The following is a 457,171-nucleotide window of genomic DNA, read 5'->3' as shown; positions in this document are numbered from 1 at the left end:
AAATGAGGAGCGGGGCGAGATGCTCGACCTGTACCAGCATCCGGGCCACTTGCTACGGCGCGCCCAGCAAATCTCGGTGTCGATTTTTTACGACGAATTGGGGAGCGAGCTGACGCCGGTGCAGTACGCGATCCTGAGCCGGCTGGCCGAACATCCCGGAATCGACCAGGTATCGCTCGCCGGCCTGGCTGCGGTCGATACCTCGACCGGGGCGACCGTGTGCGCGCGGCTCGAGGAAAAGGGGCTGCTGGAGCGGCGTGTGATTCCGCATAACCGGCGCCAGCGCGCGTTGACCATCACCGCGGCCGGCCAGGCATTGCTGGACGCCCTGGTGCCGGGGGCGCAGCGGCTGCGGCAACGCTTGCTGGAACCCTTGAGTGCGCAGGAACAGCAGGTGTTCATGGGCCTGCTCGCGAAGCTGGTGCATGAGAATAACGAGCAGAGCCGCGCGCCGCTGGCGGTGAAGTGACCAGCTGTCCTCAAGGCACGGTAGCCGGAGCCGATATCGGATGCGCACCGTAGGGGGGGCACTTGTGCCCACGCGTTACGGCGTCCGCGTATCGGCGGCTTTACAAACAAGTACCGCATCCGTTCATGGGGCTGTCGCCTGCCCTGTTCGTGGCGTGTTGAATCCGCATGGGCACAAGTGCCCATCCTACGGGAGACGTGGGGTGGCCGCTGCGCGGAAGCATGAACCCCGCAAGGAGTCCGGCCTCACCGAAGCCTGTCAACAATACGCATGAACGGGATATGATGCGCTTGTGGCAAGGACAAGCCAACTTCCAACAACACCAATCACCGGAGACGCACACATGAAACTCACGACGATCGCCGCGGCCCTCGCCGCCACCGCCACCTTCGCCATCGCCCCGGGCGCTTACGCCCAGGACACCATCAAGGTCGGCGTGATCGCCGCCTTCTCCGGCCCCTTCGCCGACTACGGCAAGCAGATGGAAGGCGGCATCAAGGCCTGGATGGCCCTGCATGGCGACACGGTGGCCGGCAAGAAGATCCAGATCATCTACAAGGACACCACCGGCCCGGCGCCGGAAGTGGCCAAGCGCCTGGCGCAGGAACTGGTCGTGCGCGACAAGGTCGACTTCCTGGCCGGTTTCGGCCTCACGCCCGAAGCGCTGGCCGTCGCCCCGATCGCCCAGCAGGCGAAAAAGCCGATGATCATCATGAACGCGGCCACCTCCATCATCACGACGAAATCCGACTACATCGCGCGCTTCTCGATGACGCTGCCGCAGATCTCGGCGCCGATGGCCGACTGGGCGCTGAAGAACAAGATCAGGAACGTGGCCACCGTCGTCGCCGACTACGGTCCCGGCATCGATGCCGAAAAGGCCTTCAGCGAGCGCCTCGTGAAGAACGGTGGGTCGGTCCCGGAAGCGATCCGCGTCCCGCTGCGCAATCCGGAATTCGCGCCCTTCATCCAGCGCATCAAGGACGCCAAGCCGGACGCCGTGTTCGTCTTCGTGCCGGCCGGCGAGCAATCGATCGCCTTCATGAAGGGCTACCGCGAGCGCGGCCTGGCTGCGGCCGGCATCAAGGTCATCGCCACCGGCGACCTGACCGACGACCACGTGCTGCCGGCGATGGGCGACGCGACGCAGGGCGTGATCACCACCTTCCACTACTCGGCCGCCCACAAGTCGCCCGAGAACGACGCCTTTTTGAAAAGCTTCGCATCCGCCAACCCGCAGGGCGGGCGCCCGAACTTCATGGCGGTGGCCGCCTACGACGGCATGAACGCGATCTACCAGGTCAGCCAGAAACTGAACGGCAAGATCGACGGCGACGCGGCGATGGCGGTCCTGAAGGGCATGAAGATCCAGAGCCCGCGTGGACCCATCATGATCGACCCGGCCACGCGCGACGTGGTGCAGACGGTGTATGTGCGCAAGGTCGAGAACGTCAAGGGCCAGCCGTACAACGTCGAGTTCGACCAGTTCACGAACCAGAAGGATCCGGGCAAGTAAGCGCCGGCCCTGCCGGCGTGCGGCTGCACCAGGTGTAAATATACGTAAAGACAGCGCGCCCGCACCGGCGGGAGCGCGCTGTCCCCCGCCTCACCCCGCTTGACTTTCCCTTTTCGCTATCGATACTGACTCGGTCAACGATTTCCAGCTCCTGAAGGAAGCCGAGGTGATGGAACACGGCCTGCGCCTGGGACCGGTCGGCGGGCGCATCGTCGGCGAAGTGTTCGTCGGCCTGCTGCGGGAAGACCCGGGGGCTTACCTGCGCAGCGCGCCGCAGTGGACACCGACCCTGCCCTCGCGCCATCGCGGCGACTTCCGCATGGCCGACCTGCTGCAGTTCGCGGGCGTGGTGCCGCCCCTGTAGGCCTCAGAAGCTGAGCACGAAGCGGGCGCCGCCCGTCACCGGCCGCACGTGGCGGACGGTGCCCCCATTGCCATGCACCAGCTGGCGCACCAGCGCCAGGCCGATCCCGCGCCCGCCCTTCTTCGTCGTGAAGAAGGGGGTAAAGATATGGGCCGCCAGCTCGTCCGGCACGCCGGGGCCGTTGTCGCCGACCTCGATGTGCAGGCGCGCGCCGCGCACCAGGCGCGCATGCACGGTGGCGCGCGGCGCCGGCTGGCCGGACGTCGCCTCGAGGGCGTTCTTCAGCAGGTTGATCAGCGCCTGCTCGAGCTGGCCGGGGTCGGCCACCAGCGCCAGCGAGGCCGGCTCCACCAGCATCGCCAGCTCGCCGCCGCGCGCCTGCCAGGCCGGGCCGAGCAGCGCCGACAGGCGCGCGAACAGCTGCCCCAGGTCGACCTCTTCCGGCCTCGGTTCCGGCATGCTGGACAGGCTGCGGTAACTCCCGACGAAATCCGCGAGGCTGGTGGCACGGCGCGCGATCGCATCGAGCGCCGTGCCCAGGTCGGCGGCGGCCTCGCCCCCTCCCGCCAGCTGGGGCTGAAGCTCGAGCAGCAGGCCCTGCGCGGTGCTCGAGAGCGAGGCAACCGGCGTCAGCGAATTCATGATCTCGTGGGTCAGCACCTGCACCAGCTGGCGCCAGGCGTTCAGGGTTTCGGATTCCAGTTCGCTCTCGACCGGCAGCAGCGCGGCGATGCGCTGCGCCTTGCCGTGCACGGTGAGCGAGGAGATGGCCACCATCGCGCGCTCGGGGCCGCGTTCGGTGTCGAAGGCGAGCAGCGCCCGGCCGCTCGCAGGCTGTGCGGCGAGCTGCGCGAACAGGCCCGCGCGGTCGACGACGCGGCCCGGGGCCAGCAGCTGGCGCGCGTTGGCATTCAGGGGTGCGACCTCGCTCGATGCGGCCGGTTCGATCAGGAACAGCGCCACCGGCGCATGTTCGAGGCGCGCTTCGAGCACCAGCGCATCGAGCGACTGCTGCAGCATGGGCGGACCGCTCGCCGCCGCCTGTGGCGCGGGCGGCGCCAGCCGGGCCAGCGCGCGCCACACGATCCACGCGGGTGCGATCGCCGCGAACGCGCACAGCACCAGCAGGCGCGGCGATCCGGCTGCTCCTTGCGCGCAGGCCGCCAGCGCCATCAGCGCAAGGATGGCGCTGGCGGCGGCGCCGGCGCCCAGCCGCATCCGGCGGCTAGAGGCCATGCTTGTCGAGCTTGCGGTAGAGCGCGGCGCGGCTCAGGCCAAGCCGGCGCGCCGCTTCGCTGATATTGCCCTTCGCCTGCGCCAGCGCGGCGGCGATCGCACCGCGTTCGACTTCGCCCAGGGTCTGGTCCTCATGCGGCTGGTGGGCCGGTAAAGGCGCCGGGACAGGCCCGGGCGCGCTGAGGCCGAAGTCGCCGGTCTCGTAATCGCTGCCGGCGGCAAGGATCACGGCGCGTTCGCAGGCGTGGCGCAGCGAGCGCACGTTGCCGGGCCAGTGCCAGTCGAGGAGCGCTGCCCGCGCCATGTTCGAGAGCCCGCGCGCCGGCCGCCCATACTGCGTTTCGTAGTGCGCCAGGTAGTGGCGCAGCAGGCCGGGAATGTCGCCGCGCCGTTCGCGCAGGGGCGGCACCCGGATCACGATCGTATTCAGGCGAAACAGCAGGTCGGGACGGAACAAGGCCGGGTCGAACAGGCTCGCTTCCTCGAGGTTGGTGGCGCTGACGATGCGCACGTCGACCGCCTGCGGCCGGTCGGCGCCGAGTGGCGTTACCTCGCGACGTTCCAGCGCGGCCAGCAGCCTGGCCTGGCCCGGCAAAGGCGTGTTCCCCACTTCGTCGAGGAACAGCGTGCCGCCGCGCGCGGCCTGGAAGCGCCCGTCGCGGTCCGCTTTCGCATCGGTGAAAGAGCCCTTGCGATGGCCGAACAACTCGCTCTCGAAGGTCGCTTCCGGCAAGGCGCCCATGTCCACTGCGAGGAAAGGCGCCGCGGCGCGCTTCGAGGCGAGGTGGATCGCACGCGCCACCAGTTCCTTGCCGACGCCGTTCTCGCCCAGCACGAGTACATTCGCCTCGGTCGGGCCGACGCTGGCGACCATCGCGCGCACAGCCGCCATCGCGGGCGACTCGCCCATCAGGATCGAGGCCGCACCGGGCACGGGAACTGCGGCGCGGCGCGCGATGGCGCCATCGACGGCGGCCAGCAAACGCGCGTTGTCCCAGGGCTTGGTGATGAAGTCGCCGGCGCCGCGCTTGAGCGCTTCCACGGCCAGCGGCACGTCGGCGTAGGCCGTCAGTGCGATGACCGCCGGTGCTGGCTGCTGGCGCCGCAGCAGGTCGAGCACGGCGAGGCCTTCGGCGCCGTCGGTGCGTCCGGGGGTGAAGTTCAGGTCGAGCAGCACGACATCGAATGCGGCGCCGGCCAGCGCGGCCGGCAGCCGGGACGGGTCGTGCAGCACGGTGACCTCGCCATGGCGCCGCCGCAGCAGCATCCGCGCGGCGAAGGCCACGTCGGCGTCGTCGTCGAGGATCAAAATGCGGGCGGTCGTCGGGTCCATGGCGGCAGGTCGAGGCGTTGAAGTCCGGGGCATTCTAGCAGTGAAGATGAGCAGATGACACGACTAGTTTGGCCTTGCCGCACACCTGTCCGGAATCGAACACCCGGCCTGTTCACGACCGGACAGGCTGGCCGCAAAAGCGGGCAAGGACGGCCGAAAACGGGCATGGCACGGCGCTTGCAATGAAGGCCCCTGTCGCCATTTCATTTGCCCTGTCATGTCCTTGCAACCAATTCCTTCTCCTGGTACCGGCGCTGGTACCGGCGCCGCCACCGGCGCCGCCATGGACACCATCGTGCCGCGCAAACGGGGCCGGAAAATCCTGCTCTCCTGCGCCGCGGCCGCACTGGCGCTCGCCGCCGCTGTCGTCCTCTGGCAGCAGGTCCCGCGCGGCCTGCGCGTACAGCGTGGGGACCTCGAGATCGCCAGCGTCCAGCGCGGCGTCTTCCGCGACGAACTGGTGGTGCGCGCGAACGCCGAAGCGCTCGACTCCGTGATCCTCGACTCGGTGGAGTCGGGCCGCATCGAGGAAGTGTTCGTGCGCGACGGCGAGGTCGTCACCAAGGGCCAGCTGCTGTTCCGCATCGCCAACCCGCAGCGCAACCTGGAACTGCTGGCGCGCCAGGCCGAACAGGCGCAGCAACTCTACAACCTGTCGAACCTGCGCCTGGCCCAGGAGAGCGACCGCAGCACGCGCCAGCGCCGCCTCGACGAGCTGGCCTTCAGCCTGGAGCAGGCCCGCAAGCGCCACGCCAGGAACGAGCGGCTGGCCGCACAAGGCTTCATTTCCGCCGTGGCGCTGGAAGAGTCAACCGATGCGTTCGACAAGGAAGCCCGCGCCATCGAACTGGAACAGCGCAGCGCCGCCGCCGACAGCCGGGTGCGAACGCCCGCCCTGTCCCAGCTCGAGCACGCGATCAAGGGACTCGACACCGGCCTGCAGCTGGTGCAGGCAACGGTCGACGCGCTGGTGGTACGCGCACCGGTCGCCGGCCGCCTGACCGATTTCCGGATGCAGGTCGGCCAGTCGATCGCCACGGGCAAGAACGTCGGCCGGATCGACGACCCGGGCCGCTACAAGCTCGCCGCCCGCATCGACGAGTTCTACCTGAACCGCGTGGCGACCGGGCGCAGCGGCTCGGTCGAACACGACGGCCGCCGTTATCCGGTGCAGGTCGCCAGCGTCTACCCGCAGATCAAGGAAGGCCGCTTCCTCGCCGAACTGCTGTTCACCGGCGCGCAGCCGGCGTCGCTGCGTCCCGGCCAGAGCCTGGACGCCCAGCTCACGCTCGGCGAACCCGCGCGCGCCCTGCTGCTGCCGGCCGCCGCCTGGGTCGGCGACAGCGGCGGCGCCTGGGTCTTCGTATTAAGCGCCGATGGCCGCACGGCGCAGCGCCGCGCAGTGCGCACGGGCCGCCGCAGCAACGCCCAGGTCGAGGTGCTGGCCGGCCTGCGGCCGGGCGAACAGGTCATCGTTTCCAGCTATGCGGCCTTCGACAAGTCGACCGCACTCAGCATTTCGCAGTAATCTCTCACCCAAGTAAAAAAAGGATAGGCATGCTCAAACTATCAGGCATCAGTAAAACCCACCTCGCGGGCGAAGTGCAAACCACGGCCCTCGACCGGATCGACCTCGAGATCGAGGCCGGCGAATACGTCGCCATTACCGGCCCCTCGGGCTGCGGCAAGTCGACCCTGCTCGGCCTCCTCGGCCTGCTCGACGTGCCCACTACCGGCGACTACCTGTTCGACGGCGAGAACGTGGCCGGCTGGAGCGAAGCGCGCCTGAACCGGCTGCGGCGCGGCCGCATCGGTTTTATTTTCCAGAGCTTCAACCTGATCGACGAACTGAACGTGTTCGAGAACGTCGAACTGGCGCTCGAGTACAACGGCATGGGCGTGCGCGAGCGGCGCGAGCGGGTCGGCGCCATGCTCGACAAACTCGGCGTGGCGCACCGGGCAAAGCATAAACCCTCGCAGCTCTCGGGCGGCCAGCAGCAGCGCGTGGCGATCGCCCGCGCGCTGGTGGCCGGCCCGGCCCTGCTGCTGGCCGACGAGCCGACCGGTAACCTCGACACGGCGCACGGCGACGAGGTGATGCGGATGCTGCGCACGATTAACGCCGAAGGCACGACGGTGGTCATGGTCACGCACTCGCCGGCCCACGCGGCCCAGGCATCGCGCACCCTGAACCTGCTCGATGGCCGCATCGTCGTCGACGCGCTGAGGGCGGCATGAAGGCGACCCTTAACAGCGCGGCCGACTTTCGCATTGGCTGGCGCCAGCTGATGCAGGAGCCGGGCTATTCGGCAGTCACGGTACTGGGCCTGGCGCTGGCCTGCGCGGCCTGCTTCCTGCTGCTGGGTTTTGTCGCCTACTGCCTGCACTACAACAGCCATGTGCCGGACGGGGAACGCGTGTACGTGGTCAAGCAGCGCATCAATTTCTTCCCGCGCCCCGACTGGAACACCCGCGCCACGCTGTCGCTGCGCGACACGGCGCTGGCCAGCGGCGTGGTGGAGGCAGGCGCGATGGCGCGCCAGGTCCAGCATCCGCTACGTACCGGCACCGCGCTGCACGCGGTCAGGATGTTCGCGGTCGATCCGGCCTTCGGCCCGATTTTCGGCGTCAAGCCGCTCAGCGGGGACTTGCAGGCGGCATTGAGCCGGCCCGACGGCCTGGCGCTCACGCGCGAGACCGCGCTGCGCCTGTTCGGCAAGACGGACGTCCTCGGTAAAACGGTGGGCGTGGGCGACGAGGTGCTGCAGGTGCTGGCCGTGATCCCCGACCTGCCGGCGAACACCACCATGCGTTGGGAGGCGCTCGGCAGTCCGCTCAGCCGCGCACTGAAACCGGAAGACCGCACCCTGCACCCGTCGGAAGATGCGCGCGGCCAGATATTCCTGAAGCTGCGGCCCGGTGCGGACCCCGCCCGGCTCACGGCGCTGCTGCAGGCGGCTGTCCTTGACACGCCCATGAACCGATCCATGACTATCGGCCCCATGGGCCGCTCGCTGACTGCGCCCGGCGTCGAGATCAGGCTGGCGGCCCTGCCTGACGCCTATTTCGACCCGGACCTCGCCAGCGGCCGCGACAAACGCAACTACGGCCAGCGCGACAGCACGCTGGCGCTGGCCGGTGTCGCCCTGCTGATCCTGGCGCTGGCCATGACCAACTGGATCAACCTCGCCACCGTGCGCACCTTGCGCCGCCAGCGCGAGATCGGCATGCGCAAGGTGCTGGGCGCGAGCGCGGCGCGCGTGGCCGGCCAGTTCCTGGCCGAGTCGGTGCTGGTGGCGGTGCTGGCCACCGTGGCCGGCGTCCTGCTGGCCTGGCTCCTGCTGCCGCTGTTCGCCGACCTGGTCGACCGCAAGCTCGAAGGTTTCTTCACCCCGGGCCGGCTGGCGCTGGCGCTGCTGCTCGGCGTGCTGGCGGGCCTGGCGGCCGGCGCCTGGCCGGCATGGACCGCATTGCGGGTGCGCGCCTCGACCGTGCTGGCGGGACGCGACAGCAGCAGCGAAACCACCGCCAACCTGTGGCTGCGGCGCGCCCTGACCGTGCTGCAGTTCGCCACCGCGATGGCGCTGGCCGGGGTCACGGTGGCCGTCGGCTGGCAGACCTGGTACGCCACCACCGCCGATCCGGGTTTCGACCCAAGGGGGCTGACGCTGCTGGAGATGCCGCTGGCGAAGGACGAACAGGTGGCGGGTTTCGTCCGCGCCGTGGCGCGCGTGCCCGGCATCGAGGGCGCGGCGATTTCGGCCGAGGCGATCGGGCGCGACGTCAACAAGATCACAGGCGGCTTCGACAAGCGCGACGGCGGCGAAATCCGCATGGAGATCAAGCGGGTGTCGCCGGAGTTCTTCGACCTGTACCGCATCCGTCCGGTCGCCGGGCGCCTGTTCAGCGCCGAACGCGACCAGCCCGCGTCCAGGGTGGTGCTGCTGAACATGGCGGCGGTGAAGGCGCTGGGCTATCGCTCGGCGCAGGACGCGCTCGGCAAGATACCGTTCGCGCCCGGCGGCGGCGGCTTCGACCGGACCGTCGTCGGCGTGGCGCCGGACGTGCGCCACCAGTCGATGCGCGAACGCCCGGGGCCGATCGTCTACTTCCTGACGGACGCCGACAGCGTGGTCACGGTACGCAGCAAACTCGACCAGCAAACCCTGGCGCGCGCCATCGAGCCGGTCTGGCGCCAGTACTTCCCGAACGGGATGATGTACAAGCAAAGCGCCGCCAGCATTTTTGGCGAGAGCTACCGGCAGGACCTGCGCATGGTCAAAATCCTGGGCGCAGCCAGCCTGGTGGCGCTGGCGCTGGCAGCCTTCGGCATCTATGTGCTGTCGGCCTATACGGTGCAGCGCAGCCGGCGCGAGATCGTGATCCGCAAGCTGTACGGCGCCAGCAACGGCGCCATCGCCCGCCGCCTGGGACGCGAGTTCGGGCTGACGGTGGCGGTGGCGGGCCTGCTCGGCTTGCCTGCGGCGGCGCTGGCGATCCGCTTCTACCTGGACGGCTTCGCCGAACATGCGCCGCTGGGACAGTGGCCGCTGGTGGCGGCGGTCGCCCTGGCCGTCCTTGCGGCGCTGGCGGCCACCGCGAAGCACACGACAACGGCGATGCGTATGAGTCCGGTGCAGGCGCTGCGCAGTTAGACGTCGAGGTTCAGCGCCGCGTACCAGGCGGCATACGGCGTGTTGGCGGCGAGCTTGCGGTTGAAGTCGGGCGCGCCATCATGCCACCACACGGGGCCGCGTTCGCCCAGCGCGCGCTTGGCCGCATCGACCGCCGCCCGTGCGCTGGTCGACCAGCGCCTGCCGCGCCTCGGGCGCCAGCGCGGGATTGCTGGTGCGCCAAAGGCGGCCGGCGACGACGAAGTAGCGGCCGTCGGGGGTGCTGGGGTAGGTTTTCGAAGCGGGCATGGCCCGACTTTACTCGACGGCCATGGGGGATGGCGTACGCCTGCGCGGTCTTTTTTGATGGGCTGCATGCCGGGCCCGCGCATGCAACCCACCTCCGGCGAGTGCCTTGCTTGCTTGCCTTACTTGCTTGCCTTCTTGCGGCGCACGGCAGCAACGCCAGCCATTGCGATGGCGAACAGGAAGCCGGTGCCTGGCTCCGGCACGTCGTTGCTCAGGCCGCCGGTCTCGGCCTGGCCCGCGATCAGCGAGTTCATGTAGACCGCATGTCGGACATGATGGAGGGCGATACGCGCGGCTTTGCGGGAGCTTGCACGCCGCGGCGCGGTCACCGGCCTAAGACAAAAACGGCAGCACCCGCTCCAGCAAGGCCTCCGGCGCCTCCTCGGCGACGTAATGCCCGCAAGGCAGCGTGCCGCCTTGCACGTCGTTCGCCACGGCTTTCCACTCCTTCAGGGGATCGAAGCAGCGGTGCACCACGCCCTGCTCGCCCCACAGCACCATCAGCGGCATCGTCAGGCGCGCACCCGCGTCGCGGTCCGCGCGGTCGTGTTCGAGGTCGATGCCGGCGGCGGCGCGGTAATCCTCGCATAGTCCATGCGCGGCGCCGGGCAGCGCCAGGCAGCGCTGGTATTCGGCCAGCGCGCGCGGATCGAACACTTTCAGGCCGCCGCTGCGGCGGCCCATGACGTCGACCGCATAGGCGGCCGGGTCGGCTTCGATCAGGCGTTCCGGCAGGGGCGCGGGCTGGATCAGGAAGAACCAGTGCCAGTACGCGCGCGCGAAGGTGTCGTTCGTTTGCGCATACATCGCCAACGTCGGCGCGATGTCAAGCAGGGCCATTTTCAAAACCGCCTGCGGATGGTCGGCCGCAAGGCGATGCGCGACGCGCGCGCCGCGGTCGTGGGCCAGCACGCGGAAGCTGGCGAAGCCGAGCGCGCGCATGACGGCGAGCACATCGAGCGCCATCGTGCGCTTGCTGTAGTTGGCGTGGTCCGGGTCGCCCGCGGGCCTGGACGAGTCGCCATAGCCGCGCAGGTCGCAGGCGACGACCGTGAACTGCTGCGCCAGCACGGGTGCCACGCGGTGCCAGATCGCGTGGGTTTGCGGGTGGCCGTGCAGGAGCAGCAGCGGCGGTCCGGAGCCGCCGACGATGGCCTGGATGTCGATGCCGGGCGCGACCGTCATGCGCTCGGCGCGGAAACCTGGGAAAAGTTCGGAAGTGCTCATGCTGATGGATCCTGTTGTTGGTTGCGGGCGGGCTGCCGGCATGGATAATGTTGCCCATGCATGTTGAACAAGGATAAACGATGAAGTGGATCATCACGAAATACCTGGTCACGGCCGCCGTCGTCGTGCTGGTGTCCGAACTGGCCAAGCGCAGCGACCGCATCGGCGGCTTCATCGCGGCCCTGCCCATGGTCACGCTGCTGACCCTGGTGTGGCTGCACCTCGAAAACCAGCCGCAGGCGAAGCTGGCCAATCACGCGTGGTACACCTTCTGGTACGTCGTGCCGACGCTGCCGATGTTCCTCGCTTTCCCCTGGCTGCTGGGCCGCTTCGGGTTCTGGCCGACGCTGGGCGCCTGCACCCTGCTTACCGTCGCCTGCTTCGGCGCCTTTGCGCTGGCGGTGAAGCGCTTCGGGATCGTGCTGCTCTGATTCCTGCAACGCAAACGCGCCATGCGACATCCAATGTCATGCAATCACAACTTTTATCCTGACAGAGGAGTATCCCATGAGCACATTCGCCCGCAAATTAGTTTCCAGCAGCATCGCCGCCCTGTTCGCGCTCGGCGGCAGCGCCTTCGCCCAGACGGCGCCTGACGACGCCCAGATTGCCGGCATCGTCGTGGCCGCCAACCAGGTCGATATCGATGCCGGCAAGCTGGCGCAAAAGACGACGAAACAGGCCGAGGTGAAATCCTTCGCGAAGCAGATGGTGACCGACCACACGGGCGTCAACAAGCAGGCCGTCGCGCTGGTCACCAGGCTGAAGGTGACGCCGCAGGACAGCGAACTGAGTAAAAGCCTGAAGTCCGGCGGCGCCGAGAACATGGCGAAACTGAAGGCGCTCAAGGGCAAGGAGTTCGACAAGGCCTATGTCGACCACGAAGTCATCTACCACCAGGCCGTGATCGACGCACTCGACAAGACCCTGATCCCGAACGCGAAAAATGCCGAGCTGAAGGACACGCTGGTCAAGACCCGTCCGGCCTTCGTGGCCCACCTCGAGCACGCGAAGCACTTGCAGTCCTCGCTGAAATAAGGCGGCGGCCATGGTTTCCCTATTGAACAGGGCGGGCTGCGCGCTCGCCCTGCTGGCAGCGCTCGCCCCGTCGGCGCGGGCGGCCCCGAGCGTGCACACGATCGTGATCGACGGCATGCGCTTTATCCCGCAGACTGTCGAGGTGAAGCCGGGCGACACGGTCGTGTGGCGCAACAAGGACCCGTTCCCACATACGGCAACTGCGACGGCGACCGCCATGGCCGGGAACGGCGGTCCGAGTTCGCCGGTGATTCCCGCCGGCGCCAGCTGGCGCTTCAAGGCCGTCAAGGCAGGCGCCTATCCCTATCTGTGCACGCTGCACCGCACGATGACGGCCACGCTGGTGGTGAAATAGAGGAGACGTCGATGGAAGCACACAAGAAAGCAGACCCGGCACAGGCGCGCGACGGGCAACTGGCGAGCATGGTCGCGACCGGCGACCCGGGCGCCTTCGAGCTACTCATGCGGCGCCATAACGGGGCACTGTACCGGACCGCGCGCAGCATCGTGCGCGACGATGCCGAGGCCGAGGACATCGTGCAGGAATCCTACCTGCTGGCCTACCGCAAGATCGGGCAGTTTCGCGGCGAGGCCAGCCTCGCCACCTGGCTGACGCGCATCGTCGTCAACGAAGCGACGGGACGCCTGCGCAAGACGCGGCGCCGCGCCGACATCATCGAGCTGGTGCCGGGTGCCAACGGCTTCGACGAGGACAGGGAGGATGCCATGGGCGATGAGCCGGGTGTACATATTGCTGCGCCGGAGACGCCGGACAATGCGGCGCTGCGGGCCGAAGCGCGGCGCCTGATCGAAGCGCGCATCGACGCCCTGCCCGACCAGCTGCGCACCGTGTTCATGCTGCGCGCCGTCGAAGACCTGTCGGTGCAGGAAACGGCGGCGGCGCTCGGCATCCCCGAGGCCACCGTGCGCAGCCAGTATTTCCGCGCCCGTGGGCTGCTGCGCGAAGCCCTGGCGCGCGACTTCGACCGCGCGGTGGATTCGGCGTTTTCCTTCGATGGGGAGCGCTGCGACCGGATCGTGGCGGCCGTGCTGGGGCGGCTGCCGGGTGCGTGACCCGATAGCGGACAGTCGGGATGCCTCAGCGTACCGCGCTATTGCCCCAGTCCCGGCACGCGCTTTTGCCGGGCGTTCTTTAGCGTACGTCGAGCAGCTCGACGTCGAACACCAGGTTGGCGTTCGGCGGAATCGGGCCGGCGCCGTTCTGGCCGTAGCCCATGCTTGCCGGTACGATCAGGGTGCGCTTGCCGCCCACCTTCATGCCCTGCACGCCTGCGTCCCAGCCCTGGATGACCTGGCCCGCGCCCAGCTTGAAGCTGAAGGGTTCGCGCCCGATCGAGGAATCGAACTGGGCGCCATGCTGCTGCGGCGCACCCGGCACGTACAGCCAGCCCGTGTAGTTGACGACGGCGGTGGCGCCGGCGACCGCTTCCTTGCCGGTGCCGGGCACGGTATCGATCTTTTGCATGGCCACGGCGTCGGCCGGGGCCGCGGCCGGCGCCTTGTTGCGCTCGCAGCCGGCCAGGGCCAGCGTGAGGGTCAGGGACAGGCCGAGGGCGCAGGAGGAAAGCAGTTGTTTCATCGTAGGTTCTGGTGGTTGAAAAGCGGGCAAAGTCTTGACGGCGCTGCCGATGCCGCCCCTTCGGGACATGCAGCCGGCGCGGTATTGTTTACCATCTTAACCGACCGGCACGCGCGCAGCCGGGCGCGTGCACCGACGGGCGCGCCGTAATGCCGTTCAGTCAAGCGCGGATGCGCTGCACCGGGCCAGCATAACGCGCGGGCATGCCCGCGCGTCGTCCTCAAGAACAAAGGCCGCTCCGACGTGAATCGAAGCGGCCTTCTTGACTGAACGGCATGAGCGGCAGCGCCGCGCTTTTCGGTGTCGTCCGTGATGCCGGCTCGACGATCAGAACGTCTCCCAGCCGCCGTCGGCCATGGCCGGTTCCGCCCTGGCGCTGCGCACCGGCGGGAGTGCCTTGCGGCTCGGCGCGGGCGCGGCCGCCCGCGCCGGGGCGGCGGCAGGCGCCGGCGGCATGCCGTCCAGCTTGAACACGCGCACGGCATCGGCCAGTTCGCCGGCCTGGCGCTGCAGGGTTTCGGACGCGGCCGCGGCCTCCTCGACCAGCGAGGCGTTCTGCTGGGTGGTCTGGTCCATCTGGCTGATCGCTTCGTTGATCTGCTCGATACCCAGCGTCTGCTCGCCCGTCGCTGCGCTGATCTCGCCCATGATGTCGGCCACGCGGCGGATGCCGTCGACGATCTCTTCCATCGTCGTGCCGGCCTCTCCCACCAGCACGCTGCCGGCCGCGACATTCGACACGGAAGCGTCGATCAGGCCCTTGATTTCCTTCGCTGCCGCAGCCGAACGCTGGGCCAGGCTGCGCACCTCGGCGGCGACCACGGCGAAACCGCGGCCCTGTTCGCCCGCACGCGCCGCCTCGACCGCGGCATTCAGGGCCAGGATATTCGTCTGGAACGCGATGCCGTCGATCACGCCGATGATGTCGACGATCTTCCTGGACGACGCGGAAATCTGGCCCATGGTGTCGATCACCTGGCGCACCACGGTCCCGCCCTTGGCGGCGACGTCGCTGGCCGAGCCGGCCAGCTGGTTGGCCTGGCGGGCGTTGTCCGAGGTCTGCTTGACGGTCGAGGTCAGCTCTTCCATCGAGGATGCCGTTTCTTCCAGCGAGCTGGCCTGCTGTTCGGTGCGCGAGGACAGCTCGAGGTTGCCGGCGGCGATCTCGTCCGATGCATGGGCAATGGTGCCGGCGCCCTGCATCACGTTGGTCACCAGGGAGCGCAGCGCATCGTTCATCTCGCGCAGCGCCTGCAGCAGCTGGCCGGCCTCGTCGCGGCTATTGACCTGGATGTCGGCCGTCAGGTCGCCCCTGGCCACCCGGCGCGCGACGTCGATCGCCAGCTGGAGCGGCTTGACGATGCTGCTGCGCAGGGTCGCGCCGCACACCGCCACCAGCACCGCCAGCAGGGCGATCAGCAGCGTTTGCAGGCGCAGGCTGGTCGCGGCGGCCTCATCGATCCTGGCGGCGTTGTCGTCGATGGCCTTGCGCTGCATGTCGACCAGGTCGCGCAGCAGGCCCTGGTATTTGTTCGAGGCGGGAGTGAACTTGTCTTGCAGGATGCTGTTGGCCGTATCGGCGTCATTCGCTTCCTTGGCCTTGGATACCGCGGCCTTCTGGACATTGTAGAAATCGCGGGCTGCCGAGATCTCCTTCAGCAGTTTCTCTTCTTCCGGCGAAGTCAGCAGTTCCTTCACCTTTTTCAGGAGCTCGCCGGCTTCCTTGCTGCCGGCCGCGGAATCTTCGGCGAAGAAGGCGACGAGCGAGTTGTCGCTGCTTTTTGCGATCGCCAGCGTGCGGCGCGAGCCGCCATAAATGGTGCGGTACCAGTCGCTCACCAGGCGTTCCTTGGCCAGCGGCAGCGCCATCAGCTCCTTGGTCGACGCCGTGATCTTGTTCAGTTGCCAAAGGCCGATGCCTGTAATAGCGATCGACATCAACAGGACGATCGTAAAGACAAGGGCAATTTTCTTACCAATATTCAAGTTTTTCATTTCTGACCTATACGCAGCTTTTGCGGCTGTTCAATTCTGAATGCATCCGGGCGTCGATTGACGGGCACAATATGCCGCATTAATTTCCCCATAGCAACACAAATCAAGATGTGCGTCATCTGCGCAACAGTTGATGCAGTAAGGCACAAAACCGGTTTAAGATTCCGCACGGCAAGTTTGTTTCATCTGGCCTTTTGAGATTTCATAAATACGCATCTCGCAGCGGCGCCTGACTGGCGCCGGCAGCCGGCATGTCCCCCGTTTTTACAGAAACCACCAACAATGACCGATTCCACTCAACCGAAGCCGCGCCGCGCCTTCCTGATCAAGTCCCTCGTCGGCGCCGCCGGCGCCGCGACCGCGGCCATCCCGCTTGCCGCCCAGGCCCAGGCAGGCGCGGCACCGGCACCGGCCACGGCCGCGCCCACACCCTCTACCGATGCGCCGGCCGGCTATGAATGGCTCAGGCCGGGCGAACAGGCGTTCGTCGAGGCACTGGTCAACCACATGTGCCCGGCCGACAAGCTCACGCCCAACGGCGTCGACCTGGGCCTGAACGTCTACTTCGACCGCGCGCTGGCCGGCAACTGGGGCCAGGGCGACCGCCTCTACCTGCAAGGCCCGTTCAAGAACGGCAGCGCCAACCAGGGCTATCAGCTCGGCATGACGCCGGCCGCCCTGTTCCGCGCCGGTACCGAGGGACTGGCCGACTACTGCCAGGCCACCTTCAGGAAGCCCTTCGACGCGCTGGCGCCCGAGGTCCGCGAGCAGCTGCTCAAGGACCTGCAAGCCGGCAAGATCGCACTGCCGAACGGCGTCCCTGCGAAGACCTATTTCGCGCAGCTGCTGCAGATGTTTTACGAATCGATGTTTGCCGATCCGATCTATGGCGGTAACCGCAACAAGATGGCGTGGAAGATGATCGGCTACCCGGGCGTGAACACGACCAACAAGCTGAACATCGTCAAGTTCATGAACAAGCCTTATCGTCCGGAACCGGTGAGCATCGCCGACCTGAGCTAACTAAACGGAAGCACAATGAAAACAATGAAGGAAGTGGATGTCGTGCTGGTCGGCGCTGGCTGGACCGGCGGCATCCTGGGCAAGGAATTCTCGGAAGCCGGCATGACGGTCGTCTGCCTCGAGCGTGGCGGTCCGCAGAGCTCGTCGGAAGACTTTACCGTCCCGCGCATGCGCGACGAACTGGCGCTCGGCATCCGTAACGGCATGATGGTCAACACGGTCGACCAGACCGAAACCATCCGCAACAACGGCAAGGAAACCGCGCTGCCCTACCGCCGCCTGGGTTCCTACCTGATGGGCACCGGCGTCGGCGGCGCATCGACGCACTGGAACGGCCACACCTGGCGCTGGGACGACAACGAATTCAAGATCCGCACCCGCTACGAGGAAAAGTACGGCAAGAAGTACATCCCGGAAGACATGACGATCCAGGACTGGGGCGTCACGTACAAGGAACTGGAAAAGTACTACGACAAGTTCGAAAAGACCGCCGGCATCTCCGGCAAGGCCGGCAACATCAAGGGCAAGAAGATCGCTGGAGGCAACGTCTTCGAATCGCCGCGCTCGCATGATTACCCGCTGCCGCCGGTGATCAAGACCTATGCGGGCCAGATGTTCGAGGACACGGCGACGAAGATGGGCTACCACGCCTTCCCGCGCCCGACCGCGAACGCCTCGCAGGCCTACACCAACCCGGACGGCGCCAAGTTCGGCGAATGCCAGTACTGCGGCCACTGCGAGCGCTTCGGCTGCGAATCGAACGCCAAGGGCGGCGCCCACATGACGGTGCTGCCGTTCGCGCAGAAGCAGAAAACCTTCGAACTGCGCACCAACGCCTGGGTCACCCGCGTCGAGCGCGATGCCTCGGGCAAGAAGGCGACCGGCGTCACCTACGTCAACCTGGTCAATGGCGAAGAAGTGTTCCAGCCGGCGAAGATGGTCGTGCTGGCCGCCTATGCCCTGAACAACGTGCACCTGATGCTGGTGTCCGGCATCGGCGAAGCCTACGATCCGGCCACCGGCCGCGGCCTGGTCGGCAAGAACTACTGCTACCAGACCGGCGCCAGCGCCCTGCTGTTCTTCGAGGACAAGCACTTCCACCCGTTCATGGCCACCGCCGGCACCAGTACGATGATCGACGACTTCCACGCCAACTGGGACTTCGACCGTTCGCCCTTCGGCTTCGTCGGCGGCTCGATCATCGGCACGGCCATGTACGGCGGCCGTCCGATCCAGTGGCGCCCGGTTCCTGGCGGCACGCCGGGCTGGGGCAGCAAGTGGAAAGACGAGACGGCAAAATGGTACGACCGCACGATGAACATCGCGGCGGCCGGTAGCGTGATGCCGAACCGTGGCAACTACCTCGACCTGGACCCGACCTACCGCAACCGCCTGGGCATGCCGCTGATGCGCATGACCTTCGACTACAGCGACAACGAGCGCAAGATCTCGGCGCATGCGGCCGACGTGATCAACAAGATCGCGGCGGCAATGAACCCGACCCACCTGAACAAGGCCACGCCGCGCAACTCGTGGAACTCGACGGTGTACCAGAGCACCCACAACACCGGCGGCACCATCATGGGCACCAACCCAGGCAACTCGGTGACCAACAAGTATGGCCAGGTATGGGGAGTCGACAACCTGTTCATCATGGGCGCCTCGCTGTTCCCGCACAATTCGGCCTACAACCCGACCGGCCCGGTGGGCGCGATCGCCTACATGGCGGCCGACATCATCAAGAACGTCTACATCAAGAATCCAGGAAAACTCATCGATGCGTAATCTGGCATGTTCGCTGGCGGCCCTTGCCGCCCTCTCTTTCGGCTCCGCCCAGGCTGCCGACGACCTCGGCAAGAAGAGCTTCGAGTCCTGCGCCGCCTGCCACTCGCTCAAGGCGGGCGAAAACGGCGTCGGCCCGTCGCTGCACAATATCGTCGGCCGCAATGCCGGCACCGAGGCGGGCTTCCGCTTCTCGGGCCCGATGAAGCGTAGCGGCATCACCTGGGACGAAACGAGCCTGACCGACTTCCTGCGCGCACCGCAGGAAAAGGTGCCGGGCAACCGCATGCCCTTCTCGGGCATGCCGGATGAGGCGGCGCTGAAGGCGGTGGTGAAGTACCTGCAAACCGCAAGCAAGTAAATTACCCTCGACGCTTCGAGGATAACGATGAAACAGGGCGGTCCCTCACGGCACCGCCCTTCTTTTTTCCTGTCGCGCGCAGGCGCGACACACAGGGCCACCCACGCCCCCGTTCAGTAATCCATAATCTGAAACACCCCCTCCATTCATGAAGGGCATTCATAAGCCCAAGCAATCCCCGCCCCGTTTTCCCCCACGGTTTGCCCTTAACATGGCCGCCTGTCCCGCCACGCCTGCAACGTGGTGCAACTCTCCCAAAGGAAAACCATGACCGTCAAAGCCTACGGCGCCCACGCCGCCGACAAACCACTCGAATCGATGGACATCACCCGCCGCGCGCCGGGCCAGCACGACGTGCAGATCGACATCGCCTATTGCGGCGTCTGCCACTCCGACCTGCACCAGGTGCGCGCCGAATGGGCCGGCACCCTCTTCCCCTGCGTGCCGGGCCACGAAATCGTCGGCCGCGTGTCCGCCACCGGCACGCACGTGACCAAATACCGGGTCGGCGACCTGGTCGGCGTCGGCTGCATGGTCGACAGCTGCAAGCATTGCGCCGATTGCGAAGACGGCCTGGAAAACTACTGCGACGCCATGGTCGGCACCTACAACGGCCCCACCGCCGACGCCCCCGGCCACACGCTGGGCGGCTACTCCGAGCAGATCGTCGTCAACGAGCGCTTCGTGCTGCGCGTGACGCACCCGGAAGAACAGCTGGCCGCCGTCGCGCCGCTGCTGTGCGCCGGCATCACCACCTATTCCCCGCTGCGCCACTGGAAGGCCGGTCCGGGCAAGCGTGTCGGCATCGTCGGCATCGGCGGCCTCGGTCACATGGGCATCAAGCTGGCCCGTGCGATGGGCGCCCACGTGGTCGCCTTCACGACCTCGGAAAACAAGCGCCAGGATGCGGAAGCGCTGGGCGCCCATGAAGTCGTCGTCTCGCGCGATGCGAACGCCATGGCCGCGCAGGCGCAGGGCCTGGACCTGATCATCAACACGGTGGCAGCGCCGCACGACCTCGATGCCTTCCTGACGCTCCTGAAGCGCGACGGCACCATGGTGCTGGTCGGTGCGCCGTCCTCGCCGCACCCGTCGCCGCAGGTGTTCAACCTGATCATGAAGCGCCGTTCGCTGGCCGGTTCGATGATCGGCGGGATTCCCGAGACCCAGGAAATGCTCGACTTTTGCGCCGAACACGGCATCGTCGCCGACATCGAAATGATCCGGGCCGACGAGATCAACGCCGCCTACGAGCGCATGCTCAAGGGCGACGTCAAGTATCGCTTCGTCATCGACAGCGCGACCCTCGGACACTGATGCAGGCACCTGTCTCAAGCAACCCGGGCAGCGCCGGCCTGCCGGCCGCCTGGGGGGGCGTGTTCGCCCTTTCGCTCGGCGCCTTTGCGCTGGTCGCCTCGGAGTTCATGCCGGTCAGCCTGCTGACCTCGATCGCATCCGACCTCCACGTCACCGAAGGCCAGGCCGGGCAATCGATCGCGGTCTCCGGCGCCTTTGCGCTGGCGACCAGCCTGTCGCTGTCTTCGCTTGCGGGGAAGATCGACCGCAAGCTGCTCTTGCTGGCGTTGACGCTGTTGATGATCGTCTCCGGCAGCATCGCCGCCTTTGCGCCGAACTACTGGAGCTTCATGGCCGGCCGCGCCTTCATCGGCGTGGCGATCGGTGGCTTCTGGTCGATGTCGGCGGCTACCGCCATGCGCCTGGTGCCATCAAGCCAGGTCCCGAAAGCGCTGGCCATCGTCAACGGCGGCAATGCCCTGGCGACCGTCGTCGCGGCGCCGCTGGGCAGCTTCCTCGGTGCGATCGTCGGCTGGCGCGGCGCCTTCTTCGCCCTGATTCCGGTGGCGGCGCTTGCGCTGGCCTGGAAGTGGGTCAGCCTGCCCGCCATGCCGGCGGAACGCACGCAGCGGAGTAGCAACGTGTTCACGCTGTTCAAACGGCCTGAAGTCGCACTCGGCATGGTCGCGGTCAGCCTGTTCTTCATGGGGCAGTTCGCGCTGTTTACTTACCTGCGTCCCTTCCTCGAGACGGTGACGCATGCGCGTGCGGCGACGACGTCCGTGATGCTGCTCGTGATCGGCGTGGCCGGATTCATCGGCACCACGGTGATCGGGTCGCTGCTCAAGGATGGCCTGTACAGGACGCTGATCGTGATCCCGCTGCTCATGGCGGGAATCGCGCTGGCCCTGATGGTGTTTGGCGCCTCGCCTTTCGTCACCGCCGTGCTCCTCGCAGTCTGGGGCTTGGTCGGCACGGCGGCGCCGGTCGGCTGGTGGACCTGGCTCGCGAAAACGCTGCCGCACGACGCCGAGGCCGGCGGCGGGCTGATGGTGGCGGTGGTGCAGCTGGCCATTGCACTGGGCGCGACCGTGGGCGGCATCCTGTTCGACGGCTTCGGCTACCGCGCGACCTTCAGCGCGAGCGCCGTGGTGCTGGTGGCGGCGGCCGGCCTGGCGCTGCTGGCGGCACGCGCGGCGCGGCGCGCCGGCGTCCGGGCCTGACACACCCGGCTAAGCGGCGGGTCCTGCGCCAAGAAAGTCGCAGACCAGCCGCACCACCTTGTCCGGCTGCTCGCGGTGCGGCAGGTGATGCGTGTCCGGGACGATCTCGACCCTGACATCGGCATCGCTCCATTCGGCGATCAGGGCCGGATGGCGTGTCGTGCCGTATTCGTCGTCGCTGCCATGGATGGCCAGGGTCCGCACGCTGACCCGTGCGAGCGTATCGACCAGCGTCCACGAGGCGAAGCGCGGCGACAGCCAGGTGCCCGTCCACGCGTCGAGTACCCACTGCGCTTTGCTGCCGTGGTATTTTGCGAGCCTGCCCAGCTGCTCGCCGTCGGCAAACTGCTCCCTGGCTGCCCGGATGCCGTCGAGGGTCGTCTCCTCCGCGAATACCTGGGCCGACACGGTGATGAGCGCCTCGCAATCGTGCGGGAAGCGCGCCGCGCAGTGGATGGCCATGGCGCCGCCGACACTGTGGCCGAAGGCGACGAACTGTTGAAAACCGAGCTGTTCGCGGACGGCCGGAAACCAGGTGTCGGATTCGTCGGCGATGAAGGACGGCGTCAGCACGTCGGAGCGCGGATCGGATTCTCCAAAGCCCAGGCGATCGTAGGCGATCACCGTACGCCCGCTGCCTGCGGCCAGCCGCGCGGGAAAGTCGCGCCACAAGGCGACGCTGCCGAGCGAGTCGTGCAGCAGGACGATTGGCGCCAGCTTGTCTGGCGGCTGCGCCACGGAATCGGTCCAGACGCGGACGAAGATCCGCCGCTGCTCGTGCATGACCCAATGGTCCGCGAAATCGACGTGCGAATGAGGGGTCGGCGTCATAAAAATCCGTTCTTCAACGTGCATGGCCAAGGCCTGCCATCCGCTCGACGATGCGTGCGGATGCAGGCGCCGGCGCTGATGCCGGCGTGTCAGCATAGCAGACGTGCACCGAAGCGTTACGGTGCGCGCACCTGCGACCGCGTGGGCATGCCCACCCTACGGTGCACGACGGATCCGGGCGCACGTTCACGTCATTGCATGCCGGCTGTTCATCGCGAGCCGATGCCCACCCTACGGTGCGCGACGGATCCGGGCGCGCTTTGAAGCGCGGCGTCAGGGCGCGCAGCTACGAAAGCCCACGAAGATGTCGTCGCGCCCGGGCGCATAAAAATTGCGGAAATGGGGAGAGCGCAGGCGCATCGGCGTTGCGAACGAGGCGCCGCGCAAGGTCTGGCGGGTGCCGAACGATGGCGCTGAATACTCGCGGTAGCGGTCCGCGGTGAAACCGTCCCAGGGCAGGAAGGGCGACGCCGTCCATTCCCACAACTGGCCCCAGCTGAAGCCGGGCTGGCCAGAGGCTGCCGCGAACTCCCACTCCTCTTCACGCGGCAGGCGTCGGCCGGCCCAGTTGCACCAGGCCTCGGCCTCGTGCAGGCTCACGTGGCGCACCGGCTCGGCGGGATCGAGCCCGGTCGGTCGTCCGAAGCGGACGGTGATCCAGCCGCCCTCCCCTTCCGGCTGCCAGTAGCGCGGCGCCGAGCGCTTCTGTTCGATCAGCCATCCACGTCCGGCCTCGCTCCAATATTCGGGGCGCCGATAGCCGCCATCGCGCATGAAGTCGAGCCAGGCGGCATTCGTCACCAGGCCGGCGTCGATCGCGAACGGCGCGACGCGGCACACCGACGCCGGCCTTTCGTTATCGAACACGAAGCCGCGCGACTGGTCGCCGCCGCGAACAAAACTGCCCCCGGCGAAGGCAATCGCGCCTGTCGCCCGGGTCTCGCGCATAGCTGCGCCGGAGGCCGGCGGCGCCACGCCCAGCGTCTGCAAGGTGGCCAGCAGGGCTTCGCCATGCATGTCTTCGTGCGCCAGCACCAGGCGAAATGGATAGAGGGCCGCGTCGTCCTTGCCCGTGCGCGCCAGCCGCTCGCGGACCTGGTCCAGCACGTCGCCGCAGTAGGTCTTGAGCGCGCCCGGCGCCGGCAGGTCGAGCGCCCAGCGCCTGTCGTGGGCTACCATGTTCGAATCGAACCAGTCGTCGGCCTGCGCGAGCAGCGCAGGGCCGATGGCCTCACCCGGCGCACTGCCGGCGGCCTCGCGCAGGACGAACCATTCGGCAAACCAGGCGGTATGCCCCAGTTCCCACAGCGGCGGGTTCAGGATGGGAAGGCGCGGCACCCGCGCCGCCTGGTCGTAGCCGGCGGCCGCCAGCGCGTCGAACAGGGCCAGCGTATGTCGCCGCGCATCCTGCAATGCGCGGTCCAGCGCGCCCGGCCCCAACCGGCGGAAGGATGCATGGTCTTCTGTCATGCATCCATTGTACGGTTTATCCTTGCGCTGCCTGCAAACGGCTCACGGTTGCATCCCGGCGCGCCCCAGCTGCATGCGCGCCAGCGACGGATACAGCGGCGGACTGATGATCCGCGCCAGCATGCTCGCCACCAGCGCGCATGCCATCAGGCTCAGGACCATCGCGTGGCCGTCCACCATCTCCATGACGATGATGAAGGCCGTCAGCGGCGCCTGCGTGGCAGCCGCCAGGAAGCCGACCATGCCCAGCGCGATCAGCGCCGGCGCCTGCGTATGGTAGAAGGCGACGGCGACGTCGTTGCCGAGTGCCGCGCCGATCGCCAGCGCGGGCGCGAAAATCCCGCCCGGCACGCCGGACCAGGTACTGAGCCAGGTGGCCACGAATTTGAACAGCGCGTACAGCATCGGCATCGTCGCGACGCCGTCGACCATGGCCTTGGTCGTCGCATAGCCGGAGCCGAAGGTCGTGCCGCCGCTGACCACGCCGATCACGGCCACCGCCAGGCCGCAGACGGCCGCGAACAGCACCGGCTTGCGGGCGCGCAGGCGGCTCATCCAGTCCATTCCCAGGCCGGCCGTCGAGGCGATCATCAGCCGCGAAAAAAGTCCGCCCGCGACACCCGTGCACACCGCCACCAGGAGACCGGGAACGAGCAGCGCCGTCCCGATGGCGCCGATGTGGATGACGCCGAAATAGGTCGCGTTCCCGTGCGCCGAGACGGCCACCAGGCCGCCGAGCACGATGGCGGTAATGATCAGGCCACTATTCCTCTGCTCGGGCGCACGCGCCAGCTCTTCGATCGCGAACATGACCCCGGCCAGCGGCGTATTGAAGGCGGCGGCGATACCCGCCGCGCCGCCGGCGACCAGCAGCCCGTGGAGGTTGACGTTGATGAAAGCACGCGCGGGAAGCAGGCGCCGCGCCTGCAGCATGACGCCGGCCGCAATCTGCACCGACGGACCTTCGCGTCCCACCGACAAGCCGGCCAGCAGGCCGCCCGCGGTCAGCAGGACCTTGGCCAGGCTCAGCCTGAGCGAGACGAACAGGCCGACCTTGTCAGTCGGAAGCGCCGGGTCGAGTGCCGCCATGACCTGCGGGATGCCCGATCCGGCGGCGCCCGGGGCGTAGCGGCGCGTGAACCAGACGATGGCCGCGGTGCAGGCCGGCGTCCAGATCAGCGGACTCCACCAGACCAGGAGCGGCATCCAGCCGAACGCGTCGAATGCCAGCTCGGACAGCCAGGTGAAGACGACGACGGTCAGGCCGGCCAATACCGCCAGCGTGACGACGACGGCGCGTCCGGACCAGAGTTGCCAATCCGAGAGCTCTCCGCGAATCCTGTCGCGCCAGTTGTGGGTGTGTTTCATGCGAGGGCTGTGCGGCCAGGGGCCGTGCCGCGATGTGCGGGGGTGGCGTTGTTCATGTCGGTAGTCGTTCCGGGGACGTCCGGCGGCCAGTGTCGTTCGGGAAGCGCTTATTGTAGCCCCGTCCAAGGATTTTCGCCGGGAATCTACATTTGTACAAATATTTGTAATGTACAACATCGGGTTCGGGCCCTCGTGTCGGTCCGCCCGTCGCTTCAATGACCAACGAGCAATCATTCATGGCCGTGCATGCGCCCTGCGGTGTGCTTCCAAGGCAGAGGCCGCGTCCGAATGTCAGACCTGACCCCAGCCCTGTCAAATTCCCTGCACGCTGAGCGCCCGCACCGCCCCCCGCAACTGCCCCAGCAAAGCCCCCCTCCCCGCCTCGTCCAGCTCCGGAAACATCATCCGCTCCACCTCCGCCACCTGCGCATCGCACTCCCCCAGCACCGCCGCCCCGGCCGCCGTCAAACTGATCTGGATGATCCGCCCATGCGCCGGATCGGGCGTGCGCGCAATCCAGCCCTTCGCTTCCATCTGCTTGACCATCTCGTTGGCCGATTGCGGCGAAATCATCGTGCGGGTGGCGAGCTGGGCGTTCGACAGGGCGCCATGCGCGCGGAACACGGACAGGGCCGTGTACTGGGGCACCGACAGCCCGGCAGGCGCCAGGCTCTCGCGCAGGCGCTGGTTCAGCACATGGTCGAGGCGGCCGACCAGGTAGGCCAGGCCCGTCGGTTTGCCGAAAAGTGGTACGGCGGCATCGGCAACTGAAAGTTTTTTTGAAGAGGTCATGAAAAGGTGCTTGCAAAGTGAATCAGGTACGAATAGTATAAGTCACATATCAGGCAGCCTGATAACAAACTTAGACCTAGGAGACATTGTATGTCCAAATACGAAGCGCGCTGGAAGACCGTCAAGGTGGATGTTGAAAACGGTATCGGCTGGATCACCCTGAACCGTCCCGAGAAGCGCAATGCGATGAGCCCGACGCTGAACCGCGAGATGATCGACGTGCTCGAGACGCTCGAGCTGGACGACGACGCGCAAGTGGTCGTGCTGACCGGCGCCGGCGATGCCTGGACCGCGGGCATGGACCTGAAAGAATACTTCCGCGAGACCGACGGCAAGCCGGAGATCATGCAGGAACGCATGCGCCGCGACTGCTCGCAGTGGCAGTGGAAGCTGCTGCGCATGTACAGCAAGGCGACCATCGCGATGGTCAACGGCTGGTGCTTCGGCGGCGCCTTCTCGCCGCTGGTGGCCTGCGACCTGGCGATCGCCGCCGACGACGCGGTGTTCGGCCTGTCGGAAGTGAACTGGGGTATCCCGCCGGGCAACCTGGTCAGCAAGGCCGTGGCCGATACGATGGGTCACCGCCAGGCGCTGCACTACATCATGACCGGCGAGACCTTCACCGGCAAGGAAGCGGCCGCCATGGGCCTGATCAACAAGAGCGTGCCGAAAGAGCAGCTGCGCGAAGCCGTCATCGAACTGGCGAACAAGCTGCTGGAAAAGAACCCGGTCGTGCTGCGCTATGCGAAGATCGGCTTCAAGCGCTGCCGCGAACTGACCTGGGAGCAAGGCGAGGACTACCTGTACGCCAAGACCGACCAGTCGAACCAGCGCGATCCGGAAAAGGGCCGCAAGGAAGGCCTCAAGCAGTTCCTGGACGATAAGACGATCAAGCCGGGCCTACAGACCTACAAGCGGCCAACGACCTGAGCACCCGCCGCAACAAGAGCACGAGCACGGCAACACGACAATAATAATAACGGCGGCGGCATCCGGTTTTCGGATAGCCGCCCCTTTCAATCGACATTAACAGAGGAGACCTCTGATGTTCCAGGCAAATTTGCTGTTGAACGGCCAGGCCGCGGCCGCATCGAACGGCGCCACCTTCGAGCGCCATAACCCCGCCACCGGCGAAGTCGCCACCCGCGCCGCCGCCGCTACTGTAGATGATGTCGACGCCGCGGTCGCCGCTGCGCAAGCCGCCTTCCCGGCCTGGTCGACCATGGCCCCGGGCGCACGCCGCGCCCTCCTGCTGAAGGCCGCCGACAAAATGGAAGCCCTGCGCGGCCAGTTCGTCGAAGCCGCCGTGCTTGAGGTCGGCGGCGCGCCGATGTGGTACCAGTTTAACGTGACGCTTGCCTCGAACATGCTGCGCGAAGCGGCGGCCATGACGACGCAGATCGCCGGCGAAGTCATTCCGTCGGACGTGCCAGGTTCGCTCGCGATGGGCGTGCGCCAGGCTTGCGGCGTGGTGGTCGGCATCGCGCCGTGGAATGCGCCGATCATCCTCGGCACGCGCGCCGTCGCCATGCCGCTCGCCTGCGGCAATACGGTGATCCTGAAAGCCTCCGAGCTGTGCCCTGCCCTGCACCGCCTGATCGGCCAGGTGTTCGTGGACGCCGGCTTCCCGGAAGGCGTCGTCAACGTCATCACCAACGCACCGGAAGACGCGCCGCAAATCGTCGAGCGCCTGATCGCCGCGCCTGCGGTGCGCCGCATCAACTTCACCGGTTCGACCAGGGTCGGCCGCATCATCGCCCAGACAGCGGCCAAATACCTGAAGCCGGTGCTGCTGGAGTTGGGCGGCAAGAACCCGGTCGTGGTACTGGACGATGCCGACCTCGATGCGGCCGTCGAAGCGGCGGCCTTCTCCGCCTTCTTCAACCAGGGGCAAATCTGCATGTCGGCCGACCGCATCCTGGTCGACCGCAAGATCGCACCGGCCTTCGTCGAGAAGCTGGCCGCCAAGACCGCGACCCTGAAGGCCGCGCGTTCGGATGCGCCGCTGGCCGGCATGGTCGACCCGAGCGCCGCCGCACGTGTCGACAGCATGCTGCAGGATGCGCGCGCCCGCGGCGCGAAAGTCACCCAGTCGGGCCCCGCTTTAGAGGGCAACATCATGCAGCCGGCGATCGTCGACGAGGTCACGCCCGAGATGCTGGTGTACCAGGAAGAGTCCTTCGGGCCGATCGTCTCGGTGCTGCGTTTCGACTCCGACGAAGAAGCGATCCGCATGGCCAACGACAGCGAATACGGCCTGTCTTCCGCCGTCTTCTCGCGCGACATCGGCCGCGCAATGGCCGTTGCCCAGCGCATCGAGTCCGGCATCTGCCACATCAACGGCCCGACCGTGCACGACGAGGCGCAGATGCCATTCGGCGGCGTGAAGGGCAGCGGCTACGGACGCTTCGGCGGCAAGGCGGCGATCGCCGAGTTCACCGACCTGCGCTGGATTACGGTCCAGACCACGCCGCGCCACTTCCCGATCTGAAGGAAGCCGCCATGATCCAATCAACGATGGAGACGGGTGTGAGGCGGAGACAGGTCGAACTCGGGAATCCCGAGATCGCCGTGTCGCAGGTGGACGGCGTCTGGCATGTCGACGCCGTTACCCCGCTCGGCGCTTACCCGGCGCGCTTCACCGACCGTTTAGTGTCGGGCGCGCGCGAACATCCGGAACGCACGCTGGTCGCGCGGCGCGGCGCGGACGGCGAGTGGATTCGCCTGTCGTATGCGGACGTGCTGGAAAACGCGCGCCGCATCGGCCAGGCCCTGCTGGACCGCGGCCTGTCCGAAGAACGCCCGCTGGTCATCCTGTCGGGGAACGACCTGGAACACTTCCAGCTCGCGCTCGGCGCGATGTATGCGGGCATTCCGTATTCGCCGCTGTCGCCGGCCTATTCGCTGGTGGCGACCGATCCGGCCAAGCTGGCCGACCTGATCGCGCAGCTGACCCCAGGCGCCGTTTTCGCATCCTGCGGCACCGCCTTCGGGCGCGCGATCGGGGCAGTCGTGCCGGACGGCGCGGAACTGATCCTGGCCGGCGGCGAAGTACCGGGGCGCGCAGCGACCGCCTTCGCCTCGCTGCTGGCGACCACGCCGTCCACCATCGACGCGCGCAACGCCGGGGTGGGCCCGTCGACCATCGCCAAATTCCTGTTCACCTCGGGCTCGACCAAGAAGCCGAAGGCAGTCATCACGACCCACAAGATGCTCTGCTCGAACCAGCAGATGCTGCTGCAGACCTTCCCCTTCTTCGGCGAACAGCCGCCGGTGCTGCTCGACTGGCTGCCCTGGAACCATACCTTTGGCGGCAGCCATAACGTCGGCATCGTGCTGTACAACGGCGGCACGCTCTACCTGGACGATGGCCGGCCGACGCCGAAAGACTTCGCCACGACCCTGCGCAACCTGCGCGAGATCGCGCCGACCGTCTACTTCAACATCCCCGTCGCCTGGGAGATGCTGGCCGAGGCGCTGGAAACCGACGATGCCCTCGCCGCCAACTTCTACTCGCGCGTGAAGCTCTTCTTCTGCGCGGGCGCCGGGCTGTCGCAGGCGGCCTGGGAACACCTGGACGAGGTGGCGATGCGCCGCTGCGGCGAGTCGATCCGCATCATGACGGGTCTCGGCATGACGGAGACATCGCCTTCGTGCACCTTCGGCACCGGGCCGATCATCAAGGCCGGCTATGTCGGCGTGCCGGCGCCGGGCTGCAAGGTCAAGCTGGTGCCGAGCGGCGACAAGCTGGAAGCCCGCTTCCACGGTCCGCACGTGACGCCGGGCTACTGGCGCGCGCCGCACCTGACCGCCGAAGCCTTCGACAGCGACGGTTATTACTGCACCGGCGACGCCCTGCGCTTCGTCGACGACGCGCATCCGGAACTGGGCTTCATGTTCGACGGCCGCATCGCCGAAGACTTCAAGCTCAGCACGGGCACCTTTGTCAGCGTCGGACCGCTGCGGGCGCGCGTCATCAGCCTGGGCGCACCTTATGTGCAGGACGCGGTGGTGACGGGACTGAACCGGCATGCGATCGGCCTGATGGTCTTTCCGCGGCTGGACAACTGCCTGGCGCTGTCGACGCTGCCGGCCGGGACGCCTGCGGCCGAGATCCTGGCGAGCGAACCGGTGCGCGCCTTCTTCAAGCGCTTGCTGCAGACGCTGAACCTGAACGCGAGCGGTTCCTCGACCCGGGTCGAACGCCTGCTGCTCCTCAGCGAACAGCCCTCGATCGATGCGCGCGAACAGACCGACAAGGGTTCGATCAACCAGGCGGCGGTGCTGAACCGGCGTGCGGCCCTGGTCGATGCGATGTACGACGGCACGGAAGCACAAACGATACTTGCACAATAAAACGGTATAAAACCTACAACGACAAGGAGACAGCATGAAACTGAAGACCCTCGCCTGCATGACCCTCGCAGTCCTGCCCTTCGCCAGCGGCGCCAGCTACGCGCAGGACACCATCAAGATCGGCGTCATCGCCGCCCTGACCGGACCATTCGTCAACATCGGCAAGCCCTTCGAAGACGGCATCAAGACCTATATGAAGCTTAACGGCGACAAGGTCGCCGGCAAGAAGATCGAGATCATCTACCGCGACGACGGCGGCAGCAATGTCGAACTGTCCAAGCGCGCGGCGCAGGAGCTGATCGGGCGCGAGAAGGTCAGCTTCCTGGTCGGCTTTTCGCTGACGCCCAGCGCGCTCGCGGTGGCGCCGGTGGCCACGCAAGGCAAGGTGCCGATGATCGTCATGAACGCGGTCACGACCGGCATCACCGCCAAGTCGCCCTACATGCTGCGCACCTCGATGACGATGCAGCAGATGACCGAACCTTTCGGCACCTGGACCGCGCAGAACAAGATCGGCAAAGTGTATTCGCTGGTCAGCGACTACAGCACCGGCCACGATGCGGAAAAGCTGTTCGCCAAGGGCTTCACCGAAGGCGGCGGCAAGATCGTCGGTTCCTCGCGCACGCCGCTGGCGAACCCCGACTATTCGCCGTTTGTCCAGCGCGTGAAGGACGAGAAGCCGGACGCCCTGTTCTTCTTCGCGCCGGGCGTGGAAGACGGCATCGGCCTCCTGAAAGCCTACAGCGACAAGGGGCTCGATAAAGCCGGCATCAAGTTCCTCGGCGTGGGCGACATGACGAGCGACTCGCCGACGCTGGAAGCGCTGGGCGACCGCGCACTCGGCGCGGTGACGGTGCTGAACTACTCGACGGCGCTCGACAACGAAGCCAACAAGATCTTCCTCAAGGCTTACGCCGATGCCAATCCGAACAGCAAGCCGCCGACTTTCGTGACCGTCGCCGCGTATGACACGATGGGCATGATCTACGAGACCATCCGCAAACTGAACGGCAACGTCACCGGCGAAGCGGCCGTCAAGACCCTGACGGGCATGAAGTGGAACAGCCCGCGCGGCCCGATCAGCATCGATCCGAAGACCCGCGACATCGTCCAGAACATGTACATCCGCGAGGTCAAGCGCGTGAACGGCAAGCTGATCAACGCGCCGATCGGCACCCTCAAGGACGTGCAGCCGGATTAATTTCCCGCAGCGCTTCCAGTCTCACCATCCCGCAAGGCCCGTGCCCCTCCCGGGGGCGCGGGCCGCGCACACCCATCGTTTCGACTTGATCTGTTTTTCGCAGAGGAGTACGCACGCATGCACGCCCTGAAAATCACCACCGCCGCCGCCCTCGCCCTTGCCCTGGCCGGCTGCAACAACAACGACAAGGACCCGGTTGCCGATCCGACGCCGGTCCCGCACATCCCGGCCCTGCCGCAGCTGTCCCCGGCCGTCGGCGCTACGCTGGCCGCCTGCACCGAACTGGCGACCCGCATCACCTACCCCGAGGCCGTGATCACGGCCGCCACCCCGGTCCCGGCCGGCACCCTGACCATCGGCGGCAAGCCGGTCGGCCAGCACTGCCTGGTCACCGGCCAGCTGCAGCGCCGCACGGGCGCGGTCGACGGCCAGGCCTATGCGATCGGCTTCGAGATGCGCCTGCCGAACAACTGGAACGGCCGCTTCTTCTACCAGGCCAACGGCGGCGTCGACGGCAGCGTCGTCACCGCGACCGGCCCGGTGGGCGGCGGCGGTCCGCTCGAGAACGCGCTGGACCTGGGCTTCGCCGTCATCAGCTCGGACGCCGGCCACCAGGCGCCGACGCCCTTCTTCGGCGTCGACCCGCAGGCGCGCCTCGACTACGGCTACGCCGCGGTCGGCAAGCTCACGCCGATGGCGAAGAACATCATCCAGGCCGCCTACGGCAAGGGGCCGGACCGCTCGTATATCGGCGGCTGCTCGAACGGCGGCCGCCACACGATGGTCGCGGCCGCGCGCTACGCCGACCAGTACGACGGCTTCCTGGTCGGCGACCCCGGCTTCCGGCTGCCGCTGGCGGCAGTCGCCAACATCGCCGGCGGCAAGACCTATGCCGCACTGGCCTCGACCCCGGGCGACCTGACCACCGGCTTCACCCAAGCCGAACGCGCGCTGGTGTCGAATGCCGTACTGGGCAAATGCGATGCGCTCGACGGCAGCGCGGACGGCCTGGTGCAGGACACCGGCGCCTGCCAGAAAGCCTTCGACCTGAACCGCGACGTGCCGACCTGCACGGGTACGCGCGACGGCACCTGCCTCTCCAGCGCGCAGAAGACCGCCATCGCGGGCCTGTTCACGGGCGCGAAAACCGAGAGCGGCGCCACGATCTACACCAGCTTCCCGTGGGATGCCGGCCTGGCGACAAACGGCTGGGCGTCGTGGAAATTCGGCGCGCCGATCGACCGCGACTCGGGCGCAGTCGCCTTCATCTGGTCGGTGCCGCCCGCTGACCGCAGCACCTTCAACGGCCGCGACTTCGTCCTGAACGCCAACCTGGATTCCCTGCTGGCGCGCATCAACGCCACCAGTTCGACCTATCCGGAGAACGCGCTGTCCTTCATGACGCCGCCGAACCCGGGCAACCTGGGCACGCTGAAAAACCGCGGCGCCAAGATGCTGGTCTACCACGGCACCAGCGACCCGATCTTCTCGAGCGACGACACGACCGCCTGGTACGAGTCGCTGCGCACGGCGAATAATGGCGACGCGGCGGACTTCGCCCGCTTCTTCCGCGTGCCGGGGATGAACCACTGCTCGGGCGGCCCGGCGACAGACCAGTTCGACATGCTGACGCCGCTCGTGAACTGGGTCGAAAAAGGCCAGGCGCCGGACAGCGTCACGGCCGGCGCGCGCGGCACCGGCAACGCCGGCGCCGTGAGCGCGGATGTGCCGGCGACCTGGTCCGCCACCCGCAGCCGCCCCCTGTGCGCGTATCCAAAGGTGGCGCGCTACAAGGGCAGCGGCAGCATCGAGGATGCAGCCAGCTTCAGCTGCCAGTAAAGACTGCCAGCGCCAATTGTTGGCTGCTGCAAAACGTAAGGTGGGCTCTCGAGCCCACGCGGTGCGAGGCTGGCGTCGATGCGAGGTTTCCAAAGCTGCCAACCGGCGCTTCGCGTAAAGCTGGCGTAATGCAGGCGCTGACCGCGTGGGCACGAGTCCGATCGCGGCCCGGCCCACCCTACGAGCGTGTGAAAAAATCGCCATGGCTGCGTTGCATCGTCTCGCCGTACCCACGTACTGTCTTCGACGACGCGTCGGGCGGCCGCATCCCTTGCCCTGACAATTTTTTCACACGCTCTACGGTGCTTCAGCCGCCGGTAAACAGCAGGAACAAGCAGCAAGGGGGCCGGACGGCGCAGTGCGCGTCGTCCGGCCCCTTGCGTTTTGCGGGCGCAAACGCAACGCGCACAACACGATTTTCGGCAGATACTACACAAATGAAATATTCAGGAGTAAAATAGAACCCATGGCGCCGAATGTAGTGCGCCCTTACCGAATTCCAGGAGCATTCCATGTCTGTCAAATATATCGTCCCAGCCCTTCTCATCTCCCTGCTTGCAGGTTGCGCCTCGACCAGCAATGTCGCATCGACCGATCCGGTCCGTGCCCGCGTCGTCGCCGAACTCGAACAAGCGCGCAAGGACGGCAGCTACCCACCGTCGGAAGCCGATTACGTGTATCCGAACTGGGTCAAAATCGCCAATCCTGCCGGCGTCGTCATGACCGACGGAAACTGGGGATCGGATAGCAGCAAGGCCGCTACCCCACCCGCCGCGCGCAGCACCCCGGCCGCAAAGCCAGCCGCCACCGCGACCGCCGCGCTGATGACCGATGGCCATCCGGAGTTCGATGTTGCTGCACGCACCGTCAAGGGCGGCGATTCGGCAAACTAAGCGTCGAACTGATCGACGCGGCACACGCGTTTCCCGCCGCGCCTGCGTGGGTGCACGATGGCTCTACCGCCCCGCGGTCGGGACGGTTACAATCTGGCATTTCAAGCGGGAGCGTTCATGAGCGATTTCGGGCCGACGGAAAAACGATTGCGCAACATCCTGGCGCGGGTGCCGGATTTTCCGTACGAGCCGATCCTGCTGGTACGCCTGAATCACCACCTGCAAAAGAAGCTGCGCGACCGCACCAACGCCGCTTTGAAACCGCATGAACTGGCCGATACCGGCTATATCGTCCTGGCCATCCTGTACGGCAGCGCCGACGAAACCTCGACCGCATCGGAACTGAGCGAGGCCTGCCACGAAAAGCCGGCCAACCTGACCCGCGTCTGCGACGACCTCGCCGCGCGTGGCCTGATCGAACGGGGTAGCCGCACCGGCGACCGCCGTACCGTCCTGATCACCCTCACCGAACAGGGCCGCGCCCTGATCCAGCAGGTGCTGCCCGAAGTCTCCACCAAACTGAGCGACGCGTTCGCCGGTTTCAACAAGGCCGAGATGGCGCAGTTCGCCGGTTTCCTGGGGCGTGCGCTGGGTAATCTCGATAAAGCCGGCTGAAGCGGCGTCAGGCCGCGGCCGCCATCGCGCGGCAGGCTTCGGCGCAACGCCGGCAGGCCTCGGCACACTGTTTGCAATGGTCGGCATCGTGCTGGCCGCACTCTTCGGCGCAGGCCGCGCACACCTCGGCGCACTGGCGGCAGAGCGCCGCCGCGAAGGGGCTCGCACGCGCCATGAAACCGGCCGCCAGGCGGCACAGCTGGGCGCAGTCAATGTCCAGCGCAATGCAGCCGGCCATCATCTTGACATCGTCCTCGCGCAGGCAGGCGCTCGCGCAGCGGTCGCAGGCCGCGGCGCAGGCCTCGCATGCGTCGATACAATCCTGGAAGTTGGTGTTGTCCATGCGCTCTCCTCTTCGAGCGGTCCCGCTCGTCGTGTGAATGGATACATGAGGGTACATCCAGCACGCCGGCACACGGCGCACGGCTCATGCGACACCCGTGACGGCGAGCTACCGTAATTCGTGCCCATGCATCCGCTGCCGCTATGGGAAGCATAGCCTCGCCCGCTTACAAAGGCGCTTCGGGGGGGGCGATGTGCGCGGCGAGGAAGGATTTGGCGCGCGAGATCCTGCTCCTGACCGTGCCGATGGGGCAGTGCATCAGTTCGGCGATCTCGGCATAGCTCAGTCCGTCGATTTCGCGCAGCATGAAGGCCTCGCGCAGGCTCGGCGGCAGGCGTGCCATCGCCAGGTCCAGGATACCGGCCAACTCTGCGCGCAGATGCACTACTTCGGGCTGGTCTGCTTCGGACGAAAAAGCCAGCTCGAGCGTTTCGCTCCCCGATTCAGTCACGATATTCGACTCGCGCGCCCTGGATAATAGACTCGAGCGCGCTGCATTGATGGCAATTTTATAGATCCAGGTGAAAAACGACGATTCGTGACGGAAGGTTCGCAGCGATTTATATAGCCGCATGAAGATTTCCTGAACGACATCTTCTGTGTCTGCATCATCCCTCAGGATATTGTTAACGACCCGGAAGACGCGCGGCCGATAGATTTTGAATAAGGCGTGGTACGCAAGTTCATCGCCCGACTGGGCCTTTTCGATCAACTCCCTTTCGGCATCCGCTTCCATTTGGGGGTAGGCCCGCCAGCAAGGTCATTCCTGTGAACGGAAAATCAAGGCCGCCTCGTTCAAAGCAGCACCTCGAGCAGGATTCCCGGTTATTTCAAGATCCGGACTACATGCGCCTCAAAGCGGGAGGATCGATGATCTCGATCCACCTTCCATCAATATCGATCAGCCTTCGCGCACATAGCACGTGAAGCGTCCGGCTGAGCGTAGACTTCGTCATGCAAAGAAAGATGGCAATGTCTTCACGCGGCATGAACAGCCTGTATTTATGAGACGGAAAATCAATATCGGCAAAGCGCTGGCTCATCTCCAGCAAAAAATGTGCCACCCTCTTTTTGACGCAGCCGTGCCGGACAAAGCGATTGCGCCACTGGGTCCGCAATAATTCGCGGCTGATCAGGTTGCCAACTCCCTCGCCAAGCCCTCCAATTGCAATTTCAAGGCGCGTAGCGTCTTCCAGCGGCAATTCAGCAACGACTGCCTCCGTTAGAAACACCACCTCCGAAGAAATCGGATCCGGGGCCAGGTTGCCCAAGCCGATCAAATCGCCCGGCATCGAAAAACCGAGAATGTCTTCGCCGCCCGACTCGCTGATCGCCGATGTTTTGGCAAATCCCGCGAGGATGACGTGCAGAATCTTTGAATGAGGAGACGGGGCTCGGAATACCTGCGCCGCGTCATACCTTTTCAATATGCCGCGCTGCGTGTGGCGAACGACCGCGGAACTGTAGGCATGCCGTAGTCCGAGTAGATTGATATGGGACGGAGACAGCATAAAATTTCCAATGTGTAAAAAAATATGCAGAGAGGGTAATTTTGGACGTAAATCAGCCCGCCACTGATAATGACGATTGCAAGGCGCATTCCCGGATCCGGGTCCTGGCTCGGAAAGTCCATGCGGCTTATTCTCGTGCCCGCTTTCTTATTATTCGCCCGAAGCCGCACCCTGTCAAATCGATCCTGACTAAATTGCGACGCCTGTATCAATTCGGTCATTCGATTCGATTCGATTGGCAATTCCAATGAAATTAATCATCGCCATTGAGGCCTTTAAATTGAAGCCAGAATTATGGCGTTAATTAACAATGCATGAGCATTAACGTGCACGCGCGACGGTGCCGGCATCGTCCAATTATGGAGTTCGATTGAAACACAAGGACAACGATGCATTGCGTCGGAGCAAACCGCTTATCGGAATGATTACCGATCTATACGGCCTGCTCGCCTGCATCCGTGATCAATCCATGGGCACCGGCATACTGCACCAATTTAGAAAACGAGTTGAGGTTCATTTTTTCCATCAACCGTGTTTTGTGCGTACTAATTGTTTTTACACTCACGTGCAGTTCGTCGGCGATCTCTGCAATTGACTTCCCATTAACCAACATCAACAAGATTTGCATTTCACGACTGCTAAGCAGTTCGTGTGGTTGCTTTGAGAAGGTATTGACTATGCAGAGAGTGAGCTTTGCGGTCACTTCTGCGCAGAGGAAAGGTTCACCTCGAGCAAGATTTTGAATGCCCTGGATTAACTCATGGAGCTTTGCCCGCTTCGACACGTAGCCACGTACGCCGGCCCGTAACGCCGATTGCAAATGGTCCGTGTCGGTCGATTCGGAAAAAACAAGCGTCTTGAGGTTCCCGTTTTTACTTTTGAGCGACTGAATCATTGCAACGTTTAGCCCCCAGGCAATGAGCGGTTCCACTATCAATATGTCGACATGGGTATTCTCAACCAGGGGCAACAGGTCCGCGACATTGCCGGCGTCGCCAATAACGCGCATATCCCCTGCCAGTTCGATGAGGAGGACCAAGCCCTTACGCATGATTTCATGCGGATCAACTATGCCGATCTGAATCACATGGTGCTCCCGCGCAAGGAACAGTTGTTTAGGATCCGGAAAGAAGCTCGATGTCTAGCTTGGTTGAAGGTAGCAAAGAACTTATGCAATGTAAATAAGTTATTTTTTAATTACTTCACGCGCCAAAAAAATGGCCCGGCTTGCGCCGGGCCACGGAGGGCCTGTTTGCTCCTGCTTTCAGTTACTTACGGCAACTTCGTTACCTGCACATTTGTCACGCGAACGAGCGCATCTTCGGAATAGAGGCCGATCGAGCCGGCGACGTCGAGGATTCCACCCGTCTTGTCAGTTGCGAGGACGCCGTTGATCCACACACGAACGCGCGTACCGATTTTCTCGATCTCGAGCTTGTTCGCAAGCCCGACCGCTGGCGCGGGGGCCGCACCCGTTTGCAGGAAGGTTTGTCCAACGCTGTTCTTCGCCGTTCCCAGTTCGACACCATTCGGCTTGAGCAGGAAATAGTTGGTTGTCTTGCCATTTTTGGTCGGATTGTAATTGAAGAACAACCAGAACACTTCCCACGGATTCGGGGCGGTGTTGTTTCGCAGTTGTTGTTCCGTATTCACAATCATCGACGCACGGAAGTTACGCATCTTCGGCAGGTTGGCCAGGGCGAGCGCGGAGTGGGTTTCCGATGCCCGGTTCGGCGCTTTCGGCGAAAGAACGACTCCCGACGTTGCGTTGTAGGTCACGCTGCCAAACCCGTTGTAGGCGGTGGTCCATGCCGACGCGGTGGTCGGGACCGCCGCCGTGCTTTGGGCTGGTGCCGGGGTTGGCGCTGGCGTTGGCGCTGGTGCCGGCTTTGGCGCTGGCGTTGGCGTTGGCGTTGGCGCCGGCTTTGGCGCTGGCGTTGGCGTTGGCGTCGGCGCGGTACCGTTCAGCGGCGTGAAACTAGGCATCTTGCTGATGGCCGTGTTCAAGGTACTCCACAAGGTCTTGCTCATCGGAGCCATGTCTTGTTTGAAATACCACCAGAAATAGCCGCCGACATAGCCTGGCTCGGTAATGTTCTTCGTGTAATAACGGTTGATGAACTCCGCTTTGTTCGCGGCATTCTTCGTGCCGACTTCACCGAAGCCGATTTTCGAATTCGGGAACATCGCGTGCAGTTGCTTGAATACCGTCGGCCAGTCCGGCTTCAGGTTATTGCAATCGTCTTCGTAATAGCTGATCAGGACATAATCCAGGCCCTGCTTCATCCGCGCCGGAACATTGGCATTTGCCCAAGTGAACATTTCATTGCTCGGCTTGGACCAGCAATCCTTGTTGTAATACAAAGTCAGTTCGGTGGCCTTGCCTTGCGCCTTGACGAGGTCGTATGCACCCGTCATCTTGGCAACGACGTCCGGGGTAGTGCCCAGCCATTCGCCATTGATTTCATTACCGACTTCCCAAAGATCGACGACGTCGCCGAGGGCACCCAGGTATTCCTTGGTACGGTCCAGGTATTGCTGAACGGAATATTGCTTCACATAAAACGAATCAAGGATTTCGCCCATCACGTAGCTGACATTGCGGACGGCGACGGTAGCGTCGCGGTAATCCGAGGCAGGAACGTTTTCGTCGAAAACGATGCGGGTAGTTGGTACTTTGCTCAGACTCTTGAGCGCGGTCACGGTATCTGCAATATTGCTCGTGGAATCAATCGTGACGCCAGCGATCTGCGCCGGCATCGGAAGCGCCGGACGCGGTTTGGTCGGGGCCACGGCGGTGGCAGCAGTTGCGTTGACGGAAGCAGAACACAGCAGGGCGGCGGCAGGAATCGCCGCGAGAAGCAGGCGGGACGAGAAAGCGTGAAGCGAAGAAGACATCGGTACTCCAGGTTCAGAAATGAGTGCCTTAGAGCCTTTCCACGCGTCATTAGTTCCGCAAGAAATGATTTACTGTGCGATTTATTTCCTCGTGTTATCTAACGCATACTTGCTGTTAGTAATCGTGCATGGCTGAGCCAGCACTCCCCGGGTCTTGCGGTATTGCTGGTAAAGCCGGGCCGCGGCCTCCCCTCCGGCAGGCGTCATATACTCGGGCACGCCGAACACGACATGACGCGGGGCGTACGAATTGGCAATGGCAATCTGATCATTCAAGCGCCGCAATGTTGTTGGCTCTGCCTTGAATTCGCCTTTCGATATCGGCGGACCGGCAGTTTGACGAAACGCTTCCACGACGGGAACCAGTTCGCGCCCGGCCGCCGTCGTTGCGTCGCGCATGGCGCCGTAATATTGTGGCAGCTCAGCAATAGTAACTTTGTCAACGCCGATGCCATCCTGGAAGTACACCTGGTCGATCCCTGGCGCTCGTGCCAGCAATTCGATCCAGAAATCGCTGAGCGTACGCGGATCAGTGCGACGATTCACGAATCCCGAGACGCCGACATGGGAATTCGGCGTCAGCTTTCGTAAATGGCTACTTATTTCCCGAAGGTAATTAAATAGGGCAAGCTTGTCACCGGCATCGGTCCAGTTGATATCGTCGATCTCTTCGGTGATATACCAGCCGGCAAACGCCGGATTGGTGGCGACGACCGGCCGCAAATCGAGGGCTGCCTGGCGGTTGAGGCGCAGGCGTTCGGCAAGGAAAGCGCGCCGGTCGGAGCGGCCGACGCGTGTCCAATAGGACGAGTCGTGCGAAAGTCCGATCAAGACACGCATGCCACTCGCGTACGCCATGCGGATGATGGATTCGATCGGCATGTCCGGCGCCGAGGGCACGGGAACGGCGCGGTAGAACGGCCGCCGGTCGAAGGCGCTCCACTGGACGACCACGTAGTCGACCTGCAATGCGGAGAGGTGATCGAATAGTGCCTGCCACTTGAGGCTGCTCCAACGGGAATGCTCGTCGAGTAGCTGGATGTAGCTTCCCTGCAGGCATCGGGCCTGCGCTTCGCGCCGTTTTTCGTCATCCGTACCGCGCGCGCTCGCAGTGCAGCTCATCACCATGAGCATCGAACACAGGACGGCGGTCATTGCGCGCACCATAGGTTCAGAACTGCCCTGCTGCGCTCAATACCCATCCTCCGTGATGCCGGGATCCCGCTACCTGCCTGCGGTACTGAAGAACGAATTCAAGGCTCGACCGTGGCGCCGAGTACTTCGACTCATTGAACAGGTATTTCAAGGATACCCCCGCGCCTGCTTCGACGTACGACACCTTGAACGGATCCGGGCGCTGGCCCCGTGCCGCGGCCATCACGTGCGGTGTCAGCATCAAAGCCGACCCGATTTTTTTGACCCATCCCTGGCGCCCTTCGACGTAGAGCGAACGGGTCTTGTCGTGCTGGGCCAGGTATCCGGCGTCCGCGTACAGGATCGTCTGGCTCCACGAGTCCTGATCCGGGCGCAGATCGTAGCCATTGCTGTATCCCCAGCTCGCACGAAGCAACCAGTTGCTCAGCGCGTCCCGTCCTATCGGGAACAGCCGTTCGACGCCCAGGTAAACATTCGCGTCGCCGAGCGGCTTGTATTCCAGCCCGGCGCCGCCCTGGACGCTGTGCGGGTCGATACGCATCGAGCCCGGACGGTTCGACCACAGGCTGCGGCCGAAGAAACGCAGGACCCGGCCGTTGTTGTAACCTGCATTTTCAGGCTGGTACAAAAGTTCCGCGCCGCCCTGCGATGGGATCACCCCGCCCGACACGAATCCCGGCACCACGGAAGCGGCGGCGCTTCCCGAGCTGGGGCGATAGCTCTGGTAGACGTCGAACCGATACCCTTGCGTCATCGCCCGCACCTGCTGGCGGAATCCATAAAGCTGCGGATCGCTTCCCTGCTCGCCGCCGAGCGCGGCGGCCTTGTCGTCGATCGCCTTGTGGAACCAGCCAAGGGCCTCCCGGTTACTACCGGTCTCGACATTCGCATAGGCAAGATCGGCATACACGTTGCTGCGTGATGGATCGAGCTGCAATGCCCTTTCGAACAGGGGAATCGCCTCGGCCGCGCTTCCCTCCTGCTTGTGCAGGTAAGCAAGCTGCAGTGCAAACTCCGGGTTGCCTGGTGCCAATTCCATTGCTTTTTCGAGATTCGCGCGCCCCGCTTCCTTCTGCTGCAGCCGCAGCGAGTCGAGGGCACGTTGGTAATAACGGTCTGCGTTGGGTTCGATCGCCAGCGCCATGTCCGTGTATTGTGCGGCGACCTGGATGTCGCCGGTGGCCCGGTTCAGGCGGGCGAACTGGTCCAGCAAAACGAGGCGGCTTGCCGAGCTCATCTTGTCAAACTGCAAGTTGCTCAAACGGGCACGCGCCTGCTCCGGTTTGCCCAACACCTCTTCGGCATAGGCCAGCTGTATTTCCAGTTCCGGGGAATCGGCCGCCGCGGCCGCCTTCTCCCAGTAGACGTGCGCTGCGCCGTAGTCCTTGTCCGACTCGTATACGTTGCCAATCTCGGCGTTGAGCGCGGCCAGCTGCCGCACGTCGCCGCCGGCCGTCGCCGCGAGTGCTGAACGGTAATGAGACAAGGCCTGCTGGTTCTGGTTGAGCCTGGCGTACGCCCGCGCCACGGCCACTTCGTTTTCCGGCGCCGCTTCGCGCTCGAGGACGGCCAGGTGCACGTCGAGCGCAGCCTGGCGGTCCTCGCCCTTGTCGAGCAGGTAAGCCAGCGCCTTTCTCGTTTGCAACTCGGTGTCGCCGGCTGCGAGCGCGTTGCGGAAGGCCGCTACCGCGCGTGCGTCGTCCCCCATTTCCGTGTGCAGGTATCCTGCCGCCCGCAGGACCGGCACGCCCGCTTCGCCCCTTCGCGCGATTGCATCGATCTGGGCCAGCGCGCGCGCGGGTGTCTTCAACGCAATGTAATCCTCGGCAAGACGCAGCCGATCGGTATTGGTCGGGGCGGCCAGTTGCTCGCGGTATGCGGCGCTCTTCGCAGGCTGGCCGATATGGCGGTAGATTTCCGCGACTTCGCGACGCTGTTCATCATTGACCGTGCGCAGGGGCGTCAAGGTATCGGACGCCGCGGCGTAACTCCCTGCACGCGCCAACTGGTCTGCCAGCGCAATACGCCAGCGCACCTCGTCCTTGCGCCTCAAGGCCTGCTTGAAATACGCGGCCGCCGTGGCCGCGTCGCCGGACTGCGCGTATCGGTATCCCAGGGTCGCCGCCGTATAGCCGGTAGGATAGCGTCGATAATGCCGAAGCAGCGCCGGCAGGCTGGCGCCTGGCCCCGGCTGGACGGCCGCCGCGCTCGCCGACTCGCTCTGCAGCGCGGCGAGTGCCCTGGCCGCCTCCGATTTGCGGTTCAGCGCGACCGCCTTTTCGAATGCCTGCCTGGCGGCGTCCGGGCGATGGCGAGCCTGTTCGGTATAGCCGAGCGACACATTGGCGCGCTCGGCCAGGAACTTGTCGCGCGCCCCGTCGGCAACCGTCGCGTACTCCACGGCGGCGTTGTCAAAATTCTGTTCAGCAAACAAAACATTGGCGAGGTAGAAGTGGTCGCCCGATTCGTTCGTCAAGGCCAGGACGCGCCGCGCAAGCCTTTCCGCCAGCGGGTATTCCTTTCGTCCAAAATGGATGTCGGCCGTAATCCTGAGCCAGGTGAGGTTGTCCGGGTCGACCGCGAGCACGGCCTCGCCATACGAGAGTGCGCTTGCCATGTCGCCCTGTCTTTGCGCCAGCAATCCCAGCGCAGAGGCCGCGTTCGCGCGTTCCTTGCCGTTGCCCGCGACACTCAGCGCAGCAGCGTAAAATGATTTCGCTTCCGTATTTCGCTTCAATGCGGCAAGTACTGCTCCCTTGCGCATCTGAAATAGAAACGCCTTGCCGCCGGCCGGCGAGGCGCCCAATGCCTCCATGGCTTCACCGAAATGCTTGAGCGCGAACGCGATCGCATAGGCACTGTTTGCGGCCAGCTCACGTGCGTCGTCCGGCGCCCTGGGATTTGAATAGACCTGCCTGAACAGCTTCAATGCCGGGGCTTTCCTGCCCTGGGCCTGCGCCGCGAGGCCCTGGTACAGCAGGGCTGTGGGATTGCCCGGGTCCAGCACCAGGGTACGGGTCGCCTGGTACTGGACGGCACTGAATTTGCGCCCCCGGTAGAGCAAGGCCAGCAGACTAAGCCGCGCATCGAGATCGGCAGGCTGGATCTCAAGATAAACCTGGAGTTCTTTCTCGGCCTCGGCCAGCCGGTTTTGCTTCATGTGTGCGTAGGCGCGGTGCAAATGGGGGTACGCCCGGAAATTGTCGACCTGCTGCTGGAGCCAACTGCGCTCCGGCTCCTCGGCCGCGTTGGCATTCAAGCCCGGCACCATCAACAAGGCCATCAGGCCGCCGGCGACACATTGCCAGCGCAGCGGGTGCGGGCGGGGTTCTGGCTTGCTGCAGGCCGGGCGGTTCGTCATCGCGCTGTCTGTCCTTTTCATAAGATTCAAACCGTTCACTGCCGCAGCAATGCTGCGCTGAGCGTGCTCGGCTGCAACCAGCCGAGTTCCTGGAGAATTTCGCCCAGTTTTTTGCTTTGCTTCGACTGCAGCGCAAGGGCTTGATCCAGCTGGTCCGGCGTGATGGCTGCGGAATCGATGAGCAGGTCGCCAATCTTCCTGCGATAGCCGACGAGTTCCTCGGCCTTTGGATAGTGGTGCGCGGTCTTGTCCCACTTGATGAACTTGCCCGTCTTGAGAAACTGCATGTATTGATTGACCGCGCGCACCGTCGCCAGAAAATTGATCAGGTTTCCCCAGATCATGCGCGGCAGGGACATCAGGGCCTGGAACGGTCCATAAATGCAATGGACGCAATACGCCCGCATTCCCGCCCGGACGACAAACAGCAAGCCGTTGACGTACAAGATTTTCCACAGGATCGAGTTGGCCTGGATGAGGGCGGGATAGCTGTACGCGTCAGGCCAACACCATTCCAGGAAGTACACGGACAAGATCAGGAGCACCATCAGATAACCCAGCAGGTTGGCGAGGTTGGTCAGGATTGCCTTGCGATCGCGGAACAGCATATAGCGTGTCGCAAGGTTGCCGGTCCATCCAAGATTGCGCCACCCCTGCAGCGTGATGCCGACCACCCAGCGCGATTTCTGGCGCACGGAAAATTTGAACTGATCGGGGAAAAACTCGCGCACGCAGACCGCATCCGGGCGCGTTACCTGTTCCGGCTTGCCGCTCCAGAAATTGCGGCGCGTGACCGTTTTATCGACAGTAAACCGCACGAATACCTGCTTCAGCTTCAGTTCGCCGAGCCGGAAGCCGAACTCGTAATCCTCGGTCAGCGACTCGATACTGAACAATTCGCCATCGCGCGCAACGCACATCTTGTCCAGGGCGCGCCGGCTGAATGCCGCGCCGACGCCTGCCGCCGGGATACTGGCCCCGAGCGCTTCCCGCACGATCATGTCCTTGTAGTGCGACTGGGCGAATTCGTCGAGATAGTGGCCGCCAGTGAATTTCTTCCACCGCAGCTCGAGGGATTCCACCGGCAACTGCACCATATCCTTGCGTGGAATAAGGTAGTTGAAGAGCTTGTAGCAGAGCGGATGAATCACGTCCTCGCAGTCCTGCATCACGTGGATCTGATAGGGAACCCCGGTCTGCTGTTCATGGATGCGGATTTGATGGAATATGCAGTTGAGGCAATCGGCCTTGTTCGTCGGGCCATCGTGCGGCGTCACCACTTTCACGACCTGGGGATGTTGTGCGCACACCAGGTCGACTTCGCCCTGGGTTGCCAGGTCGTTCAGGTAGGTACCGACAAAGATCGTGAAATTGCTGTACTGAATAGAACGAAGGGTATTCTCGAGCATGGGACGAATGACGGCTGCCTCGTCCCAGGCCGGGATCATCACAGCGAGCCGTTGTTCCGGCTTGGCGAACAGCTGGCGTTCGGTCAGGCGCGGATATTTACTCAGGATCGCGTACTTTCGATAAACCGACCTTGCCACGAACACGAGGTCGACAAACAGATCGTCCATGCCGCTAATCAGAAAAATGATGCCGACGGTAACCATCAATACTTTTGCGAGCATTAACAGTACCGCCAGCAAGTCCAGTGCATCCATGCTTTCTCCTGCCGTTTGGTCGAAGGATCGCTTCCGCTAGGCCGGCACAGCTTCCCGGGCCTCCAGGACTTCCTCTCCAAAATGGCTGATGGGGCGTCCCCTCAGGGCGTTCACGATGCGTTCCGATGCAAAGCCGTCTCCATACAGATGCGGCGAACTGCAACGCCAGGCCGACCGGTCGTCCAGGACCGCGCGCACCGCGTTGACGATACGTTGCGGTTCGGTGCCGACAAGCTGCACCGCCCCCGCAGCCAACGCTTCGGGCCGCTCCGTCACTTCACGCATGACCAGCACGGGTTTGCCAAGATACGGCGCTTCCTCCTGGATGCCGCCCGAGTCGGTCAGGATGCAATCCGCGCGTTGCATCATGCGTACGAAGCTGAGGTAATCGAGCGGCGCAATCAGGTCGACGTTGCCGCAGTCGCCAAGGGTGCCGAGGACGGGTTTCTGTACGTTCGGATTAAGGTGTACCGGATAGACGACGTGCGTATCCGGGTAGGAGGACAAGGTGCGCAGGGCAGTGCAGATATTCGCGAACCCGGTACCGAAGTTTTCGCGCCGATGACCTGTCACAAGCACCAGTTTCTTGCCTGCTTCGACGACCGGCAGGCGGGCATCGATTTCGGCGCACAACTGCGGGTCGGAGCGCAGCTTGTCATCCGTGATTCTGAGGGCATCGATGACCGTGTTTCCGGTCACGTAGATCGCCCCGCCAAGACGCTCGGCACGGAGATTGTCGCGTGCCGAATTGGTCGGGGCAAACAGCTGGTGGGCCATGATATCGACTGCGCGGCGATTCGCTTCCTCCGGCCAGGGCTGGTTGATATCACCGCTGCGCAATCCAGCCTCGACGTGGCCGACAGGAATCTTCCGATGGAACGCCACCAGGCCGGCGATCATTGCTGTCGTCGTATCGCCGTGAACCAGCACGCGTTCAGGCTGCACATATTGGCATATCGAATCCAGCGCGCCAAGCATGCGCGATGCCAGGCCATTGAGCTGCTGGTCCGGCGCCATCAGCGACAAGTGATGGTCAGGCTCGATCGAGAAGAATTTCAGCACCTGCATCAACATTTCCTGGTGCTGGCCAGTGACGCAAACGATCGACTCGATATCCGGAGTCTTTTGCAAAATCTTGACGAGCGGCGCCATCTTGATGGCTTCCGGACGCGTACCGAATACAGACAGAACTTTCATGGCCGACCCCTATCCTTGGCTGTGCGAACGTGGCGCAGACTTTATGCGTTGTGGGTCAAACCATATTCGACAATTTCTCGATTTTTTTTGAGCTAGAACAATTTTCACCAGATAATCAAAATTTTTCGATTTTCTCCGAAAAAGTGTCCGAGATCAAAAAGTAGGCTCCGAACCGATAGCTAGAATCCTCTGTAAGCCGAATATCACAGCATAGATTTATCGGTAGAAATTAATTGCACGCTGGATAGACTTGAGGATTTTCTTCTATCTTTTTTACAGCAGGCACATTCCCGCCGCCCCCGCCCTACTTGCCAAGCCGATCGAATCCGTCGATCAAAGCCCGGTTCCAGGATGGTCAATTCCAGCCATCTCGTTCATGCCTTAATAATCGAGTTACGTTAAATCAGGAGCGCCTCGTGAAACACCTTTCCCGCAATGTATTACTCCTCGTGGCATCCCTGCTCGTCGCCGCTGGTCCTGTCGCTGCCGGTCCTGTCGCCGTTGCACGGGTCAAGGCACCGCCGCTGCCGCCCGGCTCCCAAAAAGTGAAACTCCAGATGGGCCTGGACCCAATGGAAGTGGCCCGCGCCAGGCACGCTCACAAGAAACCGAAAAAAGACAAGACGCTGGACGACACCCGGACCAGCCTTGTCGTACCGACGCCCGCCGCCGCGCCGGCGAAATAAACAGTCAAGGAGACTTCTGATGAAGATTCGAGTAATTGTCGCCAGCGTGCTGGCCTCGATGGGCGTGCTGTCCGGTTCTGCCACCGCCCAGGTGCCGGCTCCCGCGCCGCGGGCCTTGATCCTCTACGATGCGCCAGCCGGCCTGTACAACAAATTCGGACTGGCCACTTCCATCATGCTGCGCAATTTGCTGGGGCACTTCGATACCTCGGCGATCGCCATGCAGCCAGTCGACACGTATTCTGCTGGAGCGATGGGCAACTACGATGTCGTGTTTTATCTTGGCACCTCGTATGACAGCGCCGTTCCGACTGCATTCCTGGCCGACGTCGATACCAACCTGAAATCGGCCGTACCGAAAACAGTCGTCTGGTTCAAGTACAACATCTGGAAACTTGCCTGGGACGGAAACTATACGTTTACCCAATCCAGCGGCATTTCCTTCAACGGACTGCAGGGATTTAATTCGACGCCCAGCAACAGTAATCAAAACCCGGGGTTCTATGACACGGTGAGTTACAAGGGCGAGTCCATGCTCAAGTATTACGCCTATGACGCTGCGACGGGTACTGCGGCCGCCGACCCTGACGTGGGCGCAACCTCGGTGGCAGCGCCTGCGCAGTCTCTTGTGACAATCACCAATAGCAAAAACAGTGCGATGCCGGCATTACCGTATGTCGTGAGGTCGAATAATTTCTGGTATTTCGCAGACGTTCCCTTGTCGTACATCGGTCCGCGCGACCGCTACCTGGCTTTTGCCGACCTGCTGCACGACATCATGGGGCAAGACCATCCCGTCAAGCATACGGCGCTGGTGCGTCTCGAAGATGTCAGTGCGGACGTCAATACTTCGAGCATGAAGAAATTGACCAATTATATGTTCGAGCGGGCGATACCATTTGCGATCGCGGCCATTCCCCGCTACAGGGACCCGTATGGCGCATATAACGGGGGAGTAGCAGAGGATATCCCGCTGTCCATGGCCACCAACCTGAAAAGCTCGTTGAATTATGCGAAAACACGCGGTGGACAATATGTGCAGCACGGCTGGACCCACCAGTCCGACGGTCCTATCAACAATATCAACGGCGTCAGCGGCGAAGATTACGAATTCTGGAACATGACGGCGAATACGCCATTGGCAGCCGAAAACGGAACGCAATCATGGTCCAACACCCGCATGCAAAATGGCCTGAAGGAACTCAAGAACGCCGGCTTTACCCCATTTGCCTGGGAGGCGCCCCATTATCAATCCTCGCCGCTGAGTATCAAGTCCAGCATGGCCATTCCGGGCTATTACGGGAAAGCGTTCGGACGCGTCGTGTATTACACATCCGATACTCCCGACCTGAAAGGCGTTTCCGGGGTATATGATTACTCACCCGGGCAATTTTATCCGTACGTGATCAAGAAGGATTATTACGGCCAATACGTCATACCCGAAAACCTCGGCAATATCGAGCGCAAGGCGGTATGCAGCTATTGCTACGATTACCTGCCTTCGGACCTGGTCTTGAACGCACGGTATGCGCTGGTCGTACGGGATGGGTTCGCCTCGTTCTTTTTCCATCCCTACCTGCTCAATCCCGAAACGACCGCCCTCGGTATCAACGGCATGGCGGACTTCACTAACACAATGACGGGCATAAGCAATCTCGGCTATACCTGGGGCTCACCTCAACACCAGTAGCGATGCACCATGAGGTCACACATGGCCTCATGGTCACCCGTTGCCGTGGTGATGCGATGCCAATTCACGGCGCGGCCCGGGGCGGGATCCGCAACGGCGCCGCTCAGATGAATGGCCAGCTGAGTTTTCGCTTGACGTGCAGCAGGCAGCGCGTGGCAACGTAGGCAATCGCAAAGCCGAAGCACAGCAGGCTGCGCAGGTCTCCCATGACGGCGAGGAATACGCCGCCGACGGTGGCGACGGCGACGAGCACCATGAGCGCCAGTTCGATACTGAGGAAAAAGGCGGCGGCGTCGCGCCAGACCCGCAGCGCGAGGGCGCGGGCTTCAATGAAGCTGTGGATGTCGTGACCCATGGTCGTGTTGGCAATCTTGTAGTGGAGCCAGAAATGCAAAAATCGCCGGCGGGCGGCGATGTTGGCGAATGTTCTGGAGGCGAGGACGGGCGTCGAACCCGCCGGCCCTTGGTGGCCTGGCTGGCCATATGGCATCAATGAAAGAAATCAGTCGCCTGCATTGTAACGCCGTTTCGTGTCGCCCGTGCCGGGAGCCAGGCAAAGCAGCCCCGCATCATCGGGATCGCTCCAGTTGCTCGTGCACGGCAATGGCAATCGTCGCGAGCTCGCCCTTGCCGGCAGCGGCCGACAGCGCGTAGCCGAATTTGCCGTCGATCCAGTAAAACACGCCGACCGGCCCCTCTTGCGCAAAGCGGAAGCCCGTATCGCGGTTGTGCGACTGCTCCGTCGAGACATATAGCGTCAGCCGCTGCCCGGCCGCGTCGTGGTACATGAACTGGGCCACCGGCCCGCTTTCGCCGGGCAGCAGGCGGCCTCCGATCAGTTCGTAGCCGAGCTTGCCGATCCGTGGCGGCCGGACCGGCGCGCCCAGGCGTTTCGATAGCCATGCGACGAGATGCTGCTCCTGGTCCGCGCCCACCTCGACTGGATGCTTGAGCTCGGGACTGTAGACGACGTGCGCAATGGCGGCCTGGCGTGGCAGGCTCCCGGCCAGATCCGCCGCCGCCTGGCGAATGCCTTTCAAATCCGCCACCGATCCGGGCATGACCGCGGCGCCGCGCAGCGTCCAGCCGCCCAGCCCGCCAGCCAGGGCGATGGCCAGGGCCGCCGCACAGCGCCCGCCGGGGCCGTCCCACCAGCGCCTGCGCGGCGGACGAACAGTGACCGCTGCAGTGAGCGCAGCAGGCACGGCTTCATCGAGCACCGGATCGAACAGCCGGTGCAGTTCGCGGTTCTGCTCGCGATAGGCGGCCAGCCGCGCCGCCTCCTCGGGCCGGGCCTGCAGCCAGGCCTCGATCGCGGCCAGGCGCGCCGGCGGCAGCAGGCCATCGACGTACGCGTGCAGGTCGGCTTCGGTGACTGGCAAGGAATTCATTTGACCACCTGCAGGGTCGCGACGGGCGCGGCCCTCCCTTCCATCAGTGCGCGCAATTTTTCTCGCCCGCGGGACAGGCGCGACATCACCGTCCCCAGGGGCAGGCCCAGCGCGCCGGCAACCTGGTCATAGGTCATGCCCTCCAGGCCGACCAGCAGAAGGATTTCGCGCTGCTCGGCGGGCAGCAGGGCCAGCGCCGCCTGCATGTCCCGTATTTCGAGCCCGGCCGCATGGTTGACGGTGTGCGCCGGGTGCGGCGTTTCATCGCCGAGGGTCGTCGTCTGCAGGCGGCGCGCGCGCAACTGGTCCACGTGCAGGTTATGCATGATCCCGAACAGCCAGGCGCGCATCTCGCCATCGCGGCGCCACTCGGCGATCCGGCTCCATCCGCGCTCGACCGTGTCCTGCACCAGGTCTTCCGCGCCATTGAGCTCACCCACCAGCGCCCGCGCGTAGCGGCGCAGGCGCGGGATGCAGGTGGTCAGTTCGACACCGGGGTCAAGCATGGCGGCGGCGGCTCCGGAAACAGAAGCTCAGTCGGCAACCACGTGCCAGACGTCCTTCACCTTGTCGCCCTTGCGTTCGCCGGGCCGCGTATCCTGCGCGAACAGGTACAGGGGCTTGCCCTTGCGCGCCAACTGCTTCGAGCCGTCGTCGCGCGTGACGACAGAGTAAGGAGCCGCATACGAAGAAGCAGTCGCCGGCACGGCGGGCCACAGGGCGGCGCAGGGTCCGTTGCAGACGCTCTTGCCGCTTCCCGCGGCGTCCTTGTCGAAGGTATAGAGCGTCATTCCTGCCTGGTTGACGAGAACGCCGTCGGCGCTTTTCACCATGGGGCTGGACATCGAGGCGCAGGCGCCGAGGACGGAGGCGGCGCCGAGCAGGCTGAGTGCGGTACGGATCGGGTGCATGGCGGTTCCAGTTTTGGGGTGGGGACATTGTCGTATACGCAAACGGCACCCAAAGTATTCCACGTTCCCGAAAATATGTTCAATTTCTCATCGTTAGGGCCGGCGCCGGGCTCTCAGGCGTGGCCGATACCGGCGCTGCTATACCTGTGCTCGAATTCCGCCGTCGGCAGCGGGCGGCCCAGCAGGAAGCCCTGCATCGAGGAACACCCGCCCCGGATCAGGAAATTGCGCTGGGCTTCGTACTCGACACCCTCGGCCACGATCTCGAGCTTGAGTTTGCGCGCAAGTGCGATGATGGCCTCCACGATCGACCCGGCGTCGGCGTCGATGCCGACATCGTGGACGAAGGAGCGGTCGATCTTCAGCGCCGCGAGCGGGAAACGCTTGAGGTAGCCCAGCGAGGAATAGCCGGTGCCGAAATCGTCGAGCGAGAAGCAGATGCCCTGGGCGCAGATCTCGTGCATGCGCTGGGTAATCTCCTGCATGTCTTCCGCGAAGACGCTTTCCGTCAGTTCCAGGCACAGGCGCGCTGCCGGCGCTCCGGTGCCGTCCAGGATGCCAGCCACTGCGGCGGGAAAGCCGGGGTCGCGCATCTGGTGCACGCTGACGTTGACCGCCAGTTTCAGGCGCCGGAGCGTCGGGTCGCGGCGCCAGCGCGCCAATGCGCGGCAGCTCTCCGCCAGCACATGCTCGCCGAGGGGAAGGATGAGGCCCGTCTCTTCGGCGAATCCGATGAAATGGTCCGGGCCGATCAGCTCGTGTTCGCCGCGCTGCCAGCGTACCAGTACCTCGGCGCCGACCAGGCGTCCGCGCTTGTCGAACTGCGGCTGGCAGAACAGGCGGAACTGGCCCAGCGGGATGCCGTCGCGCATGGCGGCGTCGAAGGCGATGCGGCGGTCGGCCGCATCCTGCATGCTGGGATCGAAGAAGCGGGCCAGGTTGCGCCCGTCGGCCTTGGCCCGGTACAAGGCCAGGTCGGCCTGTTTGAGCAGGGTTTCGATGTCGGTGCCGGCGGCATCGAACAGCGTGATGCCGATGCTGGCGGTACTCTTGAACAGGAGCGAGTCGAGCTGGCAGGGCTGGCCCAGGGTCGACAGGACCTTGGCCGCCACCTGGCCCGCCTCGGCGGCCGCGTCGCCCGGCTCCGCCCCCAGGCCTTCCAGCACCACGACAAATTCATCGCCGCCCAGGCGGGCCAGCTGGTCGCTGTGGCGCACCGTGTGGCGCAGCCGCTGGGCCGTCTGGCGCAGCAGCATGTCGCCCAGCTCGTGCCCCATCGTGTCGTTGAGCAGCTTGAAGTTGTCCAGGTCGAGATAGAACAGCGCGCTGTGCTGGCCCGAGCGCCGGCCGCGCGCCAGCACGTGTTCCAGTTCCTCGATCAGGAAGCGGCGGTTCGGCAGGCCGGTCAACTGGTCGTAATAGGCCAGTTCGTAGATCTGCCGTTCGGTGCGCTTGCGTTCGGTGAGGTCGGTGTTGACGCCGGAGATGCGCAAGGCCTTGCCGGTGTCGTCGCGCAGGACGTAGCCGCGCGACAGCACGGGTACGTAGTGGCCATCACGGTGACGCAGCCGGAACTCCACGCTGAACCCATCGCGCGGGCTGGGCAACAGGTCGGCGAGATAAGCGGCGATCATGAGGTCGTCGTCCGGATGCATGAGGCGCCGCCAGGCGCCGGAGTCCTCGATGCCTTCGCCGCTGGGGTAGCCGAGCATGTTCCACCAGCGCTCCGAGTAATAGACGTCCCCCGTGACCAGGTCCCAGTCCCAGGGCGCATCGGTGGAGCCCTTGAGCACCAGCCGCAGGCGTTCTTCGGACTTTTGCAGGGATTGCTGGGTTTGCTTTAGCGCGGTGCAGTCGGTGAAGCAGACGACCACCTGGTGCACACAGCCGGCGTCGTCGTACTCGGGATAGGCGTTGCACAGCAGCCAGCAGGTGGGGCCCGCGCCGACGATACCGGCCACCAGGCCGGACAGTTTACGGCCCGTGCCCCGCACCACATTGGCCGGAAACTCCTCGGGCGGCATGGGCGAACCATCGTCGCGCAGGACCTCCCATGCGCTCCCGGCCGCGCTGGGGTCGACCCCGATGAGTTGGGATTCCGTGCGTCCCAGCAGCTCGCGGGCGAGGCCGTTGGCGGAGACGATGCGGCCGTCGGCGGCGTGCACCACGACGCCTGCCGGCAGATGGTCGCGCAGCGCGTCAAGGCAATACGGTGCGTCCACGGGGGGAAATGGGCGGCATGACGGTCGGAGTATGGCAGCAATCGGACCAGGAATCGGGCCAACAATCGGGCAAAGAATCGGGCCAGGAATCGGACAAGCGATCACGGCATCCTAGCAGTTTCGCCGCCCCGATGGCGAGCGCCTGGCCGACCCGTGCACGGCCGGCAGTTCCTGCCGCTTCAGGGCGGCAAGCCGCCGCCGCGCGTTCCGTACATCCTGCATTCGGCCGCCAGCGCGAGCAGGTTCGGGTCGCGTTCGCGCGAGCGCGACAGCAGCAAGGTGATCACCTGGTGCGAGGCATAGCGCGCGTCGAGCTGATCGCGGGCGAAAAGAGTCCGCGCATGTACCGCAACAACGTGGAGAAGCTGGCGGAGTGGATCGGGGACGCGGACAGGCGATCGATCCCGGGCGCGTCGCACGGGATGAACGTCACGCACTTTGCGTCATTCAACCGCCTTGTCCAGGCCTTCGTGGGTGGCCGCGACCCGGCTTGAATGCAGGGCCAGGCCGGGTGCGTTCACGCGTTGTCGCTGTTTATTTTCCTGCCGCCCGCCGGGACGCGGCCGGATTGCAGGCAGTCCGCAAGCTCAGGCGAGGGCCTGTTGCGTCGCGCGCACTGGTACGACATATACAGATAAACAAGGTAGAGCGCCGACCGGCCAAGCATGTACCCCAGCAGGCTTTCATGGAGCGACAAGGGTGCGCCAAATACGATCACTGTCATCACAAACAAGGCCACCTGCCAGCGCAATTCGATTTTCTGCTTCCCCGCAATAAAGAACACGTAGCTGAGCGGGCTTGCAATGAAGTTGAAGAAGCCCAGCGGCGCAAGAATGCGCGCGAGCTCGCCGGCTGGCCGCCACTCCGGGCCGAACAGCCAGCTGAACAGTTGGGGCGAAAAGAAAAGCAGCAGGAGCGATGGCCCCATGGCCAGCAGCAGCAAGGTCTTGAATGTTGCCTTGTAAACCTTGGTGCAATGGCCACTGTAGCGAAACTCATGCGCTGCCTGGCGTTTGAACACGTCGAGTACCGACGCTGCGATCAGGGACGTCGGGGCAGCCACCACGCGCTGGGTCAGCGCAAAAAGACCCGCCGCCACGGCCCCGTGCTTGAGGTCACGGCACCTCACGCCGTGGGCGACTCGTTCGCAGCGATCGCCAATATCCGCCTGATCGAACCGCCGATCGAGATCCCGCAGTTCGACCTGAAGCAGCATTGGCATCGCAAGTGCCACAAGGACGGGGCCGGCATGTGGATCCGGTCGGTGCTCGTGAAGCTGTTTGCAGCGTGAGGCCGCAAACCAGCGATCGCCCGGAGGCGGACCATGCCGCCAATATGGATGCTTATGCGGGGGATGTTCCTTTACGAGGGTGAACGTTACGACTACGCCCCGAATTATGGCATTCCTCAGGCAGGCCCTGGTACAGCTGGCGTACCACTACGGATGTTGCGAGGACAGAGTGCGCGGATCACTGATCGTCCGGGACGAGCGGCTGCAATATCCAGGTACCCAAACATGAATAAACGCGAAGGCCCCGCACTCCACACAGGTTTGAAAGCTCCGGCGGAACCGCCAAAGCCATGCGCCACCGAATTGGAGAGCATCGCCCTGGCCCGGTTTGGCCAGCGCGGCCGGCGTGGCCAGCACCGGGAGCAGCGTCCGTTTCATCGCTTGCTCCCCCTGCCCGCCCGCAGGCTTTGTGCATGCGCAGGCGGGGCGCGACCATGTCGTCGATCAGCCGCAGGCAGGCGATCTTGCGGTGGCCGCCCGCAGCACCGTCGGGGCCGCAAGGCCGGAAATGCAAAAATCGCCGGCTGGGCGGCGATTTCGGCTGGTGTTCTGGAGGCGAGGACGGGAGTCGAACCCGTCTAGACGGCTTTGCAGGCCGCTGCATAACCGCTTTGCTACCTCGCCAGAAGGTATGGTACCGCTGCTGCTCTGGCCGGTTATGAGCCACATCAACAGGAGAAGAATGTCTTCTCAAAATTCTTGGAGCGGGAGAAGAGTCTCGAACTCTCGACCTCAACCTTGGCAAGGTTGCGCTCTACCAACTGAGCTACTCCCGCTGAGGAGTCCTGCTATGACACGCCTTTTTGGAGCGGGAGAAGAGTCTCGAACTCTCGACCTCAACCTTGGCAAGGTTGCGCTCTACCAACTGAGCTACTCCCGCACGGAGTGTGTTTCTTACCTACAAACTGCTGCTCCAGAACTGGAGCGGGAGAAGAGTCTCGAACTCTCGACCTCAACCTTGGCAAGGTTGCGCTCTACCAACTGAGCTACTCCCGCATACTGGAAACATCGATTATCGCAGAAATTATTTCAATTTCCAAGACAACCATTTACTACTAATTGCTGCCGACTACCGCAAACTTTGGAGCGGGAGAAGAGTCTCGAACTCTCGACCTCAACCTTGGCAAGGTTGCGCTCTACCAACTGAGCTACTCCCGCTTTGTCTTCGTTTGCTGCGATGTCGTCACAACAGGCAAGCATTATAGATGATCTGATCCGTACGTCAAGGATGACAGAGAATTAATCTTACAAATTCCCGCCTTTTTCCTTAATGACCGGCCACGCGCGGCGCAGATAGTAGAACATCGACCACACGGTGAGCACGCCGGCAATCCACAGCAGGATCGAGCCCCAGAAGTGGAAATCGATGCCGAACCGGGTCGTATGGAACAGCAGCGCAGGAATCGCCGTCATCTGGGCGGCGGTCTTGACCTTCCCCAGCGAACTGACGGCGACCGACTTGCGCGCGCCGATTTCAGCCATCCATTCGCGCAGCGCCGAAATCGTGATCTCGCGGCCGATGATGATGAAGGCGATCACCGCATCGACGCGTTGCAGCTGGATCAGGATCAGCAGCGCGCCCGCCACCATCAGCTTGTCCGCGACCGGGTCGAGGAAGGCGCCGAAGGCCGAGGTCTGGTTCCAGCGTCGGGCGAGGAAGCCGTCGAACCAGTCGGTGACGGCGGCAACGATGAAGACCGCGGTCGCCGCCAGGTTCTGATCGGCATGCGGCAACCAGTGGGTGGGGAGATAGTAGACGCCGACAACCAGGGGAATAAGTGCTACACGTAACCAGGTCAGGAGGATCGGGATGTTGAAAGGCATAGGGGCGTGAACTGGCTTACCGTTAAAAAAGCGTGCGCCGCTAGTCTACATGGGTATTGCCTTTTAAACCAGTTCAGCTCGACCGTCGCCGAGGGGCCGGGGCTGGCGCGCCGCCCTGCCCCCTTTCATCGGCCACCGGCCCTGCCGCCGCTTACTCGGCGCTGACCTTTGCGTCCTTGACCAGCTTGGCGAAGCGCTCCGTGTCGGTCTTGATCTGGCTGGCCATCTCCGCGGGGCTGTTACCGATTGGAACCGCGCCGATGTCCGCCATCTTCTTCTTGAAGTCGGGCGAGTTCACGATCTTGACGATCTCGGTGTTCAGGCGCGTGACGACCTCCTTCGGCGTCGCCACCGGCGCCAGCACGCCGAACCAGGTGCCCTGGTCGAATCCCTTCAGGCCGGACTCGTCGAGCGTCGGCACGTCGGGCAGCGCGGCCGAGCGCTTGATCGTCGTCACCGCCAGCGCGCGCAGCTTGCCGGCGCGGATGTGCGACAGCACCGGCGTCACCGTATCGAAGGACATGTCGATCTGGCCACCCAGCAGGTCGATCGTCAGCGGGCCACTGCCTTTATAGGGCACGTGCAGGATGTCGACGCCGCTGGCGATGTTGAACTGGGCGCCGATCAGGTGCTGGCCGGTGCCGTTGCCGTTCGAGCCGAAGGTCAGCTTGCCCGGCGACTGCTTCGCCAGCGCGATCAGTTCCTTGACGTTTTTCGCCGGGATCTTCGGATTGACCACCAGGACGTTCGGCACCATGGCCACCGTCGATACCGGCGCCAGGTCGCGCTGGAAGTCGTAGGGCAGCTTCTTGTAGACGCTGGTGGCGATCGTGTGGTGAACGGCGCCCAGCAGCACCGTATAGCCGTCCGGCCTGGACTTGGCGACGTAGTCGGCGCCGATGGTCGCACCCGCGCCCGGTTTGTTTTCGACGATCACCGGCTGCCCCAGGCTCTTCTGCAATTCCTGGCCCAGGGTACGGGCGATGGCGTCGGTGGTGCCGCCGGTCGCGAACGGGACGATGATGCTGACGGTCTTGGACGGCCAGGCCTGGGCCATGGCGGCGCTGCCGCTGCCGGCCAGGGCCGCGGCGGCAAGGACGCCCACGATGCGTGCGTGTTTGCGAACGGGGTGCCGGGTCTGTTTTTGCATGCTTGTCTCCTGATATTTTTTTTGCGGATCGGTCCCTGCGACACGGCCCTGCACTGCTTGCCGCCGATGTTCTTGTCACTGGGTCAACTGCGAATATACGGATTGCACACGCTTAAAGATAAGATTAAAGTTGAACCATTATTAATTTTGGATTAACAATGTCGACGCCTGCCAATGCCCAGTCGGAAATGGCCTTCTTCAGCCTGCTGGTACGCGCCGGGAGCCTGTCGGCGGCCGCGCGCGAACTGAACGTCACTACGGCCGGCGTCAGCAAGCGCCTGTCGCAGATGGAGGCGCGCCTGGGCGCCCGGCTGCTGCACCGGACCACGCGCCGCATCGGCCTCACGGCCGAAGGCGAGATGTACCTCGAACATTCGCGCCGCATCCTGGCCGACATCGAAGACATGGAGCAGCTGATCACCAGCGCCGGCACCGCGCCGAAGGGCCTGCTGCGGGTGAACGCGACGCTGGGCTTCGGCCGCAGCCATATCGCGCCGCTGATCTCGACCTTCCACAAGCGCCATCCGGACGTGCACGTGCAGCTGCAGTTGACGGTCAACCCGCCTACCCTGCTGGAGGACGCCTGCGATGTGTGGATCCGTTTCGGCGAACCGCCCGATACGCGCGTGATCGCGCGCCGCCTGGCATCGAACCGGCGCCTGATTTGTGCGGCGCCCTCCTACCTCGAACGCCACGGCATGCCGCGCGTGCCGAACGACCTCGCGCAGCACAGCTGCATCGGCATCCGCCAGGGCGAGGAAGGCTACGGGATCTGGCACCTGAGCTCGGGCCAGCGGACCGAGACCGTCAAGGTGCGCGGGGGACTCAGTACCAACGACGGCGAGATCGCCGTCAACTGGGCGCTCGAGGGCCACGGCCTGATCATGCGTGCGGAATGGGATATCGCCAAGTACCTGCAGAGCGGACGCCTGCGCCAGGTGCTGGCGAACTGGGAGACGCCCGCCGCCGACATCTACGCTGTCTATCCCTACCAGCTGCAGACGGCGGCGCGGGTGCGCTCGTTTGTCGACTTCGTGGCCGAGGCCTTTTCAAGCGCGACGCCGATGGGACAGGAAGTGGCCCGGTGGCCGTCGAACGACGCGAGCGGCTCGTAGGGTGGACGGCTCGCCCCGGGAGAGGATGAGCCGCCGGCGCGTACGCCGTCCACGCGTTCAACCAGCGCAGGATCGGTCGCGAATCTCCGATGGTGGCTGAACGCGTGGACGGCGCCGGCGTACGGGCGGCGCCAGCACCCGGGTCGAGCCGTCCACCCTACGTTTTGCTTTAGAAGCTGTGGCGCACGCCGAGGTTGTACGCGCGGTCGCCGGTGCCCGATTCCGAATTGTTCGCCACCGTGTAGCCGGCGCCGTTGCGGTTATCGATGCTGCCGTAGGCCGCGTACAAATTCGTCCGCTTCGACAGCGGATACAGGTAGGCGACGCCCCAGGCGCGCGCATCCTGGTTGAAGGCCGTGCGATCGTCCTTGCGCATCACGGAAGCGAGCACGGTGCCGGTGCCGACCGGTGCCGACAGGCCAACCAGGATCTCGTTACCGTCGGTGGACGCGGTCGGCGCCACGCCGCCATACGGATTGCCCGCGTTGCCGAGCGGGGCGCTGTTGAAGCCCTTGTCGACGCCGTAAGCGAACCAGGCTTTCACTACCTTGAAATCGTAGTTCGCGGCCAGCAGGGTGTTGCGGCCGGAGCCGCGCACGACTGCGGGAACGCCGGGCGCCGCCGCGACCTCGTTATTCTTGTGGTTGTAGGCAAGGCGCACGTTCAGCGGCCCGTTCGAGTAACCGATCGATGCGCCCATCTGGCGGCCGGCCTCGCTGTCCCCGGCCTGCTCGCCCGCGCTGTAGGCCAGGTCGGCCGTGAAGCCCATGGTGGCCGGCGCGGCGTAGATCACGGTATTGCTGGTACGGACGTTGGTGCCCGAATCCGGGAACAGGTTCTTCGAGGTGCCGGCATAACCGGTGCCGAACGGGTCGCCGACCTGCGCCAGCGCATTGTGCCACGGCGTGTACTGGCGGCCGATCGTCAGCGTACCCACCCGGCTTTTCAGGCCGACGAGGGCCTGGCGGTTGAAGATGGTGCCGGCCGCGTCGACTGCGCCGGTGTCGATCCTGACGCCCGTCTCCAGCACGAACAGGGCGGACATGCCATTGCCCAGGTCTTCGGTACCGCGGAACCCGATCCGCGAAGCCGATGCGGCGCCGCTGGTGATCTTGTTCACGGAGTCCACCGCGCCGCCGTGCTCGCCCACGAAGGCGGCATCCATGATGCCGTAGATGGCGACCGAGGTTTGCGCCGAAGCGCCGGCGGCGCAGCACGCGAGGACGGCCGCTGCAATGACTTTCTTGTTCATGTCTCTTCCTTTTTTTGATTGTAAATGCACAGGCGCCCTGTTCCGGCGCGCGCGGTACTGCTCGAACCCTTTCAGGTCGTGGAACCCTTTCATGCCGTGGAACCCCTTCAAGCCGATCCTCACTCCGCGCTGCCGTTCGCGCCCAGGCGGGCGATGTGCAGCAGGTTGGTCGTACCGGCCGTCCCGAACGGCATGCCGGCGGCGATCACCACCGTTTGTCCCGGCGCCGCGAGGCCTTCGCGGGCAGCCGTGGCGCAGGCGAACTCCGTCATCTCCGGCACCGAGGCCACGTCGTGGATCAGCACCGCATGCACGCCCCACACCAGCGCCAGGCGGCGCGCAGTGGCAAGCTTCGGGGTCATGCCGATGATCGGCGCCTTCGGCCGTTCGCGCGCTACCCGCAGCGCCGAATGGCCGGAGCTAGTGTAGGCGACAGTGGCGGCTACGTCCAGTAAGTCGGCCACGTTGCGCAGGGCGAGACCGATGGCGTCCGCGATCTCGGCGCGCGCCGGGTTCTCGGCCGCCTTCATGCTCTCGACGTAATGGGTGTCCGATTCGGTCTGCTCGATAATACTGTTCATCATTTTCACCGCTTCGACCGGGAATTTGCCCGAGGCCGATTCGGCCGACAGCATCACCGCATCGGCGCCGTCGTACACGGCGGTCGCCACGTCCGACGCTTCGGCGCGGGTCGGCACCGGTGCGGCCACCATCGATTCGAGCATCTGGGTCGCGACGATCACCGGCTTGCCGAGGCGGCGGCAGGTGCGCACGATGCGCTTCTGGATCGAGGGTACCTGCTCGGCCGGCATTTCGACGCCAAGGTCGCCGCGCGCCACCATTACCGCATCGGCCGCTTCCACGATCGCATCGAGCTGCGCGATGGCGGCCGGCTTTTCGAGCTTGGCGATGATGCCGGCACGGCCCCCGACGATCTCCTTGATCTCCCGGATGTCCTCGGCGCGCTGCACGAACGACAGCGCGATCCAGTCCACGCCCAGCGTGAGGCCGAAATCGAGGTCCTTGCGGTCCTTCTCGGTCAGCGCCGACATCGGCACCACCACGCCAGGAACGTTGACGCCCTTGCGGTCCGAGAGCACGCCGCCGTTGACGACGATGGTATCCGCATGGCCGGCGCCGAAGCCTTTCACTTCCAGCTCGATGCGGCCGTCGTCGAGCAGCAGGCGCGCGCCGGCCTCGAGGGCCGCGAAAATCTCGGGGTGCGGCAGCGCCACCCGTTCGACGTCGCCCGGTTTGCCGGTATCCAGGTCGAGGCGGAAGGCGGCGCCGGTGTCGAGCTTCACGGAACCGTTGGCGAAGGTGCCGATGCGCAGTTTGGGGCCCTGCAGGTCGAGCAGCACGCCGATCGGGCGGCCGAGGGTATGTTCGAGGCCGCGCAGGATGGCCAGGCGCGCCTTGTGGTCCTCGTGGGTGCCGTGGCTGAAGTTCAGGCGGAAGACGTCGGCGCCGGCGCGGAACATGGCTTCCAGCGTGGCGGCATCCGTACTGGCGGGTCCGACGGTGGCGACGATTTTAGCTTTGCGATGACGGTTCAATTGAGGTTCCTGGTGATGCCGGGTCGATGAGGATGGCCCGGAAGTCGTTGACGTTGGTGAGCGTGGGGCCGGTCACGACCGAGTCGCCCAGGCCCTGGAAGAAGCCGTGGCCGTCGTTGCGGTCCAGGCTCTCCTGGGGACGGACTCCCTGCGCGAATGCGCGTTCGATCGTGTCCGGCGAAAAGCTGGCGCCGGCGATCTCTTCCTGGCCGTCGACGCCGTCCGTGTCGCCGGCCAGGCCGTAGACGCCAGGTTCACCGCGCAGGGCGATCGCGGCGGCCAGCAGGAATTCGACGTTGCGCCCGCCCCTGCCGTCGCCCTTGATGGTGACCGTGGTTTCGCCGCCCGAGAGCAGCACGCACGGGGTCGCGAAAGGCTGGCCGCGCCGCGCGGCCTGGAGTGCGATGCCGGCCATGACCTTGCCGACCTCGCGCGCTTCACCTTCGATACTGTCGCCGAGGATGTAAGCCTTGATGCCCGCTTCTTCGGCGACCCGGGCCGCCGCTTCAAGCGCCATTTGCGGGGTGGCGATCATGCGCAGCTCGTTGCCGGCCAGGCGCGGGTCGCCCGGCTTGATCGATTCGCCGGCGCCGCTTTCCAGCACCTCGCGCACGGTCGGCGGCAAGGCGATGCCGTAGCGGTCGATAATGGCCAGCGCATCGGCGCAGGTGCTGGGGTCGGCCACCGTGGGGCCGGAAGCGATGTCGCGTGGGTCATCGCCGGGAACGTCCGAAATCAGCAGCGTCACCACGCGCGCCGGGTGGCAGGCGGCCGCCAGGCGCCCGCCCTTGATGCCGGATAGGTGGCGCCGCACGCAATTCATCTCGCTGATGCTGGCGCCCGACGCGAGCAGCGCGCGGTTGACCGCCTGCTTGTCTTCGAGCGTGATGCCGGGCAGCGGCAAGGGCAGCAGCGAGGAGCCCCCGCCCGAGATCAGGCACAGCACGGTGTCCTCGCTCGTCAACCCGCGCACCATCTCGAGCATGCGGGTGGCGGCATCGAATCCGGCCTGGTCCGGCACCGGATGCGCCGCTTCGACGATCTCGATGCGCTCGCACGGCACCGCATAGCCGTAGCGCGTGACGACAAAGCCTTCCAGTTTTCCCGGCCAGTTCTGCTCGACCGCGCGCGCCATTTCGGCCGAGGCCTTGCCCGCCCCGATCACGACCAGGCGGCCGGCAGGCGCCTGCGGCAAGTGCGCCGGGATGCACAGGGCCGGCTGGGCCGCGGCGATCGCGGCCCGGAACAGCTTCTCCAGCAAGGCGCGCTCGCCCCCGTGCACGTCGTTTCGCTGGCTGGTAGTAGACGCCATATCCATCTCTTTCTCTGACAATTCGCTGATGGACACTCCCGCGCTCAGGCCGAGGCCTTGTGGACGCCGGCAAAGCCGACGACATTCGGTTCGGCCGCCGGCAGCGCCTCCTCGACGGGCTTGACCAGCGGCGCGACCTCCTCGCCATCGAGGATGCGGTGCATGCGGGCGCTGTCGACGCTGCCTACCCATTTGGCAATCGCCACCGTGCCCACCGCGTTGCCGATGGTGTTGGTGATCGCGCGGGCTTCCGACATGAAACGGTCCACGCCGAGCAGCAGCACCATGCCCGCGACCGGGATGTTGCCCATCGAGGCGAGCGTCGCCGCGAGAGTGATGAAGCCCGAACCGGTCACGCCGGCCGAGCCCTTCGAGGTTACCATCAGCACGCCCATGATGACCAGCTGGTCGACCAGCGACAGCGGGGTATTGGTTGCCTGGGCGATGAAGATCGCCGCCATCGTGTAATAGATGCACTGGCCGTCGGGGTTGAAGGTGACGCCGGCCGGCACTACCAGGCCGACCACCGGCTTGGAGACCCCGAGGTGTTCGAGCTTGAGCATCAGCTGCGGCACGACGGACTCCGAGGAGCTGGTGCCGAGCACGGTGAAGATCTCGTCCCGGATATAGCGCAGGAACTTCCACAGGCTGAAGCCGGAGATGCGGGCGATCACGTTCAGCACGATGAACACGAAGGCGACGCAGGTCAGGTACATGCAGGCCATCAGCTGGCCGAGCGAGAGCAGCGACGCGAGGCCGTATTTGCCGACCGTGAAAGCGATCGCGCCGAAGGCGGCGATCGGGGCGATGCGCATCACCATCCGCACCACGACGAACATGGCGTTGCTGAAGGCTTCCAGGATGTCGATGACCGGCTTGGAAGCGCGTCCCATGTGCGACAGCGCCACGCCGAACATGGTGGCGAACACGAGGATCTGCAGGATGTCGTTCTTGGCCAGCGCATCGACCACGCTGGTCGGCACCATATTGAGCAGAAAGTCGATGAAGCCTTTGGATTTCTGGGCCGCAGCCGTGTAGCTGGAGATCGCGCCCGTATCGAGTGCCTTGGCGTCGATGTTCATGCCGCTGCCGGGCTGGAACACGTTCACCACGATCAGGCCGAGGAGCAGGGCAAAGGTCGACAGGATCTCGAAATAGACAAGGGCGCGTACACCGACGCGCCCCAGTTCCTTCATGCTTTCCATGCGTGCGATGCCGAGCACCACCATGGCAAAAATGACCGGTGCGAACACCATCTTGATCAGGCGGATGAAGACGTCGCCGAGCGGCTTGAGGTCGGTGCCGAGCTTGGGGTAGAGGAAGCCGAGCAGGCCGCCGGCGACCACGCCGATCAGTACCTGGACGTAGAGTTTTCCGAAAATGCGGGTTGACATGATGTCTCCTTGATGTGTGCTGCTTGCTGCATGTTGCAGGCAGCGTCCCTCCCCGCTCTATGGCGGCTGGCTTGTACGGGGGACGCTGCAGGGCCACCTTGGCGGCTGGGCCGGGCCGCGAGCGTGGCGCCGGCCGGATTGCACGGGCCCGGCTTCAGGCCGCGGCGCGCTGGCGCTGGGCGCCGAGGAAGTCGCAGACTGCCTTGGTAACGTCGGCCGTGGTGGCCGTACCGCCCAGGTCGCGCGTATGCAGCGACGGGGTGCTGGTCACGCTTTCGATCGCGGCCATCACCTGCCTGGCCGCCTCGAATTCGCCCAGGTGCTCGAGCAGCATCACGACCGACCAGAAGGTGCCGATCGGATTGGCCAGGCCCTTGCCCATGATGTCGAAGGCCGAACCGTGGATCGGCTCGAACATCGATGGATAGCGGCGCTCGGGATCGATGTTGCCGGTCGGGGCGATGCCCAGGCTGCCGGCCAGCGCCGCCGCCAGGTCGGAGAGGATGTCGGCGTGCAGGTTGGTGGCGACGATGGTGTCCAGGGTGGCCGGACGGTTGACCATGCGCGCGGTGGCGGCGTCGACCAGTTCCTTGTCCCATTTCACGTCCGGGAAGTCACGCGACACCTCCAGCGCGATCTCGTCCCACATCACCATCGCGTGACGCTGGGCATTGCTCTTGGTGATGACGGTGAGCAGTTTGCGTGGACGCGACTGGGCCAGCCTGAAGGCGTAGCGCAGGATGCGCTCGACGCCGACGCGGGTCATCATGCTCACATCAGTGGCCGCTTCGATCGGGTGGCCCTGGTGCACGCGGCCGCCGACGCCGGAGTACTCGCCTTCCGAGTTTTCGCGCACGATCACCCAGTTCAGGTCTTCCGGCGCGCAGCGCTTGAGTGGCCCATCGATGCCCGGCAGGATGCGCGTCGGGCGCACGTTGGCGTACTGGTCGAAGCCCTGGCAGATTTTGAGGCGCAGGCCCCACAGCGTGATGTGGTCGGCGATGTCCGGGTCGCCGGCCGAGCCGAACAGGATCGCATCCTTGCCGCGCAGCGCGTCGAGGCCGTCGGCCGGCATCATCACGCCATGCTTGCGGTAGTAGTCGCCGCCCCAGTCGAAATCTTCGAAGGCGAACTGGAAGGCCTTGCTGCCGGCAGCGAGCGCCGCCAGGACTTGCTGGCCCGCAGGAACCACTTCCTTGCCGATCCCGTCGCCGGGGATGGTTGCGATTTTGTAGGTTTTCATTGCTGCTGTCTCCGTCTGGATAAGTGATGTCGTGCATGCACTGTATCTGTTGGCGGAGTCTTGCAACGGATGGAAAATTCAAACCATTATTAACTGTGAATTAACAATGGAGTGTGCGAGCGATGAATATTGACCAGAGGGTGGGCGCCCCCGCGCGCACGCGCTTACGGACGCATCGCCCGGACACGTCCGGCGACACATCGCTCGCACATCTTGAATTGTCCACGTGGGTTCGTACGACGATCGTTGCCCTCGTCGGAGGCCAACCATGTTGCACGATCTGCGTGTTGGGTGATAGACGGCCAACGCAATGGGATGCGTGCGTGACGCGTGGGCATGCCCACCCTACGGTGCGCCGCTGCTACAGGCGAGATCATCGACGACTCAATGCAACTGCCGGTAAATCTCTTCCGCCAGCGCGGTCGAAATGCCCTCGACCTGGCACAGGTCCTCGACGCTGGCGTCGACCACGCCGCGCAGGCCGCCGAAGCGGGCGAGCAGGCGCTGGCGGCGCTTGGCGCCGATGCCTTCGATCTCCTCGAGGCGCGAGGCCTGGCGCGTCTTGGCGCGCTTGGCGCGCATGCCGGTAATGGCAAAGCGGTGCGCCTCGTCGCGGATCAGGGCGACCAGCATCAGCGCCGCCGATTCCTTGCCCAGCTCCTGCGGCGCGCGGCCGTCGGCGAAGATCAGCGTCTCCAGGCCCACGCGCCGCCCTTCTCCCTTGGCCACGCCGACGATCAGGCCGATGTCCAGGCCCAGCTCGGACAACACCTGGCGCGCCATCTCGACTTGCCCCTTGCCGCCGTCGACCAGCACCACGTCCGGCATGACGCCGTCGCCGCCGGCGACCTTTTCATAGCGGCGCATCAGCACCTGGCGCATGGCGGCGTAATCGTCGCCCGGCGTGATGTCGTTGATGTTGTAGCGCCGGTACTCCGAGTTCTGCATCGCGTGGTGATGGAAGACCACGCAGGATGCCTGCGTCGCCTCGCCTGCCGTGTGGCTGATGTCGAAGCATTCGATGCGCAGGGTGTCGAGATCCGTCGCGTCCAGCGACAAGGCCTCGGCCAGTGCGCGCGTACGCGACTGCTGCGACCCTTGTTCGGACAACAGCCGCGCCAGGGAGATCTCCGCACCCTTCTGGGCAAGCTCAAGCCACTGGCGGCGCTGGCCCTGCGGCTGGAAAATCAGGTTGATCCGGTGCCCGCATTGCTCGGCGAGCGCCACCATCAGTTCCGGCTGGTCGAATTCGATGTTCAGGATCAGGGTGCCGGGAACGAATTTGTCGGTGTAGTGCTGGACCAGGAAGGCGGCCAGCACTTCGCATTCGATCGACAGCTCGGCGATCGCCTCGCCGACCTGGGTTGGAAAATAGGCGCGGTCGCCCAGGTGGCGTCCGCCGCGCACCATCGCCAGGTTGACGCAGGCGCGCCCGCCCTGCACCACCACGGCGATGACGTCGACGTCGGCGTCGCCCGTCGTTTCCATGCTTTGCTGGTGCAGCACACGCGAGAGCGACTGGATCTGGTTGCGCACCCCTGCGGCCTGCTCGAACATCAGCTTTTCGGCGAAGCCGTGCATTTTTTGCTGCAGGTCTTCCATCACCTCGTTCTGGCGCCCGCGCAGGAACTTCGCGGCGTTCTCGACATCTACCTTGTACGCATCCTTGTCGATGAGCTTCACGCAAGGGCCGGTGCAGCGCCCGATCTGGTGCAGCAGGCAGGGGCGCGTGCGGTTGGCAAAGACGCTGTCCTCGCAGGTGCGCAGCATGAACACCTTTTGCAGGATCTGCATCGATTCCTTCACCGCCCAGGCGCTGGGGAAAGGACCGAAATACTGGTTCTTTTTGTCCAAAGCGCCGCGGTAATAGGCCATGCGCGGGAAGTCGCCGCCCGTGATCTTCAGGTACGGATAGGACTTATCGTCCCGAAACAGGATGTTGTAGCGGGGTTTCAGCGCCTTGATCAGGTTGTTTTCCAGGATCAGGGCTTCGGCTTCGCTATGGGTCACCGAGGTTTCCAGCTTGGCGATCTGCGACACCATCATCGCGATGCGCGGGCTCGACAGGTTCTTCTGGAAATAGCTCGAGACGCGCTTCTTGAGGTTGCGCGCCTTGCCGACGTAGAGCACGTTCCCGTTGGCGTCGAAATAACGGTACACGCCGGGCAGCTCCGGCAGCTTGGCGACCGTCGCCAGCACCTGCTCGCGGGCCGAGACGCTGGGCTGCACAGGGTCGGCGGCGTCGTCTTTCAGGGTCGTCGTCAGCTCTTCCTTCACCACCTGCCAGGCATCGGGGCGGGCGCGCTGGGCCGGCGCTTTCGCCGCCTTGCCCTTCGCGGGCTGGTCCTCGGCGGGATGCGGAACAGGCATGGCAGCGCCGGCCGCAGCTACATAGGCCATCGGCGCTTCCGCTACCTCATGGGGAGCTGCGTTGCTGGGCGCCGGGTTCTGCGGCAGCTCGGGGGATTGCACTTCCTTGGTCACTGGCGTATCGCTTGCGGTGTGTTTGATGACGATGTTACCGGGTCCTGGGTCACGATCACGAAAGCGACACCGTAATCGGCTTCGTCGCTGATCGTGACTTGGGCGCTAAGGCGGTGCTGCCGCATGAATTCCTCGAGCGCCCCGCTGCAGACGATGGTCGGCTTGCCGCTCGGGGCGTTGAGCATCTGCGCCGAGCGCCAGGTCATCGGCATGCGCATGCCCAGGCCGATCGCTTTCGAAAACGCTTCCTTGGCCGAGAAGCGCGTGGCCAGGAAACGCAGGCCGCGCACTTCGCTGCGCGCGCGCCGCGCATGGTATTTCTCGAGTTCCTGGGGCCCGAGGATCTTTTCCGCGAACCGTGGGCCGCTGCGCGCGAGCGCCGCCTCGACACGCGAAATCTGGACGATGTCGGTGCCGATGCCATAAATCATTTCAACCCCTCGCTCATTGTGCCCCCAGCGTCACGCCGAGGCGCGCGGCCACCATGATCGCCTTCATTTCGCGCACGGCGTTTTCCCAGCCTGCAAACAAGGCATGGGCGACGATCGCATGGCCGATGTTCAGCTCGGCGATGTCGCGGATCGCGGCCACCGGCTGCACGTTGGTGTAATGCAGGCCGTGGCCGGCGTTCACGACCAGGCCCTGCTTCACGCCCGCCGCCACGCCCGCCTTGATGCGCTCCAGTTCGCGCAGTGCTTCGGAACCTTCAGCCTCGGCATAGCGCCCGGTGTGCAGCTCGATCACCGTCGCGCCGGCCCTGGCGGCGGCTTCGATCTGCGCTGCGTCGGCATCGATGAAGAGCGAGACGCGGATACCCTCGCCTTTCAATTGTTTCACCGCCGTCTCGACTTCCTTGAAATAGCGGATCACGTCCAGGCCGCCTTCGGTCGTCACTTCCTCGCGCCGCTCGGGCACCAGGCAGACGTCCTGCGGTTTCACCTGGCAGGCGAAATCGATCATTTCCTGGGTCACCGCCGCTTCCAGGTTCATGCGCGTGGCCAGTTGCGGGCGCATCGCCAGCACGTCGGCGTCCTTGATGTGGCGCCGGTCTTCGCGCAGGTGCAGCGTGATCAGGTCGGCGCCGGCCTGCTCGGCCAGCAGCGCCGCGCGCAGCGGGTCCGGGTAGACGGTGCCGCGCGCGTTGCGCACGGTGGCGATGTGATCGATGTTGACGCCCAGGTCGATGACCGGGCCGACGGGTTGCAGGAAGCTCATGGTTGTGTGGGTTCTATAACTGCATCAGGTCAATCAGAATCTGCCGGGTGTTCAAGGGCACCCCGCCCAGGTGGTGCGCCAGCAGGAAACGCATCAGTTGCTTGCTCTGCGCTTGCGTCGCCGGATCGGCGTAGTCCTCGCGCTCCATGTCGAGCAGGGTTTTACCCGACACGACCGGCCAGACATCGGACACACGGGCTTCGCGGGCGCCGCGCTCGGGATCGACCACATAGTCGCTTGCGGCCTGCACTTCTTCGCGCGTCGTCGTCGAACGTTTCAGGTCGGCGGCGACGCCTGTTTCCTTAAGTAAGGCCCGTTCGAACTTTCGCAAGGCAATTTGTGCCGGTTCGTCGTGGGCGAGTTCGTTCAGCGTCGAAATGTAATGGTCAAACAGGGCCCGGTGCGGGTCGTCGCGCGCCAGCAATTTGACGAGGAGTTCGTTCAGGTAGAAGCCGCACAACAGGGCCGTGCGTTCGATCGGCAGCATGCCGCCGACCCATTCCGCGTCGATCAGGGTGCGCAATTCCGACTTGCCGCTCCACGACACGGATAATGGCTGGAAGGTTTGCAGCACTCCGCGCAATTTGGACAGCGGCCGCTTCGCGCCTTTCGCCACGACCGCGATGCGGCCATGGTCGCGCGTAAACAGGTCGACGATGAGGCTCGTTTCCTTGTAGGGATAGCTGTGCAGCACGAAGGCGGGCTGGCCGTTGATGCGCACCTGGCTCGCAGGCGCGCGGCTGCGGCGCGGCGGCGGTGGCGCGGCGGCCACGGCATAGACCGCCGTCGCCTCGGCGACCACAGGCAGGTCAGGCGCCCTGGCGGTGGCGTCGTCTGGCGCCGTGACGGCTGGGTCGAGGTTCGTCATGCGGTGGCGTGGCCTCCTGCGCTCAGTGGCAATCTTAGTGGCAACTACTCGTAGCCGTAGGCGCGCAGGCCCGCTTCGTTGTCGGCCCAGCCGGACTTGACCTTGACCCAGATCTCCAGGTACACGGGACCGTCGAACAGCTTTTCCATGTCCAGGCGCGATTGCGTCGAGATCTCTTTCAGGCGCGCGCCCTTGTTACCGATGATCATTGATTTATGGGTGTCGCGCTCGACCAGGATGGCAGCAAAAATGCGGCGCAAATTCCCTTCCTGCAGGAACTGCTCGATGATCACCGTGCTCGTGTACGGCAGTTCATCCCCCAGCAGGCGGAACACTTTTTCGCGCACGATCTCGGCGGCGAGGAATTTCTCGCTGCGGTCGGTGATGTCGTCCGGGCTGAACACCGGCGGATTTTCCGGCAGGTGCGTGCGGATTTCGCGTTCGAGGGAATCGATCTGGAAGCGCAACTTTGCCGACACCGGCACGATGGCCGTGAAGTCGCGCAAGGATGCCACTTTCTGCGCGAACGGCATCAGCATCGCCTTGTCTTTCATGTGGTCCGACTTGTTGATGACCAGGATCACCGGCACATTTTTCGGCAGCAGGTCGAGCACCTGCTGGTCGGCCGGCCCAAAGCTGCCGGCCTCGATCACGAACAGCACGACGTCCGAGGCGGTGAGCGTGTTCGAGACAGTTTTATTGAGCGTTTTGTTCAGTGCATTCGAATGACGCGTCTGGAAGCCCGGCGTATCGACATAGATAAACTGGGCGTCATCATGGGTCTGGATGCCGGTGATGCGATGGCGCGTGGTCTGCGCCTTGCGCGAGGTGATCGACACCTTGGCGCCGATCAACTGGTTCATCAGCGTCGACTTGCCCACGTTCGGGCGGCCGACGATGGCGATATAGCCGCAGCGGAAGCCTTCCACCGAGGTGCCCTTGCTGGCGTCGGTGCGGTCGTTGAAGAAGGCATTCAGGTCGACGGCTTGCTCGTCGCCTGCGGCGTTCTCGGTGACGTCGTCGCTGGCAACATCGTGCTCAGCGACCTTCTTGTCGTCCGGCTTGTTGTCGGGGTTCTGTGCGGCGGGGTTGTGTTCGGCAGGGTTGTGTTCGGTATTCATGCTGACGTCTTCATGCCTGTTTGGTGGGGGCGGACTGCGCATCGGCAGCGTCGTCGCCCTGGATGGTGGCGATGCCGGCCAGCTTGAGCTGGGCGGCACGCGGCTTGGCCTTGCGGCTGGCGGCCGGGGTCTTGCGCAAAGCCTGTTCAGCCGTTTCCAGCGCCAGGCGCGCGGCGGCCTGCTCGCCGGCACGGCGGCTGCCGCCGCGGCCGAAGACCTGGATGCCGAGTTTCGGGACCAGGCATTCGATCTCGAATTCCTGGCTGTGGGCAGCGCCGTGGGTGGCGACCACATTATAGGTGGGCAAGGAAATCTTGCGGCTTTGCAGGAATTCCTGCAGCAGGGTCTTGGCATCCTTGCCGAGGGTGCGCGGGTCGACCGTGTCGAGCAGCGGAATATAAAAGGCGCGGATGGCGTCGCGCGCGGCATCGAAACCGGCGTCGAGGAAAATCGCGCCCAGCAAGGCTTCGAGCGTATCGGCGAGGATCGAGGGACGGCGGAAACCGCCCGACTTCAATTCGCCTTCGCCAAGGCGCAGGAACTGCGACAGTTCGAGCTTCTGGGCAATTTCGTAGAGCGATTGCTGCTTGACGAGGTTGGCGCGCAGGCGCGACAGGTCGCCCTCGTCAAGGTGGCTGAAGCGCTCGTACAGGATCGAGGCCACGACGCAGTTCAGGATCGAGTCGCCGAGGAATTCGAGCCGCTCGTTATGCAGGCTGCTGTGGCTACGATGTGTCAGGGCCTGCTGCAAGAGGCCAGCATCCCGGAACGTATAACCCAAGCGCGTTTGCAATAACTGAAGATTCATTGTCGATGTATTGTAGTACGGCCGCCGTAAAGGCGGCGCTTCCTGCCCGGTTGGGCGGCGCCGGCCGGCGCGCGCCATGGTGGTGTTGCCCGCAGCGCCAGTGCCGGGGTCGGCGGCATGCGCGCTTGCGTCAGGCGTGAGGGCCGAGGTCCGATCAGTCCGCCTTCGCCGCCACGACGCCGCTCGGGTCGGTCGTGCCATCGTAATCGATGACGAGGGTCGCGCGCGCGGTCAGCGGAATGCGCTTTTCGTAGGAGAAGCTGATTTGCGGGGTGTCGCCCTCGCGTCCGATCACGAGATCGCGTCCGCGGATGGCGTCGACATCATTGATGTCGGCAAACTTGTCGAAGGTCTGGCGCATCTCGGCGACACTGCCGCCCGCCGCCTTGGCGCGCAGCATGCCGTCACGCACGGCCCGGAATTCGAGATAGGACGGGATGATCTTGATCGCCAGCAGGGCAAACACGCCCAGCACCATCAACACCAGGATCAGCCCGGTGAGCGAGATACCCTGTTGTTTGCCGGACCTAACCAGTTTTCGCTCCTGCATCATGACTCCTTGCCGAGGTCGCACCGCTTACCTGATGCCGCCGATGCGCTTCGGATCGCCGAAGTTCATCCACACCAGGAAGGCCTTGCCGACAATATTCTTGTCAGGGACAAAACCCCAGTAACGGCTGTCCGCGCTGTTGTCGCGGTTGTCGCCCATCATGAAGTAGTTGCCTGCCGGTACAGTACAGGTAAACTTGTCATAGGTATAGGTGCAGGCATCACGGTGCGGGAAATCCTCCACGCCATCGAAGTTGAAGGAACGCGCCGGATCCGTGTTCAGGATGCGGTGCTCCTTGCCGGTCAGTTTTTCGACGAACTGCTTGTGGTAGACCGGCCGTTCATCGTCCAGGTAATCGTCCATCGGGGTGTACTCGACGGCCACGCCGTTCACGGTCAGGCGCTTGTTTTCATAGGAGATTTTGTCGCCCGGCACACCGATGACACGCTTGATGTAGTCCTGGCTCATGTCCTTCGGATACTTGAAGACCATGACGTCGCCCCGCTTGGGATCGTTCACCTCGATGACCTTCTTGTTGACGATCGGCAGGCGAATGCCATAGGTGTACTTGTTCACGAGGATCAGGTCGCCCACCAGCAGGGTCGGCACCATCGAGCTCGACGGGATCTTGAACGGCTCCCACAGGAAGGAGCGCAGGAAGAACACCGCCGCAATCACCGGGAAGAAACTGCCCGAGTACTCGACCCAGGCCGGCTGGCGCAGGTTGGCCGCTTCGATCGATGCGCGGTTGCCGTTGTTGTCGACCTTGATGCCGTCCGCCACCAGCTTGGCCGTGCGTGCATCGTATTCGGCCAGCGCGGCGTCGGCCGCGGCGCGGCGCTGCTTCGCCAGCACGAACACGTCCAGGAACCAGATGACGCCCGTGACCACCATGAGCACGAACAGGATAAGCGCGAAATTCCCCAGGATTGGTTGCAGGTTCATTTATCTTCCACTTGAAGGATGGCGAGGAAGGCTTCCTGTGGAATCTCCACCGAACCAACCTGTTTCATGCGTTTTTTACCGGCTTTTTGTTTCTCAAGCAGTTTCTTCTTACGGCTGATGTCGCCGCCATAGCACTTCGCCAACACGTTCTTGCGCAGTGCCTTGACGTTCTCGCGCGAAATGATGGTTGCGCCGATCGCGGCCTGGATCGCCACGTCGAACATCTGGCGCGGGATCAGTTCGCGCATCTTGGCGGCCACCTGGCGGCCACGGTAGGGCGCGTTGGCGCGGTGGACGATGATCGCCAGCGCATCGACCTTCTCGCTGTTGATCAGCATGTCGACCTTGACGACGTCGGCGGCGCGGTTTTCCTTGAACTCGTAGTCCATCGAGGCGTAGCCGCGCGAAGTCGACTTCAGGCGGTCGAAGAAATCGAGCACGATTTCCGCCATCGGGATTTCGTAGTGCAGCTTGACCTGGCGGCCGTGGTAGGCCATGTCCATCTGCACGCCGCGCTTGCCGTTACAGAGCGTCATCACCGAGCCGACATATTCCTGCGGCATGTAGAGATTGACGTCGACGATCGGCTCGCGCACTTCGTTGATCTTCGATGGCTCCGGCATCTTCGACGGGTTGTCGACGCGGATGATCGAACCGTCGCGCATCTCGACCTCGTAGACCACGGTCGGCGCCGTCGTGATCAGGTCCATGTCGAATTCGCGCTCGAGGCGTTCCTGCACGATTTCCATGTGCAGCAAGCCGAGGAAGCCGCAGCGGAAGCCGAAGCCCAGCGCCTGCGAGACTTCCGGCTCGTACATCAGGGCGGCGTCGTTCAGTTTCAGTTTTTCGAGCGAGTCGCGCAGCGCGTCGTACTGGTTGGCTTCGACCGGGAACAGGCCGGCGAACACCTGCGGCTGCACTTCCTTGAAGCCCGGCAGCGGCGCGGGCGCCGGACGGTTCGCCAGGGTGACCGTGTCGCCCACTTTGGCGGCGGTCAGTTCCTTGATGCCGGCGATGATGAAGCCCACCTGCCCTGCGGACAGTTGCGGCAGCGAGACCGAGCGCGGCGTGAAGACGCCGATGTTCTCGACCAGGTTCACCGACTCGGTCGCCATCAGGAGGATCTTGTCTTTCGGGCGCAGCGTGCCGTTGACGACGCGCACCAGCATCACGACGCCGACATACGGGTCGTACCAGGAGTCGACGATCAGGGCCTGCAGCGGTGCGTCGACGTCGCCTTTCGGCGGCGGCACGCGTTTGATCAGGTCTTCCAGCACGTCTTCCACGCCCAGGCCGGACTTGGCCGAACACATGACCGCTTCCGAGGCGTCGATGCCGATGACGTCTTCGATTTCCTTCTTGGCATTGCCGGGATCAGCGTGCGGCAGGTCGATCTTGTTCAGGACCGGCACCACTTCCACGCCGAGATCCAGCGCGGTGTAGCAGTTGGCGACGGTCTGCGCCTCGACACCTTGTGAGGCGTCGACGACCAGCAGCGCGCCTTCGCAGGCCGACAGCGAGCGCGACACTTCATAGCTGAAGTCGACGTGGCCCGGCGTATCGATCAGGTTCAGGTTGTAGACCTGGCCGTCGCGCGCCTTGTATTGCAGGGCAGCAGTCTGCGCCTTGATGGTAATGCCGCGCTCGCGCTCCAGGTCCATCGAGTCGAGCACCTGCGCGTCCATTTCGCGGTCCGACAGGCCGCCGCACAGCTGGATGATGCGGTCGGCCAGGGTCGATTTGCCGTGGTCGATGTGGGCAATGATGGAGAAGTTACGTATGTTGTTCATTAACAAAGCTCAAAACCAAAAAGGGGCGAAGCCGCCGGGCGGTGCCTGGCGGCGCCGCAAACTGCCGACGCAATACGAAAAAGGCGCTTCGTGTGGGGCTGGTCTTCCCCAGGCGAGCGCCTTATCTGAACGTGTAAGCCCATGTACCAGGGACATTTGCTTTTCCAAGCCAAGCATTTTACCGGATTTCAGGGTAGAAAGCCCGGAAATTGGGGAATGCGGCTGTTCGGCGGTTTTGTAGGGTGGGCACCCCGTGCCCTCGCGGAACGTGGCGTCACGACGGCCTCGTTTGCACCCGTACGGGCGAATTGTCGAAACGGCGTTCCTGGATGATCCGCGAACGCTTGCCGGGGGGGATTAACGTTGCCGCCGCGATGAACCGACAACGCGATTCAAGCGTCCGCGTGGGCACGGGGCGCCCACCCTACCAGGTAATTGCGCACCGAGGCTTCGTCCAGGAAATAATGACAGAGCTCCGGCTCGTCGAGCCGGCCATACAGCACCGGCACCAGCTCGTCGAAACGCTCCACCAGCGCCGGATCGGCATCGACATCGATCACATCGACCTCGAACGCCTGCCGCGGCGGCGCCATGGCCTGCAGCGCCGCAAGCATGTCCTCGCAGAGGTGGCAGTAACTGCGCGAGTACAAGGTGAAATGCGAGGTAAAGCGCGTCATTTAGCGGGCTTGATGACGAGGTATTGCGTCACGTCCTCGCGCCGCACCAGCACGGCCACGCTCTTCTTCGGGTCGAGCTTGCCTGCCAGCGCATTGAACTGGGCCGCGTCCTTGATTTCGACATTGTTCATCTGCAGGATCAGGTCGCCCTCGCGCACGCCGGCCGCTGCCGCCCTGCCCTCGGATGCATCGACCACGACGCCGCCCTCGACGCGCAGGCCGCGGCGCTGCCCGGCGTTCAGGTTCGATACGTGCAGGCCGAGCGCATTCGGCGCAGCGCCCGGGGCCGGCTTGTTCGGCTGCGGCTTGGCGGTCACCGCCTTTTCGTCTTCCAGTGCGACGATCGTGACCGGCACCTCGATTTGCTGGCCGCGGCGCCAGACGGTGACGCTGGCGCGGGCGCCGACCTTGGTCGCGCCGACCAGGCGCGGCAGGTCGCGTGTCGTCTCGATCGGCTGGCCGTTGAATTTCAGAATGATGTCGCCAACCTTGACGCCGCCCTTCTCGGCCGGGCCGCCGGCTTCGACCATCGACACTTCGGCGCCGCGCGCCTTGCCCAGCCCCAGCGACTCGGCGACGTCGCGCGTGACTTCGCTGATCTGCACGCCCAGGCGACCGCGCGTGACGGTGCCCGTCTTCTTGAGCTGGTCGGCTACGCGCATGACTTCATCGATCGGCACCGCAAACGAGATGCCGTTATACGCGCCGGAGAGCGTGGCGATCTGCGAGTTGATGCCGATGACTTCGCCGCGCATGTTGATCAGCGGACCGCCCGAATTGCCGGGATTCACAGCCACATCGCTCTGGATCAGCGGCAGGTATTCGCCGGTGTCGCGCGACTTGGCCGAGATGATGCCGGCTGTCACCGTGTTGTCGAGGTTGAAGGGGGAGCCGATGGCGATCACCCATTCGCCGACCCGGATCTTGCTCGAGTCGCCGGTGCGCAGGTAAGGCAGATTGGTGGCGCTGACCTTCAGCAGCGCGACGTCGGAGCGACGGTCGGAACCCAGTACCTTGGCCTTGAATTCGCGCCGGTCGGTCAAGGTGACGGTGACTTCGTCCGCGCCCTCGACCACGTGGGCATTGGTCAGCACATAACCGTCGTCCGAGACGATGAAGCCGGAGCCGACACCGCGCTGCACTTCTTCTTCCTGCTGGGGTTGCTGCTGGGGCGAACGGCGGCGCGGGATCGGCTGGCCGAAGAAGCGGCGCAGGAATTCCTGCATCTCTTCCTCGCCGGGCCCGCCCTGCCCCATGCGCACCCGCTCGGTCGTGCGGATGTTCACGACGGCGGGACCGGCCTTGTCGATCAGGTCGGAAAAGTCCGGCAAGCCCGTCACCACCGGAACCGGCACGGGGGCGGCGGCGCTGGCCGCCGGGGAGACGGAAAAGCCGGCGCACGCCAACAGCAGGGCCGACACGACTACGCTAGCAGTGGATTTGCTTGTCATGGGAGTCAGGGAGGAGGACGGAAATGAAGCTTATGGTAAGCCAAAACCCGCCATTTTGTCGCGCATGCGGCTGAGGGACGCGCCGGGCGGCGCGGAAGACGACGCCGGCTGGACAGTGCGAGGAAGGATGCATCGAGCGTCGGATACGCCCACCGGGCGCGGGCGAGGGAGATGTTCGGGAGTGCAGCTGCGGTGCCTGCCTTGGGCCCGCATTGCGCAAAGGCAGTACTGTGGTCGTTGCGGCTTTGCTGCCGGGCCGGTGACCCCGCCCCGATGACGAGAGGATGAGGTAGTCGATGGCGCCGCGCTGTGGTGCCGGCGGCGGGCCGCCGGACCGCCGCCGGTGCCGGGCACCGGAGGCGGGCTGGCGGAATCAGGACGACGGCGTCGAGGCCGCCAGCGCGGCCGGCTTGGCGGGCTCGTGCTCGACTGGTGCGCGGCGCGGATGCATCGGCTCGGCCGCCAGGCGGGCGCTCAGGCGCGCCGAGAAACCGGGAGAGAGGTCGGCAGACTCTCCCGTGCGCAGAACATCGCCGATCAGGTGATAAACTTCCCACGCTGCCACACCATCGGCCGTGCGCAGGGCTGCGCAGGCCAGTTCGTGGTCCTCCTTCGGCAACGCGTCGTCGCTCAGGGCGGAGATACGTTCGCGGTTTTTTTTGTTGGTATCCATCGGTCGTTCCAGTAGCTGTGTGATCTTCAAAGTGGCCCAGGTATCCAGGAGCCCGTACAACCGGATACGCTCCGGCTGGCCGAGATTCTGGTTGTTGCGATAACGCTAGCTACCGGCGTTTGTCAGTCGGGAAATCGAGCAAAGGCTTCAGTTTTTCGGCAATGACTTCGCGCGCGCGAAAAATCCTGCTGCGCACCGTGCCGATGGGACAGGCCATCACTTCGGAGATTTCCTCATAGCTCAAACCCTCAATTTCGCGCAGGACAATCGCCGTCCGCAATTCCAGCGGGAGCGCTTCCATTGCGGCATTGACCGTATAAGCGATCTGCTTGCTCGCTAACACCGATTCCGGTGTGTTAATGTCGCGCAAGCTGTCCGCGTCGTCAAACGCTTCAGCACGTTCCGTATCTGCTTCGGTCGAGGTCGGTGTGCGCCTGCCCTGTGTGACGAGATAATTCTTTGCCGTGTTGATGCCAATTCGATACAGCCAAGTATAAAACGCGGACTCGCCGCGGAAATGGCGCAAGGCGCGAAATGCCTTGATGAACGTTTCCTGCACCACGTCTTCAGCTTCGGCCGGGTCGTGCACGAGGCGCGAGACCAGGCGCATCAGCCTGCGCTGATACTTCGCCACCAACAAGTCGAACGCCTGCCTGTCACCGGCCTGGACGCGTTCGACCAGCAGTTGATCACCCTCGCGTTCTGTCGTCACTGACGGTCCCAGTTGGGGCTGCGCCAGCCGGAGTGGCCCGATCAACCTGCTGCGCGTCGGATTTTCGGCCTGCGCCGCCAAGGCGATAGCTCCCTGTACTTTCGTACAGCGAGCATCATCCCCTTGGGGACTCAGCCGAAACGCCTTCCGCTCGCTACGGTTTCTCGGACCTCTCCCTCCCTAAGAGTTGGCTGGCTGCAATAAGTTCAAAGTATTTCGGTGATCGTTGCTGTTTGCCCGGCCTGCCCGCCGAGCGTACCGATCGCGACCCGCAGCGCCCGGTATTCGGATGACGCCAGGCTGTCGCGCAGTACCGGCACAATGTGCCTGGCACCATCCGCGTCGGCCAGATGCAACAGCATCAGTTGGGGCCAGACCAGCGTGTCGGGCAACAGCGTGACCACGAATCCGTTGGAGGCCAATCCACCGGCTTCCATCTCCTGTTGTACCGTCAGGCGGATGGCGCCGGTTCCAGATACATCAATCTGGTGCGTCTTAGTCGCGACCGCCCATCCGTGCAGCAGGCAGAGCGCTGCAAGCAGGAAAAATGAGACACAAAACGACGCGCCGGCGACGCGCTCGGGCAACAACTTGCCGACCGTAAAAGCTGCGCCGAACTGGGCGAGCGCGAACAGCAGCAGGCCTGCACGGGCGAGGCGTGAGGGCGCGACACGTGCGGACACGGCGACCGACATGGATAAGGAAGGGAAAGTGAAACGGAACGCCTGCCGCGCGCAGGGTGCGGCAGGGTCAGGCGCCCAATCTGTTAGACAGGACCGGGCGCGGCAGGTTCAAAACCTCGAGCGCGTGAAAAAAAACTGCGATTTTTTCACACGCTCCTGGAATCAGACCTTGGCGAAGACGAGGGTACCGTTGGTACCGCCGAAGCCGAACGAGTTCTTCACGGCATAATCGATCTGCATCTCGCGCGCCGTGTTGGCCACGAAGTCGAGATCGCAAGCCGGATCCTGGTTGAACATGTTGATCGTCGGCGGCGAGATCTGGTTGTGGATCGCCAGCACCGTGAACACCGATTCGAGACCGCCGGCGCCGCCCAGCAGGTGGCCGGTCATCGACTTGGTCGAATTCACCACCAGCTTGTGCGCATGGTCGCCGAAGGTGCGCTTGATGCCCTGCACTTCAGCCAGGTCGCCGAGCGGCGTCGAGGTGCCGTGCGCATTCACGTAGTGCACCTGGTCGGCGTTGATGCCGGCATTGCCCAGCGCCGAAACCATGCACCGGCTCGCGCCGCTGCCGTCTTCCATCGGTGCCGTGATGTGGTTCGCATCCGCGCTCATGCCGAAGCCGAGCAGCTCGGCGTAGATCTTCGCGCCGCGCGCTTTTGCGTGCTCGTACTCTTCCAGCACCATGACACCGGCGCCCTCGCCCAGCACGAAGCCGTCGCGGTCGCGGTCCCAGGGACGCGAAGCCGTGGCCGGATCGTCGTTGCGCGACGACAGCGCGCGTGCCGAGGCGAAACCGCCCAGGCCCAGCGGCGAGATGGTCGACTCGGCACCGCCGGCGATCATCACGTCGGCGTCGCCGTATTCGATCAGGCGGCCAGCCGCGCCGATGCAATGCAGGCCGGTGGTGCAGGCCGTGACGATCGCCAGGTTCGGACCACGCAGCCCGAATTTGATCGAAAGATCGCCCGAAATCATGTTGATGATCGAAGCAGGCACGAAGAACGGCGAAATGCGGCGCGGGCCGCGCTTGTCGTATTCGTCCTTCTGCTCTTCGATGCGCGGCAAGCCGCCGATGCCCGAACCGACGATCACGCCGATACGGTCGGCATTCTCCTCGGTGACTTCGATGCCCGAATCCTGCAGGGCCTGAATGCCCGCTGCCATGCCGAAATGGATAAAGGTATCCATGTTGCGGGCTTCCTTGGCGGGGATGTAATCCTCGATATTGAAGCCTTTGACTTCGCCCGCAAAGCGGGTCGAAAACGGCGTTGCATCGAACCTGGTGATGTTGGCAATGCCCGACTTGCCGGCCAGTGCCGCATCCCATGCTTCAGCAATCGTGTTGCCGATAGGTGAAATGCAGCCCAGGCCGGTAATGACAACGCGGCGGTTGCGTGAACGGCTCAAGCGATTCTCCCGAAAACTAAAACAGCTTAGGCCCGCTTAGGCCTTAACGTGCGCGGTCGCGTAGTCGATCGCCTGTTTGACGGTGGTGATTTTCTCAGCCTGCTCGTCAGGGATTTCCATTTCGAACTCGTCTTCCAGGGCCATCACCAGTTCAACGGTGTCCAGGGAATCTGCGCCGAGGTCGTCAACGAACGAGGACTCGATTTTGATGTCGGCTTCTGCAACACCCAGTTGCTCAGCGACGATTTTTTTAACGCGTTGTTCGATATCCGACATGTTATGGCTCCATTAGGTATGTGTTGCGGAAAGTGCGCGCATTTTATCAGGTTTGCGCGCTGAAAAACTATTTTCGGCGTCTGACGCTAATTCGACCGAAACTCCTGCTAAAAGATGAGATATTGCGGCGATATAAAACGGCGCGAAGTCAATCGTACGCCCCGCAGCATCGACCGCCCCATCAATTCATGTACATGCCGCCATTCACGTGCAAGGTGGTGCCCGTGACATACGCGGCGGTCGGACCGGCCAGGAAGGCCACCGCGTGGGCGATGTCTTCCGGCTGGCCGAGGCGGCCCAGCGGGATCTGCGTGAGCAGCGCTTCGTGCTGGCCTTCGCCCAGGCCCTTGGTCATGTCGGTATCGATAAAGCCGGGCGCGACGCAATTGACGGTGATGTTGCGGCTGCCGATTTCGCGGGCCAGTGCGCGCGTCATGCCGGCCACGCCGGCTTTGGCGGCGGCGTAGTTCATCTGGCCCGGGTTGCCGGACGAGCCGACGACCGAGGTGATGTTGATGATGCGGCCCTGCTTCGCCTTCATCATGCCGCGCAGCACGGCGCGCGAGAGGCGGCCGACGGCGGTGAGGTTGGTCGCGATCACGCTGTCCCACTCCTCGTCCTTCATGCGCATGGCCAGGTTGTCCTGGGTGATGCCGGCATTGTTGACGAGGATGGCGACGTGGCCGAGGCTTTTCTGGATCTCGTCGATGACGGCCGCGCAGTTCGCGGCATCGGTGACGTTCAGCACCAGGCCTTTGCCGCCGAATTCGGCGAGGTATTCAGTGATGGCTTGTGCGCCGGACTCGCTGGTAGCGGTGCCGACGACGGTTGCACCCTGGCGGGCCAGCTCGAGTGCGATGGCCTTGCCGATGCCGCGTGAGGCACCGGTAACAAGAGCGACTTGGTTCTGCAGATTCATGTAGTTCTTTTCCTTATCTGTGACAACAGCGCTCAGGCGCTCTTGATGCTTTCCAGCACGCGCTCGAGCGCGGCCTGGTCCGTCAGCGCTTCGCCGACCAGCACCGGATCGATGCGTTTCGCCATGCCGATCAGGGTCTTGCTCGGCGCGCATTCGATGACCTGCGTGACGCCCTCGAGGGCCATCTTCTGCATCGTCTCGACCCAGCGCACGGGACCGGCTGCCTGGCGCACCAGGGCGTCCTTGATGCCGGCAGGGTCATTCAGGATAGCGACATCGACGTTGTTGATCAAATCGATGCGTGGCGCGTTGAACGTGAGTTTTTCCATGTAGTCGCGCAAGCGGTCCGAAGCAGGCTTCAGCAGCGACGAGTGGAACGGCGCCGAGACCGCCAGCTTCATGGCGCGCTTGGCGCCTTTCGCCTTGGCGATCTCGCAGGCGCGGTCGATCGCGGCGGCGTGGCCGGCGATCACGATCTGGGTCGGCTCGTTGAAATTCACGGCTTCGACGACTTCACCTTGGGCAGCTTCCACGCAGACAGCGCGCACGTCGTCGGCGGAGAGGCCCAGCACGACGGCCATGCCGCCCTGCCCGACCGGCACCGCTTCCTGCATCGATTGCGCGCGGAAGCGCACCAGCGGCACGGCGTCCTTGAAGTCGATGACGCCGGCGGCGACCAGCGCCGAGTATTCGCCGAGGCTGTGACCGGCCACGACGGCGGGCACCGGGCCGCCCGCCGCGATCCAGGCGCGGTAGACGGCAACGGCCGCGGTCAGCATGACCGGCTGGGTGTTGGTGGTGAGGTCGAGTTCTTCCTTCGGTCCGTCAGCGATCAGGCGGCCGATGTCCAGGCCGAGGGCGTCGGATGCCTCGGCGACGGTCTGGTCGACCACGGCGTTGCCGGCGAAGCCGTTCAGCATGCCGACCGCTTGCGCGCCCTGGCCGGTGAACAGGAATGCGAATTTGCTCATCTTGTTATTCCTTGTTGCGTATTGTCTTTGATTACATCCGGGCAAGTACGGCGCCCCAGGTAAAGCCGCCGCCGACGCCTTCCATCAGGATATTGTCGCCTGCTTTGATGCGACCGTCGCGCACGGCAAGGTCGAGCGCCAGCGGAATCGAGGCGGCCGAGGTGTTGCCATGCTCGTCCACGGTCACCACCATGCGATCGAGCGGCAGGCCGAGTTTCTTCGCCGTGCTCTTCATGATGCGGATATTTGCCTGGTGCGGGATCAGCCAGTCGACATCGCCTGCCGCCATCTGCGCCGCATCCAGCGCCTCGGTCGCGACCTCTTCGAGCACGGTGACGGCCAGCTTGAACACGGCCTGGCCATCCATGTGCAGGAAGCCGCCGCTGGCGGGGCTGCCGGCCGGGCTCGGCGGAATCGAGAGGATGTCGGAATGGGTGCCGTCGGCGTGCAGCTTGGCGGCCAGGATGCCCGGCTCTTGCGAGGCGCTCATCACCACGGCGCCGGCGCCGTCGCCGAACAGCACGCAGGTGGTGCGGTCTTCGAAATTGAGGATGCGCGAAAACACTTCGGAGCCGATCACCAGCACCGTCTTGTGCATGCCCGCCTTGATGAAGGCGTCGGCGGTGGCGACCGCATAGACGAAGCCGCTGCAAACGGCCTGTACGTCGAAGGCCGCGCTATGGTTGGCCATGCCGAGTTTGCGCTGGACGATGCAGGCGGTGCTGGGGAAGCTGCCCTGGAAGTCCGGCGTCGAACTGGCGACGATGACCATGTCGATATCCGTTGCGCTCTTGCCCGCGGCCTCGAGGGCGCGCTGCGCAGCCTCGACGGCGAGGTCGGACGATTGCTGGTCGGCCGCGGCATAGTGGCGCGCCGAAATGCCGCTACGCGAAACGATCCACTCGTCCGAGGTCTCGATGCCTTTGGCGGCGAGTTCCGCCGCCAGTTCGTCGTTGCTGACCCTGCGCGCAGGCAGGTAGCTGCCGGTGCCGATGATTTTGCTGTAGACAGTCATTGCATTTCCACCCGAGTTCCGTCGTCAATCAAACCTGGCGCTGGGCGTCAGGCGTATCTGGCATCAGCTCGGCGATCATCGCCGAGAGTTGCTCTTGTACATTATATTTCGCTGCATCGAAAGCACGCTTGATCGCCCACTCGAAAGCATAGGCATTCGCGCCGCCGTGGCTCTTGAAGACCAGGCCCTTCAGGCCGAGCAGGCTGGCGCCGTTGTAGCGTTCCGGATTGAGCTTTTTCAGTGCGCTTTTCGCGAACACGGCGCCCATCATCGATAGCACGTTCTGCTTGAACACGGATTTTACAAACCGCGACAGGCCTTCGACGGCTTTCAGCGTGACGTTGCCGACAAAACCGTCGCAGACGACGATGTCGGTCGTGCCCTTGAAGATGTCGTTGCCTTCGACGTTGCCGTAGAAGTTCAGCAGGCCGCGCTCGTGGTCGGCGCGCAGCAGCGTGGCCGTTTCCTTGACCACGTCGTTGCCCTTGATTTCCTCGGTGCCGACGTTCAGCAGGCCGATGGTCGGGCGTTTGATGCCCTCCATGGCCGAGACCAGGACCGAGCCCATGATCGCGAACTGGTGCAGGTGGTGCGGGCTGCAGTCGACGTTGGCGCCGAGGTCGAGCATGTAGGTCGGGCCGTTCTTCTGGTTCGGCAGGATCGAGCAGATTGCCGGACGGTCGACGCCAGGCATCGTTTTCAGGACGTAGCGCGACACGGCCATCAGGGCGCCGGTATTGCCGGCGGACACGCAGACATGGGCGCCGCCCTCCTTGACCAGCTCGACCGCGACGCGCATCGAGGAATCTTTCTTGCGGCGCAGCGCGACTTCGATCGGATCGTCCATGGCCACCACTTCGGTGGCGTTCCTGATCGTCAGCCGCGGATTGGTGTCGGCGTGATGTTTCCTGAGTTCGGCGCGCAGGGTCTCTTCCAGGCCGACGAGAATCAGTTCGGCTTCCGGCTCTTGCTTGAGGAAGGACAGGGCTGCGGGGATGGTAACGGAAGGACCGTGGTCTCCGCCCATGCAGTCGATGGATATTTTAATTGTCATCTGTGGAGGTAATACCGCGACTCACACGACGGTGGCGGCAAGTTGCATGCGCTTGGCGACGCGATGCCGGTTCGGGACAGCAACCGTGTTGGTGCGCGAAAATCGGCGACCGGGGACAAAGAAAAAGCGGCGCCACGCACTCAACATACGTTGCACCGCTTTCATGGTACAGAAAAACAAGACGGCGATTACTCGTCGTTCTTGGTCTTCAGGACTTTGCGACCACGGTAAAAGCCGTTCGGGCTGATGTGGTGACGCAGGTGGGTTTCGCCGGTCACAGGCTCGACTGCCAGGTTAGGGGCAACCAGGAAATCGTGCGAACGGTGCATACCGCGCTTCGATGGGGACTTCTTATTCTGCTGAACTGCCATGATGACTCCTAATACTAAAGTTCGAAAATTCTAACACAATCGATTTGCAAAAACATGCACATCGAGTATCCCACCGGAAATCTCACGATTGCCGGCATGTTTAAAACGCTGCCCTGACATACTCGACTGTGCACGCGTCTGACTACAACTGCCTTACTACAAATTGCTTATTCGGATTTCAGGTTTTTCAAGCCGGCGAACGGCGATACCTTTTCAGACTTCAGGGTGTCGAGCAGCGTGGTGCTCGGACATACCTCGTGTTTCGGCGACTGCGGCAGTGCCAGCAGCGCTTCGTCCTCGAGCAGCTCGCGGATATCGGCAGCGTGGCTGCCGACGATCACGTCGATGCTTTCATCGTCGAGGACTTCTTCCATCCCGTCCGCCTCTTCGTCGTCGCGTCCCAGCACCAGCTGGGTCGACGAATCGATGTGGTAGTCGAACGGGGCCAGGCAACGCTGGCATACCAGCTGGACCGTGCCGGCCACCGACAAGGTCATGGTCGGATAGCCCTGCGGCGTCGTGCCGCCCTGGATCGACCAGCTGATCTCGCCGCTGGCGTTGGCGCAGTCGGCGGCGAGGCGGTTCATTTCCGTTAGCGGGGTCACCCCTTCGCGATAGCCGTTGGTGCGGCAAAATTCAAAGGCGTCGATGACAAAAGCGCTCATTGCAGAAAACGTCCCCGGAAAACCTGCGATAATAACAGGCTTATCCTCGCGCAGTCAAAGACTTGCGCGTTTTTTTGGCCCCGGCGGCGCCATCTGCGCATCATGTGTTGCTGAGCGCCACGGCCCGGCGGCCTGCGATGAGGCATCCATCGGCTCTGCTTGCCGCAGGGACGCATTCATCGGCTTTTCTTATACATTGATCGTTTGAGCGCGCACATGATACCAAGTTCTGCCACGCCGCGCCTGATTTTGGCGTCGAGTTCCAGCTACCGCCGCGAATTGCTGGGGCGCCTGCACCTGCCTTTCGAGGCAATTGCGCCGCATATCGACGAGACGCCCCTGGACAATGAGGCGCCAGAAGCCACCGCCCTGCGCCTGGCGCGCGCCAAGGCCGGGGCGCTCGCGCGCGCGCATCCGGGCGCGCTCGTGATCGGCTCCGACCAGGTGGCGACGCTCGATGGCGAGCAGATCGGCAAACCGGGCGACCACGCGCGGGCGCTGGCCCAATTGCAAAAGATGCGCGGGCGCGAAGTCGTGTTCCATACGGCGCTGTGCCTGTGGGACAGCCGGGCGTCCAGCCCGGTTGAAACCGTCCAGGTGGAAAACATCCAGGTCTTCGTGCGTTTCCGCGACCTCCCCGACGCCGAGCTCGACGCCTACCTGCGCATCGAGCAGCCCTACGATTGCGCCGGCAGCGCCAAGAACGAGGGCCTGGGCATCGCCCTGCTCGAACGCATCGACTCCTCCGACCCGACCGCCCTTACCGGCCTGCCCCTGATCGCCCTGACGAGCATGCTGCGCCGTCTAGGGGTGGCCTTCTTCGGCGCCTAACCTTTTTTTGATCAATCCATGCCTGGCACGCTCTACCTGATTCCAAACACCCTTGGCCCCACCGACGCCGCACCCGGCGCCCTGTCCCACGTCCTGCCCGGCCAGGTGCAGGCGATCACCTCAACGCTCGGCTATTTCGTCGCCGAAAATGCGAAGACCGCCCGTGCCTTCCTGAAGCTGGTTGCGATCGACCATCCGCTGGCAAAACCCCTGCAGGAAATCCGCATCGCCGAACTGAACGTCAACACCCCCGCCGCTGCGCTGACGCAATTGCTCGAACCGCTGCTGGCGGGCGAAGATGCCGGACTGGTCTCGGAAGCCGGCGTGCCGGCCGTCGCCGATCCGGGCGCCGACCTGGTCCGCCTGGCGCACCAGCACGGCGTGACAGTGCGCCCGCTGGTGGGGCCGTCGTCCCTGCTGCTGGCCGTCATGGCAAGCGGCCTGAACGGCCAGAGCTTCGCCTTCAACGGCTACCTGCCGACCGATGCCGTCGCGCGTACCAAGCGCATTCGCGAGCTGGAAGCGCGTTCGCGTCTTGAAAAGCAGACGCAATTGCTGATCGAGACACCGTATCGCAACGGGCAGATGTTAGAGGCGCTGGTGACGAGCTGCCAGCCGGGGACGCTGGTGTGCGTGGCGACGGATTTGTCGCTGGCTTCGGAATCGGTGCGCACGCAGACCGCAGCCAAGTGGAAAGCGCAGCTGGCGGGCGGGAAGATGCCGGACTTTCACAAGAAGCCGACGGTGTTTTTGTTTTTGGGGTCGTAGGGTGGGCGCCCCGTGCCCACGCGGAACTATGCATATACGGAACGGTTATCGCGCGGCGTCAGACTCGTAGGGCGGCACCCCGTGCCCATCGGCACATTGCCAACGTAACGCCGGTTTTCGCGTGGGCACGGGGCGCCCACCCTACGTCATCGCAACCGGAAAAATCGTATCAACCCGCGTCGTGGACGAGCTCGCTCACCCAGTCGAAGGCGGCCAGCTCGATCTCGCGCACCTGCTTCGAAGTCAGTCCAAGGCGGCGCAGCGCGGCGGTGAACTGGGCGCCGGTGTCGGCCTTTTCAAGGCGCTCGACCACATCGAGCATGGCGCCGAGGTCGCCTGCCCGTTCGAGCAGCGCGAGGCGCACATCCATCGCCAGCTCGACATTGTCCAGGATGTCGGCCATCGGCATCGAAAACAGGGCGTCGGCCAGCGACATGATGCCGACCGTAAAGGCGCGCTCGGCGCCGGTGACGTTGTCGGGGCGCACTTGCAGCGACATCAGCTCGAGCAGCTTGCCGCGCGTGGTGGCCAGCTGCAGCAGCGGCGAATTGAGCTCGACCGTGCTGTCAGGCGCGGCAAACATGAGGATCTGCAGCCAGCGGCGCAATTGCTTGCGGCCGAGCCGGGCGAGCGCCTCGGCGATCGACTCGATGCGGCCCTCGGGCCCGGCGGCGCGGCTGTTCACCAGGCGCAGCAGGTTCAGGCTGATCAGCGCGTCGCGCTTGACGGCGGTCTCGATCGTCGCGTTGTCGGCATCGGAATTGATCAGCTGGAGCAGGTGCAGGATCACCAGCTCGGACGGCGTGATCTTGCGTCCGCTGAGGATCACGGGACGCGCAAAATAATAGCCCTGGAAGTAGTCGAAGCCGAGCTCCTGGCACAGGCGAAATTCCTGCTGGGTCTCGACCTTTTCGGCCAGCAGCTTCTTGCCGCTCTTGCGCAGCGACGCGCACAAGTGGCCCAGCGCCTCGGGCGCCACGCCCTGCAAGTCGATTTTGACCACATCGACCAGGCCGACCAGCTGCTCGACCTCCTCGCTGTGGTTGATGACGTCGTCGAGCGCGAACTTGAAGCCAAGCTCTTTCAGCTCGGCCACGCGGGCCAGCAACGGCTCGGTCGGCTTGACGGTTTCGAGAATTTCGAGGATAACCTTATTCGGCGGCAGGAAACGCACATAGTCGGCCATCAGGACGTCGTGATCGACGTTGACGAAGGCCAGCTTGTTGCCGACCACCTGCTCGAGGCCGAGCTGGGAAGCATGCGAAATGACCGCCGCGGTGGCGGCGGCGCCGTTCGTCAGGCGTGCGTCCTCGTGCTCGCCCGCTGCGCGAAAAAGCAGCTCGTAAGCAACCAGACGCTGGTCGCGCCCCAGTATGGGCTGGCGCGCCAGGAAAAATTCGTCGGACAGCATCGTCGTCGATACCGCCCTTACTTCGGCAAGCATGTGAAACTCCTGAAAACCCCTGCTGCACGGCAGGCGTGGCAAGGCGCGCGCATCGGTGCGCACCTACGACGACTATACACCATCGCGCCAATCTTTACATTTTTACATCGAAACGGACGCGCTGCCGCGTTGCGCAAATGACCCGGATTGCCCGGGAACAGGCGTCCGGTGCCTTGAACGCGGGGCCGCCTGGCCCCGCCAGCGGACTTCAGCCCCGCTTGCGCGACCGGGCTGGTCCGGTGCCCGCAGCCGCGGACGGGCGCCCTGGCGTCGGCCGTCCGCTGCTTGCGCCCTGCGGCCGCGCGCTACCGGTTTTCGGCCGCTCGTCCGCATAGCGCGCACGCGGCGCCTTGGCCGGCGCATTGGCCACGCCGCGTGCCGGATCGGAGCGTTCATCCGCGCGCCCTCCCTCGGGACGCGAAAAACGCTTGGCGCGTTCGGTGGCGCCGACCTTGCTGGCGGCGGCGCCATCCGGACGCCTGGCATCGCCTGGCGCGGCCTCGGGACGCGGAACTGCAGCCTGGCCCGGCAGGCGCAGGCTGCCCGTGCCCGACAGCGGGCTGGCGCGGCGTGCATTGCCGATCGGCTGGCGCGCGCTGCCGCCGGCGCCCACCCGTCCTGCGGCCGCGCCCGTGACTTGCGTGCCGCGTTCGATGACGAAGCTTGCGCCCGCATCCTTGCCCAGCACCTTGACCAGGTAGGGCATCACTTCGCGCAGCAGCGGCTCGAGCGTGTACGGCGGGTTCAGGATGAACATGCCGCTGCTGTGCAGGCCGAAGCCGTCGGGGCCGGGCGTCGACACGGTCAGGGTGACGTTCAGCCACTCCTTGGCCGGCAGGCGTTTCAGGCGGTCGGCGAACTGGCGCGATTCCATGCGCTGCAGCACCGGATACCAGACGGCGAAGATGCCGCTCGGGAAGCGCCCGAGGGCATCTTCCAGCGCATCCTTCACTTTGCGGTAATCGTCCTTCATCTCATAGGGCGGGTCGATCAGCACCAGCGCGCGGCGCGATGGCGGCGGCAACAAGGCCTTCATGCTGAGGAAACCGTCGCCGCGCTCGATCATCACGCGCTTGCCGCGCGAACGCTCGCCCTGCTCCGCCTTGTGCGCTTCGGCCTTGCGGAAATTGTCCGCCAAAATCTTGCTGTCGGCCGGATGCAGCTCGAACAGGCGCAGGCGGTCGTCGGGCCGCGTCATCAGGTCGGCCACCCAGGGCGAACCCGGGTAGTAGCGCATCTTGCCGCTCGGGTTCATGCCCTTCACCAAGGTGACGTACTCGGCCAGGGCCGGCGGCAGGTCGGTGCGGCTCCACAGCGGGCCGATACCCGTGTCGAACTCGGCATTCTTGGACGCGAAGCTACTGTCGAGCGCATACACGCCGGCGCCCGAGTGGGTGTCGATATAGGTGTAGGCAGTGTCCTTCTGGTTCATGTACTCGTGCAGTTGCACCTGAACGAAATGCTTGAGGACGTCGGCGTGGTTACCCGCGTGGAAGGCGTGGCGGTAGCTCAACATAAGGGGGAGTTCCAATCAAATAAGTCAATGCGGCGGCCGCGCGAAGCGGCGCAATTGTCGACATTATCCACCACAACCGCACCGACCCGAAAATAATCGCCTTCAAACGAAAAAAGCCGCAGCGGGTTCGCTGCGGCTCTTGCCGTCGCATGCCGCCCCGGCCGGAGCCGGATGCGCCTTGCGAAGCGGGCCGTCTGCCCGAGGATATCAGGCGACTTTTTTCTCGTCGAAGAACTGCTCGTCCTCGGTCGAGCCGTGCAGTGCGGTGGTCGAGCTCTGGTTCTGCTGGATGGTCTGGGTCACGGCGTCGAAATAGCCGGTACCGACTTCGCGCTGGTGTTTGACTGCCGTGAAGCCCTTCTCGGCGGCGGCGAATTCGGCCTCCTGCAGTTCGACGAAGGCCGACATCTGGCGCCGTGCATAGCCGTGGGCGAGATTGAACATGCCGTAGTTCAGGGCGTGGAAGCCGGCCAGGGTGATGAACTGGAATTTATAGCCCATCGCGCCGAGTTCTTTCTGGAATTTGGCAATCGTCGCGTCGTCCAGGTTTTTCTTCCAGTTGAACGAAGGCGAGCAGTTATAGGCGAGCAGCTTGCCCGGGAATTTGGCATGGACGGCATCGGCGAACTTCTTCGCGAACTCGAGGTCCGGCTTGCCGGTCTCACACCAGACCAGGTCCGCGTACGGCGCATACGCCAGCGCCCGGGAAATCGCCTGGTCCAGGCCATTTCGCACTTTATAGAAACCTTCGACCGTGCGCTCGCCCGTGCAGAATGCCTGGTCGTTGGGATCGACGTCCGAGGTCAGCAGGTCGGCCGCTTCGGCATCGGTACGGGCGATCACCAGGGTCGGGGTACCCATCACGTCGGCGGCGAGGCGCGCGGCGGTGAGCTTCTCGACAGCTTCGCGCGACGGCACCAGCACCTTGCCGCCCATGTGGCCGCATTTCTTGACCGAGGCCAGCTGGTCTTCGAAGTGCACGCCGGCGGCGCCCGCCTCGATCATCGACTTCATCAGCTCGAAGGCGTTCAGCACGCCGCCGAAACCGGCTTCGGCGTCGGCCACGATCGGCGCGAAATAATCGATGTCGTCCTTGCCTTCGGACCACTGGATCTGGTCGGCGCGCTGGAAGGTGTTATTGATGCGCCGCACGACCATCGGCACCGAATTGGCCGGATACAGGGACTGGTCCGGGTACATTTCGCCGGCCAGGTTGGCGTCGCCGGCAACTTGCCAGCCTGACAGATAGATGGCCTTCAGGCCGGCCTTTACCTGCTGCATTGCCTGGTTGCCGGTCAGCGCACCCAGGGTGTTGACGAAGGGCTCGTTGTTGAGCAGGTGCCAGAGCTTCTCGGCGCCGCGCTTGGCCAGCGTGTGCTCGATCTGGAGCGAACCGCGCAGGCGTACCACGTCTTCGGCAGTGTAATTGCGCACGACACCTTTCCAGCGTGGGTTGGTGTCCCAGTCGTTTTGCAAGGCTGCGATCTGTTGTTCACGAGTTGGCATTTGATTCTCCTGAGAGTGAGGTAGATAGCTGAGTTCGGCCAAGTTGCAAAGTAATCCGTTGGATAAATCATAGCCCAGGTTGCGCAGCGCACAATCACTCTTATATAAGACATCTGATTATTTTTTTACTGCGAATAATCAGACACTTGCGCTGGTCATTCCATGATACGGAAAGCAATTTCTCAGCATGAAAGCCCTTTTCCGCCCCTGTCTGTTGCGGCTTTTCACGCAATGGTGCCAGCGTTTCACATGATGAAATATCGACGTGGGCGCACCCCCCATTCTTCCAAACCAGCCCTGCGTGAGCTTGCGCAAAATTGCCTGGCCGCTAGTCTTGCGCTTCGCATCAGGAATTTGTTGCCCGAAACCGCCAACGACGGCAGCTCGCGCTGCCGATCGCAACGTATCCGGACATAAAAAATGCGGGCCGCGGCCCGCACTCTTGACAACCTTCGTCAGGCCGCTCAGGCCTTGTGCGGCAACGGTGCCCTTCCCTTGCCCCCGGCACCCACGGCGGTTGCAATCGCGAGCGTCTGGAACAGGGCGACGCCAATGAACAGTCCCGCAGGATGCCCGCCATCCATCAGCGCGCCGAACAGCACCGGCCCGACGGCCATGCCGCTGTCCAGGCCCGAATACACGACGCCGAACACGCGTCCAGTGGCATTCGGCGGCGACGCGGCGCGGATCAGCAGGTCGCGCGAGGGTGCGGCGATGCCGCTCGACCATCCGATCGCGCCCATCACCAGCACCACCAGTTGCCCGGGCACGACCGCGGACGCCAGCAGCAAGGCGAGTGCCGCCGCGAACAGGAAGGCGATCGCGATGGTCCGGTCGTGGTTGTGCACGCGCGCGGCCAGGAAGCCGCCGGCCACCATGCCGGCCGCCGAGGACAGCATGTAGGTGGTGTAGGCCGTGGCCGCCGTCGCCAGCGAGATGTTGTACAGGGAGGTCAGGCTGGTCGACGAGAATGCCTGGATCCCGCCCAGCGCCACCGAGGTGAGGAAGAAGAAGCCGAAGCACATCCAGACCGCAGGCAGGCGCAGGAAGTCCAGGGAGCCGCCCGCCTTCTGCGCCGCCGTCTGCACGGGAATATTGGTTCCCAACACTTTGCGGTTCAGGAACAGGGTCAGCAGCATGACGGCGGGAATGATGGATGCCGACAGCAGCGCCATGCGCCAGCTCGAGAGCGTGGCGACGGCCGCCAGGAACAGCGGCGCGGCCGCCCAGCCGATGTTGCCGGAAATGCCGTGCACCGAAAAGGCGTAGGGCAGGCGTTCTTTCGAGACGTTCTGGTTCAGCAGCGTGTAGCCGGCCGGGTGGAACACCGCATTGCCGCAACCGGCGATCAGCGAGCCGAGCAGCAGCACCGCGTAATTCGGCGCGCCGGCCAGCACCAGCGCCGCCCCGCCCAGCAGCGCGTGCCCGGCAAACAGCACCCGGCGCGCGCCGACGCGGTCGACCAGGAAGCCGGACAAGGCCTGGCCGACGCCTGAGACGACGAAAAACACGCTCATCAACAGGCCGAGTTCGGAGTACGAGAGGGTGAAGGCCGTCTTCAGCCAGGGAAACAGCCCCGCCAGGATCAGGTGATAGAAGTGGGATACCCCGTGCGAGACGCCGACCAGGCCGATCACGCGCGCATCCTGGCGCAGGCTTGTTGTGCTCATGGTTGTTATTTATCAGAAGCGAAAGGAATCAGTGTAGTCAAAACCGAACGGTTTTGCTGGCTGGCGGGCGTTTGACGGGCCTGTGCTTACGCATGCTTGCAACAACCGTGGGGTGGGTTCTCGAGCCCACGCAGTCGTACAGTTGCGTGCCGCACAGTTGCCAGAGACGATACGGTACGCACGGGTACGGACGCGTGGGCATGCCCACCCTACCTTACGCAACGGCCAACGAAAAAAGGGGTGCATCGCTGCACCCCTCCCTGTTCCGATAAAAACCGCTTACTTCGCCAGCTCCACCGGCTGCTGCTCCCCGAACACAAGCTGCCCGGCCCGCACCCGCACGGCAATCGTGTCCTTCGGCCCGAAGCGGCCCGACAGGATCGCTTTCGACAGCGGATTTTCGATCTGCTGCTGGATCGCACGCTTCAGCGGACGGGCGCCGTAGACCGGGTCGAAGCCGGCCTCCGCGATCTTCTGCAGCGCTTCGTCGTCGAGGTCGAGCGTCATCTCCATCTTCGCAAGGCGCTCTTCCAGGCTGCGCAACTGGATCTTGGCGATCGCACCGATGTTCTTCTCGTCGAGCGCGTGGAAGACCACGATGTCGTCGATGCGGTTGATGAACTCCGGACGGAAATGCCCGCGCACCTCGGCCATCACCGCCATCTTCACCACCGCCGGCTCGTCCGTGTCCATCGACTGGATCTTGTGCGACCCCAGGTTCGAGGTCATGACGATCACCGTGTTCTTGAAGTCCACCGTCCGGCCCTGGCCGTCGGTCATGCGGCCGTCGTCCAATACCTGCAGCAGCACGTTGAAGACGTCCGGGTGCGCCTTCTCGATCTCGTCGAGCAGGATCACGCTGTACGGTTTACGGCGCACGGCCTCCGTGAGATAACCGCCCTCTTCATAGCCGACATAGCCCGGCGGCGCGCCGATCAGGCGGGCGACCGAATGCTTCTCCATGAATTCGCTCATGTCGATGCGGATCATCGACTCCTCGGTATCGAAGAGGAAGGAAGCCAGTGCCTTGCACAGTTCCGTCTTGCCGACGCCGGTCGGGCCGAGGAACATGAAGGAGCCGTACGGACGGTTCGGGTCCGACAGGCCGGCGCGCGAACGGCGGATCGCGTCCGATACCGCCTCGATCGCCTCGTCCTGGCCGACCACGCGCTCGTGCAGCTTTTCCTCGATGTGCAGCAGCTTGTCGCGCTCGCCCTGCATCATGCGCGAGACGGGAATGCCGGTCGCGCGCGAGACCACCTCGGCGATTTCTTCGGCACCGACCTGGGTGCGCAGCAGCTTCGGTTTCTCGGCCTCGCCGTCATCACGGCTCGCCGCTTCCTCTGCGTGTTTCAGTTGCGCTTCCAGCTCCGGCAGGCGCCCATACTGCAGCTCCGAGACCTGCTGCCAGTTCGACTGGCGCTTGGCTTCCTCCATCTGGTGGCGGAGGCGCTCGATCTCTTCCTTGATGTGGGTGGTGCCCTGGACCGCCGCCTTTTCCGCCTTCAGGATTTCTTCGAAGTCGTTGTACTCGCGCTCGAGGCGGGCGATTTCCTCGCCGATCAGTTCCAGGCGGCGCAGCGAGGCCTCGTCGGTCTCCTTCTTGACCGCTTCGCGTTCGATCTTCAGCTGGATCAGGCGCCGCTCGAGTTTGTCCATGACTTCCGGCTTGGAGTCGATCTCGATCTTGATCTTCGAGGCCGCCTCGTCGATCAGGTCGATCGCCTTGTCGGGCAGGAAGCGGTCGCTGATGTAGCGGTGCGAGAGCTCGGCCGCGGCGATGATCGCTGCGTCGGTGATCTCGACCTTGTGGTGCAACTCGTATTTTTCCTGCAGCCCGCGCAGGATGGCGATCGTCGCCTCCACGCTCGGCTCGTCGACGATGATTTTCTGGAAGCGGCGCTCGAGCGCGGCGTCCTTCTCGACATATTTGCGGTACTCGTCGAGCGTGGTCGCGCCGACGCAGTGCAGCTCGCCGCGCGCCAGTGCCGGTTTGAGCATGTTACCGGCGTCCATCGCGCCCTCGGCCTTGCCGGCGCCGACCATGGTGTGGATCTCGTCGATGAAGACGATGGTCTGGCCCTCGTCCTGCGCCAGTTCCTTCAATACGCTTTTCAGCCGCTCTTCGAATTCGCCGCGGTATTTGGCGCCCGCCAGCAGGGCCGCCATGTCGAGCGAGAGCACCCGCTTGCCCTTGAGCGAATCGGGCACTTCGCCGTTCACGATGCGCTGGGCCAGGCCTTCGACGATCGCCGTCTTGCCGACGCCTGGTTCACCGATCAGCACCGGATTGTTCTTGGTACGGCGCTGCAGCACCTGGATCGCGCGGCGGATCTCGTCGTCGCGGCCGATCACCGGGTCAAGTTTGCCCATGCGGGCGCGTTCGGTCAGGTCGAGCGTGTATTTTTTGAGCGCCTCGCGCTGGCCTTCGGCGTCCTGCGAGTTGACGTTCTCGCCGCCGCGCACGGCGGAAATGGCCGATTCCAGCGACTTGCGGGCAAGGCCGTGCTCGCGCGCCAGGCGTCCGGCGTCGGATTTATCCTCGGTCAGCGCCAGCAGGACCATCTCGGACGAGAGGAACTGGTCGCCGCGCTTTTGCGATTCGCGGTCGGCCAGGTTGAGCAGCGCGACGAGTTCGCGCCCGGCCTGGGTTTCGCCGCCGGTGCCGGACACTTTCGGCAGGCGCTCGAGGCCGCTTTTCAGGGCGCTCGTCAGCGCGCCGACATTCACGCCGGCGCGCTGCAGCAGCGAACGGGCGCCGCCGTCGTCCTGGTTCAGCAGGGCGACGAGCAGGTGGACCGGATCGATGTACTGGTTGTCGTTGCCGACCGCCAGGCTCTGGGCATCCGCCAGCGCTTCCTGGAGCTTGGTCGTCAATTTGTCTTGCCGCATGGTATTGCTCCCTAGTGTTTATCAGTTGGGAACAACATAGGGGCCGGCGCGTGTTTTTCAAGATGCGCAAAGCCTGAGCGGCAAGAGTTTTGGTGGATGGCTCAGGCGTGGTCGGGATTCAGTGCGGGCTGGACAGTGCTGCCCGTACCCAGGTCGCGTACGTTTTTCTGCACCGCGACCACGGCGAACAGGCTCAACACGAAGGACATCGCATGGAAACCCTTCTCGCTGCGCTCGAGACCGGCGTTCCACAGGCCGACGGTGAGCAGCAGCACGGAGGCGATCAGGGAGATCCAGCAGAGGCCGACGTAAAGATTGGTCACGGCGACGCCTTCGCTGCGGTCGCGCACCGTCTTTTGCAGCGAGATGGCGGCGAACAGGCCGTAGAGCAGCAGGGTCAGGTAATAGCCCTTCTCGTTGAGTTGCATGTGGGCGTTCCACAGGCCGATCAGGTAGGCGGCGGCGCCGATCAATAGTGCGCCCCAGGAGGCGCCGATGAAGGCAGCGGTTGGTCGTTGCATGGTGGTCATGACTGGCTCCGGTGTTTGTCCAGCGGAAACTCTGCCATGACCCGGTGGTGTTACATTGACGCAAAGCAAGACTCGTAGGGTGGGCCGGGCCGCGATCGGACTCGTGCCCACGCGGAATGCGGCCGCCGGTAGTCGAAAAGGCTTTGCAGTTGCGGAACCGGTGTACCGCGTGGACTCAAGAGTCCACCCTACGATTAACGAAGCGCATACACCGTGGGCATCGCGGGCGGATTATCCCCGTAATGCGCGCCAGGTGGCGAAGCCCGCCACGCACAGCAGGATCGAGCCGCCCAGGTGCAGCAGCGTGTGCGCCAGCGCCCAGCCGTAGGCGCCGCGCTGCATCAGCGCGACCGACTCGCCGGAAAAACTGGAAAACGTCGTCAGCCCGCCCAGGAAACCGGTGACGACGAACAGCCGCCATTCGGGACTCAGGTGCGGATAGGCGCTGAAAAAGCCCAGCGCGATGCCGATCAGGTAGCCGCCGACCAGGTTGGCCGCCAGCGTCCCGGCCTGCACATGGGCGTGCACGTTGGTCAGCCACATGCCCAGTCCCCAGCGCAGCCAGGCGCCGATCGCAGCGCCGGCGCCGACCGCAAGCCAGCTCAAGCCCGCGGTCAAGCCACTACCCACTTGGCTTTTGCGCTGTCGTCGGTGATGCGGGCGTCGACCCAGCGCGCACCCTCCGGCGTCTGCTCCTTCTTCCAGAACGGGGCGTCGGTTTTGAGGTAATCGATGATGAATTCGCAGGCGGCGAAGGCTTCGCCGCGGTGCGCCGCGCTCACCGCCACCAGCACGATCTGCTCCAGCGGCGCCAGCGGCCCGACGCGGTGGATCACCAGCGCGTTGTAGAGTGGCCAGCGCGCTTGCGCCTGCGCGACGATTTCTTCCAGCGCGCGCTCGGTCATGCCGGGATAGTGTTCCAGCTCCATCTCCGAGACCGCTGCGCCGTCGTTCATGTCGCGCACCGTGCCGACGAAGCTGACGACCGCACCGACGCGCGCGTCATCCTGGCGCAGGCGCGCCAGTTCCTGGCCGAGGTCGAAGTCTCCGGCCTGCACCCTGACCGTACCCACTGCGTTGCTCATTTGCCCTCGCGCGCCGTGCGCATCAGGAGCTGCTCGATCCGCAGCGCCGTGCGTTCGTCGACCAGGGCCGGCAGCGCGCACAGCGCGTGCAAAGCCGTGTGACGTCCGGCCGGTTTGTTACCCGCCTTGAGCGTCGACTGCAGGGCTTCGACCTGCAATTTCAGGCGGTCGCGCGCGAACTCGGCGCCGCTGTCGATCCCGGCCGCGACTTCCTGGCGCAGCAATTCGGCCAGCAAGGTCGGACGGTTGGCCTCGAGCAGGCGCGCATAGCCGTCGCGGTCCGAGTCAAGCGCGTTCAAGGCCGCCTCGAAACGGGCGTCGAGCACCGGATCATATTCAGGGCCGGCGGCCAGCAAGGCGGCCCAGCGCGCGTGCCAGTCGGCGGCGGATATGTGCTGGCCGGGCTGGACCAATGAATCCTCGAGCTCCTGGCAGGCGCGCAGCTTGTCGCGCAGGGCGCCGGCCAGCGCCAGGCCGGCGGCGCGGCGCGACAGGTCGGCGTGGTGCTGCACCTTGGCGATGGCCTCGTGATAACGCTTCTCGACCCGCGCTTCATGGGCGCGCGGCACGGGGCCGATCGCATGCCATTCGGCGGCGGCTTCGCGCAGCAGCTTCGGCGCGCTGGCGGCCGTGGCCTCCGGCGCGGCCGCTTCGAGGCGCGCGCTGATCGCTTCCTTGACCGCCTCGTGGGCGCGACGCTCGGCATCGAGCGCGTGCGCGGTTTCCTTGCGCCGCGCAAACAGGTCGTCGCAGGCGGCGCGGAAACGCTGCCACAGCGCCTGCTCGGCCTTGCGCTCGAGCGGCAGCGCGCGTGCATGCTCCTGCCAGCGCGCCTGGATGTCGCGCAGGTGGTCCACCGCGTGGCGGTCGTGCGGATCGATCGCCAGCACTTCGTCGATCAGTTCCTCGCGCCCGGCCACTTCCATCTTGCGCTGCTCTTCCAGCGGACCTTGCAAGGTCGTGAGCGCAGCGCCGAATTGCTGGTCGAGGCGTTTCTTGTCCTTGCGGTCGATCGCGCCCAGGTGGCTCCAGGCGAGGCGCAGGCGCTGGACGGTGCCGGCGACATGCTTCCAGTCGGCTTCCCCGGATTCCAGGCGCGCGATCTCGGCATTGGCCTCGAGCACGATCGCTTCGCCGCGCGCCGCGTTCGTATGGCGCTCATCGGCCAGGTGGCGGAAGTGGGCCGCCGCCGGCGCGTAGGCCTGCGTGCAGGCATGGTCGAAGCGTTCCCACAGGCTTTTCGGCGCAGCACCGGACAGGCTGTCGAGCGCCTTCCAGCGTTCGCGCATGCTGCCGACCTTCTTCGCCAGTTCCGCCATCGGCAGGCTTTGGGTCGGCAAGCCTTCGACGGTCTTGATCAGTTCTTCGCGCGAGACATTGCCGCCCCAGCGCGCCCAGTCCGACAGGCGCTTCAGTTCGGCGCGCAGGTGGGCCAGGCGGTCGGCCTGCTGGCTGGTCAGGCGCATGCCCTTGCCCTTGCTGTCCTTCAGCAACTTGTCGAGTTCGGCCGCGTGGGCGAGCGAGCCCTGCTGCAGGGCCGCTTCCAGCGCGTCCATGTTGTCCAGGAATGCCTGGTCGGCGCCCTTGGGCGGTTTTGGCGGACGCGGGGTGCCGCCCTCGCCCGCCTCGCTGCCTGCGGGCGCAGCCTGGGTGCCGGGAGCGCCGTCGGCGGCAGCCTCGCGTACCTCGCGCGCCTTGCGCACCGGCTGCGGCAGGCTTGCCAGCAAGGCGTCGAAGCGCGCCTGCATTGCATTGCCCGCGGCGCCTTCCGGCAGCGGCGGCAGCTTGTGCCAGGACTTGCGCAGGGGGTCGGCAGCCAGTTCGGCGACGGGTTGCGCCTCCCATTCGGCCAGCGCGGCTTCGCGTGCGGCCAGCGCCGCCTGCGATTGTTCGAGCGTGGCGAGCGCCCCGGAGAGGCGTGCATGTTCGGACGCGAATTCCGCCACCAGGGCGCGTGGCAGCGACGCGAATTCCGGCGCGGCCAGCGCCGCGGCCTGCTCGGCCATCATCTGTTCCAGGCTGGCGGCCATCCCGGCGGCGTCGAGGCCCGCCGTTTCCAGTCGGCGCAAGGCGCCGAGGCGATCGATCATGGCGCGCTGCAACTGCACCTGCGCTTCGAGGCGGGCGCCGAGCTGGGCACGCACGGGCGTGAATGCGTCGGCCAGTTCAGGGGCAGCGATCACCGCCCATTTACGGTCGAGATCGGCCACCTGGTTCGGGGTCAGGTGGGCGTCGGCCAGCAAGGCGCGCGCCTGGTCCAGCGTGGCCTGGCCACGGACCAGTTCGGCATCGTGGTGGCGGATCGCATCCAGGCGCGACTGCATCAGCTTGGCGACGCGGCGATCGAGGTTGCGCATGGCCCCATGTACGCGCTCGAGCGCGGCGCGGCTGTGCACCAGCTCGGCGGCGGTGAGGCGCAGTTCGGAAAACTCGCACTGGAGGATGAAGTCCACGGCGCGCGATTCATCGCCGTCCAGGGCTTTCAGCTGCGCGGCCTGCTGCTCGCGTGCGGCCGAGCCGGCGCGTGCGGCGGCTGCGCCCTCGGTGGCAGCACGCCCCTTCGGCGCGCCGTCCGGCGCCCCGGCCCCGGCTGGCGTCCGGGCGGACTTGCCCGGCGCGTCCGCTTGCGCGCCGCGTCCGTTGCCCGTCTTGTCGCCCTGACGCTTGAATAGGAATTCGAACATGATGAAATCGCGCTTCCAAAACCCCCATCATAGCAAAGAACGATGACGGTTTTTTCTGGCGTCCGCGGCCGCGGGCCGCCTGCGGCCCTTAGTGCACCTGGGAGACCGGCGGACCATGCCGATGAGCATGCTCGGCACGAAGGGGACGGCTGGACGGCACGGCCCGCCCGCGGTGTTCTGCGCGGTAGGCGTCATAGGCCAGCATCTGGTTCGCCACCGCAAACCAGGCCTCGCCGGCGATGACCCCGCGCGCGATCGGGAACAGTTCGCGCTCTTCGCGGTCGAAGCGCAGCGCGAGCGCCATGCAGAAACGCTCGACCGCCATGCAAAAGCCGTCGACGCCGTCCTCGTCGTCGATGCTGCTTGCGGCGAGGCGGCAGGCGGCGCCGAGGGCTTCGGCCGCGCTGCGGCTGAGCATGTCGAGCTCGCACAGCAGCGGCTCGGCGCCGGCGCTGGTCCGGCGCAGCGCCGGCAGCAGGAAACGGTCGAGCTTGCGTCCCTGGCAGCTTTCGTAGAGCCGGCGCAGGGTATCGCACACGTAGTCGGCCTGCCCCCCGGTCAGGGCGCTCTGGCGGGCGTAGCTTTTCTGGACGAGCTGCTGCACGGCATGCAAGTTGACCCGCATATTGGTCTGTTCTACGGAAAGCGCAACGAGGGTGTAGGTCGCGGTAAGCATTCGGTCTCCTCTCGGCGTCGTCAACGCATGCGCATGCTCCGCAGGGGAACACGGCTTGGCTGGACATTGGTTTTGGACAGGCTGGGCGGATGCTTTTTCTTCTCTTGAGCCTGAAAGAACTAGTAGTTTAAGGAGCAACTGCCGTGCGAGTTTGATCTGGATCAAACTCGGCCAAGCCCGCTGAGCGCCGCCTGTCAACTGGCCCGGGCATCATGCGTTGCGGCCTCATTGCGGCTTCCGTGGCTTTCGCGCAAGCTTCGTTGGCTTGCACCACCTGTTGCGACAAGCCGCTACCAGCGCGCCCGATAATCCTCGGCCAGCCCAGCCAGTCCCGTCACCGCGCGGCGCGGCGCATCCGGCGCCGCCCTCACCCAGCCGTCGAAACGGCCCACATGCTGGCGCATGCGGCTGCTCGCCAGCAGCAATTGCTTGTCGTCGTGGCGGGTACCTTCGGGCGTGAAGCGCAGGTCAAGCAGGCCGTCATCCGTGTGCAAGGTCCAGCAGCCGTCGAGCCCGACCGTCACCGCGACCGGCCCGAGCGGGACCAGGGCGCCGTCCACCCAGAGTGCATTTTCGGCGTCGCCGAAGTAGCCGCTTTGCAGGTTGAAGCCGAGCCGGTCGCCATGGGCCGAGATCCAGCGCCAGGCCGTGCGGCGCCCGAGCAGGCCGTTCGAGAAATCGTAGCTGGCCACGCCGCCGTCGAGGGCGTAGCGGCGCCCGCCCGCTTCCAGCTGCCCGGACAGCGCCAGGCCGGGCGACTTCTGGGTGCTGTGCACGCTGCCCCCGTCCAGGGCGGGGCCGATCGCGAGCAGGCGCGGGCCTTCTCCCGCATAGGCGGCGTCGATCCGGAAGCGTCCGGCGCGCAGGCGCAGCAGGTGGCCGTGCGCCCCTGCTGCTTCGATGGCGACCTGCCGGCCCGGCAGCGTGAAACGCGCACCCGCGGCCACGGTGGCGCCGACCGAGGCTGTGATGCCTGGGATGCCGAGCGGAGAAAAGGCGGCAACAACCCGGCGCGTGGCGCGGTCGAACACATAGGCAAAGGCGGTATTGCTCCAGCCGATGTCGACGATCGCCACCCCGCAGAACACCTCATCCGTAACGAGGGCGACGAAATGCCAGCGTTTGTGATGCAGGCGCCGCCATAGCGCAGGGCGCGCATGGGGCGCGGCCAGCCTGGCCCAGTCTGGCGCGCCGGCCAGCCCCTGGTAGCGGCCGCAGCGCGGCAGCCCATCCGGGCCGACGGCGTCCGCCGGGGCCGGCGGCAGGTTCATGCCGCCTCGCCCATCGTAGCGCCGCCGAGCAATTCGGCGAGGCGCGCCTGCAAATATGCCGGCTCGCTGCGCACGAGATGCACCCGCGCGCAGCCATGCCAGCGCGCGCAGCGCTGCAGGGCCAGCGCCACGTCGCGCAGCAGCGCCTCGCTCTCGCGCAGGCCCGGCTCGAAGAACAGCGCTTTCACTTCGAACAGCCCGTCGCGCCGGTGCGCCTTGGCGTCGATGCGGGCAACCAAGGCGCCGCGGCGCAGCACCGGCAACGTGAAATAGCCGTAGCGGCGCCGGGCGGCCGGCGTGTAGCACTCGAGGCGGTAGTCGAAACCGAACAATTCCAGCGCGCGGCGCCGGTCCCAGACCACCGGGTCGAAGGGCGACAGGATGGTCGTCAGGGTCGGCGCAAGGTCCCCGCTCGCGGCTAGCCGGGCCAGGTCGAGATGGTCGGGGTGGATGTAGACCGGGTCGTCCCAGCCGGCCACGCGGGCGCGCAGCAGCAGGCCTTCATCGACCAGTTGATCGGGGTCGACATGCGGGCGCCGCGTGCGGTGGTAGTCCGGAATCCAGGCGCCGCGTGCCAGGCCCAGCGCCTTGACCGTCCGCAGCGCGAAGGTACGGCGCACGTCGGGCAGCGCCGGCAGCTGCGTATCGTCCAATTCCGGGTGCACGCGTTCGGCCAGGTCGTAGACGCGCTGGAAATTGTGGCGGCGCGCGATCATCAGCGCGCCGGAGGTGAACAGGACTTCGAGCGAGCGCTTCTCGGGCTTCCACTCCCACCAGCCTTCCGCCTTGGCGCCCACCTTGCCGTCGCTGCGTTCGAAATCGGACGAGCGCACCGGACCGTTCGTGCGGATATGCGCCAGCAGCGCCGCCACCTCGCCCGCCCGTTCGCGCATCCATGTCGCGGAATATTTCCAGCCCATGCCACTGGGGTCGAGCATGCGATGGCGGTACAGGCCATAATCTTCGCGCGGGATGAAGCAGGCTTCGTGGGCCCAGTACTCGAATAACTTTCCTTCGACCAACAACTCGTCGAGCCATTCGGCCGGGTAGTCGCCCAGCCGGCTCCACAGCACCAGGTAGGGACTGCGCGCCACGACGTTGATGGTGTCGATTTGCAACACGCCCATGCGGCGAATGGCGTCCAGCACATCGTCCTTGCCGGCCTTGCGCCGGCGCGGCGTCAACAGGCCCTGGGCCGCGAGGTGCAGTGCGCGCGCACCGTTGATCGATAAGGTAATGTTACTCATGTAAATATTCTAATGAGGTTTCGGCATCCGGCGCGTGGCTGGCCGGAATTTTTTTGAACCTGCGGTCCAGCTGCGCTATAGTGCAGCCGATTCCCCACACTTCTCCAGAACCGATTCCCCATGCGGCTGTTGCACACTTCCGACTGGCACCTCGGCCAGACCCTGCACAATTACGACCGGACCTACGAACACCAGTGCTTCCTCGACTGGCTGCTCGATACGATCGTCGTTGAAGAGGCCGACGCGCTCCTGATCGCGGGCGACATTTTCGACAACGCCAATCCGTCGTCGTACGCCCAGCGCCAGCTGTATGGTTTCCTGCAGCGGGCCAGGGCGCGCGTGCCGCATTTGCAGATCGTCATCATCGCCGGCAACCACGATTCGCCGGGCCGCCTGGAAGCGCCGGGGCCGCTGCTGGAAGCGCACGGCACGGTCGTCATCGGCAACGTGGTGCGCGGACGCGATGGCGCGATCGACCTCGAACGCCTGGTCGTCCCGCTGCGGGACAAGGCCGGAGAGATCAAGGCCTGGTGCCTCGGCGTGCCTTTTCTCCGTCCCGGCGACGTGCCGAAGGCGGACGTCGAAGGCGACGCTTACCTGAACGGCATCGCCCTGCTCTACCAGCAGGCGTTTGCACTGGCGCAGGCGCGGCGCGAGCCGCAGCAGGCGATCCTGGCCATGGGCCACTGCCACATGGTCGATGGCCAGTCCTCGATCGACTCCGAGCGCCGCATCGTCATCGGCGGCACCGAGGCGCTGCCGGCGTCGATGTTCGCGCCCGAGATCGCGTACGCGGCGCTGGGCCACCTGCACCTGGCCCAGCGCGTCGGCAAGAAGGACCACCTGCGCTACTCGGGCAGCCCCTTGCCGCTGTCGTTCGCCGAGGTCGGCTACCAGCACCAGGTCGTACGGATCGACCTCGATGGCCCGGTTGCGCGCGACGTCACGCCGCTGCACGTGCCGCGCGCGGTCGAGCTGCTGCGCGTGCCGGCCAGGCCGGCGCCGCTGGCGGAAGTGCTGGCCGCCCTGGAGGCGCTCGAACTCGACCCGGACCTGCCGCCCCAATGCCGCCCCTATCTGGAGGTACGGGTGCTGCTCGTCGGTCCGGAGCCGAGCCTGCGTGCCCAGGTGGAAGCGGCGATCGCCGGCAAGCCGGTGCGCCTGGCGAAGATCGAGCCGACCAGGAAGACCGTCACGCGCGAAGATGGCGCCGATGCGCTCACGCTCGACCAGCTGGCCCAGCTGCAGCCGGACGACATCTTCCGCCGCTTGTGGCAGCAGCGCTTCGGCGAGGACGCGCCGAACGAGCAGCTGACCGCCTTTGCCGAACTGATGCTCCCCGGCGATCCGGAGCGAGCATGAAGATCCTGCGTATTTCGGGACGCAACCTGGCGTCCCTGGCCGGGGATTTTTGCGTCGACTTCGACAGCGAACCGCTGGCCTCCTCTGGCCTGTTCGCCATTTGCGGCCCCACCGGCGCCGGCAAAAGCACCCTGCTCGACGCCCTCTGCCTGGCCTTGTATGGCAACACCCCGCGCCTGCAGCAGCGCAGCAGCCGCGGCGCCCTGCCCGACGCCGGCGGCGAATCGGTATCGACCACCGACGCCCGCAACCTGCTGCGGCGCGGTTCGGCCGAGGGTTATGCGGAAGTCGATTTCGTCGGCAACGACGGCCTGCACTACCGGGCGCGCTGGAGCGTGCGCCGTTCGCGCAACAAGGTCAGCGGCCTGCTGCAGGCCTCGAACATGACCCTGCACCGCTTGCCGGAACTCGTCGCGCTGGGCGGCACCAAGACCGAGGCGCAAGCCGAGATCGCGGCGCGCATCGGCCTCTCCTTCGAACAGTTCACGCGCTCGGTGCTGCTGGCCCAGAACGAATTCTCGGCCTTCCTCAAAACCGACGAGAACGAGCGCGGCGAGCTGCTCGAAACCCTGACCGGCAGCGCCGTCTACAGCGACATCTCGCGGCGCGCCTACGAGCGCTACAAGCAGGAGCAGGACGCGGTGCGCCGCCTCACTGCGCGCCTGGCCGACCAGACCCCGCTGGCGCAAGAACCGCGCGCCGAACTCGATGCCGAACGCGCCGCGGCCGAAGTCGCGCTGCAGGCGGTCGACGTGCGCCGCGCCTTGCTGGAAGCGCAGTTGCGCTGGCACCAGGAGCGCGAACGGCTGCGCCAGGGCGAAACGCAGGCGGAAAGCCTGATGCAGGAAGCACGGGCGCAGGTGGATGCCGCCGCCGGCCGGCGCGTCCGTCTCGCCACGCTGGACGAAGTGCAGGCGGCGCGTCCGCTGATGGCGGAACTCGCGCGCCTCGACGCCGAACGCGCCCAACTGGAAGCGACGCTGGCGAACGGCCAGGGCGAACTTGCGCGCGCGGCCGAGGCGGCGCGCCTGGCGGTGCAGGAAGTGCAAGGCGCGACGCTCGCGCTGGAAGCGGCCGAAGCGGCGCAACTGGGCGCCGCCGCGCAGCTCGATGCGGCCAAGGCGCTGGACGCGACCGTCCAGACGCTGGCGGCGGCGCATGCCCAGCTTGCCGCGCGGCGCGACGAGACGGCGCTGGACGCCGCGCGCACCCGGTCCATGCTCGCCGAAGCGGATGCGAAGCTGGCGCTGACCCGCGAGGCCGAGACGCGCAGCGCCGGCTGGCTCGCCGCGCACCGCCGCTACGAAGGACTGGCTGGCCAATGGCCGCGCTGGGACAAGCTGTTCACCCAGGCCGCCCAGGCTGCCGCGCTCGAGGAAGCGAACCTGGCCGCGCTGGCCAAGGCGGAGCGCGCCCGTGTGAATGCCGCCGCCACCGCGCAGGCGGCGTCGGAGTCCGCCGAACGCGCAGCGGCGCGCATTGCCGAACTCGAGGCCGCGCGCCAGGCTGCGGCAACGGCGCTGGCCGGCGTCGATCCCGACGCCCTGCACGAAGAACGCGCCCGTCTCGACGCGCGGCGCGAACAGCTGGGCGCCGCCGTGCGCATCGCCAAGGGCCTGCACACGGCGCGCGAACACCTGGCGCGGATCGATGCCGAAATCGAACGCACGCGCGCCGCGCGCCGCGCCGCCGAAGCGCGGCTGGCGGCCGCCGTCGCGGCGGCACCGGCCCTCGCCGGCGCGGCTGCGCAGGCCGAGCATGCCTTGAGCGCCGCCGAACTGGCCATCGCCGGCAATGTCGAAGCCCTGCGCGGGGCACTTGTCGACAACGAACCCTGCCCGGTCTGCGGCAGCCAAACCCACCCGTACGCGCACCAGGACGCACGCCTGCATGCCGTCTTCGACCTGCTGCGCGGCCAGGTGGCCGAGCGACGCGCAGACGTGCAGAAGAACCTCTCCGAACAGGCCACGCGCCGTGCCCAGTGCGACGCAACCGGCGACCGCCTCGCCGCGCTCGACGGCGAGCGCTCGGCCCTGAACCTGGATCTCGGTGAGCTCGATGCCGCCTGGAGCGCGAACCCGGTCGCCGACGAAGCACCGCCCGCCGGCGAGCGCCAGCCATGGTTCGAGGCGCAGGTGTCGGTCGTGCGCGAAGCCTTGACGGTCATTGATGCCCGCCAGCAGGCCGCGCGCCGCGCAGCCCAGGCACGCGAGACGGCCCAGGCTGCGTTCGAGGCCGCCAATGCCGAACACCTGCGCATGCGCGATGTGGCTGCCAATGCCCGCAACGCGCTGGTCACGCTGGAGAACGAACACAAGACACTGAGCGCCCAGCGCGAGCGCGAGCGCGCCGCACTGGACACCTTGCTTGCCGAACTCGACGCCGTGCTGGCGGAGTCGGCCGGCGACGGGTGGCAGGCGCTGTGGCGCCGCAATCCCGCCCAGTGGCAGGCGGCGCGTGCGGCCGAGGCCAAGGCCTGGAGCGCGCAGTCGAACCAGCTCATCGAGCAGCGCGCCGCCCTGGCGAGCCTGGAAGCAGCCCGGCGCGAATCGGCCGTGCGCGCCGAGCACGCGGCCGGCGCCGCTGCCGCAGCGGCGCACGCCGCGGCGAACAGCGAAGCCGATCTGCACGAACGGCGCCTGGCCCGCGCCGCCCTGTTCGATGGCCGCGCCGTCGGCGAAGTCGAGGGGGCGCTGCGCCTGGCAGTCACAAGCGCCCGCGATGCGCTGGCCGCGCGCCAGGCGGCGGCGAGCGAAGCCGAGCTGCGCGAAACCCGCGTGCGCAGCACGCTTGCCCAGGCCCAGGAACGCATCGGGGTGCTGCAGGACGACGCGCGCGACGCCGCCGCGCGCCTGGCCGACTGGATCGAGGACTACGCCGCCCATCATGCCGAGCTGGAACCGGTCGGGGACCAGGCGCAGCTGGCCGGCCTGCTTGCGGTCGGCGCGGCCTGGCTGGCCCAGGAACGGGCCGCACTGGGGGAACTCGATGCGGCGCTGGCCAAGGCAGCGGCCGTGCTGGCCGAGCGCAAGACGCAGCGCGACCTGCATGAGCAAAGTGCCGCGCCGGATGGGACCATGCAGGATGGCGCCGCCGTGGCCGACGCGCTGGAGGCGGTGCTGGAAGAACGCAGCGCGGTATATGAACGGGTCACGAGCCTGCGCCTGCAGGCGAAGCAGGACGACGACCGCCGCATCAAGGCGCAATCCATGCTGGCCGAGATCGAGCGCCAGCAGGCGATCGAAGCGCGCTGGGGACGCTTGTCGGAGCTGATTGGTTCTGCCGACGGCAAGAAATTCCGCAACTACGCCCAGCAGTTCACGCTCGACGTCCTGCTCGGCTACGCCAACAGCCACCTGAACCAGCTGGCGCGGCGCTACCGCCTGGAACGCGTCGACAATGCCGGCGCGCCGTCGCTGGCGCTGATGGTGCGCGACCAGGACATGGGCGGCGAGATCCGCTCGGTCAATTCGCTCTCGGGCGGCGAATCCTTCCTGGTGTCGCTCGCGCTGGCGCTGGGCCTGGCCTCGCTGTCCTCGAACCGGGTGCGGGTCGAGTCGCTGTTCATCGACGAAGGGTTCGGGTCGCTCGACAGCGAGACGCTGGGTGTGGCGATGGACGCGCTCGACGCGCTGCAATCGATGGGCAGGAAGGTCGGCGTGATTTCGCACGTGCACGAGATGACGGAGCGGATCGCGGCCAAGATCCAGGTGCGGCCGACAGGCGGCGGGAGCAGCGCCGTCAGTGTCGGCATGTAGGGTGGGCACTCCGTGCCCACGCGGAACTTTGCACCGACGAAACGGATGACGGTTCCAACGTAATCCGTCTATGGTTGACGCGTCCCAACGATCACCCGTTAACGAAAATAACGCTGTCCGGCGCGTTCAGCGAATCACGCATCAAGCATCGCGACTCGGCCATCTGGCAACGGCGGTTCTACGAGCACCAGATTGCCAATGAGCGCGATTTCGAGCGGCATGTGGATTATGTGCATTTCAATCCAGTGCGGCATGCGCATGCCGGAAGCGCGGCGGCGTGGCCGTTTTCGACGTTTCATCGGTATGTGAAGTCGGGAGTTCTTGCGCCGGATTGGGGCGGGTCTGCAGAGGTGGGACAAAGGCATTTGGAATAGTCGCGGTCGTGGACGTTGGACGCGATCGTACCGCGTGGGCACGGAGTGCCCACCCTACAACACCCCATGTACAATGGCGCCCTTTGCACATCCACGCTCATCCACCATGAAACCCGCCCGCACCCTCACCTTCAAATGCGCCAAGTGCGCCAAACCCGTCACGGTCTACCTGCAGAAAGTCTCGGCCTGTTCGCACATTCAGCCTTACCAGGGCATCTGCGGCTGCGGCGAGGTCAAGCGCCATGCAACCGGCAATCCGGAGACGGTGAAATCGTTCATCGAGTCGGGCGACGGCAACTGGCATCACCATCACTGACATGACGATGACGCGCATCGAATGGGTGGAAAACGGCGAGGCGCGCTCGGCGCTGTGGCGCTCGGAGAGCGGCTGGCCGGCGCCGAAAAAAGTCGTCATCGCCGACGACACCATGGCCGCCGACACGGCGTATCGCCTCGCGCTGGACGGCACCGCCCTGCTCTGGCGCGGCGATTTCCAGAACGCGCGCCAGCTGGTGCAGGCGCTCGCGCGCCGGATCGACCACAAGCCTGCGCGCGCCAAGCGCGGCAAGGCCGGCACGACGCCACCCACGCTGACGGAACAGTTCCACCGCCACCGCCTGGCCCAGCTGCAGCGCGCCCGCACGCTGGCGATGCTGCTGATCCCCTTCGATCTCGACTACACGATCCCGCTGCGCCGTGCGCCGGATGTACGGCAAGCCTGCAATGAAGCCTATGGCGCCCAGCTTGAACCGTTCGTGGTCTCGCTGCGCGAGCTGCTGGGCCTGATCGGCGCGCACGAGTGGCGCAGCAAGGGCGTGCCGATTCCGGCGCTCGATGCACGCATCCATCCGTGGTATGGCGTTTTCTCGCCGGTGCGCGGCGAATATGTCGAGCTGGTTGCACAGGCGCCGCTGCCGAAGGGCGCGCAGACCGCCTTCGATATCGGCGCCGGCACCGGCGTGTTATCGAGCGTGCTGGCGCGCCGCGGTCTGCGCCGCGTGATCGCCACCGACATGGATGCGCGTGCCCTCGGTTGCGCGCGCGAGAACATCGACCGCCTGGGCCTGGACGCCCAGGTCGAGATCGTCGAAGCCGACCTGTTCCCCGAAGGCCAGGCCGATCTCGTCGTCTGCAATCCGCCCTGGCTGCCGGGCAAACCCAGTTCGGCCATCGAATACGCGATCTACGATCCGGACAGCCGCATGCTGCGTGGCTTTCTCAACGGCCTCAAGGCGCACCTGGCGCCGGGCGGCGAAGGCTGGCTGATCCTCTCCGATCTCGCCGAGCACCTCGGCCTGCGCTCGCGCGAGCAGCTGCTGGGCTGGATCGCCGTTGCCGGCCTGGCCGTGGCCGGCCGCCAAGACGTGCGTCCGGTCCACCCGAAGGCGCAGGATGCGGACGATCCGCTGCACGCCGCGCGGGCACAGGAAGTGACTTCGCTGTGGCGTTTGCAGGCCGCGTAACCGGGGTTTTGCCGGTCGCCCCAACTAATTTGCATCCTGGCGCACGAAGCAGTACAATAGCGCTGCGGGGTGGAGCAGTCTGGCAGCTCGTCGGGCTCATAACCCGAAGGTCACAGGTTCAAATCCTGTCCCCGCAACCAAACACTTAGCTTTAAAAAAGCCCGACTCTTGCAGCCGGGCTTTTGTTTTCTGGGCCCAGCGACGCCGGATGAGAGACAAGAAAGACAACGCCACGATCGACCTGCCGGGTTTCGAACCGGCCGCTCCGCTCGAAGCCGGTGCTCTCGCCCAGGTCGCGCAGTTCGATCCCAGGCGCGCTGCCCGTCCCCGCCGCACAGGCATGAAGCAGGAACAGATTTCCCTGCTCGAAGAAACCGACACCAGCGGCCTGCCAGTCTGGCGCCGCGACGATAACCTTGATCTGACCGGCTTGCCGGTCTGGGCACCGGCCTCAGAGTAGTCCGGTCCTTCCGGCTGGAGGCCACATGCACACCCCCTTCTCCGCGCTGCCGCTGGCACCGCAATTCCTCGACAATCTGGGCACGCTCGGCTACCACGAGATGACGCCGATCCAGGCCGCGAGCCTGCCATCCGTCCTCGAGGGCCGCGACCTGATCGCGCAAGCGAAGACCGGCAGCGGCAAGACCGCGGCTTTCGGCATCGGCCTCCTGCATAAACTCAATCCGGCCTGGTTCGCAGTCCAGGGCCTGGTGATGTGCCCGACGCGCGAACTGGCCGACCAGGTCGCCGGCGAACTGCGGCGCCTGGCGCGCGGCGTCGGCAACGTCAAGATCCTCACGCTCACCGGCGGCACCGCCATGCGCCCGCAGATCGCCTCGCTCGAACACGGTGCCCACATCGTCGTCGGCACCCCGGGACGCATCCGCGACCACCTCGGCCGCGCGACGATCGACCTGTCGAAAGTGCAGACCCTGGTGCTGGACGAAGCGGACCGCATGACCGACATGGGCTTCTATGACGAGATCGCCGGGATTGTTTCCGCCTGCCCGCAGCGGCGCCAGACCCTGCTGTTCTCGGCGACCTACCCGGACGACATCCGCCACGCCACCGCCGGCTTCCTGAACGAGCCGATCGAGATCGCGGTCGAGAGCCAGCACGACGATTCGAAGATCGAGCAGCGCTTCTACGAAGTCGGCTTCGACAACCGCGACGAGGCCGTCGCGCGCCTGCTGCGCCATTACCGCCCTGCCTCGACCCTGGCCTTCTGCAACACCAAGGCCCATTGCCGCGAACTGGCCGATTCCCTGCGCGACCAGGGCTTCTCGGCGCTCGCCCTGTACGGCGAACTCGAGCAGCGCGAACGCGACGAGATCCTGATCCTGTTCGCCAACCGCAGTTGCTCGGTGCTGGTGGCGACCGACGTCGCCGCGCGCGGCCTCGACATCGCCAACCTGGAAGCGGTGATCAATGTCGACGTCTCGAAAGACAGCGAAGTGCACGTGCACCGCATCGGCCGCACCGGCCGCGGCGACGAGACGGGCCTGGCCCTGTCGCTGTGCGCGCCCAACGAAAAGAAATGGGTGAAGCTGATCGAGGAGTACCAGAATACCGAAGCTTCCTGGTACAAGTTGGAGGACCTGGGCGACTCCGTGCTGCCGGCCGAACCGGCGCCGATGGTAACGCTCATCATTGCGGGCGGCAAGAAGGACAAGCTGCGTCCGGGCGACGTGCTGGGCGCGCTGACCGGCGACGCAGGCCTGGCCAAGGAACAGGTCGGCAAGATCAACGTCACCGAATTCCAGACCTATGTGGCGCTGGCGCGCGACGTCGCCGATGCGGCTTACCGGAAACTGAATGCCGGTAACAAGCTCGGACCGGACTTCGGCAACTTCAAGGGCCGCAGCTTCAAGATGCGCTTCCTGGACGTCTGATTATCATTCCGGGCGCCTGAGAAAGGCCCAGGGTAGCGTTGCATCGTCGAAGACAGTACGCTAGTACGGCGAGACGATGCAACGCTGCCATGGGTCTTTATCAGGTGCCCGGCGCGCACGCTTCGCTCATCGGTAGCGACACGGTCCTGACAAATCTGGCATAGTTTTGCTAAAAATAAACGTTTAGCAAAATGACCAGCCAAACCACATCGATTTATACCCCGTTCGCGGACGGGCGCCCGGTGCGCGACATTGTCGAGCACACCCCTGCGCTGGTCAACGAGACCTGGTGCCGCGCGCTGCTGCGCCACACCCTCGACTCGCTCGAACAGGCATACGCCAGCGGCGCGCCGCACCGGGCGATCACGCCCGACACGCTCGTCATGCTGGCGAACGGCGAAGCGCTGCTGCTGCCCTCGATCGACGAAAGCGCCGACACGAGGCCCAGCCTGGCGGGCGACCTGCATGCGCTGGCCCTGGTCGTCCATTACGCCATCACCGCCGAGCTGCCGCCGGACGGACCGCTCGGTCCGCGCCTGTACGACAATTACAGCGCGCAATTGACAAAGGGCCTGGACAGCTGCCTGGGGCCGAACCGGCGCCTGCGGCCGAACACGGTCGACGACATGCGCGCCCTGCTCGGCATCGAAGCCGGTGCGGGCGCAGTGCTGGCGACCCCGGCCGCACCTGTGCAAACCATGCCGGCCGAAGAGGCCGAGCCCGCGGCCGCCACGGCGCCGGCTATCGCCTTCCCGGAAGCGCCCCCTGCCCTGGACGCGGCACCGGCCTCCGTCGTTGCGCCTGCGCCTGCCCTTGACTCCATGCCCATCAGCCTGGAGGGAAGCGCCGGCGTATCGCCGATCGAGGAAACGACCGCATCGATGCCCGCTGCCGCTGAAACGCGGATGGCCGATGCGCCACCCGCCCCCGACTTTGCCGCCCCGGCCATCGCGCCGACGCCAATCGACAATCCGGTACCGGAAGTGGTCGCCGTTCCACAGGTGGCAGCCGCACCCGGGGCGATGCAGGATCCAGTCCCCGTCACACCGGCCCCCATCAGCCAGCGCGAGAGCGCGGCAGCTGCCATGCTGCGCAAGCCCGCCAGCGAAGACGTCCTGGCTGGCAAGGCCCATCCCGCACGCGGCATGGAGCGAACCGCTCCCAACGCATCGCCCCTGGATGCCGGCACCGGGCCTGCCCCGGCCGCACCATTGAAGCCCTCGGCCGCACCGGCCGCCGTGCCTCAGCCGCCGGCCGATGGCGGCGCGCCGACAACATGGGCCACCACCGACCGCAGCAGCCGCGCGCAGCGCTGGGGCATGCTCGCCGGCGCGGCCGTCGTCGTGCTGGCGGCCGGCAGCGCCCTCGTTTCTTACCTGCAGCAGGGCGACTCGCGCGACCTGGTCCCGCCGAGCCCGCCGCCCGCCGAGCGCGCCGCCACCGGCCTCGGCACGGGCGAGACCATCGTCGCCCCGCCGTCCGCGGGCACGCCGGCGCAGCAGGCCACCGAGGCCCCGGCCGACGGCGCGACCGATGCGGCCGCCCCGGCGGCAAGCGGCGCCGCGCCGGCAGCCGAGACGGGCGCGGCGAGCGAAGCGGTCGTCAACGGCACCACCTATAAACTCCTGATCAAGCCATGGGGTACCGTGTATGTCGACGGCGTCGACCGTGGCGTCAGCCCGCCGATCAAGCGCCTGACCCTGGGGCCGGGCCAGCACACGATCCGGATCGTCAACCCGAATTTCCCCGAGCACATCATGACGGTCGATGCGGGCCCGAAGGAAACGATGATCATCGAACACGATTTCACCGCCAAAGCCGAATAAGGAGGCCGCCATGTCCCGAACCCTTCCTCCCCACTGGCTCTGCGCCTTGCTTGCCGCCGGCCTGCTGGCCGGCTGCGCCGAGCTGACGTCCTTAATAGACGGCAAGCCGGAGCGCAAGCATGTGCGCACGATCGAACCAAGACGCGACGGACGCGACGGACGGGAGACGCGCGAGGAAGCGCGCCCGGCCGCCCGCAGCGAGCCGCGTGCCGAAGCCCAGCCGGGCCGCGACCAGGCCGCGCTGCGCGAAGGCGTCCGCCTGTATAACGAAGGAGATTTCAACGGCGCCATCAAGCGCCTGGGTTCGAACGACATCCGCGCCAGCTCGCCGCTGCGGGTCCGGGTGGATGCGCTGAAGTACACGGCCTTCAGCTATTGCGTCACCTCGCGTCCGAAACAGTGCGAGCAGACCTTCGAGAAAATCCTCAAAATCGATCCGGACTTCACGCTCGAGTCCGGCGAAGAAGGACATCCGCTCTGGGGCCCGGCATTCGAGCGCGCCCGACGCGATTGATCTTGACTAGCGTCGACGCGGCGCCAACAAATGTTGGCGCCGCATCAACATTTGTTCAGACCTTGATGTTGACCGAGGCCGGGAAAGCCGGCGCCCGGCGGCGCTTGCTGGCCTGCTCGTAGGCATAGGCCATCCCGATCAGGGTCGCCTCGCTGTAGGCTCCGCCGACGAACGAGATTCCGATCGGCAAACCACGCGCAAAACCGGCCGGCACCGTGATGTGAGGATAGCCGGCCACTGCCGCCGGCGACGAGAAGCTCATGCCGTAGTGATCGCCATTGATATAGTCGGTCAGCCAGGCCGGGCCGCCGGTGGGCGCCACCAGCGCGTCGAGCTTGTACTCGCGCATCACCTGGTCGATGCCCTCTTCGCGCGAATATCGGTGGTTGTTGGCCAGCGCCTCGCGATAGACCTTCGCGTCCAGCCCTTCCTTCTCCTGCGCTGCGATCAGGTGTTCCTGGCCGAAATACTGCATCTCGCGTGCGGCGTTCTTTGCGTTGAACGCGATCACGTCCGCCATGTTTTTCACCCGCGCGTGCGGCGCATAATTAGCAAGATAAGCGGCGAGATCCGGCTTGAACTCGTGCAGCAGCACTTCGGTTTCGGAGTCGCCGTATTTGTCCGTGTTCGGCACCTTGACGTCGACCAGGATCGCGCCCTGTGCTTCCAGGATGGCCAGCTCCTTCTCCATGACCCCGTCGATGGCCGTGCTGCCGCCGAAGAAATCGCGCGCCACGCCGATGCGCTTGCCGCGCAAGCCGTCGAGCCGCAGCGCCGCCGCATAATCGGCAACCTTGCCCTCGCTCTCTTTAGTGACCGCATCATCGTTGTCGACGCCGATCATGGCCGCCAGCATCAGGGCGGCATCGGCGACGCTGCGCGTCATCGGGCCGGCCGTGTCCTGCGAGTGCGCAATCGGGATGATGCCGCTGCGGCTCACCAGGCCCAGCGTCGGCTTGATGCCGACGATGCCGCAGCTCGAGGCCGGGGAGACGATGGAGCCGTCAGTCTCGGTGCCGACCGCCAGCGTGGCCAGGCCGGCCGCGATCGCCGCGCCCGAACCGGAGCTTGAACCGCTCGGATTGCGGTCGAGCGCATGCGGATTCTTCGTCTGGCCGCCGCGGCCGCTCCAGCCGCTGATCGAATGCGTCGAGCGCATGTTTGCCCATTCCGACAGGTTGGTCTTGCCGATGATGACGGCGCCGGCCGCGCGCAGGCGCCCGGCGACGAAGGCGTCGCGCGTGGCGCGCACCCCGGCCAGCGCCAGCGAACCGGCGCTCGTGCTCATCTTGTCGCCGGTGGCGACGTTATCCTTCAGCAGGACTGGAATGCCGTGCAGCGGGCCGCGCAGCTTGCCGGCGGCGCGCTCGCGGTCGAGGCCGGCCGCAATGTCGAGGGCGTCGGGATTGAGTTCGATAATCGCGTTGAGCCTGGGGCCGGCCTTGTCGACGGCGGCGATCCGCGCCAGGTAGCGCTTGACCAGCTGCTGCGAACTGATTTTGCCGGCGGCCATCGCGGCGCCCTGCTCGCGCACGCCGGCGTCGAGCAGGTCATCGGCGTGGCCAGCCGCTTTCGGCGCAGCGGTGGCGGCAGCACTCACCCCGGCAACGGCGCCGGCAGCCACACCCAGTCGAACGAAATCCCTGCGATCCATGCTTGCTCCACATATATTTATAGTAAAGCAATAGCATAGCAGTGCTTTCTCGTCAGCACCATTTGCGCTTGAAACGGACAGGCGAAAAAAAACGCTGCCGGTAAAGGCAGCGTTTTTTCGCAGAACTTGCTACAAGCCGAACGGTCAGTGTCGACCTGGTGACGTCTTAGTTACGGACGACGCGCTTGTATTCGTTGGTGCGGGTGTCGATTTCGATCGTGTCATCCTGGCTCACGAACAGCGGCACCATGACGATGTGCTGGTGGGCTTCGATGGCGTTCTCGATCTTCGCTTCCTTCAGGACGTTGCCCGAAGTGTTGCCCTTGACTGCAGGCTCCGAGTAGATGACCTGGCGTGCGATCGTGGTCGGCAGTTCGACCGAGATGGCCTTGCCGTCATAGAACACGGCTTCGCATTCCATACCGTCTTTCAGGTAGTGCAGCGCGTCGCCCAGGTTCTCTTCTTCGATTTCGAACTGTTCGTAATCGGCGTCCATGAAGACATACAGCGGATCGGCGAAGTACGAGTAGGTCACCGGCTTCTTGTCCAGCACGACGACGTCGAACTTGTCATCGCCACGGAACACGTTTTCCAGCGGAGCGTTGGTCAGAAGATTTTTCATCTTCCACTTGTAGGTGAAGCCCGTGCGGCTCGAGCCGTTGACATCGGAACGCAGCACGATAAAAGGCTTCTCATCAACCATGATGATGTTGCCGACACGGATCTCTTTTGCGGGTTTCATAGGAGTCTGGGGTATCAAAAAAAGGGGTTGCAGTAACCGGGCATGATATCACGTAACGAATGCCGTGCCTATCGAAGTGAAGCGCGAAGTGAAGCCGAGAACGCGAGCAGGTTCGATGCGAGGTCGCCGTTCTCCGCCATCTGGCCGCGCCATTCGCTCGACCGCGCCTCGATCAGCCTGCGCTCGCCCTGCAGCGCCGACCACAGCGCAGGCCAGTTCGCCCCCGTTTCGGCACCGTTCCAGTGCAGCATGAAGCGCTGCAGGCTGTCGATATCGGGCGCATAGCGTGCGAGAAAAGCGCGCAATTTCTTGTGGTGCAGGTTTTCCTCTTGCGGATAGATGTGCCAGACGAAAGGTTTACCGGCCCACTGGGCGCGCACCCAGGAATCCTCGCCGCGCACGACGTTCAGGTCGCAGGCCCAGAGCAGGCGGTCGTAATCGGGCTGGGGCACGAAAGGCAGCACGCGTACGGTGAGCGCTCCCCGCGTCGCCACCGTCCCGGCGTGGGCCGGCGCGCCCAGAAAGGCTGCGACCGCTTCGGCCGCAACCCCTTCCGGCACCAGGCAGGTGAGCTTCTCGCTGCCGCCCTGCCAGGCCGCGAACAGTTCGGCCACGGGTGCGTGCGGGTAGCAGAACAGCGACACTTTGAAGGCATCGATCTCGGCGTCCGGCAAGCCGAGACCGTGCAGGAAGGCGCGCAGCGCTTGCGGCTGCCGCAGGAAACGGTCCCTTTCTCCTTCGAGTCCGGCTTCGCACAGCAGGCCGCCGGTCCGGGCCGTGAAACCGGGGAAGAAGAAATGCTTGGTCAGTTTCAGGCGCGGATGCATCGACGGCAGGCGATGGCAACCCTCGACCCATTCTTCGGCGCTCAAGCCTTCCAGGTTCAGCCAGACGGGACGCGGCGTGCGCTGCGCCATCGCCTCGATATACCGCGGCGGAATATCGCAGGCGAAAAACTCGATCACGATATCGGCGATGTCCGCTGCCGCGTAATCGTCGTCCTGGCCGCGCCAGTGGCGCACGGTCACGCCCTGCACGACCTGGGTCGCGGCAGCGACGTCGACTTCGGGGCAGATGCGGCGAAAACTCGCCAGGTCGTCGACCCACAGGGTGACGTCCACGCCATGCTCGCCGTGCAACTGGCGCGCCAGGCGCCAGCAGATGCCGATATCGCCGTAGTTATCGACGACCTTGCAGAAAATCGCAAGCGAGAGGATGGATTGCGGGGATTGCGGAGTGTGGGAAACGGCCATGGCAAAGATTAACTGAATAAACACGCGGAAAAGCAAAAAGCCGCACAAGGCGGCTTTTTGCTTTGACTGGCGTCCCCACGGGGATTCGAACCCCGGTACTCACCGTGAAAGGGTGATGTCCTAGGCCTCTAGACGATGGGGACCTAAAAACTGTTCCGATTACTACTTTACTGCTAATGCCAAATTCTTGGCGTCCCCACGGGGATTCGAACCCCGGTACTCACCGTGAAAGGGTGATGTCCTAGGCCTCTAGACGATGGGGACCCTGGAACTACCGATACTACTCAAAGCGTCGTACTGCGTATTCTTCTACGTGGTGGAGGTAAGCGGGATCGAACCGCTGACCTCTTGCATGCCATGCAAGCGCTCTCCCAGCTGAGCTATACCCCCCACGGGGAAACAACATTATAACAGACTGCCTTTGCTTCTACTAACGCTGCCGCTGGCGCAGCGTGTCGGCAAACCTCTGCCAAACTCTTGGCGTCCCCACGGGGATTCGAACCCCGGTACTCACCGTGAAAGGGTGATGTCCTAGGCCTCTAGACGATGGGGACCCTGGAACTACCGCGCTACTACCGCTACTACTACTTCAACTTGGTGGAGGTAAGCGGGATCGAACCGCTGACCTCTTGCATGCCATGCAAGCGCTCTCCCAGCTGAGCTATACCCCCGTACTGCTGAAGTGCGAGCATTATAGCGGGGGTTCTTGCATTACGCAAATACCGATTTGAAGAGGCACAGATGAACCTGCAAACGAATCCGCAGGTGCACCTGCGGACGCATTTGCAGACGCCTTACAGGCCCTTTGCCACGCGGGCCAGCACGGTCTCGCGGCCGAACAGTTCCAGCACCGCGTCGATGGCCGGCGTCTGCAGCTGGCCGGTGACGAGCAGGCGCAGCGGCATGGCGATCTGCGGCATCTTGAGACCGTGCGCGGCCAGCACTTCCTTGAGCATCGCGGCAAGCGCGGGCCTGGTCCACTCGACCGTCTGGCAACGTTCGGCAAACGCGGCGAGCGCCGGGCGCACCGCATCGGTCAGGTGCTGGGCCAGCAGGTCCGCAGCGGGTGCCGGCTGGCGGAAGAACAGCATCGCCGCATCTGCCAGTTCGTTGATCGTGTTGACGCGGTCCTTCACCAGCGCCAGCACGGCCGGCAAGGCGGGCGCACCCTCGAACTGCGCGCCCTCGCCTTCCATCTTCGGGCGCACCAGCGCGGCCAGGCGCTCGTTGTCGGCCGCCTTGATGTAGTGGTTGTTCAGCCAGGCCAGCTTTTCAGGATTGAACTGGGCAGCGGACGCGGTCAGGTGTTCGAGGTTGAACCACTCGGTAAACTGCGCCATCGAGAAGATCTCGTCGTCGCCATGGCTCCAGCCGAGGCGCGCCAGGTAGTTCAGCATCGCTTCCGGCAAATAGCCCTGCTCCGGATATTCCATGACGCTGACGGCGCCGTGGCGTTTCGAGAGCTTCTGGCCGTCGGCGCCCAGGATCATCGGCAGGTGGCCGTACTGCGGCAGTTCGGCGCCCAGCGCGCGCAGGATGTTGATCTGGCGCGGCGTGTTGTTCACGTGGTCGTCGCCGCGCAGCACGTGGGTGATCCGCATGTCCCAGTCGTCGACCGACACGCAGAAGTTATAGGTCGGCGTGCCGTCGGGACGGGCGATGACCAGGTCGTCGAGTTCCTTGTTGGCGATCGTGATCGGGCCTTTCACCACGTCGTTCCAGGTCACTTCGCCGTCCAGCGGATTCTTGAAGCGCACCACCGGTTTGACGCCTTCCGGCACGCTTGGGAGGGTCTTGCCCGGCTCCGGGCGCCAGGTGCCGTCGTAGCGCGGTTTTTCGCCGGCTGCGCGCATGCGTTCGCGCATGGCTTCGACTTCGTCCGGCGAGCAGTAGCACAGGTAGGCGGTGCCGGCTTCGAGCATGCCCTTGACGACCTCGCGGTAACGGTCCATGCGCTGCATCTGGTAGAACGGGCCTTCGTCGTGCGCCAGGCCCAGCCACTGCATGCCGTCCAGGATCGCCTGCACCGCTTCCGGCGTCGAACGTTCGAGGTCGGTGTCCTCGATGCGCAGGATGAAGGTGCCGCCGAAATGGCGGGCATAGGCCCAGGAATACAGCGCGGTGCGCGCGCCGCCGAGGTGGAGGTAGCCGGTCGGGCTGGGGGCAAATCGGGTACGAACGGGGGTGCGGACGGTCATGGCGAAAAGCGTAATGGTAAAGGGGCTATTCTACCCCGATGCGCTCCACGCGGGCAGCGCCGCCGCCCCCCCCCGGACTACGCGCGCCGTTCGTCGGGCCGCCCGGCGCTTTGCTCGGCGCGCGTCTCGTCGATATAGGCCGCCAGCGTGCGCACCGTCGGATAATCGTAGAGCAGCTCGGCGCTGACCGGCACGCCGCTGGCCTGCTCGATCTCGAGCGCGAGCGGCACCGAAGCGAGCGAATCGATGCCGAGGTCGCTGAACGGCGTATCGACGGTCCAGCTGTGGGCGTCCTGCAGCGCGCCGCATCCGATATCGACGTCCGGCATGTCGCCGGTCCAGGCATCGAGGTCTGGCGCGGCGTCCGGACCACTGCCGGAGGCCTGCGCATGGACCGCCGCGTCGTCCGACAGGCCCGACAAGCCGGGCAAGCCATGCATCGTATCGCCAAGCCCGCCCTCGCGCAGCCAGCGCGCCACGCAAGCGCGCACCAGTTCCAGGCTCGATGGTGCGGCCGCTGGCGCCGCTTCCACCACGAACGCAGCTGGCGCCGCCTGGCGCAGCAAGGGATCGAGTGCGCCCGCTTCTCCCGGCGCGCCCTGCTCGATGTCGCCGATCGCCAGCGCATGCCGGGCCACGCGCGCCAGCAGCGTGCCGGCGAACGGACAAGCGGCGGCGGCCCCGCTCTCGCCCGCGATCGCATGCCGCAGCGCGTCCAGGCGCCGCACGGCCCAGGCGGCCGCCTCGCCGCGCGCCGTGGCGGCCAGCAGCGTCCACGCGGCGAACTCGCCATTGCGCGCGTCCTGCCAGGCGCCGCTGCCCTGCGCCGGCAGCTTTGCCAGCGAAGCCGCATGCTCAGGCGCGTTGAAACGCACGAGCGCCTGCGCGAATGGATTGTCCGGCAAGCGCACCAGTGCGCCGAGGTGGACGTACAAGGCTTCGCTCGGCCCCTCGAGGATGCGCAGCACGCGCGCATCCCGCAGCAGTTGCGGCGCCAGGTTGGTCTCCAGGTAGCCGCGCCCGCCGAGCATCTGCATCAGGCGGTCGACGGCCTCCCACAGCAGTTCCGAGAGCACGCACTTGCAGGCGCTGCAGGCGTCCAGCGGCAAAGGTTCGCCCTCGTCGATGCGCGATGCGAGCGCGTCGACCAGCGCTTCGGCCGCGCCGATGGCGCAATCGAGTTCGTGCATGCGCAGCAGCGTGACCGGATTGTCGACCAGGCGCCCGCCGGCGATGTCGCGCCGCGCCGCGTAGCGCGCCATCAATTGAAAGCAGCGCTTCATCGCACCCACGCACAGTGCGCCGATGCCCAGGCGCGCGAAGCCCATCGCATCCTGCGCCACGTCCATGCCGGCGCCGGGCGCGCCCAGCACCTGGGCGTCGGGCACGAAGACGCCGTCGAAACGCACCGCGCTCTGCGGCATCGCGCGCATGCCCATCGTCAGCGCTTCCGGCCCGAGCTGCAAGCCGGGCGCGTCGCCCGGCACCAGCAGCGCCACCGTTCCCAGCGCGCGTCCTGCGGCATCGAAAGCGCGTGCGAACACGGTCAGCACGCCGGCCCAGGCGGCGAGGCCGATCAGGTGCTTCTCGCCTTTCACACGCCAGCCGCCCTCGACCCGGTCGGCGCGGCTGCCGATCGCGCGCGGATTCGATCCGGCCTGCGGCTCGCTCAGGGCATACGCAGCCAGCTGGCGTCCGCTGGAGAGCGTCGGCAGCCATTGGGCGCGCAGCGGCTCCGGCGCGAAGCGCAGCAAGGGCCGCAAGCCGAGGCCGTTGTGCACGCCGACCAGCGTCGCCAGCGTCAGGTCGATTGCGGCCAGTTGCGCCATCACCCGCACCAGGTCGATCGTCGCCAGCGCCAGCCCGCCGGCGTCGCGTGGCGCCTGCAGCCCGAGCAGGCCGCGCGCGCCGAAGTCGAGCAGCACATGCGGCGGCAGCGAGCGCCGTTCGTCGGCCAGGCGCGAGTCGAGCCGGCGCTCCGCATAGTCGCGCAGCCAGGCGATGAGGGCGTCGGCGCGTGCGCCGCTGCCGGCGTCGCGTGCCGGCCGCAGCGGCAGCACCTGCAAGCTGCCGTCCTGCAGCATGGCCTTGCAGCGCGCGCGCTGGATCTTGCCGCTGGTCGTGCGCGGAAAAGCGCCCGGCGCGACAAACGCAAGCGTGTGCAGCGCCACGCCGGTCCCCGCCGTCACGGCGGCGCGGATGGCGCGCGCCAGCAGATCGAGCTCGCCCCCGCGTGCCAGTGCGCGGGTCGCCTCGACCACCAGGGCGAGGCGCTCGCCGCCCTCCCCGTCCAGCGCAAAGGCGGCGCAGCTGTTCGGCGCCAGTTCGCCGCTGGCGCCCTCGGCCAGCTCTTCCACATCCTGGGCGTGGATCTTGCGGCCGTGGACGATGATGACGTCCTTGCGGCGGCCGGTAATATAGATCTCGCCATCGCGCAGGAACCCGAGGTCGCCGCTGCGCAGCCAGCGTGCGCCGGACAGCGCCCCGGGCGCGTCCGCGATGCGCAAGCCGAACATGCGGGCGCTGTCGGTGGCGCGCCCATGATAGCCGCGGGCGACGCCGGGACCGGCGATCCAGAGTTCGCCGATCTCGCCGTCCGCCGCCGGCACGCAGCGCGCCGGGTCGACTACCGCCACCTCGACGCCCGGCGCGGCGCGCCCGCACGCGACCAGCAGCCGGCTGCCCGCCTGCCCCGCGCGCGCTACGCTGACCTCGCCGCGCTCGATGGCCGCCGCGTCCAGCGCGAGGCTGCGCGGCGCCCGCCCGCACGGGCCTCCCGCCACCAGCAGCGTGGCCTCGGCCATGCCATAGCACGGGAACAGGGCCTCGCGCCGCAGGCCGCAGGCGCCGAAGGCGTCCATGAAACGTTCCAGCGTCGCGGCGCGCACGGGCTCGGCGCCGTTGTACAGCACGTCCAGGCTGGACAGGTCGAGCCCCTCCTTCTGCGCGCCGCCGATGCGGCGCAGGCACAGGTCCCAGGCGAAGTTCGGCCCGCCGCTGCAGGTGGCGCGGTAGCGGGTGATCGCTTCCAGCCAGCTCGCGGGCCGGCGCAGGAAGGCCCCGGGCGCCATCAACACCGAGCGGAAACCGAGCATCAGCGGAGAGGCGATGCTGCCGATCAGGCCCATGTCGTGGAACGGCGGCAGCCAGCTGACCATGACCGTGTCCGGGCCGAAGCCGAAGGCGCTCCCGATTGCCGCCACGTTGGCGGCGATGTTCGCGTGGGTGACTTCGACGCCCTTCGGCTGGCCGGTCGAGCCGGAGGTGTACTGCAGAAAGGCGACCACCCCGGACGCCGGTCGCGGCAAAACGACGGGGCCTGCAGCGCCGGCCCCGCCCAGCAGCGCAGCGCCGCAGCCGGCGCGTGCCAGGGCGGCGGTGCTCGCCGCATACGCCTCGGGTGCGCACAGCACCAGTGCCGGCGAGGCGTCGTCGAGCAGCGCGGCAAGGCGGGCGGCGTCGCGCGCCCGGTGCGCGGGCGCGGCCGGCACCGCGACCACACCGGCCGCCAGGCAGGCAAGGAAGGCGACGACGAAATCGATTCCCGCCGGATGCAGCAGCAAGGCGCGCGCGCCGGGCGCGGCCGATCGGACGATCTGCGCGGCCAGCGCATCAACGCGCGCGGCCAGGTCGAGGTAACAGATATCCTGTTCGCTGCCGTTCTCGCGCAGGAAAGTGTAGGCGATGCGTGCCGGGGTGCGCTGTGCGCGTTCGCGCAGCCGCTCTGTCAGCAGCAGGCGTTCGGGTTCGGATGCGTCAGCCACGGGCGCGCTCCCGCGGCCACGGCTGGCGCGCCGGCTCCACCCCGAGCGCGGCGCCGGCGCCGGCGACCGCCGTGCCGATCATGCGGGCTCCCTGGCGCAGCTGGGCCGGCCCGTGGGCCGCCATCACCTGAAGGCGCAGGCGCGCCGCGCCCAGCGGCACGCCCGGATATTCGACGGCATTCACGAATACGCCTTCGCGTGCCAGCGTGCGCCCGGCCAGGCGCGCCACCTGTTCGTTGCCGATCCAGAGCGGCACGATCGCGGAGGGAACGCCGGTGCAGCGCATGCCGGTCTCCGCCAGGTTGGCGCGCAGCGCGATGGCGTTGCGCAGCAGCGAGTCGCGCAAGGCGTCGCCCTCGCTGCCGGCGACGATGCGCAGCGACTCGAGCACGCAGGCCGCCTGCACCGGCGAGAGCGCGTTCGAAAACAGGTGCGGGCCGGCGAACAGCTGCAGCTGGCGTTTCACCGCGCGCGAAGCGCTGGCGACAAAGCCGCCGTTCGAGGCGAAGGTTTTCGAGAAGGCACCCATCACGAGGTCGACCTTGCCCAGCATCGACTGCTGGCCCAGGCTGCCGGTCCCGCCGGGGCCCAGCGCGCCCAGGTCGTGCGCCACGTCGACCAGCAGGGTCGCGTTGTATTCGCGGCACAGGTGCTGCATCAGCGGCAGGTCGGGCACGTCGGCGTCCATGCTGAACAGGCCTTCGGTAACCACCAGGATGGCATTATCGGTATCGCGCGCACGGATCGCGGCCAGCAGTTCGCGCACGTGGCCGGTGTCGAGGTGCCGGTGCAGCACCACATTGCGCGTGGCGGCGTTCGCGCCCTGGCGCAGCGAGGCATGCGCCAGCTGGTCGACCAGGACGTAATCGCGCGCGTTCACCAGCGCCGTGATGACGCCGAAGGCCGCGCCCCAGCCGGTCGGGAACAGCGTCACGTGCTCGAGGTGCAGCAGTTCGCCGAGCGCCGCTTCCAGCGCCAGCGACAGGCGGCTGTTCCCGAGCAGGACCGCCGAGCCGGCGCTGTGCGGACCTGCTTCGGCCAGCGCGGCCCGCGCCGCGTCGTGCACCGCCGGATGCGAGGCCAGGGAAAGGTAATCCTGGGAAGCGAAATTCACGCCGCGCGTTGCGGTGCCGGGCGCGTCGCCTTCCTCGTGCACCTTCGATTCCGGATTCGGGGCGCCCTCGAGCGCGCGCGCGTACTGCCAGACGCCGTGCGCGGCGCGCAGCCGGCACCAGTCGTCGAGCGCGTCGGCGCGGTGCATCAGGTTGGCGCCGCGCGGCTGCGCGAACTGGGCGACGCTGCCGCGCAGCGCACCGGAAGCTTCCAGTTCGGCGATATCGGCGGCCCGCTCGAAGACGATGGTTTCCTCGTGCACGGTGTACTCCTCGCTAAGGGAATAAATAAGTGGGAAAGAAAAATCAGGCGGCCAGCACTGCCGCTGCCTGCGCAGCCTGGCGCGCCAGCAGCGCACCGACCTGCTCGGCCGGCAGCGGACGGTGGAACAGGTAACCCTGGGCTTCGTCGCAGCACATGGCGTCCAGGTCGGCCAGCTGCTCGGCGGTTTCGACGCACTCGGCGATGACTTTGAGTTCGAGCCGGTGCGCCATCGCGACGATGGTCTCGGCGATCGCGTAGGGCCGCGTACGCTGATCCTGGCCGACTCGCTGGCCCAGGCGGCGCACGAACAGGCCATCCATCTTGAGGATGTCGACGGGGAGCTCGGACAGGTAGTTCAGGCTCGAGTAGCCGGTGCCGAAGTCGTCGATCGAGACCAGCACGCCGGCCGCGCGCAGCGCGCCCATGACCTTGCGGTTGGCGTCCAGGTCGTCGATCAGCACGCCCTCGGTGATTTCGAGGTCGAGGCAGCCGGTGGGCAGCCCGGTCGCGTCGATGATCTCCAGCACGCGCGCGGCGATGTCGGGGTGGCGCAGCTGGCGTGCCGACAGGTTCACGGCCGTCTTTACGCTTGGGAGGCCGGCGTCGCGCCAGGCGCGGTTCTGGGCGCAGGCGGTACCCAGTACCCAATCGCCGATCGCCGATCGGCACGATCATGCCGGTTTCCTCGGCCAGCGGGATGAAGCGGCCCGGATCGATGCGGCCATACACCGGATGCTGCCAACGCAGCAGCGCTTCGACACCGACGATGCGGCGCGTGGCCAGGTCGACCTGCGGCTGGTATTCGAGGAACAGCTGGCCGCGCGCGAGGGCGTCGCGCAGGCCGTTCTTCAACGCGAGGCGCTCGCTCTGCGGCTCGCTGGCGGCGCTCGAATACAGCTGCACCGTGTTCTCGCCCCAGGCGCGCGCGCTGCGCATGGCGATGTCGGCGCGCTTGAGCAGCGCGTCCAGGTCGCAGTCTTCGGCCGGATACAGGGCCACGCCGACCGACAGCGTGACGAAGCATTCGCGCTCGCCGGCCGCTTGTTGCAATGAGAGGGGCAGCCCGAAGCGATCGAGGATCTTTTCCGCCACCTGGCGCGCGTCGCCCTCGGCGGCCACGTCCTCCAGCAGCGCCACGAATTCGTCGCCGCTCCAGCGCGCCACCGTATCGCAGTCGCGCAGGCACTGGCGGATGATGGTGCCGGCCTGCACCAGCAGCGCGTCGCCGGCTTCGTAGCCGAGGGCGTCGTTGACTTCCTTGAACTTGTTGATATTCAGGAGCAGCAGCGCGACCAGGCGGCGGTTGCGGTCGGCGCGGTCCATCGCGTGACGCAGGCGGTCGCGCAGCAGGCGCCGGTTGAGCAGGCCCGTGAGCTGGTCGCAGTGCACGCCGTCGAGCATGCGCCCGACGCTCGCGCCCAGGTCTTTCAGCTCGACCGGCGCCGGGGCGCTGGCGCGCAAGGCCAGCGCCAGCGGCGCCCCGCCCTGGCCGTGGCATACCACCCGGTTGCGCCCGCTCGACTTGGCCAGGTACAGCGCTTCGTCGGCACGCCCGACCGTCAGGCCGATCGCCTCGCCCATGCGGTATTCGGCCACCCCGATCGAGACCGTCAGCGCGATCTCGCTGCCGCCATCCTGGCAGCGCATCTTTTCGATCGCGGCGCGTACGCGTTCGGCCAGCACCATCGCATCGGCAGCCGGGGTTTCGGGCAGCATCAGCAGGAATTCCTCGCCGCCGTAGCGCCCGAAGCTGTCGCTGCCGCGCACCAGGCCCTGCACCGTGCCGGCAAAGGCGCGCAGCACGGTGTCGCCGGCGCTGTGGCCCCAGGTGTCGTTGACGCGCTTGAAGAAATCGATGTCGAGCAGGCACAGGCAAAACGCGCGGCCATTGCGGTCGCTGCGTTCCTTTTCCTTTTCGATGAGGCCCAACAAGTAGCGCCGGTTGTGCACGCCGGTCAGTTCGTCGCGGATGGCCAGCTCGTTGATCGTGCCCAGCGCCTGCTCGAGCTTGACGAAGCCCTGGGTCTTGGTCAGCTCGAACAGCAGCGCGAACACCAGCACCACGACGAACAGGCCGAGGTGGCACGCAAGATACAGCAAGGCCATGTCGGCCACCGGGTGGTTCGGGAGCGGATAGCCGGCGCCGGGCAGCATATAGATTGCGATGGCGGCGGCGCAGCTGAGCGCCAGCCAGGACAAGGCGCTGGCCACGCCTCCCAGGAACATCGCCACCAGGGGTGCCGTGATCAGCCAGCTGGCGGTGGGCGCGCCGATCCCGCCCAGGTTATAGCTGAGCCAGCTGAAATTGAAGAACAGTGCGCACAGGAACAGTTCGCGCGCGGCCCAGATGCGGCCGGTGGCGCGCAGCAGCAAGGGCGAAGCGAGCATGCAGAGGCAGCACAGCAGGATCTCGACGGCGGCGGCGTCGAATCCCAGCAGGTGGTAAGCCAGCGCGTAAAACGGGCCGGCGGTTCCGGCCAGCAGTGCGGCATTGACCACGTTTTCCGCGCGCGTGCGGGCGTTGGCCGCCTGGTCCAACAGGTCGGTGGGAATGAACCAGTGGGTCGCGCCCATGTAACGGTCGCTCCATCGCGCGCAGGTGCTGTTCATGTTTCCTTGGTCCGGCCGCGAGGCCGCTTGGCGAGTCAGGTCAAACGCCAGTGTAGAAAGGAAATTTCCTACAGACTTTATTTTTGAACAGATACAAGGTGGATAAACATGCGCGCAACGCTTGACAAGCAAAACCGAGCGTTGGCGGGAGCGACGCGTCAGGCGCGTTTCAGGGCGATAGCGCGGCCGACGCGCGCGCGCAATTGCCCGCAGCCGCCTTCGACATCCTGCCCCGCCGAGTCGCGCAGCTTGGTCAGCACCCCGCGCGCGTGCAGGCTGGCCGCGATCGCACGCGCACGCTCCCAGCTGGGGCGGCGGAAAGCGAGATCGGGAATCGTGTTGTAGGGGATCATGTTAAGGATGGCGTATTTACCGCGCAACAGTTCGACGATCCCGTCCAGCTCATCCTGGCCATCGTTCACGCCCTCCAGCAAGGTCCACTGGTACTGGATCGGATAGCCGGTCAGGCGCGCATAATGTTCGCCGAATTTGACCAGTTCCCGTGGCGCAAGGCGCGGCGCGCGCGGCAGCAACTCGAAGCGCAAGTCGGGTTTGGTCGTGTGCAGGGACAGCGCCAGTGCCGGCTTCACTCTCCCGAGCGGCAGGCGCTCGAAGGCCCGCGGGTCGCCGACGGTTGAAAACACCAGGTTTTTATGGGGGATATTCGCCTCGACCCCGAGCAGGTCGATCGCTTCGAGGACGTTGTCGAGGTTGTGGGCCGGCTCGCCCATGCCCATGAACACGACCTTTTTGACGGGACGACGCGCGCGTGCCAGCACCACCTGCGCCACGATCTCGCCGCTCGTCACCTGCCGCAGCAGGCCGTCGCGACCGGTCATGCAGAACCGGCAGCCCACGGCGCAGCCGACCTGGCTCGATACGCAGACGCCGTCGCGCGGCAGCAGCACGGTTTCCACGGCCTGGCCGTCAGGCAGGCCGACCAGCAGGCGCGCCGAGCCGTCCTCGGCCGGGTGCTCGCTCACGACCCGTGCCAGGGCGCCGAGTTCGGCGTCCAGTGCGGGCAAGGCTTCGCGCACCAGCCTGGGCAGGTAGTCGCCCGGCCTGCGCCGGCCGCGTTCGTGCGGTGCGCCCTGCACCCAGTCGCGCAGGACGCGCGCCTGGTGTTCGGGCAGCGCACCGAGGCCAGCCAGGCGCTCCCGGATCGCCTCGATACGCATTTAGTCGTTTTTGACGACGATGCTTGGGAACTTGCTGGTCATGTCCTTCGCCCGCTCGGCGACCTTGACCGCCACCTTGCGCGCGATTTCCTTGTAGACAGTGGCCACCGCGCCATCCGGATCGGCGACGACCGTCGGCCGGCCGGAATCGGTCTGCTCGCGGATCGACATGGTCAAAGGCAGCGCGCCGAGGAAGTCGACGCCGAAGTCCTTGCACATCTTCTCGCCGCCGCCCTGGCCGAAAATCGCCTCGGTGTGGCCGCAGTTCGAGCAGATATGGGTGCTCATGTTCTCGACGATGCCGATGATCGGAATCCCGACTTTCTCGAACATTTTCAAGCCCTTGCGCGCGTCAAGCAGCGCGATGTCCTGCGGCGTCGTCACGATCACGGCGCCGGTGACCGGCACTTTCTGCGACAGGGTCAGCTGGATGTCGCCGGTGCCCGGGGGCATGTCGACGATCAGGTAATCGAGGTCGCGCCAGTTGGTTTGCTCGAGCAGTTGCTGCAGCGCCTGCGTGACCATCGGGCCGCGCCAGACCATCGGTTCGTCCGGATCGATCATGAAGCCGATCGAGGACACCTGCACGCCGTGGTTTTCCAGCGGTTCCATGGTCTTGCCGTCCACGCTTTCCGGACGCGCATTAATACCGAGCATCATCGGCTGCGAGGGGCCGTAGATGTCGGCGTCGAGGATACCGACACTCGCGCCCTCGGCCGCCAGGGCCAGGGCCAGGTTGACGGCGGTGGTCGACTTGCCGACGCCGCCCTTGCCCGACGCGACCGCAATGATGTTCTTCACGTTCGGCATGACCTTCAGGCCGCGCTGCACCGCGTGCGAGAGGATCTTGACCTGCACGCTGACGCTGACGTTGCTCACGCCCGGGATCGCCTTGACGGCATTCACGGCCAGCGCGCGCAAGGGTGCGACCTGGCTTTTCGCCGGATAACCGAGCTCGAGGTCGAAGGCGACGTCGGCGCCGTCGACCTGGATGTTCTTGACCGATTTGGAGGACACGAAGTCCTTGCCCGTATTAGGATCGATGACCTTTGCCAGTGCCGCCTTGACGTCGTCCGCAGTAATGCTCATGTGTTTCTCCGAATGTGATGCGCGCAGTGTAGCAAAAAACCGGCCGTGACCTCTTGTCGGAATGGCAAAATCAGGGAATACCCCCTGAGCGCTTAGGGCCATCCGCTGGTAAAATGTTTTCTTTCATTCTTCCAATAGCGTTTCGACCATGACCCGCAAGCTGTTCGTCACTACCGCCCTGCCCTACGCGAATGCCGCCTTCCACATCGGCCACATGATGGAATACATCCAGGCCGACATCTGGGTCCGCTTCCAGCGAATGCAGCGCGACGCAGTGGGCAAGGACTATGCGCGCCGCCAGGTGCATTTCGTCTGCGCCGACGACACCCACGGCACGCCGATCATGATCGCCGCCGAGAAGGAAGGCATCACCCCGCAGGAATTCGTGGCCAAGATCGCCGCCGGCCGCGCCCAATACCTGGACGGCTTCCACATCGCTTTCGACAACTGGTACTCCACCGATTCGCCGGAAAACGTCGAACTCTCGCAAGGCATCTACCGCAAACTGCGCGACGCCGGCCTGATCGTCACGAAAACCGTCGACCGCTTCTTCGACCCGGTCAAGGGCATGTTCCTGGCCGACCGCAACATCAAGGGCGAGTGCCCGCAGTGCCATGCGAAGGACCAGTACGGCGACAACTGCGAAGTCTGCGGCGCCGCCTACCAGCCGACCGAACTGATCAATCCGTACTCGGTCTTCACCGGCTCGACCCCGGTCCTGAAGCCGTCGGAGCAGTATTTCTTCAAACTGTCCGACCCGCGCTGCTTCCACTTCCTGAAGGAGTGGCTGAACACGCCGGGCCGCCTGCAGCCTGAGATGGTGAACAAGGTCTCCGAGTGGCTGGGCGAATCCGGCGAAAAGCTGGCCGACTGGGACATTTCCCGCGACGCGCCCTATTTCGGCATCCCGATTCCGGATGCGCCGGGCAAGTTCTTTTATGTGTGGCTGGACGCGCCGGTCGGCTACCTGGCCTCGCTGAAGAATTACTTCGACAAGCAGGGCCTGGATTTCGACGCCTTCCTGAAGGATCCGAACGCGGAACAGGTGCACTTCATCGGCAAGGACATCGTCTCCTTCCACCTGCTGTTCTGGCCGGCGATGCTGAATTTCTCGGGCCACCCGATCATCGACAAATTGCGCGTCGCCGTCCACGGCCACCTGACCGTGAACAACGAAAAGATGTCGAAGTCGCGCGGCACCGGCATTTCGCCGCTGCGCTACCTGGAACTGGGCATGAACCCGGAATGGCTGCGCTATTACCTGGCGTTCAAGTTGAATGCGAAAGTCGAGGACCTGGATTTCAACGGCGAGGACTTCGTCGCCCGCGTCAACAGCGACCTGATCGGCAAGTACGTCAACATCGCCAGCCGCTGCGCCGGTTTCATTGCCAAGAAATTCGACGGCAAGCTGGCCTCGTCGCTGTCGGACAATGCGCAGGGCTGGATCGCGAAAGCGCTGACGGTTGACGGCGCCGAGCGCCAGGCGTCGATCGCCGCCAGTTTCGAGGCGCGTGAGTTCGGCAAGGCGCTGCGCGAAATCATGGAAATCGCCGACGTCACCAACCAGTTCGTCGACGAGAACAAGCCGTGGGTCCTGGCCAAGGACGACAGCAAGCTGGCCGAGCTGCACGAGGTCTGCACCACTGCCCTGATCCTGTTCCGCCAGTTGACGATCATGCTCTCGCCGGTGCTGCCGCAAGTGGCCGCGCGCGTATCCGAATTCCTGGGCGACAGTGCACTCAGCTGGGCCGACACGCAAGGCGATGCCGTCAGCAGCACCATGCTGGGCCGCACGATCGGCGCCTACAGCCACCTGATGCAACGCGTCGACGCCAAGATGGTCGAGAACCTGTTCGACAAGCCGGCCGCACCTGCACCAACTGCCGTGGTGTCCGACGCCAGCCTGGCGGTCGCCGCCCTGGCCCCGACGGAAGAAGCAGTCGCCGGCGACATCGAAGAACTCGCGCCCGAAATCTCGATCGACGATTTCACGAAGATCGACCTGCGCGTGGCCCGCATCGTCAACTGCGAACACGTCGAAGGCGCCGGCAAGCTGCTGCGCCTGACGCTGGACGTGGGCGAAGGCCGCCACCGCAACGTGTTCTCGGGCATCAAGTCAGCGTATAAACCGGAGGACCTGGTCGGCAAACTGACGGTGATGGTCGCCAACCTGGCGCCGCGCAAGATGAAGTTCGGCATCTCGGAAGGCATGGTGCTGTGCGCCTCCGCCGCCGACGAGAAGGCGAATCCGGGCCTGTACCTGCTCGACCCGATGCCGGGCGCCACCCCGGGCATGCGCATCCGCTGAACGCCTTTGCACGATCCACGCCCCGGGGAGGGTCTTCCCGGGCGCGCCGCGGCGTTATAATGCCGTTTTCTTCAAGAAACATGCGCCTCAGACGCCCTACAAACTCTTTTGATAGGCTAATAAAATGACCGAACTGACTCCCCTCCGCCACATCCCACAAGCCAACGTGTTTCGCAAGGGCGACGTCTTCGTCCTGTTCGGCGAGCTGTTCGGCCGCGGCTATGTGAATGGCCTCATCGACGAGGCGCGCAAGGCGGGCATGACGATCGTCGGCATCACCGTCGGCCGCCGCGACGAGACCGGCGCCCTGCGCGCCCTCGACGCCGCCGAGCTGCTCGAGGCGGAAGAAAAGCTGGGCGGGCGCATCATCAATGTGCCGCTGATGGCCGGCTTCGATATGGACGCCCCGGAAGGCGAGCAGAACCCGACCGAAATGCTGTCGGGTATCACCCTGAAGAGCTGGCAGGAAGACAAGCTGGACTGGGACAAGATCGAGCGCTGCCGCGAAGCCGGCGTGCGCCGCTTCACCGAGTCGGCCGCACAAGTCATGGGCGAGATCGACAAACTGGTGCCGGACGGCGCGAATGTCTTCTTCGCCCACACGATGGCCGGCGGCATTCCGCGCATCAAGGCCTTCCTGGCCATTGCCAACCGGATCTATAAAGGCCGCGGCGAGCGTTTCATGTCCTCGCGCGCGCTGCTTGATAGCGACCTGGGCAAGCTGATCCTGATGAACTTCGACGAAGTCAGCGCCAACACCCTGAAATACCTGATCGACGCGTCGGCCCCGATCCGCGAGCGCGTGATGAAGGCGGGCGGCGAAGTGCGCTATACGGCCTACGGCTACCACGGCACCGAGATCCTGATTGGCGGCAAGTACCAGTGGCAGACCTACACCAACTACACCCAGGGCTACGCCAAGATGCGCCTGGAAAGCATCGCCCAGGCCGCCTGGAACACCGGCATTCCCGCGACTGTCTTCAACTGCCCGGAAATCCGCACGAATTCGTCGGACATTTTCGTCGGCGTCGAACTGTCGCTGTTCCCTCTCCTTACCGCACTGAAAAAGGAAGGCGGCGGCGCCTGGGCCGACCAGCAATGGCAGATTTGCCAGGACCTGCTGGGCGAAGGCACCTCGCTGCAGTCGCTGCTCGACACCATCGAACAGTACAATAACGATGCCACCAGCGCCCAGTTCCGCAATTTCGAAGCCTGGCCGATGGACAACACCCCGGCCCTGGCGGACGTGATGATCGGCACCTCGGAAGCCATGACCGCCCTGCACAAGGACAAGAAGGCCCTGATCACGGATCACCTGTCCTCGCTGGTGCTGGAAGGCGCCGGTCCGCTGATGTTCTATGGTGCTTCGGAAAAGATTGCCCCGGTGCTGTGGCTGAGCCACGACATCATTGCACGCCAACTGAACGCGCTGCACCCGTAAACCTTGACGCCGGGGCCGCGTGGGCAGAACAATCTGCCTCGCCGTTCCGGCTCTCTTTTTTTGATCGATAAAATGCCTAAATTCACCGGTTACGTATCCGAGCACACGAAATTCATCGACGAGCTGAAGTCGAAAACTCCGGGCATGGAAGAACGCCAGCAGGAAGGCCGCTCCCTGCTGTGGGACAAGCTGCCGATCTCGCTCGACGAAGAAGCGCGTACGAAAGAATCGCGCCTGCGCCAGAACGCTTACCCGTACCAGACCAAGTTCTGAAGGCTGACGGGCATGCTGCCGGAAGAGGCCACGCCTGACGTCGTGGCTGCCACCGTGGCCGACGCAGTGGCCGAACCTGTGCCGGACAGCGGCGCCGCCCCGGATCCGGACGGCCTCGACGCGGTCGCTGCCGCGGCCATCGCGCGCCTGTACGGCGAGCCGCTGCTGCGCATGCCCAACGACCTGTACATCCCGCCCGACGCCCTCGAGATCTTCCTCGACGCCTTCGAAGGTCCGCTCGACCTGTTGCTCTACCTGATCCGCAAGCAGAACTTCAACATCCTCGACATCCCGATGGCGCAGGTCACCCTGCAATACCTGGAATATGTCGAGCAGATTCGCAAGAGCAACCTGGAGCTGGCGGCCGAGTATTTGCTGATGGCGGCGATGCTGATCGAGATCAAGTCGCGCATGCTGCTCCCCAAAAGGCAGGACGACCTGGTCGAGGATTCAGGCGACCCGCGCGCCGAACTGGTGCGCCGCCTGCTGGAATACGAGCAGATCAAGATCGCCGCCCTGAACCTCGGTGCGCTGCCGCAGGAAGGGCGCGATTTCCAGCGGCCCTCGCTGACCGTCGAGCAGAGCCTGACGCCGGTGCTGCCCCAGGTCGATCCGCACGATTTGCAGCGCGCCTGGCTCGACGTGCTGCGCCGGGCGAAACTGACCCAGCACCACCGCATCGGGCGCCAGGAACTCTCGGTGCGCGAGCACATGTCGGCGATTTTGCGTACGCTGCAGTCGCAGCGCTTCGTGGAATTCGGCGAACTGTTCGCGGGCCAGGAAACGGTGCCGATCATCGTCGTGCACTTCGTCGCCCTGCTCGAGCTGGCCAAGGAGACCCTGGTCGAAATTACCCAGGCCGAACCGTTTGCGCCAATTTACGTGCGGCTGGCATACTCGCCCGCATAGGCAGGCAAACAGCGCACGCACACAACTTTACGACCATACACATGAAAATCATCACGACCATCGAGGAACTGCGCGACCAGATGCGCGGCCAGCTGCGCACCGCTTTCGTTCCGACGATGGGCAACCTGCACGAAGGCCACCTGTCGCTGATGCGCCTGGCGCGCAAGCATGGCGACCCGGTGGTCGCTTCCATTTTCGTCAACCGCCTGCAGTTCGGCCCGAACGAAGACTTCGACAAATACCCGCGCACCTTCCAGGCCGACGTCGAGAAGCTGGAAAAGGAAGGCGTCTACGTGCTGTTCGCGCCGACCGAAAAAGACCTGTATCCGGAACCGCAGGAATACCGTGTGCAGCCGCCCGACATGCTGGGCAACACGCTCGAAGGCGAATTCCGCCCCGGTTTCTTTGGCGGCGTGTGCACGGTCGTGACCAAGCTGTTTTCCTGCGTCCAGCCGCGCGTGGCCGTGTTCGGCAAGAAGGATTACCAGCAGTTGATGATCGTGCGTAACATGGCACGCCAATTTGCCATGCCGACCGAAATCATCGGCGCCGAAACCTTCCGCGCCGAAGACGGCCTGGCCCTTTCCTCGCGCAACATGTACCTGTCGACCGAAGAACGCGCCGAGGCGCCGGCCCTCTACCAGGGCCTGAATTTCGTGGCGAACGAAATCCGCGGCGGCCACCTCGACATTTTCTCGGTCGAACGTGAAGCGATGGCGCAATTGAGCGCACGCGGCTGGAAGCCGGACTATATTTCGGTAAGGAAGCGCATCGACCTGCAACCGCCTTCGGCCGGCGACCTGGCCCAGGGTACGCCGCTGGTCGTGCTGGCGGCCGCCAGGCTCGGCACGACGCGCCTGATCGACAACCTGGAAATCTGAGGCTGGGGCGCAACGCCAGCGCTGACATCTTGCAAACGACTATTAACGTTTTGCAACACAGGGCACCGCGGTTTATACTGGCACTTGCCCGGCGCTCTGCCGGGCAGATTTTTTCGCTGCAAGGATTGCCGCTGTGACCGACGCCCCAACCGACACCCCGTCCCGCCCAACCCGCAAGCGTACGCCCCGTCCTGCCGACGTGTTGGAGCGTATTGCCGCGAACGCGGCACCGCACGAGATGCGCGACCCATTCGACATCGGCGAGACCTTCGCCAGCCTGGCCGAGTCGGGTGAAGCGCTGACGATCTACACGAACGCTTCGGTGGAGCCGCTGCTGGCGAGGATCGACTCGGTGCATCCCGACGATCCCCATTTCACGCTCGACGTCGTCGGCGCGATCCCCGCAGGCCGCGCCACCTTCGTCGCAGCCCTGGGCGGCAACGCCAAGCTCCAGTTCGACCTCGACAGCCACTGGTCGCCGGCTCCCGGCAGTCCCAACCTGGTGCCGGCCGTGTTTCCGGAAACCTGCCTGGTCCTGAACCGGCGCGGCGCGCCGCGCCTCGACACGCCGGTCAACGGCAGCTATGCCGCGACCTTCACGATTTTGAACAAGCTGTTCGAACTACCGCTGTGCGACTACTCGGTCGGCGGTGTCGGCCTGCGCGCCACGCCCGAACAGGCGGCGCAACTGCATCTCGGAAAGAAATTGAAAAGCGTGCGCCTGCAACTGGGGCCAGCGCTGTCGATCGTCGCCGACCTCGAGGTGCGCCTGCTGCGGCCCTTCCGCAGTTTCCTGCTGGGCGAACAGGTGCAGGTTGGCTGCAGCATCGACAATATCGAGATGCAGATGCAACAGCATTTGCAGCGCCTGGTGAGCGCCAACCGGGGACGATAGGTGGCGGAAGCGGCTTCGCGCTGCGTTTCGATACGCAGACGCTGCACGCGTGGGCATGCCCACCCTACGTTACGCCACAGTTCCATGAACTTGCTACGGGCAGCGGTGCACCGTAGGGTGGGCATGCCCACGCGTTCGCAGCGTTTGCGCAGCGCCGCCGCATTTATCGACAAAAGAGTCGATGAACGGCGCGCCAAAGCCAGCCTTACTGCGTCACCGCCTGCGCCCACGCCAGCGCCGACAAGTGCGCCCTGTTCACTTCCAGCGGGCTGATGCCGAGCGAACCGGCCAGCGCCCCGACCAGGTTCGAACTCAGCTCGCACGCCTCGGCCAGCGCCAGGTAAGGCCCATACATGCCTTCGCGCGACATCAGCGCGCGTACGACTTCCGGTGGCAGCGGGATGGTTTCGAGCACTTCCTTCATCGGCAGGCCGAGCAGGCGGTCGAGCAGGGAGAACATGCCGGCGACGAACAGGTTCTCGCCCTCGCCTTTCGGCAAGGCGTGCAGGCCCAGCAACTCGGTCAAGCGGCCGCGCACGACCGCGGTCTCCATCAGCACCGGCGAATAGCCGCTCGCGCTGGCGCTTGCCAACAGCAGGGTCAGCCAGCGGTACAGGGGCGCGTAGCCCATCAGGCTGATCGCCTGGCGGATCGACTGCACCTCGCGCCCTGCCCCGAAACCAGCCGAGTTGATGTTGCGCAGCAGCTTGTAGGTCAGCGCCGGGTCGCGTTTCAGCACGCTTTCCAGCTTCGGGATGTCGTCGTTGTTCTGCACCATCTGCATCAGTTGCAGGATGATGGTCTGGGTCGGGTTGAGGCCCTTGACCGGGCTGCCGGGACGCGGCGTCAGGTGCAGCTTGCCGACGAAGGCGTCGAGGCCGAGCGCGGCGCAGGCGTCGTAATCGATCCAGTTGGTGACCGGGCGCCCGACCATGCGGAGCGACGCTTGTTTCGCCGCGGCATAGCTGCGCGCCTGGGCGCCGACGTCGATGCCGGAAAAGCGCATTTCGACGTGCGAAGCATAGGGCGCGAGCGCCGGGGTCAGGTGCTTGACGTCAAGGCCGCGGATCGAGATGCCGACGCCGCCGGCGCGCAGGCCCTGCACGGCGGCGCGCGTGGTCGGGTCCATCAGGTAGCGCGCCTGCAGGCTCAGCACGGTGCGCTCGGGCGGCAGCGAGAACAAGGCGTCGGTGGAGAGCATGGCCGGGACGGCGTCGAGGAAGAGCTGCTTGTCGCGCAGCAGCCAGCCGCGCTCGTCGTCGTTGACGTGCTCGGCCACGAAGGCGACCAGCTGTTCGAGGTCGGTATCCTGCATGGCCTGGCCGCCCTGTTGCCACAGCAGTTCGTAGCCAATGACCCGCTGCGCAGGGTCGAGCAGCGGTTCGCGAACAATATAATTGGTGTGATGCATGAAGTGGCCGCGGTAGAACGAAGGCGAAACAAAGGCGTCCGAGGCCGCCGGTACTAGACGAGACTCAGAAGCCCAGGCTGTCGAGCAGGTCGTCGACCTGGCCCTGGTTCGCTACCACCTCGACGTTGCCCTCGGGCTTGATCTGCGGGCCATTCAGCAAGCCGTTGTCGAGCTCGCGGCGAATTTCGCTCGGGGCGAAATCGACGAGCACTTGCACCAGCTGCTTTTCCAAGTCTTGCGCGATCGAGGTGATCTTGCCGATCACCTGGCCGGTCAGGTCCTGGAAGTCCTGGGCCAGCATGATGTTCATCAGCTCGGCACGGGTGGCGGCCGCGGCACGTTCGTTCTCGGCCATAACTACAATGCTGCGCTCGGCGAGCGCGCGCCAATTGGCGTCGCCGCCATCACCGTCGAGCAAGGCCTGCCAGGACGTGCGCAGCTCAGCGCTGCGACTTTCCACCGCGTCCTGCAGGGGACCCGCCGTATCGGTGGCGTCGAGCACGCGCTTGGCGGCCTGTTCCGACAGCCGGGCGACGTAGTCGAGCCTGTCGCGCGCATCCGGAATGTCGCTAGCGGCCTTTTCGACCAGCTTGTCGAGGCCAAGGCCGCGCAGGCTGTCGTGCAGCGCGCGCGTCATATGGCCTACCCGGATCAGGACTTCGTCGTTCGAAGCCCCGTCCGCGCTCACTGCGGAAGCAACTACGGCGATCGGCTCGACCATGATCAGGCAGTTCCCATTTTCTCGAAGATCTTGTTGAGCTTCTCGTCGAGCGTGGCCGCGGTGAATGGTTTCACCACATAGCCGCTTGCGCCGGCCTGGGCCGCCGCGATGATGTTTTCCTTCTTCGCTTCCGCGGTCACCATCAACACCGGCAGCTTGGCCAGGGCGGGATCGGCACGGATGTTCTGCAGCATGGTCAGACCGTCCATGTTCGGCATGTTCCAGTCGGAGACCACGAAGTCGAACTGTTCGCTGCGCAGCTTCGCCAGCGCCATCACGCCATCTTCCGCTTCGTCGACATTCGCGTAACCCAGTTCTTTCAACAAGTTCCGGACGATGCGGCGCATCGTCGAGAAATCGTCAACAACCAGGAACCGCATCTTTGGATCAGCCATGAATTACTCCGTTTGATTCTTTTACTATGGTTAGTGTGGCTTGAGTCGCTGCAACAAGCAAGCTCAAGAATAGCATTTTTGTTGCCGTACGGCGATAAAACAGACAGGAAATGGTGCGATTCGCCGCGATCCGGATCAAACGCGCAACGCTCTTCCACCGTGCGCGGCCAGGTGGCCGAGTACCAGGCCCGGCAAGGCCGTCAGCGGCGCGACTTCGTGGGCGGCACCGATCGCGATCGCTTCGCGCGGCATGCCGAACACGACGCACGAGGCTTCGTCCTGGGCGAAATTCTGGGCGCCCGCGTTTTTCATTTCAAGCATACCAGCAGCACCGTCCTTACCCATGCCCGTCAGGATAACGCCGACCGCATTTTTGCCTGCGGCAATTGCCGCCGAGCGAAAGAGGACGTCGACCGAGGGACGGTGGCGGTTCACCGGGTCGGTCTGCTCGATCTTCGTCATATAGTTCGCGCCGGAGCGCGCCAGCAGCAGGTGCGAATGGCCCGGTGCGATATACGCGTGGCCGGGCAGGATGCGTTCGTTGCCGGCGGACTCGCACACCGTGATCTTGCACAGCGCGTCGAGCCGGCGCGCGAACGAGGTGGTAAAGCCTTCCGGCATGTGCTGGGCGATCAGGATGCCGGGGCAGTCCGAGGGCATCTGCATCAAAAACTCGCGGATCGCTTCCGTGCCGCCGGTAGAGGCGCCGATGATGATCAGCTTTTCCGACGAAGTCAGCGGGCTGCGCAGTTGCGGCAGCGCGGTCGTCGGCGTCGGGCTGGCGGCGGTGCGTTTCACGCGTGCACGGGCCGCGGCGCGGATTTTCTCCGTGATCAGTTCGGTGTACTCGCGCATGCCGCTCTGGATCGAGATTTTCGGCTTGGTCACGAAGTCGACCGCACCGAGTTCCAGCGCGCGCATCGTGATTTCCGAGCCGCGCTCGGTCAGCGAGGACACCATCAGCACCGGCATCGGGCGCAGGCGCATCAATTTTTCCAGGAAGTCGAGGCCATCCATCTTCGGCATCTCGACGTCGAGCGTGAGCACGTCCGGGTTGGTTTTCTTGATCAGTTCGCGCGCGACGAGCGGATCGGGGGCCGTGCCCACGACTTCCATGTCGGCTTGCGAATTGACGATCTCGCTCATGACGCTGCGGATCAGGGCCGAGTCGTCGACGATCAGGACCTTGGTTTTCATGGCTTATCCTTTGCAGGTCAGAACAAATCGGAACAAATCAAAACAGGTCGATTGCGCCGCTCACGGGCTCGACCTTGAGGCGCTTGGCGTAGTCGAGTTCGCGCTTGGCCACGGTATCGTTCTGGGTTTGCATCAGCTTCTTGACGAGCACTTTGCCCGTCTTCGGGAAGAAATACACCTTGCGTGGGTGGACGTCGTTCAGGTCTTCGGCCAGCACCGGGATGCGCTCGGTTTTCAGGAACTGCATCACGAACTCCGCATTGCGCTGGCCCACGTTCATGGCCGTGAAGCCGCGCAGCACGGCGCCGCCGCCGAATACCTTGGCCTCCAGGTTCTCGCGCCGCGCACCGGCCTTCAGCAGGTCGTTGATCAGGATTTCCATGGCAAAGGTACCGTAGCGCATCGAGGCCGAGACCGGGCTGCCGGCGTCGCCGCCGCCATCGGGCAGCATGAAGTGGTTCATGCCGCCCAGGCCCGTGATGCGGTCGCGGATGCAGGCCGAGACGCAGGAACCGAGCACGGTCACGATCAGCATGTTCTTGCCGGTGTAGTAGTACTCGCCCGGCAGGATCTTCGCCGCGTCGCAGTCGAAGGTGCGGTCGTAGTAGACGTTGGTGGCGAACTGGTTATTCGAGTGCATGATGTTTCCGCAGGTGCTGCTTCAAGCGCGACGCTCGTGGAGTTCGTAGACGGTCTTGCCGCGCAGGCGCAGCGAGTCGGACACGTACAGGAAGTTCTCGGAGTGGCCGGCAAACAGCAGCGCGTGCGGCTTCATCAGCGGCACGAAGCGCGCCAGGATCTTGCGCTGCGTTTCCTTGTCAAAATAGATCATCACGTTGCGGCAGAAGATGGCGTCGAACTGTCCACCGTTTTGCCCACCCAGGGGCCAGGAATCCGACAGCAGGTTCAACTGGCGGAAGGTGACCAGCTGGCGCAGTTCAGGACGCACCCGCACCATGCCTTCGTGGCGCCCCTTGCCGCGCAAGAAAAACTTTTTCAGGCGTTCCGGCGCCATCTTTTCCACGCGATCGAGCCCGTACATGCCTTCACTGGCCGTGGACAGCACATTCGTGTCGATGTCGGTGGCGATGATCTGCACCGGCGGCGTGAGCGTATTGAAGGCTTCGCACAGGGTCATCGCGATCGAATACGGCTCTTCGCCGGTCGAGCTGGCCGAGCACCAGATGGTCAGGGGCGCACTATCCCGCGCGCGCAGCAATTGCACGTGCTCGGCCAGCAGCGGGAAGTGGTGGGCTTCGCGGAAGAAGGAGGTCAGGTTCGTCGTCAGCGCGTTCGTGAACGATTCGAACTCTTCGCCCAGGCGCCCTGCTTCCAGGTCGTCGAGGTATTTGCCGAAGGATTGAATACCGGTGGCGCGCAGGCGCCGCGCCAGGCGGCTGTAGACCATTTCCTGCTTGCTGTCGGCCAGCGAGATGCCGGCGCGGCGATAGATCAGGGCGCGCACGCGCTCGAAGTCGGCGCGCGTGAAGTCAAATTCCTTGACTGTGTCGGAGGTGTGTAACGGCACTTTGCCTTACCTGTCTGTTCTGCCGGCCGGAGCCGGCGATTGTTTGCTCGGTGCCGTTCGTGTTACGCAGCCAGTTTCGAATCGATGAGGCCCATCTCGGCCGACGACATCAGGCGGTCGATGTCGACCAGGATCAGCATGCGCTCGTCGACGGTGCCGAGGCCGATCAGGTAATCGGTGCTGAAGGCGCTGCCCATGTCCGGGGCCGGCTTGACCTGGTCCGGGGTGAGCGTGGTCACGTCCGAAACGCTGTCGACGACCATGCCCATCACGCGGCCGGCGATGTTCAGGATGATGACGACCGTGAACTGGTCATAGGTCGGGGTGCCGAGGTTGAACTTGATGCGCATGTCGACCACGGGGATGATGATGCCGCGCAGGTTGATCACGCCCTTGATGAATTCCGGTGCGTTGGCGATGCGGGTCACGGCTTCGTAGCCGCGGATTTCCTGCACCTTCAGGATGTCGATCCCGTATTCTTCCGAGCCGAGCGTGAACGCCAGGTATTCGTTGCCGGCGCCGTCGTGGCCCTGGGCCGTGGTTTGGGTGATGGACATTTGTTTTCCTTGTAGATATTCAGCTTATTGTTCAACTATGAGGCCGGCACGATGAGGCCAGCCTCAAGAGGCAAGCGCCTCGTCGGCCAGCTGGCGCAATGGGTTCGATGAGCGCACCAGCGCCGCCACGTCGAGGATCAGGGAGACGCCGCCGTCGCCGAGGATGGTGGCGCCGGAGATCCCGGCGACCTTGCGGTAATTCGCTTCCAGGTTCTTCACCACCACGTGTTGCTGTCCCACCAGGTCATCGATCAGCAGCGCCGCGCGCTTGCCTTCGGATTCCAGGATCACGACAATGCCCTCGCTCGGATCCTGCACGCGCGAAGCGATGCCGAACATGCCTTGCAGCGCGATCAAGGGCAGGTATTCGCCACGCACTTTCAGCACCCGGCCGCGGCCGGCGATCTCGCGCACGTCTTCACGGCGCGGTTGCAGCGACTCGACCACGTAGCCTAATGGAAGGATATAGATTTCCTCACCGCAACGTATAGTCATCCCGTCCAAAATAGCGAGTGTCAGCGGTAAAGAGATCGAAATCGTGGTGCCGAAGCCACGGGCCGAACGGATATCGACCGAGCCCCCCATCGCCGTGATGTTACGTTTGACAACATCCATGCCCACGCCGCGGCCCGACACATCGGTCACGACATCGGCCGTGGAAAAGCCCGGCGCGAAGATCAGTTGCCAGACCTCGCTGTCGCTCATCGCATCGGACACGGCCAGGCCGTTCTGCTTCGCTTTCGCGAGGATGCGCTCGCGGTTCAGGCCGGCGCCGTCGTCGGCCACTTCGATGACGATATTGCCGCCCTGGTGGCCGGCCGACAGGAACAGGCGCCCTGCTTCCGACTTGCCGGCGGCAAGCCGGGTGGCCGGCATTTCGATGCCGTGGTCGATGCTGTTGCGCACCAGGTGGGTCAGCGGGTCGACGATGCGCTCGATCAGGCCCTTGTCCAGTTCGGTCGCCGCGCCATGGGTGATGAAGTCGACCTTCTTGCCCAGCTTGCCGGCCAGGTCGCGCACCATGCGCGGGAAGCGCGAGAACACGAAGTCCATCGGCATCATGCGGATCGACATCACGGCTTCCTGCAGCTCGCGCGTATTGCGCGTCAGCTGGTTGACGGAAGACAGCAGGCGCTCGTGCACCATCGGGTCGAGGCCGCTTGATCGCTGCTCGAGCATGGCCTGCGTGATGACCAGTTCGCCGATCAGGTTGATGAGTTGGTCGACCTTCTCCACCGAGACGCGGATCGAGGACGACTCGGCGCCCTTCTCGTCTTTTTTGGCGGCCTTCTTTTCAATGGCGTCGACAAGCTCCTGCACCGCGGCGGCCTTGCCTGGCGCCGCCTCGATACCGGCCAGCGCGCGGATCTGTTCGATCGGCTGGAAGAAGCCGTAGCCGCGCTCGTCGTCGCTCAGCTCGGCTTGCGCTTGCGGCGCCTCGTCGGCCGGGTCGAAGAAGCCATAGCCCTGCTCGTCCTCGATGCGGGCGCGTTCGGCCGCTTCGATGGCGCGCTGTTCCGGCGTCAGGGGCGGCGCTTCGAAAATCCTGAGGTCGTCCGGGTCGAGCACGAAGGAGCAGATGGCGATGATGTCGTCCAGGCTTTCGTGGGTCGTGATGATCAGCGCGCTGCGCCCGCCATCCAAAGGCGTCACCGAGACGCGGCCCATCAGGCCCAGTTCGTCGACCAGCGCATTCACGTCGCGCTGCTCGACACTCGGCAGCTCGATCTTGTAGCGGTGCGCGCCCTCGCCCGTGTGCGCTTTCGGTTCCGCGTGCAGGAAGGATGGCGCGACCAGCGAGGCCGCCGGCACCAGGCCTTCGGACAAGTCGTGCAGCATCATGCGCACGTTGGCGACGTTGTCCTGGTCGACGTGGGCGCCGTTGCGGTGGCCGTCGAGCTGCATCTTGAGCGTGTCCTTGGCCGCCAGGAAGGCGTCCACGTGCTGGCTCGTCAGCGCCATCTCGCCCTTGCGGATGCGGTCGAGCAGCGACTCCAGTACGTGCGTCACCTCGCTCATGTCGGTGATGCCGAAGGTCGAGGCGCCGCCCTTCACGGAGTGCGCGGTGCGGAAGATGGCGTTCAGGTCTTCGCTGTCGGGGGCGGCCACGTCGACGCCCAGCAGCAGCCGTTCCATTTCGGCGAGCAGCTCTTCGGCTTCGTCGAAAAAGACCTGGTAAAACTGGCTGATGTCGATCGTCATGGTGAAATCCTGGGGAGCATCTCTTTAAAGCGGCGCTGCCTCATCGCTTCAGCCGATCACTTTCTTGACGACTTCGATCAGGCGTTGCGGGTCGAAGGGCTTGACCAGCCAGCCGTTGGCGCCGGCCGCGCGGCCCTTCGATTTCATTTCGTCCGAGGATTCCGTGGTCAGCATCAGGATCGGCACCTTCTGGTACTCGGGCAGGCCGCGCAGGTGCTTGATCAGCGCCAGGCCGTCCATGCGCGGCATGTTCTGGTCCGTCAGCACCAGGTCGACGACCTGGTTCTTCGCCTTGTCCAGGCCATCCTGGCCATCGACCGCTTCGACCACCTGGTAACCGGCCGCCTTCAGGCTGAACGCCACCATCTGGCGCAGCGAGCTCGAATCGTCGACCGCGAGAATTGTTTTAGCCATGTTGTGCTCCTGCTCTTTTCTTGGGTTTTGTAAGTGGCGGCGAATTTCCTGACACTGTCAGAAGAGTTCGATGTCGCCGCTTTCGAGATGCTGTTGTTCGACCGACTTGCGCAGCACGCTGCGCAGTTCGAGCGACTGGATCGCCAGCGCCATGCTGACCTTGCCCAGGCGCTCGACGATTTCGTCGCTGCCCGTGTCGGGGCGGATATCCGCACCGTGTTCGTCGAGCGTGCCGAGGAATTCGCGCAAGCCCGTCACGCGCTTCAGGGTACGCTCGATCAGCTGGCTCGTCATGTCCTGGAATTGCATGCTGGTGATCGCCGAGTTCACGTGGGTGCCGATTTCGCCCGACATCGCCGCCAGCTTTTCGCTGTCCTCAAGCGTTGGCGTGCCGCCCGCCAGCAGGCGGTCGATCGCTTCCTGGCGCGCGCCGACAGCGCTGTGGATCGCCATGAAGCTGCCGGTCAGCTTGTCGACCGCTTCCTCGAGCAGCAATTCGGTCTGCAGCAGGTCGGTCTCCACCTCGCTCAGGTGGCGCCGGCCGTGCGCCGACACACCGGACAACAGGCGTTTGACGTGCGAACCCAAAATCTTTTTTCTTGTCATTTGTTACTCCTGGCCCGGATCGAGGGCACTGCTTGCTTGCACTTACTTCGTCGCGGCAGCGACAGCCTCGGCCGCCGCCTTGCCGTCGTGGGACGGCACGTCGAGGGTGGCGGCGTCGCGCATGACGGCGTCTTCGGTGCGCTTGTTCATCACGATGATGCTGATGCGGCGGTTGATCGGGTTGAACGGGTCGGCGCGGTCGAGCGGCGCGGCGTCCGCCAGGCCCACCACGCGCAGGATCTTCCTGTCGGCCAGGCCGCCCACCACCAGCGCGCGCCGCGAGGCGTTGGCGCGGTCTGCCGAAAGTTCCCAGTTGCTGTAGCCGGCGTCGCTATAGTACGGGGTCGAATCCGTGTGGCCGGACAGGCCGATGCGGTTCGGCACATCGTTCAGTACCATCCCCAGCACGTGCAGGATGTCGCCCGTGTAGGGCTGCAGCGTGGCCTTGGCCAGCGCGAACATCGGGCGGTTCTGCTCGTCCACGATCTGGATGCGCAAGCCTTCGCTGGTGATGTCGAGCAGCAGCTGGTTCTGGTACTTCTTCAGCAATGGATTGGCTTCGATGACAGCCTCGATCTTCGCTTTCAGCGTTTTGAGGCGCTCGCCTTCGGCGCGTTCGAGCGCGGCCTTCGCATCGTTCAGGTCGTAGGTCTTCTTGTTGGTCTGCGTGTCGCCCTTCTTGACCTGGCCGCTGCGGCGCGTGAGGTCGGCGCCGCCGCCCTTGATGACGGAGGAGCTGTCGCCGGAGCCGGAGCCGCCCGACATCGCCACCTTCAGCGGATTCTTGAAGAATTCCGAGATGCCGTCGAGGTCGCCTTTGGAGGTCGAGCCGAGCAGCCACATCAGCAGGAAAAAGGCCATCATCGCCGTCACGAAGTCGGCATAGGCGATCTTCCAGGCGCCGCCATGGTGCCCGCCAGCGGTCTTCTTGATCCGCTTGACGATGATCGGGCGCATTCCTTCGTCGGCCATGCTCAGTTGCTCCCCTTATTTGCTCTTCGACTTCTTGATGTGCTCTTCCAGCTCGGCAAACGACGGGCGTTCGGTCGAGTACAGCACCTTGCGGCCGAATTCGACGGCCAGGGCCGGCGCATAGCCGTTCAGGCTGGCGAGCAGGGTCACCTTCACGCACTGGAACATCTTGCTCGACTCATCGAGCTTCTGTTCCAGCAGGCTCGCCAGCGGGCCGACAAAGCCGTAGGCCAGCAAGATGCCGAGGAAGGTACCGACCAGCGCTTTGGCGATCAGGATGCCCAGTTCCGCCGGCGGGATGCCGACCGATTCCATCGTGTGCACCACGCCCATGACGGCGGCGACGATACCGAAGGCCGGCAGGCCATCGCCGAGCTTGGCGATCACGTGGGCCGGCACCGCGCCTTCGTGGTGATGGGTCTCGATCTCGTTGTCCATCAGGTTTTCGATCTGGAAGGCGTCCATGTTCCCCGACACCATCAGGCGCAGGTAGTCGGCCATGAATTCGACGATATGGTGGTCGGCCAGCACCAGCGGATACTTCGAGAACAGCGGGCTCGCGTCCGGCGACTCGATATCGCCTTCGATCGACATCAGGCCTTCCTTGCGCACTTTCGAGAGCACGTCGAACAGGAGCGACATGAGCTCCATGTACATTTCGCGCGTGTACTGCGAACCCTTGAAGACGGTCGGCAGCGCCTTCATGGTCGCCTTGATCGCCTTGCTGTTGTTACCGACAAAGAATGCGCCGATGGCCGCGCCGCCGATCATGATCAGCTCGATCGGCTGCAGCAGCACGGCCGCGTGCCCGCCGGACCAGATGAAGCCGCCGAACACTGAAGCGCAGACAACGACGTAACCAATAATAACTAGCAAGAAGGGGCTCCAGAAGGCGGCCAGGCGTGTGCCTGAAGGTCCAGGATTCCGAGACAAAGTATCTCAGAAAAAATATTTACGTACGGAACTACTACAGCTGGAACAATAGCTTGAGAATGGCCTACGGGCAAGTAAAAAGGCCCGATTTGTGGTCTAAAAGTGCCATATGTAGAGAGTTCGACCAGTATCTTGAAGATAGAGAGAGACGCTCGGTGGCGCGTCCGGAATGGCGAATTCATAACTCATCAGCATGCTGCCGGGACGCATCTCGCGCCGCGCCTTCCGCCACAGTGCCGCCATCGCCGCCGACGACAGGTAGGCGAAGACCGCGTCGAAGTTGCTGAAGTCAAGTGACTCGTAGTCACCGCGGATGAACCGGGCCCGGCTGTTCGACAGGCGCGCGCGCAGCCAGCTGGCCAGCCAGGGCAGCGGCGCCAGCTCGATACCCGTGGTCGACGCGTCCGGCCGGCGCCGCGCCAGGTCGAGCACCAGGCCGCCAAGGCCGCTGCCGATATCGATGAAGGCCACCGGCCTGCCCTGCGGCAGCTGTTCTGCCACCGCTTTCCACGCCGTCTTGCCGGACGGGTAGTACGGCACCTGGGTGCGAAAGGTCGACCAGTACAGGACCAGCATGAACAGGAAGACGGCCAGGAACAGCCGGGGCGGCAGGTCGAGATCGTTCGCGCCGTACAGCGCCAGCGGGAACAGCAGGCAGATGACGATCCACCAGGGAGCCAGGCGCCAGCGCCAGGTCAGCACGGCGGCGAACACGCCCTGCAGGGCGGCGGCGAGCAGCCAGGACGGCTGCATGGCGGCGCGCGCCAGCAGGTAGACGGCGAGCAGCGTCAGGGGAAAGGCGGCAAGCTGGCAGAACAATGCGCGCACGGCGGGTGCGCGCAGGAGGTGGGGCGTCACGGCGGGGGCGTCACGGCGGGGGCGTCACGGCGGGAGCGTCACGGCGGGAGCGTCACGTCGTCAAGGCCAGGGCGCGGGCTCAGGCCGCGCCCGCGGCATCCTCGCGGGCGGCAGCGGCGGCATCGAGCGCGGCGGCATCTTTGGCTTTACGGGTCTTGCCGGCACGCGAAGGCATGTGGCACAGGCCGCACAGGTAGTCGCGGTTCAGGTCGAAGGTATTGACGACGAATTTACCCTTGCACCGGGTGCAGGGAGCCAGCGCCAGCATGTTGCCCTGGAAGAAACGCACCAGGGTCCAGGCGCGCGTGAGCGAGAGCAGCGGCTCTTCGCCTGGCGCGGCCGGCATTTGTTCGAGGTAAAGCTTGTAGGCTTTCATCACCGCCTGGACGCCGCTTGCACCGGCGTGTTCGACCAGGAAATTATAGATATTGATGAACAGCGAGGAGTGGATGTTCGGTTGCCAGGTCAGGAACCAGTCGGTCGAGAACGGCAGCATGCCTTTCGGCGGCGACATGCCCTTCAGTTCCTTGTACAGCTTGATGAGGCGCTCGCGGGACAGCGAGACTTCGCTCTCGAGCAGTTGCAGGCGGGCGCCCAGATTGATCAGCTCGATGGCAAGCTGTATTTCCTGCGCTTCAGATACGACGCTTTTTTTACTCATCCCACGGCTCCGGCTGGTGTCCCGGCTATCCTACACTATCAAACGGAGCTCAGCGGGATTTTACAATGTGTCCCAGCAGAAATTCTCTGCCCACTGGACGATTACGCAATCTCTTCCGCAGGCTGGCCGGCCATCAGGATGGCAGCGTGCGACTGCGCCAGGGCGCGGTCCTTGGTGTGGCTGGTGAGCATGGACAGGATGGCGGTGTCGTCGAAGCGGAAGCGGGCCAGCATCATGTTGCCGCCGGCGAGCTTCAGGATCTGGGCATTGCTCATGCCTTCGATCAGGTCGGCGATGTCGGCCGAGATGCCGAGACGGAAAATGGCGGTGACTTTGTCGGCACGGATCATCTGCTGGGCCAGCATCAGGTAGCTCAGGTTGGCGTCGCGAATTTCAGCCATCATGTCGTTTGCAGTCATTTTTATTCTCCATCTTCCGTTGAACCTGGCGTTGTGTGTTGCCAGTGAGATAGATTCTGACTGTAGAGAAACATTAGGGGAATCGGACGGACACTGTATTTTACGTCCGGTAAACGCGGTCGTGCCCGTAGGAGTTTGTCTGACAAACTCGGGCCGATGGGGGATGCGCTCCTATGAAAACTGGAGGCTGATGCGGTGCTTCAAAGTGCGCTGGCTCAACTCATTCGCAAGCGCGGCAATTCATTCATATGTTGGTTTACGTCAACCAAAACAGGAACTTTAGGGCGGATCCGAACTTTTTTTCCAATCCCTTTCTTGCCTGATGCACCTTTAACGGCAGCATCGCGAGGAACTTTAGGGTGATTTTCAAAATATTTTTGAATATTTTCAGTTCGCCTTTCGCCGCCTCTGAGTCCTTTACGGCAGCGGTATCGGGAACTTTAGGCTTGCGAGCAAAATAATTTGAAAAAAGATCAAAAAAGTCGCCGACTGGGGCTGCTCCCCGGAAAAGATAACAAAGCGTCATCCATTGACCGCCGCTGGGCGGCGTTTTCTTGCTACACTCGCCCCCAAACGGCGACCTGCATAGACATCTGTGCGCTTGCCCCATCGCATACCACCTCTTCTTCCGACTTTCCTTATATATGAGCGAACTTCCGATCACCCGCGCCGATTGCCTCGTGCGCGACGCCCGCGATCCGCTCGCGCCCCTGCGCGAACGCTTCGACCTGCCGGCCGGCCTCATCTACCTCGACGGCAATTCGCTCGGCGCCCGCCCACGTGCGGCGCTCGAGCGCGCGCAAGCCGTGGTGGCGCGCGAATGGGGCCGCGACCTGATCACGAGCTGGAACACGGCCGGCTGGTTCGACATGCCGAAGCGACTGGGCGAACGCCTCGGTCCGCTGATCGGCGCCGAGGCCGGTGAAGTCGCCGTCACCGATACCACCTCGCTGAACCTGTTCAAGGCGCTGGCCGCCGCCATCCATATCCAGGAAAAAGCGCAGGCCGAGGGGCCGCAGGCGGCGCGGCGCGTCATCGTCACCGAGCGCAGCAACTTCCCGACCGATATCTACATGGCCGAGGGCCTCGCCAAATGGCTGGCGCGCGGCTACCGCGTACGCCTGGTCGATTCCGTCGACGAACTGCCGGCGGCGATCGACGCAGACTGCGCCGTCGTCATGCTGACCCACGTGAACTACCGCACCGGCCATCAGCACGACATGGCAGCGCTCACGGGCCACGCGCACCAGCAGGGTGCCTTGATCGTCTGGGACCTCGCCCACTCCGCCGGCGCGGTGCCGGTCGACCTGAACGCCGCCGAAGCCGACTTCGCCGTCGGCTGCACCTATAAATACCTGAATGGCGGCCCGGGCTCGCCGGCCTTCATCTGGGTACCGCGCCGCCACCAGGAACAATTCTCGCATCCGCTCACCGGCTGGTGGAGCCATGCCAAACCCTTCGCGATGGCGCACGGTTTCTCCCCCGCCGACGGCATCGGGCGCGCCCTGTGCGGCACCCAGCCAGTGGTCTCGCTGGCGCTGGTCGAATGCGGGCTGGAGATATTCGAAGAAACCAGCATGGAAGCGATCCGCGCCAAGTCGCTCGCGCTCACCGACCTGTTCATCGAACTGGTCGAGACCAGCTGCGCGAATCACCCGCTGGGACTGGTGACGCCGCGCGAGCACGCCCGGCGCGGCAGCCACGTCAGCTTCACCCATCCGCACGGCTATGCGGTGATGGCGGCCCTGATCGCGCGCGGCGTGATCGGCGACTACCGCGAGCCGGAGATCATGCGCTTCGGCTTCACGCCGTTGTACACGCGTTATGTGGACGTGTGGGATGCGGTGGCGATCCTGAAGGACATCCTCGACCGCGAGGACTATGACGTCGCCGCCGAACGCGGCTCAGTGACGTGAAAGTGACCTGGAGCCCCCATGAACGATAAAGAGAACAAATCCGCCGCCTGGCACGGCGCGAAAATGGATTTCAAGGAGTCGATGAGCTATGGCGACTATCTTGGCCTGGACCAGATCCTCTCGGCCCAGCACCCGCTCTCGCCGAACCACAACGAGATGCTCTTCATCATCCAGCACCAGACCAGCGAACTCTGGGTCAAGCTGATGCTGCACGAACTGCACGCGGTGCGCGTCCACCTGCGCGCCGGCGAACTCGACCCGGCATTCAAGATGCTGGCGCGCGTGGCGCGCATCATGGACCAGCTGGTGCATGCCTGGGACGTGCTGGCGACGATGACGCCGTCCGAATACACGGCGATCCGGCCGTATCTCGGTGCCTCCTCCGGCTTCCAGTCGCACCAGTACCGCGAGCTCGAATTCATCCTCGGGAACAAGAACGCGGCCCTGCTGGCGGTGCACGAAAAGAATCCGCCGGCCCACGCCACGCTGGATGCCGCCCTGAATACGCCCTCGATCTACGACGAAGCGGTGGCGCTGCTGGCGCGCAGCGGTTTCACGATCGCGCCGGAGCGGCTGGCCCGTTCGCCCGCGGAAGCGACCGCGCGCGACGACTCGGTGCAGGCGGCCTGGCTCGCCGTCTACCAGGCCCCGGACAAGCACTGGGCTTTATATGAACTGGCCGAGAAGCTGGTCGACCTCGAGACGGCCTTCCGCTTCTGGCGCTTCCGCCACGTCACGACCGTCGAACGCATCATCGGCTTCAAGACCGGCACCGGCGGCACGGCGGGCGTCAGTTACCTGCGCAAGATGCTCGACGTGGTGCTGTTCCCGGAACTGTTCGCGCTGCGCACGGCTTTGTGAAAACGGCTTTGTGAACGGCGCGTCAATCGATCGGGGTAAAATGGGTTGATCGACAAGGAGGGTGCATGGATGGCGACGTACTGATTCTCTCGGGCTTGTGGAATTCGGGGCCGCAGCACTGGCAATCGCACTGGGAAGCGCGCCACCCCGGCTGGCGGCGGGTCGAACACCGCGACTGGAACAATCCGCAACGTGACGAATGGGTGGCCGAGCTCGACGTCGCCGTTGCCGCCTGTGCCGGCGCGCCGGTGCTGGTCGCGCACAGCCTGGGCTGCATGCTCGCCGCGCACTGGGCCGCCTCCGGTTCGCCGCTGCGCGCGGCCGGCGCCTTCCTGGTCGCGCCGAGCGATGTCGATGCCCCTTCCTACCCGATCGACCCGAACCGGTTCGCGCCGGTGCCGATGGCGCGCCTGCCGTTTCCGAGCCTGGTGCTCGCCAGCACGAACGATGAATTCGTCACGCGCGAGCGCGCGCTGGCCTTTGCCGAAGCCTGGGGTAGCCGCTATGTCGAGATCGGCCCCGCCGGCCACGTGAATGCGGACGCGGGTTATGGCGACTGGCCCGAGGGCGAGCGCCTGCTGCTCGAATTCCTCGACGGGCTGCGCGCCTAGCGGCGCCGGGCGGGCTGATCATCGCCGCTGCACAATCAGTCATGACCGCGCCGCCGTGACCATGGCAACCTCGTCTTCTCCCCTCGACCAAGCGTTTTCGCTCTACCTCGACTGCTGCCGCTTCCTGGCCGCGCTGCTGGTCGTCGCCAGCCATCTCGGGCCGTATGGCGTGATCGCACCCGGCGCCGGCCGCTGGTGGCTCGGCCTTGGACGCGAATCGGTCGTGGTGTTTTTCGTGCTGTCCGGCTTCGTGATCGCGTACACCACCGAACGCAAGAACGCGAGCCTGCGCGACTATTGCGTGGCGCGCTGCACCCGCATCTATTCGGTCGCCCTGCCCCTGCTGCTGCTGGGCTTTGCGCTCGCCGGCCTGCTCGTGCTCACCGGCCGGGCGCCTTACCCGGACTTCTACCAGCTCGGCAAACCCTGGCTCTACCTGCCGCTGCACCTGCTGTTCATGGGCGAACTCTGGACCATCTCCGAGCCCCCGCCGCTGCTCGCGCCTTATTGGTCACTCGGCTACGAGGTCTGGTATTACGTCCTGTTCGGCGCGGCCTTCTACCTGCGCGGCAGGCGCCGGCTGCTGGCGCTTGGCTCGCTGCTGCTGTTCGTCGGGCCGAAACTGTGGCTGCTGCTGCCGGTGTGGTACGCGGGCGTATGGACTTACCACTGGCAGAAGACGCACACGGTCGGTCGTGTGCCGGCGCTGTTTGGCTGGTGCGCGACGCTGGCGCTGCTGGTGTCCTTCAAGATCGGTGGACTGGACGCGGCCCTGCGTGCGCTGGCGCTGGCCACCTGGCCCTTCCCCGGCCTGCCCCTGAAAAGCGCGGACCGCTACCTTGCCGACTACGTGGTGTGCGCGCTGGTCGTGCTGAACTTCCTGTACGCGAAGGGCGCGGGTTTTTCTGCCCTGCTGCGAATCGCCATACCGGTGCGCTGGCTGGCTTCGTACACGTTTACGCTGTATCTCGTGCACGCGCTGGTGATGCGGGTATGGATGATCGCCTATCCGCACCGGCGTTCGGATGTCGGGGATGTGGCGATGCTGCTGGCGCTGATCGTGGCGGCGACCTGGGTGATCGGGCAGGTGACCGAACGTCGCAAGGGGTGGTTCGAGGCGATGTTTGTGCGTTTGGCAGCGCGCTTGCCGTTTGTGGATCGACCTGGCGGCGCGAAATTCATGCGGTGAACGCGTGGGCGTGCCTACCCTACGGTGCGCCTCTGCCAACGGCCCTGGCCTACCGTAGGGAGGGCATGCCCACGCGTAGGCACCGATGATGATTTACGGCCCCTCCATTGCGCGACAACGCATAAAAAACCGGACCCTCAGGTCGTATCGCTGCGTTCCGCCACATCTCTGATCAAGCGCCGGACCGGGTTATTCGCCGCCAACACACAGGCGTAAAAAAACCGGGCCCGCAGGCCCGGTTTTACATGAACGACTTTCCTTACTTCGCGTTCACCAGCAGCATCTCGTTCAAGCGCTTCACGAAGCTCGCCGGATCGGCCAGGCTGCCGCCCTCGGCCAGCATCGCCTGGTCGAACAGGATATGCGACCAGTCGGCAAAGCGCGGGCTGGTCGCATCCTCATACTTCAGGCGCGTCACCAGCGGGTGGTTCGGGTTGATCTCGAGGATGGGCTTCGATTCCGGCGCGTTCTGGCCGGCCGCCTTCAGCATGCGCACCAGGTTCGCCGACAGCTCGTGCTCGTCCGCCACCAGGCAGGCCGGCGAATCGGTCAGGCGGTGCGTGACGCGCACGTCCTTGGCCTTGTCGGCCAGCGCGCCCTTCATCTTCTCGACCAGGTCCTTGTACTGGGTCTCGGTCTCTTCGTGTTCCTTCTTCTCGGCTTCGTCTTCCAGCTTGCCGAGATCGAGGCCGCCCTTGGCCACCGAGGTCAGTTCCTTGCCCTCGAATTCGGTCAGGAAGGACAGCATCCACTCGTCGACGCGATCGGTCAGCAGCAGCACTTCGACGCCCTTCTTGCGGAAGATCTCCAGGTGAGGGCTGTTCTTCGCGGCGTTGAAGTTATCGGCCGTGACGTAATAAATCTTGTCCTGGCCTTCCTTCATGCGCGCCACGTAGTCCGCGAACGAGACGGTCTGTTCGTCCGACTCGTTCTGGGTCGAGGCAAAGCGCAGCAGCTTGGCGATGCGGTCCTTGTTGGTCGCGTCCTCGCCGATGCCCTCTTTCAGCACCTGGCCGAATTCCTTCCAGAAGGTGACGTACTTTTCCTTCGTTGCCGCTTCGTCGGCGTTCGCCAGTTCTTCCAGCATGCCCAGCACGCGCTTGGTCGAGCCTTCGCGGATGACCTTCACGTCGCGCGACTCCTGCAGGATCTCGCGCGAGACGTTCAGCGGCAGGTCCGCCGAATCGATCACGCCTTTAATGAAGCGCAGGTAGGTCGGCATCAGCTGTTCGGCGTCGTCCATGATGAAGACGCGCTTCACATACAGCTTGATCCCGCCGCGCTTGTTGCGGTCCCACAGGTCGAAGGGCGCGTGGCTCGGCACGTACAGCAGCTGGGTGTATTCGCTGCGGCCTTCCACGCGGTTGTGCGTGTGGGTCAGCGGCTCCTGGAAGTCGTGCGAGACGTGCTTGTAGAATTCGTCGTACTGCTCTTTCGTGATGTCCGCCTTGTTGCGGGCCCACAGCGCGCTGGCCTGGTTGACAGTCTCGAACTCGTCGCGCACGACGGTTTCTTTCTTCTCTTCGTCCCACTCTTCCTTCTGCATCAGGATCGGCAGCGAGATGTGGTCGGAGTACTTGCGGATGATCGATTTCAGCTTCCAGTTCGACAGCAGCTCTTCTTCGCCATCGCGCAGGTGCAGGATGACGTCGGTGCCGCGGCCGGCCTTCTCGATCGATTCGACGCTGTAGTCGCCTTCGCCGGTCGACTCCCAGCGCACGCCCTCGGCTGCCTCGGCGCCGGCGCGGCGGGTCTCGACCGTGATGCGGTCGGCGACGATGAAGCCCGAATAGAAGCCCACGCCGAACTGGCCGATCAGGGCCGCGTCGGCCTGCTGGTCGCCCGACAGGCGCGAGAAGAATTCCTTGGTGCCGGACTTGGCGATGGTGCCCAGGTGCGAGATCACTTCCTCGCGGCTCATGCCGATGCCGTTGTCGGAAATCGTGACCGTCTTCGCTGCCTTGTCGAAGTTGACCCTGATTTTCAGTTCATGGTCGTTGCCGTACAGGGCATCGTTGTTGATCGCTTCGAAGCGCAGCTTGTCGGCGGCGTCGGAGGCGTTCGAAATGAGTTCGCGCAGGAAGATTTCCTTGTTTGAATACAAGGAGTGAATCATCAGTTGCAGCAGCTGTTTGACTTCAGCTTGAAAGCCAAGGGTTTCTTTTTCGGCGTGCGCCATCTTGTTCCTCGTGATGTTGCGGGTTGAACGGATTGCAGGAATATTGGGATAGCGGCCGGCTTTTCAAGAGGCGTTCGCGCGCCCTGCGTGTCAGGTTTTTGCTGCGGGCAGCACCGACAGCGGCGAGGCCGGCCTGGCCAGCAGCCGGCGCGCGGCGACGTGCACCACCAGCGCGCAGCCGAGCGCCAGCGCAAAAGCGCTCCCGACGGCGCCCTCGCGCAACTGCATGGCCAGCGTGACGCAGAACACGGCGAAGCCGAAATAGCCGACCACCATGCCGCGCAGCAGGGCGACGGCACTGCCGCGGCCCGATCCGGCATGGGCGAAGCCGACCAGCACCGTGCTCATCACCGGGAACATGGCGAAAAAGCCGGACAGGCGCGCGCCCAGGTGGGCGGCGCCAGCAGTCACGGCCAGTACCAGTACGGCGGCGGCGAGCATGCGCCACGGCAGGTCGTTGCGGCGTGCGCCGGCCGTGCCGGGCGTCGCCGCCGGAAACAGGCGCCAGGTCAGCAGCAAGGCGCACCAGGCCAGCGCGAAGGCCAGTCCCAGCGGGACATGCGTCGCCTGCAGCACGGCGACGCTGCCGGCCCAGGCCAGCAGGGACAGCGCCATCGAGGCCGCCACGCCGAAGCGGCCGGAGGCCCAGGCATAGGCAAGGCTGAACACGAGGATGGCGACGACAGCCAGCAAGGTGCCCTCGGCGGCGCGGGAAGCGAAGGCGGCACCTTGTTCCAGGGTGAGGGCGAACAGGATCGGCCCGGCGACGATCGGAAACGCGGACAGCCAGCCGGCCACGCCGGGTCCCCAGCGGCGCCCTGCGAGGGTCACCAGCCAGATCAGCAGCGGCACGAGCGACAGTTTGAGCACAAGCACGGCATTCATTCTGATCGTCCCTTATCCAGCCGCACCGCGGCGATGCGGGATGATACCATCAGGAAATACTAAATGAACAAGACCTTGCACCATCCTGGTGCCGGCGCCGCGACCGGAGCGTGCCTTTCACCGCTTTCAAGCCGTACAATACCGGCTTCATCCACCGCATTGGAATTCCCATGTCCGTCTACGACAAACTCACCGAACTGAACATCACCCTGCAGCAGGCCGCCGCCCCGGCCGCCGCCTACGTCATGTACGTACAGACCGGCAACCTGGTCTTCATCTCGGGCCACATCGCCAAGAACGCGGACGGTTCGGTCAATAGCGGCCAGCTGGGCAAGGACAAGACCACCGCCGACGGCCAGGCTGCGGCGCGCGCAATCGCGATCGACCTGATGGGCACGCTGCAGGATGCCTGCGGCGGCGACCTGAACCGCGTCAAGCGCATCGTCAAGCTGATGAGCCTGGTGAACTCGACCCCGGACTTCACCGAGCAGCACCTGGTCACCAACGGCGCCTCGGAACTGTTCGGCGAAGTCTTCGGCGACGCCGGCAAGCATGCCCGTTCGGCCTTCGGCGTGGCGCAAATCCCGCGCGGCGCCTGCGTCGAGATCGAAATGATCGTCGAAGTGGCGTAAACGGCCCCGATCGATCCACGTAAAGCTCATGGGGCCGGGCTATCCGCCTGGCCTTGTCCGGGGCAGCCTACCCGGCACGCCCCATCATGGCCGGACGAATCCGGCGGTTCCTTCTAGCGAGACCAGCATGAAAATCGAAAATCCCAACCCCATCAACTGGCAGTTTTCGGAACGCGCGCAAGGGCTGCAAAGCTCCTTCATCCGCGAGATCCTCAAAATCACCCAGCGTCCCGAGATCATCTCCTTCGCCGGCGGCCTGCCCTCGCCCGCCACCTTCCCGGTCGAGCGCATGAAGGCGGCCTACGACAAGGTGCTGTCGGAGACCGGCAAGGTCGCCCTGCAATACGGCCCGACCGACGGCTACGCGCCGCTGCGCGAATGGATCGCGCATTCGCTGTCGACCGAAGGGACGAAAATCCTGCCCGAGCAGATTTTGATGGTGTCGGGTTCGCAGCAGGCGCTCGACCTGATCGGTAAAGTGCTGATCGACGAAGGCAGCCGCGTGCTGGTCGAAACCCCGAGCTACCTGGGCGCGCTGCAGGCCTTTTCGGTCTACCGCCCGGAATTCGCTTCGGTCGCCACCGACGACGACGGCCTGGTGCCGTCCTCGATCGAAGGTGTGGCCAAGGGTGCGCGCCTGCTGTATTCGCTGCCGAACTTCCAGAACCCGACCGGTCGCTCGCTGTCCGTGGCACGCCGCCATGAACTCGTCGAAACCTGCGCGCGCCTCGGCCTGCCGCTGATCGAGGACGATCCCTACGGCGCGCTGTCCTACTCGGGCGAGCCGATGCCGAAGATGGTGGCGATGAACCCGGACGGCGTCATCTACATGGGTTCGTTCTCGAAAGTGCTCACGCCCGGCATCCGCCTCGGCTACGTCTGCGCTCCGCTGCCGCTGGTGCGCCGCCTCGAGCTGGCCAAGCAGGCCGCCGACCTGCATACCGCGCAGCTGACGCAAATGGTGGTGCATGAAGTGATCAAGGATGGCTTCCTCGACGAGCACATCCCGACCATCCGCACGCTCTACGGCCAGCAGTGCCAGGCGATGCTCGATGCGATGGCCGAGCACTTCCCCGCGAGCGTCAGCTGGACCAAGCCGGAAGGCGGCATGTTCATCTGGGTCACCCTGCCGAAGAACATCGACGCCATGAAGCTGCTCGACACGGCCATCGCCTCGCGCGTGGCTTTCGTGCCGGGCGCGCCCTTCTATGCCAACGAAGGCGAGACCAACACGCTGCGGCTGTCGTTTGTCACCGTGCCGCCGGAGCGCATCCGCGAAGGCATCGCGATTCTCGGCAAGTTGATCGCGGCGCTGCTGTAAGCCGCGGCGCGGCGCCGGGCCGGGGTTCCCGGCCGGCGCACGCGCCTGCACGCAATGACAATGTTGCCACAATGAAATACTGGCAGTTACAAGGGGGACTGCACCGCGCGGTTGCCGCATTGCAACAATAAAAACTAGCCGTTAGGCAACAAAAGTTACCCTTGGGGTCGACATCGGGGTATGATTTTGAACGAAATCAAACCCGTCACCGCGACAACCGCAATGTCCACGCAATGTCAAACCTAGCCCCCGCATCCGCCGCGACGACGCGCCAGGCCGCCATCCTGATCGTCGACGATGCACCCGCCCAGCTGGGACTGATGCGCTCGATGATGCTGCAGCAGGGCTACCAGACTTTTGTCGCGAACAGCGGCGAGCGGGCGCTCGCGATTGCCCAGCGCGCCCAGCCGGACCTGATCCTGCTCGACATCGTCCTGCCCGGCATGGACGGCATGGAAGTGTGCCGGCGCCTGAAGGCGCATCCGTCGACCTGCAACATCCCCGTCATCTTCATAAGCGCCCTGAGCGCGACCGAGGACATCGTCGCCGCCTTCGACATCGGCGCCTCCGACTACATCCCCAAGCCGCTGCGCCTGGCCGAGGTCTGCGCGCGCGTGCGCGCCCAGCTGCAATTCCGCCGCACCAGCCTGTCGCAGCAACAGCAGGCCGAGCGCCTGCGCCTGATCGTCGACAGCATGGACGAGGGCCTGATGGTCATCGAACCGTCCGGGCGCATCCAGTACACGAATCCCGCCTGCGACCGTTACCTCGGCTACGCGCCGGGCGAACTGGCCGGCTGCGCGCTCGACAGCCTGCTGGCGCCCTCGGTGGCCCAGGAATACCTCGACCTGTTCGGCCAGAGCGTGGCGGCCGGGTCCGCGCCCCAGTGCCGCGGCGCGCGCGAAGTCCTGATCCGCCAGCGCGACGGCATCCTGCGCGCGATGGACTTCACGCTCACGCCGATGCAGGCCGAGCAGCCGCTGTTCATCGCCCTGCTGCATGACATCACCCACCACAAGCAGTCGGAAAACGCGCTGCAGCGCGCGGCCATGGTCGACCCGCTGACCAAGATCGCGAACCGGCGCCACTTCGACACCTTCCTCGACAAGGAATGGCAGCGCGCGATCCGATCCAGCCAGCCGCTGTCCCTGATCGTGCTCGACGTCGACCACTTCAAGGGCTATAACGACAGCCTCGGCCACGCGGCCGGCGACAGCTGCCTGCAACAGGTGGCGATGGCGCTGCAGTCGCACGCGCTGCGCGCCGCGGATATCGCCGCGCGCTATGGCGGCGAGGAATTCGTGCTGCTGTTCGGCGAGACCGGCTTCGACGCCGCCTGCCTGCTGGCCGAAGCGATCCGCAGCCACATCGAGGCGCTGAACATCCCGAATCCCCGTTCCGCGACCTCGCCCTGGGTCACCGTCAGCCTGGGCGTGGCGACCGTCGTGCCGACCCAGCTCGACGACATCAAGGATTTCTTCGTGCAGGCCGACCGCGCCATGTACGCGGTCAAGGAAGCGGGCCGCAACGGCGTGCGCGCCGTGCAGACGGGGGCGGCCTTCGACACGATCGCCGCTGCCTTCAGTGCCTGACGCGCACTGACAAGACCTCCCCGCCTGGCGCGCCGCCGCCCCATCACACCAGCAGCGGCGTTTGCGCATCCGCCAGGAAGTCCGCCACGCCGGCCGCCAGGGCCAGCATCTGGCCGACCAGCGGGCGCGAATCGCCGCGCCGCCATTGGAAGGAATAGGTGAGCGGGGTCAGCGTGACCTCGGCCTCGAGCGTGCATAGGAGGCCCTGGCGCACCAGCTTTCTCGCCCAGCCCTCGGGCAGGATGCCGACCCCGACCGACGCGATCAGCATGCCGGCGATCGCCCCCCAGTTATTGCAACTGATGCGCTCGACCGCGGCAATCCGATGCGCCAGCAGCCAGTCGTCGATCAGGCGGGTGGTCCCCGCGGAGCGCGGCAGGGCAATGATCGGCTGGCTGTCGGCGAGCATCGCCGGCAAGTCCGGGTACCTGCTTGCGACGGCCGGCGCCGCCACCCATACGAACTGGGCCTGTGTGATCGGCTGGGACAGCACGGTCTGACGCGATGAGCGGCCGGCCACGATCGCGAAATCGAGTTCGCCGTTGTCCACCCGTGTTTCCAGCACCGCGCCGACGTCGACATAGGGCTCCAGCACCAGCCTCGGGTTTTCGGCGCGGACCTGCGCGATGAAGCGGGGCAGCCAGGTCAGGGCGCTCAGTTCGCCCACGCCGAAGGCGCAGCGGCCGACCAGGCCCGCGTCCGGTGCGAAATCATTGCGGATGGCGGCAGCGGCGTCGAGCAGGTCCAGCGCCCGCGGCAGCAAGCCCTGCCCGGCTTCGGTCAGGGTGGCGCGGTGGCCGCTGCGATCGAACAGGGCGCCCCCCAGCGATTCCTCGAGTTCGGCAATCCGCTTCGACAGCGATGACACCGACAGGTGCAGGCGCTCCGCCGCAATGGCGAAGTTGGCGCAGGTCGCGGCCCAGTAAAAAGCTTCCAGTTGTTTCAAGGTCATGCCGAGTATCTTGTTTCGTTTAGTGAAACAAGTTTATCTTAAATTATTCGCTTTTAATTGAAGTGCCGAAGATTAAGATGCTCATCTCAACTCCACCGTACGACTGCGCGGTTCCAGCGGCAGATTGGGGTGTTCCAGAGAGTTTTGAATGAGCAAGAGGTTTGCATGAACAAGAAACGGTATGCCGTCATCGGCGGCGGCATCAACGGATTATCGGTCGCCCGGCAATTGTTGCTCGACGATCCGGGCGTGTCGGTGACGGTATTTGAAAAGGAAGCGGCGGTGGCGCAGCACCAGTCGAGCCATAACTCGGGTGTCGTGCATGCCGGCCTGTACTACGAACCCGGAGGGCTGAAGGCGCGCCTGTGCCGGCGCGGCGTGGAGCTGGTCAGGAACTACTGCCTGGAAAACGCCATTCCCTACGACGAGTGCGGCAAGGTGGTCGTGGCGCTGAACGAGGAAGAGTTGCCGCGCCTGGACGCCATCTACAAGAAATCGCTGGCCAACGGCGTGCCCGGCATGCGCCTGGTCGATGCCGGCGAACTGCGCGAGATCGAACCCAACTGCGTCGGCATCCGGGCGCTGCATTCGCCACACACCGCGATTGTCAGCTACGGGCAGATTGCGCGCCATATCGCCCAGGAGATCGAGCAAAAAGGCGGCAGCATTCGCCTGAACGCACCGGTGTCGCGGCTGATCGAGCGCGGCCACCAGATCCACGTCGAACTCGAGAGCGGCGAAGTGCATCCTCAGCATTTCGACTACGCGATCGCCTGCTCCGGCTTGCAGTCGGACCGGCTGGCGGTGCGTTCGGGCGACGAAGCGACCCCGAAGATCGTGCCTTTCTTCGGCCAGTACTACGTCATCGACGAAGCGTTCAAGTCGCACGTCAAGGGCCTGATCTATCCGGTGCCGGACCCGCGGTTTCCCTTCCTTGGCGTGCATTTCACCAAGCGCATCGATGGCCAGATGACCATTGGGCCGAACGCCTTCATTTCGCTGGGCCGGGAAAACTACGACGGGCGCCGCCCCAGCCTGCGCGACGTTGCCGACTTCCTGACCTACCCCGGCTTCTGGAAATTCGCTTCGCGCAACGTCCCGGCCACGCTGCGCGAACTGAAAACGGTCCTGAGCGAATCGGTGTTCGTGCGCGAGGCCGCCAGATATGTGCCGACGCTGGCCGATGTGGCGGTGAGCCCGGCGACGCGCGGCATCCGCGCGCAAGCCATGCAGGACGACGGCGCGCTGGTGGACGATTTCGTCATCCGCCGCCAGGGCAATATCACGCACATCCGGAATGCGCCTTCGCCGGGTGCGACGTCCTCGATGGCCATTGCCGAGTACATCGTACGCGAAGTGCTTCCCAAACAATAGGCAACCGGCGCGCAGCCCGGACAAGGCTGGCACGCTCTCTTTCAACCATAACAAAAACAACCGATACCCCGGAGACTTCATGGATATCCTCAAACCCAATTTTGAAACACCCGCAGAGGCCAGCAAGCGCCTGAAAAAAGTGGCGGCCGCGACCATCGTTGGTTCGATGCTGGAGTGGTACGACTTCTACCTGTACGCGACGATGGCGTCGATTGTGTTCAGCAAGATTTTCTTCGACCGCTCGGACCCGGCCACTGCATCGATGGCGGCGTTTTCCACGTTCGCCATCGGCTTCGTGGCGCGCCCGATCGGCGGCATGCTGTTCGGCTATTTCGGCGACCGTTTCGGCCGCAAGAAAATGCTGTACGTAACCTTCTGCCTGATGGGCATCTGCACCTTCGCCATCGGACTGATCCCTTCGTATGCCGTGATCGGCTTCTGGGCGCCGTTCCTGCTGGTCGCGATCCGCATCGTGCAGGGCCTGGGCGCGGGCGCGGAACTGGCTGGCGCCGCCGTCACCTCGTATGAACACGCGGCGGACCAGAAGCGCGGCAGCCAGGGTTCATGGCCGGCGCTGGGCCTGAACCTCGGGCTGCTGCTGTCGTCGGTGACGGTCTACCTGCTCACGCTAGGCGGCGACGAGTTCCTGCTGTCCGGTGGCTGGCGCATTCCATTCCTGCTCAGCGCGATCCTCGTCATGGTCGGACTGTGGGTCCGCAAGAAGCTGCCCGAAACGCCACAATTCCATCGCGCGGAAGAAAGCACGGCGCCCGCCAAGCCATTCAAGGAATTGTTCAGCACCAACCTGAAGGGCCTGGGCGTGGTGTTCTTCGTGGCGATCGGCTACAACGCCCTGAGCTATATTTTCAAGACCTTCTCGCTGGCCTACCTCACCCAATTCAAGGGCGTGTCGGCCAACGTCACTTCGCTGTCGGTCACGCTCGCCAGCCTGGTCGCCATCGTCGCCGTGCCCACCTTCGGCTGGCTGTGCGACAAATACAGCAGCAAGAAGCTGCTGGTCACCGGCGGCATCCTGTCGGCCCTGTTCGCCTATCCGTTCATGGCGCTGCTGGGCAGCGGCGAGAACGCGCTGATCTACACCGCCCTGATCATCGGCACCGGCATCCTGGCGCCGATGATGTTCGCGCCGCAGGGCTCGTACCTGAGCCGTCAGTTCTCGGTGCAGAGCCGCTCGACCGGGGTCGGTACCGCCCGCGAAATCGGAACTGCGATCGCCGGCGGACTGGCTCCGCTGTGGGCACTGTCGATGGTGGCCAGGACCGCGACGCACTCCACAGGCGGCGTGGTCCTGATCCTTGCCGGTTCCGGCCTGGTCGTCGCCGTGGCAACGATGTTCGACCAGGGCTATCGCTTCAGCAAGCACAAGAACTGATGGGGCTGCGGCGCGGCCGCACGGCAAGCCGGCGGACTGCCCCGTGGTTTTTTTTGTGAGGCTTTAAAGCGGTTGCGGATAACCGGTGATCGCGGCGATCTCACGATACAGCGGCTGCAGCTGGCGGTACATCTTGCGGTACACGCGGTTATAGAGCCGGTCGTAGATGGCGCGGTTGCCGGCAATCGGCTCGAACACGCGCCCCACCCGCGTCATCGCCGCCACCGCGCTGGCGAAATCCGGGTACAGCCCCAGGCCCACGGCGGCGTCGATCGCCGCGCCCAGCCCCGAGGTTTCGTACACGTGCGGGCGCGCGGTCGGCAAGCCAAAAATGTCGGCGGTGAGCTGCATCGCGGTGTCGCTCTGCGAGCCGCCGCCGGACACCCGCAGCTCCGTGATGCGCACGCCGCTGCGCTGTTCGATCCGTTCCTTGCCTTCCCTCAGCGCATACGCCAGTCCTTCGAGGATGGCGCGATACACGTGGGCGCGCGTGTGGACGTCGCCAAAACCGACGATCGCGCCCTTCGCTTCGCGTCCGGGCACGCGGATGCCCGGCGTCCAGTAAGGCTGCAGCATCAGGCCCATCGAACCGGGCGGCACCGATTCGGCCAGGCGGTCGAACAGCTGTTCCGGCGCCAGGTCGCCGGCGAGCGCCTGCAACTGCTCATGGTGGCCGAACTGCTCCTTGAACCAGTTGACCATCCAGTAGCCGCGAAACACCTGCACCTCGGTGCTGTAGGCGCCGGGAATGGCCGAGGGATACGGTGGCACGAAAGGCGTCACCTCGACATAGCGGCTGCTGGTCGTGTTGATCGTCGCCGTGGTGCCGTAACTGAGGCAGCCGACGTGCGGCGCGACGCAGCCCGCGCCCAGCACTTCGCAAGCCTTGTCGGCGGCGGCGGCGAACAGCGCTGTGCCGCGGGGGATGCCGGTCTGCCCGGCGGCCTCCTGATCGATGCTGCCCAGTTGCGTGCCGGGCGGGTGCAGGTCGGGCAGCATGCGCCGTTCCACCGCCAGCGCCTGCCACTTCCAGTCGCGCTTCGCAGCCCACCCGTGGCGCTTGTAGTCGAAAGGCAGGTAGCCCACTTGCGAACCGCTCGAATCGACGAAACGCCCGCACAGGCGCCAGTTCAGGTAACCGGAGAGCAGCAGGAATTTGTCGGTCGCCTGCCAGACCTCGGGCTGGTGCGCGCGGATCCAGTTGATCTCGGCTTCGCCGCGGAAGAAGTCGATGGTCTTGTCGACGCGCGCCAGCCTGAAGGCGGCGCGCCAGAAGGGGCCGATCGGCGGCACGCTGCTTGTCCTGCGCTGGTCGAGCCAGGTGATGGCCGGGCGCAGCGGCTTGCCGTCGCCGCCCAGGTTGACCACCGTGCCGCGCTGGGTGGTGACCGCCACCGCCCGCACCGCCTCGCGCACCACGCCCGGCTGGCCCCACAAGCCCTGGCAGGCGCGGCACACGGCTTGCCAGTAGTCTTCGGGGTCGTGCTCGGCCCAGCCGGGTTGCAGCGAAAAATAGGGCAGCAAAGGCACCTGGCATTTGGCGACGATGTTGCCGCGCAGGTCGAACAGCAGCGCGCGCACGCTTTGGGTGCCGTTGTCGATGGCAAGGATGAGCGGTTCGGTGGTCATGCGCGGGCTTGCGCTGCTTGTGGGGGCAGGCTGTAGTGGGTCTTCCAGGTGAACCGGTAGGTGTCCAGTTCTTCTTCCCAGCGCGCGTCGGGCCAGCCCAGCTCCGGCTGGCAGATGGCGCGGATGCGGGCCAGGTGCTGCGCGCCTCCGCCGCTTGACAGCAGGCCGATCCGGGTACGGCGCAGCAGCAGGTCGTCCAGGTGTTCGACGCCCTCGGCGCGTGCGGCCCAGCGCAGTTCGGCCCACAGGGTCTCGGTGCCGGGGATCGCCTCCAGGTCGCCTTCCTGCGCCGCGTCGAGCAGCGCCTGCGCCTGGGCGCCGTAGCGGCCCGCGAGGCGGCGCAGGATGGACGGCGGCAGGCGCCGGGCACTGTGCGGCAGCGGTACCGGATCGTAGATGCGGCATGGCGCGAGGCCGTCGCGCCAGTCGGGCAGCTGCTGTTGCGCCGCGCGCAGCACGTCGAGGGCGATAGCGCGGAAGGTCGTCAGCTTGCCGCCGGCCACGCGTACCAGCCCCGGGCTGGAGAAGACCGCGTGTTCGCGCCCGGCTTTCGAGGGCGCGTCGTCCTCGCCGCTCGCGAGCACCGGGCGCACGCCGGCACAGGTGGCGATGACGTCAAGTTCGTTCAAACCGAGTTGCGGGAACTGCGCCTGCAGGGCAAGCATCAGGTAATCGAGTTCAGCGCGCGTGATGGCGGCCTCGCGTTCGAGCCCGTCGCGGTGGTCGACGTCGGTGGTGCCGACCAGGGTCGCACCCTCCCACGGAAAGGCGAACACGGGGCGGCCGTCGACCGGGTGCATCAGGCTGATCGCCTGGGCCAGCGGCAAGCGCCAGGCCGGCAACACCAGGTGGCTGCCGCGCAACGGGCGCAGGCGCGGACCGCTTTCCTGTCCCTCCGCGCCCAGCATGCCGGACCAGGCGCCGCCGGCGTCGATCACGAGGCGTGCGCGCAGCTCGTAGTCGCCGCCCTCGTCCGCCCTGTCGCGCAGGCGGGCGCCGGTCACCGCGCCCTCGCCTGTCAGCAGCGCTTCGGCAGACACGTAGTTGAGTGCCTGCCCGCCATGCCGGCGCGCTTCCGCCAGCGTGCGCAGCACCAGGCGTGCATCGTCGGTTTTCGCATCGGTATAGACGATGCCGCCCGCCAGCCCTTCACGCGCCGCGTTCGGCGCGCGCAGCGCGAATTCGCCGGCCGCCAGCCAGTGCGCCTCGCGCCGCCCGGCGAACAGGTCGTACAGGGCGAGGCCGGCCAGCATCGTGCGGCGTTTGCGTTCATGTGCGCCGTAGTCGGCGAAGGCGAAGCCCTGCGGCTCGACCAGGCCCGGTGCGTCGCGCAGCAGCGCCTCGCGTTCGCGCACCGCTTCGCGCGTCAGCTTGAGGTGTCCTTGGGCCAGGTAGCGCAGGCCGCCGTGCACGAGTTTCGAGGACCGGCTCGACGTCCCCCAGGCGAAATCGCGCTGCTCGACCAGCAGGGCGCGCAGCCCGCGGCGCGATGCTTCGAGCAGGATGCCGGCGCCGGTGATGCCGCCGCCGATGATCAACACATCCCATTCGCGCGCGCACAGGTCCGGCACGCTGTTGCTGCCATGGGCGCGCCAGCCGCGCGGCCAGAGCGCGTTCACGCTTTTTCCAGCGAAGGTAGCAAAGGCAGCACCAGCTTGCCGGGGTTCATGCGCCCGTCCGGATCGAAGCGCCCGAACAGCGCGCGCATCGCCTCCAGCCCGAGCGCGCCCTTCTCCGCTTCCAGCCAGGGCGCATGATCGGAGCCGACGCCATGCTGGTGGCTGATGGTGCCGCCGCTCGCCACGATCGCGTTCGATACCGCCTCCTTCAGGCTCCGCCAGCGCGCGAGATCGGTCTCGTAGTCGCCCGCCAGGCGATACACGAAGGTGGAATACACACTCGCGCCTTGCGGGTACAGGTGCGACAGATGGGTATATGCATGCACGCGCTCGCCGTGTTCGCCGAGGGCACGGGCCGCCGCCGCTTCGATGCCCGCCATGGCGCCGGTCACGCCCGGCCAGTCGACTGCCGTTTCCACCGTATCGATCGCATAGCCGTGGCGCCAGGCGCTGTTGCGCATGTAGACGTTGCGGAAGCGGTTGTGGCGCCAGCGCTCGCCCAGGCCTTTCCCCAGGTGCACGCCGGCCTCACGGCGTGCGATTGCGAAGGCGGCGCGCAGGGCGGCGCGCGCCTGCGCCTTCGCGCCTGTCGCGCCGACCAGCAGCATGCACTTGGCATCAAGGCAGCCGCGCAGGCGCAACCAGGTTTCCAGCATGCCGACCAGGCGTTTGTGGCCGGCCAGCGCCAGCATGGTCCGGGTTTCCAATGGATTCGACAGGCGCAGCATCGACAGCGGCAGGCGCGCCTGGGCCAGCGTACGTACCGCGCGCTGGGCCGCTTCCCAGTCCGGGAAGAACACGGCGTGGAAGGCTTCGTAGTCCGGCAGTTTTGTCACGCGCACGGTGGCATCGAGCAGGATGCCGAGCCGTCCCTCGGAGCCGAGTACCATTTCGCGCAGGTCGATGCCCGCAGCGGACGCGGGGAAGGTCGGGATGGCGAGCGTGCCGGCCGGGGTCTCGAGGCGCCCGCCGGCAAACAGCTGTTCGATGCGGCCGTAGCGCAGCGACTGCTGGCCGGACGACCGGGTGACGACCCATCCACCCAGGGTCGAATATTCGAAGGACTGCGGGAAGTGGCCGAGCGTGTAGCCGTGCGCACGGAGCTGCGCTTCCAGGTCCGGACCGGTGACGCCGGCGCCGAAGGTGGCAAGCTGCGATTCGCGGTCGAGCGCCGTCATCGCGCGCAGGCGGCGCAGGTCGATACACAGTGTCGGCCGCTCCCCGAGCACGGTCAGGTGCCCGGCGACGCTGGTGCCGCCGCCATACGGAATCACGGCGGCGCCGTTCGCGGCCGCATAGGCCAGCAGGTCGCGCACCTGCTCGCCGCTTTCGGGAAAGGCGACGCCGTCGGGCACCGCTCCCAGCCGGCCATGGCGCAGGCGCAGCCAGTCGGGCAGGCTCTGGCCCAGCGCGTGCAGGGCGCGTACCGCGGGTGCGTCATCGACCAGCGCGTGCGGCGCCAGCCGGCTCGCGGGAATCGCGGCACAGGCGTCCTCGAAGGTCGCGTCGAGCGGCGCCCGGCCGGGCCCGATGCGCGCTTCCAGGAAGGCCAGCGCATCCGCGTTCAGCGGCACATCGATCGTGTCGTCGCCCCAGCCATTCCATCGTCGCATGCGCTTTTCCCTTTATACTCTTTTGACAATACCGCCAGCCTAAGCCCCAGCCTAAGCCAACACTCCAGCCGCGTCTTGCTCCTTTATGCCAAAGCCTTGCTCATTTGCGCCATCGGACACGCCAGCCCACCTGCCCGTCCCGCGCAGAGTCACCGGTTCCTACCTGCAGCCCCTGCTCGACGCCGCCATGGCGCGTGGCCTGGCGCCCCGCGAACTGGCCCGCGCCGCGGGCCTGGCCGATGGCGCTCTCGCACCGCTGCCGGAATCGCTGGCGGCGCATGACTACCTGCGCCTGCTCGAAGCCGGCGCGGACCTCGCGAACGATGAACACTTCGGCCTGCACGTCGGCGAACACGTCAAACTCGGTACCTACAGTGTCTATGGCCTGGTGCTGCTGGCCTGCCGCGACCTGGAGCAGGTGTTCGAGCAGACGATGCGCTACGAGGCGCTGGCGCACGATCTCGGGCGTTCGCGGCTGGCGCTGCGGGGCGCGGCTGCCGAATATGAATGGATCAGCCATTACCCGCAGGCCAGCCGCCACCTGGCCGACAGCGTCTTCGCCGGCATCCAGACCTTCGGGCGCTGGCTCGCGGGGGCGCAGCTGCCGCCGGCCGCTATCGCATTCACGCACGCCGGCAGCAGCGACACGTCGGAATACGTACGCATCTTCGGCGCAGCGCCGCGCTTCAACGCGCCGTCCAACCTGGCGCGCTTCGACGCCGCCCTCCTCGCGCTGCAGCTGCCGAACGCCGACATCACCCTGTATCCGGTACTGCAGCAGCATGCCGAGCGCCTGCTCGGCCAGCGGGAAGCCGCGCCGCCGGCCATTGTCGACGCGGTGCGCGCCGCCGTCATCCGCAACCTGGCGCAGGACCGCGTGCGCCTGGGCGGCATCGCGGCCGGACTCGGGCTGGCGCCGCGCACGCTGCAGCGCAAACTGCTCGACGCCGGCACCAGCTTCCAGCAGGTGCTCGACGGCGCCCGCTTCGACCTGGCGCGCGACTACCTGCGCCAGCGCGGCCTGTCGCTGCTGGACATCGCCTTCCTGCTCGGCTACCAGGAGCAGAGCGCGTTTACCCACGCGTTCAAGGAATGGTCGGGCACGAATCCGGGCGCCTGGCGCGAACGCCAGCTTGCACGGTGAACGCGAATCAGGGCCGGCCGCGTGGCCCCAGCAGCGAGCGTGCCAGGTCGTCGGCGGCCGGCACGATCGCCACGATGCACAGCAGCGCCGCCAGCGGCACGGTGGCCAGGCTGCCGATGTGCCGGAAGCCTGCCGCCCCGGCGATGCCGCCGGCAACGAAGCTTGCCAGCAGGCCCACGAGCACCCCCAGCCGGCGCCAGTTGGCCCTGACGGGCGCCTGGTCCGCCGCCGCGTTCCAGTACAGCAGCTTGCCCAGTTCGATGCCGATGTCGGTCACGATGCCCGTCATGTGCGTGGTCCGGATCTCGGCGCGCGACAGTTTCGTCACCAGGGCGTTCTGCAGTCCCATCACAAAGCACAGCAGCGCGACCGTGAGCGCCACCGCCGCCCGCGCCGCCGGCTGGCGCGCGCCCAGCACGCCGAAGGCAAGCAGGAGCAAGGCCTCGGCCAGCAGCGGGAGGGCGAACTCGCTGTAGAGCCGGCGGCGGCGGCCGAAGTTCACCATGATCGCCGTGCTCGCCGCCCCCAGCATGAACGCGCCCACCGCCGCGACGGCGGCCAGTACCAGTTCGTCGCGGCCAAGCAGCAGGTTGTCGGCCATCGACGAGACAATCCCGGTCACGTGCGACGTGTACTGCCCGATCGCCAGGAAACCGCCTGCGTTGACGGCGCCGGCGACGAAGGCCAGTACAAAGCCGAGCTGGCGGTTCGCCACCGCGCTGCGTTCGGGGCCGGCAAGGCGGCGCATGTAATTGATCGGCACGTGGGAATGTCTGCATCGTTTCGATGATTAATCTTACTGCAAGTCCAGATTGAAACGGCGACGGCATGCCTGGCGCGGCGGCGCTATAATCAACAGTCCATTTCCGCAAACAGCGACAATAGTCCCTCGTGAACCCACATCTCGACAAACTCCATCCCTACCCCTTCGAAAAGCTGCGCGAACTGTTCGCGGGCGTCACGCCCAACAGCGCGCTCGCGCCGATCAGCCTCGGCATCGGCGAACCGAAGCACCCGACGCCGCCCTTCATCGAAAAGGCCCTGATGCATGCGGTGGCCGGCCTGTCGAATTATCCGAGCACCGTCGGCGGCGAACCGCTGCGCGCGGCGGTCGCCGCCTGGCTCGAGCGCCGCTACGGCATCCCGGGCATGGATCCGGCGACGATGATCCTGCCGGTGAACGGTTCGCGTGAGGCCCTGTTCGCGATCGCCCATTCGACGATCGACGCCAGCCGCCCTGACCCGCTCGTGCTGTGCCCGAACCCGTTCTACCAGATCTACGAAGGCGCGGCCTATCTCGCCGGCGCCACGCCGTATTTCGTCAACTCGGACCCGGCGCGCAACTTCGCCTGCGATTACAGCGCCGTCCCGGACGACATCTGGGCGCGCGTCCAGCTGCTCTACGTCTGCTCGCCGGGCAACCCGACCGGCGCCGTGCTGACGCTGGAGGACTGGCGCGAACTGTTCGAACTGTCCGACCGCCACGGCTTCGTGATCGCGGCCGACGAATGCTATTCCGAGATTTACGTCGGTTCCGCCCCGCCGCTGGGCGCGCTCGAAGCGGCGCACCAGCTGGGCAGGAGCGCTGGCCCTCGTCCCTACGCCAACCTGGTCGTGTTCTCGAGCCTGTCGAAGCGCTCGAACGTGCCGGGCATGCGCTCCGGTTTCGTCGCCGGCGACCCGCAGGTGATGAAGAAATTCCTGCTCTACCGTACCTACTGCGGCGGCGCGATGTCGCCGGTGGTGCAGGCCGCCTCGATCGCGGCCTGGGGCGACGAGACCCACGTGCACGACAACCGCACGCTGTACAAGGAAAAATTCACGCTCATCACGCCGCTCCTGCGCGAAGTGATGGATGTCGAGCTGCCCGATGCCGGCTTCTACCTGTGGGCCGACGTGCGCCGCACCGGGCTGTCGGACACCGACTTCGCACGCCGGCTGTACGCCGAATATAATGTGACGGTTTTGCCAGGATCCTATCTCGCGCGCGATGCGCACGGGACCAATCCGGGCCGCAACCGTATCCGCATGGCCCTGGTGGCGGGCGTGGACGAAGGGCTGGAAGCAGCCAATCGCATTGTCCAGTTCTGCCAAAGCCTCAGCTCCAACTACGTGCAAGCCTCTTCCTGAAACGAGACCATTCCATCATGACCCAACAACTCCAGAACATCATCGACACCGCGTGGGAACAGCGCGCGGACTTCAGCCCGGCCACCGCTCCGGCCGACGTGCGCGACGCCGTCGCCCAGGTCCTCGCAGGCCTCGACGCGGGCACCCTGCGCGTGGCGCAGAAAGAAGGCGGCGAGTGGATCGTCAACCAGTGGATCAAGAAGGCCGTGCTGCTGTCGTTCCGCTTGGAGAACAATATGCCCGTCGAAGGCGGCGGCATGCAGTTCTACGACAAAGTGCCAACCAAGTTCGTCGACTACACGGCCGAGGATTTCGCCAAGGGCGGTTTCCGCGTGGTGCCGCCGGCGGTCGCGCGCCGCGGCTCCTTCATCGGCAAGAACGTGGTGCTGATGCCGTCCTACGTGAACATCGGCGCCTATGTCGATGAAGGCACGATGGTCGACACCTGGGCCACGGTTGGCTCCTGCGCGCAGATCGGCAAGAACGTCCACCTGTCGGGCGGCGTCGGCATCGGCGGCGTGCTCGAACCAATGCAGGCGAATCCGACCATCATCGAAGACAACTGCTTCATCGGCGCCCGCTCGGAAATCGTCGAAGGCGTGATCGTCGAGGAGAACTCGGTCATTTCGATGGGCGTGTACATCGGCCAGTCGACCAAGATTTATAACCGCGAAACGGGCGAAGTCAGCTACGGCCGCATTCCTTCCGGTTCGGTCGTGGTCTCGGGTTCGCTGCCGTCGGCCGATGGCAAGTACAGCCTGTATTGCGCGGTGATCGTCAAACGGGTCGATGCGAAGACGCGTGCGAAGACGGGCATCAACGAGCTGCTGCGCGGGATCTGATTTTCCGTTTCGACGGAGCGGAGGTGCGTTGAACGCGTGGGCATGCCCACCCTACGGTGCACCACCGCTCCTGGTGAATTCGGCGGCGGTTGCGTAACGTAGGGTGGGCATGCCCACGCGTTACGGCCTCGTGATCTGCCGCACCATAACAAGCACTACCCGGGAGACACGCCACATGGCCATGGACCGCCTGTTCCAGCTCATGAAGGAAAAAAACGCGTCGGACATGTTCTTCGCGGTTAATTCTCCCGTCCACATCAAGATCAACGGGAACCTCATCCCGATCAACCAGCACAAGCTCGACCCCGACAACATCGATTCCTTGCTCTCGGAAATCGCCACCCCCGCGCAGCTCGACGAGCTGAACCGCACCAACGAACTGAACATGGGCATTTCCGTGCCCAACCTGGGCCGTTTCCGCCTCTCGGCCTTCCGCCAGCGCGGCAGCGTCTCGGCGGTGTTCCGCTTCGTGCCGGCCACCATCCCGCCGCTGGGCGAACTCGGCCTGCCGCCGGTGCTGTCCGAGCTGATCATGGAAAAGCGCGGCCTGCTGCTGATCGTCGGCGCCACCGGTTCCGGCAAGTCGACCACGATCGCCTCGATGCTCGATTACCGCAACGAACAGCGCACCGGCCACATCCTGACGCTGGAAGACCCGATCGAATACTTGTTCAAGAACAAGAAATCGATCGTCAACCAGCGCGAGATCGGCAGCGACGCCCTGGATTTCGAGCTGGCCCTGCGCAACAGCCTGCGCCAGGCGCCGGACGTGATCCTGATCGGCGAAATCCGCGACCAGGCGACCATGGGCGCGGCGCTGGCCTATGCCCAGTCCGGCCACCTGGTCGTGGCGACCCTGCACGCCAACAACAGCTACAACGCGCTGAACCGCATCATCGGCTTTTATCCGGTCGAGAACCGCCCCGCCCTGCTGCAGGACCTGGCATCCGCGACGCGCGCGATCGTCTCGCAGCGCCTCGTGCGTTCAGCCGCGGGCGGCACGCGCCAGGCCGCGGTCGAGGTCATGCTCAACACCCGCTACATCGCCGACCTGATCGAAAAAGGCGAACTCAGCGGCATCAAGGAAGCGATGGACAAGAGCCTCTCGCCCGGCTCGCAATCCTTCGAATACGCCTTGCTGGCGCTGGTGCAGGCGGGCTTCGTGACCCAGGAAGAAGCGCTGGCGAACGCCGACTCGGCGACCAACCTGCTCTGGCTGCTCAACAACGGGCCGAGCCAGGCCGCCCTCGACGCCGCCAGCAAGCAGGACGAGCCGCCGGAAGCCTCATTTACCGAGTTCACCCTGAACACCTGAGGCGCGCTCTTCTTCAACGTCCGTCCTGAACGGCAGCGCCACGAACCGCAGGCGCAGCGTTTCACCGCGCGTGACGAACTTGAGCGGCCCGACGGCGACGAGCCGCATGCGTGCGGTGCCGTTCAGCTGTGCCCAGGCGTGCGTGCCGGCATTTGCAGGCCCGACGCGCAGCACGTCCCCGTTCGACAGCGGATAGCTGCCAAAGACCTCGAGCAGCTCGAAAGGCGCGATGTAATACTCGCGTGCGGACGCGACGGTCGCGGCCAGCAAGGCAGACAACAAAGCGAGCAACGCGGCCAGCGTGACAAGCAATGCTTTCATGATGTCCTCCTGACTGATGAGGGCCGCCCCATGCGGCCCCTCTCCATAAGACAGGTCCAACTCCCGGCGGTTCGATCATGAACGGCCGTGTGCGACATCTGCGGGCAGGATGGGCTTATGCTATCCGTTCTCCCAAACTTACACAAAGCTAGCCATGCTTAGCTTTGCCGTTAGATTCCTGCTTCGTTGGGGCCGGTTTCACCCGACGCTTGCGCGCTGGGCCAGCGCCTTCCCCTCCACAGGCAGTGACGGAGGAACTCTCCGCCATGATTCTCAGGTTAACTGCCGCGTTGACGTCGCGGTCGTGGCTCGTGCCGCAGGCCGGACAATCCCAGTGGCGAATGCCTAGTGATAGTTCTCTAAGGCGATGCCCGCAGCATGAACACATCTTGCTGCTCGGGTACCAGCGATCGGCCACTACGACCCGACCTCCGCGCCATGCCGCCTTGTATGTGAACTGACGGCGCAATTCGTAGAAGCCCATGTCAGCAATCGACCGTGCCATTCGCTTATTGCTAAGCATGCCCGACACGTTCAAGTCTTCAATGCCTATCGTATGGAAGCGGCGCGTGAGGCTTGACGTTAGGTGGTGCTGGCTGTCGCGCCGCAGGTTGGCGATCCTAGCGTGCAGCCTCGCCAGCTTCAGCCTGGCCTTGCCGCGGTTTCGCGAGCCCTTCTCTTTGCGCGACAGGCCCCGCGACAAACGCCGCAACCGCTGCAGAAGTGCACGCAGCGCCTTCGGACCAGTAAAGATCTCGCCGTTGGAGAGGGTAGCAAGGACATGCACGCCCAAGTCGACTCCGACGGTGCCTTGGTTTTCGGCTGGCGGCAGAGGGACATCGGGCGAATCAATTGTGACACTGGCATACCATCGTCCGGCATTACGCGAAATAGACGCCGACACGATATGGCCCGTGAAGCGTAGGCATTCATACATACGAACCCACCCTAGCTTCGGGATCCGGATACGTTTGTCCTTGACGTGAAATTGCTCGTTGCTAAGACTGAAACGGTCGCCGTGCCCTTTGCGACGGAAGGTGGGGTACCGGGCTCGTCTTGCGAAGAAGTTCTCGAAGGCGCGACCCAGTTGGATGATCGCCATCTGAGGTGCGTTCTTAGTTACCTCCAGCATCCAGGGGAACTGCTCGCGCTTGATGGCGTTGAGCTGGCGTCGCAGGGCAGCCTGGTTTGGGCTTGGCAGAGCGGGATTGACCTTGCGGGCATCATATTGGCGCTGCCACTCTGCCAATGCCCAGTTGTAGGCGAAGCGGGCCGTGCCTGCTGCCCGCGCAAGATGGGTTGCCTGCACGTTGTTCGGGTCGAGCCGGATTCGGTGTGCTACTAGCATTGTGCTCCTCCCGAGCCATGGGCACATGTCTATCAGTCGTGATTCTTACGACTTCAGTCCGTTCACGTCTAGCGCGCTAACGGGAACGCCCATGCGTTTTGCGCAATACTGCTGGGGACGAACGTCGAGATATTAATTAAGACTGTTCTGCTGAAATTAGGTTCATCAGTCGATGAAACTCGAACTACAGCATCACTGGCAACTTAAGCTTTTTGAATTGCCGTGATTGTATCGGCTACTAAACATTTCCACTGACAAAGCGCAGCAACGTTTCTTACTAGACTTATCGAAGACGCGCCACTATCTCCGCATCAGCGCCCAATCTCGCCAGACGATAAGAGCAAAGTCCCGTTCTTTCTCCGGTAGTTCAGCGCATTGCGTCAATCTTTCGATCTCGGCAAGAAATCGATCACGCCATGTGATCTTTTGGGGTGGCCATCCCTACCTCTGCATCTCCCCCGAAACGGTGAGTATCGGCATGCCGTGGTGCTTGTTTGTGAGTCGCTACAAAAGCCCGAGACTATCTAACTGGCACAGGTGTACGCTCAGCCTGCATCTTTTTTTGTAGCGTTGAACACCTGCTCAGTAGCCAAGATAAGTCATTGATCTATAAGCAAAAGATTTAGAGTCGCATAATATGGTGAGACCATCGGCGGTAGGAGAAGGGCGAGGCAGACAGCGGTATGATCCCGGCCACGTGCGAAGCACCACTTCCGCGCATGTGATGGTATGTAATATGGTTCAGCGGTCTGTACAGACGTCGAGGCGTCGCAGCAGCATCGAGGCAAAGGATAGATGATCCAAGCAAGTATCAGGATCGTCATCGAACTCAACTTCATGTCCTCTAGGATTCCGGATCGCCATGACGGCACCCGAGAACAAGAATTGGTATCCCTTCTGCTCGTCAATCTCGCTGGTGTTCGATAAAGCGGTAAGCTTGAGCTTAGGATTGTCTGCAGAGAACACACTCATCATTAGCTTCTGGCCGGTATCGTGAGATGAGGAAAGTCTCTGCACTACCTTATCTACGTACTTAAATGCCTCGAATGTAGCCTCAGCGTAGTGGCCATCATCAAAAAGTTTGCGAACCTTGGCAGGCAGTTGGTGATGTATACATCGCTCATCGAAAGGATGTTTGGGCGTCGGGTCGACAGTACGCTCGTATTCATCCGCTGCTGGCGTGCGTCGGACGATCTGCTCGAATAGCTTAAGTGACATCGCCGTTCAATAGATTAGCACGAATGCTCTTGAAGATACGGTCGTAGGTATCTTGATCTCCACCTGCAGGCAAGTTAATCTCGATTCGCACAGTAAGGGCCATTCCGTGACTATCAGCGTGCCCCCTACTCTTTGTAGGAAGACTCAAAGCACCATTAGGCATAGCGGCTGCAGGACTTTCAAGGTGATCCGCTTTTGGCGGCTTCGCCGACTTATTTAGCCGTATGCCATTACCATTGCTTGCCGCTTTGCTTGAATCGCCTCGTTTGGGTTTAATAGGGGCAAGACGCGGCGAAATCTCGACTTTACCTCCAATGTTCGCCAATGTCGAAAACGTAGAAGCTTGCCGCTTGCCGACAACATCGCTTGTGTGATCAGTGCTTCGGAAGTACGAGATTAACTTATCAGTTGGCAGGCTCCACGCCCCTTCTCCATGCAGTTCGAACAAGTCTTGATACGCGTTTGAGACGAGCTGCGCGAAGCCTGCTTCGAACTCCTTATCATCGTGTTTATTAAACACTGCAACTGCATCGGCGGTACGTTTGTTCGTACTGTCCAGTACACCGATGAATCGCATAATGTTAAGAATGTAGCCCTCATTGTTCGGGGCAATGTTTAGCTTCTTGAGAGTATCCGAATTTACCTGAGCAGGGAAAGAGCGCCTGAGCTGCACCACTGTTTGAACAATGCCGGCAGGGCCGGATGTATAGGGATGCTTTTCTGCCACGCGAACACTCCTTAGCTAAACTAGGACGGTTACTTTTAAGGTATGAGACTGGCTTAGAAGGGTGCGCGCCCCTCGGGGCGCTACCTTCTGTAGACTAGTGCGATTATGCCGCAGATGTTGTGCTTTAGGCACATCAACATTGATAATTACCAATTTTAGCAACCACGAGAGCTAGGTGCCCCGCCTAAACAGCGTGCAGACCTAAACAACTAGCGCTGACCCCGACGAACCACTTATCCACATTTGTACCACTTGGGCGCTCCACGCGCGGCAATCGCGAGATCGACGACCCAAGGTAAGCTATTGATTTATATATGAAAATTACTATTTACGGTATTCCCAACTGCGACACCGTCAAGAAAGCCCGCACCTGGCTGCTCGATAACGGTATCGACTTCGCCTTCCACGACTTCAAGAAGGCGGGCCTGGACCGCGCAACGGCGGCGCGCTGGCTCGAACAGCTCGATTGGGAAACCCTGGTCAACCGCAAGGGCATGACCTGGCGCAACCTGCCCGACGAGCGCAAGGCCGCCGTGACCGACAAGGCCTCGGCCCTCGAACTGATGCTGGAACACACCTCCGTCATCAAGCGCCCGGTGCTCGAAGGCGAGGGCCTGCTGTCGGTCGGCTTCTCGCCGGATGCCTACCTGCGCCTCGCGGGGGCTGCATGATCAGGACCTCGCGCACCCAGGAGCTGGCGGCCGAACTGATCGCGCTCGACTCGATCACGCCGCACGACAAAGGTTGCCAGCAGCGCTTGGCCGAGCTGCTGGCGCCGCTGGGTTTCGTGTGCGAGTCGATCGTCTCGAACGGCGTCACCAACCTGTGGGCGCGCAAGGGAACGGAGTCGCCGGTGTTCGTCTTCGCCGGCCATACCGACGTGGTGCCGACCGGGCCGGTGCAGCAATGGACGTCCGAGCCGTTCACGCCGACGGTTCGGGATGGCAAACTCTACGGCCGCGGCGCGGCCGACATGAAAACCTCGATCGCGGCGATGGTCGTCGCCTGCGAAGAATTCGTCGCTAGCCACCCCGACCACAAGGGCTCGATTGCTTTCCTGATCACCAGCGACGAGGAAGGCCCGGCCGTCGACGGCACGGTGGTCGTCTGCGAGATGCTGGAAGAACGCGGCGTCACGCTCGACTATTGCCTGGTCGGCGAACCGACCTCCTCCCACATACTGGGCGACATGATCAAGAACGGCCGCCGCGGCTCGCTCTCGGGCCATCTCGTCATCAAGGGCGTGCAGGGCCATATCGCCTACCCGCACCTGGCGCGCAACCCGATCCACCAGGCCGCGCCCGCGCTGGCCGAGCTGGCGGCCGAGGTCTGGGACGAAGGCAACGAATACTATGCGCCGACGAGCTGGCAGATTTCGAATATCCACGCCGGCACCGGGGCGAACAACGTCATTCCCGGCCAGCTGACGCTGGAATTCAACTTCCGCTTCTCGACCGCGAGCACGGCCGAGGGGCTGGAAGCGCGCGTCCACGCCATCCTCGACCACCACGGCCTCGAGTACGAGCTCGAATGGACCCTGTCCGGCCTGCCCTTCCTGACGCCGAAGGGCACGCTGTCGGACGCGGTCTGCAGCGCCATCAAGGTCGAGACGGGCGTGGCGACCGAACTGTCGACCACCGGCGGGACCTCGGATGGGCGCTTCATCGCCCGCATCTGCCCGCAGGTGATAGAATTCGGGCCTCCAAACGCCAGCATCCACAAGATCGACGAGCACGTCGAGCTGCGCTTCATCGATCCACTGAAGAACATCTACCGCCGCACGCTGGAAAACCTGCTAGCAGCCTGACCAGACTCCGCGAGGACACGCCATGACCACGACACCTTTCAGCACCCCGCGCGATTTGCTGCGCTATGCCGTCACCCGCTTCAACGCCGCCAGGCTGTTCTTCGGCCACGGCAGCGCCGAAGCCTTCGACGAAGCGGCCTATCTCGTGCTGCATACCCTGAAGCTGCCGCTCGACCGGCTCGATCCTTTCCTCGATGCGAAGCTGCTGCCGGAAGAAGTGCTGCAGGTGCTGTCGGTGATCGAGCGCCGCACCGTCGAGCGTGTTCCCGCTGCCTACATCACGAACGAAGCATGGCTCGGCACCTACGCCTTCTATGTCGACGAGCGCGTGCTGGTGCCCCGTTCCTTCATCGCCGAGCTGATCCCGAATTTCTTCAGCCCCTGGGTGGCGAACCCGTACGAGGTCGAGAACGTGCTCGAACTGTGCACCGGTTCCGGGTGCCTGGCCATCATGATGGCCGACGTCTACCAGAACGCGGTGGTCGACGCGGTCGACATCTCGAAGGATGCGCTGGCGGTCGCCGAACATAACATCCGCGAATACAAACTCGAAGGGCGCGTCAACCCGATCGAGTCCGATTTGTACGAAAACGTCCCCTTCAAGAAGTATGACCTGATCGTCACCAACCCGCCCTACGTGAACGCCGATTCGATGGCCAAGCTGCCGCCGGAATACCTGCGCGAGCCGCAGATCGCCCTGCACGGCGGCGCGGACGGCATGGACCTGGTGCGCAAGATCGTCGCCGGCGCCGCCGAGCGCCTGACGCCGGAAGGCATCCTCGTCGTCGAAATCGGCAACGAGGCCGAATACGCCGAAGCGGCCTTTGGCCACCTCGGCCTGACCTGGCTCACCACGAGCGTCGGCGATGACGCGGTATTCCTGCTGACCGCCGAGCAGCTCCAGAACGCATAAACCGAGTAAAGATTCCGCATGATTCGCTTCCTGAACGTCAGCCTGATGCGCGGCATAAAGCCGCTGCTGGAAAACGCCGACCTGACCCTGAACCCCGGCGACAAGATCGGCCTGATCGGCGCCAACGGCGCCGGCAAATCCAGCCTGTTCGCCATGCTGCGCAACGAACTGCACGCCGACCAGGGAGAGATCGATTTCCCCGCCAGGTGGCGCATGGCCTATGTGGCGCAGGAGACCCCTGCGCTCGACCGCCCTGCCCTCGAATACGCGATCGACGGCGACGTCACGCTGCGCCGCCTGCAGGCCGAACTCGAGGAGCTGGAAGCGGCGCCGCATACGCACGACAACGGCATCGAGATGGGCAATGTACACGGCGCGCTGATGGATGCCGACGCCTATACCGTGCAGTCGCGCGGCGAGCAGCTGCTGCTGGGCCTGGGTTTTACCCTCGACCAGATGCAGCAGCCCGTCGCCAGCTTCTCGGGCGGCTGGCGCATGCGCCTGAACCTGGCGCAGGCGCTGATGTGCCCTTCCGACCTGCTGCTGCTCGATGAACCGACCAACCACCTGGACCTCGATGCGATCATCTGGCTCGAGGATTGGCTCAAGCGCTACCAGGGCACGCTGGTCATCATCTCCCACGATCGCGATTTCCTCGACGAGATCGTCAACGTCGTCGTGCACATCGACGAACGCAAACTGAAACGCTACTCGGGCAACTACTCGTCCTTCGAGCGCCAGCGCGCCGCCGCGATGGTGCTCGCCGCCAGCGCGATGGAAAAGCAGCAGCGCGCACGGGCCCACCTCGAGTCCTTCATCGACCGCTTCAAGGCCAAGGCCAGCAAGGCGCGCCAGGCCCAGAGCCGCATGAAGCAGCTGGCGAAAATGGAAGAACTGGCGCCGCTGCGCGCGGCCGCGGAATTCTCCTTCGAATTCCGCGAGCCCCTGGCCGCCCCGAATCCGCTGCTGGTGATGGAAAAAGTCGATGCGGGCTATCCGATCCTCGACGAGCACGGCGACAAGGTCGGTGCCAAGACCATCGTCAACCACATCGACTTCTCGCTGCAGATCGGCCAGCGGATCGGCCTGCTGGGCGTGAACGGCGCCGGCAAGTCCACCCTGATCAAGACCATCGCGGGCGAACTGGCGCCGCTGACCGGTGAATCGACGCTCGGCAAGGGCCTGTCGATCGGCTACTTCGCCCAGCACCAGGTCGAGATGCTGCGCCACGACGAGTCGCCCCTGTGGCACCTGGCGAAGATCGCGCCGACCGTGCGCGAGCAGGAACTGCGCAACTTCCTCGGCGGCTTCAACTTCCCGGGCACCATGGTCACCAGCCCGATCAAGCCCTTCTCGGGCGGCGAAAAGGCGCGCCTGGCGCTGGCGCTGATCGTCTGGCAGCGTCCGAATTTGCTGCTGCTTGACGAACCAACCAACCACCTGGACCTGGAGACGCGCGAGGCGCTGACGATGGCGCTGGCCCAGTTCGAGGGCACGCTGGTGGTCGTCTCCCACGATCGGCACCTGCTGCGTGCGACGACCGACGAATTCATCATCGTCGCGAACGGCCGCCTGCAGCCTTTCGACGGCGACCTGGACGACTACAAGGACTGGCTGTTCAAGACCAAGCTGGGTAAAGGAACGGACCTGCTGCCGGTGCCGAAAGCGGCTGCCGCGGCGGCTCCCGTCGCCGCGGCGCCGGTGATCGTTGCGCCGCCTGTACCGCCCGCCGAACGCAAGGAACAGAAGCGCCTCGGCGCCGAAGAACGCCAGCGCGTCGCGGCCCTCAAGAAGCCGCTCGAGAACCGCCTCAAGCGGGTCGACGAGCAGATGGCCAAGCTGAATGCGAAGAAGGCGGACATCGATGCGCGTTTGCTCGATCCGTCGATCTACGACGCGGACAAGAAGGATGTGTTGAAGACGCTGGTCGCGGACCAGGCTTTCTGCGTGCGCGACCTGGCAACGCTGGAGAACGAGTGGCTGGAGTTGCAGGAGCAGCTGGAAGGGCTGGCGGCGTAATTGCCGTGTAGGGTGGGCGGGTCTCCCGCCCACGCGGTGATAGGTAGCAGCAAGATCATCCGGCACGATATCGGAGCCGTCAACGATCACCGCGTGGGCGGGAAACCGCGGGCCCGCCGAGGCCCACCCTACGAACCCCTCACGCCACCTGGCGTGCGCTCGTCCCCTTGTCGATCGACATCAGGCGGTCGATATCCACCAGGATCAACCTGCGCCCTTCCGTCACGCCCAGCCCGATCAGGTAATCGATCGCGCTTCCATCTGCGCCGGGAATCGGCGAAATCTGTTCTGACTGCAAGGTCACGACATCGGTAATGCCATCCACCACCATCCCCATCACGCAGCTCGACAGTTTCAGGATGATCACGTCGGTGGTCGGCGTGGCGGCGACCGGGTGGCCGCAGAAGGCGGCGCGCATGTCGACGATGGGCATGATGACGCCGCGCGAGACGGCCACGCCTTCCACGATGGCGCCGTCGGCGGCGAAGCGCTCGAGCGACTTCAAAATGCGCAGTTCCTGCACCTTGCTGAAATCGAGCCCGTATTCGAGCCCGCCAAGCTTAAAGCTGAGAAATTGCGTGCCCGCCGGGTGGATCGCCATGGTGTCCTTGTGCATGATGGTTCCTTTCGGTAACAGTCACCATGCTAGGGCCTGGCCCTCCTGCCCCGTTGAGAGCAGTCAATATTTCCCTAGGTAATCATTAGTTGCCGATTATTAGGTCGCGGCGGCGCCACTTGACCAGGCAAAGTTGCCCGAGGCGGCGGCGTGCACGCGCGTGCCGCCATTGCCGCGCAGGCGTGCCTTGATCTCGCGCGGCGGCAGGTTGTAGACGCAGGCGCCGTCCGGATCGAAGGGCAGCAGGCGCACCTGGGTATCGCCCTGCAACAGGCGCACGGCTACTTCGCTGCCCGCGGCCCGTTCGGCGCGCTGGGCGGTGAAGCGCGCCAGCAATGCTTTCCCCTCGGCCTGCTCGGCCTCGACTGCCTTGCGCGCCGCCGACACCTCGCCGATCTTTTGCAACTCGGGCCCAACCGCCTGCCCCATCTGCTTGAACTGCTGGGCCTGGGCCGGCGTGAGGCTCATCTCGCCGCTGCGCACGCGCCCGGCGATCTCGAGGTATTTGCGTACCGCGGGTTGGGCGCACAGGTGGGCCAGCTCGGTCTTGTGGCCGGCAACGGCGGTGTCGAACTGTGCCAGGCGGGCGCCGACCTGCCCGATCACTTCGTCGATGGGGCTGCAGTCGGCGCAGAGGACGTAGACCAGCATCTCGCTGTCGCGCCAGGTGGCGGTGCTGTCGATGCTGACGCGCCGCGCCGCGACCGCGCAGCCTTCGGCGCTGCCGATCGAGACCTCGTCGGCGATGATGTCGCAGTTGATCGCATGCTCGATGCGTACGCGCGTGCCGGAGACGACGCAGTTCTCGGCGCGCTGCAGCGTCACGGTGCCCGCTGTCGCCTGCAGGACCGCGTTCGCGCTCACGCCGTCGACCTGGATGTCGCCGCGCTTGTTGTGGGCGCTGCCGCCGACCAGGGTGGCGCGCAGGCGCACCATGCCGCCGCGCGAGACGATCTCGCCATACACGTTGCCGTGCACGGTGATGCCGTTGCCTTCGATGACGCGCTTTTCCTGCACGTCGCCGAATTCCTCGTAGTCGCCGGTGAGCTGGAGGTTGCCGGTGGTCTTCGCGCTGACGCCGTCGCGGCTGACGATCTTGTCGCCGACGGCGATCCGGCGCGTCTTCGCATCGACATTCAAGAAACCGGTGCAGGCGGCGACCAGGAACTCGCCGGCCGCGCTTTTCTCGATGCTGGTGCCGTCGCCGGCATAGGTCGAGAAATCGAGGTCGGCGGGCGCCGCCGGTTCGATCCGGATGCCCGACAGTTCGAAGCCCGGCTTGCCGACCCGGCTCGGGAGCTTTTGCAGCAGCCGGGTGCCGAACTGCACCTGCGGGAAGCGGTTCTGGAAGCACATCAGGTCGAGCTTGCCGTTCGAGAGCTGGCGCGGCGCGTCGCTGCGATGGATGTCGTCCGACACCTCGACCACGGCCGCATCGATGCCGGCCTCCGGCTCCAGCCGGCGTGCCACCACGACGCGCCCGAGGCTGGGGTTGGCGATCCCGGCGCGCACGGCCGCCAGGTCGAGGCCGAAGCGGATCCCCTTGAGCCACAAGTCGGCCACGAATTCGTCGAGGTCGAGGCGGGTCGGGACCTCCCCCTGGCCGTCCGGGCCGGGCAGGAACACCGGCTCGAAGCAGTACTCGGCCTCGCCGCCGGCGATCTTCACCGAGCGGTACAGGGTGCGGCGCTGGGCGTTGAAGGGAATGATGTCGCTGGCGATGCGCACGACAGGACGCCCGTCGGGACCGGCCGGGAGCACGGGGCCGTTGTCGTACAGGGCCTTGATCAGTACCGGATAATCGACGCCGGAGAGGACGCTGCCCGAGCGCAGGAGGTTGTCGACGGCGGCCAGCACCGTCGTGCCAAGTACGGCCGGGTCGGCGTAGATGCCGTCGGGGCGGCGCTGGATGCAATGCTCGGGGCCGGTCGAATCGAAGCGGGCAGCGGGCGCCGCAGGGTTGGCAACTGAGGTGGCAACTGAGGCGGCAACAGCGGTATCGGACACGTTCGTGCTCCAGGTGGTTGACCAGGCCCCTGACAACGCATCAGGGCTCGCAACGTCCCAGCGTATCATGTTGTCACCGATAAATAAATAATCGTTAACAACAATGTTCACCGATTCTCATCAACACTGGCCTCGCTCAAGCGAGGTAATCCGGCTCCGCCATGGAAAAAGCCGGGACCAGCCCGGCTTCGTTTCGTTCCTTCTACCCGATCAGCGCCGCTGCGCGTTCGGGTAGATGTCCATCCCCGCTTCGTTGATCTGGCGCCGCAGGTCGCGCCGCTCGTCGGGCGTCAGGCGCCCACGGCGACCGCCCTCGCCCTGCGCCTGGACGGCCTGGCGGCGCTGGTCCTCGTAGGCGCGTTGCTGGTCGTAGGCGCGTTGCTGCTCGTACGCACGTTGCTGGTCATAGCCGCGCTGTTGATCGACGATGCGCTGCTCGCGCGGCTGTTCGACCTGCGGGGCCGGCGCCGGCGCCGGCACCCGCTCGGCGCGGACGGATGGCGGAGGCGGCAACTGGGCATCGTCGCGGCGGCCATGGTATTGTGCCTGGGCCGCACCGATGCCGGCACAGGCGAGCACGCACAGGGCCACACCTTGGCGCGCCACGCGGGCGAGCCGGCCCGGGGCCTGGGCTGCTGCATTGGTTTTCTCGAGCGCGTTTGTCATGGTGTTCCTCTTCCGTGGTGCTGGATAAACGGATAAGCTGTAATTCATTGGTTCCCAGTGTATGTGGAACGACGTTCTGGGATAAGCCTGATTGGGTAAAGTTTGTAACACAATGTAATGCCTTGTCTGTAAATCCCAAAACCGGCGCGGACAGAAGTTACCATAGCGATATGAATCTGACAAACTGACAGCATATGAATTCAGCCTCCTCCTCCGCTTCCAATTCGAATATGGGCGCCAATGCCAGCCCGGCGGCGACCGCCGGCCACAGCGCCAAGATCATGGTCGTCGACGACGATGTGCGCCTGCGCGATTTGCTGCGCCGCTATCTCACCGAGCAGGGCTTCCAGGTCGTCACGGCCGAAAGCGCGCCGGCGATGAACAAGCTCTGGCTGCGCGAGCGTTACGACCTGCTGGTACTTGACCTGATGCTGCCCGGCGAAGACGGCCTGTCGATCTGCCGCCGCCTGCGCGGCGCCGGCGACCAGACCCCGATCATCATGCTCACCGCCAAAGGCGAAGACGTCGACCGCATCGTCGGCCTTGAAATGGGCGCCGACGATTACCTGCCGAAGCCTTTCAACCCGCGCGAGCTGGTGGCCCGCATCGGCGCCGTCCTGCGCCGCAAGGGCCCGGACGAAATCCCGGGCGCGCCGTCGGAGACCCCGCAGACCTTCGAATTCGGCCAGTTCGTGCTCGATCTCGGTACGCGCACGCTCAAGAAAAACGGCGAGACCGTGCCCCTGACCACCGGCGAATTCTCGGTGCTGAAGGTGTTTGCGCGCCACGCGCGCCAGCCGCTGTCGCGCGAAAAGCTGATGGAGCTGGCCAGGGGCCGCGAATACGAAGTCTTCGACCGCTCGCTCGACGTGCAGATTTCGCGCCTGCGCAAACTGATCGAACCCGATCCATCGAGCCCGCTCTATATCCAGACCGTCTGGGGCCTGGGCTACGTCTTCATCCCTGAAGGACAGCCGCGCTAGTGATTGCGTCGATCCCGTCTCCACGGCCAGGCCGCATGCACTGGGTGCGCAGCGGCCTGTTCTGGCGCACCTTCTTCCTGCTCTCCCTGCTCACGACGCTGTCGATGGGTTCGTGGATCGGCATGCTCAACGTGTTCCAGCGCGGGCCGCAAGTGCAGCAGACGGCCGAACTGGTGGTCTCGGTGGTGACGATCACGAAAGCGGCGCTGACCCATTCGGCGCCCGAACTGCGCAAGGAACTGCTGTTCGAACTGGTGTCGAACGAAGGCATCCGCATCTTCACGCTGGAAGACACCGACAAGGTCGACCCGCCCCCGGCCACCCGCCTGATGCCGGAAATCGCCGCCGCCGTGCGCGAGAAGCTGGGCGCCCAGACCCGCTTTTCCAGCCGCGTCAACGGCATGGCGGGCTTCTGGATCAGCTTCAACATCGAGGACGACGAATACTGGCTGATGCTCGAGCGTGAACGCATCGCGGGCCTGACGCGCGTGCAGTGGTTCGGCTGGGCCAGCGTGGTCGGCGTGCTGTCGCTGCTGGGCGCGGCGCTCATTTCGAGCCTGATCAACCTGCCGCTGGCGCGCCTGACGGCTGCCGCGCGCGCGATCGCCAAGGGCGAGCGTCCCGCCCCACTGCCCGAGAAGGGCCCGAAAGAGATCATCGACGCCAACCGCAGTTTCAACCAGATGGTCGAAGACCTGGCGCAGGTCGAAAAGGACCGCGCCGTGATCCTGGCCGGCATCTCGCACGATTTACGTACGCCGCTGGCGCGCATGCAGCTCGAACTCGAGATGGCGAGCCTGTCGACCGACGCGCGCGAAGGCATGCAGTCGGACATCGCCCAGATGGACGCGATCATCGGCCAGTTCCTCGACTACGCGAAACCGACCGAGGCGTCGAGCTTCGTGCCGGTCGAAATCTCGCACCTGCTGGCCGACTGCGCCCAGCATGCGCGGCGCCTGCCCGGCATGCGCGTCACGACCGACCTCGACGAAGACGTGGAGGTGCTCGGCAACGAGACCGACCTGCGCCGCGTGATCAACAACGTCGTCGAGAACGCGCGCCGCTACGGACGTACCCCGGGCCAGGACTTCACCGAACTCGATTTCGCCTGCCATGTGCGCAGTACGGCGCAGGGCCGGCGCGCCGTCGTCGAGATCGCGGACCACGGCCCCGGCGTGCCCGACGACCAGATCAACCAGCTCCTGAAACCTTTCACGCGCCTCGACACTGCGCGCGGCCAGGCGAACGGCGCGGGCCTGGGTCTCGCCATTGTCGAGCGCGTCGTCAGCCGCCACAATGCCGAACTGACCGTGCGTAACCGCGAAGGCGGCGGCCTGCTGGTGCAACTGGCGCTACCGCTCGCTTCCTGAATTCCTTTTTGATTTTCACTGCCATGACCGAATCCATCCTGCAAAAATTCAGCCTCGAATACGGCGACGTCGAACAAGCCGCCGCGCGCCTCGAAGGCGCCGCCCACCGCACTCCGGTACTGCGCTCCACCACCGCCAATGCGCGCACCGGTGCTCAGCTGTTCTTCAAATGCGAAAACTACCAGCGCATGGGCGCCTTCAAGTTCCGCGGCGCCTACAACGCGATCGCGCGCTTCACGGATGCCCAGCGCGGCGCCGGCGTACTGACCTTCTCGTCCGGGAACCACGCGCAGGCGATCGCCCTGTCGGCACGCCTGGCCGGCATCCACGCCACCATCATCATGCCGAACGACGCCCCGGCGCTGAAGGTGCAGGCGACGAAGGAATACGGCGGCGAAGTGATTTTCTACGACCGCTATACGGAAAACCGCGAAGAGATCGCGCAGCGCCTCGCCGTCGAACGCGGCATGACCCTGATTCCTCCCTACGACCATCCGGACGTGATCTGCGGCCAGGGCACGGCGGCGAAAGAATTGTTCGACGAGGTCGGCCCGCTGGATGTGCTGCTGGTGCCGCTCGGCGGCGGCGGCCTGCTGGCCGGCTGCGCGCTGGCGGCGAGCGGCCTGGCGCCGGATTGCAAGGTGATCGGCGTCGAGCCGGAAGCCGGCAACGACGGCCAGCAGTCGCTGCGCAAGGGCGAAATCGTTCACATCGGCGTGCCGAAGACGATCGCCGACGGCGCCATGGTGACCCACGTCGGCGCGCACAATTTCGAGGTGATCCGGCGCCGCGTCGACGACATCGTGACGGTGAGCGATGCGCAGCTGGTCGAGACCATGAAATTCTTCGCCGAGCGGATGAAGATGGTGGTCGAGCCGACCGGCTGCCTGGGCGCTGCGGCAGCCCTGTGCGGTGTGTATCCGGTGGCGGGCAAGCGCGTAGGCATCCTGATCAGCGGCGGCAACGTCGACCTGTCGCGCTTTAGCGAACTGGTGACGCGCGAACTGGTGGCCTGATGGAGTTCATCCAGTCGACCGAACTGCCGCCGCCCGCCGGACATTATTCGCAGGCGGTGCACGCCGGCGGCCTCGTGTTCCTGTCGGGAATCCTGCCGGCCAAGGATATTGCCCAGGATGTGTTCTTCGAGGTGCAATGCAACTCCGTCTTCGACCAGTGCGAAAAAGTCCTGCGCGCCGCCGGCTGCGGTTTCGGCGACGTTGTGCAATGTACCGCCTACCTTGCGGGCGTCGAGCACTGGCGCGCCTTCAACACGATCTATGCGCGCGTCTTCGGCGCCCACAAGCCGGCGCGCACGGTCGTGCCGGTCCCGGACCTGCACTACGGCTTCCTGGTCGAAGTCCAGCTGGTCGCGCGGCGTCCCTGAGCGAATGCGACCCGCCCTGGGTCGCCGAGTCAGCTCATGCGTGGTTTTTTTGACAATTTTCGTGCACCGTGAGGCACCGAACATACTAAAGGCAGTCTCGGCCGGGACAATGGCTCCATCGTATTGATGGAGGTAGCCATGAAACACCTGGCCTCTCAGCTGACCTTAGTTCTTGCGGCGCTCGCCGCAGCCCCCGCCGCCCTGGCGGGATCCGAGATTTTGAAATGCGTCGACGCCGGCGGCCATGTGACGCTGACCGACCAGCCTTGCGAAAGCGGCGCGCAGGCGACGCGCCTGGTGGGCGGCGCGGCCTCGGACAGCCCGGCCCCGGCGTCCGTCACGACAGGTGAAGCGCACCCGCTCGCGGTCCAGCGTCATGAAGCGCCGCATGCGATGCAGCGCCAGCAGAACTGGCGTCCGAAAGTAGCCCAGCCCGACCGTGCGCTCGCGCGCGACGTGGCGACCTTGAAGGCGGCGCGTGCGCAATTGTTGGTGATTGATGCCGACCGTCACGCAAGACCGACCCTGGCGACGATCCAATAAAATGCCGGGGTCAGGTCTGACATTCGGACACGGCCTCAACGATACCGGGCCGAGTAAGGCAGAGCTCGTGTCCAAATGTCAGACCTGACCCCAGCCCTTACTAGTACAGCTTCATGATCCCATGCAAGTCCAGCGCCGCCCCACGCCCCAGCGTTGGCAGCATCTCGAGCAGCTCCGGATCCTGGATGAAACTGGCCGATGAAGCCGCCGTCAGCAGGCGCTCCGGCGGCTGCGAACGCGCTACCGCCCAACCCTGCACGTAATCGACGCCGATCTCGGCCAGGGTCTGTACCGTGGCCGCATCCTCCGCCCACTCGGCGATCGTCTTCATGCCGAGATTGACCGCCAGGCTGACGATGGCTTCGACGATCGCCACGTTCGCCGGGTGCGCGTTGATGTTGACGACGAACTGGCCGTCGATCTTGAGCACGTCGGCCGGCAGTTCCTTCAGGTAGGAGAAGGAGGTATAGCCGGCACCGAAATCGTCGAGTGCGACCTTCACGCCGAAATTGCGCACCTGGTCGATGAAGCGGCGCGTATTGTCGAGGTCGTGCAGGGCGACGCTCTCGGTGATTTCCATGCACAGGCGGCTGGCCACGTGGACGTGGCGCGCCAGGATTTCCAGCGTGTCGGCGACGAAGCGCTCGTCGTTGAGCGAGGCGCCGGACAAATTCATGCAGACGAAACGCGTGTTCGGCAGGCGCGAAATGTTTTCCGCGATCCAGCCCAGGGTCGTGGTCAGCACCCAGCGGTCGATCACGCTCGCACGCCCGCATTTCTCGGCCGCGCCGATCAGCGGACCGGCCGGCATCACGCGGCCATCGAGTCCGCGCATGCGCAGCAGCACCTCGAAATTGAGGGAATCGTTCGGATTTTTCAGCGACATGATCGGCTGCATTTCCAGGAACAGGCCGTCGGTCGCGTTCGGCCCCTGCAAGCGCGCCACCAGGTTCAACTCGGCTTCGCGCTCATGGAAAGCGGCGGCATTGCGTTCGTACACGACCAGGCCGTCGCTGGCCTCCTTGGCCGAGCGGCAGGCGCGGTCGGCGGCCGAGATGGCGTCGCGCATCGGCATGCCGGGCGACACTTCGATCAGGCCGACCGAACCGCGCACGTGGAAAGCCTTGTCGCCCACGCGGTAAGGCGTGCCGCCGATGCGGTCGACGATGCCGCGGCAGATCAGCGATGCCAGCGGAATCGCCGTGTCCGGCATGACGATGACGAATTCGTCGCCGCCGACGCGGCCGATCTGCTGGCCACCGGCCAGCATCATCGCCATGCGTTCGCACACTTGCTTGAGCACTTCGTCGCCAGCGCCATGGCCGAACAGGTCGTTGATCAGCTTGAAGCGGTCGAGATCGATGTAGGCGATCGCCATCGGCTTGCCGGCCGCCAGCGACGTGGCTGCACCCTCGAACATTTTCTCGATGCCGCGCCGGTTATAGACCTTGGTCAGCGGATCGTTGTTCGCCATGAAGCGCAATTGTTCGGTGGCTTTGTGTTTCTCGGTGACGTCCTGCAGCACGCCCTCGATGCGCCCGCGCGCCAGCGTCGCGCTGACCAGGAAGCGGCGGCTGCCGTCGCGATTCGCGATTTCGAGCTCGGCATCGCTGCGGCCATGGACCTGCTCGTGCAACTCCATCCAGACGTTTTCACTGAAGAAGTTGCGCCATGCGGTGCGGCCGAGCTCGAAGGTTTCGACGCCCAGCATCTTCCGTAGCGCCGGATTGGCGCTCACGAAGTGTCCGTACATGTCAAGCGTGAACAAGCCCACCGGCATCGCCTCATAGGCGTGTTCCAGCTTTTGCTGGGCTTCCTCGCGCTTTTCCGTTTCCGCGCGCATCTGCTCGGCCACCGCCAGCGCGGCCAGCAGGCTCGAGGCCAGGGCCGCCGTCACGCTGTTGATCACGCCCACGACTTCGTGCATGCCCAGCGCCGCCGAGACGATCTCGGCCAGCGAGGCGACGAAGGTCAGCGCGAACGAGGCCGCAAACCAGGACGCAACCCGGTTGCGCGATTCGACGATCACCTTGAACAGGCCCACCGTCATCATCGACAGGCAGCAGGCGCAAATGACCCACAGCATCGGCAGGTAGACGCGGTAGGGCAGCGCCACGGCCGCCACCAGCATCGGCAGGCACAGCCACTGCATGATGCGCATCGGCGCGGCGTAGCGCAGCCCTTCGAGGCTCTCGCGCAGCAGGTTCTGGTACAGGGTCAGGGTGGCGATGCCGTACAGCGTGATCGTGACCGAGCGCGAGATCAGCAGCCAGTCGGCCGGAATCGTCTGGCCCAGCCACTGGATGTCCCAGCCGGCGGACAGCGCGCCGATGCGCAGGTTCAGGATCAGCCAGCCCGAAAACAGCACATACAGCGGCTGGCGATTGATCAGCGCGGTGAGCAGCACGAACAGGGCCAGCACGATCATGCCGCCGTCGAGCAGGCCCGACTTGCGGTGATATTGCTCGACCGACAAGGCGAACTGTTCGGCCGGCCACTGTGCGACGCTCACGCGGGCGGGGCCGGCAAAGGTGCCGCTACACAAGACTTGCGATGGCAGGCGCGCCATGCGCAGCGCGAAGCCGGCTTTCACCGGATCGATCGCACCGCTCGAATGGTTGCGGCTGGCGTCGCCCAGCGGCCGCAAGGTTGTTGCATCCCAGCAACTAATTTCGAGTGCATGGCGCGACGGGAAGTCGATGACATCCTGCTCGACCGAGGCCGACATCGGGGAAAACGTAAACCAGACCGGACGGTCGGTGAGATTGGTGTCGTAGCCGGGCACAGGCGGCTGGGCGCCGATGCGGGCGAGGATGGCGGACGGCGTGGGCGCTGCTTCATTCCCCTGCAGCAGCACGCGCAAGGGCAGCGCGGCAGGTTCGGTCACGTTGTACTGGTTGTGCCAGAACAACAACGCAATCAGGGAAAACAGGCCGATGCCGAACGGGATCAGGTAATAGGCGAAGACGCGCAGCACGCGCTCCATGGCCAGGTTGGCCATGAGCGAAGGAGAATTGCGTGTCGGGTCGGAGGATGTGGGCATAATCGGTATCACAAGCACAACAAAGCTGCGGGCGGAAGCTCCCGCAGTCTGATCAAGCGCAAGGATACAGGGTTAGCGTGATACCGTCATGCAATATCGCGAAGCTCAGCCGAACTCAGGCGAACGCCAGGCCGTGCTGACCGAGGCCGGCGGCCGCTGCCGGCGTGCGCTGCGGGAAGCGTACCCGGGTCAGGCGCGGTTCGGCGCGCGGGCCGACATCGATGTCCGGGTGCTGGGTATCGAAGAAGAATTTGGAGAGCGGATGACGGGCCGCGGCCCAGCGCGCCTCGAAGGTCTCGATCTCGAAAGCCATCACGCGATGCTCGAGGTTGCCGACGTGCGCCAGGGGAATGGCGCCCTGCCCCGGGAACACGTCCGAGAACAGCAGCTGCTCGTACTGGCGCGCGACCGTCGGACGGCCGGTGGCGACCGACCATTCGATATCGTTTTGCTGACAGTACATGAAGCAGGCCTTGATCAGCGCAATCTTGACCATGCGCCCGGTGCGGCCTTCGTCGATGCCGAGGCGGGTCGCCTCGACCAGGCGGCGCCCTTGCAGCCAGTCCGGCAGCTCGATCGACTCTTCCACGCCCAGCGGGCGGAACAGGTTGGTGCGGATGCGCGTGCTGCCCATCGGCGAGCCGTCGAGCTTGGATTCGGCGAGCAGGACGATCGTGTCGCTTTCGTAATCGGCCGCTTCCGGCAGCGCCAGCGAGCGTGCAAACTCCGGTACATGGCGTGCGTACGCGGCGTGACGGATGCGCACTGCCTTCAGAAGGTCATCCTCGGTCTCGACGCGGCGAATCGTGAATGGCAGGCGCTCGATTGCCGGCAGCCCGCCCTGCTGACCACCGAAAGGGCGGATCGCCTCCGCGTTGCCTTGGGTGGTGAGGTTTGCTTGGCACAGCTCCATGATCGATAACTCCGTGAACGTTTTAGGAAGACAACTTGTTTCCTGATAATTATCAATCTTTGGAGAAATATCTAACTGATGAGCAGGCGGGCTTTTCCCCCTTAATTCAAAATTCATAACATTCGCGGGTCAGTAAGCCGACCCGCGTTGCTTGTTCAATATCTATTACAAGGACCGCGCCGTGCCGGACACGCGGATCGAGCCGCCCTTCTCCTGTCCGATTTCGGCCCGCAGGCGCGAGCGCATGCCCATGTCTTCGCCCTGCACGATGTCGATCGCGCCGCCGTGCGGCCAACCGATATCGCGCAGGTAACCGGCGAGTGCCGCCGTGCCGGCGCCGGTGGCCGGATCCTCGAGCACGCCGCCGGAAGCGAAAGGATTACGCGTATGGAACAGCGTGTCGCTTTCGGCCCAGGCCAGCACGACGGTGACGATGCCGAGCTCGCGCATGAAGCGCCGGCCCGCGTCGAGTTCGTACTGCATCGCCGCCAGCAACGGGCGGCTGCGCAGGGCCAGCACCAGGTGCCCCGCCCCGCCATGGGCCAGCGCCGGAGGGATGCGCGGATCGAGATCTTCAAGCCGGTAGCCGAACAGGGCCAGCGCCCGCGCGACGATCTCCGCCGGGGCCGGGGCGCTGCGGGTCGGCGGCGACTGCAGCGCGGCCGAGGTCAGCACGCTACCGTCAGCGCCGATGCTGCGCCGGCCCTCGACCGTGATCGCCGCATCGTTCAGCGACAGCGGATAGACGCCGTCGCCGCGACTGGCGGCAAGCGCCGCACCGAGCGCGATGGTGGCATGGCCGCAGAAGGGCACTTCGGATTCGGGAGAGAAATAGCGCACGCGCCAGCCGTCGCCCAGCGGCGCGGCAAAAGCGGTTTCGGAATAGCCGATCTCGTGGGCGACGCGCTGCATCGTCGCGTCCGGCGGCAAGACCTCGCCGATCCAGACCCCGGCCGGGTTGCCGCCCTGGGCGCCGTCGGAAAAGGCGGCGATGCGCTGGACGTCGGCGGCGTCGATGCTGCTGGCTTGCTGGATCTGGTCTCTGGACACGGCTTGCTCCTTCTTTATGGAAGAGCGAGGATGATAGCGCGCCGGTCAAGGCCTTGCTGGATATGGCTTTTTTACGGGTAACGCACCGGTTTGCCCTGCGACTCGGGCAGCGGGATGAATTCGGTTTCGCCCGGCACCTGCGGAAAGGCGCCGGCCTGCCAGTCGCGCTTGGCCTGCTCGATGCGCTCCTCGGAACTGGCGACGAAATTCCAGGACAGGAAGCGCGGACCATCCATCGGCTCGCCGCCGAGCAGCATGATGCGCGTCGGCCCCGGTCCGGGCGCGCCCAGCATCACCTCGGCACCGGGTTTCAGCACGACCAGCTGGCCGGGTTCGAAGACGCCGTCGCGGCCCAGGTCGAGGCGGCCCTCGACGATATAGATTGCCTGTTCCGGGTACTCGGGCGGCATCGCGATGCGCGCCCCCGCTTTCAGTTTCACGTCGACGTAAAACATGTCGGACAGGGTCGCGACCGGCGCACGCCGGCCCCAGAAGCTGCCCGCGACCACGCGCGCTTCGACGCCCTCGGCTTCGATGAAGGGCAACGCACCAGCCTCGATGTGGGCAAAGGCCGGATCGGTTTCCTCGTGTTTCGAGGGCAGCGCGACCCAGCATTGGAGGCCGAACAGGCCGCTGCCGGCCTGGCGCAGCTGGCTGTCGGTGCGCTCGGAATGGACGATGCCGCGCCCGGCCGTCATCCAGTTCACTTCGCCCGGCCGGATCGCCTGCACGCTGCCGAGGCTGTCGCGGTGCAGGATTTCGCCGTCGAACAGATAGGTGACGGTGGCCAGGCAGACATGCGGATGCGGCCGCACGTCGAGGCCGCGGCCGGGTTCGAACACGTGCGGGCCCATCTGGTCGAGGAAGACGAAGGGGCCGACCATGCGCCGCTGGCGGCTCGGCAAGGCGCGCCGCACCTGGAAGCCGTCGCCCAGGTCGTGTGTGGGCGGCACGATCACGATGTCGAGTGCGCTGGGGTCGTCATGGTGGTCCAAGCTGTTCTCCTGTATTGAGTGCGATGTACGGCTCCGCCGCCGGGCCAGTCTACGTGGCCAGGCGGTCTTGTGCAAATACTCACCTTCCGTGCGCCCGTCCAGGTTACTGGGCTTTTCGGCCTGCGCTCGGTTACAATATCGCCATCCATTGGGGAGTAGCCTGCTTCCGCCGCACCTGTGCGAGGAAGTTCCCGTATCAACATACTCGGCGCTCGTTGTCTTCATGCGCGCCGTGGTACGGGCAGCCGTCCGGTTGGCAAGACCTTTGGCATGTCCGCGTGCAGATTCGGGCCGCGCGGGCCTGCCTTTGCGTTTGCCCGATGAGAAAACCCATGAATTTCGCCGCTACCGTTTCCCTCGCCCTCGCCATGTCCACCGATGCCTTCGCCGCCGCCGTCGGCAAGGGCGCGGCCCTGCAACGCCCGCACTTGCGCGAAGCCCTGCGCACCGGCGCCATCTTCGGCGTCATCGAAGGCCTCACGCCCCTGCTCGGCTGGCTGCTCGGCAACGCCGCCGCGCCGTATGTCGAGGCCTGGGACCACTGGATCGCCTTTGTCCTGCTGGGCGCGCTCGGCCTGCGCATGATTTACGAAGGCTGGGGCGAACCCGAGCTCGAGGAAGAAAAGCCGAACAGCCACTCCTTCCTGCGCCTGGCCGTGACCGGCATGGCGACCAGCATCGACGCCCTGATCGTCGGCGCCGGCCTCGCCTTTATCGACGTCAATATCTTCGCCACGGCGGCCGCGATCGGCTGCGCCACCTTCATCATGGTCACGCTCGGCGTGATGCTCGGCCGCGGCCTCGGCGCGCTGGTCGGCAAGCGCGCCGAAATCGTCGGCGGCGTGGTGCTGATCGTGATTGGCAGCCTGATCCTGTACGAGCACCTGCACGCGGCAGGGACGATCTGATCGTCAGTTCAGGCCGCCCGTGCGAAACGCTTACGCGCAGTCGCTCCCCATTGCCTTCATTGCCTCCTCCAGCTCCTCGGGCGACACGTCGCGCACGTGCGTCGCCATCGACCAGCGGTGGCCGAACGGATCGTCGAGCTGGCCATAACGGTCGCCCCAGAACATGTCGGCCAGTTCCATGCGCACGGTGGCGCCGGCTTCCCGGGCGGTGTTCCAGAGTGCGTCCACGTTCGGCACCGACAGGTGGATCGTCACCGGCGTGCCTTTCAGGCTCAGCGGGCTGAAGGAGCCGTAGTCGGGGAATTCGTCGGCCAGGAACAGGGGCGAGTCGCCGATGCGCAGCATGGCGTGGCCGACTTTACCGTCGGGCATCAGGGAGCGCGAGACTTCGATGGCGCCGAAGGCTTTCTTGTAGAACTCGATCGCCTCATTGCAATTGCCGCAGACCAGATGCGGGGCGATGGTGTGCATGCCCTCTTCGACCGGCTTGACCGCTGAACTCATGACGTGTTCCTTTCAGGATGATTGGACTGTTATGCGTTGTTATTCCTTTTGCTACTGTATGAGCGTAGCGCCTGCCGGAAGTTCGCGCAACGATTGCCTGTGCTGCGCTGCGCCAAACCCTTCATGCGTGCGCGCCGCCCGGCACCGGCCCGAGCACGGGTCCCAACTCGCGCGCCAGGAAATCGACCAGCGCCGCCACCCGCGGCGCCAGCGCGCCCTGTTTATAGAACACGGCCCAGACCGGCTGCTCCCAGGGCAGCGTGGCGTCGGGCAGCACCGGCACCAGTGTCCCTTCAGCCAGGTCGGCGCGCGTAAGGAAATCCGATAGCGAGGCGATCCCGGCGCCGGCCAGCGCCAGGTGGCGTACGGTTTCGCCACTCGATGCGGTGACGACTGGATCGATCGTATAACCCTCGGCGCCCTCATGTGCCAGCGGCCAGGTGTTCAGGGAGGCCGGCTGCGAAAAGCCCAGCAGGCGGTGGCGGCCCAGCTCGGCTACGCTCGCGGGTATGCCATGGCGTTCCAGGTAGCCGGGCGCGGCCAGCACGCGCACGCGGCTGGCGCCGAGGCGCCGGGCGTTCAGGGTCGAGTCCGGCAAATTGCCGATGCGGATGGCGAGATCGGCGCGTTCCTCGATCAGGTCGACCACCGTTTCGCCGCTCGTCAATTCGAGCCGCACCAAGGGATAAGCGTCGAGAAAGGCCGGCACCAGCGGCGCGAGCAGGTGGCCGAGCGCGGGCGTGGCCGCGTTCACGCGCACCAGGCCCGCAGGCTGGGAACGGCGCGCCGCCGCCTCGGCTTCGGTATTGGCCATATCGGCCAGCAGTGTGCGCGCGCGGTCGAGGAACCAGGCGCCTTCGTCGGTCAGTTGCAGGCGGCGCGTGGTCCGGTGCAGGAGCGTCAGGCCAAGGTGCTTTTCCAGGCGCGCGATCGTGCGCGACACGCCCGAGGGCGTCTGCCCGAGACGCGCGGCGGCGCCGGAAAACGATCCGGCATCCATGACGGCGGAGAATGCAATCAAGGATTCGACATCGATCATTCGTGACTCCCAGTCAAAAGTATATTGTACGGCAAGGGATTTTTCTCCGGCGGCGCCTGGCCCACACTGCTCCCCTGTTCACATTGTTTCTGGAGAAATCATGCCCCTTGCTCTCTGGGCGCTCACCCTGAGCGCCTTTGCCATCGGCACCACCGAATTCGTCATCGTCGGCCTGATCCCCGACGTTGCCGCCAGCCTCGGCGTGTCCGTTCCTTCCGCCGGCTTGCTGGTGAGCGTGTATGCGCTCGGCGTCGCCATCGGCGCGCCCCTGCTGACCGCCCTTACCGCCCGCGTACCGCGCAAGAAATTGTTGATCGGCCTGATGCTGCTGTTCACCGCCGGTAACCTCGTCGCCTCGATCGCGCCCGGCTACGGCTCGCTGATGGCCGCGCGCGTGCTGACCGGCCTCGCCCACGGCGTCTTCTTCTCGATCGGCTCGACCATTGCCACCAGCCTGGTGCCGAAGGAAAAAGCCGCCAGCGCAATTGCCCTGATGTTCACGGGCCTCACAGTCGCGTTGGTCACCGGCGTGCCGCTCGGCACCTGGATCGGCCAGCAATTCGGCTGGCAGTCGACTTTCCTGGCCGTCGCTTCGCTCGGCGTGATTGCGATGATCGGCAGCGCGCTGCTCGTGCCCAACACCATCGGCGGCGCCAAGCCGGCCAGCCTCGCCAAACAGTTCGCCGTACTCAAGCAGCCGCGCCTGCTGCTGGTGTATGCGATCACGACGCTCGGCTATGGCGGCTCGTTTGTCGCCTTTACCTACCTTGCCCCGATCCTGCAGGACGTGGCCGGCTTTGCGCCGGGCAGCGTGGGCCTGGTGATGCTGGTCTACGGCGTCTCCGTGGCAGCGGGGAATATCTGGGGCGGCAAACTGGCCGACAACAAGGGCCCGGTGCGCGCGCTGCAAATCGTGTTCGCTTTACTCGCCGCTGTCCTGGCCGTGCTGAGCTTTACCGCGCCGCACCCGGTGCTGGTCGTGGCCACCGTGCTGGCCTGGGGCGCGGTCGCCTTCGGCAATGTGCCGGCCCTGCAGCTGTATGTCGTGCAGCGTGCCGAGCGCGACGTGCCGCAGGCGGTCGACATGGCCTCCGGCCTGAACATTGCTGCCTTTAACCTCGGCATCGCGCTGGGCGCCTGGGGCGGCGGCCTGATCGTCGGGCACCTTGGCTTGATGGCCACGCCGCCGATCGGCGCCCTGGTCGTGGTCGGTGCACTGGCGCTGACGACCCTGGCGGGCCGGCTCGACCGGCGCGATGCGGGCCTTGCACGTTCCATCAAAAAAGAAGCAGAACTCGTTTAACTGAAAAGAGGAAACCACATGCACATGCCCCTTATCGGCGCCGGTACCTTCCGCCTGCAAGGCCAGACCATCATCGACAGCGTCGCCAACGCACTCGCGCTCGGCTACCGCCACATCGATACCGCCCAGATCTACGGCAACGAGCCTGAAGTCGGCGAGGCGCTTGCCGCCAGCGGCCTGCCGCGCGGCGAGGTCTTCGTCACCACCAAGATCTGGACCGAGCACCTGGCCGGCGACGCCCTGATCCCGAGCCTGAAGGAAAGCCTGCGCAAGCTGCGCCTCGAACAGCTCGACCTGACGCTGATCCACTGGCCCTCGCCGGGTGGCGCGGTGCCGGTCGCCGAGTCGATGGCGGCGCTCTTGGCGGCGCGCGAACTCGGCCTGACGCGGGCGATCGGCGTGTCGAATTTCACGATCCCGCTGATGCGGGAAGCGATTCAGGCAGTTGGCGCGGCGAACATCGCCACCAACCAGGTCGAACTCCATCCCTACCTGCAGAACCGCGCCGTGGCCGCGTTTGCACGCGAACACGGCATCGCTGTGACGGCCTACATGCCGCTCGCCTACGGCAAGGTGCTGGACGACCCGGTCATCAAAGCGATTGCGGCGCGCATGAACGCGACGGCGGCGCAGGTCACGCTGGCCTGGCTGCTGGCGCAGGGCCACACCGTGATTCCTTCGTCGACCCGGCGCGAGAACCTGGCAAGCAACCTGGCGGCGTCAAACCTCGTGCTGGGCGCGGAAGACCTGGCCGCGATCGACGCCCTCGATCGCCACGAGCGCCTCGTCAGCCCGGACTTCGGGCCCCGTTGGGACTGATCAGCTGTCGAGTTCCGGATAGCGCCGGAAGATGCCGTCTTCGTTGAACGGCAGCCGCCGCGGCGAATTCAAATACGCGGCGATGCGAGGCCGCGCGGCGACGCGCCGGCGTAGCGCGGCCAGGTTCGGGTGCCGGGCCAGCGCTTTGGCCGTCGCCCTGGGAAAGGCGTAATCGAGCCCTTCGAGCACCTGGAACAGGGACAGGTCGGCATAGGTGATGTTCGATCCCAGCAGGTAGTCCTTGTCGCCCAGCACATGTCCGAAATAGGTGAAGAATTTCGGGATGCGGGCCGCCGTGAAGTCGGCTGCACGGCGCCGGGCTTCCGCTTTCTGGTCGTCGTAGTACAGGCTGCTGCCGACCGGATGATGCGTGTCGTGCGCTTCACTTACCAGGTCGGCAATCGTGAGCTGCAATTGATGCGCCCACAGGCGCCCGGCCGTGTCGTGCGGCGCCAGGCCGTGGCGTTCGCCCAGATACATCAGGATCGCTGCCGTCTGGCCGACCGTCATGCCGTCGACGCGCAGGAAAGGCGGCGCGAAGCTCGGTGTCGGACCCTCTTTCAACGCCGCCATCAGGGCGTCGACGCCGCCCGGGCCGCGCGCTACATCCTCGTAATCTTCCCCCGCTTCTTCCAGCGCCAGCCGGACAAATTCGCCGCGGCCCTGGATGCCGGGCCAATAGAACAGTTGGTATGCCATCGTCTCCTCCGCAGCCTGGAAAAGCCTAGTATGGAACGGAATCGCGTGATGCAGCGCGCATGTCGTGCTAATCTTGCAATCAAGCATGTCGGTTTCCGGCAAGCAAAGCACACCTGAACGAGGAGCACGATGCTGACGATGCGCACGCAGGACGGGGATGACTCCGCCCAAAATATTGCCGTAGAGAATCTGTTTCCCTTGAGCAATCGCACCGCCGAGGCCGGCAGGCTGGGACACCATGAGGCTGTCCGCAACCCGCCGTCTTCCACGGAGCGTCCCATGATCTTCGCTCATTTGACCCGCTACTGGCTGGCCCGCCGCAGCGAGCCGGGCTTCTCCTCCTGGCTGCTCCCGGTACTGCGCAGTGCCCGCGTGCTGCGGTTTTACCGCGACCACGCCGCGCTGTGCCAGCTCGACGTCTACCGCAACCACGTGATGCGCTCGCCCGGCGCCGCCCCCTTCCACCACCTGAGCCGCCGCGGCTACCTGGTGCAGGGCTTGAGCACCCGCCAGCGCGTGCAATGCGTGCTGGCGCATTACCGCTTCGAGGAGACGACCTTCGATTCGGCCTATAAAGCAGCAGTCTATGTCGACGGCGGCCTCACCCTGTGGGAGCACAGCGTGGGCGAGCATGCCTTCCTGATCCGCCTCGAAATGGACTCGCGCATGAATGCCGAAGGCGACCTGACCATCGCGCTGGTTGCCGATGGCAAGGTGCTGCACCGCCTGTCCTACTCCTGGATCGACGGCGCGATTGCCGGCGTGCCGGCGCCGCTGGTGCCGTCGCTGGTGCCATTTATCGCGCGCAACCAGGGCCGCTGGACCGACTCGGGCGAGGCCTTCGAGGCCTTCGAGGCCTGCTTCCCGAACAATTCGCCCAGCTTCTTCTGCTTCGCCGCGATGCAGGGCCTGGCCCAGGCGGTCGGCATGGAGCAGGTGCTGGCGGTGAAGTGCACCGCGCACATCGCTTTCGAACCGGACGAGATCCAGCATGTCGCGAACGCCTACGACGGCTTCTGGAAAATCCTGGGCGGCGTCGAACTGCCCGGCAGCGCCTGGCTGGTCGCGCTGCCCTTCTACCTGAAACCGCTGGCCGACATGCCCTCGAAACACCGCAAGCGCGCCGCCCAGCGCCGCGAATACTGGCGCGCCATCGGCGACAGCACGCGGGCGACGCTGCAGCGCCACCTGCTGCATGCGCGGTCGCACCACGAGCATGCGGCGCCGCTGCGGGAGACGGTGGAGGTGTAAGCAGGTCGTCATACGTAGAGCGTGTGAAAAAATCGTCAGGGCAAGGGATGCGGCCGCCCGACGCATCGTCGAAGACAGTACGCGGGTACGGCGAGACGATGCAACGCCGCCATGGCGATTTTTTCACATGCTCGTAGGGTGGCCCTCCGAGTCCACGCGGTGCTCATGAAGGCCGCACCGTGTCGGGCGCCCTCCGGGGACACACGCATCGCGGCTTCTTCCAACTGCCGATTGCTCAACGGTGCCACCGCGTGGGCACAAGTGCCCACCCTACGGTGCGCAGCTGCCAACATCGCATTGCCACAACTACCACGCTTCATCTACCCGTGTTAAACTCGCGCCTCGCTAGGGGTCCTGGAACTGTGTTCCGGGTGAGAGATACCCTTCGTACCTGATCTGGATAATGCCAGCGAAGGAAAGCGCGCAAAGCAGTTCACATCTTGTTTGCCCTTCCCCCACGTTGGCTCCGGCTTTTTATTAAAAGCAGTGCGCCGCCACGGTGGCGCGCGAAAGCGAGCAAACCAATGAAACCCGTCTTCAAGCATTCCCTCCTCGCCTGCGCCCTCGCGCAGGCCTTTGCCGTCCATGCCCAGACCGCCGAACCGGTGAGCTCGGTGCTCGTCAGCGGCAGCAAATGGGCCGCCAGCGACCGCGCCAGCATCGGCGGCTTCGCCGACATGCCGCTGATGGACATCCCGGCCTCGGTGGTGGCGATCGGCCGCAGCCAGATGCAGGACCTGTCGATCCGCTCCGTCAGCGACGCCGCCCAATACGACGCTTCGATCGGCGACGCCTACAACGCGGTCGGTTATGCCGAGCAGTTCTCGGTGCGCGGCTTCGCGCTGAACAACAACTCGGGCTACCGCAAGGACGGCATCGCGATTCCCGGCGACACCCAAATCCCGCTCGAGAACAAGGAACGCTTCGAGCTGCTCAAGGGCGTCGCTGGCCTGCAGGCGGGCCTGGCCGCACCAGGCGGCGTCATGAATTTCGTGACCAAGCGCCCGACCGATACACCCCTGCGCTCGGTCACTGTGGAAGCGCGCGAGCGCGGCACCCTGCACGCCGAGGCGGACCTCGGCGGCCGCTTCGAAGACACGCGCTTCGGCTACCGCATCAACGCCGCCGCCGACCGCCTGCGTTCGTATGTCAAAGGCGCCGACGGCAAGCGCCAGTTCGTCTCCGGCGCTTTCGACTGGCAGATCACGCCCGACGCCCTGCTCCAGCTGGACATGGACTTCCAGCACAAGGAGCAGGTCACCGCGCCCGGCTACCAGCTGATCCGCGGCGTCGACCTGCCAGGCAAGGTGTCGCCGAAGCTGCTCCTCAACGCCCAGCCCTGGACCAGGCCGGTCGACACCGACAGCGCCAACTTCGGCCTGCGCTTCGCCTACCGCCTGAACGCGGACTGGAACGCGACGGTCAGCGCCAACAAGCACTGGTTCAAGCGCGACGATTTCACCGCCTTCCCTTACGGCTGCAGCAACGAGGGTGATGGCTACTATCCGGGCTATTGCGGCAACGGCGACTACGACGTCTACGACTACCAGAGCGTCGGCGAGCGCAAGGCCCCGCTCGGCCTGCAGGCCCAATTGCAGGGCCACCTGGACACGGGCGCCCTGCGCCACCTGCTCACGATCGGCACCAGCTACGCCGAGCGCCACAACAGCTACGGCGATTACGTGTACGACTACGCCGGCTACAGCAACATCTACCATCCGCTGATCACCGACCCGGCGCCGGGCAACCCGACCACCGGCCCGGTCTACGAACGCTTCCGCGACCGCGAACGCGCCGTGTACGTGCAGGACATCGTCACCCTGAGCCCGCAGCTGGCCGTGCACGCCGGCCTGCGCTACGTGAAAGCCGACAGCGCCCAGCAGCCCGCGTCCGACCTGCCGTGGGTGAACGACAAGGCCTCGTTCGCGCTGCCGAACGTCTCGCTGGTGTACAGCCCGACGAAAAACTGGAATGTCTACGGTACCCTCGCGCATGGCCTGGAGTCGGGCGGCGTGGCGCCGATCGAAACGACGAACGCGAACATGGACCTGGGACCGAACCGCTCGAAGCAGCTCGAGTTCGGCGTCAAGGGCATTGCCGGCGCAGGCGTGTCGGTCAGCGCCGCCGTGTTCCAGATCACCAGCGGCCTGGAATACACCGACGCCGACAACACCTTCGTGCGCAAGGGCCAGCGCAAGCACCGCGGCCTCGAACTGTCGGCCCAGCGTGCGTCCGGCGGCCTGGCCTACGGCGCCTCGGTGCTGGCCCTGCGCGCCCGCCAGGAAGACACCGGCGACGCCACGCTGGACGGCAAGCGCGTGACCAACGTGCCCGGCCTGAAGACGACCGCCTGGGCCGAGTATGCGGTGGCAAGCGTGCCGGGCCTGAAGCTCAATGGCCAGTGGCAGTACGCGGGCAAGAAGACCTTCGATCCGGAGAACACGGTCGACGTGCCGGGCTACCACGTGGTCGGCCTCGGCGCCGCCTACGCCATGAAGATGGGCGCGACCAGGGTCACCCTGCGCGCCCGCGTCGACAACCTGTTCGACAAATTCTACTGGCGCGACGTCACCCAGGACCTGGGCGGCTACCTGCTGCCGGGTGCGCCGCGCACGGTACGCCTGTCGGCGCAGTTCGACTTTTAAGAACTGGCCCCGGGCGGCGCGATCACACCGAGCGCCGCTTCGACCTGCCGCAGCCTGTGCGGCAGGTCGCCCTCCGCCAGCACGAAGCGGATGCCGCGCGCATCGAGCTCCCCTTCCACCATCCCGAACACGCGCTCACGCACCTCTTCCGATTCGCGCATCAGGCCATCGGGCACCCACGGCGTGTCGGGCGCCGTCACCAGCGTCAGCGCGTAGTCGTGCCGGCGCGCCAGCGCGTCCAGTTGCGCATCGACCCGGCCCCAGTACACGCGGCTGTAGAGCGCCGTCATCAAGGGCGTGGTGTCGCAGAACAGAAAGCGGTTCGCCTGCGCGGCCGCCGCGTCCTCGCGCGCCAGCTGGGTGCGGGCGATGCCGTACTGGTCGGCTTCGAAAGGCACGCGCCCGTTGACCTCGACGAATTCGCGCAGGTATTCCGGCACCCATACGGTGTCGTAGCGCCGCGCCAGCGCTTCGCACAGGGTCGATTTGCCGGACGACTCGGCGCCCAGCACGGCGATGCGGCGCACGCTCATGGCCGCACCTGCGCGAGCCTGCTCCAGGCGCGCAGGCCCTGGGCGGCCAGCACCACGAACACCGCATACAGCACGGCCGTCACATGCAGGTCCTTGTAGACGTACAGGCCGACATACAGCACGTCGACCACCAGCCAGACATGCCAGTTCTCGACTTTTTTACGCGCCAGCAGGAACTGGCCGGCCAGGCTGCCCGCCGTGAGGAAGCCGTCCATGTGCGGGACATCGGTGTTCGTGTACCTCTTCAGGAACCAGGACAGCAGCAGGAAGCCCACGCCCCAGCCGGCCAGCGTCCAGGCCCAGCCCGCGCCACCCAGCCGGGTGACGACCAGCTTGGTGTCGCCGGCGCCGCGCAGCCACTGCCACCAGCCCCAGACCGAGGCCGCGATGAAGACCAGCTGCAGCCCGCTGTCGCCGTACAGGCGGGCGTCGAAAAAGACGAGCGCATAGGTGGCGGACGACGCGATCGAGAACAGCCAGGCCCAGTGGTTCTGGCGGATGTTGAGCAGCACCGTGATCACGGCGAGGGCGAAGGAGATCAGTTCGAGCGGGGTGGTGCTGAAGCCGAACAAGGCCAGGGTGTCGTTCATGCGTGAGGCGCACAAGCCGGGATGCGCCAGGTCGCGCAGGGCATGTCGATAGAAGAAATAAGGTGTAGCTCATCGGGCTGGCGAGTATGCACCCACGCGCTTGAATATGCAATGAAGGTGGCGCGTCGCAAGAGTCCAACATGTTGTTAAAAAGAATTTTATTTGTAGAAATATGATTGTTATACTGAAATAGTTCTACAACACCCGTAGTCAAAGGGACCTCGTCAAAGAAAAACTATCAGGAGACGTTTCATGCGTTTGCATCTTGCGGCCATCTGCGCCGCTTTGCTGTCGGCCCTGCCGGTCCTTGCCCAGGCAGCTGTCCCGCTCGCCGCATTCGTGCACGAGGACCAATACTACAACCCGCGCCTCGCCCCCGACGGCAAGCACATCGCGATCACCACGCGTGTCCCCGATGGCGACCGTTTCGTGCCGGTGCTGACGATGTATTCGCTGCCGGACATGAAGATCACCGGCGCCATGCGCTTCCCGAAGTTCGAGCTCCCTGTCAGCTACCAGTGGGTCAGCCCGACCCGCCTGGTAGTCGCCAAGGGGCGCGAGATCGGGTCGCGCGAGGCGCCCGTCGCAACCGGTGAGCTCGTCGCCACCAACCTCGATGGCAGCAAGCAGGAGTACCTCTTCGGCCACGACATGTGGAAGTCTTCCTCGCGCGGCGACCGCTACGGCGACGACCATGCCTTCGGCTACATCGAGGACGTGTCGACGAAGCGTGACGGCCACCTGTTCGTCACCAGCCGTTCGTGGCAAGGCAAGACCACCATGCTCTACGACATCGATTCGGTCCGGGCGACGCGCAAGCTGATTGCCAGCGTGCCCGAACAGGACCTGACCTTCGTCCTCCAGAAAAACGGCCTGCCGCGCTTCGCCTTCGGTACCGACCAGCAGTCGCACGGGGTCGAATACCGCTTCGACGAGGCCAGCGGCAACTGGAACAAGATCGCGAAAGACACCGGCCGCCGCTATGTGCCGCTCCAGTTCAGCGAGGACGACCGCGAATTCATCGTCCGGCATTCGGCAAAGGGCGAACCGGACCGCCTGATCAGCGAGAACCTCGCAACGGGCCAGCGCAAAGTCCTGTTCGCCGATCCGGTAGGGGATGCCGGATCCTTCGTCTATACCCGCGATTCGCTGCCGATCGGGGCGGCGTCGGCGGTGGGTATCCCGCAGGTGCACTATTTCGACGAGACCAATGCCGACGTCCAGCTGCACAAGCAGCTGAGCGCGCAGTTCCCTGGCCAGGACCTGCGCTTCATCGACTTCAGCGACGATGGAAAGACGCTCCTGTTCAGCGTACGCAGCGACCGCGATCCCGGCTCCTATTACCTGTTCGACCGCACGACCATGAAGGCCGACATGCTGTTCTCGGCGATGGAAGCGATCGATCCGGAGCAAATGGCCGAGCGCCGCCCGATCAGCTTCAGGGCGCGCGACGGCCTCGAGCTGCACGGTTTCGTCACGATGCCCGTCCACGCCGCCGGCGCCAGGCTGCCGCTGGTCCTGCTGCCGCATGGCGGCCCGCACGGTATTCACGACGACTGGTTTTTCGACGAGGACGCGCAATTCCTGGCCAGCCGCGGCTATGCGGTCCTGCAGGTGAATTACCGGGGTTCGGGCGGACGCGGCGTCAATTTCAAGGAGGCGGGCTACCGCCAATGGGGCGGCAAGGTGCTCGACGATCTCGAGGACGGCACGCGCTGGCTGATCGCCCAGGGCGAAGTCGACGGTAACCGTGCCTGCGCCTATGGCGCCAGCTTCGGCGCCTATGCCTCGCTGATGCTGGCGGCGCGCGAGTCCTCCCTGTTCAAGTGCGCGGTCGGCTATGTGGGCGTCTACGACCTGAAACTGTTGGCCAAGCCGGAAAACAACCGCCGGGATGACGTCATGGCCGCCACGGTCCGCAAATATGTGGGCGACGACCCGGCGGAACTCGACCGCATCTCCCCGACCATGCTGGCGGCGAAGATCAAGGTGCCGGTGTTCCTGGTCCACGGCGGCAACGACAAGATTGCCCCGGTCGAGCATGCGCATGCGATGCGCGCGGCACTGACTGCGGTCGGCCGGCCGCCCGAGTGGTTCCTGGCCCCGACCGAACGCCACGGCTTCTACGACACGGCCAACCGCACCGCCTTCTACCAGAAGCTCGAGGCTTTCCTGGCCAGGAACATTGGCAAGGAAGCGCCAGCGAAGTAAGGCGGCTCCAGGCCCCTGTCGAACCCGGAACCGCGGTGCACCCACGCCGTGGTTTTTTTTCGGGCCGGCGCTGGACTGCCCGGATCCGGACACCATTGTCCGGCACCGGGCACGACTACCCGCTGCAAGCGCTCCGTACGGGGCACACGAGGCTGGCACGATGCTTGCAAAGAGAGGCATACGACCAACGCCACCGCCATCATGGACCAAGCCCTCGATCCTGCCTTTCTCGACCGCCGCCGGCGCACTCGCCTGCTCGCCGGTGCCCTCCTCTTCGCCGCTGTCGCCGGCGCCGGCTGGGGCCTGAACCGCGTGCTGCGTCCGAGCGTGGATGGCGCCGACATCGTCGTCTCCACCGTGCGCCGCGGCGACGTCGCCAGCACCGTGAGCGCGGCCGGCGTCGTGATTCCCGTGCATGAGGAAGTCGTGGCCAGCCCGGCCGCCAGCCGCGTGGCCAGGGTACACGCCAAGCCGGGCCAGCAGGTCGCGCAGGGCGAGCTGCTGCTCGAACTCGACGACCGCGAGATCCGCCTCGCACTGGACGCGCTGCAGGAGCAGCTGGCGCAGCAGGAAAACCGCATCGCCGCGCTGGCGGTCGAGCACGAGCAAAAACACAAGCAGCTCACCAGCAGCATCGAACTGCTCGAACTCGACCTGCTGTCGGCCAGGGCCCGCCACGAGCGCAACCAGAAGCTGCGCCAGAGCGGCCTGGTGTCGGGCGAAGACCTGCTGGGCGCGGAGCTGGCCGTCAGGCGCACCGAGATCCAGCTGCGCCAGCAGCGCGAGCAGATCGTCGACAACCGGCGCGCCACGGCCGGCAGCGTCGACGCGGCCCGGCTGCAAAAGGACATCCTGAAAAAGCAGATCGCACAGCAGGAACGCCTGCTGGCCCAGGCGCGCGTCTGCGCCCCCTTCACCGGCATGCTCACTTCCCTGGTGCAGGAAGAAGGCGCCAGCGTCAGCGCCGGCCTGCTGCTGGCGCGGGTCTCCGAAATGAACAATTACCGGGTCGAGGCAACGCTGTCGGACTTCCACGCGCGCCTTCTGGCGCCGGGGCAGCCGGTGCGCGTCGAGCAGAACGGCGACGTCATCGCCGGGCGCGTGCACACGATCCTGCCCGAGATCCAGAACGGCACCGTGAAACTGCTGGTCGACCTGGCGCAGCCGCACAACCCGCTGCTGCGCAACAAGATGCGGGTCGACGTCAACATCGTCACCGCGGAAAAGAAGGGGGTGCTGGTGCTGGACGCGGGCGCAGCCTTCAACGGCAGCGGGCAGCAGGCCGCATTCCAGGTCGCCGACGGCGTGGCGCGCAAGACCGCGCTGCAGCTGGGCGGCGGCGACGGCAAGCTGGTGGAAGTCGTGGCGGGCGCGCGCGCGGGCGAACGCTTCATCGTCTCCGACACAAAGGCCTTCGCCCAGCAGGACAAGATCCGCATCGCCAATTAACGACAACGACGACCACGACAACGAACAAGGGGACCGACATGATCCGACTGAGCAAAGTAAGCAAGACCTACCGCACCGACAAGGTGGAAACCCTGGCCTTGAAAGACGTCGACCTGCACGTCAAGAAGGGCGAGTTCGTCGCCATGATGGGTCCCAGCGGCTGCGGCAAGAGCACCTTGCTGAACCTGATTGGCCTGCTTGACCGGCCCGGCCAGGGCAGCATCGAAGTCGAAGGCATCCCGATCACGCGCTACCGCGACAAGCAGGTCGCCAGCCTGCGCAACAGCACCTTCGGCTTCATCTTCCAGAGCTTCCACCTGATTCCCGATTTGCGCGTGATCGACAACGTCGAACTGCCGCTGCTGTACCGGAAAATGGCGGCCGGCGAACGGCGCCGCCTGGCACGTGAAGCGCTGGAAAAAGTGGGCCTCGGCGCGCGCATGGACCACTATCCGAACCAGCTCTCGGGCGGCCAGCAGCAGCGTGTGGCGATCGCGCGCGCCATCGTCGGCCAGCCGCAGGTGCTGCTGGCCGACGAGCCGACCGGTAACCTCGACAGCAAGATGGGCAAGGAAGTCATGGACATCCTCCTGAAACTGAACGAGGAAGGCACGACGGTCGTGATGGTCACCCACGACGAGCGCGAGGCGCGCCGCACCAGCCGCATCGTGCGCGTGTTCGACGGCCAGCTGGTCGCTTGATTAAATTCACTGAGCCGAGGAGCCTTTATGTTCCGCAATTACCTGCTCACCGCATGGAAGGTCTTCATGCGCCGCAAACTGTTTACGTCGATTAACCTGCTGTGCATCGTGCTCACGCTCGTCGTGCTGATGGTGATCGCCTCGCTGCTGGAAACCGCCTTCCACCCGAGCGGCGTCGAAGGCAAGAGCGACCGCTTCCTGCAAGTGTTCATGGTGCGCATGGACAGCCCGAACGGCAACAGCCGCAGCCACACGCCGCCCGGCTATAAGCTGATCGACAAATACCTGAAGCCGATGCCGGGAGTCGAACGCGTCGCCGCCGTCACCATGCCCGCGGCGGTCTCGGTCTACCAGGGCACGAACGTGAGCGAGCTGCAGATGCGCCACGCCGATGCCGACTACTGGAAAGTACTCGACTTTCGCCTGCTCGCCGGTCGCTTGCCCACCGCCGGCGACGATGCCGCCGGACGCATGATCGCGGTGCTCAACGCCTCGAGTGCGCGGCGCCTGTTTCCGGGGCCGCAGGGGTCGCCGGGGTCCCCGGGCGCGGCGATCGGCCAGCACATCGACGTCGGCGGCCAGGTGTTCGAGGTGGTCGGCGTGGTCGAGGATGCGATGCACCTGAACGCCTTTGCCGACATCTGGGCGCCGATCTCCACCTTCGCATCGAGCGACTACCGCAACCAGCTGACCGGCATGTTCACGGCGCTGCTGCTGGCCGAGCGCCCCGCCGATTTACCGCGCATCCGGGCGCAGGTGGCGCAGATCGCGAAGGGCGTGGTGCATGAGGATCCGACGCAGTGGAAGACGGTCCGCTTCTGGGCCGACGGCAAGCTCGACCTCTTCGCACGCATCCTCACGGGCAGCGACGACGGGCCCGACTCCGGCGCCGGCAAGCTGCTGGCCGGGATTGTCGTGGCGATGGTGCTGTTCATGCTGCTGCCGGCCCTGAACCTGGTCAACCTGAACCTTGGGCGCATCATGGAGCGGCGTTCGGAGATCGGCGTGCGCAAGGCCTTCGGCGCCACCAGCAGCCAGCTCGCCGTGCAGCTCGTGATCGAGAACGTCCTGCTCTGCCTTGCCGGCGGCCTGATTGCCCTGGGCGCCACCGCAGGCGTGCTGGCCTGGCTGGAGAGCGCCGACCTGATTCCCTACCTGAAGGTCGACCTGAACCTGGCCGTGTTCGGCTGGGGCATGCTGATCGCCACCGTCTTCGGCCTGCTCTCCGGCGTGCTGCCCGCCTGGAAGATGTCGCGCCTCGACCCCGTCCACGCCCTGAAGGGAGCCATCTGATGTTCCGCCATTTGTTGAAACTGACCTGGAAACGCAAGTCCAGGAACCTGATGCTGAGCCTCGAGATCCTGCTGGCGTTCGCGATCGTATTCGCCGTCGCGGCCTTCGGCCTGCGTTACCTGCAGCTGTACCGGATGCCGCTGGGTTTCGACGCGGCCGACGTCTGGTCGGTGACGGTGCAGGCCGGAGACGACCGCACGAAGCGCTTCGACGACACCGTCTACGACAACCTGCGGCGCGGCCTTGCCGAACTGCCGGAAGTACAGGGCGTCGGCTTCGCCAGCTTCGAACCGTTCGCGATGTCGACCATTTCCAGCGACATGCGCCGCAATGGCGGCGCCACCGGCGGCAAGAAGGTGTACAACGAAATGATGGACGCCGACGACGGCATGGGCGGGGTGCTTGGCCTGCAAGTGGCCGAAGGCCGCTGGTTTTCGCCGCTCGACAACGGCAGCGCGCAACGGCCGGTCGTGATCAACCGCCGCATGGCCGACGCCCTGTTCCCCGGCGAGCGCGCGCTCGGCCAGCAGTTCAACGACGGCGACGGCCGGCAGCAGGGAACAGGCTACCGCGTGGTCGGCGTGGTGGACGACTTCCGCGCCAAGGGCGAACTGGCGGCCCCGGTCAACTTCGTTTTCACCCGCTTCGAGCCGGGCAAGAACGGCAGGGACGCACGCACCATCCTGCTCAAGGTGAAACCCGGCACCACGCGCGATTTCGAACGGCGCCTGAACGCACGCCTGAAACTGATCCGCAACGACTGGTCGTACCAGATCGAGCCCCTGACGAGCACGCGGGCCTCGATGATGAAGTCGCGCATCATCCCGCTGATCGTGGTCGGCGTGATCGCGGCCTTCATGCTGCTGATGGTCGCCTTCGGCCTGTTCGGCGCGCTGTGGCAGAACACGACCCAGCGCATTCCCGAAATTGGGCTGCGGCGCGCGGTGGGCGCCAGCGCCGCCGGGATCTACCGCCAGATCGTGGCCGAACAGTTCATGCTCAGTTCGATCGCCATCGCGCTCGCCCTGCTCCTGCTGGTGCAGTTGCCGCTGACCGGGGCGCTTGGCGACAACCTGAACTGGCAGGTCTTCATCGGGGCCGCAATGCTGTCGATGGCCGTGATCTATCTGCTATCCTTGCTCTGCGCGGTCTACCCGGGGTGGCGCGCCAGCCGCCTGTCCCCGACCGAAGCGCTGCATTACGAATAGACATATAAAAAAACTGACGATGCACATTTCCCGTTCTCCGCGCATCCTCGTCGTCGACGACGATAGCGCGGTCCTGGTCTCGCTGGCCCTGCTGCTCAAACAATCCGGATTCGAACCGCTGCGCGCCGCCAGTGCGCCAGAGGCGCTCGAGGTGCTCGCGCGCGAACCCGTGGACCTGGTCCTGCAGGACATGAACTTCTCGCCGCAGACCGGCGGCGAGGAAGGCCTGGCCTTGCTGGCCCAGGTGCGCGAACGCCATCCCGCGCTGCCGGTGTTGTTGATGACGGCCTGGGGTTCGATCGGGCTGGCGGTGGCCGGCATCAAGGCCGGCGCCGCCAACTTCTTCACCAAGCCCTGGGACAACGCACAGTTGGTCGAACTGGTGCGCGCGACGCTGGACCTGGCGTCTTCCGCCAGCGGGCCGTCGCGGCGCGCGCTCGACGAGCAGTTCGATTTTTCCGGCATCGTCGGCGAGCATCCGAAGCTGCTGCGGGTACTGGCCACCGTCGGCCAGGTCGCCCGTACCCGCGCACCGGTACTGATTTTGGGCGAGAGCGGCACCGGCAAGGAGCTCGTCGCCGATGCGATCCATCGCAACAGCCCGCGCGCGGCGCAGGCGATCGTCAAGATCAACATGGGCGCCATCACCTCGACCCTGTTCGAGAGCGAATTGTTCGGCCACGTGCGCGGCGCCTTTACCGACGCGCGCAGCGATCGCAAGGGCCATGTGGCGAGTGCCGAGGGCGGCACCCTGTTCCTCGACGAGATCGGCGAACTCAATCGCGGCGACCAGGTGAAACTGCTGCGCGTGCTGCAGGACGGGCGCTACCAGCCGGTCGGCGCCAGCCGCAGCGAACAGGCCGACGTGCGCGTGGTGTCGGCCACCAACCGGGAACTGGCCGAACTGGTGGCCGCCGGCGAATTCCGCGAAGACCTGTTCTACCGCCTGAACCTGATCACGATCCGCCTGCCGCCGCTGCGCGAGCGGCGCAGCGATATCGCGCTGCTGGCGCGCCATATCGTCGCCACGGTGGCCGCCGGCTATGGCCTGGGCGAGGTCTCGCTGACAGGCCAGGCGCTCGAATGGCTCGCCGCCCAGCCCTGGCCCGGCAATATCCGCCAGCTGAAACAGACCCTCGAACGCACGCTCCTGCTGGTCGACAAGGCGCAGCTGACCCAGGCCGATTTCGTCAACGCCGGCCAGCTCGACGAAGCGGGCGGCGCGGCCCGCCTCGGCGTGGACGGGATGACGCTGGAACAGGTGGAACGCCACATGATCGAGCAGGCGCTGGCCCAGCACACCGGCAATATCTCGCGCGTGGCCAAGGCGCTCGGCCTGTCGCGCACCGCGCTGTACCGCCGCCTGGAACGGCACGGCCTGGGCGAGGTGGGCGGCGAGGAAGGCGCGTGAGCCTGCACCGCCGGCTCGGCGCCTACCTGCTGGCGGTGCACCTGGCGCCGTTCGGCTGTGCGCTCCTGCTGCTGCCCGCACAGCCACTGCTGTTCGTCGGCGCCGAGCTGCTGCTGCTCGCCAGCCTGGCGGCGGGATGGCGGCTGGCGCGGCGCGCGCTCGAGCCGCTGGACTACACGCGCCGCCTCCACGAGCTGCTGCAGGACCAGCACTACGCCAACCGGCTGGTGCCGCCCGCTTCCGGCGAGCGCGGCGAGCTGGGCGAGCTGGTGGCGATGTTCAACACGATGCTCGCCGCGCTGCACCGCGAGCGCCTGATGGCCGGCGAGCAGCAGGGCCTGCTCGACCGCTTGCTCGAGGCCACGCCGAGCGCGGTGCTGGTGTTCGACTTCGACGGCGCCATCAGCCTGGTCAATGCCAGCGCCTGCGGTCTGCTCGGGCTGGAGCGGCCGCACGGCAAGTCGCTGGCCGGCTTGCTGGCCAAGGATGCGGCGCCTGACGCAATCATGGCGCCGCGCGAGCGCGAGCGGTCGCGCGACCTGGTCGCCCAGCTCGACACGCTGGCGCCCCTGGAAAGCCGCCTGCTGACGGACCTCGACGGCCGCCGCTACCGCGCCCAGCGCGGCCAGTTCTACGACCGCGGCTTCGCGCGCCACTTCCTGTTCGTGGAGGAACTGACCGCGGAACTGGAAGACTCGGAACGCGCCACCTACGCCAAGCTGGTGCGGGTGCTGGCGCACGAGGTCAACAACACGGTGGCCGCGACCCGCTCGGTGCTCGATTCGCTGCTGTTCTATCGGAGCCAGTTAACGCAGGATGACGCCGGCGATTTCTCGACGGCGGTCGATGCGGTGCGGCGCCGTAACGTCAGCCTGGGCGAGTTCATCGACCGGTTTACCCGCGTGGTCAAGATGCCGGAACCCGAGTTGCGCCCGGCCAGCCTGCGCGGAACCGTCGACGACATCCTCTGGCTCAATCGCGAGGCCTGCGCTGCGCGCGGCATCGAACTGCGCTGGAAACGCTGCGACGAGGTCGCGCCGATCGCGATGGATGCGCAGCTGATGGAACAGGCGCTGCTAAACATCGTCAAGAATGCGATCGAGGCGGTGGGCGCGCGCCAGGCGCTGGGTGTGGCGGGCGGCCACGTGCATGTGTCGCTCGAGGCGCAGGGTGACGAGGCGGTGCTGGCGGTGATCGACTCGGCCGGCCTGCTCGGCGAAGTCGCCCCGCGCCGGCTGTTCACGCCCTTCTTCACGACCAAGCGCGGTGGCCAGGGCATTGGCCTGATGTTCGTGCGCGAGGTGCTGAACCGGCATGGTTTCCCCTATACGCTGGCCGCGACGGGGAATGGCGAGACACGTTTCGAGATCCGGTTCGCGTAGGGTGGGCGGGAAACCCGCCCACCCTACAACCGCATAAAAAAACCGCGGCCCGGATCGCTCCGGCCGCGGTTCTTCACGAACGCATACCCGCTTTACTTCTTCGGATACTTGATCGTCATTTCCTTCAACAGGTTGTCGGCATGGTCGACTTCCTTCATCACCCACAGCATGTAGCGGATGTCGACGTGGATCGCGCGCGTGATTGCGGTGTCGAAGTACCAGTCCTTGGTGATCGACTCGTAGGTGGAGTCGAAGTTCAGGCCCACCAGCTCACCGCGCTTGTTCATCACGGCCGAACCGGAATTGCCGCCGGTCGTGTCCGCGCTCGACAGGAAGTTCACCGGCACGGTGCCCAGCACCGGATCCTTGAACACGCCATAGCGCTTCGCCCTCACCGCTTCGCTCAGCGCCGCCGGCACCAGGAACGGCTCCTTGCCGGTCGCCTTCTCGACGATGCCCTCGACGGTCGAGAACGGACCCTTGACCAGGCCGTCGCGCGGCGAATACGGCGACACGGTACCGAAGGTCACGCGCAGCGTCGAATTCGCGTCCGGGTAGACCGGTTTGCCCTGCGATTTTTTATACGCGATCACGGCCGCCATGTACTGCGGAATCGTGCGGTCGAGGTTGCCGTCGACTTCCTTGCGCCGCTCGTCGAGCCTGGTGGCGACATCGTTCAGGCGCACCGCGAGCTGGATGAATGGATCGTTCGACTGCTGGAAAGCGCTGGCATCCTTGCCAACCCACGCCAGGCGTTTGGAGGTATCGGCCAGTTCGGTCGACTTGTACAGCGCGTCCAGGCTGTTCGCGTTCGGCAGCAGCGCGTCCAGGCCCTGCGGGCGCAGCTGCGTGTCGATCTTCGCGTAGCGGTTCAGCGCCGCGGCGTAGCGCGCCTGGTCGACGCTGGCGACGAACGATTGCTCGAGGCGGGTCAGGCGCGCCTTGATGAACGACAGGTCGCGTTCCTGGTAGCCGGCATCGCGCTGGGCGTCCGGCTTCTGGCGTTCCTGCGCCAGGCGGTACAGGAGGCGCGCGCTTTTGAGCAGGTCGCTGTGCGTGGCTTCGGCGTACGCAGCCTCTTCGCGCGAGAGCGCCATGTCGGCGGCGATCACGGCATCGAGGTCCGCCAGCAGCTTCGGTCCGCTCCCGATACCGTTTCCGTTGCGTGCATACCAGGCGCGGAACTCGGCATCCTGCACGTCCTTGATCGCGGCGACGTCCTTGCGCGCGAAGCCGTCCATCAGGCCTTGCGTCTTTTTCAGCACGTTGTTCAGGCTTTTCGCGACGCTGGCGTAGCGCACGTCCCAGGCCGGGTTGCCCTTGGTCGCTTCGGCGATCACGGCCAGGTCGGCGGTGATGGTGGCCGCCTTGGCCGGGAAATCGGTGTCGCGCGCGAAGCGGATTTCCGATGGCAGCTTGTAGCGGCTGGTGCGGCCCGGATAGCCGGCCAGCAGGATCGGATCGCCGTTCTTCAGGCCTTCCGCCGAGACGACGAGGAAATCCTTCGATTTATAGGGCACGTTGTTCGGCGACGGGTCGGCCGGGCGGCCATCCGGGCCGACGTAGGCGCGCAGGAAGGAAAAATCGCCGGTCTGGCGCGGCCATTCATAGTTGTCGATGTCACCGCCGAAGTTGCCGATCATGTCCGACGGCGCATACACCAAGCGCACGTCGCGGATCATCAGCTGCTTGATGCGGTAGTACTCGAGGCCGCGGTGGAAGGCCGGCACCGAGCAGCGGTAGGCCTTGTCGCTCTCGCACTCGGCGATCAGGGCTTTCACGCGCGCCGAAATGGCTTCGTTGCGCTGGCGGCCGCTCAGGTTCGGGTCCAGGTCCTTCAGCACGCGGCTGGTGACGTTCTCGACCTTCTCGGTCACGTAGACCAGCGTGCTCGGACCGCCCGGCAGTTCTTCGGCGCGCGTTTTGGCCAGGAAGCCGTTGACGATGTAGTTCTTTTCCGGGGTCGAGTTGCGCTGGACGGCGCCATAGCCGCAGTGGTGGTTGGTGACCACCAGGCCGTCGGGTGAGACGAACGAGGCCGAGCAGCCGCCCAGCGAGACGATCGCGCTCATCGGATGCTTCGACAGGTCGGCCAGCTTCTCGGCCGGCATGGTGATGCCGATGCGTTTCAGTTCGGATTTCAGCTGCGGCAGCTGGTGCGGCTGCCACTGGCCTTCGTCGGCGGCGGCATTGGCCGCGACGCCCAGGAGAACAACAGGAAGAACGATCGATTTGAACAAGGCAGGCCCCTGATGATGAGAAAATCAAGCGGCGAGTATAGCCCGGTTGCCAATCGCGAGAAAACGATTTTTTGCCGTCAATATATAAGTTCAGGTATGCGTTCCGGCCGGCCCGCACGCATGCCGCCGGCCCGGAATCGGCGAGGAAAAACTCAGGCCTGCCTGCGTTTGCGTGCCGCGGCGGCGACCGCCACCAGGCCCAGGCCCAGCAGCGCGAAGCTGCCCGGCTCCGGCACGTCGCTGCCGCGCGTCTCGAAGTTCCAGGTAGTCGTGCCCTGCCCCTTGAAGCCGACGCTGACATTGTCGACGTAGCCGGTGAAGCTGCCGTTCCAACCGGAGCCGATGCCGAATTCGAGGCCGAGGATGGCGGTGTTCGCGCCCAGCACATCGGCCGGCGCGCCTGGACGCGGGCCATCGATCCACTCGGCCAGCGACACATCGTACTGTTCGACCGTGTTCCCCGGGCTGAACTGGCGCATCCAGAAGTTCCCGCCCAGGACATCGCTCGTCGTCCAGCGGTCTTCGACCATGCCGCCGCCGTTGTAGACCTGTTCCCAGACCAGGTAGCCGTGGTCGAGGGTCGTGGCGGCGTCGCCGTCCGCGTCGTAGCTCAGGCGCAGTGCCGGCTGCAGGTGCGCGGCGGCGGTCCCGCCGCTGCTGCGGAACCAGTCATAGCTCAGCGCATCCAGGTTGCCCAGGGTGCGCCCTTCGACAAAGCCCCAGCTGTAGACATAGTCGGCCTTGCCGTTGCCGTTTGCCAGCGACATCTCGACCGAACCGTTACCGCTGCGTGCATTGGTGTTGCTGATGGCCGCGCTACTGCTCTCGTGCACATTGTTGACGAACCAGTGGTTGGATGCGACGGCCATATCGTCCGGCGTGACCGTGATGGTCGTGGCCTGAGCGGAGGCCGCGCTGGCAGTGGCAGCGGCGATCAGGATGGCGCGAAGCAGCGTGGTCATGGTCAGGTCCCTGGTAAATGAATTGTTTGAATTATGTACTACCGAAAGGTTTCAGGCTATCACTAATAGTTGCACTTATGAAAATTTAACGGGCAACGTCTATTGCCAACAACACATTCCCGCCTATCCAGCTAGAATGGCTGTCTTGCCGCCGCTTCGATCGATACCATGGGACGCATCACTACTTCCTTCTCCACCCTCCTGCGCCGCCTCGCGCTCGACGCCTTCACCGTCGGCCTGATGGTCATGGTCCTGGTGGCGAGCGTGCTGCCGGCCAGCGGTCAGGCCGGCCTCGTGCTGGACAAGATCACCACGCTGGCCATCGGCCTGCTGTTCTTCCTGCACGGTGCCAAGCTCTCGCGCGAAGCGCTGGTCGCGGGCCTGACGCATTGGCGCCTGCACCTGCTGGTACTGGCCGCCACCTTCGTCATGTTTCCGTTGATGGGACTGCTATTCAAACCGCTGGCACTGAGGCTGCTCACGCCCGAACTGACGATGGGCATCCTGTTCCTGTGCGTGCTGCCCTCGACCGTGCAGTCCTCGATCGCCTTCACGGCGCTGGCGCGCGGGAACGTGGCGGCGGCCGTGTGCAGCGCGACGGCCTCGAACTTCCTCGGCATCTTCCTCACGCCTTTACTCGTCGGCACGCTGGTGGTGCAGGGTGCCCAGGCAGGCGGCGGCTCGGGCCTCGCGCAGATCTGGAAGATCGTCGAGCAGCTGCTATTGCCCTTCATCGCCGGCCAGCTGCTACGGCCCTGGATCGGCGCCTTCATCGACCGCCACAAACCGGTGCTGCGCTATGTCGACCAGGGTTCGATCCTGCTGGTGGTGTACATGGCGTTTTCCGAGTCCGTCAACGAAGGCCTGTGGCAGCACATCTCGGGTACCGCGCTGGTGGTACTGACCGTGCTGTCCTGCGTGATGCTGGCGATCGCCCTGGGCCTGTCCGCCTGGACCAGCCGCCGGCTCGGCTTTTCAAAAGAGGACGAGATCACGATCGTGTTCTGCGGCTCGAAGAAAAGCCTGGCCAGCGGCGTGCCGATGGCCAAGGTGCTGTTCGCGCCGTCGGCGCTGGGGATGGTCATCCTGCCGCTGATGCTGTTTCACCAGATCCAGCTGATGGTGTGCGCGGTGATGGCGCAGAAGTGGGCGCGGCGGGAAGCCGAGCCGGTGGAAGCAGCGGAGACGGCCGCGGACCTGTCGCGCTAACGGCTCACGGTTCTTTCTTCTCGTCCGGCGCCGGCGCCGGCGACGGCGGCGTCTCCACGATCAGCAGCGTGCGCGAGACGGCCTGCGCGTCCTTCTGCTGCACGACCTGCACGGCGACTGCGCGCCCGTCGACGACGGGTTTCGGATGACGAAAGAAGAACATGGCGGACCCGGCTCGAGTAATTGAACATCCAAGCTGGGGCCGAACGCCGGTTCTTCAAGGCTGGGCACCCGCATGCCAGCCGCCACCGAGGGACTGGATCAGGGCGACCGCCACCGTCTGGCGGTCGCTTTGCACCTGCACCAGCGAACGGCGCGCGTTGAGGGCCGTGACCTGGGCCTGCACCACGTCCGTATAACCCACCTGCCCCGCCCGATAGCGGTTCATGATCTGCTGCTCGACCAGGTCGGCCGCTGCCGAGGCCTGGCGCCGCAGTTCCTGCTGCTGGGCCAGCACGCGGGTGGCGCTCAGCTGGTCTTCGACGTCGCCGAAGGCGGTCAAGACCGTCTGGCGGTAACGCGCGACGGCGGCCTGGTGGCGCGCTTCCGCGCCCGCGACGGCTGCCCGCGTGGCGCCGGCGTTGAAGATCGACTGGGCCGCCGACAGGCCGAAGGACCAGGCCGCGTTCGAGAGCGAGAACAGGTCGCCCACGCGGCTGCCGCCGGTGCCGAGCGAGCCCGATAAACCGATATTGGGGAAGTAGGCCGCGCGCGCGATGCCGATGTCCGCGTTGGCGGCGGCGACGGCGCGTTCGGCGGCCGCGATGTCCGGGCGGCGCTGCAGCAGCGTGGCCGGCACGCCGACGGGCACCTCGGGCACCGTCACGCGCCAATCAAGAACGGGCGCCAGCCCGAACTCGCTCGGCGCCTTGCCGACCAGGATCGCGATGGCGTGCTCGAACTGCGCGCGCTGGCGCGTCAGCGTCAACGCATCGCTCCTCGCGCTGGCCAGCTGCGTTTGCGCCTGCAGCACGTCGGTGCGGGCGGCGATGCCGACGTTGAAGCGGTTCTGCGTGATCTGGAGTTCGCGCTCATAGCCCGCGATCGTCCGATCGAGCAGCGCCCGCTGGGCGTCGAGGGCGCGGATCGTGAAGTAGTTCGACGCCAGCTCGCCCTGGCTCGACAAGCGCGCGCTGGCGAGATCCGCGGCGCTGGCCTCGGCGCCGGCCTGGGCGCCGGTGACGCCGGCGCGCAGGCGCCCCCAGACATCCGGTTCCCAGCTGCCGCCCAGGTTCAGGCGATAGCTGCTGTCGCCCCCCTGCCCGCGCACGCCGGAACGGTCGCCGGAGACGTTCAGCGACACCGTCGGGAACAAGGCGGCGCGCTCCTGCTGCACCGCGGCGCGCGCCGCCGCGTAGTTGGCGGCGGCGGCGGCCACGTTCTGGTTCGAGACCTCGACGCCGGCGACCAGTGCATCGAGGGTCGGGTCGCCGAACAGCTGCCACCAGGGCCCGCGCTCGAGCGCGTCGCCTGGTGCCGCCGGCACCCAGCCCGCGAGCTCCTTGAACGCGACAGGTTCGGGCGTGCTCGGGCGCTGGTAGGCGGGGCCGACCGCACAGCCGGCGAGGCTGGCCAGGGTTACGCTGAGGGCCAGCATGGTCAGTCGGAAGGTCGTCGTTTTCTGCATAAAAAGTCTCATCGTGAAATGGAGGGCACGGCCTCGTCCTCGACCGGATGGCGCGCCAGTTCGCGTTCGCCCGTCGTCGGCCGGCGCAGTTTGTCGAGCAGGACATACACGACCGGGGTGGTGAGCAGGGTCAGCAACTGGCTGGCGATCAGGCCGCCGATGACGGCGATGCCCAGCGGCTGGCGCAATTCGGACCCTTCGCCAAAGCCGATCGCCAGCGGCAGCGCGCCGAGCGCCGCGGCGAGGGTCGTCATCAGGATCGGGCGGAAGCGCAGCAGGCAGGCCTCGCGCACCGCCTCCAAAGCGGAGACGCCCTTCGAGCGTTCGAGCTCGAGCGCGAAGTCGATGATCAGGATCGCGTTCTTCTTGACGATGCCGATCAGGAGGAACACGCCAATGAGCGCGATGATCGAGAACTCCATGTTGAACATCAGTAGCGCCAGCACGGCGCCCACGCCGGCCGAGGGCAAGGTCGAGAGCACCGTGATCGGGTGGATCAGGCTTTCGTAGAGGATGCCGAGCACAATATAAATAACGACGATCGCGGCCAGGATGAGGAGCGGCTGCTCCTTGTTCGATTCCTCGGCCGCGCGCGCCGTACCCTGGAAGCTGCCGCGCACGTTGGACGGCATGGCGATGTCGGCTTCGGCCTGTTTCACGGCCGCCTTGCCGTCTTCGAGGTTGGCGCCTTCGGCCAGGTTGAACGAGACCGTGGTCGCCAGTTCGCCGTCCTGGTGGTTGACCGACGTGGGCGTCGAGCTTTCGGCGAAGCTGGCGATGGCGGACAGCGGCACCATGGTCGTGGCCTTGCCGGACAGGGCCGCGCCGCCGGAAGCATCGCGCGTGGCCGCCAGGGTCGAGGCCGGCGCCGGTGTGCTGCCGCTGGCGGTGGTCGTCGTCGTCGGCTTCGCCGGCACATACACGTCCTTCAGCGCTTCCGGCGTCTGCGCATACTTCTGCGCCACGCCCATGATCACGTGGTACTGGTTCAGCTCATCGTAGATATTGGCGACCTGGCGCTGGCCGAAGTTGTTGTACAGCGCATTGTCGATGTCGCGCGTGCTGATGCCCAGGCGAGAGGCCGTCGCCTTGTCGATCGACACATACATCTCGACGCCGTTCTCGGCCTGGTCGGTATCGACGTCGACCAGTTGCGGCTGGCGCTTCATCGCGTCGGCCAGCTTGCTTGCCCAGGCTTTCAGGTCGGCCGCATTGTCGCTTTTGAGCGTGTACTGGTAGGTGGAATTGCTGGAGCGCCCGCCCATGCGCAGGTCCTGCACGGGATTCAGGAACAACGACACGCCGGTCACGCGCGCGAGCTTGGGACGCAGGCGCGCGATCACGGCCTGGCCCTTATCAAGGCGCTCCGACGCCGGTTTCAGGTCGATGAACATGAAGCCGCCCCCTGCCCGGCTGCCGCCGGTGAAACCGACGACGGTGTTGACCGCGGGGTCGCGCTTGATGATGTTGACCAGCTGGCGCATCTTGGCCTGCATCGCCTGGAAGGAGATGCTCTGGTCGGCGCGGATGCCGCCGCTGATCTGGCCCGTGTCCTGTTGCGGGAAGAAACCCTTCGGCGCCGCCGAGAACAGGTAGACGTTCAGGCCGACCACGAACACGAGAATGAGCATCACCAGCGCCATGCTGCCCAGCGCCCAGTCGAGCGAGCGCTCGTAGACGCGCAGCAGCGAACTGAAGCCCGCTTCGCTCCAGCGTGCGAAGCGGCCCGGCGGGCGCTCGATGGTGTGGCCTTTCTTGAGCAGCCAGGCGCACATCATCGGCGTGGTGGTCAGCGAAATCACGAGCGAGATCATCACCGCGGCGGACAGGGTAACCGCGAACTCGCGGAACAGGCGCCCGACCTGCCCGCCCATGAACAGCAGCGGAATGAAGACGGCCACCAGCGACAGGCTGATCGACAGCACGGTGAATCCGACCTCCCGCGCGCCGACCAGCGCCGCCTGCATGCGGTCCATGCCGGCTTCGATATGGCGCGCCGTGTTTTCCAGCACGACGATGGCATCGTCGACGACAAAGCCGGTGGCCACCGTCAGCGCCATCAGCGACAGGTTGTTCAGGCTGAAGCCCAGCATGTACATCACGCCGAAGGTGCCGAGCAGCGAAACGATGGTGGCGACGGCCGGCACGATGGTCGCGCGCACGCTGCGCAGGAACACGCTCACCACCAGCACCACCAGCAGGATCGAGAGCATCAGCGTGAATTCGATCTCGCGCAGCGAGGAGCGGATGGAGTTGGTGCGGTCCGACGCCACCTGCAGCGTCACGTCGCCCGGCAGCTGCGCCTGCAGGGACGGCAGCAGCGCGCGCACGCCATCCACGGTTTCGATGACATTCGCGGCCGGCTGGCGCGTGATCAGCACGATCACCGCGGGCTCGCCGTTGAACAGGCCGAGCGTATTGATGTTTTCGGGGCCGTCGATGACCTCGGCCACGTCCTGCAGGCGGATCGCCGCGCCGTCGCGCCAGGCGACGACCAGGCCGCGGTAGTCGGCGGCGCTGCGGCCATTGGTCGGCGTATCGGCCTGCGAATAGATCTGCAGGCGGTTGCCGTGGCCCTCGATCGCACCTTTTGGGCGGTTCGGATTGCTCGACTGGATGGCCGCGCGCACGTCCTCGGCCGAGACACCGTAGCGGTTCAGCGAGTAGGGATTCAGTTCGACCCGCACCGCCGGCAGCGAGCCGCCGCCGATCTCGACTTCGCCCACGCCCGGCACCTGGGCCAGGCGCTGCTGGACGATGTTCGAGACGGCATCGTAGATCTGGCCGGGCGTACGGCTTTTCGAGGTCAGCGCCAGGATGACCACCGGCGCGTCCGATGGATTGGCCTTGCGGTAGGTCGGGTTGCTGCGCAAGGTGGACGGCAAATCCGCGCGGGCGGCGTTGATGGCGGCCTGCACTTCGCGCGCGGCCGAATCGATCTTGCGGTTCAGGTCGAACTGCAGGCTGACGCGGGTCGAGCCGCTGCCCGAATTCGAGGTCATCTCGTTGACGCCGGCGATCACGCCCAATCTTCTCTCCAGGGGCGTCGCGACGCTGCTGGCCATGGTCTCGGGGCTGGCGCCCGGGAGCGATGCCGACACCGAAATCGTCGGGTAGTCGACCTGCGGCAGCGGCGAAACCGGCAGCACGAAGAAGGCGGCAATGCCGGCCAGCGCCAGCCCGAGCGTCAGGAGGACGGTCGCGATCGGGCGCTGGACGAAGGGCTTCGACAGGTTCATGCTTTGATCTCACGCGGCTTGGCCGGGGCTTTGCCCGTCCAGCGGGTCGACAGGCGGTCGAATGCGAGATAGATCACCGGCGTGGTGAACAGCGTGAGCAGCTGGCTGAGGATCAGGCCGCCGAAGATGGCGAGACCGAGCGGCCGGCGCAACTCGGCGCCCTCGCCCCAGCCGAACATCAGCGGAACTGCTGCAAAAAGCGCGGCAAGAGTGGTCATCAGGATCGGACGGAAGCGCAGCAGCGCCGCCTGGCGGATCGCCTCCACCGGCGACTTTCCTTCATCGCGCTCGGCCTCGATCGCAAAGTCGATCATCATGATCGCGTTCTTTTTCACGATGCCGATCAGGAGGATGATGCCGATGATACCGATCACGCCCAGCCCCTGCCCCGTGACCCAGAGCGTCAGCAGCGCGCCGACGCCGGCCGAAGGCAGGGTCGAGAGGATGGTCAGCGGGTGGATGTAGCTCTCGTACAGCACGCCCAGCACGATGTACACGCAGACCACGGCGGCCAGGATCAGCCACAGCTGGTTCGACAGCGAGTTCTCATATGCACCCGAGGCGCCGAGGAAGGTGAGCGAGACGGAGGCCGGCAGCTTGATGTCGGCAGCCGCCGCGCGGATCGCATCGACCGCCTGGCCGAGCGAGGTGCCCGAACTGGTATCGAAGCCGATCGTCGTGGCCGGGTATTGCGCCACGTGGGTCACCTGCAGCGGCGCCTGTTCCTCGCGGATCGTCGCCACCGCCGACAGCGGCGTCGGTTCGCCGGAACTGGTGCGCAGTTGCAGGCGGCCCAGCGCAGCCAGGGACATCGCATCGTCCTGCTGGGCTTCCAGGATCACGCGGTATTGGTTCGTTTCCGTAAAAATGGTGGAGACGATGCGCTGGCCGAAAGCGCTGTAGAGCGCGTCGTCGATGTTCGAGGCCGTGATGCCGAGGCGCGAGGCCGTGTCGCGGTCGATGTGCACCACGGCGGCGGCGCCGACTGCGCCGGCGTCGGTGGTGACGTTGCGCAGCTGCTTCTGCCCGGCCATGCGCGCGACCAGTTTGCGCGCCCATTCGGTCACGGTGGCGTTGTCGGCGCCTTCGAGCGACACGCGGTACTGGGTCGGGCCGCTTTCGGCGTCGATGGTCAGGTCCTGGGTCGGCTGCAAATACAGCGTCAGGCCCGCCACGCCGGCGACGCGGCGTTTCAGGCGCGTCATGATCTCGTCCGGGTCGCCGCTGCGGTCGCGTTTCAGGTTGATCAGCATGGTGCCGGCGTGGAGCATCGTGTTGTTGGCGGCGTCGACGCCAACGTTCGAGGCCAGCGACTCCACCGCCGGATCGGCCAGGATCGCCTTCGCCGCGGCCTGCTGCATCTCGGCCATGCGCGCGTACGAAATTGCCTGGCGCGCTTCGACGCGCGCCTGCAGCTGGCCCGTGTCCTGGGTCGGGAACAGGCCTTTCGGGATCACCACCCAGAGCAGCGCCGTCAGCGCCAGCGTGGCCAGGGCGACGATCAAGGTCAAGCCCTGGCGCGCCAGCACCCAGTCCAGGCCGCGGTCGTATTTGTGGATCACACGGTCGAAGAAAGCCTGGGTCTTCACGGCCAGGCGGCCCGGCTTTTCTTCCTCATGGCTGCGCAGCCAGCGCGCCGACATCATCGGCACCAGGGTCAGCGAGACCACGGCCGAAATCAGGATCGTGATGGCGAGGGTCACGGCGAATTCGCGGAACAGGCGCCCGACGACATCGCCCATGAACAGCAAGGGGATCAGCACCGCGATCAGCGAAACAGTCAGCGAAATAATGGTGAACCCGATCTGCGCCGCGCCTTTTATCGCGGCGGCCATCGGCTTTTCGCCCTCCTCGATATAACGCGCGATGTTCTCGATCATGACGATGGCGTCGTCGACGACGAAGCCGGTTGCGATGGTGAGGGCCATCAGCGACAGGTTGTTCAGGCTGTAGCCGAGCAGGTACATGACGCCGAAGGTGCCGATCAGCGAGATCGGCACGGCGAGGCTCGCAATGACGGTCGCGCGCACGCTGTGCAGGAAGGCGAAGATCACCAGCACCACCAGCGCCACGGCCAGCAGCAATTCGATCTGCACGTGTTCGACCGAGGCGCGGATGCCGGTGGTGCGGTCGGAGAGCACGTCCAGGCGCAGGGACGCCGGCAGGCTGGCCTGCAGTTCCGGCAGGCGCTGCTTGATGGCGTCCACCGTGGCGATGACGTTCGCGCCGGGCTGGCGCTGCACGTTCAGGATGATCGCCGGCTTCATGTTGGCCCAGGCGCCGAGGCGCACGTTCTCGGCGCTGTCGACCACCTTCGCCACGTTTTCCAGGCGCACCGGGGCGCCACTGCCGTTGCCCCCCCTGTAGGCGACGATCAGGTTTTTATAGTCGTCGACCGTCACCAGCTGGTCGTTGGCGTTGATCGCGTAGGCGCGGGTCGGGCCGTCGAAGCTGCCCTTGGCGCTGTTGGCGTTGGCGGCCGTGATCGCGGTGCGCAGCGAATCGAGGCCCATGCCGTAGGACGCGAGCGCCTCGGTATCGGCCTGGATGCGCACGGCGGGACGTTGCCCGCCCGAGAGCGAGACCAGGCCCACGCCCGAGACCTGGCTGATCTTCAGGGCCAGGCGGGTGTTGACCAGGTTCTGGATTTCGGTGAGCGGCACGGTGTCGGAGGTGATGGCCAGGGTCAGCACCGGCGCATCGGCCGGGTTGACCTTGGCGTAGACCGGCGGCGCGGGCAAATCCGCCGGCAGCAGCGAGCCGCCGGCATTGATCGCGGCCTGCACTTCCTGCTCGGCCACGTCGAGCGTCTGGCCGAGGCCGAACTGCAGCGTGACGATCGAGACGCCGGCGGCGCTGGTGGAACTCATGCGGCTCAAGCCGGACATCTGGCCGAACTGGCGTTCGAGCGGCGCCGTCACCGTGCGCGCCATGACTTCCGGGCTGGCGCCGGGGTACAGGGTCTGCACCTGGATGGTCGGGAAGTCGACCTGCGGCAGCGCGGACAGCGGCAGGAATTTGTAGCCGACCATGCCAGCCAGGACGATCGCCAGCATCAGCAGGGCTGTCGCGACCGGGCGGCGGATGAAGGGGCCGGACGGGCTCATGGGCGCCCCCCGTAGGGTGGGCGCCCCGTGCCCACGCGGATGCTTGCGTACTCGCCGCGCTCGATCGGTAACACGACGCGGACGTTCGCGTGGGCACGGGGCGCCCACCCTACGATCGCGATCATTGCGCTGCTCCCTCGCGCTGCTGGCGGCGCGGACGTTCACCCTGCGCGCCTTGGCGCCCAGCACTTCCGGCGCCCTGCGGCCGATCCCCCGGCAAGGTCACCTTCGCGCCATCCTTCAAACGGTCCGCACCTTCCGTAATCACCTGCTCGCCCGCCTTCAACCCGGTCGCAACCTGCACCTTGTCCCCGGTCGCCTGGCCGCGCGTGACCTTGCGCAGCGCCACCGTCTTCGCCTGCGGATCGAGCACGTACACGAAATCGCCGTCCGCCCCGTGGCGCAGCGCATTCACCGGCACCACGACGGCGCCCTCGATCGTGCGCACCTGCAGGCGCAGGTTGACGAACTGGCTCGGGAACAGCTTGTTGTCGGTGTTCTCGAAACGCGCCTTGGCGCGCACGGTGCCGGTCTGGGTGTCGACCTGGTTGTCGAGCGCGGCGAAACGGCCGGTGGCGAGCGTGGCGCTGCGCGTGCGGTCCAGTGCAACCGCGGGCAGCTTCGCGTTGCCGGCGATGCGGCCCTGCAGCTCCGGCACCTGGTCCTGCGGCACGGCGAATTCGACGTCGATCGGCGAGAACTGGGTGATCACGGCAATGCCGTTGGCGTCGCCGCTGCCGACCAGGTTGCCGATGTCGACCGTGCGCAGGCCGACGCGGCCCGCGATCGGCGCCTTCACCTGCGTGTAGCTCAAATTCAGGCGCCCGAGGTTCTCGGCCGCGGTGTCGGTCTTGACCGTGGCTTCCAGCTGCTTGACCAGGGCCGCCTGGGTGTCGACTTCCTGGCGCGCGATGGAGTCCTGTTCGAGCAGTGTGCGGTAGCGCGACAGGGTCAGGCGCGCGCTTTCCAGCTGGGCTTCGTCGCGCTGGCGCTGGCCGGTGGCCTGCAGCAGGGCGATTTCGGACGAGCGCGGATCGATCGTCGCCAGCACCTGGCCGGCGCGGACCAGCTGGCCTTCGGTGAAGTTGATCTTCTGGAGGACGCCGGACACCTGCGGCCGCACGGTGGCGATCGCGGCCGGCGTCACCGTGCCCAGGGCTTCCAGGGTGACCGGGATGTCGACCTGTTCGGCCGTCGCCACGCCGACCGTGGTGGCCGGTGCGCCGCGGCGTCCACCGCCGCCCCCTCCTCCGCCTGGACCGCCGCCGCCGCCCGCCCCGCCGCGCGCACCCGCGCCGGCTGCTCCAGGAGCGCCCCCACCCTGCGGTGCGCGATGGGTCAGGTGCCAGGCCAGCGCCGCCAACGCCACCATGACCAGCACGGCGATGATGCCGCCGACGATTTTGCTGCGCTTATTGCTGCGATTCTTGCGGTGCAGGTCATCGTTCGGGGTCTTGTTCGGGGAAACGGTGGAATCCATGCTCATCCTTGTTGTTCGACTTGCTGACAAATGCACAAGTAAAGTAGCTTGGAATGTAGCACGGCCTGCCGCGGCGATATGTTTCGTAACGTACATAGCGCAGGAGTGAGAACGCGTCAAAAACGGGCGCGCACGGACCAGGCGGCGGGTCTCTTTACACCGCTTTACACCATAGGAGGGAGTAGCACGCGGATGCATGAAAAAGCGGGCGCCGGAATCATCCGGCGCCCGCTGCAATTCGTAACAGCGGATACAAATCCGCTACATGGCTTAAGCTTGGTTGGCTATGGCAGCTCGCACAGGCAGTGGGTCACGGCCGCGAACGGCTTCTTGCCATCGGCAAGTTCCGACAGCCAGCCCAGGTCTTTCGCCACCCCGGCCACGGCGCCGGCCGGCAATGCATCCGGCAACACGCCGAGCTTCACCTGGATCTTGATGGCCTGCACGCTGGAGACGCCGAGCAGCGACATGAAGCGCTCGAAGCCCGAGCTTGGACGCTCGACATAGGCCACGCGGAAGTCGTCCTTCATCCCCGCACGCTTCGCGGCCGAGCGCAGCGCGTCGCCATAGCTGCCCAGGCGGTCGACGAGCCCCCGTTCCTTCGCTTGCGTGCCGGTCCAGACCCGGCCCTGCCCGACTTCGTCGATCTTCGCCGCGGTCGTCTTGCGCGCAGCGGCGGCTTTCGTCGTGAACTCGCGATACACATTGTTGATGCTGGACTGGACCAGCTGGGCGAAGCGCGGGTCGAGCGGGCGCAGCGGGTTGTAGGCGTCGGCCAGCCATGTCGTCGTGACGCCGGCCGTGCGTACGCCCAGCTTGTCGGCAACCTTGTCGGCCGTCGGCAGGATCGCGAACACGCCGATCGAGCCGGTGACCGTCGACGGGTCGGCGATGACTTCGTCGGCCGCCATCGAAATCCAGTAGCCGCCGGAGGCCGCCACGTTGCCCATCGAGACCACGACCGGCTTGCCGGCGGCGCGCGTCAGTTCCAGTTCGCGCCGGATCAGTTCCGACCCGTAGGCGCTGCCGCCGGGCGAGTCGACGCGCAGCACCAGCGCCTTGATCGCATCGTCTTCGCGTGCGCGGCGGATCATGTTGGCCGTCGAGAGGCCGCCGACCACGCCGGGTCCGCCCTGCCCTTCGGTGATCTCGCCGGCGGCGACGATCACGCCGACCGCGTCGCCAAAGGCCTTTTGCGGATTGCGCGCCAGGTAGTCGCCAAACGAGACCTGGCGGAAGCTCTTGACCGACTCGTCGTACGCGCCGCGTTTGACCATCATCGCGCGCACTTCGTCGCGGGTCTTGATGCCATCCACCAGCTTCTGGCCGAGGGCCACTTGCGCCGCATTGCCGCCGGCGGCGTCCATCAGCTGCGGCAGCTGCTCGATGCCGCGTGCGACCGCGCCCGGCGCCAGCTTGCGGTTCTTCTCGACGGCGGCCGTGTAATCCTTCCACAGCGCGCCGTACAGGAAAGTGTCGGCCTCGAGCGCGGCCTGCGACGGGCCGTTGGCGATATACGGTTCGGCGAAGCTTTTATAGGTGCCGACCTTCATCAGGTTGACCGTCACGCCGAGTTTGTCGAGCGCGTCGCGGTAGTAATTGCGGCGCCGGCCGAAGCCTTCGATCATGACCATGCCCATCGGGTGCACATACACTTCGCTGGCGTGGGATGCCAGCAAATAGCGCTTCTGGTCGAAGCTGCCGCCCCAGGCGACGACCGGTTTGCCGGCCGCCTTGACGCGGTCGATCGCCGCGCCCGCCTCGTGCAGCATGGCCAGGCCGCCACCGTCGAGTTCGTCGAGCATCAGCAGCACGCTGCCGATGTGCTTGTCCTTGGCGGCGGCGTCGAGCACGACCAGCAGGTCGCGCAATTCGACCGTGCGGCGCACCTCGCCGCCGACATTGGCCAGCAGCGCGTCGCGCAGGCCGCCGCTGTGTTCTTCGACCAGGTCGCCGCGCAGGTCCAGCACCAGCGCCGTTTTCGAGGCCAGCGGCTTGGCGCCGCCGCCGAAGATCGCCACGAGCAGGGCGATCACGATGAGCAGGAACAGCAGGTTCAGCACGAAGCGGCGGGTGGCGTCGAGACCGCGCCAGAACATGCCAAAACCGCGGCGCAGGGAAGTCAGGGGCTTGAGGGACATCGGAACTCCGCTAAAAAGGGGAAGGTCAGGCGAGTTGGTCAGACGGCACGGTGATTTTGTTCGCGGACTCTTTATGCGAAATCGCAAACAGGCCGGCGAATACGAGTATGCCATTGACCATCAACAGTTCAAGTCCCAGCCGGTAGCTGCCGAGCAAATATTGCTGATAGAACTCAAGAATCGCGCAAAGAACCGGCGCGCCGACGGTCACGAAGGGCACCAGCCTGTCGGTCAGCGTGCGCCTGGTCAGCATGCCGAAGGCGAACAGGCCGAGCAGCGGGCCATAGGTATAGGCCGCGAGTTTGAGGATCACGCCGATCATGCTCGGCTCGTCGACCGCCTTGAAGCCCAGCACCAGCACCAGGAACAGCAGCGCAAAGCCCAGGTGGACGCGGCGGCGCAGGCTTTCCTGGCCCGCTACATCAAGGTCTGCGCGGCGCTTGATGCCGAGGAGGTCGATGCAGAAGGTCGAGGTCAGCGCCGTGATGGCGCCGTCGGCGCTCGGGAACAGCGCCGAGACCAGCGCGATCAGGAAGATAATCTGCACCGCGCCCGGCAAATGGCCCATCACGACCGCCGGGAAGATCTTGTCGCCGCTCGCCGTCACGCCCGCCAAGGGCGCGTACAGGTAGAGAAGACCGCCAAGGAACAGGAAGGAGGACAGCACGATGACCAGCACCAGGGTCAGGCTCAACAGGTTCTTCTGCGAGTCGGCCAGGGTTTTTACGGAAATCGTCTTCTGCATCATTTCCTGGTCCATGCCGGTCATTGTCAGCACGATGAAGATGCCGGCGACGAACTGCTTCCAGAAGAAATTCGGGCTGTCGACGTCCATCGTGAAGATGCGCGCCAGGCCTTGCGCGCGCATCGCGTCCAGGCTTTGCGGAATCGACATGCCGAGTTGATCCAGCAGGAACCAGACGCAGGCGAACAGGCCGAACAGCATGCAGGTCGTCTGCAGGGTGTCGGTCCAGACGATGGTCTTGACGCCGCCCTGGTAGGTGTACATCAGGATCATGGCCAGGATGACGAGGGTCGTGAGCCAGAACGGGATGCCGAGGCTGTCGAGGATGATGGCCTGGAGGATGTTCACCACTAAATACAGGCGCGCGGTCGAACCGAGCAGGCGCGAGACGATGAAGAAGCCCGCCCCGCTCTGGTAGGCGCGGCGCCCGAGGCGCACATCCAGATAATGATAAATGGAGGTGAGTTTCAGGCGGTAGTACAGGGGCAGCAGGAAGAAGGCGACGGCGATGTAGCCGAAGACATAGCCGATCAGGATCTGGCCATAGCCGAAGGCGTCCTTGCCGACGGCGCCGGGCACGCTGATAAAAGTAGCGCCGGACAAGGTGGTGCCGACCATGCCGAAGGCCACCAGCATCCAGTTGCTGCTCTTGTTACCGATGAAGAAGCTGTCGTTATTGGCGTTGCGGGAGGTGGCCCAGGCGACACCGAGCAGGAGCGCGAAATAGCCGATGAGGATGCAGAAGAGTAGAACCGGGGACATGTGTTTCCGTTGGGGTGTTGAGGTTTCGCCCGGCAATATACACCAGACACTCCGAGGCTACTGACGGGCGCATAACGTAGGGTGGGCACGAGTGCCCCCCCTACGTTATGCATACGGCGCAGGTGTTTGCGTGCCCCTACGCCTCTTCCCCTTCCACACGTTCGAACGGTCCGATACACGCCTGCATCGTCTCGTCGCTGCACATCAAAAACAAGGCCCCCGACGGGTGGAAGCGCACGAAATTGGTCACCTGGGTGCCGACCTTCATGACCTCGCCCGAGCAATCCTGCTTGCCGTTATCCTTGACGATGCGGTCTTCCAGCTTGTAGAAGCCCTTGGCGCTGGGTGCGTCGGGGATGCGGAATTCGCTTTCGGAGATTTCTTCCTTGCTCGTCACCAGGGTCGTGCCGTCGCCGCGGAAGCGGTAGGTTTCGGTGCAGTGGAGTTCGGGCAGCGCCAGGCGCCAGATGCCGAGGATGGGGTGGTTCGCCTTGGGGGCGGGCGGCGCGGCCTGTGCCGGCGGCATCAAGGAGACGAGGGAAACCAGCAATCCGGCAAGCACACGCATGACAGCTCCTTTCACCACGGTTGAGTGATCAATCGCCGGGCGGCCGGCGATGGCACCGGTCCGCCAGGGACCGGTGCGCTGCGTCATGCACCGGCCCTGGCGGCCGGCCTGGTGCGAATGCTTAGCTGTTGCCCGGCGTGGCCTTCGGCTTGGCCGGACGGCGGCTGCGCGCGGCGGGCTTGCGTGCCGGACGGGGCGATGCGCTGCGCGCCGGTTTCGAGCGCGCGGCAGCGTTGTCGCCAGGAGCCACGTTGCCGTTGACGTCATCAGGCAACACGTAATCGTCAGCGTCTTCATCCGGGGCGAGCGCGGCGACCGGTGCTGCCACCTCGGCCACGGGCACCTGCGCCGGCTCCACGTCGGCCTGCGGCGCGGGCACGAGGTCCGCAGCAGCGTCCGCTGGCATCGTGCCTGCGGCGACCTTCTTCGCTGCCGCTTTGCGCGGCGCGCGGCGGCGTTCCTTCTTCGCCGGCGCCTCCGCTTCGTCCGGCACGGCTTCCAGCACTGCCGGCTCGACGACGGCCATCACTTCTTCCAGCGCTGCCGGCGCCGGCCAGGTCTCGGCCGCGGCGTCTACTGCCGGCTCCTCGGCCGCTTCGGCTTCGACCGCCTCGTCCGGCGTCACCGCCACGAACGGCGCCTCGCCGCGCGTGTTCTTGCGGCCACGCCCGCCGCGCGTACGGCCCTTGCCCTTGCCCTCTTCCTTCGCTTCGACCTGGGCAGGTGCTTCCTCGCCCTCGGCCGCGGCATCGGTGCCGGCGAAAATGGTCTCGGCCATCGTCGGCCCTTCCGCCTGCGGTGCGGCGTTCGCGCCGCTGCTGCCGCCGCCGCCGCTGCTACGATACACATAGGTGCCGGACTTTTCGTCGCGGCCGAATTCGAACATGCCGCGTGCCTGCGCTTCTTCGAGCAAATTGCCGAAGGTGCGGAAGCCGTAATAGACCTCGGAGAATTCCGGACGGCGGCGCTTCAGGGTGTCCTTCAGCAGCGAGGCCCAGATCTTGCCGGTGTCGCCGCGTTCGGAGACCAGCGCGTCGAACGTTTCGGCGACCATGTCCAGCGCCTGCGTCTTGCGCGCTTCGAGTTCTTCCTTGCGGCGGTCGTCGCTCGGGCGCTTGTTGTTCTGCGGTGCGGCCTTGCGCTCGTCGCGTTTCGCGGCGGCGCGGCGCACCTCGCGCACGAGGTCGTCGTAGAAAATGAATTCGTCGCAATTCGCCACCAGCAGGTCGGAGGTCGACTGCTTGACGCCGACGCCGATCACCTGCTTGTTGTTCTCGCGCAGCTTCGAGACCAGCGGCGAGAAGTCGGAGTCGCCGCTGATAATGACGAAGGTGTTGACGTGCGACTTGGTGTAGCACAGGTCGAGGGCGTCGACGACGAGGCGGATGTCGGCCGAGTTCTTGCCCGACTGGCGCACGTGCGGGATTTCGATCAGCTCGAAATTCGCTTCGTGCATCGTCGACTTGAAGCCCTTGTAGCGTTCCCAGTCGCAATACGCCTTTTTGACGGTGATGCTGCCCTTGAGCAGGAGCCGCTCGAGCACGGGCTTGATGTCGAATTTATCGTAGTTCGCGTCGCGCACGCCGAGTGCCACGTTCTCGAAATCGCAGAACACCGCCATGCTGATGTTATCGGATGAAGCCATGAGTTGTTATTTTCATTAATAGAAGAGGACAGACACCCCGCGGATTATACGCACAACATTGGTTTGTCCCGCGCATGCTGTAGCACTGGCAACAGGGCGCCCCCGTGTGCCCCTTGAAATAGCGTCCAGCACCTAAAATATTCTCCTTTATGGAATATGCATGGACGATTCAACGGTATACACTTGGCCGCGCGAAGGACAGTTTGTTCCAGTATTGCGATCCATTGTTGCAACCATCGAGACAGAGCCTGCATGAACCCACCGAAGCACCTCGCCGTTCGCCTGCCCCAACTTCCCCCTTGCCGGCCCGTTCCCGCCGGCAGGTGCGCCTGACCCCGTTGCACCGATCACCAGCCGCTTGCGCACATGAGCTCCTGTATTGACGACCGCGTCGCGGATGCGGCGCCGCGCCTGCGCGTGCCGGCCTCCCTGCGCGGCGCGCTGCCGCTGCTGTTGCCGATTGTCGCCCTGACCACGGCCGTGCTGGCCGGCCACGACGGCATCCGCTTCTGGCAGGTGCTGGTGCTGGTGCTGCCGGTCTGGTTCTGGCTGTGGTGGCCCTGCGCGGCACGCGGGCGGCGCCTGGCGCAGGCGGCGATCTGCTTTGCCGCCGGTCTCGGTTTCGTGATCGACGGCGCGGTGCGCGGCTTCCTCATGGCGGCCTACGATGCGCTGCCGAACAGTGCGATGGTGCTCAGCGCCGTCGCCAATACGACCGGCGGCGAGTCGCTCGAATTCGTCAGCATGTACTGGCGCGACCTGCTCGCCTGGAGCGGCTTCGCCCTGGCGTGCGGCGCGGCGCTCGGCTGGGGCCTGTACCGCTGGTGGCGTTCGCCCCCCACATCGCCGGAGCCGCGCGGCTGGGCCATCGCGCTTGCCGCGCTGATGCTGGCGCTGATCGTCGGCGCCTTCGTCAGCAAACCGTGGCGGCGCCACCATCCCCTGCTGTTCTGGCCGCAGTGGGCGCAGGACGTGGGCGAGCTGCGCCGGCAATGGGCCAGCCTCGGGCGCCAGCGCAGCGAACTGCTGGCGGGCGCCGCGGCACTGGCCCCTACCCTCTCGAAAAGCGGTCCCGACACGCTGGTGCTGGTGCTCAGCGAGAGCATGAACCGCAGTAACCTTTCCAGCTACGGCTATCCGCGCGCGACCTCGCCCGCCCTGTCCGAGCGCCAGCGCCTGCTGGGGGAGCAGTTGCAGGTCTTCCGCCACGCCTGGTCGGTGAATGCCTCGACCGTGCCGGCGCTGCGCAACCTGTTCTATTTCGGGTCCCCGGAGGCGGATTCGCGCGTGCACCTGCTGGCGCTGGCACGCGCCGCCGGCTACCGCACCTTCTGGATCAGCAACCACAACGACCTGGCCATCGAGCAGGAGCACGCGCGCCTGGCCGACAAGGTGCACCTCCTCAACAACAAGCCGGGACGGGCTTCGCGCGCCCTGGACGGCCAGGTGCTGCCCGCAGTGCGCTCGGCCTTGTCCGACCTTGCGCCGCGCAAGCTGATCGTCGTGCACATGCTCGGCCTGCACCCGCATTACCGGATGCGCCATCCGGACGGCGTGGCGCCATACGCGCACGCGCTCGATCGGGTCGATGCTCGCCTGCGTAGCGAAGGCCGCCCGGCCTGGCTGCGCGAGCTGCGCAACGACTACGATTCGGCGGTGCGTTACCACGACAGCACGGTGGCCGCGACCCTCGACCTGTCGCGCCAGGCGGCCGGCAAGCAGGCCTGGGTCTTCCTGTCCGACCACGGCCAGGAAGTCGGCCACACGACCGACCGCGCCGGCCACAGCGCCACCACGCCGGACGGTTATCGGATTCCGCTGATGCTGTGGAGTTCGTATGCCAGCCCGGCGCCGGGCCAGGCGCTGCAGGCGCCGGTGCGCGGCGACTGGTTCGGCCACAGCCTGGCGCGCCTGCTCGGCATCGAGTGGCGCGGCGCGCGTCCCGGCCGCGACGTGCTCGATCGGCGCTATCGCTGGCAGGCGCCGAGTTTGCCCTTGAAAATCGACTTCGGCACGTGACCCTCAGAGGCGCGCCAGCGTTGCTGCATCGGGCCGGCCGTCGAAAAACTGGTCGAGGCAGGTCTGGAACACGGCTTCGTCGGGCGCGATGTCGTTAAACAGGGTCATCGACGAATGGAACTTGCGGTCGTCGGGGCCGTCGAAGATGTCGCCGATGTCCATGTCGGCGTGGGTGGCGACGAGTCGCGCGCATTCGCGCAGGCGCGGACCCAGCACCGGATGGGCGAGGTAGGCGGCGGCTTCGTCGCTGGAGGCAATGGCATAGGTGCGCGCCATCTCGCTCTGGCCGAGGCCTGCAATCTGCGGAAACACGAACCACATCCAGTGCGTACGTTTTTTGCCCGTGCGCAGTTCGGCCAGGACATCGGAATACACGGGATCCTGGGCGCTGACGAAGCGGTCGAGGTCGAATTCATGGTCCATGGCGGTCTCCCAAGAATAAGCATCCTACCTCTTTCGCCAGTTTTGCTAAAGTGGCGCCACGATGAAACCCGAACACCTGCTCCTGCTGCTCACACGCGACATGCCCTACGGGAAATACGAGGGCCGGAAAATCGCCGACCTGCCCGGCCATTATCTCGGCTGGTTCGCGCGCGAAGGCTTTCCACGCGGCGAACTGGGAGAGCTGCTCGCCCTGATGTACGAACTCGACCATAACGACCTGCGCGGCCTGCTCGATCCGCTGCGGCGCGCCCGCTAGCGCATCGCGTGCGGCGCCCCGCGCCCGGAAATATTATGACAAAAAGGTAACATGCGGGAAGGCCTGCGGTGCAGTGCCCCGCCTGGCACCCGCCTGGCACCCGCCTAGCACCGCCATCGGCCGCACGGCCGCGACCGATTTCTCTTATACTTACCGGTTACATCCACCGCAACAGAACACAGCATGTCCACTAACGCCACGCCCGCCGCTCCCCTGCTCGACTATGTCACGTCCTGCGCACTGCCCACGCCCTGGGCCCAGTTCACGCTGCACGCCTTCGTCGAGCACTCGACGGGCAAGGAACACCTGGTCATGGCCCTGGGCGACATCGACAGCGGCGAGCCGGTGCTGGCGCGCGTGCACTCGGAATGCCTGACCGGCGACGTGCTGTTCTCGCAGCGCTGCGACTGCGGCGCCCAGCTCGAGGGCGCGTTGAAACGCATCGCCGCCGAGGGCCGCGGCGTGCTGCTCTACCTGCGCCAGGAAGGGCGCGGGATCGGCCTGGTGAACAAGATCCGCGCCTACCGCCTGCAGGAAGCCGGCGCCGACACGGTCGAGGCCAACCTGCAGCTTGGTTTCCATGCCGACGCCCGCAATTACGAACTCTGCCTGCCGATGCTGGAACAGTTCGGCATCAAACAGGTCAAACTGATGACCAATAACCCGCGCAAGATCGACGCCCTGTCGCGCCTGGGCATCGAAGTCGTGGAACGGGTGCCGCTGCTGGTCAACCGCAACGCCTTCAATACCGGCTACCTCGACACCAAGCAGGCCAAGCTGGGGCACATGATGAGCACGCCGGCCGCGGCTGTGGTGCAGGATGGCGAGCTGTAAGGTTCTGCAGACAAACAAGTAGAGTGGCAAGATAGCAGTTACCCACTGCTGATCGTGCGGGGTGGCTTCGCCCGGGCGCTGCCGCCCGCGCCCTTGCCACCGCCATGAAACTTGCCTCCAGCCTGTTCTTCGGCTTTGTCCTGAGCTCCTGCCTCGGCGCCGCGCTTGCCGCCGCAGCCGGCCAGCGCACGGCCGCACGCGGTCAATCCGCAGCGGCTCCCCCCGCCGCATCGGCAGCGCCGGTGCCGCCGCTGGCGGTGCAGCCTGTCGTGCCGCGCATTGTGCAGCCCGACGCCCCGCCCGGCACCACCCCACCCGCGCCCGGTCCGGGCGAACTCGACACCACGACGCCCCTGCCCCCGCCCTCCTCGGCCGCGCAGCAACTGTATTCCTCGGCCCAGGCCGACCTGCTGCAGATCCGCATGTTGCTGAGAAACGGGCGTACCCAGTCGACCGTAGGCTCGGGTTTCCTCGTCGGCAGCAGCAACCTGGTGCTGACGAATTACCACGTGGTCTCGCAGATGGCGCTCGACCCCGACGTGTATGCCGGCGAATATGTCGACACCGACGGCGCACGCGGGCCGGTCGAGCTGCTGGCGGTGGACGTGCTGCACGACCTGGCGGTGCTACGCGTGAACCGCAACGGCAGCGGCTTCTTCATCGTGCCGGAAAAGCCGGTGAAACTGACGCAAGGCCAGGACCTGTATTCCCTCGGCAATCCGCTCGACCTCGGTTTCGCCATTTCGGAAGGGGCGTACAACGGCGTGGTGAACCGCAGCTTCTACGACCAGCTGATCTTCAGCGGCCCGATCAATTCGGGGATGAGCGGCGGCCCGAGCGTGACCTCGAGCGGCACCGTCGCCGGAATCAATGTCTCGAAACGGCGCGACGGCGAGGCGGTCAGCTTCCTGGTGCCGGTCAAGTTTGCCCAGGAACTGCTGCGCCGGGTCGCCAACCAGCGCACGCCGCCGAAGGATTTCAATCCCCTCATTGCCGAGCAATTGCTGGCGCACCAGCGCGCCATGGTTGGACGTTTGCTCGACACGCCGTTCTCGATCAAGAACATGGGGCCCTACCTGGTGCCGGTGCGCGAGTCGGGCCAGGTGCGTTGCTGGGGCCGCTCGAATGCGATGGCGGAAGCTTCCTTCAGTTCGGACACCCTGAGCTGCGCCATGGAATCAGCCGTCTACGTGTCGGACACCCAGCAGACCGGACAGGTATCGATGAGCCACCACTACCTGCGCTCGACCAGCCTGCACCCGCTGCGCTTCGCCGCCCTGGCCAGCAGCCAGTTCGGCCTCGACCGCCTCGGCCGGGCGCGCGACCCGCGCCTGACCGGGCCGCTGTGCAGCGAGCGCTTCGTGCATTCGAACAGGCTGCCGCTGCGCGCCGTCACCTGCGTGCGCGCCTATCGCAAATTCCCCGGGCTGTACAACTTCACCCTGCTCACGGCCAGCACCGACAACCCGCAGGCCAGCCTGCAAAGCCGGCTCGACGTTGCGGGGGTTTCCTACGACAACGGCATGCGCGTCACGCGCGCGTTCCTGAACGCGCTCGGGCGTAGCGGGAAGTTATGAGGGGCTGCGTATGACAGGCCCCTGGTTCATCGAAACCCTCGCGCGCAATGGCGACGTGCTGCACCGGCACCGGATCGACCAGTTGCCGATCCGCATCGGGCGCGGTTACGACAACGATTACATCCTCGACGACCCTTACACCGCCCCGCGCCACGCGCTGGTCGAGGCCGGCGAGGACGGGTCCCTGCAACTGCGCGACCTCGGGACGCGCAACGGCGTGGTGCACGCCGGCAAACGCAGCGCGCGCCTGCCCCTGACCGGCAATACCGTGGTGCGGCTCGGCCACACCACGCTGCGCATCCGCACCGCCAGCTTTCCGGTCCCGGCCGAACTGCTCGACCGCACCATGCACGGCTGGGAAGGCGCGCTGCCGGGCCTGGTGGGCGCCCTGCTGGTGGCGATCGTCGCGCTGTTCACGATGTGGCTGGCCGACACCCAGGCCTGGCGTCCCCTGCGCTACCTGCTGGCGCTGGCCTACGGCCTGGGCGCCGGCCTCGTCTGGAGCTGCCTGTGGGCTTTCGGCAACCGCCTGTTCGGGCGCCATGCGCGGCTCGGCCGCCACCTGTTCATCTTCGGCTGCGGCATCACCGCGCTGATGCTGTTCGGCCTGGCGTCGAACGCCATCGGCTACGCGTATTCGATCGAAGTGTTCACGCGCTACGGCTCGCACGTCGCGATCGCGCTGGTGGCGGGCATGGTGTATTTCCACCTGACGACGGTGAAACCCGAACCGCGCCGGCGCCACGCCCTTGCCTGCGCCGCGCTGGCCCTGCTCGGCTCGGGCCTGGTGTTGATCAGCAACGACCAGCGCAACGGCCGCCTGGCCGACGAACTCTACATGTCGGTACTGCTGCCGCCCGGGATGCGCGCCACCCCCGACAGCAGCGTGGACGAATTCATGGCCGATGTGGCGGCGATGAAGGCGAAGCTCGACCGCGAGCGGCAGGACGAGGGGGACGGCAAGACCACCGAAAACTGACACTTTGACAAGCTCGCGCAAATGCATGATGATCCGCTGGCCGATCGAAAGGACCGCATGCCGCCGAAGTCGAAGCCGAATCTCCGGGTCATCTGTTTTGCCTGGTGCCTGTTCTGGGCGCTGATGGTCCTGATCGCCGTGCAGGATGTGCGCCAGGACGGCGGCCGGGCGCTGTGGCAGCCTGTGCTTTGGGAATCTTCGTCGGCGCTGGTCATCAGCGCGCTGTGGCTGGTCCAGCGCCGGATGACGGCGCGCCATGACGGCCTCGTCGCCCAGCCATGGCGCTGGTTCATGCTGCAGGCCTGCTGGCTGCCCTTGTACTGGATCGCCTTCGTGCCGCTCGTCTACGCAATAAGGCATGGCGTGTATGCGCTGCTGGGCGCACCCTACGTGCATGGGCCTGGCCGGGCCTGTTCCTGTACGAGCAGCTCAGACTGAGCCTGTTCATCGCCCTGTTCACCGTGATCACCTTCGGCCTGCTGTCCTATCGCAGGATGCTGGACGAAACCCTGCGTTCGGAACGGGCCACCGCACAGCTGGGCCAGGCGCAGCTGCAGCAACTGGCGCAGCAGATGCAGCCGCATTTCCTGTTCAATGCCCTGAACACCATTTCTTCCTTGATGCATACCGATGTCGCCAAAGCCGATGCCACGCTGGTCGAGCTGGCGGCGCTGCTGCGCGCGACCTTGCAGGCGGGCCGGGAGGCCGAAGCGGCCCTCGACGACGAAGTGGCGCTGGCCCGCGCCTATGCGCAGGTGATGGCGGCGCGCTTCGGCGAACGGGTCTGCTTCACCTGGGACATCGGGCTGGACACCGGCCAGGTTCCGCTGCCGGCTGTCAGCCTGCAGCCGCTGGTCGAAAACGTGTTCAAGCATACGGTCGAACGACACGCCGGCCCGGTCGGCATTGCGGTGTCGGCCATGCGCGCGGACGGTCTCCTCGTCGTGCGCATCGACGACGACCGCGGCACGCTGGCCGGCGCCGCCACGCCGGGCGTGGGCCTGGCCAACCTGCGCGCGCGGCTACGCAACCTGTATGGCGAGGCCGCGGGACTGCACCTGTCGCAACTGGCCCCGGCCGGCGTGCGCGCCGAGATGCGGGTGCCATGCGGGTCCTCATGCCGGTCATCATGCGGGTCCTGATCGTCGACGACGAAGCGCCCGCGCGGGCACGCCTGCGCCGCCTGCTCGAGCAGGAGCGCATCGACGCCATCGCCGAAGCGGCCGATGCCGGCGCGGCGCTCGCGCAGATTGCGCAGGCGCGGCCCGACGTCCTGTTCCTCGACATCCAGATGCCGGGCACCTCCGGCATCGCACTGGCGTCCGCCCTGCCGCAGCCCCCGCCGCTACTGGTCTTCACCACCGCCCACGATGCCTACGCGGTCGAGGCTTTCGATACGGATGCCGCCGACTACCTGCTCAAACCCTTCGATGGCGATCGCCTCGCGCGCGCCCTGGCAAGGGTACGCAAGCGACTGGCGGACCTGCCCGCGCCTGTGCCCGTCCCGGCCCAACTGCTGGTGCCCGAGCGGGGCGCGACCCGGGTCGTGGCCGTGCGCGACATCGGCTGGATAGAAACGGCCGACAATTACGTGATCCTGCATACGGCCGGCGCGCGGCCCCTGCTGCGCCAGACGATGGCCTCGCTGCTCGCCGAGCTAGGCACTGGTTTCGTGCGCTGCCACCGGCGCGCAGCGGTGCAGGCGGCATGGATCGAGCGCGTGCTCGCGCGCCCGCGCGGCGACTGCCAGCTGCAGCTGCGCGATGGCACGCTGGTGCCTTGCAGTCGCCAGTACCGGGCCGCCGTGCTGGCAGCACTGCGCCAGGCCGCGCCGGCGCGCGCATAGCGGGCCGGCGCATCATCGACGGCAGCGTGGAGCAAGCGCGGCGCCGGCTCGCCACCGCCCAGGCCCGGCTTGCCACATTCCATCCCTGCGGACAGGCATGGCGGCATACGCTGGGTGCTTCGCCACTTCCGCCGACGCCATGCACACCGAACCCGCAGCTCCCTGCGCACGCCTGGTCTTCCTCGACTGGGTCCGCATCATCGCCTTCTTCATCCTCGTGCTCTACCACGTCGGCATGTATTACGTCAGCTGGGACTGGCACCTGAAAAGCGAGTTCGCGGGCAGCGCCCTCGATCCGTTCATGGTGCTCTCGGCCCCGTGGCGGCTCGGCCTGCTGTTCCTCGTTTCCGGCGCCGTGTCGCAGGCCATGCTGCGCCGCCTCGGCACCCGCGCCTTCCTGCGCCGCCGCACCCTGCGGCTGCTGTTGCCGCTGCTGTTCGGGGCGCTGGTCATCGTGCCGCCCCAGTCGTATATCGAGGTGGTGCACGACGTCGGCTACGATGGCGGCTACCTCCGCTTCATGGGACGGTTCCTGACCGGCTACGGCGGCTTCTGCGATCACGATGGCTGCCTGTTCCTGCCGGCCTGGAACCACCTGTGGTTCCTCCCCTACCTGTGGGTGTATTGCCTGGTGCTGGCGGCGCTTGCGGCATGCGCGGACGGGTGCCTGGAGGCCGCGGCAAGCGTGCTGGTGCGCCGCCTCGGCGGCTGGCGGCTCATCGTCCTGCCTGCCGTGTTCCTGGCGCTGGCCCGCGTGACCATGCTCAGGCATTTCGGCGAGACCCACATGCTCGTCGACGACTGGTTTGCCCACGCCACCTACCTGTATCTGTTCCTGCTGGGCGCCTTGCTCGGCCGCGCGCCGCAGTGCTGGCCGCGCTTTGCCGCCATGCGCTGGCATGCACTCGCGCTGGCCGTGACGGCCTGGGCCGCGACCGTGTGCTGGTATCGGCTGCTGCTGCTCTTTCCGGATGCGGCCGGCACCCCGTCCTGGTTTGCACTGATGGGCTCGGACTATGCGCTGCTGGCCTGGAGCGCCATCGTGGCCGCCTGCGGCTTCGCCCAGCGCCACCTGCATCACGACGGGCCGGCCCGCGCCTACCTGGCCGCAGCGGTCCTGCCCGTCTACCTCGTGCACCAGACCCTGATCATCGTCCTTGCCTGGCTGCTCAAGCCGGCCCGCATGGCGCCGGGCATCGAGGCGCCGGTCCTGGTGGTCCTGACGCTGACGCTCAGCTTCGGCCTGCATGAAGCGGTGCGCAGGGTACATTTCCTGCGCCCGCTGTTCGGCTTGCCGCCGGCGTCTCCCGGTGCGATGCCGCGTAGTCAGGAACGATCGACCCAGCCCGCATAGCCAGGGACCGGCGCCAGGGCCGGCAAGGCGTCAGGCGCCGTGCGCGCCCTTCCCGGCCTGGGAAGTGGTCTGTGAAGCGGCCTGTGAAGCGGCCTGTGAAGCGGCCTGTGAAGCGGCCTGTGAAGCGGCCCCGTTACCGTCCTGACGCGGGTTGCTCCCGCCCTGGCTGGCACCCGGGCTGGCGCTTTGCATGCTGGCGCCCGCCCCGCCATTGCTGCGGGCGCGGTCGTGGCCGTTGCCGTTGCCGGCGGTGAAAGGATCGACGAAGCGCTGCAGCGTGTCCTGGCCCTGGCGCAGGCCGCGCTGGGTTTCTTCGGAAGCGGTGCGCGCCACTTCGTCGGCCAGCTGGCGCGCGGTGCGGGTGGTGTTCTGCACGTGCTCTTCGGTCACGCGCGCGAGCTCGACCTGGGCGTCGGCCGCCAGGCGCGAAATGTGCTGCTGGTAGGCGCGCAGCTTTTCAGTGGCGGGCTGGGCACGCGATGCGGCCGCGCTCAGCACTTCGGTCTGGCGGTCGGCGGTGAGGATCTGCTGGCTCGCCAGCGCCGTTTCCTCGAGCATGGTCTGCACCAGCTGGATGTTCAGGTTGCACATCTGCTGGAAGGACTGGAACAGCGATTTCGACATGTCGTTGACGAAGGCCGTCTGCGCGTCCAGGTGGGTGCGCACTGCAGGAGTCACAGATTGGGAAAATGGATACATGCGTTTGCCTCATTCATGGGTAATGGTTATTGGAATAGTCCGGCGCTCGGCCAGGGGCCGCACCGACGTGTCGCCGGAGACCGCCCTTGCCGGATCAGGCTGGCGTCTTCCGCACGAAGCCTCAAGGCTAGGGCAGCACGCTACCGTCTATTTGCGCTGGATCAAACGTGTGCGGGCGTGAGGAAAGAAGGGAGGAATGAAAACGGTCCCGCGACTTTGACAGTGGCGGGACCGAAAAAACGGGGAAAACGCGCGGCGCCGGACGCCTGCGGGATCACCCCGCGTGGCGCTCGACCCAGGCCGCGAAGGTATCGACGAAGGTCTGCAGGAAAGCGCGCAGCGACTCGTCCTTCAGGGCGTCGCCATCGAATTTGTCGGCGATACCGCCGAGGTAGGCTTCCGGTGCCGGCATCGCGGGCATGTTCAGGAAGGGCAAGGTCTGGCGCAGGTGGTGGTTGGCGCCGAAACCGCCGAGCGCGCCCGGCGACTGGCTGACGATGGCGCAGGGTTTGCCGGCCCAGGCGGCCTTGCCGTAAGGGCGCGAGCCGACGTCGATCGCATTCTTCAGCGCGCCCGGCACCGAGCGGTTGTATTCCGGGGTGATGAAGAGCACGCCGTCGGCCGCGCGGATACGCTCGCGAAACGCCGTAAAGGCCGGCGGCGGGGTGTCGGTATCGTCATCCTGGTTGTACAGCGGCAGGTCGCGGATCTCGACCACTTCCATGTCCAGCTTGCCTTCAGCCAGCTGGATCATCGCCCTGGCCACCTTGCCGCTGTACGAATCCTTGCGCAGGCTGCCGACGACGATAGCGATTTTTTTCAATGTCATGCCTTCCCCTCTTTCTTCATGTGCAAAAGCTCGATGGTAACCATTTTTTACCGGGCGCCGCGCGCCGGGTCCCGTGCGCGCGGCTCGGCCTGTACTCGAGGTGCGTTCAGATGCGCCCGCGCCGGAAGGCCGCAAGGAACTTGCGCGCCTGCGCCGCACTCAGCACCTGGACCGGGTCGCCATGCCAGGCGAACAGGAAAGGCTCGCCGCCGAGGCGGTCGGTCAGTTTGGCGTTGAGCAGGAAGCGGGTCCCGGCCGGATAGCGCGCCGGGTCGCTCAGCGCGCGCGCGCACTGCACCCGCATCGAGGGCGCGAAGGCCTGTCCCGGCATCGGGCGAATCCGCAGCCGGCCCGTGCGCGCATCGGGCACCGAATGCACGGCGACCTCGCGGTAAGCCCAGCTGTCGCGCGCCATCTCAGGCCCTCGCCAGCGGCGCGGCCGCGCGCACCACGGGCGCCTCGCGGATCGGCAGGTTGACGAGGGCGGCCGCCAGCGCCAGGGCGATGTCGGCGTACCACATCCAGCTGTAGTCGCCGAAGCGCACGAAGGACAGGCCGCCGAGCCAGGCGCCGAAGAAGCCGCCGATCTGGTGCGACAGCAGTGTCAGGCCGAACAGGGTTGCCAGGTAGCGCGTGCCGAAGAGTTTGCCGACCAGGCCGGCGGTGGGCGGCACGGTGGCCAGCCAGGTGAAGCCGAGCGCGCCCGCGAGGATGTAGAAGGTCAGCGCGGTCTTCGGCGCCAGCAGGTACAGGGCGATGATCAGCGGACGGCTGAAATACATCAGGGCCAGCAGGTTTTTCATGCGATAGCGTGTCGACAGCGCGCCGGCACTGAGGCTGCCGGCGATGTTGAACAGGCCGATCAGCCCGAGCGCCGTGCCCGCCACCCCGACCGGCAGGCCGCACAGCGCCACTTCGCCCGGCAGGTGGGTCACGAGGAAAGCGATATGAAACCCGCAGGTGAAAAAACCCGCATGCAGGCACAGGTAGCTACGGTCGCGCAGGGCCTCGCGCAGCTGCCGGGCCAGGCCAATGCCGGCAAGCTGCGCGGCGACGGGCGCGGCCCCGGCCGCCGCGACGGTGGCCTGCGGGGCTGCGCGTCCGCGCATCAACCAGGCCAGCGGAATGGTGAGCAAGGTCGTCGCCGCCATCGTGAACATGGCGATGATCCAGCCCGGTCCGGCGATGAGGAACTGCATCAGCGGCGAGAACACGAACTGGCCGAAGGAGCCGCCGGCGTTGATGAAGCCGGACGCGAAGGGCCGGCGCGCGGCCGGCAGGCGTTGGGCGGTGGCGCCGATCAGGATCGAAAAACTGCCTGCACCGGCGCCTGCGGCCGAGAGCACGCCCATGGTCAGCAGCAGGCCCCATTCGGAACTGACGAAAGGCGTGGCGGCCAGGCCGCCGGCCAGCAGCACGGCGCCCAGCACGATCACGCGTGCCGGGCCGTACTTGTCGGCAATGGCTCCGAAGATCGGTTGCGAGGCGCCCCACATGAACTGGCCGATCGCCAGCGCGAAGCTGATCGTCGCCACGCCCAGTCCTGTCGCCGTGTTCAGCGGCGACAGGAACAGGCCGGTCGTCAGGCGCGCGCCCATCGTGATCATCAGGATCGCGCTGGCGGCAAGGATCAGGAGCCAGGCGGCGCGGGGCGACATCTCGGTGTGGGTGCTCATCATCATCCCGTTATTTTTTGCCGCATGCACACGCAAACGGAACTGGGATGAGAGTTTAACAACGAATGCAGGGAATTGCTGGCGGTGCCAGATTCTGGCAATGGTGGCGTTCGATGCTGCCCTGCTGATATCGAACAAAGGTAAGCAAGGATAGAAACCGGATCCTGCCGATCCAACACCACGTACCGGCGATATCTGTACTGGCCGTGCACCGCCCCCGCGGACGGCGCCCCGGCAACAAATTAAAAGAACTACCACCGCACCTGCATGATCAGACAACAAAGACAGGCGCTGCCAGAAGAGCCCAGCCCCGCGCCGCCAACCATGGCCCGGCTGGTCCGCTGCCACGCGATCCGATTGACACCGCCCTACAACGCGGAGACGACATGGAACCGAGAATCACAAGGCTGGAAGGATTTGCCGACGAGTGCAGACGGGATATCCGTTCCGTCGATATTCTGCTGGCAAAAATCGAAACCGCGACCGATGGGCTTGCCAGGAACGCGGCCACGAAGGCGGATGTGGCGCAGCTTGAATCGACGCTGCTCAAGTGGTTCATCGGTACCGCAACGGCCATGGCCGGGCTCGCATTCGCGGCCGCCAAGATGATTCACTGAGCGTGTGGCGGCGCCGCCCATGCAGGCGTCTGCAGGCAGAACCGGTATGCGGACGCCCGTCCGGGCCAGGCGCGGCGGCAGTGGACGCAGTGGCAGGAGTGGCAGGAGTGGCAGGAGCGGCAGCAGTGGACGCAGTGACAGGAGCCGCAGCGGCCCTCAGGCCGCGCGAATCAGCAGTGCCACCGCTTCGGCCGCCATGCCCTCTTCCCGGCCCAGGTAACCGAGCTTCTCGTTGGTCTTGGCCTTGACGTTCACCTGTTGCGGCGAGACGCCCAGGTCTTCGGCGATGCGCGAGACCATGTGCGGGATGTGCGGCGCCATCTTCGGCTGCTGGGCGATGATGGTGGCGTCGACATTGCCGATCGTGTAGCCGGTGGCGACGACGCGCGTGGCCGCCTCGCGCAGCAGGACGCGCGAGTCGGCGCCGGCGAACATCGGGTCGGTGTCGGGGAAATGCTTGCCGATGTCGCCGAGGCTCGCCGCGCCCAGCAGTGCGTCGATGATCGCGTGCAGCAGCACGTCGGCGTCGGAATGGCCGAACAGGCCCAGGCGATGCGGGATGGTCACGCCACCGACGATGAGTTTGCGCCCTTCGACCAGGCGGTGGCAGTCATAGCCGGTGCCGATGCGAAATGGCGGGGTCGGATTGTAGGATGCAAGTGCCATGGTGTGCTTACAATAATTCAGGTTGGGCCGTGGCCAGGTACATTTCGGCGATGCGCACGTCCGACGGCAGCGTAACCTTCATGTTGCGCGGATGCCCTTCGACCAGCCTGGGCGACAGGCCGAGCGCTTCGACGGCGGAGGCGTCGTCGGTAACCTGGCTCGGGTCGCGCGCCGAATCGCTGGCAGCTGCCAGGGCGTCGCGCAGCAACTGGAAGCGGAACATCTGCGGCGTCTGCGCCAGCCACAGGCCTTCGCGCGCAACGGTACCGAGTTCGCCGCCGATGCTGCGCTTGACGGTATCGACCACGGGAAGGGCCAGCAGGCCGCCGACCGGATGTTCGCCGGTGGTGGTGATCAGCTTTTCGATCAGGGCTTCGTCGAGCCCCGGGCGCGCCGCATCGTGCACCAGCACCCAGTCGTTCGGGCGCAGCGTCGGAAAGAGGGCCGCGAGCGCATTCCTGACCGTTTCCATGCGGGTCGCGCCGCCGCAACGCAGCACCGTCACGCCGTGACTGGGCACGACGCTGTCGATGACGGGGTCGTCGGCGCTGACCACGACATAGGTATGCGCGATCAGTTCGCTGAACAGGAAGGCGTCGATGGCGTGGCGCAGCATCGGCTTGCCGCCGATTTTCAGGTATTGCTTCGGTCCGCTCGCTGCCATGCGGGCCCCGACGCCGGCCGCGGGGATCAGGGCGAAATAACGTGGTGCCTGGGAATTCATGTGTTTCTTCTACTCTTTGCCGGTCTGATAAGAGACTGTACCTCACCTGCGCAAACTTTGCCGAGACGCGCGTACTCTTGCGGGGTATCGATGGCGGCCTGCATGCGCTCGACTTTCGCCATCTCGTTTTTGATGAAGGGCATCCAGCCGCTGTCGATTTCTCGCTGCAACAAATTGCGCACCTGCCCGGCCGGCGCATACAGCGGCTTGCCCTCGAAACGGCGCGCCAGCGCATCGCCGACGGCCTTTTCGGCCTGCGGCAGGTAGCGCTGGTAGATGTCGAGATGGCGCATTTCGTGCGCCAGGATTTCGCGGTACGAGCAGCTCCCGCGCGGGAATTCGCGTCCGACGTACACGACGATGGGGAGATAGGTCAGCTTGATCTCGAGGCGCGGCGCCACGCATTCGTAGCCCGTCGCCGGATCGCTCAGCATGCGGCCATGCACGCCGATCGCGACGCGCGACTCGGTGCGCGTCAGGCCCAGCACATAACTGCCGGGAGCGCGTTCGCCCTTCATCGCGGACAGCCCGTGAAAGGAATAGCTGTTGTCGATGCGGTAGCCGTTTTGCGTCGAGGACATCACCGAGACGCTTTGTCCGATCGTGTCCTCGCAACGCGCCTGGAAAGCGCTGCGCGCGCTGGCCGGTGCGACCGCGCACAGGCAGGCGAGCGAAAACAGCAGCTTCATGGCATCAGGCAGGCGACCAGGTCCCGTTGACGATCTTTTCCAGCCAGAAGGCGCCGATGATGGTTTTCACGTCGGTCACCTGCCCCGCCTTCACCATCTCCATCAGTTCCGGCACGGTCGCGCTGAAAATCTCCAGGAACTCGCCCTCGTCGAGCTTCGCTTCGCCGGCGGTGAGGCCGCGCGCCAGGAACAGTTCGAGGTGTTCGTCCGAATACGCGATCGCATTGTGGATGGTGCAGACGTAACGCCAGTCGGTTGCCGTGTAGCCGGTCTCCTCTTCCAGCTCGCGTTTCGCGCAGGCCAGGTGCTCTTCGCCCGGATCGATTTTACCGGCCGGGAATTCGACGAAGACGCGGTCGTTCGGATAGCGGAACTGGCGCTCGAGCAGCACGCGGCCATCGTCGAGCAGCGGCAGGATCACCACGGCGCCCGGATGGCGGATGTATTCGCGGTGCGAGATTTTGCCGTCCGGCAGTTGAATGCGGTCGCGCGAGACTTTGAGGAAGTGGCCGTCGTAGGCAAGTTCGCCATCGAGGCGGACTTCCTTGAGATGAGAATCCATTGGAACCTTCGTGAAGCGTTGATCGGAAAAACGAATCAGCGGCGCTTACGCAGGTAACGGAAAATGAAGCCTGGAAACGCCAGCACGACGAACAGGCAGCCAGTGACCGCATAGAATTCCCAGCCCTGGACAAACACGTTGCCGATACGGGATTCCAGCAGCCAGGCGACGAGCCCGACGAGGAAGTATAGAACAAGGAGCTCGAGCAGGCGCGCCACGAAGGGCTTGTTACGCGCCTGCCCGCTCTGGGTGGCCTTCAGGGAAAGAAGGCCGAACATGCGCTCGTTCGCAAACGGGAGGTTGGCCGCCGCCAGGGCGACGGCAACCACGATCCAGCTGGCGAACGAGACGTCCATGATTGACAAGCCGATCTAGTACTTGAGCGTCAACTGCATCGCGTGCAGGCAGGCGCTCAGCAGCGAGCCCGGGATCAGGCCCAGCAGCACGACGGCGATGCCGTTGACCGACAGCGCGAAGCGCATGTCGCCGTGGGTGACGATCGGGCTGGTGTCGGCCGCTTCGTCGAACCACATCGTCTTGACGATGCGCAGGTAGTAGAAGGCGCCGATCAGCGAGAACAGCACCGCGACCACGGCCAGCCAGACGGCGCCGGTGTTGGCGACGGCCTGCAGCACTGCCCACTTGGCCATGAAGCCCATCATCGGCGGCACGCCGGCCAGCGAGAACATCAGGATCGTCATGACGACCGCGAACCATGGCGCGCGGCGGCCCAGGCCCTTGAAGTCGGCGATCTGCTCGGCTTCGAAGCCCGAACGCGCCAGCATCATGATCAGGCCGAAGCTGCCCAGGGTCGTCAACACATAGGTGATCGAGTAGTACATCGCTGCGCTATACGCGGCGCCCATGTTCGAACGGTCGTCGCCGACCACGCCGGCCAGCATGCCCAGCAGCACGAAGCCCATCTGCGCGATGGTCGAATAGGCCAGCATGCGCTTGATGTTGGTCTGGGCGATCGCGGTCAGGTTGCCGATGGCGAGGGACAGCACGGCCAGCACCAGCAGCATCTGCTGCCAGTCGTAGGCCATCTGGCCGAGGCCTTCGACCAGGATACGGATGACCATGGCGAACGAGGCCAGCTTCGGCGCGCCGCCCAGCAGCAGGGTCACTGCCGTCGGCGAACCCTGGTAGACGTCCGGCACCCACATGTGGAAGGGAACGGCGCCCAGCTTGAAGGCCATGCCGGCCACCAGGAACACCAGGCCGAAGACCAGGATGCCGTGGTTGCCGCCGGTCGCTGCGCGGGCGGCGATTTCGGTGATGTCGAGCGAACCGGTGGCGCCGTAGATCATCGAGATACCGTAGAGCATGAAGCCCGAGGCCAGCGAACCCAGGATGAAGTATTTCATCGAGGCTTCGGTCGAGACCGCGTGGTCGCGGCGCAGGGCCACCAGCGCGTACAGCGCGAGCGACATCAGTTCCAGGCCCAGGTAGATCGACAGCATGCTGTTACCAGAGATCATGATCATCTGGCCCAGCATCGACAGCAGCGCGAGCACGTAGAACTCGCCGCCGAGGTTACCGGAGAGCATGCCCCGCTCCGTCGCATACCCACGCGAATACACGAGGGTGACGCCGACGGCGAGGTAGGTAAACAGCTTCAGCAGGTTCGACATCGGGTCCGACACGAACATGTTGTTGAACGTGTAGACCGTGGTGCCGGCAGCAAAGTCGACCCAGGTGAAGGCGGCGCAACCGACCAGGGTCAGCAGCGACAGCCAGTAGGTGACGTTGCGGCGCGCCCCCTTCAGGTACATATCGATCAGCAGGATCGCGGAGGCCGCGACCAGGAGAAATACTTCGGCGTACACCGGCACCAGGTTGGTGTCGACAGCCGGCAATAGAGTGTTAGTCATGGCGTTGATTTCGATTTATTGAGGCAGCTGCGGGAGCTTGCTCACGGACACATGCTGCAGCAGGTCGGCAACCGAGGTCTGCAGCGTCTCGGCGATCGGCGCAGGATACAGGCCCATGTACAGCGTGGCGATTGCCAGCACGGCCAGGATCGCGAATTCACGCTTGTTCAGGTCGACCAGTTCGGCGACGTGCTTGTTGCCGATCGGACCGAACACGACGCGCTTGACCATCCACAGCGAATAGGCGGCGCCCAGGATCAGGGCGGTACCCGCGGCCAGGCCGGTCCAGAAGTTGAACTGCACCGACGCCAGGATGACCATGAATTCGCCGATGAAGCCCGAGGTGGCCGGCAGGCCGGCATTCGCCATCGAGAACAGCACGGCAAAGGCGGCGAACTTCGGCATCGTGTTGACGACGCCGCCGTAGTCGGCGATTTCACGCGAGTGCATGCGGTCGTAGAGCACGCCGATGCACAGGAACATCGCGCCCGACACGAAGCCGTGCGAGATCGACTGCATCAGGCCGCCCTGCACGCCCATCTCGTTGAAGATGAAGAAGCCGAGGGTGACGAAACCCATGTGGGCGATCGACGAATAGGCGACCAGTTTCTTCATGTCCTTCTGGACCAGGGCCACGAGGCCGATGTAGATCACGGCGATCAAGGAGAGCACGATGACGACCGGCGCCAGGTAGTGCGACGCGTCCGGGGTGATCGGCAGCGAAAAACGCAGGAAGCCGTAGGCGCCCAGCTTCAGCATGATCGCGGCCAGCACGACCGAACCGCCGGTCGGCGCTTCGACGTGGGCGTCCGGCAGCCAGGTGTGCACCGGCCACATCGGCACCTTGACGGCGAAGGCCATGAAGAAGGCGATGAAGATCAGGATCTGCTCTTTCATGCCCAGCGCCTGCTTGTGCCAGACCTGGATGTCGAAGCTGCCCGAGATGTTGTACAGGTAGATGATCGCGATCAGGGTCAGCAGCGAGCCGAAGAACGTGTACAGGAAGAATTTAAACGCCGCATACACGCGGTTCGGGCCACCGAAGACGCCGATGATGATGAACATCGGGATCAGGGTCGCTTCGAAGAAGAAGTAGAACAGCAGGCCGTCGAGCGACGCGAACACGCCGATCATCAGGCCCGACAGCAGCAGGAAGGAGCCCATGTACTGGGACACACGTTCCTGGATCACTTCCCATGCCGCCACGATGACGATGATGTTGATGAAGGCCGTCAGCGGAATGAACCACAGCGACAGGCCATCGACACCGAGACGATAGAAGATGTTGAAGGCGCCGATCCAGGGCGTGGCTTCATAGAACTGCATGCCGTGGGCGGCATTGTCGAAATGCGTGATCAGCGGGATCGTCGGCAGGAAGCTGACGACCGCACCGACCAGCGCCAGCATGCGGCTGAACCCTGGATTCTTGTCGCGACCGACAGCCAGCACGAGCAGGCCGAACAGGATCGGGAGCCAGATTGCCAGGCTCAGGTAAGGAGGAAATGTAGAGATCGTAGACTGCATCATTTGTCTTTTTCTTTGCCTGTGATTAGCGCCAGAACGGGAAGAAGTACAGCAGGGTCGCCATGACGCCCACGATCATCACGAACGCGTAGTGATAGATGTAACCGGTCTGGAAGGTACGGGTCAGCGTCGAGAACCAGCCGACCAGCTTGGCCGAACCGTTGACCAGCACGCCATCGATCAGCGCGCGGTCGCCCGCCTGCCACAAGCCGGTACCGACTGCGCGTGCGCCGCCGGCAAACACTGCCTGGTTGAACTTGTCCATGTAGTACTTGTTGTCCAGCAGCGTGTGCAGGGGCTTGAACTTGTTATAGAACCAGGCGGGGACGCGCGGGTTGACCATGTAGCAGTAGTAGGCCAGGACCACGCCGGCCAGGGCCAGCCAGAACGGTGCCGAGGTCAGGCCGTGCGCTGCCATGCCGACTGCGCCGTGGAACTCTTCGCGCAGGACTTCCATCGCCGGGTGGTTTTCACGCACCGTGATGACGTTCTCGAAGAAGCCACCGTACAGCATCGGCTTGATCGCGAAGAAACCGATGATGACCGACGGGATCGCCAGCAGGATCAGCGGCAGAGTCACGACCAGTGGCGACTCGTGCGGCTTCTGGCCCGGGGCCAGGCCGTGGTGGCCGTGGTCTTCTTCGTGCTGCGGCTCCGAATCGTGGCCGGCGAGCGGATCTTCGATGCCGTGGCCGTGGGCAGCGACGTGCTGCTTGTGGTCGTCGTGTGCGTGTGCATCATGCGAATGATGGTCGTGCGCATGCGCCTTGCCGAAACGCTCTTCCCCGTGGAACACCAGGAAATACATGCGGAACGAGTAGAAGGCCGTGACGAACACGCCTGCCAGCACCGCGAAGTAGGCGAAACCGGCACCCGGGATGTTCGACGCGTGCACCGCCTCGATGATCGAGTCCTTCGAGTAGAAGCCGGCGAAGAACGGGGTACCGATCAGGGCCAGCGAGCCCAGCAGCGAAGTGATCCAGGTGATCGGCATGTACTTGCGCAGACCGCCCATGTTGCGCATGTCCTGGTCGTGGTGCATGCCGATGATGACCGAACCGGCGCCCAGGAACAGCAGTGCCTTGAAGAATGCGTGGGTCATCAGGTGGAACACGGCGACCGAATAGGCCGAGGCGCCCAGCGCGACAGTCATGTAGCCCAGCTGCGACAGCGTCGAGTAAGCGACGACACGCTTGATGTCGTGCTGGATGATGCCCAGGAAACCCATGAACAGCGCGGTAATCGCACCGATCACGATGACGAAGGAGAGCGCGCCGTCCGACAGCTCGAACAGCGGCGACATGCGCGCCACCATGAAGATGCCGGCGGTAACCATCGTCGCGGCGTGGATCAGTGCCGAGATCGGGGTCGGGCCTTCCATCGAGTCAGGCAGCCAGACGTGCAGCGGGAACTGCGCCGACTTGCCCATCGCGCCGATGAACAGGCAGATGCAGGCAGCGGTCAGCAGCGGCCAGCCGATGCCCGGCACGAACAGTTGCGACAGTTGGTTGGCCTGGCCGAACACTTCGGTGTACTTCATCGTGCCCGACGCGGCCAGCAGCAGGCCGATGCCGAGGATGAAGCCGAAGTCGCCAACGCGGTTGACCAGGAAGGCCTTCATGTTGGCGAAGATCGCGGTCGGACGGGTGTACCAGAAGCCGATCAGCAGGTACGACACCAGGCCCACCGCTTCCCAGCCGAAGAACAGCTGCAGGAAGTTGTTCGACATGACCAGCATCAGCATCGCGAAGGTGAACAGCGAGATGTACGAGAAGAAGCGGTTGTAGCCGTCGTCCTCGGCCATGTAGCCGATCGTGTAGATGTGGACCATCAGCGACACCGAAGTTACCACGCACATCATCATTGCCGACAGCTTGTCGATCTGGAAGCCAACCGCGAGCTTCACGGTGCCGACCTGCATCCAGGTGTACAGGTCCTGGTTGAAGACATCGGCGCCATCGATCAGCGCCAGCAGCGTCATCACGGAGATGACCAGTGCGATCGCCACGCCAAGGATGGTCGCAGTATGCGACACCTTGCGGCCGACCACGTTACCCAGGAACTTGGTACCCAGCAGGCCGGCGATTGCCGATCCCGCCAGCGGCGCCAGCGGCACCGCAAGTAAGAGTGAGGAAGAGAGTTGCCCCGCCATGTTGAACCTTAATCGTTATTGTTTAGCCGAGACCGATCAGCCCTTGAGGCTGTCGAGGTCTTCCACATTGATCGTGTCCAGATTGCGGAACAGGACCACCAGGATCGCCAGGCCGATCGCCGATTCGGCGGCCGCGACGGTCAAAATGAAGAACACGAAGATCTGGCCCGCCGCGTCGCCCAGGTAATGGGAAAACGCGACGAAGTTCAGGTTCACCGCCAGCAGCATCAATTCGATGGCCATCAGCAGGATGATGATGTTCTTCCGGTTCAGGAAGATACCCACGATCGAGATCGCGAACAGGATCGCGCCCAGGACCAGGTAGTGTGCAAGCGATAAAGTCATGGGGTCTCCTTGGTCGGCGCCGCGGCGGCAGCAGCAGCCGTAGCTGCCTCGTCGATGGCGCGCTGGTTCACCGACTCCATCTTGACGATGCGCAGGCGGTCGTTACGCTGGACGCGGACAGCTGCGCCCGGGTCGATGGCTTTGCTGTCCTTGCGCTTGCGCAGGGTCAGGGCCACGGCGGCGATGATCGCCACCAGCAGGATCACGGCGGCGATTTCGAAGCCGTAGATATACCTGGTATAGATCAGGCGGCCGAGTTCCCTGGTGCCGCCGATGTTCAGGGCAGCCGCTTCCGGCGTCTGGGCGAAGCCGCTGTAGCCATGCCACAGCACCAGGGACATCTCGATCACGACCACGGCGCCGATGAGCAAGGCCATCGGCAGGTAGCCGAGGAAGCCTTCGCGCATGCGGTCGATATTAATGTCGAGCATCATCACGACGAACAGGAACAGCACCATGACGGCGCCGACATAGACCAGCACCAGCACGATGGCGAGGAACTCGGCCTTCAGCAGCAGCCAGATACCGGCCGCGTTGAAGAACGCGAGCACCAGGAACAGCGCGGCGTGGACCGGGTTCCTGGCAGTGATGACGCGCAGCGCGGACAGCACCATGATGGCCGCGAAGACGTAGAACAATCCAGTTGTAAATTGCATGACTGTACGAGACCTTTTTCTTGTTAGCGGTACTTGGCGTCAGCGGCGCGCGCGGCAGCGATGTCGGCTTCGTAACGGTCGCCCACGGCCAGCAGCATCTCTTTGGTGTAATAGAGATCGCCGCGCTTTTCGCCGTGGTATTCCAGAACGTGGGTCTCGACGATCGAGTCGACCGGGCAGGACTCTTCGCAGAAGCCGCAGAAGATGCACTTGGTCAGGTCGATGTCGTAGCGCGTGGTACGGCGGGTGCCGTCTTCGCGCTGCGCCGATTCGATCGTGATGGCCATGGCCGGGCACACCGCTTCGCACAGTTTGCAGGCGATGCAGCGCTCTTCCCCGTTCGGGTAGCGGCGCAGCGCGTGCAGGCCGCGGAAGCGGTTCGACATCGGCGTCTTTTCTTCCGGATACTGCACCGTGATCTTGCGCGACAGGGCGTAGCGCCCCGTCAGGGCCAGGCCCTTGAACAGTTCGGTCAGCATCAGGCTGCCGAGGATTTCTTTAATTCGGTTCATTTGAGTGCGCTTCCTTACTTCCAGATATTCCAGGACGTCTGCATGACGCCGGCAACCAGCACCAGCCAGACCAGCGTGATTGGAATAAACACTTTCCAGCCGAGGCGCATGATCTGGTCATAGCGGTAACGCGGGAAGGTGCCGCGGACCCAGATCATCATCGAGACCAGCAGGAACATCTTCACGAACAGCCAGAAGAAGCCGCCAAAGGCGCCGCCGAATTCGAGGATCGCGAACGGCGCATGCCAGCCGCCGAGGAACATGATCGACGCCAGGGTCGAGATCAGGATCATGTTGGCGTATTCGGCCAGCATGAACATCGCGTAGGACATGCCCGAGTACTCGACCATGTGGCCGGCGACGATTTCCGACTCTCCTTCCACCACGTCGAACGGGTGGCGGTTACATTCCGCGAGGCCCGAGACGAAGTAGATGACGAACAGCGGCAGCAGCGGCAGCCAGTTCCACGAGAACAGGTTCAAGCCGTGGCTCGCGGCCATGCCGACGGCCTGGCCGGCGACGATGTCCGAGAAGTTCAGGCTGCCCGAGACCATCAGCACCACGACCATCACGAAACCCATCGGGATTTCATAGGAAATCATCTGGGCCGAGGCGCGCATGGCGCCCATGAACGAGTACTTCGAGTTCGAGGACCAGCCGGCGATGATGATGCCGTACACCTCCATCGAGGTGATCGCCAGCAGCAGCAAGAGGCCTGCGTTGACGTTGGCCAGCGCCGCTTCCGGGCCGAAAGGCACGACCGACCAGGCGGCCAGGGCCGGCATGATGGTCATGATCGGGCCGAGAACGAACAGGCTTTTCGTCGCTTTCGCCGGAATGACGATTTCCTTGAGCAGCAGCTTGACCGCGTCGGCGATCGGCTGCAGCAGGCCCAGGGGACCGACGCGGTTCGGACCGACGCGGATCTGGATCCAGCCGATCAGTTTACGTTCCCACAGGGTGGCGTAAGCAACCAGGCCCATCAGCGGCAGCAGCACGCACAGGATCTTGATCACGGTCCAGATGACGGGCCAGACCGGCGCGATCGGGCTCGTTGCGCCAAGCGTGTAAAAATTATCGATAAAACCGGGCGTTGCCATTACTTGCCCTCCCCTGCTTTTTCAACATTGATAGAGCCAAACATGGCGCCGAGGGCAGCCGTTGCCGGATGCGCGGCCGCGACACGCACGACGTTCGCCGGCAGGCGGGCGTCGATGTCGGCGACCAGCAGCGCGCTGCCCGTGCCTTGCGTGACTTTCACCACGTCGCCGGCCTTGACGCCCAGCTTTTCAGCCAGTGCTTTCGGCAGGCGTGCCAGCGGCTGCTGGCCATCGGCCGTACGCAGCAGCGGTTCCGAACGGCGCGCGATGGCGTCGGCGAAATAGATCGGCACGTCGGCGAGGCGTTGCAGCGAACCGGACTCTTCCGAGCGGCTTGCTGCCGACGGGGCGATTTTCGCCACGTTGTTCAGCTTGGCCGACAGGTCGGTCACGCCCTTGCCCAGCGCTTCGTCGCGGATCGATTCGGCGGTGTCGTAGTCAAAACCTTGCAGGCCGAGCAGGTTGCCCAGCACGCGCAGCACTTTCCAGGCCGGACGGGTGTCGCCCAGCGGCTTGACGGTGCCGTTGAAGCTCTGTGCACGGCCTTCGCAATTCACGAAAGTACCGGCGGTCTCGCTGAACGGCGAGATCGGCAGCAGCACGTCGGCGTAGTCGAAACCATGCTTGAACGGCGACATGGCGACAACCATTTCGGCGCCCTGCAGTGCGGCCATGGCCTGCTGCGGGTTGGCGGCGTCGAGTTCCGGTTCCGCGTTAAGCAATACATAAGCTTTCTTCGGTACGCTGAACAGGTCGGCATTGGTGGTGGCACCAACGATGTGGCCGCCGACCGTGTTCGCCGCTTCGACAAAATAGCCGAAGCTGGCGCCGGTCGCGTCAGCGATCCATTGCGCAGCCGCGTGGATCTGCGACGCTTGTGGGTGATGGGAAACCGAGTTACCCAGCAGCACAGCGCCCGGCACGTCGCCGTCGATCGCAAGCAGCGAAGCAGCGATGGCGTTCGCGACGTCGCCCGCTTGCACGTTCTCGAAACCGGAAGGCGCAGCCACGTTCCTGGCGCCGGCAACAGCCGACACCACTTCCGACAGCACGGCCAGCCAGTCGTTCGGTGCTGCGATGAGCTTGTTCGCGGTCGGGATCAGGTTGTCTTCGTCCGAGCCGTGCAGGATCGACAGCTTGGCGCCGGCTTTCACAGCGGTGCGCAGGCGGGTGGCGACCAGCGGGTGGTCCTTGCGCAGGAAGGAGCCGATCACGAAGGCACGCTTCAGGTTCGACAGTTCGGCGATCGGCATGCCCAGCCATGGCGTCACGCTGCCGTCCAGGGCGAAATCGCTCTGGCGCAGGCGGAAGTCGACGTTGTTCACGCCGAAGCCGCGCATGGCTTTGTTCAACAGGTACAGCTCTTCGACGGTCGAGTGTGCGGTCGCAACAGCGGCGATCGAATCGGCGCCGTGTTCGTGACGGATGTTGCGCAGGCCGTGGGCGACGTATTCCAGCGCCGTCTGCCAGTCGGTCTCTTGCCACTGCCCGCCCTGCTTGATCATCGGGTTGATCAGGCGGTCGGCATTGTCCAGCGCCTCGTACGAGAAGCGGTCCTTGTCCGACAGCCAGCACTCGTTAATATTTTCGTTTTCCAGCGGCAGCACGCGCATCACTTTGCCGCCCTTGACCTGGACGATCAGGTTGGTGCCGAGCGAATCGTGCGGCGATACCGACTTGCGGCGCGACAGTTCCCACGGACGCGCCGTGTAGCGGAAAGGCTTGCTGGTCAGTGCGCCGACCGGGCACAGGTCGATCATGTTGCCCGACACTTCAGAGTCGACGGTCTTGCCGACGAAGGTCGTGATTTCCGAGTGCTCGCCGCGGCCCAGCATGCCGAATTCCATGACGCCGGCCACTTCCTGGCCGAAACGCACGCAACGGGTGCACTGGATGCAGCGCGCCATCTCTTCCATCGAGATCAGCGGGCCGGCCTCTTTCGGGGTGACCACGCGCTTTTCTTCGTTGTAGCGCGACTCGCCCTTGCCGTAACCGACGGCCAGGTCTTGCAGCTGGCATTCGCCGCCCTGGTCGCAGATCGGGCAATCCAGCGGGTGGTTAATCAGCAGGAATTCCATCACCGACTTCTGTGCCGCCACCGCCTTGTCGCTGTGGGTGCGCACGATCATGCCCGGCGACACTGGCGTGGCGCAGGCAGGCATCGGCTTCGGTGCCTTCTCGACTTCGACCAGGCACATGCGGCAGTTCGCGGCGATCGACAATTTCTTGTGATAGCAGAAGTGCGGGATATAGGTCCCGAGTTTGTTTGCGGCGTCCATCACCATGGAACCTGGTGCGACTTCGACTTTTTTGCCGTCTAATTCAATTTCAACCATTTGATCGTTACCTGACCTGGCTTAAAGGTATGCGGGCACTAGACACTGCTTGTGCTCGATGTGATGAATGAATTCCTCACGGAAGTTCTTGATCATGGCTTCGACCGGCATCGCGGCGGCTTCGCCGAGTGCGCAGATCGTGCGGCCCTTGATGTTGAACGCGACGTTATTGAGCAGCTCGATGTCTTCCGGGCGGCCCTGGCCGTTTTCGATACGGTGCACCATGCGGTACAGCCAGCCGGTGCCTTCACGGCACGGCGTGCACTGGCCGCAGGATTCTTCGTAATAGAAGTACGACAGGCGCAGCAGCGACTTGACCATGCAGCGCGTCTCGTCCATGACGATGACCGCGCCCGAACCCAGCATCGAACCCGCCTTCGCGATCGAATCGTAGTCCATGTCGGTTTCCATCATGACTTCGCCGCGGATGACCGGTGCCGACGAGCCGCCAGGAATCACGGCCTTGATCTTCTTGCCGCCGCGCATGCCACCAGCGAGTTCCAGCAGCTTGGCGAACGGCGTGCCGAGCGGGATCTCGTAGTTGCCTGGACGCTCGACGTCGCCCGAGATCGAGAAGATCTTGGTGCCGCCGTTGTTCGGCTTGCCGAGACCCATGTAGTTTTCCGGGCCGATGTTCATGATGAACGGCACGGCAGCGAAGGTCTCGGTGTTGTTGATCGTGGTCGGCTTGCCGTACAGGCCGAACGAGGCCGGGAAAGGCGGCTTGAAGCGCGGCTGTCCCTTTTTACCCTCGAGCGACTCCAGCAGTGCGGTCTCTTCGCCGCAGATGTAGGCGCCGTAACCGTGGGCGGCGTGCAACTGGAAGTTGAACGTCGAACCCATGATGCCGTCGCCCAGGAAGCCGGCGGCGCGCGCCTCTTCCAGCGCTTCTTCGAAACGCAGGTATTCCTGGAAGATCTCGCCGTGGATGTAGTTGTAGCCCACGGTGATGCCCATCGCGTACGCACCGATGGCCATGCCTTCGATCAGCGCATGCGGGTTGTAGCGGATGATGTCGCGGTCCTTGAACGTGCCCGGCTCGCCTTCGTCGGTGTTGCAGACGAGGTATTTCTGGCCAGGGAACTGGCGCGGCATGAAGCTCCACTTCAGGCCGGTCGGGAAACCGGCGCCGCCGCGGCCGCGCAGGCCCGAGGCCTTCAGGTCGGCAATGACTTGCTCCTGGGTGATGCCGCCCTCGAGGATACGGCGCAGGGCGGAGTAACCGCCGCGCTTGACGTAATCTTCCAGGTGCCAGTTTTCGCCGTTCAGATCCTTCAGGATCAGCGGATTGATGTGACGGTCGTGCAGGCTGGTCATTGCTTTGCTTCCTTCAATTCGTCAACCAGGGCGTCGATTTTCTCGTTGCTCATGAACGAGCACATGCGGTGGTTATTCACCAGCATGACCGGCGCGTCGCCGCAGGCGCCCATGCACTCGCCTTCCAGCACGGTGAACTGGCCGTCTTCGGTGGTGCCGCGGAATTCGACGCCCAGTTTATGCATCAGGTGATGCGCAGCGCGCTCGCCGCCCGACAGCGCGCACGGCAGGTTGGTGCACACGGTGATCTTGTGCTTGCCGACCGGGCGGGTGTTGTACATGTTGTAGAAGGTCGCGACTTCTTGCACGGCAATGGCCGGCATGCCGATGTAGTCGGCGATTTCCTGCATGGTGTCGGGCGACAGCCAACCCAGTTCGACCTGGGCGTGGGCCAGCGCGGCCATCACGGCCGACTGGCGCTGGTCGGCCGGATACTTGGCCAACTCGCGGTCGATTTTTTTATAGCACTGCTCAGATAACAACATAATATTTTTTCCTTCGGACTTATCGGACGAGCGCGTCACCGGTCAATAGAGCCGAAAACGATGTCTTGGGTGCCGATGATCGTGACGGCGTCGGCGATCATGTGGCCACGCGCCATCTCGTCCAGGCTCTGCAGGTGCGCATAGTCGGGCGTGCGGATTTTCAGGCGGTATGGCTTGTTGGCGCCGTCGGAGACGATATAGATGCCGAACTCGCCCTTCGGATGCTCGACCGCGGCGTAGGCCTCGCCCGGTGGGACGTGGAAACCTTCGGTGAACAGCTTGAAGTGGTGAATCAGCGATTCCATGTTCGACTTCATCTCTTCGCGCGCAGGCGGGACGATCTTGTGATTATCGATCATCACCGGACCCTGGTTCGCGCGCAGCCAGGTAATGCACTGCTTGATGATCTTGTTCGACTGGCGCATCTCTTCCATGCGGACCAGGTAGCGGTCGTAGGAGTCGCCATTGGTGCCGACCGGGATATCGAAGTCGAGCTTGTCGTACACCGCGTAAGGCTGCGTCTTGCGCAGGTCCCAGGCCACGCCCGAACCGCGCAGCATGGCGCCGGTGAAGCCCATTGCCTTCGCATCTTCCGGACTGACTACGCCGATGCCGACCGTCCTTTGCTTCCAAATCCTATTGTCGGTCAGCAGCGTCTCGTATTCGTCGACATAACCATCAAAACGCTTGGTAAACGACTCGATGAAGTCCAGCACCGAACCCTGGCGGTCTTCATTGAGCGCGTCGATCGCCTTCTTCGAGCGGATGATCGATTCCTTGTGCTTCGGCATGAAGTCAGGCAGGTCGCGATACACGCCGCCCGGACGATAATAGGCCGCGTGCATGCGCGCGCCCGACACCGCCTCGTAGACGTCGAACAGGTCTTCGCGGTCGCGGAAAGCGTACAGGAAAGGGCCCATCGCGCCGATGTCGAGCGCGTGCGCGCCGAGCCACATCAGGTGGTTCAGCAAACGCGTGATCTCGTCGAACATGACGCGGATGTACTGCGCGCGGATCGGTGCTTCGACGCCGAGCAGTTTTTCCACGGCGAGGACGTAGCCGTGCTCGTTGCACATCATCGACACGTAGTCGAGGCGGTCCATGTACGGCACCGACTGCAGGTAGGTGCGGGTTTCGGCCAGCTTCTCGGTGCCGCGGTGCAGCAGGCCGATGTGCGGGTCGGCGCGCTGGATCACTTCGCCGTCGAGTTCGAGCACGAGGCGCAGCACGCCGTGCGCTGCCGGGTGCTGCGGACCAAAGTTCAGGGTGTAATTCTTAAGCTCAGCCATTATTTCATCCCGTAGGTTTCTTCGCGGATCACGCGCGGAATGTTTTCACGCGGCTCGATCGTCACGGGTTGGTAGATCACGCGCTTCTGCTCGGGGTCGTAACGCATTTCGACATAGCCCGAAATCGGGAAGTCCTTGCGGAACGGATGGCCGATGAAGCCGTAGTCGGTCAGGATGCGGCGCAGGTCGCCGTGACCGTCGAACAGGATGCCGTACAGGTCGAAGGCTTCGCGCTCGTACCAGTTGGCGGCGCGCCAGATCGGGGTGATCGACTGCACGATCGGCATTTCGTCGTCAGTGGCGAAGACGCGCACGCGCACGCGCCAGTTGTTCGCCAGCGACAGCAGGTGCACGACCACCGCATAGCGCGGGCCGTCCCAGGTGCCTTCGCCGTACTGCGAGTAATCGACGCCGCAGAGGTCGATCATTTCTTCGAATGCGAGCGTTGGATCGTCGCGCAGGGTCTGCATCGCCTGGATGTAGTCGGCGGCCTTGACCACCACGGTCACTTCGCCGAGCGCCGCAGAAATGGCAGCGCCCTCGCCCAGTGCTTTTTCCAGGGCGAGTTGGAGGACTTCAAGTTTTGTCGTCATGGTGAATCCGCAGTTGCGGTCATTTTAATTAACGCGCGATGGTGTTGGTGCGCTTGATCTTGTTCTGCAGTTGCATGATGCCGTACAGCAGAGCTTCGGCAGTCGGCGGGCAGCCCGGTACGTAGACGTCGACCGGCACGATGCGGTCGCAGCCGCGGACCACCGAGTAGGAGTAGTGGTAGTAGCCGCCGCCGTTGGCGCAGGAGCCCATCGAGATGACCCAACGCGGCTCAGCCATCTGGTCGTAGACCTTGCGCAGCGCCGGCGCCATCTTGTTGCACAACGTGCCGGCGACGATCATCACGTCGGACTGGCGCGGCGATGGACGGAACACAATGCCGAAGCGGTCGAGGTCATAGCGGGCTGCGCCCACATGCATCATCTCGACCGCGCAACAGGCCAGGCCAAACGTCATCGGGAACATCGACCCGGTGCGCGCCCAGTTGATCAGCTTATCAGCTGTGGTGGTAATGAAACCTTCGTTTAAGACGCCTTCATGAATAGCCATGGCTCATTCCCAATCAAGGGCACCCTTCTTCCAGATGTACCAGAAGCCAACGATGAATTCGGCGATAAACACCATCATCGTGACGAAGCCGGTCCAGCCCAGTTCGCGCATGGAGACGCCCCATGGGAAGAAGAATGCCGTTTCCAGATCAAACAAAATAAAGAGAATCGCGACCAGATAGTACCGGACGTCGAATTTCATGCGCGCGTCTTCGAAGGCTTCGAAGCCGCACTCGTAGGGGGAGAGTTTTGCCGCGTCGGGACGTTGCGGTCCGAGCAGATATCCGAGCACCTGGGGTGCGACGCCGACACCGACGCCAATCAGGATGAAGAGAAGAACGGGGAAGTAATTTTCGAGGTTCACGATGAAGCCTGTTAGAACGATCGGTTAATGAAACCACTGCATGCCTGCAGCGCCGTATCGCGCAATCCTGGCTCGTGCCTGCTACCAGGACCGAACGACTGATCCTCGTAAAAAAGCCAGCTCAGGCATGAGAGCAATTGCTCGTTTGCCCTTGCTGGCTTTTTCTATATCTTGGTGCCGACGGCGAGACTCGAACTCGCACAGCTTGCGCCACTACCCCCTCAAGATAGCGTGTCTACCAATTTCACCACGTCGGCTGGAGACCAGAATTATACCCTGCCTTAGCACCTTTTTTCAATGCTCAAATTGAGCCATCGCAAGGAAAAACAGGGAATTTCTCAAACCTCCTCACGCTGAGCCGTCGAAAGCACGGCGCGCGGCGTTCAAGAACCGGACAAACGCCCTGGTCGGGGCACTGCCGGGGGTTACTACAGTCTTTCGACCGCTTTACTGCTGCATATCGGGCGCTTACCGTAGGGTGGGCCTCGGCGGCCCCGCGGCCTCCCGCCCACGCGTTCAACGCACGCTTGCACGTCGAATCGTCCCTCCACCCTGCCCTTACTACCTGGCCGCCCACGCAAGCCAGCCCAAGCCAACCCACGCAAACAATCAAAACAATATTACTTCTTCGGCACCGGAGCTGCCGGCGTCGACTGCGCAGCAGGCGCTGGCGACACCGTTGCAGGCACCGTCTCCGCAGGACCCGGCGGCACATCGGCCGTCGGCGCGGCCGGCACGCCGGCGGTCGGCGACACTGCTTCAGCCGGCGCCGTCGTCGCAGGCACAGTCGCACCCGCATTCGCAGGCACGCCCTTGGCCGGCGCTGCCATGCGGCCCATCACGCCGTTGTCCTGCACCGCAGCTGGCGTACGGTTGTTGCCGATGTAAGCCAGCGCCAGGGTCGAAGCGAAGAAAATCGCTGCGGCCACCGCGGTCGACTTCGACAGGAAGTTCGACGAACCACTGGCGCCAAACAGGCTGCCCGACGCGCCGGAACCGAAGGCGGCGCCCATGTCGGCACCCTTACCGTGCTGCAGCAGCACGAGGCCGATGATGGTCAGCGCGGAGATGACCTGCAAGACAATAACAAGATTGAACAACACGTTCATTACAGTTCCATTCCAAGTTTAACTACGTTGCAAATTCTGAAAATCCAAAACCTGGCGCCTGCTTGCGCGGCGATGCTCAAGCTGCAGCAATGATCGCCAGGAAGTCCGCCGCCTTCAGGGCCGCGCCGCCGATCAGGCCGCCGTCGATATCGGCCTGGGCCAGCAGTTCGACCGCGTTGTCCGGCTTCATGCTGCCGCCGTACAGGATCGCGACCTTCTCGCTTGCGGCCGCGCTGCGTTCGCGCAGTTGGCTGCGCAATTGCGCATGCACTTCCTGCGCCATCGCCGGGGTGGCCGTCCTGCCGGTGCCGATCGCCCAGACCGGTTCGTAGGCAACGACGATACGCTCCACGGCATCGCCGTCAAGCAGCTCCAGCACGGCCGACAATTGTTTGCCGACCACAACATTTGTCTGTCCCGCTTCGCGCTGCTCGAGCGTTTCGCCCACGCAGACGATCGGGGTCAGGCCGGCGTTCAGTGCCGCCAATGCCTTCTGCGCCACTTGCGCGTCCGTTTCGCCATGGTAGGCGCGGCGCTCCGAGTGGCCGACGATGGCGTAGCGGCAACCGAAATCGACCAGCATCGAGGCGGCGACTTCACCCGTGTAGGCGCCGCTGGCGTGAATCGACACGTCCTGCGCGCCCCAGGCCAGCTTGCTGCCGGCCAGGGTGTCGGCGCATTGCTGCAGATACGGGGCGGGCACGCAGACGGCGGCGCTTGCCTTGCCGTTGCCGAGACCAAGGCCGTCGACAATGCCAGCGAGCAGCGTCGCGTTGGTCGCGCGGCTGCCGTTCATCTTCCAGTTACCTACAACGAGTTTGGGACGCATATTACCCCACAGTCAAATAACCCGCTATTCTAGCTGCCGTTGATGGGTCGGTCAAACAATGGCGTAGGGTGGGCATGCCCACGCGGGAGGCTTGCATGGTGTTGGCGAGGTCTTTCCTCAAAGGAGGCCAACACGGTGCGGCATTCACGCGTGGGCGGAGCCCACCCTACGGTCTTGAGGTATCTTCTGGCACGGGCCAGGCGAGACGGTTTTACCGGTCGTCACACCACCTGCAACACAATCTTCCCCACATGCGTGCTCGACTCCATCAACGCATGCGCCGCCGCCGCCTCGGCCAGCGGGAAGGTTTTATAGATCACCGGCTTCACCTTCCCCGCCTCCAGCAATGGCCACACGTGCTCGCGCAGCTTGCCGGCAATCGCCTCCTTGAACGCCACCGGCCGCGGCCGCAAGGTCGACCCGCTGATCGTCAACCTCCGCCGCAGCACCTGCGACAGGTCGACGTTCGCCTTCGCCCCGCCCAGCAGCGCAATGATCGCGATGCGCCCATCGTCCGCCAGACAATTGATCTCGCGCGCCACGTAGTCGCCGCCCACCATGTCGAGCACGACATCGACGCCGCGCCCGCCGGTGAGCTCCTTCACTACCGCCACGAAATCCTCGTCCCGATAATTGATCCCGCGCTCGGCGCCAAGCTCTTCGCAGGCCCGGCATTTGTCGGCGCTGCCGGCGGTCGCGAAGACCCGGTGCCCCATGCCTGTTGCCACCTGGATCGCGGTGACACCGATCCCCGAGGTGCCGCCCTGCACCAGCAGCGTCTCGCCTTCCGACAAGCCGGCGCGATCGAACACATTCGTCCACACCGTATAAAACGTTTCCGGCAGCGAGGCCGCCTCGACCATGCTGAGCCCGGCAGGCACCGGCAGGCATTGCGCCAGCGGCGCCGCGCAATATTCGGCGTAGCCGCCGCCCTGCACCAGCGCGCAGACCATGTCGCCCTTCGCGAAACCGCTACCCGTCAGATCGCCATCGACGATCTCGCCCGCCACTTCCAGCCCCGGCAAATCGGATGCGCCCGGCGGCACCGGGTAGTTTCCTTGTCGCTGGAACACGTCGGGCCGGTTGATGCCGGCGGCGTGAACGCGGATCAGCACTTCGCCCGGTTTCAACTCAGGCATCGGCCGCTCGCAAAGCTGCAGTACCTCTGGCTTGCCCGGCTGGGTGATTTCGATTGCGCGCATGGTCCGGCCTCCCTTAAGAAAAGAACAATTGTACGTCAGCGTCAAGCGCCGCGTTTTTTGCTCGGTTCTTTGTTGGGTTTGTTGCCGCCGGGCGAATTTTTTTCTTATTGCTGTGCTCAAACGCAAACAAATTCTTTAGCGCATCAGTTTTGTGGGGAACTTTAGAGCTAGCGCAACGAACTCGACCGTGGCTACCTTGTCCACCCTACCCGCGCCGCATAGATTGGTGGACGCGCTCGGCAGTACGGGCCGTTTCCGCTAATCACCGAAGGAGCACGATCATGCATTCGCTGTCTGCTGCCCTGTCCAGCCTCGCCCGCCGCACGGCGGATGCGTTTTCCCGCCCCACGCCGGCCAGGCGTCCGCGCCGCGGCATGCTGCTCGGCGGCGTCGCGCTGGCGATCGCCCTCGCCCTGCCCGGCCAGCACCTCAGCGCCCAGGACTGGAATACCGAGCACTGGACCGGCACCTGGGGCGCGGCGCCGGCAGGTCCTCCTCCGGCGGCCGGCCTGCAGACCTTCACCGACCAGACCCTGCGCCTGATCATCCACACCAGCATCGGCGGCAACCGCGTGCGCATCCGCGTGTCCAATGAATTCGGCACCACGCCCCTGCGAATCGGTGCGGCCCATATCGCCGTGCGCGGTGCGGGCTCCGACATCGCACCGGGCACGGACCGCGCGCTCACTTTCAGCGGCAGCCCGGCGATCACGATCCCGGCCGGCGCTCCGGTGCTGTCCGATCCGGTCGAACTGAACGTGCCGGCACTGGCCGACCTCGCCATCAGCCTGTATTTGCCGGGAACGGTCGAGGCGACCACGATGCACAACATCGCTTCACAGACGAACTACGTTTCGCTGGCCGGCGACTTCACCGGCGCGGCCACGCTGCCGGTACAGCGCACGATCACGAACTGGCCCTTCCTCACGGAGGTGGATGTGGACAGCGCCGGCCCGGCTATCGTGGCACTGGGCGACTCGATCACCGACGGCACGCGCAGCACGGTCGACACAAACAACCGCTGGCCCGACTGGCTGGCGCGCCGCCTGCAGACGGTGCGCGATCCGGTTGCCGGCATCAACGGCCGGCCAGGCGTGGTCAATCGCGGCATCAGTGGCAACCGCCTGCTCGGCATCAACCCGGCCAACCTGCTATCGGGCCGCAGCGTCCTCGAGCGTTTCGACCGCGACGTGCTCGCGACCGCCGGCGTGCGCTACATGACGCTGATGACCGGCATTAACGACATCGGCAACAGCCCGAACACGAACCCCGCATCTATTCAACTCACGGCCGCCGACCTGATCGCCGGCTACCGCCAGGTCATCGCGCGCGCCCACGCCAGGGGCATCGCCGTGTACGGCGCGACGCTCACGCCCTTCGAGGGTGCGGGTTATTACTCGCCCGAGAAGGAAGGCGTGCGCGCGGCCGTGAACAACTGGATTCGTGGCAGCGACGAGTTCGACGGCGTGATCGACTTCGACCTCGCCACGCGCGACCCGGCGCATCCGACCCGCTTCCTGCCGGCCTACGACAGCGGGGATCATTTGCATCCGAACGATTTGGGTTACCAGGCGATGGGGAATGCCGTGCCCCTGACGCTGTTCCGGTCGCTGGGGGTGGCGGGCTTGAAGGGGGTGCGGCAGAAAGCGGCGGCGACCGCGGAATGAGTCGTGCGAGCCGCCGGCCTTGGCGGCGGCTGTTTTGGTCGGCGACATGGGACGCAGCGTGTCTCATCAACACGAAGTTCCCTCGTCAGCGGCCACGAATCAGCCTTGCCGCTGATAAAACCCGCGGGACTACCTCAACCGCCTCCCGTCCTCGACTGCAGCGGCAGCGGCGTCCCCACCTTCCACGTCCGCGACAGCGCCTGCGCCTCCTCGATCTGCTCCTGCGTCATCGTCTTCGCGATCGCCGCGCGCTGGCCCACCGCGTTGTTGTTGCCGCCCGCCGCCGCCAGGTTCCACAGCATGTAGGCGATGACCGGATCCGCGGGCACGCCGGCCACGTGGTAGCGGTACATCAGCCCGAGCGCGTGCTGGGCTTCGCCGTGGCCCTGCTCGGCCGCCTTGCGAAACCAGGTGACGGCGTGTTTCTGGTCCTGCGGTACGGCGTTGCCGGTGTAGTACATGGCGCCGACGACATACTGGGCGTCGGCCTTGCCCTGCTGCGCCGCTTTCAGGTGCCACTGGAAGGCCTGCTTGTAGTCGCGCGCGACGCCGCGGCCCATGTAGTACATCAAGCCCAGCAGGTGCTGGGCTTCGGGATTGCCTGCGCGCGCCAGCGGCGCGATTTCTTTCAGCGCCTGCGGGTAGTTGCGCGCATTGTAGGCGCTTGCGCCTTCGGGGAAACCTGCCTGCGCCGCACCGCACAGGCACAGGGCAAGCAGGATCGCTACGGTGTATTTTTTCATTGTCTCGTGCGTGGATCGGTCTTTCGCCTGTCTTGTTGTCGCGCGTGAATACCGTGTTTGTTACTTTAGCGTGTTTGCTACTTCCAGCTGACCTTGCCCAGGCCGTCGACGCTCACCCGGCGATTGAGCGGCTTGCCGTAGACTGTGACCGAACCCATGCCCGACAGGTTCAGGTTCGCGCTCTGGTGCGCGGTGATGGTCGCGTTGCCCAGTCCCGACAGTTCGAGCGTGACGGAGTCGGCCGCGAACTGCTGCGCGTCCAGCCCGCCCAGGCCGCCGAGCTCGGCTTTCAGGATCTTGCTGCGTCCGGACAGGGTCACGTAGCCGGCGCCCTGCAGGTCGAGCGTGATGCGTTCGGCGTTCATGCCGGCCAGCTTCATGCTGCCCACGCCGCCGAGGCTGGCGCTGATGATGCGGTAATCCACGTTGACGTTCATCGAGCCGGCGCCATCGAGCGACAGTTCCAGCTCCTCGCCCTTGAACCCGGTGATCTCCGTCATCCCGACGCTCTCGGAACTGACTTCGCGCAGGTTCGGCAGCACCACGTCGGCGCGCACTCCTTTGCTGCGTCCCATGTGCAGCTCGTTCTCGTTACCGATGACGACCGTGTCGCCGCTTTGCAGCGTCGTCATTTTGCCGATCCAGCGCGGGTCGCCCGAGAGCACGAGCGAGGCCGGGCTGCCCTGGCGTACCCGCAGGTCGACCACGCCGTCGATCTTGATGCGCACCACGCGCGCGTCGAGCTGGCGCGTTTCGCTGACGTGGTCGGGCGCGGCCGTTGCCAGGCGCATCAGCGCCAGCAGTCCGAGGGCCGCGAGGCCGAACTTCAAATATTTGCTCATGTGTTTCTCCGTGTTCCGATGCATGTTCTTGTTCGCGGCCGTGCGGCGTCCGACCAATCTTGTCAATACGCTTTTGGCGGCAACCCTACCAGCAAGCCCTGCCGGGTTCCAGCGAAAACAGCTTGACCCGACAATTTTTATACAGTTTGGCAATGGGATCACTATAACGAGCGCCCGGCACCGCCCGGCCGGGATTGCGACAGACTGCAGAATCGAAGGACCAGACGACAAATCGCGGCACCGACTGCTTGCGCCCGCTCAACATACATACGCAAAAAAAGTTACGTTTTGACATTTGCTTGCGCTAAGATCAGATGCTCCGTTTTACGTGTCCACCCAACGGATTTCATTCGACTCAGCCATTTCTTTGAGGTCATCAATGCGCATGCGCCAACTTCCCGTCCTGCTGGCGGGGCTCGGCTTGTCGGTTTCCGCCTTAGCTGCCGCCCCTTCGGCCACCAGCGACAAGTGGGACCTGCCGGTCCACACCAAAAAACTCGACAACGGCCTGACCGTCATCGTCACCGAAGACCACAGTTCGCCCACGGTCGGCGTCTCGGTGGTGTACCACGTCGGCATGCGCCTCGAGCCTAAGAACCGCACCGGCTTTGCCCACCTGTTCGAACACCTGATGTTCCAGGGGACGCCGAACGCGCCCAAGGGCGTGTTCGACAAGACGATCACCGGCGGCGGTGGCCGCAACAACGGCTCGACCCGCGCCGACTTCACGAACTACATCGAGACCGCGCCGGCCTCCTCGCTCGAGCCGATCCTGTGGCTGGAAGCGGACCGCATGAAGACGCTCGACTTCAACAAGGAAACGCTGAAAAACCAGCAGGACGTGGTCAAGGAAGAGATCCGGGTGAACGTGAAGAACCAGCCCTACGGCGGCTTCATGTGGATCGACATCGGCCAGCACGCCTTCCAGAAGTGGGAGAACAACCATGACGGCTACGGCAGCTTCGAAGACCTCGAGGGCGCGAGCCTGGACGACGTGCGCGGCTTCCACCGCGATTACTACGGCCCGAACAACGCGGTGCTGGCGATCGCCGGCGACGTGACCCCGGCCCAGGGCTTCGCGCTGGCCCAGAAATATTTCGGTTCGATCGCCGCGCGCCCGGTGCCGAAAGGCGGCGACTTCACCGAGGGCCTGAACAAGGTCGAGAAGCGCGTCCAGCAGGGTGACGCGCTGGCCCAGGTGCCGGCGCTGGCCGCGGCCTGGAAGATGCCGGAACGCGGCAGCCGCGACCAGGCGCCGATGGCGGTCCTCGGCGAACTGCTGGCCGGCGGCGATGCGTCCGTGCTGTACCAGGGGCTTGTAAAAGGCCGCGAACTGGCGCTCAACACCGACGTCCTGTTCGGCCTCACCAGCCCGTGGGAATTCGACGGCCCGACCCTGTTCACCGTCTACACGATGTACAAGCCGACGACCAACGCCGACACCATCCTGAACGCGATGGACGAAGAGATCGCGAAGATCGTCAAGGACGGCGTCGACGCAGCGACCCTCAAGCGCGTGAAGACGCGCATGCTGGCCGACTGGAACAACGGCCTGGAAAGCTTCATCAGCCGCGCCGACACGCTGGCGCGCCTGCAGACCCTGTGGGGCGATGCCAATGTCGTCAACAAGATTCCGGGCTGGATCGAGGGCGTCACCTCAAGCGACATCCAGCGCGCGGCGTCGACTTACCTGGTGAAGAACAACCGCACCGTCATCGACCGCAAGCCGATCGCCATGCTGGACAAGGTGCAGGTGATTGGCACGTCGCCCGCGCACGCAGCCGAACCGACCACGCCGCCCGCCGGCGCACAGAAATAAGGAGCGCATCGATGAAAAAACTGATGCTGACACTGGCCATTTCGCTGGCCTTCGCACCTGCGGCGTTTGCGGCCGACGCACCGGCCTCCGCCAGGGCCAACGCCATGCCCGCCTACGGCAAGGACAAGGCGATCCCGACGCCGAAGATCGTCAAGAAAACCCTCGCCAACGGCATGACCGTCTGGGTCGTTCCGCGCAAGGGCCTGCCGCGCGTGGACTATGTGCTGGCCGTGCGCGGCGCGGGCTATGCCGCCGACGACAGCGCCCATCCGGGCTTCGCCAACCTGCTGGCCGGGATGATCAACGAAGGCAGCGCCAAACGCGACTCGCGCGCGATCGCCGAAGCGGCCCAGGGCATGGGCGGCTCGGTGGCGGCAAGCGCCGCATCCGACGGAATCTCCGTGCAGGCCAATGCCGTCGCCTCGCAGGCAGGCGCGATGATGTCGCTGCTCGCTGAAGTGGCGCGCACGCCGAGCTTCCCGGCCAATGAAGTCGAGCTGACCAAGGCGAATGCGCTGCAGAGCCTGCGCGCCATGGAGGCGACGCCGCGTTTCCGCGCCGAGCGCGCGATCAACCAGGCGGTCTACGGCGAGCACCCGTACGGCCACACCCAGCCGACCGAGCCCGCGATCAACTCCGTAACGCAGGAGCTGCTGCGCACCGAGCACGCAAAGCGCTTCCGTCCGGACCGTGCGCTGCTGGTGATCACGGGCCGCATTGGCGAGGCTGAAGCGATGAAGCTGGCGCAGGCCGCGTTCGGCGACTGGAAGGCCGAAGGCCCGGCCCTGGCCGAGACCGCGCCGGCGCCGCGCGCCGCGACACCGGCGCGCATCCTGCTGACGCGCGCGAACAGCGTGCAGTCGACCATCCGCGTCGGCGGCCCCGGCATCCAGGCCAGCGCGGACGAACAGGTGCCGCTGCGCCTGGCCAGCACCATTCTCGGCGGCGGCTTCTCGAGCCGCGTGAACATCAACCTGCGCGAGCAGAAGGGCTATACCTACGGCGCCTCGGCCGGCGCGCGCATGAACCGCGTCGGCGGCGCGATCGTCGGCGGCGCCGACGTGCGCAACGAGGTCACCGGCGCAGCACTCTCCGAATACTTCGGCGAGTACAAGCGCATCGGCACCGAGCTGGTGCCGGCGGACGAGATGACGATGAACAAGCGTTATGTCGCCGGCGGTTACCTGATCAGCAACCAGCTGCAAGGGGCCGTCGCCAACACGCTGGCGCAGAACTGGCTGATCGGCCTGCCGCCGGAGTTCCTCGGCCAGTACGTGCCGCTGATCCGGAAGGTGACGCCGCAGCAGGTGCGCGAGGTGTCGAAGAAGTATTTCGCACCGGAGGCGCAGTCGATCGTCGTCGTGGGCGACCCGGCGGCGGTCAGCGAACAGCTGAAACCATATGGCGAATTTACGGTGAGCGAGAAGTAATCCGGCAAGAAGTAAGACAGTTTGTCCGGATCGGTGCCCGCCGCGTGCGGGCATTTTTTATGGAGTGGCGGTGGCGGCCGGGTATGCATGGGGACGTAAACGCGTGGAGTCGGGAGGCTCGGCGCCCCCCCTCCACCCTACGGACTGGGCCCCTCTCACTGCAACAACGCGCTCCCCCGCTCCCTGCGCAATGTGCCGAGCACCTCGCGCACCGGCAGATGCCACTGCAAATCCGTATTCGTGTGGTGCCAGGCATTCTTCGCGTGGTACTCGACGGGAATCGCGCAGGGGCGGCATGCCCGCCATCGGATGGAAGGCTTTGCCGCGAAACAGGTCGTCGATCTGCTCGAAGGCGTGGCGCATGTGGTTCAGGGTGCCGAACCAGAACCAGCCCCCCCCAGCGCCTCGGTGACGAGGTCGGCCAGGCTGTAGCCGGAGACCAGCGCGGCCACCGGCTCGCCGAAGGCGTCGGCCACGTTGCGGGCAAAGGCGGCGGTGCCGAGCGCCGAGCTGCCGACGTTCGATGGCGGCACGATCAGGAGCGTGCCCTCGCGCGCGAGCCAGGGCGCGACCGTGCCGGCCTCGGCCGGGGTATTGCGTTGCAGCTGGACGGACGCGAGGACGAGCCGGGCGTCGTGCCGGGATGGGTCGGGCATGGGGGTTCCTCCTCTTGCGCGGGGTGCGCGTTGGTCTTCGTATAAGAACCTGGGAGCGGAGGAAAGTTCGCGGTTTTCGGCGGGCGGCCGGGTGATTTGAAGCACGAAAACGCGTGGGCATGCCCACCCTACGGTGCACAGCGTTTTCTGGTGAACGCAGCACGCCGTAGGGTGGGCATGCCCACGCGGTCGATCGTATGCGTTACCGCGGCGAGTATCAGCCGCGCAAGGCCTTCTCGAGATCCTCGAGCTCGGCCGGCTTGACGAGGTGCGCATCGAAGCCCGCCTCATGCGCGCGGCGGCGGTCGTCGGGCGAGCCGTAGCCGGTATGCGCAACGAGGCGGATATGCGTCAGCTCCGGATTTGCCTTGATCATGCGCGCCAGCTGGTAACCGTCGGCGCCCGGCAGGCCGATGTCGAGCACGATCACCTGCGGCCGATGCTGCAGCGCCAGCGCTTCGATTTGCGAGGCGTCCGACGTGGTCCAGGTCTCGTGGCCCATTTCGGCCAGCAGGAAGCCCATCATCTCCATGGCGTCGATATTGTCGTCCACCAGCAGCACGCGCAGGCCGGCGGCCGCGCCGGCGTCGTCGTGCGCGGCGCCGGCCGGGCACTCGCCCCCCGTGGTGCGCAGCACCGGCAGCTCGACGATGAAGGTGCTGCCCATGCCGATGCCCGGGCTCTCGGCGCGCAGCTCGCCGCCGTGCATTTCGAGCAGGCGCGAGACCAGCGACAAACCGATGCCGAGTCCCTCCGGCGCGCGGTCCGGCGGCACCGCCGCCTGGGCGAACATGCCGAAGATGCGCGGCAGGTTGTCCTCGGCGATGCCGATGCCGTTATCGATGACCGAAATGCGCACCTGATCGCCGTCGAGCGTCAGCACGAGGCGGATCTTGCCGCCCTTCGGCGTGAACTTGGCCGAGTTGTGCAGCAGGTTGCCGACCGACTGCGCCAGGCGCACCGGGTCGCCGGCGACCCAGACCTGGCAATCCGGCTGCTCGACCTCGAGATGGTGGCCGCGCGCGGCGATCAGCGGGCCGGCGGTCTCGATCGCCTGTTCGATGACGGCGCCGAGGTTCACCTCTTCGCGGCGCAGCACGATCTTGCCTTCCGAGATGCGCGCGACGTCGAGCAAATCATCCACCAGGTGCGCCAGGTGGTCGACCTGGCGCATGATGACTTCGCGCGCATGGCTTTGCCGTTCGGCCGAGTTCTGGCCCGTCACGCCGAGCAAAGCGGCGGCGTTGCGGATCGGGCTGAGGGGATTGCGCAACTCGTGCGCCAGCGTCGCCAGAAACTGGTTCTTGTTGGCGTCGGCCGCGCGCAGCAGCGCTTCCATTTCCTTGCGCGCCGAGATGTCGCTGGTGACGCGCGCCACCCGGTACACGTCGCCGCGCGCATTCCTCACCGCGAACAGGCGGTCGCGCACCCAGCGCGTCGCGCCGTCGGGCAGCACCACGCGGAACTCCTCGTCGTAATGCGGATGGGTCGCGATCGTGGCCCAGCGCCCGGCCAGGCGCGCGCGGTCGTCCGGATGCACGCCATCGAGCCAGCTGGCGTGCTGGCGCCTGAGCGAGTCGAGGCTGCGGCCCCAGATCGTGGCATAGGCCGGGCTCACGTAGCCGAGCGCGCCGTCCGGCGCCGAGAACATCCAGAACACGTCTTCGATGTTGTCGGTCAGCTGGCGAAAGCGCTCCTCGCTCTCGCGCAGCTCGTCCTGGGTCTGGCGCATACGCAGCAGCGCATTGACGTTGGCGATCAGCTCGTCGGCCTCGATCGGCGCGGCCAGGTAGTTGTCGGCGCCGCCCTCCAGGCCGCGGATCTTGTCGGCGCGATTGGTCAGCGCGGCCGAAGTTTGCAGCACCAGCACGCAATTCGTGTCCGGATCGGACTTGATACGGCGGCACACCTCGATGCCGTTGATGTCGGGGAGCTTCACGTCCAGCAGCACCAGCGCCGGGTCTTCCTCGCGCACCATCGCAAGCGCATCGGTGCCGTTCGCCGCTTCGATCACATGGAAGCCCGCGCTGCGCAGGATGCGGGTCTTCGCGTAGCGGGCGCCGTCGTTGTCGTCGACGTTGAGGATGATGGGTGGATTGGCGGTCATGATTCGGTATCGTCAGGTGCTGGCAGGCGCCGGATGGGGAAATTGACGCGGCAGCGTCAGCATGAAGGTGGAGCCCACGCCGGGGCGGCTGGTGACGTCGACGCGTCCTCCCAGCAGTTCGGCCAGGCGCCGGCACAGCGGCAGGCCCAGGCCCGTGCCCTTGCTGCGGCGCTGCAGCGGATTCTCGACCTGGGTGAATTCCTCGAAGATCAGGTGCAGGTGGTCGGCGTCGATGCCGATGCCGGTGTCGGTGACGGCAAACACCAGCGTGCCGGCATCCAGGTCGGCCGCCGCGCTGACGCGCACCGAGCCCTCTTCGGTGAATTTCAGCGCATTCGAAATGAAGTTGCGCAGGATTTGCGACAGCATGCCCTCGTCGGACTCGAAGGGCTCGTCGACGCCGCCGTTGTCGAACACGAGTTCGACGTGGTCAAGGTCGACCAGCGGGCGCATCATGCCTTTCAGGGCGCGGAACAGGTTCTCGACCATCACGGGCGCCGGCTGCGCTTCCACGCGCCCGGCTTCGATCTTGGCCAGGTCGAGCAGGTCGTTCACCAGCTCCGACATCTCGGTGGCGGTGCGCTCGATCAGGTAGACCTGGCGCTCCTGTTCGGGCGTCAGGTCGCCGTCCATGCGGTCGAGCAGGAGCTTCGACAGCGCGCGGATCGAGGACAGCGGCGTGCGCAGTTCGTGGCTGGTATTGCTCAGGAAGCGCGATTTCATCTCGTCGGCGCGGCGCAGGTGCTCGGCCTTGTCCTCGATCTCGGCGTACAGGGCGACGATGCCGCGGTTCGTGTCTTCCAGCTCGCGCGTGAGCGAGAGCAGGTCTTCCTGGCGCTCGCGCAGTTCGGCCAGCGTCTCGACCAGTTCCTGGTTCTGCTGCTGCACTTCTTCGTAGGAGTTGGCGGCCGGCGTGACCGCCAGTTCGGCGCTCACCTGGGCCAGCCTCACCGGGCTGACCGGCGCCTGCGGCGGCAGCGCCTTGCGCATCCGGACCACGAAGCCGCCGCCAGCGCCATCGCGCTCGCAGGCGTCCATCAGGCGGTGCGCGGTCACGAGGGCGGTGTCGGCGATGGCCGCGCCCTCGCTGCCGGCCGGCGCGGCCTGCGATGCGCTGACCGTGACCTCGAGCTGCTGGCGCTGGTGGCCGTCGGCCAGGACAAAGGCGGCGCGCCCGCTGGCGCCGCCGGCGCAGGCGGCGCGCGCCACTTCCGAGACGGCGGTGGCGATGCGCACCTGGTCCTGCTTTGCAAAGCCGAGCAGCATGGAGACCTGGCGCGCGCGCTGGCGCACCAGCACCACATCCTTGTCGCCTTCGAGGGCGACGTTCAGGATGCGGTGGCTCATGGCTGCACCCCGGCTCGCCGCGCGCGGCGCCGCACGACCAGTACCATGGCGTCGTCGCGGCGGCGGATGAAGTCGCGCATCAGCATGGCCGCGATCAGCGCCGGGCTGCGCGCCATCAGGCCGGGATATTTGTCGAGGTCCCACTGGGTCTGGATGCCGTCCGAATGCAGGATGCACACTGCGCCCGGCGGGCAAGGCACGGAAAACTCCTGCACCTTGCGCATGTTGTGGCCGACGATGCCGTTGTGCGAGACCAGCGCGCGGCGCGCGTCGCCGTCGATCACATAGGCGCCGATGTTGCCGATGCCGGCGAAGCGGACCACGTCGTTCTCGAAATCGATGCGCGCCGCCGCCAGCGCCGCGCCGCGCGTGGTGCGCAGCGCCTGGTGGGACGCTTCGACCAGCGCCGCCGGTTCCGATTGCGGACGGTGCGCCAGCTCGGCCAAGGCGCCGCGGGAGGCGGCCGCCGCATCGGACCCGTGGCCGAGGCCATCGGCCGCGAGCAGGGTCGCGCCGGCCGGGTCGCAGGCCACGCCCCAGGCGTCGCCACATTCGTCTTCGCCGGCCAGCGGAATCGCCAGCGCGCCGACGTCGACCCGGCACAGGCTTGGCGCCCCTTCCTCGCGCCACAGGCGCATCAGGAACAAGGCGCCGTTGCCCGGCGTGGACCAGGCGTCGAATTCGCTCGATAAGCGGCGCAGCGCGCCGAGGCCCGTGCCGGCGGTGCCGGCGGTGGACATGCCGTCGCGCAGGCAGGCCTCGAGGTCAGCGATGCCGGGACCGCTGTCCACGGCCAGCACGTCGACCCCAGGCACGCTTTCGGACTGCGCCACGTTCAGGTACAGCACGCCCTCGCCCGCATGCTTGAGCAGGTTGGTGCCGGCTTCGGTGACGATCAGGGCCAGCGTGCCGGCCCGGGTTTCGTTGAAACCGAGTTCGTTCGCCAGCTTCTGCCCGGCGCGCCGTGCCGCCGCGATGTCGCTGGCGTGCACGATGGGGAAGACGAACTGGGTCGTGAGGGAACTGATCAGCGTTTCCATTTGACGACCGCGATCGCGGTCCCTTCCCCCGGCCGGGTATCGATGTCGAACTCGTCGACCAGGCGCTTCGAGCCGCCCAGGCCGAGGCCCAGGCCGCCGCCGGTGGTGTAGCCGTCGCGCAGTGCCAGTTCAAGGTCGGGGATGCCGGGGCCGGTATCGATGAACACGATGCCGACGCCCTGGCGCAGCCCATCGGACAGCTTGTCGAGGTATGCCGCGCCGCCGCCGCCGTACTTGAGGTTGTTGCGCGCCAGTTCGCTCGCTGCGGTGATCAGCTTGGTCTGGTCCACCAGCGACAGGCCGATGGCCACCGCGCGTTCGCGCACCTGCTTGCGCAGGCCGACGACGTCCTCGTCGCCGCGCAACGGCAGGTAGACGCGATCCACGCGCAGCCGGGCATGACGCTCGACGAGCTCGGTCTCGAATCCGACTGCAGGATCAGTCGCAGTGCTCATCAGTTCATGTTCTTTCCGAGCAGGGCCATGCCCTTCTCGACGTTCAGCGCGGTCTTGACGCCGTGCAGGGTCAGGCCGAGCTCGACCAGCGTGATGGCGACGGCCGGCTGCATGCCGACCACCACCGTGCGGGCGTCGAGTACGCGCGCCATCGCCGCAGTATTGCTGATCATGCGCCCGATGAAGGAATCGACCAGGTCGAGCGCGGAGATGTCGATCAGCACGCCCTTGGCGTTATCGCGCACGATACGCTCGGTCAGGTCGTCCTGCAAGGTCATGGCCAGGCGGTCGTGCATATCGACCTGGATGGTGACCAGCAGCAGGTCACCCATCCGCAGGATAGGAATGCGTTCCATCGTCGTTCCGCTTCTTTTAGTGTTTGTTGGCGACGGTGACCGAGGCGCCGGTGCGCTCGAGGGCGACCAGGAAGGCATCGGCCAGGGTGGCCTTGGTGACGACGTCTTCCAGGTTCACGCCCAGGTGGACGATGGTCTGGGCGATCTGCGGGCGGATGCCGCTGATGATGCAGTCGGCGCCCATCAGGCGTGCGGCGGCGATCGTCTTCATCAGGTGCTGGGCGACCAGGGTGTCGACCATCGGCACGCCGGTGATGTCGATGATGGCGATCATGGCGCCGGTGTCGACGATCTTTTGCAGGATGTTTTCCATCACCACTTGCGTACGTGCCGAATCGAGGGTGCCGATCAGCGGCAGCGCCAGGATGCCGTTCCACAGTTTTACCACCGGGGTCGACAGCTCGAGCAGTTCCTGCTGCTGGCGCACGATGATCTGGTCCTTGGCTTTCTGGAACACTTCGATCGTGTACAGGCCGAGCTTGTCGAGCAGCGAGCTGACGGCCCAGGATGCGGCGGCCAGCGCTGCGGAGTCATCGGCGAAGGCGGCCGTCAGCTGGGCGAACAGGGGCTGCTTGAGCGAGAACACGAAGGTCGCCGTTTCGGCCGGGCTCGAGCCGCTCTTGGCGCGGCTGGACGAAATTTCGCTCAGCAGGTCGCGCACTTCGTCCCACGAACGGTGCTCGACGTTTTCCAGCTCGCCGGCGCGGGAGGCTGCCGCGAAGGCTGCCAGGAATTGCTGGCAGTGGCTGCGCAGCTGCTCTTTCGAGCTGGCCGTGCCGCGCACGGTCAGCGCGTCGAGCTGGGAAATCCATTGCGAGCCGATTTCGGCCTGGTGTTCCTGGATGAGCTGGCTGATGCGGGCAGCGTTGTCCTTCGTCGTCATCGGTACATTCCTCTGTTTTGGTCGTTGGCGTCGTGGATGCGTTCGGCGTTGAGACGAACTGCTCCACAATTGGATAATCATTAACTATAACACTTCTTGCCATATTTCCACGTTACAGTTGAGCCGTGATACCCGTAGGGTGGGCGGCTCCACCCGAGGGTGAGCGGCATCCGCGGCCGTGATGCCGCCCACGCGTTCAACCAGCGGTAGCGCGACCGCGGTGCACGCGAATGACGGAGCGAATGGGCTTGGGCTGGTTGAACGCTACGAGCGGTCGACCGTCCGGCGACGTAAAAAAACCGCCAGGCTTACGCACTGGCGGTTTTTGCATCAAGCGGCAGAGCCGCTGAATTCACACCTAATTACTGCGCCGCAGCTTCCGCCGGATCCGCCGCCTTCATCGACAGCTTCAAACGGCCGCGCTCGTCGGTCTCGAGAACCTTCACGCGCACTTGCTGGCCTTCTTTCAGGTAGTCGGCAACGGCGTTCACACGCTCGTTGGCGATCTGCGAGATGTGCAGCAGGCCGTCTTTACCTGGCATGACCTGCACGATGGCGCCGAAGTCCAGCAGTTTCAGCACGGTGCCGTCGTAGGTCTTGCCCACTTCGACCGATGCGGTCAGCTCTTCGATGCGGCGCTTGGCTTCCTGGCCGGCGGCGGCGTCGACCGATGCAATGGTCACGATGCCTTCGTCGGTGATGTCGATCTGGGTGCCGGTCTCTTCGGTCAGCGCGCGGATGACGGCGCCGCCCTTGCCGATGACGTCACGGATCTTCTCAGGGTTGATCTTGATGGTGATCAGGCGTGGGGCGAAGTCCGACAGTTCGGTCTTCACGCTCGGCACGGCCTTCTGCATCTCGACCAGGATGTGCTGGCGGGCTTCCTTGGCTTGCGCCAGTGCCACCTGCATGATCTCCTTGGTGATGCCCATGATCTTGATGTCCATCTGCAGCGCGGTGATGCCTGCGGTGGTACCGGCGACCTTGAAGTCCATGTCGCCGAGGTGATCTTCGTCACCCAGGATGTCGGTCAGGACGGCGAACTTGCCGCCTTCCTTGATCAGGCCCATCGCGATGCCGGCGACGTGCGCCTTCATCGGCACGCCGGCGTCCATCAGTGCCAGGCAGCCGCCGCAGACCGATGCCATCGACGAGGAACCGTTCGATTCGGTGATTTCCGACACCAGGCGCACCGAGTAGCTGAAATCTTCAGGGTTGGGCAGGGCAGCGACGAGTGCGCGCTTGGCCAGGCGGCCGTGGCCGATTTCGCGGCGCTTTGGCGTACCAACACGGCCGGTTTCGCCGGTGGCGAACGGAGGCATGTTGTAGTGCATCATGAAGTCGTCGGTGTACTCGCCCATCAGCGCGTCGATCTTCTGGCTGTCACGGGCGGTGCCGAGGGTCGCGATGACCAGCGCCTGGGTTTCGCCGCGGGTGAACAGGGCCGAACCGTGGGTACGCGGCAGCACGCCGGTACGGATCGAGATCGGACGCACGGTGCGGGTGTCGCGGCCGTCGATGCGTGGCTCGCCGTCCAGGATCTGGGTACGCACGACCTTGGCTTCCATGTCGAACAGGATGTTGCCGACATCAGCCGAATCGGCCTCGACGCCTTGCGCCGACAGGGCCGCCATGACTTCGCTCGACAGCGACTTCAGCTTTTGCTGGCGTGCCGATTTTTCGCGGGTCTGGTAAGCGTCGCGGATTTTTTCCGACGCCAGCTCGGCCACTTGCGAGATCAGGGTTTCGTTCTTGGCAGGGGCGGTCCACTCGACTTCCGGCTTGCCGCCTTCTTCCACGAGTGCGTGGATCGCATCGATGACGACGCGCATCTGGTCGTGGCCGAAGACGACCGCGCCCAGCATGACTTCTTCCGACAGCTGCTGCGCTTCCGATTCGACCATCAGCACGGCCGTTTCGGTACCGGCGACGACGAGGTCCATCTGCGAGGTCTTGAGCTGGGTGGTGCTCGGGTTCAGGATGTACTGGCCGTTGGCGTAGCCGACGCGGGCGGCGCCGATCGGGCCGTTGAACGGGATGCCGGCGATGCACAGGGCAGCCGAAGCGCCGATCATCGCAGGGATGTCCGGATCGATTTCAGGGTTGACCGACAGCACGTGGATGATGACCTGGACTTCGTTCAGGTAGCCTTCCGGGAACAGCGGGCGGATCGGACGGTCGATCAGGCGCGAGGTGAGCGTCTCTTTTTCGGAAGGGCGGCCTTCGCGCTTGAAGAAACCGCCCGGGATTTTACCGGCAGCATACGTTTTTTCGATGTAATCGACGGTCAGCGGGAAGAAGTCCTGGCCTGGCTTGGCGTCCTTGCGGGCGACAACCGTTGCCAGCACGACCGTGTCTTCGACCGACACCACGACGGCGCCGGAAGCCTGACGAGCGATTTCACCGGTTTCCAGGGTGACGGTGTGTTGGCCGTACTGGAAGGTCTTCGTAACTTTATTAAACATGGGTAATCCCTTTCTATTTGCCGACAGATTTTCAGGAGCTGTCGTTCACCTCACCGCGCACGGCCTCAGAAAGCCGTCTTTACTTCAACAACAATACAAACGCTTGAAACAAAAAATGCCCGCGACAGTTGGAACTGACGCAGGCATTTCCGTGACTAAACCGTCTGGCGCAAAAATTACTTACGCAGGCCGAGTTTGGCGATCAGGTCGCGGTAACGACCAAGGTCCTTGCTCTTCAGGTAAGACAGCAGGCTCTTACGGCGATTGACCATCATGATCAGGCCGCGGCGCGAGTGGTGGTCTTTCTGGTGGGCTTTGAAGTGGCCGTTCAGTTCGTTGATGCGTGCGGTCAGCAGTGCGACCTGGACTTCCGGCGAACCGGTATCGTTCTGGCCACGTGCGTTGTCGGCGATGATTGCCGACTTGTTGATGTTTTCTACGGACATGATGTTACCTTTCACATGCGGTGCAAGAGTCGCAACCCAGCGCACCGTGATTTGATTAAAAAAACCTGCCCTTGCGGACAGACCCGCCAGTATATGCGAAAACGGATGGCGTCACCAGCATTTGCTGGCGACGGTTTCGGGCATCATGGGGTAAACAGGCATTTTGCGAGGACTTTCATGCACACCATAGCAAGAATAGCAACGCTGTGCGCGGCGCTCGGTCTCTCCGGCTGCGCCGTGTTTCGCGAGCCGCCCGTCGTCGGTGAACCGCTGGCGGCCGTCACCGCCAAGCTGGGGCGCCCGACGGCGGTCTTCCCGCTTCCCGACGGCGGGCAGGAGCTCGAGTACGCGACCGCGCCGTTCGGCCAGTTCACCTGGATGGCGCGCATCGGCGCCGATGGCCGGCTGGCCTCCTACGAGCAAGTGCTGACCGGCGAGAAGTTCGCCACCATCAAGGTCGACAAAGCGACCAAGGAAGATGTCCTGCGCATCATTGGCCACCCGGCCGAGCAATCGCGCGTCAGGCTGCACAATTACGAGGTCTGGTCCTATCGCTACAAGGAAGCGGGCGTCTGGAATTCGCTGATGCACGTGCATTTCGACGAGCAAGGGGTCGTGCGGCAGATGATGAATGGGCCGGATCCGATGTTCGAGGTGCGGGACCGACGCTGGTGAAACCTAGCGCCCGCCGTCGCTGCGGACAAAATCTTCCACCGCATCGAGCGTCGGCGCCAGCCTGGTGAGCGTGTTCGAGAGCGAGGCCACCAGCGTCGTGTGGCTGACGCCCTTGTAATACACCTCGCGCACCGGCACGTGCAGGGCGCGCAGCTTTGCCGCCATGCCGCCGGTATTGCGCACCGGGTTGACGGTGTTGTCTTCCTTCGCCGCGATCAGCAGCGCCGGCGGCGCCGACGCGCTGACGTGATTCACCGGCTGCGAATCCGGCGGCGTATCGGGTGCGCTGAACACGGGCTGCGTGGTGCGGTTCGTCACGGGCAGGAAGTCGTACGGACCGGCCAGTCCGATCCAGCCGCGCAGCAGGTCCGGCTTCAATCCCTGTTTGCCCAGCCAGCGCGGGTCGAGCGCCAGCATCGCCGCGTTGTAGGCGCCGGCGCTGTGGCCCATCACGAACATCTTATCCGGGTCGCCCCCATAGGCCGCGATCTCGCGTGCGGTCCAGGCGACGGCCCCTGCCCCGTCGGCCAGGAAGTCGGGATAGCGTACCTGCGGGTAGAGCCGGTAGTCGGGTACGACGACGACAAAGCCGCGTGCCGCCAGGGCACGGCCGACGAAGGCGTAATCCTCGCGCTTGCCGCTGACCCAGTTGCCGCCGAAGAAAAAGACGATGACCGGGGCCTTGTGCGCAGTTGCCGCCGGACGGTAGACGTCGAGGGTGTTGCGCGCGTCAGGACCGTAGCGCAGGGCGGATGTCGCGTGGACGGTACCGGCCGGCGAGACGGCGTTCACGACCGCGAGCGGCGCACAGGCGGCGAGCGCGCCGGCCAGCAGGATGGCGGCGAGGCAGAGGATGGGTTTGGTCATGCGCCGAGTATATGGCCGGCATGCCATGCATATGCGTTTGTTTCCACGAAAACAAGAATTGCAGGTAGACTTCAGCGACCATGGCAAGCGCTCAACCGTCCCTGCAAGGTCCGCCCTCCCTCGCCGCGATCGGCATTTCGCTTGCCGTGCATGCGGTGTTGATCGGTGCGTGGCAGCTGGCGCGGCCGGTGAAGTCGCGCGACGATGTCGAACCGCGGCGCGCTCAGTTCCTGCGCCTGTTGCCGGCACCGGCTCCCGAGCGCGAGGACAGTGCGCCGGCCTCGCCTGCCCCTGTCCCGATGCCCCGCATCGCGGCGGCGGCTGCGCGTCCGCAACCGGCCGTGCCCGCGCCGGCGGCATCCACACCCGAGACAACCGCCCTGCCCGCGCCGCAAATGGCCGACACGCCGGGCGCGGCTGCATCCGCCGCGGACCTGCTGCGCGACGCGAAAGCGGCGGCCGGCGCCGTCGACCGCGCGCTGCGGGCGGAAAGTCCGGCCCGGCGAGGCATTCAGGCGCCGGTCGAAACGGCGCAGATGAAACTGGAACGCGGCATCAATCACGCTGCCGAGATGGCGCCGAATCGCTGGTACCAGGCGCCGAAGGTGCAGGAAATCCAGGACCCGGGCGGTTACGGGCGCAAGCGCTATCGCGTCGTCGGTGCGAATGGCACGTATTGCGTGACCTATGAATCGAATCACGCGCCGGATGGCATCGATTCGATGCAGCGCGGTCTCAAACCGAAAACCACGAGTTGCCCGCTGCACGAAGGACCCGCGACAAGCCAGAAATGGGATTGATGCACGTTGCGTAACGTAGGATGGGCATGCCCACGCGGATGCGGCCCATGCCCGTCGAACGATCATCGGGACGCCGGGCACGCCCGCCATTCCACGGACCGCGCCATGGCCGATGTCGCCGTTGCGCAGGCGGTGCAAACGCGTGGGCTCGAGAGCCCACCCTACGTTATGCGACGGCCGCAGGTCTTTCGATCAGAGCTGCGGATGCGCGCGTTCTACCTTCGAGTGCAGCTTGTTCAGCCCCGACAGATACGCCTTGGCCGAGGCCACGACGATATCCGGATCCGCGCCCACGCCATTCACGATCCGGCCCTGGCGCGACAGGCGCATCGTCACTTCGCCCTGCGACTCGGTGCCGCCGCTGATCGCGTTGATCGAGAAGAGGATCAGTTCCGCGCCCGTTTTCGCCTGGCTTTCGATGGCGTTCACGGTGGCGTCGACCGGGCCGTCGCCGCTGCCCTCGCAGGCGTATTCCTGGCCGTCGATCGCGAACACGACGCGTGCGTGCGGCAGCTCGCCCGTCTCCGAGCGCTGCGCCAGCGAGACGAAGCGGAAGTACTCGCCTTCCTGCGCGTGGTCTTCGGCGGAGACGAGGGCCATGATGTCTTCGTCGAAAATCTCGCTCTTGCGGTCCGCCAGTTCCTTGAAGCGGGCAAAGGCGGCGTTGACTTCGGCTTCCGATTCGAGCTCGATGCCCAGCTCCTGCAGGCGCGCCTTGAAGGCGTTGCGGCCCGAGAGCTTGCCGAGCACGATTTTATTCGCGTGCCAGCCGACGTCTTCGGCGCGCATGATCTCGTAGGTTTCGCGCGCTTTCAAAATGCCGTCCTGGTGGATGCCCGAGGCGTGGGCAAAGGCGTTGGCGCCGACCACCGCCTTGTTCGGCTGCACCGCGAAACCGGTGATCTGCGAAACCATTTTCGAAGCCGGCACGATCTGCGTGGTGTCGATGCCGACGGTGAGCTTGTAGTAGTCGGCGCGGGTGCGCAGCGCCATCACGACTTCTTCCAGCGCCGTGTTGCCGGCGCGTTCGCCGAGGCCGTTGATCGTGCATTCGATCTGGCGCGCGCCGCCGATCGCCACGCCGGCCAGCGAATTCGCAACCGCAAGACCGAGGTCGTTATGGCAGTGCACCGACCAGATGGCCTTGTCGGAATTCGGCACGCGTTCGCGCAGGCGGCGGATGGTTTCGCCATAGACTTCGGGCGTGGCGTAGCCGACCGTGTCCGGGAAGTTGATGGTGGTCGCGCCTTCGGCGATCACGCCTTCCAGCACGCGGCACAGGAAATCTTCATCCGAACGGCTGCCGTCTTCCGGAGAAAATTCGATGTCGTCGGTGTGGTTGCGGGCAAAGCGCACGGCCAGCTTCGCCTGCTCCAGCACCTGTTCCGGCTCCATGCGCAGCTTGACCTTCATGTGCAGCGGTGACGTTGCGAGGAAGGTGTGGATGCGCTTGCGGGCGGCAGGAGCCAGTGCTTCGGCGGCGCGCGCGATGTCGCGGTCGTTGGCGCGCGAGAGCGAGCAGATGGTCGACTCGCGCACCACGCTCGAGATCGCGCGGATGGCTTCGAAGTCGCCCTGGGAGGCGGCCGCGAAGCCGGCTTCGATGACGTCCACCCGCAGGCGTTCGAGCTGGCGTGCGATGCGGACTTTTTCGTCCTTCGTCATCGAGGCGCCGGGCGATTGCTCGCCGTCGCGCAGGGTGGTGTCGAAAATGATGAGGCGGTTGGGGTCGAACATAAGTACTCCGGAAGACGCTTGTTGATCAAGAGCGCCGCCCGGAACGACCGTGTCGGACCTAGCGACGCTCGACTTTTTCGTTCTCGATCGGTTCGTCGGTCGGGATGATGCTCACCCGCTTGCCGCGGGCGCGCTGCAGTGCGAACACCACGTAGCCCGACAAACCGTACACTACAAAAATCGGCCACAGCACGACGGCCGGGGCGATTGCCACCAGGGCCAGGCCGAGGGCAATCAAAAACACCACGATGAACGGCACCGACTTGCGGAAATTCACGTCCTTGAAGCTGTAAAACGGCACGTTCGACACCATCGTCAAACCCGCGAACAGGGCGATGCACCAGCTCACCCAGTCGACCTGGCGCGCGCTGATGGCGATGTCCGGATCGATCGTGAACATGATGAATCCAACCACCAGCGCCGCTGCGGCCGGGCTGGGCAAGCCCTGGAAGAAGCGCTTGTCCACGACTTCGATATTCGTGTTGAAGCGTGCCAGGCGCAGCGCCGCGCCGGCGCAGTACACGAAGGCGGCGATCCAGCCCAGCTTGCCCAACCCGCGCAGCGAATACTCATAAATCACCAGCGCCGGCGCCGCGCCGAAGGACACCATGTCCGACAAACTGTCGTACTGCGCGCCAAACTCCGACTGCGTATTCGTCAGGCGCGCAATGCGCCCGTCCAGCCCGTCCAGCACCATCGCGATGAACACGGCCCAACAGGCGTGGTCGAAGCGCTGGTTCATCGCCATCACGATCGCGTAGAAACCGCAGAACAGCGCAGCGGTCGTGAAGGCATTCGGCAACAGATAGATGCCGCGCCCGCGCGGGCCGCCCTTGTCTTCCGCCCGGCGGCCGAAGCGCTTCAGGCGGGAAAATCGTGGCGCGCGAGGCGCTGTTCCAGTTTTCTTTCGTCGTGGAAAGGCAGGCATAAGATTCCGTATTCAAGTAGTGATCGCGCTTGGGAGCGCCGTTGCCACCATTATAGGGGCGGGAACGGCATGTTAGCGAACGGATACTTTTCGAATCCAGCCCCTACCTGAACTTCACCTTTCCTACCAGGCGCATCTGCAGCGTCGTCTCTCCCGGTTCGAAACTCGGCTCCGGCATCGCGTCGTTGGCAGCCTTCATGCGCGCACCGGCCACCATGACCGACTGCATTTCGGGCCGGCCACCATAGTTGCCCGATCCCTCGAAATCCACGGTATCGATGGCCGCATCGGCCGGCCGGCGCCCCATCGCGCGGGCGATCGAGGCGATGCGCTCGTTCAGGTTGCGGTACGTCTCTGCAATGCGCTGCTCGTCCAGCATTTTTTCGGTCGCCGGCGCCAGGCCGAAGCTGACGCCGTTGATCTGTAAAACCTTCTGCGCCGCGGCTGCCGTCTTCGGCAACTCGGTCAAATTCGTCGTTTTCACTTCCAGGTACTGACCTACTCGCCAGCCGGTCGGGACCGGCCTGACCGGCGTACGGCTCTCGGGAAGCGGCTGCACCGGCGGTTCCGGATACACCGGATACGTGTAGTAACCCTGGGTTTTCAGCTCGGCCTTCGGATCGGCACGGCGTACGATCTCGGTGCCCTCTTTCATCTTGCGGTTCACGCGCGCGGCGGCCGCTGCCTTGTCCTTGTCGAATTCCTCGACGGCAAAGGTGACCGTTGCCTGGTCGTTGGCGTGGCGTACTTCGCCATTGGCGGGCACGATCACGAGCGTCCCGGACGTCGATGGAACCGATGCGGGCGCAGGCAAGGTCTGCGCGCCCGCGTGGGCTGCCAGCACGAGGCTGGCGGCGAGCAAGAGTTTTGGAAGGGACATGGTTTTCTCCAGAGCTAAGTAAAGTGGCTTTACTTATACGATACCGTTGCATTGCTTTCCATCGTGTTTTTGTAATGGAAAGTTGCAACTGAGATCGCCTCCTTGCGAAGACCAGTCCCTACCTCATCAGTTTTTCGACTGGTCGACCAGCTTGTTCTTCGCGATCCACGGCATCATTGCGCGCAGCTTGGCGCCGACTTCCTCGATCTGGTGCTCGGAAGTGAGGCGGCGGCGCGAGATCAGGGTCGGGGCGCCGGCCTTGTTCTCGAGGATGAAGCTCTTCGCGTATTCGCCGGTCTGGATGTCCTTCAGGCACTGGCGCATCGCGTTCTTGGTGTCTTCGGTCACGATGCGCGGGCCGGTGACGTATTCGCCGTATTCCGCGTTGTTCGAGATCGAGTAGTTCATGTTGGCGATGCCGCCTTCATAGATCAGGTCGACGATGAGCTTCAGTTCGTGCAGGCACTCGAAATAGGCCATCTCCGGCGCGTAGCCGGCTTCGGTCAGGGTTTCGAAACCGGCCTTGATCAGCTCGACCGCGCCGCCGCACAGCACTGCCTGTTCGCCGAACAGGTCGGTCTCGGTCTCTTCGCGGAAGTTGGTCTCGATGATGCCGGCACGGCCGCCGCCGTTGGCCATGGCGTACGACAGCGCGATATCGCGCGCGGCGCCGGATTTGTCCTGGTAGACGGCGATCAGGTGCGGCACGCCGCCACCCTGGCGGTAGGTGCCGCGCACGGTGTGGCCCGGCGCTTTCGGCGCGATCATGATGACGTCGAGGTCGGCGCGCGGCACGACCTGGCCGTAGTGGACGTTGAAGCCGTGGGCAAAGGCCAGCACCGCGCCCTGCTTCGCGTTCGGCTCGACGTTTTCCTTGTAGACCTGGGCGATGTTCTCGTCCGGCAGCAGGATCATGATGATGTCGGCGTTCTTGACCGCTTCATCGACCTCGGCGACCTTCAGGCCGGCCTGCTCGACCTTGTTCCAGGACGCGCCGCCGCGGCGCAGGCCGACGGTGACGTTGACGCCCGATTCGGACAGGTTCTGGGCGTGTGCGTGTCCCTGCGAGCCGTAGCCGATGATGGCGACGTTCTTGCCTTTGATGAGGGAGAGGTCGCAGTCTTTGTCGTAGAAAACTTTCATGGTCATTCCTATATTTTGAGTTCGTTATGTGCGGGTGTTCGCAGGGTGGGCGCCCCGTGCCCACCAATGCATGTGTCGCGTTGACGCGTCGTTATGGTGGGCACGGGGCGCCCACCCTGCGTCAGACCTTCAGGATGCGTTCGCCGCGGCCAATACCGGAACCGCCGGTACGGACGGTCTCGAGGATGGAGGCGCGGTCGATCGCGTCGATGAAGGCGTCGAGCTTGCTCTTGGCGCCGGTCAGTTCGATCGTGTAGCTCTTTTCCGTCACGTCGATGATGCGGCCGCGGAAGATGTCGGCGGTGCGCTTGATTTCCTCGCGCTCCTTGCCGACCGCCCGCACCTTGAGCAGCATGAGCTCGCGCTCGATGTGCTGGCCTTCGGTGAGGTCGACCACTTTCACGACTTCGATCAGGCGGTTCAGGTGCTTGGTGATCTGCTCGATGATGTCGTCCGAGCCCGAGGTCACGATCGTCATGCGCGACAGGGTCGCGTCTTCGGTCGGCGCCACGGTCAGGGTTTCGATGTTGTAGCCGCGGGCCGAAAACAGGCCCACCACGCGCGACAGGGCGCCGGCTTCGTTCTCCAGGAGAACCGAGATGATGTGTCTCATTTAGAGGTCCTCCGATCCGAGCAGCATTTCGGACAAGCCCTTGCCCGCCTTGACCATCGGCCAGACGTTCTCGCTCTGGTCGGTGATGAAGTTCATGAACACGAGACGGTCCTTCATGGCGAAGGCTTCGCGCAGCGAGCCCTCGACGTCGCCCGGCTTTTCGATGCGCATGCCGACGTGGCCATAGGCCTCGGCCAGCTTTTCGAAGTCGGGCAGCGAATCCATGTACGACTCGGAATAGCGCGAACCGTAGTCGATCTGCTGCCACTGGCGCACCATGCCCAGGAAGCGGTTATTCAGGAGGATGATCTTTGGCGTCAGGTGGTATTGCTTGCAGGTGGCAAGCTCCTGGATGCACATCTGGATCGAGCCTTCGCCGGTGACGCAGGCAACCGTCGCACCCGGGTTCGCCATCTGCACGCCCATGGCGTACGGCAGGCCCACGCCCATCGTGCCCAGGCCGCCGGAATTGATCCAGCGGCGCGGCTTGTCGAAGGGGTAGTACTGCGCGGCCCACATCTGGTGCTGGCCGACGTCGGAGGTGATGAAGGCGTCGCCTTTCGTCTCCTTCCAGAGCTGCTCGATGACCGATTGCGGCTTGATGACGAGGTCGGAGCTCTCGTATTTCAGGCAGTCGCGGCCGCGCCACTCCTCGATCTGCTTCCACCACGCGCGCAGCGGTTCCGGGTTGGCGCGGATGCTGCCTGCGGCATCAAGCTGGGACAGGAATTCGGTCAGCACTTCCTTGACGTTGCCGACGATCGGGATGTCGACCTTCACCCGTTTCGAGATCGACGAGGGGTCGATGTCGATGTGGATGATCTTGCGCGGGTGGCTGGCGAAATGCTTCGGGTTGCCGATCACGCGGTCGTCGAATCGGGCGCCGATCGCGATCAGGACGTCGCAGTGCTGCATCGCCATGTTCGCTTCATAGGTGCCGTGCATGCCGGGCATGCCGACATACTGCTCGCTGCTCGAACGCGAACCGCCCAGGCCCATCAGCGTGTTCGTGACCGGGGCGCCGAGCTTGTCGACCAGGCGATTCAGCTCGTTCGAGGCGTTGGCCAGGATCACGCCGCCGCCCGCATAGATCATCGGGCGCTCGGCCTGTTGCAGCAGCTGCACGGCCTTGCGGATCTGGCCGGTATGGCCCTTGTCGACCGGTTTATAGGAGCGCATCTCGATTTCGCGCGGATACTCGAACATGCACTTGTGCATGCTGATGTCCTTCGGGATATCGACCAGCACCGGGCCCGGACGGCCGGTACGGGCAATGTAGAAGGCTTTCTTGATGGTCGACGCCAGTTCCTTGACGTCCTTGACCAGGAAATTATGCTTGACCACGGGGCGGGTGATGCCGACCGTGTCGCATTCCTGGAACGCATCCTGGCCGATCGCGTGGCTTGGCACCTGGCCGCTGATCACCACCATCGGAATCGAATCCATGTAGGCGGTGGAGAGGCCGGTGACGGCATTCGTGACGCCCGGGCCGGAGGTGACGATGGCCACGCCCACGGTGTTCGAGCTGCGCGAATAGGCGTCGGCGGCATGCACGGCTGCCTGCTCGTGGCGCACCAGGACGTGCTGGAATTTGTCTTGCTGGAAGATGGCGTCGTAGATGTACAGCACTGCGCCGCCAGGATAGCCAAAGACGTGTTTGACGCCTTCCTCGGCCAGGCAACGCACGACTATTTCGGCACCCGTGATGGGGGCCGCTGATGCTTCGTTACTCATGATACATTCCTTTCAAGACCCAGAGGGAGTTTGATCGGATGCTCTTTCCTAACGAAATACGTTCTACCCCACAGCGCCGTCAGCTTCCCTTCTTTCTGCGCTCCCGTCGAACTCCCGGGTATCAATAGATACCTTTTGGAACGGCGCTGGGCGCAACTCGTTTGGCTGAGTGTCTGTAGCGGCTCGACGCATCTCTCGCGCTTTTGGCGCGGGTTGGAGCAAACTGCCTACAAATGAAAGCGTGTCATGCTGGTCCAGGCCTTGTGTGCCGGTCCGAATGACGGTGAAGCTTTGGGTGCAAAGCGTGAGGAACACCTTACTGCGTTGCACCATTTTGGTCAAGATAAAAAAATGAAAAGGTAGGATGCATGGTCCTGGTGAAAGGATGGGTGGCCGGATCATGGCTGATTATGCACTGCAGCGCGGCTTGACGGTCTGGATGTTCACGTGGCCCGACTGCGTGAGCACAGCTGAGCTCAGCACGCGGATATGGGTAACATCCGACCAGGGACACAGGGGCTATCGATGCACGCTTTCCCGCTCGCCGTTCCGTACTTCCCGGATGCAGTCCCTGTCCACCCGGGCTACCTCACTTTTCCGGGCTGGCCGCTCGCCGGAGAATGAAACCGAGCCTGTTGCGTTCGCAATATGTCCGTGATAGTCTCGGCAGGTACGGTCGACCGGCCGGCTCAGGAGTACTTGCGATGTCTGAAGCAATGTTCGCCGGACCGCGGCGCGCGCAGTCCAGGGGCTTTACCCTGCTCGAACTTCTGGTCGTGATCGTCATCATCGGCCTGCTCGCTGCGTACGTCGGCCCCAAGTATTTTTCCCAGCTCGGCAAATCGGAAGTGACGATCGCCAAGGCCCAGATCGATGCCTTCGAGAAGTCACTCGACAGCTATCGCCTTGACGTCGGCCGTTATCCCACAGGCGAAGAAGGCCTGGCCGCCCTCTTGACCGCGCCGCCCAGCGCAGGCGCCAAGTGGAATGGGCCCTACCTGAAAAAGGGCGTGCCGACCGATCCGTGGGGCCACCCGTATCAATACCGCGCGCCAGCCAGCAAGGGCGAGTACGAAATCGTCTCCCTTGGCCGCGACGGGCAGCCGGGTGGCACTGGCGACAATGCCGACATCTCCTCGCTCTGATTTTTAATTCTGCCGCCGCACCGGGCGTGCCCTTATCCGGTTCGCAGCCCCGAATCCGGGTGGCGGGTGTGTGCGGTTCGTGAACGGCTGCGGCTGGCGTGTGATGCGAAGTTCGCCCGAAGCCTTGTGCTTGCGCCGCTTTCTAGGGTGCTGGGCGCGTCCGCTGGTTGCGCAGATAGCGCTCGCGGACGAGTTCGACATAGCGCAGCGTTTCGCGGAACGGCGGCACCTTGCCGCCATAGCGTGCAAGCGCTTTCTCGCCGGCGTTATAGGCGGCGAGCGCCGTCTCCAGCCGGTTGTCGTACTTGTCGAGCAAATATTTCAGGTAACGGGCGCCGCCGTTGATGTTCTGGGCTGGATCGAACGGATCGCTGGCCCCGTATTCCTTCGCCGTTTCCGGCATCAGCTGCATCAGGCCGGCCGCGCCGCGCGGCGAACGTGCCTGGACCATGTAGCCGGACTCGACCGAAATGACTGCATGAATCAGTTCGCTGTCGATCGAAAAAGCCTGCGCGGCCGCATCGATCAGCGCATCGAAGTCGGACCGGTGCGGGCCCGGCGGCCGCCTTGCAAGGGGTGCCCCGTCCAGGGGCTCGGCACGGGCCTCGACGACGAGCACCTCGGCGGGCTGGCCCTGCGGGCGCAGGTTGGTCAGCACGACGACCTTGTTGCTGCCGACGTAGGTGTAGACGTCGGCCCGGACGGGGAGCGCGCCGCCGCCGAGCAACAGTATGGCGACGATAATGGATGGCCGCTTCATGATGAACCGTGCGCGCTGGTGCGGACTGCCCGGCGGGCCTCAGCCCGGCACGCTCCCGTCGTATGCGGGCGCAACGCCGGCCCGCGTACGCTGGCCCGGCAGGTGGCCGAGCAGGCCCTCGTCGATGGCGAACGTAGTCAAGGCCGACGCATTGTGCAAGTCGAGTTTCTGCATCAGGTTCGAACGGTGTTTTTCGACCGTCTTGACGCTCAGGCTGAAATACTCGGCGATGAATTTGTTCGTCTTGCCCTCCGCGATGAGCTTGAGCACCTGGCGCTCGCGATGTGTCAGCGTATCCATCGACGAAGTGGGCTGCGTCGGTTCCTTGGCGTGCAGGTAGCGCTGGACGACGTCGGCCGACACGTCGGGACTCAGGTAGGTTTTGCCGGACAGGACGCTGCGGATCGCCACCTGGAGTTCCTCGTGCGTGGCATCCTTGAGCAGGTAGCCGTTGGCGCCGGCCCGCAGGCTCGAATGGATGTATTCATCGGCCTTGTGCACCGTGACGATGATGATGCGGATCGACGGATAGCGCTTCTTGATGTCGATGATCGCCTCGATTCCGCTCATGCCTGGCATCGAAATATCCATCAGGATGAGATCCGGCTCGAGCGTGCGCAGCGACGCGATGGCTTCGCGCGCGTTGCTCAGGTCGCCGACCACCTCGAGCATCGGATCCTTCGAGATCAACGCACGCATGCCGGCGCGTAGCAGCGCATGGTCTTCGACGATCAAAATTCGGCTGGCTCTGTTCATGGTCCCCTCACTTGTTATTGTTGATGGCGGGTCCTGCCCCACCCGGCAGCTGTGCCGTGTAGCGTCCCGGCGAAAATACGAATACCCACTCGGCGTAGCTGCGCGCCCCTTCGAAGGCCTTTTCCGCGGGGGGAAAGTTACCCTGCTTTAAAGGTAATGCCTTGCTTTGGCTGTAGACCCCGACGATCTCGCCGCTGGCGCCCTTTACCAACCCCCAGTCGGCGCTGCCCGTTATCGGGTCGCGGTAAATCTCGCGCAGGTAGCGCACCATGCCGGGCTGGCGCGGGTCGCGCAACAGGTCCGCCAGCGACATCGGAAACTTCAACCCCTGCGCAGGCGAGTGCTCGTAAAAATGAATGATCGCCTGCCGGATCTGCCGCCCCGCGAAAAGCAGCTGTTTCTCCTTCGATCGCTGCGCACCATCATGCCAGCCATCAAGTGCTTTCGCCATCGAAATACCGACAATGGCGACCAGCAGCATCACGACCAGGTAGGCGAACCCTCGTTCCACACCCAAGGGGGTCGGACGCACGGCACGGAATGGCTTACCATTCGCCATATGCATTCCCGTCGGGTCCGGCGCCCGGAGCGCCGCTGTGCACATCCATGACGGCGCCCTTTTCCGGTTTGTCCGGCGCAACCACGATCCAGGTATCGCGCTTGCCTGTGAGCGGGTCGAGCGGGACCGCCCGCAGGTAGTGCTTCGTGACCAGGGTATCCAGGCTGTCGGGATAGATTCCATGATCCTCGTAATACTTGTCGAGTACATGCCGTGTCAGCGCCAGGTTCGCGCGCAACACCTGCTCGCGCGACTTGTCGACGCTATGGAAATAGCGCGGCACGCCGATCGTCAGCAGCAGCGAAATGATCGCCAGCACGACCAGCAATTCGACCAGAGTGAAGGCCCTGCAGATCATGCGTGCCGGTTTCATCTGTTTCACCATTTCCGGTACGGCACGCCGTTGATGCCGGTCGCCTCGCTGCGCGAATGGATGTCGTACACATCCTCGCCTGCGCGCGGGTCTTCCGCGCTGCTGGCGTATTCGCGCTTGGCCCAGGTCGCATCGTCGTCGAGCGCGGGATCGGTGGCCATCGGATCGCGCGGCACCTTGCGCAGGAAATACAGCCTCGCCTTGCCGTTCGGGTCGGAGGCGTCGCGCTCGCCATCGACCAGCGCCTGCAGCGAAGCCGGATAGCCGGAGCTGCGCGCGGAGCGCACGATTCGTCCGTCCTCGGCCGCGCGGTGCCAGGCGTCGATCGCCTCCCGCACCTCGATCAGTACCCGCTGCAGTTCGGCCTCGCGGCTGCGCTGGTGCGCCAGCTCGGCCATCGGCATGGCCAGGCTGGCGAGAATGCCGATGATCGCCACCGTGATCACCAGTTCGATGAGCGTAAACCCGCGCATCATGGCGTTGTCTCCACGGCCAGGGGCGCGGCCAGGTTCACCGGGACTTCCTGCCCGGCCGGGTCGAGGGCGGTCGCCCGGCCGATCCTGAGCTCGGCTGGCTTGCCGGCTGCGAGGACCTCGAACACGACCGTCGCGACCGTGCCGGCGCCGCTGACCCCGGCCGCGGCGGTACTGTCGAGGGTAACGCTCATGGCGCCGTTGCCGGGTCCGATGACCTTGTTGAACTGCGAGGGCGCCCCCGACTGGGTCACGAAATTGCCCTCGGTGGCGTCCAGCGCCCGCAGCGTGGCCGGGTCGTACTCGAGGGCCAGCGACAGCGACTTGAGTGTGCGCGTGCTTTGGGCATTGAGGGTGACGCTGATGCGCTCCCCGATTTTTGCCTGGCTCGGGCCCTGCCAGGTCAGGACCAGGGGCTGGGCGGCCGGCACCGCCGGCGGTGGCGGCGCCGTGGGCTGCCCGGCGCTCATCGCCGCATGCGGATTGCGGCCCGCCTGCGCGCTCGTGGTGCTCACCAGCCCGTAGGAGCGCGCCATCGGCGTGCCGCTGCGCGGCGTCGCTTCGGTGCCGGCCCAGAACTCGGCGCTGCGCGCGTCCGTGCTGCGCCGGCTGCCGACCACGTGCGGGGTGATCGACAGAACGATCTCGGTCTTGCGCAGGTCGTTCCTGCGGCTCGAGAACAGGTGGCCCAGCACCGGCAGGCTGCCAAGACCCGGGACCCGGCTCGCGCTGTCGCGGTCCTCGTCATTGATCAGGCCGGCAAGGATCTGGGTTTCGCCATCCTTCAGGCGCAAGACGGTGGTGGCGTTGCGGGTGCCGATCTGGTAGGCCAGCGTGCCCGAGACGGCGTTCTGCACTTCCTTGACGATCGAACTGACCTCGAGGTTGATCTTGATGCTGACGTCATTGTCGAGGTGAATCTCCGGCTCGACCTCCAGCTTCAGGCCGACATCCAGGTATTGCACGTTGCCCGTGACCACCGGGGTGCCGGTCGATACGGGCGTGATGGCATTCGTGATGACGGGCACGCGGTCGCCGATCATCACCTTGGCCTTCTCGTGGTTGCGGGCCCGGATGCGCGGGCTGGCCAACAGGTTCGCGTTGCCATCCTGGTGCAGCAGGTTCAGGGTGAGCGAGGGCGCGGGACTGACGACGATATTGCTGCCATTAATTTGGCGGAAGGCATCGATCGGCAGCCCCCCTCCTCCGGCGGCACCCAGGCCCTGCAGCGAAAACGTGGCGGACGAAGGATAGTTCACGCCGAGCTCCGAGAGCCGCGAGCCGCTGACCTCCAGAACCTCGACTTCGAGCATGACTTCGGGGTCGGCGATATCCTGGTCCTCCACCAGGCGGGCCGCCAGGTCGATGACGTCGGGTGTGTCGCGCATGACGACCGAATTGGTTTTCTCGTGGACGAAGATGTCCTTGGTGCGCAGCAGCGTCTTGATCATGGTGACGACTTGCTTGGCGTCGGCATTGACCAGGTGGAAGCTACGGATCTTGAGGTCCTGGAATTCCTTCAGCTTGGCCGGGGTGTTCTGGTAGACCAGCACCGTGCTGTCGCTGATGATTTTTTTCTCGAGCTGGGTCTGCATCAGGATCAGGTCGATCGCGTCGGCCACGGCGACGTCCTTGACGAACAGCGTCACCTTGGTATCGGCCTTGACTTCCTTGTCCATCAACAGGTTGATCCCGCTGGCGCGCGCCAGGGCCTCGAACACGACCTTCAGCGAGGCGTCGCGGAACTGCAGCGATACCGGACGCTTGAACTTGGCGTTCAAGCCCGTGCCGCCGGCGACGATGTTGGCGTGCCCTTCGTCGGCCTTGCGTTGCAGCGCCAGCGCACCGGCATGCGCGGGATCCTCCAGCAGGATCCGGCGGGTGTACGCGAGCGCAGTGTCGAAGTCGTCCTTCGCGGCCGCCTGGGCAGCCGCCTCCATCCACGCGCCATGGCGCTGGGCCCGCTCCAACTCGGCCAGCGCGGCGCGGGCGCTGCGGTCAGCCGGTTCGATCGCCAGCACCCGCTGGTACAAGGCGGTCGCGGCATCGTCGTGCCCCGCTGCGCGCTCGGCCGCCGCACGCGCCAGCAAGCCATTGACGATATCGGTGCGCTGGCGCAACAGCGCGATGCGAAAATCGGCGTTTCCCGGCTCGATGCTGCTGGCCTCGCCGAGCTTGCGCAGGCCTTCCTCGGGCTTGCCCTCGGCAATCAGGCCAAGGCCCTCGCGATGCAGGCGTTCCGCGGCACAGCCAGCCAGCAGCGCAAAGCTCATGGCGAGGATCAGCGGGCGGATGGGCGTGAACGATTTCATGGAAATTCCAATCAGGCGGCATCAGCGGTACGCACCGATTGGCGCATACCAAGCGGCAAATAGGTCAACTCGATGCGGTCGGCGGCGATGCGCTCGAGGCGATAGGTGTTGTCGATGGTGTCGCCCTGCTTTACCAGCAGCAGCTGGTCGCCTTTCATCAGCATGACGGTTTCGCGCCCCCCTTCAACGTACATCCCGACGTACACGAAGGGCATGGGCGGAGCGACCGGTGGCGGCGGCGTGACGGGGACCTGCGCCGCGGCCACGGCGGCAGCGGGCGCCACGGCCGGAGGCGGCGCCGGCGGGGGTGTCCAGGAGGTGGCGGCGAACGGATCGGCCGGCGGTGCCGGCTGCGCCCGGTCGGCAAGCGCCAGCGCTGGGGTGGCCGGCGCGGCGGCGCCCGGCGCGCTTCGTGGCGGTCCCGGCGGTGGCTTCGGCGCGCTGCGCACAAGGTTCGCAACCCGCGTCGCAGGCGCGCGAGCCCTGGCGGGCGCGTCCTGCGACAGCCCTGCGGGCACCTGCCACGACGCCAGCAGGACCAGCACGACTGCGCCACGCGCGGCATTGCCATGCATGTCTGCAGCGTTCCTCATGGCGATGGCCTCATGTAGTAAGACAGGCGGACCACTGCCTCGAGCGCCGGGTCGCCTATCTTCGCGCGGTGGAACTGCACGTCGAGCAGGGCCAGGCCAGCTTCCTCTTTCAGGAGCGTTGCCAGGAAGCGACGAACCTGCGGGTAACTTCCCTGCAGGGGCAGAGTTACCTGGTAAGACACCACCCCGCCCTGGGCCTCGCGGGTCACCGTGTACAGGCCATCGTTGAGCTGCAACCCGTGATCGGAGGCATGCTGTACCAGCTGCTCGATGCGGTCCGGGAAACTCGTCTCCAGGCCCAGGCCAACTGGGGCGGTGCGGGCGGCGTGGGGCGCGGTGCCGCCGGCAGGTTCGGCGGCCGCGATCCGCGCGAGCACCGCCAGGCGCTGCTCGGTTTCAGCGATCGAGCGCTGTGCGGGAACGATCGCTCCCCACTCGATGGCGAGCGCCGCAGCGCCCAACCCGATGGCCGCGAGGCCGGCCATGCCGAGGCGGCTCCGCCAGATCGCCAGGGTCCGGCGCAGGCGCGCCGCCAGCGCCGCGGTATCGCCGGCGATGCGGACACGGCCCGCGCGCGCCAGCCATGCGGCTGGAAAGGCAGGGGTCATGATGTCCCCCACTTGAGCAGCAGGGAAAAGCGCACCGGGTGCATTGCGTCGGCCGGGTCGACGTGGTGATCGTGAAGGTAGACACGGTTGAAGAAACCGGCTTTCTGCAGTTGCCGCATGAATGCGAGCAGGGCTGCCATGCTGCGCGCTTCGCCGCTGAGGCTCAGCTCGGTCCCCGCAGCCTGCGGTGCCAGGGTCAGCAGGCTGACGTCGGGCCCGCTCGCCCGTTCGATCGCACTGAACAGGCGCTCCCACGGCTTGGCCGTGGCTTCGCGCAGCTGCGCCAGCGCCCGCTGCTCGGCCAGCGACTGCGGCGTGGGCCGGGGCCGGCTGTGCGCACGGGCGGCCTGGCGGCGCCCCTGCGCCGCCTCCACCTGCGCGTCGAGGCGGGCCGCCGTGCCCATCAAATCGATGGCCTGGTAGGCAAGCATTGCGCACACGCAGGCGACGCCGGCGAGCAGGGCCAGTGGCCAGCGTAGCCAGGGCTGTTCGGCGCCGGCATGATCGAGGCGCACGGCGGGCAGGCGTCTCATAGCGTTTCCTCTTCGGTGCGCAGGGGTACCACGGCCAGGCCCGGGAGGCAGGGAAGCTCGCCATCGGCGGCGTCGAGGAAGACGGTATCGGCCGCGGCCGGCGCATCGTGCAGGCATTCTTCGCGTGCCAGTACGGCCGGCAGTGACGTGCGCCAACCGGTGTCCGCGCGCAGGCTGCGCGCGGCCATCCATTCCCAGTTGTGCCAGCGGGCCACGCACAGGGTACCGTCGTCCTGCGATACCAGCCAGGCATCCGGCCGGTCGAGGCGGCCGCGATAGCGGTTCAGCGTCTCGGCCAGCGCGGGAACCAGGGAATAACGGGTGATGCCGCGTACACGCAGCAGTCCGCCGAGCGCTGCAACGAAGCGGCCATCGACGGCACTCGCCAGCCGCGCCCTGCCCGCCAGGGTACGCTCGGAGCGCATCTGCCAGCCAACGCTCGCCTCGCCGTACAGCTGGCGGAAACGGTGCCTGAGAAATATCCGTTCTTCCTCCGCGCCAGCCAGGACCAGGCTCCCGGGCAGGACAGCGTAACGGACCAGGCTGTTCGACAGCACCACCCGTGCCCGTCCCCCGGTGTGTGGTTCGAGCACCCTGGCCAGGGTCGCGAGGGCTGGTTCCCACGGCGTGTCGGCCTCCCCGCGCCCGCAGAGGATCTCGTCCGCCGCATGCGTCCCCACCCAGCCGCGCGCCGTCAGCCGCGAAACGCAACGGTCGATGGCCACCTTCTGGACCCCGATCCGGATATCCCAACTAACGAACGACAAATGTGACACGATTGATCTCCTGCAAGGTGGTTTCTCCGGCCAGGGCCATGTCGACAGCGATTTCGCGCAGCAGGCGGGTACCGTTGCGGCGCGCCGCCTCGCGCACCATGCGCAGCGGCTCGCGCGCGACGATCAGCTCGCGGATCTCGTCGTTCATCATCAGCAGTTCGCCGATCGCGCGCCGCCCCTTGAATCCGGTCCCGCGGCAGTGGGCGCAGCCCTGCCCGGCCATGAAATGCGCGCGCGCTGCCTGTTCGCCATCGATACCGGACTCGGACAGCAAATGTGCATCGGGATGCACCGCGCGCCGGCAGGCGGCGCAATTGACCCGCACCAGGCGCTGGGCGACAACGCCGTTCAGCGCGGCTACCAGGCTGTAGGGATCGACGTCCATGTGCATGAAGCGCCCGATGACGTCGAACACGTTGTTGGCGTGGACGGTCGTGAAGACCAGGTGTCCGGTGAGGGCCGACTGCACCGCGATCTGCGCGGTCTCGGCGTCGCGGATTTCGCCGACCATCACCTTGTCCGGGTCGTGGCGCAGGATCGAGCGCAGTCCGCGCGCGAAGGTCAGCCCCTTCTTCTCGTTCACCGGGATCTGCAGCACGCCCGGCAACTGGTATTCGACCGGGTCCTCGATCGTGATGATCTTGTCGAGTCCCTGGTTGATTTCGGCGATCGCGGCGTACAGGGTCGTGGTCTTTCCGCTCCCGGTCGGTCCCGTCACCAGCACCATCCCGTATGGCACACTGGACAGGCGTCGCAGCATGGCCACCGCTTCGCTGTCGAATCCAAGCGAGTCCAGGCGCAAGCCCTGGATCTGTTCGGAGAGCGCCTGCTTGTCGAGGATCCGCAGGACCGCGTCCTCGCCGAAGATGCTCGGCATGATCGAGACCCGGAAGTCGACCTGGCGCCCCCGCACGCTGACCTTGAAGCGGCCGTCCTGCGGCACCCGCCTCTCGGCGATGTCGAGCTCGGCCATGACCTTGACGCGCGACAGGATCTGTTCGGCCTGGGCCGCCCCGGGAAGGCGGGCGGCCAGCCCGAGCACGCCGTCGACGCGGTATCTGATCGACAGCGCGTCCGGGCCGGTTTCCAGGTGGATGTCGCTGGCGCCCAGCTTCAGCGCGTCATAGAGTGTCGAGTCGACCAGCTTGACGACCGGGCTGGCATGTTCGCTGATGCGCTTGAAGTTCAGTTCATTCGAATCGTCCAGCGCCGGCCCGCTTTCGGCGGCTGCCGTCGCCATGCCGTCCATCGCGCGGAGCGTTTCCTCGTGGCGGCCGAGCACCGCCTGCAGGTCGATCCTGTGCGCCAGGCGCCATTCGAACGGCACGTCCATGCGCCCATCGATCCACCCGGCCAGGCCGATATCGAGCGGATCGGCGATCACGACCAGCATCCCGCGCGCGCCGCGCATCGCCACGCAAGCGTGTTCGCCCGCCTCGTGGAACGAAATGAGGTCGAACACGGGCTCGAGTCCCGCCAGGGCGACCGCGTCGATGGCCTCGAAGCCGAGCGTCGCCGCCAGCCGTTCCACGAAGCGCCCAGGCGGCAGGCCGCTTTCCTCCTCGAGGATTTCGACAGCGCGTCCGGGCGCCCCTTCGGCCGCGCGGCGCGCAGTGCGCAACTGCTCCGCCGCGAAGACCGGCGCGGCGCTCATGGCCTGGACGGCGGCATTCATTGAATCGACCCCGCGAGATCGAAAATCGGCATGTACATCAACACCACGATGCCACCGATCATGAAGCCGATCACGATCATCAGCAGCGGTTCGAAGAGCTTGGTGAAACGCTCGATCCAGCGCGCCAGCTCTTCTTCGTAGAAACTGGCGATCCGTTCCATCATGTCGCCCATCTGTCCGGTACGCTCGCCGACCTGCAGCATGCGCAGCGCCACGGGCGTGGTCAGCCCATAGCGCTCCATCGAGCGCGAAATCGGATTGCCCTCGCCGATAAGGCGCGCGGCCTGGACAAGCTGGGCCTGCATCTCTGCCTCCAGCAGCGCCGCCGCCATGGGCAACGCCGTCGCGACCGGCAAGCCGCCGCGCAGCAGCATCCCGAGCGTGCGGTACACGCGCGACAGGTAGAACAGGCGCAGGCGCGTCCCGATTGCCGGCAGGCGCCAGGCGCAGCGCACTGCGCCCGCCCTGACGGGCGCCATGCCGGCCCCGTACCAGACCGCAGCCCCGAGCAGCAGGAGGCCGCCGAGGACCGCGATTCTATTGTCACCGAGGAACTGGCCGACCGTCATCAGCAAGCGCGAAGCCCAAGGCAGCGCTGCCCCGGCGTCGGCGTAGATGGTGCTGAAGCGCGGCACCACATACAGCATCAGGAACAGCGTCACCAGCGTGCCGACCACGGCCAGGACGATGGGGTACACCGACGCCCCGACGAGATGGCGGCGCAGGCGGTCGACCTGGCCCTGGTAGTCGATATAGCGCCCCAGGGCCTCCTCGAGGGCGCCGGTGCGTTCGCTGGAACGCAGCGTTGCCACATACAGCGGCGGGATCGCGGCGCCGGAGTGCTCGATCGCATGGGACAGGGACCGTCCCTCGAACAGCGCGCCGACGATGCGGCGCAACACGCGCGCGCTGTCGGGATGGGTTTCCTTGTCGGCCAGGGTTTCGAGGGCTTCGATGACCGACAGCCCGGCCTGGAGCAGCGCCAGCAACTGCTGGCTGAACAGGGCCAGCGGAAAGCGCGGCTTGCGCATGGCGGCGCCGAGCGGCCATCCGGCGCCGCGCTTGAGGGAGAGCAGCACATGACCCTGGGCCCGCAATTGCGCAGCCGCGTCGTCGCGATCGCTGGCTTCAATTTCGACCTGGCTGAAATTGATTCCGTTATGAACGATCCTGGCCTTGAATTTCATTGCGCTCGGCGTCCTGGGCGGGGTGAGGGTCCGGCAGGCCCGCTACAGCTGGGCCCGTATTCCATGCAATTGATGTTAGAGGAATAGACCCTGCCTGCCTCTGGAAGCAGCACCCTATTTCCCTCTACAGTGTTTACTGTATTTGCGCGGTCCGGGCGGCGACGTGTGGCGCCGGCGCGGCAATGCGATTGCCGCGCACTTCGGCCGCCAGCTCGGCGGCGCTGGGGAAGCCTTCCAGGCGAATCCACGGGCCGCCCGGGGCGCTGCGTACCAGCGTGACGGGCGCATGGTTCATCTTGTCCCCCCGATACAGGTCAAAGGCACGCTGGGCGGCCTCGCTGGCGGCGACGCTGCCGGTATAGAAGTGCCATCCAGGTCCGGCGCCAGCCTTGCGCGCATACTCGCGCAGTACGGCCGGTGTATCGTTGAGGGGATCGAGCGAGATCGATACCAGCCGCAGCTTTTCGCCCCGCCGCAGCTGGCCCTGCAGCTCGGCCATGGTACGGGTGGCGATCGGACAGACCGCGGAGCAGCTCGTGAAAATGAAGTTAAGCGCCACCGGGCCGTCGTAGGCCAGTTCGTCGTCGAGCGCGACGCGGGCGCCGTCCGAGCGTACCAGCGTGACCGGCCCGGGCCGGTAGACGCCGATGCTGCGCTGCGGCGCGCCGGGAACCGCCGCAGCGGGCGCGGCGGGATGCGGCCCGGGGTGGGCGCAGGCTGGCGCCGCGGCTGCGGCGGCCAGCGCCAGCGCGGCGGCGATGCGGAAACAGGAATGGGTCATGGCTTCTCCTCGGCAGTGTGGCTGGGGGGCCGTCCTGCCGCGGGCAGGTCGGCGGCTTCGGACAGGCTCAGCGGGTGGCTGTCCTGGCCCAGGTAGATTTCGTGCGCGGCGATCCGCATGTCGCGTCCCACGCTCAGGTGCGGGTACATCGACGGCAGGATCGTCACGTTGATGTTGTGCTCGACCTGCTCGAGCAGGTACTCACGCGAAAAACTGTCCATCATGTGCATCAGCGCTTCGCCCAGCATTGTCATGGCGAACCATGCGTTGACCTGCACTTCCTCGTCGCCAGGTACAATCCTGCGCGCTGCGAGCCAGTCGCGCACCCGGCGCAGGCGCGCGGCGCGCTGCGGCTCCGGTTCCCAGCGCGCGACCCGTTGAGCGCGCTCCCACCCGGATGGGGCAGGCCCCGGCGCCATCGACTCGGCCAGGTAGGCCGGCGCCGCCGGTGCGTCCAGGCGCGCCAGGTCCGCTGCGCCGAGCCAGGCCACGACGGCAGCGTCGCCATCGGCACCTGCCCGGGCAGCGCGCCCCGGCGCGAAGCGCAGGGGCTGGTCGGCCAGCACCACGCCACTGCCGGCCAGGGCGCGCCGCAGGGCGGCGGCGGCAGCCCGCGCCACCCCATCGTCGGCCCGGTATACCTGGGTCACCCGCCCGCGCCCCGCGCTGGCCAGGTGGCGGCCCAGGCCTTCGGCCTCGAGCAGGACACCGTCGGAAAAGTACAGGGTATAGAAGTTGGCCTCCATCGTGGCCGGCAGCGTGGCGACCGGAAGGATGCAGGGCAAGCCGCGGCGCTCGCTGAAGCGCTGGACCGGCGCCCAGTCGTCGTCCCCGAGGCCGCTCACCAGGGCGAATACTGGCTGGGCCCGGTACAGGGCATCGAGCTGGCCGGCCCAGCCCGACGGTGGCCCGTTCAGCTCCCACAGGTGCAATACCCAGCGCCGGTAGGCGCGCTGCATGCGCATCGCGCCGGCACGGCGGCGCGCGGGCTCCGAACGGACCGCGGCGTTCTTGTCGCGCACGAAGGCGTCGAGTACGGCCAGCAGCGCAGCGCGGCGGGCCGGCGCGACGCCGGGCTGGATCACGGTGCCGAGGTGGATGTCCTCGTCGTCCACGCCTTCGGCCGGCTTTGCTCCCAGCGTGCGCAGGTAGGCCTCGAGGTCACGCAGCTCGCCGGCACTCAATGCATAGCGGGGCATCAGGGCGCCCAGTGGGCGGCCGGCGGAATCGATCCCGGCGCCCAGCGCCGTGGCCAGGCTGGCGCTGTCGTAAGGCGGCCTGGCTGGCTTCCCGAGCTGGTGCGCAATGCGCGCAGTCGCGGCTGCCGGCGGCCGGTCCTGGAACAGATCCACCGAGGTGATCGGACGTACCCCGAACGGCCCCTCGGCCGAGCCGAAGCCGCTGCGCCGGTGGCAGGCCGCACAGGCCGCGTCTCTTCCCTCGCGCGCGATGCCGTTCGCACCGAGCGCATGCAGGGGGCTGCCGTCGGCGCGCGCGCCGTCCAGGTACAGGTGCATGCCGCGGGCGGCGTCCCCGGATGAGGCCGCTGGCCGCTGCGCCAGCGCCATCGCCGGCACCAGGCAGGCCAGCAACAGGGCGGCAAGCCGCCAACGAGACACGCCCCGCATGGCACCCTCCCTCACTTTACCTTCACCGAAACGCTGGCGCTGTTCGACCATTGCCCGAGCGTATTCTGGACGCGGTAGGTGAAGCTTTCGGTGCCGGTGAAGCGCAGTGCCGGCACGTAGTTGATGCTGCCGTCGGCGTTCGGCTTGGCGCTGCCGCCCTTGTTGGCTGCGGAAACGACCTGGACGCTCGCCGGAGCGATGGCGCCGCCGTTCGCGTTGTCGTTGGCGAGTACGGCCAGCTTGCGCGCCGCGTACGGTGCGCTCCGGTAAACCGGTGCCGTGAAACTGTCCGTGACCGCCAGCGGCGGCTTTGGCGCCGCCTTCACCGACACGGCAACCGCAGTCACTGGACTGACGGCTTTTCCGTCCGACGCCTTGTAGCTGAAGCTGTCACCGCCGCTGTAGCCCGCAGCTGGCGTGTAGCGGAAGCTGCCGTTCGCGTTCAGCACAAGGGTGCCGTGCGCCGGCGACCCCGCCAGCACCGCCGACATGGCGTCGCCGTCGGGGTCGCGGTCGTTTGCCAGCACGCCCGGCGCGGTGACATTCAGGGCGGTGCCGGTCGTGGCCGCATAGCTGTCGGCAACGGTGTCCGGCGCACTGTTGAGACCTGTGACCGTCACCGAAAAGCCCTGCTTCGCCATCAGTCCGGCCGGGTTGCTGACCGTAAGCGCGGCGCCGTTGACGCCGACCTGGGTCCTGGTCGGAATCCAGCTGATGATGCCGCTGGCGGAATCGATGGCCATGCCGGCAGGCGCACTGGTGAGCTTGTAAACCAGGGCACCGCCGCCGGGGTCGCTCGCCATGACGGCATACGTGTACAGCTGCCCTTCCACGGCCGATCCCGGCGCGGTCGAGCTGATCGCCGGCGCCGCGCCGCCGGCGCTCGCGGCCAGCAGCGCGCGCGCCGCCTCGACGTCGACCATGCCGTAGCCGTAATGGTTGTCGGGACCCGCATCCCCGAGGTCGCGCGCACTGTCCGTCAGTGCCGTCTCAATCATCGACAGCGGCGCCGCGCGGAAGGCAGACGCCAGCAGCGCCAGCGCGCCGCTCACGTGCGGCGCCGCGAACGAGGTGCCCGACACGGCGGCATACAGTGGCATGCCGCCAAACGAGAGGTCGCTGCTGACCACGTTCACGCCCGGCGCGACGAGCTTCGGAAACACGCTGCCGTCGCAGCCCGAGGGTCCACGGCTGCTCGTGGCAGCCACCAGCGGCGAGCCGTCGACCGAGCCGGCCGAGAGCACGCCCGGGTTGCCGGCGGGGCTGGCGCCGCTTGCCGCGTCCGGTCCGCCATTGCCGGCGGCGAACACGACCGCCATGCCAGCCGCTTTCAACATCCGGATGTCTTCGCTGAATTCGAGATCGCAACTGCCGCCGGCAATGCCGTTCATGCCCCAGGACGCGTTGACGATATCCGGCGCATCGAGCGTGGCGGGATTGTTGTCCGGGTCGAGCAGCCACTGGAACGCCAGGTGCAGCTTGCTGAACGTGGCGCTACCGGCGTCGTCGAAGACCTTGGCGGCGATCCAGCGCGCGCCCGGCGCCATCCCGATCGGGACGCCGCTGGCGCTGGCGCCCACCATCAGGCCCATGGTCTGGGTGCCGTGGCCGGTCGCGTCATAAGGCGTCGCATGCTGTCCGTTCGGGTCGAACCAGCTGTTGGTTCCGCCGCGCCAGCTGGGCGCGAGGTCGGGGTGGGCGGCGTCGACCCCGGTATCGAGGCTGGCAACGACGACCCCGTTGCCGTTGGCGCCCAGCGCCCACAGCTCTGGCGTGCGCAGGGCGTCGAGGTTCCAGCTGCCGCTCGGCGCCGCCTTCGTTCCCGGTTCGGTGCCGAAGGTAACCACCCCGTCGAACCCGATGCGGCCGATCATCGGGTTGCGCGCCAGGTCCTGTATGGCCCAGACCGGCAAGGTGACGGCGGCCGCGTTGATGATCCACAACTGGCGTGGATTCTGGACGCCCAGCGCCTGCAGCAAAGCAACCAGGGCCGGCCAGCGGGCGGCCGACTTGGCCCGCAGCGCCTTCGACAGGCTGTTGTCGCGCTTGCGGCGGTCGGTGACGTGGTAGTCGCCGGGATTGATCCGGTCCGGCAGCTGCACGATGACCGGAACCAGGTCGCTGCTGCCATGGCGGGCGAGCTGCGCGGCGAGTTCGGGACTGATGCTGCCGGCCCCGGCATTTGCCGCGGCCAGGGCGAGCCCAACGGCGCCGGCCAGCACATGCTTGCTTAGACTCGACATGTTTTCTCCTATTCGACGCGTAGTTGTGCCACGGTCTTGCCGTCGATGGCCAGCGCGAGCGTTTCGCCGGCCTGGACCGCATGCGCTGGGTTCACGAACAGCACGAAGTAATCGCGGTCGCGGTACAGCACATGGTTGCGCGCGGTCTGTCGCATCGGGCCGATCACCGGGGACTCGGGAATCCCCAGTGCCGCGCCGCGCTGCGGATCGAGCAACTGGACCCGGCTCTTCGAGTCGAGCAGCGCCGCCGCCCGCTGCGGATCGGTGACCCGGTAGCGCAGGTCGAGAATGTTGCCGTGCGCGGACAGGTGCAGGCCGTGCACGACGATCCCCAGGCTGTCGATGGGCGCGCCCGTGCCGGCCACGCTCGCCCGGGAAGCGGGCGCCCCGCCGGGAGTGGCGCAGCCGACAATCAGCAAGGCCGGCAGTACCAGGGCGAACAGGCCGCGAATCAGGGTTGGATGCAGTTGCACGATGCTCCTCCTATTGAACCGTGACGGTGACCGTGGCCCAGCCGGAGCCCTGGTTGCCGGTGTTGTCGCTGGTCGACCCGGATTCCTTGCCGAGGCGGTCCTTGACGCGGTACTGGAAGGTATCGGTGCCGCTGAAGTTGTAGCGCGGTGTATAGGTGATGCCGTTGCCGGACACCGTGACGCTCCCGCCCTGCGCCGTGCTGCTGGTGCTCGTGCTGTTGTTGGCGCCTGTCTGCGAGCGGACCCGTGCGACCGCGAGCGGCAGCTGATTCGCCACATCGAGCGTCGCCGCGTCCTGGTCAGCGTCATTGGCCGCAGGCGCCAGCGGGACCGGCGTGTAGTAGCTTGCGCCGGTCCGGCAGGTCGAGCCGAAGCCTCCTGCACGGACGGTGCACTTCGGTGCCGTGAACGCATCCGCCTGGACGGTCGGGGCGCGGTTGGCGATCACGTTGATGGTCGCCAGCGCAGGGGCGCTCTGGCTGGTACCCGTCCCGCTGCCGGCCTGGGCACGGTAGGTCAGGCGGATCGCATTCAGGCTCGTCGAGGAGCCGAGGCTCAGGCCGCCGTTCGCGTTCAGCGTGACGCGCGTCGACGCCGCGCACGAGGTGCCTGACACGGTGCACTCCGACACCCTGACCGCGCTCAGGGGACGCCCGGCACTGTCGCTGTCGTTGGCAAGCACGCCGGGCGCAGCGAGTGTCTGGGCGCCGTTGGCGGCCTGGTGCGCAATCGCGGTGTACGTATCAGCCGTGGCGCTCGGCGGCCCGGCGGTGGCGTTCTGCACGACCAGCGTATAACTCTGGTCGGTAAACAACGCAGGCACCGTCTGGTCGGTGGCGCGCAGGCTGAGCGCAAAGCTGCCCGCTGCCGGGCTTGGCCAGCCGACCAGGCCGGTGCCGGCGTTGACGGTCATCCCGGCCGGCGCTCCGGACAGGCTGTACTGCACTGTATGGCCGCCCGAGGCCGTCGCGTGCGCGGCATAGCTGTAGGGCGAACCGACTGTTCCCGTCAGCACTGGCGCGGTGTCGAACACCGGTGCCGCCTGCCCGGCCGGCGCAACCGCGAGGCGGAACTGCATGCCGCCGTTCGGGCTGCCATTGGTCGTATCGAACAGGCGGCTGTCGAACACGGCGTAGCGTACCGCATCGGTCGTGCTGCTGCTGACCGGCTTGAGCAGCACGTCGAGCGTTTTCGCCGGCGGCAGGAAGGCCGTGTACTGCTGGCGCGGATTGCCCAGGTAAGGCACCGGGTTGCCGTCTTCGGCAACCACTTGCCAATATTGACCCATGATGGTCGGCACGTGCGACTTCAGGCCGGCGTTCAGGAAACGGATCAGCAGCTTGCTGCCGGCCGGGACGCCTGCGCTTCCGGCAGCGAGCGTCGGCACCGCGAGCGGGTCGAGCCGGGTGCCCGGGAAGGGTTCACCATTGATCAGGAAGAAGCTCGGCTGGTAGGCCAGTGTACTCTTGCGGTTACCCGTGCCGTAGGTGCCCCCGGCCACGGCATTGTGCAGGGCGGGGTCGACTTCGCTGTAGAGCAGCGTCACCTGGTTGTCGTAGTCGACAGTCGCGCCGTTGCTGGTATAGGCTACCTTGCCGGCAGCGGCATCCTTCGTCAGCGCGCCGTACAGGCCCATCTGGACCTGGACCTGTGGGTGGGTCCCGCTACTGTACAGGTAGGTACCCGGGCGCAGGCTGCTCCAGGTATAGGTCGCGGACCCGCCGTTCGCAGCTGCCTCCTTGTCAAAGGAGCGCACGCGCGCCGTCGTGTTGCCGGCCGGCCGGGTGCCGTTGTAGATCACCGCGTCCGGGGGCGGCGTGGTGTCGGGCGGCGGCGGCTCGAACCAGACCGGCTGCATGCCTTCCTGCTTGACCTGGCCGGCAATGACGAGCGAGGTCGGCTCCGGCAGCGTATTGGTCAGGTGGACGATGAGGCCCTCCCCCGGCGCGACCGTCAGCGCCGGCCCCGGCACCTGTACCATACCGCCACAGGTCGCGGGCACCGTGCTGCCGCTGCCGCACAGCGCGTAACCCCACATCGGCACCCCGGACACCGACGTGGGCATGGTCTTGAGCCAGTACTCCGCGGCCGCAGCCTCGCCGACCCAGCCGAACACGCCCAGCAGCGCGCATGCGGCGAGGCAAATCTTCACCGGTCTTCCTTGATTTGCATTCATGGCCATCCCCTCATTCCGTGATCGCGACGCCGGGTGCTTCGATGATGAGGAAGGTCTTCATCCCGCCCGGGAAGACGTTGTTGGTGGTGATTTCCTTTTCGTTGTGCGAGTGCCAGATATGGAAATACCCGGCGTTCTCGCTCAAGCCCGGGTGCCCCTGGGGCAGCACGCCATAGGTGCCGAGATAGGGACTGCCGCTGTAGTACTCGCCGTAGGCCACGTCCTGCTGGTTTGGCAGGATCACCGGCAACGGCTTGTTATGGTCGGCACACCACTCCTTGGTCGGGCTGAATCCGCTCGCGTCGGGCACGCAGGTGTGGCCGTTGCCGGTGCCATAGATGTCCCAGCCGATGTTCTTGCCAGTCCATTCGAAGATCAGGTCCGCCGTCTGGCCCGGGATGCTGCGGATGGTGAAGTCGGCCGAGGCAAGGTCGGGGCCGGCGCCGGGAGCGCTTTCGAGTACGCGGCCATCGCGCGCCAGCGGCTGCATGTGGGCACCGTGATGGTGGAACGGGTGCAGGTCGCGTCCTGCGTTCAGCTCGCGCACCAGCACCTTGTCGCCCGGGTGCATGATCGGCGCGGCATTGTAGGGCTGGTTCGGCATCCAGGGAACCCCGGCCGCGAGCAGTGTGTCGGGCGCATTGCGGCCGTTGATGAACCACATCGTGGCGTAGAAGGCCGAGGTATCGACCGATACCGGCTTCCCGTTCTGGACCTGGTCCGACACCCGGTCGTGCATCGCCGCATCCATGTCGGTCAACAGCAGCATGAATTCGCGGTCATACTCGGTGCCCGGCTGGTTATAGGCCTTGCGCGTGGCGGCTGATTCGGCGTTGAACCCGCTCGGCCGCACGATCAGCGCCCCCAGCAAGCCCATCTCCACCTGCAGCGAGGGGTTGCTGCCGCTGTGGTACAGGTAGGTTCCCGGCTGTCCCGCGACGAAGGTGTAGCTGACGCTGCCGTCGCGGCCGGCCTCCTTGGTCAGCAGGCCTTCGCCGCAGGCGCCGGCGGGTTCCGGACAGGCCGCACTCACGCCGATCTGCCCCGGCAGGACGATCGACACCGGCTGGCCATTCACCGGCAAGTGGTTGACGAGATTGATCCTGACCGTGTCGCCCTGCTGCACGATCATCGTCGGGCCAGGATACTGCATCGTCCCCGTCGCCGCGTCGGCATAACCCCAGGCGTAAATCGTATTGCCGTCGCCGGTGACGAGACTGGCGTCGCTGGCGACCAGGTTGAAGGTGCGCGGGCTGTCCGGCGTGCCCGCCCCGCTGCCGCTCACGCCGTCGATCTTGGCCTGCACGCTGGCGACGGGCGCCGCCAGGCAGGCGAAGGCCAGCGCGCCGAGCAGCGTGCGCAGTCCCTGGCTCGTTTTTTCTGTTCTCATGTCGAAGCTCCCGTGATCACGATTTCCGTCATCATCCCGCCGTAATCCTCCTCGTTATTGCTGAGGAAATTCAGGTTGGTCGTGTAGAAGAAATAGGTCCCGGCCGGCACCGCCGAGGCGTCGATCATGACCTCGACCGACTCGCCACCGCCCAGCGTGACGGACGAGGTGTCGAAGTACAGGTCCTTGCCCGTCGGGCCGCGCAGCTGGCGCGCGCCGCCGCCCACGACCGTCATCGGCAAGCCGTGCGCGGTCATGGTGTAGTAGTCGGCCACGCCCAGGTTCGACAGCCGCAGCAGCAGGCGCGAGCCTTCGGTTGTCCGGTTGAGCGTCACCAGCGCGGGCGTCTTCTGCGACTGGAAGGTCGTGCCCGCGGTATAGGGATCGACCCGGGTCGGCGGCAAGGCGTTCGCATTCACCGTGTCCGGGTAGCCGCGCCCGTTAATCATCGGGTAGATGGTCTTCATCTCGTTGAACGGGATCGGCTGGATCGCGAAATCGGCCTCGTGGGAAGCCGTGTCGAAGGCCGTCAGCTGCAGCGCGACCGCCTTGGTATAGCCGGTCGAGCCGTCGCCGTCGTTGTAGACGAACTTGTTGTAGGTCTTGCCCTTGTAGGTCTTCGACGTGCCATCCTGCTTGGGCTTGACGAAGAGCTGGCCCTGCATGCCCATCTGGATGTGCTCGGTCGCCTCGACGTGGCAGTGGTACATATAGGTGCCAGGCTCGTTCAGGTTGTAGAAATAGGTCACGCTGGCGCCCATGTTGGCCGTGAACGAGGGCTCCGGGACGCCGTCGAAGACCGGCGCCTGGTTTGCGAAGCCGTGGAAGTGCACGCTGTGGGTATCGAACAGGTCGGGACGCGCCACCATCCCGACGTTGCTCAGCGTGAGGTAGAAGCGCTCGCCCTCCTTCAGCTCGATCAGCGGCGCCACGAAATTGGCGCGCGCCAGGTTCAGCGCGATGTTGGCCGCCGGGATGCCGGTGACATCGTTGAAGCCGAAGATATACATCTGGCGGCCGTCGGCCATGGTGACGAAGCCGTCACCCGCCGTCAGGTGCTTGCAGGCGGTATTGGGCGGCTGCACTTCGCTACCGGTCCAGCGGGCGTCGCCGTTGGTGTCGCCCGGGCACTGGACGAACACCCCGGCCCGGGCGGCGCCAGGAAGTCCGAACGCGGCCGCCACCAGCGCTGGCAGTACCAGTCTCCCGAGATTGCCTTTCTTTGCGCTCACGATATGCTCCTTCAGTCAATGGTGGAAATCGCCGCGCTCAGGGCACGGTGCCGCCGGCAAAATCGTCGATCCGGGCGTTGAGCGGCAGGTTCACGCCGATCCGTCCGCTCGCCGCGCCCGCCGGGCCGCTGGCGGGCAAGGCTGCCGAGCCGAGGAAGTTCGTCGTGCCGCCCCTGACCCGCCACACGTTGACCGTACCGCCGGCATCGCATTGCGCCACCAGGGTGTCGCCCGCGGCCAGCGCCGCGCTGCCCGTAACCGTCAACGGAGTGCTGAAGCCCAGCCCGCCGTTGGTGGTGGTCTCGGCCAGGATGGCGCCGTTGTTGTAGCGGACCCGGACGTAGCTGGGGTAGGTGCCGAGGACGAAATTGCCGGACGCCTTGAGCAGCAGGGCAGCGCCGTTTGCGGGCGCCGTCGACAACAGCATCGCGGCGGCCTGCTTTGCGCCGAACTGGGCGCCCCAGAAGGCGGCTCCGGGCAGGCCTGCCAGGCCTTGCTGGTTGTTCACCCGCAAGGCCGCGGCACCGAACAACACGCCCTGGTTCCAGCTGCCGCCCAGCGTGTTCGCGTTGGGCCGGTTGAAGGCATCCAGCAGCGCCAGCGACGGTGCGTTCTGGTCCGGCGGCGGCGTCGTTCCGCCGCTACCGAGCTCGTCAGCACCGATGTCGATCTTGTTGACCGTGCGGGCATCGCCATCGAAGTCGAGCGCCGGTACGCCGTTCGCGCCGGTCCTGGCGAGGCCCACGTCGATCGCCGGCGAGCCGGGCTTCAGGTGGTAGTCGCCGAACAGCGGGCAGTTGGCTGCGTTCTGCGGCGATTTCACCGCGCCGCCTGCAGCGGTGCAGTTCCACGGCGTCAGCGGACCGTAGCGGATGTCGATGAAATTGCCGCCCTCGTCGCTGGTGGCCGCGGTGTCAATCGTCGTCGAGAAGCCCGGGACGAAGGGCATCGGCTTGCGGTCGCCGTTGGCATACCAGGCGACGAACTGCGGGTCCACCGACTTGTTGCCGTTGTTGGCATAGCCTGCGCTGCCCAGCAGGTCGCTCAGGATGCTGTGGTCGGGGTTCATCTTGTCCACGCCGGCGCCGACATACTTGTTGGCCATACTGCCCTGCGCCGCCGTGCCGAGTACGGCAAGGTCGACGTAGACCGGGTTCGTGCCCATCGGCGAGCCGGTGTTGCAGCCGCCATTGCTGGCCGGGTCGAACAGACCGAACTCGCCCGGGCCGGTGCCGGTGATTGCCCAGCAGCCGGCGCGGTTATGCCACAGGATGTTGTTCGCCAGAGCCGGATTCGAGAAACGGTACTGCGTGCGGCGGGCAGCCGTCGTCAGCGCGCTCAGCAGGCCATCGCTGGTGCGATGCGAGACCAATCCCGACGGTTGCGGGTCCGACTGCGGATCGCCGGCATTCGCGAACGCTTCCTGGGTGGTCGCGGTGGTGTCGTTGAAGGCGATCGTATTGTTCGAGGCGTTCACCTTGAGCGCATCGACGATCGACACCCCGCCCCCCGCGTAGCCGGCCACGTTGTCGACAATGATGTTGTTCACCATCGTCACCGTGTTCCAGGCCGACTCGCTGTTCGGAGCCCGTTCGACGTCGAGGCCGTTGATCTGCGACAGGCGCACGCCGCCACCCGCCCCCGCACCCGAGTTATTACCCTGGATCAGGTTCTGCACCAGGGACACCGAACCCGAACCGGCCGAGCGGGCAGCGGCATTGATCGGTGCAGGACCGCCGATGAAGACACCGCCGCCGGTGGTGCTGGCCGCCTGGTTGAAGTTCTGGTTGTAAACAATCGAATTGTTCGCGATCGTGCCGCCGTTGGCGAGGCCCAGCTGGCCGATACCGCCGCCGTGGCCCAGGGTGAAGTTGCCGCAGACGTAGTTGTTCACGACCTGGTAGTTGCTGGCGCCGTTGCCGATGCCGATGCCGCCGCCGGCGCCCGCTTCGGTGCCGCCGTTCTGCACCACCCAGTTGTGGTGGATGTTGACGTTCGGGTCGACCGAGTCGGTGTAGCCGCCGTAGGCCGTGTTGGTCGCGTCCATCAGGTCGACGTGGCCGACGCGGATACCGCCGGAATACGTGCCCGAGTTGCCGACGACCCGGTTGTTCGCAATCTGCACGTTGCGGCCATAACCGCTGACCAGGATCCCGCCGCCGGCATCGGCGCCAGTGATCGTCAGGCCGTCGATGCGCGCCGGATTGTTCGCATTGAAGTGGCCGTTGTCGTTGCCATTCTGCGCTGCCTTGCCCACGACCAGCACGCCGGGAGCCTCTTCCGCGCCGAACAGGATCGGCTCGTTCTCGCTCAGGTTACCGCCGAGCGACTGGCCTGGCAGCAGGTCGAAGGTGCGCTTCGGGCCGGCGTTCAGGGTATTCACCCCGGTGTCGGGATCGATCACGGCCGGGCTGGCCGGTGTCGCGTCGATCTTGCGGTCGAGCAGGCTGCGCCATTTCTTCAGCGTGTTGCTATCGATCTTGGCGGCATTGATCATGGTCGACATCGCGCCCCAGCCCTGCAGCTGGATCTTCTTGTCCATGATGACCGGGGTGTTGTAGATCCCCGGAGGCACGATGACCAGGTCGCCATCATTGGTGGTCGGTGCGTCGATCACGGCCTGGATGCTGCCGCCTGCGGGCACATATTTCGGCGGCACGCCGCCCACCGTCACGGTCAGGCCGACCGGCGAGCTGGTACCGGCACGGATGACGGTCAGCTGGCCGGTGCTCGCATTGTTCGGCACGGTCGCCACGATCACGCCGTCCGACCAGCTCGTCACAGGCAGTTCCAGCTTGCCCAGCATGACTTTATTGTTTGCGCCGGCAGCACCGAAGCCGAAGTCTCGCTTGATCAGGCGGGACGAACCGTCTGCCGGGTCATAGTAGGGATTGAGCACGTCGACCTTGCCGGCCGAGACGATGGTCAGGGTGCGCGGGCCGCTGGCCGGCACCCAGGGACCGGCAGCGCCACTGCTTCCATTGCCGGTCACGCTGTAGATCACCGGTGTGCCGTCGCCGAATTCGCAGTCGAGCGGGTTCTGCGCCGGGCCAACGAAGGCCGCCACCGGCACCACCGGCGTGTCGAGATAGGTGGTCTTGCCCGGCAGGTACTGGAAGGTATAGCAGAACTGGCTGTAGCTGCGGTTAAAGAACGGATCGATGACCATTTTCGGGCTGCCGTCAGGATTCGTCCCACCGTTCGGATCGGCGATCGGACCCGGCGAGTTCATGCACGACGTGATCATGTTCGGCGATACACCGGAAGGGAACGGCGGGTTGATGGTGAAGGTCGACGGCACCAGGAAGTTAAAGGAGCCAAATTCGTCGGCATACACGCGTCCGATCTCGCGGCCGGTCCAGTCATGCAGCGACACCGGCAGGTGCGGCGGCGCATGCTTCTCGCCGAAGGTCGGCGCATTGACGTCGAACTCGCTCGACAGGTCGTCGAGGATGAAGCCGACGCCGTGGCCCGCCACCGGTGCTTCCGTGTACAGGAAGAAGTTCGGCGCAGGGTTGCGGCCAGGCTGCATGTCGACCAGCTTCATGTCGCACTTCTTCCAGGTCTGGCCGGGCTTGTACATCGGGTTCTTCTGCTGCTGGCCCGGGAACAGGGTCAGCATCTCGGGGATCGGCAGGTCCTGTCCGGCGCAGACGTACGGCTCGGCCAGCGGCGAAGGGCTCACCTGGTCGCCAAAGACGACGTTCTTGTCGCCATTACCCTGGTGGAAATATCCCGGGGGCGCGACAGCCTCGACGATATATTTCTTGTTCGGCAGGTTGGCCTGCCCTGCGACGATGCCGAAGGCGTAGCCGCCATCGAACACAGCGGGACGGGCCTGGTTCCAGTTGCGCAGGCCGTCATAGCAATCGAGCGGCTTTCCCTTGTCCGTACCATAAGGAACTGCGTACTTTTCGCCCGGACAGTCGGAAGGGAGTGCATCGTCCCAGCCGTCGGTCTTGCCGAGGCCGACATACGGCTGGCCGGTCTCCTCGTCTGTCCCCCAGCGGAAGACGTCACCGTAGCTGAACACCTCGCCGCCAAGCGCACTGCGCTTGATGTCCTCGGGGCCTTTCTGGGCCGTCGTCAGGCCGCACGATGCCGGGTCGCGCCAGCAGAACGGAAAATTGTCGACGTCGGGCGGATCGTACTTGTAGCCTTGCGAGCTGAGCGCATCGGCGCCGGCGCTGGCACAGGTGCCGTCGGCGGCGAGCGCTGGTTTGTCGGCTTTGCCGTCGTTATCGCAATCGAGATACAGGTTGACCTGGACGCGCGGAATACCCGGCTCCCAGTTCTCGGCCGTCGCGTTCTTCGGATCGTCCTCGGCACGGGTGATGCCGTATTCGACGATGCCGGCGATACCGCCGTTTTCCTGGCCGCTGTAGGCTTTCTTGCCCCACTCGATGTGGTTGGTCTGGCCCAGGAAGGTCTGGGTGCCCTCGAGCAGCACGACGCCGTGCTCGACGCGGTAAGGCTTGGTCTCGCCCGCGGTCAGGCAAAGGTTGGGGCTGCCCGCAGTATTTTCAGCAACGTCATCGGCGGTGCAGGTATAGACCTGGGGCGTGAGCTTGTTGAAGGACGGGGTCGTCCAGCCATTGTGCGCAGGCACCGCGCCGCCGGCATCGACCACGATGGTGGCGCCCGTGGCCTTGAAGCGGGAGTAGTCGACCTCGCCAATCATCCAGTTAAAGAAGGGGAATAGCTCGTTGAACTTGAATTCGCCCTTCGAGTCGGTCAGGGTGGATTGGTAGATGCTGCCGTCGCGGAAGCGGATGTTCATCGCCTGGTTCGGAATGCCGGTCTCGCCCGCATCGGGGAAGCCGTCGCCGTTATTATCGAAGAACACGCGCCCTTCGTAGCGTGCAAACCAGTTGAAGACCGGAACGTTGCCGAGGGCCTTGGTGGTAGTGCCGGCGGGGACTGTGACGGGCGCGGTGGCGATGATGAGGTCCAGGGCGTCGTCCCAGACCACCAGCTCCCAAGTGCCGGCGGGGACTTTCGGAATCGAGAAAGTGCTGTCGGCGTTGCAAGGCGTCGCGTAGAGCGCGCGCTTGGAGCCGGTCGCCTCGTTCAGGCCGACCCAGCAGCCCGGGAAGGCGATGCCGTCATGGAAGCTGTAGTCAGGTGGACGCGAATTGTGGATGTTGACGATCTTGCCGGTGATTGTGGCGGCGCCGTTGAGCACCGGCGTATTGCCGGTTTTGGCGAGGAAGCCCGAGTGCGTGAAACCGGTGAAGACGTGGTGGCCCGGGGGACCGAATTCCTGGAAGAACGGCGGCTCGCCATTCTTGACCCAGGCGTCATCGCCCTTCGTGCCTTCGATCGTGGTGGTCTGGTGCCAGTCGCTGCCGGTCGGCGGAATCACCTGCACCGTGTACTTCGCGGGGAACAGGTTGCGGATTACCGCAATCCCGTTCGCACCGCTCTTGATGATGCCGCTGCCGCGTGCCAGCATGACCGGTTTGCCGCCGGAATAGCAGTAGCCGGCGGTCAGGGCCTCGCCCGTGCCGCAGGTGGTCTTGTAGGTCGTGCCAAGCGGGTTGCCGAAGGCGTCCTGGGTTACCTGGCCGCCCGAGGCGCCGTAGGTGCCGCCCGCTTCGGTCAGGAGAATGGTAAAGCCGGCCAGTCCCTGTTCCTGGGGCAGGTCCGGCGCCGCATTCAGCGGGCTGTTATCGTTGAACACGAAGATCGAGATCTGCGCGGCCGGCAACGGGTATTTGTTGACGTAGACCGTGACCGAGTCGGCACCTGCCGGAATCGCGGTACCGCCCATCGAATAGCCATCTTCCGGCAGCACCGAAACGTAGTAGCGCTGGTTCGGATCCAGGACAGGCGCCGCCATGTACTTGCGGTCCGGATCGAGGCAGGCCACCGAGGCCGGATCGCTACAATCGTTTCCTACCACGGGCCCGCCGGCGGTCATCTTGCCTGCCGCGACGACGGGCATGTAACTCGTGTGGAAGCTGAACGAGTAGTTGTCGCGGGTCGCATGTTGCCCCGGTACCGAGGCCTTGCTGAGGTCCTGTTCGACGGTCCAGCGGTAGTCTTTCAGTTCCATGACGTTGCCAGCCGGGTCGGTACCCATGACCGTGATTTTCAGCGGGCCCGCCTGCGCGAACCCGCCCAGGCAGGCAAACAGCAGCAACAGCAGCAGCGGAAGCATGTGTCTGGCTCTGCGTTGCAGCACCGACTCGATGTTCAGATTGTTCATGACAAGATCCTTTGGCGTTCCGGCGCGACACCATTAACGAAGAGTTCACCAATTGGTAACACTTTGTTACCACCGGAATCGAGTATGGGACAGGGCCACTGTTGGAACAGCGAGGCAAAGACTGCAGTTCACCATGGGGAAACTACGTACGAGCTGGCTACCTTGGACGCAGGGCATGCGGGTGCTATGGCGTTGCCCATGCGCTTGCGCGTGCATCGCCGTCCGGCGCAGTCCAGCGCGGGTGGGAGTGATGGTGAGATAGCGCTGGGCGCGGCGTCGCCGCGCATGCGCAGGAGTGAAAGGTCGGGAAAGGAAAATGCGGCGGAAATACGGGATGCACACGCCGGCGCCTGGAATGGCCAGCGCGGCCATTCCAGGCGCCGGTATCGCCCCTTACGACCCGAGGCTGGCTGCCGCGGGATCGGACACGCCGACTTTGGGCCAAATCACCGTCAGGCAGGTGCCAGACTCGCGGCTCGACGAAATCGTCAGCTCGCCACGCGACGCTTGCGCACGGCGTACCATCCCGGCAAGGCCTCGACGATTACGTGGCATTGTGCCATCTGGGTTGTCCACGCCGCATCCGTTGTCCTGCACTGAGAGCAGTACAAGGGCACCGGTTTTACGCAAGGTGACCGTCAGACTGGAAGCACCGGCGTGCTTGACCACGTTATTGACCGCTTCCTGCACGAGGCGGAAAATGACGATGTGAAGCGACTTGGGGATGTCCCCATCGGCGACCGACACGAGCGACTCGATGGACATCTGCGGCTCAGCGTGACGGACGTCGCGCAACAGGCAGGTGAGGCTGGCCACGAGTCCCAGGTCGTCGAGTATCGATGGGTACAGCGCCATCACCGAACGGCGCAGCTCCGCCATCGCATTGCGGGCCTCGGCCGCCGCGCGCTCGAGCGAAACCTCGGTGGCCGCGCCGCCGACACAGCCCGCAAGCGCTGCCTTCGCATTGCGCAGTTCCAGCAACACCAGCGTCAGCATTTGCCCGAGTCCGTCATGCAGCTCGGACGCGATACGCCGGCGTTCCGTTTCCTGGATCGCCAGCGTGCGCATGACTGCGTCCACCGAGCCGTACGCGGCCTGAGCGCCATCAGGCAAGCGCAAGCGTGTCGGAATCCGACCCGTTTTGATGGCGGCAAATGCTGCTTCTCCGCCGGCACTCGACAATTCTGGTGCACCTGCATAACCCTCTACATGGTGTAACATCGTCCCCTCCCAACCTGTAGGTTTTGTCTTACAGAATATTGGGATTGATCTTACGTGCATTTATGCTGCATGCATCACGAACACGACGCTTTTTTATTCATATCGCATATTTACAACGCGTATTAACGAATGAAAACGATTATCATTTCATTTTTGCCGTAGGGAGCACTCGTCGCTTCACAGCATGGTGACTTCTCATTCCAAACGCGGCAAGCCACCGTTATCCGCAAAAAGCCGAACAACGTTTCGATAAGCCGTGGGCTGCATGCCACGCCGGCAGGACTGAGGCGAGCGATGGCGCACCCGATATCCGCGCAGAGTCCTGTCAGCTTGGAGGAAAGCTTTCTCCAGCCTACCCATTCGACAAATGCATAACTACGGTCCTTGCTGCCGAGGCAAATCTCCGATGCGTTTTGAACAGGCGCTCATCTGTCGCGAATTTATTCGGCGTCTCACCAATACGAGTGTTAAGACGGCGTTAAATTATGATAAATATTCAATAACTCCGGCTTGCTTCCTTTTCCGCCGAAACCAAAAACAGCGGAGGTTTCGATTAAGGAAACTAATCTATGGATATTATGCTGTGCAGGTAGCGCAGAATGAAACGAATGCGACCAGTTATCGGCGCTGCGATCGGAACACAGCCTATCGATGAGCGTCGCACGCAGAGTTGGCGTTCCGCCAGCGTCATCGACACTTCCGGCAGTTCCGTAGCAACACGTCGGCGCCGAGCGTGGCATCGAGAAACCCGATACCGACGACCTGGCGGCAGGATGGCAAGAGGCGCGTAAGCCGGGCCAGTGAGGGTTCAAACTGGCTGGTCGCTGCCGCTCGGATAAGGAATTATTTCGAGCAAGCGCATGCGTTTTCTGGAAGTGCGAACGCTGGGTCGAGACGCCACTGAGCAATTACTGTGCGTACATGAAGGATTTTTGCTAGGATTCGTGAGTTTTCCATAAAGCACGGACCAAGCATCTGTGCGCACCACCCCCTCATCGCATGGCGACAGACAAAGAACTAGGCGACTTCCTCGAGAATGTCGAACGGCGGGCGTTCAAGCAAGCCGTGTATGCGGTGCGCAAGGACGAAGCTGCGCTCGACATCGTGCAGGACGCGATGATCAAGCTCGCCGAAAAATACGGCGACAAGCCAGCCGCCGAATTGCCGATGCTGTTCCAGCGCATCCTGCAGACCACCATCCTCGATTATTTTCGTCGCGAAAAGGTGCGCAACACCTGGGTCAGCCTCTTCTCCGGCCTCGGCCGGCATGGGGGCGACGACGAGGACTTTGATATACTCGATTCGTACGAAGCGGAGGAAGGATCGGCGGCGGCCGAGTCCAGCATGGATCAGGTCGAACGCGCCCAGACCTTGCAGCTGATCGAAGCGGAGATACAAAAGCTCCCGGCGCGTCAACGCGAAGCCTTCCTTATGCGTTACTGGCAGGATATGGACGTGGCCGAAACGGCCGCGGCAATGGGATGCTCGGAGGGTAGCGTCAAAACGCACTGCTCCCGCGCGACGCATACCCTTGCCGATGCCCTGCGGGCCAAGGGAATAAAATTATGAATACCGACGACATCAACCTGGCGTACAAGCTGCGCCACGCCCTGAACGAAAACCTCGACGCGCTGCCGGCCTCCACGACCGAGCGCCTGGCGGCCGCGCGCGCGCTCGCGCTGTCGCGCAAGAAGGCCGACGCGCCGGTCAGTCGCGGCAAAGGCGTGCGCCGCTTCTTCGATGTCGACTTCCATTTCTCCGGCGCCAGCCTCGGCCGCCTTGGCGTGGCGATTCCCCTGGTGGCGCTGGTCGTCGGCCTGGGCGGGCTGTACCAGTACGAACAACAGCAGCGCATTGCCGAACTGGCCGAACTCGATGCGGCCGTGCTCGCCGACGAACTGCCGCTGACGGCCTACCTCGACCATGGCTTCAATGCCTACCTGGAGTCGCAACAGCGCCAGCAATGAGGACACCCCCTTCCAAGCCCCGCCGCCTCGGCTGGATTGCCGCGGTGGCGGCGCTGCTGGCAGGCCTCGCGGCCTGGTCCGTCTGGCATCAGGGAGCGAACGGCGTCCCGGACGGCGCGCGCCCTGCTGCCACCTCCGCCGCTACGCCGGACAAACCCGGCAAAATGGCGCGCGCGCTCGACCCGCCGCTCTGGCGCGACCTTTCGCCGGCCCAGCAGGCCGCGCTCGTACCGCTGCATCCCGAGTGGGACGCAATGGATGGCGTGCGCAAGAAAAAATGGCTCGAGATGTCGCGCCGCTTCGGTTCGATGAATCCCCTCGAGCAGGCACGGGTACACGAGCGCATGCGCCAGTGGATGCGCCTGACGCCCGAGCAGCGCAACCTCGCGCGCGAAAACTACAACAAGGCGCGCAAGCTCGCGCCGGGCGACAAGGCCGCGACCTGGGAAAGCTACAAGCAGCTCACGCCCGGCGAGAAACAACGCCTGGCGCAAGCGGCGGCGCGCAAGAACGCGGCCACGGCCAACAATCCGGCAACGACGACCACGATCGTGGCGCCGACCAGCTGCCCGGCCGGCACCACGCGCCGCGGCGCCTCCTGCATGTCGCCCGAGCCGCCTGCCGCGATCCCGACCGCGCCGGTGGTCAACCAGCCGGCGCCTGTCGCACCGGCTGCCGCACCCGCCGCCCCGGCCGCCCAACCCATCGCCGCTCCTGCCACGTCGAATGCAAACGGATAATCGAGCCACTGCGCGAGCCACTGCGCCAGCCACTGCGCAAGACACCGCGCCCGCCCTCATCGGCACGCCGACCGTCAAACGTCGCGTCATCGCGATGGTGTACGAAGCCTTTCTCCTGATCGCGGTCGAGGCACTGGCCGTCTTCATCTACATTTTCGTCACCGGCAACCGCCAGGCGCCGGCATATCGCGCGGGATTGATGGCCTTCCTGTTCCTGGTCGCGGCGGCGTACTTCGTGCATGCCTGGAGCGGCAGCGGCTTTACGCTGGCCATGAAGACCTGGCGCATCAAGGTGGTGAAGGTGGGTGTTGCGAAGGTGCCCTTTAAAAATGCGGCGATTCGCTATCTGCTGGCCTGGGGCTGGTTCGCGCCGGCCTTGACCTTGGGCGCGCTGCGCGATTTCCACCACGTCAGGGAGTGGGCGATCGTACTGGTCATCGGCCTGGTGGCCTGGGCGTTGACGGCCTTCCTCGACAAGGACCGGCAGTTTTTGCATGACCGGATCGCGGGGACGCGGCTGATTGCGTTGCCGAAGGCGGGGAAGAAGAAGTAAGACGGCCGCGTTTGTTGCCGCCTTTGTGCTTGCGCTGTAACGCGTGGAGTCAGGACTCCACGCGTTACAGCGCATCAAGGTCCGGCGACTCGAACTCGCCGGACCGTCAATCAAAACCGCTCGTATTCCGTCAAATACCGCCACTGCCCCGCCGGCAAGCCACCCATCGACATCCGCCCCACACGCAGGCGCTTGATATCGGTGACGGTGAGGCCCACTGCCGCGCACATGTGCTCGATCTGGCCCGGACGCATCCCCTTCGCCGCGAAGCGCAAACGCCCCTCGCTTTGCCAGCTGACCTTCATCGGGTTAACCGGCTTGCCGCTGAACGTCAGGCCGTGGTTCAGCAGGGCGAGGCCATTCTCGGCAATCCCGCCCGACACTTCCACCACATACTCGTGCTCGACGCGCTCGCCGTCGTCCAGCAATTTGCGAACAACGCGGAAGTCCTGGGTGTAGACCAGCAGCCCGCTGGCATCCGTTTCCAGCGGCGTACACAGCGTCAGGCGCGCCAGGTGGCGCTTGAGGAAGCGCGGCTGGCCGTGGCCGCCGACGACCAGCGTCTCCGGCGCCAGGCATTCCAGCGCGCTCGCACCGCGTGCGCCGACGCCGGAATTCATCCCGGCCGGCTTGTGCAGCAGGATCGTCACCGGCGGTGCTTCCTCCATGCTGGCGCCCGGCAGCAGCACGACAGTCTGCGCAGGCGTCACGCGCGTGGCAGGATCCTCGACCACGACGCCATCGACCGAGACGCCGCCGCCGGCGATGTAGCGCTCCGCCTCCGCGCGCGAACACGCGAACTGTTCGGCCACACGCTTGGCCAGGCGGACGCCGTCCTTGCTTTCCTCGTTACGCATCAGGCATGCCAGTTCTTGAAAAAGGTCTTGAACGCGGCGACGACGGTGTCGACGTCGGCGCGCGAGATGTCCAGGTGGGTCACCAGGCGCGTGCGCGGGCCGATCGAGGCACGGATGCCTTGTTCGGCCAGGGACGCGCTCAGCGGCGCGCAGGCGGCGGCCGGGATGTCCATCCAGAAGATGTTGGTCTGCGGCGTGGTGACGTTCAACGCATCGATCTCGCCCAGGCCACGCGCCAGCAGCGCCGCATTCTCATGGTCGTCCGCCAGGCGCTGCACATTGTGCTCGAGCGCGTAGTGCGCAGCGGCGGCGAGGACGCCGGCCTGGCGCATGCCGCCGCCGAGCATCTTGCGCCAGCGCTTGCCCTGTTCGATAAACGCCTTTGGTCCCAGCAGCACCGAGCCGACCGGCGCGCCCAGGCCTTTCGACAGGCAGACCGAGACCGTATCGAAGCCTTTGACTACTTCACGCAGGGCGATGCCCTGCCTTACGGCCGCATTGCACACGCGCGCGCCGTCGAGGTGGGTGGCGAGGTTCTTCGCATGCGCCAGCGAGGTGGCGGCGGCGATATAGTCCTGGCCGAGCACGCGGCCGCCGATCGTGTTTTCCAGCGCCAGCAGCCGGGTGCGCGCGAAGTGCATGTCGTCGGGCTTGATGTAGGCCTCGATGTCGGCCAGCGAAATCGCGCCGTCCGCCTGGTTGGCGATCGGCTGCGGCTGGATCGAGCCCAGCACCGCGGCGCCGCCGCCTTCGTATTTGTAGGTGTGCGCTTCCTGGCCGACCAGGTATTCGTCGCCGCGGCCGCAGTGGGTCATCAGCGCGATGAGATTCGTTTGCGTGCCGCTGGGGGCGAACATGCCGGCTTCGTAGCCGAACAGGTCGGCCGCGTAGTCCTGCAGCCGGTTGACGGTCGGGTCGTCGGCGTAGACGTCGTCGCCGACTTCGGCGGCGGCCATTGCGGCGCGCATCGCAGCGGACGGTTGGGTGACGGTGTCGCTGCGCAGGTCGATCCAGTTGATTTTTTCGCTCATGATGTTAATCGTCGTTGGTTACGGCGTCGGCTTGCGAGGCATAGAAACGCTGGCCCATCTCTTCCAGTCCCAGCGTCGCCAGCACTTCCTGCAGCCGCTCGCTCGGGCGGCGCCGCGGCAGGTTTTTATAGGTGGCGACGATCAGCTCGTTCTTCATCGAGTGTTCCCAGCCCACCAGTTCGGTGACGGTCACCTCGTAGCCGTGGGCTTCGAGCTGCAGGCAGCGCAGCACGTTGGTCACCTGGCTCCCGAATTCGCGCGTATGGATCGGGCGGCGCCAGATTTCGGTCAGCGCGCTCTTGCCCAGGTCCTTGCCCTTGTTCTTGCGCAGCACGGATGCGACTTCGGCCTGGCAGCACGGCACCAGCACCATGTGCTTCGCTTTCTTCTTCAGCGCGAAGTCGATGGCGTCGTCGGTCGCCGTGTTACACGCGTGCAGCGCGGTGACGATGTCGATCGTCTGCGGCAGCAGGCTGGAGGTGGTCGACTCGGCCACCGACAGGGGCAGGAAGGACATGTTCGCAAAGCCCAGGCGCGCCGCCAGTCCGGTCGATTTCGCGACCAGCTCGTCGCGCGTCTCGATGCCGTAGATGTGCGAATTATCCTCCAAACCCTTGTCCTGCAATCCCTTGAAGAACAGGTCGTACAGGATGAAGCCGAGGTAGGACTTGCCGGCGCCGTGGTCGACCAGGGAGACAGTGCCCTTCTCCGCGCGCACGTCCTTCACCAGCGGCTCGATGAAGTTGATCAGGTGGTAGACCTGTTTCAGCTTGCGGCGGCTGTCCTGGTTCAGTTTGGCGTCACGCGTCAGGATGTGGAGTTCCTTGAGCAATTCGATCGACTGCCCGGGGCGCACTTCCGGCGGGAGTTCCGGAGCGATGTCCGGCTTCTTGTCAGCGCGCTTCATCGATCCACGCCGTTTGAATCGCTTCGAGCACGCGTTCGCCACCGCGCGAGCGGTCGTCGTCGAAGCCCTCGAGGCCGACGACCCAGTTGTGCAGGTCGACGAAGCGAACGTTCGTCGGGTCCACGTCCGGATACTTCTCGAACAGCGCTTCGGCGATTGCCGTCACTTCGGTCCACTTCATGGCTTTGTCCTGATCAGTGATTCTTTTCGGCCGCGTGGTTGATCGTGTACTTCGGGATCTCGACCACGAGGTCTTCATCCGCCACGATCGCCTGGCACGACAGGCGCGAGTTCGGCTCCAGGCCCCAGGCCTTGTCGAGCATGTCTTCTTCTTTTTCTTCCTGCTCGTTCAGCGAATCGAAACCTTCGCGCACAATGACGTGGCAGGTGGTGCAGGCGCAGACGCGGTCGCAGGCGTGTTCGATGTCGATGTCGTTCTCCAGCATGACGTCGCAGACGGATTTGCCGGCCGGGGCGTCGAGGACGGCGCCGTCGGGGCAGAAGACCGGGTGGGGCAGGATGACGATTTGTGGCACGTTGTTACCTCTAAAATAATTTATATCGTTCTGTGTGCGGGACCGTAGGGTGGGCGCCCCGTGCCCACGCGTGAAGCATGGGTCGCGTTGGCGCATCGTTCCGCGTGGGCACGGGGCGCCCACCCTACGTCGGTGTCACGTCATCAGCACGCGTTCGTGGATCGCTTACACCTCGTCGAGCGACTTGCCGGCCAGCGCCTGGCGCACGCTCTTGTCCATGCGCCGCGCGGCGAATTCTTCGGTGCCGTGGGCGAGCGACTGGACCGCGTCGTGCAGCGCGTTCTGGCGCGCGCCCGGCTCCACCTCGGCGTCGTTCGAACGCGCAAACGCATCGCGCACGCCTTGTACCAACCCTGCCAGCGCTTCCTGTTCGGCCGCCTCCAGCAGGTCGGCATCCGTATCGAGCGCCGACTGCGTCGCCAGCAAAATCCGCTCGGCCTCGACCTGCTCTTCGCGCAGCGCGCGCATCTGCATGTCCACCTGCGCCGAGCTGTACGAATCCTGCAGCATGCGCGCCACTTCGTCGTCACCTAAACCGTACGACGGCTTCACGGTGATCGACGCTTCCACGCCCGAACGGGTTTCGCGCGCCGCGACCGACAGCAAGCCATCGGCGTCGACCTGGTAGGTCACGCGGATGCGCGCCGCACCGGCCGCCATCGGCGGAATGCCGCGCAGCTCGAAACGCGCCAGCGAACGGCAGTCCGACACCAGCTCGCGCTCGCCCTGCACGACGTGCACCGCCAGCGCGGTCTGGCCATCTTTAAACGTCGTGAACTCCTGCGCACGCGCGCATGGAATCGTCGAATTGCGCGGGATGATCTTCTCGACCAGGCCACCCATCGTCTCGATGCCGAGCGAGAGCGGCGTGACGTCCAGCAGCAGCCAGTCGTCGCCCGAGGCGCGGTTACCGGCCAGCAGGTTCGCCTGGATCGCGGCGCCCAGGGCGACCACCTTGTCCGGGTCGATGTTCGCGTGCGGGATGGTGTGGAAGAACTCGGAGACCGCACGGCGCACGTGCGGCATGCGCGTCGCGCCGCCGACCATGACAACGCCGTCCACGTCCTCGACCGACACGTTCGCGTCGCGCATGGCCTTGCGGATCGCGTTCATGGTTTTCGCGACCAGGTGCTTCGTGATCTCGGCGAAGGTTTGCGCGGTCAGGTTCACGTGCACCAGTTCGCCCGAATTCAGGACGGCGTCGATCGTCGTGTCGTCGTTGGTCGACAGCAGTTCCTTGGCCTGGCGCGCTTTCACCATCAGGGTCGCCGTGTCTTCTTCCGACAGCGGCGACAGCTTGGCCTGCTCGGTGATCCAGCAGAACAGGCGGTGGTCGAAGTCGTCGCCGCCCAGGGCCGAATCGCCGCCGGTGGACAGGACTTCGAACACGCCTTTCGACAGCTTCAGGATCGAGATATCGAAGGTGCCGCCGCCCAGGTCGTAGACCGCGTAGACGCCTTCCGAGCCGTGATCGAGCCCGTAGGCGATCGCGGCGGCGGTGGGTTCCGACAGCAGGCGCAGCACGTTCAGGCCGGCCAGCTGGGCCGCGTCCTTGGTGGCCTGGCGCTGGGCGTCGTCGAAATAGGCGGGCACGGTGATGACGGCGCCGACCAGGTCGTCGCCGAGCGAATCTTCGGCCAGCTGGCGCAGGGTCGCGAGGATCTGGGCCGAGGTCTCGACCGGGCTTTTCACGCCGGCGACGGTGCGGATCTGGACCATGCCGGGGCCGTCGACGAAGTCATACGGCAGGTTTTCGGCGTGCGCGATGTCCTTCAGGCCGCGGCCCATGAAGCGCTTGACCGAGACGACCGTGTTCTTCGGGTCGGTGGTGCGGTAGGCCTGCGCCTTGCGGCCGATGTGGGCATTGCCGTTGGCGAGATAACGCACGACCGATGGCAGCAGCGCGCGGCCGTCCTCGTCGCTGAGCACTTCTGGAATGCCGCTGCGGACCGTGGCGACGAGCGAATTGGTGGTGCCCAGGTCGATGCCGACGGCCAGCCGATGCTGGTGCGGCGCGGTCGACATGCCGGGTTCGGAGATCTGCAAAAGTGCCATGTTCGTGTTACCTGGTTGTTGTTCTGTGTGGTGCCGGCCGAGCTATTCGGATCGCCGTTGTAGGGTGGGCGCCCCGTGCCCACGCGGAATGATGCGCCAACGCGACGCATGCTTCACGCGTGGGCACGGGGCGCCCACCCTACGTCCCTATCCTTCGATCGCTTCGTAGGCGTACTGTACCTCGTCGCCGAATTTATCGAGGAACATCAGCGCGCGCACGCCTTGGGCCGCCTTCTGGAATTCCCCGGCGTCGAGCTGCTCCCCTACTCCCTTCAGCATCTGCTTGCGTTCCATCCGCACCTGCTTGTCCAGTGCGTCGAGCGCGTCGGCATCCTTCGCCGCGCGCGCATCGCCCAGCTCTTCGCGCCACTCCATCTGCTGCATCAGGAAGGCCATCGGCATCGCCGTGTTGGACTCCGTCTGCAAGTCGACGCCATTGAGCTCGCACAGATACTGCGCGCGCTTTTGCGGGTTCTTCAGCGTTTGATAGGCTTCGTTCGCGCGCGTGGCCCATTGCATGGCGACGCGCTTTTCGGCATCGGTGGCGTTCACGAAACGGTCGGGATGCACGCGGCCCTGGATTTCGCGGTAGGCCGCGTCCAGCGCGGCCATGTCGACGTCAAACCGGGGCGGCAGCTGGAACAGCTCGAAGTGGTTCTGCATCAGGTTCTGAATGCGCTTAAATGCGGAAGCTCTCGCCGCAACCGCAATTGTCCTTGACGTTCGGGTTGTTGAAGCGGAAGCCTTCGTTCAGGCCCTCGCGGGCGAAATCGAGTTCGGTGCCGTCGATGTAGGCCAGGCTCTTCGGGTCGACGAAGACCTTGACGCCGTGCGACTCGAAGACATTGTCCTCTGGCGCCGCTTCGTCGACGTACTCCAGCTTGTAAGCCAGGCCCGAGCAGCCAGTGGTGCGCACGCCGAAACGCAGCCCGAGGCCCTTGCCGCGACGCTCGATGAAACGGCTGATGTGTCTTGCCGCTTTTTCGGTCAGTGTGATTGCCATGCGTTCCTCTCCAGCTCGAATCTAACTAACGGATCAAATTTACTGCGCAGTTGCGTGCTTCGTCTTGTAATCGAGGACAGCAGCCTTGATCGCGTCTTCCGCCAGGATCGAGCAGTGGATTTTGACCGGCGGCAGCGCCAGTTCTTCGGCGATCTGCGTGTTCTTGATGGCCAGTGCCTGGTCCAGGGTTTTACCTTTCACCCATTCGGTCACCAGCGAGCTCGATGCGATGGCCGAACCGCAGCCATAGGTCTTGAACTTCGCGTCTTCGATCAGGCCCTGCTCGTTCACCTTGATCTGCAGCTTCATCACGTCGCCGCAGGCCGGTGCGCCGACCATGCCGGTGCCGACGGCGTCATCGCCCTTGTCGAAGGCGCCGACGTTGCGTGGATTCTCGTAGTGGTCGAGTACTTTGTCCGAATATGCCATGGTGATGCTCCTTGAATTCTATGATGCGAAATTAGTGGGCTGCCCATTGGATCGAGCTGATGTCGATCCCTTCCTTGAACATGTCCCACAAGGGCGACAGTTCGCGCAGCTTGCCGACCTTCGATTTCAACAGCTCGATCGTGAAATCGATGTCTTCCTCGGTCGTGAAGCGGCCAATCGTGAAGCGGATCGAGCTGTGCGCCAGCTCGTCGCTGCGGCCGAGAGCCCGCAGCACGTAGGACGGTTCGAGGCTGGCCGAGGTGCAGGCCGAACCCGACGACACGGCGATGTCCTTGATCGCCATGATCAGCGACTCGCCTTCGACGTAGTTGAACGAGACGTTCAGGTTGTGCGGCACACGCTGCTCCATGTCGCCGTTGATGTAGACCTCTTCGATCTCCATCAGGCCCTTGGCCAGGCGGTCGCGCAGCGCTTTCACGCGCACCAGTTCCTCGTCCATCTCTTCTTTCGCGAGACGGAAGGCTTCGCCCATGCCGACGATCTGGTGGGTCGGCAGCGTGCCCGAACGCAGGCCGCGCTCGTGGCCGCCGCCGTGCATCTGCGCTTCCAGGCGCACGCGCGGCTTGCGGCGTACGTACAGGGCGCCGACGCCTTTCGGGCCATACACCTTGTGCGCGGTGAAGGTCATCAGGTCGACCTTGGAGTTTTCCAGGTTGATGTGGACCTTGCCGACGGCCTGCGCCGCGTCGCAATGGAAGATGATGCCTTTCGAGCGGCACAGCGCGCCGATCTCGTCAATCGGCTGGATCACGCCGATCTCGTTATTGACCAGCATGACCGAGACCAGGATGGTGTCCGGGCGGATCGCCGCTTCCAGCTGGGCGATGGTGATCAGGCCGTTGTCCTGCGGTTCCAGGTACGTGGCTTCGAAGCCGACGCGTTCCAGTTCGCGCACGGTGTCGAGCACCGACTTGTGCTCGGTTTTGACCGTGATGATGTGCTTGCCCTTGGTCTTGTAGAACTGGGCCGCACCCTTGATGGCGAGGTTGTTCGACTCGGTCGCACCGGAGGTCCAGATGATCTCGCGCGGGTCGGCGCCGACGATGGCCGCCACGTTGGCGCGCGCCTCTTCGACGGCCGCTTCCGCGGTCCAGCCGTACATGTGGCTGCGCGAGGCGGGATTGCCGAACTGCTCGCGCAGGTACGGGATCATCTTGTCGGCCACGCGTGGGTCGACCGGCGTCGTTGCCGAATAATCCATGTAGATCGGGAAATGCGGCGCAGTCACGAAGCTCTGCTCGATTTTTTTGTCCAAAGGCGCGTTCATCTGTTTACTCCAGTTTTACTTCAGTCTTGTACGGCGGCGGCGGTGGTGGGGGCGGACGAGCGGTGCACCACGACGACGTTCTGTTCTTTCTGCTTCTGCTGGTCGACCAGGTCTTGCAGGGAAACCGAATCCAGGTAGTCGACCATCTTGGCGTTGAGCGTGGTCCACAGGTCGTGCGTCATGCAGCGGATGCCGCTGGCGGCATCGGACCCGTGGCAGTTTTCCTTGCCGCCGCATTGGGTGGCGTCGAGCGGCTCGTCGACGGCGATGATGATGTCGGCCACCGTCACCTTGTCCGCCGGCCGCGCCAGGCTGTAGCCGCCGCCCGGGCCGCGGATCGATTCGACGATCTCGTGGCGGCGCAGCTTGCCGAACAGCTGCTCCAGGTAGGACAGCGAAATGGCCTGGCGCTGGCTGATGCCCGACAGCGTGACCGGACCCGTACCCTGGCGCAGGGCAAGATCGATCATCGCAGTAACAGCAAAACGGCCTTTGGTGGTCAGGCGCATCACAACCCCGGTAATGTTAAAATATTGCCCTTGTTCATTTCTGCCCTGTCTTCACTGCTCAAGCATAAAGACCGGATTAGTTGAACGATTTAGTCAAGTATAGCAAATTCCGGGGGGCTTGTCTTGGCGGGCCCAAAAACGGCGGGGGTGGTTTTCCCATGGGTGGCGGCGCATTTTCGAACAGCTCCCATATCGAATCCGCAATCGGAGCCGCTTTTCAACTCATCGCGCCCGCAACAACCCCATCGGCCCGAACAGCTCCTGCATCCCCCGATGCCCGATAAAACTCAGGTTATACGGATGCTCCGCCACCACCTGCGGCAGGCGCCCCGTCTCCGGCAATTTGCCTAACTGCTCCGCAATCTTCCCCCACAACACCAGCGTCGGCGGTTGGGGACAGTCTGCCAGCACCCCCAGCACGGTCTGCAAGAACGGCAGCCACCCCCGCGCATCGATTGCCGGCGCGACATGCTTGCGAAACACCAGCGCCGCATTCAGCAGCAAAAAGCCCTCGCCCGTCAGCTTGTCCTGCAACTGCGCCAGCGTCCGGATCGACCCATTCGCGTGCGCTGCCTTCGCCACGGGCGCCATCGCCGCCCCGCCCGTGTCTTCGAGCTGCAATTGCCCATCGGCCACCAGCAGCATCTTCATGAAGTTGCGCAGCGAGGTTGCCCGGTTCACGGGCTTCGACAAGCCTGTTTCGCTCCACAGGTCCCCCACGGCGCCATCCATGAAGCACACGCCCGTCGCGCTTTCGGCGCGCGGATATGGCCCCTCTCCTACCAGCACATAACGCACCCGGTCCAGGGGCTGGGCAAAGGCGGCAAACAGCCGTCCGTGCGTCGGCAGGTAATCGTCGGCGGCGAGCGAAGGCAGGTAAGCGGGATTGGCCTCGGCCACCGCCTGCAAACCGCGCAGCAGGTGGGGCCGCCAGGAGGCGTCGGCAAGGCCCAGCGCATCGAGCATGGCGCCGGGAATCAGGGGAGTGGTCATGGGAGCAAAAGGTCGGGAAACTGAGGCAAAAAAGAGGCGCAATTGTAGCCCAGCCCATGCAGGGCGGGTGCCAACGTGCCGCGCGTCAATCTGGCGTAGCGGTTTCAGGAATCAGGGCATATTAATCGCCCAAGCGATCCACGAAAACCCGACTACAGGAGACCAAACATGCAGACCATCCAGGACATCATGACCCGCGACGTGCAAACCGTGTCGCCGCAGGAAACCGTGCAGCGCGCGGCGCAGCTGATGGACGAGTTGAACGTGGGCGCGATCCCCGTGCTCGACGGCGACAAGCTGGTCGGCATGATCACCGACCGCGACATCACGGTGCGCTCGGTCGCCGCCGGCCAGGATCCCGTCTCGACGAAAGTGGCCGACGTGATGAGTACCGACGTGCGCACCTGCACGGCGGACCAGAGCGTGGAGGCGGTCCTGGACACGATGGGCGACGTGCAGATCCGCCGCATTCCGGTGCTCGACGAGCAGTCGAAGGTCATCGGCATCGTCTCGCTCGGCGACGTGGCCACCAGGCATGCGGCCGACGTCGACCTGGCGCTCGACGAGATCTCGTCGCCGTCCGAGCCGGATCGTTCGACGACGCGGCATTGAACCAGATAACAGGAGGAAAACGGCGCACGCCGGACGCGTGCGCCGTGATTGCTGACGCCGCTTACTCCGCGTCCGGCTGCTTCGACGGATGCGCGCTGGCAAAGGCCGGCATGTCGACGCACAGCGCATGGATGCGGGCGATGTTCGGATAGACCGCAATATCGATATCGAAACGCAGGGCGTTGAACACCTGCGGCACCAGGAAGCAGTCGGCAATCGTCGGCGAGGTACCGTGGCAGAACGGGCCGGCGGCCGGGTCGCGCGCCAGGTGCGATTCGAGTCCGGACAGGCCTTCGCGGATCCAGTGGCGGACCCATTCGTTCTTCTGCTCTTCGCTGATTTTCAGTTCGCGCACCAGGTGGCGCAGCACGCGCAGGTTGTTCAGCGGATGGATGTCGCAGGCGACGATCTGCGCCAGCTCGCGCACGCGGGCGCGGCCCGGGGCGTCGTGCGGCATCAGCGGCACGGCGGGGAAGCGCTCGTCCAGGTATTCGATGATCGCCATCGACTGCGTCAGCGTGATCCACTCGTCCTGGAAGGCCGGCACCAGGCCGCTCGGGTTGATGCGGCGGTATTCTTCCTGCCGCTGCTGGCCGCCATCCTTGAGCAGGTGCACGGGTACGGCCTCGTAGCCCAGCCCTTTCAGGTTCAGGGCGATGCGCACGCGGTACGCCGCGGAGCTGCGGAAATAGGTATAGAGCTTCATTCTTTCCTCCCGTGGTGATGCGCGCCGTGGTAATGCGTCACTTCGTGGTCGATGGCGCCGAAAATGCTGGCGCCATCAGGGTCGACCATCTCGATGCGCACGTTGTCGCCGAAGCGCAGGAATGGCGTGGCCGGGGCGCCGTGTTCGATGGTTTCATACATCCGCACTTCGGCCAGGCAGCAGTAGCCGACGCCGCCGTTGGCGATGCTCGAGCCGTGCAGGCCGCCCTGCTTGTTCGACACCGTGCCCGATCCGATAATGCTGCCGGCGGAAAGTTCCCGCGTTTTGGCAGCATGCGAAATCAGTTGCGCGAAGCTGAAGGTCATGTCTTCGCCCGCGTTCGGCTTGCCGAAGGGTTCGTCGTTGATGCTGACCAGCAGCGGCAGGTGCAGCTTGGAATCACGCCAGGCATCGCCCAGCTCGTCCGGGGTGACCGCCACCGGTGAGAAGGCGCTGGCCGGTTTCGACTGGTAGAAGCCGAAACCCTTGGCCAGTTCGTTCGGGATCAGGTTGCGCAGCGAGACGTCGTTGACGAGCATGACGAGGCGGATCGATTTGGCTGCCTCGTCGACGCCGGCGCCCATCGGCACGTCGCCGGTGACGACCGCCACTTCCGCTTCCAGGTCGACGCCCCAGTCCTCGCTCATGACCGCGATCGGGTCGCTCGGGCCGATGAAGGAATCGCCGCCGCCCTGGTACATCAGCGGATCGGTGTAGAACGAGGCCGGCACTTCGGCATGGCGCGCCTTGCGCACCAGCTCGACGTGGTTGATGTAGGCCGAGCCGTCGGCCCACTGGTAGGCGCGCGGCAGCGGCGAATGGCATTCCATCTCGATGAAGGATTCGGCTTTGTCGGCCGTACCGGCATTGAGGCGGTTGTAGACGGCCTGCAGCTGCGGCTTCACCGCATCCCAGTCGTCGAGCGCGCACTGCAGCGTGCGCGCGATCTTCGGGACAACCTGGCAGGTGACGAGGTCACGGCTGACGACGACCAGCGTGCCGTCGCGGCCGCCGGTCTTGAGTGTGGCGAGTTTCATGGCGAGTTCCTTGGTGCGGGCATTAGTTGCCGCCATTAAAAAACAAATCGTACTATCATACAAACAATATTTTTCGCCTGATTTATCAGACTATCTTATGAATCCCACCCTGCGCCAGATGCGCGCGTTCGTGGCGCTTGCCAAGACAGGCAACTTTACGTCTGCGGCGGCGTCCATGCACGTCACACAATCGGCTTTGTCGGGCCTGATCAAGGAACTCGAAACGACGCTCGGGGCGCGCGTCGTCGACCGCACCACGCGGCGCATCGTATTGACGGAGATCGGCCGCGAGCTGTATCCCCTATTTAGCCAGATGATCGATGACCTCGACGGTGCGCTGGCGAACGTGGCGGACCATCGCAGCTGCGAAAAGGCGTCGTGCGCATCGCCGCACCCCAATTAATGTGCTGCACACTGGTGCCCGAAGCGGTCGCCGCCTACCGCGCCGTTTATCCGGACATCGATGTCCGCGTCGCCGACAGCGCGGTCGAAAACGTGATCGCGCGCGTACTCTCGGGCGAGTCCGACATCGGCATCGGCCCCGAACGCGATCCGGCCCCGCAGCTGGAAGCGCGCGAGCTGTTCGAAATGCCCTTCTCGCTCGTGTTCCCGCAGGGACATCCGCTGGAAGGCAGCGCGCGCGTCACCTGGCAGGATGTCGCGCGCTATCCCTTCATCGCCCTGCAGGGGCAATTTACCGAACGCCTGCTGGCCGACATGGGGGCCATGCTGCGCGACCTGCCCTTGAAACCGGCGAACGAAGTGACCTTCATGACGACGGCCCTGGCCATGGTCAGCGCCGGGCTCGGCATCACGGTCTGCCTGCCCTACGCCGAGCCGCTGGTGCAGCTCTACAAGCTGCACATGCGCCCGCTCGAGGAACCCGTGCTGACGCGGCGCTTTTTCGTCTACACGCGTGCCGGTCGTTCGCTGTCGCCGGCGGCGCAAAGCTTCATCGATTTCCTGTTCCCCTACGTGGACGCCAAGCGCGGCGCGGCGCGGGAGCGGTCGGCAAGCTGAGGCCGCTCTCCCGCACGGATGCCCCGGGGCTGCGCTAAAATCGCAGCCTTGATGTTTGCCGGAGTGTCACCGATGTCCCTCAACACCATCGAAATCAACCAGCGCATGGACGCCTTCGACGGCCACCACGAAGTCTGGCTGTTCGGCTACGGCTCCCTGATCTTCAAGGCCGACTTTCCCTTCATCGAACGCCGCCCTGCCTGCATCCGCGGCTGGACGCGCCGCTTCTGGCAGGGTTCCCACGACCACCGCGGCACCGAAAGCGCACCGGGCCGGGTCGTGACCCTGGTGCCCGAGAACGGCGCCGTCTGCCACGGCATGGCCTATCTCGTCACGCCCGAGGAATTCGCCCACCTCGACCACCGCGAAAAGAACGGCTACCTGCGCCTGCCGATCGACATCGCTTTCGACGACGGCGGCAGCGCCCTCGGCCTCGTGTATATCGCAACGCACGAGAACGCGGCCTATCTCGGGCCGGCGACCGAGCTTGAAATTGCCCAGCAGATTGCCGTATCGCGCGGGCCTAGCGGACCGAACAGCGAATACCTGCTCGAACTGGCCAGGGCCCTGCGCGCGCTGGGCAAGGATGACGCCCACGTGTTCGAGATCGAGCGGCATCTGGCGGCATTGGCCGCTTGCTGAAGCGCCCGGACATGCCGGCGGTCATGCGACGGCGGGCCTCTCGGCCGTGATTTTCAGTCCGAGGTAAGTGCCCGAACTGATGCCGATCAGCGCCAGCAGGGCCGGGTTGAACTCGGGCATGGCGAGTTCGTTATATACCTGTCGCAAGAAAATCAGGCCGAGCACGGAAGTCCAGGCCACCATCTGGAAACGGTGAAAGTTGACGCCCTCCTCATCCATCAATATGTCTTTCCACCAGCGGCCGGTCGTTGCCGCCGCCACCGCAACGGCGCTCGACCCGGCCGGCAGGCGCGTTGGATTATTGTCGATCAACGATGAACCGATTGCCGTTCCCGCGCTGATCCCCATCAGCGCCAGTACCGAGTCCGTGATCGACGTCGTGTAATCCCCGGTGATCAGGCCGATGAACAGGTAGGAGGCCAGGATCAGGAAGGTCCAGGTCGCCAGCTGGACCCGGGCCAGGCTGAACGATTTCCTCAGCCCGCTGGCCGGCGGCGGCCCGCTGTCGCGCAGCATGTCGCTCTTGCTGCCGAGCCGCAGCCCGCAGAACAGCAGGAAGAGAATGACCGCGGCCCACGTCGTCAACCGGCCCTTGTGGATGACGTCGAGCATGATCGTGTGTCCTGTGCCGCCGGCGCCGGGCATCGCGTAGCCGTCCACCAGCCCGACACTGACGCCCACCGGCTTCGGCCTGAATCCCGGTTTGCCGAGCAGGTAGGTCCAGACCTCGCGCGACACTTCGGTTCGCTTCAACTCGAAGAAAAGCGTATTGCGTTCGGGGTCCGACTTCGGGTTCGGCGTCAGGTCCGTCATCTGCCTGCCATCGAGGAACAGCACGACATTCTTGTTCGCGCACAGTGCGTGCTCGAGCAGCGTATTCAGGTGCCGCACCTTGACGCTGATCCCCTGGCGTAAGTGCACTTCGGGCTCGACCGACGCGACCGCGGCCTTGGGAGGCGTGTCATCGTTGAATTGCCCCGGCGGCAAGGCGGTGACGGATTCGACCGCGACATCCTGCAAGCGCGTCTTCGGCGGGCATGCGCCGGCCTGCGCAGCTTGCGCAGCTTGCGCCAGCCTGGCTTCCTCGGCAAGCTTGCCCTCGGCGGCAAGTTTGGTCGCGGCATCAGCCGGCGGCTGCGGCGCCGGTGTCCTGGTCGAAGCCTGGTCCACGGGAGCGGCCGGCGCGGCGCCGGCGACGCCAGCCAGCAGCCCGATGACGAAGAGCCAATTTCTGATCGACATGATGCCTCCACATACTGTTTTCACAGTCTCGGCGCCGCAGGACAAGCCTGCGATGAGCAGGCAGATTCGCTTCAATCACATCGTCCAGATGATGCGTTTTTAGCATGATCACGTGCATTGGGAATGTCCAGCAAAAAAGCGGGCTCTACCCATCAACAATAGACTTGCGGATAAATGTTGTTTTAAATTCACAACCTGGCGTTGTCTCAAAATAGTTCCATTCCTTTGTACGAAAGCCTGGGATGGTGCCGGTCGCATTGACAAGGGCATATGGATCGGAACGCGGTGTCAAGGCAGCGACGCCGCCTGGGCACAGGGCCGCCCATCCTTGACCGTCTGCGCGGCCATGCCAACCATGACGCCAGGCGCGCCAGGCCGTAAAATGCGGCCTGCATTCACTTCACCAGCAGCCGCTCCCATGGAAAACCAAGACCAGCGTTACCTCGTCCAGCAAAACAAAGTCGCCGATGGCGATACCAAACCACCCGTGTTCGCCAAAGTCATGCGCAGCAAGGAAGGCAAGTTCGAAGGCGTTTCCTTCATCAAGAACAAGGAAAAAGCCACGGTCATGACCGTGGCCGAGGCCCAGGAAGTCATCGACTGGGCATCGAACAAGAAAAGCAACGCGAAAGAATACGCGACCAAGATTATTTGCCTGGGCCAATAGCCCGATCCGGAGCAGCCCGCTTCGACACCTCCTTTGACCCTCCCCAGCAAGCAGCCCGGGCCAACCACCCAAGCTCGCTTCATGTGCCTCCACCTGGCATCCTTTTCCTGATGCCATGTTGACGGAACGCACAAACTGATCAGGAGGAACAAATGAAGACGAGAATCGAACGGCGCCGCGCGCAGGTGGGCCGCTGGCTGATGTATCCGCTCATCGCCCTGTCCGCGGCCGCGCTGGCGCGACTGGCCACCGCGTCGCCTGCCGCTGCGCCTGTCCGCACGGCGTACCGGATCGTCCAGCTTGCCGCCTCGGCCTTCTCAAGCCAGATCAGGCCTGGCCGCCGGCATGCCTTCACAACAGACCCAGCTGTCAGTGGCACGACTCTTTACGGTAGAAGCCGACGGGATTCTCCACGACGCTGCTCGTGATGAACACGTTAAACAGGCCGAGGTTGTCACCCGAGCCCTTGGCGCAGGCGAAGCCATTGCTGCAAAAGACGGCGCGCCCGGCGCTCACATGGCCGAAGTTGTTGTCGGTGAAGCAGCGTGCCGGAGGTTCCGGCGGCTGGCCGACCACGACCTCGTTCGACAGCCGGGTCGTCGTGTTCCCGGCACTGTCGCGCGCGCTCACTTGCAGCTTGTATTTGCCGTCCCTCACATCAGCGTAGGTATCGACAAACCTGCCGTCCGCCTTCACCTCGACGCCGCCGTGACTGTCGACGACCTGGTTCGATCCGTTCAACAGGGCGCTCCTGGCATCCGGCGTGCTGCCATCGCGGTTGTTGACGGTGCCGAACCCGAGCACCTTGCTGTTCTGCGCCCTTGCCTTCACGCTTACTTCGGGACCGACCCGCGGCTGCGCGCGCAGGTTATTGGCGATCAGCCAGCCGGCGACGTCATCCGGATAATTCAGCCCGCATTGGGCAATCCACAGGCCGCCCTGGGACGGGACGTTCGGGCGTCCGGTGCCGGCCGGCCAGGCATGCCCGACATTGTTCACCACGACAGAGGACACACGTGGCTTGCCGTCCTTCCTCGCGGTCTGCTGCTTGCCGAAGTCGCCCTGCACCGGCTCCGGGGCGCCCGGCGCATCCGCGCCGTACAGGTGCTGGAAGGCGGTGGCGTTGTCCTCGCTCCACCTGGTGCTGATCAGCGCCAGTTGTCCCGCGTGTGCCTCCCTGTCCTGGGGCGACATGAAGTCGAAACGGTAGCGCGCGTCCGGACCATCGAAGTCCATGCTGCCGTACGCGATATTCGCGATCTGCGTGTCGAATCCGGATGCCCTGTCACCCGCGAGGGTACGGCAGGCCTCGACGGCGCGATCCACGTTGCGAGGCGGAATGCTCCCCCGCCCGGCCTTGGCGTCGTTCTGGTCGCTGCCCGGCGACGGCCCGGCCACTGCCGCGACACCCGCGAACACGTCGGGCGCGCGGCAGGCCGCATCCAGCGCGAGCGCCGCGCCCGACGACAGGCCGGCGACGTACACATGGTCCTGATCGATGGCCAGCGCGCTGTGCGTAGGGCTCAGGCCTTCCAGTTCGAGCCCGAAGGTCCTGCCGGCCTCCGATATGAGGCGCGGATCCGGCCGCCACGCAGGCGCGGCGGGGCCGGCCGGCGCGCGCGCTGCGGCGGATCGACCGCAGGATCACGCCTGCGGCTTTCCTGAGCAGGCCGACCAGCACCCGCGCCACCGGCGAGCGCGCCAGCCGCTGGCCATCGGCGCCGACCCGGCTGATCAACTTGAACAGGAATTTTTCGAGGTCCGCCTCGCGGTAGACTTCCAGCAGTTCGGCTGCGAGGGCGTATTCCTCGCTCACGTCGAGCGGGGCCGACTCGGCATCGGTGGATCGCTCGGCTTCGCGCTCGAATTCGTGCGACCCGAAGGTTTCGAGCACAGGCGTGTAGTCAAGCAGGCGTTGGTCCATCTGTAGCTCCTGGCTGGTGCCGGCGGATGCGGCGCTCTCGTGACAAGCAGGTATGTGCAAGGGGCGTGCCAGCCGCCCACAGGCCCGCCGCGCTCCGTCAAACGGATGCGGGGGCGAAGCGGTTTTCGTCAGGGGTCGAAGAAGCCGGGATTTCGCCGAAATCAGGTTCGGGCCGGCGCAGGCAGGGACAGGGGGCGAAAGACCCGGTTGCCATTCGCGCTCATTCGGGGGCAGGTCCAGGGAAGGGATGCCGGCTGGTTTCCCGTGTCGACGCGCCCGGATGGACACGCCGGAGGCGTCACGCCGGCAGCGGGGCAGTCCGGGCGACTGCCTTCAGAACAGATCCATCTGCGCGGCCACCGCCATGCCCTGCCTGGCCGCCTTCGGCACCACCAGCGGCCGCCGGAACTGGCTCGTGTCGAGCCGCTCGAAACGCCCGCCCAGCTTGCCCAGCCCGAGCCGCTCGACGGTCTTGGTAAAACGCTGGCGAATCAGGTCGGCCCAGACGCCCTCGCCGTGCATGCGTTTCGAAAAATCGCTGTCGTAATCCTTCCCGCCGCGCATCTCGCGCACGCGGTTCATCACGCGCTGGGCGCGCTCCGGGAAGTGGGCTTCGAGCCATTGCTGGAACAGCGGGTTGACCTCGAAAGGCAGGCGCAGCACGACGTAATGCGCGCCCACGGCGCCGGCGTCGCGCGCGGCTTCGAGGATGCGTTCGATCTCGGGTTCGGTAACAAAAGGGATGATCGGCGCCACGCTGACGCTCACCGGAATGCCGGCCTCGGTCAGCGTGCGGATGGTGCGCAGGCGCCGCGCCGGCGCCGCCGCGCGCGGCTCCAGCGTGCGCGAGATGTCGGAGTCGAGCGTGGTGATGGTGATCGCGGCGCAGGCCTGGCCTTTGGCCGCCATCGGCGCCAGCAGGTCGATGTCGCGTTCGATGAGCGAGGACTTGGTGATCATGCCGACCGGATGCTGGCATTCGCTCAGCACCTCGAGCACCTGGCGCGTGAGGCGATACTCACGCTCGCAGGGCTGGTAGGCGTCGGTATTCACGCCGATGGCGATGTGCTCGGGTTTATAGGAAGGATGGGCCAGCTCGCGGCGCAGCAGCTCGGCCGCGTTGACCTTGGCGAACAGGCGGGTCTCGAAATCGAGCCCGGGGGACAGGCCGAGATAGCTGTGCGTCGGACGCGCGAAGCAGTAAATGCAGCTGTCTTTTATGTGGACATTAACTGTTCACGATTCACGGGTCGTCATAGGCGGAAACAGTCTCGCGATGACGCACGATGTTCATGAACACTTGAGCTGGTACCGCGAACTACGCAACGGTGTTTGGAGGCGCGGGTAAAGGGTCCACGCCTCACTGTATCGCAACACCTAGCGACAGATAACAGACGTGACCTTGACCACCATCTCGAGCGCAACCAGGCTCTGTCCGCATAGGCGCCAGCGCCGGCGTTAGCCTTGGGACCGCATTAATATAACGAGCCGGCTGCCCAAAGCGCGCTCCTCGTGCTCTAGCTGCATGGATGGCTATTGAACCTTGAGAAGGACAACGTATTCTTGTCCTTTTAAGGCTCAGAGTTCAGTCCGGTTGCGACGAGGTCCTTTAGGTAGGACTCTAGGCAAGTCATCATCTTCCTCGACAGGTGTGAAAAGCGTTGAGACATCAAGCTGAAGTGCATTGGCCAGCCGCTCGATGTTGTCAATTGAACAGTTCCTGATTTCTCGCTCAACATCGCTAACAAAGGTCCGGCTGAACCCGGCAATCGCCGCCAAATGTTCCTGTGAGATGCCCTGGCGGACTCGACAGGCCCGAAGATTGCGGGCAAAACGGGTCCGCAAAGGCATTGTGCTGGTAGTTTTTGACATCTACTCAGCATCCGGTACTGTAGGGCATACGTCTACAATGCGAAGCATGACACTCTTTGCAATTCCACTGTTTGGTATTACACTGTTTGCGTGACGTATCTCTTGTGCGTGTGGGCCAACTCATCTCACGACTCACTCCATTTTTAGGTGTAATTTGTATAGCAACGGTATCCATCATGCCACTCCAAAACTCCGCTTCGGAAACGTTAGCCACGACACAACACTGGATGCGTTACATTCAAAGGCTCGATAACAGTGAGTTGCTACCTCATCGGCTACCTGTCGACACATTAGTTTTTCTTGCGAGAGTGTTGGCGATGTATAGGAGTGACGCACTCTACGCCGGCGAGATGAAGGGAGTACGTGAACTGATGTACCACTGGATTGAACGCTTACTTATCGCGCAAGGCCTGGCACGCCTGCCGATTTTTCGGACACATTGGAAGGTTTTGCTTCCGCAGCTGACAGACGAGCTCGAACACTGGGTACAGCAAGCATTACTATCGCGACAGATTGGCTACCCTCTGACTCACGCACAAATAAGCGTCCTCTTCCTCGACGCATTTACCGAAGTCGAGCATGCCGCTTGAGCAGCACCGAGGAGTAACTCCGAAGTCACAGGCCGATGTGCTTCGTGCCCCAAATTTCACTATTCTGCCCATGCCTGAGCTACCCGACTTTGCGGAAATCCCCGCTGACTATCCTTACCGTCCGGCGCATGGAGCGGTCTCGGGATTTCAGCCGAAGTTGCTGTTGACCTCTTCGCCAGACGGGAAGTACTACAGCCCCGGCAACGCGCCGCAAGAGCGTTGGAGCGACTGGCAGTACAGCGCTACGCTCGCCTCTGTGATGGTGGACAAGTGTCTCGAATCGAAATCAGGAAAGCGCGCGCACCAGTCCGAGACAGAAATCATCTCCCAGTACTACCAACGCGCCGTAGCCGCCGGCGGCCGGTATGGGACCGAAGAGCAACTCAAGTGGACATTCACGAAAGTGGCCGAGGCGTTAGCCTGGCCACTTCCGGAGATTTGCCACCTAACGGAAAGTCGGAGCGCTGACTGATGAGTGTGCACTTGGGTAACGCGCGAACGTGCAGAGGAATGAGCATGAAACCAGTCATATTCTTGGACTTTGACGACGTATTAGCCGTGCACAAGTTCCATAACAGCTTTCGAGTTCTCGACGCTTTTGCTCTCGGCATCATTGATAGTTTTCCCGACCTCTGGCTCAACATATTTGACGCTGCAGCACGTCGAAATTTGCAGACGTTGCACGAGGAATTTGAGCCGAGCTATGTGATTAGCTCATCGTGGGCATCTCATCTGAACCGAGAACAGATGAGCGAAGTGTTGAAGCGCTCAGGCCTCGAGTTTGTGGAACTGAACCTTTGCGAGCACTGGTGCACTCCGCGGGATGCAACGTCGGGCAGGCTAAGCGAAATCGAAACGTGGCTTGAACTACACACATCGGAGACCGGCCCTGCTTACGTCATCATTGACGACCACATATCGGGAGGTGCGTTATCCGGGTCTTGGCTTGAAAAAAGGACAGTATTCTGCGATGCGTGGGTTGGCTTCACTTACGCCAAGTTGAGAACGGCCCGCAAGATACTTCAGCACCAAGGCATATGAGTTAGGCACCCGTGCGCATGGCGCGAGCACTTCGCCTCTCGCTAGGGCCAGCGCGCTTACTTAAGGAGGTTCGATGGTCGCGAAAGACTTTGATATTTTGCGCAAGTTCTTCCGTCCGTTATCTGAAGCGGAGGTAGCAGCTCTCGTGCGTGAAAAAACTGCTGAAAGCCTAGGCGAGCAGCTCTCGCTCGCGGACGCCGGCTTGAGATGGAAGTGCGTGAGCTCCTCGCGCGGCGTGCTGTCAACGGTTCAGCAAGGGACGAGGAAGGAGGTTCGGGGGACATAGGTTCGGATGTCCTCCCTAATGATAGAGACACATCCTAGCGGCCTACTGGAGCCCGGTACGACCAAGCACGTTTCACCCTGTCGCAGTCCAAGGGCTCCTATTAGCGAGAACAATTACGGGCTCGCTGATTTGTAAATTTCAAACAATTCTTAAGTGCAAATTGCAATGTTAAAGTACATGCTTTCGGTTGTATCAGACGAAAAAAAATACAATAAGGTCACCTTGATTCTCGGAGCCATGATATTTGCATGTGTCCTAGGAACTGTTGCTGTCAATGCATGAAGCAATGAGTCGAACATCTTCACCCTTCAAGACTACTGTACGTACTTCAGAGACGTCCAACTAGCGGTTGTGTTCCGCTTTCAGATTCCCTAGGCCATCGTTGCTCCCCAGCAGAACTTAAGGCGTAAATTAGACCAAGGAAGCTAAGTGCCCCGTATACCCTACCCCCCTATGCTATGATTGCGCTCACAGGAGGAACAATGGCCCATACCAGCCGTCAGAAAGAAAAACTAATCAATAGAGTCCGCCGAATACGCGGTCAGCTCGAAGCGGTCGAGCGAGCCCTCGAAACCGAGACCAGCTGCTCTGACGTTCTGCATCTATTGGCAGGCGCTCGCGGTGCAATGAACGGGCTGATGGCCGAGGTCATCGAAGACCACATCCGTGAGCATGTAGCGAGCCCATCTATTCAAAGTGATGAGGAGCGCACTAAGGGCGCCGACGAACTGGTGGACGTCATCCGGTCATATCTGAAGTAGGTGAGCAATGGCTGTGAAATCACCATGCATCGAGCAATGTAAGTTCGATGGCCGTACCAGCTTCTGCACTGGATGCCTTCGAACGCAGCTCGAGGCACGAGAGTGGAAAAGGATGACTGACCACAAACGTCATCAAATTATCAACGAGCGCGCGCGGCGCGAAAGGAAGCTGGCCGGGTATTGACCGGCAGCACGCAAGCACTATGAAAATCACACAGCAGAACGACGACCTTTCCCCTTGGGTACATGAGCACTCCTTCGATGAGGGTAGCCAGGCCGGCGAGCGCGGAACGCGATTGGTCATGTGGATTACTGCAGTGATGATGGTTGTCGAAATCGTCGCAGGCTGGTGGTTGAACTCAATGGCTCTGCTCGCCGATGGATGGCACATGAGCTCACACGCCCTCGCAATCGGACTAAGCGCCTTCGCCTACTCAGCAGCACGAAAATACGCCAAGGACCCCCGCTTCGCGTTCGGTACCTGGAAGATTGAAATCCTCGCGGGCTACACCAGCGCAGTGTCTCTCATCGGCATTGCCGCTTTAATGGCGGTTAGCTCCATCGAGCGCATTTTTTCGCCAGCGCCTATCCACTACCGCGACGCAATCATCATTGCCGTCATCGGACTCGTCGTGAACGTTGTGTGTGCTTTCATCTTGGGAGATGCTCATCATCACCACCATGGAGAGCATGAACATCATCATGGGCACGAGCATCATGACGCGCACGAGGAAGGTGGACATCACCATCATGACCTGAATTTGAAGGCAGCCTACATCCACGTCGTGGCTGATGCCGCAACGTCAGTACTTGCGATTGGAGCCCTTGCCGGCGGCTGGGTGTTTGGCTGGGCCTGGCTAGACCCGGCAATGGGTATCGTTGGTGCCGTCCTGGTCGCAATTTGGGCCAAGAACCTTATTGTGCAGACCGGTAAGGTTCTGTTGGACCGGGAAATGGACGCTCCTGTAGTGGAGGAAATCCGTGAGGTCGTCGAATCCGGCACGCACCAGGGCGAGACCAGGATTGTTGACCTTCACGTATGGAGAGTTGGCAGGCAGAGCTACTCTTGCGCGTTAAGCTTGCTAACGAGGGACACGACGCTCACGGTGGAGAAAGTTCGCGGACAGCTTTCGGTGCACGAGGAGATTGTTCACTCGACGATTGAGTTGAACTATCGTACGTAAGCAAGACTTCGCCGGCGCCAGATGAGGCTAATACCGGATGAACTCGCCCCTTCCTGCGCGATGACAGACCCCGGGCTTTAACTCATTGCAAGGACGTAACCAACTACCACACAGCGTGTTCAATCGACTCAAGCGTTGACGTGGTAGATTGCTGACTTCCCATATCAGTAAAGATTAGCTATGCCAACCTATCAAGAATACCAGGAACAAATTGCAAAGTTGCAGGCTCTTGCCGAGCAAGCGCGTCAAGATGAGCTCGTTGAGGCCCGTCGCAAGGTTCGTGAGCTCATGGATGCGCACAAGCTATCGCCATCCGACTTTGCTGAGCCAAACAAGAAGGCAAAGCAGTCAGAGAAAAAAGGCACGGTTCAGGCTAAGTATCGCGACCCGGACTCCGGAGCAACTTGGACGGGCCGCGGCCGGGCACCACGTTGGCTCAACGGTCGAGACAAAGAAAAATTCCTTATCAAAAAACAGGCACTTGCGTCCTGATAAATTGAGATGGCTGTCGGTTTAACGCCGGTACGCTCAGTCATTTGCAGTCATTAGAGCAGCAGCTCCTGCTGCCTGCTGCCTCACTGATGGCCTTCAACTCCGCAGTCACTTCTTCATCGCCCAGACTGTACACGGGTGCGAATCCGCCGCCTGGAGTCCTGAAGTTCGTGGTCTGACCCTGATAGACACGCGCGGCTGTCCACTGGACTCGGCTGTTGTACACGTAGCTGCGCAAGTCGAACTTCAAAGTCTCGGGACTGTCAGCCGTACCGGAAACCCGAACGCCAGGAGCGACAACTCGCTGAGCGATGTATTCGCCCGACAAGATTTCCTGCCAAACCCGCTTAGTTACCTTGTCGCCCCGGTAGGCCGCTCTGCCTCCGTATCCAGCGACAGGCTTGAAGAACAGATTGCGTCGCTCGTTCCACAATCGTTCCGCGTTATTGGTCATGACGCTCTCGGTGAAAGGCACGTTGGCAACCAATATGTCGATAGTAGCCTGGGGCACTCCCAGCCCTTCGAGCGCTGTGGCGTCACTCAGTATGGTGAGATTGCGCTTGTTCGCGTAGAGGGCATGAGCTTGAGGATGCGGGGTGAGTACAACCGCATCGTCACAGTACGCGTCATGCAAGGCACGCGACTCCGGCGCCTCAAGCATAAAGTCAGTCAGCCGGTTGTAAACCAGGTCAATCTCCAGCTCACCAAACCACAGCACACCGTCTCTGAAAACAAGTTTACTCGGGTCTGTAATGACTGCATTGATGTCGTTTTTGGCGAACAGCCGCTGAAACAGAAGAAATTCTGGGTAGAGGTATTGTTGCTGAGGTTGCGTGTCGACAATCGCAATGGTTCGCAGAGGCGTTGTTCGCTTTGCAGAGGCCCATTCCGACTTGAACATCTGAACTATCTCGTCCTCGAATAGCGCACCCGAAAGGACTGCTTGCGACAGTTGCGCATCGTCAAAACAGCAGGTTCGGTGCGCCTTTGCCATAGCGGCGTTGAGCATCGCACCTCCGGCGTTTGTGTTTATTTCAATGAGGCCGAGGTTCGCGCCATCCGGGTGGAAGTCGTATCCAAAAAATACCCCCCGTGCACCGCTGGCGCCTATCTTGGCAATGTCTGGTGCATCGGCCAGGACGAGCGCGCGGTATGCGGGCAGCCCAATGACAGACTCAAGTGCTTGTACTACCTCGTTGATTCTGTCCGCCTGGCTTCGCGCGATGAACACCGGTCGTGCAGAAAACAGGAAGGGGCATCGTTCTTCTATCTGCTCGAAAAGCTTATCGTCGTGCAGTTCGCCTGACAACGCTGCCTTCAGCGCAGACCTATCAAGGCTGCTGCAGAAGCAGGAACTGTTGAGCTGTTCCGCTGGCAAGCGGCTTGGGTTAAATTTGCTTACCTGGTCGTCGGTAACGATATCGGAATTTTGCATGTGTTCCCTATTCTTGGTGCAGGCTCGTGGCGGTTCGAGTGCTCGGCGGTGCCGCACTTCCTCGTAAGCGCAAAGCGTTGGTAATGACAGAGACGGAGCTGAGGCTCATAGCGAGCGCGGCAACCATGGGTGACAACAGCTGTCCGGTGAAGGGATACAGCACTCCCGCGGCCAGTGGTATTCCGAGCGCGTTGTAGACGAAAGCAAAGCCGAGGTTTTGCCACATGTTTCGCACCGTCTGTACAGAGATAGAGCGGGCAACAGCGATACCACGCAAGTCACCCTTCACGAGGGTGATGTGGGCACTGTTGATTGCCACGTCCGTCCCGGTACCCATGGCTACGCCGACGTTTGCTTTAGCGAGCGCTGGCGCGTCGTTGATACCGTCGCCGGCCATTGCGACAACCCGCCCCTCTTTCTGCAGCTTGTCTACCAAAGCAAGCTTGTCCTGGGGCTTTACTTCGCCGTAGAACTCGTCTATCCCTAGTTTGGAGGCAACTGAGCGCGCTGTCGTAATTCCATCCCCGGTAGCCATCACAACAGTTATCCCATCGTTACGGAGATTCGTCAGCGCCTCTATTGTCGTCGCCTTGATAGGGTCAGATACCGCCAGAAGGCCCACTAGCACGCCTCCCTCAGCCAGGTACATCACACTAGCACCCTCGGCCCTCAGGCTCTCAGCGGGCGCCGTGAGCCCGTTCAAATCGACATCCACAGACTGCATCAGTGCGGTGTTTCCAAGAGCAACCCGTTTTCCGTCTACGACACCCGTCACGCCGATACCACTGGCGGACTCGAAGCTTTCGGGCTTCGATAGCAAAAGACCTCTCGTCTTGGCCTCAGCCACAATAGCGTGGGCCAACGGATGCTCACTTCCTTGGTCGAGGCTGCCAGCGAGCCGTAAGACGTACTCATCGCTGTACCCGGGCGCCGCGACAACTGTGTTGAAGGCCGGCTTCCCTTCCGTTAGCGTGCCCGTCTTGTCGACGATGATGGTATTTACCTTCCGAAGGTCTTCGATAGCTGCAGCGTCGCGGAATAACACACCCTGTGTTGCCGCACGGCCGGTTGCCGCCATGATGGACATAGGCGTGGCCAGGCCAAGCGCACAGGGGCAAGCAATGATAAGCACTGCCACCGCGTTGACGAACCCAAAGACCCAGCTTGGTTCCGGACCGAACAGCCCCCAGACCACGAGGGTCAGAAGCGCGATTGCCGCGACCACGACTACGAAATAGCCAGCCACGGAGTCAGCAAGGCGCTGCATTGGCGCACGCGAACGCTGAGCCTGCGAAACCATTTGAACAATCTGAGCCAGCATTGTTTCAGACCCAACCTTCTCTGCGGTCATCACAAGGCTTCCGCTTGTGTTAATCGTTGCGCCTATCAGCCGGTCACCGGGTCGTTTTGTTACTGGCACGGGTTCGCCCGTAAGCATGGACTCGTCAACGGCGCTCTCCCCTTCCGACACCAGTCCGTCTACTGGTACTTTTTCGCCTGGACGAACTCTGAGAAAATCCCCGACGTGTACATGAGTAAGTGGAACATCTTCTTCGCTCCCGTCTGAAGCAATGCGGCGTGCGGTCTTGGGAGCCAGGCCCAGCAACGATTTGATAGCAGCAGAGGTTTGCGAGCGCGCACCCAGTTCGAGGATTTGGCCAAGCAGCGTCAGCGAAACGATTACTGCCGCCGCCTCAAAATACACGCCGATGCGGCCATGGCTCGCGAAAGTGACCGGGAAAGCGTTCGGGGCTAAGGTAGCAACGACGCTATAGCCATACGCAGCCAGGACCCCTGAGCCAATGAGCGCCCACATATTTGGGCTCATGCGCATGAGGGATTGGAACCATCGCACGAAGAATGGCCAACCGGCCCAAATCACGACCGGTGTGCTTAGCGCTAACTCAATCCAGTTCTGCCCAGGTAGGCCTGCTGGGAAAAGTACGTGGCCGAACATTGCCAGGGAAAAAACAGCTACTGTCAGAGGTAGCGTCCACCAGAAGCGCCGACGGAAGTCCACCAGTTCGGGATTTTCTGCGTCGTCTAAGGAAGGAAGTTCAGGCTCCAGTGCCATGCCGCATATCGGGCAGTTGCCTGGCTGGGGCTGTCGAATCTCCGGATGCATCGGGCACGTATAAATCGTCCCTGCAGGGGCGTCTGTTGGACGGACTTCTACCGGTTTCGCGGCAGCCAAATAACTCTCCGGCGCGGCTCTGAACTTCTCCATACACTTCGGGCTACAGAAATGGTAGACCTCGCCCCCAAACGCAATTTCTCGCTCAGTGTTTGGTCTGACCTTCATCCCACACACTGGGTCAGTGAACGGTTTCGCGTCTGTCGGTTGGTTAGGAGAAGGCATGCTGTCTCCTACGTGAACATGACCTGTGAGTTGCACTCCAGAGTGCTCATGAGCTTTGTGGTCGCCATGCGTTTCGGTCTTCATACGTAGCTCCTAAAGACTTGCAGTTAGCTCATTGAACCAAAGCGTAATGACTCACTGTAAACCCTCCCACAATTGGAAGGTCAAGCGGTTTTGAGACATTCAGATACCGCGTGAGATGCGGTATCTGAACTTCCTACTTATGAGAAGGTTTAGCTTTAAGCTGCCATTCGCTGGCACTCAGCCGCGCACTGTCGGCAGGCTTCTGCACACTTTTGGCAATGGTCCATTTGATGCTGTCCGCACTCATCGGCGCAGGCTTCGCAGATTTCTGCGCAAATGCGGCAAGCTGCCCCCGCGTGTGCACTCCCGCGCGCCATCAGTGCTGCCGCGAAGCGGCATGCCTGGGCGCAGTCCATGTCCAAAGCGATGCACTTTGCCATCGCGGCGACGTGCTCTTCCTTTAAACACATTGCTGCGCAGTTGTCACATGCGTTGGCGCATGCGTTGCATGCATCGATACAGCTTTTAAAAGAATTCATTTCCATGTCGTTCTCCAAATGTGGAAGGTCAAGTTACTCGTAGTACGAAATTGGGTCGCTTCTGAGACGACCCAAGAGGGGTGACGGTTAATCTAGTCTGCGTACGTTTGCAACCGGTACGAAGTCACAGTCACGGAACTGCTTGCACAGCATTTCCCTCATGTCGTTAATTGAGTTCTTCTGCATCGTTACGATGTTGTCGCAGTACCGGCGGAGACCATCGTGAGACAGGTCGCTTTTGACCTGGCATTCGAGGCTAGGGCTTAGCGCAGCAAAGTGATGGCTGCTAAACACCTTGAGAAATTGTTCATCAAACTGGCGTCCAGCAGGGGTACGCTCAAGCATTTGAATCATCTGCATCCCGGAGGGGGCGAGCTTAGGCACGTACGAGACGCCATACCACTCACGCAGCATTCGCTGGGCCTTTGCAATTTCTTCACGCTGACCGCGGTTGGCTTGGCGCGACATCGAACGAATTTCTTCGGCGGATGCCTTAGGGATGCTTTCTGCGTAGCCTGGCGTAGGTGTCGTACCTTCGTCAGGGTTAATGATGGCAGGGTCCCGGACCCGGTCACTACCTGCCGCAAGTTCCGTCATACGTAGGGCCGAGTAATGGTGGTCAATGATGAAGGTCAAATAGTTCTTTTCAAATCGTGCCGTTCTTCCGTCGCCTGGGCCTTCAGCTGACGCTGCCGACGAGAGAAGAAGAGTGCCGGCAGCCGTGACAGCAACAGCCGCCTGACTCCAGCCTGAGCGACGGGTGCGACATGCCCTTCCGATATTTGCGGAGAGTTTGGAATTCATGATTTCCTCTTAACGTAATGAAAGCGATAACGTGCATGCAAGTTCGACGGTCGCCATTATGAAAACGGCAGACAGAGACAAGCTGGAATGCTCACAGGATTACGGAGAGGTATTTCGGCGGTCGCTCTAAGCCAGCTGAGATATGGCTTGCGAATATGCCGGGTGGGGTTACTACGGGAGAGTCGCTTTTGAAGGACTGAATTTTGGCCGAGTGCACTGACGGGGGAGCACCTGCTCCTAGACCGCATGCTGCGCAAGGCTTGCATGAGCCGGTTTTGTTTGGATGCAGCTGGGAAGGTTCGCTGGTCGAGTCGTCCTCAACCATCTGCAAACTGCCTATGTCCTCGCATGGCATCTTCAAAGTCACTCCAGCTTCACCGCCACCAGGCACCAAAATCGTCGACTGTGTCTGTGCTCGTACGCAGCACCCTCCTACCACAGCAGCTAGTCCCTGTAGAGGGACAGCCACCAATAGGAGCCAGAGCATGCACACGCGGGAAAGACCTCGTTTCATGTTGGCAGTCTAGCAGCGAGAAAAAACTTGGGGCACACCGTACTGTCAGGAAAACCTAGATACGAAAACGCTAGGTTGAAGTCCGTCCTTTGAAGCTAGACTGGCGCCAGGCAACTACTTGCAAGTACTCGTCACTTACTGCGGAGTATGCCTGGCCCGCCAAGCTGCCTGGGCAATCCAACGTCACATCGCCGCTGGTGGCTGCTGCGAGGTCAAGACAGCGGCCGCAATTACCGCAGCAAGTAAAACAACGCTCTCAACAATCAAAACAAGTCTTACAGACTGCAGCCCCGGCGTAGAGTGCCGTGCACGTGCAAGTCCGAACACCTTGTTATAGCCGCCGAGGACAAGTGCCACGCTTACAAAGCAAAGCTTCACTAAGAGTGCCGTCGTGTACAGACTACTGGCAAGCAGGTTGTCCACGGTTCCAACTCTGTTCCAAGCGTTGAACAAGCCTGTGGCGAATACTGCTATGACAGCAAGTATTGCAGCTGCAGACATCGATTCCAGATAGTGAGCTATTCGGTTCAAGTCAGGTCGCCCTGCGCCGTTGCCCATCGCTTTCCACGCAGAGACAGCAACTAAGCCCGTCCATGCCCCCATCGCAGTCAGGTGAATTACCTCTGCTGCGAAAGGCAAAGTCCAATAACCGTTTTCACCGGCATGTCCCATTGACGCGCGTACAAATGCGAAGAGACCTAAGGCCGCAAGCACTGCCCACTCACGCCACGCTGCAGTCGAACGAAGTGCTCGAATGACCAGTACCAGCGTAATCGCAAAAAACGAGATATTGCCGGCCCGGCCAATACTTGTCATGGTCAACATCTGCCAGACCACGTCCTTCGCTTCTTGTAGGCCAACACCCCCCATTACCGCGGCGGTTGCCCACAACATAGCACCTGTCCCTACTACACCGAGCACAGCAGCGGCAATATCGCCTGAGCGCAGCAGGGCTTCAGCGTCGGTGCGTGGAATACCTGACGTCACAAGCCAACGACGGGCCAGCCATGAGCCGACAAGCCAAGCGAACGCGGCGTCCAAGGCAACGACTGACCCAACTTGAACGCCTAGGACACTATCCACTTATTTCACCGAGAACGAGAACGTGCCTGTACGACGGTGACCGTCGTGGCCAGCGACGGCCCATTTAACGGTATAAGTGCCAGTAGACAGACCCTTGGTTTGGAGATGCACAATTGCCGGGTTGGCGGTATCGACCTTCGCCTTCTCGGTCTCGACGACCTTACCGTCGGTGTAAGTCAACGTCACGGTGCTAAAAGCTTGCTCAACTTTCTCGTTGAAGGTCAGAGAAATTTCGGCCGGCGCCGTCTCTAACACGGCTCCTGGCGTCGGATTCGAAGCAGTAAGCTTCGCGTGTGCCATCGCGAGTGGGGCTGCGATAGTAGCCGCTGTAAAAACGCAAGCTGCTACGATTTTTTGGATGGTTTTCATGTTTACCTCTAGGTAGTTATTGATTACTTAGCTTTACGGGAGGACCAGTGAACGTGCGTGATGAGCCACTTATCACCCTGCTTTTCCAATACGGCAGTCTCTGTCCCAAACGAGTGCACGTTCGTTCCTTTGAACTTGCCCTTCGTCTCGGTTTCCCGTGTCACGATGGCGATATTCCCTTCAACCCGCTCGTTCTGGCGTATGACCGTTTCCCTCGTCGCTTTAGCGAAGGCCATATCGCTCGGCAGATGGTGCCCCGCATACTCATCGCGTGAGCGCTCGACGTAGCCGGACTCGAAAATCTGGATAGTCGGGGCCAGGAAGACGGTAGCCGCGTCGGCCTTCCCGGCGGTTAGCGCTTCATGAAATGCAGAGACGGTTTCAAGCGGAGTCGCCGCGAATGCCTGGAGCGACGCGGCCGAGAGAGCGATGGCAAAAAGTGTTTGGCGCATAGATGTTTTATGTGTTGGTTGGGGTTGGGACAGCCCGACAAGCGGTTCGTCAACGGCCGACTTGTCGGGCACCCTAGCGTGTTTGCGTTTCTTACTTCTTCGGCGCTGCCGCAGATTTTTTCATCTCGGCCATGTGTGCCACTTCCTTCTTCTGCATCTCGACGAGCTTGTTCGCAAACTCCTTAACTTCGGCATGCTGGAGTTTTGGCGCTGCGGTTTGCGCCATCTTGATGGCGCCCTTGTGGTGCTGGCTCATCATGTCTACAAACATGCGGTCAAACTGCTCACCTTTGGCTGACATCAGCTTGTCGCCACTCATACCTTTCATTGACTCCGGCATGCCCGGCATTTTCATGTTCATCGCTTCTGGCTTACCCGCATACCACTGCTCTTTCCACCCCTTGAGCTGGGCAATCTCTTTTTCCTGGTCGGCCATCATCTTCTTGGCCATATCCTTGAGTTCTTGACTAGCAGCCCGACTTTCAACAAGGCTAGCCATGTGAATTGCCATCTGGTGGTGCATAGCCATGGTGTCCAGAAACTGCTGTTCGTACGGCGCTTTCTCCGCGTTCGGCGAGCTCTTGTGCATCGACTGCATATTTGCCATGTCGTGCCCAGCGCCTTCGTGTGAGCCACCTTGATGCTGAGGCGCCGCGTTGGCGGAAAGCGCAATTACGGCGAACGTAGCAAGTGCAATTTTCGAGATTTTCATATTTACTCCTTGGTTGGTTGCAAACATACTCATCCCAGCTTGGTGCTGCCGGCGTCCACGCTGAATCAGGACGCGGACACCTTCTACTCCCCTTTACCGCTTACTTCTGAACATCCAGCTGAGTAACCACGAAGCGGCCGTCAAGCCTCTCCGCAACGAACTTGATTTTGTCGCCAGCCTTGAGCAAATCGAGTGCTGAAGCGTCCTTAACACCGAACACCATAGTCATACCGGGCATGCCCAAATTCTCGAGCGGGCCGTGTTTAATGGTCAGGCGCCCGGCGTCCTTGTCGACCTTTTTGACTTCGCCCTCGGACATGGCCATTTCTTGACCAGCAACTGCGGCAGGCGTGTGGCTGTCGTGGTCATGCGATTGCGCCATAGCGCTGTTAAACGAGGCAAGTGCGAACGTAACGGCAGCAATATTGGCAACGATTTTTGTGATTTTCATTTGATATCTCTTCTTTCAATTTAGGTTTAGCGGTCTTTTACGGGCCGCCAGTTACGACTTCTGATTCCGTAACCTTGCTCAGTTACTCCACTACCAGGTCAGTGCCCGGAGTGGCCTGACGGTTTGCGGACGTTAAACTCTACGTTCTGCTCTGGCTTCGGCGCAGGCATGGATTGCCCGCCCGCCGATGTACTCCTGACCGCTTCAGGCGGCGCGCCGGTCCACTCGTAAGCGAGCGTGCCAGCTGGATGTTTGTACCAGCCTGGGTCGGTGTAATCACCTCGCTTCTGGTCTTTACGCACTTTCATCACAGTGAACATACCGCCCATTTCGACCTCGCCGAACGGCCCTTGGCCACCCATCATCGGGAGAGTGTTTTCGGGCAGCGGCATCTCCATGCCGCCCATAGAGCCACCTGTAGAACCCATTGCCATATAGTCGGGAATGATTGAACTAATCTTCTTTGCAGCGTCGCGCTGGGAGACGCCAATCATGGTCGGAACGTCGTGGCCCATTGCATTCATAGTGTGATGGGACTTATGGCAATGGAATGCCCAGTCACCAGGGTTGTTCGCGACAAACTCGATGGCACGCATCTGGCCCACTCCAACGTCAACGGTTACTTCTGGCCAACGCGATTCAGGTCGCGTCCAACCTCCGTCGGTGCCGGTCACTTCAAACTCGTGCCCGTGCAGGTGAATTGGGTGATTGGTCATCGTCAGGTTGCCGAAGCGAATACGCACACGCTCGCCTTGGCGCGCGACCATCGAATCGATACCTGGGAAAACGCGACTGTTGAACGTGAATAGGTTGAAGTCCAACATGGTCGAGGTTTTTGGCACGAAGCTTCCTGGCTCGATGTCATAGCTACCGAGCAGGAATACGTAGTCGCGGTCAACCTTCATGAAGTTAGGATTCTTCGGGTGGGTCACCCAGAAGCCCATCATCCCCATGGCCATCTGCACCATTTCGTCGGCATGCGGGTGGTACATGAATGTGCCCGGCCGTTTAGCCTCGAATTCGTACACCATGGTCTTGCCAGGCTGAATGCCTTTTTGCGTCAACCCGGTAACGCCATCCATACCATTTGGCAGCGGTTGGCCATGCCAGTGGATGCTCGTGTGCTCGGGCAGGCGGTTTGTCACGAAAATACGAACACGGTCGCCTTCAACCACTTCAATGGTGGGCCCTGGTGAGGCGCCGTTATATCCCCACAGGTTCGCTTTCATGCCCGGTGCAAATTCACGCACGACAGGCTCAGCAACCAGGTGGAACTCCTTGACTCCGTTGTTCATGCGCCATGGGAGCGACCACCCGTTGAGAGTCACAACCGGGTTGTACGGCCGGCCGTTCGGTGGTGGCGGTGGCACCTGCGTCGCAGCGCTTTGCATGATTACTGCTTCTGGGAGCGATGCTGCGCCAACTCGGCTAACCACCCCGGCGCCAACCAGTGCTGCAGCACCGGTGAACAAATCTCTACGTGAAACCATTTCAACTCTCCAATTAATGTTCAGCCGCCGGCGCGGAGCTCGAGCCGGCGGCGGGCCGTGAGACCGCCCCGCCGCTTCCATTGATGGCCGCCTGCAGCTCGGTCTCCGCAATCCAGAAATCTCGTTGCGCTTCAATGGCGCCGTTTACGCTCGTGACTTGGTCGCGCGAGTCAGCCAGCAACTCGAAAACGCTAGCAAGCATCCCGTTGTAGCGAAGGAGGACCTCTTCCGAAATCTGCTTCCTTAGCGGGACCACCTCGTCGCGATAGTGTTTGGCGACGTCATAGCTAGTGCGGTACGCCGAGTACGCTTCGCGCACTTCCGAGCGCGCGCGAACAGCAGCGTCGGCCGTACGATTGACAGAGAGCATGTACGTTGCCTTCGCACGAGCTCGGCGGGACCCGCCCCAGTCAAAGATAGGTAGTTCCAGCGATATTTCGTAGCCGTTCTCACGCGGCGCCCCGGTAGTGCTCTTGTTGGCGTATCCAGCGTCCAGAACATTGATAAAGCCTGTAGCGTTTGTCAGGCCTAACGACCGGGCGGTAGCGTCAACGTCCCGCTTAGCAATCTGGATGTCGAGTCTCTGTTCCATTGCAAGAGCTTCGAGTGCTCCAGGTTCATTCGGCTTTTGCGGAAGGTCTGGTAGACGGTCCGGAATCTTGAAGTTGACGTTTGAACCCCAGAGGCCTAATAGGCGGACAAGTTGCTCACGCGCTGCCGTAGCAGCGTGGCGAGCGCGGGCATATTGCGTCGTCGCTTCCGCGTAGAAGGCCTGCTCACGTGCCCTGTCCAGTTTGCTCCAGTTGCCAACCTTGGCTTGCTCCTGCGCGAGCTGGGCGCCAGCCTCGGCTGAAGTCACTACCTGGCTCATAAATTTCTCCGTCTGGGCAGCTGCGACGGCGCTGAAGTAAGCACGACGGGTTTCGCTAGCCAAGCGGACTGCTTCGGATGCAGCGGTCAACTTTGCCTGTTCGAACCGGCCGCGCTCGATAGTGCTCCGAACCGGGATGGTCAGGAGACCAATCAGGTCAAACATCACGCTTCGTTCGATTTCAACTTGGTCGCCGCCGCGCATCCGCCTGAACGAAAACCCCGGGTTACGCAGATGGCCAGCTTGGACAAAGTCGGCTTCGGACACGCCGAGTTCTGCAAGCGAAGCCTGGAGGCCGCGGTTGTTGAGCAATGCAATCTGCACCGCGGTATCGGGGGTCAGAGGTGACGACAGGAGCTTCGAGACCTCCACAGAGCTAGCCTGCGCATCGTGGTCATTCCGTTCCCCGACCACTGGGAAACCGGTACGAGGCTTCGTCAGCTTTGATACGTCGCTCGCGCCGCCGTCGTTAGACAAGGTCGAGCATCCAGTCAGAACTGATATCGCCAATAAGAGACTGCTAGTCTTCAATACAGGTGTAAAAGCGAAAGGCTTCATTTCTTTGTCCCTTCTTCTTGGTGTTGCTGGTGCTGTCCATGCGAGCTATTTCCTGCGTCACTTGCCGGAGCTGGAGGAGTAGCCTTGGCCGGCTTTTTCTCCTGGCCCATATGGTGTCCAGCGTGCGCGTCGGGCTTTGCCACCGGCGCCATTTGATGACCCGCGTGCGGGTCCGACTTTGGAGCTGGTGCCATTTGATGACCTGTGTGTGCTGCCGGCGAAGGTTGGCCAGTAGGGGCAGCCGGAGCGACGGATTGAGTTGGCATCTGATGACCTGCATGGGCCCCTTGGCTAGCCTGTTCAGCTGGCGCCCGATGGCCGGCATGGGCATCTGGATTTGCGCTTTGAGTCGGCATCGTGTGTCCAGCGTGGCTGCTCGCATCTTGGACTTCAGCCGCCGGGTCGCCCTGAGCGTCCCCATGCATGCCCTCGTTAGCGACCGTAGCGTTAGCCTCTTTCCATACTTTGTCTGGCGAGACGCTGGTGTCTTCAGCCGGCCTGTACGTTGAAAGAACCGAGGTGTACGTCGTTTGTGAAACCTGAGCAGCTGGGTCGGCCGCTTTAAGAGAAGCTGGTGGCTCGCCGGCGATAGCCGCGAACGAAGTTACGGCTACCGCACTGGCGGCAACAAAACGTTTGGAGAACATAGTCGTCCCATAATCGAAATTGAGCGCGCAGCAGTAGTGCGCGACAAAAGCACAACGAAATACGAGCGAGTACGCGCGTCGTTGCTACCGAAAACGATTAAGCGGCGAGATGCCGAGGGGGACGTTCGAGACTGTCAGGAATGAAACCAGCGACAAGAGTAGAGCCAAAGGTCACATAGACCTCAGCGCTGTTGTAGGAGGGTTTGAAGGTCAAGAGCTGCGGCGGTGCAACCGCGCCAACACAGCACGCAGCACAAGCACTGCATGAGCCATGCTTAAAGGACTGAGAAGTATTGTCACTGTGTTCGTTGGATGATGCCATCTCAGGACACGCTTCATCATCACCTGACTGCTGGTCCATAGCGGCAACGTGCGAACTAGCCGACGCATCGCTGTGGTCCATCGAGGCAACTGCACCCATGGTCATACCCTGATGGCCAGAACTGCACGTGCGCAGCACATTTGCCGCGAATGCCTGGAAGGGCATCACGGCAATTAGCAGCCATAGCAGATAGGTTTTCAGGGTGCGATTCATTGGTTGAGAGTGTAGCACGGTCGTTTATGTCGTCAAGGCGACGCGAAACAGCCAAATATGCCGCTAGGCGACTTAAATCGAACAATACAGCTTCCTACAATGGGAAGGTCAAGCGAAATCATAGGCCCCCTGAAAAGAAAACCGACTTACGCCCCGCCATGTGCCGGATGGCAGTTGTCATAAGTGCAAAAACGAAGTAATAATGCTGAGCAACAATACCTTAGGTGTTGCACTTAATTACAACTTCACTGGGCTCATCCATACTAATGAACCTCATCAGACTTGCGCTTTCACTGCTGCTTCTCGTATCCGCACATGTAGGCGCCCAGGATGCAAAGCTAAGCCAAAACTATCGCTTCTGTGAAGCTGGCTATTCGAGCTGTGACGCATCCCTCCTCACCGCGCCGCAGCTTGAGCAAGTACGCCAGTCCGCCCTGACACGAAATTTTCGGTATTGCGACAGCGGGTACTCAAGTTGCGATTTGAGTCAGCTAACAGAACGCCAGCGAGCACAGGTTCATGACTCGGCCCTGGCAAGGAACTTCCGTCACTGCGATAGCGGTTACAGTAGTTGTGACCAATCCCTATTGACGCCGTCACAGCAAGCTCAAGTCAGCGAATCGCATCGAAAGCGAAACTTCCGTAACTGCGACAGCGGCTATTCATCCTGCGACTCGACTTTGCTGACCCAGCAGCAGCAGGACAAGGTTACAGTCTCGGCCTTGGACCGAAATTTCACGAACTGCGACAAGGGGTATTCGGCGTGCGATACGGCTCTCTTGACAGCAGCGCAGCGCAAGCAAGCGGAGGCGTCTGGTCTTGCTCGCAACTTCCGAAGCTGCAACAGCGGCTACTCCGCATGCGATACCAGCCTCCTCACCGACATCCAACGCACTACCGTTGAAGAATCTGCAATTCGTCGGAATGCGTACAACTGCCAGAAGGGGTACAGCAACTGTGTTCACACGGCCACGGTTTCTGAGGTCCTATCTCCGGCGCAAGGGCGCAGTGCCAATGGATTGCACGCGCGCGCCGCTGACTCCTACGGCACAGGTGGCCAACAGGTTTTGTACGCGAAGCCTTATAGCTCGTCCACCAAGTCTCAAACGTCAGCTGCTGCCCTTGTCTCTGACGCAGCTGAACCAACCGCATTGCCGCCCCCCAGCGGCTCTTCTTGCGCTGAAAATGGGTCCTGCTACGGCGACATTAGCTCGGCAACTATGCGGCCTAAGACGACTCATGTTAGCGGGTACACGCGACGCGACGGAACCTACGTTCGCGGACACTATCGCAGCAAGTAACCCATCCATTGTTAACACGGGCCGCCCTAGTGTTAGCCTGTTTACTCTTTTTAGAGAAGTTACATCCCGGGCAAAGATGCCCCCTACTTGCTTACGGTAGGCAAGTTCGCATCTTCGCTCGGCGGCGCGATTGCAGTCGCCCGGGCATACCGGTTCGCGCAAATGCGCCAGTACTCCAGCCAGACTTCAAGCGAATTTGCTCGCTCCTACCTCACCTCTAGCTGCTGCCCAGTGTGCACCCATGGTATCCCGCTTGGCGCTCTTGTTCCTCATCGACCGCGGGGTTTTGAGCCCTCTCCTTCGACGAAAGCGGTATACGGACCAGTTTTAGCCTTTTCCGTCGCTTATCTGGCGGCATTACTATTTACGCGTCCAACTCAAAAATTCGCTGTTGACCTTCCCATCGCGGTAACCCCTACATTGGAGTCTCACCTTTCAAAGGAGCTGTCATGTATGAACTGGATGTCTTGAAGATGAACTGTGGGGGATGCGTCCGCGGCGTTACACAGGCGGTGCACGCTCTCGACAGCGCTGCCCGTGTCGAGGTCGACCTCGCAAGTAAGAAAGTTCGCGTTGCTACAGAGATGGGCTTAGATGCCGTCAAGTCGGCAATCATCAATGCTGGCTACCCGGTGACAGAAGCATCTGGCTCCTGATACCACTAGGCAGAGCGGGCAACCCGCTCTGCCTCGCTTTCGCAATTACTCGCTTAGCATGCGCCCGACCGGGTGTCCGCAGGCGGCATCCTGCTTAGCAAGAGTTCCAACCCCAAATACCTCAACTCCAGCAAGCGCCCGAGCTACGCGCAGGCACGCGGCTTCGCCAACTCATCAAGAATCGGGCAATCTGGATGATTGTCGCCATGGCAGTTGTTGGCCACATGGTGCAACTGGGCCCGAATCGACTGTAGTTTCGCAATGTCCTCATCGAGCTCAGCAATGTATCTCTGGGCCAACTCTTTCACGTCTGCGCTATGTCGGCCGCGGTCTTGCCAGAGGCTGAGCAAGGTTTTGATACGCTCAATTGAGAATCCAAGGTCGCGGGAGCGTTTGATGAAGCGTAAGGTTTGCACGTCATTAGAAGTGTATTGGCGGTAACCAGAGTCAGTGCGATTCGCAGCCGTAATGAGGTCAATGCTTTCATAGTACCGAATCATCTTGGCGGTAACGCCTGAGGCGTCGGCAGCTTGTCCAATGTTCATCATTTACCTCCGATAGCAAGGGCCGGCTTCCACCGGCGGAGAAGCAGCGCGTTCGATACTACGCATACGCTTGAGAGTGCCATTGCAGCTCCTGCAATGATTGGGTTGAGGTACCCGAATGCAGCAAGTGGTATGCCTACAATGTTGTACACGAAGGCCCAGCCTAAATTTTGCTGAATTTTCCGGTACGTCTTCTTCGATATGTCGATAGCATCCGCAACCAGCCTCGGGTCTCCCCGCATCAACGTAATCCCTGCGGTATGCATCGCCACGTCCGTGCCGGTAGACATAGCAATCCCAACGTCCGCAGACGCAAGAGCAGGCGCATCGTTGATACCGTCGCCTACCATTGCGACGACCTTGCCAGCGGTCTTGAGCGCGGCCACCACATCGGCCTTGTCAGAAGGGAGCACCTGGGCACGAAAATCGTCTATACCTACAGCGTTGGCTACGCTTCGAGCGCTGCCAGCGTTGTCCCCGGTAAGCATGACCGAAGCCACTCCGATATCTCTAAGACGGCTCACTGCAGCCTTAGCCGATGGCTTCAACGTATCCCCGAACGCCAGCAATCCAGCCAGCTCGACTTTGCCATTCTGTTGCACAGCAACCCAGGAGACGGTTCGGCCGACGGCTTCATGGCACGCTGCCGACGCGTCAATATCGCTGAGCACAACGCCTATCTCCTCCAACAGCCCACGGTTTCCCAGAAAAACAGTTGCCCCTTCGACGTCGGCGCGAACACCTCGACCGGGAAGTGCCTGTGCATTCGTGGCTGGAAGCCTTCTCCCTCCGCTCTTCTGAGCTTCTGCTTCGACCGCCTTCGCAAGGGGGTGGTCACTATATTGTTGGACGGCCCGCGCTAGGGAGAGAACCTCGTTTTCGGTACGTCCGATTCCTTCGGTAGCAACGACAGCTGGCTTGCCCTCAGTCAGAGTGCCGGTCTTATCGAAAGCGACCACGTTCACTGCGTGCGCTGTCTCAAGCGCTTCGGCGTCTTTGATGAGAATCCCGTAACGTGCTGCGACGCCAGTTCCTGCCATTATTGAAGTCGGAGTTGCGAGACCGAGTGCACATGGACAAGCGATAACTTGCACTGCTACGGCGTTGAGTAGCGCTTGCTGCCAGTCGCCGGTCAGCAAGCCCCATCCCAAAAAAGTCACAACTGAAATCAGAAGAACAACCGGTACAAACACGGCGCTGACCTTGTCGACTAGACGCTGAATTGGTGCCTTGACCGCTTGCGCATCCTCCACGAGCTTGATGATATTGGACAGCATAGTGTCGCCGCCAACTGCGGTGGCCTGCAGGACAAGCATGCCCTCGGCATTCACTGCGCCACCGGTGACTAGGTCGCCGATGTTTTTCGCGACCGGCAGGCTTTCGCCAGTAAGCAGCGACTCATCAAGATGACTTGAACCTTCAACGACCTTACCATCGACCGGTACACGGTCACCTGGACGGACAATGACCAGGTCGCCAACGAGGACCTGTCCGACTGGAATCTCGGCATCATGGTCACCTCGTCGTACCAATGCGACTGTGGCACGTAACGACTCCAGGGCGCGCAGTGCGGCGACAGTTTGATGTTTCGCTCGTGCCTCTAACCATTTACCGAGAAGAACCAACGTAATCACGACGGCGGAGGTCTCGAAGTAAAGATGCGACATCCCCTCATGATTGCCTTGTGTGAGGAGCAGATACACTGACAGCCCGTAAGCCGAAGTGGTCCCGAGAGCGACCAAGAGGTCCATATTCCCTGTGCGCGCAAGGAGGGCTTTCCAGCCAGCCTTATAGAATCGGGCACCTAGCCAAAACTGGACTGGCGTTGCCAACGCCAACTGGAGCCAGCCAGGTAGTGCCAGGTTTAAGCCGAACGGCATGAGCAGCATCGGCAACACGAGCGGCAGACTTAGTAGCGCTGCAGCCGCGACCGGCCACCACGTTGGAATACTGCTCCGCGTAGCGTTCTGTTGAACAGAAGCATCAGTTGCCGCGACAGCGTGATAGCCGGCCTTTTCAACAACTCCAATCAACTGCTCAACTGTCACGCCGACAGCGGTCACACGTGCCTTCTCGGTCGCGAGATTCACCGACGCATCGGTCACGCCAGGTACATTCTTGAGTGCCTTCTCAACACGCCCAACACACGATGCGCACGTCATTTCAGAGACCGAGAGCGAGAACGTTTCACTATGCACTTCATAACCAGCCTTTTCGACAGCGGTATAGAGCGTATTGGGGCTAACCCCTGAGACAACGTGAACGGTCGCCTTTTCTGTGGCCAAATTGACAGCAACGTGCTCTACACCAGCAACGGCCTTCAAGGCTTTCTCAACACGCCCGACACAGGAAGCGCATGTCATGCCGACTACTGGGAAGGTGAAAGCCGCCGCTGCAGCGGTAGGTTTGATGACTGCATTCATTTTGGTTCTCCGGTCCTCGATTAAATGAAGGATAGACCTTCCAGCGATGGTAAGGTCAAGGACTTGTTGCAGTCGAACCTGGGTCGCGAAAAGCTCTGAACTCGAGATGACACTGGGATAGAATCGGTGCATACACGATTACTGTTTAGATAATTCCATCCGATGCGGCGTTCTTTCCCGTCACTGTTCCGCTACGTTGCTCTGTTGTTGGTGCTTACCGTTTTCAACACGGGAATCGCCATGGCTTCGTACGTCTGTCCAGAGCTGACGATGAAAGTGATGGACTCGCAGATGATGGACGGCATGCCATGTGCTGGCATGGACATCGAAAAGCCGGTGCATTGCGCTGAACTCTCTGCAGACACTAAAGCATCGCTAGAGCACCACAGTGCACCTCCAAGTTTGGCACCGCTCTCGAATCCAGCCTTAGTGCGCATCCTTGTACCGCTGCTGCAGATGGCGTCGCCCACGCCGTGGTCTGGCGAGATTCCAGAGCCCGACGCCGACCCGCCGTACCTACGTACGCACAGAATCCGAATCTAATCGCCTCCCGCCTGCTTAACGCCCGGTAGCTTTTGCTGCCGGCGCTCGTTTTCAATCGCGGAGGATTTATGCTTTCTATTTTTACGTCGTATGCACCCGTGCCAGGCGCCCCTGCACGGAAACGCCACACTCTGCTCGTAGCTGTTCTACTTCTTACCTCGAGCCTAGCTAACGCTAGTACAACGCTGCTCACCTTCGACGAGGCGCTACGTCTCGCTGCAGCCACCTCCGCCTCTGCCAGGGCGTCCCGTGCTTCGGTCGCGGCAAGTTCTCAGGCGGCGGCAAGAGCAGACCAACTACCTGACCCGACGCTCAAGCTGGGCCTCGACAATCTGCCTGTGTCGGGCCCCGACAAATTCCGCCCCAATGCCGACTTCATGACGATGCGCCGGATTGGCATCGAACAGCAATGGGTCTCCCGAGACAAACGTCAAGCCCGGTCAGAGCGCGCTCAACGCGCAACCGAGGCCGCTGAAGGTGAATACCTCGAAAAGGTCGCAACCGTGCGCGAAGAGGCCGGCAAAGCCTGGCTAACTGTTCTGTACAGACAGCGTGCAGTAGCGCTTTCACGGGCCGTTGCGCGCGAGATGGAACAGGACCTCGCAGCCCTTCAGGCGGCACATCGCGGCGCCAAGGCTTCAGCTAGCGATGTGCTGCAGGCGAAGACGGAGCTAATCTTGAGTCGCGACTCGATACAGGCGGCGGAGCAGGAGTTGGAAACTGCGCAAATTAACCTGCGCAGATGGACGCGCACGGACATTGTCGGGGTGGCAGACACGCCGCCTGAACTCACAACACACGTTCCGACTCTGCCGGCGTCCGAGCTCGAACGTTATCACCCAACCGTTCTGAATGCACGCCGGGCGGTTAGCCTTGCAGACGCTGACAAGGCGGTAGCCGTCCGCGAGCGAAACCCCGATTGGTCATTTGAAGTCGGCTTTGCCCAACGGAGCAGCCAGTACTCGAACATGGTGTCGTTTGGCGTGAGCATTCCGCTCACCCTCAACCGAGCCCAGCGACAGGACCGTGACATCGCGGAGAAGTCCGAACTCGGAACGAAAGCCAGGCTGGAATACGAAGAAGCACTTGTCGACATGCAGTCGATGATACAAGCGCAGTCAGCTCAACTCGAAAGCTTCAAGCGCCGTATTGCGCAGCTCAACATGGAGCTGCTCCCAACTGCCAACCAACAGGTGGACCTCTCGCTCGCCGACTACAGCGGCGGCACCGGCACCTTAACCGCCGTTTTCAAAGCTAGGCGTACATCGCTTGAAAAGCGTTTGCAAGTTAATGCGCTAGAACAGGAAGCTGCCCTCGTCTGGGCAAGCCTCGAGCTTCACGTAATCCCGCATGGCATTGCAACGCATTCGAGGGCAGCACAATGAAAAACACATACAAGCCACGAACCGCAATTCTCATCGTTGCAGGTTCGCTTCTCGCCTTTGGCGGCTATTGGGCGGGCACAAAGACGGCCGCCCCCAGAGCCGGCGCAGGCACACAAGGTAAAGCGTCGCCAGCGGGTACTTCCACATCTAATGTCGACCCGGCGACAGGGAAACGAGTCCTCTATTGGCATGACCCTATGGTCCCGGGTGAGCGCTTCGACAAGCCAGGCAAGAGTCCTTTTATGGATATGGAGCTCGTGCCTGTGTACGCCGAGGAAGGTGGCGAAGCGGCTGGGGTAAAAATCTCACCGTCACTTCAACAAAACCTTGGCATTCGCTTCGCGACCGTTCGGCGCGCCGAGCAAGCGGTCTCTCTGGAACTCATAGGCAGCACCCAGTTCGATGAAAGCAAAGCCGAAGTCGTTCAAAGCCGAGTAGTCGGTTTTATCGACAAGCTTCATGTGCGGGCACCCCAGCAACAAGTGAAGCGCGGCCAGGCATTCGCGTCTATCTATGTCCCTGACTGGCTGGCTCCGCAGGAGGAGTATTTGGCGCTAAAGCAAAGCGGTGACACAACATTGATGGCCGCTGCTCGCCAGCGAATGCGAGCGCTGTCTATTCCGGACTCGATGGTTGCGGCCATGGACCGTACAGGCCGGCCACAAAGCCACCTGACGCTCTCGTCCCCGGTTTCTGGCATCGTCACCGAGCTAGCTGTCCGCGAAGGGGCACAGGTCACGCCTGGAATGACGATTGCAAGGGTCGTCGGTATGAACACAATTTGGTTGCTCGCCGAAGTGCCTGAGGCGCTTATCAACTCAGCGCGTCCTGGCATGCAGGTAAGCGCAACCTTCGCCGGCGCCCCACAGCGCACCTATCAAGGGAAAGTGCGTGAGATTCTGCCAGGCGTAAGTACCGCCACCCGGACAGCTCAAGCTCGACTGGAACTGGACAACAAAGATGGAAGCCTCATCCCGGGAATGTTAATGCGCGTCAGGCTCAGCGCTTCGAAGCCTGAATCACGTCTCTTGGTTCAATCCGAGGCCATCATCGCGTCGGGTAAGCGCTCCATCGTTTTTGTTGCTGGCGAGAAGAACAGCATGCGCCCAGTGATTGTCTCTCTAGGACGAGAAATCGGCGGCGAAACTGAGATTCTCAGTGGGCTGAGCGAAGGCCAGCGCGTGGTCGCGTCAGGTCAATTCTTGATAGATTCGGAAGCGAATCTGAAGTCCATACTGCCGAAGCTTGCGACCGACGCCCCGATGCCCCCTAAAGACGTCAGTCCGAGCGCACCGACACCGGACGTGCAGCCAAGTCCAATGCCACAGATGTCGATGCCCCCTAAGCCGACAGATACGACGAAACCTGTCCAACCATCGTCACCATCCCACCAAGGAACTGGCAAAGTCGAAAAGGTAACCGACGAGGCGATAACGCTGTCGCATGGCCCTATCGCCACGCTGCAGTGGCCTGCGATGACGATGGACTTCAAGAAGTCGAAGCCGGACTCGTTCAAGGAAATCAAGGTTGGCCAGACTGTCCAATTCTCGTTCGTCGAAGGCGAAGACGGCTACGTTCTAAAGAGGGTGGTAGTCGCGGCCGGAGGCAAGCCGTGATTGCCCGCATCATACGGGCATCAATCGCAGGGCGTGCCTGGGTTCTCATTGCGGCCGTGCTGGTAGCCGTCTGGGGCGTCTACTCGCTGCGCGCGACATCACTGGACGCGCTTCCGGACCTTTCAGATACTCAGGTAATTATCCGGGCCCAATATCCCGGCAAGGCACCGCAGTTGGTCGAAGACCAGGTCACCTATCCACTGACAACGGCGCTCCTCTCTGTTCCAGGAGCGAAGACCGTTCGCGGCTACTCCTTCTTCGGAGACTCGTTCGTCTATGTCTTGTTCGATGACGATACTGACCTGTACTGGGCGCGCTCACGCGTTACTGAGTACGTTAATCAGGTACAGAGTCGTCTTCCTGCCGGCGTGCGGGCAGAACTGGGGCCGGACGGCACGGGCGTCGGCTGGGTGTTTGAGTACGCTTTAGTTGACCGAAGCGGCAAGAACGACCTTAGCCAGCTTCGCGCTCTCAACGACTGGTTTCTGAAATTCGAACTCAAAACAGTTCAGGACGTTGCTGAAGTGGCGAGCATTGGCGGAATGGTCCGTCAGTATCAAATTGTGCTCGACCCGGACAAGCTCCGGGTGTTTGGCATGTCTCACGCCAAGGTACTCGACGCGGTCCAGAACGCCAACGAAGAGTCAGGCGGTTCTGTCATCGAGATGGCCGAAACCGAGTTCATGGTTCGCTCCCATGGCTATCTACGCTCGTTAGAAGACTTTCGAAATATCGTTCTCAATGCGAGCGATGCAGGCACGCCAGTCCTGCTTCGCGACGTGGCCTCGGTCCGCCTGGGCCCTGAGATGCGACGAGGTATAGCGGAGCTGAATGGGGAAGGAGAGGTAGCGGGCGGCGTTGTCATTATGCGCTCAGGGAAAAACGCACTAGACACCATCGCTGCTGTAAAAGCCAAGCTAGCGACGCTTCAAGCGTCCCTTCCGAAAGGTGTCGAAGTAGTGACCACTTACGACCGTTCGAAACTGATTTCCGCATCAGTAGCGAACCTGCGTGACAAGCTTATCGAAGAGTTCGTGGTTGTCGCAATCGTGTGCGCTGTCTTCCTTTTCCACGTTAGAAGTGCGCTGGTCGCTGTCGTGACACTTCCACTAGCCGTACTCGCGGCATTCGTTGTGATGCGATACCAAGGTGTGAATGCAAACATCATGTCGCTCGGAGGCATCGCTATCGCGGTCGGGGCGGCGACCGACGCTGCTCTAGTACTTATCGAGAACGCGCACAAGCATCTGGAAGCGCATGCGCACGCCCATCCGAAAACGAGCCTCGACGCTCGGACCCGATGGGACATCATCGCGAAGTCGTCCGTGGAAGTCGGTCCCGCACTCTTCTTCTCGCTTCTCATCGTCACGCTTTCGTTCATTCCAGTGTTCGGCCTTGAGGCGCAAGAAGGCAAACTGTTCGCACCTCTCGCCTTCACAAAGACGTACACGCTCGCCGCGGCGGCAGCACTTTCGATTACGCTGGTACCAGTGCTGATGGGTTATCTCATCAGGGGGCGCATTCCCAGCGAGGAGTCCAATCCAGTAAATCGGCTGCTTATCAAAGGCTACCGGCCACTCCTGGAAGCCACTTTGAAGCATCCTAGGACAACGCTCGGCATGGCTTTGGTTGCACTGCTGCTGACGGCTATCCCTATCTCAAAGCTGGGAGGAGAATTCCTTCCTCCGTTGAATGAGGGGGACCTCTTGTATATGCCCTCAGCGCTTCCAGGGCTATCCGCAGCTAAGGCCAGCGAACTGCTTCAGCAAACGGACCGCCTCATCAAAACCGTTCCCGAAGTGGCCACTGTATTTGGCAAGGCTGGCCGTGCAGAGTCCGCGACCGACCCAGCTCCAATGGAAATGTTCGAAACAACCGTTCAGTTCAAACCGCGAGACCAGTGGCGTCCGGGCATGACGCCCGAGAAGCTAGTAGAGGAGCTCGACAAAGTCGTGAAGGTTCCCGGGCTGTCGAACGTCTGGGTGCCACCAATTCGCAATCGCATCGACATGCTCTCCACCGGCATCAAAACCCCAGTCGGCGTCAAAGTATCAGGCCCTGACCTGGCCCAAATCGACAAGATTACTACCGCGGTAGAGGCAGCAGTAAAGACAGTCCCGGGTGTCACCTCTGCCCTTGCTGAGCGGTTAAGCGGCGGCCGGTATATCGACATCGACATCGACAGGCTTCGCGCAGCGAGGTATGGCATGAGCGTCGCCGACATACAGACCATCGTCTCATCGGCAGTCGGTGGCGAGAACGTCGGAGAAGTGGTCGATGGACGCCAACGTTTCCCAATAAACGTGCGCTACCCGCAGGACTATCGGAACTCTGTTCAGTCCCTGCGGGAGCTTCCCATCGTTACTGGTCGTGGCGCCCAGATTCGCCTCGGCGACGTCGCGTCCCTGTCAGTCACTGACGGGCCTCCTATGATTCGTAGCGAGAACGCCAGGCTGTCAGGATGGGTGTATGTGGACGTCCGCGGCGTTGACCTGTCGACAGCCGTACGCGCGATGCAGGAACAGGTGCACGACAAAGTGAAGCTGCCGTCTGGTTACGCCATAGGTTGGTCGGGACAATTCGAGTACATGGAACGCGCGTCTGCGAGGCTCAAGACCGTAGTGCCGCTTACTTTATTGGTCATATTCATGCTGCTCTACCTCGCATTTCGCTCCGTCGCGGAAGCGGCGCTACTAATGATAACTGTGCCCTTCGCTCTGGTTGGCGGATTTTGGTTCATCTGGTTCCTCGGACATGCGATATCGGTCGCCACTGCTGTTGGCTTCATTGCTCTCGCAGGGCTCGCTGCGGAGTTTGGTGTCGTCATGCAGGTGTACTTACGAAATGCACTGCAGGCGCGCTTGAACGCGGGACAGCCTCTAACAAGCGAGTTGATTCTGGAGGCGATACGCGAGGGCGCCCTTCTGCGGATACGGCCTAAAGCAATGACGGTCGCGGTCATTCTTGCTGGCCTACTCCCTATCATGTTTGGTCATGGTGCGGGGTCAGAGGTCATGCAGAGAATTGCGGCCCCTATGGTTGGCGGCATGCTTACTGCTCCACTGCTCTCGTTGTTCGTCATACCTGCTGCATGGCGATTGCTGCAAGAGCACGCTATTCGTGGCCGGTAGCGCCTCCGCTTCCATTTCTGTATGGATTAGGCTGCCAGGCCGGTTCTCCGAATGGTTGCGAATCAGGGTAGCTAGGCCGTTAAACGAATCACGCGAACAAAGAGATATCGTCCGCCGCAAAGGTATTTTCTTCCAACTTCAAACGTGTCTTTGTAGACAAGGAATGTTAAATGTGCGAAAACTGGTTATTGACCACAAAGCAGCAACCCTACGAAAAGTTGGCGCTAGTAATACACTTGCGACGCGAACCGGCCGCATTTTAGACGGGGGCTAATTTGGACTTGACGAGATTTTAGACTGATGGGTGCAACATCTACATACCGCGTACTTGTCGTCGATGACAACGTCGACGCGGCTGACTTACTGGGACTCTTCTTGGGAGCATCAGGCCATCATGTGGCAACAGAGTATCATCCTGCAAAGGCGCTAACACGAGCACAAAGTGAACTGTTCGACGTATTCGTACTGGATATTGGGCTGCCAGATATGGACGGCTATGAATTAGCACGGAGGTTACTTGCGCTTCCGGAGTGCGAAGCCGCATTGTTTATTGCGCTAACAGGTTATGGTGCGGACGAGGACCGAAGGAAGTCGAAGGCTGCAGGCTTTCATCACCATTTTGTTAAGCCGGCCAGCATCGAAAAACTGATGAGTGTACTAGTTTTGCCGAGTAACCCAATCACTTCGATAATTCGAACATAGCGTTCGGTCAAGCGCCCTCTCATCTCAATGAGAAGCAATGCGATGGGGTACGAAATCGACGTTCTTTGGCAAGAGGAACGGATTTGCCATCTTAGATTTGCTGCTACACAGACTCGTGTTGTTTGTTGTGGCATGCGCAATCGGAACTCGAAGCGGCGTCGTTTAGGTTCTGCAAAATGCCGCATCCCTCCACGAGGTGAGGCTGCTCGCATTGATGACGCAACCTCATCAGTTGTTGCTCCAGGCTTTGGAGCTTCTCCATTTGCACGCGGATGAGCTCGATGTGATGGTCGAGCAAGTCGTTCACTCCCTGGCACTCGATAGTTGGCTGCGCCCTGAAATCGAGAAGTACGCGGATATCAGGTAGGCCCATCTGTAAAGACCGGCAATGGCGAATGAACTGGAGGCGCTCCAGGTGTTCAGGCCGGTAGAGTCGATACCCTGCGTCGCTTCGCGATGGCTCAGGAAGCAGGCCCGCCTTCTCGTAGTACCGAACGGTCTCTACATCGCACCCCGTTTGCTTAGCTAGTTCGCCGATTCGCATTTCATTCTCCTAAACGACTTGACCCTGTACCTACTACGGGGTTTCTAATGTAAGCATACCCTAAGAGTTGAAGGCTGCCAGATGAGTCCCGAGAAGATTGCCGATGGCAAGTGCTGTGCGAGCGAGGACAGCCAAGTTCCTTCGCCAGATGCCTGCTGCTCTACCGCTACCGTCAACACTTCGTGCGACAACGGTCGCACTGTGTCGGTGCCCGTACAGCAGGCAGACACGTGCTGCTCAGGACCCACCTCTGAACTGACAGTACCCCCGGAAGCGAAGCCAACTCCCGCAGGAACGAGTGCTGTTCGTTACCGTATATCGAACATGGACTGTCCAACAGAGGAGCGCCTAATCCGAAACAAGGTCGAACCGATGAGCGGCGTGGTTCGGTTAGATTTCAATCTGATGAGCCGCACACTGACTGTCCATCATCAGCTCGGCACTGCAGACGGCATCGCCAAGGCGCTTGATGTAATCGGCATGCGAGCCGAGCAGCTTGAAGAAGGTGACAGCGAAGACAATGCTGAGCATGAGGCCTCACCCCTGTCCGCAAGCCAAAAGGTATTGTTGGCCATTTCGGGTGTCACTGCAGTGCTTGCAGAGACGCTTGCCTGGACTACCCACACGGACTCGTCGCTCCTAGTAGCAGGGCTCGCGCTTGTCTCTATCGCCACCGGCGGCCTACCTACGCTGAAAAAGGGCTGGATAGCATTACGCAACCTGACGCTAAACATCAACTTCCTGATGAGCTTGGCCGTTATCGGAGCGATTGCGATTGGCCAGTGGCCCGAAGCGGCAATGGTCGTCTTTCTCTTTGCCGTTGCGGAACTTATCGAAAGCCTGTCGCTAACTAGGGCAAGAAACGCCGTGCACGGTCTGCTTAAGCTCGCCCCCGACCTCGCGACCATTCGGACGGCAGGCGGCGGCTGGAGCGAAACTCAGGTTCAGAACGTTCACCCTGGGGCGGTTTTCCTCGTACGACCAGGTGACCGAATTCCCCTCGATGGTGTCGTCAAGGCTGGGGAATCCGCAGTCAATCAAGCCCCGATTACTGGGGAGAGCATACCCGTCGACAAGCACATCGGTGACTCGGTGTTCGCTGGGACTATCAATGAGCAAGGCGTGCTCGAAGTTACGGCGACGTCCGACAGCAAACACAGCACGTTGGCCAAAATTGTTCGGGTGATTCAGGAGACTCAGAGCAACCAAGCTGCGACGCAGCGCTTCGTTGACGTGTTCGCTCGCTACTACACGCCGGCCGTGGTCGTTCTGGCTCTGCTGGTCGCGGTCGTCCCCTCGTTAGCGTTCGGTGCAGAGTTCACGCCATGGCTGTATAAGGCCCTTGTCATGCTCGTCATTGCATGCCCCTGTGCGCTCGTCATCTCGACTCCAGTCACCGTCGTGAGTGGCCTTACGGCAGCAACACGGCTCGGAATACTGGTTAAGGGTGGGCAGTTCCTGGAGTCAGGATACCGGGTCAAAGCACTGGCTGTCGATAAGACCGGAACGCTCACAAAGGGCCGCCCGGTCGTGAACGCCGTGACCGCATTGGGCACCGCATCTCGCGAGCAAGTACTACTTATCGCAAGTAGCTTAGACGCAAATTCCACTCATCCATTGGCTGCCGCAATTCTGGCCGCAGGCCCGCACGCCAGCACTTACAAGCCGGTCTCCACGTTCGAAGCGCTCCCCGGCCGTGGCTTGCGAGGCGATATCGATGGTCGGACCTACTATCTGGGAAATCGTCGCCTTATCGAGGAGCTCGGCTTCGGCTGGTCAGGTGTTGAAGCGGCGCTTAACACTGCTGAAGTGCAAGGCCAAACTGCCATTCTCCTGGCGGATAAGACATCCGTCTTGGGCCTCATCGCTGTGTCTGACGAAGTCCGCGCTGAAGCAGCTGACGTTATTAAACGACTTCGAGAACTCGGTATCGCTACTGTCATGCTCACGGGCGACAATGCGGCGTCAGCACAGCGAATTAGCCTTGCTGTCGGCACCGCAGCGTTCATTGCCCAGTTGCTTCCCGAAGAGAAGCTCAAGGAAATTCGCAAACTTCAGTCGCAATATGGGATGGTCGGAATGCTTGGCGACGGCGTTAACGATGCGCCTGCCCTAGCTCAGGCAGACATCGGTTTTGCGATGGGGGCTGCCGGCAGTGACACAGCCATTGAAACCGCAGACGTGGCGTTAATGAACGACGACCTGGTCAAGCTGCCGGCCTTCATCGAGCTGAGCCGCGCAACTCATCGCATCCTGGTCCAAAACATCGGAGCAGCGCTGCTTATCAAGGCCGTTTTCTTTGGGCTTGCTATGGCAGGTTTAGCAACGCTTTGGATGGCCGTGTTTGCGGACGTTGGCGCAAGCCTGCTGGTTGTTTTCAACGGGCTACGTCTGCTGAGGCACGGGAAAGCTAACCAATCGCCCGCCCCGTCTGTTCACGCACTTGAAGCTACGCCTGCGTCGGTGCAAGCCGTCCAATCATAGTTTGTCCGCATCGTGAAAAAACTCATACTTATCGTTCTGATGTTCCTGCTGCCGGGGCAGTACTCCTGGTCCGCCGCCGCGGTCAACCGTTAGCATGAGAGTGGTTCGAAGCTCCATTTTGGTCACCATGCGCATGAGCATAAGGAGCTTACTGCACTTGGACGTAGTGAACAACGAAGCCATTCACTATCGCCACGCGCTACTGCACATGGGAGCCAGTCGGCCCATGACCGGCGCGAACTTGATGCGCGCAGATTTAGGGAGAATTTGCCAGCAGGAGTGCAAGGCAACAAATAGTTGACCCGAGGAGCCAGCGGCACCTGCACAGCACTACCGTGCTTGCCTAACGGTGCACGATAGTCTGCGCGCCCATGCGGCCTAGCTACACGATGGCAGTTTAGCGCTGGCTTCAGTTGCCCTACGTCGGCGCCTAGGTAAGCTGCGGCCCGCTTCTCTTCCGCGCACCCAAGCTTCTACAGTCTCGAGCCGCCATCTTTGCAAGGATGCATTTCCGCGAACGTACATGAGCGGTGGCACTTGTATCTTATTGCGTTTAATGTTCCGTTCGATTGTCTCTACACTATCGCCTAAGAGCACGGCAAGCTGATTAATATCTAAAACATCTTCCATTGAGTTCCTCATGTCAGGTCACCGAGGGGATTGGACGGCTGTCGAACTCGGTATGAAAGACGTGTAGAGCTCGTTTTTAGCCTTTTCGATTTTCTATCTCAAACCGTACGAGACCGCGCCTACCCTTCTGCCCTACTGGGTGGCAACGAAGCGTAATAGATGCGATGCGATGTTTGCCCGCAACCGAAGAGGTGCGTTCGCCCGAATCATGATGGGCATCGCTTGCTAGTTTGGGGTTACACGAACGGCCAAGCTCTAGGTACCACGGTAAAATTACCGCTCGCCGGTTAATCAGCGACAAAATCGAGTGTGCCAAGCCAACCGTGAGCATATTTTCGCTCGCAAACCCAAGAAATATTGCAAATGATGGCCGAAAACGGAAGCGCAGGACGTCCTATGAAACAAGGTGTGCTTTTTGCCCTGCTAGCTGCGGTAACGTTCGGTGCAAGTACACCCTTGGCGAAATTGCTGGTGGGCCAAGTTGCGCCGTTGGAACTGGCCGGGCTGCTCTACCTGGGCAGCGGGATTGGGCTCGCCATCTGGCTGGGTATTCGTGCCTTGTTCATCAAGCGTCAAGATTCGGCGATTTCGGGAATAACACGCGAAGACTTACCGTGGCTGGCAGGCGCTACGTTTTTTGGTGGCATTGTGGGGCCCGCCCTTCTAATGCTGGGCCTGCTGAGTACCTCAGGCGCTGATGCCTCACTACTGCTGAATATGGAGGGAGTTCTGACTTCTATGCTCGCTTGGTTCGTGTTCAAGGAGAACTTTGACCGCCGGATTTTCATTGGCATGCTGTTGATTGTGAGCGGCGGAATCGTACTAACTTGGGACCAGAACCCGAGCGAAGGTCATCCGTGGGGCGCGTTCCTCATCCTGGGGGCCTGTCTCTGCTGGGGTATCGACAACAATTTGACCCGGAAGGTGTCAGCAAGCGACGCTGTTCAAATAGCTGCCACCAAAGGGTTGGTTGCAGGGGTTGTCAACCTGTTCATTGCCGCGTGGATGGGTCAGTCTGCACCGCCATTAACGACAACGGTATTGACCGGGTTGGTGGGCTTTGGCGGCTATGGCCTTAGTCTCGTTCTGTTTGTTCTGGCTCTAAGAAACCTCGGAACTGCTCGCACCGGCGCCTATTTCTCTGCAGCCCCATTTGTCGGGGCTGCGGTATCACTTGTGCTACTAAAGGAGACACCTGGGGCAGCATTTTGGGTCGCTGCCGCATTGATGGGCGCAGGAATTTGGCTGCACCTCACGGAGAAACATGAACATGAGCATGCTCACGAGGAGCTACAGCACGGCCACAGGCATTCGCACGATGAACATCATCAACATGAGCACGACTTCGATTGGGACGGCGTCGAGCCTCACGCTCACCCCCATACACATACACCGCTGCGGCACTCACACGCGCATTATCCAGATATTCACCATCGGCACAGGCATTAGTGGTGAGTCCCTTCTGCGCTGACAATGCTCAAGGAGCTCAGCCGAATGTCAAAAGGTGATGACTATCAAACTTTCGCTACCGTCCACCCACTTCCTTGTACGGCGCCGACCGACAAGCGGACTGCACCGGGCTCGTAGCGGTCATCATTAGAGTCATTCACGAGCTTTATGCAACGGTCATCGGCCCTGCTCGACAGTAGTGACCTCTGATTTATTGTTGTCCGAGACACGCTCTCTCGGCCTCTAGTGATGTCACAAAGGTTCCGTGAAGGACATGCTAGCACCCGCTCAGCTACTGTTCTGCAGAGGCTTCGCAGACAGTAGCAAACCATGCTACAGTCTCGCAAATGTCCTGTTCGTTTCTCAATCGCTTGGCTCTCCTGCTCCTCGTCATAGCAATGACGAGCAATAGCCTTTGGGGAAGTTCAGGCGCAAGCCTCGCGCATGACATCGACCACCTGTTCAAAGCAAACGTGGCGGCACTTGATTACGAACACGCTGGGTTGCCAGCTGAGGTCAGCGGTGGCGAAACGAGCGATGACTTTTCAAATCCCCTTGTTCATCATTTGCTTCATGGGGCGGACCACTCTCAGTTGTTCCCACATACTCTCGTCCGGGCTGTTTTTGCACTCAGCGTGCGTGTTTTAGTACTCCCTGGGTTAGTAGAGCTATACCTTCCGTTGCAGCCCCTCTCTCCTCCGTTTCGACCGCCACGCTTAGACGTTTTCGCTGCCTGAATCGATTCCTGTGCTGCCAGAGGTGAGTGTCGCTCTCTATCTCGGTCGCACCTGAATAGTACGCGTCGGCAATATCCGGCCGCGCAAGGCATGCCGAAGCTCTAAATCTTCTGTCTCGCCGCTACCAGGCGAGGCAAGTCTCAATGCATCGCGTTGACTACCGGCTTCTCACGGAATTCGGTATCCCAATCCATGCCTACAGTTACGTCCGGACGAACGATGAAAAACAGAATTGGTCTACTTGCGCTAAGCATTTGGCTTGGCCTCCTCCCCGTGCGCGAGTTGTCAGCAGCTGAAAGACAGTCAAGCTTTGCTGTCACCGCTCAGCAGCTCCAAGCACTAGATATCCGCACTATGGTCCTCCAAGCCGGTGCCAACCCAGTTGTACTTAGCTTACCTGCACAGGTAGTTGCACCGACCAACAGCGAACAGATAGTGAGTTCCCCTGTCATCGGCATGACTTCGAAGATATACGTCGAACCCAACCAATCCGTGAAACGCGGCGCCTTGCTCGTGAGGATTGTCAGTCCCGAACTGGGCAACATGCAGTTACAACTGATTCAAGCGCACAGCCGCGCGAAGCTTGCAAGAGCGGGGGCGAAACGTGAACAGGCATTGTTTGACGAAGGAATTATTGCGGAGCGTCGCGTCCAGGAAGCGCAGGCGGCCCTGAGCGAAAGCAATGCCACCTTACGTAACGCCAAGGCTACGTTGGCGTTAATGGGCTTTTCAAATGCCGAAATCGAGCACATTGCTATCTCCGGCAAGCTTGAGGATGGGCTCAACTTGAGGGCTCAGCAAATGGGGACTGTCACTGGTATCGATGTAAAGCTTGGGCAACGCGTTGAGCCTGCGACATCTCTCGTCCACTTAGCACAAACCGACAGGCTTGCTCTCGAAATCCAAGCTCCGGTCGGCGGGAGTGGCTCTTGGCGCGTCGGTAGCAAATTGTCTCTGCAAGGTCGCGCCGGCACTGCAACCATCACCAGCGTGAGCACAACCGTCGCATCGGGAAGCCAAACTGTAACTGTAAGAGCAACACTTGACCCTAACGCCGCTGGCCTGCGCCCTGGTGAGTTCGTCACCGCTCAGCTCCCGCTGGCCGGAGACGCCAATGGCTGGAACGTCCCACTAGCGGCAGTTGCCCATGACGGTCAATCCAGCTATGTCTTTGTACGAACGAAACTCGGATTCGATGCCCGAAACGTCAAAATTCTTAGCGGCGCGGGCCAGAGCGTGAGAGTGAGCGGCCCGCTTAAGCAAGGCGACAAAATTGCTATATCTGGCGTAGTTGCGTTGAAGGGCTCATGGCTAGGCGAAAAGGGTGGAAACTGATGCTTGCCCGTCTAATCCAAGCTTGTCTCGCACAACGACTGTTCGTCTTGATTGCGACACTCCTGCTAGGGGCAGCCGGGTGGCTAGCGTTTACCCAGCTTCCAATCGATGCCTTTCCGGATGTATCAAGCACCCAAGTAAAAATCATCATGAAGGCGCCAGGTATGACCCCGGAAGAGGTTGAAAACCGCATCGCCGTTCCGATTGAAGTAGAAATGCTGGGAATTCCCAAGACGAAAATTCTTCGTTCCGTCACCAAGTACGGTTTGGCGGACATCACAATTGATTTTCAAGATGGCACCGACATCTATTGGGCTCGCCAGCAAGTCAGTGAGCGGCTCAGCGGCATCACAGACAATCTACCTTCTGGTATCGGCGGGGGTATGGCGCCCATTACGACCCCATTGGGTGAAATGTTCATGTTCACCATTGATGGGGGCGGTCTTTCTCTAGCTGAGCGACGCGCTCTACTTGACTGGGTCATCCGTCCAGCGTTAAGGACCGTGCCAGGCGTCGCAGACGTCAACGCTCTTGGCGGGGTTGTACGCGCATTCGAAGTCGTTCCAAACGAAGTCGCAATGGCCGCCAGTGGCATCAGCCTGACCCAGTTAAAGCAAGCAATCAATGCCAATAACCGAAACGACGGCGCCGGCCGACTTGGAGAGGGCGATGAAGTCCTCCTAGTACGAAGTGAAGGTAGCATAACTAGCCTCGATGACCTCCGCGCTATCGTGGTTGCAACGAAGGATGGCGTACCTGTGCGTATCAGTTCACTTGCTGAAGTTCGCATTGGGTCAGTTACACGATACGGTGTGGTTACCCAAAGTGGAGCAGGCGAAGCCGTTCAAGGTCTTGTCCTGGGTTTGGCAGGGGCCAATGCGCAGCAGGTCGTCGAAGGAGTACGTAGCAAACTAGACGAGTTGAAAGCGACGTTGCCGCCTGGCGTAAAAATTAACGTCTTCTACGACCGAGCCGCCCTCGTATCTAAGGCGGTTAGCGCAGTTTCCTCAGCACTGCTAGAAGCAACCGTAATCGTTATCGTGCTGCTAGGCGCTTTTTTAGGCAACGTCAGGGCTGCGGTGACTGTTGCACTGGTACTGCCGCTATCGGCCCTCATTACGTTCATTCTGATGCGCGCCTTCAATATGTCGGCCAATCTAATGAGCCTGGGTGGCTTGGCCATTGCCATTGGTATGCTCGTCGACGCTGCTGTGGTGGTGGTCGAAAATATCGTACAGCATCTGGCAAGCGACCACTCAGAAAGGAAGCTTCCTCGACTGCACGTCATTTATCGTGCGGTGCGTGAAGTAGCCTTGCCCGTAACGTCAGGGATGTTAATCATCATCACCGTATTCCTGCCGCTCTTGACGCTGCAAGGTCTTGAAGGAAAATTCTTCGCCCCTGTTGCGCTCGCCATTGTCTTCGCTCTTGCCGGCTCACTGTTGTTGTCATTCACGGTTATTCCGGTCATCGCATCTTATTTCTTGAAGGACGTTGGTCACAAAGAGCCATGGTTACCCCGCAAATTGCTGCGTTTCTATGTGCCTCTTCTCGCGTGGGCACTCAGGCGCCAACGTTCGGTCGGCATCATCGCAGTCGTCCTTCTGTTGGTCGCGGGCGTGCTCTATGGTCAGGTCGGAAAGACCTTCATGCCAACAATGGACGAGGGTGACCTTATCGTCGGCATTGAGAAGCTGCCATCCGTAAGCCTTGAACAAAGCGCTGCTCTGGACTTAAAAATTCATCAAGCGCTAATGAAAGCGATACCGGAAATCACTGGGGTCGTTGCTCGAGCGGGCTCGGACGAAATTGGCCTGGACCCGATGGGGCTAAATCAGACCGACACCTATCTACTCCTTAAGCCACGCGACCAGTGGCGGGCGAAGTCGAAAGACGCCCTCATCGATGAGATACGAAAAGTCTTGGACCAGCTCCCCGGGATTAAGTACAGCTTCACGCAGCCCATCGAAATGCGGGTGGACGAAATGATTATCGGGGTTCGCGGCGATATCGCTGTAAAAATCTTCGGTCCTGAGCTTGCGCAGTTGAACAAATATGCAGGCGAGGTCGAGGCGTTGCTCAAGACCGTTCCAGGTAACCAAGACGTCTACACTGTTCAGAACGACGGTGTGCAGTACATGCGTGTTGTTGTCGACAGGCTGCAAGCGGGCCGACTTGGATTGTCAGTCGAAGAAATCCAGGATGCTTTGCGTGTTCAAATCGAGGGGCAGCCAGCAGGCAACGCGACCGAAGGGATTCGACGCACTCCAATTATTTTGAGAGCCCCCGAGTCCGTTCGACTCTCCCCCGCTGACTTCGCTGCAATTCGAATTACTAGCCAGAGCGGCGAGACGGTTCCGTTAGCAACTGTTGCCAGACTCGAGCGTGCAGAGGGGCCCGTGAAAATTGAACGGGAGATGGGGAGTCGATATAGCGTCGTTATCGCAAATGTCAGCGGCCGGGACTTAGTCGGATTCGTCAACGATGCAAAATCCTTGGTCTCAAAGAAGCTCGCTCTACCCATTGGATATCGCATCACGTGGGGCGGGCAATTTGAAAATCAGCAGCGTGCATCGAGCCGCCTCGCCGTCGTAGTACCGGTCGCGCTCGGGCTCATTTTTATCCTGCTCTTCTCGACATTCCGCTCCGTTCGGCAATCGCTCCTCGTTCTGAGCATTATCCCCTTTGCCCTTGTAGGGGGTATCTTCGCACTGTGGCTAACAGGCGAGTATCTTTCGGTTCCCGCTTCCGTGGGATTCATCGCCTTGCTTGGTATCACTGTCCTCAATGGAGTGGTGTTGGTTAGCTATTTCAATCAACTCCGCGAAGAGGGACTTGCTCTGCATGATGTCGTGGTACGTGGAGCGCACCGACGCCTACGTCCGGTCCTCATGACAGCATCTATCACTGCATTCGGCCTCCTCCCGCTCCTGTTCGCCAGTGGTCCGGGGTCCGAAATTCAACGTCCACTCGCAATCGTGGTCATCGGTGGGCTGATAACCGCGACGGCACTCACACTTCTTCTTCTACCGATTTTGTACCTACGCTTTGCTTTTTCGAAGCAGGAGAACACCAATGTCTAACGTCTGCCTGTCGCTATTGTGCACGGAGTCTTCGCGCGAGCGAATGACAGAGGCCCTGTTGCAAATACCGGAGCTTGAATTTTTCGTGAGCACCTCTGCGTCCGGTCATGGTCTCAACCATGAGCAGTTAAACGCCCGGGAAAAGGTCCTTGGTATGGCATCCATGACCTGCGTTCAGGCACTCCTTCGTGATGCCGACCAAAAACGGGTAATGACGCAACTTAGCCAAAAACTTGCAAACACCGGCGTCCGATATTGGGTCGTCCCAGTGCTTGAGCAAGGAGCTTTCACATGAAAATTTTACTACTCGCAGCTCTGGTATCAAGTGTAGTCCAGGGCGCTCCTTTGCCAGCAACGCCAGGACTTTTACCAACTGCCGTCGCACGAACAGTCTTAGACAGTGACCCAAGAGTGGTTGGGGGGCAGGCCAGTTTGGACTCAGCGCGAGAAGATTCCAATATTCTCAGCAACTCGCCCTATGAATGGACCGCACGGGCTAACGCTCAACGTCGCGCGGTGGAGCAAGGCCCTAGCTATCGTGAGTGGAACGTCGGCCTTGAGCGCACAATCCGACTCCCAGGGAAGGCTGCCGCGGACCGACGTATCGGCAAAGGCACGATTGAGCAAGGCGAGGCGCAATACAAGCAAGCAAAGCATGCAGCAGCACTCGAACTCCTCGACCTCTGGTTAACTTGGACAAATGCGCAGCAAGCGGATGCACTAGCTTCAACCCATCTTCGGATTGTTCAGGACAACCTCGCAGTCGTCGAGAAGCGCGTGAAAGCCGGCGATGCATCCAAACTTGACGCCAGCCTTGCCAGGGCCGAGCTCGCTGAACAGCGTCGTCTGCAAAGCGAAGCAGGCACTGCTTTGACCATAGCGTGGGAGCGCGTACATGCCCGTTTCCCTGCATTGAGCCAACAATATTCCACATTGCCGACTCCAGCTCCTTTCGAACTCACACGGGAATCTTGGCGGGAAGCCGCCCTGCATTCCAACCACGAGTTAGCGATTGCGGAAGCCCAACTCGCGGTAGCTACGGCGACTGGCGAGCGAGCCCGCGCCGAGAAGATACCCGACCCCACGGTGGGGATATATACGGCGTCCGAAGCCGGAGGCCAAGAGCGGCTTACTGGTGTGATGCTGTCTATCCCACTTCCAAGCTCTAGTCGGACAAGTCGCGCGAACAAGGCTATTTATCAGGCCGAGATGTCACGACAGGAGCTTGAGCTGCGCAAGCGAGAGGTCGATGGTGACATTACAAGCCAGGTTGCAAATGCCAACGGCACGTATAGCACGTGGACGACTGCGGAGGCGGGCGCAACCGAAATGGAGAGCAACGCAAGGCTCACCCAACGTGCTTACGCTCTCGGTGAGGCTGACTTGCAGCTCCTGCTTACCGCGCGTCGACAAGCGGCAGGGGCGGCGATAATAGCCCTGGCGGCCAAGACAGCGGCAGCGCGAGCGTATTACACACTTTTGGTAAATGCTCACTTGGTCTGGGAATTGGGGCACGAATAAGGGACAGCACCGGCGGCTCATCGGAAAACTAACCACTTGGGCCGCCGTTTTAGTTAAACATGACGCTTGGTAACGCGAGCAAAACACACACCACCGGAGCACTATGAGTACGGAACACGACCACACTGCGGGCAAAAGCGAGCGCTCTCTTTGGATAGCACTGGGACTCACGAGCAGCATACTTATTGCTGAGACGGTCGGTGGCTTAATCACCGGCAGCCTCGCACTTATCTCTGATGCTGCACATATGTTAACTGACGCTGCGGCGCTTGCTATCGCATTGGCTGCTATTCGAATCGGACGACGTCCTGCGGATACAAAACGGAGTTTTGGGTACCACCGCTTCGAGATTTTGGCCGCCGCGTTCAATGCGCTGATGCTTATTGCAGTTGCGATATACATCCTGTTCGAAGCATATCGTCGCCTGGGAAATCCGCCAGAACTACAGTCGACAAGCATGCTCTGGTTCGCGGCTGTCGGACTAGTCGCCAATCTGATTAGTATTAAGGTTCTCACCGGGGGCAAGGACGACAGCTTGAACGTAAAGGGTGCCTATTTGGAAGTCTGGAGCGATTTGTTAGGTTCGGTTGGGGTTATCGCCGGCGCTATCATCATCAAATTTACAGGCTGGACTTGGGTGGACTCTGTTGTCGCAGTGGCCATCGGAATGTGGGTATTGCCCCGGACTTGGGTACTGCTTAAATCAACCGTCAACATTTTGCTTGAAGGTGTTCCCGAGGACGTCGATATAGCTGACCTTCAAGAAAAGCTACTCGCGACTCCTGGCGTTCTCAGCCTTCATGACCTGCACGTCTGGGCTATTAGCAGCGGCAAGACCAGTCTTACGGTCCACGTCGTTCACGCTCCAGACGTTCTGCCGGCCACCGTGCTCAATGAGATGAAACAGGTTCTCAGGGATAAGTTCGAAATTACCCATGTGACTATCCAATGCGAAATAGTGGCGTGTGAACAAGCGGATGAGGAATTCCATTTTAGCGATACAAAAACCGGAAACAATCACGACGTTGGCCACCCGCACGAACACGCTCATGGCTAAAAAGGCTCTTAAATGGACGATTCCAGAAATGCTACCTTTTTCTCAGTTGAGCCCTCAGTCGTGTCTCATCAACACGAGTGGAAAATCGTACTGATGCACAGGGCAGCGAGGTATACCAGCTGCTCGGTGAACAAGCGCAAGAAGGCCGCAGCTAATCTGGGAGCCCAGACGCCGATTGCAGCATGGGCTTAGTGAGCCACTTGAGGTAGTGCTGGAAGTGCTGGAAGTGCTGAGCTTGAAGCCGATGCACTTGGCCTAAAGGGGCAACTCGTATAGTTGGACGTCTATACCGATTTCGCAATCATGCCGATTGCAACGGCAAGGCAGACGAAGGCGAAAGCGCCTCTTAAGTGAGCCGGCGCCAAGCGGGATGAGAGTAAAGCCCCGCCCCCCATTCCTAGAGCTCCGCCTGCAGCAAACTGCAATCCGACAGCCAAGTTGAAATTCCCTACCGACACACTGGTGGCCACGCCAGCAAGGGAGATAAGGGCAATCACCGCCAGCGAAGTGGCAACAATTGAACGCGCTTCAAGGTCAGTGTAGCGCTGTAGTGCAGGCACCATCACGAAGCCACCTCCGACCCCGAGCAGTCCAGAAAGCACACCAGCGATGCCGCCGAACGCTACAAGCGCACGGGCACATTTTGAAGTCCAGATGAAACGACCGCTCTCAGTACTGCGTATGCATACACGATGCGTACCTTTCTTCTCTGTCTGGGCAGAGCTTTGGCCAGGGCCCTTAAGGCTGTTATAGGCAACCCACACTAAGACCGCTGCAAAGACGATGCTCATTAGTTTCGTATTCATGCGGTGAGCTAACCACACCCCAAGTGGCGTCATTAGGATGCCACTGACGGCAATGAGCACGGCCGCCCGATAGCGGACAATCTTCGCTTTTAACCCGACAACGGCCCCGACGGCTGCCGCGGTCCCTACCGCAAGCAGCCCAACTGGCGCTGCTTGGGCTACTGTCAAATTTAGACCAAATACGAGCATTGGGACAGCTAGGATGCCTCCCCCCGCGCCGGTAAGGCCCATGACAATGCCGACAAGAAGACCTAGCGCGACCGTTAAAGTCATTAGCCCTGCCCCAGCCCGGCCCCCGCTGAAGCAGTGGACTTAGCGCGTTCCAATATTTCGAATACTGCCATGCCAGCAAGCATTGCAATGCAAAACACCGCAGGCTTGGCTCCTCCGTACATAAGCGACGTTAAGACAGGTCCTGGGCAAAATCCGGCCAAACCCCAGCCGACACCGAAGGTCAGTCCGCCGATTACCAGCCGGCGGTCAATCTTGGTGGAAGTTGGGAGTGAAATGGCATTGCCCAAGACCGACCTAGGTCGCTTAAGCACAAAGGGGAAGGCAAATGCACCGACTAGCAACGCCCCACCCATAACGAAAGCAAGCGATGGGTCCCATGCTCCCGCTAGGTCTAAAAAACCAAGGACTTTAGTCGGGTCTGTCATGCCTGAGGCAATTAGCCCTAAGCCAAACAGCAAACCAGCCAACAACGCACTTAGTGACTTCATTTTGAGTTCCTCATCCAAGCAAATGGCGAACGATATAAACGGTAACGAATCCTGCGCACATGAAGGCGACAGTTGCCACTAACGACCGAGGCGACCGTCGAGATAGGCCGCAGATACCGTGTCCGCTTGTGCAACCTGAGCCATACCGGGTACCTAGGCCCACGAGCAGGCCGGCGATGATAAGAGTCCAGTAGCCTGCATCGATTTGCACGGACGGCAGCTGCGCTACAAGCGCGAACATGAGCGGCGAAGTCACCAGGCCCGCTACGAAGGCGATGCGCCAAGAAATGTCGCCTCGCTGTCGACGCAAGAGTCCCCCAACGATGCCGCTGATACCGGCAATTCGTCCGTTCAGTGTCAAAAGTAGCGCGCTCGCAAGTCCAATTACGATGCCTCCAGCGAGCGACGCCCATGGCGTAAAGTGAGTCCAGTCGATTGTCACTGTTCGTCTCCGGTCTTGGGGCAGTACAGTTGATACAGCACCTGCAGCACAGCTAAAGCCTCGGCACTCGCGATGCTGTAGAAGATTTGCTTACCCTCGCGGCGAGTGTTCACCAACTGTTCAGCGCGCAGAATCGTTAACTGCTGCGAGAGCGTTGGTTGGCGGATGCCAGTCATGGCTTCAAGCTCGCTAACTGCGTACTCCCCTTGTGTCATCTGACACAGCAACAGCAAGCGGTCCGGGTTGGACAGCACCTTCAAGAGGTTGCATGCAGCTCCAGCTGCAGCCTCGAGTTGGACTAAGTCAATCGCTGATGTGGCCATGTGAAATCCATTGGAAAGTAACGCCTAAGGATAAATTATATCACAAGATAATATATGTTATGGTATATTGTTCTTCGGTCGTTCTTATCCAGTTCAACACCGTCTGCTCAGGAGCCAGCATGATTTTCAGACAACTTTATGAACCACTGTCGAGCACCTACACCTATCTTCTTGGTGATGAAGACACTGGACAGGCCATCCTCATCGACCCAGTCGTCGCAACGATGGACCGCGATTTGACAGAGGTTCGCCGGCTCGGCCTAACACTCGCCTACACCGTCGATACTCACATACATGCTGACCACGTCACTGCGGCGCTTGAGATGAAACGTGCCGTCGGCAGCAAAATTGCCGCCCCCGCTTGGGACAGGTTGCCTTGCGTCGACTTCGGCATTGAAGAGGGAACGCTTTTTCAGGTTGGCAGCATCGGCCTGCACCCTCTACACACCCCAGGTCATACTGATGGCCACTTTGCATTTCTCTCTTCAGGCAGGGTCTTCACAGGCGACGCTTTGCTCATCGACGGGTGCGGCAGAACAGACTTCCAAAACGGTAGCGCAGACGCCTTGTACAAGAGCGTGCGCGAGAAATTGTTCGCCCTTCCGGACGAAACCTTGGTCTATCCAGCACATGACTACAAGGAGCGCTTTGCCTCCTCCATCGCTCAGGAAAAGAAGCACAATCTAAGGCTGGGGGGAGACAGGACTCTTGATGAATTCAAAACCATCATGGCGGGCTTGAACCTACCGTACCCTAAGTTCATCGACTATGCCGTGCCAGGCAACCGGCAATGCGGTGTTTGCCCACCCAACTTACCCGAGAACCTCGCCCAGTATTGCCAGCAGATGTCAGCTAGCCCCCAAGGCTGAGCGAACTACAACCATGGAGAATGGCATGAAAAATTTCAAGCAAATTGGGGACAGTGTGTTCTTGGGCCCTCAACCGAGCGAAGGTGATTTGGCAGAAGCTAAGCGACAAGGAATCGGGACAGTGATTGACCTACGTTTGCCATCTGAGACGCCAATGCCGAATGCGAACCTAGTGCGAATGCACGAGCTTAATTACGTGAACGTGCCAGTCGACAAAGCAGCTCTGTCTACAGACCAAATTGCCGCTCTTGAGCGAGCCATTGCTCAGACCGATGGACCACATCTCATTCACTGCGCTACCGGCGCAAGAGGCGCTCTTTTGCTTGCCCTCAGTCGAGCCAAACAACAGGGTTGGACTGCCGAGCGCACGCTTGAAGAAGCTGCATCGATGGGCTTTAATCTGCAGGGTTCAGATGCGTTTGTGCAGTTCGTAAACGAGCAACGAAAGCCGTGAGCCCTTGCGTAGGTAGGCCACCTGCTGAGCGGCCTGGCAGGCGGGAAGGTAGCCCCCGCTTCTGCTCCCATACCATTCGACTGTCAGAACATCTTCGACAGGAGAGCAACTTGGCGATTAAGCATTCTTCCTCTCCCTCTCATGGCTTGGCAGTGTTCTCGCCACACTGCCCGCGACAAATCAGCTCCGGCTAATGACCTCTAGGTCTTGTACAGAAGTCCACATGTGGCCTAGGCAGCGGTGACGGCAACGTCAACGCATTCTTTGCCCGTTGCGGCCTAGAAAAGAAAAAAAGCTCGTGACCAACGAGCTCACTCATGTTTCGCTATACATGTCAGGCCAACAATACAGGAACAGACATGCAAGACTTCTTAATCGACTTAGCGGCCGTCATCATCATCTGCTCGCCTATGGTCGCAATCATCGCATTCGGCATTTACAAAGGAGACTTCTCAAGAGTTAGCGAACCTTCTTCGCCCCCGGACGAACTCGAGTTGCGTAGACGAGCGAACGAAACCATGCTCCGTCACGAACGGAGAGCATCGTACGAACGAAGCCAAACCGAGGCTCAAGTGCAACGGTGAACTATTCAAAATGATTCAAGCCCCTGAAGCAGCACCTTGAGGGGTTTTATTCCTGCGACATCCCAGTGCCGGCTCAACTACCGTCGCACCAAGGCTAGGTCTAAGACGAGGTGCCCTTTAAACCTGCTACCGAAATGCTCCCACACGCTGCTCTTTGTCATGCTGGCACAGCACTCGCGCTTTTCATCAGTCTTGAAAATCGGCCCCCATTGCGATACGGCAGCCCGACGACAGATGCCCTCTTAGTATTCATAGCATCACAACCATCGCCGTGAGACAATATCCTCAGAGAAACTTCTTACCTTGCTATGATATTGTTTCACCACTTACGGAAGCTCAAGCCCGCGCCATTTTTCGTGATACCTGGGCTAGCTACAGAACACGGCCAAGCTATCGCACGTATGTGCTGGAGTTTAGTCTTCGCAGTCTACCTATACTTTAGTCAGCAATTTAGAGGAACTCCGCAGTACTCAGCAGCGTGTACGCTTGCGGCAATCCACTTCGTCTTCGCTGTCTCGGCCTGGCTTCTCATAAGAACAAAGATTGGGGGTGCTCCCCTACGCTGGCTCACCATGTCAGTAGACCAAGCACTGTTCGCAACTACGCTCTACCTTACGGGCGAGATAGCAGCGCCGTTCGTTCTGATGCCCGTATTGCTGACGTTTGGAAGTGGGCTCAGATACGGCAGAACCTATGCTGTTTTCTCCTCAACAATCAGCTCAGTGTTGACGTGCGCTGCACTGATGTACTCGCCCTACTGGGAACAATATCCCCCTATCCTTCTTGGGCTGGCTGTTGCCACTATCGTGCTTCCGCTGTATCTCTTCCGCTTAACAGACGCGCTTGCTTTCGAAATGCGTACTGACTCTCTGACGCAGTTACGAAACCGAATTAGCTTCGACGAACTCCTCGACGAAGTCTGTGAGAGTGCCATCTCTGCAGAGCACGAACGTGCTGTTGTCTTCATCGATTTGGATGGCTTTAAAAAGATTAACGACGTGCAGGGGCACGACGGTGGCGACCTCGTACTCAAACACGTAGCGCGTTGGCTGACCGTGGAGCTAGGGCCCCTAGGTACTCCTGCACGGTTCGGTGGCGATGAATTTGCTGTCATCGTGGGGACGCGATTCGTTCGCGAGGATTTGGAGGCAGCCCTTACACGATTCCTTAAGCGCGCAGAAGCTGTAGGCGAGCTTTTCGAGAGTCCACTTGGCGCCAGTATCGGTGTCTACTATCTCGAGCCGGCTTCCGCGATAACGTCCCGATTTGCGTGCAAGGCTGCTGACCAATTGATGTACAGGGCAAAATGTAGTGGTCAAGTAATTTCGGACACGACGATAGGTTCTTTTGCTGCCATGGTGCGTTCATAGACGCTGGGCGGCAGATTGCCCAATACGGAATGCAGGCGCTCGCAGTTGTAGAAGCCGGCGATGTAATTGGCCACATCAAGCTTGGCTTCGGCGTGGTTCTCGTAACTGCGCTGCCAGACGCGCTCCATTTTCAGGTTCAGGAAGAAGCGTTCAGCAACTGCGTTATCCCAGCAGTTCCCTTTGCGGCTCATGCTGCAGACGAAGCCGTGTTCGGCCAGCAAGGCCTGGTACTGGTCGCTTGCATATTGACTGCCGCGGTCGGAATGAACAACCAGTCCGGCGGCTGGCCGGCGCGCCTGGATTGCCATGCGCAAGGCATCGCAGACCAAGGTGGCTGGCATGCTCGGCGCCATTGCCCAGCCCACGACTCTGCGCGAGAATAGGTCGAGCACGACAGCCAGATACAGCCAGCCGGCGCCGGTCCGGATATACGTGATATCCGACGCATAAGCCAAGTTGGGCGCTGCTGGATTGAACTGCCGGGCGAGTACGTTTGGTGCAATCGGCAGTGCATGCTTGCTGTCGGTCGTGTGCACGAATTTGCGTTTCCAGACTGGTTTCAGGCTGGCCTGTTGCATCAGGCGGCGCACCTTGTAACGGCCTACCTGAAGGCCGCTATTGGCCAGTGCCGTAACCAGGCGACGGCTGCCGTAACTCTGGCCGCTGCTCATGAACGCGGCACGCAGATGCACGCTCGCTTTGCAAAAAGTCGGCGTGGCTGCACGACGCTTGGCTTCGTAAAATCCGGCCCGGCTCACGCCCAGCAGGCGGCAGGTTTGTGCGACAGGTACGGCCTTCATTTGCAGCTCGTCAATGAGCCGATAGCTCACTTGAGCTCGCGGGCAAAGAAGGCCGATGCCTTTTTTAATACGTCTACATCACTACGAAGCTGGCGGTTTTCCTGCTCCAGTTGCCGAATACGCTGCTGCTCAGCCGTCAGCGGTTTGCCGATGCCTGGCTGGCCTTGTTGCTCGGCCTCGTACTGCTCCATCCAACGACGGATTGCGGTCACACCGATATCCATCGTCTGGCTGACATGCGAGATGCTAAGGCCTTGTTCTTTGATCATACGGACGACCTCGAGCTTAAAGCTGGGGTCAAAATTGCGGCGTTGCCTGGTCATGTAAACTCCTTCGAAGGTGAATTATCCACCTATCGAGGTGTCCGGAGACATTAGACCACTACAAAAAAGCTAGGCAAGAATCAGTTCGTCACCTCGACTAAACAGAACTTCTCCGCAGAAGGCTACCTAGTTGACTTGCCTAGCCTGCCTAACCCGGGGAAGGAAGCCAATCTAGCTGCGGTTACGTCGGTGCCAGAAGACTGCAGCCTTGATAACGTAGTTCAGTTGCACTTGTAGCGTCCTCATCTGCGAGAGAGTAACGCTTCCACTAGCCCTAGTGAAAACGTACGTGTATCGAACTTCCTACGAAGCGACTTTGCGGAGCGTGCCTACATCAGTCCAAACACCGTGGACAGACTGGAAATGGCGACATTACAGTGCGCATACGAAAGTGCACGCTAAACTTTCTTAGTGATTGGGCGACATTTGTTGAAAATTCTTAGTTCTTGAGCGACAGTTGAAGCCGGATTCTGCGTTTTCTTAGTGGCTCTGCGACCTTCGGTTGCGTGTGTACATCGGAAGCAGGCAGAACTCTCTCGCTGAAGGCTCAAAGCTGGCTTGGTCAGTTGCGAAGGGCCTGGCACGGGGCGCAGCATTATATTTAAAATCGATTTATAAGAACCAACACTTGGAATTTTTATGGCGAGACTAGGTTTCGATAGACGTACAGGGCTCATCTATGAAGGCATGGATGGTCCAACTCATCCGGTGTGGCCTACTCCAGCTCTGTCGCAAGCAACATTGATTGAGAAGCCAGAAGACCTGGAACGAATCCCGGGTGATTTCGACGGCTTGGGCTGGACCTTCATTGATGGCAGCTTTGACCCTGGCAGTCGTGTACGCCGAGGGCGACTATTCCAGAAGTTTGGCGCAGTCAGCTGGGAGCTAACTCAGGTCGAGGCTCATCCTGCCATCAACTCCGACCTACTTAAGGCAGCTAATAATGCCGGCCGCGTAGGTAAGGAGCTCAGCGTCTACTACGAGTGCACGGACCTTCTGCACAAGCCTAATCGTGGCGAAGGCCTCCAGCTAGCCCTAGGTCGAAAAGACGGTCATTCGTTGTGGCGCATCCTTCAAACCGAACGAATCGCTTCAGGCGACGTGCTGGTCACGCTTCGGGCAGAGTCGGCGTTTGGCGTAATTCCACAACTAGATGCCAATCAGATTGCAACCGACGCCTTACCAGGGGTGCAGGCCGCGCTAGACCGAGTCGTCAACTCGGCCTACCGAGAGCTACCTCAGTCCGTGGTCGACCACTGCCGAAATGCCGCAGTCATGATTACTTCGCGGTGGATGCAGAAGGTGACTCACTCTGCTAAGCCCATTGAGCAAGACCTTGGTCACTGGATAAACGCAGTACGCAGTCAGTTCGGTGACGGTAAGCGGGTTGCGCTGCGAAGCGCACTTGAGACTATCAACCGACTACACCCGCGAGGAAAGGACAACGAGTCATACAAGCACTCACTGCGCAACATCGACGAGCTTGATGCTGAGTATGCTCTTCATGCTCTAGGCTTCGTGATTCGTGAAGTGAATTGGGGTCAGTAGTTTTACCTGCGTCTGTCAGATGATGCTCGACCGAACGTAACCCCATCAGCCAAGTTGCCCGATTGAAAATATTAGACCACAATGGCATGCAAGATTCCGTAAATGGTCTAGTTTTGACAAGGGTATATGCATGTGGCATGACAATGAGACAACAGTAGACTATGTGAACTTTCGAATCGTTGCGAAAGCCTGTGCAGAACTTATCCGGGGCGCAGGGGAAGAGCCGATTTCGATTGGCGTCTCCGGAGGATGGGGCGCCGGCAAGTCCTCCTTGGTTCGCATGATTGGTTCGGAGTTCGAAAGTGACGAAACCAAACATGTCATCGTTACTTTCAATCCATGGCTCTATCAAGGCTTTGAAGACGCGCGCACTGCGTTGCTTCAAATTGTGGGGGACGCTGTGCTGGAGCAAGCACAGTTATCCCGGAACTGCGTCGACAAAGCTAAAAGCCTTTTGCAGCGAATTAATGTTCTGCGCCTAGCGCAACTTGGCGGCGACGTTGCGGCTACTTTGTTGACAGGCATTCCGATTGGCACGCTCGGCAAATCCTTGCTGGCATTGACGGGAGCCTTTGATGAAGGTTCAGTCACCGACGGCGCCGAGGCTGCCAAAGAGCTGCCAAAGGCCGCCGAAGGGCTGCTCAAGGAAGCAAAGGGCCGGTCACTACCACAAGAAATCCAGCAGTTCCGCACTTCGCTCGAACAGCTATTGACCGAGCTTGACATTACGCTGGTGGTGTTCGTTGATGACTTAGACCGGTGCTTACCTAAGACGACAATTGCAACGCTCGAGGCGATACGCCTCCTTCTTTTCCTCCGCCGGAGCGCGTTCGTAGTAGCGGCCGACGATACCTTCATCCGAGGGGCGGTGCGTGTTCACTTCGCCGGTACTGGCATCAGCGATGAAGTCGCGACCAATTATTTCGACAAGCTGATACAGGTTCCGCTTCGTGTGCCGCGGTTGGGGCCGAACGAAACAAAAGCCTATACCGCTCAGCTGTTCCTAGAACGTGCTAAGCGAGAGGGAAAAATCTCATCAGAACAGTTCGCGGATGCTCAAGCGAAAGTACAACAGCGGCTGCAGGAAACGTGGAAGGGGAAAGGAGTTGACCTGGACTTCCTCGAGAGCCTGGTGCCTCGGCGGGATGCCGAACTGCTAAGTCTCATGGGTCTATCCGAAAGGTTAGCCCCGCTGCTCCTTTCGTCAGGCGCGGTTCAGTCAAATCCCAGGCTTATCAAGCGATTTCTAAATACCGTGTTTTTGAGGAAAGCTCTTGCAGCCCCTCAGGGTATCAACGTGGACATTCCGCTCTTAGCGAAGTGGCACCTGCTAGAACGCTGCGAAGAGGCTCTGGCAAATACACTGGCGGACGCCACCTCCGCCCAGAACGACGGACGAATCGACCTATTGTTGCATGCTGAGGAACTGGCTAAGGTCCCAGACTCGACGCTCGGTGCGGTCTTCGGAGATAAACCTTTTGTACGCGAATGGCTGCAGCTTGACCCTCCATTACGTGATGTCGACATGCGCCCTCTTCTGCACCTGAGTCGTGACAGTACTATCCGCGATTTCGGCTCCGACGATTTAAGTGCGGAAGGAAAGGAGCTGTGCAGCGTTCTCGAGACTGTGCGCACGGACTCTGCCGTCCTACAGGAGAAAATACACACAGTTGGCGAGATTCAAGCTGCGTTGGCAATGGCACGGGCGTGGGAACGAAAGCGTAGCACTCGTACGTGGGCAAAACCGGACGACGTTTTCATGCTTAAGGCGGTTTGTTCAGTTTTCGCCTCAGCAGGGGCACGAGCCTCTGCTCTTCTAGCAGAGGCTCAATTGCCCGAGCTCAGCCCTGCTTTGGTGGCATCTTTGGCCAGCTGCGCGTGGGCTAACGAAACACTCAACAAGTGGTTTGCAGACCCAAATACGCCGGAATCGGTCAAGAGGGCTATAACCGCTGGGAGGTCGCATTAATGGGTACGTCGACGTCAAGTGCGGGAGCAGGAGCTGGCTCACCGTTTGACCCGCCTTGGCTCGACAGCGCGGGGGGCGGCATGGACCAAAGTAATTCAGACGCTCGACTTCAGCCAGGTGGGGAAGGCACCAACGACAGCACGACAGAGTCGCCTGAGGATACAACAAGCGATTCAGGCTCGCCGCACGGTGAACAGGGTGAAGCAGCAACTCCAGGGATAGCACCGCCCGGTCGTTACAAGGACGCACGTCGACTGATGGGGCGTTTTATTCGAAGCGGTGACCGAAGCGACATCGGACGAGCAGTCGCTAGCATGGTTAACAAGGGGATGGGTGGTCCGTCCCGTGCCGCCGGACGAATGAAGACAAGTGCGGTTGCCGCCGCAGCGTTAGGCGGATTTCTTGCGGCGGCTCGAGAAGGCACGAACCCGAACATCGCTGAGTGGGTCGAGTCTGCACGAGCTAGAGGATTGTCTGCGCGTGATGCTGCTCTCGAGGTGATTCAACAACTCGCGCCCGACGGAGGTAGTGTTGATGAAGAGTCGGCTAAACACGCCATGAATCAGGCAATCATTCATCTCTACGATGTAGACCCAACAGCTGACATCCTTGCCATGTCGGACGAGCAGATTGCGTCGGTCATGGGGTACACCCTGGCCTTCGATGTGTTTAATCGTATCCAACTAGAACTGGGTCGAGTCTTTGAAAAGTTGAAGTACTCAGCTCAGGTTGTCCATCAGCGACTGGGAGAGGTCCAAGATTACCTCCTCGTTGTGGTAGGCGATGCTATGAAGGCCGCTCGTTCTGGAGGGCATGTGAGGTCCGTACAAGACATTGCAAAGCTTGCGCTTCGCAATACTCTTAACGTATTTGGTGCTCAATGAAGATTATCTGTTCAGCGGTGCAGTCCTTGCCGAATCCACTCCCCGCCGGCGCCAAAGCCTTCACGTTCTTGGAGCGTGTCGACGACCCGGCTGTCGGGGGTATTGCAAACGGTTGGCTGCGCAAGTTGGAAGCCGCAGGTTACGCTCCGTCCATATCCGTGTGGGATTTCGTTCTCTTTGCATTGTCGGTTTCTGCAGCTGACTTTGTTATGTTGCGGAAGGGCTCTGCCGATGGCTGGACTCGACAAATCGAGCTTGAGGTAACTCTAAACGACCCTGCACCTTGGAACCGTCAGTGCGATGCCCTTGAGCGCATGCTGCGCGTGCTCACTGGAGACTTTTGGACTTTGACTTTCAGAGATGGAGGTCCACCGCCCCCTTCTGGAGAGCGCGTTCTCTGTGACCGGGACTGTGTGGCCCTATTATCTGGTGGTTTGGATAGCTTGATTGGCGGTATAGATGCCCATGTGCAGGGAAAGCGGCCTATCTATGTCTCCCAGCGCGCCCATGAAGACTCTGCTCGACAAATTGCATATGCTCATCGACTTGACGGCGGTAGGTGGCACCAGCAATGGAGTCATGGCATTGACTTCAAGGGGCCAAGCGAACCCTCGACACGGGGGCGCTCGATGGTCTTTTATGGCTTGGCAGTGCTCGCCACTTCGCTCCTACCGAACCGAGCACCGGTAATCATTGTTCCGGAGAATGGGTTCATCAGCGTCAACCCACCGTTGCTTCCTGGGCGGATGGCGAGCTTAAGCACCCGCACGACGCATCCACTGTTCATGCAACAGCTACAGGACGTCTTACCGCTTCTAGGCATCAACGTGACCTTGCAGATGCCTTACCGTTTCAAAACTAAAGGTGAGATGTTAGTTGATTGCAAGGACCAGTCGCTCCTTGCTGAACTAGCCTCTGATACCACGAGCTGTGGGCGCTTCCGCACCTACAATCGACGACATTGTGGACGCTGCGTCCCATGCATGGTTAGGAAGGCTTCTTTCCTGCGCTGGCAGCCCTCTATGGACGCGACTCAGTACAAGTATGAGAGCTTAGCGACTTCCGCCAAGACTGCAGCGGATGACCCGATGGCCGTAGCATGCGCGGTCCTAACAGCTCGTTCACACGGAATCGACAAGTTTCTAGGTGCTTCGTTGGCCTTCGCAAAGACCGAAGAGCGCGACCAGTATCGGCGAGTGCTTGAAGCTGGCCTCTCTGAACTAGGTGTCCTGTTGAGTCGAGACGGCCTTATATGATGGATTTCCACTGCCATTTAGACTTGTACCCTGATGCGCGGTCTCTGTATGCCAAGGCCCAGGCCGAGATGGAGTTTTTGTGGCTAGTAACGACTAGTCCTCGTGCGTTTGCGGCCACGTCAGTAATCCTGCCGGCCAGCGATAAGATTATGGTGTCGCCAGGACTGCACCCGGAGGTCGCTGATAAGAAAGTATCGGAACTAGACTTGCTACTTCAGCAGATGACGCATGTAGCCGGTGTAGGCGAGGTAGGGCTCGACGGTTCTGCTCGCTACAAACACACGTTCGAAACGCAACAGAGAGTGTTTTCAGCCGTTGTACAGCGGGCCGACGAGCTCGGTGGCCGGTTACTTAGTATCCATTCACGCGCTGCCACTTCCCAAGTGCTTTCGACCCTCCAACAACACGCAGGCTTTGGAACTGCTGTGCTCCACTGGTTTACTGATTCTGCGCCCCAACTTCGACTTGCTGCCTCCCTCGGTTGCTGGTTTAGTGTTGGGCCTGCAATGCTGGCATCATCGAACGGGCGCAAGCTCGTTTCAATCATGCCTAAAGACCGAATCGTGCCGGAAAGTGACGGACCATTCGGCATGCAAGGCGGCAGCCCAATCATGCCCTGGGAAGCTTCTGACATTGCAGACAAACTTTCGATTACGTGGGGTTTGCCCATTGAAGAAGTTAGGGGAATTCTGCGAGACAACGGAAGGCGACTGATTAACGTTATCCGTGCCTACAGCACCCGACTGCTTGCCGGTGGCTCTTGAAACCTGTTTTCCCCGGGACTAATGACGTATCGTAAGCTGCAGGCTAGGAAGGAATGCTTCTTATGTGATGAAGTCAGGCCGCTTCGAAAAAGTCACATCATTCCGAACTTCTTTCGCCGTTGGTTAGCGCGCGAAATGGGCAAGGAACCAAGGTTTTTCAATCCACATACTAGGATTCACAGGCTAAACGACGACCTGACCAAACACTCGATGTTTTGTGCTGACTGCGAGGCGCTCATGAGCGCTGACGAGTCCGTCGCTTGTCGAGAAATCCTAGGTAAGTGGAGGGAGCGCGAGGCGCCAGTCAAATACGGGCCCTGGTTGCTACGGTTTGCAACCGGGATAGCAATGAAGGCAGCGGCAGTTCAGCTGTTCACGGAGCCGACGACGAAGTCGTCGAGCGAAGCGACCTTGCCGTTCAATTCCACTATCGAGGAACGCCTGTCCGAGGCTTCCCAAGCTAAGCTTGAGCTAGCCTTTCAAGCATGGCGAGGGTTCTTGCGAAGACAGATTCCTCACCCAGGCCGCTATGAGCTACACCTTATAACAGTCGACATCAAACTTTTCCCAGGTCTCTTTGGTCTTTTCGGCCACAACCATATCCATACGGACGACTTCGCGGCACTGCTCATTTCGTTGAACGGAATTGCCTTCGTCGCCGTCGTAGACGGACATGTAGATGGCCTTCGCAGAGACACACGACTAGCTGTTAGCGAAGGCTATATTGGCCAGCCGAACCATCGGTTACCAGGGCCGGTCGAGACAGCCCTTCAACATTTATCTGCTGCGAACCTGGCAACGCAAGTACTTGCTGCACGAGACTCGTGAAGCAAGAAGCCTCTGGCGATTTGGGCAGAGTTGCGACGGCTTCGGCAACTGCACAGTACTGCCGTGCTTTCGTAACTATGCATGGTAGTCTGCGCGTGTATGGCCTAGCTCCCTAACACTAGCTTACGGCCGTGTCAGTTTCCTGTCGCGAGGCTTGGGTAACTGCGCCCCGCTTCTCTTCCTCGAACCCAAGCTTCTACAGTTTCGAGTCGCCATCTCAACAACGCTGCATTACCGCAAACGTACATTCGTGGAGGCACTTGTATCGAATTGCGCTTTAGGTTCTTTTCAATCGTGTCCACTCTCTCGCCCAGAAGCACGGCGAGTTGGTGGATATCCAAAACGTCTTCCATTGAGTTCCTCAAGTCAGGTCACCGAGAGGGTTAGACGAAATGTCAAACTCGGTGTGAGTGACGTATAGAGATGAGTTGTAGCCTTTTCGCTTTCGAGTCCAAATGTACGAGAGAGCGCTTGCGCTCTGTTGTTTTGCAGCGAGACAGAACCTAAGTAGAGTCGCCGGCTTCCGCAAGAGGCAGAAACGGTATGCCGAGACTTCATGTAGGGCCCAATACAGGTTCGTGCTGTTGGGTAGGTCCGCGATGTTGCCTGGCCCGCGCAGCCCTTCTTAGAGTTGCTCGACGCCGCTGTATAAAAACCCAGTACCCATACAGGTGCGCTACAATTCGTCCTGAGCATTGGGCTCCGCGTATGAAGCAAGTTTAGGACAGCGGTGGCCTCCTCCATCGAAAACTCATTTAGGTCTGCAGCCGCATGAATAAGAACAACCTTCTAAAAATGATTGCGGAAAGCGGCTACAACTTGGGGTATGGAGCAAAAAAACACTTTGCGACTTTCGACCTTATCGAAAAGCTGCCTGGGTGGATGAGCTTCGTTGCTTTCGTTATCGGTATCTATGCACTGTTCGTCCCGCCTCTGGCAACGAACCAAGTGTCAGCTGTGATGATTTTGTTCGGAATCTCGTCCCTGTACATTACCGCTTATAACGGTGAAAAGCAGAAGTATGAGGAGGGCGGAAAGCACCTTACCGAGTGTTACAACAAGTTGCGTGCCATGTACTACGAAGTGAAGTCACTTCCCGATTCAGCCGATTTCTCGTCTTATGTCACTGAGCACAATGCTGTTTATTCGGCTGCCTTTGCTCATACGGTTAGCAAGCAGATTTTTTTAAGCGACTGGTATGCGCATTATAAGTTCTTCTGGCAACAGGAAATTCAGTGGATTGACGAGCAAAAGCACTTTACGCTCTTGCGAGACAAACTTCCGCTGACTTTTTCGGTAGCCGTTGTCCTTTGCATTGCTGCCTTCATATGGCATTCCATTAGCAACAATTTCACATTTTGCAACTAACTAGGGTTGTCAATGAGCGCCGCATTATTTGAACAGTTTCGCAAAAATCTCGCCGTTAAAAATTCTGAAGAAATTTCTGGTCGGTATCGTAAAATCACGACGCGGCTGAACAAAGATTACTGGGGAACAGATGAAGAATACCTGCATTGCCTCCAGGTGGGCTCGTACGGACGCAAAACAGCAATCGACGGTGTCAGTGACCTTGACATGGTATTTGAGCTTCCATGGTCGGTCCACGACCGGTTCGTCAAACGCCAGGGCAACATTCAATCTGCGCTGCTCAGCGAAATTCGAGACTGCCTGAAAGTTCTCTACCCTACTACTGACGTTTACGCTGACGGCCAAGTCGTTGTTCTGCAGTTCAAGAACTACCGAGTTGAAGTGCTACCGACCTTTGTTGAAGAAGACGGTAGCTATAAGTTTCCCGACTCGAACGATGGGGGCTCGTGGTGCTGGTGCTGGCCCCGTGACGAGATTTCAGCTGTCCAGGAAGTACACGACCGCTCGAACCGTCATCTGAAACGTATATGCAAGATGGTGCGTGCCTGGAAGAATAAGCACGGCGCACCGATGGGTGGCATGCTAATTGACACCCTCTGCTATAACTATTTCAAGGCAAACAAACAATATGATGCGAAGGGCTACGCATCGTACCCTGAACTCGTACGGGATGTCTTTTCACACTTGGCTAATCAAGACGAACAAGATTATTGGCTGGCGCCTGGTAGTAAAGACAGGGTGTACCCGAAAGGGAAGTTCCAAAAAAAGGCGAAGAAAGCCGCTGCGAAGTGTCAGGAAGCCTTAGATAGTGATAAAGAGAAAAGCAAAGAACGGCTCTGGAGGGAGGTCTTCGGCTCGTCGTTCCCACGCTTGGAAGCCAAGAGCGAGTCCTTGGCTAGTCGCAGCGACTCCGCGGCGAGCACAGAAGAGTTCATCGAACAGAAATTCCCTGTCGACGTCCAGTATGACTTACAGCTCGAGTGCGACATCACCTATCAGGGAGCCTTCGAAAAGCGGCTTCGTTTCCTGGAGGCGGTGTTCCCCATCCACATTGGGCGTAAACTACGATTCGATGTAGCGAGCTGCAATGTGCCAGCGCCGTACAGCCTCCACTGGAAGGTTAGGAATGTGGGAGCTATCGCTGAGAAACGCGGTATTCGCGGACAAATCTTTAACGACGATGGTTCACAGCAGCTGACTGAAACGACGAGCTTTCCTGGGCCGCACTACGTTGAGTGCTACGTGGTCAAAAACGGTGTATGTGTCGCTAGAGACCGAATTGGTGTCCCTATTCACGGCACTGAACTGGACGCGGAATGACGTATTTTCTGAAACGTTACCGAACTATGCTCCTTTGACGTCGCAATGTTTCGCTTGGCCAGTTGAGCTGTAGGCGTAACCAGTCGTGACTCAGACTGGGCCCTCTCCCTTATCCCAGAGCAAAAAAAAGCCTGACTTCCTGCATGTTTCGCGCAAACACTTGTGACAGCTGCGTACAGACAACAGGGCGAACCCGGATACTCGCCTTCCGCCGTTAGTCGACTACCGCGAGCATCGTTGCGTCCAATCGCCTCCGCAGCGGACCACATCCAAAGCAGACGAGTCCACGGCCAGGTGGCGGCATAGCCGTGCCAGCGCAACCCATCCCGCTATTCTACGTAGCTCACCGCGAGCGCGTCGGCATCGAACAAGCCTAGAACTCGGCACAGCAACCGTCTGCAACGTCACCGGTTTGGTTGCTGTGCTCGGTCGCCTAGAGGCTAGGAGGCCTAATGTTCATGGGCGCTCAGCCCCGACCGGGACAGTCCGAAAGCCGCCGCTCGACACATTAAGCAGGCGAACGAAGCATGTGAACCCGCCGCATATAAATCGATTGTCTACATAAGCATGCCGTCAACTTCACCACGTGGCGAACCAACTTTGCAGCATGCGTGGAAACCATCATTTAGCTAGATAGGATATCGAAAATGCAACGTCCCCGAGAGTATGAAGACCTCATCTCCAAAAAGTTTTTCAAGGTGGGCCCTACAACGGCAGGGGCAGCGGACGCGTTTCTAAAGAACGCTCAGAACTATTTGCATGCGTGCAAGCTCCTACAAGAAGGCTTCCCAGTGCCGGCATTCTCGCTAGCGTACGATGGATTGTCCCAACTATTTCAGGCCATCTTTGAGCATTACAAGGTACAAGTAAAGCCAAGTTTTCGTAATAGGGCTACGCAGGTCATTTGCAGAGAGCTCGGTATGCACATCTCAGACCAGTGCTTTGTCAGTACAATTCATGAGCGGCGCAAGCAAACATCCTATCAATCTCCCTTTCCACCGGCCCTTCCATACGAAATCGAAAATCTGGTACGAATACTCGAAGCGTATATCCCGAAAGCGTACAAAGTTCTAAATCGGCCACCCTCGAGTACCCAAGCTTGACTACTATGAGCGTTCAAAGATAGCGCTAAAATGCCTCTGGTTGCGGTAGCAATCAGAGGCTGTTCTATTGCTGAGACTCGATTCTCGTTTTCCAATTACAGCAAGCCGGCGGACTGTCGCTAAAAGCCCGGCCGAGCGAGTAAGCTACGCGTTACCTTTTGGAACGATACTGGCTACTTTTCCTAGCTCAGCCAGCTCTTTTACGAGCTTGGCATTTGTTGCAGTGGCAATAGCGGCCGCCTTTTCCGCTTTAGCTCGAGCTGTGAAATGCTCAAGTACCTCAGACTTGTAGAGGTTAAGCTGGTGGGACAGCTCTTTTTTATCCGCCCTCAGCCCGGCGTTAAGTTCGGTATATGTCGTGGGAGTAGTATTCTTTGCAACCTTTGCATCTTGAATTTTCTTTCTGATGCGGGGGTACCGACAATCCTTTTTACCTATCAAAGTCCTTGAGTGCCCGGCTTCGAGAGATACAGTCGACGGGTTAAGCCCCAGCTTTCCACAGATAGCACGCTTCCTTAACTGCTTATTTTTTGGTTCTCCGTCTTGTATTCGAGCAATAGAATCGAGAAAATCTTGCTCGATGGCATCAATTGGCGGTTCCTCTGGCCGTCTTTTAGGCATCTACTTTCTCCAGTTCAAGTGCAATTTTGGAATCTATCTCGTACATACTCACACCTAATTTTTTAAGGATTGCGCGAGCTTGATTAGCTCGGAACTCAATCGCCCTATGCTCAGATGCAACGCCTCCTCGCTGCGCGCTCTCGACCGCTAATGACAGGGCATAGCCCACATATCGGTCAACCCAAAACTCTCTATGGCTCCTGTCCATCACAGCGTTCGCGCAACCGGCGCATAGGTTGGGCTCCCGAGTTTCGAAGTCCGGTTGATGTCGAATCCAAATTGGTGTCTCGTTCTCGTCGTGGCACCGCATTTCGCTGCGCTTGAGCGGCGCACACGTGGCGTAGGGAGAAAAAAACATCTTGATTTGGTTCCCGTCCACCCACTCTACTGTCCTGCTCCACCGCTCAGAAACAGCCAACCCAGCCAGCTTTTCTCGCAGCTTCTGAGCCTGGCTTTCGAGATGCTCACCCATTCGACCAGCGAAAACGGAGTGTTGATTGATTAAATCAAAAATTGCGTGATTAGTCCGTTGACGACTAATCGAGTCCAGCGCATCGACAAGGACAGGGTTTTTACCGATATACCCCCCTTCCGTCATTGCCAAACTGACGTGGTGGAACTGCATTTGAATCACCGGTAGCAGCCGGGAATCACATGCCAATGTAAAGTTGGCCCAGCTTTTGCGAAGCATGTGCGTCGTAAATATGCCGCCTTTGCTTTCACGCCATCGTACTAAGTCGTTATCACTAATCTTACGTGCGCTCTCGTCAGGCAAACTAGAAAGGTCCACGCAACGCTCCAGAAAGCGCTTCATGGCCCTACGTACACCATCACCTTTCATATTGGTCAGCGGCGTCGAGGGTCGCGGTAGAGTCATGCCTGCCCGCGCGGCCAAAACCAACTTGGTGGTCTTCGCTGCCGCTCGCCAAGGTGTAAAGAGCTTGTTTAAGACCACCAGCGCCCGGATAGCCAGCGGGATGTCCGTGCTTCCCATTGGCCGCATGCCCAGCACCCAGTCGACTTCGCAAGGTACGCCCTCCTTGGTCTTCGACAGTTCAGTCCGGATGACAAACCATTCGTATAAGCCTGTAAGACTCGTTTCCAAGCGAACGCCTTTAGGCAGCCCAGTCTTCTCGTCGATGCCCTCTTCAATGCCACATAGTTCGCTGACACGCATACCCGACACGCCTTGAACGATGACCATTGCGGCGTCGCGGACAGAATCATAGCTTTCCCGCATCTCGACCATGGCAGCACTATTTTTAGTAGCAAAGGGTTTACGCCACGGCTGGGCTTCTCCCGACGCAGCGGAAAATGAAAATTCGCGCAAAAATTTATTTTCTGCCCTCAATCGGTCTTTCTTGGCCTTCCCCTGCGCCCGGTCGTCGTTACTCGATATTTCGAAAACCGCAAGAAGCCGAACTACGTCATCGGCCGGGGCACCGAGCCAGCGGGTGGCTGAGTTGAAAAGAGGAATAGCGACCTCGTCTGGCAACGGCATAACCCAGCCTTGTGCCTTTGTCGCCAATTTGAGGGCAATCGAATGCGCCCCTTTACCGTCAAAAGGATGGTGGGACAGCGACTCAAAATTAAAGAGTTTCAGGTGAGCGCGCTGGTCCCACAAGCGCATAAGGGGAGCGAGGGCCCTATCGAAAACGGCAACACCAATACCCTCGTCATCCGCGTCTTCATAGTGCTCCCGGGCCGAAACAAAGGAAGGCAGGTCGCTAATATACTGCTCAATGAGAGGCGGCGACAGCTCGTCGGGAGTCTGAATGCCTCGCGCTGACATCCATGACAGAAAGACGTTCAGCTCGTTTTGAATACCGCCGATTGCACCTGGGCTAGGCGCTCTTCCCTTCGCGGGGAGAGTAAGAATAGACAGGACTAATATTTTCGCCCAAGCAAGTCGAACGGTATGACGCTTATTCGTTAATTGCGAGTCATCAAACAGCGTCATAGCCCAGTTGATGGTACTCGTAGCGTTCCTGGAGCCATTGGTAAAATTCGTAAATATCCAACGAACATCTTTGAACTGGCTGTGTTCGCTCACCCAATGGTCTGCTAATTCGTCTGGTGTCAGCTCGTGCAGGTTCATTAATTTCAAATGCGCCTGTTTACCGTCGACTACCAATTCAGGGCTTTTTTTCATCGAGTATTTTTCCTTTTATCCGACAAGCGGGAGCCGCACAACTACCTGATGTGACTGCAAAAGTACATTTTCCGGAACGAGAGCAAGCAACGCTCGAAGGTCACTCAAAACCGGCGCCCACCGCCTAAGCCAAGTTTTCGAGCTCATAATTCCCTGACTTTTGAAAATCGCATCCACCAGCGCGGTGTAAAAGGCAACGCTATCTGGGTCTCGAGGGAACGCACCTGCAAGAGGACACGCAGGGCAACCGCCATAATCGTTGCAAAGTCGCCCAGGTAACTGATTGGGCCGCGGGCTGTTGAACGGGTCTACGCACATAAAACCTGGGGTTGCCGCCCCTTTGTCTGCCAGCGCGGTCCGTATACGTGGGTCTACTCTGCCTTCGCTATCAAACCATCGTTCTCGCAGCAAAAGAATCTGGCCGATGCGTTCGCGGTACTCTTTTCTTATTCCGTCACTGGTGTAATGGGTCCAGGTAGTCCGCACGCTTCCATGGTTCCCAACTCGAGCCGCAGCTTCCAAGCTGCCGTCAAGCGTTTGGACAAGATTTAGTACTGTCGGTCGCAACTGCGAGAGCGTGAATCGTCTGAGCCTATTATTTTTAACAAAACTTTCTAGGCTGAATTTCCAAACTGAATCGTGACTCGGCCCCTGAAACGTAGAACCCAATCTACCCCAACTTTTTGGGTTCTTAACGCGAGTCTCCTGTAGAAAGATAAAGATAAAATCTTCATGTCCTTTTGCTACAAATGGTCTGATGCGCGCGGTATAATTACGCAACAACGTTAGCATTCGGGACAGACTTATCGAGGAACTGACCCCGGCATTGGGGTCCAGAAGACGCACCAGGTTATCTGTCGCGCGGTCTTTTACCCCGATAATTTCTATCATTGGGATGCCAGCGACATCCTTTTGCATGTCGATATTTTCCCATTTAAGCCAGAGAGCAGTGTCCGGATTAAAAACAGCCGTTATGGTAATTAGTATGGCGAAAGCAGCCAAGTCACGACTGGATGGATGAAAATATCTCGAAAGGTCAATACCTCCGTGCTCTTTTGCTAGACGTCTCATTGATTCCGAGAGCGCGTGATTTTCCTCGGCAACAATTGATATTTCGGGAACTATTCCGGGATACAGGACATTCAGCGTCGCAAGCGCCGTATCGAGTTCAAAAAAAGTTTCATTTGAAGAGCCAGCAGAAGCCTCGGCATAAGCTAGTTTCCGCCTTCCGAAATCGATTAGCTTCAGTCCGCTAAGGTACCGTGCTTCGATAGCCAATACCTCTCGTTCGGCTGCCTCCATAACTTTAAGCAACTCATCTAACGACAATACTTCCGTGGGAACTATGGTCTTAATGGCGCCGGCGGGTCCGGCAGGTACGCGCGCAGCAATTCTTCTGGCCACTTGGGCGAACGGCCCAGTTGTTAGCGAAGCTAACACGTTCCTTACGGAACCCAGATAGCTCGAAACTGTTCCTCCTGCAAGCGCTTTACCACTTCGTCCTTTTTCGAGATTAAGATGAGAACGATAAGCCAACAAAACTGAATCATTGATATCTTCTGGCTGAAGATTTGCCCCGTGGGCCAGACGGACGAACTTAAAAAATCCTAGTTTCAAATCGCCTGCTACAGTACGGGAAGTTCCCGGCTTCTGCGCGGCACAGTAGGCAAGGAATGCTGGCCCAAACATCGGCAATAAATTTGGAAAATCCAGCATGAAGCTGATATCAATGCGGCTCGGCTCTAGGCCTCCTTGTTGCGGGATGACCGCATGGTAGGTAGGCCGACTGGACTTCTGATGAATACCATGTTCCAAGCGCCTCATCGGCAACTCTGGAACATAGCCCCTAGCTACTTTTCGTCGAGCGGCTTGGACGGCTACACTGGCACCAGCGCTTGCTTTAGCTGTCCTTTTGCTCATGCAAGGCCAAGCGAACGATGCAAACTAAACAGGCCTGGCTGCGAGCCAAAAATTTGGACATGCGCCAGATAAGTATTGATTGTGGTCTTCAACCTGGCATGACCAAGCTGAGCTTGAATTTTCTTCCACGGCTCAAGATTCTTATTTTTGACTTCAATGTGGTAAGTATAAACTGCATAGGTATGACGAAGGTCATGAATACTATAACGAGCCACTTTTTGCAGATACTTTTCCCCTGTATCAGGGTCGGTCTTTTCCTCAATCTCAACCAGGCCAACAGCGAGACACGCGCGCTCGACCATTTTCTGAATTGCCCCGCTCGTTATTGAATTTCCTTCACCGTTATTTGAATTCAGATGACCCAAGAGAAGCTGAGTTTGAATTTTTCGGGAAGGTGTTTTCCGTTTCGCAAGAGCCCGTGCGCGCTCAGTATCGATATACGCGATAGCATCAAGCACTAGCCAAGTTGGAATTGCGACTTGTCTAACGACGTCGCCTTTGCCGACGATTGTCAGTTCCAGGTCTACGTAAGGCGTTGTTGGGTCAGGATTAAGATTGAGAAATTGCAGCGTTGTAAGCTTAGTAATCTCTGCAACTCTGAGACCTACATAAACGCCAATATCGAAAATAAGCCGGTCTCTGCAGTTACGCATATCACCGTTACGCTGGCTCGCTTGCGGTCCAACATAATTCAAAAGTGCTCTGAGGTCGTCAATCCTTAGACAGCGTATCTTTTGATTCCTGCCGACTTTGGGAAGGGTCCGGTCGCGTAGCCGAACTTTTGCCGTCCGTGTATGAGCCAATGCGTCTTCATCTAATCCAAAGTTCCCAGCTTCACTGTCGTCGGATACGTCACCGCCGTTTCCAATGTCACCGAAATACCAACGCTTGCGAGCTGCGTAAGCATAGAATTGCCTTACGACGACCATCGTATCGCGAATGCCCTTTGGTCCGTAAAGTTCGCCTGTATGAGGTGATACAGAACCTTCGAAGTCGTCACGAAAGTCTGTCCGGTCTACAGACGTCGCACTTCTCCAGTCTTTATTCAGTGCTTGGCAATACTGAAACCAAGTTTTGAGACCGTAAGCTGCCTTTTCCCATGTATGGGCGGAACGTGATGAGCCCGCGTTGACAAACCGGTCGTAGAGGAAGCCGGTCGGCTCCTCAAACAACGTCACTTCCTTGTCAGTTAGTAAGAATAAACCGGGCTGGCCTGTAATCGCCGTTGGGCGGTAGCCACGTTCGATGAACAGCTCAATTTGACCGTCCAAAAAAGTGTTCACGGACACTTCTCTCCCCCTAAAAACTTCTGAACACAGTTCAGCTGACCCAAGACACCGCTCCCTATAGAATCAGAGAACACATGAACACTTTTTCATGTCCAAATGTAACTGATGCATTGTGGAGTGTCAACTCACGGCTCAGAGGGAGGATGAGGTCCTGTGCTATGTCCACATAACATGCTCGCAGCCGCGATACGGATTGAGAGAAACATTGAACGGAATGTCGGGCGACGCGTTACGACTGAGGATGCTTTTGGCAACTTCGTCGACAACTTCCGTCTTGAGACGAGCGCTGTCGGCGCCGTCTTCGCTCTCCATTGCCCAGCCGTCGTCCACGCGCTCCCGTTTCTCCAGCTCGTAGCGGCCCTGGAGATTGCTTGTGGCCCCCCGTCCCTTTACCACCTGAATCGGTTGCAGTCGAACTTCACCGGAATTTGCAGTGTTCATAGCGCCAGCCCTCGAAATACTGGATATATATACAGTTATATCGGAGTGTAACCAAGGCACCCGGCGTTTGCAACCGACTCTTGCACCATGTGTGGGGAGTTGGCGACGAACGAATGCAGACCTTGCCGATCTGCCAAGACAAGGCGCAGGTAACGTGGACTTAAGGCAGAACAAGAAGCTCGATCGTCAGCGGCGCGTAGCCGAAGCGCTGGTGGAAGGCACATGGCGTCGTGACTGCGTTCCCATATGGAGCAGGCTGACGTACTCCTTGACGCTGGCGTCCCAGTCCCCTTCCGCGGCGTCCATCGATGTGAAACAGAGCGCTTCGTTCGTTCCCATGACCGCGTTCTTGCGCATTGCGAGCACCGACTCGTTGACCTGGCGCCGCATGCAGGCGGCGTCGACTTCGACCGTCACCACGGCTTCCCACGCGTCCGGGGCGGCGGAGGAAACCCTGACGGGGCAGCGTTCGGGCTCGGGCGTCCTGCTGGTTTCCTGGTCCAGGCGCACCCGGTAGCCGGACTCGCTCTGCGCGCGGAATGCCTCCCTGTCCTTGACCCGGTAGCGCCGGTCGTCCTCCCGCGGCAGCGTGGCGAGCGCCGGATCGGGGTCGGGCTCGCGCGGATAGACCAGCTGTGCGCGGCACGGGGCGCCCGTGAGCAAGGCGGTCGTCAGCCACTGTGCCTTGGCAATCAGGATGCCACCGAGGTTTTCTCCCTCGCTGCCGTAGTCGTCCCCGCGCATGGCGTTGCGGAAGGCCAGGTAGTCGGCCTCGCGCCCGCACGCATTCGTGCGGATGATGACGTCGGCACGCTCGGAATACGAAGCCTGCACCTTCGCGGCGGTGTCGGGGGGCGGCGGGAACCGGACCACTTGCGCGGGCGCGCGCAAAGGGCAAAGCAGCAAGTGGAGAACCGCGAGCCACGCCGGCAACGCATGCCGCGCAGACAGCACAAATCTCGCAACGCCGCAAGAGAGCTTCATCGGAACGCTCCGTGGCCCTGTTCATGTCGATGCATCCGCCCACGCATCCTGGAGCTTGCGGAGAACGCGAAGTTCGCGCGCAAGGCCAGTCACCAGCCGATTTCCTGGAACATGCATGGCCCGGCGAACCAAGACCGTAAAGATGGGTCGAATCACAAACCGGTGCCCGTTGGCGCCGATGCGGGCGCATGGTCCCCGAAGTGCCTGCCATTCGATTGATGTCAACCCGGGAGGTCGCTTCATGGACAACAGCTACCGTCGCTATGGCCCCGTGTGCTGCGGGTCGCAAAATGCCGTCTGGTCGGACTTCTGCGCCGTCGCCGCCAGTCCCGAGCTGCGCGAAAAACTCAGGACCGAACTGGCCAACGCGCGTTCCAGTCTGGGCGGCGTACTGGGTAGCGTGATGGGCCTGAGCCGCGTCCCGCGGCCCCTGGGATTCGACGATGGCGTCATCATTCCGCCCGATCAGTTCCCGCTCGGCACGTCAATGCGTTCGATCCGGTCTGCGGCGGCGGAGCGCGCGCCCTTGCGCGGTACGCTGCGCGTCATCGTCGTGCTGGTCCAGTTTTCCGACCGTACGTTCGGCAGCAGCGCCGCGCATTTCGACGACCTCTTTTTTTCCGCCGGCGTCATGCCGAACGGATCGGTCGCCGAGTACTACCGCGACGTGACCGGCGGCCTGGTCGATATCGCCGGCGAGGTGGTCGGCCCGTTCACGATGCCGCAGACGCTGGCATGGTATGCCAACGGTAACTTCGGCATCGGCCGCCCCACCGGCACGGTGCGCGCCCCCATCATGGCGCAGGATGCCGCCGCCGCGGCGAATGCAAGCGTCGATTTCGGTGGCTACGACAACGACGGCAACGGCTTCGTCGATGCCTTCATCGTGGTGCACGCCGGTTCCGGCGGCGAAGAAACGGGTGATCCGGGCGACATCTGGTCCCACAAATACGTACTGCCCGCGGCGATGGCGGCCGATGGCAAGCAAATCTACGCCTACCTGACGATCCCGGAGGACGCCAAACTGGGTGTGTGCGCGCATGAACTGGGCCACCTGCTATTCGGCTTCCCGGACCTGTATGACACCGATAATACGTCCGAGGGCATCGGCAACTGGTGCCTGATGGCCGGCGGATCGTGGAACGGCGGCGGCGATATTCCCGCCCACCCGAGCGCCTGGTGCAAGATGAACCAGGGCTGGGTGACGGTCAACAACGTGACCGGCAGCAGCACCTTGTCGATCCCGGACGTCAAGACCTCGCGCAACGTCCACCGCCTGTGGAAGAACGGCGCCGGCGGCAACGAGTACTTCCTGATGGAGAACCGGCAGCGCAGCGGCTTCGATGCAAAGTTGCCCGCCGACGGCCTGCTGATCTGGCACATCGATGAAGCACAGACCGGCAACACCGACGAGAATCATTACAAGGTGGGCCTGGTCCAGGCCGACAACCTGCGCGACATGGAAATGGACCGCAACCGGGGCGACGCGGGCGACCCCTACCCCGGCTCGGCCGGCAACACCAGCTTCACCGGCAGCAGCTCGCCAAATTCGAATTCGTATGCCGACCAGGCGACGTGTGTATCGGTGACGCAAATTTCGGCGCCCGCCCCGACCATGACGGCGAAGGTCGCGGTGACCTGCAAGGCGATCTCCAAGGAACTCAAGGACGCCCGCAAGGAGCTGAAGGACGGCAAGGAGTTCTACAAAGACTTGAAGGAGTTGCGCAAGGAATCGAAGGAGCTGTCCAAGGAGCGCAAGGACCGGAAGGATCGGTTCGAAGGCAAGCACTGGTCGGAGCGCCCGGGGGGCATGGGCGGCATGGGCGGGGTCGACGCGGGCGCTTCGCAATACGGGGACAACGCGCTGCTCCAGCAGCAGGTCGCCATGCTCGAAGCGCGCCTTGCCGCACTCGAAATGGGCCAGGGCGCCCCTTCTGCCGAGCCATTCATCGGGGCGGAGCTGCGGCCGGACCTGGCCGGCCAGGCACAGCCCGACCAGGCCGCTGCCGAACTGCAGCAGCGCATGGCCGCCGGTGACCGCGATGCCAAGAACGCGTTCGATAACCTGCCCCCATGCACCTCCTGATCCTTGCGCACGCGCTGGACGCAGGGGCCCACGCTGTCGCCGCCCTCATGGCGCCCGCCCTGGGCCTCCACCTGACGGTGCTGGGTCCGGAGTGGCTGGGCGAGGCGCGCTGGTCGCAGCGGATCGATGCGCGCGGGAGCGCCCATACGCTGCTGCACTGGCACGGCGGCGCCCAGCTTGACGGCAGCCGCGTCGGGGTGGTGTGGAATCGCATCCGCCTGTTGCCGCAAGCGGCCTTCCGGGCCAGCGCCGCACGGGACCGGGACTATGCGGGCGCCGAGCTGCAGGCCATGGTGGCGAGCTGGCTGGCCGAACTGGGCGCACGGGTGGAGCCCCCCATGCGCCGCCACGCGGCTGTCACGCCGGTGCTGCACCACCTGCATTGGGCCGCTGCCGCCAGCCGTTGCGGGCTCGTCCTGGCGGGCGCCGGACCGGCGCCGGCGGAAGCATTTTCAGTGCTGCGCACACCGTTGGAGTTGTGTGCGAGCGTCGGCGCCGCGTGGCCCGCGCCATTCGAGCGCGCCTGTCATGCGATGGCCGGGGAACTTGGCTTCGCCCTGTTGTCGCTGGGGTTTGGCGGCACGCCGGCCGCACCGCTCCTGTGCCGCGTCGACACGCATCCGGTGCTGTCGTCGCCGCGCGAGGCGCAGGCGGTGGCGCGTTGGCTGCTGCAGCGCGTCGAGGCCGCTCCAGGTCCGGCTGCGCCAGATGCCGGGAAGGCGCCGGCATGATCGTCATCTTCGGGCGCGAGGACGACCCACCGATCGCGCTCGCGCTCGACGCCCTGCAGGAGCGCGGCCGGGATTACCGCCTCGTCGATGTGCGCGCACTCGATTGCGACGGCGTGGACATCGACGGCGGCGCTGCGGGACTTGCCGGTCGCCTGACGGCGGCCGGGCAGGCGCTCCCGCTCGATGCGGTCGGCAGCGTTTATGCGCGCCCCCTGTCGCCCGGACGGCAGTGGCGGGACCCCGGCGCCGCGCAGCGCGCGAACCTGCGCTTCGACACCTTCGTCGGCTGGCTCGACGTCACCCCTGCCCTGGTGGTCAACCGGCCGCGCGCCATGAACTCGAACAATTCGAAGCCGATGCAGGCGCAGTGGATCGGCGCCGCCGGCTTTGCGGTGCCCGAAACGCTGGTCACCAGCAGCGCCGACGAAGCACGCGCGTTCTGGCGCGCACACGGACGGGTCATCTTCAAGTCGATCAGCGGCGTGCGTTCCATCGTGCGCGAACTCGATGAGGCCAGCGCCGGCCGGCTTGACCTGATCCGCGACCTGCCGGTGCAGTTCCAGGCCTGGGTGCCCGGGATCGACCTGCGGGTACACGTGGTGGGCACGCGCTGCTTCGCAGCCGAGATCGAATCGAGTGCGACCGACTACCGCTATGCCCGCGGTAGCGAACACACACGCCTGCAGGCGCGCCAGCTGCCCGCCGACGTCGCCCGGCGCTGCGCGGACCTCGCGCAGTCGCTGGACCTGCCGCTGGCGGGAATCGACTTGCGGCTGCGGCCCGACGGGGAGTATATTTGCTTCGAAGTCAACCCGATGCCGGCCTACAGCTACTACGAATCCGAGACCGGCCTGGCGATCAGCCTCGCACTGGCCGACTTGCTCGCCAGCGCTTTTTGAGTACACACCAACCATGCAAGCCATCGACAACCTTACCCGTTTACGCGGCAAGATCCTGAAGCGGGCGCCGCACCCTGCGCGTGCCGGTTACGACCTGCTCACCTTGCAGGTGAATGAGGCCATGCCCGTGCAAGAGAAGGCAGACCTGCTGGGCCGCCATGCGGGCGCGCAACTGGATGTCGCGGTGCGCAGCGAATTGCTGCAGGATGCCGCCGCGACGCCAGGCGCCCTGGTCGACCTGCGTGCCAGGATGACGCCGGACGGCGCCATGGCAGAGCCGCATCCGGAGCCCGGCAACTTCGTCATCTCCGCGGGATGATCCGGGAAGCACGCCAGGCCCTCTGATTCGCCATCGCCCGGCCATGGTGACGCCGGCCTGCACCCAATGCCAGTCACTTAAGCGAAGCCGTTGCCACTTTCACTCGTTTTTTCGTTGGCATGCGCATAACGTACGGGGTCATTGAGGCCAGTGGCCTCAATGACGGGTTCACCGGGCATGCCCACGCGTTACGTACACATGCTCCGACCTACGGCTGTGGAAAATAGCTTGTACTGTGTCCGACCGCCATGTACCAAGCGTTCCTGGTCACCGGATATCGTGTGATCGAACGGTCCGCGTCACGTATGCAAGAGACGAACGTAACGCGTGGGCATGCCCACCCTACATTACGCGACAGCCGACGGGACGTAATGGCGGTGGGGCACAGAAGGCCAGTTTTCGGCTTAAGTGACCGGCATCAGGCCTGCGCCCGGACTCAGGCCTGCCGCGTGCGCGCAACACCTGCCGGCACGCAGGCCGCCTGCTGTTGCACGAAACCCTCGAAGGTATCGAATAGCGGCGCGACGGCGGCCATGCCGCTCCCAAGCTGTCCGAGTGCATAAGCGGCCGCTTCCAGGGTCGACAACTGGTCCGGCGCATGCGCCTTGCGGATGCGGTAGGCCGAGGCCGGCATGTCCTGCAGCGCCAGGCGCGGCAGGACATGCAGTGCCGGGTTCAGGTGCAGCATCTTGCGGCTTTTGCGCCAGGTGGCGTCGAGCACGACGAGACGCAGCGCATCCGGCGGCGGCAGGTTCCCGGCCGGCACAGCAAGGACGCCCGGCGTCTCGGGATACAGCAACACCGGCCTGCGCCCATCCGCATGCAGCAAGGCGTCCAGGGCCGCGTCATCGAAACGTTCGCCGACCGCCAGCACACTTCCCGCCACGCACAGGTGCAACAGGCGCGCGCTGTTCTTGGCATTGCCCACTTCGAGCGGATGCTGCAGGATCAACAGGGAAGCCTGCACGTGGACCGGCCGCACCCAGGCGCAGATGCAGGCGGACTGGGCACGCAGGCAGGTGGTACAGCAGGCGCGGCGGATAGCAGGATCGAGCGTCATCGGACAGGGCGCAAAAGGAGCAGATTGTAGCGCAACGCTACTCCTGCGCCACCAGGGCGCCCAGCAGGTTCACCGCCTGCGCGATGTCGTAGGGTTTGGCCAGGATCGGCACGCCGGGCAGCGCCACCCGGCGCTCGGTATAGCCGGTCGCCAGCACCACCGGCAACTCCGGCCAGCGCCGGCGCAGGGCGCGCGCCAGGTCGATCCCGCTCAGGCTCCCCGGCATGACGACGTCCGAAAACACGACGTCCACCTGCAGCCCGCCATCGAGCAGCGCCAGCGCGGCGTCGCCGCTTTCGGCCACGCGTACCGTGAAGCCGGCCTGGCGCAAGCCGCCGGCGACCGCCTCGCGCACCAGCGGGTCGTCTTCCACGAAGAGCACGCTGCCGCTGCCCTGCGCAACCAGCACCGGCGCCGCCGGCGCTTCCTGCACGGTGGGTACCGGGGCCGCATCGGCGCGCGGCAACCAGATGTGCACCCGCGTGCCGCGCCCGGGCGCGCTGTCGAGCGTCAGCAGTCCATCGGCCTGGGTGGCGAACGCATAGGCTTGCGGCAGCCCGAGTCCGGTACCCTGGCCCGGCGCCTTGGTCGTATAAAAGGGGTCGAGCGCGTGCGCGAGTACCTCGGACGTCATGCCGATGCCGGCGTCCGCCACCGTCAGGTGCAGGTAGTCGCCCGGCGGCAAGCCCTGCGGCGGCGCGGCGAGGGCCGCGTTGCGCGCGCTGATCCGGAGCACGCCCTCCCCCTCCATGGCATCGCGCGCATTGATCGCCAGGTTCAGCAGCGCCAGGTCGAATTGCAGCGGTTCCACCGTGACGGGCCACAGGCCGGCCGTGAAATCCGTGTCGATGGCAACCGTTTCGCCGACGGCGCCGCGGATCAGCTGCAGCGCGCTTTCCAGCTGCAAGGCGGGATCGACCGTCACCAGCCGCCCTTCCTGCACCCGGCCGAAGGAACCGAGCTGGCCGGTGAGCTTGGTCGCGCGCCCGACGGTGCGCTTGCAGGTGTCGATCAGGGCCTGCAGCTTCGGCTCCTTCGCCTGCATCGCAGCCAGCTGCAGCGCCGTGGTGAGCGTTTGCAGCAGGTTGTTGAATTCGTGCGCGATGCCCGCCGTCAGGCGCCCGAGCGACTCCAGCCGCTGGCCCTTGAGCAGTGCGCCCTGCGCCTGTTCGGTGGCGCGGATCGCCTCGCTCACGCGTTGCTCGAGCTCGCGCTGGGCGCGCCCGATCTGCTTGCCGGCCTCGGTCATGCGGCGCGCGACATTATCGATTTCTTCGAGCCCGTGCGGGTGGTAGGGAACGTCGTCGCCGTTGCCGAGGCGGTCGGCGCAGCGTCCCAAATATTCGATCGGCGCCGTGGCCCGGTTCGCGAACCAGCGTCCGGCGGCCAGGGCCAGCACCAGCAGCACCGACATGATGGCGGCCAGCAGCGCCGCGGCCCTGAGCGGCACGCGGCGAATTTCGGCGGTCGGGATATTGATCAGGACCTTCCAGCCGGTGTTCGGCACGGTACTGACCAGGCTGCGCACCGGGATGCCCTCGAGCGTCTGGCCATCGAGCATCCGGGCGTTGCTGCCGGCGTCCAGGCGCCGCCGGGTCTCTTCGTGCAACAGCGTGCCAACGTACCGGGCGGGATCGCGCGAACGCGCGGCGATGCGCCCGTTGCGGTCGATCACGGTCGCAAGCCAGGTGGCGGGAAAATGCTGGCGGGTCAGCAATTGCTGGACGATGCCGACATCCAGCCCCAGCAGCAGGTAGTAGCGCACCTGGTGATCGATGCGCACCGGCACCTGCATCATGAAGTCGTAACGGCGTACCGGCGGCGCATAAAAGATATCCGATACCAGGGTGCCCGCCGCACCGAAGCGCCGCACCAGCTCCGGCAGGTTCGACGGATCGCGCCCGGGCACCGCCACGCCGAGCGGACGGCGCGTATTCAGCACGGTCTTGCCCGCCGAATCGTAGAGGATCGCCACCGCGCCGACGCCCTCGGCGGCGCGCCGGGCGTGCGCATAAAACTCGGCCATGTCGCCGTCGGCCAGCGCCGGCGAGGCGGCCAGCGTGCGCAGGATACCTTCCTGATGACGCATTTCGTTGTCGATGAGCAACGCGAACGCATGGCCGGTTTCGGCCATCACGCGCTCCTGGCTCTCCTGTTGCTCGACGTAGACATACGCCACCGCCACTGCCGCACCGATGAAGGCGGGCACGAGGATCGCGAGGACGAGCAGCAGCAGGCGGTTCCGGAATCGCATCGCAGCTCCTTATGACGGCCAGCCCGTCGCGCACTTGCGGCCGCGCCCCGCGCCCTGGCCGGTTTCCCTGGCAAGGCCAGCCCCAAACACCACTGCGGAATTGGCAATGTTTCCCGTTTGCCCAGCCTTTTTCTGCGCTGGACCGCCGCGTCTCCGGTGTTCTTTATTGATGTACATAAGCATCTTTGCCACACACAAAAATTTAACGCTGGAATTGCCGAAACGGATATTGCCGTGATCGGTCTAGGTGCCTAGAATCAATTTATTCCTTCAAGCAATGCTGTCGCACCGGCTGGATTCCAGAGTCTCCCATGATTAGAGTTCGTCCCTCTGTTCGCAAGATCACCGCCGCCCTGCTCGCCGGCCTGGCAATGCTGCCGGGCATCGCGATCGAGCAGGAACTCGAACTCGATTACCGGATGAACGAGCGCATCATGCAGGTGCCGGCCGGCTACGATAACCACGCGATGCTGGAAACGACCGTGTTCCGCCCGAACGGTCCCGGCCCCTTCCCCTTGCTCGTGATTAACCACGGCAAGGACCCGGGCCGCCCGAGCGCCCAGCCGCGCGACCGCTTCTATCACATGGCCGCCGCCTTCGTGAAGCGCGGTTATGCGGTGATGGTGCCGATGCGCCAGGGCTTCGCCAGTTCGACCGGACGCTACCGCGACCGCGGCTGCGACATGAAGGCCAACGGCTACCTGCAGGCCGAGGACATCCGCTCGACGCTCGAGTTTGCGCGCACCCAGTCGTGGATCGACAGCAGCCACATGGTCGTGGCCGGCCAGTCCTACGGCGGCCTGGCGACGATGGCGCTCGGCACCCAGGATGTGCCCGGCGTGCGCGGCCTGCTCAATTTTGCCGGCGGCCTGCGCGACGACAGCGACCGCTGCGCCTGGCGCTCGGCGCTGGTCTCCGCCTTTGCCCAGTACGGCGCCAACAGCAAGGTGCCGAGCCTGTGGATGTATGGCGAAAACGACTCCCTGTTCGGCCCCGACCTGGCGAACCGCCTGCACGCAGCCTATGCCCAGGCTGGCGGCAAGGCGCGCCTGGTCGAATTCCCTTCGTTCAAGCGCGATGCCCACGGCATGCTCGCCAGTCGCGACGGCGAAAAGATCTGGCTGGACGACACGGTGCGCTTCCTGAAGGGCGTCGGCATGCCGACCGAGGTGCTGTATAACGTGCCGCCGCGCCCGACCCCGCCGCGCACCGAGTTCGCCAAAGTGGACGATATCGAGGCCGTGCCCTTCCTCTCGGAAAACGGACGCCTCGCCTACGCCGACTATCTCACCAAGATGACCCCGCGCGCCTTTGCCGTCTCGCCGAGCGGCGCCTGGACCTGGGCCGAGGAAGGCGAAGCGCCGGATGCGCGCGCGCTGGCCACCTGCTCGGCGAAAAGCAGCGAACCGTGCAAGCTGTATTCGATCGACGACTACATCGTCTGGAACGGCAACCGCGTCGACGCCGCCGAGAAAGCCAGCATGACCGCGTCGATCGCGGCGCCGGCCGATGCCAACGCGCCGGGCGCGGTGGGTAGTACTGTTCCCGCGGCAAAATAATTCGCGGCGTCATAATTTGTTTCGTCAAGCCGGCGGCGCACGCTTCTGTTGCGCCGCCGGGCCCGTTCTCGCGCACGCTGGACCTGGCGCAAGCCCTACCTTCCCCCACGCTCCGACAATGAGGTAATCGCCCCCTCGGAGTGCGCCATGCCGCGTTTGTCCCGGATCCTGTTTGCCTTTCTTGCCCTGGTGCTGGCGCAGCTGGCCGGGAACGCCGGCGCCGCGAACAACGATCCGGTGGTGCTGGTGCACGGCTTCCTCGGCTTCGGTCCCGACCAGTTTCCCAACAGCGGCTTCCTGTACTGGGGCGGCCATGGCGATATCGCCGCCCACCTGCGCACTTACAAGGGACCGCACACGGTGTTTACCGCCACCGTCGGCGCGATCGCCAGCAACCGCGAGCGCGCGGCCGAACTGTATGCGCAAATCAAGGGCGGCTGCGTCGATTACGGCGCGCAGCACCTGGCGACCGGGGGCGCGGACAAGGCCGCCACATGCTGGGCGGCCGAACCGCGCCACAACCCGATGGGGTATCCGCCCGCCTTTTACCCGCACTGGGACGCGGACCACCCGCTGCACATGATCGGCCACAGCCAGGGCGGCACGACGATCCGGGCGCTCGTCGAACTGCTGGAACATGGCGACCCACAGGCGGGCAATGGCGAACTGTACCGGGGCGGCAAGAACGGCTGGATCCGCAGCGTCACCACGATCTCGACGCCGCACAACGGCACCACCCTGCGCGACGCCGTGCTCGACCTCCTGCCCGAACTGCGCTCGCCGCTGCGTGACTGGCTGCTGGCCGACCTCGCGAACTGGGAGCTCGCTCCCGACGGCGCCCGCAGCTTCAATGCCTGGGCGCGCACCTCGCCGCAGGTCTATTACTTTTCGATCGGCACGCAAGCGACCGAAGCGGGCGCGCCCTGCTGCAACGACACCGACCGCGCAATCGCGCCGCTGCAGAACCGCTATTACCAGTACCCGCGCACCGACATGTTCGCCTACTATAAAACCTATGCCGGGGAATGGATCGTGCCCTCGATGCTCCAGCACGGGATGGGCGGCTACACCCAGGATGCCCCGGGCCGGGTGCGCATCGACAGCTGCTGGTTCGCCAACGACGGCGTGGTCAATACAGTCAGCACGCGCGCGCCGAGCGGGCACCCGGTGCGCGATTTCGACGGCGTCCCGGTGCCGGGGACCTGGAATTTCCTGGGAACCTACCGCGGCTACGACCACTTCGACATCCTGGGCTGGGGGCAGCCGGGGCCGCCGGCGGCGCCGGTCTACGAGCGGATCAGCGATATCCTGTTTGCGCTGTGAACTGCGCCGGCGCAGTCCTGCTCAGGCCCGCAGCGCAAGGTCCCAGGCCTGCAACTGCGCCACAGTCGCCGTCGCCCCGCCGCAAACGATGACCAGCACCTCGTCGCACGCCGCCAGCGGACTATCCGCGCGCCAGGCCAGCGCCAGCGCGGCGCCGCAGGCCGGTTCGACGACCACGCGATGCTCGTCCATGAAGCGCAGGCAGGCGGCGACCGCCTCGGCGTCGCTCACCACGACCGGGGTGATCGGATGCGCGCGCGCCAGGTTGAACGCATGTTCGGACACCTTGCGCGCGCCGAGCGAGGTGGCGATGCTGGCAATCGCCGTCAGTTCGATCCGTTCGCCCGCTGCCAGCGACTGGGCATACGAATCCGCGCCCGCGGTTTCGACCGCGAACACGGGCACATCGTTCCAGCCCTGGCGGCGCAGCCCGGCCACCACACCGCTGAGCAACCCGCCGCCGCCGACCGCCAGCACTACCGCATCCGGCCGCACGCCCGCGCGCGCCACTTCGTCGATCATCCCGGCATGGCCTTCCCACAGCAGCGGATCGTCGAAGGGGTGGATGAAGGCGTCCTGCGGGCCGAGCAGCGATTGCGCGTGCGCGTTCGCTTCCTGGAAGGACAGGCCGTGCACGCAGACCTCGGCGCCTTCGCGCGCCAGCAGGGCGCGGGCGCGCTCGCTCGTCGTTTCCGGCACCACCACCATTACCGGCAGGCCGAGCCTGCGTCCGGCATGCGCGGCGGCCAGGCCGGCGTTCCCGCCCGAGGACGCGACAATGCGCCGCGCCCCGCGTGCCGCATGGACTTCGCAGGCGTGGCCGATGCCGCGCAGCTTGAACGAGCCGCCCGGCTGCAGCGCCTCCATCTTCAGCCAGACGCGTCGGCCCGGCCTGGCGCCGAAAGCGTTCGAGCACAGCAGCGGCGTCTCGATATGCAGGGCCATCGCGTCGGGCAGGTCAGGACGTCGAACGCAAGGCGCGCGCCAGGTCGGACAGGCGGTAGGGCTTGCCGACAAAGACAAAATCTTCCAGGTTGGCGTCCTCGAGCTTCAGCGCCGGCAGCGGATAGCCGGAGGCGAGGATGGTCTTCACATGCGGATAGTGCTCATGCGCATAGGTCGCCAGCTCGACGCCGTTCATGCCGGGCATGATGACGTCGGTGAACAGGATGTCGACCTCGCGCGTGGCCAGCATGTTCGTCGCTTCCAGGCTGTTGGAAGCCGTGACGACTTCGTAGCCCATGCTGATGAAGAGCGCGGAGGCCACGTCCATCAGGTCCGGTTCGTCCTCGACGATGAGTACCAGTTCGCTCGTATCCTGGCGGGCGCCGCCGTCCTGGCCGGTCGCGGCCGGCAGGAAAATGGTGATGGTCGTGCCTTCGCCGGGCGCGCTGCCGATCACGATCTCGCCGCCCGATTGCTTGATGAAGCCGTACACCTGGGACAGGCCGAGGCCCGTTCCCTTCCCCACTTCCTTGGTCGTGTAGAAGGGTTCGAAGGCGCGTGAAGCGGTCTCGGGCGACATGCCGGTGCCGGTGTCGGCCACCGTCACCCGCACGTAGGGTCCCGGCGCCAGGCCGCGCACTTCGCACTCGGCGAGGTCGACGTTGGCCGTTTCGATTTGCAGGTGGCCGCCGTCCGGCATGGCGTCGCGGGCGTTGACGACCAGGTTCAGGATCGCCGATTCGAAGCGCGCGCTGTCGATGACGGTGGTGCGCACCTGCGGCTCGAGCCGGACCTCGAAGTCGATCGATGCGTTCACCGCGCGCCGCAGGACCGATTCGAAACCGGAAATCAGGCGGTTCACGCTGCGCATTTCCGGCTGCAGCGGCTGCTGGCGCGCAAAGGCCAGCAGTTGCTGGGTCAGCGTGGCGCCGCGGTCGACCGCGCGCCGCATGCTGTCGAAGGTCTTGTTGTCGGAACCGCCGCCGCGTTTCAGGGCGAGCACCTCGAGGCCGCTGGCCAGCACCGACAGCAAATTGTTGAAGTCATGCGCGATGCCGCCCGTCAGCTGGCCGATCGACTCCATCTTTTGCGCCTGGAACAGGGCCAGGTTCGCTTCGGCCAGCGCAGCGTCGGCCTTCTTTTTCTCGGTCAGGTCGCGCGTGATCTTGGCAAAGCCGATCAGCTCGCCCATGTCGTCGCGGATAGCGTCGATGACCACGTGGGCCCAGAAGCGGGTGCCGTCCTTGCGCACGCGCCAGCCTTCGGCCTCGTAGCGGCCTTCGTGCGCAGCCGTGGCGAGCGCCCGTTGCGGCCTGCCGCCTTCGCGGTCTTCGTCGGTGTAGAAGCGGGAGAAATGCTGGCCGACGATTTCGTCGGCCATGTAGCCCTTGATGCGCTCGGCGCCGACGTTCCAGTTGGTGACCTCACCCTGCGGCGAGAGCATGTAGATCGCATAGTCGGTCACGCCCTGCACCAGCAGGCGGAAGCGTTCCTCGCTGGCGCGCAGCGCCTGTTCGGCCTGGCGCTTCGCGGTGACGTCGCGCGTGATCTTGGCGTAGCCCAGCAGCGTGCCCTGCTCGTCGTAGATCGGGTCGATCACGACGCTGGCCCAGAAGCGCGTGCCATCCTGGCGCATGCGCCAGCCCTCGGCTTCGTACTTGCCTTCGGCGAGCGCCGTGGCCAGCGCGCGTTCCGGCAGGTTCGTGGCGCGGTCCTCGGGCGTATAAAAGCGCGAGAAGTGCTGGCCCAGGATTTCCGGCGCCAGGTAGCCCTTGAAGCGCTGGGCGCCGGCGTTCCAGCTGCTGACGTGACCTTCCGGATCGAGCATGTAGATCGCGTAGTCGCTGATACCGGAAATGAGGTACTGGACGCGTTGCTCGTCGGTCAGCGGTTTCCCGGCGGCGGGTCGATTATTCATGGGACGAAGCGTAGGTGGCGGGTAACGCTGCATCATAAACCCAAACCGCGCGACTTTGCCACGCGTCGGTTGCCAAAAAGCCCATGTCTTTACGGAAAAGGTCAAGCCCCGATCGGCTCGAAAACATCACTGTTCGTTCCCGCGTCACACGCGTCCGACAGGGCCGGGATTGCAGCGCGACCGCCCTTGGGTTTCACGCTAGAATACCGCTTTTGCAACCCAGCCATGCCCACGCTCGCGCCTCAATGACCCAAGCCCCCTCCGCATCGCTCGATCTGTCCGGCTGTGACCGGGAACCGATCCGCACGCCCGGCAGCATCCAGCCCCACGGCTTCCTGCTGACGCTGTCAAAAGAAGGCGAAGTGCTGCAGGCCAGCGCCAACCTCGCTTCCTGGATCGGTGTCGAGGCGCAGGCCGCTTGCGGCAAGGCGCTGCTGGATGTAATCGGCCCCGTCGCCGAACGCCTGCTGCCTGAACTGCGAGGGGGCAAGCTCGGCAACCGCCCGCTCTACCTGTGCACCGCGGCCATCGGCGAGCGCCATTTCGACGTGCTCGGCCATGCCTGGGACGGCCTGCTGTTGCTCGAGTTCGAAGCCGCCCTGCGCGCTGCGCCGCTCGACTTCCGCCACCTGTATCCGCTGCTGGGCGACTTCCTGCTGCAAGTGAACGAGACGCAATCGGTCGAGTCGCTGGCCGCACTGGCTGCCTACCACGTGCGCATGGTGAGCGGCTTCGGGCGCGTCATGGTCTACCAGTTCGACCGCGACGGCCACGGCCATGTGATGGCCGAGTCGAAGGAAGACGCCTACCACTCCTACATGGGCCAACGTTTTCCCGGGTCGGACATCCCGTCCCAGGCGCGCGAACTGTATGCGCTGTCGCGCATCCGCCTGATCCAGGACGCGAACTACGTCCCGGCGCCTTTGGTGCCCGGCGAAAACCCGGTGACCGGGCAGCGCAACGACCTTTCGTTTGCCGCCTTGCGCAGCGTCTCGCCGGTGCACCTGCAATACATGCGCAACATGGGCACACTGGCCTCGATGTCGGTCTCGCTGATGGTCAAGGGCAAGCTGTGGGGCCTGATTTCCTGCCATAACGAAACGCCCTGCCCGCTGCCTTTCGAGCGGCGCACGGCCTGCGAGCAGCTGGGGCAAGTGCTGTCGCTGTGCATCGAATCGCGCGAAGACGCCAGCGAACTGCAGTTCCGCCTCGAAGTACGGCGCATGATGGTGACCATGCTCGGCAACCTCACCAAGGGCGCCGACGTCATCGACAACATGAGCGGCGTCTTCCCGGAATTGCTGCGCTTCGCGCGCGCCGGCGGCGTCGCCATCGTGGCCGGCGAACGGGTGTTCACCTATGGCGATACGCCGGACGTTCCCGCCATCGAGGGCCTGGTCGACTGGCTCGAACTGCAGGGCCATGGCAGCGACATTTATCACACCGACGAACTGGCGGCCGTGTACCCGGCCGGGGCGGCGCTCGCGCGCAATGCCAGCGGCCTGCTCACCATGCCGATCTCGCGCGTGCACAAGCACTACCTGCTCTGGTTCCGTCCGGAAGCCGTGCATACGATCGAATGGGCGGGCAATCCGCACGAAAAGGACGGCGCCGGCGCGCCGTCCCAGCTGCACCCGCGCACCAGTTTCGCAACCTGGCGCGAAGAGATCCACGGCGTCAGCCTGCCCTGGCACATCGCCGAGATCGAACTGGCGGGCGAGTTTCGCAGCGCCCTGCTCGGCATCGCGCTCGAGCGCGCCGAGCAGATGGCCGAACTGGCCGAGGAACTGGGCCGTGCCAACAAGGAACTGGAAGCGTTTTCGTACTCGGTCTCGCACGACCTGCGCGCGCCGCTGCGCCACATCGTCGGCTTTTCCGACCTGCTGCTCGAGTCCGCCGGCAGCGAAGACACGACCATGCGCCAGCGCTTCCTCACCAACATCAAGGAGTCGGCGCGCCTGGCCGGCAAGCTGGTCGACGACCTGCTGAGTTTCTCGCAGATGGGCCGCGCCGCGCTGCGCCCGGTCGAGGTCGACATGTCGAAACTGGTCGCTTCCTGCATCGACAAGCTGGCGCTCGACATCGGCAGCCGCCGCGTCGAATGGCTGCTCGAGCCGCTGCCACGCATCACGGCCGACCCGACCTTCCTGCACCTGGCGGTCCTGAACCTGCTGTCGAACGCGGTCAAATTCAGCGCCGGCCGCGACCCGGCCACGATCCGGATCTGGTCCGAACAAAACGCGCAGGAAACGCTCTTCCACATCGCCGACAACGGCGCCGGCTTCAACATGGATTACGTCCATAAACTGTTCGGCGTGTTCCAGCGCCTGCACCGGATGGAAGACTTCCAGGGCACGGGCATTGGTCTTGCCAACGTGCGCCGCATCGTCGAACGCCATGGCGGACGCGCCTGGGCCGATTCAAGGCTGGGCCAGGGCGCCACTTTCTCATTCAGCATCCCGCGCAAACTCGCACTCTAATCGCTAATGGCATCCATGTTAAAACCCATCCTGCTGGTCGAAGACAATCCGCACGACCTCGAGCTGACCCTGGTGGCGCTGGCGCGCAGCCAGCTCGCCAACGAAGTCGTCGTCGTGCGCGACGGCGCCGAGGCGCTCGACTACCTGCTGCGCCGCGGCGAGTTTGCCGGGCGTCCGGAAGGCAATCCGGCCGTCACCCTGCTCGACCTGAAGCTGCCGAAAGTGGACGGCCTGGAAGTGCTGGCGACGATCCGCCAGACAGCAAACCTGAAAAGCATGCCGGTCGTGATGCTGACCTCGTCGAAGGAAGAACAGGACCTGATCCGCAGCTACGAGCTGGGCGTGAACGCCTATGTCGTCAAGCCGGTCGATTTCAAGGAATTCGTGCGTGCGATCGCGGACCTGGGGATCTTCTGGGCGGTGCTCAACGAACCGCCGCCGGGTTCGCACCGCTACGTGCCGCCGCAGTAAGCTGCGCGGCGCGATCGCGGCTCAGGCCGCGGCCGCGCCCGCCTTGCTGGCGGCTGGCCGGGCGCCGCGATGGCGTCCGCTGCGCAGCAAATGACGGATGCGCGCGCTCAGTGCGTCCGGATGATACGGCTTCTGCAGCAAATGCACCGAGGCGCTGACCTTGCCCTCGTGCGCCAGTACCCCTTCCGCATAGCCCGAGGTGTAAAGGACCTGCGCCTCCGGCAGGTGCGCGCGCACCGCTTCGTCCAACTGCAGGCTGCTCACCGGTCCCGGCATGACCACGTCGGTAAACACCAGGTCGACGTGGCGTCCGCTTTCGATGAGCGACACGGCGCCGGCCGCATCGCAGGCTTCCAGCACGTCGTAGCCGAGTGCGGACAGGATCGCGCAAGTCGCGCTGCGCACGTCTTCTTCGTCTTCCACCACCAGGATCGTTTCCAGGCCGCCGTAAAGCGGCGCCTCGGCATGGGCTTCGGCCTCGACCGCTTCGGTTTCGCTGCGCGGCAGGAAGATGCGCACGCTGGTGCCGCGTCCCACTTCGCTGTCGAGCACGATCTCGCCACCCGACTGCTTCACGAAACCATAGGCCATCGACAGGCCCAGGCCCGTACCCTGCCCGACCGGCTTGGTCGTGAAGAAGGGTTCGAAGACGCGCTGCAGGATTTCGGGCGGCATGCCCCTGCCGGTATCGGCCACTTCGATGCACACGTATTCGCCAGCCGGCACGCCAGGCGGCAAGGCCGCGTCCCGGGAGGCGAAGGCGCCGCCGGCATTGCCGGCACGGATCAGCAAGGTGCCGTTGCCGCCCATCGCGTCGCGCGCATTGATGGCGAGATTCAGCAGGACGTTGTTGAGCTGGTCGGGATCGGCGACCGTGCTCCACAGCGAAGGATCGATGTCGGTGACGATGCGCGCATTCGGTCCCAGCACGCGGCGCATCATGTCGTCCATGTCGCGCAGCAGGTGGCCCGGGTTGAGCACGACCGCCTGCAGCGGCTGGCGCCGCGCAAAGGCGAGCAGGTGCGAAGAGAGCTTGGCGCCGCGCTCGACGCCGGCCAGCGCCATCTCGACGCGGGTCCGCGCCGCCTCGTTCAGGTTGCCGACGAGTTTCAGCAGTTGCAGGTTGCCGCCGATAATCTGCAGCACGTTATTGAAATCGTGGGCCACGCCACCGGTCAGCTGGCCGATCGCTTCCATCTTCTGTGCCTGGTGCAGCGCCGATTCGCTCGCGGCCAGCTGCTGCTGGCTCACGCGCAGCGAAGCAAACGCGGCATCGCGCTCGCGGGCGGCGACGCAGGCGGCGCTGTGGTATTGCACCCGCGCCACCAGTTCGCGCGGATCGGGCCACTTCACCAGGTAGTCGTTGACGCCGGCGGCAAAGGCTTGCGCCTTGACTTCGGGATCGTCCTCGGACGACAGCATGATGACGGGAAAGTTGGCGGTATCGGGGCTGGCGCGCAGGCGGCGCGTGAACTCGAAGCCGTCGAGGTCGGGCATGCGCAGGTCGACCAGCACCACGGTCACCTTCAGCTCGCGCGCCAGCTCGACGGCGCGCGCCGGGCTCGATTCGTAGCGCAGTACATGCCTGACGCAGGTTTTCAGCCCGTGTTCGATGATCTGCTGTGCAAAAGGCTCGTCATCGATCAGCAGGATCGAACAGGAACTGGAATCGTCTTCGATCATCGGTAGTAAGACCCGTTTTGCCGACTGCGCAGGGGGCCAGGTTGCATTTTGTGAAGCATTGATTCTACACCAATGTGAACTGCAATTTCATCAATTTCACCTATCGTGCTTGCCCCCGCAGGATTCGCCACCATCTTCTGTCAACAGCGTTTTTTTTGCCGGACGGGAAGCATGCACGCACTACTGTGTCCCTTGTGCGGCCGCGAACTGGGCACGGTCAACATCGACCGCCACCATCTGGTGCCGAAGACTTTCAAGGGCAAGGAACAGTTCCCGATCCACAAGATCTGCCATCGCAAGATCCACTCGGCCTTGTCCGAGCGCGAACTGCTGCGCACCTATCACACCTGGGACGCCCTGCGCAGCCACGCCGAGATCCGCACCTTCATCGACTGGGTGGCGAAGAAGCCGCCGGACTTTTATACGCGGACCTATACGTCGAACAGCAAAAAGAGCCGGAAGTGACGGATTTGATTTTAACTTGACAACGTTGCGTTTAAGTTATTTCATGCGAGCATCACCTTGAAGGGATGCCCATGGATTTCGCGCACTACCTGCAACAAGACGCCACCGCCCTCGCCGCCCTCGTCAAACGCGGCGATACCACGCCCCACGAACTGCTCGCGCTGGCCATGGCACGCAATGCCGAGGTCCACGGACGCATCAATGCCGTCTGCCGCCTGCTCGAAACGCAGGCGCGCGCACAACTGGCGCGGCCGCCCGCCGGGCCGCTGGCCGGCGTGCCCTTCCTCATCAAGGATGGGGTGCAGGACTACGCGGGCGTCCCGACCAGCTTCGGCAGCCGATCGATGCAGGGCTATGTGCCGGCCGAGCACGCGGCCGTCGTGCGGCGCTACCTGGACGCCGGCCTCGTCATCTTCGGCAAGACGAACCTGCCCGAGTTCGCGCTGAAGGCCGTGACCGACCCGGTGCTGTACGGACGCGCCAGCAATCCCTGGAACCTCGGCCACACGCCGGGCGGCTCGAGCGGGGGTGCGGCGGCCGCGGTGGCGGCCGGCATCGTGCCGATGGCAGCGGGCAACGACGGCGGCGGCTCGCTGCGCATCCCGGCCGCCTGCTGCGGCCTGTTCGCCCTGCGGGTCTCGCGCGGACGGGTGTCGTCCGGTCCGGCGATCGGCGAAGTCTGGTTCGGGGCGTCGAGCGAAGGGGTACTGTCGCGCAGCGTGCGCGATTCGGCGCTCGCGCTCGACCTCCTGGCCGGCCGCGAGCCGGGCGACCCGTTCGATATCGCCGCGCCGGGCGGGCCCTACCGCGAACTGATGGCGCGCGCGCCCGGCAAGCTGCGCATCGGCTTTTCCACCGTTTCCCCGATCGGCACCGAGGTCCATCCGGAAGCCGTGCTCGCCGTGCGGCGTGCGGCCGAGCTGCTGCGCGGGCTCGGCCACGAGGTCGAGGAAGCCGCGCCCGAACTCGACGGCGCCGCGCTGGCCGAGAGTTTCCTGCACGTGTATTTCGGCCAGGTGCCGGCGATGATCGCCCGCGGCCGCGCGCTCGGTGCGCGCCCCGGCGACGTGGAACTGACAGGACGCCTGCTGGCGACGCTGGGCGGCAGCGTGTCGGCCGGACGTCTCACCACGCAGCTGGCGAAATGGAACGATTTTTCGCGTGCGCTGGCGCGTTTTCATGGTCGCTACGACATGCTGCTCACGCCGACGCTGGCACATCCGCCGATTCGCCACGGCGAAGGCGACCCGCCGCGCGGCGAACAGTTCGTGCTCGACCTGCTGCAGCGTACCGGCATCCTCGGCATCCTGGCGCGCCTGGGGCTGCTGGAAGGCACCGTCAACAAAATCGCACGCGACAGCCTGCGCTACGTGCCCTTCACCCAGCTGGCGAACCTGACGGGCACGCCGGCGATGTCGGTGCCGCTGCACTGGACGGCCGATGGCCTGCCGCTGGGCGTACAGTTCGTCGGACGGTTTGGCGCCGAGGACAAGCTGCTGCAGCTGGCGCATCAGCTGGAGGGCGCCGCGCCGTGGTTTGACAAGTTATCGCCGCTCGCGCGGGAAGGCTTGGCGGTAAAGCCCGCAAGCCCCCTAGTGCCTGCATAACGGCGATCGTAGGGTGGACACTTGTGTCCGCGCGGTCAGACGCTTGACCTGCAGCGATGTTACTGAAGTCCCCAGCCGGAATGCTCACGTTCCGTGGGCTTGCGTCAGCTTCGCCAGCATGCATCTGCACGACCGCGTGGACTCAAGAGTCCACCCTACGTATAGACGATGCATCCGGCGCGTACAAAAACAAAAAAGGCCGCATCTCGCGATGCGGCCTTTCGTATTCTGGCTCCCCGACCTGGACTCGCACCAGGGACCTGCGGATTAACAGTCCGTCGCTCTACCTGACGTAGGGTGGGCATGCCCACGCGGAACGTCGAGCAATGCTTGCGGAAATTCCAGTGTCAAGCCAGACCGATTTAACCTGCAAAAAAAAGAGCGCCGATCACTCGACGCTCTTTCTCAAATTCTGGCTCCCCGACCTGGACTCGAACCAGGGACCTGCGGATTAACAGTCCGTCGCTCTACCTGACGTAGGGTGGGCATGCCCACGCGGAACGTCGAGCAATGCTTGCGGAAATTCCAGTGTCAAGCCAGACCGATTTAACCTGCAAAAAAAAGAGCGCCGATCACTCGACGCTCTTTTTCAAATTCTGGCTCCCCGACCTGGACTCGAACCAGGGACCTGCGGATTAACAGTCCGTCGCTCTACCAACTGAGCTATCAGGGAATTGAGGCAACATTATAGCGGGCGGATCGCCGTTTGGCGAGTCCCGGATAAACTTTTCAATCTTGCACGCGTCAACGCCGCCTTTGCTAATATCGCAGCACCCTGCCCCACGGCGCCACCACCCCTACTGAACCATGTCCACTCCCCGCATTCTCGGCACTCCCCTCTCCCCTTCCGCCACGCGCGTGATGCTGCTCGGCTCCGGCGAACTCGGCAAGGAGGTCATCATCTCCCTGCAGCGCCTCGGCGTCGAAGTCATCGCCGTCGACCGCTACCCGGACGCGCCCGGCCACCAGGTGGCGCACCGCGCCCACGTGATCGACATGACGGACGGCGCGGCCCTGCGCGCGCTGATCGAACAGGAAAAGCCCGACCTCGTGATTCCCGAAATCGAGGCGATCGCCACCGACACCCTGGCCGAACTGGAAGCGGCGGGCAAGATTACCTGCATTCCGACCGCGCGCGCGACCCAGCTGACGATGAACCGCGAAGGCATCCGCCGCCTCGCCGCCGAAGAACTGGGCCTGGCCACCTCGCCCTACCGCTTCGCCAGCAGCCTGCAAGAACTCGAAGCGGCCTGCGCCTTCGTCGGCTTTCCCTGCGTCGTGAAACCGGTGATGTCGTCCTCCGGCAAAGGCCAGTCGAAACTCGACAGCGCAGCCGACATCAAGGCGGCCTGGGACTATGCCGCCGCCGGCGGACGGGTCGACGCCGGCCGCGTGATCGCCGAAGGTTTTATCGACTTCGACTACGAGATCACGCTGCTGACGGTGCGCTCGCGCGGCGCCAACGGCGAGGTTGAGACGCGCTTTTGCGAACCGATCGGCCACAAGCAGGTGCAAGGCGATTACGTCGAGTCGTGGCAGCCGCATCCGATGAACGCGCTGGCGCTGGAGCGTTCGCGCGAGGTCGCGGAGAAAGTCACGGGCAACCTCGGCGGCCTGGGCGTGTTCGGCGTCGAGTTGTTCGTCAAGGGCGATATGGTCTGGTTCTCGGAAGTGAGCCCGCGCCCGCACGATACCGGCATGGTGACGATGGCGACGCAAGTGCAGAGCGAGTTCGAACTGCACGCCAAAGCCGTACTCGGCCTGCCCGTGAACACGGCGCTGCGCGCGCCGGGGGCCTCGGCCGTGATCTACGGACAGCTGGACGCGAAAGGGATCGCCTTCGAAGGCGTGGCCGAGGCCTTGCAGGTGCCGGACACCGACATTCGCCTGTTCGGCAAGCCGGAATCGTTCGCGCGGCGTCGCATGGGCGTGGCGCTGGCGACGGCCGGCGATGTCGACACCGCGCGGGAGCGGGCGCTGGCGGCTGCGGCGAAGGTGAAGCCGGTGCGCGGCGCAGGCTGACAAGTCCCCTGGACGGCACGGCGGGCGCTTGTCCCGCCTGCCCTCCGTGAAAGCGGCGGACCGGCTGCGCTACCGGAAACGAAAAAGGCCGCATCTCGCGATGCGGCCTTTCGTATTCTGGCTCCCCGACCTGGACTCGAACCAGGGACCTGCGGATTAACAGTCCGTCGCTCTACCAACTGAGCTATCAGGGAATTGAGCTTGGCATTATAACTGCTCAGCAGCATTGCGCAAGGGCTGCACGGAACTTCTTCGTACAGGCTGGCATTCCTCGCGTGTCATCCTGCGCGCTTCTCGCGCAATGCCCGGGCCGGCACGCCCACCAGCAAGGCGGTCCCGCCCAGCACCATCAAGGCCGTCACGAAGTATAACCCGTAGTTGACGCTGCCCGTCGCGGTCTTGAACCAGCCAATGACGAAGGGACTCACGAAGCCGCCGATCAGGCCGAGCGAATTGATCAACGCAATGCCGCCGGCCGCCGCCGGTCCCGACAGGTAGGCCGTCGGCATGGCCCAGAACAGCGGCATGGTGGCAAGGATGCCGATCGTCGCGAACGACAGCGCCACCAGGGCCAGCGCCAGGTGGCCGGACAGCAGGGTCGCCACCACCAGCCCTGCCCCACCGAGGAAGGCGGCGCCTGCAGCATGCCAGCGGCGTTCGCGGGTACGGTCCGAGTGCCGGCTCAGGACTACCATGCCGATCGCACCGATGATGTATGGGATCGCCGTCAACAGCCCGATGCGCAGCGGGTCGGCGATGCCGAAGCTCTTGATGATCGTCGGCAGCCAGAACGTGATGACATAGGTGCCCGCGATGAAGGTGAAGTAGCTGAACGCGAGGATATAGATCTTCGGATCGCGCAGCGCCTGCAGCAGCGAGCCGTGGTGCGCCGGGCCCAGGTCGCGCTGGTCCTGCAGCAGGGCCTGCTCGATCACCTGCTTCTCGCTGGCGGACAGCCAGCTTGCCTGGCCCGGGCGGTCATCCAGCACCAGCCAGGCCATCAGGCCCAGGAAGATGGCGGGGACACCTTCGATCAGGAACATCCACTGCCAGCCGGTCCAGCCATTGACGCCGGCCATGTCGTTCATGATCCAGCCCGACAAGGGCCCGCCGACGATGACGGCCACCGCCATGCCCGACATGAACAAGGCAATGATCCTGGCGCGCATTTGCGAGGGATACCAGTAGGTGAAGTACAGGATGATGCCCGGAAAGAAACCCGCTTCGAACAGGCCCAGCAGGAAGCGTGCGATATACAGTTGTGTCGGTGTGCGCACGAACATCATGCAGGCGGAGGTCATGCCCCACAGGACCATGATGCGCAGCAGCGTCTTGCGCGCACCGATCCGTACCAGCAGCAGGTTGCTCGGCACCTCGAACAACGCATAGCCGAAGAAGAATATGCCGGCGCCAAGGCCGTAGACGGCATCGCTGAAACCCAGGTCGGCCTTCATCTGGAGTTGCGCGAAACCGATGTTGATGCGGTCGAGATAGGCCGCGACATAGCAGATGAACAGGAAAGGAATCAGCCGCAGGTTGACCCTGCGGTAAATCCTGGCCTGCTCATCGGGCGCAGCGGCGCCGGGTGCAAGCGGAATCGCCATGCCTGGGGTGTCGGTGTTCATGTTGCTGCTCCTTGTTTTCATCTGATGTGAAACCCGCTGCTCTGGCGGGCCGTCTCCTGTTATCGGGCAAGCGTCGCAGGCCGGGGGTGCTAGCGGATGAAGCGGCGTACGTAGTCGCTGCCCAATCCCACGGCTTCGTAATGCTTCACCGCCGCTTCCAGCTTGGTGAACACGTCCTCGTAACCAACCGGCTTGCCCTCCTCGTCGAGATAGGTATAAGCGCCGGTGACGTGGAACAGCGTCATCATCTCGCTGACGTCCTCGGGCACGTACAGCGTGTGGATCTCGCCCGGGATTTCGTGGGCATAGGAACCCTCGGTCGCGGTCCAGTCATGCTCGAGGTAATACCAGCGGCCCTTGAGTACATGGGCGTGGACCGGGCCATCGTGCCGGTGGCGCGACAGCACGCCACTCTTGCGCACGCGCAGCACGTTCACGAAATAGCCTTGCGTGACATTCAGGATCAGCGGGCGGAACCAGACGTTGGGCGCCTGCGGCACCCATTCGCGCTCGTCTTCCGGCACGGCGTCCGGCACTACCAGGTCGGCGATGGCGAAACGGGGAATCGGCTGGGAAAAGCCCTTCAGGCTGCTCGGGTGGGTACGTTCGGTCGACTTGGACACGATGGGATCTCCTTGTTCGTTTGCGCCGTGGCGCGGGCGGTGCCGGGAATACCGGAAAAACCCATCTTGCGCTGTGCACCCCAAGTGGACAATGCGATAATCGTCAATGGGCTATGACGAAATTTCACAGGTGGGGCGCAGATGTCGATACAGCTAGGCGAACTCGAGGTGTTCATGGCGGCGGTCGAGGACGGCAATTTTTCCGCGGCGGGACGCCGGCTCGACCTGACGCCCTCGGCGGTCAGCAAGCTGGTCGCGCGGCTGGAGGACGGCCTGAACGTACGCCTGTTCCACCGTGGCGCGCGCAAGCTGACGCCGACCGAGGCCGGCCAGGTGTTGTACGACGAAGGCCAGGATATCTTCGCCGCCTTGCGCAGCGCCGAGAACGCGGTCAAGACCTGCTCGGGCGAGATCAGCGGCACACTACGGGTGCATTCGATGGTGACCTTCGCCAAATACCAGCTCGCGCCCGTCATTGGCGACTTTCTCGCGGCGCATCCACGGCTGCGCGTGGAGTTCCATCTCACCAACGAGCCGGTCGATTTTGTCGCGCAGCGCATCGACGTGTCGATCCAGGGCGGCCCCCTCCCCGATTCCTCGCTGGTGGCGCGGCGCCTGCTCGACAGCCCCTGGATCGTCTGCGCCGCGCCCGCCTATCTTGCACGCCACGGCACGCCGCGGACCCCGGACGACCTCGAGCGCCACAACTGCATCAACTTCAGCCACCGCACCCATTGGAATGCTTGGCCTCTCATGGACAAGGGCGAAGCGCGGACCGTCGCGGCCAGGGGAAATGTCGGCGCCAACCAGGGGGATATGCTGCTGCAACTGGCGCGCCAGGGACTGGGGCTGGTCAGGCTGGCCGAGTTTCACGTGGGCGAGGATTTGCGTAGCGGGCGGCTGGTGCCGGTGATGCAGTCCTTCCAGCCGCCCGCGGAGCCGCTGTACCTGGTCTACCAGAGCCGCAAGCACCTTGGCCCGCGCGTACAGGCATTCCTGACATTCATGGGAGAACGGTTTTCGGCTGCGGCGCAGCGTGGGCGGCCAGCCGGGTCATGAAGCGCGCGTGGCCGGCACAATACGGAGCAACTGGCGCCCGGCGCCCACGTTGCATGCCTTTCGTTACGGCGTCAGCAGCGCATGCTGCGATGCCGTGTGGAAGTCGCGCCAGACCCGGTTGATCTCGCTGTCCTCGCGCGCCGCGTACAGGCCGCAATAGGGATACAAGGCATCGACCGCATGGCGCGCCGCGTTCACCCAGGCCATCGACAAGGCTTGCAGCCGGTCCGCCTCATCGGCGCCGACCTGGCCGCCGTTTGCCACCTGCTCCCAGGTGGCGTCGAGCAGCCCGTACAGTTGCGCCCGCGCCTCTTCCAGTCCGGTGCGCGCGGCGTCCAGCACGGCGCGCACGGCCGGCACCGCGAGCAGCGCTTCGCCATTGCCGAAGCGGTGGCGGCGCTGCGCCAACGAGGCCTGCGCCAGCTCGACGAAATGGGCGCCCATGCCGGCCAGGTTGGCGGCCAGGGTGACGAAGGCGAAGGCCATGAAGGGAAAGCGGCACAGCGGTCCCTGTTCGCGCGCGCTGCCTGGGTCGATCGCGAAGCCGTGGCGCGCATGCACCCAGCGGCTCCGGACCGCGTAGGCGTGCGAGGCGGTGGCGCGCAGGCCGATGGTGCGCCAGTTTGGTATGACCTCCACCAGCGCGGCCGGCACCACGAAGGCCGATACGCGCGGCTGCCCAGCCTCGTCGAGTAGTGGCCGGCCGCCCGCATGCAGCACCGCATTGAAGGTGAAGTGGGTCGCCATCGGCGCACCGCTGGCATAGTCCCACCGGCCATCGATGCGCCAGCCCTCGCCTTCGCGCTCGGCGATGCCGGTCGGGGCGCCGCTGCCGGCCAGGCAGACACGCGGGGTCGCCAGGATGTCCCGCGCCAGCCCGGGTTCCAGGAAGCCGGCGAACCAGCCGGCGCCGGCGCACAGGGTGAGGGTCCAGCCCATGCTGCCGTCAAGGCGTGCGACCGCTTCTTCCAGGCGCACCACGTCCGGCAGCGGCAACTCGAGGCCGCCGACCGCGCGCGGCGCCAGCATGCGCAGCCAGCCGCGCCGGTGGAGCAGTGCCTGCTGGACCGGATGCAGCCAGCGGGCGGCGTCGGCTGCGGCCGCGTGGCGGGCGATACGGCGGGAATCCGGGCTGGACAGGAGAAACATGGGAGAAGGCCCTGGAAACGAAAAAGCCCGCTTCATGTTGAGCGGGCTTTTCGGTCATGCTGGTGTTCTGGCCCCCGACCTGGACTCGAACCAGGGACCTGCGGATGTAGGGTGGGCATGCCCACGCGGAACGTCGAGCAGTGTTTGCGGAAATTCCAGCGCCAAGCCAGACCGATTTAACCTGCAAAAAAAAAGAGCGCCGATCACTCGACGCTCTCTTCCAAATTCTGGCTCCCCGACCTGGACTCGAACCAGGGACCTGCGGATTAACAGTCCGTCGCTCTACCAACTGAGCTATCAGGGAATTGCCTTGCTCTTTGCTGCCAAACAAAGTTCAGCAGCGAAGAGCCAAGATTTTAGAGGACTTTGGCGATGGCGTCAACGACGAGATCGATGTTCTTCGAATTCAGCGCTGCGACGCAGATGCGGCCGGTGTCCACCGCGTAGATCGATTCATCGCGCATCTTGCCGACCTGCTCTTTGGTCAGCCCCGAATACGAGAACATGCCGACCTGCTCGCGCACGAAGGCGAAGTCGCGGCCCGGGGCTTTCTCGGCGAGCTTCTGCACCAGCGTCTCGCGCATCTGCTTGATGCGCACGCGCATGCCGGCCAGCTCGTCTTCCCACAGCTGGCGCAGTTCCGGCGTCGACAGGACCATCGCCACGACCTTGCCCGAGTGGGTTGGCGGGCTCGAGTAGTTGGTGCGCACGACGCGCTTCAGTTGCGACAGCAGGCGCGCCGCTTCTTCCGCGTTTGAAGCGACCACCGACAAGGCGCCCACGCGCTCGCCGTACAGCGAGAACGATTTCGAGAACGAGTTCGACACGAGCAGCGGACCGCCGGCGTCGACGAAACGGCCCACCACGGCGCCATCTTCCGCGATGCCCGCGCCAAAGCCCTGGTAGGCCATGTCGAGGAAGGGAATCAGGCCGCCGGCCTGCACCGCTTCGATTACCTGGCCCCATTGTTCCTGGGTCAGGTCGGCGCCGGTCGGGTTGTGGCAGCAGGCGTGCAGCAGGACGATCGAACCGGCGTCCATCTTGCGCAGCGCGTCGAGCATGCCGTCGAAGTTCACGCCATGCGTGACCGGATCGTAATAGGTGTAGCTATTGACGACGAAGCCGGCCGATTCGAACAGGGCGCGGTGGTTTTCCCAGCTCGGGTCGCTGATGAAGACTTGCGAGTCAGGAGAAAAGCGTTTAAGGAAATCCGCGCCAATCTTGAGGGCGCCGGTGCCGCCGAGGGCTTGCACGGTGACTGCACGTTTCTCTTGAATTACGGCGCTGTCGGCCCCAAATACAAGCTCTTGCACAGCTTTGTCGTACGCAGCCAGGCCTTCGATGGGCAGATAGGTGCGTGGCGACAGTTGCTCGATCAACTTCGCCTCGGCCTTCTGCACGCACTGCAGCAACGGCACCTTGCCGCCATCGTCGTAGTAGACGCCAACCCCCAGGTTGATCTTGGCCGGGTTCGTATCGGCGTTGAATGCTTCGGTAATGCCCAGGATTGGGTCGCGTGGGGCCATGTCGATGGCGCCGAAGAGGCTGGCGGAGGCTGTAGAAGTCATCGTGATAAACTGATTTTGTCGGTGGATCGCAGCAGTTGTATAGACAGCGGCGCCGCAGTGATCAACTCTGCTGCAGTGCCGCAAACGGATTCCCATTCTAGCAAAGGTCTGAAAGTATGGCTGATATATCGTCCATAAGCGCCATCGCAAATTCCCCGGAACCGACGGTCATCACCTTCCCGGGCTCGCCTTTTAAACTGCACCAGCCTTTCGCGCCCGCCGGCGACCAGCCGACCGCAATCGCGGGCCTGGTCGAAGGCATCGAAGACGGCCTGATGTACCAGACGCTGCTCGGCGTCACCGGTTCCGGCAAAACCTATACGATGGCCAACGTGATTGCCCAGGCCGGCCGTCCGGCGATCGTGTTCGCGCCAAATAAAACCCTGGCCGCCCAGCTGTATTCGGAGTTCCGCGAATTCTTCCCGCAAAACGCGGTCGAGTATTTCGTGTCGTACTACGATTACTACCAGCCGGAAGCCTATGTGCCGCAGCGCGACCTGTTCATCGAAAAGGACTCGTCGATCAACGAGCACATCGAGCAGATGCGCCTGTCGTGCACCAAGTCGCTGATGGAACGGCGCGACGTCGTCATCGTCGCCACCGTCTCGGCGATCTACGGTATCGGTAACCCGAACGAATACCACAAGATGATCCTGACGCTGCGCCACAAGGACAAAGTGGCCCAGCGCGACATCATCGCGCGCCTGATCCAGATGCAGTATTCGCGCAACGAAATGGATTTTGGACGCGGCACCTTCCGCGTGCGCGGCGATACGATCGACATCTTCCCGGCCGAGCACGCCGAGCTGGCGATCCGCGTCGAGATGTTCGACGACGAGATCGAATCGCTGCAGCTGTTCGACCCGCTGACGGGCCGCGTGCGCCAGAAGATCCCGCGTTTCACGGTGTATCCGGGTTCGCACTACGTCACGCCGCGCAGTACCGTGCTGCGCGCGGTGGAATCGATCAAGGCCGAGCTGAAGGACCGCTTGGAAGAATTCCGCCAGCAAAACAAGCTGATCGAAGAGCAGCGCCTGGAACAGCGCACCCGTTTCGACCTCGAAATGATGGCCGAGATCGGTTTTACGAAGGGCATCGAGAACTATTCGCGCCACCTGTCCGGGGCGATGCCGGGCGAGCCGCCGCCGACCCTGGTCGACTACCTGCCGAAGGACGCGCTGATGTTCATGGACGAGTCGCACGTGCTGGTCGGGCAGCTCTCGGCCATGTACAACGGCGACCGTTCGCGCAAGACGAACCTGGTCGATTACGGCTTCCGTTTGCCGTCGGCGCTGGATAACCGGCCGCTGAAATTCGAAGAGTTCGAGGGCAAGATGCGGCAGACGATTTTCGTCTCGGCCACGCCTGCCGAGTACGAGAACTCGCATGCGGACAACGTGGTCGAGCAGGTGGTGCGCCCGACCGGCCTGGTCGATCCGGTCATCATCGTGCGCCCCGCCCTGTCGCAGGTTGACGACGTGATGAGCGAGATTAACGACCGCATCAAGAAGAACGAGCGCGTCCTGATCACCACGCTCACCAAACGCATGGCCGAGCAGTTGACGGAGTATTTGTCAGATCACGGGATCAAGGTGCGCTACCTGCACAGCGATATCGAGACGGTCGAGCGCGTGGAAATCCTGCGCGACCTGCGCCTCGGCACCTTCGACGTCCTGATCGGCATTAACCTGCTGCGCGAGGGCCTGGACTTGCCGGAGGTGTCCCTGGTCGCGGTGCTGGACGCCGACAAGGAGGGTTTCCTGCGTTCCGAGCGTTCGCTGATCCAGACCATCGGCCGCGCGGCGCGTAACCTGAACGGCGTGGCGATTTTGTACGCCGACCGCATCACCGACTCGATGCGCCGCGCCATCGACGAAACCGAGCGCCGCCGCGCCAAGCAGATCGCCTTCAACGAGGCGAACGGCATCACGCCGGTGGGCGTGCAGAAGAAGATCAAGGAATTGATCGACGGGGTCTACAGCAATGCGGCACAGAAGGCCATGCTGGAAGGCGCGCAGAACCTGGAGGAAGCGGCTGCGGTCGCGAAGGTCGAGTCGATGAGCGAGAAGCAGATTTCGAAGGAAATCAAGCGCCTCGAGAAGCTCATGGTCGACCACGCCAAGAATCTCGAGTTCGAGAAGGCGGCGCAGGTGCGCGACCAGTTGCATGTGCTCAAGCAGCAGGCCTTCGGGGCGCCGGGGGCGGACAATGTGGTGTCGATGTTGGGCAAGTAAAACGAACGGCGCCGGTGGCGCCGTTTTTTTTATGGATCAGAGGGAAGCGCCGCCGCCGGCACGCGTTGAACGCGCGGGCATGCCCGCCCTACGTTACGCAAGGGCCAACGATGCAATGTTGGCGGTGGTGCACCGTAGGGTGGGCATGCCCACGCGCTCGCGCCCTCCGCAAACCTGCGAAACTATTCCAACGTCACCGCTTGAACATCCGCGGATCAAAACTGAAGGTCCGCGCCACGCTCAGCTTCACCTCTTCATACGCATGGTGCGCCGGATTGATCACGAGGTTCACGCCCTCCCCCACGATCACCGACGGCACGCGCATGTACAGGTACTCGCGCTTCTTCAAAAACGCTGTCCCGAACGCGGTGGCGCTGCCGCCGTCGTCCAGCGAATCCCACCCCTCCGGCAAATCCTCGGGCGCCACGTCCAGTCCCAGCGCGGGATCATCCGGCAAATCGATCGCCACCAGCACCAGCGGCTCCTCGTCGACCTCTTCCGTGTGAACAAATTTCTCCAGCACCGCCAACTCGATCGTCATGGCCGCGTACAGCGCCGGCACGCCTTCGCTATGCCAGTGCCCGCCGCTCTCGCGCGCGCCCTTGCACTCACGATCGAGTGCGGCTTTTTCGATTGCAATTCTCCAGGTTCTCATTCGTCTGCATGCCCTTACGATAGTGATCTCAGCATACAACGAGGCTGCGCGCCGGCTGCGCACGGATCGGGCCGGCAACGATGGACGCGGGAACGAAAAAACGGCCCGTAGGCCGTTCGTTGTCGCGATATAAATGCACGGTTTTACTTCACGTCGAGCAGCTCGACATCGAACAGCAGGGTCGCGCCCGGCGGGATCGGGCCGGCGCCGCGGGCGCCGTAGCCGAGTTCCGACGGAATGACCAGGGTGCGCTTGCCGCCGACCTTCATGCCGGCCACGCCCTGGTCCCAGCCCTTGATGACCGAACCCATGCCCAGCGGGAAGGTGAACGGCTCGCCGCCGACCGAGCTGTCGAACTGCTGGCCGCGGCTTTTCGGGGCCTTCGGTGCGTACAGCCAGCCGGTGTAGTGGACCACGACGGTCTTGCCGCTGACGGCTTCCTTGCCTTTGCCGACGACGGTGTCGATCTTTTGCAGTCCCTGCGCCTGGATGGTGGCGGCTGCGGGTGCGGCCGGGGCGGCGCCGGCGATGGCGGCGCTGAGGAACAGGACGAGCCCGAGGGCCGGAATCAGTTTATTCATTGTTTTACCTTTGTGTGGAGTAAGACCAGCGCGCTTGCAATAGCTGTGCGGCAGTATTGCCGAACAGCGCGCTTCGCACAAGCGCGATCGGCTCACTTGCCGGTCATGAAACCCTGCGCTGCACCGACGCCAGGATGCTGCTCACTTGCGCCAGGTCCGCCGGCTTCACCAGGTGGTGGTCGAAACCGGCTTCCTCGGCCAGCCGGCGGTCCTCGCTCTGGCCGTAACCCGTCAGGGCCACCAGGGTTGCGCCATGCAGTTCGGGGATCGCACGCAGCTGGCGCGCCAGCGCGTAGCCGTCGGTATCGGGCAGGCCGATATCGAGCAGCATGACCTGCGGCCGCTCGATGCGGGCGCGCAGCAGCGCGCCGCGGCCATCGTATTCCACCGACACCGCATGGCCCTGCACCTCCAGCAACGTCGCCAGCATTTGCGCCGCGTCCTGGTTGTCGTCGACGACCATCACGCGCAGCGGCTGCGCCCGCGCCGCCGCGGTATCGCCGCCCACCGTCACCGGCAATGGTGCGGCCGCATCGAGGCGCGGCAGGCGGATCTCGAATTCGCTGCCGCGCCCCGGCGCCTCGCTGCGCGCATCGACGCTGCCGCCGTGCAGGGCGACCAAGCTTTTCACCAGCGCGAGGCCGATGCCCAGGCCCCCTTGCGAGCGGTCCGGCGTGCGCTCGGCCTGGGTGAACAGTTCGAAAATATACGGCAGCACGTCCGGCTCGATGCCGACGCCGTTGTCGCTGACCGTGACGACCACCTGGTCGTCCGGCGCCGTCACGCGCAGCACGATCTGGCCGCCGGTCGGCGTGTACTTGGCGGCGTTATTCAGGATATTCGACAGCACCTGCACCAGACGCGTGCGGTCGCCCAGCACGTGCACCGGTTCGCCCGAGAGCTGCATCGTCAGCGAATGGCGTTTCGATTCGATCAGCGGACGCACCTGCTCCAGCGCGCCCGCGACCACCGCGTTCACGTCCAGTTCTTCCTTCTCCAGCGTGACCAGGCCGCGCGTGACGCGCGAAACGTCGAGCAGATCGTTCACCAGGTCGGTCATGTGCTCGGCCTGGCGCGCGATGATCTCGCTGGCGTTGCGCACCGCCTTGCTGTCGAGGGTGCCCATCTTCAGCAACTGGGCCGCGGTGGTGATCGGCGCCAGCGGATTGCGCAGCTCGTGCGCCAGCATCGCCAGGAACTGGTCTTTCTGGCGGTTGGCGGCGCGCAGGTCGTCCTCGACCTGCTTGCGTACCGTCATGTCGCTGCCTTCGACAAAAATCCCGACCACGTCGCCGGCCGCGTCCCGGATCGGCTGGTAGATGAAGTCGAGATAGCGGCGCTCGAGCGGCGCATCGGGCTCGCGCGCCACGTCCAACGGCACCGAGTGGCCGACAAAAGGCGTACCGCTCTGGTAGACCCGGTCGAGCAGTTCGAAGAAGCCCTGCCCTTCGATGTAGGGCAAGGCTTCGCGCACCGTCTTTCCGATCAGGTCGGTGCGGCCCATCATCTGCATGTAGCTTTTGTTGGTGATCTCGAACACATGCTCGGGACCACGCAGCACCGCGATGATGCCCGGCGCCTGTTCGAACAGGGTCACCAGGCGCTTGTTCTCTTCGTCGCGGTAGCGCTCGGCCAGCACTTGCCCGGTCACCTCGACGCAGGCGCAGTACACGCCGGCCGGCGTGCCGCTGGCATCATGCACCGGGGAATACGAGAACGTGAAATACGTCTGCTCGTCGTAGCCGTGGCGGTGCATCAGCAGCGGCAGCTTTTCCATGTAGGTGGCCTGACCCTGCAGCGCGCGCTCGATGAAGGGATTGATGTCGTGCCAGATTTCTTTCCAGATCTCGTAGAACGGCGCGCCGAGCGAGGCCGGGTGCTTTTCCCCGAGAATCTCGACATAGGCATCGTTGTACAGGAAGCCGAGGCCTTCGCCCCAGGCCACGAACATCGGGAAAGCCGAGTTCAGCATCAGCGCGACCACCGTGCGCAGCGCCTGCGGCCAGCTGGCCGGATGTCCCAGCGGCGAGCGCGACCAGTCGTGCGCGCGCATCATGGCGCCGATCTCGCCGCCGCCGCTGAGGAAGATCAGCGAGGCCGCGTCAGGGGCGGCGTCCTGCTGGTGCGGGGCGGAGTCGCGTTGGTCGTTCATGTCACAGGGTCTTCACGAATTCGCGGATGCCGCCCAGCAGCATCTCGACCGACATCGCCGTCAGGATCAGTCCCATCAGGCGCTCGAAGGCCGTCATCACCTGCGGCCCCAGCTTTTGCTGGAGGCGTTCGGCACTCAGGAACACCGCCAGCCAGACCACACCGACCGCGGCCAGCGCCGCCACATGGACCATGGTCTCGGAAAACCTGTTCGAGCTGAACAGCAGCACGGTTGCCAGCGCAGATGGTCCTGCCAGCGCGGGAATCGCCAGCGGCACGATGAACGGTTCGCCATGCTCGCTGCGACCGAGCACGCCATCCGGATGCGGGAAGATCATGCGGATCGCGATGATCAGGAGGATCACGGCGCCGCCGATCCGCAGCGACACCGGGCTCAGGTGCAAGGCGGACAGGAAGTGCTGGCCGAAGAACATGAACACCAGCAGCAGCAAAAACGCGATCGCGCATTCGCGCACGACGATGCGCGGACGGCGCTGGACGGGGGTGTCCTTCAGGGCGGCGGCGAACAAGGGGACGTTGCCGAAGGGGTCAGTGACGAGGATGAGCAGGATGAAGGTCTGGAAGAAGCTTTGGGTCATGGTTCTTGTTGTTGTTTGTTTCCCGACAGTGAGCGCGCGACACAATCGCGCGCCATAATCTTAACTGATTCACACGCTTTTCGTTGCACGATGGGTGCTGGCAAGAAAAAAGGCCAGAGCGCGGAACGCCCTGGCCTCGATGCACTGCCGGCACGGGGCCGCAGCTGCGATTACTTCTCGAACTTCTTCATCCACGCCGACAGCTGGTGCGGACGCAAACCGTCGTAATCCTCGAACGGCTGGTGGATCCACGGGTTGTGCGGCAGGTCTTCCAGGTGGTAGTCCGGCTTGAACGCCGAGGTGCCTTTTACCCAGATGACGGCCGACCGGACTTCGGTGACGTCGGCGTAGTTCTGGGTCAGGTGCTCGCGCACCTTCTGCAGGGTCACGCCGGAATCGGCCAGGTCATCGACCAGCAGGATGCGGCCGGCAAGCGGGCCCTTGGTCATCGTCATGTACTTGGCGATGTCCAGGTTTCCCTGCTTGGTGCCCGCTTCTTCGCGGTAGGAGCTGGTCGACAGGATCGCCAGCGGCACGTCGAAGATGCGCGAGATCACGTCACCTGGACGCACGCCGCCGCGCGCCAGGCACAGCACCATGTCGAACTTCCAGTTCGATTCGTACACTTGCAGCGCGAGGCGCTCGACCAGGCGGTTGTACTCGTCCCACGACACCCACAGGTCTTTGTCGCTCGATACAGCAGTATTCATTTCAGGCATTCCTTTTACTTTTATTATTCGGCTGCAAACGGGTGGCGCAGGACGATCGTCTCGACGCGGTCCGGACCGGTCGACACCATGTCGACCGGAATACCGACCAGTTCTTCGATACGCTTGATGTAGGCGCGGGCGTTGGCCGGCAGCTCTTCCATCGTCTTGGCGCCGACGGTGCTTTCCGTCCAGCCAGGCATTTCTTCGTAGACCGGCACGCAGGCGGCTGCCTCTTCGGCGCCGACCGGGAAGATGTCGGCGTCAACGCCATTGATCTTGTAGCCGGTACACAGCTTCAGCGACTCGATGCCGTCCAGCACGTCGAGCTTGGTCAGGCACATGCCCGACACGCCGTTGATCTGGACCGAGCGGCGCAGCAGCGCGGCGTCGAACCAGCCGCAGCGGCGGGCGCGGCCGGTAACGGTGCCGAACTCGTGGCCCACGCGCGACAGGTGCTCGCCCACGCCGGCATCGGTCGGCAGTTCCGACGGGAACGGACCCGAACCGACGCGGGTCGTGTAGGCCTTGGTGATGCCCATGATGTAGTGCAGCATGCCAGGGCCCACGCCGGCGCCTGCAGCGGCATTACCCGCCACGCAGTTCGACGAGGTGACGAACGGATAGGTGCCGTGGTCGACGTCGAGCAGCGAACCCTGGGCGCCTTCGAACAGCAGGTTGCCGCCGGCTTTGTGCGCGGCGTACAGTGCGGACGAGACGTCGCCGACCATCGGGCGCAGGCGCGGCACCAGGGCCATCGCGTCATCGAAGGTTTTCTGGAAGTCGATCGCTTCGCCGCCCAGGTAATTCACCAGGACGAAGTTGTGGTACTCCAGGTTTTCCTTGAGCTTCTCGGCGAAACGCTCTTCGTTGAGCATGTCGGCGATGCGGATCGCGCGGCGGGCGACCTTGTCTTCATAGGCCGGGCCGATGCCCTTGCCGGTGGTGCCGATCTTGTTGACGCCACGCTTGGCTTCACGGGCCTGGTCGATGGCGACGTGGTAAGGCAGGATGACCGGGCAGGCTTCCGAGATTTTCAGGCGCGAGGCGACTTCGACGCCGGCGGCTGCCAGCTTGTCGATTTCGCGCATCACGTCCGGCACCGAGACGACGACGCCGTTGCCGATGTAGCAGGCCACGCCTTCGCGCATGATGCCCGACGGGATCAGCTGCAGTGCGGTTTTCTGGCCGTTGATGACCAGCGTATGGCCGGCGTTATGGCCGCCCTGGAAACGGACGACGCCCGCTGCGTGATCGGTCAACCAGTCGACGATCTTACCTTTGCCTTCATCGCCCCACTGGGTGCCGATGACAACGACGTTCTTTGCCACGTTTGTATTTGACATCACTTAACCTAAGTTTTTGAGAATCCAATTTCCGTCTTCGAGGACGAGCACGCGGTCGCACTCGAACTCGTCCTGAACATTGTCGTGACCCGGCATGGACTGGATCACGACTTCGCCTGCCTTGCGCAGGTCAGCGATTTTTTCGCGCAATTCGAGCGCATTGCCCCACGGGGCGCGGATCGAATGCATGCGCTCGGCCGTCGGCAGCAGGCGCGCCAGCTCGCGCAAATCCAGCGAGAAGCCGGTAGCGGGGCGTGCACGTCCGAAGGCCTCGCCCACGTGGTCGTAGCGCCCTCCCCGTGCCACCGCGTTCGGCAGGCCCGGGACATACAGCGCGAACATGGCGCCGCTTTCGTATTGGTAGCCGCGCAGGTCGGCGAGATCGATCGCCACTTGGGCACGCCCGATGGCGCCGGCGGCCAGCGCCGCCAGTTCGGCCAGCGCGCGCGTGATGCCCGGCAGCGCCGGCAGCACCTCTTTGGCACGCGCCAGCACTTCGACGTCGCCGTACAGGTTCGGCAGCGCCATCAGGGCGGCGCGGGTGGCCGGTGCATAGCTGCGGGTGATCTCGTCGAGGCCAGGCGTGTCCTTCGCGCGCAGCAGCGCGGTGAGCTGGGCTTCGTCGCGTTTGGCGGCGGCGTCTTCATTCAGCAGCGCGCGCAATACCCCAACGTGGGCCATGTCGAGGCGCACCTCGGTGAAACCGGCCAGCGCGACCGAAGCCAGGGCGAGCTCCTGGATCTCGGCGTCCGCTTCCAGGCCGGCGTGGCCGTAGATCTCGGCGCCGATCTGGAGCGGCTCGCGGGTGGCGTGCAGGCCCGAGGGACGGGTATGCAGCACGCTGCCGGCGTAGCACAGGCGGGTGATCGATTCGCGGTTCAGCAGGTGGGCGTCGATGCGCGCGACTTGCGTCGTCATGTCGGCGCGCAGGCCGAGCAGGCGTCCGGATAGCTGGTCGACCACTTTGAAAGTGCGCAGGTCGGTATCTTCGCCGGCGCCGGCCAGCAGCGACTCGACGTATTCGAGCATCGGCGGCATGACCAGCTCGTAGCCGTACAGGCGGAAGGTATCGAGCATCTGGCGGCGCAGGTCTTCGATCTTGCGCGCTTCCGACGGCAATACGTCGGCGATATTCTCAGGCAAAAGCCAGTTCGGCATGGGCAACAGCTATGGGAATTGTTAGGAATGAAGCAACAAGGCGCGCTCGTGCAGCACGAAGCGGGCGCCGAATCGGCAATTTTACCCGAAAATGAGGCGGGGCTGGGGGCGGATGCTTGCCGATGAGGTGGGGAGGTGGCGGAATGCCACTGAAACTGGGCTATACAACCAGCGTGGCCAACCATGATGTACGACGGTTCGAACGGTGTACCGCGTGGACTCGGGAGTCCACCCTACGCATCGCGGTGACCGTAGGGTGGAGTCCTGACTCCACGTGGTACCGCGTTTGATCGGTCGAATCATGACGCCAAAAAAAACGCCGCGATGGTCGCGGCGTTTTTGTTTTACTTGCTGCTACCCGGACTCCGGAAATACTTGAAGAACTCCGAATTCGAATCGATCACCATCACATCCCCGTGAGCCTTGAAGCTGGCGCGGTAGGCTTCCAATGAACGATAGAACTTGTAGAACTCCGGGTTCTTGCCGAACGATTCGGCATAGATCGCCGACGCCTTGGCATCGCCCTCGCCCTTGATCTTCTCGGCTTCGCGGAAGGCTTCGGCCAGGATCACGGTGCGCTGGCGGTCGGCGTCGGCGCGGATCTTCTCGCTTTCGGCCGAACCGGTCGAACGCAACTCGTTGGCTACACGCACGCGCTCGGCGCGCATGCGGTCGTAGACCGAGTTGTTGATCTGCTCGATGTAGTCCACGCGCTTGAGGCGCACGTCGACGATGCCGATGCCGATCTGCTTGGCTTCGGCCACGACCTTGTCGCGCACCGCTTCCATCACGCGGCCACGCTCGCCCGAAATCACTTCGCGCACGGTGCGCTTGGTGATCTCGTCGTTCAGGGCCGCCTTGATGATCTGCGACATGCGATTCGTGGCGGCACGCTCGTCGCCGCTGAAGCTGACGTAGTACAGGCGCGGTTCGACGATGCGCCATTTCACGAAAGCGTCGACCAGGATGTTCTTCTTCTCGGCCGTGATGAAACGGTCGGCGTCCGGCGTATCCAGGGTAAGGATGCGCTTGTCGAGATAGATGATGTTCTGGAACGGCGGCGGCAGCTTGAAGTGCAGGCCCGGCTCGGAAATCACCTCACGCACTTCACCGAGTGCGAAGACGATGGCGAAGCGGCGCTGGTCGACGACGAACACGGTCGACGACAGCAGCATCAGGGCAATGAAGCCCGCCACGAAAATGGTTACGAGGCGGCTCATTAACGGCTCTCCCTGTCACGTGAGGAATCGCGCGAACGGCTGTCGCGCTGGCGCACCTGTTCGATCGTCTGCAGGACTTCCTGCGACGGCGTCGTTGCATGCTCCTGCTGGTTTTGCTGTTGCTGCACCGGCCCCGAACGGGCGCTGCCGGTGGCGGCGTCGTTGGCGGCCACTTGCGCAATCAACTTATCGAGCGGCAGGTACAGCAGGTTGGAACCCGACTTGGCGTCGACCATCACCTTGCTGGTGGTGCTGAAGATCTGCTGCATCGTATCGATGTACATGCGGTCGCGGGTGACGCCCGGCGCTTTCGCGTACTCGGTAACGACCTGGTTGAAGCGGGCGGCGTTGCCGGTGGCGTTCTCGACCACCATCGAACGGTAGGCTTCGGCGTCCTGCAGCAGGCGGAAAGCGGCGCCGCGTGCCTGCGGGATGACCTGGTTGGCATACGCCTCGCCTTCGTTGCGGGCACGGGCGCGGTCCTGGCCGGCCTTGACCGCGTCGTCGAAGGCGTTCTGCACCTGCTCCGGCGGCTGCACGTTCTGCATCGTCACGTTGGTGATCAGGGCGCCGAGCTTGTAGCGGTCGATGATCTGCTGGATCATCTTGTGCACGTCGAGCGCGACCTTCTCGCGGCCTTCGTACAGCACGAAGTCCATCTTGTTCTTGCCGACGACTTCGCGGATGGCCGTTTCGGCCACCTGGTGCACGGTCGCATCCTGGTCGCGGTTGTTGAAGACCCAGGCGACCGGATCCTTCAGCGTGTACTGCACGGCGAACTGGATGTCGATGATGTTTTCGTCGTCGGTCAGCATGAGCGACTCGGCGCCCTGCTTGTTGCGCACGTTGTCGCGGTAGCCGATTTCGGCGGTGCGCACCTGCGAGACGTTGACGGTTTCGTGGGCCTGGATCGGCGCCGGCCAGCGCCAGTTGAAGCCGGCGCCGGTCGTGTGGGACAGGCGGCCGAAGGTGGTGACCACGCCGACCTGCCCTTCCTGCACGATGAAGGCGCCGCTGGCGAGCCAGATCAGGAGCACGATGAAGCCGATGACGGACGCGGTAATGCCCGCGCCACGGCCTTCGCCGCGGTAGGGGCCGCCGGCGTCGCCGCCATTGTTGCCGCGGCTGCCGAACAGGCGGTTCAGGCGCGCATTGAAGTCGCGCCACATCTGGTCGAGGTCGGGTGGACCCTCGCCCGGACGGCGGCCCTCCTGGGCTTTGTGGTCGCTACCGGGATTTTTTCCCCAGCGTGGATCGTTCAGCGAAAGTTTAACGCCGAACCGTTTTAATAAGGAAACAAGCATAGGCTTTTATTGGGGCCCGACATGGGTGGAGGTTGGATTACTTTCGCCGGGTTCCTCATCGAGGAACTCCAGCGCTGCATCGTCCTGCTCTTCGTTTTTGGTAGGGCTCGAGCCTGGCGCGGAGTTGGCTGCCCACGTGGCACCCACCGCCGCTGCCTCGACAATTGCCTCGCGCAACAGATCGAGGCCGGCGCCGCTCCTGGCGCTGATAAAAACGCGGCTGATTTTATCATGTTCATCACGTTCCACCCCAGGCTGGAGGTCGGCCATATCAATCTTGTTCCACACGAGGATCTGTGGAATATGGTCGGCGCCGATTTCGCGCAAGACCTCGTTGACCTGCTCGATCTGTTCCATGCGGGTCGGCGAGGAACCGTCGACCACGTGCAGCAGCACGTCGGCGTGGATGGTTTCTTCCAGCGTGGCGCGGAAAGCGGCCACCAGCTGGTGCGGCAGCTCGCGCACGAAACCGACGGTG

General features: G+C 63.7%; 401 protein-coding genes, 15 tRNA genes, 5 pseudogenes and 1 riboswitch (1 of these 422 running past the window's edge). Of the genes and pseudogenes, 149 read left to right on the top strand and 272 right to left on the bottom strand.

The annotated features are described in order from the left end of the window. The first annotated feature begins 19 nt into the window (after positions 1–19). The 3 genes from AC1MEM_RS13160 (at position 20) to AC1MEM_RS13150 (ending at position 2,349) form a co-directional block, all read left to right on the top strand. The gene (locus tag AC1MEM_RS13160; protein ID WP_499471037.1) at positions 20–469 is read left to right on the top strand and encodes a MarR family winged helix-turn-helix transcriptional regulator; all 450 of its coding nucleotides are present in this window, start codon (positions 20–22) and stop codon (positions 467–469) included. A gap of 343 nt (positions 470–812) precedes the next feature. After that, positions 813–1,985 carry an ABC transporter substrate-binding protein gene (locus tag AC1MEM_RS13155; protein WP_499471035.1) on the top strand — a complete coding sequence of 391 codons (1,173 nt, stop codon included), beginning with the start codon at positions 813–815 and terminating at the stop codon, positions 1,983–1,985. Between the two features lie 166 nt (positions 1,986–2,151). Beyond that, the gene (locus AC1MEM_RS13150; RefSeq protein WP_499471033.1) at positions 2,152–2,349 is read left to right on the top strand and encodes a hypothetical protein; all 198 of its coding nucleotides are present in this window, start codon (positions 2,152–2,154) and stop codon (positions 2,347–2,349) included. 3 nt (positions 2,350–2,352) lie between these two features. Here the strand turns inward: AC1MEM_RS13150 and AC1MEM_RS13145 are convergent, their stop codons facing one another. After that, positions 2,353–3,585, bottom strand: coding sequence for a sensor histidine kinase (locus AC1MEM_RS13145; RefSeq protein WP_499471031.1), 1,233 nt, complete (start codon positions 3,583–3,585; stop codon positions 2,353–2,355). After that, positions 3,575–4,918 carry a sigma-54-dependent transcriptional regulator gene (locus AC1MEM_RS13140; protein ID WP_499471029.1) on the bottom strand — a complete coding sequence of 448 codons (1,344 nt, stop codon included), beginning with the start codon at positions 4,916–4,918 and terminating at the stop codon, positions 3,575–3,577. Before AC1MEM_RS13140 ends, AC1MEM_RS13145 begins: the two co-directional genes overlap by 11 nt. A gap of 217 nt (positions 4,919–5,135) precedes the next feature. Between AC1MEM_RS13140 and AC1MEM_RS13135 the strand changes: the two genes are divergently transcribed. Genes AC1MEM_RS13135 through AC1MEM_RS13125 form a run of 3 tightly spaced genes read left to right on the top strand, consistent with a single transcriptional unit; the run spans position 5,136 to position 9,573 of the window. Beyond that, entirely contained in the window at positions 5,136–6,446 is a 1,311-nt protein-coding gene (locus AC1MEM_RS13135; protein WP_499471027.1) for an efflux RND transporter periplasmic adaptor subunit, read from the top strand. A 29-nt stretch (positions 6,447–6,475) separates the two neighbouring features. Beyond that, complete coding sequence (locus AC1MEM_RS13130) at positions 6,476–7,156, top strand: ABC transporter ATP-binding protein (protein WP_499471025.1); 681 nt, start codon at positions 6,476–6,478, stop codon at positions 7,154–7,156. Beyond that, complete coding sequence (locus AC1MEM_RS13125) at positions 7,153–9,573, top strand: ABC transporter permease (protein ID WP_499471023.1); 2,421 nt, start codon at positions 7,153–7,155, stop codon at positions 9,571–9,573. The genes AC1MEM_RS13130 and AC1MEM_RS13125 overlap by 4 nt, the downstream gene beginning before the upstream one ends. On the opposite strand, the gene AC1MEM_RS13120 is transcribed toward AC1MEM_RS13125, so the two are convergent. The 3 genes from AC1MEM_RS13120 to AC1MEM_RS13110 all read right to left on the bottom strand — a co-directional run bounded on the left by AC1MEM_RS13120 (position 9,570) and on the right by AC1MEM_RS13110 (position 11,067). Further along, on the bottom strand, positions 9,570–9,908 hold the full coding sequence (locus AC1MEM_RS13120; protein WP_499471021.1) for a hypothetical protein: 339 nt from the start codon (positions 9,906–9,908) through the stop codon (positions 9,570–9,572). The two genes, AC1MEM_RS13125 and AC1MEM_RS13120, sit on opposite strands and share 4 nt — an antisense overlap. Before the next feature lie 51 nt (positions 9,909–9,959). Continuing rightward, positions 9,960–10,094, bottom strand: a complete 135-nt coding sequence (locus AC1MEM_RS13115; protein WP_499471020.1) for a PEP-CTERM sorting domain-containing protein — start codon at positions 10,092–10,094, stop codon at positions 9,960–9,962. Between the two features lie 79 nt (positions 10,095–10,173). Continuing rightward, on the bottom strand, positions 10,174–11,067 hold the full coding sequence (locus tag AC1MEM_RS13110; RefSeq protein WP_499471018.1) for an alpha/beta fold hydrolase: 894 nt from the start codon (positions 11,065–11,067) through the stop codon (positions 10,174–10,176). Between the two features lie 80 nt (positions 11,068–11,147). Between AC1MEM_RS13110 and AC1MEM_RS13105 the strand changes: the two genes are divergently transcribed. From AC1MEM_RS13105 to AC1MEM_RS13090, 4 genes are all read left to right on the top strand, one after another. Next, positions 11,148–11,498: a DUF3147 family protein gene (locus AC1MEM_RS13105; protein WP_499471016.1), complete on the top strand. Its 351-nt coding sequence runs from the start codon at positions 11,148–11,150 to the stop codon at positions 11,496–11,498. A gap of 76 nt (positions 11,499–11,574) precedes the next feature. Continuing rightward, the gene (locus AC1MEM_RS13100) at positions 11,575–12,105 is read left to right on the top strand and encodes a DUF4142 domain-containing protein (RefSeq protein ID WP_499471014.1); all 531 of its coding nucleotides are present in this window, start codon (positions 11,575–11,577) and stop codon (positions 12,103–12,105) included. Between the two features lie 10 nt (positions 12,106–12,115). Beyond that, positions 12,116–12,460 (top strand): plastocyanin/azurin family copper-binding protein, encoded by a 345-nt coding sequence (locus AC1MEM_RS13095; RefSeq protein ID WP_499471012.1) that lies wholly within the window; start codon positions 12,116–12,118, stop codon positions 12,458–12,460. Positions 12,461–12,471: 11 nt separating this feature from the next. Continuing rightward, on the top strand, positions 12,472–13,179 hold the full coding sequence (locus tag AC1MEM_RS13090) for an RNA polymerase sigma factor (protein WP_499471010.1): 708 nt from the start codon (positions 12,472–12,474) through the stop codon (positions 13,177–13,179). 79 nt (positions 13,180–13,258) lie between these two features. Here AC1MEM_RS13090 and AC1MEM_RS13085 read toward each other — a convergent pair whose 3' ends face one another. Both AC1MEM_RS13085 and AC1MEM_RS13080 read right to left on the bottom strand, forming a co-directional pair. Next, positions 13,259–13,705, bottom strand: a complete 447-nt coding sequence (locus AC1MEM_RS13085) for an FKBP-type peptidyl-prolyl cis-trans isomerase (RefSeq protein WP_499471008.1) — start codon at positions 13,703–13,705, stop codon at positions 13,259–13,261. A 327-nt stretch (positions 13,706–14,032) separates the two neighbouring features. Further along, the gene (locus tag AC1MEM_RS13080) at positions 14,033–15,700 is read right to left on the bottom strand and encodes a methyl-accepting chemotaxis protein (protein WP_499471006.1); all 1,668 of its coding nucleotides are present in this window, start codon (positions 15,698–15,700) and stop codon (positions 14,033–14,035) included. A gap of 282 nt (positions 15,701–15,982) precedes the next feature. Between AC1MEM_RS13080 and AC1MEM_RS13075 the strand changes: the two genes are divergently transcribed. From AC1MEM_RS13075 to AC1MEM_RS13055, 5 genes are all read left to right on the top strand, one after another. Then, complete coding sequence (locus AC1MEM_RS13075; protein WP_499471004.1) at positions 15,983–16,723, top strand: gluconate 2-dehydrogenase subunit 3 family protein; 741 nt, start codon at positions 15,983–15,985, stop codon at positions 16,721–16,723. 15 nt (positions 16,724–16,738) lie between these two features. Continuing rightward, the gene (locus tag AC1MEM_RS13070; protein ID WP_499471002.1) at positions 16,739–18,508 is read left to right on the top strand and encodes a GMC family oxidoreductase; all 1,770 of its coding nucleotides are present in this window, start codon (positions 16,739–16,741) and stop codon (positions 18,506–18,508) included. Next, a complete protein-coding gene (locus AC1MEM_RS13065) occupies positions 18,501–18,866 on the top strand; it encodes a c-type cytochrome (protein ID WP_499471000.1) in 366 nt (121 codons plus the stop codon). Before AC1MEM_RS13070 ends, AC1MEM_RS13065 begins: the two co-directional genes overlap by 8 nt. 267 nt (positions 18,867–19,133) lie before the next feature. Continuing rightward, a complete protein-coding gene (locus AC1MEM_RS13060) occupies positions 19,134–20,183 on the top strand; it encodes an NAD(P)-dependent alcohol dehydrogenase (protein ID WP_499470998.1) in 1,050 nt (349 codons plus the stop codon). Beyond that, positions 20,183–21,385, top strand: coding sequence for an MFS transporter (locus AC1MEM_RS13055; RefSeq protein ID WP_499470996.1), 1,203 nt, complete (start codon positions 20,183–20,185; stop codon positions 21,383–21,385). Before AC1MEM_RS13060 ends, AC1MEM_RS13055 begins: the two co-directional genes overlap by 1 nt. A gap of 9 nt (positions 21,386–21,394) precedes the next feature. On the opposite strand, the gene AC1MEM_RS13050 is transcribed toward AC1MEM_RS13055, so the two are convergent. The 4 genes from AC1MEM_RS13050 to AC1MEM_RS13035 form a co-directional block, all read right to left on the bottom strand. After that, positions 21,395–22,216 (bottom strand): alpha/beta fold hydrolase, encoded by an 822-nt coding sequence (locus tag AC1MEM_RS13050; protein ID WP_499470995.1) that lies wholly within the window; start codon positions 22,214–22,216, stop codon positions 21,395–21,397. A 273-nt stretch (positions 22,217–22,489) separates the two neighbouring features. Next, entirely contained in the window at positions 22,490–23,686 is a 1,197-nt protein-coding gene (gene senA, locus AC1MEM_RS13045; RefSeq protein WP_499470994.1) for a selenoneine synthase SenA, read from the bottom strand. Between the two features lie 42 nt (positions 23,687–23,728). Then, the gene (locus tag AC1MEM_RS13040; RefSeq protein WP_499470993.1) at positions 23,729–25,054 is read right to left on the bottom strand and encodes a chloride channel protein; all 1,326 of its coding nucleotides are present in this window, start codon (positions 25,052–25,054) and stop codon (positions 23,729–23,731) included. Positions 25,055–25,366: 312 nt separating this feature from the next. Beyond that, on the bottom strand, positions 25,367–25,846 hold the full coding sequence (locus AC1MEM_RS13035; RefSeq protein ID WP_499470991.1) for a MarR family winged helix-turn-helix transcriptional regulator: 480 nt from the start codon (positions 25,844–25,846) through the stop codon (positions 25,367–25,369). 90 nt (positions 25,847–25,936) lie between these two features. On the opposite strand from AC1MEM_RS13035, the gene AC1MEM_RS13030 reads away from it, so the two are divergent. The 7 genes from AC1MEM_RS13030 (at position 25,937) to AC1MEM_RS13000 (ending at position 34,750) form a co-directional block, all read left to right on the top strand. Further along, positions 25,937–26,776, top strand: coding sequence for a p-hydroxycinnamoyl CoA hydratase/lyase (locus tag AC1MEM_RS13030; protein ID WP_499470989.1), 840 nt, complete (start codon positions 25,937–25,939; stop codon positions 26,774–26,776). 115 nt (positions 26,777–26,891) lie between these two features. Next, positions 26,892–28,337, top strand: a complete 1,446-nt coding sequence (locus tag AC1MEM_RS13025; protein WP_499470987.1) for an aldehyde dehydrogenase — start codon at positions 26,892–26,894, stop codon at positions 28,335–28,337. Between the two features lie 11 nt (positions 28,338–28,348). Further along, complete coding sequence (locus AC1MEM_RS13020) at positions 28,349–30,202, top strand: feruloyl-CoA synthase (protein WP_499470985.1); 1,854 nt, start codon at positions 28,349–28,351, stop codon at positions 30,200–30,202. 34 nt (positions 30,203–30,236) lie between these two features. After that, complete coding sequence (locus tag AC1MEM_RS13015) at positions 30,237–31,403, top strand: ABC transporter substrate-binding protein (protein ID WP_499470983.1); 1,167 nt, start codon at positions 30,237–30,239, stop codon at positions 31,401–31,403. Between the two features lie 117 nt (positions 31,404–31,520). Continuing rightward, positions 31,521–33,242 (top strand): tannase/feruloyl esterase family alpha/beta hydrolase, encoded by a 1,722-nt coding sequence (locus AC1MEM_RS13010; protein WP_499470981.1) that lies wholly within the window; start codon positions 31,521–31,523, stop codon positions 33,240–33,242. A 512-nt stretch (positions 33,243–33,754) separates the two neighbouring features. Continuing rightward, positions 33,755–34,135: a DUF4148 domain-containing protein gene (locus AC1MEM_RS13005; protein WP_499470979.1), complete on the top strand. Its 381-nt coding sequence runs from the start codon at positions 33,755–33,757 to the stop codon at positions 34,133–34,135. A 117-nt stretch (positions 34,136–34,252) separates the two neighbouring features. Then, a complete protein-coding gene (locus AC1MEM_RS13000) occupies positions 34,253–34,750 on the top strand; it encodes a transcriptional regulator, SarA/Rot family (RefSeq protein WP_499470977.1) in 498 nt (165 codons plus the stop codon). Between the two features lie 7 nt (positions 34,751–34,757). Here AC1MEM_RS13000 and AC1MEM_RS12995 read toward each other — a convergent pair whose 3' ends face one another. The 9 genes from AC1MEM_RS12995 to wecB all read right to left on the bottom strand — a co-directional run bounded on the left by AC1MEM_RS12995 (position 34,758) and on the right by wecB (position 46,879). Beyond that, positions 34,758–35,093, bottom strand: a complete 336-nt coding sequence (locus tag AC1MEM_RS12995) for a four-helix bundle copper-binding protein (RefSeq protein ID WP_499470975.1) — start codon at positions 35,091–35,093, stop codon at positions 34,758–34,760. A 166-nt stretch (positions 35,094–35,259) separates the two neighbouring features. Beyond that, complete coding sequence (locus AC1MEM_RS12990; protein WP_499470973.1) at positions 35,260–35,829, bottom strand: RNA polymerase sigma factor; 570 nt, start codon at positions 35,827–35,829, stop codon at positions 35,260–35,262. A gap of 106 nt (positions 35,830–35,935) precedes the next feature. Continuing rightward, a complete protein-coding gene (locus tag AC1MEM_RS12985) occupies positions 35,936–36,604 on the bottom strand; it encodes a Crp/Fnr family transcriptional regulator (RefSeq protein WP_499470971.1) in 669 nt (222 codons plus the stop codon). 433 nt (positions 36,605–37,037) lie between these two features. Further along, on the bottom strand, positions 37,038–37,691 hold the full coding sequence (locus tag AC1MEM_RS12980; RefSeq protein ID WP_499470969.1) for a LuxR C-terminal-related transcriptional regulator: 654 nt from the start codon (positions 37,689–37,691) through the stop codon (positions 37,038–37,040). A 185-nt stretch (positions 37,692–37,876) separates the two neighbouring features. Continuing rightward, entirely contained in the window at positions 37,877–39,502 is a 1,626-nt protein-coding gene (locus AC1MEM_RS12975) for a hypothetical protein (RefSeq protein ID WP_499470967.1), read from the bottom strand. A gap of 81 nt (positions 39,503–39,583) precedes the next feature. Beyond that, complete coding sequence (locus AC1MEM_RS12970) at positions 39,584–40,657, bottom strand: DUF4434 domain-containing protein (protein WP_499470965.1); 1,074 nt, start codon at positions 40,655–40,657, stop codon at positions 39,584–39,586. A 16-nt stretch (positions 40,658–40,673) separates the two neighbouring features. Continuing rightward, complete coding sequence (locus AC1MEM_RS12965) at positions 40,674–44,018, bottom strand: NfrA family protein (protein WP_499470963.1); 3,345 nt, start codon at positions 44,016–44,018, stop codon at positions 40,674–40,676. Between the two features lie 35 nt (positions 44,019–44,053). After that, positions 44,054–45,682 carry a glycosyl transferase family protein gene (locus AC1MEM_RS12960; protein ID WP_499470961.1) on the bottom strand — a complete coding sequence of 543 codons (1,629 nt, stop codon included), beginning with the start codon at positions 45,680–45,682 and terminating at the stop codon, positions 44,054–44,056. A 36-nt stretch (positions 45,683–45,718) separates the two neighbouring features. After that, the gene (gene wecB / locus AC1MEM_RS12955; protein WP_499470959.1) at positions 45,719–46,879 is read right to left on the bottom strand and encodes a non-hydrolyzing UDP-N-acetylglucosamine 2-epimerase; all 1,161 of its coding nucleotides are present in this window, start codon (positions 46,877–46,879) and stop codon (positions 45,719–45,721) included. A gap of 416 nt (positions 46,880–47,295) precedes the next feature. Here wecB and AC1MEM_RS12950 point away from each other — a divergent pair, with 416 nt between their 5' ends. After that, positions 47,296–47,565, top strand: a complete 270-nt coding sequence (locus AC1MEM_RS12950; RefSeq protein ID WP_499470957.1) for a hypothetical protein — start codon at positions 47,296–47,298, stop codon at positions 47,563–47,565. Between the two features lie 19 nt (positions 47,566–47,584). Further along, complete coding sequence (locus AC1MEM_RS12945) at positions 47,585–49,255, top strand: DUF2334 domain-containing protein (protein ID WP_499470955.1); 1,671 nt, start codon at positions 47,585–47,587, stop codon at positions 49,253–49,255. Between the two features lie 103 nt (positions 49,256–49,358). Here AC1MEM_RS12945 and AC1MEM_RS12940 read toward each other — a convergent pair whose 3' ends face one another. The 6 genes and pseudogenes from AC1MEM_RS12940 to AC1MEM_RS12915 form a co-directional block, all read right to left on the bottom strand. Continuing rightward, positions 49,359–49,649: a hypothetical protein gene (locus tag AC1MEM_RS12940; RefSeq protein WP_499470953.1), complete on the bottom strand. Its 291-nt coding sequence runs from the start codon at positions 49,647–49,649 to the stop codon at positions 49,359–49,361. A 175-nt stretch (positions 49,650–49,824) separates the two neighbouring features. Continuing rightward, a complete protein-coding gene (locus tag AC1MEM_RS12935) occupies positions 49,825–50,646 on the bottom strand; it encodes an anti-sigma factor family protein (protein ID WP_499470951.1) in 822 nt (273 codons plus the stop codon). Beyond that, positions 50,643–51,152 carry an RNA polymerase sigma factor gene (locus tag AC1MEM_RS12930; RefSeq protein WP_499470949.1) on the bottom strand — a complete coding sequence of 170 codons (510 nt, stop codon included), beginning with the start codon at positions 51,150–51,152 and terminating at the stop codon, positions 50,643–50,645. Before AC1MEM_RS12930 ends, AC1MEM_RS12935 begins: the two co-directional genes overlap by 4 nt. A 27-nt stretch (positions 51,153–51,179) precedes the next feature. After that, positions 51,180–51,557, bottom strand: a complete 378-nt coding sequence (locus tag AC1MEM_RS12925) for a COG4315 family predicted lipoprotein (protein ID WP_499470947.1) — start codon at positions 51,555–51,557, stop codon at positions 51,180–51,182. A 113-nt stretch (positions 51,558–51,670) separates the two neighbouring features. Next, complete coding sequence (locus AC1MEM_RS12920) at positions 51,671–53,779, bottom strand: putative bifunctional diguanylate cyclase/phosphodiesterase (protein WP_499470945.1); 2,109 nt, start codon at positions 53,777–53,779, stop codon at positions 51,671–51,673. A gap of 179 nt (positions 53,780–53,958) precedes the next feature. Next, positions 53,959–54,093 (bottom strand): annotated as a pseudogene (locus AC1MEM_RS12915) (LysR family transcriptional regulator); the annotation flags it as partial. Between AC1MEM_RS12915 and AC1MEM_RS12910 the strand changes: the two are divergent. Then, a pseudogene (locus AC1MEM_RS12910) lies at positions 54,073–54,273 on the top strand (alpha/beta fold hydrolase); the annotation flags it as partial. The pseudogenes AC1MEM_RS12915 and AC1MEM_RS12910 overlap by 21 nt on opposite strands. 23 nt (positions 54,274–54,296) lie before the next feature. Here the strand turns inward: AC1MEM_RS12910 and AC1MEM_RS12905 are convergent. From AC1MEM_RS12905 to AC1MEM_RS12870, 8 genes are all read right to left on the bottom strand, one after another. Then, a complete protein-coding gene (locus tag AC1MEM_RS12905) occupies positions 54,297–55,001 on the bottom strand; it encodes a lipopolysaccharide biosynthesis protein (RefSeq protein WP_499470943.1) in 705 nt (234 codons plus the stop codon). 619 nt (positions 55,002–55,620) lie between these two features. Continuing rightward, positions 55,621–55,694: transfer RNA gene (locus AC1MEM_RS12900), tRNA-Cys, on the bottom strand. A 76-nt stretch (positions 55,695–55,770) separates the two neighbouring features. Then, positions 55,771–55,846: transfer RNA gene (locus AC1MEM_RS12895), tRNA-Gly, on the bottom strand. Positions 55,847–55,874: 28 nt separating this feature from the next. Then, positions 55,875–55,950 (bottom strand) — tRNA-Gly (locus AC1MEM_RS12890). Between the two features lie 40 nt (positions 55,951–55,990). After that, positions 55,991–56,066: transfer RNA gene (locus tag AC1MEM_RS12885), tRNA-Gly, on the bottom strand. A gap of 86 nt (positions 56,067–56,152) precedes the next feature. Continuing rightward, positions 56,153–56,228: transfer RNA gene (locus AC1MEM_RS12880), tRNA-Gly, on the bottom strand. A gap of 87 nt (positions 56,229–56,315) precedes the next feature. Continuing rightward, positions 56,316–56,894 carry a CDP-diacylglycerol--glycerol-3-phosphate 3-phosphatidyltransferase gene (gene pgsA / locus AC1MEM_RS12875; RefSeq protein ID WP_499470941.1) on the bottom strand — a complete coding sequence of 193 codons (579 nt, stop codon included), beginning with the start codon at positions 56,892–56,894 and terminating at the stop codon, positions 56,316–56,318. Between the two features lie 151 nt (positions 56,895–57,045). Then, complete coding sequence (locus AC1MEM_RS12870; protein ID WP_499470939.1) at positions 57,046–58,044, bottom strand: Bug family tripartite tricarboxylate transporter substrate binding protein; 999 nt, start codon at positions 58,042–58,044, stop codon at positions 57,046–57,048. A gap of 224 nt (positions 58,045–58,268) precedes the next feature. On the opposite strand from AC1MEM_RS12870, the gene AC1MEM_RS12865 reads away from it, so the two are divergent. After that, positions 58,269–59,159: a LysR family transcriptional regulator gene (locus AC1MEM_RS12865; RefSeq protein WP_499477645.1), complete on the top strand. Its 891-nt coding sequence runs from the start codon at positions 58,269–58,271 to the stop codon at positions 59,157–59,159. Between the two features lie 169 nt (positions 59,160–59,328). Here the strand turns inward: AC1MEM_RS12865 and AC1MEM_RS12860 are convergent, their stop codons facing one another. The 27 genes from AC1MEM_RS12860 to AC1MEM_RS12730 all read right to left on the bottom strand — a co-directional run bounded on the left by AC1MEM_RS12860 (position 59,329) and on the right by AC1MEM_RS12730 (position 86,574). Beyond that, a complete protein-coding gene (locus AC1MEM_RS12860; RefSeq protein WP_499470938.1) occupies positions 59,329–60,411 on the bottom strand; it encodes a porin in 1,083 nt (360 codons plus the stop codon). A 119-nt stretch (positions 60,412–60,530) separates the two neighbouring features. Beyond that, complete coding sequence (gene pyk, locus AC1MEM_RS12855; RefSeq protein WP_499470936.1) at positions 60,531–61,967, bottom strand: pyruvate kinase; 1,437 nt, start codon at positions 61,965–61,967, stop codon at positions 60,531–60,533. After that, a complete protein-coding gene (locus AC1MEM_RS12850) occupies positions 61,945–63,279 on the bottom strand; it encodes a glycerate kinase type-2 family protein (RefSeq protein ID WP_499470934.1) in 1,335 nt (444 codons plus the stop codon). Before AC1MEM_RS12850 ends, pyk begins: the two co-directional genes overlap by 23 nt. A gap of 44 nt (positions 63,280–63,323) precedes the next feature. Beyond that, positions 63,324–64,673 carry a dicarboxylate/amino acid:cation symporter gene (locus tag AC1MEM_RS12845; RefSeq protein ID WP_499470932.1) on the bottom strand — a complete coding sequence of 450 codons (1,350 nt, stop codon included), beginning with the start codon at positions 64,671–64,673 and terminating at the stop codon, positions 63,324–63,326. Between the two features lie 154 nt (positions 64,674–64,827). Next, positions 64,828–65,916: a tartrate dehydrogenase gene (locus AC1MEM_RS12840; protein WP_499470930.1), complete on the bottom strand. Its 1,089-nt coding sequence runs from the start codon at positions 65,914–65,916 to the stop codon at positions 64,828–64,830. Positions 65,917–66,300: 384 nt separating this feature from the next. Beyond that, positions 66,301–68,400, bottom strand: coding sequence for an excinuclease ABC subunit UvrC (gene uvrC, locus AC1MEM_RS12835; RefSeq protein ID WP_499470928.1), 2,100 nt, complete (start codon positions 68,398–68,400; stop codon positions 66,301–66,303). Then, positions 68,397–68,831, bottom strand: coding sequence for a holo-ACP synthase (gene acpS / locus AC1MEM_RS12830; protein ID WP_499470926.1), 435 nt, complete (start codon positions 68,829–68,831; stop codon positions 68,397–68,399). The genes uvrC and acpS overlap by 4 nt, the downstream gene beginning before the upstream one ends. 13 nt (positions 68,832–68,844) lie before the next feature. Then, positions 68,845–69,615 carry a pyridoxine 5'-phosphate synthase gene (locus tag AC1MEM_RS12825; protein WP_499470924.1) on the bottom strand — a complete coding sequence of 257 codons (771 nt, stop codon included), beginning with the start codon at positions 69,613–69,615 and terminating at the stop codon, positions 68,845–68,847. A 13-nt stretch (positions 69,616–69,628) separates the two neighbouring features. Beyond that, positions 69,629–70,483 carry a DNA repair protein RecO gene (gene recO, locus AC1MEM_RS12820; RefSeq protein WP_499470922.1) on the bottom strand — a complete coding sequence of 285 codons (855 nt, stop codon included), beginning with the start codon at positions 70,481–70,483 and terminating at the stop codon, positions 69,629–69,631. 44 nt (positions 70,484–70,527) lie between these two features. After that, positions 70,528–71,604 (bottom strand): GTPase Era, encoded by a 1,077-nt coding sequence (era, locus tag AC1MEM_RS12815; RefSeq protein WP_499470920.1) that lies wholly within the window; start codon positions 71,602–71,604, stop codon positions 70,528–70,530. A 10-nt stretch (positions 71,605–71,614) separates the two neighbouring features. Beyond that, on the bottom strand, positions 71,615–72,385 hold the full coding sequence (gene rnc, locus AC1MEM_RS12810) for a ribonuclease III (RefSeq protein WP_499470918.1): 771 nt from the start codon (positions 72,383–72,385) through the stop codon (positions 71,615–71,617). A 181-nt stretch (positions 72,386–72,566) separates the two neighbouring features. Further along, entirely contained in the window at positions 72,567–72,965 is a 399-nt protein-coding gene (locus AC1MEM_RS12805) for a DUF4845 domain-containing protein (protein ID WP_499470916.1), read from the bottom strand. Positions 72,966–72,989: 24 nt separating this feature from the next. After that, entirely contained in the window at positions 72,990–73,907 is a 918-nt protein-coding gene (gene lepB / locus AC1MEM_RS12800) for a signal peptidase I (RefSeq protein WP_499470914.1), read from the bottom strand. Next, complete coding sequence (lepA, locus tag AC1MEM_RS12795; RefSeq protein ID WP_499470912.1) at positions 73,904–75,697, bottom strand: translation elongation factor 4; 1,794 nt, start codon at positions 75,695–75,697, stop codon at positions 73,904–73,906. The genes lepB and lepA overlap by 4 nt, the downstream gene beginning before the upstream one ends. Before the next feature lie 392 nt (positions 75,698–76,089). After that, complete coding sequence (locus AC1MEM_RS12790) at positions 76,090–76,374, bottom strand: glutaredoxin family protein (protein WP_499470910.1); 285 nt, start codon at positions 76,372–76,374, stop codon at positions 76,090–76,092. Further along, positions 76,371–77,825 (bottom strand): Do family serine endopeptidase, encoded by a 1,455-nt coding sequence (locus AC1MEM_RS12785; RefSeq protein ID WP_499470908.1) that lies wholly within the window; start codon positions 77,823–77,825, stop codon positions 76,371–76,373. The genes AC1MEM_RS12790 and AC1MEM_RS12785 overlap by 4 nt, the downstream gene beginning before the upstream one ends. Positions 77,826–78,198: 373 nt before the next feature. Next, positions 78,199–78,498 (bottom strand): sigma-E factor negative regulatory protein, encoded by a 300-nt coding sequence (locus AC1MEM_RS12780; protein ID WP_499470906.1) that lies wholly within the window; start codon positions 78,496–78,498, stop codon positions 78,199–78,201. A 109-nt stretch (positions 78,499–78,607) separates the two neighbouring features. After that, positions 78,608–79,210 (bottom strand): RNA polymerase sigma factor RpoE, encoded by a 603-nt coding sequence (gene rpoE, locus AC1MEM_RS12775; RefSeq protein ID WP_499477644.1) that lies wholly within the window; start codon positions 79,208–79,210, stop codon positions 78,608–78,610. Between the two features lie 206 nt (positions 79,211–79,416). Beyond that, entirely contained in the window at positions 79,417–79,905 is a 489-nt protein-coding gene (locus AC1MEM_RS12770) for a protein YgfX (protein ID WP_499470904.1), read from the bottom strand. A 150-nt stretch (positions 79,906–80,055) separates the two neighbouring features. Beyond that, positions 80,056–81,303: a beta-ketoacyl-ACP synthase II gene (gene fabF / locus AC1MEM_RS12765; RefSeq protein WP_499470902.1), complete on the bottom strand. Its 1,248-nt coding sequence runs from the start codon at positions 81,301–81,303 to the stop codon at positions 80,056–80,058. 36 nt (positions 81,304–81,339) lie between these two features. Beyond that, on the bottom strand, positions 81,340–81,579 hold the full coding sequence (acpP, locus tag AC1MEM_RS12760; RefSeq protein ID WP_020653257.1) for an acyl carrier protein: 240 nt from the start codon (positions 81,577–81,579) through the stop codon (positions 81,340–81,342). A gap of 181 nt (positions 81,580–81,760) precedes the next feature. After that, entirely contained in the window at positions 81,761–82,498 is a 738-nt protein-coding gene (gene fabG / locus AC1MEM_RS12755) for a 3-oxoacyl-ACP reductase FabG (protein ID WP_499470900.1), read from the bottom strand. Between the two features lie 32 nt (positions 82,499–82,530). Continuing rightward, positions 82,531–83,469, bottom strand: a complete 939-nt coding sequence (gene fabD / locus AC1MEM_RS12750; RefSeq protein WP_499470898.1) for an ACP S-malonyltransferase — start codon at positions 83,467–83,469, stop codon at positions 82,531–82,533. A gap of 31 nt (positions 83,470–83,500) precedes the next feature. Beyond that, positions 83,501–84,484 (bottom strand): beta-ketoacyl-ACP synthase III, encoded by a 984-nt coding sequence (locus AC1MEM_RS12745; protein ID WP_499470896.1) that lies wholly within the window; start codon positions 84,482–84,484, stop codon positions 83,501–83,503. A gap of 28 nt (positions 84,485–84,512) precedes the next feature. After that, positions 84,513–85,538: a phosphate acyltransferase PlsX gene (gene plsX / locus AC1MEM_RS12740; RefSeq protein ID WP_499470894.1), complete on the bottom strand. Its 1,026-nt coding sequence runs from the start codon at positions 85,536–85,538 to the stop codon at positions 84,513–84,515. A gap of 188 nt (positions 85,539–85,726) precedes the next feature. Next, entirely contained in the window at positions 85,727–85,909 is a 183-nt protein-coding gene (gene rpmF, locus AC1MEM_RS12735; protein ID WP_055936259.1) for a 50S ribosomal protein L32, read from the bottom strand. A 167-nt stretch (positions 85,910–86,076) separates the two neighbouring features. Then, positions 86,077–86,574 (bottom strand): YceD family protein, encoded by a 498-nt coding sequence (locus AC1MEM_RS12730; protein ID WP_499470891.1) that lies wholly within the window; start codon positions 86,572–86,574, stop codon positions 86,077–86,079. Positions 86,575–86,790: 216 nt separating this feature from the next. Between AC1MEM_RS12730 and AC1MEM_RS12725 the strand changes: the two genes are divergently transcribed. Together AC1MEM_RS12725 and AC1MEM_RS12720 are read left to right on the top strand one after the other, a co-directional pair. Then, positions 86,791–87,405: a Maf-like protein gene (locus AC1MEM_RS12725; RefSeq protein ID WP_499470889.1), complete on the top strand. Its 615-nt coding sequence runs from the start codon at positions 86,791–86,793 to the stop codon at positions 87,403–87,405. An 18-nt stretch (positions 87,406–87,423) separates the two neighbouring features. Beyond that, a complete protein-coding gene (locus tag AC1MEM_RS12720; RefSeq protein ID WP_499470887.1) occupies positions 87,424–88,173 on the top strand; it encodes an SAM-dependent methyltransferase in 750 nt (249 codons plus the stop codon). 169 nt (positions 88,174–88,342) lie between these two features. Here AC1MEM_RS12720 and AC1MEM_RS12715 read toward each other — a convergent pair whose 3' ends face one another. The 12 genes from AC1MEM_RS12715 to AC1MEM_RS12660 all read right to left on the bottom strand — a co-directional run bounded on the left by AC1MEM_RS12715 (position 88,343) and on the right by AC1MEM_RS12660 (position 104,694). Continuing rightward, entirely contained in the window at positions 88,343–89,617 is a 1,275-nt protein-coding gene (locus tag AC1MEM_RS12715) for an EAL and HDOD domain-containing protein (protein WP_499470885.1), read from the bottom strand. 208 nt (positions 89,618–89,825) lie between these two features. Continuing rightward, positions 89,826–91,133 carry a 23S rRNA (adenine(2030)-N(6))-methyltransferase RlmJ gene (locus AC1MEM_RS12710; protein ID WP_499470884.1) on the bottom strand — a complete coding sequence of 436 codons (1,308 nt, stop codon included), beginning with the start codon at positions 91,131–91,133 and terminating at the stop codon, positions 89,826–89,828. Positions 91,134–91,340: 207 nt separating this feature from the next. Beyond that, the gene (gene aceA, locus AC1MEM_RS12705; protein ID WP_499470882.1) at positions 91,341–92,639 is read right to left on the bottom strand and encodes an isocitrate lyase; all 1,299 of its coding nucleotides are present in this window, start codon (positions 92,637–92,639) and stop codon (positions 91,341–91,343) included. 464 nt (positions 92,640–93,103) lie between these two features. Further along, positions 93,104–94,309 carry an MFS transporter gene (locus tag AC1MEM_RS12700; protein ID WP_499470880.1) on the bottom strand — a complete coding sequence of 402 codons (1,206 nt, stop codon included), beginning with the start codon at positions 94,307–94,309 and terminating at the stop codon, positions 93,104–93,106. A 279-nt stretch (positions 94,310–94,588) separates the two neighbouring features. Next, positions 94,589–97,201 (bottom strand): ATP-dependent chaperone ClpB, encoded by a 2,613-nt coding sequence (clpB, locus tag AC1MEM_RS12695; protein WP_499470878.1) that lies wholly within the window; start codon positions 97,199–97,201, stop codon positions 94,589–94,591. A gap of 101 nt (positions 97,202–97,302) precedes the next feature. Beyond that, positions 97,303–97,731: an inner membrane protein YiaA gene (gene yiaA / locus AC1MEM_RS12690; RefSeq protein WP_499470876.1), complete on the bottom strand. Its 429-nt coding sequence runs from the start codon at positions 97,729–97,731 to the stop codon at positions 97,303–97,305. Positions 97,732–97,962: 231 nt separating this feature from the next. Continuing rightward, complete coding sequence (gene crcB / locus AC1MEM_RS12685; protein ID WP_499470874.1) at positions 97,963–98,337, bottom strand: fluoride efflux transporter CrcB; 375 nt, start codon at positions 98,335–98,337, stop codon at positions 97,963–97,965. Positions 98,338–98,345: 8 nt separating this feature from the next. Beyond that, a complete protein-coding gene (gene moaE / locus AC1MEM_RS12680; RefSeq protein WP_499470872.1) occupies positions 98,346–98,816 on the bottom strand; it encodes a molybdopterin synthase catalytic subunit MoaE in 471 nt (156 codons plus the stop codon). Further along, positions 98,813–101,500, bottom strand: coding sequence for a DUF349 domain-containing protein (locus AC1MEM_RS12675; protein ID WP_499470870.1), 2,688 nt, complete (start codon positions 101,498–101,500; stop codon positions 98,813–98,815). Before AC1MEM_RS12675 ends, moaE begins: the two co-directional genes overlap by 4 nt. An 88-nt stretch (positions 101,501–101,588) precedes the next feature. Next, a complete protein-coding gene (locus tag AC1MEM_RS12670) occupies positions 101,589–102,176 on the bottom strand; it encodes a hypothetical protein (protein ID WP_499470868.1) in 588 nt (195 codons plus the stop codon). A 290-nt stretch (positions 102,177–102,466) separates the two neighbouring features. After that, positions 102,467–103,447, bottom strand: coding sequence for a DUF2804 domain-containing protein (locus AC1MEM_RS12665; protein WP_499470866.1), 981 nt, complete (start codon positions 103,445–103,447; stop codon positions 102,467–102,469). Continuing rightward, the gene (locus AC1MEM_RS12660; RefSeq protein WP_499470864.1) at positions 103,444–104,694 is read right to left on the bottom strand and encodes a winged helix-turn-helix domain-containing protein; all 1,251 of its coding nucleotides are present in this window, start codon (positions 104,692–104,694) and stop codon (positions 103,444–103,446) included. Before AC1MEM_RS12660 ends, AC1MEM_RS12665 begins: the two co-directional genes overlap by 4 nt. A 120-nt stretch (positions 104,695–104,814) precedes the next feature. Here AC1MEM_RS12660 and AC1MEM_RS12655 point away from each other — a divergent pair, with 120 nt between their 5' ends. The 10 genes from AC1MEM_RS12655 (at position 104,815) to AC1MEM_RS12610 (ending at position 115,883) form a co-directional block, all read left to right on the top strand. Further along, the gene (locus AC1MEM_RS12655) at positions 104,815–106,056 is read left to right on the top strand and encodes an exonuclease SbcCD subunit D C-terminal domain-containing protein (protein WP_499470862.1); all 1,242 of its coding nucleotides are present in this window, start codon (positions 104,815–104,817) and stop codon (positions 106,054–106,056) included. Continuing rightward, positions 106,053–109,814, top strand: a complete 3,762-nt coding sequence (locus AC1MEM_RS12650) for an AAA family ATPase (RefSeq protein WP_499470860.1) — start codon at positions 106,053–106,055, stop codon at positions 109,812–109,814. The genes AC1MEM_RS12655 and AC1MEM_RS12650 overlap by 4 nt, the downstream gene beginning before the upstream one ends. A 74-nt stretch (positions 109,815–109,888) precedes the next feature. Further along, positions 109,889–110,188: a transposase gene (locus tag AC1MEM_RS12645; protein WP_499470858.1), complete on the top strand. Its 300-nt coding sequence runs from the start codon at positions 109,889–109,891 to the stop codon at positions 110,186–110,188. A 106-nt stretch (positions 110,189–110,294) separates the two neighbouring features. Beyond that, the gene (locus tag AC1MEM_RS12640) at positions 110,295–110,504 is read left to right on the top strand and encodes a hypothetical protein (protein WP_499470856.1); all 210 of its coding nucleotides are present in this window, start codon (positions 110,295–110,297) and stop codon (positions 110,502–110,504) included. A gap of 1 nt (position 110,505) precedes the next feature. Then, the gene (locus AC1MEM_RS12635; RefSeq protein WP_499470854.1) at positions 110,506–111,651 is read left to right on the top strand and encodes a methyltransferase; all 1,146 of its coding nucleotides are present in this window, start codon (positions 110,506–110,508) and stop codon (positions 111,649–111,651) included. A 63-nt stretch (positions 111,652–111,714) separates the two neighbouring features. Further along, positions 111,715–111,791, top strand: a tRNA-Met gene (locus AC1MEM_RS12630). A gap of 68 nt (positions 111,792–111,859) precedes the next feature. After that, positions 111,860–112,111 carry a hypothetical protein gene (locus AC1MEM_RS12625; protein WP_499470852.1) on the top strand — a complete coding sequence of 84 codons (252 nt, stop codon included), beginning with the start codon at positions 111,860–111,862 and terminating at the stop codon, positions 112,109–112,111. Positions 112,112–112,136: 25 nt separating this feature from the next. Next, positions 112,137–113,543 carry an ATP-dependent RNA helicase DbpA gene (gene dbpA / locus AC1MEM_RS12620; protein WP_499470850.1) on the top strand — a complete coding sequence of 469 codons (1,407 nt, stop codon included), beginning with the start codon at positions 112,137–112,139 and terminating at the stop codon, positions 113,541–113,543. 191 nt (positions 113,544–113,734) lie between these two features. After that, positions 113,735–115,369, top strand: a complete 1,635-nt coding sequence (locus tag AC1MEM_RS12615) for a serine/threonine-protein kinase (RefSeq protein ID WP_499470848.1) — start codon at positions 113,735–113,737, stop codon at positions 115,367–115,369. 10 nt (positions 115,370–115,379) lie between these two features. Continuing rightward, entirely contained in the window at positions 115,380–115,883 is a 504-nt protein-coding gene (locus tag AC1MEM_RS12610) for a TssQ family T6SS-associated lipoprotein (RefSeq protein WP_499470846.1), read from the top strand. A gap of 55 nt (positions 115,884–115,938) precedes the next feature. On the opposite strand, the gene AC1MEM_RS12605 is transcribed toward AC1MEM_RS12610, so the two are convergent. From AC1MEM_RS12605 to apbC, 15 genes and pseudogenes are all read right to left on the bottom strand, one after another. Next, positions 115,939–117,537, bottom strand: coding sequence for an amidase (locus AC1MEM_RS12605; RefSeq protein ID WP_499470844.1), 1,599 nt, complete (start codon positions 117,535–117,537; stop codon positions 115,939–115,941). 166 nt (positions 117,538–117,703) lie between these two features. Continuing rightward, the gene (locus AC1MEM_RS12600) at positions 117,704–118,279 is read right to left on the bottom strand and encodes an elongation factor P (RefSeq protein WP_499470842.1); all 576 of its coding nucleotides are present in this window, start codon (positions 118,277–118,279) and stop codon (positions 117,704–117,706) included. Positions 118,280–118,347: 68 nt separating this feature from the next. After that, on the bottom strand, positions 118,348–119,532 hold the full coding sequence (gene earP / locus AC1MEM_RS12595) for an elongation factor P maturation arginine rhamnosyltransferase EarP (protein WP_499470840.1): 1,185 nt from the start codon (positions 119,530–119,532) through the stop codon (positions 118,348–118,350). 67 nt (positions 119,533–119,599) lie between these two features. Further along, positions 119,600–119,675 (bottom strand) — tRNA-Glu (locus AC1MEM_RS12590). Between the two features lie 45 nt (positions 119,676–119,720). Next, positions 119,721–119,796, bottom strand: a tRNA-Glu gene (locus tag AC1MEM_RS12585). 50 nt (positions 119,797–119,846) lie between these two features. Beyond that, positions 119,847–119,922 (bottom strand) — tRNA-Ala (locus AC1MEM_RS12580). An 88-nt stretch (positions 119,923–120,010) separates the two neighbouring features. Next, a tRNA-Glu gene (locus tag AC1MEM_RS12575) sits at positions 120,011–120,086 on the bottom strand. A 41-nt stretch (positions 120,087–120,127) separates the two neighbouring features. Further along, positions 120,128–120,203, bottom strand: a tRNA-Ala gene (locus AC1MEM_RS12570). 123 nt (positions 120,204–120,326) lie between these two features. Continuing rightward, the gene (gene gltX / locus AC1MEM_RS12565) at positions 120,327–121,730 is read right to left on the bottom strand and encodes a glutamate--tRNA ligase (RefSeq protein WP_499470838.1); all 1,404 of its coding nucleotides are present in this window, start codon (positions 121,728–121,730) and stop codon (positions 120,327–120,329) included. 77 nt (positions 121,731–121,807) lie between these two features. Beyond that, positions 121,808–125,494: an AMP-binding protein gene (locus AC1MEM_RS12560; RefSeq protein ID WP_499470836.1), complete on the bottom strand. Its 3,687-nt coding sequence runs from the start codon at positions 125,492–125,494 to the stop codon at positions 121,808–121,810. Then, positions 125,487–126,869: an aminotransferase class I/II-fold pyridoxal phosphate-dependent enzyme gene (locus AC1MEM_RS12555; RefSeq protein WP_499470834.1), complete on the bottom strand. Its 1,383-nt coding sequence runs from the start codon at positions 126,867–126,869 to the stop codon at positions 125,487–125,489. Before AC1MEM_RS12555 ends, AC1MEM_RS12560 begins: the two co-directional genes overlap by 8 nt. Positions 126,870–126,912: 43 nt before the next feature. Further along, a complete protein-coding gene (locus AC1MEM_RS12550) occupies positions 126,913–127,512 on the bottom strand; it encodes an EAL domain-containing protein (RefSeq protein ID WP_499477642.1) in 600 nt (199 codons plus the stop codon). 85 nt (positions 127,513–127,597) lie between these two features. Next, positions 127,598–128,977, bottom strand: a pseudogene (locus AC1MEM_RS12545) (GGDEF domain-containing protein); the annotation flags it as partial. Positions 128,978–129,639: 662 nt separating this feature from the next. Further along, positions 129,640–130,659, bottom strand: a complete 1,020-nt coding sequence (locus tag AC1MEM_RS12540; RefSeq protein WP_499470832.1) for an RNA methyltransferase — start codon at positions 130,657–130,659, stop codon at positions 129,640–129,642. Further along, positions 130,660–131,748 (bottom strand): iron-sulfur cluster carrier protein ApbC, encoded by a 1,089-nt coding sequence (gene apbC / locus AC1MEM_RS12535; RefSeq protein ID WP_499470830.1) that lies wholly within the window; start codon positions 131,746–131,748, stop codon positions 130,660–130,662. A 148-nt stretch (positions 131,749–131,896) separates the two neighbouring features. On the opposite strand from apbC, the gene metG reads away from it, so the two are divergent. The 6 genes from metG to AC1MEM_RS12505 all read left to right on the top strand — a co-directional run bounded on the left by metG (position 131,897) and on the right by AC1MEM_RS12505 (position 138,455). Continuing rightward, complete coding sequence (gene metG / locus AC1MEM_RS12530) at positions 131,897–134,056, top strand: methionine--tRNA ligase (RefSeq protein WP_499470828.1); 2,160 nt, start codon at positions 131,897–131,899, stop codon at positions 134,054–134,056. A gap of 124 nt (positions 134,057–134,180) precedes the next feature. Then, a complete protein-coding gene (locus AC1MEM_RS12525) occupies positions 134,181–135,497 on the top strand; it encodes an enoyl ACP reductase FabMG family protein (RefSeq protein ID WP_499470826.1) in 1,317 nt (438 codons plus the stop codon). 72 nt (positions 135,498–135,569) lie between these two features. After that, the gene (locus AC1MEM_RS12520) at positions 135,570–135,770 is read left to right on the top strand and encodes a DUF3460 family protein (protein ID WP_192052366.1); all 201 of its coding nucleotides are present in this window, start codon (positions 135,570–135,572) and stop codon (positions 135,768–135,770) included. A gap of 12 nt (positions 135,771–135,782) precedes the next feature. Then, positions 135,783–136,679: a segregation and condensation protein A gene (locus AC1MEM_RS12515; protein ID WP_499470824.1), complete on the top strand. Its 897-nt coding sequence runs from the start codon at positions 135,783–135,785 to the stop codon at positions 136,677–136,679. Positions 136,680–136,720: 41 nt separating this feature from the next. Further along, positions 136,721–137,560, top strand: a complete 840-nt coding sequence (gene panC, locus AC1MEM_RS12510; RefSeq protein ID WP_499470822.1) for a pantoate--beta-alanine ligase — start codon at positions 136,721–136,723, stop codon at positions 137,558–137,560. A gap of 133 nt (positions 137,561–137,693) precedes the next feature. Further along, positions 137,694–138,455 (top strand): PilZ domain-containing protein, encoded by a 762-nt coding sequence (locus AC1MEM_RS12505; RefSeq protein ID WP_499470820.1) that lies wholly within the window; start codon positions 137,694–137,696, stop codon positions 138,453–138,455. 205 nt (positions 138,456–138,660) lie between these two features. Here AC1MEM_RS12505 and AC1MEM_RS12500 read toward each other — a convergent pair whose 3' ends face one another. The 16 genes from AC1MEM_RS12500 to AC1MEM_RS12425 all read right to left on the bottom strand — a co-directional run bounded on the left by AC1MEM_RS12500 (position 138,661) and on the right by AC1MEM_RS12425 (position 151,939). Further along, complete coding sequence (locus tag AC1MEM_RS12500) at positions 138,661–139,866, bottom strand: EAL and HDOD domain-containing protein (RefSeq protein ID WP_499470818.1); 1,206 nt, start codon at positions 139,864–139,866, stop codon at positions 138,661–138,663. 64 nt (positions 139,867–139,930) lie between these two features. After that, on the bottom strand, positions 139,931–140,587 hold the full coding sequence (cheZ, locus tag AC1MEM_RS12495; protein WP_499470816.1) for a protein phosphatase CheZ: 657 nt from the start codon (positions 140,585–140,587) through the stop codon (positions 139,931–139,933). 2 nt (positions 140,588–140,589) lie between these two features. Continuing rightward, the gene (cheY, locus tag AC1MEM_RS12490) at positions 140,590–140,982 is read right to left on the bottom strand and encodes a chemotaxis response regulator CheY (protein ID WP_499470814.1); all 393 of its coding nucleotides are present in this window, start codon (positions 140,980–140,982) and stop codon (positions 140,590–140,592) included. 135 nt (positions 140,983–141,117) lie between these two features. Continuing rightward, complete coding sequence (locus AC1MEM_RS12485) at positions 141,118–142,179, bottom strand: protein-glutamate methylesterase/protein-glutamine glutaminase (protein WP_499470812.1); 1,062 nt, start codon at positions 142,177–142,179, stop codon at positions 141,118–141,120. 37 nt (positions 142,180–142,216) lie between these two features. Next, positions 142,217–142,819, bottom strand: a complete 603-nt coding sequence (gene cheD, locus AC1MEM_RS12480; RefSeq protein ID WP_499470810.1) for a chemoreceptor glutamine deamidase CheD — start codon at positions 142,817–142,819, stop codon at positions 142,217–142,219. A 21-nt stretch (positions 142,820–142,840) separates the two neighbouring features. Further along, positions 142,841–143,707 carry a CheR family methyltransferase gene (locus AC1MEM_RS12475; RefSeq protein WP_499470808.1) on the bottom strand — a complete coding sequence of 289 codons (867 nt, stop codon included), beginning with the start codon at positions 143,705–143,707 and terminating at the stop codon, positions 142,841–142,843. A 62-nt stretch (positions 143,708–143,769) separates the two neighbouring features. Continuing rightward, the gene (locus AC1MEM_RS12470; protein WP_499470806.1) at positions 143,770–144,264 is read right to left on the bottom strand and encodes a chemotaxis protein CheW; all 495 of its coding nucleotides are present in this window, start codon (positions 144,262–144,264) and stop codon (positions 143,770–143,772) included. A gap of 63 nt (positions 144,265–144,327) precedes the next feature. Then, the gene (gene cheA, locus AC1MEM_RS12465; RefSeq protein ID WP_499470804.1) at positions 144,328–146,466 is read right to left on the bottom strand and encodes a chemotaxis protein CheA; all 2,139 of its coding nucleotides are present in this window, start codon (positions 146,464–146,466) and stop codon (positions 144,328–144,330) included. Positions 146,467–146,514: 48 nt separating this feature from the next. Beyond that, on the bottom strand, positions 146,515–146,880 hold the full coding sequence (locus AC1MEM_RS12460) for a response regulator (RefSeq protein ID WP_499470802.1): 366 nt from the start codon (positions 146,878–146,880) through the stop codon (positions 146,515–146,517). A 57-nt stretch (positions 146,881–146,937) separates the two neighbouring features. Further along, a complete protein-coding gene (locus AC1MEM_RS12455) occupies positions 146,938–147,486 on the bottom strand; it encodes a chemotaxis protein (protein ID WP_499470800.1) in 549 nt (182 codons plus the stop codon). Positions 147,487–147,528: 42 nt separating this feature from the next. Next, on the bottom strand, positions 147,529–148,458 hold the full coding sequence (motB, locus tag AC1MEM_RS12450; protein WP_499470798.1) for a flagellar motor protein MotB: 930 nt from the start codon (positions 148,456–148,458) through the stop codon (positions 147,529–147,531). A 15-nt stretch (positions 148,459–148,473) separates the two neighbouring features. After that, a complete protein-coding gene (motA, locus tag AC1MEM_RS12445; protein WP_499470797.1) occupies positions 148,474–149,334 on the bottom strand; it encodes a flagellar motor stator protein MotA in 861 nt (286 codons plus the stop codon). Positions 149,335–149,487: 153 nt separating this feature from the next. After that, the gene (locus AC1MEM_RS12440) at positions 149,488–150,249 is read right to left on the bottom strand and encodes a class I SAM-dependent methyltransferase (protein WP_499470795.1); all 762 of its coding nucleotides are present in this window, start codon (positions 150,247–150,249) and stop codon (positions 149,488–149,490) included. A 79-nt stretch (positions 150,250–150,328) separates the two neighbouring features. After that, a complete protein-coding gene (flhC, locus tag AC1MEM_RS12435; RefSeq protein ID WP_499470793.1) occupies positions 150,329–150,910 on the bottom strand; it encodes a flagellar transcriptional regulator FlhC in 582 nt (193 codons plus the stop codon). A 101-nt stretch (positions 150,911–151,011) separates the two neighbouring features. Continuing rightward, the gene (flhD, locus tag AC1MEM_RS12430) at positions 151,012–151,329 is read right to left on the bottom strand and encodes a flagellar transcriptional regulator FlhD (RefSeq protein WP_229437064.1); all 318 of its coding nucleotides are present in this window, start codon (positions 151,327–151,329) and stop codon (positions 151,012–151,014) included. A gap of 256 nt (positions 151,330–151,585) precedes the next feature. Further along, complete coding sequence (locus tag AC1MEM_RS12425) at positions 151,586–151,939, bottom strand: hypothetical protein (RefSeq protein WP_499470791.1); 354 nt, start codon at positions 151,937–151,939, stop codon at positions 151,586–151,588. Positions 151,940–151,973: 34 nt separating this feature from the next. On the opposite strand from AC1MEM_RS12425, the gene kynU reads away from it, so the two are divergent. From kynU to AC1MEM_RS12405, 4 genes are all read left to right on the top strand, one after another. Next, complete coding sequence (gene kynU / locus AC1MEM_RS12420; protein ID WP_499470789.1) at positions 151,974–153,245, top strand: kynureninase; 1,272 nt, start codon at positions 151,974–151,976, stop codon at positions 153,243–153,245. Positions 153,246–153,263: 18 nt separating this feature from the next. Further along, positions 153,264–154,106, top strand: a complete 843-nt coding sequence (kynA, locus tag AC1MEM_RS12415; protein WP_499470787.1) for a tryptophan 2,3-dioxygenase — start codon at positions 153,264–153,266, stop codon at positions 154,104–154,106. A gap of 65 nt (positions 154,107–154,171) precedes the next feature. After that, complete coding sequence (locus AC1MEM_RS12410; RefSeq protein WP_499470785.1) at positions 154,172–154,717, top strand: RBBP9/YdeN family alpha/beta hydrolase; 546 nt, start codon at positions 154,172–154,174, stop codon at positions 154,715–154,717. 61 nt (positions 154,718–154,778) lie between these two features. After that, a complete protein-coding gene (locus AC1MEM_RS12405; RefSeq protein WP_499470783.1) occupies positions 154,779–155,906 on the top strand; it encodes an acyltransferase family protein in 1,128 nt (375 codons plus the stop codon). Between the two features lie 259 nt (positions 155,907–156,165). Here AC1MEM_RS12405 and htpG read toward each other — a convergent pair whose 3' ends face one another. Next, positions 156,166–158,085 (bottom strand): molecular chaperone HtpG, encoded by a 1,920-nt coding sequence (gene htpG / locus AC1MEM_RS12400; RefSeq protein WP_499470781.1) that lies wholly within the window; start codon positions 158,083–158,085, stop codon positions 156,166–156,168. Positions 158,086–158,175: 90 nt separating this feature from the next. After that, on the bottom strand, positions 158,176–158,970 hold the full coding sequence (locus AC1MEM_RS12395; RefSeq protein ID WP_499470779.1) for a hypothetical protein: 795 nt from the start codon (positions 158,968–158,970) through the stop codon (positions 158,176–158,178). 170 nt (positions 158,971–159,140) lie between these two features. On the opposite strand from AC1MEM_RS12395, the gene AC1MEM_RS12390 reads away from it, so the two are divergent. From AC1MEM_RS12390 to AC1MEM_RS12380, 3 genes are all read left to right on the top strand, one after another. After that, a complete protein-coding gene (locus AC1MEM_RS12390) occupies positions 159,141–159,602 on the top strand; it encodes a RidA family protein (RefSeq protein WP_499470778.1) in 462 nt (153 codons plus the stop codon). Positions 159,603–159,729: 127 nt separating this feature from the next. Further along, positions 159,730–160,923 carry an aminotransferase-like domain-containing protein gene (locus tag AC1MEM_RS12385; RefSeq protein WP_499470776.1) on the top strand — a complete coding sequence of 398 codons (1,194 nt, stop codon included), beginning with the start codon at positions 159,730–159,732 and terminating at the stop codon, positions 160,921–160,923. Positions 160,924–161,156: 233 nt separating this feature from the next. Beyond that, positions 161,157–162,515 (top strand): diguanylate cyclase, encoded by a 1,359-nt coding sequence (locus tag AC1MEM_RS12380; RefSeq protein ID WP_499470775.1) that lies wholly within the window; start codon positions 161,157–161,159, stop codon positions 162,513–162,515. Positions 162,516–162,558: 43 nt separating this feature from the next. On the opposite strand, the gene AC1MEM_RS12375 is transcribed toward AC1MEM_RS12380, so the two are convergent. Continuing rightward, the gene (locus AC1MEM_RS12375; RefSeq protein WP_499470774.1) at positions 162,559–163,467 is read right to left on the bottom strand and encodes a LysR family transcriptional regulator; all 909 of its coding nucleotides are present in this window, start codon (positions 163,465–163,467) and stop codon (positions 162,559–162,561) included. A gap of 165 nt (positions 163,468–163,632) precedes the next feature. On the opposite strand from AC1MEM_RS12375, the gene lhgO reads away from it, so the two are divergent. Together lhgO and AC1MEM_RS12365 are read left to right on the top strand one after the other, a co-directional pair. Further along, positions 163,633–164,841 (top strand): L-2-hydroxyglutarate oxidase, encoded by a 1,209-nt coding sequence (gene lhgO / locus AC1MEM_RS12370; protein ID WP_499470772.1) that lies wholly within the window; start codon positions 163,633–163,635, stop codon positions 164,839–164,841. Positions 164,842–164,920: 79 nt separating this feature from the next. After that, a complete protein-coding gene (locus tag AC1MEM_RS12365; RefSeq protein WP_499470770.1) occupies positions 164,921–166,234 on the top strand; it encodes an MFS transporter in 1,314 nt (437 codons plus the stop codon). A gap of 63 nt (positions 166,235–166,297) precedes the next feature. Here the strand turns inward: AC1MEM_RS12365 and AC1MEM_RS12360 are convergent, their stop codons facing one another. Genes AC1MEM_RS12360 through AC1MEM_RS12350 form a run of 3 tightly spaced genes read right to left on the bottom strand, consistent with a single transcriptional unit; the run spans position 166,298 to position 171,095 of the window. Beyond that, the gene (locus AC1MEM_RS12360; RefSeq protein ID WP_499470768.1) at positions 166,298–167,863 is read right to left on the bottom strand and encodes an FGGY-family carbohydrate kinase; all 1,566 of its coding nucleotides are present in this window, start codon (positions 167,861–167,863) and stop codon (positions 166,298–166,300) included. Beyond that, positions 167,860–169,482, bottom strand: a complete 1,623-nt coding sequence (locus AC1MEM_RS12355; RefSeq protein WP_499470766.1) for a glycerol-3-phosphate dehydrogenase/oxidase — start codon at positions 169,480–169,482, stop codon at positions 167,860–167,862. Before AC1MEM_RS12355 ends, AC1MEM_RS12360 begins: the two co-directional genes overlap by 4 nt. Then, positions 169,479–171,095, bottom strand: a complete 1,617-nt coding sequence (locus AC1MEM_RS12350; protein ID WP_499470764.1) for an FAD-binding oxidoreductase — start codon at positions 171,093–171,095, stop codon at positions 169,479–169,481. The genes AC1MEM_RS12355 and AC1MEM_RS12350 overlap by 4 nt, the downstream gene beginning before the upstream one ends. A gap of 85 nt (positions 171,096–171,180) precedes the next feature. Between AC1MEM_RS12350 and AC1MEM_RS12345 the strand changes: the two genes are divergently transcribed. Beyond that, positions 171,181–172,239: an AraC family transcriptional regulator gene (locus AC1MEM_RS12345; RefSeq protein WP_499470762.1), complete on the top strand. Its 1,059-nt coding sequence runs from the start codon at positions 171,181–171,183 to the stop codon at positions 172,237–172,239. Between the two features lie 7 nt (positions 172,240–172,246). Here the strand turns inward: AC1MEM_RS12345 and AC1MEM_RS12340 are convergent, their stop codons facing one another. After that, entirely contained in the window at positions 172,247–173,002 is a 756-nt protein-coding gene (locus AC1MEM_RS12340) for a YoaK family protein (RefSeq protein WP_499470760.1), read from the bottom strand. A gap of 128 nt (positions 173,003–173,130) precedes the next feature. Between AC1MEM_RS12340 and dapC the strand changes: the two genes are divergently transcribed. The 3 genes from dapC (at position 173,131) to AC1MEM_RS12325 (ending at position 176,526) form a co-directional block, all read left to right on the top strand. Next, the gene (gene dapC, locus AC1MEM_RS12335) at positions 173,131–174,369 is read left to right on the top strand and encodes a succinyldiaminopimelate transaminase (RefSeq protein WP_499470758.1); all 1,239 of its coding nucleotides are present in this window, start codon (positions 173,131–173,133) and stop codon (positions 174,367–174,369) included. Between the two features lie 17 nt (positions 174,370–174,386). Further along, positions 174,387–175,211, top strand: a complete 825-nt coding sequence (gene dapD, locus AC1MEM_RS12330) for a 2,3,4,5-tetrahydropyridine-2,6-dicarboxylate N-succinyltransferase (protein WP_499470756.1) — start codon at positions 174,387–174,389, stop codon at positions 175,209–175,211. Positions 175,212–175,386: 175 nt separating this feature from the next. After that, positions 175,387–176,526, top strand: coding sequence for a PilT/PilU family type 4a pilus ATPase (locus AC1MEM_RS12325; RefSeq protein WP_499470755.1), 1,140 nt, complete (start codon positions 175,387–175,389; stop codon positions 176,524–176,526). On the opposite strand, the gene AC1MEM_RS12320 is transcribed toward AC1MEM_RS12325, so the two are convergent. The 4 genes from AC1MEM_RS12320 to AC1MEM_RS12305 all read right to left on the bottom strand — a co-directional run bounded on the left by AC1MEM_RS12320 (position 176,497) and on the right by AC1MEM_RS12305 (position 180,140). After that, on the bottom strand, positions 176,497–176,847 hold the full coding sequence (locus AC1MEM_RS12320) for a hypothetical protein (RefSeq protein WP_499470753.1): 351 nt from the start codon (positions 176,845–176,847) through the stop codon (positions 176,497–176,499). The genes AC1MEM_RS12325 and AC1MEM_RS12320 overlap by 30 nt on opposite strands. A 148-nt stretch (positions 176,848–176,995) precedes the next feature. Beyond that, a complete protein-coding gene (locus tag AC1MEM_RS12315) occupies positions 176,996–178,195 on the bottom strand; it encodes an RNA-guided endonuclease InsQ/TnpB family protein (protein WP_499470751.1) in 1,200 nt (399 codons plus the stop codon). 741 nt (positions 178,196–178,936) lie between these two features. Further along, the gene (locus AC1MEM_RS12310) at positions 178,937–179,413 is read right to left on the bottom strand and encodes a TIGR02391 family protein (RefSeq protein WP_499470750.1); all 477 of its coding nucleotides are present in this window, start codon (positions 179,411–179,413) and stop codon (positions 178,937–178,939) included. Next, positions 179,403–180,140: a DUF5343 domain-containing protein gene (locus AC1MEM_RS12305; RefSeq protein ID WP_499470748.1), complete on the bottom strand. Its 738-nt coding sequence runs from the start codon at positions 180,138–180,140 to the stop codon at positions 179,403–179,405. The genes AC1MEM_RS12310 and AC1MEM_RS12305 overlap by 11 nt, the downstream gene beginning before the upstream one ends. A 314-nt stretch (positions 180,141–180,454) precedes the next feature. On the opposite strand from AC1MEM_RS12305, the gene AC1MEM_RS12300 reads away from it, so the two are divergent. Genes AC1MEM_RS12300 through AC1MEM_RS12285 form a run of 4 tightly spaced genes read left to right on the top strand, consistent with a single transcriptional unit; the run spans position 180,455 to position 184,879 of the window. Further along, complete coding sequence (locus AC1MEM_RS12300; protein WP_499470747.1) at positions 180,455–180,811, top strand: ArsC family reductase; 357 nt, start codon at positions 180,455–180,457, stop codon at positions 180,809–180,811. After that, positions 180,808–181,947: a succinyl-diaminopimelate desuccinylase gene (gene dapE / locus AC1MEM_RS12295; RefSeq protein WP_499470745.1), complete on the top strand. Its 1,140-nt coding sequence runs from the start codon at positions 180,808–180,810 to the stop codon at positions 181,945–181,947. The genes AC1MEM_RS12300 and dapE overlap by 4 nt, the downstream gene beginning before the upstream one ends. Positions 181,948–181,969: 22 nt before the next feature. Further along, on the top strand, positions 181,970–182,860 hold the full coding sequence (gene prmB / locus AC1MEM_RS12290) for a 50S ribosomal protein L3 N(5)-glutamine methyltransferase (protein WP_499470743.1): 891 nt from the start codon (positions 181,970–181,972) through the stop codon (positions 182,858–182,860). A gap of 18 nt (positions 182,861–182,878) precedes the next feature. Next, on the top strand, positions 182,879–184,879 hold the full coding sequence (locus AC1MEM_RS12285) for an ATP-binding cassette domain-containing protein (RefSeq protein ID WP_499470741.1): 2,001 nt from the start codon (positions 182,879–182,881) through the stop codon (positions 184,877–184,879). A gap of 139 nt (positions 184,880–185,018) precedes the next feature. On the opposite strand, the gene AC1MEM_RS12280 is transcribed toward AC1MEM_RS12285, so the two are convergent. From AC1MEM_RS12280 to AC1MEM_RS12270, 3 genes are all read right to left on the bottom strand, one after another. Beyond that, positions 185,019–185,495, bottom strand: a complete 477-nt coding sequence (locus AC1MEM_RS12280) for a chemotaxis protein CheW (RefSeq protein ID WP_499470739.1) — start codon at positions 185,493–185,495, stop codon at positions 185,019–185,021. Positions 185,496–185,594: 99 nt separating this feature from the next. Then, entirely contained in the window at positions 185,595–187,502 is a 1,908-nt protein-coding gene (locus AC1MEM_RS12275; protein ID WP_499470737.1) for a flagellar assembly protein A, read from the bottom strand. A gap of 210 nt (positions 187,503–187,712) precedes the next feature. Then, a complete protein-coding gene (locus tag AC1MEM_RS12270; protein ID WP_499470735.1) occupies positions 187,713–188,168 on the bottom strand; it encodes a hypothetical protein in 456 nt (151 codons plus the stop codon). 230 nt (positions 188,169–188,398) lie between these two features. On the opposite strand from AC1MEM_RS12270, the gene ompR reads away from it, so the two are divergent. The 5 genes from ompR (at position 188,399) to AC1MEM_RS12245 (ending at position 192,448) form a co-directional block, all read left to right on the top strand. Continuing rightward, on the top strand, positions 188,399–189,151 hold the full coding sequence (gene ompR / locus AC1MEM_RS12265) for an osmolarity response regulator transcription factor OmpR (RefSeq protein ID WP_499477640.1): 753 nt from the start codon (positions 188,399–188,401) through the stop codon (positions 189,149–189,151). A gap of 35 nt (positions 189,152–189,186) precedes the next feature. After that, positions 189,187–190,521: an ATP-binding protein gene (locus AC1MEM_RS12260; RefSeq protein ID WP_499470733.1), complete on the top strand. Its 1,335-nt coding sequence runs from the start codon at positions 189,187–189,189 to the stop codon at positions 190,519–190,521. A gap of 23 nt (positions 190,522–190,544) precedes the next feature. Continuing rightward, positions 190,545–191,537 carry a threo-3-hydroxy-L-aspartate ammonia-lyase gene (locus AC1MEM_RS12255; protein WP_499470731.1) on the top strand — a complete coding sequence of 331 codons (993 nt, stop codon included), beginning with the start codon at positions 190,545–190,547 and terminating at the stop codon, positions 191,535–191,537. Beyond that, entirely contained in the window at positions 191,537–191,905 is a 369-nt protein-coding gene (locus AC1MEM_RS12250) for a RidA family protein (protein ID WP_499470729.1), read from the top strand. The genes AC1MEM_RS12255 and AC1MEM_RS12250 overlap by 1 nt, the downstream gene beginning before the upstream one ends. 138 nt (positions 191,906–192,043) lie before the next feature. Then, positions 192,044–192,448 (top strand): DUF4124 domain-containing protein, encoded by a 405-nt coding sequence (locus tag AC1MEM_RS12245; protein ID WP_499470727.1) that lies wholly within the window; start codon positions 192,044–192,046, stop codon positions 192,446–192,448. Positions 192,449–192,548: 100 nt separating this feature from the next. Here the strand turns inward: AC1MEM_RS12245 and AC1MEM_RS12240 are convergent, their stop codons facing one another. The 4 genes from AC1MEM_RS12240 to AC1MEM_RS12225 form a co-directional block, all read right to left on the bottom strand. Next, positions 192,549–195,491 carry a putative bifunctional diguanylate cyclase/phosphodiesterase gene (locus AC1MEM_RS12240; RefSeq protein WP_499470725.1) on the bottom strand — a complete coding sequence of 981 codons (2,943 nt, stop codon included), beginning with the start codon at positions 195,489–195,491 and terminating at the stop codon, positions 192,549–192,551. A gap of 115 nt (positions 195,492–195,606) precedes the next feature. Then, on the bottom strand, positions 195,607–196,404 hold the full coding sequence (locus AC1MEM_RS12235; protein WP_499470723.1) for an N-acyl amino acid synthase FeeM domain-containing protein: 798 nt from the start codon (positions 196,402–196,404) through the stop codon (positions 195,607–195,609). Positions 196,405–196,569: 165 nt separating this feature from the next. Next, entirely contained in the window at positions 196,570–197,454 is an 885-nt protein-coding gene (locus tag AC1MEM_RS12230) for a PhzF family phenazine biosynthesis protein (protein ID WP_499470721.1), read from the bottom strand. A 71-nt stretch (positions 197,455–197,525) separates the two neighbouring features. After that, complete coding sequence (locus AC1MEM_RS12225) at positions 197,526–198,449, bottom strand: pirin family protein (RefSeq protein ID WP_499470719.1); 924 nt, start codon at positions 198,447–198,449, stop codon at positions 197,526–197,528. Between the two features lie 332 nt (positions 198,450–198,781). On the opposite strand from AC1MEM_RS12225, the gene mntP reads away from it, so the two are divergent. Beyond that, complete coding sequence (gene mntP, locus AC1MEM_RS12220; protein WP_499470718.1) at positions 198,782–199,357, top strand: manganese efflux pump MntP; 576 nt, start codon at positions 198,782–198,784, stop codon at positions 199,355–199,357. A gap of 30 nt (positions 199,358–199,387) precedes the next feature. On the opposite strand, the gene AC1MEM_RS12215 is transcribed toward mntP, so the two are convergent. Then, a complete protein-coding gene (locus tag AC1MEM_RS12215; protein WP_499470717.1) occupies positions 199,388–199,861 on the bottom strand; it encodes a VOC family protein in 474 nt (157 codons plus the stop codon). Between the two features lie 121 nt (positions 199,862–199,982). After that, complete coding sequence (locus AC1MEM_RS12210) at positions 199,983–200,900, bottom strand: LysR family transcriptional regulator (RefSeq protein WP_499470716.1); 918 nt, start codon at positions 200,898–200,900, stop codon at positions 199,983–199,985. Positions 200,901–201,000: 100 nt separating this feature from the next. Here AC1MEM_RS12210 and AC1MEM_RS12205 point away from each other — a divergent pair, with 100 nt between their 5' ends. Continuing rightward, positions 201,001–202,203, top strand: a complete 1,203-nt coding sequence (locus AC1MEM_RS12205; RefSeq protein ID WP_499470714.1) for an MFS transporter — start codon at positions 201,001–201,003, stop codon at positions 202,201–202,203. An 18-nt stretch (positions 202,204–202,221) separates the two neighbouring features. Continuing rightward, positions 202,222–203,022: a 2,5-didehydrogluconate reductase DkgB gene (dkgB, locus tag AC1MEM_RS12200; RefSeq protein WP_499470712.1), complete on the top strand. Its 801-nt coding sequence runs from the start codon at positions 202,222–202,224 to the stop codon at positions 203,020–203,022. On the opposite strand, the gene AC1MEM_RS12195 is transcribed toward dkgB, so the two are convergent. Then, positions 203,023–203,721, bottom strand: a complete 699-nt coding sequence (locus AC1MEM_RS12195; protein WP_499477530.1) for a glutathione S-transferase — start codon at positions 203,719–203,721, stop codon at positions 203,023–203,025. A gap of 279 nt (positions 203,722–204,000) precedes the next feature. On the opposite strand from AC1MEM_RS12195, the gene AC1MEM_RS12190 reads away from it, so the two are divergent. Then, positions 204,001–204,972: a DUF535 family protein gene (locus AC1MEM_RS12190; RefSeq protein ID WP_499477528.1), complete on the top strand. Its 972-nt coding sequence runs from the start codon at positions 204,001–204,003 to the stop codon at positions 204,970–204,972. A gap of 337 nt (positions 204,973–205,309) precedes the next feature. Next, a riboswitch (TPP riboswitch) is annotated at positions 205,310–205,407 on the top strand. 89 nt (positions 205,408–205,496) lie between these two features. Further along, on the top strand, positions 205,497–207,617 hold the full coding sequence (locus tag AC1MEM_RS12185) for a TonB-dependent siderophore receptor (RefSeq protein ID WP_499477526.1): 2,121 nt from the start codon (positions 205,497–205,499) through the stop codon (positions 207,615–207,617). Here AC1MEM_RS12185 and AC1MEM_RS12180 read toward each other — a convergent pair. Both AC1MEM_RS12180 and pnuC read right to left on the bottom strand, forming a co-directional pair. After that, positions 207,614–208,150: an AAA family ATPase gene (locus AC1MEM_RS12180; RefSeq protein ID WP_499477524.1), complete on the bottom strand. Its 537-nt coding sequence runs from the start codon at positions 208,148–208,150 to the stop codon at positions 207,614–207,616. The genes AC1MEM_RS12185 and AC1MEM_RS12180 overlap by 4 nt on opposite strands. After that, positions 208,147–208,740, bottom strand: coding sequence for a nicotinamide riboside transporter PnuC (pnuC, locus tag AC1MEM_RS12175; RefSeq protein ID WP_499477523.1), 594 nt, complete (start codon positions 208,738–208,740; stop codon positions 208,147–208,149). The genes AC1MEM_RS12180 and pnuC overlap by 4 nt, the downstream gene beginning before the upstream one ends. 252 nt (positions 208,741–208,992) lie before the next feature. Between pnuC and AC1MEM_RS12170 the strand changes: the two genes are divergently transcribed. From AC1MEM_RS12170 to AC1MEM_RS12140, 7 genes are all read left to right on the top strand, one after another. Further along, entirely contained in the window at positions 208,993–210,951 is a 1,959-nt protein-coding gene (locus AC1MEM_RS12170; RefSeq protein ID WP_499477521.1) for an alpha/beta hydrolase family protein, read from the top strand. 201 nt (positions 210,952–211,152) lie between these two features. Then, a complete protein-coding gene (locus AC1MEM_RS12165; RefSeq protein WP_499477519.1) occupies positions 211,153–212,400 on the top strand; it encodes an efflux RND transporter periplasmic adaptor subunit in 1,248 nt (415 codons plus the stop codon). A 38-nt stretch (positions 212,401–212,438) separates the two neighbouring features. Further along, a complete protein-coding gene (locus AC1MEM_RS12160) occupies positions 212,439–213,101 on the top strand; it encodes an ABC transporter ATP-binding protein (protein ID WP_499477518.1) in 663 nt (220 codons plus the stop codon). Between the two features lie 27 nt (positions 213,102–213,128). Beyond that, complete coding sequence (locus AC1MEM_RS12155) at positions 213,129–214,394, top strand: ABC transporter permease (RefSeq protein ID WP_499477516.1); 1,266 nt, start codon at positions 213,129–213,131, stop codon at positions 214,392–214,394. Then, on the top strand, positions 214,394–215,602 hold the full coding sequence (locus tag AC1MEM_RS12150; protein WP_499477515.1) for an ABC transporter permease: 1,209 nt from the start codon (positions 214,394–214,396) through the stop codon (positions 215,600–215,602). Before AC1MEM_RS12155 ends, AC1MEM_RS12150 begins: the two co-directional genes overlap by 1 nt. 19 nt (positions 215,603–215,621) lie before the next feature. Further along, the gene (locus AC1MEM_RS12145) at positions 215,622–217,013 is read left to right on the top strand and encodes a sigma-54-dependent transcriptional regulator (RefSeq protein ID WP_499477514.1); all 1,392 of its coding nucleotides are present in this window, start codon (positions 215,622–215,624) and stop codon (positions 217,011–217,013) included. Further along, positions 217,010–218,395 carry a sensor histidine kinase gene (locus AC1MEM_RS12140; RefSeq protein WP_499477512.1) on the top strand — a complete coding sequence of 462 codons (1,386 nt, stop codon included), beginning with the start codon at positions 217,010–217,012 and terminating at the stop codon, positions 218,393–218,395. Before AC1MEM_RS12145 ends, AC1MEM_RS12140 begins: the two co-directional genes overlap by 4 nt. Before the next feature lie 92 nt (positions 218,396–218,487). Here the strand turns inward: AC1MEM_RS12140 and AC1MEM_RS12135 are convergent, their stop codons facing one another. After that, entirely contained in the window at positions 218,488–220,635 is a 2,148-nt protein-coding gene (locus tag AC1MEM_RS12135) for a S46 family peptidase (RefSeq protein WP_499477510.1), read from the bottom strand. Positions 220,636–220,787: 152 nt separating this feature from the next. Beyond that, positions 220,788–221,597, bottom strand: coding sequence for a PEP-CTERM sorting domain-containing protein (locus AC1MEM_RS12130; RefSeq protein ID WP_499477509.1), 810 nt, complete (start codon positions 221,595–221,597; stop codon positions 220,788–220,790). A 168-nt stretch (positions 221,598–221,765) separates the two neighbouring features. On the opposite strand from AC1MEM_RS12130, the gene AC1MEM_RS12125 reads away from it, so the two are divergent. Then, positions 221,766–222,806 carry a bile acid:sodium symporter family protein gene (locus AC1MEM_RS12125; protein ID WP_499477507.1) on the top strand — a complete coding sequence of 347 codons (1,041 nt, stop codon included), beginning with the start codon at positions 221,766–221,768 and terminating at the stop codon, positions 222,804–222,806. A gap of 4 nt (positions 222,807–222,810) precedes the next feature. Here the strand turns inward: AC1MEM_RS12125 and AC1MEM_RS12120 are convergent, their stop codons facing one another. The 9 genes from AC1MEM_RS12120 to AC1MEM_RS12080 form a co-directional block, all read right to left on the bottom strand. Then, positions 222,811–222,969 carry a hypothetical protein gene (locus AC1MEM_RS12120; protein WP_499477506.1) on the bottom strand — a complete coding sequence of 53 codons (159 nt, stop codon included), beginning with the start codon at positions 222,967–222,969 and terminating at the stop codon, positions 222,811–222,813. A 54-nt stretch (positions 222,970–223,023) separates the two neighbouring features. Beyond that, positions 223,024–224,433, bottom strand: a complete 1,410-nt coding sequence (locus tag AC1MEM_RS12115) for an efflux transporter outer membrane subunit (protein ID WP_499477504.1) — start codon at positions 224,431–224,433, stop codon at positions 223,024–223,026. Positions 224,434–224,441: 8 nt separating this feature from the next. Further along, the gene (locus AC1MEM_RS12110) at positions 224,442–227,672 is read right to left on the bottom strand and encodes an efflux RND transporter permease subunit (protein ID WP_499477502.1); all 3,231 of its coding nucleotides are present in this window, start codon (positions 227,670–227,672) and stop codon (positions 224,442–224,444) included. Then, the gene (locus AC1MEM_RS12105; protein ID WP_499477500.1) at positions 227,669–230,779 is read right to left on the bottom strand and encodes an efflux RND transporter permease subunit; all 3,111 of its coding nucleotides are present in this window, start codon (positions 230,777–230,779) and stop codon (positions 227,669–227,671) included. The genes AC1MEM_RS12110 and AC1MEM_RS12105 overlap by 4 nt, the downstream gene beginning before the upstream one ends. Before the next feature lie 121 nt (positions 230,780–230,900). Beyond that, complete coding sequence (locus tag AC1MEM_RS12100) at positions 230,901–232,259, bottom strand: efflux RND transporter periplasmic adaptor subunit (protein WP_499477498.1); 1,359 nt, start codon at positions 232,257–232,259, stop codon at positions 230,901–230,903. 284 nt (positions 232,260–232,543) lie between these two features. Further along, entirely contained in the window at positions 232,544–234,400 is a 1,857-nt protein-coding gene (sppA, locus tag AC1MEM_RS12095) for a signal peptide peptidase SppA (protein WP_499477497.1), read from the bottom strand. Positions 234,401–234,425: 25 nt separating this feature from the next. Beyond that, positions 234,426–235,907 (bottom strand): sodium:solute symporter, encoded by a 1,482-nt coding sequence (locus AC1MEM_RS12090; RefSeq protein WP_499477496.1) that lies wholly within the window; start codon positions 235,905–235,907, stop codon positions 234,426–234,428. Positions 235,908–236,043: 136 nt separating this feature from the next. Further along, a complete protein-coding gene (locus tag AC1MEM_RS12085; protein ID WP_499477494.1) occupies positions 236,044–236,475 on the bottom strand; it encodes a hypothetical protein in 432 nt (143 codons plus the stop codon). A gap of 121 nt (positions 236,476–236,596) precedes the next feature. Then, positions 236,597–238,120, bottom strand: coding sequence for an NYN domain-containing protein (locus AC1MEM_RS12080; RefSeq protein ID WP_499477492.1), 1,524 nt, complete (start codon positions 238,118–238,120; stop codon positions 236,597–236,599). A 366-nt stretch (positions 238,121–238,486) separates the two neighbouring features. On the opposite strand from AC1MEM_RS12080, the gene AC1MEM_RS12075 reads away from it, so the two are divergent. Then, positions 238,487–240,139 (top strand): phosphoethanolamine transferase, encoded by a 1,653-nt coding sequence (locus AC1MEM_RS12075; RefSeq protein ID WP_499477491.1) that lies wholly within the window; start codon positions 238,487–238,489, stop codon positions 240,137–240,139. A 3-nt stretch (positions 240,140–240,142) separates the two neighbouring features. Here the strand turns inward: AC1MEM_RS12075 and AC1MEM_RS12070 are convergent, their stop codons facing one another. Then, entirely contained in the window at positions 240,143–240,562 is a 420-nt protein-coding gene (locus AC1MEM_RS12070; protein ID WP_499477490.1) for a DUF1810 domain-containing protein, read from the bottom strand. A gap of 61 nt (positions 240,563–240,623) precedes the next feature. Here AC1MEM_RS12070 and AC1MEM_RS12065 point away from each other — a divergent pair, with 61 nt between their 5' ends. From AC1MEM_RS12065 to AC1MEM_RS12030, 8 genes are all read left to right on the top strand, one after another. After that, entirely contained in the window at positions 240,624–240,839 is a 216-nt protein-coding gene (locus AC1MEM_RS12065) for a DUF3820 family protein (RefSeq protein WP_499477488.1), read from the top strand. Positions 240,840–241,022: 183 nt separating this feature from the next. After that, complete coding sequence (gene ribA / locus AC1MEM_RS12060) at positions 241,023–241,673, top strand: GTP cyclohydrolase II (protein WP_499477487.1); 651 nt, start codon at positions 241,023–241,025, stop codon at positions 241,671–241,673. Positions 241,674–241,777: 104 nt separating this feature from the next. Further along, positions 241,778–243,250 carry a S1 family peptidase gene (locus tag AC1MEM_RS12055; RefSeq protein ID WP_499477485.1) on the top strand — a complete coding sequence of 491 codons (1,473 nt, stop codon included), beginning with the start codon at positions 241,778–241,780 and terminating at the stop codon, positions 243,248–243,250. A gap of 10 nt (positions 243,251–243,260) precedes the next feature. Beyond that, positions 243,261–244,229, top strand: coding sequence for an FHA domain-containing protein (locus AC1MEM_RS12050; protein ID WP_499477484.1), 969 nt, complete (start codon positions 243,261–243,263; stop codon positions 244,227–244,229). 21 nt (positions 244,230–244,250) lie between these two features. Beyond that, on the top strand, positions 244,251–244,667 hold the full coding sequence (locus tag AC1MEM_RS12045) for a hypothetical protein (protein WP_499477483.1): 417 nt from the start codon (positions 244,251–244,253) through the stop codon (positions 244,665–244,667). Between the two features lie 23 nt (positions 244,668–244,690). Then, positions 244,691–245,371: a sensor histidine kinase gene (locus AC1MEM_RS12040; RefSeq protein ID WP_499477481.1), complete on the top strand. Its 681-nt coding sequence runs from the start codon at positions 244,691–244,693 to the stop codon at positions 245,369–245,371. After that, positions 245,335–246,075 (top strand): LytR/AlgR family response regulator transcription factor, encoded by a 741-nt coding sequence (locus tag AC1MEM_RS12035; RefSeq protein ID WP_499477480.1) that lies wholly within the window; start codon positions 245,335–245,337, stop codon positions 246,073–246,075. Before AC1MEM_RS12040 ends, AC1MEM_RS12035 begins: the two co-directional genes overlap by 37 nt. A gap of 139 nt (positions 246,076–246,214) precedes the next feature. Further along, entirely contained in the window at positions 246,215–247,429 is a 1,215-nt protein-coding gene (locus AC1MEM_RS12030) for an acyltransferase family protein (RefSeq protein WP_499477478.1), read from the top strand. A 30-nt stretch (positions 247,430–247,459) separates the two neighbouring features. On the opposite strand, the gene AC1MEM_RS12025 is transcribed toward AC1MEM_RS12030, so the two are convergent. The 4 genes from AC1MEM_RS12025 to AC1MEM_RS12010 form a co-directional block, all read right to left on the bottom strand. Beyond that, positions 247,460–248,128, bottom strand: a complete 669-nt coding sequence (locus AC1MEM_RS12025) for a phasin family protein (RefSeq protein ID WP_499477476.1) — start codon at positions 248,126–248,128, stop codon at positions 247,460–247,462. A gap of 274 nt (positions 248,129–248,402) precedes the next feature. Continuing rightward, positions 248,403–248,957 (bottom strand): NADPH-dependent FMN reductase, encoded by a 555-nt coding sequence (locus AC1MEM_RS12020; protein WP_499477475.1) that lies wholly within the window; start codon positions 248,955–248,957, stop codon positions 248,403–248,405. Positions 248,958–249,063: 106 nt separating this feature from the next. Beyond that, entirely contained in the window at positions 249,064–249,372 is a 309-nt protein-coding gene (locus tag AC1MEM_RS12015) for a hypothetical protein (protein WP_499477474.1), read from the bottom strand. A gap of 1 nt (position 249,373) precedes the next feature. Further along, positions 249,374–250,636: an MFS transporter gene (locus tag AC1MEM_RS12010; RefSeq protein WP_499477639.1), complete on the bottom strand. Its 1,263-nt coding sequence runs from the start codon at positions 250,634–250,636 to the stop codon at positions 249,374–249,376. Positions 250,637–251,019: 383 nt separating this feature from the next. Here AC1MEM_RS12010 and AC1MEM_RS12005 point away from each other — a divergent pair, with 383 nt between their 5' ends. After that, a complete protein-coding gene (locus tag AC1MEM_RS12005) occupies positions 251,020–251,250 on the top strand; it encodes a hypothetical protein (RefSeq protein WP_499477473.1) in 231 nt (76 codons plus the stop codon). Between the two features lie 156 nt (positions 251,251–251,406). On the opposite strand, the gene ispF is transcribed toward AC1MEM_RS12005, so the two are convergent. From ispF to AC1MEM_RS11890, 23 genes are all read right to left on the bottom strand, one after another. Beyond that, positions 251,407–251,916: a 2-C-methyl-D-erythritol 2,4-cyclodiphosphate synthase gene (ispF, locus tag AC1MEM_RS12000; protein WP_499477472.1), complete on the bottom strand. Its 510-nt coding sequence runs from the start codon at positions 251,914–251,916 to the stop codon at positions 251,407–251,409. A 7-nt stretch (positions 251,917–251,923) separates the two neighbouring features. After that, positions 251,924–252,640 carry a 2-C-methyl-D-erythritol 4-phosphate cytidylyltransferase gene (gene ispD, locus AC1MEM_RS11995; protein ID WP_499477470.1) on the bottom strand — a complete coding sequence of 239 codons (717 nt, stop codon included), beginning with the start codon at positions 252,638–252,640 and terminating at the stop codon, positions 251,924–251,926. Next, positions 252,637–253,329 carry a hypothetical protein gene (locus AC1MEM_RS11990; protein WP_499477468.1) on the bottom strand — a complete coding sequence of 231 codons (693 nt, stop codon included), beginning with the start codon at positions 253,327–253,329 and terminating at the stop codon, positions 252,637–252,639. Before AC1MEM_RS11990 ends, ispD begins: the two co-directional genes overlap by 4 nt. 4 nt (positions 253,330–253,333) lie before the next feature. Further along, a complete protein-coding gene (locus AC1MEM_RS11985; protein ID WP_499477467.1) occupies positions 253,334–253,891 on the bottom strand; it encodes an NUDIX domain-containing protein in 558 nt (185 codons plus the stop codon). 35 nt (positions 253,892–253,926) lie between these two features. Continuing rightward, positions 253,927–254,247: a DUF2818 family protein gene (locus AC1MEM_RS11980; protein ID WP_499477466.1), complete on the bottom strand. Its 321-nt coding sequence runs from the start codon at positions 254,245–254,247 to the stop codon at positions 253,927–253,929. 15 nt (positions 254,248–254,262) lie between these two features. After that, on the bottom strand, positions 254,263–255,765 hold the full coding sequence (gene nuoN, locus AC1MEM_RS11975) for an NADH-quinone oxidoreductase subunit NuoN (RefSeq protein ID WP_499477465.1): 1,503 nt from the start codon (positions 255,763–255,765) through the stop codon (positions 254,263–254,265). A gap of 15 nt (positions 255,766–255,780) precedes the next feature. Further along, complete coding sequence (locus tag AC1MEM_RS11970) at positions 255,781–257,292, bottom strand: NADH-quinone oxidoreductase subunit M (protein ID WP_499477464.1); 1,512 nt, start codon at positions 257,290–257,292, stop codon at positions 255,781–255,783. Positions 257,293–257,314: 22 nt separating this feature from the next. Then, entirely contained in the window at positions 257,315–259,441 is a 2,127-nt protein-coding gene (gene nuoL, locus AC1MEM_RS11965) for an NADH-quinone oxidoreductase subunit L (RefSeq protein WP_499477463.1), read from the bottom strand. A 36-nt stretch (positions 259,442–259,477) separates the two neighbouring features. Continuing rightward, the gene (nuoK, locus tag AC1MEM_RS11960) at positions 259,478–259,786 is read right to left on the bottom strand and encodes an NADH-quinone oxidoreductase subunit NuoK (RefSeq protein ID WP_136218558.1); all 309 of its coding nucleotides are present in this window, start codon (positions 259,784–259,786) and stop codon (positions 259,478–259,480) included. Then, the gene (locus AC1MEM_RS11955; RefSeq protein WP_499477462.1) at positions 259,783–260,442 is read right to left on the bottom strand and encodes an NADH-quinone oxidoreductase subunit J; all 660 of its coding nucleotides are present in this window, start codon (positions 260,440–260,442) and stop codon (positions 259,783–259,785) included. Before AC1MEM_RS11955 ends, nuoK begins: the two co-directional genes overlap by 4 nt. 23 nt (positions 260,443–260,465) lie before the next feature. Next, entirely contained in the window at positions 260,466–260,954 is a 489-nt protein-coding gene (gene nuoI / locus AC1MEM_RS11950) for an NADH-quinone oxidoreductase subunit NuoI (protein ID WP_290423001.1), read from the bottom strand. A 14-nt stretch (positions 260,955–260,968) separates the two neighbouring features. Beyond that, a complete protein-coding gene (gene nuoH / locus AC1MEM_RS11945) occupies positions 260,969–262,054 on the bottom strand; it encodes an NADH-quinone oxidoreductase subunit NuoH (protein WP_499477460.1) in 1,086 nt (361 codons plus the stop codon). Next, the gene (gene nuoG, locus AC1MEM_RS11940) at positions 262,054–264,390 is read right to left on the bottom strand and encodes an NADH-quinone oxidoreductase subunit NuoG (RefSeq protein ID WP_499477458.1); all 2,337 of its coding nucleotides are present in this window, start codon (positions 264,388–264,390) and stop codon (positions 262,054–262,056) included. The genes nuoH and nuoG overlap by 1 nt, the downstream gene beginning before the upstream one ends. 21 nt (positions 264,391–264,411) lie before the next feature. Beyond that, complete coding sequence (gene nuoF / locus AC1MEM_RS11935; protein WP_499477456.1) at positions 264,412–265,707, bottom strand: NADH-quinone oxidoreductase subunit NuoF; 1,296 nt, start codon at positions 265,705–265,707, stop codon at positions 264,412–264,414. After that, the gene (gene nuoE, locus AC1MEM_RS11930; RefSeq protein ID WP_499477455.1) at positions 265,704–266,192 is read right to left on the bottom strand and encodes an NADH-quinone oxidoreductase subunit NuoE; all 489 of its coding nucleotides are present in this window, start codon (positions 266,190–266,192) and stop codon (positions 265,704–265,706) included. The genes nuoF and nuoE overlap by 4 nt, the downstream gene beginning before the upstream one ends. A gap of 35 nt (positions 266,193–266,227) precedes the next feature. Further along, positions 266,228–267,481, bottom strand: coding sequence for an NADH-quinone oxidoreductase subunit D (locus AC1MEM_RS11925; RefSeq protein WP_499477454.1), 1,254 nt, complete (start codon positions 267,479–267,481; stop codon positions 266,228–266,230). Then, positions 267,481–268,074: an NADH-quinone oxidoreductase subunit C gene (locus AC1MEM_RS11920; protein ID WP_499477452.1), complete on the bottom strand. Its 594-nt coding sequence runs from the start codon at positions 268,072–268,074 to the stop codon at positions 267,481–267,483. The genes AC1MEM_RS11925 and AC1MEM_RS11920 overlap by 1 nt, the downstream gene beginning before the upstream one ends. 28 nt (positions 268,075–268,102) lie before the next feature. Beyond that, complete coding sequence (locus AC1MEM_RS11915; protein ID WP_056333529.1) at positions 268,103–268,582, bottom strand: NuoB/complex I 20 kDa subunit family protein; 480 nt, start codon at positions 268,580–268,582, stop codon at positions 268,103–268,105. A gap of 3 nt (positions 268,583–268,585) precedes the next feature. Next, on the bottom strand, positions 268,586–268,945 hold the full coding sequence (locus AC1MEM_RS11910; RefSeq protein ID WP_499477450.1) for an NADH-quinone oxidoreductase subunit A: 360 nt from the start codon (positions 268,943–268,945) through the stop codon (positions 268,586–268,588). 172 nt (positions 268,946–269,117) lie between these two features. Beyond that, a tRNA-Leu gene (locus tag AC1MEM_RS11905) sits at positions 269,118–269,202 on the bottom strand. A 363-nt stretch (positions 269,203–269,565) separates the two neighbouring features. After that, the gene (gene secG / locus AC1MEM_RS11900; protein ID WP_499477449.1) at positions 269,566–270,054 is read right to left on the bottom strand and encodes a preprotein translocase subunit SecG; all 489 of its coding nucleotides are present in this window, start codon (positions 270,052–270,054) and stop codon (positions 269,566–269,568) included. A 76-nt stretch (positions 270,055–270,130) separates the two neighbouring features. Beyond that, the gene (tpiA, locus tag AC1MEM_RS11895) at positions 270,131–270,883 is read right to left on the bottom strand and encodes a triose-phosphate isomerase (RefSeq protein ID WP_499477448.1); all 753 of its coding nucleotides are present in this window, start codon (positions 270,881–270,883) and stop codon (positions 270,131–270,133) included. Between the two features lie 221 nt (positions 270,884–271,104). Then, entirely contained in the window at positions 271,105–272,085 is a 981-nt protein-coding gene (locus tag AC1MEM_RS11890) for an NAD(P)H-quinone oxidoreductase (RefSeq protein ID WP_499477447.1), read from the bottom strand. 281 nt (positions 272,086–272,366) lie between these two features. Between AC1MEM_RS11890 and AC1MEM_RS11885 the strand changes: the two genes are divergently transcribed. Then, on the top strand, positions 272,367–273,752 hold the full coding sequence (locus tag AC1MEM_RS11885; protein WP_499477446.1) for an SGNH/GDSL hydrolase family protein: 1,386 nt from the start codon (positions 272,367–272,369) through the stop codon (positions 273,750–273,752). 134 nt (positions 273,753–273,886) lie between these two features. Here AC1MEM_RS11885 and AC1MEM_RS11880 read toward each other — a convergent pair whose 3' ends face one another. Together AC1MEM_RS11880 and AC1MEM_RS11875 are read right to left on the bottom strand one after the other, a co-directional pair. Continuing rightward, complete coding sequence (locus AC1MEM_RS11880) at positions 273,887–274,495, bottom strand: tetratricopeptide repeat protein (protein WP_499477445.1); 609 nt, start codon at positions 274,493–274,495, stop codon at positions 273,887–273,889. Between the two features lie 77 nt (positions 274,496–274,572). Further along, positions 274,573–275,337 carry a GIN domain-containing protein gene (locus AC1MEM_RS11875; protein WP_499477443.1) on the bottom strand — a complete coding sequence of 255 codons (765 nt, stop codon included), beginning with the start codon at positions 275,335–275,337 and terminating at the stop codon, positions 274,573–274,575. A 385-nt stretch (positions 275,338–275,722) separates the two neighbouring features. Between AC1MEM_RS11875 and AC1MEM_RS11870 the strand changes: the two genes are divergently transcribed. Both AC1MEM_RS11870 and AC1MEM_RS11865 read left to right on the top strand, forming a co-directional pair. Beyond that, positions 275,723–277,156, top strand: a complete 1,434-nt coding sequence (locus tag AC1MEM_RS11870) for a M16 family metallopeptidase (protein ID WP_499477442.1) — start codon at positions 275,723–275,725, stop codon at positions 277,154–277,156. A gap of 11 nt (positions 277,157–277,167) precedes the next feature. Next, positions 277,168–278,586, top strand: coding sequence for a M16 family metallopeptidase (locus tag AC1MEM_RS11865; RefSeq protein WP_499477440.1), 1,419 nt, complete (start codon positions 277,168–277,170; stop codon positions 278,584–278,586). A gap of 368 nt (positions 278,587–278,954) precedes the next feature. Here the strand turns inward: AC1MEM_RS11865 and AC1MEM_RS11860 are convergent, their stop codons facing one another. The 9 genes from AC1MEM_RS11860 to rpsO all read right to left on the bottom strand — a co-directional run bounded on the left by AC1MEM_RS11860 (position 278,955) and on the right by rpsO (position 288,341). Continuing rightward, on the bottom strand, positions 278,955–279,242 hold the full coding sequence (locus AC1MEM_RS11860; RefSeq protein ID WP_499477439.1) for a hypothetical protein: 288 nt from the start codon (positions 279,240–279,242) through the stop codon (positions 278,955–278,957). A gap of 217 nt (positions 279,243–279,459) precedes the next feature. Continuing rightward, positions 279,460–281,349 carry a hybrid sensor histidine kinase/response regulator gene (locus AC1MEM_RS11855; RefSeq protein ID WP_499477437.1) on the bottom strand — a complete coding sequence of 630 codons (1,890 nt, stop codon included), beginning with the start codon at positions 281,347–281,349 and terminating at the stop codon, positions 279,460–279,462. Positions 281,350–281,361: 12 nt separating this feature from the next. Further along, complete coding sequence (locus AC1MEM_RS11850; protein ID WP_499477436.1) at positions 281,362–282,696, bottom strand: ATP-binding protein; 1,335 nt, start codon at positions 282,694–282,696, stop codon at positions 281,362–281,364. Next, on the bottom strand, positions 282,693–283,736 hold the full coding sequence (locus AC1MEM_RS11845; protein ID WP_499477434.1) for an ATP-binding SpoIIE family protein phosphatase: 1,044 nt from the start codon (positions 283,734–283,736) through the stop codon (positions 282,693–282,695). Before AC1MEM_RS11845 ends, AC1MEM_RS11850 begins: the two co-directional genes overlap by 4 nt. Continuing rightward, positions 283,724–284,191 carry an anti-sigma regulatory factor gene (locus tag AC1MEM_RS11840; RefSeq protein ID WP_499477433.1) on the bottom strand — a complete coding sequence of 156 codons (468 nt, stop codon included), beginning with the start codon at positions 284,189–284,191 and terminating at the stop codon, positions 283,724–283,726. The genes AC1MEM_RS11845 and AC1MEM_RS11840 overlap by 13 nt, the downstream gene beginning before the upstream one ends. Next, the gene (locus AC1MEM_RS11835) at positions 284,191–284,547 is read right to left on the bottom strand and encodes an STAS domain-containing protein (RefSeq protein WP_499477432.1); all 357 of its coding nucleotides are present in this window, start codon (positions 284,545–284,547) and stop codon (positions 284,191–284,193) included. Before AC1MEM_RS11835 ends, AC1MEM_RS11840 begins: the two co-directional genes overlap by 1 nt. A 16-nt stretch (positions 284,548–284,563) precedes the next feature. Further along, a complete protein-coding gene (locus AC1MEM_RS11830) occupies positions 284,564–285,430 on the bottom strand; it encodes an STAS domain-containing protein (protein ID WP_499477431.1) in 867 nt (288 codons plus the stop codon). A gap of 362 nt (positions 285,431–285,792) precedes the next feature. After that, positions 285,793–287,895: a polyribonucleotide nucleotidyltransferase gene (gene pnp / locus AC1MEM_RS11825; RefSeq protein ID WP_499477430.1), complete on the bottom strand. Its 2,103-nt coding sequence runs from the start codon at positions 287,893–287,895 to the stop codon at positions 285,793–285,795. A gap of 176 nt (positions 287,896–288,071) precedes the next feature. Continuing rightward, positions 288,072–288,341: a 30S ribosomal protein S15 gene (rpsO, locus tag AC1MEM_RS11820; protein ID WP_499477429.1), complete on the bottom strand. Its 270-nt coding sequence runs from the start codon at positions 288,339–288,341 to the stop codon at positions 288,072–288,074. Between the two features lie 177 nt (positions 288,342–288,518). Between rpsO and AC1MEM_RS11815 the strand changes: the two genes are divergently transcribed. Further along, positions 288,519–289,016 carry a hypothetical protein gene (locus AC1MEM_RS11815; RefSeq protein ID WP_499477428.1) on the top strand — a complete coding sequence of 166 codons (498 nt, stop codon included), beginning with the start codon at positions 288,519–288,521 and terminating at the stop codon, positions 289,014–289,016. Positions 289,017–289,019: 3 nt separating this feature from the next. On the opposite strand, the gene AC1MEM_RS11810 is transcribed toward AC1MEM_RS11815, so the two are convergent. Further along, positions 289,020–289,883, bottom strand: a complete 864-nt coding sequence (locus AC1MEM_RS11810) for an alpha/beta hydrolase (RefSeq protein ID WP_499477427.1) — start codon at positions 289,881–289,883, stop codon at positions 289,020–289,022. A gap of 80 nt (positions 289,884–289,963) precedes the next feature. Here AC1MEM_RS11810 and AC1MEM_RS11805 point away from each other — a divergent pair, with 80 nt between their 5' ends. Further along, positions 289,964–290,683, top strand: a complete 720-nt coding sequence (locus AC1MEM_RS11805) for a hypothetical protein (protein WP_499477425.1) — start codon at positions 289,964–289,966, stop codon at positions 290,681–290,683. Between the two features lie 192 nt (positions 290,684–290,875). Here the strand turns inward: AC1MEM_RS11805 and AC1MEM_RS11800 are convergent, their stop codons facing one another. The 6 genes from AC1MEM_RS11800 to AC1MEM_RS11775 all read right to left on the bottom strand — a co-directional run bounded on the left by AC1MEM_RS11800 (position 290,876) and on the right by AC1MEM_RS11775 (position 297,718). Beyond that, positions 290,876–292,420: a 2-isopropylmalate synthase gene (locus tag AC1MEM_RS11800; RefSeq protein ID WP_499477424.1), complete on the bottom strand. Its 1,545-nt coding sequence runs from the start codon at positions 292,418–292,420 to the stop codon at positions 290,876–290,878. Positions 292,421–292,478: 58 nt separating this feature from the next. After that, the gene (gene pssA, locus AC1MEM_RS11795; RefSeq protein ID WP_499477423.1) at positions 292,479–293,348 is read right to left on the bottom strand and encodes a CDP-diacylglycerol--serine O-phosphatidyltransferase; all 870 of its coding nucleotides are present in this window, start codon (positions 293,346–293,348) and stop codon (positions 292,479–292,481) included. A 103-nt stretch (positions 293,349–293,451) separates the two neighbouring features. Further along, a complete protein-coding gene (locus AC1MEM_RS11790) occupies positions 293,452–294,228 on the bottom strand; it encodes an SIMPL domain-containing protein (RefSeq protein ID WP_499477421.1) in 777 nt (258 codons plus the stop codon). 126 nt (positions 294,229–294,354) lie between these two features. After that, positions 294,355–295,371 carry a ketol-acid reductoisomerase gene (ilvC, locus tag AC1MEM_RS11785; protein ID WP_499477420.1) on the bottom strand — a complete coding sequence of 339 codons (1,017 nt, stop codon included), beginning with the start codon at positions 295,369–295,371 and terminating at the stop codon, positions 294,355–294,357. A 121-nt stretch (positions 295,372–295,492) separates the two neighbouring features. Further along, on the bottom strand, positions 295,493–295,984 hold the full coding sequence (ilvN, locus tag AC1MEM_RS11780; RefSeq protein ID WP_192050554.1) for an acetolactate synthase small subunit: 492 nt from the start codon (positions 295,982–295,984) through the stop codon (positions 295,493–295,495). Next, on the bottom strand, positions 295,985–297,718 hold the full coding sequence (locus AC1MEM_RS11775) for an acetolactate synthase 3 catalytic subunit (protein ID WP_499477419.1): 1,734 nt from the start codon (positions 297,716–297,718) through the stop codon (positions 295,985–295,987). 704 nt (positions 297,719–298,422) lie between these two features. Here AC1MEM_RS11775 and gspG point away from each other — a divergent pair. After that, positions 298,423–298,863: a type II secretion system major pseudopilin GspG gene (gene gspG / locus AC1MEM_RS11770; RefSeq protein WP_499477418.1), complete on the top strand. Its 441-nt coding sequence runs from the start codon at positions 298,423–298,425 to the stop codon at positions 298,861–298,863. A gap of 142 nt (positions 298,864–299,005) precedes the next feature. On the opposite strand, the gene AC1MEM_RS11765 is transcribed toward gspG, so the two are convergent. The 21 genes from AC1MEM_RS11765 to AC1MEM_RS11665 form a co-directional block, all read right to left on the bottom strand. Then, the gene (locus tag AC1MEM_RS11765; protein ID WP_499477417.1) at positions 299,006–299,623 is read right to left on the bottom strand and encodes a lytic transglycosylase domain-containing protein; all 618 of its coding nucleotides are present in this window, start codon (positions 299,621–299,623) and stop codon (positions 299,006–299,008) included. Positions 299,624–299,662: 39 nt separating this feature from the next. Beyond that, positions 299,663–300,379 (bottom strand): response regulator, encoded by a 717-nt coding sequence (locus AC1MEM_RS11760; protein ID WP_499477415.1) that lies wholly within the window; start codon positions 300,377–300,379, stop codon positions 299,663–299,665. Positions 300,380–300,386: 7 nt separating this feature from the next. After that, positions 300,387–300,938, bottom strand: coding sequence for a type II secretion system protein (locus AC1MEM_RS11755; protein WP_499477413.1), 552 nt, complete (start codon positions 300,936–300,938; stop codon positions 300,387–300,389). Next, positions 300,925–301,311 (bottom strand): type II secretion system protein, encoded by a 387-nt coding sequence (locus AC1MEM_RS11750; RefSeq protein WP_499477411.1) that lies wholly within the window; start codon positions 301,309–301,311, stop codon positions 300,925–300,927. The genes AC1MEM_RS11755 and AC1MEM_RS11750 overlap by 14 nt, the downstream gene beginning before the upstream one ends. Before the next feature lie 5 nt (positions 301,312–301,316). Continuing rightward, positions 301,317–301,787, bottom strand: coding sequence for a type II secretion system protein (locus AC1MEM_RS11745; protein WP_499477410.1), 471 nt, complete (start codon positions 301,785–301,787; stop codon positions 301,317–301,319). Then, entirely contained in the window at positions 301,784–304,096 is a 2,313-nt protein-coding gene (locus AC1MEM_RS11740; protein ID WP_499477409.1) for a secretin GspD/PilQ domain-containing protein, read from the bottom strand. The genes AC1MEM_RS11745 and AC1MEM_RS11740 overlap by 4 nt, the downstream gene beginning before the upstream one ends. 11 nt (positions 304,097–304,107) lie before the next feature. Beyond that, a complete protein-coding gene (locus AC1MEM_RS11735; RefSeq protein ID WP_499477407.1) occupies positions 304,108–304,689 on the bottom strand; it encodes a hypothetical protein in 582 nt (193 codons plus the stop codon). Then, a complete protein-coding gene (locus AC1MEM_RS11730) occupies positions 304,686–305,297 on the bottom strand; it encodes a hypothetical protein (RefSeq protein WP_499477406.1) in 612 nt (203 codons plus the stop codon). The genes AC1MEM_RS11735 and AC1MEM_RS11730 overlap by 4 nt, the downstream gene beginning before the upstream one ends. Further along, positions 305,294–305,830, bottom strand: coding sequence for a PilN domain-containing protein (locus AC1MEM_RS11725; protein ID WP_499477405.1), 537 nt, complete (start codon positions 305,828–305,830; stop codon positions 305,294–305,296). Before AC1MEM_RS11725 ends, AC1MEM_RS11730 begins: the two co-directional genes overlap by 4 nt. Continuing rightward, on the bottom strand, positions 305,827–306,606 hold the full coding sequence (locus AC1MEM_RS11720; RefSeq protein WP_499477403.1) for a hypothetical protein: 780 nt from the start codon (positions 306,604–306,606) through the stop codon (positions 305,827–305,829). Before AC1MEM_RS11720 ends, AC1MEM_RS11725 begins: the two co-directional genes overlap by 4 nt. Continuing rightward, on the bottom strand, positions 306,584–308,281 hold the full coding sequence (locus tag AC1MEM_RS11715) for a GspE/PulE family protein (RefSeq protein WP_499477402.1): 1,698 nt from the start codon (positions 308,279–308,281) through the stop codon (positions 306,584–306,586). The genes AC1MEM_RS11720 and AC1MEM_RS11715 overlap by 23 nt, the downstream gene beginning before the upstream one ends. Beyond that, positions 308,278–309,468 (bottom strand): type II secretion system F family protein, encoded by a 1,191-nt coding sequence (locus tag AC1MEM_RS11710; protein ID WP_499477401.1) that lies wholly within the window; start codon positions 309,466–309,468, stop codon positions 308,278–308,280. The genes AC1MEM_RS11715 and AC1MEM_RS11710 overlap by 4 nt, the downstream gene beginning before the upstream one ends. A gap of 133 nt (positions 309,469–309,601) precedes the next feature. Continuing rightward, entirely contained in the window at positions 309,602–310,249 is a 648-nt protein-coding gene (locus AC1MEM_RS11705; RefSeq protein WP_499477399.1) for an SCO family protein, read from the bottom strand. Beyond that, positions 310,246–311,877 (bottom strand): hypothetical protein, encoded by a 1,632-nt coding sequence (locus AC1MEM_RS11700; RefSeq protein ID WP_499477398.1) that lies wholly within the window; start codon positions 311,875–311,877, stop codon positions 310,246–310,248. The genes AC1MEM_RS11705 and AC1MEM_RS11700 overlap by 4 nt, the downstream gene beginning before the upstream one ends. Positions 311,878–311,888: 11 nt before the next feature. Then, positions 311,889–314,120, bottom strand: coding sequence for a S8 family serine peptidase (locus AC1MEM_RS11695; RefSeq protein WP_499477396.1), 2,232 nt, complete (start codon positions 314,118–314,120; stop codon positions 311,889–311,891). A gap of 8 nt (positions 314,121–314,128) precedes the next feature. Beyond that, positions 314,129–314,593 (bottom strand): hypothetical protein, encoded by a 465-nt coding sequence (locus AC1MEM_RS11690; protein WP_499477395.1) that lies wholly within the window; start codon positions 314,591–314,593, stop codon positions 314,129–314,131. A 10-nt stretch (positions 314,594–314,603) separates the two neighbouring features. Beyond that, the gene (locus AC1MEM_RS11685; RefSeq protein ID WP_499477394.1) at positions 314,604–316,745 is read right to left on the bottom strand and encodes an Ig-like domain-containing protein; all 2,142 of its coding nucleotides are present in this window, start codon (positions 316,743–316,745) and stop codon (positions 314,604–314,606) included. 34 nt (positions 316,746–316,779) lie between these two features. After that, positions 316,780–318,159, bottom strand: a complete 1,380-nt coding sequence (locus AC1MEM_RS11680; RefSeq protein WP_499477392.1) for a multicopper oxidase domain-containing protein — start codon at positions 318,157–318,159, stop codon at positions 316,780–316,782. After that, positions 318,156–319,391, bottom strand: coding sequence for a multicopper oxidase domain-containing protein (locus AC1MEM_RS11675; RefSeq protein ID WP_499477391.1), 1,236 nt, complete (start codon positions 319,389–319,391; stop codon positions 318,156–318,158). The genes AC1MEM_RS11680 and AC1MEM_RS11675 overlap by 4 nt, the downstream gene beginning before the upstream one ends. 37 nt (positions 319,392–319,428) lie before the next feature. Beyond that, entirely contained in the window at positions 319,429–325,602 is a 6,174-nt protein-coding gene (locus tag AC1MEM_RS11670; RefSeq protein WP_499477390.1) for an SdrD B-like domain-containing protein, read from the bottom strand. A gap of 393 nt (positions 325,603–325,995) precedes the next feature. After that, positions 325,996–326,670, bottom strand: a complete 675-nt coding sequence (locus tag AC1MEM_RS11665; RefSeq protein WP_499477389.1) for a sensor histidine kinase — start codon at positions 326,668–326,670, stop codon at positions 325,996–325,998. Positions 326,671–327,822: 1,152 nt separating this feature from the next. Between AC1MEM_RS11665 and AC1MEM_RS11660 the strand changes: the two genes are divergently transcribed. Genes AC1MEM_RS11660 through AC1MEM_RS11645 form a run of 4 tightly spaced genes read left to right on the top strand, consistent with a single transcriptional unit; the run spans position 327,823 to position 330,083 of the window. Continuing rightward, complete coding sequence (locus tag AC1MEM_RS11660) at positions 327,823–328,392, top strand: RNA polymerase sigma factor (RefSeq protein ID WP_499477388.1); 570 nt, start codon at positions 327,823–327,825, stop codon at positions 328,390–328,392. Further along, positions 328,389–328,790 carry a DUF3619 family protein gene (locus AC1MEM_RS11655; protein WP_499477387.1) on the top strand — a complete coding sequence of 134 codons (402 nt, stop codon included), beginning with the start codon at positions 328,389–328,391 and terminating at the stop codon, positions 328,788–328,790. The genes AC1MEM_RS11660 and AC1MEM_RS11655 overlap by 4 nt, the downstream gene beginning before the upstream one ends. Beyond that, the gene (locus AC1MEM_RS11650) at positions 328,787–329,530 is read left to right on the top strand and encodes a DUF3106 domain-containing protein (protein WP_499477386.1); all 744 of its coding nucleotides are present in this window, start codon (positions 328,787–328,789) and stop codon (positions 329,528–329,530) included. The genes AC1MEM_RS11655 and AC1MEM_RS11650 overlap by 4 nt, the downstream gene beginning before the upstream one ends. Beyond that, complete coding sequence (locus tag AC1MEM_RS11645; protein ID WP_499477385.1) at positions 329,517–330,083, top strand: RDD family protein; 567 nt, start codon at positions 329,517–329,519, stop codon at positions 330,081–330,083. Before AC1MEM_RS11650 ends, AC1MEM_RS11645 begins: the two co-directional genes overlap by 14 nt. 110 nt (positions 330,084–330,193) lie before the next feature. On the opposite strand, the gene AC1MEM_RS11640 is transcribed toward AC1MEM_RS11645, so the two are convergent. From AC1MEM_RS11640 to AC1MEM_RS11585, 12 genes are all read right to left on the bottom strand, one after another. Beyond that, positions 330,194–330,940 carry a S4 domain-containing protein gene (locus tag AC1MEM_RS11640; RefSeq protein WP_499477384.1) on the bottom strand — a complete coding sequence of 249 codons (747 nt, stop codon included), beginning with the start codon at positions 330,938–330,940 and terminating at the stop codon, positions 330,194–330,196. Further along, entirely contained in the window at positions 330,940–331,971 is a 1,032-nt protein-coding gene (ltaE, locus tag AC1MEM_RS11635) for a low-specificity L-threonine aldolase (RefSeq protein ID WP_499477382.1), read from the bottom strand. Before ltaE ends, AC1MEM_RS11640 begins: the two co-directional genes overlap by 1 nt. A gap of 4 nt (positions 331,972–331,975) precedes the next feature. After that, positions 331,976–332,878 (bottom strand): class I SAM-dependent methyltransferase, encoded by a 903-nt coding sequence (locus AC1MEM_RS11630; protein ID WP_499477381.1) that lies wholly within the window; start codon positions 332,876–332,878, stop codon positions 331,976–331,978. Then, positions 332,865–333,059 (bottom strand): Fe-S cluster assembly protein IscX, encoded by a 195-nt coding sequence (gene iscX / locus AC1MEM_RS11625; RefSeq protein WP_499477380.1) that lies wholly within the window; start codon positions 333,057–333,059, stop codon positions 332,865–332,867. The genes AC1MEM_RS11630 and iscX overlap by 14 nt, the downstream gene beginning before the upstream one ends. 13 nt (positions 333,060–333,072) lie before the next feature. Beyond that, the gene (fdx, locus tag AC1MEM_RS11620) at positions 333,073–333,414 is read right to left on the bottom strand and encodes an ISC system 2Fe-2S type ferredoxin (RefSeq protein WP_499477378.1); all 342 of its coding nucleotides are present in this window, start codon (positions 333,412–333,414) and stop codon (positions 333,073–333,075) included. A gap of 165 nt (positions 333,415–333,579) precedes the next feature. Continuing rightward, positions 333,580–335,469, bottom strand: a complete 1,890-nt coding sequence (gene hscA / locus AC1MEM_RS11615) for a Fe-S protein assembly chaperone HscA (protein WP_499477376.1) — start codon at positions 335,467–335,469, stop codon at positions 333,580–333,582. Between the two features lie 147 nt (positions 335,470–335,616). Further along, positions 335,617–336,132: a Fe-S protein assembly co-chaperone HscB gene (gene hscB / locus AC1MEM_RS11610; RefSeq protein WP_499477374.1), complete on the bottom strand. Its 516-nt coding sequence runs from the start codon at positions 336,130–336,132 to the stop codon at positions 335,617–335,619. Positions 336,133–336,148: 16 nt separating this feature from the next. After that, the gene (iscA, locus tag AC1MEM_RS11605) at positions 336,149–336,472 is read right to left on the bottom strand and encodes an iron-sulfur cluster assembly protein IscA (RefSeq protein ID WP_499477373.1); all 324 of its coding nucleotides are present in this window, start codon (positions 336,470–336,472) and stop codon (positions 336,149–336,151) included. A 39-nt stretch (positions 336,473–336,511) separates the two neighbouring features. After that, positions 336,512–336,901 (bottom strand): Fe-S cluster assembly scaffold IscU, encoded by a 390-nt coding sequence (gene iscU / locus AC1MEM_RS11600; RefSeq protein WP_499477372.1) that lies wholly within the window; start codon positions 336,899–336,901, stop codon positions 336,512–336,514. Between the two features lie 31 nt (positions 336,902–336,932). Then, positions 336,933–338,189, bottom strand: a complete 1,257-nt coding sequence (locus AC1MEM_RS11595; RefSeq protein ID WP_499477371.1) for an IscS subfamily cysteine desulfurase — start codon at positions 338,187–338,189, stop codon at positions 336,933–336,935. A gap of 20 nt (positions 338,190–338,209) precedes the next feature. Beyond that, complete coding sequence (gene iscR / locus AC1MEM_RS11590; protein WP_499477370.1) at positions 338,210–338,698, bottom strand: Fe-S cluster assembly transcriptional regulator IscR; 489 nt, start codon at positions 338,696–338,698, stop codon at positions 338,210–338,212. A 222-nt stretch (positions 338,699–338,920) separates the two neighbouring features. Beyond that, positions 338,921–339,691 carry a uracil-DNA glycosylase family protein gene (locus AC1MEM_RS11585; RefSeq protein ID WP_499477368.1) on the bottom strand — a complete coding sequence of 257 codons (771 nt, stop codon included), beginning with the start codon at positions 339,689–339,691 and terminating at the stop codon, positions 338,921–338,923. A 168-nt stretch (positions 339,692–339,859) separates the two neighbouring features. Here AC1MEM_RS11585 and AC1MEM_RS11580 point away from each other — a divergent pair, with 168 nt between their 5' ends. Continuing rightward, on the top strand, positions 339,860–340,303 hold the full coding sequence (locus AC1MEM_RS11580; protein WP_499477366.1) for a CBS domain-containing protein: 444 nt from the start codon (positions 339,860–339,862) through the stop codon (positions 340,301–340,303). 61 nt (positions 340,304–340,364) lie between these two features. On the opposite strand, the gene maiA is transcribed toward AC1MEM_RS11580, so the two are convergent. Together maiA and AC1MEM_RS11570 are read right to left on the bottom strand one after the other, a co-directional pair. After that, positions 340,365–341,009 carry a maleylacetoacetate isomerase gene (gene maiA / locus AC1MEM_RS11575; RefSeq protein WP_499477365.1) on the bottom strand — a complete coding sequence of 215 codons (645 nt, stop codon included), beginning with the start codon at positions 341,007–341,009 and terminating at the stop codon, positions 340,365–340,367. Continuing rightward, positions 341,006–342,046 carry a fumarylacetoacetate hydrolase family protein gene (locus tag AC1MEM_RS11570; protein ID WP_499477364.1) on the bottom strand — a complete coding sequence of 347 codons (1,041 nt, stop codon included), beginning with the start codon at positions 342,044–342,046 and terminating at the stop codon, positions 341,006–341,008. Before AC1MEM_RS11570 ends, maiA begins: the two co-directional genes overlap by 4 nt. Here AC1MEM_RS11570 and AC1MEM_RS11565 point away from each other — a divergent pair. From AC1MEM_RS11565 to AC1MEM_RS11555, 3 genes are all read left to right on the top strand, one after another. Then, a complete protein-coding gene (locus AC1MEM_RS11565; protein WP_499477363.1) occupies positions 342,045–342,449 on the top strand; it encodes a LysR family transcriptional regulator in 405 nt (134 codons plus the stop codon). The two genes, AC1MEM_RS11570 and AC1MEM_RS11565, sit on opposite strands and share 2 nt — an antisense overlap. A 14-nt stretch (positions 342,450–342,463) precedes the next feature. Then, positions 342,464–343,066, top strand: a complete 603-nt coding sequence (locus AC1MEM_RS11560; protein WP_499477362.1) for a LysR substrate-binding domain-containing protein — start codon at positions 342,464–342,466, stop codon at positions 343,064–343,066. A gap of 72 nt (positions 343,067–343,138) precedes the next feature. Then, positions 343,139–343,708: a gamma-glutamylcyclotransferase gene (locus AC1MEM_RS11555; RefSeq protein WP_499477360.1), complete on the top strand. Its 570-nt coding sequence runs from the start codon at positions 343,139–343,141 to the stop codon at positions 343,706–343,708. 21 nt (positions 343,709–343,729) lie between these two features. Here the strand turns inward: AC1MEM_RS11555 and AC1MEM_RS11550 are convergent, their stop codons facing one another. After that, positions 343,730–344,950, bottom strand: a complete 1,221-nt coding sequence (locus AC1MEM_RS11550) for a hypothetical protein (protein WP_499477359.1) — start codon at positions 344,948–344,950, stop codon at positions 343,730–343,732. A 418-nt stretch (positions 344,951–345,368) separates the two neighbouring features. Between AC1MEM_RS11550 and AC1MEM_RS11545 the strand changes: the two genes are divergently transcribed. Then, positions 345,369–345,617, top strand: coding sequence for a hypothetical protein (locus AC1MEM_RS11545; protein ID WP_499477358.1), 249 nt, complete (start codon positions 345,369–345,371; stop codon positions 345,615–345,617). 369 nt (positions 345,618–345,986) lie between these two features. Here AC1MEM_RS11545 and AC1MEM_RS11540 read toward each other — a convergent pair whose 3' ends face one another. Beyond that, on the bottom strand, positions 345,987–347,102 hold the full coding sequence (locus AC1MEM_RS11540; RefSeq protein ID WP_499477357.1) for an alpha/beta hydrolase family protein: 1,116 nt from the start codon (positions 347,100–347,102) through the stop codon (positions 345,987–345,989). A gap of 82 nt (positions 347,103–347,184) precedes the next feature. On the opposite strand from AC1MEM_RS11540, the gene AC1MEM_RS11535 reads away from it, so the two are divergent. After that, positions 347,185–347,547 carry a hypothetical protein gene (locus AC1MEM_RS11535; RefSeq protein WP_499477356.1) on the top strand — a complete coding sequence of 121 codons (363 nt, stop codon included), beginning with the start codon at positions 347,185–347,187 and terminating at the stop codon, positions 347,545–347,547. A gap of 327 nt (positions 347,548–347,874) precedes the next feature. Here AC1MEM_RS11535 and AC1MEM_RS11530 read toward each other — a convergent pair. After that, a pseudogene (locus tag AC1MEM_RS11530) lies at positions 347,875–348,750 on the bottom strand (PA0069 family radical SAM protein); the annotation flags it as partial. A 369-nt stretch (positions 348,751–349,119) separates the two neighbouring features. Next, the gene (locus AC1MEM_RS11525) at positions 349,120–349,392 is read right to left on the bottom strand and encodes a helix-turn-helix domain-containing protein (protein ID WP_499477637.1); all 273 of its coding nucleotides are present in this window, start codon (positions 349,390–349,392) and stop codon (positions 349,120–349,122) included. 197 nt (positions 349,393–349,589) lie between these two features. Here AC1MEM_RS11525 and AC1MEM_RS11520 point away from each other — a divergent pair, with 197 nt between their 5' ends. The 8 genes from AC1MEM_RS11520 to AC1MEM_RS11485 all read left to right on the top strand — a co-directional run bounded on the left by AC1MEM_RS11520 (position 349,590) and on the right by AC1MEM_RS11485 (position 353,767). Beyond that, positions 349,590–350,003, top strand: a complete 414-nt coding sequence (locus tag AC1MEM_RS11520; RefSeq protein WP_499477355.1) for a hypothetical protein — start codon at positions 349,590–349,592, stop codon at positions 350,001–350,003. Next, a complete protein-coding gene (locus AC1MEM_RS11515) occupies positions 349,993–350,475 on the top strand; it encodes a hypothetical protein (RefSeq protein WP_499477354.1) in 483 nt (160 codons plus the stop codon). Before AC1MEM_RS11520 ends, AC1MEM_RS11515 begins: the two co-directional genes overlap by 11 nt. Before the next feature lie 44 nt (positions 350,476–350,519). Beyond that, a complete protein-coding gene (locus AC1MEM_RS11510) occupies positions 350,520–351,044 on the top strand; it encodes an HAD domain-containing protein (protein WP_499477353.1) in 525 nt (174 codons plus the stop codon). Positions 351,045–351,117: 73 nt separating this feature from the next. Continuing rightward, positions 351,118–351,330, top strand: coding sequence for a hypothetical protein (locus AC1MEM_RS11505; protein ID WP_499477352.1), 213 nt, complete (start codon positions 351,118–351,120; stop codon positions 351,328–351,330). A gap of 482 nt (positions 351,331–351,812) precedes the next feature. Then, positions 351,813–352,091 carry a metal/formaldehyde-sensitive transcriptional repressor gene (locus AC1MEM_RS11500; protein WP_499477351.1) on the top strand — a complete coding sequence of 93 codons (279 nt, stop codon included), beginning with the start codon at positions 351,813–351,815 and terminating at the stop codon, positions 352,089–352,091. Positions 352,092–352,098: 7 nt separating this feature from the next. After that, positions 352,099–352,275, top strand: a complete 177-nt coding sequence (locus AC1MEM_RS11495) for a DUF1289 domain-containing protein (protein ID WP_499477349.1) — start codon at positions 352,099–352,101, stop codon at positions 352,273–352,275. A 19-nt stretch (positions 352,276–352,294) separates the two neighbouring features. Further along, positions 352,295–353,275 (top strand): CDF family Co(II)/Ni(II) efflux transporter DmeF, encoded by a 981-nt coding sequence (gene dmeF, locus AC1MEM_RS11490; RefSeq protein ID WP_499477348.1) that lies wholly within the window; start codon positions 352,295–352,297, stop codon positions 353,273–353,275. A gap of 180 nt (positions 353,276–353,455) precedes the next feature. Further along, complete coding sequence (locus AC1MEM_RS11485; protein ID WP_499477346.1) at positions 353,456–353,767, top strand: H-NS histone family protein; 312 nt, start codon at positions 353,456–353,458, stop codon at positions 353,765–353,767. A 40-nt stretch (positions 353,768–353,807) separates the two neighbouring features. Here AC1MEM_RS11485 and AC1MEM_RS11480 read toward each other — a convergent pair whose 3' ends face one another. From AC1MEM_RS11480 to AC1MEM_RS11425, 12 genes are all read right to left on the bottom strand, one after another. After that, entirely contained in the window at positions 353,808–355,202 is a 1,395-nt protein-coding gene (locus AC1MEM_RS11480) for a hypothetical protein (RefSeq protein ID WP_499477345.1), read from the bottom strand. A 7-nt stretch (positions 355,203–355,209) separates the two neighbouring features. After that, entirely contained in the window at positions 355,210–357,561 is a 2,352-nt protein-coding gene (locus tag AC1MEM_RS11475; RefSeq protein WP_499477635.1) for a heavy metal translocating P-type ATPase, read from the bottom strand. A gap of 239 nt (positions 357,562–357,800) precedes the next feature. Next, a complete protein-coding gene (locus tag AC1MEM_RS11470) occupies positions 357,801–358,130 on the bottom strand; it encodes a four-helix bundle copper-binding protein (RefSeq protein ID WP_499477344.1) in 330 nt (109 codons plus the stop codon). Positions 358,131–358,211: 81 nt separating this feature from the next. Then, on the bottom strand, positions 358,212–358,928 hold the full coding sequence (locus tag AC1MEM_RS11465; protein WP_499477343.1) for a DUF305 domain-containing protein: 717 nt from the start codon (positions 358,926–358,928) through the stop codon (positions 358,212–358,214). A gap of 697 nt (positions 358,929–359,625) precedes the next feature. After that, on the bottom strand, positions 359,626–360,483 hold the full coding sequence (locus tag AC1MEM_RS11460; protein ID WP_499477342.1) for a CopD family protein: 858 nt from the start codon (positions 360,481–360,483) through the stop codon (positions 359,626–359,628). Positions 360,484–360,525: 42 nt separating this feature from the next. After that, complete coding sequence (gene copC / locus AC1MEM_RS11455; RefSeq protein WP_499477340.1) at positions 360,526–360,894, bottom strand: copper homeostasis periplasmic binding protein CopC; 369 nt, start codon at positions 360,892–360,894, stop codon at positions 360,526–360,528. A 23-nt stretch (positions 360,895–360,917) separates the two neighbouring features. Further along, positions 360,918–361,346, bottom strand: a complete 429-nt coding sequence (locus AC1MEM_RS11450; RefSeq protein WP_499477339.1) for a YybH family protein — start codon at positions 361,344–361,346, stop codon at positions 360,918–360,920. 91 nt (positions 361,347–361,437) lie between these two features. Then, positions 361,438–362,058: a DUF305 domain-containing protein gene (locus AC1MEM_RS11445; RefSeq protein WP_499477338.1), complete on the bottom strand. Its 621-nt coding sequence runs from the start codon at positions 362,056–362,058 to the stop codon at positions 361,438–361,440. Positions 362,059–362,158: 100 nt separating this feature from the next. Beyond that, on the bottom strand, positions 362,159–362,509 hold the full coding sequence (locus tag AC1MEM_RS11440) for a copper-binding protein (protein ID WP_499477336.1): 351 nt from the start codon (positions 362,507–362,509) through the stop codon (positions 362,159–362,161). A gap of 98 nt (positions 362,510–362,607) precedes the next feature. Beyond that, positions 362,608–363,999, bottom strand: coding sequence for a multicopper oxidase family protein (locus tag AC1MEM_RS11435; protein WP_499477335.1), 1,392 nt, complete (start codon positions 363,997–363,999; stop codon positions 362,608–362,610). A 13-nt stretch (positions 364,000–364,012) separates the two neighbouring features. Next, positions 364,013–365,428 carry a TolC family protein gene (locus tag AC1MEM_RS11430; RefSeq protein WP_499477334.1) on the bottom strand — a complete coding sequence of 472 codons (1,416 nt, stop codon included), beginning with the start codon at positions 365,426–365,428 and terminating at the stop codon, positions 364,013–364,015. A gap of 744 nt (positions 365,429–366,172) precedes the next feature. Continuing rightward, positions 366,173–366,610, bottom strand: a complete 438-nt coding sequence (locus AC1MEM_RS11425) for a hypothetical protein (RefSeq protein WP_499477333.1) — start codon at positions 366,608–366,610, stop codon at positions 366,173–366,175. A 1,750-nt stretch (positions 366,611–368,360) separates the two neighbouring features. Here AC1MEM_RS11425 and AC1MEM_RS11420 point away from each other — a divergent pair. Then, complete coding sequence (locus AC1MEM_RS11420) at positions 368,361–368,567, top strand: heavy-metal-associated domain-containing protein (protein ID WP_499477332.1); 207 nt, start codon at positions 368,361–368,363, stop codon at positions 368,565–368,567. Between the two features lie 143 nt (positions 368,568–368,710). On the opposite strand, the gene cueR is transcribed toward AC1MEM_RS11420, so the two are convergent. Together cueR and AC1MEM_RS11410 are read right to left on the bottom strand one after the other, a co-directional pair. Further along, positions 368,711–369,115: a Cu(I)-responsive transcriptional regulator gene (cueR, locus tag AC1MEM_RS11415; protein WP_499477331.1), complete on the bottom strand. Its 405-nt coding sequence runs from the start codon at positions 369,113–369,115 to the stop codon at positions 368,711–368,713. Beyond that, a complete protein-coding gene (locus AC1MEM_RS11410) occupies positions 369,112–371,535 on the bottom strand; it encodes a heavy metal translocating P-type ATPase (protein ID WP_499477330.1) in 2,424 nt (807 codons plus the stop codon). The genes cueR and AC1MEM_RS11410 overlap by 4 nt, the downstream gene beginning before the upstream one ends. 162 nt (positions 371,536–371,697) lie before the next feature. Here AC1MEM_RS11410 and AC1MEM_RS11405 point away from each other — a divergent pair, with 162 nt between their 5' ends. The 5 genes from AC1MEM_RS11405 (at position 371,698) to AC1MEM_RS11385 (ending at position 378,912) form a co-directional block, all read left to right on the top strand. Beyond that, positions 371,698–372,078 (top strand): hypothetical protein, encoded by a 381-nt coding sequence (locus AC1MEM_RS11405; RefSeq protein WP_499477329.1) that lies wholly within the window; start codon positions 371,698–371,700, stop codon positions 372,076–372,078. A gap of 68 nt (positions 372,079–372,146) precedes the next feature. After that, positions 372,147–373,463: a TolC family protein gene (locus AC1MEM_RS11400; RefSeq protein ID WP_499477328.1), complete on the top strand. Its 1,317-nt coding sequence runs from the start codon at positions 372,147–372,149 to the stop codon at positions 373,461–373,463. Then, positions 373,460–375,079, top strand: a complete 1,620-nt coding sequence (locus AC1MEM_RS11395) for an efflux RND transporter periplasmic adaptor subunit (protein ID WP_499477326.1) — start codon at positions 373,460–373,462, stop codon at positions 375,077–375,079. Before AC1MEM_RS11400 ends, AC1MEM_RS11395 begins: the two co-directional genes overlap by 4 nt. After that, positions 375,076–378,210, top strand: coding sequence for an efflux RND transporter permease subunit (locus tag AC1MEM_RS11390; protein WP_499477325.1), 3,135 nt, complete (start codon positions 375,076–375,078; stop codon positions 378,208–378,210). The genes AC1MEM_RS11395 and AC1MEM_RS11390 overlap by 4 nt, the downstream gene beginning before the upstream one ends. Positions 378,211–378,510: 300 nt before the next feature. After that, positions 378,511–378,912, top strand: a complete 402-nt coding sequence (locus tag AC1MEM_RS11385) for a response regulator (RefSeq protein WP_499477324.1) — start codon at positions 378,511–378,513, stop codon at positions 378,910–378,912. A gap of 103 nt (positions 378,913–379,015) precedes the next feature. Here AC1MEM_RS11385 and cadR read toward each other — a convergent pair whose 3' ends face one another. Beyond that, positions 379,016–379,456 (bottom strand): Cd(II)/Pb(II)-responsive transcriptional regulator, encoded by a 441-nt coding sequence (gene cadR, locus AC1MEM_RS11380; RefSeq protein WP_499477322.1) that lies wholly within the window; start codon positions 379,454–379,456, stop codon positions 379,016–379,018. Positions 379,457–379,861: 405 nt separating this feature from the next. Here cadR and AC1MEM_RS11375 point away from each other — a divergent pair, with 405 nt between their 5' ends. The 7 genes from AC1MEM_RS11375 to AC1MEM_RS11345 all read left to right on the top strand — a co-directional run bounded on the left by AC1MEM_RS11375 (position 379,862) and on the right by AC1MEM_RS11345 (position 391,752). After that, on the top strand, positions 379,862–381,940 hold the full coding sequence (locus AC1MEM_RS11375) for a heavy metal translocating P-type ATPase (RefSeq protein ID WP_499477321.1): 2,079 nt from the start codon (positions 379,862–379,864) through the stop codon (positions 381,938–381,940). Positions 381,941–382,933: 993 nt separating this feature from the next. Next, on the top strand, positions 382,934–384,019 hold the full coding sequence (locus AC1MEM_RS11370; protein ID WP_499477320.1) for a DMT family transporter: 1,086 nt from the start codon (positions 382,934–382,936) through the stop codon (positions 384,017–384,019). Positions 384,020–384,975: 956 nt separating this feature from the next. Then, a complete protein-coding gene (locus AC1MEM_RS11365) occupies positions 384,976–386,091 on the top strand; it encodes an efflux RND transporter periplasmic adaptor subunit (RefSeq protein WP_499477319.1) in 1,116 nt (371 codons plus the stop codon). Beyond that, the gene (locus AC1MEM_RS11360) at positions 386,091–389,174 is read left to right on the top strand and encodes an efflux RND transporter permease subunit (protein WP_499477318.1); all 3,084 of its coding nucleotides are present in this window, start codon (positions 386,091–386,093) and stop codon (positions 389,172–389,174) included. The genes AC1MEM_RS11365 and AC1MEM_RS11360 overlap by 1 nt, the downstream gene beginning before the upstream one ends. Further along, on the top strand, positions 389,167–389,469 hold the full coding sequence (locus AC1MEM_RS11355; RefSeq protein ID WP_499477317.1) for a DUF3240 family protein: 303 nt from the start codon (positions 389,167–389,169) through the stop codon (positions 389,467–389,469). Before AC1MEM_RS11360 ends, AC1MEM_RS11355 begins: the two co-directional genes overlap by 8 nt. Next, complete coding sequence (locus tag AC1MEM_RS11350) at positions 389,466–390,695, top strand: TolC family protein (protein ID WP_499477316.1); 1,230 nt, start codon at positions 389,466–389,468, stop codon at positions 390,693–390,695. The genes AC1MEM_RS11355 and AC1MEM_RS11350 overlap by 4 nt, the downstream gene beginning before the upstream one ends. 103 nt (positions 390,696–390,798) lie before the next feature. Then, the gene (locus AC1MEM_RS11345; RefSeq protein ID WP_499477315.1) at positions 390,799–391,752 is read left to right on the top strand and encodes a cation diffusion facilitator family transporter; all 954 of its coding nucleotides are present in this window, start codon (positions 390,799–390,801) and stop codon (positions 391,750–391,752) included. Positions 391,753–392,036: 284 nt separating this feature from the next. Here AC1MEM_RS11345 and AC1MEM_RS11340 read toward each other — a convergent pair whose 3' ends face one another. The 4 genes from AC1MEM_RS11340 to AC1MEM_RS11325 are packed head-to-tail and all read right to left on the bottom strand — an operon-like array spanning position 392,037 to position 394,045. Continuing rightward, entirely contained in the window at positions 392,037–392,789 is a 753-nt protein-coding gene (locus tag AC1MEM_RS11340) for a sulfite exporter TauE/SafE family protein (RefSeq protein ID WP_499477633.1), read from the bottom strand. A 41-nt stretch (positions 392,790–392,830) separates the two neighbouring features. Next, complete coding sequence (locus AC1MEM_RS11335) at positions 392,831–393,280, bottom strand: DUF6691 family protein (protein WP_499477631.1); 450 nt, start codon at positions 393,278–393,280, stop codon at positions 392,831–392,833. A gap of 10 nt (positions 393,281–393,290) precedes the next feature. Then, complete coding sequence (locus AC1MEM_RS11330) at positions 393,291–393,722, bottom strand: YeeE/YedE family protein (protein WP_499477314.1); 432 nt, start codon at positions 393,720–393,722, stop codon at positions 393,291–393,293. Beyond that, entirely contained in the window at positions 393,719–394,045 is a 327-nt protein-coding gene (locus tag AC1MEM_RS11325) for a metalloregulator ArsR/SmtB family transcription factor (protein ID WP_499477312.1), read from the bottom strand. Before AC1MEM_RS11325 ends, AC1MEM_RS11330 begins: the two co-directional genes overlap by 4 nt. 119 nt (positions 394,046–394,164) lie before the next feature. Here AC1MEM_RS11325 and AC1MEM_RS11320 point away from each other — a divergent pair, with 119 nt between their 5' ends. The 3 genes from AC1MEM_RS11320 to AC1MEM_RS11310 all read left to right on the top strand — a co-directional run bounded on the left by AC1MEM_RS11320 (position 394,165) and on the right by AC1MEM_RS11310 (position 397,322). Beyond that, positions 394,165–394,914 (top strand): MBL fold metallo-hydrolase, encoded by a 750-nt coding sequence (locus tag AC1MEM_RS11320; protein WP_499477311.1) that lies wholly within the window; start codon positions 394,165–394,167, stop codon positions 394,912–394,914. Between the two features lie 25 nt (positions 394,915–394,939). Then, positions 394,940–395,368: a protein tyrosine phosphatase family protein gene (locus AC1MEM_RS11315; RefSeq protein ID WP_499477309.1), complete on the top strand. Its 429-nt coding sequence runs from the start codon at positions 394,940–394,942 to the stop codon at positions 395,366–395,368. Positions 395,369–396,524: 1,156 nt separating this feature from the next. Continuing rightward, a complete protein-coding gene (locus tag AC1MEM_RS11310) occupies positions 396,525–397,322 on the top strand; it encodes a GGDEF domain-containing protein (RefSeq protein WP_499477306.1) in 798 nt (265 codons plus the stop codon). Here the strand turns inward: AC1MEM_RS11310 and AC1MEM_RS11305 are convergent. Continuing rightward, positions 397,268–398,445, bottom strand: a protein-coding gene (locus AC1MEM_RS11305) for an IS3 family transposase (RefSeq protein ID WP_499471930.1) whose coding sequence is annotated in 2 segments (ribosomal slippage) — positions 397,268–398,178 and positions 398,178–398,445 — 1,179 coding nt in all. Because the reading frame shifts where the segments join, the coding sequence is not laid out codon by codon here. The genes AC1MEM_RS11310 and AC1MEM_RS11305 overlap by 55 nt on opposite strands. 639 nt (positions 398,446–399,084) lie before the next feature. On the opposite strand from AC1MEM_RS11305, the gene AC1MEM_RS11300 reads away from it, so the two are divergent. The 5 genes from AC1MEM_RS11300 to qatD all read left to right on the top strand — a co-directional run bounded on the left by AC1MEM_RS11300 (position 399,085) and on the right by qatD (position 404,866). After that, positions 399,085–399,993, top strand: a complete 909-nt coding sequence (locus AC1MEM_RS11300; RefSeq protein ID WP_499477305.1) for a hypothetical protein — start codon at positions 399,085–399,087, stop codon at positions 399,991–399,993. Positions 399,994–400,123: 130 nt separating this feature from the next. Further along, positions 400,124–401,962 (top strand): KAP family P-loop NTPase fold protein, encoded by a 1,839-nt coding sequence (locus AC1MEM_RS11295; RefSeq protein ID WP_499477303.1) that lies wholly within the window; start codon positions 400,124–400,126, stop codon positions 401,960–401,962. Positions 401,963–402,042: 80 nt separating this feature from the next. Beyond that, positions 402,043–402,846, top strand: coding sequence for a Qat anti-phage system associated protein QatB (gene qatB, locus AC1MEM_RS11290; RefSeq protein WP_499477301.1), 804 nt, complete (start codon positions 402,043–402,045; stop codon positions 402,844–402,846). After that, the gene (gene qatC / locus AC1MEM_RS11285) at positions 402,843–404,102 is read left to right on the top strand and encodes a Qat anti-phage system QueC-like protein QatC (protein ID WP_499477300.1); all 1,260 of its coding nucleotides are present in this window, start codon (positions 402,843–402,845) and stop codon (positions 404,100–404,102) included. Before qatB ends, qatC begins: the two co-directional genes overlap by 4 nt. Continuing rightward, complete coding sequence (gene qatD / locus AC1MEM_RS11280; RefSeq protein WP_499477299.1) at positions 404,099–404,866, top strand: Qat anti-phage system TatD family nuclease QatD; 768 nt, start codon at positions 404,099–404,101, stop codon at positions 404,864–404,866. Before qatC ends, qatD begins: the two co-directional genes overlap by 4 nt. 534 nt (positions 404,867–405,400) lie before the next feature. Here qatD and AC1MEM_RS11275 read toward each other — a convergent pair. Further along, the gene (locus AC1MEM_RS11275) at positions 405,401–405,541 is read right to left on the bottom strand and encodes a hypothetical protein (protein WP_499477297.1); all 141 of its coding nucleotides are present in this window, start codon (positions 405,539–405,541) and stop codon (positions 405,401–405,403) included. A gap of 924 nt (positions 405,542–406,465) precedes the next feature. Here AC1MEM_RS11275 and AC1MEM_RS11270 point away from each other — a divergent pair. Then, complete coding sequence (locus AC1MEM_RS11270; RefSeq protein ID WP_499477296.1) at positions 406,466–407,062, top strand: SLATT domain-containing protein; 597 nt, start codon at positions 406,466–406,468, stop codon at positions 407,060–407,062. 12 nt (positions 407,063–407,074) lie between these two features. Continuing rightward, complete coding sequence (locus tag AC1MEM_RS11265) at positions 407,075–408,382, top strand: nucleotide-binding domain-containing protein (RefSeq protein WP_499477294.1); 1,308 nt, start codon at positions 407,075–407,077, stop codon at positions 408,380–408,382. Between the two features lie 1,247 nt (positions 408,383–409,629). Here AC1MEM_RS11265 and AC1MEM_RS11260 read toward each other — a convergent pair. The 6 genes and pseudogenes from AC1MEM_RS11260 to AC1MEM_RS11235 all read right to left on the bottom strand — a co-directional run bounded on the left by AC1MEM_RS11260 (position 409,630) and on the right by AC1MEM_RS11235 (position 416,814). After that, the gene (locus AC1MEM_RS11260; protein WP_499477293.1) at positions 409,630–410,106 is read right to left on the bottom strand and encodes a hypothetical protein; all 477 of its coding nucleotides are present in this window, start codon (positions 410,104–410,106) and stop codon (positions 409,630–409,632) included. Beyond that, positions 410,099–412,258: an integrase gene (locus AC1MEM_RS11255; protein WP_499477292.1), complete on the bottom strand. Its 2,160-nt coding sequence runs from the start codon at positions 412,256–412,258 to the stop codon at positions 410,099–410,101. Before AC1MEM_RS11255 ends, AC1MEM_RS11260 begins: the two co-directional genes overlap by 8 nt. Before the next feature lie 15 nt (positions 412,259–412,273). Further along, on the bottom strand, positions 412,274–414,082 hold the full coding sequence (locus AC1MEM_RS11250; RefSeq protein ID WP_499477291.1) for a site-specific integrase: 1,809 nt from the start codon (positions 414,080–414,082) through the stop codon (positions 412,274–412,276). Positions 414,083–414,174: 92 nt separating this feature from the next. Beyond that, positions 414,175–415,461: a tyrosine-type recombinase/integrase gene (locus AC1MEM_RS11245; RefSeq protein WP_499477289.1), complete on the bottom strand. Its 1,287-nt coding sequence runs from the start codon at positions 415,459–415,461 to the stop codon at positions 414,175–414,177. Between the two features lie 177 nt (positions 415,462–415,638). Beyond that, positions 415,639–415,908: pseudogene (locus AC1MEM_RS11240) on the bottom strand (PA0069 family radical SAM protein); the annotation flags it as partial. A gap of 186 nt (positions 415,909–416,094) precedes the next feature. Beyond that, entirely contained in the window at positions 416,095–416,814 is a 720-nt protein-coding gene (locus AC1MEM_RS11235; RefSeq protein WP_499477288.1) for a hypothetical protein, read from the bottom strand. A 319-nt stretch (positions 416,815–417,133) separates the two neighbouring features. Between AC1MEM_RS11235 and AC1MEM_RS11230 the strand changes: the two genes are divergently transcribed. Genes AC1MEM_RS11230 through AC1MEM_RS11215 form a run of 4 tightly spaced genes read left to right on the top strand, consistent with a single transcriptional unit; the run spans position 417,134 to position 420,927 of the window. Beyond that, a complete protein-coding gene (locus tag AC1MEM_RS11230) occupies positions 417,134–418,978 on the top strand; it encodes a M6 family metalloprotease domain-containing protein (RefSeq protein WP_499477286.1) in 1,845 nt (614 codons plus the stop codon). Continuing rightward, on the top strand, positions 418,966–419,709 hold the full coding sequence (locus tag AC1MEM_RS11225) for a hypothetical protein (protein WP_499477285.1): 744 nt from the start codon (positions 418,966–418,968) through the stop codon (positions 419,707–419,709). The genes AC1MEM_RS11230 and AC1MEM_RS11225 overlap by 13 nt, the downstream gene beginning before the upstream one ends. Continuing rightward, positions 419,706–420,608, top strand: coding sequence for an ATP-grasp domain-containing protein (locus AC1MEM_RS11220; protein ID WP_499477283.1), 903 nt, complete (start codon positions 419,706–419,708; stop codon positions 420,606–420,608). The genes AC1MEM_RS11225 and AC1MEM_RS11220 overlap by 4 nt, the downstream gene beginning before the upstream one ends. A gap of 13 nt (positions 420,609–420,621) precedes the next feature. After that, positions 420,622–420,927 (top strand): hypothetical protein, encoded by a 306-nt coding sequence (locus tag AC1MEM_RS11215; RefSeq protein ID WP_499477281.1) that lies wholly within the window; start codon positions 420,622–420,624, stop codon positions 420,925–420,927. Between the two features lie 436 nt (positions 420,928–421,363). On the opposite strand, the gene AC1MEM_RS11210 is transcribed toward AC1MEM_RS11215, so the two are convergent. Together AC1MEM_RS11210 and AC1MEM_RS11205 are read right to left on the bottom strand one after the other, a co-directional pair. Next, positions 421,364–421,987, bottom strand: coding sequence for a tRNA-uridine aminocarboxypropyltransferase (locus tag AC1MEM_RS11210; protein WP_499477280.1), 624 nt, complete (start codon positions 421,985–421,987; stop codon positions 421,364–421,366). Between the two features lie 37 nt (positions 421,988–422,024). Continuing rightward, positions 422,025–424,241, bottom strand: coding sequence for a hybrid sensor histidine kinase/response regulator (locus AC1MEM_RS11205; protein ID WP_499477278.1), 2,217 nt, complete (start codon positions 424,239–424,241; stop codon positions 422,025–422,027). 311 nt (positions 424,242–424,552) lie between these two features. Between AC1MEM_RS11205 and AC1MEM_RS11200 the strand changes: the two genes are divergently transcribed. Together AC1MEM_RS11200 and AC1MEM_RS11195 are read left to right on the top strand one after the other, a co-directional pair. Beyond that, entirely contained in the window at positions 424,553–425,800 is a 1,248-nt protein-coding gene (locus AC1MEM_RS11200; protein WP_499477277.1) for a dienelactone hydrolase family protein, read from the top strand. 147 nt (positions 425,801–425,947) lie between these two features. Beyond that, positions 425,948–427,123 carry an esterase/lipase family protein gene (locus AC1MEM_RS11195; RefSeq protein WP_499477275.1) on the top strand — a complete coding sequence of 392 codons (1,176 nt, stop codon included), beginning with the start codon at positions 425,948–425,950 and terminating at the stop codon, positions 427,121–427,123. A 21-nt stretch (positions 427,124–427,144) separates the two neighbouring features. On the opposite strand, the gene AC1MEM_RS11190 is transcribed toward AC1MEM_RS11195, so the two are convergent. Both AC1MEM_RS11190 and AC1MEM_RS11185 read right to left on the bottom strand, forming a co-directional pair. After that, positions 427,145–428,068: a pyridoxal-phosphate dependent enzyme gene (locus tag AC1MEM_RS11190; RefSeq protein WP_499477273.1), complete on the bottom strand. Its 924-nt coding sequence runs from the start codon at positions 428,066–428,068 to the stop codon at positions 427,145–427,147. A gap of 13 nt (positions 428,069–428,081) precedes the next feature. Beyond that, entirely contained in the window at positions 428,082–429,986 is a 1,905-nt protein-coding gene (locus tag AC1MEM_RS11185; protein ID WP_499477271.1) for a hybrid sensor histidine kinase/response regulator, read from the bottom strand. Positions 429,987–430,231: 245 nt separating this feature from the next. Between AC1MEM_RS11185 and AC1MEM_RS11180 the strand changes: the two genes are divergently transcribed. Continuing rightward, positions 430,232–432,466, top strand: coding sequence for an ATP-binding protein (locus AC1MEM_RS11180; RefSeq protein WP_499477269.1), 2,235 nt, complete (start codon positions 430,232–430,234; stop codon positions 432,464–432,466). A 15-nt stretch (positions 432,467–432,481) separates the two neighbouring features. Then, a complete protein-coding gene (locus AC1MEM_RS11175; RefSeq protein WP_499477268.1) occupies positions 432,482–432,937 on the top strand; it encodes a response regulator in 456 nt (151 codons plus the stop codon). A gap of 21 nt (positions 432,938–432,958) precedes the next feature. Here the strand turns inward: AC1MEM_RS11175 and AC1MEM_RS11170 are convergent, their stop codons facing one another. Then, the gene (locus AC1MEM_RS11170) at positions 432,959–434,620 is read right to left on the bottom strand and encodes a response regulator (protein WP_499477266.1); all 1,662 of its coding nucleotides are present in this window, start codon (positions 434,618–434,620) and stop codon (positions 432,959–432,961) included. 171 nt (positions 434,621–434,791) lie between these two features. Between AC1MEM_RS11170 and AC1MEM_RS11165 the strand changes: the two genes are divergently transcribed. Continuing rightward, a complete protein-coding gene (locus AC1MEM_RS11165) occupies positions 434,792–435,085 on the top strand; it encodes a hypothetical protein (RefSeq protein ID WP_499477264.1) in 294 nt (97 codons plus the stop codon). Positions 435,086–435,156: 71 nt separating this feature from the next. After that, a complete protein-coding gene (locus AC1MEM_RS11160; RefSeq protein WP_499477262.1) occupies positions 435,157–436,692 on the top strand; it encodes an amidase in 1,536 nt (511 codons plus the stop codon). Between the two features lie 597 nt (positions 436,693–437,289). On the opposite strand, the gene AC1MEM_RS11155 is transcribed toward AC1MEM_RS11160, so the two are convergent. After that, positions 437,290–437,365: transfer RNA gene (locus tag AC1MEM_RS11155), tRNA-Asn, on the bottom strand. 134 nt (positions 437,366–437,499) lie between these two features. On the opposite strand from AC1MEM_RS11155, the gene purT reads away from it, so the two are divergent. Beyond that, positions 437,500–438,714, top strand: coding sequence for a formate-dependent phosphoribosylglycinamide formyltransferase (gene purT / locus AC1MEM_RS11150; RefSeq protein WP_499477261.1), 1,215 nt, complete (start codon positions 437,500–437,502; stop codon positions 438,712–438,714). A gap of 118 nt (positions 438,715–438,832) precedes the next feature. Here the strand turns inward: purT and AC1MEM_RS11145 are convergent. The 3 genes from AC1MEM_RS11145 to AC1MEM_RS11135 form a co-directional block, all read right to left on the bottom strand. After that, positions 438,833–438,908 (bottom strand) — tRNA-Asn (locus AC1MEM_RS11145). Between the two features lie 84 nt (positions 438,909–438,992). Then, complete coding sequence (locus AC1MEM_RS11140; RefSeq protein WP_499477259.1) at positions 438,993–440,339, bottom strand: MFS transporter; 1,347 nt, start codon at positions 440,337–440,339, stop codon at positions 438,993–438,995. 89 nt (positions 440,340–440,428) lie between these two features. Continuing rightward, the gene (locus AC1MEM_RS11135) at positions 440,429–440,962 is read right to left on the bottom strand and encodes a 2,4'-dihydroxyacetophenone dioxygenase family protein (protein ID WP_499477257.1); all 534 of its coding nucleotides are present in this window, start codon (positions 440,960–440,962) and stop codon (positions 440,429–440,431) included. A gap of 141 nt (positions 440,963–441,103) precedes the next feature. Here AC1MEM_RS11135 and AC1MEM_RS11130 point away from each other — a divergent pair, with 141 nt between their 5' ends. Next, positions 441,104–442,021 (top strand): LysR family transcriptional regulator, encoded by a 918-nt coding sequence (locus tag AC1MEM_RS11130; protein ID WP_499477256.1) that lies wholly within the window; start codon positions 441,104–441,106, stop codon positions 442,019–442,021. 63 nt (positions 442,022–442,084) lie between these two features. On the opposite strand, the gene AC1MEM_RS11125 is transcribed toward AC1MEM_RS11130, so the two are convergent. The 3 genes from AC1MEM_RS11125 to AC1MEM_RS11115 form a co-directional block, all read right to left on the bottom strand. Further along, a complete protein-coding gene (locus AC1MEM_RS11125) occupies positions 442,085–443,170 on the bottom strand; it encodes an acyl-CoA dehydrogenase family protein (RefSeq protein ID WP_499477255.1) in 1,086 nt (361 codons plus the stop codon). A gap of 228 nt (positions 443,171–443,398) precedes the next feature. Further along, positions 443,399–443,474 (bottom strand) — tRNA-Asn (locus tag AC1MEM_RS11120). A gap of 52 nt (positions 443,475–443,526) precedes the next feature. Beyond that, positions 443,527–444,738 carry an amino acid aminotransferase gene (locus tag AC1MEM_RS11115; RefSeq protein ID WP_499477254.1) on the bottom strand — a complete coding sequence of 404 codons (1,212 nt, stop codon included), beginning with the start codon at positions 444,736–444,738 and terminating at the stop codon, positions 443,527–443,529. 116 nt (positions 444,739–444,854) lie between these two features. Here AC1MEM_RS11115 and uvrB point away from each other — a divergent pair, with 116 nt between their 5' ends. Further along, positions 444,855–446,972: an excinuclease ABC subunit UvrB gene (gene uvrB / locus AC1MEM_RS11110; RefSeq protein ID WP_499477253.1), complete on the top strand. Its 2,118-nt coding sequence runs from the start codon at positions 444,855–444,857 to the stop codon at positions 446,970–446,972. Positions 446,973–447,165: 193 nt separating this feature from the next. On the opposite strand, the gene AC1MEM_RS11105 is transcribed toward uvrB, so the two are convergent. From AC1MEM_RS11105 to hflX, 10 genes are all read right to left on the bottom strand, one after another. Next, positions 447,166–447,627: an RES family NAD+ phosphorylase gene (locus tag AC1MEM_RS11105; RefSeq protein ID WP_499477252.1), complete on the bottom strand. Its 462-nt coding sequence runs from the start codon at positions 447,625–447,627 to the stop codon at positions 447,166–447,168. 143 nt (positions 447,628–447,770) lie between these two features. Next, positions 447,771–448,208, bottom strand: coding sequence for an FKBP-type peptidyl-prolyl cis-trans isomerase (locus AC1MEM_RS11100; protein ID WP_499477251.1), 438 nt, complete (start codon positions 448,206–448,208; stop codon positions 447,771–447,773). A 103-nt stretch (positions 448,209–448,311) separates the two neighbouring features. Next, positions 448,312–450,360, bottom strand: a complete 2,049-nt coding sequence (locus tag AC1MEM_RS11095; RefSeq protein WP_499477250.1) for a hybrid sensor histidine kinase/response regulator — start codon at positions 450,358–450,360, stop codon at positions 448,312–448,314. 1 nt (position 450,361) lies between these two features. Then, positions 450,362–450,958 (bottom strand): MarC family protein, encoded by a 597-nt coding sequence (locus AC1MEM_RS11090; protein ID WP_499477249.1) that lies wholly within the window; start codon positions 450,956–450,958, stop codon positions 450,362–450,364. 170 nt (positions 450,959–451,128) lie between these two features. Then, positions 451,129–451,668: a phosphoribosyltransferase gene (locus tag AC1MEM_RS11085; RefSeq protein ID WP_499477248.1), complete on the bottom strand. Its 540-nt coding sequence runs from the start codon at positions 451,666–451,668 to the stop codon at positions 451,129–451,131. Positions 451,669–451,691: 23 nt separating this feature from the next. Beyond that, positions 451,692–453,011, bottom strand: coding sequence for an adenylosuccinate synthase (locus AC1MEM_RS11080; RefSeq protein WP_499477247.1), 1,320 nt, complete (start codon positions 453,009–453,011; stop codon positions 451,692–451,694). Between the two features lie 3 nt (positions 453,012–453,014). Beyond that, on the bottom strand, positions 453,015–454,169 hold the full coding sequence (locus AC1MEM_RS11075) for an ATP phosphoribosyltransferase regulatory subunit (protein ID WP_499477246.1): 1,155 nt from the start codon (positions 454,167–454,169) through the stop codon (positions 453,015–453,017). Positions 454,170–454,513: 344 nt separating this feature from the next. After that, positions 454,514–455,389 (bottom strand): protease modulator HflC, encoded by an 876-nt coding sequence (hflC, locus tag AC1MEM_RS11070; protein WP_499477244.1) that lies wholly within the window; start codon positions 455,387–455,389, stop codon positions 454,514–454,516. Continuing rightward, a complete protein-coding gene (hflK, locus tag AC1MEM_RS11065) occupies positions 455,389–456,693 on the bottom strand; it encodes an FtsH protease activity modulator HflK (RefSeq protein WP_499477243.1) in 1,305 nt (434 codons plus the stop codon). Before hflK ends, hflC begins: the two co-directional genes overlap by 1 nt. A 6-nt stretch (positions 456,694–456,699) precedes the next feature. Next, positions 456,700–457,171, bottom strand: the final stretch of a protein-coding gene (hflX, locus tag AC1MEM_RS11060) for a GTPase HflX (protein ID WP_499477242.1). Its footprint extends 758 nt past the window's final position; 472 of the gene's 1,230 nt are visible here — the last part of the coding sequence; its start codon lies beyond the right edge, outside the window; it ends in the stop codon at positions 456,700–456,702.

The organism is Telluria sp. AIW5 (genome assembly GCF_056680575.1).
This window is presented reverse-complemented; position numbering and strand designations above follow the sequence as displayed.

Bases quoted from the DNA above. Each gene is read 5' to 3' on its own strand.
- AC1MEM_RS13160 (WP_499471037.1), top strand. From the start codon at position 20: ATGCTCGACCTGTACCAGCATCCGGGCCACTTGCTACGGCGCGCCCAG.
- AC1MEM_RS13155 (WP_499471035.1), top strand. From the start codon at position 813: ATGAAACTCACGACGATCGCCGCGGCCCTCGCCGCCACCGCCACCTTC.
- AC1MEM_RS13145 (WP_499471031.1), bottom strand. From the start codon at position 3,585: ATGGCCTCTAGCCGCCGGATGCGGCTGGGCGCCGGCGCCGCCGCCAGC.
- AC1MEM_RS13140 (WP_499471029.1), bottom strand. From the start codon at position 4,918: ATGGACCCGACGACCGCCCGCATTTTGATCCTCGACGACGACGCCGAC.
- AC1MEM_RS13135 (WP_499471027.1), top strand. From the start codon at position 5,136: ATGTCCTTGCAACCAATTCCTTCTCCTGGTACCGGCGCTGGTACCGGC.
- AC1MEM_RS13130 (WP_499471025.1), top strand. From the start codon at position 6,476: ATGCTCAAACTATCAGGCATCAGTAAAACCCACCTCGCGGGCGAAGTG.
- AC1MEM_RS13125 (WP_499471023.1), top strand. From the start codon at position 7,153: ATGAAGGCGACCCTTAACAGCGCGGCCGACTTTCGCATTGGCTGGCGC.
- AC1MEM_RS13120 (WP_499471021.1), bottom strand. From the start codon at position 9,908: ATGCAGCCCATCAAAAAAGACCGCGCAGGCGTACGCCATCCCCCATGG.
- AC1MEM_RS13115 (WP_499471020.1), bottom strand. From the start codon at position 10,094: ATGAACTCGCTGATCGCGGGCCAGGCCGAGACCGGCGGCCTGAGCAAC.
- AC1MEM_RS13110 (WP_499471018.1), bottom strand. From the start codon at position 11,067: ATGAGCACTTCCGAACTTTTCCCAGGTTTCCGCGCCGAGCGCATGACG.
- AC1MEM_RS13105 (WP_499471016.1), top strand. From the start codon at position 11,148: ATGAAGTGGATCATCACGAAATACCTGGTCACGGCCGCCGTCGTCGTG.
- AC1MEM_RS13100 (WP_499471014.1), top strand. From the start codon at position 11,575: ATGAGCACATTCGCCCGCAAATTAGTTTCCAGCAGCATCGCCGCCCTG.
- AC1MEM_RS13095 (WP_499471012.1), top strand. From the start codon at position 12,116: ATGGTTTCCCTATTGAACAGGGCGGGCTGCGCGCTCGCCCTGCTGGCA.
- AC1MEM_RS13090 (WP_499471010.1), top strand. From the start codon at position 12,472: ATGGAAGCACACAAGAAAGCAGACCCGGCACAGGCGCGCGACGGGCAA.
- AC1MEM_RS13085 (WP_499471008.1), bottom strand. From the start codon at position 13,705: ATGAAACAACTGCTTTCCTCCTGCGCCCTCGGCCTGTCCCTGACCCTC.
- AC1MEM_RS13080 (WP_499471006.1), bottom strand. From the start codon at position 15,700: ATGAAAAACTTGAATATTGGTAAGAAAATTGCCCTTGTCTTTACGATC.
- AC1MEM_RS13075 (WP_499471004.1), top strand. From the start codon at position 15,983: ATGACCGATTCCACTCAACCGAAGCCGCGCCGCGCCTTCCTGATCAAG.
- AC1MEM_RS13070 (WP_499471002.1), top strand. From the start codon at position 16,739: ATGAAAACAATGAAGGAAGTGGATGTCGTGCTGGTCGGCGCTGGCTGG.
- AC1MEM_RS13065 (WP_499471000.1), top strand. From the start codon at position 18,501: ATGCGTAATCTGGCATGTTCGCTGGCGGCCCTTGCCGCCCTCTCTTTC.
- AC1MEM_RS13060 (WP_499470998.1), top strand. From the start codon at position 19,134: ATGACCGTCAAAGCCTACGGCGCCCACGCCGCCGACAAACCACTCGAA.
- AC1MEM_RS13055 (WP_499470996.1), top strand. From the start codon at position 20,183: ATGCAGGCACCTGTCTCAAGCAACCCGGGCAGCGCCGGCCTGCCGGCC.
- AC1MEM_RS13050 (WP_499470995.1), bottom strand. From the start codon at position 22,216: ATGACGCCGACCCCTCATTCGCACGTCGATTTCGCGGACCATTGGGTC.
- senA (WP_499470994.1), bottom strand. From the start codon at position 23,686: ATGACAGAAGACCATGCATCCTTCCGCCGGTTGGGGCCGGGCGCGCTG.
- AC1MEM_RS13040 (WP_499470993.1), bottom strand. From the start codon at position 25,054: ATGAAACACACCCACAACTGGCGCGACAGGATTCGCGGAGAGCTCTCG.
- AC1MEM_RS13035 (WP_499470991.1), bottom strand. From the start codon at position 25,846: ATGACCTCTTCAAAAAAACTTTCAGTTGCCGATGCCGCCGTACCACTT.
- AC1MEM_RS13030 (WP_499470989.1), top strand. From the start codon at position 25,937: ATGTCCAAATACGAAGCGCGCTGGAAGACCGTCAAGGTGGATGTTGAA.
- AC1MEM_RS13025 (WP_499470987.1), top strand. From the start codon at position 26,892: ATGTTCCAGGCAAATTTGCTGTTGAACGGCCAGGCCGCGGCCGCATCG.
- AC1MEM_RS13020 (WP_499470985.1), top strand. From the start codon at position 28,349: ATGATCCAATCAACGATGGAGACGGGTGTGAGGCGGAGACAGGTCGAA.
- AC1MEM_RS13015 (WP_499470983.1), top strand. From the start codon at position 30,237: ATGAAACTGAAGACCCTCGCCTGCATGACCCTCGCAGTCCTGCCCTTC.
- AC1MEM_RS13010 (WP_499470981.1), top strand. From the start codon at position 31,521: ATGCACGCCCTGAAAATCACCACCGCCGCCGCCCTCGCCCTTGCCCTG.
- AC1MEM_RS13005 (WP_499470979.1), top strand. From the start codon at position 33,755: ATGTCTGTCAAATATATCGTCCCAGCCCTTCTCATCTCCCTGCTTGCA.
- AC1MEM_RS13000 (WP_499470977.1), top strand. From the start codon at position 34,253: ATGAGCGATTTCGGGCCGACGGAAAAACGATTGCGCAACATCCTGGCG.
- AC1MEM_RS12995 (WP_499470975.1), bottom strand. From the start codon at position 35,093: ATGGACAACACCAACTTCCAGGATTGTATCGACGCATGCGAGGCCTGC.
- AC1MEM_RS12990 (WP_499470973.1), bottom strand. From the start codon at position 35,829: ATGGAAGCGGATGCCGAAAGGGAGTTGATCGAAAAGGCCCAGTCGGGC.
- AC1MEM_RS12985 (WP_499470971.1), bottom strand. From the start codon at position 36,604: ATGCTGTCTCCGTCCCATATCAATCTACTCGGACTACGGCATGCCTAC.
- AC1MEM_RS12975 (WP_499470967.1), bottom strand. From the start codon at position 39,502: ATGTCTTCTTCGCTTCACGCTTTCTCGTCCCGCCTGCTTCTCGCGGCG.
- AC1MEM_RS12970 (WP_499470965.1), bottom strand. From the start codon at position 40,657: ATGACCGCCGTCCTGTGTTCGATGCTCATGGTGATGAGCTGCACTGCG.
- AC1MEM_RS12965 (WP_499470963.1), bottom strand. From the start codon at position 44,018: ATGACGAACCGCCCGGCCTGCAGCAAGCCAGAACCCCGCCCGCACCCG.
- AC1MEM_RS12960 (WP_499470961.1), bottom strand. From the start codon at position 45,682: ATGGATGCACTGGACTTGCTGGCGGTACTGTTAATGCTCGCAAAAGTA.
- wecB (WP_499470959.1), bottom strand. From the start codon at position 46,879: ATGAAAGTTCTGTCTGTATTCGGTACGCGTCCGGAAGCCATCAAGATG.
- AC1MEM_RS12945 (WP_499470955.1), top strand. From the start codon at position 47,585: ATGAAGATTCGAGTAATTGTCGCCAGCGTGCTGGCCTCGATGGGCGTG.
- AC1MEM_RS12935 (WP_499470951.1), bottom strand. From the start codon at position 50,646: ATGAATTCCTTGCCAGTCACCGAAGCCGACCTGCACGCGTACGTCGAT.
- AC1MEM_RS12930 (WP_499470949.1), bottom strand. From the start codon at position 51,152: ATGCTTGACCCCGGTGTCGAACTGACCACCTGCATCCCGCGCCTGCGC.
- AC1MEM_RS12925 (WP_499470947.1), bottom strand. From the start codon at position 51,557: ATGCACCCGATCCGTACCGCACTCAGCCTGCTCGGCGCCGCCTCCGTC.
- AC1MEM_RS12905 (WP_499470943.1), bottom strand. From the start codon at position 55,001: ATGCCAATGCTGCTTCAGGTCGAACTGCGGGATCTCGATCGGCGGTTC.
- pgsA (WP_499470941.1), bottom strand. From the start codon at position 56,894: ATGCCTTTCAACATCCCGATCCTCCTGACCTGGTTACGTGTAGCACTT.
- AC1MEM_RS12870 (WP_499470939.1), bottom strand. From the start codon at position 58,044: ATGCAAAAACAGACCCGGCACCCCGTTCGCAAACACGCACGCATCGTG.
- AC1MEM_RS12860 (WP_499470938.1), bottom strand. From the start codon at position 60,411: ATGAACAAGAAAGTCATTGCAGCGGCCGTCCTCGCGTGCTGCGCCGCC.
- AC1MEM_RS12850 (WP_499470934.1), bottom strand. From the start codon at position 63,279: ATGGCGTCTACTACCAGCCAGCGAAACGACGTGCACGGGGGCGAGCGC.
- AC1MEM_RS12845 (WP_499470932.1), bottom strand. From the start codon at position 64,673: ATGTCAACCCGCATTTTCGGAAAACTCTACGTCCAGGTACTGATCGGC.
- AC1MEM_RS12840 (WP_499470930.1), bottom strand. From the start codon at position 65,916: ATGAAAACCTACAAAATCGCAACCATCCCCGGCGACGGGATCGGCAAG.
- acpS (WP_499470926.1), bottom strand. From the start codon at position 68,831: ATGATTTATGGCATCGGCACCGACATCGTCCAGATTTCGCGTGTCGAG.
- AC1MEM_RS12825 (WP_499470924.1), bottom strand. From the start codon at position 69,615: ATGAGCTTCCTGCAACCCGTCGGCCCGGTCATCGACCTGGGCGTCAAC.
- recO (WP_499470922.1), bottom strand. From the start codon at position 70,483: ATGACGAACCTCGACCCAGCCGTCACGGCGCCAGACGACGCCACCGCC.
- era (WP_499470920.1), bottom strand. From the start codon at position 71,604: ATGAATACCGAACACAACCCTGCCGAACACAACCCCGCCGCACAGAAC.
- AC1MEM_RS12805 (WP_499470916.1), bottom strand. From the start codon at position 72,965: ATGATGCAGGAGCGAAAACTGGTTAGGTCCGGCAAACAACAGGGTATC.
- lepB (WP_499470914.1), bottom strand. From the start codon at position 73,907: ATGAACCTGCAACCAATCCTGGGGAATTTCGCGCTTATCCTGTTCGTG.
- lepA (WP_499470912.1), bottom strand. From the start codon at position 75,697: ATGAACAACATACGTAACTTCTCCATCATTGCCCACATCGACCACGGC.
- AC1MEM_RS12790 (WP_499470910.1), bottom strand. From the start codon at position 76,374: ATGACGCGCTTTACCTCGCATTTCACCTTGTACTCGCGCAGTTACTGC.
- AC1MEM_RS12785 (WP_499470908.1), bottom strand. From the start codon at position 77,825: ATGACAAGCAAATCCACTGCTAGCGTAGTCGTGTCGGCCCTGCTGTTG.
- AC1MEM_RS12780 (WP_499470906.1), bottom strand. From the start codon at position 78,498: ATGGATACCAACAAAAAAAACCGCGAACGTATCTCCGCCCTGAGCGAC.
- AC1MEM_RS12770 (WP_499470904.1), bottom strand. From the start codon at position 79,905: ATGTCGGTCGCCGTGTCCGCACGTGTCGCGCCCTCACGCCTCGCCCGT.
- acpP (WP_020653257.1), bottom strand. From the start codon at position 81,579: ATGTCGGATATCGAACAACGCGTTAAAAAAATCGTCGCTGAGCAACTG.
- fabG (WP_499470900.1), bottom strand. From the start codon at position 82,498: ATGAATCTGCAGAACCAAGTCGCTCTTGTTACCGGTGCCTCACGCGGC.
- fabD (WP_499470898.1), bottom strand. From the start codon at position 83,469: ATGAGCAAATTCGCATTCCTGTTCACCGGCCAGGGCGCGCAAGCGGTC.
- AC1MEM_RS12745 (WP_499470896.1), bottom strand. From the start codon at position 84,484: ATGACTGTCTACAGCAAAATCATCGGCACCGGCAGCTACCTGCCTGCG.
- plsX (WP_499470894.1), bottom strand. From the start codon at position 85,538: ATGACAATTAAAATATCCATCGACTGCATGGGCGGAGACCACGGTCCT.
- rpmF (WP_055936259.1), bottom strand. From the start codon at position 85,909: ATGGCAGTTCAGCAGAATAAGAAGTCCCCATCGAAGCGCGGTATGCAC.
- AC1MEM_RS12730 (WP_499470891.1), bottom strand. From the start codon at position 86,574: ATGAGCGCTTTTGTCATCGACGCCTTTGAATTTTGCCGCACCAACGGC.
- AC1MEM_RS12725 (WP_499470889.1), top strand. From the start codon at position 86,791: ATGATACCAAGTTCTGCCACGCCGCGCCTGATTTTGGCGTCGAGTTCC.
- AC1MEM_RS12720 (WP_499470887.1), top strand. From the start codon at position 87,424: ATGCCTGGCACGCTCTACCTGATTCCAAACACCCTTGGCCCCACCGAC.
- AC1MEM_RS12715 (WP_499470885.1), bottom strand. From the start codon at position 89,617: ATGCTTGCCGAAGTAAGGGCGGTATCGACGACGATGCTGTCCGACGAA.
- AC1MEM_RS12710 (WP_499470884.1), bottom strand. From the start codon at position 91,133: ATGTTGAGCTACCGCCACGCCTTCCACGCGGGTAACCACGCCGACGTC.
- aceA (WP_499470882.1), bottom strand. From the start codon at position 92,639: ATGCCAACTCGTGAACAACAGATCGCAGCCTTGCAAAACGACTGGGAC.
- AC1MEM_RS12700 (WP_499470880.1), bottom strand. From the start codon at position 94,309: ATGAGCACAACAAGCCTGCGCCAGGATGCGCGCGTGATCGGCCTGGTC.
- clpB (WP_499470878.1), bottom strand. From the start codon at position 97,201: ATGCGGCAAGACAAATTGACGACCAAGCTCCAGGAAGCGCTGGCGGAT.
- yiaA (WP_499470876.1), bottom strand. From the start codon at position 97,731: ATGACCACCATGCAACGACCAACCGCTGCCTTCATCGGCGCCTCCTGG.
- moaE (WP_499470872.1), bottom strand. From the start codon at position 98,816: ATGAGCAACGCAGTGGGTACGGTCAGGGTGCAGGCCGGAGACTTCGAC.
- AC1MEM_RS12675 (WP_499470870.1), bottom strand. From the start codon at position 101,500: ATGTTCGAATTCCTATTCAAGCGTCAGGGCGACAAGACGGGCAACGGA.
- AC1MEM_RS12670 (WP_499470868.1), bottom strand. From the start codon at position 102,176: ATGCTTACCGCGACCTACACCCTCGTTGCGCTTTCCGTAGAACAGACC.
- AC1MEM_RS12665 (WP_499470866.1), bottom strand. From the start codon at position 103,447: ATGAACCTGCCGCCGGCCCCGGCGGACGCCGTCGGCCCGGATGGGCTG.
- AC1MEM_RS12660 (WP_499470864.1), bottom strand. From the start codon at position 104,694: ATGAGTAACATTACCTTATCGATCAACGGTGCGCGCGCACTGCACCTC.
- AC1MEM_RS12655 (WP_499470862.1), top strand. From the start codon at position 104,815: ATGCGGCTGTTGCACACTTCCGACTGGCACCTCGGCCAGACCCTGCAC.
- AC1MEM_RS12650 (WP_499470860.1), top strand. From the start codon at position 106,053: ATGAAGATCCTGCGTATTTCGGGACGCAACCTGGCGTCCCTGGCCGGG.
- AC1MEM_RS12640 (WP_499470856.1), top strand. From the start codon at position 110,295: ATGAAACCCGCCCGCACCCTCACCTTCAAATGCGCCAAGTGCGCCAAA.
- AC1MEM_RS12635 (WP_499470854.1), top strand. From the start codon at position 110,506: ATGACGATGACGCGCATCGAATGGGTGGAAAACGGCGAGGCGCGCTCG.
- AC1MEM_RS12625 (WP_499470852.1), top strand. From the start codon at position 111,860: ATGAGAGACAAGAAAGACAACGCCACGATCGACCTGCCGGGTTTCGAA.
- dbpA (WP_499470850.1), top strand. From the start codon at position 112,137: ATGCACACCCCCTTCTCCGCGCTGCCGCTGGCACCGCAATTCCTCGAC.
- AC1MEM_RS12615 (WP_499470848.1), top strand. From the start codon at position 113,735: ATGACCAGCCAAACCACATCGATTTATACCCCGTTCGCGGACGGGCGC.
- AC1MEM_RS12610 (WP_499470846.1), top strand. From the start codon at position 115,380: ATGTCCCGAACCCTTCCTCCCCACTGGCTCTGCGCCTTGCTTGCCGCC.
- AC1MEM_RS12605 (WP_499470844.1), bottom strand. From the start codon at position 117,537: ATGGATCGCAGGGATTTCGTTCGACTGGGTGTGGCTGCCGGCGCCGTT.
- AC1MEM_RS12600 (WP_499470842.1), bottom strand. From the start codon at position 118,279: ATGAAACCCGCAAAAGAGATCCGTGTCGGCAACATCATCATGGTTGAT.
- earP (WP_499470840.1), bottom strand. From the start codon at position 119,532: ATGGCCGTTTCCCACACTCCGCAATCCCCGCAATCCATCCTCTCGCTT.
- gltX (WP_499470838.1), bottom strand. From the start codon at position 121,730: ATGACCGTCCGCACCCCCGTTCGTACCCGATTTGCCCCCAGCCCGACC.
- AC1MEM_RS12540 (WP_499470832.1), bottom strand. From the start codon at position 130,659: ATGCGTATCGAGGCGATCCGGGAGCGCCTGGCTGGCCTCGGTGCGCTG.
- apbC (WP_499470830.1), bottom strand. From the start codon at position 131,748: ATGAGCATTACTGCGGACGACGTCAAGGCGGCACTGGCAAAGGTCATC.
- metG (WP_499470828.1), top strand. From the start codon at position 131,897: ATGACCCGCAAGCTGTTCGTCACTACCGCCCTGCCCTACGCGAATGCC.
- AC1MEM_RS12525 (WP_499470826.1), top strand. From the start codon at position 134,181: ATGACCGAACTGACTCCCCTCCGCCACATCCCACAAGCCAACGTGTTT.
- AC1MEM_RS12520 (WP_192052366.1), top strand. From the start codon at position 135,570: ATGCCTAAATTCACCGGTTACGTATCCGAGCACACGAAATTCATCGAC.
- AC1MEM_RS12515 (WP_499470824.1), top strand. From the start codon at position 135,783: ATGCTGCCGGAAGAGGCCACGCCTGACGTCGTGGCTGCCACCGTGGCC.
- panC (WP_499470822.1), top strand. From the start codon at position 136,721: ATGAAAATCATCACGACCATCGAGGAACTGCGCGACCAGATGCGCGGC.
- AC1MEM_RS12500 (WP_499470818.1), bottom strand. From the start codon at position 139,866: ATGCATCACACCAATTATATTGTTCGCGAACCGCTGCTCGACCCTGCG.
- cheZ (WP_499470816.1), bottom strand. From the start codon at position 140,587: ATGGTCGAGCCGATCGCCGTAGTTGCTTCCGCAGTGAGCGCGGACGGG.
- cheY (WP_499470814.1), bottom strand. From the start codon at position 140,982: ATGGCTGATCCAAAGATGCGGTTCCTGGTTGTTGACGATTTCTCGACG.
- AC1MEM_RS12485 (WP_499470812.1), bottom strand. From the start codon at position 142,179: ATGAAAACCAAGGTCCTGATCGTCGACGACTCGGCCCTGATCCGCAGC.
- cheD (WP_499470810.1), bottom strand. From the start codon at position 142,819: ATGCACTCGAATAACCAGTTCGCCACCAACGTCTACTACGACCGCACC.
- AC1MEM_RS12470 (WP_499470806.1), bottom strand. From the start codon at position 144,264: ATGTCCATCACCCAAACCACGGCCCAGGGCCACGACGGCGCCGGCAAC.
- cheA (WP_499470804.1), bottom strand. From the start codon at position 146,466: ATGACGATCGACATCAGCCAGTTTTACCAGGTCTTTTTCGACGAAGCC.
- AC1MEM_RS12460 (WP_499470802.1), bottom strand. From the start codon at position 146,880: ATGGCTAAAACAATTCTCGCGGTCGACGATTCGAGCTCGCTGCGCCAG.
- AC1MEM_RS12455 (WP_499470800.1), bottom strand. From the start codon at position 147,486: ATGACAAGAAAAAAGATTTTGGGTTCGCACGTCAAACGCCTGTTGTCC.
- motB (WP_499470798.1), bottom strand. From the start codon at position 148,458: ATGGCCGACGAAGGAATGCGCCCGATCATCGTCAAGCGGATCAAGAAG.
- flhC (WP_499470793.1), bottom strand. From the start codon at position 150,910: ATGAGTAAAAAAAGCGTCGTATCTGAAGCGCAGGAAATACAGCTTGCC.
- flhD (WP_229437064.1), bottom strand. From the start codon at position 151,329: ATGACTGCAAACGACATGATGGCTGAAATTCGCGACGCCAACCTGAGC.
- AC1MEM_RS12425 (WP_499470791.1), bottom strand. From the start codon at position 151,939: ATGGGGCAAGCGCACAGATGTCTATGCAGGTCGCCGTTTGGGGGCGAG.
- kynU (WP_499470789.1), top strand. From the start codon at position 151,974: ATGAGCGAACTTCCGATCACCCGCGCCGATTGCCTCGTGCGCGACGCC.
- kynA (WP_499470787.1), top strand. From the start codon at position 153,264: ATGAACGATAAAGAGAACAAATCCGCCGCCTGGCACGGCGCGAAAATG.
- AC1MEM_RS12410 (WP_499470785.1), top strand. From the start codon at position 154,172: ATGGATGGCGACGTACTGATTCTCTCGGGCTTGTGGAATTCGGGGCCG.
- AC1MEM_RS12405 (WP_499470783.1), top strand. From the start codon at position 154,779: ATGGCAACCTCGTCTTCTCCCCTCGACCAAGCGTTTTCGCTCTACCTC.
- htpG (WP_499470781.1), bottom strand. From the start codon at position 158,085: ATGGCGCACGCCGAAAAAGAAACCCTTGGCTTTCAAGCTGAAGTCAAA.
- AC1MEM_RS12395 (WP_499470779.1), bottom strand. From the start codon at position 158,970: ATGAATGCCGTGCTTGTGCTCAAACTGTCGCTCGTGCCGCTGCTGATC.
- AC1MEM_RS12390 (WP_499470778.1), top strand. From the start codon at position 159,141: ATGTCCGTCTACGACAAACTCACCGAACTGAACATCACCCTGCAGCAG.
- AC1MEM_RS12385 (WP_499470776.1), top strand. From the start codon at position 159,730: ATGAAAATCGAAAATCCCAACCCCATCAACTGGCAGTTTTCGGAACGC.
- AC1MEM_RS12380 (WP_499470775.1), top strand. From the start codon at position 161,157: ATGTCAAACCTAGCCCCCGCATCCGCCGCGACGACGCGCCAGGCCGCC.
- AC1MEM_RS12375 (WP_499470774.1), bottom strand. From the start codon at position 163,467: ATGACCTTGAAACAACTGGAAGCTTTTTACTGGGCCGCGACCTGCGCC.
- lhgO (WP_499470772.1), top strand. From the start codon at position 163,633: ATGAACAAGAAACGGTATGCCGTCATCGGCGGCGGCATCAACGGATTA.
- AC1MEM_RS12365 (WP_499470770.1), top strand. From the start codon at position 164,921: ATGGATATCCTCAAACCCAATTTTGAAACACCCGCAGAGGCCAGCAAG.
- AC1MEM_RS12360 (WP_499470768.1), bottom strand. From the start codon at position 167,863: ATGACCACCGAACCGCTCATCCTTGCCATCGACAACGGCACCCAAAGC.
- AC1MEM_RS12350 (WP_499470764.1), bottom strand. From the start codon at position 171,095: ATGCGACGATGGAATGGCTGGGGCGACGACACGATCGATGTGCCGCTG.
- AC1MEM_RS12345 (WP_499470762.1), top strand. From the start codon at position 171,181: ATGCCAAAGCCTTGCTCATTTGCGCCATCGGACACGCCAGCCCACCTG.
- dapD (WP_499470756.1), top strand. From the start codon at position 174,387: ATGACCCAACAACTCCAGAACATCATCGACACCGCGTGGGAACAGCGC.
- AC1MEM_RS12325 (WP_499470755.1), top strand. From the start codon at position 175,387: ATGGCCATGGACCGCCTGTTCCAGCTCATGAAGGAAAAAAACGCGTCG.
- AC1MEM_RS12320 (WP_499470753.1), bottom strand. From the start codon at position 176,847: ATGAAAGCATTGCTTGTCACGCTGGCCGCGTTGCTCGCTTTGTTGTCT.
- AC1MEM_RS12315 (WP_499470751.1), bottom strand. From the start codon at position 178,195: ATGCTAGTAGCACACCGAATCCGGCTCGACCCGAACAACGTGCAGGCA.
- AC1MEM_RS12310 (WP_499470750.1), bottom strand. From the start codon at position 179,413: ATGTCACTTAAGCTATTCGAGCAGATCGTCCGACGCACGCCAGCAGCG.
- AC1MEM_RS12300 (WP_499470747.1), top strand. From the start codon at position 180,455: ATGAAAATTACTATTTACGGTATTCCCAACTGCGACACCGTCAAGAAA.
- dapE (WP_499470745.1), top strand. From the start codon at position 180,808: ATGATCAGGACCTCGCGCACCCAGGAGCTGGCGGCCGAACTGATCGCG.
- prmB (WP_499470743.1), top strand. From the start codon at position 181,970: ATGACCACGACACCTTTCAGCACCCCGCGCGATTTGCTGCGCTATGCC.
- AC1MEM_RS12285 (WP_499470741.1), top strand. From the start codon at position 182,879: ATGATTCGCTTCCTGAACGTCAGCCTGATGCGCGGCATAAAGCCGCTG.
- AC1MEM_RS12280 (WP_499470739.1), bottom strand. From the start codon at position 185,495: ATGCACAAGGACACCATGGCGATCCACCCGGCGGGCACGCAATTTCTC.
- AC1MEM_RS12270 (WP_499470735.1), bottom strand. From the start codon at position 188,168: ATGACAAACGCGCTCGAGAAAACCAATGCAGCAGCCCAGGCCCCGGGC.
- ompR (WP_499477640.1), top strand. From the start codon at position 188,399: ATGGGCGCCAATGCCAGCCCGGCGGCGACCGCCGGCCACAGCGCCAAG.
- AC1MEM_RS12260 (WP_499470733.1), top strand. From the start codon at position 189,187: ATGCACTGGGTGCGCAGCGGCCTGTTCTGGCGCACCTTCTTCCTGCTC.
- AC1MEM_RS12255 (WP_499470731.1), top strand. From the start codon at position 190,545: ATGACCGAATCCATCCTGCAAAAATTCAGCCTCGAATACGGCGACGTC.
- AC1MEM_RS12250 (WP_499470729.1), top strand. From the start codon at position 191,537: ATGGAGTTCATCCAGTCGACCGAACTGCCGCCGCCCGCCGGACATTAT.
- AC1MEM_RS12245 (WP_499470727.1), top strand. From the start codon at position 192,044: ATGAAACACCTGGCCTCTCAGCTGACCTTAGTTCTTGCGGCGCTCGCC.
- AC1MEM_RS12240 (WP_499470725.1), bottom strand. From the start codon at position 195,491: ATGCCCACATCCTCCGACCCGACACGCAATTCTCCTTCGCTCATGGCC.
- AC1MEM_RS12235 (WP_499470723.1), bottom strand. From the start codon at position 196,404: ATGGAGCTGTGCCAAGCAAACCTCACCACCCAAGGCAACGCGGAGGCG.
- mntP (WP_499470718.1), top strand. From the start codon at position 198,782: ATGAATTTCGCCGCTACCGTTTCCCTCGCCCTCGCCATGTCCACCGAT.
- AC1MEM_RS12215 (WP_499470717.1), bottom strand. From the start codon at position 199,861: ATGAGTTCAGCGGTCAAGCCGGTCGAAGAGGGCATGCACACCATCGCC.
- AC1MEM_RS12210 (WP_499470716.1), bottom strand. From the start codon at position 200,900: ATGATCGATGTCGAATCCTTGATTGCATTCTCCGCCGTCATGGATGCC.
- AC1MEM_RS12205 (WP_499470714.1), top strand. From the start codon at position 201,001: ATGCCCCTTGCTCTCTGGGCGCTCACCCTGAGCGCCTTTGCCATCGGC.
- dkgB (WP_499470712.1), top strand. From the start codon at position 202,222: ATGCACATGCCCCTTATCGGCGCCGGTACCTTCCGCCTGCAAGGCCAG.
- AC1MEM_RS12195 (WP_499477530.1), bottom strand. From the start codon at position 203,721: ATGGCATACCAACTGTTCTATTGGCCCGGCATCCAGGGCCGCGGCGAA.
- AC1MEM_RS12190 (WP_499477528.1), top strand. From the start codon at position 204,001: ATGATCTTCGCTCATTTGACCCGCTACTGGCTGGCCCGCCGCAGCGAG.
- AC1MEM_RS12185 (WP_499477526.1), top strand. From the start codon at position 205,497: ATGAAACCCGTCTTCAAGCATTCCCTCCTCGCCTGCGCCCTCGCGCAG.
- AC1MEM_RS12180 (WP_499477524.1), bottom strand. From the start codon at position 208,150: ATGAGCGTGCGCCGCATCGCCGTGCTGGGCGCCGAGTCGTCCGGCAAA.
- pnuC (WP_499477523.1), bottom strand. From the start codon at position 208,740: ATGAACGACACCCTGGCCTTGTTCGGCTTCAGCACCACCCCGCTCGAA.
- AC1MEM_RS12170 (WP_499477521.1), top strand. From the start codon at position 208,993: ATGCGTTTGCATCTTGCGGCCATCTGCGCCGCTTTGCTGTCGGCCCTG.
- AC1MEM_RS12165 (WP_499477519.1), top strand. From the start codon at position 211,153: ATGGACCAAGCCCTCGATCCTGCCTTTCTCGACCGCCGCCGGCGCACT.
- AC1MEM_RS12160 (WP_499477518.1), top strand. From the start codon at position 212,439: ATGATCCGACTGAGCAAAGTAAGCAAGACCTACCGCACCGACAAGGTG.
- AC1MEM_RS12155 (WP_499477516.1), top strand. From the start codon at position 213,129: ATGTTCCGCAATTACCTGCTCACCGCATGGAAGGTCTTCATGCGCCGC.
- AC1MEM_RS12150 (WP_499477515.1), top strand. From the start codon at position 214,394: ATGTTCCGCCATTTGTTGAAACTGACCTGGAAACGCAAGTCCAGGAAC.
- AC1MEM_RS12145 (WP_499477514.1), top strand. From the start codon at position 215,622: ATGCACATTTCCCGTTCTCCGCGCATCCTCGTCGTCGACGACGATAGC.
- AC1MEM_RS12130 (WP_499477509.1), bottom strand. From the start codon at position 221,597: ATGACCACGCTGCTTCGCGCCATCCTGATCGCCGCTGCCACTGCCAGC.
- AC1MEM_RS12125 (WP_499477507.1), top strand. From the start codon at position 221,766: ATGGGACGCATCACTACTTCCTTCTCCACCCTCCTGCGCCGCCTCGCG.
- AC1MEM_RS12120 (WP_499477506.1), bottom strand. From the start codon at position 222,969: ATGTTCTTCTTTCGTCATCCGAAACCCGTCGTCGACGGGCGCGCAGTC.
- AC1MEM_RS12115 (WP_499477504.1), bottom strand. From the start codon at position 224,433: ATGCAGAAAACGACGACCTTCCGACTGACCATGCTGGCCCTCAGCGTA.
- AC1MEM_RS12110 (WP_499477502.1), bottom strand. From the start codon at position 227,672: ATGAACCTGTCGAAGCCCTTCGTCCAGCGCCCGATCGCGACCGTCCTC.
- AC1MEM_RS12105 (WP_499477500.1), bottom strand. From the start codon at position 230,779: ATGAGCCCGTCCGGCCCCTTCATCCGCCGCCCGGTCGCGACAGCCCTG.
- AC1MEM_RS12100 (WP_499477498.1), bottom strand. From the start codon at position 232,259: ATGGATTCCACCGTTTCCCCGAACAAGACCCCGAACGATGACCTGCAC.
- sppA (WP_499477497.1), bottom strand. From the start codon at position 234,400: ATGTCCCTCAAGCCCCTGACTTCCCTGCGCCGCGGTTTTGGCATGTTC.
- AC1MEM_RS12090 (WP_499477496.1), bottom strand. From the start codon at position 235,907: ATGTCCCCGGTTCTACTCTTCTGCATCCTCATCGGCTATTTCGCGCTC.
- AC1MEM_RS12085 (WP_499477494.1), bottom strand. From the start codon at position 236,475: ATGCGTGTGCTTGCCGGATTGCTGGTTTCCCTCGTCTCCTTGATGCCG.
- AC1MEM_RS12080 (WP_499477492.1), bottom strand. From the start codon at position 238,120: ATGGCTTCATCCGATAACATCAGCATGGCGGTGTTCTGCGATTTCGAG.
- AC1MEM_RS12075 (WP_499477491.1), top strand. From the start codon at position 238,487: ATGAGCTCCTGTATTGACGACCGCGTCGCGGATGCGGCGCCGCGCCTG.
- AC1MEM_RS12070 (WP_499477490.1), bottom strand. From the start codon at position 240,562: ATGGACCATGAATTCGACCTCGACCGCTTCGTCAGCGCCCAGGATCCC.
- AC1MEM_RS12065 (WP_499477488.1), top strand. From the start codon at position 240,624: ATGAAACCCGAACACCTGCTCCTGCTGCTCACACGCGACATGCCCTAC.
- ribA (WP_499477487.1), top strand. From the start codon at position 241,023: ATGTCCACTAACGCCACGCCCGCCGCTCCCCTGCTCGACTATGTCACG.
- AC1MEM_RS12055 (WP_499477485.1), top strand. From the start codon at position 241,778: ATGAAACTTGCCTCCAGCCTGTTCTTCGGCTTTGTCCTGAGCTCCTGC.
- AC1MEM_RS12050 (WP_499477484.1), top strand. From the start codon at position 243,261: ATGACAGGCCCCTGGTTCATCGAAACCCTCGCGCGCAATGGCGACGTG.
- AC1MEM_RS12045 (WP_499477483.1), top strand. From the start codon at position 244,251: ATGCATGATGATCCGCTGGCCGATCGAAAGGACCGCATGCCGCCGAAG.
- AC1MEM_RS12035 (WP_499477480.1), top strand. From the start codon at position 245,335: ATGCGGGTCCTCATGCCGGTCATCATGCGGGTCCTGATCGTCGACGAC.
- AC1MEM_RS12030 (WP_499477478.1), top strand. From the start codon at position 246,215: ATGCACACCGAACCCGCAGCTCCCTGCGCACGCCTGGTCTTCCTCGAC.
- AC1MEM_RS12025 (WP_499477476.1), bottom strand. From the start codon at position 248,128: ATGTATCCATTTTCCCAATCTGTGACTCCTGCAGTGCGCACCCACCTG.
- AC1MEM_RS12020 (WP_499477475.1), bottom strand. From the start codon at position 248,957: ATGACATTGAAAAAAATCGCTATCGTCGTCGGCAGCCTGCGCAAGGAT.
- AC1MEM_RS12015 (WP_499477474.1), bottom strand. From the start codon at position 249,372: ATGGCGCGCGACAGCTGGGCTTACCGCGAGGTCGCCGTGCATTCGGTG.
- AC1MEM_RS12010 (WP_499477639.1), bottom strand. From the start codon at position 250,636: ATGATGAGCACCCACACCGAGATGTCGCCCCGCGCCGCCTGGCTCCTG.
- AC1MEM_RS12005 (WP_499477473.1), top strand. From the start codon at position 251,020: ATGGAACCGAGAATCACAAGGCTGGAAGGATTTGCCGACGAGTGCAGA.
- ispF (WP_499477472.1), bottom strand. From the start codon at position 251,916: ATGGCACTTGCATCCTACAATCCGACCCCGCCATTTCGCATCGGCACC.
- ispD (WP_499477470.1), bottom strand. From the start codon at position 252,640: ATGAATTCCCAGGCACCACGTTATTTCGCCCTGATCCCCGCGGCCGGC.
- AC1MEM_RS11990 (WP_499477468.1), bottom strand. From the start codon at position 253,329: ATGAAGCTGCTGTTTTCGCTCGCCTGCCTGTGCGCGGTCGCACCGGCC.
- AC1MEM_RS11985 (WP_499477467.1), bottom strand. From the start codon at position 253,891: ATGGATTCTCATCTCAAGGAAGTCCGCCTCGATGGCGAACTTGCCTAC.
- AC1MEM_RS11980 (WP_499477466.1), bottom strand. From the start codon at position 254,247: ATGGACGTCTCGTTCGCCAGCTGGATCGTGGTTGCCGTCGCCCTGGCG.
- nuoN (WP_499477465.1), bottom strand. From the start codon at position 255,765: ATGACTAACACTCTATTGCCGGCTGTCGACACCAACCTGGTGCCGGTG.
- AC1MEM_RS11970 (WP_499477464.1), bottom strand. From the start codon at position 257,292: ATGATGCAGTCTACGATCTCTACATTTCCTCCTTACCTGAGCCTGGCA.
- nuoL (WP_499477463.1), bottom strand. From the start codon at position 259,441: ATGGCGGGGCAACTCTCTTCCTCACTCTTACTTGCGGTGCCGCTGGCG.
- nuoK (WP_136218558.1), bottom strand. From the start codon at position 259,786: ATGACTTTATCGCTTGCACACTACCTGGTCCTGGGCGCGATCCTGTTC.
- AC1MEM_RS11955 (WP_499477462.1), bottom strand. From the start codon at position 260,442: ATGCAATTTACAACTGGATTGTTCTACGTCTTCGCGGCCATCATGGTG.
- nuoI (WP_290423001.1), bottom strand. From the start codon at position 260,954: ATGAACCGAATTAAAGAAATCCTCGGCAGCCTGATGCTGACCGAACTG.
- nuoH (WP_499477460.1), bottom strand. From the start codon at position 262,054: ATGGCAACGCCCGGTTTTATCGATAATTTTTACACGCTTGGCGCAACG.
- nuoG (WP_499477458.1), bottom strand. From the start codon at position 264,390: ATGGTTGAAATTGAATTAGACGGCAAAAAAGTCGAAGTCGCACCAGGT.
- nuoF (WP_499477456.1), bottom strand. From the start codon at position 265,707: ATGACCAGCCTGCACGACCGTCACATCAATCCGCTGATCCTGAAGGAT.
- nuoE (WP_499477455.1), bottom strand. From the start codon at position 266,192: ATGTTGTTATCTGAGCAGTGCTATAAAAAAATCGACCGCGAGTTGGCC.
- AC1MEM_RS11925 (WP_499477454.1), bottom strand. From the start codon at position 267,481: ATGGCTGAGCTTAAGAATTACACCCTGAACTTTGGTCCGCAGCACCCG.
- AC1MEM_RS11920 (WP_499477452.1), bottom strand. From the start codon at position 268,074: ATGACGACAAAACTTGAAGTCCTCCAACTCGCCCTGGAAAAAGCACTG.
- AC1MEM_RS11915 (WP_056333529.1), bottom strand. From the start codon at position 268,582: ATGGCTATTCATGAAGGCGTCTTAAACGAAGGTTTCATTACCACCACA.
- secG (WP_499477449.1), bottom strand. From the start codon at position 270,054: ATGAACGTGTTGTTCAATCTTGTTATTGTCTTGCAGGTCATCTCCGCG.
- tpiA (WP_499477448.1), bottom strand. From the start codon at position 270,883: ATGCGTCCCAAACTCGTTGTAGGTAACTGGAAGATGAACGGCAGCCGC.
- AC1MEM_RS11890 (WP_499477447.1), bottom strand. From the start codon at position 272,085: ATGCGCGCAATCGAAATCACCCAGCCGGGCAAGCCAGAGGTACTGCAG.
- AC1MEM_RS11885 (WP_499477446.1), top strand. From the start codon at position 272,367: ATGCATTCGCTGTCTGCTGCCCTGTCCAGCCTCGCCCGCCGCACGGCG.
- AC1MEM_RS11880 (WP_499477445.1), bottom strand. From the start codon at position 274,495: ATGAAAAAATACACCGTAGCGATCCTGCTTGCCCTGTGCCTGTGCGGT.
- AC1MEM_RS11875 (WP_499477443.1), bottom strand. From the start codon at position 275,337: ATGAGCAAATATTTGAAGTTCGGCCTCGCGGCCCTCGGACTGCTGGCG.
- AC1MEM_RS11870 (WP_499477442.1), top strand. From the start codon at position 275,723: ATGCGCCAACTTCCCGTCCTGCTGGCGGGGCTCGGCTTGTCGGTTTCC.
- AC1MEM_RS11865 (WP_499477440.1), top strand. From the start codon at position 277,168: ATGAAAAAACTGATGCTGACACTGGCCATTTCGCTGGCCTTCGCACCT.
- AC1MEM_RS11860 (WP_499477439.1), bottom strand. From the start codon at position 279,242: ATGCCCGACCCATCCCGGCACGACGCCCGGCTCGTCCTCGCGTCCGTC.
- AC1MEM_RS11855 (WP_499477437.1), bottom strand. From the start codon at position 281,349: ATGACCGCCAATCCACCCATCATCCTCAACGTCGACGACAACGACGGC.
- AC1MEM_RS11850 (WP_499477436.1), bottom strand. From the start codon at position 282,696: ATGAGCCACCGCATCCTGAACGTCGCCCTCGAAGGCGACAAGGATGTG.
- AC1MEM_RS11845 (WP_499477434.1), bottom strand. From the start codon at position 283,736: ATGGAAACGCTGATCAGTTCCCTCACGACCCAGTTCGTCTTCCCCATC.
- AC1MEM_RS11840 (WP_499477433.1), bottom strand. From the start codon at position 284,191: ATGAGCACTGCGACTGATCCTGCAGTCGGATTCGAGACCGAGCTCGTC.
- AC1MEM_RS11835 (WP_499477432.1), bottom strand. From the start codon at position 284,547: ATGGAACGCATTCCTATCCTGCGGATGGGTGACCTGCTGCTGGTCACC.
- AC1MEM_RS11830 (WP_499477431.1), bottom strand. From the start codon at position 285,430: ATGACGACGAAGGACAACGCTGCCCGCATCAGCCAGCTCATCCAGGAA.
- pnp (WP_499477430.1), bottom strand. From the start codon at position 287,895: ATGTTTAATAAAGTTACGAAGACCTTCCAGTACGGCCAACACACCGTC.
- rpsO (WP_499477429.1), bottom strand. From the start codon at position 288,341: ATGTCCGTAGAAAACATCAACAAGTCGGCAATCATCGCCGACAACGCA.
- AC1MEM_RS11815 (WP_499477428.1), top strand. From the start codon at position 288,519: ATGCACACCATAGCAAGAATAGCAACGCTGTGCGCGGCGCTCGGTCTC.
- AC1MEM_RS11810 (WP_499477427.1), bottom strand. From the start codon at position 289,883: ATGACCAAACCCATCCTCTGCCTCGCCGCCATCCTGCTGGCCGGCGCG.
- AC1MEM_RS11805 (WP_499477425.1), top strand. From the start codon at position 289,964: ATGGCAAGCGCTCAACCGTCCCTGCAAGGTCCGCCCTCCCTCGCCGCG.
- AC1MEM_RS11800 (WP_499477424.1), bottom strand. From the start codon at position 292,420: ATGTTCGACCCCAACCGCCTCATCATTTTCGACACCACCCTGCGCGAC.
- pssA (WP_499477423.1), bottom strand. From the start codon at position 293,348: ATGCCTGCCTTTCCACGACGAAAGAAAACTGGAACAGCGCCTCGCGCG.
- AC1MEM_RS11790 (WP_499477421.1), bottom strand. From the start codon at position 294,228: ATGTCCCTTCCAAAACTCTTGCTCGCCGCCAGCCTCGTGCTGGCAGCC.
- ilvC (WP_499477420.1), bottom strand. From the start codon at position 295,371: ATGAAAGTTTTCTACGACAAAGACTGCGACCTCTCCCTCATCAAAGGC.
- ilvN (WP_192050554.1), bottom strand. From the start codon at position 295,984: ATGAGACACATCATCTCGGTTCTCCTGGAGAACGAAGCCGGCGCCCTG.
- AC1MEM_RS11775 (WP_499477419.1), bottom strand. From the start codon at position 297,718: ATGAGTAACGAAGCATCAGCGGCCCCCATCACGGGTGCCGAAATAGTC.
- gspG (WP_499477418.1), top strand. From the start codon at position 298,423: ATGTCTGAAGCAATGTTCGCCGGACCGCGGCGCGCGCAGTCCAGGGGC.
- AC1MEM_RS11765 (WP_499477417.1), bottom strand. From the start codon at position 299,623: ATGAAGCGGCCATCCATTATCGTCGCCATACTGTTGCTCGGCGGCGGC.
- AC1MEM_RS11760 (WP_499477415.1), bottom strand. From the start codon at position 300,379: ATGAACAGAGCCAGCCGAATTTTGATCGTCGAAGACCATGCGCTGCTA.
- AC1MEM_RS11755 (WP_499477413.1), bottom strand. From the start codon at position 300,938: ATGGCGAATGGTAAGCCATTCCGTGCCGTGCGTCCGACCCCCTTGGGT.
- AC1MEM_RS11750 (WP_499477411.1), bottom strand. From the start codon at position 301,311: ATGAAACCGGCACGCATGATCTGCAGGGCCTTCACTCTGGTCGAATTG.
- AC1MEM_RS11745 (WP_499477410.1), bottom strand. From the start codon at position 301,787: ATGATGCGCGGGTTTACGCTCATCGAACTGGTGATCACGGTGGCGATC.
- AC1MEM_RS11740 (WP_499477409.1), bottom strand. From the start codon at position 304,096: ATGAAATCGTTCACGCCCATCCGCCCGCTGATCCTCGCCATGAGCTTT.
- AC1MEM_RS11735 (WP_499477407.1), bottom strand. From the start codon at position 304,689: ATGAGGAACGCTGCAGACATGCATGGCAATGCCGCGCGTGGCGCAGTC.
- AC1MEM_RS11730 (WP_499477406.1), bottom strand. From the start codon at position 305,297: ATGACCCCTGCCTTTCCAGCCGCATGGCTGGCGCGCGCGGGCCGTGTC.
- AC1MEM_RS11725 (WP_499477405.1), bottom strand. From the start codon at position 305,830: ATGAGACGCCTGCCCGCCGTGCGCCTCGATCATGCCGGCGCCGAACAG.
- AC1MEM_RS11715 (WP_499477402.1), bottom strand. From the start codon at position 308,281: ATGAATGCCGCCGTCCAGGCCATGAGCGCCGCGCCGGTCTTCGCGGCG.
- AC1MEM_RS11710 (WP_499477401.1), bottom strand. From the start codon at position 309,468: ATGAAATTCAAGGCCAGGATCGTTCATAACGGAATCAATTTCAGCCAG.
- AC1MEM_RS11705 (WP_499477399.1), bottom strand. From the start codon at position 310,249: ATGACCCATTCCTGTTTCCGCATCGCCGCCGCGCTGGCGCTGGCCGCC.
- AC1MEM_RS11700 (WP_499477398.1), bottom strand. From the start codon at position 311,877: ATGCGGGGCGTGTCTCGTTGGCGGCTTGCCGCCCTGTTGCTGGCCTGC.
- AC1MEM_RS11695 (WP_499477396.1), bottom strand. From the start codon at position 314,120: ATGTCGAGTCTAAGCAAGCATGTGCTGGCCGGCGCCGTTGGGCTCGCC.
- AC1MEM_RS11680 (WP_499477392.1), bottom strand. From the start codon at position 318,159: ATGAGAACAGAAAAAACGAGCCAGGGACTGCGCACGCTGCTCGGCGCG.
- AC1MEM_RS11670 (WP_499477390.1), bottom strand. From the start codon at position 325,602: ATGAACAATCTGAACATCGAGTCGGTGCTGCAACGCAGAGCCAGACAC.
- AC1MEM_RS11665 (WP_499477389.1), bottom strand. From the start codon at position 326,670: ATGCGCACGCTGGCGATCCAGGAAACGGAACGCCGGCGTATCGCGTCC.
- AC1MEM_RS11660 (WP_499477388.1), top strand. From the start codon at position 327,823: ATGGCGACAGACAAAGAACTAGGCGACTTCCTCGAGAATGTCGAACGG.
- AC1MEM_RS11655 (WP_499477387.1), top strand. From the start codon at position 328,389: ATGAATACCGACGACATCAACCTGGCGTACAAGCTGCGCCACGCCCTG.
- AC1MEM_RS11650 (WP_499477386.1), top strand. From the start codon at position 328,787: ATGAGGACACCCCCTTCCAAGCCCCGCCGCCTCGGCTGGATTGCCGCG.
- AC1MEM_RS11645 (WP_499477385.1), top strand. From the start codon at position 329,517: ATGCAAACGGATAATCGAGCCACTGCGCGAGCCACTGCGCCAGCCACT.
- AC1MEM_RS11640 (WP_499477384.1), bottom strand. From the start codon at position 330,940: ATGCGTAACGAGGAAAGCAAGGACGGCGTCCGCCTGGCCAAGCGTGTG.
- ltaE (WP_499477382.1), bottom strand. From the start codon at position 331,971: ATGAGCGAAAAAATCAACTGGATCGACCTGCGCAGCGACACCGTCACC.
- AC1MEM_RS11630 (WP_499477381.1), bottom strand. From the start codon at position 332,878: ATGAAGCGCGCTGACAAGAAGCCGGACATCGCTCCGGAACTCCCGCCG.
- iscX (WP_499477380.1), bottom strand. From the start codon at position 333,059: ATGAAGTGGACCGAAGTGACGGCAATCGCCGAAGCGCTGTTCGAGAAG.
- hscA (WP_499477376.1), bottom strand. From the start codon at position 335,469: ATGGCACTTTTGCAGATCTCCGAACCCGGCATGTCGACCGCGCCGCAC.
- hscB (WP_499477374.1), bottom strand. From the start codon at position 336,132: ATGCAGAACCACTTCGAGCTGTTCCAGCTGCCGCCCCGGTTTGACGTC.
- iscA (WP_499477373.1), bottom strand. From the start codon at position 336,472: ATGGCAATCACACTGACCGAAAAAGCGGCAAGACACATCAGCCGTTTC.
- iscU (WP_499477372.1), bottom strand. From the start codon at position 336,901: ATGGCATATTCGGACAAAGTACTCGACCACTACGAGAATCCACGCAAC.
- AC1MEM_RS11595 (WP_499477371.1), bottom strand. From the start codon at position 338,189: ATGAACGCGCCTTTGGACAAAAAAATCGAGCAGAGCTTCGTGACTGCG.
- iscR (WP_499477370.1), bottom strand. From the start codon at position 338,698: ATGCGCCTGACCACCAAAGGCCGTTTTGCTGTTACTGCGATGATCGAT.
- AC1MEM_RS11585 (WP_499477368.1), bottom strand. From the start codon at position 339,691: ATGACCACTCCCCTGATTCCCGGCGCCATGCTCGATGCGCTGGGCCTT.
- AC1MEM_RS11580 (WP_499477366.1), top strand. From the start codon at position 339,860: ATGCAGACCATCCAGGACATCATGACCCGCGACGTGCAAACCGTGTCG.
- maiA (WP_499477365.1), bottom strand. From the start codon at position 341,009: ATGAAGCTCTATACCTATTTCCGCAGCTCCGCGGCGTACCGCGTGCGC.
- AC1MEM_RS11565 (WP_499477363.1), top strand. From the start codon at position 342,045: ATGGCGAGTTCCTTGGTGCGGGCATTAGTTGCCGCCATTAAAAAACAA.
- AC1MEM_RS11570 (WP_499477364.1), bottom strand. From the start codon at position 342,046: ATGAAACTCGCCACACTCAAGACCGGCGGCCGCGACGGCACGCTGGTC.
- AC1MEM_RS11555 (WP_499477360.1), top strand. From the start codon at position 343,139: ATGTCCCTCAACACCATCGAAATCAACCAGCGCATGGACGCCTTCGAC.
- AC1MEM_RS11550 (WP_499477359.1), bottom strand. From the start codon at position 344,950: ATGTCGATCAGAAATTGGCTCTTCGTCATCGGGCTGCTGGCTGGCGTC.
- AC1MEM_RS11545 (WP_499477358.1), top strand. From the start codon at position 345,369: ATGGAAAACCAAGACCAGCGTTACCTCGTCCAGCAAAACAAAGTCGCC.
- AC1MEM_RS11535 (WP_499477356.1), top strand. From the start codon at position 347,185: ATGAGGCGCGGATCCGGCCGCCACGCAGGCGCGGCGGGGCCGGCCGGC.
- AC1MEM_RS11525 (WP_499477637.1), bottom strand. From the start codon at position 349,392: ATGCCTTTGCGGACCCGTTTTGCCCGCAATCTTCGGGCCTGTCGAGTC.
- AC1MEM_RS11520 (WP_499477355.1), top strand. From the start codon at position 349,590: ATGCCACTCCAAAACTCCGCTTCGGAAACGTTAGCCACGACACAACAC.
- AC1MEM_RS11515 (WP_499477354.1), top strand. From the start codon at position 349,993: ATGCCGCTTGAGCAGCACCGAGGAGTAACTCCGAAGTCACAGGCCGAT.
- AC1MEM_RS11510 (WP_499477353.1), top strand. From the start codon at position 350,520: ATGAAACCAGTCATATTCTTGGACTTTGACGACGTATTAGCCGTGCAC.
- AC1MEM_RS11505 (WP_499477352.1), top strand. From the start codon at position 351,118: ATGGTCGCGAAAGACTTTGATATTTTGCGCAAGTTCTTCCGTCCGTTA.
- AC1MEM_RS11500 (WP_499477351.1), top strand. From the start codon at position 351,813: ATGGCCCATACCAGCCGTCAGAAAGAAAAACTAATCAATAGAGTCCGC.
- AC1MEM_RS11495 (WP_499477349.1), top strand. From the start codon at position 352,099: ATGGCTGTGAAATCACCATGCATCGAGCAATGTAAGTTCGATGGCCGT.
- dmeF (WP_499477348.1), top strand. From the start codon at position 352,295: ATGAAAATCACACAGCAGAACGACGACCTTTCCCCTTGGGTACATGAG.
- AC1MEM_RS11485 (WP_499477346.1), top strand. From the start codon at position 353,456: ATGCCAACCTATCAAGAATACCAGGAACAAATTGCAAAGTTGCAGGCT.
- AC1MEM_RS11480 (WP_499477345.1), bottom strand. From the start codon at position 355,202: ATGCAAAATTCCGATATCGTTACCGACGACCAGGTAAGCAAATTTAAC.
- AC1MEM_RS11475 (WP_499477635.1), bottom strand. From the start codon at position 357,561: ATGCCTTCTCCTAACCAACCGACAGACGCGAAACCGTTCACTGACCCA.
- AC1MEM_RS11470 (WP_499477344.1), bottom strand. From the start codon at position 358,130: ATGGAAATGAATTCTTTTAAAAGCTGTATCGATGCATGCAACGCATGC.
- AC1MEM_RS11465 (WP_499477343.1), bottom strand. From the start codon at position 358,928: ATGAATTCCAAACTCTCCGCAAATATCGGAAGGGCATGTCGCACCCGT.
- copC (WP_499477340.1), bottom strand. From the start codon at position 360,894: ATGAAAACCATCCAAAAAATCGTAGCAGCTTGCGTTTTTACAGCGGCT.
- AC1MEM_RS11450 (WP_499477339.1), bottom strand. From the start codon at position 361,346: ATGCGCCAAACACTTTTTGCCATCGCTCTCTCGGCCGCGTCGCTCCAG.
- AC1MEM_RS11445 (WP_499477338.1), bottom strand. From the start codon at position 362,058: ATGAAAATCTCGAAAATTGCACTTGCTACGTTCGCCGTAATTGCGCTT.
- AC1MEM_RS11440 (WP_499477336.1), bottom strand. From the start codon at position 362,509: ATGAAAATCACAAAAATCGTTGCCAATATTGCTGCCGTTACGTTCGCA.
- AC1MEM_RS11435 (WP_499477335.1), bottom strand. From the start codon at position 363,999: ATGGTTTCACGTAGAGATTTGTTCACCGGTGCTGCAGCACTGGTTGGC.
- AC1MEM_RS11430 (WP_499477334.1), bottom strand. From the start codon at position 365,428: ATGAAGCCTTTCGCTTTTACACCTGTATTGAAGACTAGCAGTCTCTTA.
- AC1MEM_RS11425 (WP_499477333.1), bottom strand. From the start codon at position 366,610: ATGAATCGCACCCTGAAAACCTATCTGCTATGGCTGCTAATTGCCGTG.
- AC1MEM_RS11420 (WP_499477332.1), top strand. From the start codon at position 368,361: ATGTATGAACTGGATGTCTTGAAGATGAACTGTGGGGGATGCGTCCGC.
- cueR (WP_499477331.1), bottom strand. From the start codon at position 369,115: ATGATGAACATTGGACAAGCTGCCGACGCCTCAGGCGTTACCGCCAAG.
- AC1MEM_RS11410 (WP_499477330.1), bottom strand. From the start codon at position 371,535: ATGAATGCAGTCATCAAACCTACCGCTGCAGCGGCGGCTTTCACCTTC.
- AC1MEM_RS11405 (WP_499477329.1), top strand. From the start codon at position 371,698: ATGCGGCGTTCTTTCCCGTCACTGTTCCGCTACGTTGCTCTGTTGTTG.
- AC1MEM_RS11400 (WP_499477328.1), top strand. From the start codon at position 372,147: ATGCTTTCTATTTTTACGTCGTATGCACCCGTGCCAGGCGCCCCTGCA.
- AC1MEM_RS11395 (WP_499477326.1), top strand. From the start codon at position 373,460: ATGAAAAACACATACAAGCCACGAACCGCAATTCTCATCGTTGCAGGT.
- AC1MEM_RS11385 (WP_499477324.1), top strand. From the start codon at position 378,511: ATGGGTGCAACATCTACATACCGCGTACTTGTCGTCGATGACAACGTC.
- cadR (WP_499477322.1), bottom strand. From the start codon at position 379,456: ATGCGAATCGGCGAACTAGCTAAGCAAACGGGGTGCGATGTAGAGACC.
- AC1MEM_RS11375 (WP_499477321.1), top strand. From the start codon at position 379,862: ATGAGCCGCACACTGACTGTCCATCATCAGCTCGGCACTGCAGACGGC.
- AC1MEM_RS11370 (WP_499477320.1), top strand. From the start codon at position 382,934: ATGATGGCCGAAAACGGAAGCGCAGGACGTCCTATGAAACAAGGTGTG.
- AC1MEM_RS11365 (WP_499477319.1), top strand. From the start codon at position 384,976: ATGAAAAACAGAATTGGTCTACTTGCGCTAAGCATTTGGCTTGGCCTC.
- AC1MEM_RS11360 (WP_499477318.1), top strand. From the start codon at position 386,091: ATGCTTGCCCGTCTAATCCAAGCTTGTCTCGCACAACGACTGTTCGTC.
- AC1MEM_RS11355 (WP_499477317.1), top strand. From the start codon at position 389,167: ATGTCTAACGTCTGCCTGTCGCTATTGTGCACGGAGTCTTCGCGCGAG.
- AC1MEM_RS11350 (WP_499477316.1), top strand. From the start codon at position 389,466: ATGAAAATTTTACTACTCGCAGCTCTGGTATCAAGTGTAGTCCAGGGC.
- AC1MEM_RS11345 (WP_499477315.1), top strand. From the start codon at position 390,799: ATGAGTACGGAACACGACCACACTGCGGGCAAAAGCGAGCGCTCTCTT.
- AC1MEM_RS11340 (WP_499477633.1), bottom strand. From the start codon at position 392,789: ATGGGCCTTACCGGCGCGGGGGGAGGCATCCTAGCTGTCCCAATGCTC.
- AC1MEM_RS11335 (WP_499477631.1), bottom strand. From the start codon at position 393,280: ATGAAGTCACTAAGTGCGTTGTTGGCTGGTTTGCTGTTTGGCTTAGGG.
- AC1MEM_RS11325 (WP_499477312.1), bottom strand. From the start codon at position 394,045: ATGGCCACATCAGCGATTGACTTAGTCCAACTCGAGGCTGCAGCTGGA.
- AC1MEM_RS11320 (WP_499477311.1), top strand. From the start codon at position 394,165: ATGATTTTCAGACAACTTTATGAACCACTGTCGAGCACCTACACCTAT.
- AC1MEM_RS11315 (WP_499477309.1), top strand. From the start codon at position 394,940: ATGAAAAATTTCAAGCAAATTGGGGACAGTGTGTTCTTGGGCCCTCAA.
- AC1MEM_RS11310 (WP_499477306.1), top strand. From the start codon at position 396,525: ATGTCAGTAGACCAAGCACTGTTCGCAACTACGCTCTACCTTACGGGC.
- AC1MEM_RS11300 (WP_499477305.1), top strand. From the start codon at position 399,085: ATGGCGAGACTAGGTTTCGATAGACGTACAGGGCTCATCTATGAAGGC.
- AC1MEM_RS11295 (WP_499477303.1), top strand. From the start codon at position 400,124: ATGTGGCATGACAATGAGACAACAGTAGACTATGTGAACTTTCGAATC.
- qatB (WP_499477301.1), top strand. From the start codon at position 402,043: ATGGACCAAAGTAATTCAGACGCTCGACTTCAGCCAGGTGGGGAAGGC.
- qatC (WP_499477300.1), top strand. From the start codon at position 402,843: ATGAAGATTATCTGTTCAGCGGTGCAGTCCTTGCCGAATCCACTCCCC.
- qatD (WP_499477299.1), top strand. From the start codon at position 404,099: ATGATGGATTTCCACTGCCATTTAGACTTGTACCCTGATGCGCGGTCT.
- AC1MEM_RS11275 (WP_499477297.1), bottom strand. From the start codon at position 405,541: ATGTCCGTCTACGACGGCGACGAAGGCAATTCCGTTCAACGAAATGAG.
- AC1MEM_RS11270 (WP_499477296.1), top strand. From the start codon at position 406,466: ATGAATAAGAACAACCTTCTAAAAATGATTGCGGAAAGCGGCTACAAC.
- AC1MEM_RS11265 (WP_499477294.1), top strand. From the start codon at position 407,075: ATGAGCGCCGCATTATTTGAACAGTTTCGCAAAAATCTCGCCGTTAAA.
- AC1MEM_RS11260 (WP_499477293.1), bottom strand. From the start codon at position 410,106: ATGCCTAAAAGACGGCCAGAGGAACCGCCAATTGATGCCATCGAGCAA.
- AC1MEM_RS11255 (WP_499477292.1), bottom strand. From the start codon at position 412,258: ATGAAAAAAAGCCCTGAATTGGTAGTCGACGGTAAACAGGCGCATTTG.
- AC1MEM_RS11250 (WP_499477291.1), bottom strand. From the start codon at position 414,082: ATGAGGCGCTTGGAACATGGTATTCATCAGAAGTCCAGTCGGCCTACC.
- AC1MEM_RS11230 (WP_499477286.1), top strand. From the start codon at position 417,134: ATGGACAACAGCTACCGTCGCTATGGCCCCGTGTGCTGCGGGTCGCAA.
- AC1MEM_RS11225 (WP_499477285.1), top strand. From the start codon at position 418,966: ATGCACCTCCTGATCCTTGCGCACGCGCTGGACGCAGGGGCCCACGCT.
- AC1MEM_RS11220 (WP_499477283.1), top strand. From the start codon at position 419,706: ATGATCGTCATCTTCGGGCGCGAGGACGACCCACCGATCGCGCTCGCG.
- AC1MEM_RS11215 (WP_499477281.1), top strand. From the start codon at position 420,622: ATGCAAGCCATCGACAACCTTACCCGTTTACGCGGCAAGATCCTGAAG.
- AC1MEM_RS11210 (WP_499477280.1), bottom strand. From the start codon at position 421,987: ATGACGCTCGATCCTGCTATCCGCCGCGCCTGCTGTACCACCTGCCTG.
- AC1MEM_RS11205 (WP_499477278.1), bottom strand. From the start codon at position 424,241: ATGCGATTCCGGAACCGCCTGCTGCTGCTCGTCCTCGCGATCCTCGTG.
- AC1MEM_RS11200 (WP_499477277.1), top strand. From the start codon at position 424,553: ATGATTAGAGTTCGTCCCTCTGTTCGCAAGATCACCGCCGCCCTGCTC.
- AC1MEM_RS11195 (WP_499477275.1), top strand. From the start codon at position 425,948: ATGCCGCGTTTGTCCCGGATCCTGTTTGCCTTTCTTGCCCTGGTGCTG.
- AC1MEM_RS11190 (WP_499477273.1), bottom strand. From the start codon at position 428,068: ATGGCCCTGCATATCGAGACGCCGCTGCTGTGCTCGAACGCTTTCGGC.
- AC1MEM_RS11185 (WP_499477271.1), bottom strand. From the start codon at position 429,986: ATGAATAATCGACCCGCCGCCGGGAAACCGCTGACCGACGAGCAACGC.
- AC1MEM_RS11180 (WP_499477269.1), top strand. From the start codon at position 430,232: ATGACCCAAGCCCCCTCCGCATCGCTCGATCTGTCCGGCTGTGACCGG.
- AC1MEM_RS11175 (WP_499477268.1), top strand. From the start codon at position 432,482: ATGTTAAAACCCATCCTGCTGGTCGAAGACAATCCGCACGACCTCGAG.
- AC1MEM_RS11170 (WP_499477266.1), bottom strand. From the start codon at position 434,620: ATGATCGAAGACGATTCCAGTTCCTGTTCGATCCTGCTGATCGATGAC.
- AC1MEM_RS11165 (WP_499477264.1), top strand. From the start codon at position 434,792: ATGCACGCACTACTGTGTCCCTTGTGCGGCCGCGAACTGGGCACGGTC.
- AC1MEM_RS11160 (WP_499477262.1), top strand. From the start codon at position 435,157: ATGGATTTCGCGCACTACCTGCAACAAGACGCCACCGCCCTCGCCGCC.
- purT (WP_499477261.1), top strand. From the start codon at position 437,500: ATGTCCACTCCCCGCATTCTCGGCACTCCCCTCTCCCCTTCCGCCACG.
- AC1MEM_RS11140 (WP_499477259.1), bottom strand. From the start codon at position 440,339: ATGAACACCGACACCCCAGGCATGGCGATTCCGCTTGCACCCGGCGCC.
- AC1MEM_RS11130 (WP_499477256.1), top strand. From the start codon at position 441,104: ATGTCGATACAGCTAGGCGAACTCGAGGTGTTCATGGCGGCGGTCGAG.
- AC1MEM_RS11125 (WP_499477255.1), bottom strand. From the start codon at position 443,170: ATGTTTCTCCTGTCCAGCCCGGATTCCCGCCGTATCGCCCGCCACGCG.
- AC1MEM_RS11115 (WP_499477254.1), bottom strand. From the start codon at position 444,738: ATGACTTCTACAGCCTCCGCCAGCCTCTTCGGCGCCATCGACATGGCC.
- uvrB (WP_499477253.1), top strand. From the start codon at position 444,855: ATGGCTGATATATCGTCCATAAGCGCCATCGCAAATTCCCCGGAACCG.
- AC1MEM_RS11105 (WP_499477252.1), bottom strand. From the start codon at position 447,627: ATGAGAACCTGGAGAATTGCAATCGAAAAAGCCGCACTCGATCGTGAG.
- AC1MEM_RS11100 (WP_499477251.1), bottom strand. From the start codon at position 448,208: ATGAATAAACTGATTCCGGCCCTCGGGCTCGTCCTGTTCCTCAGCGCC.
- AC1MEM_RS11095 (WP_499477250.1), bottom strand. From the start codon at position 450,360: ATGAACGACCAACGCGACTCCGCCCCGCACCAGCAGGACGCCGCCCCT.
- AC1MEM_RS11090 (WP_499477249.1), bottom strand. From the start codon at position 450,958: ATGACCCAAAGCTTCTTCCAGACCTTCATCCTGCTCATCCTCGTCACT.
- AC1MEM_RS11085 (WP_499477248.1), bottom strand. From the start codon at position 451,668: ATGAATACTGCTGTATCGAGCGACAAAGACCTGTGGGTGTCGTGGGAC.
- AC1MEM_RS11080 (WP_499477247.1), bottom strand. From the start codon at position 453,011: ATGTCAAATACAAACGTGGCAAAGAACGTCGTTGTCATCGGCACCCAG.
- AC1MEM_RS11075 (WP_499477246.1), bottom strand. From the start codon at position 454,169: ATGCCGAACTGGCTTTTGCCTGAGAATATCGCCGACGTATTGCCGTCG.
- hflC (WP_499477244.1), bottom strand. From the start codon at position 455,389: ATGAGCCGCCTCGTAACCATTTTCGTGGCGGGCTTCATTGCCCTGATG.
- hflK (WP_499477243.1), bottom strand. From the start codon at position 456,693: ATGCTTGTTTCCTTATTAAAACGGTTCGGCGTTAAACTTTCGCTGAAC.